Origin of the sequence: Paenibacillus sp. 1781tsa1 (assembly GCF_024159265.1) — a bacterium.
Classification (GTDB): Bacteria; Bacillota; Bacilli; order Paenibacillales; family Paenibacillaceae; genus Paenibacillus.
The window spans coordinates 4094672-4556044 of the sequence record NZ_JAMYWY010000001.1 but is presented as its reverse complement, the minus strand read 5'-3'; the positions used below and the strand labels follow the sequence as shown (position 1 = coordinate 4556044).

Genomic DNA, 461373 nt, shown 5'->3' with positions numbered 1-461373 from the left:
TGGACTAGTTGTGCCCGCACATGTGTTTACACCGCACAAAGGCATCTATGGTAGTACTGCGCCCCGTATGAGCGATGTGCTGGATACTAGTCTCGTGGATGCGGTAGAGCTGGGGTTAAGCTCGGATTCATCCATGGCCAGTTATATTCGGGAGTTGGATCATGTACCGTTTCTGACCAATTCGGATGCCCATTCACTCGGTAAGATTGGACGGGAGTATAACGAACTGCAAGTTGCTACCCCTTCTTTTGATGAATTCCGCATGGCTCTTCAAGGAGAAGCTGGCAGGAGCATTGCTGCCAATTATGGTCTGAATCCAAGACTGGGTAAGTACCATCGTACTTACTGTGCAGCCTGTGGCAGTATTATGGATGAGCAGGCGATGTCGGCAGAGCGCTGTCCTCACTGTGGCAGTCTGAAGCTGGTTCAGGGGGTGTTGGACCGCATTCTGGCCATCTCTGATCGGGAGAATCCTCATGTTCCTGCTAACAGACCCGCCTATCATTATCAGGTACCACTGGAGTTCATTCCGGGACTTGGCAAAGCCAAACTGCGTCAGTTACTGGACCATTTTGGTACAGAAATGAATGTACTTCATCGTACGCGTGAGGAAGAACTTGCTGTGGTTGTTGGACCTGTGTTGGCAGGACTTATTGTGGCCGCACGGAATGGACAACTGGAGCTGTCCACCGGAGGTGGAGGAACGTACGGGAAGGTTGCTGTTCAGGTAAAATCGTCAGATTAGATCAGTGATCAAAGGGTTGTTCTGTCATCGCAGTGACCCGTGTAAATATTCTTTATTTCAACAGATATAGCTTCACTTCACGCAGAGTCAATCTGGACAAGAAGTCATACAGGTGCATTCCGGTTCATAAGAATGACTATGAGGATGTAACTGAGAATCCTTGCAGCATGATACCGGAAAGGGGACTCGTACCTGTATGCGCTCATCCTACTTTACATTTAAAGGTCAGACTTCGTTATATGTATTCGTGGCTGTCTTGTTTCTGGTCGGCGTCATTTTTGGCGCGCTTATGGTGAATGCATTGTCTCTTGATCAACGCCAGGATCTGGAGGGTTATCTCGGCAATTTCTTCATGACCGTGCAGCACAGTGCACAGCTAACAGAGACCGGGGCCTATTGGGACATCGCCATGCTTCATCTAAAGTGGGTAGGTCTGATCTTTATTCTGGGTTTATCCGTCGTTGGACTACCCGGTATACTGGTTCTGGATTTTCTGAAAGGTGTGCTCATTGGATTCACTGTGGGTTACCTGGTTGGGCAGTACTCCTGGAAAGGGCTGCTGTTTGCACTGGTTTCCGTGGCACCACATAATCTATTTGTCATTCCAATCCTTCTGATCTGCAGTGTGGCAGCAATGACGTTCTCGTTATACATCATTCGCAATCGTGTTTTGATGCAGCGAACACCTGGTCGACAAAGGCCTTTTGCTTCATATATAGTGTTAACTTTGGTTATGGCTGCAATGCTGCTCGGCGTGGCGTCTTTTGAAACATGGGTTACACCTGCGATGATGCGCTGGGTCACGCCAATGCTACTACCGGCCTAACGTGCACCGCATAGTGTAAAATGTTGACTTTAATTACGCACTCCCCCTATAATGAAAAGAGTGGGTTAAGTTGCAGTGTGCAGTGATTTCCTAGGGGGAGGGAGAAAATGGAAGCACGGATTGATAAAATTAAGCAGCAACTACAGTCCCAAGGATATAAATTAACGCCCCAGCGGGAAGCCACCTTAAGAGTACTTCTTGAGAATGAAGAAGATCATCTGAGCGCAGAAGACGTATTCATGCTCGTTAAAGAAAAGGCTCCCGAAATCGGTCTGGCAACCGTGTACCGTACCCTCGAACTGCTGAGTGAGCTGCATGTTGTAGAGAAAATCAACTTCGGCGACGGTGTAGCGCGTTATGATCTGCGCGGAGATACATCCAAGCATCACCATCATCACTTAATCTGTGTTCAATGCGGAAGTATGGATGAAATACGTGAAGACTGGCTTGGACCGCTTGAAGAACGTTTGGAGCGGGAATTCAACTTTTCGGTAGTAGATCACCGACTGGACTTTCATGGAATTTGTTATCGTTGCAAAGCTAAAAATGAACAGAAACCCAAAGATGAAGAATAACATAGCATATCTTCAAGCTCTCACCGGCGGTTTTGACGGGAGAGCTTTTTTGGCACCGGACATGATCTGGAGTTTACCCCGAATGGCATAAACTTGTGTTTATGGACATACCCTGATTCAAGGACATTACCGGATTTGAATCAGAAGGGGGATATACCCATGATTATATCAGTGCGGAGAGGGCTCCGTTTTATTCGATTTATTATATTTTTTGCTGCACTAGTCTATCTGTTCTATCATGTTCTGGATCTGTTCAATGGCTGGATCTCACCTGTGGACCAGTATCAGATGCCGACTGGCAATGCAATCAAAGTATTTCAGGAAACGGATTGGCCGGGTAATGGAGAAGGACGTCCTACGATGGCAGAGCGTCTCCGTTTGTTCTATTGGTACGGGGAGTAGCTTCGAACAGCCAGGGATGCAAATACGGGAGCAGTCTGCCAGAGCGGCAGATCTGTCAGTTGAGGAGCGTTGTACATGAAACAGACGATACACGCCTATGCCTTATACTTGGAAGATGATAAAGGGATGTCGAGCAGCACGCTTGAATCGTATCTCCGAGACGTGGACAAGTTCATTGAATTTGCAGATAAGGAATTTGGCATACGCGAAGCCGATCAGGTCAGACGCACGCACGTCGTCCTGTTTGCAGGACAGCTCAAACAGGCAGGACGTGCCAATGCGACCATTGCCCGCAGCATCGTATCTCTGCGCTCCTACTTTCATTTTTTAATGCGGCGGGGGGAAATTATACAGGACCCTACGTTTGATGTGGAAGCTCCCAAGGCGGACAAGTCGCCACCACAGGTATTAAGCATACAGGAGATCGAACAACTGCTGACAGCGCCTGATGTTCGTTCACCGCAGGGTGTGAGAGATCGAGCGATGCTTGAACTGTTATATGCTACAGGTATTCGGGTCTCGGAACTGATTGCGCTTGACATTCGGGATGTACAGCCAGGCATGCGCTTCATACGATGTGGTGGGGCGGGCAAGGAACGCATCCTTCCCATCGGTGCACCCGCTGCACATTGGGCAAGTGTATATGTGGAGGAATTCCGCAACAAGTTGCTCAAAACCGATTCGGACGAGCAGGCACTGTTCGTGAATGTATCTGGCAGACGTTTAACCCGGCAGGGCTTCTGGAAGCTGCTCAAAAAAGCGGCAGTGGATGCAGGAATCTCGGACGAGATTACGCCGCATACGCTGCGTCATTCTTTTGCGGCACACCTGATTGCCAATGGGGCGGATACACGTGCGGTTCAAGACATGCTGGGTCACGTAGAGCAGCCTGGACAACAATATGGCAACCATGGTCGTAAAACCATGAAAGAAATCTATGAAACCCATCATCCGAGGGCAAGATAGATTTTGACGCATGGCATTCACAAATAAATGCGGAACATCGGGCCGATTTAGGATAAAATAAATTGAATACATCCAAACGCCGTTATACATAAGACGGATCGTTTCAACTCAAGGAGGAACATACATCGCATGACAGCATTAAACCAACAAATGATTTCGGAAGCAGCATCTTATATTCAAAGCAAAAGCTCCATCAAGCCGGAAGTCGGTTTGATTTTGGGTTCGGGTCTTGGCGTACTGGCAGAACTGATTGAAGATGGCGTAAGCATCGCTTATCAGGATATTCCACATTTTCCGGTGTCCACGGTAGAAGGACATGAAGGTGAACTATTGGTCGGCACCATTAAAGGTCGTCCAGTTGTGATGATGAAAGGCCGCTTCCACATGTACGAAGGATATGGTCCTGAATTGACAGCTTTCCCGGTACGGGTTATGAAAGAACTGGGTGTAAGCAGCTTGCTTGTAACCAATGCTGCGGGGGGCGTGAATACGTCGTATGAAGCTGGAGACTTGATGCTGATCTCTGATCACTTGAATCTTACAGGCAAAAATCCACTGATCGGACCAAATGACGCTGCACTGGGCGTACGTTTCCCTGATCTGTCCGAAGCCTATAGCCGCCGTTTGCGTGCGCTGGCGAAGGATACGGCCGCATCACAAGGTTTTAACGTACGTGAAGGGGTATACGCAGGTATGCTTGGTCCGAACTACGAGACACCAGCAGAGATCAGAATGCTGCGTACATTGGGCGCAGACGCAGTGGGCATGTCCACTGTATCTGAAGTGATCGTGGCACGCCATGCAGGCCTGGAAGTGCTCGGTATTTCCTGTATCAGCAACATGGCTGCCGGAATTCTGGACCAGCCGCTGTCACATGATGAGGTGATGGAAACGACAGAGCGTGTTCGTGAGTCGTTCCTGGCGCTGGTATTGGCTGTTATTCCGCAAATGTAAGCAAGATTTGAGTAAAGAAGGTTACCTCTTCGAATGAGAACTCATCGGGGGTAACCTTTTTTTTTGTTATGTTGAACGTACGCTTACTCATGCGTTGAGTAAAGTGCGTTTTTTTCGCTTTGATCACATTTTCAATAAAAGTTCGGGAAATCATGCTTTACATGGAATAATTTACTGGAAACGGGCCGACAATGATTAGCAGTACATGCATGGAACATGCAGTAAGCAAGTCATTTGAGGAGGTAACCTTGTGAAGAAAAGAATAATGGCATCGTTCATGACCCTTTGTATCCTGCTGTCCCTTATGGCATCAACGGCATTGGCTGAAGAAACACCGAAGGCAGCGGGAGGGACGGATCTTGCCCCGTCGGCACGCTCTGCGATCTTAATGGATGCGGACACGGGAACCGTCATATATGAGAAAAACAGTCATGATCAGCTGCCTCCGGCGAGCATTACAAAAATTATGACCATGCTGCTTACAATTGAAGCAATCGACTCGGGTAAGCTGAAACTGACGGACAAAGTAAGAACGAGTGAATATGCCGCTTCCATGGGCGGTTCGCAGATCTTTCTGGAGCCTGGGGAAGAGATGACAGTCGATGACATGTTAAAAGGGATCGCGATGGCTTCAGGCAATGATGCCTCGGTGGCTATGGCTGAGAAGATTGCTGGTTCGGAAGAAGCCTTTGTACAGCTGATGAATGAGCGTGCGAAGGAGCTTGGCATGAAGGATACTCATTTTGCCAACTGTAACGGTCTGCCGGTTGATAATCATTATTCTTCCGCCCATGATATTGCCGTCATGAGCCGTGAACTGCTGAAGCATTCCGGGATTACGAAGTACACCGGTGCCTATCAGGATTACCTTCGCAAAGATACGGAAAAGCCATTCTGGCTGGTAAACACGAACAAGCTGGTTCGTTTTTATGCAGGGGCAGACGGTTTGAAAACAGGTTACACATCCGAAGCGAAATTCTGTTTGTCTGCAACAGCCTCCAAGGATGGACTGCGTGTCGTTTCCGTGGTACTCGGTGAACCGAATACCAAAACACGGAATAGTGAAGTATCTTCGATGTTTGACTATGCCTTTAGTCAATATACGATGAAGGCGCTCTACAAGGCAGGGGATCTGCTGGGCAGTCTGAGAATCGAAAAAGGCGAAGTAGCCGAGTTGCCGCTGAATGCCACACAAAATTACAGTGTACTGATGCGCAAAGGAGCCAAATCCAATGACATCCGGCATGAATTGTTAGTTGCCAAAGAACTGAAAGCCCCGATCAAAGCCGGGCAAAGTATAGGAAAACTTGTGGTCTATCAAGGCAACGACGTGATTAAGGAGTTCGACATTCAGGCTCCGCAGGATGTGAAAAAAGCTGGCTGGTGGAAGCTGTTCAAGCGGACAACGTCTAACCTGTTTGACTAAACGGCGATTTCTGCGAGTTGCGCGTATCCTTCGAACGTATTTTGTAGTTAAATAGGGGTTTTCTTCTAGTTTTGTCGGGGGGCAGGAAAAGCCTTCGAAAGCGTAGAAATCCTTGTTCAAGACAGGGAGGAGAGTGAGCAAACGTGAACTTGCATGTGGAAATGGAACACCATCGCGGGATTCTGATTGTACGATTATCCGGGGAGCTGGATCACCATACAGCTGACATGGTACGGATGCAGATGGATGAAGCCATCCAGCGGAGACAAAGCGAGCATCTCGTACTCAGCCTGAAAGATCTGCAATTTATGGACAGTTCGGGTCTGGGTGTCATTTTGGGAAGATACAAGCTCATTAAGAATAAAGGCGGCAAGATGGTGGTCTGTGACGTCAATTCGCCGGTGTACCGTTTGCTGGAAATGTCGGGTCTGTTCAAGATTATGCCGATATACGAAAATGAGGGAACTGCTCTCTCAGGTCTGGAGGTCGTCTCATGAATGAAGGAACAGGGACAAATTTCATGAATCTGCAATTCGCGGCCAAGTCAGAGAATGAGTCGTTTGCACGGGTAACCGTTGCTGCGTTTATCTCCCAGCTTGATCCAACGATGGACGAGCTCAGTGACCTGAAGACGGTCATTTCGGAAGCCGTGACCAACAGCATCATCCACGGATACAACAACAACTCCGAAGGTGTTGTGTCCATCCAGGCCGAGATTCGGGAAGACATGATCACGATTATTGTGGAAGACCGCGGTGAAGGTATCGAAGATCTTGAACTGGCGAAGCAGCCGCTGTATACGTCCAAACCCGAACTTGAGCGGTCGGGCATGGGCTTCACCATTATGGAAAACTTCATGGATGAATTCGAAGTCAGCAGTGAGCCCGGCAGAGGCACCTCCATCAAGATGAAAAAAAGGATTGAATCCAAGAAAGCATTGTATAATTAGGGGTTGGTGTTCTTATGGATGCTGAAGTGAAACCATCTTCACAGACCTATTTGGACGATGCCGAGGTCAAACGGCTGATTGCGCTCAGTCAGTCGGGTGACCATGTTTCACGGGATACGCTGGTGAACTGCAACATCAGACTCGTCTGGTCCGTCGTACAGCGTTTTATGAACAGGGGATATGATCCTGAAGATCTGTTCCAGATTGGTTGTATCGGTCTGCTCAAGTCAGTAGACAAATTCGATCTCAGTTATGACGTGAAGTTCTCAACCTACGCGGTACCGATGATCATCGGAGAAATCCAGCGATTCCTGCGAGATGACGGTACCCTGAAGGTCAGTCGTTCACTGAAAGAGATGGCGAATAAAGTCCGCAAAAAAAGGGACGAACTGTCCAAACATCTGGATCGTCTGCCAACGATTAAGGAAGTTGCCGCAGAGCTGGGAGTAACCCCGGAGGAAGTCGTATTTGCCCAGGAAGCCAACAAACCGCCGACCTCAATCCATGAGACGGTATTCGAGAATGATGGTGATCCCATTACGTTAATGGATCAGATTGCCGACGAGTCTCAGGAACGTTGGTTTGACAAACTGGCGCTGAACGAAGCCATCGGTGGTCTCAGCGAACGGGAGCGGTTAATCGTCTATCTAAGGTATTACCGGGATCAGACCCAGTCCGAGGTTGCCAGCAGGCTGGGTATATCCCAGGTGCAGGTTTCACGTTTGGAGAAAAAAATACTGCAATCCATCCGCGACCAGATCGCACAGTGATTCGGGGATTGCGAAAACATGATTGGTGCTTATGCACCAATATACGACAACTAACAACCTTCTATCGCGCATTATGGCGAGGGAGGTTATTTGTTGTTACTACGGATCGATCCTGAACGACTGGACTGCATGACCAGCATCATACCAAGAATACATGCCGTACCCATCCATTGATAGATGCCAAAAGGTTCATGGAGCCATATAACGGTTGTTCCAACAGCAGCAAGGGGTTCTGCGCTCCCGAGCAGACTGGTTTCTTTGGGGGTAAGACTTTTAAGACTCGCAATATAAAACCAAAAAGCAATCATGGTCCCAAAAATGATTGTAAATACCAAATAACCGTAGGTTTCGAGCGGGATGCTGGCAAAATCCATTTTCCAAGGCGGGTGAATAAAACTCATTCCCATACCACCGATGATCATAGCCCAGCCGACCACAACAAGTGAATCAAACTTTTTAATCAGTTGCACGGCATATAGCGTATAAAATGCAGCTGAAACCCCGGATAACAGACCCCACATGACTGCGAGCCAGGAGACAGATAACTGCGTAAGCGAGCCATTCGTAAGCAAGAGAAAGCAGCCGCCGAGAGCCAGGATGGCGCATGAAAGATCATTGCGTGTAAGGGTAGACTGCTTCCGAAGTGCGATGTATATCATGATCATGACAGGAGACAGATACTGTAGAAGGGTAGCTACCGCTGAATTGCCGTGTTTAATCGATGCCATATACGTATACTGAACGGCAAGCATGCCTGCCAATCCAAAAATAATCAGCTGTGCAGCTGTTTTTTTATTCCTCCACACATCAAAAATCTGAACTCGCCCACGTGTAAACGACTGAATAACCAGAAGGAGTAGCCCAGCGATCAACAATCGTATAGTGACATACCAATTGACCTCAATTCCATCCAGTTGAAAGAGTTTTTGAGATACCGTACCTCCAACTCCCCAGCAGATAGCTCCCGTCAGAACGAGTACGATACCCGAAATTTTGGATTTTGCAATTGTCATCCTTTTTCGCCTCACCTTAAATATAAGAATAGTGTTATATTAGTGAGAAATGCGGTACATTAATATCAATATCACACTTAAAAATATAACTATATTGAGATGAGGGCCATGCAAAATATCGAATTTATCATCGATCACCATTTGAAAGAAATGACGGAACACCGTACCGATACATTATCCGTAGCCTGTTATGAGACAACTATTGTTCAACATGTTCACGGACATATTCCTCTCCACTGGCATGATGAATTGCAGTTTGTTGCCGTTCTTCAGGGAACGGCGTTGTTCCATATCAACGATCAAAAGATGATTTTGTCCAAAGGTGACGGGATTTTTATCAACAGTGGAATAATGCATATGGCCGAAGATCACGGGGTGAGCGAAAACTGCATCTACTTATGTCTGAATTTGTCCCCGCATGCTGTAATGCCCTCGGATCTATATATAAAGTACGTACATCCATATGTAACAGCAACTAATTTGCCTTTTCTGTATATCGAAAGAGCTAACACTTGGGGAGAACAGATCCTGGATGCTATTGCACGGATTAGAAAGGAGCTAGTGGAGCAAGTTCCTTTTTATGAAGTGAAGGTTGCTTCTGCGGTGCTGAATATGTGGAAACTGCTGATTATGAACGGATATTCGCTGGAACATGATCCATCGGAGATGAGTAGAAACAAGCGAATGAAAGACATGTTGCAATGGATTCATCTCAACTATGCCAATCCGATTAGGTTAGAGGATATTGCAAAGGTCGGACAGTTAAGTCGATCGGAGACGTGCCGTTATTTCAAGCAAATTCTTAGAAATACACCCATGCAATATGTGATCGAGTACCGCATTCAAAGAAGCATTGATCTATTGCAACTCTCCGAGCGCAGCATCACCGAAATTGCTTATGAGGTCGGTTTTAACAGCACAAGTTATTACATTAACCAGTTCCGCAAAACAATGAACTCGACCCCTTTACGATTCAGAAGGGCATTGAGTAAAAGAAAAAAAGGTAATAATTTTTGATATTGTTCACCTTATAAAAACCAATATCCAAGAGTCGCCCATACGGCGACTTTTTTGATATGCAAAATAATGCCCCACACTTCGTTACGCCTCAAATCCCCAAATTACTAAAATTAATATCCAGAAGCTACCTTCACAAGTCATTGAATTTATGAACAAAATAACCACAAAAGCTCATCTTTCAGTTCCCTCCCTGCCACCTCCCCAACATATTTATTTCAAACTTTTGGAAACGAGAGGACGATGGGTAGCGGAGGGATGGAATCGGTCAAAAAGAGCAAAGCGTGAGGGCTTAGCTAAGGATACACAAGCAACGCAGGCGGCAGATTAGACCTGAAGAAGCGAAGCGTTCGCCTTTGTCTCCAAACTTCTACACAGTTGTACAGGCATGCAGAAGAACTTCAAGAGTCATGGGACTTTGAACAAAATAACCACAAAAAACTCATCTTTCAATTCCCTCCCTGCCACCTCCCCAACATATTTATTTCAAACTTTTGGAAACGAGAGGACGATGGGTAGCGGAAGGATGGAATCGGTCAAAAGAGGCGAAGCGTGAGGTCTCACCTAAGGATACATAAGCAACGCAGGCGGCAGATTAGACCTGAAGAAGCGAAGCGTTCGCCTTTGTCTCCGAATTTCTAACACTTAGAAATCCATCAAAAGAATTTGGAGACAACAGCGATCAGAAGGTTGGTCTGCCGTCGGAGTGTCTGCGTGTATCCTCCCCCGAGCAACAGCGACCAATGACCGATCCATCCCGCAGCGCCCGCACCCACCTCCTGATCTTTTTCCAACCCGTTTGTAATAAATTTGCACATTCTTCAAATACTAACCTAAATTACGCAGTAAAGGAGTGTTATGGATGTCTCAGACACCCACTCCAATGGTCTACGTTCGACTGCGCAGCCGCATTCGCATCCAGAGGGGCAGGGCAGTCAAGCTTGGAGACATTGCACATGTACTGACCACTTCTGAAAATCAGGAGAGCAGGCTACTGGAGCTTGAACTTTTGCGTCCTGGACCGGAGGATGGCAATCTGATCCTCATTGATATATTACAGATTATTCCCCAAATTCGGCACATCTTGCCGGAAGTAAGTGTGGAACTGATGGGATCAGGTCATACGTTGGTTGAAGTCATCGCGGGAAATGGTCAACCTTCCAAGTCCCTGTTCATTCTGGTTTGGCTGCTGCTTTTCTTCGGATCAGCCCTAACCATTATGAATTTTCATGCTGATGTGAACATGCAGGAAGTACAGATTCGAATTGTGGAGATGCTCACTGGGCATCGGGACGAACATCCCTACCTGTTCCAAGTGGCGTATTCGATTGGGATTGGATTCGGAATGGCGGTATTTTTTAATCACTTGTTCAAGAAAAAGTGGAATGAGGAGCCTACCCCGCTGGAAGTGGAGATGTTCCTATACCAGCAAAATGTAGATCAATATGTGGTCATCGAGGAAAGCGAACGGATGCATGAGCAGGAACGTAGGGAGATGAATGCGGATGAGCGTTCTTAATGGAGCAATCAGCATTGTATTGGGTATTGCCGGGGGAATTGCCGTAGGAAGTGGCGTAATTGCGCTCATTCTGGTGCTCGACATGATTCCCAGGTTGGCTCAACTTACGCAATCGTATGACAAGACTCACTGGTACGAAGGGGCGCTAATCGGTGGTTCACTGCTCGGGACGGTGGCGGACTTCTGGCACTGGAAAATGCATGGGGTGCTACTGCTCAGCCCGATTGTTGGTTTGTTCTGTGGCGTGTTCATCGGTCTGCTTGCCGCAGCACTCACCGAGGTGCTTAATGTACTGCCCGTGCTAGCCAAACGGCTGGGCATGAAGCCTTATCTTTTTGGCTTACTGCTCGCCATGATTTTGGGCAAAATGACAGGTTCCCTGTTTGATTTTTTTATATATCAGCGGTAACTCGTGGCCATAGGAGGATGGAAGATGGATGAACAAACGGAGCACGCAGGCCAGGAAAATAGTGAAGGTATAACGGAAGAGATGTTACACAAGTCTGCTTATGAGATTCAGAAGGAAGAAGAGGAGAAGGCGTACAATAAGAAAAAACAAAATGAGATGTCTGATAGCATCGAGGAATCCGTGCAGTATTGGCAGGAAAATGATGATATTTCCCCGCGGATGAGTGAAAACAAAAATACGCTCAAGCAAGTTCTCGGACTTGGGGAATCCTTTGACGTGGATATGAGAGAGATGGTGCTCGGTGGCAAACATGTGGGATTGCTTCTTTTAACGGGTTTCGCCAAGGATGAGATCCTACTGGAAGTATTAAAAAGGTTAACCTATCTTACGCCTGATCAGGTATCCGAGCACGCACTAAAATCTTATTTCGACTCTTACATCCCCCACATACAGGTGGAAAAAGTCGAGAAGATGAGTGCGGTCATCAACAAGGTTCTTACTGGTATGAGTGCATTGTTCGTTGAAGGGGATCGCTCGGTCCTAGTAATGGATACCCGGAGTTACCCGGTTCGTTCACCGGAAGAACCTTCACTGGAAAGGGTAGTCCGCGGTTCCAGAGATGGTTTTACCGAAACGCTCCTGACCAACGTAACATTGGTGCGCCGCAGAATACGCGACCCTGGACTGAAGTTTGAGATTATGCAGGTGGGTCGGAGAACACAAACCGATGTCTGCGTGGTATACATTGACGATATTGTGGATAAAGTGCAGGTGGACTCAGTCCGTGAGAAAATTCAGCGGGTGGATATCGATGGTATTCCCGCCGCAGATAAACAGCTGGAGGAAGCGATTATCAACAAGGGATGGAACCCATTCCCGCTCGTTCGATATTCGGAGCGGCCGGATGTAACAGCATCCCATCTGCTGGAGGGCAGAGTCGTCATTTTCGTCGATACTTCTCCCAGTGTAATGATTTTGCCAACGACGTTCTTCGACCTGTGTGAACATGCAGAGGAAAATAGACAGACGGCATTGATGGGGACATATTTACGATGGGTTCGTTTTGCAGGGATTCTCATATCGCTGTTTTTGCTGCCCCTATGGCTTCTCATGGTAATAGAACCTTCGCTCAAACCGATGGGGCTGGACTTCATTGGTCCACAGGAAAATGTGAAGTTGCCCCTGATTTTGCAGTTTCTTCTCATAGAGCTTGGTGTCGATCTATTGCGGATGGCTGCGGTTCATACGCCTACACCTCTGGCATCGGCCATGGGTTTAATCGCAGCCATTCTCGTTGGAGATATCGCCGTGAAAACGGGATACTTTGTTAATGAGGTTGTACTCTATATGGCCATTGCAGCTATTGGAATGTTTGCCACACCAAGTTACGAGTTGGGACTTGCCAACAGGTTAGTCAGACTGTTTTTACTCATAGCAGTAGCGATATTCAAAGTTCCGGGATTGGTTGTTGGCTGTACATTGCTCATATTGGCACTCACCGTTCACCGGTCGTATAATTCTTCGTATCTATGGCCTTTTATACCGTTTAATGCAAAGGCCTTGGGTAACTTTTTATTCCGGCTTCCGCTGCTGGAAAATAAAAAACGTCCATCATTCAACAAAACACGTGACAACACCAAAATGTCCGATGATCCGGACGGTGAACTGCGAAAAAGTAAAAAACACAAATGATCTTCCGAAAAATCCATTCATCTCGCCGCCTAATTTGATATACTGGTGTAAAATCATTGGAATAGCAACTGTTCCAGTATACAAAAAAGTGAGGAATGCAGATTATGTATTTACATGGTACAAGTAAAATAAATGCGCAAGGGCATCTGGAGATTGGCGGAGTTGATGCAACAGATCTGAAAGAACAATTTGGAACCCCGCTCTATGTTGTGGACGAGCAATTGGTTCGCGAGCGTTGCAGAGAGTACATGGAAGCATTCCGTGCTTCCGGCTTGGGTTTCCAGGTTGCATACGCAAGTAAAGCATTCTGTGTAATGGCGATGTGTGCCCTTGCAGCTGAAGAAGGACTTTCCCTGGATGTTGTATCTGATGGTGAACTGTTCACTGCACTGCAAGCAGGATTCCCGGCTGAGCGCATTCATTTCCATGGTAACAACAAAACGCTGGAAGAAATCGAAATGGCTCTTGATGCAGAGATTGGATGCTTTGTTGTTGATAACTTCAATGAGTTGCATCTGTTGCAGGCTGTAGCAGCGGACAAAAATCGTAAAGTAAACATTTTGCTTCGTGTGACGCCTGGTGTTGAGGCTCATACGCATGAATATATTTCCACAGGTCAAACGGATTCCAAATTTGGATTCGATATTGGCAATGGTACAGCATTTGAAGCGATTGAACTGGCTTCCAAGCAGTCTAACCTGGTATTGCTCGGTGTGCATTCCCACATCGGTTCCCAGATCTTCGAAGTTGAAGGCTTCCAGATGGCTGTTCAACGTGTTGCTGAATTTGCAGCAAGCGTATATGAACGTCTTAACGTTGCTTTCAAAGTGGTTAACCTTGGTGGTGGATTCGGAATCCGTTATATCGACGGAGATACGCCGCTTGAAGTTGCGCAATACGTGAAGGCTATTACAGACGCAGTTAAAAATCATTTTGCCCAAATTGGCTATGCCGTACCTGAGATCTGGGTTGAACCAGGCCGCAGCATCGTGGGTGAAGCGGGAACAACGCTGTATACCGTTGGAACAAGCAAAGACATTCCAGGCGTGCGTAAATACGTTGCCGTTGATGGTGGTATGACCGATAACCCACGTCCTGCTTTGTATGAATCCAAGTACGAAGCTGTGCTAGCCAACCGTGCGAATGAGGCTGCTCAGGAAACGGTATCTGTTGCGGGTAAATGCTGTGAGAGTGGCGATATGTTGATCTGGGATCTGGATCTGCCAAAAGTGGAAAGTGGTGATTTGCTCGCTGTAGCTTGCACAGGCGCGTATAACTACTCCATGGCTAGCAACTACAACCGGATTCGTCGTCCGGCTGTTGTGTTTGTCAAAGACGGTCAAGGAGATGTCGTAGTACGCCGTGAGACGTATCAAGATATCATTCAGAATGACCTGGTACCAGCGCGCATTGGCAAACAGCCAGTAACTCGCTAATTCGTCAAAAGATAATGCGTTTCTGCATTATTCAGGATATAGGGATTCTATAATTGAAGCAGATGAAAAGGGAACTTCCTTTTTCGTCTGCTTTTTACGTATTCGGACTAAATTGTGAAAAAAGTTGCCGTTTTTTTTGCGATCCAGTCATTTTCGGTGTACACTAAGAAAAGTGCTGTAATGCTTGACCCAGGGTCATGCGTTCTGGCACCATTAACGATGGTCAATACGAAAGGAGTCATTTACATATGGCGAAACAAGCGAAAATTAAATTGGCAAACGGCGGAGAAGTTCTGATCGATCTGTTCGATCAAGAAGCTCCCAACACAGTAGCAAACTTTGAGAAACTGGCTAACTCCGGTTTCTACAATGGTCTTACATTCCACCGCGTTATCCCGGGCTTCGTAGCTCAAGGCGGATGCCCTAACGGTACCGGTGCAGGTGGCCCAGGTTACACAATCAACTGTGAAATTAACCCGAACAAACATGAGCGCGGAACACTTGCTATGGCACATGCTGGCCGTAACACAGGTGGAAGCCAGTTCTACATCTGCTACCAACCGCAACCACATTTGGATGGACAACATACTGTATTTGGTAAAGTAACTAAAGGTATGGAGTTCGTGGACGCTTTGGAAGGTAAAGACAAAATGGAAACTGTTGAAGTTGTAGAAGCTTAATACCTTCAGCTTAACTGGATCCAAACATGAAGTGCTTCTTTTATAGAAGCACTTTTTTTATTTTTCATATGACACATATTCGAAATCGATGATTGGAAAGGATGAATGAACCTTGGATATCGTTACTCAGCTAAGCTTGTTAAAACAAATTTACAGTGATCGCACGTTGTGGGACGAAGAACTGCAGGCATCGCGACATGTCGTTCCAGATCGTATATCCGCACAGGAGCGAGAAGGGCTTGAGGCAGCAGGGCATGAACCGAACCGATTTGTACGTCCGGGGCATGATGAAACGATCACTGAGCTGAAACAACTTGCAAATCAATGGACGATTAATGAAGCAGCACAGGCCTTTGTTTCTTCTTTGTGGTCAGCACCCATGATCTGGCGCTCGCTGCTTACGGGCAAGCTTATTGCAAGCGGTATGCCAAGCCATGAACACACGCCATATCCATCTTCGAGTACTTGTAAGATCTGTGGATTAAGCGTAGACCAAGCAACCGACACGACGTTGCAATGGTATTGGCGCATGACCAATGGAACACCTTTGGATGGTGATCCCTTTGGACAAGTACTGGCACTTCGAGAGCTAGCTGCCGCGCAGGGGCTTCCAATACCAAATGAGTACGACCGCTGGACACTCCGTGCGGTGTTAACGGTGCTGCGCGAATTACCTCCGAAAACACGCTACAGCAAAGCAGCAATAGCACTCAAGAAGGAACGTCTTTTGCCTACACAAAAGGAATATGCATACCGTGACTTGCTTGAGACATTAGCTCTGATTGGCATACTGGATACGCCGGAACATCCCGGAATGATCACAGAATACACTACTTACATACAGCGTGACGAGCGCCCCAATGTGCGGGTTGAGGTACAGGCGCCTCTCGCGTGGTGGGACTCATCTGTCGGAATCAATGAGAACAACCTGAACAAGATATTCCATGATTTTGATCTGACGAATATATCTCTTGCGGATAAGCCTGAAGAGAATCCAACTGTAAAGGACACAATCTTAGGGGCATTGGAGAAAAAGAGAAGTGTTCGTGGCAAAGTGCCCAAGGCATCTCCTGATGCAGGTACCGGGGAGGTACAGTCTGGAGATGTGTATGCTGTTCGGGTCCGGGAAGGCGTATGGGTGACAGTATATTGTCATGAAGTCAGAGACAAACGTGTCATCGTTGAATATCTCGATGGTGTCTTTCCTGACATGCCGGGAAAAGCCGATTTGCAGGGAACGTTTCGACCGAGAACGACTGGACGCTGGCAATGCTCGGCTATCGCGATCGATTCCACAAGTTGGGTCAGAAGAGTTGCGAGAGGTATTCCGCTTCCCAGTTCGCCGCTGCCAGAACCTGACCGCTTACCATTTCACAATGCCAAAGATTTGAAGCATATGGTGCGTTGGTGTTTTCCTGATATGTAGAATGCTGTGATGGAACTGAGAAGGATGTAAACTAAAATCGTGTCTCTTAGTGAGATGCGGTTTTTTTGCTGTATCTTAGCTTATTAAAAGTTAGTATGTGACAAAAAGGAACAAAAAACAATTGATTTTTTGGCATTAAAGTGCTAACATCCAATTAATAACGAAAGCAATCCTTCAGGGCAGGGTGCAATTCCCTACCGGCGGTGATGCAGGAAGTGTAAGGACACATGTCCAGCACTTGATGCAAAGTCCGTGACCTGTCTGCCTGTGGCAGATGGCTGATCTGGTGTAATTCCAGAACCGACAGTATAGTCTGGATGGGAGAAGGAGAGGTGCAGACCTAACAGGTTTGCATTCAGCAGGAGTTGCTGTACAGTCACGATTTGTAATGTCTTGCACTGTGCAGGGAAGATCCGGTTACGCCGGACAGTTCCATACATATGCCACACTATAAAAAGCTCTTTACCTGTAATTGATGTTGATTAAGGTATGTGTCTATTTTCATTTGCCCGAAATGAAGTTTTGGGCAAAGTGTTGGCGTGCTGTATCCATTTGACTCCTGTTGTTGACATTTGTCTCTCATCATCCCCATCGAACGGTTGTTCGACGGGGATTTTTTAATAAACAAGACTTTAAACCGCGGGGTGAACGGATTTGGAAATGATCAATGATGAATTTTATATGGCACTGGCACTAGATATGGCGGAACGAGCACAGGGACAGACGGGAATTAATCCGGTTGTTGGATGTGTAGTTGTGAAAGAGGGTCGTATTGTAGGTCTGGGGAGCCATCTGAAACGTGGAACCGGTCATGCGGAGGTGCATGCACTGAACATGGCAGGCAGCGATGCAGAAGGCAGTACGGTATACGTTACACTTGAGCCCTGCAGTCATTATGGCAAGACGCCGCCTTGCAGTGAACGCCTGATTCATGAAAAGGTAAAACGTGTTGTGGTATGTTGTGAAGATCCAAATCCGCAAGTATCCGGCAGAGGTATAAGCATGCTTCGTCAACAAGGCATTGAAGTTGAAGTTGGCGTACTGCGTGAGCGTGGAAGACGCATGAATGAAAAATTCATTAAATTTATTACAACGGGTCTCCCTTTCGTGACACTGAAGACGGCTACTACCTTGGATGGAAAAATTGCTACTCGCAGCGGAGACAGCAAGTGGATCTCCAACGAGTCCGCTCGTGAGATTGTGCATGCCCTTCGTCATCGTCACCAAGGCATTATGGTTGGTGTCGAAACGGTGATCGCGGATAATCCGGAGCTTACAACCCGCTTGCAAGTGGAAGGCATCAGCCCGGTACGTATCGTAGTGGATTCCAAGTTGCGTCTTCCAGTAGGTGCCAAAATGGTTAAGGATGGACTAGCTCCAACATGGGTATTGACAACAGACGAAGCGAGTCCTGAAGCTGCTGAACGTTTGGAAGCCTATGGTGTTGAAATTATCCGCTGTGGTCCTGGACCACGCGTGGATCTGTTAAGCGGACTTAGCAAGTTGGGTGAGCGTGAGATTGGTTCGATTTTGCTTGAAGGTGGGGGCACCTTGAATGGAGCCATGCTGGAGGCACGGTTGGTCGATCGACTGCTCATGTTTATCGCTCCTAAGATTGTAGGCGGTTATGATACACCTGGCAGCTTCCGCTTCGAGGGTGTGGAACGTATGAATCAGGCAATTCAATTGAATCAGTTGGAGATCGAACAAGTTGGAGATAATATCAGCATTGGCGGTATTCCAGTGTGGCCTGAATAAATAAATGAATTTTAAAATAGTAAGTTGGTTCTATATATATTAAACAAGGGAGGCGGCAGCATGTTTACCGGTTTGGTGGAAGAAGTTGGTCAGATCCGGCGTATTAGTCGGAAAGGCGAAGCGATGGTCCTGAATATCGGAGCTTCCGCCATCATGGACGATCTGAAGATTGGTGATAGTGTAGCAGTGAACGGAGTATGTTTAACTGCGACAACGCTGGAAGGTGGAGGTTTTACCGCCGATGTAATGCCTGAAACGTATCGCCATACCAATCTCAGTCAGCTGCAATCTGGCAGTAAAGTTAATCTGGAGCGGGCCATGCAATCAGGCGGTCGTTTTGGTGGACATATCGTTCAGGGCCACGTCGATGGTACTGGAGTGATTGGCAGTATAACACGTGATCAGAATGCGATTGTGTTTGAGATCAAGCCGGATGATCACCAGTTGTTCAAATATCTGATCCCCAAAGGATCGGTTACACTGGATGGCATTAGCTTGACCGTTGTCCATACATCGGATACCTCATTCACGGTTTCCATTATCCCGCATACCATTGGTGAAACTGTACTAAATGTGAAAAAGACAGGGGATACCATTAATATCGAATGCGATATTTTGGGTAAATATGTGGATCATCTGCTCCAGTATGGGAGAGGACATCGGGAGACTGGTGCTGGCAAGCCGCGCAGCATCAGTGAAGATTTCCTCTCCAATCACGGATTTGCATAGAAAGAGAACAGAAATAAACTGGAGGTGGACCAATGTCAGAACAATCCATTCTGAACACGATAGAAGAAGCCATATATGATCTCATGCGTGGTAAACCCGTCATTGTTGTGGATGATGAAGATCGGGAGAATGAAGGCGATTTTATCGCTTTGGCCGAAAAGGCGACACCTGAAGTCATTAATTTCATGATTACTGAAGGTAGAGGGCTGGTCTGTGTTCCGATTACACAACAACGTGCGGACGAACTTAACCTGAAACCGATGGTTCAACAAAATACGGATTTCCATGGAACAGCTTTCACCGTCTCTGTGGATCACAAAGATACGACCACAGGTATCTCGGCACATGAACGCTCTATAACCGTGAAAGGTCTGATCGATCCTGAGGCGAAAGCCGGGGACTTCCGTAAGCCTGGTCACATGTTCCCACTCATTGCAAAAGACGGCGGCGTACTTCGTCGTGCCGGGCACACAGAAGCGGCGGTAGATTTGGCCATTATGTGTGGTTCGTATCCCGCAGGCGTTATCTGTGAAGTGATTAAGGAAGATGGCACAATGGCCAGACTTCCGGATCTGCAGGAGATTGCCCGCAAACATGATCTGAAGCTGATCAGTATTCAAGACATGATTCGTTACCGTAACGAAAAAGAGCAGCTGGTTCAGCGTGAAGTGGCTGTACGTATGCCAACGGACTTTGGTGAGTTTCAAGCGGTGGCTTATACAAACGCTGTGGATAACAAGGAGCATGTGGCTTTGGTTAAAGGTGAAATAGATGGTTCCAAACCCGTACTTGTACGTGTGCACTCTGAATGTTTGACTGGCGATGTATTCCATTCCCATCGTTGTGACTGTGGTCCTCAGTTTGATGCGGCACTCAAACAGATTCACGAGGAAGGAAACGGCGTACTGCTCTATATGAGACAGGAAGGTCGGGGCATTGGACTAATCAACAAACTCAAAGCCTACAAGCTGCAAGAGGAAGGTGTGGATACCGTGGATGCAAACCTGAAGCTGGGATTTGCTGCCGACTTGCGTGATTACGGGATTGGCGCCCAAATTCTGAAAGACCTTGGGGTTCGTCAGATCAGACTGTTAACGAACAATCCTCGTAAAATTAAAGGTCTTGAAGGATATGGACTTGAAGTTGTGGAGCGTGTTGCGATCCAGATGGAAGAGAACGAGGACAATACGGTGTATCTTCATACGAAGCAAGCCAAGCTGGGACATATGCTCAAGTTTGATGATATCGAGCAGAACGAACAGTAAATATATTTTAGATGAACAACGTTCACCATGTAATTTATGGAAGAGATTAATTAGGGATTTCCGTTACTTACATTACATTATACCGTTAGGGAGATGACTTGAATGCCACAATTTTTTGAAGGACATTTAGTATCAGAAGGATCCAGATATGGAGTTGTCGTTGGACGTTTCAACGAATTTATCACCAGTAAATTGCTTAGCGCAGCGCTCGATGCATTCAAACGTCACGGTGTGCAGGATGATGAAGTGGATGTAGCCTGGGTTCCAGGAGCGTTCGAAATCCCTCTGATTGCGCAGAAAATGGCGGAGAGCGGCAAATATGATGCGGTAATTACCCTGGGAACAGTCATTCGTGGATCAACTACGCATTACGATTATGTGTGCAACGAGATGGCTAAAGGGGTAGCAGCAATTAACCTGAAAACTGGCGTGCCTACGATCTTCGGATTGGTTACGACAGAAAATATTGAACAAGCGATTGAACGTGCCGGAACCAAGGCGGGTAACAAAGGTTGGGATGCAGCTACGGCGGCAATTGAAATGGCAAACTTGACGAAACAGCTAAAATAGTGCTTATTTAATAGTAGTGCCCTGCTATGCGCAGACGAAGACGGGAGACCGGATTCGGACGGCTTGGCAGGGTTTTGTATTTTTCTGGCGGGAGGATTCGTCTAGTGACGGTAGTTACATACAAACTGGAGACTTTTGAAGGGCCTTTGGATCTGCTGCTTCATCTGATTGATAAGGCTGAAATTCATATCCAGGATATTCCCATCAGCGATATTACCGATCAATACATGGCGTATTTGCATTCGATGCAGGAACTGGAACTGGATATTACGAGTGAATTTCTGGTCATGGCAGCAACACTGCTGTCGATCAAGAGCAAACTTTTACTGCCCAAACCACCGGTAATTGAAGACTTCGAGGATTATGATTTTATGGAAGAAGAAGATTATGATCCACGTGCAGAGCTGATTGCACGTCTGATAGAATATCGCAAGTACAAGGGAATTGCGCGACATCTTCATGAACGGGAGTGGGAACGCAGCCTTATATTTTCCAAAGAGCCCGAGGATCTGCGGCCCTATATGCCCGTAGAAGCCCAATCGAATCCGGTTGAAGGATTACACACCTCAGACCTGATTGCAGCATTTCAGAAGGCTTTACGCAAGGCTGAGAAGCGTACAACCGTAACCCGGATCAAACGGGATGAAATTTCGGTTAAGGACCGGATACGGGATGTCATCGGCGCTTTGGAAAGTATGGGGCCGGGAGGAAGACTGTTATTCTCCAAATTGATGGACGAGCATATCTATCGCCATGAGATTGTTGTCACTTTTCTGGCGGTGCTGGAACTGATGAAGATGAAGCAGATTGTCTGTTATCAGGAACGGATGTTTGAGGATATCGTTATGGAGTGGAGAGGGGAAACAAAGAATCATGGATTTTCCGAAATTGAAATCAATTATTGAAGGCCTGCTGTTTTTGTCCGGAGAAGAGGGTCTAAGTATCAAACAAATTGCCGAGATCGTGGACCAGCGCGTGGAACTTGTAACGGACGCGATTGAGGAGATGATTCGTGAATTTTCACAGCAGGGTCGAGGCGTACAGATTCTAAAGATCGCTGGCGTAGTTCAGTTGGGCACCTTGCCTGAGCATGCTGTGTATTTTGAGAAATTGGCGTACTCTCCAGCACGGACTTCCTTATCCCAGGCGGCTCTGGAGACGTTGGCCATCGTGGCGTACCGGCAGCCGATTACCCGGGTTGAGATTGAGGAGATTCGCGGTGTAAAATCGGAGCGGGCTATTCATACACTTGTGAATAAGGATCTGATCATTGAAGTGGGACGAGCTGAGGCGATCGGACGACCAATTCTGTATGGAACGACCAAGTCATTCCTGGATTATTTCGGACTGGCTTCAATTAAAGACCTTCCGGAACCAGGCTTGTTCGAAGATTCGGAGAACCTGGAGGAAGAGACACAACTGTTATTCAACAAACTGGATTTGCAACAACTGGAACCGGAAAGTGCTGATCTGACAGAGGATGCGAGTCAAATTGACAACGAAGATGATAATACGGACTCTTCACTTTAAATTGCAAGTTCATACTAACCGACACCATCAGTGGAGTCGGTTTTTTTGTGCATTGTTTTAGATAAATGGTGAATAGAACAGTATCCATACAAATATGAAATGGGATTTTTAGGTCAGACGTGAATTTTTTCCTATCCAGAGTGCCATACTAGACGAGAAAAGAATTGAGGGCTTGGAGGTAAGGCCTGTGTGGATTTGGCTTGGAGGAATCGGTTTATTGTTCGCATTGCTGATTGCCGCAGTCCTCATCTCAAATGTTCATGTACATTTTACATTCAGTAAACATAAAAGTGATGATTACGCCAATATTAATGTACGTATTCTCTATGGAATTGTGCGGATTAACTATGAGATCCCGAGTATTGTTTTTCGCAATATGAAGGAAGGTTTTCTGGTCAAGACCGAACAGTCCATGAATCATTCCAGAGGGGAGGCACAGGGGAGTGAGCGGGTTAACAAGCGTAAAGTCAAGAAGTGGGCCAAAGATGTAAAGATTATGCTAAGGGCGACCGATGCACTCAAGCTGTGGCTCAAGCAAACACTCACGCATGTGCATATGACTCAACTGTCCTGGTCTACCCACATCGGGGTTGGCGATGCAGCATACACAGCGGTGCTGACGGGCTGGGTGTGGAGTATCAAGTCCATCATTATTGGTTTTCTCACCTATCAGATCCGTTTCGATGATACACCCGTGCTTCAGGTGATGCCGGTGTGGTCAGACGAAATGGAGTTCAGAACAGATCTCGATTGCAGAGTAAAGATGCGGATTACAGCTCTTTTGATCGCTGGAGTTACACTGCTAACCCGTGTGCTCCAAGTCGAAGGCGGATGGCGGATGTGGCTCAAGCTTCTTCAAGAACAGCGCCGCAAGCGTAAGGAGAAGCAAAAGCAAAAGCAAAAGCTTAGTGGGACAGTACAATAAGTTCCCATCAGATCAGGTCTGTTTTTGAAAATGTGGGGTTGGAGTAACGCATAGTATACTTCAATTGCTTATTTACATAAGTCCCTTCAAGTTTGGGGATGATATGGTTAGATCAAACCAAGCTTACATTGAAACTGGAGGGAATTAAAATGTCAGATCATCCAATTCAAGGCTTAATGGAAACCGCAATGGAGAATATCAAGGCCATGGTGGATGTCAATACAATTGTTGGCGATGCAGTCGAAACACCGGATGGTACCGTGATTCTGCCAATCAGTAAGGTGGGATTCGGATTTGCTGCCGGTGGTAGTGATTTTCACGTCAATGGAGAAAGTAGTGGCAAAAGTGGTGCTACGAATACCTCTACTGAACATGCCAGTTCAGCAAAAGTAGCTTCTCCATTTGGTGGCGGTAGTGGCGGAGGTGTATCCATACGTCCTATTGCGTTCCTGGTGGTAGGTAAACAGGGGGTACACATTGTACCACTCGATAACTCCACACATCTCTTTGAGAAGCTCATTGACTCTACCCCTTATGTTCTGGACAGAATTCAAGGTATGTTCCAACGTAGTACAACACAAACGAATACAACAGATGTGCCGCCGGTTACACCAGATCCATCAACCTATAGCTGAATCATTTCGTCATGATCCCTCCCGCATTAGCGTGAGGGATTTTTGCTGTTTTTGCCCTATGGGACATACTCCAAGTTGTCCGAACATAAGATAGTACAAGATTCCAAGTGACCCGGAGGAATGAATTGATGCGAAAAATAACGAAAGTCCTTGCATGTATGCTTATCCCTGTCTTCTTGCTGTCTTCCTTAGGGGTTACTCAAGCCCAAGCAACAATTCAAGGTCCGTCTACACATGCGCAAAGCGCTGCTCTCATTGATGTCACATCAGGCCGGATCTTATACAGCAAGGATGGGGATAAGGAACTGCGAATTGCCAGCTTGACCAAAATCATGACGGCGATCGTAGCGATCGAACACAGCAAGCTGGATGAGAAAGTGAAAGTGTCTCCCACGGCTTTTGCCAAAGAAGGATCGTCTCTTTATCTGAAGTTAGGTGAGGAGATGACACTCGAGAACATGTTGTACGGGCTAATGCTCCGTTCAGGCAATGACGCGGCTTCTGCGATTGCGGAGCATGTGGGGGGTTCGGAAGAAGGATTTGTGCTATTAATGAACAAAAAGGCAGAGCAAATTGGTCTGACACATTCCCACTTTATGAACCCTCATGGACTGGATGCAGAAGGTCATTATTCTACAGCCAATGACTTGGCCAGATTAACTGCCTACGCGTTGCACAACCCGGTGTTCAAACGCATCGTAGCCACGGAGGACAAATCCGCACCGAACCCCAATGAAAGCTGGGAATACTCCTGGCACAACAAAAATAAAATGCTGCGGATGTATGAAGGTGCAGATGGCGTGAAAACGGGCTATACAAAGAAAGCTTTCAGATGTTTGGTCAGCTCGGCTACACGCAATGGACAACAGCTCGCCGCGGTAACGCTGAATGATGGAAATGATTGGAATGATCATGCTCGAATGCTTGATTTTGGGTTTGAATATTTCCCATTGGTAGAGATTGCTAAGCAAGAGCAGCCTGTGCAAAATACAGATGTCGTTACAGGCCGGGGATTTTGGTATCCACTTGCTGAGAGTGAGAAAAGTTCATTGACCAAAAAGTTGATTCTGCACGAAAATCGCGCCCAGTCGGAAACGGAAGGGAATAAACAATCGACAGACCCTACGTTTGGATTGGCAGGACGCATCGATATGCAACTTGATGGTAAACTTGTTGGCTCGATTCCGGTGTATCGCAAAGGTAGTTTTATTCCTCCGGAACCGAAGACAGCCGAGTCAACGCTGGGTGGCATCGGAGAAGTCTCTTCCTGGGCAGCTGCGTGGCGTGCCGTATTAAGTCACCTGTTGTCTCCTTAGTTGAACCATCGTTGAAGGGAGGGTATAACCATTGATCAATTTAATTTGGCTGCTTATGATCTTAATCGGATTTGCTTTTGCAGCCATCAACGGCAATATTGAGGTGGTCACGCAAGCCGCTTTTGATGGCGCGGCAACGGGAGTTACAGTCTGTTTTGGACTGATCAGTGTGCTTGTGTTCTGGATGGGCATGATGAAAATGGCTGAGGATGCCGGTCTCCTGGCTCGGATTGCTAAGCTGCTCGGTCCCATTGTAGGCTTCCTGTTCCCCGATGTGCCCAAAAATCATCCGGCGATGGGTTATATTCTCTCCAATATGAGTGCCAATCTGCTGGGGCTAGGAAATGCGGCTACACCAATGGGAATCAAAGCCATGCAACAGCTGCAGGAGCTTAATCCGGATAAACAAACAGCTTCTCCAGCCATGTGCACCTTACTGGCTCTGAATACGGCCAGCATTACCATTATTCCGACAACGCTGATTGCCATCCGCTTAAACTATCATTCCGCCAATGCTACAGAGATCGTGGGAACAACATTGATGGCTACCATTATTGCTACACTTGCTGCTATAATCGCCGATCGTTGGTATCGAAATAGGGCTTTACATAAACCGCCGCGTATACAGAAAAGTGGCAATCCCGGCATGAAAGGATGAGCACCTTTGTTAACCTTCATCAACTGGATCTCCGTCTGGGCCATCCCGGTTATTATCGCGTTTGTTCCATTATATGCGTTTACCAAAAAGGTCCCGGTTTACGAATCCTTTGTTGATGGGGCCAAGGATGGATTCTCTACTGCAATCAGTATTATTCCGCATCTCGTGGGCATGATGGTCGCAATCAGCGTATTTCGTGCCTCGGGTGCACTGGATTTTGTGATTAGTTTGTTAGCTCCGTTGGTATCCTGGATGGGTGTCCCAGGCGAAGTATTGCCACTCGGAATACTGCGTCCTTTGACTGGGACAGGCTCCCTGGCGTTTACAACCGATCTGATCAAAACCCATGGCCCTGACTCCATGATTGGACGCATGGCATCTACAATTCAGGGAAGTACAGATACCACGTTATATGTGCTAACTGTCTATTTTGGGGCTGTAGGCATAAGGAACGGTCGGTACGCACTTAAAGTAGGGTTGTTTTCCGATGTCGTTGGTTTTATTGCTGCCCTCGCCATTTGTTTGCTCGTTTTTGGTTAAAAGATATCTCCTTTCCTTCCGATATATTAGATATGCTAGAATAATAGCGGAGGAGAGTGAGACATGCAGAAGAGTTGGAGACGAATGCTCCGTGTCGGAATGTCAGGTGTGCTTGCCATTGCAATGCTCGCAGGGTCAACGGGGCTGGCAGCGGCTCAAGCCGTTCAGACGATACATTTTACAGGTTACTTCGACAAACAGCTGCGTGCACAAATGGCAGTCACAGCGGATTCTTTTCCAGTCGTGAATGTACGTTTGATCAAGCAGGATGAACCCGATATGGTATATTATGATGTTGGTACCTCGATACTGATCTCGAAGGATGAAGTGCTCACGAATTACCATGTTGTTCAGAGTTTTGCTGAACTGTCTGATGGTGATGAAGGCACACTGACTGTTGCGAGTCCAGGTTCCTTAGGAAAGCCTGTAAAGGCAAAGATTATTAAGACAGATCCGGTGACAGACATGGCGCTGCTGAAGCTGGACAAGGAAATAGACGCCCAACCGGTCACATTTGCAAACGCGAGGGATAACCAGGTTGTCTATACGATTGGATTCCCCAAAAATCCTGCTGGTGATCTGGTCATCCTGGATGAAGATTTTCCTTCAACCTACAATACGATAGCCAAAAGCAGAGTGTTCAGTTCCCAAGCCTCGGATGTTCCGGGTAAAAAGGGAATCGGCAGTATTGTGAAATCCATGGCACAAGGTAATTCAGGTGGCCCTGTTCTGGATCAGAACAACCGGGTCATTGGTATGATGACATTTGTGTACGGTGGACGTACCTATTATATTACTTCCAAAACATTACAGTCTTTCATTAAAGCCAGCGCTACGCCTGCCAAAAAACAGGTTGCGGTTGCCGGCAAAGTTTCCAATTAAATGGTTTGATGAAAAGGCTTATCTTTACCCCATCTGTGATGAACAGGTAGTGTAAAGGTAGGCTTTTTTTGCGTCAGTCTCAAAGGGGAAGGTAGCCTAAAATGGAGATTCGTGTCGTCAGTTTACAAAATCCTTGGATTATCCTTGTGATTTCCTTGCGTGATGGGTATCATTAGTGTGAGGTGACATGACAAACATGGAAAGATTACAAAAAATTATCGCACAGGCAGGCATTGCATCCCGCCGCAAGAGCGAGGAACTAATCCTGTCCGGCAAAGTAGAAGTTAACGGGGAGGTCGTAACCGAACTGGGTACGAAAGCGAACCCCGAAGAGGATATGATTACGGTTAATGGAAAACCGATCCGCAGTGAGAAAAAAGTGTACTTGATGTTGAACAAGCCAAAAGGCGTAATCACAAGTGCATCTGACCCGGAAGGTCGGAAAATTGTATCCGACTACCTGAAAGGTGTTAAGGAACGTGTATACCCTGTGGGTCGTCTGGACTATGACACAGAGGGCTTATTGATTCTGACCAATGATGGTGAGTTTGCACATTTGTTGACGCATCCGAAGCATCACGTACCCAAAACGTATCACGCAACGGTCAAAGGTGTGCCGCATGGTACAGCTCTGGAGAAGTTGAAGACAGGCATTATGCTGGATGACGGCATGACGGCTCCTGCAGAGGTGGAGTACAAAGATGTGGATACAGCGGCCAATGAGTCGGTGATCTCCATTACGATCTATGAAGGGCGTAACCGTCAGGTTAGACGCATGTTCGAGGCGATCAACCATCCGGTAACCCGGTTGAAACGGATTTCGTTTGGTGGCATTTTGCTACAAAACCTGAAACGTGGTTTGACGCGTAATCTGACCAAAGAAGAAGTTAACAACCTGATTACTCTCGCACAATCAGAACCAGCCAGAAAAATGAAAAAAAGGTAATGTGAGGACACATAATTTTCATAAAACCGCCGCAGTTTTGTGACGAAATTCGCTATAATTGTTCATAGGATGTTCACAGTTGTCCTTAGTTCAATGATATGCGAGTGTTAGAGTCACTAAAAAGGGGAGCAGCACATGGGGAAATCAAGAAGAACGGTGCAAATCGTCATTTTGTTATTGATCCTGGTGTTGGGCGGATATGCGATTACCACATCGGTATCCGGCTCGAATGGCAAGCCAAAGGAAGGGGACAAGTCTCCTTCTTTTGAACTGCTGGGCCTGGATGGTCAAGTTCATACGTCTGATGAGTACAAAGGAAAAGCAATGGTGATCAATTTCTGGGGCACCTGGTGTGAACCTTGTGTTAAAGAGATGCCTGCACTTCAGGCGCAAGCGGACAAATGGAAGAACCAAGGAGTACAGTTTGTCGGAATTAATGTTGGAGAAGACCAGATGACCGTGGATAATTTTGTTCGGCAGGTTGGGGTTACATTTCCAATCATGTTAGACCGTGAGAAAAACTCGGTTCGTGATTTCGGGATCTCTCCGATGCCAACGACGTTCTTTGTATCCGACACGGGCAAAATCTCTACCATTCATATCGGGCAACTTGATTTGGACACACTTGACGCTCAAATTTCGCAACTGGCGAAGCAGCCCTGACAGGAGGTCTATTCGTGTTCCAAAATACCAAATGTGAGTGCGGACACCAGAATCCGGTTGGCACTGTACTATGTGAAGCATGTGGGAAACCGATACTGGAGTCTGAAGCTAAATCGAATGAAGTGCTGGAAATGCGTTATGATGGCATGGCGCGTCGTTCACAGCGCAGTAATCCCAACATCATTGACCGCATATGGAACTTTTTTTCATCCGTCAAAATTGCTGTCTATATGATTGTTTTCACGCTTGTAGGCTCTATGCTTGGTACGATCTATCCGCAAGAAAGTACATTTTTAAATATTGATCCTTCCGTGTATTACAAAGAAACATACGGACAGTTGGGTCATATCTATTATCTGTTGGGTTTATCCCATACATACGAATCCTGGTGGTTTATCTTGCTGTTGGTGCTGATTGGTGCATCATTGGTGATATGCAGTCTGGATCGCGTCCTACCGCTCTACAAAGCACTGAATAAACAGAAAATACGTAAACATACGCAATTTCTGACGAGACAGCGTCTGGTGTACCAAGGATCTATCGAAGAGGCACCAGAAGACTGGATTAAGAAAGCGGTTACGCCGCTTAAAAAGAAAGGCTACCGAGTGCACACCCAGGGTGATGCTTTGCTCGCCGAGAAACAGCGATTCAGTCGATGGGGCCCATATGTCATCCATATTGGACTCATTATATTTCTGCTGGCGGTGCTCGCACGAGGGCTGCCTGGCCTGAATCTGGATGAGCATGTTGCTTTTCCGGAAGGTGAGATTAAAAAGATCCCGAATACGTCGATGTATCTGAAAAATGAACAGTTTAATGTTGAATTTTACAGTGAGGAAGAAGTACCTGAGCAATTCCGTAACCTGAATAAGACCGTTCCAAAACTGTTCGAAACAAAAGTTGTTTTATATGAATGTACAGCAGATTGTTCGGATCTTTCGAAAAAACCTCAATTAGCTGAGGTGGCTAGACATGATGTTCGTGTGAATCATCCATTAAATTATAACGGTCTGAAAGCATATCAGTTTGATTATGATCTAACACCCACCATTCGGTCCGTAACGCCGGATCTGGTCAATACAAAGACTGGTGAAGTATATGGGGCGATTAAGATTGATATGGTCGATACCCAAAAAACATTTGAAGCGGGTCCTTATGAACTGACTGTAAAGGAAAAGTTCATGGACTTTGGATTGGATGAGAATGGACAGCCCAAATCAAAATCGCCTTCACCTAATGCACCTGCTTTTCTCTTTCTCATTAAGGGACCGAATCTGCCGGAAGAAGGGATACAATATCTTTATTTTGCGAAGCAGATTGATAAACAACGGTTTCAGCAGGATGCAATTAACCAACAGCTGATTGGAACAGAGATTCCTTTACAGTTGGAAGTAGACAGCATGGACAAGGTTGATATTATTCAATCCGTAAGTTATCTCAATATACGCGTGGATAAAGCAATGCCTTTTGTGTGGGTAGGAGCCGGCATTGTCATGTTGGGTCTGGTCATGGGTTTTTATTGGCATCATCGCCGCATCTGGATTCGTTTTGATGATCAACAGCTTACCTTGGGTGGACATACCAACAAAAACTGGTTTGGCTTCAGGCGTGAAGTGGCGGCTGTTTTGAAACAAATGAATTTGGAAGTGGAAGAGAAGTCGTTGGATAACGGGGGGAACCAAGCATGAATTTATTGGATTTCAGCAGCGACGCATTTATCGTAGCTTTCTTTCTCTATTGTGCCGCATTCTTTTTATATGGTGTTGCGGTAATGGGCAAAAAATGGAGCAATCGTGATCCTCTGGACCATATGAATCGCTGGGGTAAACGAGCTTTCATTGCCTCGACTGTCGCTTTGGCGGCACATCTAGTATTCTTTGCAACCCGATGGGCTGGGGCAGGGCATATCCCGGTTAGTAACATGTACGAGTTCATGTCTTTTCTGTCCATGATGATCATGGTTGCATTTATCGTTGTATACGCCATATATCGGAAGTCACTACTGGGTTTGTTTGCCTTACCACTTACCATCATTATAATGGCTTACGCTGCTGTATTTCCCCAGGAGGTACAGCCGTTAATCCCGGCACTTCAGTCCATCTGGCTGAAAATTCACGTGACGTTGGCCGCTCTTGGCGAAGCATTCTTCGCCGTGGGGTTTGCCGCAGGGTTCATGTATCTGCTTCGTACCGTTGATTTCAGTGGTAAAGACAAGTCTTCAAGACGGCAACGAGGATGGGTTGAATTCACCCTAGTTACGATCGTCGTCGTTATCGGATTTATTGGAACGGTATTTGCCTTTCGTGCAGCTGGTTATGAGGCAGTTTTTGTGCAGAAAACGGTCAGCATTGACACGGAGGTACAGGAAAATAGTACAATAGAGAAAGTGAATTATCGCATGCCTCCGATTTTTGCTCCATATAATAGTGAAGTGGAGAGCATGACACCGTTTCTTGGCATGAAAAAACCTTTACTTGAGACGCCTTCCTGGATGAACGGCGTAAATGCCGGGCGTAAGCTGAATACGGTGGTTTGGTCACTTATTGTAGGTCTGATCCTGTATGGAATTGTACGACTTCTTGTGCGCAGACCACTTGGACAAGCGTTACAGCCAATGATGGATGGAATTGATGCCGATGATCTGGATGAGATAAGTTATCGTGCGATTGCCATCGGTTTTCCGATATTTACGCTGGGAGCATTAATCTTTGCCATGATCTGGGCTCAGATTGCCTGGAGTCGTTTTTGGGGTTGGGACCCCAAAGAGGTCTGGGCGTTAATTACATGGCTATATTATAGTGTGTATCTACATTTGCGTTTATCCAGAGGTTGGCAAGGTCAAAAGTCTGCATGGCTTGCAGTTCTTGGATTCCTGGTTGTCATGTTTACGCTGGTTGGCGTGAATCTGATTATTGCCGGATTACATTCATATGCTGGAGCGGACTAGGACAGACTCGTCTTGCAAAGGTTGGGTTTAGAAGCGGGAAACACAAACGTACCTTTTTTTTGAAGGGTATTCAAATATTGTTCGCCAGATCGAACATAATAGAAGTGATGAGGAGTTATTGCAAAGGGGCTGGAGAGGCATGGCTGAACATGAGAATCGAATACTGGTCGTGGATGACGAAGAGAGAATCCGCAGGCTTTTGAAAATGTATCTTGAAAAAGAAGGTTATGAAATCGATGAAGCCGAAGATGGGGAAACTGCGCTGCGTAAAGCAACAGCAGGGGACTACGGACTGATTTTGCTTGATGTAATGTTACCAGGTATGGATGGAGTTGAAGTGTGTACCCGTCTTCGTCAGGTGAAATCAACGCCGGTTTTGATGCTCACTGCAAAAGGTGAAGAGATTAACCGGGTTCAAGGCTTCGAAGTTGGCGCTGATGACTATGTAGTAAAACCATTCAGCCCACGTGAAGTGATTTATCGTGTCAAAGCGATTTTGCGTCGATCTTCAGCGACAGCATATCTCTCGAAGGAGAGCAATTCGAGTAACAACATCGTATTTCCGCATTTGGTTATTGAGCATGATGCCCACCGAGTAACCGCTGGCGGTGAAGAGATAAGCCTTACACCAAAAGAATATGAATTGCTGCACTACCTGGCAACATCTCCCGACAAAGTTTTCTCCAGAGAAGAATTGCTCAAAGATGTATGGAATTACGAATTCTTTGGCGATCTTCGTACCGTGGATACGCATGTGAAGCGTCTTCGCGAGAAACTTAACAAGGTATCGCCAGAATCGGCGGCCATGATTACGACGGTGTGGGGTGTCGGTTATAAACTGGAAGTACCGAAGTAGTTTTAATTTCTGGAGATCGCTGGTCGGGAAGTTATGGATTACTATTATCTGCCTTGTGGGTTGTGTACTTATAGCGCTGGGTCTTTTTTTGCTGCCCTACATTGATACGAACTTTGCAGAATCCGAATCCAGAGATATTAAGCGGTTGTTCACCTATGTCTGTATTATCGGATTCAGTTTAACTACGTTTTTGGCATTGTTTCTATTCACCAAAATAACGCAACCCATGCAGCAATTGATTCAGGCAGCCAATGCGATTCGCAAAGGGAACTACGGAACGCGTCTATCCCTGGTAACGAGTGATGAGATTGGTGAACTTGCCAACACATTTAATCATATGGCTGCCCAACTGGAAGATAATATTCGAAACCTTAACCATGAGAAGGAACATTTGGCGAGTGTGCTTCGCAGCATGACCGATGCGGTTGTTACATTTGATGGTGAAGGCAAAGTTATTCTGACGAATCCGCCAGGAGAGAAGATCATGCAGGCATGGTATGATCTCGATTGGGCAAAAATGGACGAGGGACAAGAATCCGAGCAGTCTGACAAGACTTCGCGTGATGTACCCGAGCCCCTTCTTCCTTTGTTCAGAATGGTGATGGAGCAAGGTGGAGACCAGAACTCCAATGTTCACGTACAGCAAGGTGTCTGGTCTGTTCAGATGGCACCTTTATATGCTGACAGTGTTGTCAGAGGGGCTGTGGCTGTCTTAAGAGATGTAACAGAAGAAGTGCGTCTGGAGAAAATGCGGCGTGATTTCGTGGCTAACGTATCTCATGAGATACGAACTCCGCTATCCATGATGCAAGGCTACAGTGAAGCCCTTTTGGACGGCATGGCAACCTCACCGGAAGAGAGCGAAGAATTGATCCAGGTTATTCATGATGAGTCCCTCCGGATGGGCAGACTGGTTAAAGACTTGCTTGATCTTGCGCGGATGGAAGCTGGACACACGGACATGGTGATGAAGGAAGTTGACCTCGGAGAACTGCTGGAACGTGTATATCGAAAGTTCTCGGTGCGATCAAAAGAACAGGGAATTCAACTGCAATTTAAGTTCGAACAACCAACCATTGAACTTCAACAAGCAGATGAGGATCGACTTGAGCAAGTATTTACGAATTTGCTGGATAATGCATTCAGACATACGCCTACTGGCAAAAATGTAATGATCTCAGCCGAGCGGGTCACTTATCTTCGTGCGCCATTTGTCAGAGTTTCTGTGAAGGATCAGGGTGTAGGTATCCCTTCATCCGACTTGCCATTTATTTTCGAACGATTCTACAAAGCAGACAAGGCTCGTGTTCGGGGTGAAAGTGTAGGTACAGGGCTTGGTTTAGCGATTGTGAAAAATATTGTTGATGCGCATCAAGGTATGATTACCGTCAATAGTGTGCTTGGCGAAGGAACAGAGTTTATTTTGCAATTTCCCTTGGATTCATCGAAATAGCCTGATTTCATACAAAAAGTGCGGAAACACCCTCTGATGGAGGGTGTTTTTTGTTGAAGAGTACCGTTTAATCTTGTTCAACGTGGAACATAAATTCTTTTTTTTATTTTGATTAGTAAGAGTGTCCAAGATAATTTTCCTTCTTATGTTACATAAGCTTGAAAAGCAAGCAAGATAGAGGAGGATGAGCTAAGCATGTCCGATGATCGAAAAAGGGTCAATATTAAAGCTTTTCTGGAAGGCAGATCTTTTAGGGCGGGCTCTCCGTTTATTCCCATAAGCACAAAAGAACTGGAGCAGTTTGAATCCATACTGCGTTCTCTCGCTGTGACTATTCCAGCTGCAATCAGTCAGCCAACTTCAGCCAATATACTGGCATTACAAAATGGATTACGACAGTTACTTACATTTGTGAATCAATCAGAGTTTCGTGCCGGGGTAAAAGCAGAATTACAAGCAGTACTGGAATTAACGATTGCAGGCTCAGAGATTGTTCCTGTTCCTTTAATTAATCTCGCAGGTAACTTGCAAAATTTACTAGATGATTTGTTGAGTGTGACGTTACTTCTCGAAGTGCCACCTGCAGAAAAAGATAAACTTGTGGGGTTAATCCGTTCGATATCGTTATCCCTAAGTCGGGCGACGACGACTTTCGGAACAGGAGGGGTTACCGGACCGGCTGGCCCACAGGGAGTTCCAGGAGTTCCAGGCGTACCTGGTGTTCCAGGAGTTCCTGGGGTGAAAGGTGCTACTGGACCGGCAGGAGTGATTGGACCAATCGGCCCAGTAGGCCCACAGGGAGCACAAGGCCCGGCAGGGGCACCTGGTGTAGGTCTAAACAATATTACCGGATATGATCCAGCACTTGGTCCAACATATGCTCAGGGCCAAGTCGTCAGTTATGAGGGGAATCTTTATGTTGCCAATGTAAATGGGCCCGTGGGCACACCCGGGAGTTCCCCAGATTACACACTTTTGTTGGCGGGAGGAACGACCGGAGCTACAGGAGCAACCGGAGCTGGTTTAACGGGTGCATTAGCATTTGATCCAGCGCTTGCCCCAGGTTATCCTGCAGGTCAGATAATTACCTATAATGGGAGTACTTACATTACAAGTGCAGCTGGTCCTTTAGGAACACCGGGATCTTCATCGGATTACACATTAATTGCTGCTGCCGGGGCTACAGGTGCAACTGGTGTAGGCCTAACTGGAATAACTTCTTTTGATCCAGCGCAGTCCCCGACATATTCAGCAGGTCAGATCGTTACTTATAACGGGAGTACTTATATTACGAATGTTGCAAGTCCTGGTGGAGTGCCAGGAAGCTCACCGGATTACACGCTGCTTGCGGCTGCGGGAGCCACAGGTGCAGGAACGACAGGGGCAACCGGTGCAACAGGCGTAGGTTTAAGTAATATCGTGCCATTCGATCCGGCATTAGCACCAACATATCCCGCTGGACAGATCGTCACCTTTGGAGGAAGTACCTACATTACGAATGTAGCATCACCAACAGGTACACCCGGGAGTTCAGCAGATTATACACTGCTAGCAGGATCAGGAGTTACAGGTTCGACTGGAGCTACAGGCATCGGCCTCAATGGTGCAGTTCCGTTTGACCCAGCAGTTGCTCCAACGTATCCAGCAGGTCAGGTTGTTACCTTTAATGGCAGTACGTATATAACAAATGTGGCTTCTCCTACGGGTACTCCAGGTGCTTCGCCGGATTATACATTGCTCGCAGGTGCAGGGCCTACAGGAGCCACGGGTTCAACAGGTGTAACAGGAGCGACAGGTGCAGGTTTGAGTGGAATCGTTCCATTTGATCCGGCCGTAGCGCCAACGTATCCAGCCGGTCAAGTTGTAACGTTCAACGGCAGTACGTATATTGCAAATGTCGCCTCACCAAGTGGAACGCCGGGTACATCCCCAGATTATACGTTGCTTGCGGGTGCAGGAGCGACGGGTGTGACGGGGGCAACTGGCGTTGGAGTGACAGGAAGTACCGGAGTCACAGGTGCATCCGGTGTAACAGGAGCGACAGGTGCAGGTTTGAGTGGAATCGTTCCATTTGATCCGGCCGTAGCGCCAACGTATCCAGCCGGTCAAGTTGTGACGTTCAACGGCAGTACGTACATTGCCAATGTTGCTTCACCAACAGGAACGCCGGGCACCTCACCGGATTATACGTTGCTTGCGGGCGCAGGAGCAACGGGAGTTACCGGGGCAACTGGCGTTGGAGTGACAGGAGCTGCAGGAGTCTCCGGTGTAACAGGAGCGACAGGTGCAGGTTTAAGTGGCCTCGTGCCATTTGATCCGGCAGTAGCGCCAACGTATCCAGCCGGTCAAGTTGTAACATTCAGCGGCAGTACGTATATTGCCAATGTTGCTTCACCAACAGGAACGCCGGGCACCTCACCAGATTACACATTGCTTGCAGGCGCAGGAGCGACGGGTGTCACGGGAGCAACTGGCGCTGGAGTGACAGGAAGTACCGGAGTCACAGGTGCATCCGGTGAAACAGGAGCGACAGGTGCAGGTTTGAGTGGAATCGTACCATTCGATCCAGCGGTAGCGCCGACGTATCCAGCGGGTCAGGTCGTAACATTCAATGGAAGTACGTATATTACCAATGTGGCATCACCAACAGGAACGCCAGGCACTTCGCCGGATTATACACTGCTTGCAGGCGCAGGCTCTACGGGTCCCACAGGAACATCAGGTGCAACCGGAGCGACAGGGGTTACAGGAGCAACAGGAGTCGGCGTAACAGGAAGTACCGGATTTACTGGTGTGACTGGTGAAACAGGAGCAACAGGTATAACCGGAGCGACAGGAGTCGGCATAACGGGAAGTACCGGAGTTACTGGTGTCACTGGTGAAACAGGAGCGACAGGTATAACCGGGGCCACAGGAGTCGGCATAACGGGAAGTACCGGAGTTACTGGTGTGACTGGTGAAACAGGAGCGACAGGTATAACGGGGGCCACGGGAGTCGGCGTAACAGGAAGTACCGGAGTTACTGGTGTGACTGGTGAAACAGGAGCGACAGGTATAACGGGGGCCACGGGAGTCAGCGTAACGGGAAGTACCGGAGTTACTGGTGCGACTGGTGAAACGGGAGCAACAGGCATAACTGGAGCCACAGGAGTCGGTGTGACCGGAAGTACCGGATTTACTGGTGTGACTGGTGAAACAGGAGTAACAGGTATAACCGGAGCCACAGGAGTCGGCATAACGGGAAGTACCGGGTCAACGGGTGTCACTGGTGAAACAGGTACGACAGGTATAACCGGAGCCACGGGAGTCGGCGTAACAGGAAGTACCGGGGTAACTGGTGCGACTGGGGGAACAGGAGCGACAGGTATAACCGGAGCCACAGGAGTCGGCGTAACGGGAAGTACCGGAGCAACTGGTGCGACTGGGGAAACAGGAGCGACAGGTATAACCGGGGCCACAGGAGTCGGCGTAACGGGAAGTACGGGGGTAACTGGTGCGACTGGGGGAACAGGAGCGACAGGTATAACCGGAGCCACAGGAGTCGGCGTAACGGGAAGTACCGGAGCAACTGGTGCGACTGGGGAAACGGGAGCGACAGGTATAACCGGAGCCACAGGAGTCGGCGTAACGGGAAGTACCGGAGCAACTGGTGCGACTGGGGGAACAGGAGCGACAGGTATAACCGGAGCCACAGGAGTCGGCATAACGGGAAGTACCGGGTCAACGGGTGCGACTGGTGAAACGGGAGCAACAGGCATAACTGGAGCCACAGGAGTCGGTGTGACCGGAAGTACCGGATTTACTGGTGTGACTGGTGAAACAGGAGTAACAGGTATAACCGGAGCCACAGGAGTCGGTGTGACCGGAAGTACCGGATTTACTGGTGTGACTGGTGAAACAGGTACGACAGGTATAACCGGAGCCACGGGAGTCGGCGTAACAGGAAGTACCGGGGTAACTGGTGCGACTGGGGGAACAGGAGCGACAGGTATAACCGGAGCCACAGGAGTCGGCGTAACGGGAAGTACCGGAGCAACTGGTGCGACTGGGGAAACGGGAGCGACAGGTATAACCGGGGCCACAGGAGTCGGCGTAACGGGAAGTACGGGGGTAACTGGTGCGACTGGGGGAACAGGAGCGACAGGTATAACCGGAGCCACAGGAGTCGGCGTAACGGGAAGTACCGGAGCAACTGGTGCGACTGGGGAAACGGGAGCGACAGGTATAACCGGAGCCACAGGAGTCGGCGTAACGGGAAGTACCGGAGCAACTGGTGCGACTGGGGGAACAGGAGCGACAGGTATAACCGGAGCCACAGGAGTCGGCATAACGGGAAGTACCGGGTCAACGGGTGCGACTGGTGAAACGGGAGCAACAGGCATAACTGGAGCCACAGGAGTCGGTGTGACCGGAAGTACCGGATTTACTGGTGTGACTGGTGAAACAGGAGTAACAGGTATAACCGGAGCCACAGGAGTCGGCATAACGGGAAGTACCGGGTCAACGGGTGTCACTGGTGAAACAGGTACGACAGGTATAACCGGAGCCACGGGAGTCGGCGTAACAGGAAGTACCGGGGTAACTGGTGCGACTGGGGGAACAGGAGCGACAGGTATAACCGGAGCCACAGGAGTCGGCGTAACGGGAAGTACCGGAGCAACTGGTGCGACTGGGGAAACAGGAGCGACAGGTATAACCGGGGCCACAGGAGTCGGCGTAACGGGAAGTACGGGGGTAACTGGTGCGACTGGGGGAACAGGAGCGACAGGTATAACCGGAGCCACAGGAGTCGGCGTAACGGGAAGTACCGGAGCAACTGGTGCGACTGGGGAAACGGGAGCGACAGGTATAACCGGAGCCACAGGAGTCGGCGTAACGGGAAGTACCGGAGCAACTGGTGCGACTGGGGGAACAGGAGCGACAGGTATAACCGGAGCCACAGGAGTCGGCATAACGGGAAGTACCGGGTCAACGGGTGCGACTGGGGAAACAGGAGCGACAGGTATAACCGGGGCCACAGGAGTCGGCGTAACGGGAAGTACGGGGGCAACAGGGACAACTGGAGTTACAGGAGCAACGGGAACATCTGTAACATCTAACTCGGCTTTTGCTGAGAACACTAATGGTACGATTGTTGTAATATTGGGTGGTACACTCGTTCCATTACCGAATAACCAAAATATTGGCACAGGTATAACCGTCAATGGGACAAATGACACCTTCACGCTTGCCAATGCAGGTCGTTACTATATCTCATACAAAATAAATCTGACAGCTGCACTTGCTATCCAATCTCGGGTTTTACTTAACGGTACAGCTATTCCAGCGAGTGTAGTATCTCCAGTACTTTCTCTCAGTCAGCTGCAGTCTGACTTTATGGTTACCGTTACCGCTGGTTCAACAATACAGTTACAATTATTCGGGCTTGTTGGCACAGCTATTCTTTCTCCTCCGGGATCTACACTAAACATTATTCAGTTAAGTTAATAGTTGATATCGTATTATACTATTTCCCTAATGGGCAAAAGAAGTGGAACTCATACGGGATTGGTGCATCAGATTGTCGAGAAACCCAGATCATTTTTAGATCTTGGGTTTCTCTTTCTTTCGAGATAGTGGGTCAATCAAATATTAGGTGCTTGGGGCGACCGAAAGAGTAAGTTCCGCACGGCCAGAAGTATCACTCACCATTATCAAATTTAATTTGAAATTGAAATGAATACGTAACTTACTTAGCGACAAAAAAAGACGGAACCACGAGGGTCCCGTCTTTTCTTATACCTTTACAATACGTATGATTATTCCAGCACGATTTCAACAGCAGTATTAATCTCAGGCAGCGCAGCAAGCTGCACAAGCACATCTTTTGGAACAGCTTTATCTACGGTCAGAATCATAATCGCTGCACCACCGATAATTTTACGTCCAACCTGCATGGATGCGATGTTGACATCGTTTTGTCCAAGCAGTGTACCTACACGACCGATAATACCCGGTTTATCGTTATGTGAGATCAAGATTTGATGACTTTCCGGAGCGATATCTACCGGGAATTTGTCCAGACGAACGATACGTTCTCCATAACCTGCAAGCAATGTACCCGCTACACGGCGTTCCTCAGCATCCTGAGTTGTAACCAATGTTACGGTAATCAGGTTAGTGAATCCTTTGGTTGCTGAGGTTTGGCTTACAACCACATTCAGATCACGGATTTTGGCCAGATGCATGGAGTTAACGATGTTGGCTTCCCCACCCAAATGTCTGGCGAGAATCCCTTTCACAATGTAACGTGTGAGAGGAGAAGTATCTACTTCAGAAAGTTCACCAGCATAGTCGATACGAATCTCCTGCACTGCATTTTGTGTAATCTGTGCTGCAAAACTCCCCAACGTTTCACCCAATTTGAAATAAGGCTGCAATTTGTTCATTACGGTTGGTGCAACAGCCGGCATGTTAACTGCGTTTTTGAATGGTTCATTGCGCAAAATATGAAGAACTTGTTCGGATACGTCAATTGCTACGTTTTCTTGTGCCTCAACAGTGGATGCACCAAGGTGAGGTGTGACGATGATGCTAGGGTGATTCAGGAATGGATGGTCCTGAGCAGGTGGTTCACTTTCAAATACATCAAATGCTGCTCCGGCAACAATGCCTTCGTCAATGGCTTCCACAAGTGCCATCTCGTCAACTACACCACCACGAGCACAGTTGATGATACGCATGCCTTTTTTCATCACTTCGAATTGTGGACGTGAAATCATGTGCCGTGTTTCCGGTGTTAATGGCGTATGAACGGTCATGAAGTCCGCATTGCGAATGATATCATCTACACTAGCCAGCTTCACTTGCAGCTTCTCGGCACGCTCCTCCGTGAGGAACGGGTCGTAAGCAAGAATGTCCATTCCGAATGCTTTGGCGCGCTTGGCAACTTCACTACCGATCCGTCCCATACCCAGTACACCAAGCGTTTTATTTCTTAGTTCCACACCCAGGAAGGTTTTACGATCCCACGTACCCTGAATAGTCTTGGCATATGCCTGAGGAATGTGTCGTGCCAATGCCATCATCATGGCAAACGTATGCTCACAGGTTGTGATGGTATTGCCATCAGGTGCGTTAATAACGATGATACCGCGCTGTGTAGCAGCTTCCAGATCAATATTATCTACACCAACACCTGCACGTCCGATCACTTTAAGGTTGGTACCCGCCGTCATAATACGATCTGTAACACGAGTCTGGCTACGAACCAAGAGGGCATCATAATCACCAATAATGGCAACAAGTTCATCTTCACTAAGACCGGTTTTCTTCTCAACAACAACATCATTTGCATCCACCAGTTGCTGGATACCGAGATCACTGATTGGGTCCGACACTAAAACTTTGTACATGGTTTCTTCCTCCTTAGGTATGTGTATCTATATCGTCAAGGTTTGACCTCAGGGAAGAGGTATTCCTTAAAACCAGGTTGATTCTTCCGCCCAACAACGCGGTGTCGCAGCAGAGGGGGAAGGTGAAGCAAATAGAGTGATTCCACAGATATCCTTTAAAATAAATCAAAAAACTCTCAATCCACATACTGCTTGCGCAATAAGGGACGAGAGTTGTCGTGGTACCACCCTAATTCACCGCCGTTTCGCAACGACAGTCTTAGCGGTCAATGAAGACCGAAGAGGATAACGGGTCTAAACCGATTGCACCTACTCCAATTTCAATGCAATAACTCAGGAGCGCTCAAGACCATTTGCCTGCCACCGATTCACACCAACCATCGGCTCTCTGTAAGACGAAGCAACGTCTTTTTTCCATCATCGTGTTTAACGTGACTAATTTTTTCATAATGTATCATGGCTGACATGAGCATGTCAATAGGCTTAAATGTTTTAAATTGTTTTGCAGATGTCTTTCAGTTCATACGTAAACAAAGTCACCATAAGCAATACAATCCTTACTGTACTTACAACAAGAAGATGGAATATAAGCTGTTTGATGAACCGGATTTTACTGCTTTAATGAAGTAATGGCAATGACACAAAACCAGGACTTGGGGCAGGCCTTGAACCTATTTGGTTTTTTGGCTATCATTTAGTATACTATCCGATTGGACAACGTAATTGTTATCCATCAAATTTAACTCAAGAGGACAGACGCATCCGATGAAAAAATTCAAGTTTCCCAAGTTCAAGATTCAGAAGGCTGAGCCACAGCAGCTTACCGAGCGTTTGCTTTTAATCAATCTATACTTTACACAAGGCCTGACACTGATTATCGGAGTTGTGTGGATCTTGTTGCAAAAACGAAACTTGTTAGATGTACTCGCATGGCCTGACAATTACCAATTTGTATGGTGGGGTCTTGGTCTTGCTGGCATTATGCTTGTTATGGACTTGGTACTGTCGTATGTTATACCTCAGGAAAGCATGGATGACGGTGGAATTAACGAGATGCTGTTCCGTGGGCGTCCGATCTGGCACATTGTATGTATAGCAGCCATTGTTGCTGTGTGTGAGGAATTATTATTCCGTGGAGCCATCCAACATGCCATCGGTCCTTACTGGACAAGTATTTTATTTGCAGTTATCCACATTCGTTATCTGCGTCACTGGATTCCAACAGGCTGGGTGTTTGTCTCAAGTTATGGATTGGGTTGGATTTACATGCAATCCGGCACATTATGGGCGCCTATATTATGTCACTTTATTATTGATTTGGTGTCCGGATTAGCGATACGTTTTCGGAGGGGATCATGAATCAGCCATTAAGTAGAATGAAGACATATGGCAGTCAGCGCCATCGTCAATCGGATAAAAAAGAGACATCCGAGCGAGAGGTGGCTTCTCAAGTAAGCATCATTGCTGAGACAGCAGCAGCTGCTGAGGTTGGCGGAATTACACCAATTACTTCCGTTACTTTACCTAGATCACAGCGCAAGCCTTATACAGAAAAACTGGAAAGTCCAGTGCTTCCTCAAAGGGCACCATCACGCTCCAAAAAAACGCCAAAATCAACAGAAGAATCGATCCCCGAAGCGGGTTCGCTTCCTACACGGACAGAATTACATCCTTCACGTCGTTTAAAATTGAGCAAGAGGTTTGTCAATTCACTCATTTTTATTTTTGTCATGTTAACGATTAGCCTGGTTTGGTGGGGAGTAAAAGGGGCACCCGCTCTGAACACGTTCCTTCCCTTGCCGTGGTAATGTTATTACTTGCAGGATTAGTCATTTTGATGGGAGTTTTGCTTCTCTTTCATATGTGGCGTGAAGCCCATGTTCATCAAATGATTGAAGAAGAGGTTGAAGTTCCTCATCTGCCAACATCCTTTGACGGGGCCATGATTTTGTACGTATCCGACACTCATAAGCGCAAGCTAAAGCAGAAGGATCTGGAAAACTTTAAAAACAAAGTGGACTGGGTTCTAATCGGTGGAGACGTTGCGGAAAAAGGGATCTCATGGTCTCTGGTTAGACATAATATGAGACTCTTATCGAATATTGCTCCTTCTTTTACGGTGTATGGCAACCATGACAAGCGGGCTGGTACCGCTCAACTTGCTCGAACTCTTCAGGAGTCGGGCGTTCAGCTCCTGCAGGATAATGTGGAATATCTGCAACGGGGCAATGACAGATTGAGTCTGATCGGTATAGATTATCGTTCCAAACAGGGTGATGAATTGTTACAGCAGGTCGGCGACAGTTTTTGCAAAATTGCGATCATTCATGATCCTTTGCAGGCCCTTCGCTTGGAGCAAAATGCAGATCTTATTTTAAGTGGTCATACACATGGCGGGCAATTGGTATTACCATTTTTGGGACCTGTGTTCCTTAGTAAAGCCTATCGTCCCATATCGAATGGGTGGTACTCCCTGAAGCGCAATCCGGAGGACGTTCATCAAGAAGGTAAAATGCTGGTTAGCAGAGGATACGGTACGAATCATCTTCCTCTCCGACTAGGTTGTCCTGCGGAGATGCATATCATCACATTAAGAGTGCCCGCGGAAAAAGCATTCACAGAGAAACAGCCTTGATCCATTGGATCAAGGCTGTTTAACTTTTGATGCGAGAAATCAGGATTTAACGAGCTTCCAATTCTATTGCACGCGGATCAACAAAGGAGTAGCCTTTCTTTTCGAGCTTGGTCAGCAACTCATCCAATGCTTCAACCGTCCATGGCAATTCATGCATCAAAATATTGCTTCCTGGATTTAACTGGTCCAGTACATTTTGAATGACTTTTTCCGGTTTGTCTTTGGTGCTTTTATCCCAATCGAGAGAACCATTAGACCATGTCATATATAACATGCCATTCTTCTTCACAGCAGCCTTCAGTTCATCATTACCCGATCCAAAAGGTGGCCGGAAAAATTGCGGTTCCTCACCAATGGTATCCTTCACTATTTTTTGGACATCTGTAACCTGTTTTGCCGCCTCAGATTTAGACATTTTTTGGAGATCTTCATGATCCCAGGCATGATTGCCTACAATCTGACCCCGTTCATGTATGAGTTTGAGCAATTCCGGATGGCTTTTCACCCGATATCCATTGACGAAAAATATCGCTTTAGCGTTATGTTTATCTAAAGTGTCGATTAGTGAAGTGATCATTTTTTCTTCTTTGGGTCCATCATCAAACGTTAACAAGACCACTTTGCTTGGGTTTGAATCATCGTTTGGTTTAATATAATAATTTTCATTCATATGATACGTCTTTTCCACTTTCTCTTCTGTAGAAACCTTCTCCGAAGATTCAGGTTCTTCTTCTGTCGCAGTTGAATCTTCCGTTGAAGGCTCGGGCACACCAGTTCCGGGTTCTTCTGTTTCAGTTGGGTTAGAGTTACCTTGCTCTTCTTGAACCGTGGTAGTTGATTCGCCCGCTGGTGCGGAATTATCAGATGTTTTTTCTTCTGCTGTCCCACAAGCCGACAGCAGCAAACTTGCAGCAATGATCAATGCGGCGGTATGTCTGAACATGATTTCAACTCGCTTTCCTGTATTTATACGGAATGAGATCGCTCACTCCCGCAAACACTAAACATGATTTTAACACTTGAAGGAGGTTGGTGTAATGAAGACGTCATCCTTTTTTTGGGGTCTTGTCATTGGTGTTGCAGCCAGTTCATGGCTATCCAAAGGCAAATTGCCCATGATGTCATCGGGTTCATCAAGAAATATGATGGATCAGGCAAAACATAAGATGATGGAGATGACTTTCCCGGGTATGGACGGGTTCACAAGCAAGCAAAATCAACATGGTGAATCCCACAAAAATCCGGTAGCAAAGACCGCAAGAGCAATCACACCGCAGGAAAAAGAAGCGAATATGAGCATGCTCAAAGATTTTATTCGCACCAATCCCGATGTGAAGCATGAAGTTGAGCAAATTTTAAGTCAAACAAACACAACAGTACCGGGTTTATAAACCAAAACCTCCAATTAGAATCATCCACAGTCTGGATTGGCTGTGGAATGATTCTTTTTTTGTCGATTTTACTTCGTGCATTTAGAGGTATAAAATGATAACATAACTACATAGATTTATTTTCAGCACATATTGTTTTGTGCTTCATAATCTGTTATAAGACTTGCTTATAAAGGGGAGATCCTGTATGAAAATAGAACGACTAAGTCACGATAAGATACGGATTTTCCTGACCTTTGACGATCTGAGCGAGCGCGGAATACAAAAAGAAGATATGTGGCAGGAAATACCTAAGGTTCATGAACTGTTCACTGAAATGATGGATCAGGCCTATTCCGAACTTGGATTTGATGCCACAGGTCCACTCGCTGTCGAAGTATTCGCACTTCCCGCTCAAGGGATGGTTGTCATTGTCACACGTGGAAAATATGATCCGCAACAATATGGTTCAGGTCATGAAGATGATCTTCCTGAAGAAGTATATGAAATGGAAGTTACACTCGAGCAAAGCGATTCCATCGTTTATGCATTCAAGGACTTTGAAGTGCTCATTGAAGCTGCACATATGTTGCGTCAGCATGTTACGGATGCTGGGAGACTTTATTCTTATAAAGACAAGTGGTTCTTGCATTTGGAGCCAGATGAGGTAGATTCCACCAAACATGCGGCATTGATTGCCTTGCTTGCTGAATTTGGCGAAGGTTCCTCAGTTACTCCAGCAGTCATGGAAGAGTATGGTAAGGTTGTTATTCCTGCACAAGCGATTGATGTTATCTGCACCCACTTCAAACGCCAGGATTAATCTCTAGTTGTAATCGCGTCTTTAGTCAGAGGAGGGAATTTCGGTGCTTTTGTTTTCGGTCTTAGCGGCAGCAGTTGCTCCGGGTCTCGCCTTGTTAACATACTTTTACCTGAAAGACCGTTATGATTATGAGCCACTTCATATGGTATTGCGGGTTTTCCTCATGGGGATTCTGATGGTACTGCCTGTGATGATTATTCAGCGTGGCATGATGATGTGGCTCGGGGATAATCCTTATCTTGAGGCCATTATGATCTCAGGTGGTGTGGAGGAATTCGTTAAATGGTTCGTACTTTACCATATCATCTATAATCACACCGAATTTGATGAGCCGTATGACGGCATCTTATATGCAGTCGCTGTTTCACTTGGATTTGCCACTGTTGAGAATGTGTTGTATGCCTTTGCGGGGAATGCATCCGTCTCAGCCATGTTCCTTCGGGCACTGCTCCCTGTTTCAGGGCACGCTATGTTTGCGGTAATCATGGGTTATTATATGGGTAAAGCCAAGTTTATCGGTGGTAAGAAAAAGCGGTGGTATCTGGTTCTTTCTCTGGTGTTACCTTTTTTCTGGCATGCATTGTACGATGTCATCATGAACACCATGGTGAATCATTGGTTGTGGTTTATAGCGCCGCTAATGGCGGGCCTGTGGTATGGGGCAATGGGTAAAATCACACGTGCCAATAACCGTTCTCCTTTTCGTTTTGTGAAGCGGGAGGAAGAGGTTAAATTATAAAAATACGGACACACTGGTGGACATAAAGCGCATATTGCGCCTATGGCTCCGGTGTGTTTTTGTTTTTTACGGATAAACTCCCGGGGAATGACCAACAGAAACGGAGATCGACTGTGATGAGAATTAAAATTAAAATCAGATGCAAACAATGCGGGGAACGTTTTACATTACGTGGCAAGAAGGAACGGGGCCGGATCGAGACGGGATTCAAGCAGTGCCTCTGTGATAACAGAGACCAGTTTGAAATTGAAGAAGAGGGCATGGTTACTGGGGTTCAGTTGAATTAAAAGGAGGACCCAAACGGTACTTCAGCAGCCTGCTTGTGTAAGGACTGGAAATCGCATGCATAAGAGATCTTTCTTCGATCCACAATAGAGGTAGTGGTTTAGAAGAAAGGAGACTCTACCGATGTATAAACGTTTAAGTTCAGTTATGTTTCCGATATTTGCGGTTCTGCTGGTCGGTGCGCTCGTGTGGGGCTATCAGGAGAACCAGGAGAAGAATGCAATTCTGATCAAGGCAGAGAATCAATATCAGCGTGCCTTTCACGATTTATCTTTTCATATGGATAAATTGCATTCGGAGATTGGCAACACTTTGGCAGTTCATTCCACATCGCAGGGGATGCATCGCAAAGGTTTGATGAATGTATGGCGACTCACCAGTGAAGCGCAGAATGAGATTAACCAACTGCCACTCACCATGCTGCCATTTAACGAGACAGAGGAATTTCTCTCGCGTATTTCCAACTTTGCCTATCGGGCCTCGATGCGTGACTTGACGAACGAACCGCTAAGTGAGAAGGAAATGGGCAACTTGAAAAAGCTGTATCAGAATTCATCCGAAATCACCAAGAATCTGCAGGATGTACAGCAGAAAGTTCTGACGGATCGTTTGCGCTGGATGGACGCGGAGACTGCCATGGCAACACAGGAGCAAACAATGGATAACACGATCGTTGATGGTTTTCGTACTGTGAACAAAAAGGTGCAGGAATACCCGGAGCTTGATTGGGGTCCTTCCGTATCGAATATCTATGCAAAACGAACAGTCAAGAAACTGGATGGCATGCCGGTGACCAAAGAACAGATTCAGAGCAAGGCTGCAAAATTCTCTGATGCGGACAGCAGCAAAATCAAAGTGCAGGAAAACGGTAAAGGAACAGACTGGGAATCGTATACTGCGACGGTCGATCATGCCAACAATGGCAAACTGATGATGGATTTCACCCGTAATGGGGGGATGCTTATCTCTTACAGTGATACACGTCCGATTGGAACCAAAAAAGTATCTCGTCAGGATGCCATGGCAAAAGCAGATCAATTTCTAACGAATAAAGGCTACAAAGATATGAAGGCCGTCAATTACGATGAATTTGGTAATCTGGGTAACCTTACTTATGTGCGTAAGCAAGGGGACACCCTGATCTATCCTGAGAAAATGTCAGTTCGTGTAGGACTGGACACAGGAGAAGTAACCGGATTTCAGGCGAGTGACTTTGTCTACGAACATAATGACAAGCGCAAAATTCCGAAAGCAACACTTACGGAGCAGCAGGCACGTCAAAAGCTCAACTCGGACTTTGAAGAAAATTATGTACGCAAATCCCTGATTGAGAATGATTACAGCAAAGAAGTATTGTGTTATGAATTCGGAGGGAAAATTAACGGTTCTCGTTACCGGATATACATTAATGCGAATACAGGAATAGAAGAAGCGGTTGAAGAGATCAAACCGGTCAATGCAACCTCATAAAAAGATGAATAATCTCAATTTTAAGTTGAGCGAATAATTGCGGCAGACCACGATGTGGTCTGTTTTTTTCTTGTTCAATGTGAGAAAGGTCATGGTATAATAGTCCTTGTACATACGAAGATAAATACATAAAGTGGCGGTGAACAGCTTGTTTCCTAAAATAAATGAAATTTTATACATCCAGATTGCTTCTGCAGATGAAAAAGAGGAACACAAAGAGTACAAATCACGCATTGCAGACATGGATGAAAGCAGTTTTCTGATCGAAGTTCCGATGCAACAAGGAAGCAGCCGTCTGAAAAGGCTCTTTTTCGGAGAAGAATTGTCTATTTCATATATTACGGAGGATGGAGTCCGGCATTATTTTAATACCTTTGTTACAGGATTTGAAGAAGATGTGGTTCGTCTTGTTCGTATCCGTAAACCTCTTTCGAGCGATATTTCCAAAATACAACGTCGTAGCTTTCTTCGTGTTCATGCAAACCTCGAATTGGCCATCCAGAGTGAAGATCTGACCCGTGCCGTTGGATTGACTGAAGATATCGGTGGCGGTGGATTGTCCATCTACGGCGAAGCGGGGTTTTCAATAGCTGAAGGTCAAAAATTGAAATGCTGGTTGCTTGTTCCGTACCGGAATTCAATCATTGAACATGTGAATTTTGAAGCTGAAGTTGTGCGGATCAAAACCCTGGAAACCGGCAGACAACTATGCATGCTGAAATTTGTGCAGATCTCAGATTCGGAGCGCCAGAAAATTATCAAGTTTTGTTTCGAACGGCAACTGGACTATCGCACGAAATAGGAATGTTGTGGCATAAATAGAGGGAACTGCGGGCACCGTAATGTAAAAAACGGAGGAATTGCCATGAATCATCGTCATGCAACCCGCAGATATGAACGACTTTATTATGTTTTCTCCAGACGAATGGAGCGAAGGGTTACGATTCTGATTACAGCCCTTTTGATCCTGCTTGTGGTGTATCAATTACTGCTGTTGGTACCAGGCTTTAAAAAGAATTTGACCACAGTTGATCGTCTGGAAGGAACGCCAATTCAATTGCAAACGGTGAATGAGTACGAGCAGCGCTGATTTGTCTGTTTTTGCATCCATGTGTAGAGTGTGGTATAATTTTCACGATGCAGGCAATGCCTGTTTTTTTATTGAGGTTTATCGTTTGAGGAGGAATGCCCCGTTGGCAAGCCAGAACACATCAGAGAACGGGAAAATGAACGTTGCAATTGACGGACCTGCCGGTGCCGGGAAAAGCACGGTGGCCCGATTGGTTGCAGAGGCGCTCGCGTATGTATACGTCGATACAGGCGCAATGTACCGTGCGGTAACCTTGCACATGCTTCGGAAAGATATTGCGCCAGAAGAAGTGACACAGGTACTTCAGGAAGCCCAAAAGCTGGTCATTGATTTACAACCGGATCCCGACGGACAGAAAGTGTTCTGTAATGGGGAAGAAGTAACCTCGGAAATCCGCTCCCGTGAAGTGACGGGAATCGTGTCCCGATATGCGCAAATCGAGGGGCTGCGTACGCAATTAGTGGATACTCAGCGGCAAATGGCTTTGCGCAAGGGCGTCGTTATGGATGGACGCGATATCGGAACGACAGTATTGCCCGATGCGGAAGTGAAAATCTTTATGACTGCCAGTGTGGAAGAGCGTGCGCTTCGCCGCTTCAAAGAACTGGACCCCTCTGAAGGACTGACGTTGCAACAGCTGGAGCGAGACATTGCCACCCGTGACAGATTGGATGAGAATCGGGAAATTTCCCCACTGCGTTGTGCTGAGGATGCTATCGTCCTGGATACAACACAGATGAACATTCATGAAGTGGTTGACAAAATCGTATCTTATTGCACAATGGTCAGAGGAGAGATCGGTCTATGATTTACACATTTTGCAGCACATTACTGCGGATCATTTACACCATTCTTTTCCGCTTGGAGGCCGTTGGACGGGAGAATATTCCGAAAGAAGGCGGCGTACTTTTATGTTCCAATCATATTAGTAACTTCGATCCTCCAACTGTTGGTATCAAAATTCGCCGTCAGGTGCGTTTCATGGCCAAAAGCGAATTGTTTGAAATTCCGGTACTCGGCCGAATTATTAAAGCCGTAGGCGCTTTCCCCGTTAAACGTGGAGGTGTGAGCAAGGAATCCATCAAAACCTCACTCAATATTTTGCGTGATGGTCAAGTGCTTGGGATCTTCCCCTCGGGGAGCCGTCACAATGATGGAGGTATCGGCAAAAAAGGAGCAGCGAGTTTTGCTCTCCGTAGTGGCGCTACAGTTATTCCTACTGCTATTATCGGTAACTACAAAGTTTTTCGTAAGATGAAAGTTGTATATGGAGCACCAGTAAGTTTGGACGAGTTCAAGGAAGACCCCTCCGGAGAAGCTCTGGAGAAGGCGACTGAAAAGATTATGTCCAAGATTAACGAAATGGTGCAAACGGGCGTGCCAAGCAAGTAATGGCTTCGTCGGTAGCTGAGTGCATGTTTCCATATTTTTGAGGGAGACTAAAGCTTGAGTACTCAGTGATGAAAGTGTTTTGAACTCTGCTACAGGCAGGTTTGAATATAATGGGGTTTTTGAATTGAGGAGGGTATTTGACATGTCGGAAGAAATGAAAAATCAAGAAGCAACCCAAGATGAGTTGGATCAATTCGTTTCCTTGAAAAAAGGAGATACCGTAAAAGGAACCATCGTCAAATTGGAAGATAACCAAGCCTATGTGAGCATTGGATATAAATATGACGGTGTCATTCCAATTCGTGAACTGTCTTCATTACATGTGGACAGCGCGTCTGATGCAGTAGAAGTTGGACAAGAAGTTGAAGCTAAAGTTCTTAGCATCGACGACGAGAAAGAAAAACTCGTTCTGTCCAAACGTGCAATCGACAGCGAAAACGCTTGGGATCAATTGCAAAAGCATTTTGAAGACCAAGACGTATTCGAAGTTGTTGTAGGTGATGTTGTTAAAGGTGGTCTGGTAGCAGACGTGGGCGTACGTGGATTTATCCCGGCATCCATGGTTGAACGCCATTTCGTTGAAGACTTCAGCGACTACAAAGGACGCACACTGCGTGTTAAAGTGAAAGAGATCGACCGTGAGAACAACAAAGTGATCCTTTCCCAAAAAGACGTACTGGAACAAGAATTCGAAGCAAACAAAGCAACGGTTATGGCTGGTTTGCAAGAAGGTCAAGTGATCGAAGGTACAGTACAACGTTTGACTCAATTCGGAGCATTTGTTGATGTGGGCGGAGTTGACGGTTTGGTTCACGTATCCGAGCTGGCTTGGACACACGTTGAAAAACCATCCGACGTTCTGTCTGAAGGCGACAAAGTTAGTGTGAAAGTGCTGAAAGTTGACCCTGAAAAAGGCAAAATCAGCCTGAGCATGAAAGCAGTTCAACCAGGTCCTTGGGAAACTGCAAGCGAAAAATTCAATTCCAGCGATATCGTAACAGGTGTTGTAAAACGTCTGGTCGACTTCGGTGCATTTGTTGAAATCGCTCCTGGTGTTGAGGGACTTGTGCATATTTCGCAAATCTCCCACAAACACATCGGCACTCCTCATGAAGTGCTGAAAGAAGGACAAGAAGTTCAAGTTAAAATCTTGGACATGAACCCTTCTGAGCAACGTGTAAGCTTGAGCATCAAAGAAACAGAAGAAGCTCCTGCTCAACCACAAAAATCAGAGCGTCCAGCAAGAAACAACGCTCCACGTGAAGAAATCAACAATCCAAACGTTTCCTTGAACAATCAAGGTATGAGCACTACGCTCGGCGAACTGTTTGGTGACAAACTCAGCAAATTCAAATAAGTTAACAATGCATGGTTCTAAGTTATATACTGCATATTTTGCTGAATAATAAAAGCAAGATCGGCGAGCCCCAGGCGGGTTCGCCGATTGTTTTTATTGCAAGTAATTTGGCATGAAACGTTAGCCAAGACTTATCTTTTTTGCTATGATGATTATCGTAAGTATGGACAGGAGGAGTGGACTGTATGGCAAGACCCGTTGTGGCAATTGTCGGACGACCGAACGTGGGTAAATCCACCATTTTCAATCGGATCATCGGCGACAGACTGGCCATTGTGGAAGACAAGCCGGGCATTACCCGTGACCGTATATATGGAATCGGTGAATGGAACGGTAAACCATTTAGTATCATTGATACAGGTGGTATCGAAATTGATGGTGAAGATGTCATCTTAAAATCGATTCGGATGCAAGCAGAGCTCGCTATTGAAGAAGCGGACGTTATTGTATTCATGTGTGATGCAAAAGCAGGTATTACGCAATCGGATGAAGAGGTAGCAGAGATGCTCTACCGCTCAGGCAAGCCTATTGTTGTAGCTGTTAACAAAGTGGATAATATCGGACGAAGTGAGCTCATTTATGAGTTTTATGGATTCGGTTTCGGTGATCCCATCGGCGTATCCGGAAGTCACGGTACAGGTGTAGGTGATTTGCTTGATGCTATTGTGGAGAAGTTGCCAGAACTTGAGGAAGAGACTTACGATGAAGATGTCATTCGTGTAGCTCTGATCGGACGTCCTAATGTGGGTAAATCTTCACTGGTGAACGCTATTCTGGGGGAAGAGCGTGTCATTGTAAGTGATGTGGCTGGAACGACCCGGGATGCGATTGATACACCTTTTGAAAAAGACGGCCAACGTTACGTGCTGATTGATACAGCAGGTATGCGTAAGCGTGGTAAAGTATATGAAACAACTGAGAAATACAGTGTAATGCGTGCTATGCGTGCGATCGAGCGTGCGGATGTCGTTCTGATTGTCATTAATGGTGAAGAAGGCATTATTGAGCAGGACAAGCATATTGCTGGATATGCATTTGAAGCGGGCAAGGCGTCTTTGTTTGTCGTGAACAAATGGGATGTAGTTGAGAAGCATGACAAAACGATGAAAGAGTTTGAGACGAAAATTCGGGATCACTTCCTGTTTATGACGTATGCTCCAGTCGTATTTTTGTCAGCCCTGACAAAACAACGCTTACAAAAATTATTGCCGGTTGTAAAACATGTAGCTGAACAACACTCGTTGCGTGTTCAGACGCATCTGCTTAACGATGTCGTATCGGATGCGGTAGCTATTAACCCTCCGCCAACAGATAAAGGACGGAGAATGAGAATCAACTATGTGACTCAGGTTGCCGTTAAGCCACCGACCATGGTTGTTTTTGTGAACGATCCGGAATTGATGCACTTCTCATACGAGCGCTATCTGGAGAACAAAATCCGTGCAGCGTTTAACTTTGAAGGTACACCAATCCGTATATTTACTCGGAGGAAGTCCGACGAAGGTTAGGGGAGAAGTGTGTGATTTTACAAATCGCAGCGATTGTGCTGAGTTATCTGCTCGGTTCGATCAGCTTTAGTGTCCTCCTTGCAAAAGCGATACGGGGGATCGATATTCGTCAGCACGGAAGCGGAAACGCAGGAGCTACCAATACGTTGCGTATTTTGGGTAAAGGACCGGCAATCGCTGTTCTGTTACTTGATGTACTTAAGGGTGTTGCAGCTGTATGGATTGGAATCTGGCTGAGTGACGGTTCTGCCTGGATTCCTGCACTCAGTGGTATAGCAGCCATTGCAGGACATAACTGGCCTCTTTACTTCCATTTTCGTGGAGGAAAAGGGATTGCCACGGCCATTGGCGTTCTGGTGAGTCTTGCTTTCCTACCTGCGTTATGTGCTGGGGTGATCGCTATTCTGTCTATTGTATTGACCCGATATGTTTCATTGGGGTCGCTGATTTTTGTAGCATTTACACCGATCTTTATCCTGGTATTACCCGGATATTCAATGAATATCTTCTGGGGGAGTCTAATTATTTGTCTGTTTGCGTTCTGGAGACATCGTACCAATATTGCGAAGCTCGCCAAAGGACAGGAAAATAAATTGGGATCGAAAAACCCTGGAGGGGGTAAACGAGTTGTCTAAAAAAGTTGCTGTTCTGGTCGCTGGGAGCTGGGGAACGGCTCTGGCCAGTGTACTTGCCGCCAATCAGTTGGACGTGATGATGTGGACACGTGGTGAAGACCAGGCTAACGAAATCAATAGCAAGCACACCAATACTCGCTATCTTCCGGATGCGGAGCTTTCACCACGTATTCAGGCAACAAGTGATATGGAAGCTGCGGTGGAAGGCGCTATAGCTGTGTTAATTGTTGCGCCTTCTTCAGCCATGCGTGCAGTTACGAACCAGCTTAAGGCTTATTATAAGCCTGAGATGTTAGTCATTCATGCAACCAAAGGTTTTGAGACAGAAAGCCTCAAACGGATGTCTACAGTCATTTCAGAAGAACTTGAATGTGAAGAAGGCCGTGTTGTTGTTCTTTCTGGCCCAAGCCATGCGGAAGAAGTGGTGAAGCGTTGTCCGACTACTGTGGTTGTAGCTTCATTGGATAAGTCATCTGCGGAGGCTGCTCAAGCTTTGTTTATGAATGCCTATTTCCGGGTTTACACGAATCGGGATATGCTCGGTGTTGAGCTGGCAGGCGCATTCAAAAACATTATTGCTCTTGGTGCAGGTATGTCCGATGGTCTTCAATTTGGTGATAATGCCAAGGCTGCCTTGCTAACACGTGGTCTGGCAGAGATCACACGTATTGGTGTAGAGATGGGAGCGAATCCGCTAACGTTTTCGGGACTTGCCGGAATCGGAGATCTGGTTGTAACGGCTACAAGTCAGCATAGCCGGAACTGGAGAGCAGGTTCGATGTTGGGCCAGGGACAGAAGCTGGATGATGTTCTGAAGTCCATGGGCATGGTGGTAGAAGGCATTCGAACTACACAAGCTGCCTATTTCATCTCGCAAAAATACGGTGTGCAAATGCCGATTGCGGATCAGCTGTATCATGTTTTATTCCAGGAGAGACAGCCGCGTGATGCAGTTGAAGCCTTGATGGGACGTGACCCGAAGACTGAAATGGAAGTCATGAAGCTTGAAACCTGGGAGCAATGGCATTCCTGATTGTAATCAGCCTAAACCTATTTGTGAAATGAGAAGCTTATTCACCTTTTCTGTTGCGGACTCATACTATACACATGAGTATTGCCGGAGGAGGGGAGACGAATGGGTAACAACATTTCCAAAGATGCGCTGAATGCAATCAACAAGAAAACGGGTAAAACGATCACAGAAGGTGCCGTCAAGAAATTGGCAAGCACGGTGAAACCAACGACGATTCAAAATGAAGCTCAGTTGCGCCAATTGATCAAACAAGTATCCGCCATGGCGAAAGTTCCGGTATCTGAGGATACGGTTAAGGATATTGTGAGTGCGGTCAAGAAAAGCGGATTGAATCCGAGCAGTATGGAATCGTTAATGAAAATGATGATGAAAAAATAATAGATCACGCCTGCTTGTGCAGGTGATCCAGTAAGACAAAAAGACGAGTCGGCTCCTGTCGGCTTGCTTTTTTGTCTTTTTTTTGGAAAGTTGAGCTGAATTTCGTGTTATAATGGTTGCAATTGTCACAGTGTCAGTGATGAATATCGGACTGAAGGGGAGACTGCTGGATTATGAGCGCAATGGACAAGATGTGGCTGTCATTGGTCGCCATCCTCATTATGGGACTATCTGTATTCCTGATTACGTTTGCTCGTGCCAAAACAAAAGGTATTGTACGGGGGATTCTTTCCTTAATTGCATTTTTGATTATGCTGATTGGCTTTTTCGGTGGAATCGCTTCTCTGACCTGATTTCCTATGCCTGAAGTTTACATCCGCATAAGCACATCATAAGAACTGACACAATGAACACGGATGAGGGGAGTGTGAGCCTATGGGGCCGCATGATACGGAGGGTCGGACAGAGCGTTATCCGGAATTACACGCGGCTTTGCTGGAAACGGCCAAAGCCTGGAACACACAGCCACAGACATGGTTGCTTGGAGGAAGCTGTGGTTTGCTGCTTCAGGGAGTAGAGTTGCAACAGGCTCCCAGAGATATTGATATTTATGCGGATGTTGCTGCTGCTAAGGAACTTCACCGTAGTGCTCCAGGGGAAATGCTTGACGAGCCTACAGTGGATAAAACAGGACCTTATGCTTCTCTGCTAAGCCACTATCAGGTTGGTGAATGTGCGCTGGAACTGGTTGGTGGCTTCGAAATATGGGCTCGCAAAAGTTGGTACCGTATTGAGATTGAACATGTACTTGCTCCGCATGCACCAGTAGCACAAGTGGGTTCATATACCCTGCGACTGATGCCGCTTGCGCATGAACTGTTGTTTAATATGCTGCGAGGTCGAGAAGATCGTTATGTACCCATTGCGTCACAGATGCGACAGCAACCACATGCCCATCAACCTATAATGATGCTTTTAAGTCAACAGAATGTATGGACAAGCCGCTTTAGAGCCGAAGTGGAAGAACTTGTTGGCTTTGCATGGTCACAGTAGGGAGGAACATAATGGACTACAAAGTTACTTTTTTACCCATGAACAAATCAATCGTGCTCAAACCAGGGGCAACACTTCTGCATGCAGCTCGACGTGCCGGAGTCAAGATTACGACCCGATGTGATGGTAAAGCGGCTTGCTTGATGTGCAAGGTGAACGTAAACGAAGAATATCGGGCGGAACTGTATCCGCCAACGGATGCAGAAAAGCGCAAGCTGGGTTCATTGTTGGAAGCAGGTACACGACTGTCCTGTCAGGCCAAGGTGTGTGGTTCTCTATCGGTTCATGTTCCAGAGGACCCGCTAAAGGCAGCCATTCGGAAACAACTGGAACGTCAGCAACAGGAAGATGACTGGTTCTGAGATAAGCGTTATTCTAGGAGGACACGGATGATTAGGAACAAGCCAAAATGTGTTGAAGGAAGCGGACGGCAGCGTCTGAAACATCAGATGAGCGGTCTGCTGTTATTCCTGTTGTTTGCTTTTACAGCAAGTGGTTGTATGTATCCATCGGAGAGCAATTCGGACCCTAAAATAGCCTATCGGGAAAGCGTGAGCCGTATCCAGAGTGCGGTAGAGACATTCCAGCAAGATAAGGGGATTTTACCAATCATCAATGCAGATATGGAAACGCCAAAATATGAAAAGTTCAGAGTGGATCTGCCCAAGTTGAAGCAGCTGGGGTATCTGGATGAAATACCGGGAACCGCTTTTGAAAGTGGTGGGAGCGCTTACTTCCTTATCCAGGATGAAGAAGTGAATCCCACCGTTAAAGTGATGGACCTCCTGACTGTTCAGAAAGTCAACGATGTGCAGCGAATGGTTAATCAATATAAGTCCGTACATAACAATAAGTTGCCGAGCGGGGAAGAACTGTATCCGGGGTTATATGCTGTTGATATGGATCAGGCTGCACAGGCAGGCACTCCTTCCATTACATTGAACAGTGTATATTCAGGTCAGGCATTACCTTTTATGATGGATGACGAAGGCAAGGTCTATGTAGATTATGCTTTTGACATTATGCAGGCCGTGGAAAAGTCTGATATGTCTCCAGCAGAGACTGAAGATGTTCGGGAATTTCTGTTGGAGCACTCCTACTTCGTACCTGTAAAATCGGTTTTCTACGTTTGGCAAAATAATGCACCGGTTGCACAGCCAATAAAATAAGCCTGGTTGCCATTCATATATCTAACTGTATGACCCCCATGCTTCTAATGGTTCAAAAAGAGATATTCCAAATCAGGGATATCTCTTTTTTTTGTCCGTATGAGCAATAACTGTCATAAAAGCTTCACGGATCACATAAAGTAGATTGAAATAAAGACGCGCAGTCCGAGATCGGGGGATTCTCCTAATGTCATCACCATAAGATAAAAAAAACAAAATTACGCGTCATATTGCCGCATACGGATACATAAGATGATACTAGTCCAATTGCATGTACGAGTTAACGCCGCTCTCGCCGGTTTCATCAGAATGCAACGTTCGGCGGCGGACGACTTCCGGGCACTCACAAAGGCGGCTCTACCGTTGCAGGGATTTCAGTCTTCTGATTGAAAAAACGAAGCGGATGCTCTTTAGCATTTTTCCTTCGGAGTAATTTAGGGAGGGGATTTCATTGGAGAAAGTGGACATTTTTAAGGACATAGCTGAGCGGACCGGAGGGGATATTTATCTCGGGGTTGTCGGCGCAGTCCGGACGGGAAAATCAACATTTATTAAACGATTCATGGAAACGATCGTATTGCCTAACATCGCAAGCGAGGCTGATCGTGCCCGTGCAGTGGATGAACTTCCACAAAGTGCAGCAGGCAAAACCATCATGACTACGGAACCGAAATTCGTACCGAATAACGCAGTTCAGATCAAGGTGGCAGAAGGACTCGATGTTAATGTGCGCCTTGTCGATTGTGTAGGTTATGCGGTGGAAGGAGCCAAGGGATACGAGGATGAGAATGGTCCACGCATGATCTCCACGCCTTGGTTCGAGGAACCAATTCCGTTCCAGGAAGCCGCCGAGATTGGGACTCGCAAAGTCATTCAGGAGCATTCCACACTGGGTGTTGTGGTCACAACAGACGGCACGATTGCCGAAATTGCCCGCAGTTCCTATGTGGAATCCGAAGAACGGGTTATTGCGGAATTGAAAGAAGTGGGTAAACCGTTTGTCCTGATCATCAACTCCACTCGTCCTCGCAGTGAAGAAGCCCTGCAATTGCGTAGTGAGCTTGCGGCCAAATACGACATTCCGGTCATGACACTCAGTGCCGCCACGATGACAGAAGATGATGTGACGGGTGTACTTCGTGAAGTGCTCTATGAGTTCCCTGTGCATGAAGTTAATGTAAACTTGCCGAGCTGGGTAATGGTGCTGAACGAGACTCACTGGCTGCGCAGCAACTACGAAAATTCTGTACGGGATACCGTCAAGGATATTCGCAGACTTCGTGACGTGGATCGGGTTGTCGCTCAATTCATGGAATATGAATTCATTGATCGCGCAGGCCTGAGTGGTATGAACATGGGGCAGGGTGTAGCCGAAATTGACCTGTACGCGCCGGATGAACTGTATGATCAGATTCTCGTGGAAGTGGTTGGCATCGAGATTCGCGGTAAGGATCATCTGCTGCAATTGATGCAGGAATTCTCGCATGCGAAGAGAGAATACGACCGCTTCGCAGAAGCGCTGGAGATGGTCAAAACGACCGGATACGGCATTGCTGCTCCCTCTCTCGCCGAGATGGCTCTGGATGAACCTGAACTCATTCGTCAGGGCACCAAATTTGGCGTACGCCTGAAAGCAACGGCACCGTCCATTCATATGATCCGGGTTGATGTGGAATCAGAGTTTGCTCCAATCATCGGTACGGAGAAACAAAGTGAGGAACTGGTGAGATACCTGATGCAGGACTTCGAGAACGATCCGATCAAGGTATGGGATTCAGACATGTTTGGCCGTTCCCTGCACTCCATCGTGCGAGAAGGAATTCAGGGCAAGATTGCCATGATGCCGGATAATGCAAGATACAAATTGCAAGAGACGCTGGGAAGAATTATTAACGAAGGTTCCGGTGGCTTGATCGCTATCATTCTGTAAGACATCAAAAGACCGTAAGGGGAAATCCCTCGCGGTCTTTTTTATGTGATTTCTTTATTTTGGATGAAATGGATAGGAAGAATAGTGCTTTCAAAAAAACTTAGCGATTTTTAGCTTTAAATTGCTAAAACCCATTTACATACTAGGGATTAGCCGTTATATTAATATTCAACTATTGTGATCGAGATCACAGAGAGTGGACAGGGGGAGACAGAGATGAAAAGAAAAGAGACAAAATGGGTATGGTGGAGTGTGTTATTAGTATTTACATTGGCGCTGTCCGCTTGCGGAATCAAAAAAGAACCGGCAGCAACTCCAGCTTCAGGTGCATCAGATGATACGCCAAAAACGGAAGCAGTTACAGGCCCTCTAAGCGGTAAACGAATTGCACTTATTATGGAATTTAATACAGGTACCTTCTCGCAGCAATATGTACAAGGTGTCAAAGAAGAAATCGAAAAATTCGGTGGAGAACTGACGACGTTTGTTGCCGATAATGACAAAGCGAAGATGGTATCCTTGCTTGATAGCGCAATTAACCAGAAATTCGATGCCATTCTCACGGATCACGGTGATTCCCTATTAGAGCCAGGCGTGAAGAAGGCAGTAGAACAGAACATCCCAGTAGTTGTATTCGACGCAGCTATTAGCGTTCCGGGAGCTACAGTCCTGTCACAGGATGACCAGAAGATGGCTGAGCTGACACTGGAGCAAATGAAAAAAGATATCAATGGACAAGGCAATATTGTCAAAGTATGGGTAGCTGGTTTTGCACCGATGGAACGTCGTCAGATAGCATACGGTGAATTCATGAAAGCCAATCCGGACATCAAGGAAATAGCTACATTCGGTTCTGCACAGAACCCGGCGCTGGATACTCAAGCCAAAATGGAAGCCATTCTCAAGCAATATCCAAAAGGTGAGATTACAGCTGTATGGACTGCATGGGATGAGTTCGCCAAAGGTGCAGCGCGTGCGATTCAACAAGCTGGACGTGACGAGATCAAAGTGTATGGTATCGATATGAGTGACGAGGATCTGCAAATGATTCAGGACCCGAAAAATCCTTGGGTTGCTTCTGCTGCTGTTGATCCAACGGATATTGGTCGTGTCCAAGTACGTTATGCTTATCAGAAACTGAACGGGGACGAGACAGAAGATTCAGTTGTGCTTAACCCGGTCTATGTTCAACGTGAAGCTCTGCCAGATAAACAAATCTCCACTTCGGAGCTGTCAGAGTTCGTTGAAGGATGGGGTGGCAGCACACAAGGAATCAAAGACTGGATGAGCGAATACGGAATTACTGCTAAATAAGCAGCGTATGGGAAGCGCGCCGCAAGGCGCGCTTTTTTTCAAATAAATGAAGATACGTATGGTCTGGATGAAAAAAGGGATGCTCCCGGAAGGGAACGATTGGAGGTTAACATCATGAGCACTGCACCGATTCTGCTTCAAATGGAACATATCCACAAGCAGTTTTCAGGTATTCCTGCACTGAAGGATGTGGATTTCTCTGTAAAAGGTGGGGAGATTCATGCGCTGCTGGGTGCCAATGGTGCCGGGAAGAGCACGTTAATGAAGATTTTGTCCGGTGCTTACCCATTGGATCAGGGTACGATCCAGCTGAGTGGACAAGCGCTTCATTTAAGTTCTCCGGGAGACGCGAAGGCAAGCGGGATTCACTGTGTCTATCAGGAAGTGGATGCGGCACTGGTGCCACAGCTGACGGCAGCGGAGAACATTATGTTGGATCAGCTGGCTTCACCTGCCGGGGGGTGGTGGAAAAGTCCGCGGAAGCTGCAACAGCGTGCGGTTGAGGCGTTGAAGCAATTAGGGGCGGACATATCCGTTCACCAAAAAGTGGCTGATCTGACGCTTGCAGAAAAACAGATGATACTGCTGGCGCGGATTTTGATTCAGGATGCCAAGGTCATCATTTTTGACGAACCTACTGCACCGCTGAGTCAGGAAGAAACGGATGCATTTTTCCGAATTGTTCATCTGTTGAAGGAACGGGGCGTAGCCTGCATTTTCATTACCCATCGTCTTGCTGAAGTGACGGGTCACTGTGATCGCGTTACGGTTATGAGGGATGGACAACATGTATTTACCGGTGAAGCAAAGGGACTGACAATCAATGATTTGGTTACTCAGATGTTAGGCAAACCATTTGAAGAAGAGTTTCCTAAGACGGAAGCACCCGTGGGGGAGCTGCTGTTGGAAGCGCGTGGGCTTCGTCGTGGAGTGAAAGTCAAAGGTGTTGACCTTTCTGTACGCCGAGGTGAAGTCCTCGCTGTGGTAGGTCTGGTAGGCGCGGGTAAAACGGAAAGTTCTCGTTTGCTGATTGGTGCAGATCGGCTGGAGGGAGGCGAGATCCGGCTTAACAACCGTAATCTCCGTCTGTCTCAGCCTGCGGATGCGGCGGCTCTGGGGATTGTTTCTGTACCGGAGGAACGACGTAAACAAGGAATCCTGATTCAGGAGAACGTGGAACGGAATCTAAGTCTGCCTTTGCTAAGCCGTCTCAGTACATTAGGTTTCGTAAGCCGCAAACGGGAACGTCTGAATGCGGAGTCCTTGGTGAAACAGCTTGGAATTAAAACATCGTCAGTAAAGCAGGAAGTGAAATATCTAAGCGGTGGTAATCAGCAGAAGGTAGCCATTGGTAAATGGCTTAATGCGGATGCCGACGTATTTATATTTGATGAGCCAACCAAAGGCGTAGATATTGGGGCGAAAAGTGACATTTTCCGCATCATCAATGAACTGGCTTTGGCCGGCAAGGGCGTCATCTATTTCACCTGTGAACTGGATGAAGGCATGGGAATTGGCGACCGAATCGCTGTCATGTGCGAGGGCGTAATCGTGAAAGAGTTCAAACGAGGCGAAACTAATCAAGAACAGCTGCTATACTATGCAAGCGGTGGACAAGAGGTGCAATCATGAAGGATAAATCACTGGATTTTGCGTTCCGTTACGGGGCGATTATAGTCATTATAGGTGTTATCGCATTTTTCGGCATTAAATTGCCTTATTTCTTTACGTACAGTAACTTGACCGATATTTTGGGCTCAATCTCTATCGTTACGTTTGTAGCGATCGGTGTTACGTTATCTCTCATTGTTGATGGATTTGATCTCTCGGTAGGGGCGACTGTCTCATTGACCACCGTCGTTACTGCTTCGTTAATGATTTGGTATCAACAGCCGCTGGCGATTGTAATTATCGTGCCACTGATTATCGGGGCTGTTATTGGTTTATTGAACGCTTTGCTCATTGTAAAATTGCGCATTCCGGATTTGCTGGCGACCCTTGCCACGATGTACATCATCGGAGGTATTCACAAAACGTATGCACAGGGATATACCATTTACAATCATATGCAGTTCCCTGATGGGAGCAAAGCTGCGGGAGAGATGGACCCGACATTCCTGCTTATAGGGCAGGGGAAATGGCTGGGGATGCCAATATCGGTTATCCTGCTGCTTATTGCGGTAATAGGTGTGCATATCTTTTTGACGTATACGAAATATGGGCGCCAGATGTACATTACAGGGGGTAATGAGGAAGCTGCACGATTGTCTGGAATCAAGGTAAAAAAGGTGCGTACACTCGCCTATGTAGCCGCTGGAGTGTTTGTAGCAATCGGTGGTATCATCTATGCTTCCAAAGTAGGATCTGGGCAAATTGATGCGGGATCTCCGTTGTTAATGGAATCCGTTGCTGCAGTGTTTGTCGGTTTCTCTGTGTTCGGCGCGGGTAAACCGAATGTCATCGGAACCTTCATCGGTTCGGTTCTGATTGGTGTTCTTGTGAACGGGTTAACGATGATGAACGTACAGTATTTCACGCATGATATTGTAAAAGGTGGAGTTCTCGTGCTTGCCCTGGCGGTTACATTTTACGTCTTAAACCGCAACCGGACTTGAAATTGTGGGCTGTCTGTATTAGTATGAAATTTGTTCGGCGTCTGAAATGCCCGTGGTTTCAGACGACATTCTGCCGAAAATGACTGTTGACCGCAGGCGGAGATTTGTGTTCATCGCTCAAGATGTACGTAGATTTTTTGCGTATGAACGTATATTTCGCTATAAAACGGAAACACAGTATAACATTCAGGACATTGATACAGGAGGTGAAAAACAAATGAACAAATCAGACTTGATTACACACGTATCTGAAGCAACTGAATTGTCCAAGAAAGATGTAACGAAAGCGGTTGATGCCGTATTCGAAGCAATCTCTGAGGCTCTTCAAAGCGGAGATAAAGTACAATTGGTTGGTTTTGGGAACTTCGAAGTTCGCGAGCGCTCTGCACGTAAAGGACGCAACCCGCAAACAGGTGAAGAAATCGAAATTCCTGCGAGCAAAATTCCTGCATTCAAACCAGGTAAAGCGCTCAAAGACGGAATTAAATAAGATTTCTACATATTCCATATGTCGACAAAAAGACCGTGACTTGTTCACGGCCTTTTCTTTTGCCCTTTAACGATGATTCTTGCGGCTATCCGAGTGCTCAGGATCATCCGGTTGCCCGGTATAAGCAACCAGAATCAGATCTTCGCCAGCAGCTGCAGATAGATGCTGTTCGATTTCTTTTAACTGAGAAATATGCTCGTCTGTAAGTGCGGCAGGGGTGTACTTCATGCAGATTCTCCTTTCTGTGGCTGTACAACTGTAGTATGACCCGAGGGTAGCCGATTCTTACGGCTCATTCGTATAAGGCGCAGGTTGACAAATGAAACAATCTTAATCATCATTAACGCTATCGAACTAAAGAAGGGGACATGCGTGATGGATCATCCAACCGGCAATGATTATATTGTAATTAAGGCAGAGGAAAATGGTGTCCAGGTGATCGGATTAACCCGAGGTCAGGATACACGTTTTCACCACACCGAGAAATTGGACAAGGGTGAAGTGATGTTTGCCCAATTTACCACCCATACTTCAGCTATTAAAATCCGGGGCAAAGCCACGCTGATTACCAAGCATGGACAGATTGAATCGGAGTAATGGACAGATTGAATACAATCAAATGAAGATTGCAGGCATAGCCTGCTTTTTTTCATTGTACAATGAGGTATGAGCCTTTACTGGACAGACTACACTAACAGGTAAAGGCAAGGAGGCGTATATGAATCCGCGGATGATTGTTACTGCTTCAATGCTGGCAACGGTTGCGGCGGTCTTTCTGCTTGTTGCGATACAAACCTTACATATGCGTACATGGGGCGGGGAAAACGTACAACCTGCCTCTGCATCACATCATCCCGTTCAGCTAACGAATGACAATCTGGTTGATGTGTTAAGCTCCATGCAACTATCTACACCCATTGCAAGAGTGGAATGGAAACAGTCCATTTTGAAACTGGACCTCAAAGTAAAAGGAACGGGTACAAGTTACACTGAAATCTATGAGAACATGGCAGCTGTAGCGGATCTGGGCTTTCGTACTCTGGATAACGTGGATCAGGTGCTGCTGCGTGTGATGGCAGAAGATGAATGGATGCATAAACGACATCTGTTGCTTGCTGCTGATATACGGCGTGGAGAGTGGCCCCTGTATGCGATTGACACATTACGGAACTGGAAAAGTGCGGCCTTTTCAGAGGAATTGAAGGACTGGTTTCATCTGATGGAGACGGAACTCTGGAAGAAGCAATTCGAAATGACAAGTCAGGGGTAATAGAATAGCAGGATTCAGTGCGTGCCCGATCAACATATGCTATAATATATAAGATTGTAGTGCAGAAATGGTTTAACAATGTTAAGGCTCGGAGGCTGAGAATGAATTCATATCGCGTACCCCAACTAGCAAAGAAATATACGGATTACGACATGATTCGACAACATACGGAAATCCCATCATTTCCGGATAGCCGGGCACGTCTGCTGCAGATATTTGTGGGCCGCACAGACGAAAAGGTGCATCAAGAGTTATATGCTCTTGCAACTTCGCTCGTTCAGTTGGCCATGGATACGCATGATCGAATCGATACTATTTCCGGTGAGCGGAGAGAGCAAGAGATGCGTTCACGCCAGTTGAATGTACTCGCCGGGGATTATTTAAGTAGCCGTTTTTATCAATTGCTTGCCCAAGCGGGCAGAATTGAAATGATTGGCAAACTCAGTGGTGCTGTATCCGGAGTGAACGCACGCAAGATGACGCTGTATGAACGGATGAAGAAGCTTCTCGTTTCGGCTGACGAATACTTGCGTGAAACGGTACAGCTGAGGATGCAGCTGTTTCTTTCATTTACAGGCATGATTCAGGATAACGAAGAGTCACTATGGAACAGCCTGTTGACCGAATTCAGCTCCTGCGAAACGATCGTGGAAGAACTGAAGCGGATGAATGACGAAAAACAATATCTTCACAGCTATGCATACTGGCACATATACGAGCATGGTAATGACGAGGAGCGCAATGTGCTGCGTCAGTCTGAACCGGATTCACGTGCATGGAACGCTATGGTGCTGAAGCATAGGGTTGGCGAAGTTTTGCTGGACAAGCTTCGCGAGTGTACACACCGCATTCAACTGTTGTTGCAAGACGAGGAAGGGCGGATGGGTTTGCATGAGATACATGCAATTCTTGAGCCTTACTTGGCATATTTGCAGCCTTCACATGCGGCAGTAAGGGAAGATTGAGGGGGAGACAGACGAATGGGGAGCGGAGAGACCAAACCGAAAGAAGAATATGTCCATTCGGTTTTTCAGAGTATAGCCGGAAAATATGATGTCATGAATGATATTTTAAGTTTCCGCAGGCATAAGGCTTGGCGTAAATTCACCATGAAAAAGATGAATATGTCCAAAGGCGACACCGGTCTTGATTTGTGCTGCGGCACATGTGACTGGACGCTCGCTATGGCAGAAGCAAGTGAAACGGGGCACATGCACGGACTTGATTTCAGCAGCAACATGTTGGAGGTCGGCCAGACGAAGATCAATGCGGTGCAGCGTCAGAAGCAGATTACCCTGACACAGGGAAATGCCATGTCACTTCCTTTTGAAGACAATTCATTTGATTATGTGACAATCGGGTTCGGGCTTCGCAATGTACCTGATCTCAGACAAGTGTTGTCTGAAATGAAACGTGTGGTCAAACCGGGCGGTATGGTTGTGTGTCTGGAATTGTCCAAGCCAACATGGCAGCCGTTCAAAGGCATTTATTATTTTTATTTTGAGAAGGTTTTACCGAATCTTGCCAAAGTGTTTGCTAAAAGTTTTGAGCAGTACAAATGGCTGCCGGACTCTCTGGCCATTTTCCCGGGAAGGAAGGAACTGGCAGACATTTTTGCAGAAACAGGATTACAAGAAGTGCAGGCCTACCCTCTAACCGGAGGTATCGCGGCACTGCACATTGGAACCAAGGAGAATCAGCATGTTTAGGAAAATTCGCATCTTTTTAGAAATGATCAAGATTGAACACACGCTTTTTGCTTTACCCTTTGCATTTATGGGGGCCATTCTAGGCTCCATGGTAGTGAATGATACTTTCCCAAGCTGGATGCAGATCATGTGGGTATTACTTGCGATGGTCGGTGCACGTAGTGCAGCATTCGGTTTGAACCGGATTATTGACCAAGCGATTGATGGCAAAAATCCGCGTACCGCGATGAGAGCCATCCCGGCAGGACTGTTGAAAAATGGGGAAGTTGTTATATTTGTCATTATCTCATTTATATTGTTATTCTGGGCCTCATCCAATCTTAATGTATTATCCATGCAGTTGTTACCCATTGCTGTGTTTATGCTGGTACTGTATTCTTACACCAAACGATTCACATGGTTATGCCACGTCGTTCTTGGAATGACGATTGGTTTGGCTCCGCTTGGTGGCTGGGTAGCTGTCACAGGCACGATGGATTGGACAGCGATTGTGCTGTACGTTACGATTGTGTTCTGGACAGCAGGCTTTGATATTATCTACGCATGTCAGGACCTGGAATTTGATCAGGGCGAAGGTCTTCATTCCATACCTTCCCGTTTTGGCCTGGTCAAATCATTGCAGATCGCTAAGTTCTTCCATGTGATTACTGCAATTGGTTTTCTTGTATTATTGTTGATAACAGATCTGAGCTGGTGGTATGGCGCAGGCATGTTGGTGACGTATGGAATTCTGTTCTATCAGCACTATATTGTATCGCCTAATGATATGAGTCGTGTTCAAACGGCATTTTTTACCATGAACAGTTTGCTTAGTTTAATCGTATTTACGTTCACTCTGATTGATCTGGCGGTGAAATAAATGGTGCAGCAGCCGGACAATAAACGACTGGTTGTCGGAATTACCGGAGCGAGTGGCAGCATATATGGCATTCGATTAATTGAAACGCTGCTTGATTTGGAATATAACGTTCATCTTGTCATATCTAATGCAGGGTGGCGTGTACTGAAAGAAGAATTGGACTGGGATGTGACGAATCGGGACGCGGTGCTGGACGAAAAATTCGGCAACCGTGCCGGTTCTCTGATCTATCATCCTGTGAGTGATATAGGGGCCTCCATTGCAAGTGGTTCTTATCTGGCCGACGGCATGATTATCATGCCATGTTCGATGGGAACTCTTTCTTCCATTGCACAGGGATCATCGGATAATCTGATGTCCCGCGCAGCTGATGTTATGATGAAAGAGGGAAGAACATTGATCCTGGTGCCACGTGAGACGCCTCTCCATGCAATCCATCTGGAGAACATGCTGAAGCTTTCTCGTCTTGGTGTGCGAATGATACCGGCTATGCCTGCTTTTTATTACAAACCTCAGACTATGGATGAGTTGATTCTGTTTTTGGTGGGGAAAGTGCTGGATAGCTTGCGCATCCCACATCAACTGTTTACAAGATGGGGAGAACCGGATGAACGGGGATAACGACTGAGTTCGATACAAGGCTGTTTTTTGCCAAGGTGTTGCTCGGTTTATTTGTCCCCCGAATCCCGGGGTATTGGTGAGTGCTGATGGTGAGTCTTCATGAACCACAGTCTTGACCCATGCTCCGGCAACTTCTGTATTTTGTTTCAGAACAAGTCGCAGAGTTTAATTCCCGGGTGTCGGCCATGACAGTCGGAGAAGAAGAATACGTTAGATCCTTATGGAAAAACACAAGCAAGAACGGTAAGCCGGGTTTTTCGTAATGCCTGCAGGCCCGACTTGCTGGAGGGGAAGGTAAGCATGGATTTGTGGACTGACAATACGCTGATACGGGTGAACGAATGAAACTATTGGATATTTTCGGGTTGTTAAAAAAGGACATGGATTACATTGAGAAAGAGCTGTATCGCAGTGTTCGAGGAGAACAGAAGCTGCTGAGTGAAACGTCGCTTCATTTGCTCAAAGCAGGAGGAAAACGGTTGCGGCCCGTTTTTGTGTTACTTGGCGGGAAATTTGGTACATATGACATTGAACGTCTGAAGTTGGTAGCGGTTCCGCTGGAACTGATTCATTCCGCTTCCCTCGTTCACGATGATGTGATTGATAATGCGGAGACACGCCGAGGCAAACCCACTGTTAAATCAAAATGGGATAATCGGATTGCCATGTACACTGGAGACTATATCTATGGTAAGGCACTTGAAATGACTGCCGGATTATCCGATCCAGCTATTCATCGTATTCTTGCTAAAGCCATGGTACAGATGTCTATTGGCGAAATGGAGCAAATTCGCGATTTTTTCAATACGGGACAAAGTGTTCGTAACTATCTGCTGCGGATTCGCCGTAAAACAGCACTTCTGATTGCGGTTAGCTGTCAGTTAGGGGCATTGGCCACACGCGCGCCTGAGCATGTATCTTCCCTGCTGTATACGTACGGATACAATGTGGGGATGGCTTTCCAGATTCAAGATGATGTACTTGATCTGGTAGGTACCGAGAAACAACTTGGCAAGCCACCAGGCAGTGATATGAAGCAAGGAAATATTACTCTTCCTGTACTTTATGCCCTAGAAGAATCCGATCTGCGGGAACCTTTGCTTAAGGAGATTTCCCGTGTCCAGCATGAAGAAGGACGGGCAAGTGCATCGGATGCAATTGGAATGATTCGCCAAAGTCAAGGAATCGCTAAAGCAGAAGCCCTTGCTGACCGATATATGAAGAAAGCGCTCGATGCTCTCGATCAGCTACCTAACATCAAGACGACCAAAAACCTGCGTGATATCGCTCATTTTGTGGTTAAACGTACGCATTAAACGTTTTATGACCTTCAACTCTCAGATCGCTCATACCCAAAGATGAACAGACTTGTGATATTCCTCATTGGGAGGATTTGGACATGTATGTTACAATCAGAGGGATTGCGTTTACATAGTGATTAACTTTGAACCGTGAGTGAGGAGTGAGCTGATGGATCGTACATTTTTGATGGTGAAGCCGGATGGTGTGCAGCGTGGATTGATCGGTCGAATTATTAGCCGTCTGGAAGACAAAGGATTTAAGTTGGTGGCAGGCAAATTGGTGCAGATGTCTGAGGATCAGGCAAAACGCCTTTATGCTGAACATGAGGGCAAACCGTTTTTCGATGATTTGGTTCGTTTTATCACATCTGGGCCTGTATTTGCCATGGTGTGGGAAGGGGACGATATTGTGGCGCTTGCGCGCATCGTCATCGGAAAAACCAATGTGAAGGAAGCAGCTCCGGGTACCATTCGCGGAGACTTCGCCAGCCACACACCACATAATCTGATTCACGGAGCAGATTCACCAGAAAGTGCTTCCCGTGAAGCAGCAAATTTCTTTGCTTCAGATGAACTGGTGGTATACGACAAGAGCATCGCAGCCTGGTTGTAATTATTAGCCAAAAGGGTGATACACGATGCTGGAGCAAGAACAACTACTAGACCCGGATTACACCGGATTCATTCGTAAAATCAAAGAGAGCACAGGCATTGATCTTGCTCAATACAAGGAAGGCCAGATGAAAAGAAGGCTGACCACACTTCGCAACAAAAACGGGTTTCATACATTTTCTAACTTTTTTGATGCTATGCAGAAAGATAAATCATTGTTTTACGAGTTCCTTGATCGTATGACCATTAACGTGTCTGAATTCTGGCGTAATCCCAATCGTTGGGAAGTGTTGCGGGACGAGATCCTGCCTGAGCTGCTAGGGTCCAAGCGTCGTGTCAAAGTCTGGAGTGCAGCCTGTTCAACAGGTGAAGAACCTTACACACTCGCCATGATTTTGGACACGATGGGCATTTTGAAGGACAGCTCAATTACGGCAAGTGATCTGGATGAAGGTGCATTGGCCAAAGCCAAAGAAGGGCGTTATATGGAACGCTCACTTAAGGATGTGCCAAAGGAAACGGCGAACCGTTACTTCAAGCAGGATGGTTTGGTATACCGTATTGATGAGCAACTCAAAAATTCGATCAAGTTCATGAAACAAAATTTGCTGGTGGACCGTTTTGACGATGGGTACGATCTGATTGTGTGCCGAAATGTCATGATCTATTTTACCGAGGAAGCCAAAAACCTGTTGTATCACAAATTTGCAGCAAGTTTACGTCCAGGCGGTATTTTATTTGTGGGCAGTACGGAGCAGATCTTCTCCCCGGGACAATATGGTCTGGAGACAGCAGAAACATTTTTCTATCGGAAAAAATAATGATAATGGTTGTTCAGCCGTCTGAAGCACATGTACATGTGTTCAGGCGGTTATTTGTATACCAAGTACAAGAAAGAGCCGACTTTCTTGTCAAAGCCGGTCAGCTATACTATAATAAGCAAAGAAATTATGGGATTTTAGCAATGTGAAGTTTAACAGTTTAAAGGGGGAACGTATTATGAGTTTACGCTATTTAACCGCAGGGGAGACGCACGGACCCCAATTGACCGCTATTATTGAAGGATTGCCAAGTAATTTGACGATTGATTTTGAAGAACTGAATTTCCAGCTTCACCGCCGCCAAAAGGGATATGGCCGTGGACGCCGGATGCAGATCGAGAAGGATCAGGCGAATTTCGTTGGTGGTATCCGTCACGGATATACAACAGGTGCTCCGGTAGCGCTGGTTGTTCAAAATAATGACTGGAAACATTGGCAGAATATTATGAATATTGAGCCGATCGAAGGCAGTGATGAAGAGAAACGTCGCGTTCATCGTCCTCGTCCTGGACACGCTGACCTGAACGGTGGGCTCAAGTATAATCTTAAAGACTTGCGTAACGTACTGGAGCGCTCCAGTGCACGTGAGACAACGGTACGTGTGGCATGTGGTGCCATTGCACGTCAATTCCTGGCTGAATTTGGAATCAAGGTAGCTGGACGTGTACTTCGTATTGGAGAGATCGAAGCTCCGTATCAGGACCTTCCGATTGATGAACTGATCAAAGTTACAGAAGCTTCCTCTGTACGTGTTACGGATGCTGAGACAGAGAAGAAGATGGAAGCCTACATCGACCAGATTAAACAAGAAGGCGATTCCATCGGAGGAATCGTGGAATGTATCGTTGAAGGGGTGCCAATTGGTCTTGGCAGTTATGTTCAATACGATCGCAAGCTGGATGCACGAATCGCTCAAGGCGTAATGTCCATTAATGCATTCAAAGGTGTAGAGATTGGTATCGGATTCGAAGCCGGAGTCATTCGTGGATCACAGGTGCATGATGAGATCATGCATACGGATGAGCGCGGCTACCACCGGGCAACGAACCGTCTAGGCGGATTCGAAGGTGGTATGACGAACGGTATGCCAGTGGTTGTACGTGGTGTGATGAAGCCGATCCCTACGTTGTATAAACCACTGCAAAGTGTGGACATTGATACGAAAGAAGCATTTACGGCTCAGGTTGAGCGCTCGGACGCTTGTGCTGTACCAGCAGCAAGTGTGGTGATGGAGCATGTTGTAGCGTGGGAAATTGCCAAGGCATTCCTGGAGAAATTCGGCGGGGATTCCATGGAAGAGATCCGTGCTAATGTTGCTAACTATAACGCTCAACTGGAGAATTACTAATATGCGTCAGCTGACGGTACAGTTGGAGGAACGCTCATATCCGATTCTGATTGGTAGCGGCTTATTGGCACAAGCCCCTCAATATTTTGAGCAATATGGCCTAACCAAAAAAAGTCCGTTACTCATCATTACAGATGAAAATGTGGCTCCCAAATACTTGTCAGGTTTGGAGCAAACGCTGCGTACGGCTGGTTATACAGTCGTATCGGCGGTTGTACCCTCTGGTGAAACATCGAAATCCCTTTCGGTGTACCAGGATATGATGACCGTCGCTATCGAAGGCAAACTGGATCGGAGTTCTGCGATTCTGGCCCTAGGTGGTGGTGTCGTAGGTGATCTGGCTGGCTTTGTTGCCGCTACATATATGCGTGGAATCAAGTTTGTTCAAGTACCTACAACGATTTTGGCGCATGACAGCAGTGTAGGTGGCAAGGTGGCTGTCAATCATCCGCTGGCCAAAAATATGATCGGTGCATTCCACCAGCCGGAGCTGGTACTCTACGATGTGGACACACTTCAATCTTTGCCACCACGAGATGTTTCGGCAGGTTTGTCAGAGATGCTGAAGCACGGGCTGATCCGTGATGAGGCTTTCGCACACTGGTGTGAGGAACATGCAGAGGAGTTGCTAGCGCTAAATCCTGAAGCGTTGGGATATGGCCTGGAGCGAGGTTGTGGCATTAAGGCAGAGATAGTATCCAGAGACGAACGTGAAAATGGAGAACGTGCATTGTTGAACCTTGGACATACGATTGGTCATGCCATTGAAGCGATTGCTGGATATGGAGAATTCCTGCACGGAGAAGCGATATCCATCGGTATGGCTGGATCGGCATTGCTTGGTGAGAAGCTTGGTGCTCCAGCAGGACTCTATGAAGATACGGTCCGCATGTTACGTTCACTTCGCCTTCCAACAACGATGCCTGCTCATCTGGACACGGATGAATTAATGGAAGCGATGATGCATGACAAAAAATTCCGTGAAGGTCATATGGTGTTCATCATTCCTGATCGGATTGGGGCTGCAAGAATTGTGAAGGACGTACCTGTGTCGGCAGTTCGGGACGTCATTGAAATGCTCAGGAAGGGAGAATAACAGCAATGGTCACACGGGGAATTCGCGGGGCTACAACAGTCACGCAGAACAACGAAGAACAGATTTTGAAAGAAACGGCTGTATTGCTGCAGGAGATCGTGGATCGCAATGAGATCCAACCGGAAGACATCTGTAGTGTGTGGATTACGTTAACTGGGGATCTGGATGCTGCTTTCCCGGCAAAAGCTATCCGCCAACTGGATGGCTGGGAACTGGTACCACTGATGTGTGCGCTGGAAGTTCCAGTTAAAGGTGCCTTGGCACAATGCATTCGATTCATGGTACATGTCAATACAAACAAAGCTCAGAACGAAATCCATCATGTGTATCTGAACGGTGCACAGGCATTGCGTCCGGATCTGGCAGCACCTTCTGGATCTTAAAGAAGCAGGTTGTCAAACCGATCATAATGATGTATAGTGAGAACCAGTTGAGTAGAGTTGAGATTGAGCTGAGAGCAGCTGAGCTAGTGGAGTATATAGCAGAGTCCAGTGGGTGGTAACCGGGGCAACAGAAACCGGTCAACTGATTCACGGTACGTCGTGCTACGGAAGTTTTAACAGGAACAGGGAAGCAAATGTGTCGTAGGACACCTTTTGTTTAGATATATCTTGGTACAACACGTACAATGTACTCTCCCATATTTTACAGAAATATTGGAATGAGTAGTTGATGTGTTATAACTGATTTATTTTCCCGCATTGGATGATGTGAGATGCATCAATTCAGCGACCTGTGAATAATCCGACAGCGAAGTATAGGGACTTGTTATTTATGAAGCATCACCCTGTTAATTACAGCTTATAACCAAACCTCTACCTGATGGTAGAGGTTTTTTTGTACATATTATTTTTTCTTCTACCTAAATCTGAAAGGACGTGATTTGATGATAACGCCAAACGTTAATCAAGTACTGAAAATGTCAAATGAGTATAATCTGATTCCGGTAGTCAAACGGATTTTGGCAGATATGGAGACTCCGATTCGAATATTCCGCCGTTTTGCTGACAACGACCGGGCATTCCTGTTGGAAAGTGTAGAGGGGGGGATCCAATGGGCGAGATACTCGTTCATCGGTACAGATCCGTTCCTGATGATTTCGGCCAAGAAGGGCCGGATTGTAGTGGAAGAAGCGGGGCAGACTCGTGAATTGCCAGGCAAACCGATTGAAGAACTGAAAGCACTGCTGCGTAAGTACCGCAGCCCAAAAGATGATGAACTTCCACCATTCACAGGTGGGGCAATTGGTTTCTTCGGATATGATCTGCTGTCATATTATGAGAAGCTTCCAGCTCATGCGCTGGATGATCTGAATATGGATGACATACGTTTTATGTTCTGTGACCAGATTATCGTGTTCGACCATGTGAAGCAGCAGATGCTGCTCGTCGGGAATGTACACGTCAAGGATGGTGCAACGGATGATGAGATACGGCAAGCGTATGCAGTGACTTCGGAGAAGCTGGAGCAGGCCGCTGAACGGCTGCAGCAGCAAGGACCAGGGGAAAACCTGAATCCGCGTTCCATTCCGGGAGACGTGGAATTGGGGGATATTCGCTCCAACCTTACGAAGGAACAATTTATAGGTAATGTGGAGCAAGCCAAAGAGTACATTCGCGCAGGTGATATTTTTCAAGTGGTATTATCCCAGCGGTTTCACATTGATACGGAGGTTTCTCCGCTTCACGTGTATCGCGTGCTTCGGACCCTGAATCCATCACCTTATATGTACTACCTCAAAATGGATGATGAGATAATCGTGGGTACTTCGCCTGAAGCACTGGTTAAGGTGGATGGAAATCGCGTGGAGACACGTCCGATTGCAGGCACACGTCCAAGGGGGGCAACCGAAGCGGAAGATCGTGCACTCGCTGCTGATCTGCTCCAGGATGAGAAGGAACGTGCGGAGCATCTGATGCTGGTTGATTTGGGCCGTAACGATCTGGGTCGGGTATCCAGCTTCGGCAGTGTGAAGTGTGACATGTTCATGGAGATTGAACGGTATTCTCATGTGATGCACATGGTATCCAACGTTACAGGTGAGCTAAGAGAAGATAAGGATTTCTTCGATGCGTTCCTCTCATGCTTGCCAGCGGGTACCGTATCTGGTGCACCGAAACTGCGTGCAATGGAGATCATCGCGGAACTGGAGAAAGAGGCACGCGGTGCCTACGCAGGAGCGATCGGATACCTCGGTTTCTCGGGTAACATGGACTCCTGTATTACGATTCGTACGATTATTTTCAAAAAAGGAAAAGCATATGTACAGGCCGGGGCGGGAATCGTGTGGGATTCTGTACCTGAGAATGAATATGTAGAAACGGTTAACAAAGCCAAAGCATTGCTCAAAGCGATTCGAACAGCAGAAGCAATGTTTCCTGCCAAAGAAAAGGACAGCACGTTGAGATTGGCGAATGCAGATTACTTTGTCACACCAGCGGCCGCTAAAAACTGAGAGAGGAGAGACCGGAGATGAACATAAACCCGATAATGAATGAAAACCCTGTAACCCCAATTGCTGAGATGACTCGCGAGGATGGTATGAAGAATGGATTAGCAAAGATTTTGGAGGGTAGTCATCTGGAGCAAGCCGAAGCACGAGATTTGATGTACTCGATTATGAGAGGTGAGGCAACGCCGGCTCAAATCGGAGGTTTGTTAATGGCGCTGCGCATGAAGGGGGAAACGGTGGATGAGATCACTGGTTTTGCTGAAGCGATGCGTGGTCAGGGCGGACGGATTCTCACGGATGGCAGCGGCTTGTTGGACACTTGTGGAACAGGCGGATCGGGAATTCACAAATTCAACATTTCCACGGCATCTGCCATTATTGCTTCCGCCGTCTCGGTTCGGGTCGCCAAACATGGCAACCGTTCAGCTTCAGGCAAAGCAGGTAGTGCAGATGTATTAGAGGCACTCGGTGTAAATATCCATCTGAACGGGGAACAGGCCAGACAATGTCTGGATGATATCGGAATTTGCTTCTGTTTTGCCCAGGTATATCACCCTTCCATGCGTCATGCGGCAGGACCAAGAAAAGAGTTGGGTGTTCGTACCATTTTCAATATGCTCGGACCATTAACCAATCCTGCGGGAGCAGATCGTCAATTGCTCGGCCTGTATGATCGTTCCCGGACGCCGATGATCGCTGAAGTACTGAATCGTCTTGGTCTCAAAAGAGCGTTGGTCGTGGCCAGTCATGATGGTCTGGATGAAATCAGCATCTCGGCGCCAACTCAGGTATCTGAACTTCGCAATGGTGAAGTGCACACCTACGATATTGATCCACGTGATATGGGCTTGTCTTTGCATCCGCTCGAAGCGGTGCTTGGAGGAGATGCAGCACAGAATGCCGAAATTATTAAGAGGATCTTCCAGGGTGAGCAGAGTGCCTACCGTGATGTCGTTCTGTTGAACGCCGGAGCGTGCATCTATGTATCCGGTCTTGCAGATAGCATTGCTGAAGGGGTAACACTTGCCGCCGAAGCGGTAGATTCGGGCAAAGCTGCCGGGAAGCTTGAACAGTTAATTCATACAACGGAGGCGTACAGTCATGTATCTTGATCGAATCGTTGCAACCAAACATAAAGAAGTAGAAGTATTGGCACAGACATTTGGCATGGATGAGGCTATCCAAAAAATCGAACAACTCCCCGCAACCCGGGGGTTTGAACAAGCACTATCAAGCGGACGCAATCGCAAACTCGGCCTTATTGCTGAAGTGAAGAAGGCTTCGCCATCCAAAGGGTTAATTCGCCCGGATTTTCATCCGGTAGAGATTGCTGCTGCTTATGAGCGAGCGGGTGCAGACTGCATCTCCGTATTAACGGATGTATCGTATTTTCAAGGGAGCAACGAGTACTTGCAGGCGATTCATCAGGCGGTGAATATTCCGCTATTACGCAAGGATTTTATTATAGATGAACGACAGATTGCCGAGGCAAGATTACTGGGTGCGGATGCGATACTGCTGATTGCCAGTATTCTGACACCTGAACAGATTCGTCAGTATCTGGAATTTGCCAAAAGTTTGGGGCTGGATGCCTTGATTGAAGTCCACGATCGAACAGAACTGGAGCAGGTATTGGACATTCCGCAGGCAACACTTGTGGGCATTAATAATCGTAATTTGAAAACATTCGAAACCAGTCTGAGCACGACACTGGATTTGATGGAATTGATTCCAAGTGGCGTCACCTTGATTAGCGAAAGTGGTATTGATGGACCAGAATCAACAGTACCTCTGATCCAGGCTGGTGTTCATGGTATTCTCGTAGGTGAGCATCTCATGCGCAAGGATGATGTCGAGGCGGCTGTATATGATCTAATGGGACCCAAATGATGAATACTTCCATACACGATGGCACAGGCGACAGTATGTCAGAACTGAGAAACCCGCTGCCAGCGGCCGTAAAAATATGTGGACTTCAGGACGTTGAAGTGCTAAAATCGATGATAAACTTGCCTGTGGATTACATTGGTGTTGTTTTTGCCAAGTCACGCCGCCGAATCGAACCCGAGCAGGCTGTTGCATTAAGAACGGTGTTGTTCGAATGGTCTGCCTATGATCGGCCGAAGCTTGCGGGTGTATTTGTGAATCCAACGCTCAAAGAGTTGGAACACATTATGGAGATTGCTCACCTGGATGTTATTCAACTGCATGGACAGGAGACTGCGGAATTTTGCCAGCAGGTGAAACAGCGGTGGGATGCCAAAGTGTTTAAAGTTTTTTCTTTTCCCAAAGATGAAACGGGACCGGAAGCTGATGATGCAGCCATAAGGGCTCTTGATACTTATGATAAATTCGTGGATGCGATATTGCTTGATACCCATGATCCTCTATATGGAGGGGGCTCCGGGAAAACGTTTGCCTGGGAGCGAATCCCTGCCTATGCTGAATGGGCGAAAAGTCGCGAAATTGCCCTGTTCGTTGCAGGAGGTTTGCAGCCGGACAATGTACAACAACTAATACAGACATATGCACCTTTCGGCGTCGATGTATCCAGCGGCGTGGAGACTGAAGGTGTGAAGGATATTGCCAAAATTACAGCATTCGTAGAAAGGGTGAAGCAGGCATGACACATCAATTGCCGGATCAACACGGGCGTTTCGGTCACTTCGGAGGCCGCTTTGTACCTGAGACACTAATGAACGCACTTATTGAGTTGGAGGAGGCATATAGCCACTTCTCTGAAGATGAGGAATTCAACAAGGAACTGAACTATCTGCTAAGCGAGTATTCTGGACGTGAAACGCCATTGTATCATGCAGAGCAATTGTCACGCCGATTGGGCGGACCGAAAATTTATCTGAAACGTGAAGATCTCAACCATACAGGCGCGCACAAAATTAATAACGCCATTGGACAAGGTTTGCTTGCCAAACGGATGGGCAAAAAGAAAGTTATTGCCGAAACGGGTGCAGGTCAACATGGCGTTGCAACGGCAACCGTAGCCGCATTGCTTGGACTGGAATGCAAAGTATTTATGGGCGAAGAAGATACAGAGCGTCAGCAGTTAAACGTATTTCGAATGAAGCTGCTCGGAGCAGAAGTGATTCCGGTTACGTCCGGAACACGGACCCTGAAGGATGCTGGTAATGAAGCGCTTCGCTACTGGGTCAGCAATGTGGAGGATACATTCTATGTGCTCGGATCAGTGGTTGGACCTCATCCATATCCGATGATGGTGCGAAATTTCCAACGAGTGATTGGTGATGAGACCCGTCGTCAGATTCAGGAGATCGAAGGACGTTTGCCGGATGTAATTGTAGCAGCTGTCGGTGGAGGTAGTAATGCGATCGGGATGTTCTATCCATTTATCGGTGACCAGGATGTGAAGCTTGTTGGGGTTGAAGCTGCAGGCAAAGGGGTCGATACCGAGTATCACGCTGCGACGATGACCAAAGGTACGCATGGTGTATTCCAGGGATCTATGAGTTACCTGTTGCAGGATGAGTATGGACAGGTTCAGCCAGCGCATTCCATCTCGGCCGGACTTGATTATCCGGGTGTTGGTCCGGAGCATTCCTATCTCAAGGATATTGAACGGGCAAAATATGTACCGATCACGGATCAGGAAGCACTTGATGCCCTGCAACTCCTATGTCGGACGGAAGGAATTATTCCTGCTCTGGAGTCTGCACACGCGGTTGCCCAAGTTGTCAAACTGGCGCCTGAACTCACAGCAGATGATATTGTAGTCATTTGTCTGTCGGGACGTGGAGATAAGGACGTTGAATCGATCATGAAATACACGGGAGGCGACTTGGGATGAATCTGATGGACCAGACCTTCCAGCAATTGAAGCAACAGAATCGCACGGCACTTATTCCATTCTTAACCGTGGGAGACCCGGATGTGGATACAACGATCGATATCATCAAAGAGCTTGAGCAGGCCGGAGCGGATATTTTGGAACTGGGTGTTCCTTATTCCGATCCACTTGCAGATGGCCCAGTCATTCAGCGTGCTTCCGAACGTGCGCTGAAAAGCCAGATTACTATTCGTACGGTTATGGAAACCGCAGCAAAAGCTCGTAACGTAGGCGTGAAACTGCCGTTTGTGCTGTTCACCTATTATAATCCGGTATTGCAGACCGGATTGGATGTATTCTTTGAAGAATTGGTCAAACACGATATCAGTGGCATGATCATTCCGGACCTGCCAATTGAGGAAGCGGAAGAGATGCGACAACGTGCTAATCGTGCGGGTGTACATCTGGTGCCTCTTGTTGCACCTACATCTAATGCACGGATTGAGCGTATTGTGAATGGAGCAAGTGGCTTTATCTACTGTGTATCTTCCCTTGGGGTAACCGGAGAAAGAGCTTCTTTCTTTGATGGCGTGGAAAGCTTCATTGAAACGGTGAAAAGTCTGACAGATCTCCCTGTAGCGGTAGGTTTCGGTATCTCTAGTCATGAGCAGGTGGCACATTTCTCCCGCATCTGCGATGGCGTTGTTGTAGGTAGTGCCATTGTTCGTCAGGTGGAAGATGCGATTCCTCTGCTTGAAAATCCGGATACGCGTGCAGCGGGACTGTTGCAAATTCGCAACTTTGTGGCACAATTAAAGGGATAGAGATGTCCTGAAAGTACATCCTTTGGACACATGAGGTGCACGCTGATTCGTGTCTAACATTATTTCAATAACAGGAGGCGGTTGGGTTGAAACCGAAATCCCAGATTGTCAATCTGCCTGTGTACCAGCCAGGCAAACCGATTGAAGAAGTGAAACGTGAACTGGGGCTTGAACAAGTCATCAAGCTGGCCTCCAACGAAAACCCATACGGCAGTTCTCCTGCCGCCCTGGAAGCCATTACGAGAGAAATGACTAACATAAGCATATACCCAGACGGTAGCTCGGTTGAGCTGACGGGAGTTCTTGCTAAGCATCTTGGTGTTGAACGGAACAACTTAATATTTGGTTGTGGTTCCGATGAGATTATTGCTTTGATCACGAGAGCTTTCTTCTTGCCGGGTGACGAGACCATTATGGCAGATCAGACATTCTCCGTATACAAAAGCAATGCCGATATTGAGGGTGCCGTTACCATCGAAGTGCCTCTTAAAGATGGAACGCATGATCTGAGCGCGATGCTTGCGCAAATCAACGACAAAACGAAAGCAGTCTGGGTGTGTAATCCAAATAATCCGACAGGTACGATTATCTCCGAGCAGGAACTTACGGCCTTTATGGACCGCGTGCCTGCTCATGTGATGGTCATACTGGACGAAGCTTATTATGAATTTGTAACCGATGAAGCATATCCGCAAAGCATACCATTGATCGAACGGTATCCAAACTTGGTCATTCTGAGGACATTCTCTAAAATTTACGGTTTGGCTTCGCTCCGGGTCGGGTACGGCATTGCACGTCCTGAAATTATTGATTTGATAAACCGTGTACGTGAGCCGTTTAACACTTCCCGATTTGCACAGGTTGCGGCAACGGCTGCACTACTGGATCAGGATTTTGTTCAAGAGTGCTCGAAGCGGAATGCAACGGATCGGGACTTCCTGCAAAATGAATTTACACGGTTGGGCTTGTCGTACTTCCCTTCACAGGGTAATTTCATTATGGTTGATCTGAATATGCCTTCGGCAACGGCGTTCCAATCCTTGCTCAAACAAGGCATTATCGTTCGCCCAGGATTCCACGTATACCCAACTTACATTCGTGTGTCCGTCGGAACATCAGAACAGAACCGTGCATTTGTCACGGCACTGGAGAACACGCTGGCTGAGAAGGCGGTAGCACGCCCTTAATACTGGCGATGAAAGAGTGAGGACCCATGAAACTAAAAATTGCAATGATCGGTGTAGGACTCATCGGCGGTTCACTTGCGCTCTGCTTCAAAGGCAAGCCAGGTGTAACCGTGATGGGTTACGCCCACTTGGATGAACTGAAGGACAAGTACATAGCGAGCGGTGTAGTGGATGATGCTACGCTCTCTCTGGAAGAAGCGGTAGAGGATGCCGACTTTATTTTTTTGTGCGTTCCCGTAGGTTTGCTTGAATCCTATTTCGAAAAGCTCTCCAAGCTGCCATTGAAAAAAGGATGTATCATCACGGACGTAGGAAGCACTAAAGCTTCCATTGCCGCTTGTGCCGAGCATGTGCGGTTGACTGACGCTTACTTCATTGGTGGTCATCCTATGGCAGGGTCGGAGCGTGCAGGCGTAGATGCGGCCTCAGCCGTGTTGTTTGAGAATGCATACTATGTCTTAACCCCTTCAGAACATGTACCTGAGGAAGCCTACAGCAGGTTGTCCGAGCTGCTTGCGTATACGCGGGCACAGATCGTGCGTGTGGAACCACTGCTGCACGATGACATCGTGGGGGCGATTAGTCATCTGCCCCATGTTATTGCTGTAGCGCTGGTGAATCAGGTGCGCGAATATAATGAGTCGAATCCACTGTATAAAATGCTGGCTGCAGGTGGTTTCCGGGATATCACCCGGATTGCGTCCAGTGATGCGATTGTATGGAGAGATATCTTGCTTAGCAACCGTGATGTCCTACTGGGCTTGCTTAAGGACTGGAATAGCCAGATGAAGGCATTTACGGATATGCTGGAGCATAAGAACGGTGAAGGCATCGAGGAAGCATTCCGTCAGGCCCGTGAGTTCCGCAGTGTATTGCCCGAACGACGCAAAGGCATGATTTCACCGTTATTTGATCTGTACACCGATGTCCAGGATGCTCCGGGTATGATCGGTAAAATCGCAACTGAGCTTGGGGCGAATGACATCAACCTGAGCAACTTGGAGATTATCGAAAATCGGGTGGATGTGCCAGGCATTATGCGTCTGTCTTTCCGTCAGGAAGAGGATATGGAACGAGCCAAGACATTATTGGATTCTTTAGGCTATCAGGTCTGGATATAAGACGTGAAAGGGGGCGAAAGCCCTCTTTTTTGTGAGGTCATATTGAAGGTATTCAATTGATTTTCTCATGAAAAAAAAGGATGGATTATCCTGAAATTTCCGATAGATATAATTAATTCAAACAATTTAACTTAAAGTGTTGACAAAATGAAAACGTATACATATAATAAGGGTACAGTATGGTTTCTCTCCACTCCTATCCAATAACTGTATTGCTCCACGTGAGCAATGGCCGCTTATGTAAGCGGTCTTTTTTTTGTCTAAAATGGAACGAAAGGGCATCATCTATATGTTTGAATATACACACACGCATATATCCTCTCTTTACATCACCCTCCTTAATCAGTTAGGCCTCCTTAGATCAAAAAAATATCACATTTTTGTAACCTTTTCAGTACATCGTCCGTCTATATAAGAAAGGCTTACCAAAAAGGCTCAAAATGAAGTCATGAACGTGAAAATGACTGCATATGAATGACAGGTCGGGTTCTGTGGACAGCAATGGATTTGCCAGGATGATGCAGACCGTTGTACAATAAATACTGTTAATGTAGAAACGTTGGGGAAATTGCCATTACATAGGGGAATTTGGCGGGAAGGCCAGTTATGGTGCTGAACGCTGTTTATATGCGGTGAGAACCGCAACTTTTTTGTGCCTGTTCGGTAATACATGGATAGAGTCGAACGGGGAGAAGCACATGGATGGGCGAGGAGGGGTCGCACTCAAATGACGGATTCCCAGTTGATTCGAGAGATCAAGGAAGGTAACCTGGAGTTATATTCCGAGCTGATGAGTCGTTATCAGCGTAAAATACTGGCTTTCGTATATCATATGTTGAAAAGTTCCAATATGGAGCTGCTTGCGGAAGATCTCTGTTCTGAGACTTTCTATAAGGCGTTCCGCAGTCTGCACTCTTTCCGTGAGGTGGATGCCTCATTCTCAACCTGGTTATATACCATTGCGAGAAATACGGTACTGAGTGAGCTTCGCAAACAGCGCAGCGGAAATGTCCCACTTGAAGAGAGCGGGATTGTTCCCGTTGCTCCTTCGGAGAATGCACCGGAGTATGCTGTACTGCGCAGCGAGCGGGTGATGCTGGTTAGAGATGCGATTAACAACTTGCCGGAGAAGCAACGTTCTGCGATTATACTCCGCGAGTATGATCAACTAGACTACCAGGAGATTGCGAATATTCTTGGGCAGAGCGTCAGTTCTGTGAAATCGCTATTATTCAGAGCAAGATCAAGCGTAAAAACTCAATTGGAACCTTATTTCTTCGAACCGGTGTACGAGCCATATGAAGGGATGAAGAACCGATGAATTGCAATGAAGCCCAGGAACTGTTTGCACTGGTCTGGGACTTGCCGGAAACTCATCCTCAGCGGATTGCATTTCATGCTCATCTCGCTGGCTGTGAAGAGTGCTCCGAGCAGTTTGAGGTCTGGGAAGAAGCCCAGATCTTGCTGCATAGCATCCCGGTTCCAGTGACAGAACAACAGGCAGAGAGAGTAAACCGTAACGTTATGGACCGGATCTATGCGGAGTCTCCATGGTTATTGCCGGAGGAGGCAAAGGTTAATCGTTTCTCTGCTGCGATTCGCAAGCATATGTCTTTGTGGATTGCCGCGTTCCTGGCTATTTTTTTATGCAGCTTTCTGTACATGGCAATGTTTAAGCCAGATGTATCAGAAGCTGAGCAAACCCAAGTTGTTGCTACGGGTATTCTTGAGACAGGGGTTGCCGGAAGCGCACCTTCGTCATCTGGATTGTATCAGTACGACATGACTGGAGCGGATAGAGGAAGCATAATTGAACCTTTTGTAGTGAGTATGGGACCTGCTTATCCGCAGTATTGGATGGCCCTGTCTTTACTTGCAATTGGAATGGCGTTATTTTCTCTTGGACGTATGCATCGAACAACGAATAAACGTAAACAAGGTGCGAGTGCATAGGTTATAACCTTTCGTTCGCCGTGTGGAGAAATGAGGGATGTAAGTGCGAATCGGGCTTATTCGTCACGGTCTTACAGACTGGAATGCGGCGGGCCGTATACAGGGGCAGACTGATATACCTCTGAATGGGGAAGGTCGTGATCAGGCAGAGCGACTGGGAAGACGTCTGTTGACGGAAGAATACCAGTGGGACTATATCATCACAAGTGGGTTATCGCGGGCACAGGAAACAGGGGAGATTATCTCTGAACTGTTGAATGTACCTTTGCTTGAGCCGGACGCACGGTTGAAAGAAAGGGCTTTTGGTCAGATCGAAGGTCTGACTTCAGAAGAACGGGTTGCCCGCTGGGGTCAATCGTGGGAGACATTGGACTTGGGACAGGAGCAGATTGCGGATATCCAGATTCGTGCACTGGCGTTTCTGGAAGATCTATGGTCTGCCTACCCGGACCAAAACGTACTCATTGTCACTCATGGAGCTTTTCTGGCGAACCTGTTAACAGCCTTGTTTAAAGATCGGTATACACAGCGGATTGGAAACCTGTCACTGACGATCCTGGAAAAGGAACGTGATGACTGGAGTCCGCTGTTATATAATTGCACACGACATCTGTCTTTGGACACAGCAAAACAACCTGAGTAATCCACTTGGGTTGTTTTTTTGCATTTTATGGGGAAATAAAGCCTTTATATGATTTCAAACCTCTCATTTTTCTTCTGATTGTCCGACTTGGGGCATAGTATGATTTAAAACATAAAAGATTTCCAAAAAGAGGTTTAGATTATGGGAATTCCGTCAACGATGTTTACAAAACCAAACTATTTCAGGCTCCAAATCAGCAGCCGAAGTAGTTAACGGGCGAGGCGATGGACCCATGAATCTAGCGGATATGCTTACTTTTGCCGATATTGGCCAGCTTAATCGAATAGCAGACTATTACCAATGTGAATGCAAGCCCAACTCCAAACATGAACTCATCCAGAGTATTCTCACTACATTGGGCAGCAGACCCTTTTTTGAGCAGCAGGTACGTCAACTGAATCAAGCAGATCAGCGCTTTTTGAACAACTTGTTGTTTGATCCTCGCCAGTATTATGGTATGGAAGAACTCATTGCCATAGCCCGTCAATCGATGGACAAAAAGGAGAGTGAGGCTGGCGCCAGTCCACGTGATCTCATCGTTCGCTTCAATAAGAGTGGATGGTTGTTCAATGGGACAACGCAGCAGACCAGGTATTTGTATCAGGTGCCACAGGATCTGAAATTAAGATTCAGGGATGTGTTATCCACACATCTGCGAGCAGGGATTACAAAAACGACGGAACCACCCATGTATCGGGATGAGTATCATCTCTTAGCGGATGATCTCAAGTTGTTCCTACAGTTTGTCCAGCAGCACGAAATTGCCCTTAACGCTGAGGGCATGATGTACCGGCGCTCTCAACAGCAGATTATGGAGCATCTACACATTAGTGAGGAATTGGTGGGCAAAGGTGGATGGAGATTCGGATATGGCCGTTCGTTCAAGGATTACCCGGATCGTTTCGCACTTCTCTACGACTATGCATTTCACCATCGGCTGGTTCGTGAGGAGCAAGGCACGCTGAAGCTATCAGCAGCTGGAGAAGACAAGCTGGGGGCTGAGAAAACAGCCGAAATGATACAGCTATTTAGGTTTTGGTTAAGATTGTATAAAGGTGCTATTCCCAATCTGTCCTCTATTGTGTATTGGACTGGCGAATGTGCCTTGGAATGGTCAACCGCCGAGTCGCTGTTTCGTCAGATCGGTCCATTCATTCAGCCGTTCTATTATGATACGCCCGAGGCCATCTATGATAACAGAATTGTTAAAATGATGTTGCATCTTGGCATGGTCCGTATTGGGGAACATGAGGAAGGCCGGACGATACAAATGACAGCCTGGGGCTCACGTCTTGCTGCATCCTGTCGCTCCATTTCAGGAGACATTACACCTATTTTGTTTGACAAGTGAAGGACAAGTTGCTAAAATCACTCCCAAATTAAGGAGTGATAATAATGATAATTCCATACAAAGGTCTACAACCTCAGTTACACTCTTCGGTATATATGGCTGAAGGTGCAAAACTAATCGGTGATTTGAGAATGGGAGAAGAGTCTTCCGTCTGGTTCAATGCGGTCCTACGGGCTGATTTGGCTCCTATTATCATTGGAAAGCGCTGTAATATTCAAGATAACGTTGTCGGGCATGTCAATACGGATCAACCTTTGATTGTGGGAGATGATGTTTCCGTAGGACATACAGCGATCATTCATGGTTGTCGTATTGGAACTGGATCATTAATCGGCATGGGAGCCATTCTGCTGAATGGAGCCGACATTGGTGAATATACACTGATTGGAGCCGGTTCTGTTGTTACTGAGAATAGTAAAATTCCGCCCTATACTCTTGCTTTGGGGACACCTGCCAAAGTGATACGTGAGCTGACTGATGCCGATCTGGAGCGGATGTCCAGAACTTCACTGGGTTATGTCACCAAAGGAAAAGAATATAGGAGCTCTTAAATCCGTTTTGGAGGTGCATCCTATTGGATAAAATGAAAGTTACGTATGAAGTCATGTTGGGGCTGGCAGCTGAGATGGTGTGGGACGAAGCGCTTCGCAAACAGCGCAGCGAGAAGCTCTATTTGGAAATCGATAAAGCGTTAGCTACCGGAGACGAAGTAGCTTTCCGGAGTCTGACGGATGAACTGAGGACCATAAACTGATAGACAAAATAGATCCTTTCTGAGATAAAAGGGAATGCGCAGATGCGTGTTTCCTTTTTTGATATGTGAAATTCCGAAATGAATGTCTGGATTTATTAGATATGGTCATATATAATATGGGAATAAAATGGATAGAGAGGGGATATAGGGAATTGAAATTCAGTGAGATGACTCAAGACAGCTGGGCTGAACTGCAACTCTATCTGGATACATGCCTTATTCCATACACAGCTCTTAGCGGCGAGCAGTCGCCAGTTGAAGTTACCGAGGCATTGGAGCGGCTGAGAGATTTTCTGGACATGGTCGAAATTCCTTTCAAAGGGCGAATCATGACTTATCCAGCCTTTCATTATGCCAATTCAGAATTGTCAATGACATTAAATTCCTTGTCCGCACAGCTTAAATCTTCAGGATTCAAATATGTGGTTATTATGTCATCAGATGGTCATTTGAATGAAGTGGACATTCCATCTGCTGATCTGGTTTTGAGACGGTCCGTGTTAACTCATGAGGTCGGAGAAGAGGGGATTGCGAGATTTGTAGGGGAAAAGATACGAGAGTTGTGGAAAAAATAGTTTTTGACGACAAATGTGACAATTTACCAACATTTTTTTAATAACGCTTACAATTGAACCTTAAAAATGTGTGACAAATTCTTGACGGTGTTCTAGGGCTACTATATGATTATGTATGTTCTAGTAAGTCGTGGAATTTATGAAAATGAAAACGTTTGAGAGAGCTGGCTGAAAAAGGGGGTTGGAGACAGTATGAGCAGTGAGCATGACCACCACGAAGCTTCATTGAAATTGCCAAGCCGCATGGAGATGTCACGCAGGCAGTTTTTGACCTACACGCTTGGTGGAGCTACAGCCTACATGGCCGCCGGTGCAATCCTTCCTATGGTCCGTTTTGCGGTGGACCCGATTTTGCAACATAAGGGAGAAGGCACCTCTGTCAAAGTAGCTGAAATCAGCAAAATTACGAATGAGCCTCAAGAATTCACCTTTGAACTTAAACAACAGGATGGTTGGTATCTGAGTAATGCATCGTTAGTGGCGTGGATTCGCAAAGACGAGCAGGGTAAAATTTATGCACTCTCACCTATCTGTAAACATCTGGGATGTACAGTAGGCTGGAACAGTGACAAGCAGTACCCTGACGAGTATCATTGCCCCTGCCATGGCGCGCACTATGACAAGGAAGGGAAGAATCTTGCCGTAGCCCCCAAACCGCTGGATGAGTACGTAGTCAAGGAAGAGCAGGGTTGGGTATATCTGGGCGACATTGTTCCGAACACCCGAGTGAATTAGGAGGCGTGAACGCAGATGTTTAAAAATGTCTATGACTGGATTGACGAGCGTCTCGACATCACGCCAATCTGGCGGGACGTTGCGGATCATGAAGTTCCAGAGCATGTAAATCCGGCTCATCACTTTTCCGCATTCGTGTACTGCTTTGGTGGATTGACGTTCTTTATTACTGTTATTCAGATTCTGTCAGGCATGTTCCTGACCATGTATTACGTACCTGATATTATCAATGCCTACGCAAGTGTGGAGTATCTGCAGACCAAAGTAGCCTTCGGCCAAATTGTTCGCGGCATGCACCACTGGGGAGCCAGTCTGGTTATCGTAATGATGTTCTTACATACGATGCGTGTGTTCTTTACAGGCTCTTACAAGGCACCGCGTGAAATGAACTGGGTTGTCGGCATGCTGATCTTTTTCGTCATGTTGGGCCTGGGTCTGACAGGGTACTTGTTGCCATGGGATAACAAAGCCTATTTTGCAACAAAAGTAACACTGGAGATTGCCAATACGGTTCCTTGGTTGGGACCGATTATTAAAGAATTCCTGCAAGGCGGTACGATTGTTGGTGCACAGACACTAACCCGATTCTTTGCCCTGCATGTATTCTTCCTCCCCGCTGTGCTTCTGGTGCTTCTGGTCGGACACTTTATCATGATCCGCAGACAGGGCATTTCGGGACCACTATAAACTGAGAAGGGAGGAATCGCAATGGCTCACGGACATAAGAAGGATGATGAGGAAAAGGTTATCTTTGTCGGTGATTCACGGGTCCGTAAAGGGGCGGGATTCATTACCCCTCCTGATTACACGGCGTATCCCGGCAAATCAGAAGCCTTTATTCCCAACTTCCTGCTGAAAGAATGGATGGTTGGTGTCGTTGTATTGGTGGGGATTCTGGTACTAACGATTTCAGAACCTGCACCTTTAGGCTATCCGGCCAATCCGAGCGCATCCGTAATTCCTATGCCAGACTGGTACTTCCTTTTTCTATATCAGTACTTGAAGTATCCATATGCATCGGGCGATTACGTTCTGCTCGGGGTACTGGGGGTCAGCGGAGTTGCTTTCGGAGCTTTGCTGCTGGCACCATTTCTGGACACAGGCAAGGAGCGGCGTTTCTATAAACGCCCCATTGCTTCATCACTGATGATTTTGTCGGTCATTTCTGTATTCTACCTGACGAATGTAGCGTGGACACACTACGAGCATGAGTTGGAAGCAAGTGGACAGAAGCCTGAACATATTCAACGTGAAGAAGAAGCACTGGAGAGGCGTGAAGCGGGACTCCCACCAGTTTCCAATGCACCTGGACAGCAAGAAGAAGTTGCGATCGTGGAACAGGATGATCCTGCAATGGAAACGTACAAAAAGGCTGGATGTATTGGCTGCCATGCGGCTGATATGAAGGGTGCAAGTGGACCTTCACTTCGGGGTGTAGGTGACAAGCATAGCCAGGAAGAGATTCTGACCATTATCAAAGAAGGCTACAACGAGATGCCTGCGATGTACGATCAAGCGATTGCTCAAGGTGTAACGGATGAAGAGATTACTCATCTGACCGAATGGCTTGCGAAACAGAAAGCAGAACAGTAAAATCGAAATAACCAATGAAACCTGATCGTTTATGCGGTCAGGTTTTTTTGAAGTGTTTTTTGGACAGCACTGTATCGTGCGCAATATATGATGAAGGAAGGGGCAGGGAATGTGGCTTTATCGTATTTCTGGAGCAGGGAATTTCTGACCAATCGTTATTTCCTGTGGCTATTATTTTGGTGTAATGCGGTAGGAACGGTATACGGATACATCTGGTACGGAGAGCAAATGAAATTGACGCTAGCGGAGCAGCCGGTGTGGCAGATCGTATTTGTGCCAGATAGTCCAACAGCGAGTTTGTTTTTTACTTTAGCGTTGCTATGGATCTTGTACCCACCACGGTCCATTGTTATCAAACGGATCGGACATGTGATTCAGGCGCTTGCTGTGGTCACATCTGTGAAATATGGCGTGTGGGCCGTATCCATTATTTTCGCTGGCTGGATGCAAGGCGGCACACAGCACTGGCAAGACTGGATGTTGATTGCTTCGCATAGTGCGATGGCTATTGAAGCTCTTATTTATGTACGCTTTTTCGGCTTCCGATGGGCTGCCCTTGTCGTTGCAGGTCTCTGGACGCTGTTGAACGATACAATGGATTATACATATGATATTTACCCTTGGTTACCCGGTTCCCTCTATGATCATGTAGATGGTGTACGTAATTTCACATTCGGACTAACACTGGTGAGCATTCTGTGCGCGTGGCTAGCCTTAAGACAGGCAAGACGTACCTGATCTCATACTTTGGAGAAATAATAACTCGTTTCATGAAAAGTCGCTATTGTAGCGGCTTTTTTTTGTGTCCAAAATGTGTTCACATTCTGCTGTTTTATGTTAGAAACGACAGCTGACTATGCGGATGGGGCATTCACCCTTTTGAAAGATGCATTTGACAGCTCGATTCTGGATGGCAAAATGAAGATGAAGATCGAATTTTACGATGGGCAGAGTATGAACTATTCCATTCAAAAAAAGCGGAAATAATGTAACAGGTTTAGGTATCATTTTCTAAATGAACTGTCACCAGACGAGTAGGGTACGGAATCCTCTTCTGCTTGTTCTAACGAACTGTCCCCCGCCATACATTGGTGGTGGGAGGGATGTCCATGAAGAGAACGTTCGGGATCAAAACTGGCTTATTGGTGGTATCGTTCATGGCTCTGCTGCTTTGGACGAACTTAGCATATCGTGTAACCGCGCAAAGTGAAGGACTGAATTCGATTTCAGATCAGCAAGTGTCCACAAGCAATTCAATTGCACAACTTAATGAGGAAGCAGCCATATTGTATCGTCAGGCGCTCGAAAACAATATTGAAGAAGTGCGAGGAAGCATTCTGCGCATCAGTAAAAGTTTGGAGCATATTTCCTTTGAGGGACAAACGACAGTCGAGGGCATTCACGCCTTGTCCGAAACCGTAGTTGAAGTGAAACAAGCCGTTGTGAAGGTGAAAAATGACGATGCTTCTCTTCAGCAATCCTCTGCCAAACTCAGACTTGCAGCAGATAGTCTCGCAAATCCAACCAAGCCTTTATGGCTTCAGTATTATAAAATCGTAAAAAACGATCTGGACGCTTTATCCGCTGCTACAGATCAAGGGCAAACTGCGGCCGTACTGGCAAATCGCTACACCGTTTTGGAGGAGCATTATGAGACGATACGTCCTGCCGCTCTGATTCGACGTGAACCGTATGAAATTGCTCAGATGGACGCTTGGTTATCTCATACCAAAGGGCTTACCGCTGCAAAGCAACCTGATCTGGCTCAGTTAAAGAGCATGGTGGGCCATGGGGAGGAGCTGGTGAACCAGTTATTTGGTCGCGAGAAGGACGAGAGTGCCTTTGTACCGTTTGTACAAGGCCCTGATCGGAGGGCAGCCGGGCTGCTGATAAGTTCGGTCATTGTGGCGACGCTAAGTTACGCCGGATATCGTAAATATCGTGCACAGCAGCAGGGGATTTTTCCTTTTCGGCGCTAATTGGATATAAACGTGATTGTGGTATATTTTTTAAAAAAAAGACCTCTTTCGCATAAACAGCCACGGTAACGGCTCTTCATGTGAAAAGAGGTTTTCTTATAGTCTCTGTAGCTGTCAGCTTTCTTTGAAACCTTCTCCATGTACATCGTGAACATCGCTGATGATGACAAAAGCTCTGGGGTCAATGGAACGTACAATGGTCTGCAGACGCCTGAACTCTTGCCTGGATATCACACAGTAGGCCATGTGTTTAGCCTGTTTAGAGTACGCGCCAATAGCTGGAATGAGAGTAACGCCACGATCCATATCCCGTGTGATCTGATCCGCAATCTCGGGTGCATGGTCACTAATGATCATAAATGCCCGGGCAGAATATGCACCTTCCTGAATAAAGTCGATGACTTTGGAAGCGATGAATACAGCTACGAGCGTGTACAGAATTTTTTCTTTGGGGATGTAGATGAGAGAGAGCCCGATAATGACAAAATCGATGCCCAGTAATACTCGCCCCATACTCCATCCATACTTGCGGTTTAGAATACGAGCAATGATGTCTGAACCGCCCGTCGTGCCACCCCAACGAAATACGATGCCAAGACCGGCTCCAAGGGTAACGCCTGCATATAAAGCAGCTAACAGGAGGTCATTCTCGGTATGTAATGGTTCAATCCAGCCCAGATGAATCAACTTCTCAAACAACCATAGAAAAACGGTCAATGCCCCGATTCCGATACCTGTATAGATCATCTGTCTGCCGCCCAAAATTTTGAGCCCGATCAGAAATAGGGGGACATTAAGAATCAAGGTCGTTAGTGAAGGTGAGATGCCGAAGGCATAATTGATCAGCACGGTAACCCCGGTGAGGCCACCTTCCATAAGTTGGTTAGGGATAATGAAATAGAGGAGCCCAAAGGCATATAAGGCTGTACCCAGCAGGATGGGAAGTACCAGTTTAACTTGAACCCAGGTTTTGGCAGTGCTCATAAGATCCCTCGCTGTATATAAATTAGAATGAAGAAGCAATCATTCCCATCCTAGTATACCTGTTTATTGATTCTTTAAAAATGATTTGTCGCTGATGATGGTGGAAGTGAATCTAAATAACTGATATTATTAGGAACAAATACGACATCATTTCAAAAGGAGAATCCGTTCTCATGGAGAAAAGCATCGCAGAAATGCAGCGTGAGGTTGATCAGTATATCTCCCAGTTCAAGGAGGGATATTTCAGTCCTCTGGCCATGTTGGCCCGGATGTCTGAAGAGGTTGGGGAGCTTGCCAGGGAAGTGAATCATGAGTTCGGCGAGAAGCCGAAGAAATCTTCCGAAGCAGCCAATTCCATTGAACTTGAGCTTGGAGATATTTTATTTATCACGATTTGTTTTGCGAACTCACTCGGCATTGATCTGGCTGAGGCGCACGACAAAGTCATGCATAAATTTAACACCCGCGATGCCAATCGGTGGACTCCCAAAAACACCGATTAGGCGTAGATTACATATGCTGTACCATCACCCGATCGGGGAGGGTCAGCTTAATGATGAAACCGGAAGAATATATGCAGCAGGCTTACCGCTGTATATTGCAAAATGATTTTGAGCAGGCGATTCGTTGGTTCGAGTCAGCCATTCACGCTCATCCCAAACATGCGGAGTTATATTATCGCTGTTCCATTACCCACGCCCGCAGCAAACATCTTGTTCCGGCGCTTGAATATGCACGTAAGGCGGTGGAATTGTCGCCAGGAACAGAAGAGTATATTTTACATCTGCAGACATTGGAAGCGAAACAATTGACCTCCAGAGCGAAGTTGCTGTTGGAGCAGGCGGGTATTGCAACACAGGAGCGCTATGTGGAAGCGTCAACGATTTTGCAAGAAGCGGTCAAACTTGATCCGCTCTCCGTTGAAGCTCATGTTATGCTTGCGCTGGCTTACAGTGATTTGAATGAATTTGACTATGCAATTCAGGCGCTGCGTGAGGCAATTTTGCTCGACCCGCAGAATGGGCAGCTGCATCAAATGTTACAGGAAATCAAGCAACGTATGAAATCCATTCAATAAGAATTCATTTTGCAAAGATTCTTTTAAGTTGAAATGGATTCAACGATATGATCCAACATAGCGAGGAGATGCAGTCAATATGAGTGAAGTAATTAGAGTTGCCGTGATCGGAGCGGCTGGCCGAATGGGCCGTGAAGTTGTGAAATTGGTACTTCAGGACCCGGAATTGGAGCTTGCAGCGGCTGTCAACCGCTCCGGAGCAGGCACGGATGCAGGAACCCTTGTTGGTTTACCAGAGTGTGGGGTACTGGTGACTGATGATATCGAAATGGCGTTTGCCGAAACAAAACCTCAGGTTATGGTTGATTTTACAGTGCCGCAATATGCATTTACACATACCGAGATCGCGATTCGTCATGGAGTTAGACCTGTCATGGGTGTTACCGGCTTTACGCCGGAGCAGATTGAACAGTTGGACAAGCAATGCCAGGACAAAGGAATTGGAGGGCTTATTGCCCCTAACTTCTCGATTGGTGCCATTCTGATGATGCGATTTGCAGCACAGGCTGCCAAACATATGCCGAATGTGGAGATTATCGAATATCACGGGGATCAGAAGCTGGATGCTCCTTCCGGAACAGCGATCAAAACGGCTGAACTGATTGCTGCCAATCGGGAAGAACTTCGTCAGGGTAACCCGAATGAGGAAGAAACCATTGAAGGATCACGCGGCGGATATTACAACGGCTTCCGAATTCACAGTGTACGATTGCCTGGCGTATTCGCGCAGCAGGAAGTAGTTTTCGGTGACTATGGACAGTCACTCAAAATTCGGCATGACTCCTACGAGCGAGCAGGTTATATGCCTGGTGTTAAGATTGGTGTGCAAAAGGTTATGGAATATACAGGAATGATCTACGGATTTGACCACTTCATCGACTAAAGGAGATTGTCATGTTGAAAATAGCATTTATCGCCCATGATCGTAAAAAAGAAGAGATGGTTAATTTCGTGACGGCATATGAGCCTGTTTTTACGGACCATCAATTATATTCTACAGGAACGACAGGCCTTCGTATTATGGAAGGAACATCTCTGAAGATTCATCGATTCGAATCAGGCCCATTGGGCGGAGATCAGCAGATTGGAGCTTTGGTTGCGCAAAATGAGATGGATCTGATTATTTTCCTGCGAGATCCACTGATGGCACAACCTCATGAGCCGGATATCAATGCGTTGTTACGTCTTTGTGATGTGCAGGGAATTCCCCTTGCCACGAATATCGCAACCGCTGAAATTTTGGTTAAGGCTCTGGATCGTGGCGATTTTGCTTGGAGAGAGCTCGTACATAAATACAAGCCTGAGGCTGGATTGAATTCGGGTGATTCCGAATGAGTCTGGATATTCTCATCTTTGGAGCACATGCGGACGATGCGGAGATTGGTATGGGTGGAACGATTGCCAAACATACCGCTGCTGGCTTGAAAGTAGGCGTGTGTGATCTGACTCGTGCTGAGATGTCCTCCAACGGAACAGTAGAGCGCAGAACCGAGGAAGCGGAGCAAGCCTCCCGCGTCCTCGGTCTTTCGTGTCGCACGAATCTGGGGCTTCCTGACCGTGGTTTGTATCTTACTCCTGAACATGTACAGGCAGTAACGGCTGAGATCCGGCGTCATGCCCCTCGAATGGTATTTGCTCCCTATTGGGAAGATCGTCATCCGGATCATGTCAATTGCAGTAAGCTTGTGCAGGAGGCTGTTTTTAATGCCAAGCTTCGGAACTACATGCCGGATATGCCTGCTGTGCAGGTGAAGGAACTTTATTTTTACTTTATTAATGACATTGGACCTACGGATTTGATTGTAGATATTACGGAACACTATGGGCAAAAAGAAACTTCATTGCTCTCTTATCGTTCCCAATTCGAACTGGGAGAAGGAGCGGTCTCGACGCCATTGAATCAGGGGTATATTGAACGTGTAAGAGCCCGTGATTCCTTGCTCGGACAACGCAGTCTCATCCCTTTTGCAGAAGGTTTTGCTACAATTACACCTTACGTGGTTCATCAATTTGGCCCGAGTGCCCAATAAACGATTTCATTTTTTACGTGTTAATGAGGGAAGTCGCTTCATTAACATGTTGCATTATATCAACCTGCATGAAGCGGGAGATCAAAGGAGCGTCCATCGGATGGATAAAAAGCTAAAAATCGGCATCACCTGTTATCCGTCCCTCGGCGGGTCTGGCGTTGTTGCAACGGAGCTGGGCAAATTGCTTGCCGAACAGGGGCATCAGGTTCATTTTATTGCCAACAGTATTCCGTTCAGACTGGGTACGTTCCAGAAGAATATTTTTTATCACGAAGTTGAAGTCAATGATTATTATGTGTTCCGTTACCCTCCGTATGATCTGTCATTGGCAACGAAGATGGCTCAGGTGGCCAAGTCTCAGCAGCTGGATCTGCTGCATGTTCATTATGCCGTACCACACGCGGTATGTGCCTTTCTCGCGAAACAGATGGTAGGGGACGGCCTGAAAGTAGTTACGACGTTACATGGAACGGATATTACGGTTCTGGCTCAGGATGAATCTCTGAAGGATCTTATTCGACTTGCCATTAACGAAAGTGACGCGGTCACTGCGGTATCCAAAGATTTGATTCGGGAAACGGTCGAATTGCTGGATATTCAGCGTCCAATCGATCTAACCTATAATTTTATTGACAAACGAATATATTATCCGCGGGATGCAGCCAGTTTGCGAAGAGACTTTGCTGCGCCCGAAGAAAAAATATTAATGCACATTTCCAACTTCCGACCGGTGAAGAGAACTCAGGATGTGGTGGAGGTATTCCGTCAGGTACAGGAGCAGGTTCCGGCGAAACTGCTATTTGTAGGAGAAGGGCCTGATTTGCCGAAGATGCAATGGAAGATTAATGATCTCGGCTTAAATGATAAGGTTCATTTCCTTGGTAAGCAGGATGATATTGCCCAGGTGATCTCCATGGCTGACGTGTTGATGCTTCCATCGGAGAAGGAAAGTTTCGGACTTGTGGCGCTCGAAGCAATGGCTTGCGGCGTACCCACGATCGGTTCACAGGCCGGAGGAATTCCGGAATTGGTCTTACATGGTAAGACGGGATTCTTATCCGCGATCGGGGATACACAATCGATGGCCGAGAACACCATCCGTTTGTTAACAGATGATCGTTTGGCTGCGGAGTTCAGGGAAGCGTGTCTTCAGCGCGCGCATCACGACTTTTGCAATGATGCCATTCGGCATGAATATGAACAGATTTATTATCGGGTGCTGGGAAGGGAAGTTCCGAACTTGAAGCCGGTTTGCGGTTAATCAATTGGTTTGACGAAATTATACTGTGCATACCACGACAGGCAAGAGAAGAGGTGATATGTGGTGGTTCAATGGACACAGGTTGATCGTGAAATGGCAATTCAAAGTGAGAATGTACTCACAACTTTAAACAAACATGGCTACAAGGCATATTGGGTAGGTGGTTGTGTTCGTGACGAATTGCTGGAACGAGTTGTAGACGATATGGATATCACGACATCTGCTTCTCCCCAGCAAGTCATGGAATTGTTCGACGACTGCATTCCTACAGGTTTGCAACACGGAACGGTTACTGTTCGTTCAGGCGGTTATTACTTTGAAGTTACCACGTTTCGAACAGAATCCGAATATCAGGATAACCGCAGACCTGCTGCGGTTCAATTTGTTCAGGATATCAAGGAAGATTTACAGCGGCGTGACTTCACGATGAACGCTCTTGCCATGGACGTCACTGGGACAATCGTTGACCCGTTCGGTGGACAGGCAGATATTAAGGAAGAGCGAGTCAGATGTGTAGGTTCTGCGATGGAACGATTTGGTGAAGATGCACTGCGGATGCTCCGCTGTGTCCGGTTTGCATCGGTATTCGATTTCAAAATTGCTCATAATACGTGGGAAGGTCTAGTAAGGCAGAAGGACCTGCTTCAACATATAGCGATGGAACGTGTACGGACCGAGATGGTAAAAATGATGTCGGGACCGCATCCATTAAGAGGGCTGGAACTGTTATACAGAAGTAATGCGCTTGCGCATATCAAAGCGCCGGTAAGCTCGGCCCGATTCAACAAGATGTTGTTATCTAATCTGGAACAGCTGTCAGGTGAGCATGTGTTGCTCCGTTGGTCACTCATTCTGATTGCTGGCGGTTATAGCAAGGACGAAGCAGACGTATTATTACGTCAGTGGACATTCTCTAATGAACATCGTTCTCGTATAACAGGGGTCCTTCAGGTGGAGCAGTTGATTCATACTTCCGTACAGGAGCAGAAGGATACGGTTAGTCTCCGTTCCGATTGGATCGTTACTGTTCTGGCATGTGGTGTTCAGGCTGCCGATGATTGGCTTCGAATACAGTCCCTACTGCCAACAGGCTGGCGGAACCAGCCTGAACAGGCAGAAATGCAGGTTGTTTTGGTTCAAAAACTGGCAGTCGAATGGAGTCAATCAATCCCTGTGCATGACTTGAAAGAATTGGACATCACAGGGGAACAAGTGTTGCAAATGGTGCAGCGCAAAGGCGGGCCTTGGCTGGGTCAACTGATGAAACATTTGTTAAGAGAAACGGCGATTGGAACGATAGTGAATCAGCATGAAGCGCTAAGTGCAGAAGTGAAGCGGGTGGTTCAAGATGACCAAACATGAAGATCTGTTACATATGTTATTAAATGCAGAAGGACGATTCGTATCGGGTGAAGAGATCAGTCGTAATCTGTCCATCAGTCGGACTGCTGTGTGGAAACATGTGAACAAGTTGCGAGACATGGGTTATGAGTTTGAAGCTGTTTCCCGCAAAGGGTACCGTATGGTGACGAAGCCGGATAGCATTGACGCTACTGCCCTCCAATTGGCGCTGGACACAACCGTATTTGGCCGTAAGGCTGTTCTGTTGACCTCGACCTTGTCTACGCAAGGGGATGTTCTGAAGCTGGCTGAACAGGGGCAAGCTGAAGGTGCTGTGGTCATTGCGGAAGAACAAACAGGAGGACGAGGCCGTTTCGGTCGACAGTGGTTCTCTCCTCCGGGTAAAGGAATCTGGATGAGTGTCCTGTTGCGTCCTGATCTACCACTTCAGCATACGCCACAGCTCACTTTATTAACAGGAGTGGCTGTATGTCGTGCCATTCGAACTTGTACAGGCGCTGATGCAGGCATCAAATGGCCCAATGATCTGTTGATTGATGGACGCAAGGTATGTGGCATATTGCTTGAATCCACGGTGGAAGATCATGAAGTCAGATACTGTATTGCAGGTATAGGCGTTGATGTGAACTTTGATCCCGAGGATTATCCGGAAGATCTGACGACTATAGCGACTTCGCTCAAGATGGCGACGGGGCAAGCCGTTGATCGTACCAAGCTCACGGCTGCCATTTTAACCGAGCTGGAACAGTTATATTTTTTGTATCAAAAAGAAGGATTCGGTGTGATCTCAGCTCTATGGGAGGCCCTGTCCGTATCGTTAAATCGAGAGATTACAGTGACGAATCCTCAGGGTGTCATTGAGGGGAAGGCAATCGGTCTGGACGCTTCAGGAGCACTCCTTGTGGAGAAACACGGTGGTGAACATGCGCTAGTCATCTCTGGTGAGATTTCCTGGAAACCTTAAACAATTTGTCGAATTTTATTGGTAAAATGAACATAAGACGTGAAGTTTGAGCAGAACTTTGGTATACTGTGTTCGTGAGGCGATATCGGCTAATACAGACCGAATTGCACTCCCGTAACAGTAACCTTTGTTCTGCTTTGATGTGTTTGATATAAGCAGACCGCACGCAGTGCAAGAATGAAATACGTTTAAGTGAGTTGTTGGATTCTGCTCTGAGCCGAAGAGGACCGAGACAGAAGGGACGATCGCAAGTGACTCTTTTTTGACTTTTCGGGACTTTTTAGTGGAAAACTAAAAGGTTTTTTTGTTGCGTTTTATTTGAAAAGAAGAAAGGAGCCATGAGAGAAAATGGCGAACAAACAAGCGATGAATATTGTGAAGATGAAAAAATACAAGCAGGATGGCGTGCCGCTTAGCATGATCACGGCTTACGATTATCCAACAGCGCTCCTCGCAGAGGAAGCAGGTATCGATCTGATCCTGGTTGGCGATTCACTTGGCAATGTAGTGCTGGGTTATAATTCGACACTTCCGGTGACCATCGACGACATGGTGTACCATACACGTTCCGTAGTGCGTGGGGCTGAGAAGACGTTTATTGTGGCTGATATGCCTTTTATGACTTATCATGGCAGCGTGGACGAGACGCTTAAGGGCGTACGTCGACTGATGCAAGAGGGGCATGCCCATGCGGTTAAAATGGAAGGCGGAGTCGAGATTGCGGACACCGTCAGAGCCGTTGTGCAAGCAGGCGTACCTGTTCTTGGACATATCGGTCTGACACCTCAATCGGTTAATCAGATTGGTGGTTACCGCATTCAGGGCAAGGATGCAGCGGATGCGAAACGTCTGATGGATGAAGCCAAAGCCCTGGAAGCTGCTGGTGCGTTTGGCATTGTGCTTGAACTGGTTACGGAAGAAGTTGCACGGGCGATCTCGGAGGAACTGTCCATCCCAACCATCGGAATTGGCGCAGGACGAGGCTGTGATGGTCAGGTACTGGTATTCCACGATGTGGTTCAATACGCCTCTCCGTATACGCCCAAACGTTTTGTCAAAACCTATGGAGATGTGGGTACACTAATCAGAACCAGCATCGAAGCTTTCGTGAAAGAAGTGAAAGATCGTTCGTTCCCGGCCGAAGAGCATGTATTCAGTGCTGCGGATGGTGTTCTGGACCAACTGTACGGACAACGCAAGGAAAAGGTGGGAAGTAACTCATGAAAGTATTACGGACAATCGCAGAGTTGAGACAGGAACTAAGCTTGAAGCGTCAAGCGATTCGGTCCAGTTCGTCCGTTGTAGGTCTGGTACCGACAATGGGTTATCTTCATCAAGGTCATGCAAGCTTGATGCAGGCAGCCAGACAACAGAGCGATATCGTGGTATTAAGCATATTTGTTAATCCGATTCAATTTGGCCCTAATGAAGATTTTGACAGTTATCCGCGGGATGAAGCCAGAGATGTGGAAACAGCACGCTCACAAGGAGTAGATATCGTATTTATTCCCTCAGTTGAAGAGATGTATCCACAGGCAACGCAGACAACGGTATCTGTTTCACAATTGACTGAGCGCCTATGTGGCGCTTCCCGACCAGGACATTTTAACGGAGTAACGACTGTAGTCTCCAAGCTTTTCAACATCGTACAGCCACAGCGTGCATTTTTTGGTATGAAAGACGCTCAGCAGGTCGCGGTCATTCAACAGATGGTGAATGATTTGAATATGCCTGTAGAAATTGTTCCCTGTCCGATTGTTCGCGAAGAGGATGGTCTTGCTCTTAGTTCACGTAATGTCTATCTTAGCGCAGAACAGCGTACACAGGCGTTGGTTCTGTCGAAGGCACTGCGCGCAGCTCAGGAAGCCGCAGATACGGGTATAGCTATAAACGCCGCAGATATCCGTCGTATTCTGCGCGAGCAGATTGCAACCTCATCGCTTGCAGTGATCGACTACGCTGAGATTCAGGCTTTTCCAAGTCTGGAGCCGCTCGCAGATCAGGAAGAAGTTCAAGGACGTGACGATCTGCTCATTGCACTTGCGGTGAAATTCGGAAAAACAAGATTGATTGACAATATAAGGTTGCAAAAATCGGAGGTACTGTCCCATGTTTAGAACACTCATGAAATCCAAAATTCACCGGGCTACGGTAACGGAAGCCAACTTGAACTATGTGGGTAGCATTACCATAGACGAAGACTTAATGGAAACATCCGACTTGATGGAAAACGAGAAAGTGCAAATTGTGAACAACAACAATGGTGCACGTCTGGAAACTTATGTGATTCCAGGACCGCGCGGAAGCGGGGTCATCTGTCTTAACGGCGCAGCTGCACGCCTGGTGCAACCTGGAGATAACGTCATTATCATTTCTTATGCCATGATGTCGCAAGAAGAGGCAAATACTCACAAACCAACCGTTGTATTTGTAGATGGACAGAATAAGCCTGTACAAACCATGAAGCAGGAAGTCCACGCAACAATTATGTAATCGACTGGTAAGGAGAATGAAATCGGCCCTTGAAGCAAAAAATGAGTACAGGTCACTGCACTAATCCATTTTTTCAAGGGTGGGGATGCAACGATGTTCCAGCATGTTTTCGCAGAAATGAACGACATGTTAGATGAAATTATCAAGAGCTATCCTTCCGCTGAAGGTCTGAACAAACAAGAATTGCTGCAAAAGTGGAACTTGCTTAAGCGGATGAGTGACGGAATGCTGGATGAATGGCTGATGTTTGAAGAAAAGATGAGCCAGGTGAGGGAGCGGGAGATGGATAAGCCTGCTTCCCTTGAACCGGAACAGGAAGCTGTTACCGCTCTGCCTGAACTCCATCTGGAATGTTTCAGTCGAGGACAGGGCTATTTCAAATTACAGATGTATCCGCAGGCGATCTTGCAGTTCTCCCGGGTTGTGACCGACCATCCGGAGAGTGCATTGACTCGTTTTTACCTGGCACTCGCCTATCTGAATTTGGAACAAATGGCGGAAGCAGGGACACATTTGCAGCAGATCATGTACCTTAAGGGTTCACCTCGCTTGAAGGGACTTGTATGTAATGCCCTGGGCTGTATTCAAGCCAAGCTTGGGAATCCGGAGGGTGCATGTTCACTCTTTGCACAGGCCCTTCAGTATGACCCGACGTTGACCGAACCACTGTACAACATGGAAGCATGCAGGTTGAACAGGGGAAAATTGCAATATGCTAATCAGCTGACGACCCTTCATTAAGCGGGAATTCGGCGACAAAAAAACGGTGTTCCCTCCTTTGGCATAGCGGCGGGGACACCGCTTTTTTGTCAGTTAATTTTCAAATCCCCTTTTTTTTGCTATGCTGTAACATAGACTGGAATGGAAGGGACCGTATATTGCAATGAAATTTGCCGTATTGGATTTCGAAACAACCGGCACGCAGTCCGACGGTGAGATTATACAAGCCGGACTTGCCATCATAGATCATGACTTCAGCATAACTCAAATATATAGTTCTTATGTGAACCCTGGTGTCCCGATTCCCCCGTTTATCTCGGGGTTAACGGGTATTACCGATGAAGATGTGGCGGACGCTCCTTCACTCGAAGAGATGATGATGGAGATGGTTCCGCTGCTTAACGATGTGGTGCTTGTTGGACACAACGTAGCTTTTGATTTTCACTTTTTGCAGAATGCTCTTGACCGTTGTGGTTATCTGCCGTTCACTGGCCGTATTCTGGATACCATTGATTTTCTGAAGATTACGTTCCCATCACTGGGTTCTTATCAACTCGGTTATGTGTCTACTGAATTTGGATTTCAACATGATCGCCCTCATCAGGCAGACAGTGACGCACTGGCGACAGCCTATGTGCTGCTCAAGTGTCTGGATGAGTTAAAGGAATTACCGCTCATAACGATTCAGCGGCTCAGTGACCTGTTCGCACCAGAAGACAGTGACTTGGGTTGGTTCTTGGACGGGATGCGCAGTGAGAAGGAAGCAGAGCCGATTCAGGATCTGGACGGACATACCTATTATCGGCAGCTTGCTCTTAATGTAAGTGATTGGACCGATATTGGTGCACCACGTGATGAACGGGAGGGTAACCCCCTCGATGGTGTAAGCTTCGAACAGTTTATGGACCAGGTTCGGGAGAACCTGAAGGATACGTTGGATCATTACGAAGAGCGTGAAGCGCAGACTCAAATGTTCAGCAGTGTAAGGCAAGCCCTGGATGAAGAGAAACATCTCTTGATCGAAGCTGGAACGGGTACCGGTAAATCTCTGGGTTATCTGTTGCCAGCGATTTACGAAAGTGTGAAACAAGAACAGAAAGTCATGGTCAGCACCCATACGATCAATCTGCAGGAGCAATTGAGAGAGCGGGATATTCCAATGCTGACCCAAGTGGTTCCGTTTCCGTTTAAGGCTGCTGTCTTCAAGGGACGTGGACATTACCTGTGCCTGCGCAAATTCGAGCACAAAATCAATAAACGTGAATTCGCCACACCCAAAGAGGATTATTTCACAGCCGCTCAGATGATCGTGTGGCTTACTCAGACCGAAACTGGAGATGATGAGGAGCTTAACCTTAGCGGACGCGGAGGCGACTTCTGGGAGACGGTACAGAGCGAATCTGAGTCCTGTCTGGGAAGATCCTGCCCATGGTTCCGCAAATGTTTCTATCATCGCGCCAAACATGAGGCCGGGTTGTCTGATATCGTAATTACCAATCACTCCAAACTGTTTACGGATGTCAAAGCAGCACATCAGCTGTTGCCAGCCTATGAGAGTCTTGTGATCGATGAGGCCCATCATCTGGAGGATGTAGCTGGTAAACATCTTGGAATGCATATGAAATATTTCACGTTGGTTCATACCCTGACCCGTCTGTTTAAAGACAGTCGTAATGGACAACTGCCTATGCTTCGTTCGCAGTTATCCGGGCATGAAAATTCGGTGCAATGGGGCTCCATGGTGGATCAGATGTTCCCGCTAGCTGTTGAGGTTAAGGAACTGTGGGATCGTATGAGCGATGCCCTGTTCGGTCTTTTGCCTGAACGAAGTGATGCTTCACCGGGAGAGACAGGGCAATTTTCCCTGCGCCTGAAGGCATCTCAGAAACCTGCGAAATGGCAGGAGTTGCAGGATCTGGAGAACCAGATCTATGTGACTCTGGGCGATTTGGTTCGCAAAGGGGACAAATTGCTGCTTGAGGTGAAAGAGGATCAGGATGACTATCAATCGGATAGTCTGATTACGGACATTACAGGATTGCTGAAAGATCTGACCACATTGAAGGAGAATCTGCGATTCTTCATGCGTATGGATGATGCCAAAACGGTGTACTGGATGGAAGCCAGCGGTCAGTTCCGAAGTAAATCTCTTCAACTGTATGCCGTACCTGTAGATGTCAGTGCACAACTGAAGGATTTGTTCTTTGATAAAAAGAAAAGTGTTGTGCTTACATCGGCTACGCTATCTGTAGATAAGTCATTCCAGTTCATGATTGAGCAGCTTGGCTTACAGGAAGCCTCCGAGAATAATCGGCTGTTAACGTCGATGCTGCCGTCACCATTCAATTATCGCGATCAGGCACTTCTAGTGATTCCCCGTGATTTCCCAAGTGTGAAAGGCAGTGTGGGTGATGCGCACTTTGTCAATATGCTGGTGCAATCACTTGCAGAGACCGCAATTTCCACGCGTGGACGCATGATGGTTCTGTTTACTTCATACAAGATGCTGCGACAGGTCTATGATCCGCTGAAGGAGGCACTGTCTGGTAACGACATCTCGTTGTTGGGCCAAGGTGTGGACAGTGGAAGCCGCTCCAAGTTGACTCGCAGGTTCCAGGATGCCAAAGCTACGGTACTCTTGGGCACGAGCAGCTTCTGGGAGGGTGTAGATATCCCGGGAGAAGCACTGACCTGTCTCGCTATTGTGCGCCTGCCTTTCCAGCCGCCGAATCATCCGTTGGTGGAAGCCAAGAGTGAGTTGCTCCAGGAGCAAAAGAAAAATCCATTTATGAAACTGTCTGTGCCGCAAGCGGTCATTCGTTTCAAGCAAGGATTTGGCCGATTGGTGCGTACAGCGAAGGACAGAGGTATTGTCATTGTTTATGATACACGTGTGATTGAAGCGTACTATGGCAAATTCTTTTTATATTCATTACCTGGTCCCAAAATGGAGCATATGCTCACGGAGCAGATGGTTCCACGAATTACCGAGTGGTTAGAAAAACCTGTTAATGAACAAGAATAATGGTTGTTTTGTTCGTTATATCATTGCATGACACGATCATTTGGCGTTAAACTTTATTAGATATTTCCGTATCCGATTAATGCAGTTGCACGTAAGAACTTATAACCTAAATTACAAGGAGCATTCTGTATAAAATGTCACGTCTATCTTGGAGTTTATACAGAATGCTCATCTTTTCATCTATTATTTTATCGTGGCATTGGTAAGGGGGAGCAAGAATGAAATCGGATAAAATTTCGGAAGCGGTGGTACGACGTCTGCCTGTATACTTGCGCTATTTGAACGAGTTGCATCAGCGTGAGGTGGCTACTGTTTCTTCTCAAGAGCTTGGACAGAGGCTGGATCTGAATCCTGCCCAAATTCGAAAAGACCTGGCTTACTTCGGTGATTTTGGTCGAAAAGGGATCGGATATGATGTATCCTATTTGATCGAGAAAATTCGTCACATTCTCAAAATTGATCAGCAAATTAATGTAGCTCTGGTAGGCGCGGGTAACCTCGGACAGGCCTTGTCCAACTACAACGCATATCTGAAAGACAACATGAAGATTGTTGCTGTATTCGATGCATATGGACCGAAGATTGGTAGTCAAATCAACAGTTTGACGGTAAAACCAATGAATGAATTGACGGAAGCGGTTAAGACGGATAACATCCGCATCGGGATTATTACAGTTCCAGATACGGAAGCTCAAAATGTAGCCGATCAGCTTATTGAATCCGGAATCGAAGCAATTCTTAATTTTGCACCAACCATTCTAAAAACACCGCCACATATCCGCATTCACCATGCTGACTTTACAACGGATCTGCTTAGTTTGGCCTATTACTTGGAGACTGGAAAGGACGACGAGGAAGATGACAACAAATAGATGGGTAATTCATAACGGCAAATTTGCTGTAAATGAAGGCACAACATGGAATGTGGTTCATGGATACATGGTTGTTGAGAATGACAAGATTGTGCATATTGGTGAGACATTGCCGGATGGAGACGAAAATTGCACCAAAGTGGATGGAAAAGGATTGTTTTTCCTGCCGGGTCTGATCAATACGCATGGTCATGCAGCGATGTCGTTGCTCAGAGGACACGGAGACGATCTTGCGTTGCAAGTATGGTTGCAGGAAAAAATGTGGCCGATGGAAGCGAAAATGACTTCACAAGACGTATATTGGGGAACTTCGCTATCCGTGCTTGAAATGTTGAAAGGCGGAACTACAGCTTTCCTGGATATGTATGATCACATGGATCAAGTTGCCAAAGTTGTGGAACAATCCGGTGTTAGAGCAGCACTGGCACGTGGTGTAATCGGGTTGTGTTCGGAAGAAGAGCAATTGCGGAAGCTGGAGGAGTCGGCAGCGTTTGCACGTGAGTGGAATGGACAGGCAGATGGTCGCATCACAACCGTAATCTCGCCACACGCACCATATACATGCCCTCCTGACTACATAGAGAAGCTTGTACAGGTCGCGAATGACCTTAACCTTCCTCTGCATACACATATGTCGGAAACGCTGCGTGAAGTGGAGCAGAACGTTACAGACTATGGACTGCGTCCTGTGGCACATCTGGAGAAACTGGGCTTTTTCTCCCGTCCATCCCTGGTTGCACATGCGGTGCATCTGAATGATGAAGAGATTGAAATTTTGGCCCGCCATGATGTGGCTGTATCCCATAACCCGGGAAGTAACCTGAAACTTGCTTCCGGTGTTGCGCGGGTACCTGCGTTGCTGAAAGCAGGAGTTACCGTGTCACTCGGAACAGACGGACCGGCAAGCAACAACAACCTGGATATGTTTGAGGAAATGAGACTGGCTGCATTGATCCACAAAGGTGTGTCTGGTGACCCGACGGCAGTGCCAGCGGGCGAAGCGTTACTACTCGGAACTTCATATGGTGCTAAATCCATCTTCCTGAACAATACCGGAGCGCTTCAGGTAGGCATGAAGGCTGATTTCATCGCCCTGGACATTGAACAGGCACACTTCTACCCACATACAGACCTGATCTCACATACGATCTATTCGGCCTCTGCCAAAGATGTGGAGCATGTATGGGTAGATGGAAAACAAGTGGTCAAACATGGCGAATGTCTGACGCTGGATGAAGAGCGCATTTTGCGTGAGTCTCAATTGGCATTTGATGGTTTGCTTGCTCGTTAATTGCATTGCAGAGCATCATAGGGAAAGGAAGTTCGGCTTTTGAAGAAAAAAAAGAAGTGGATATGGATTTCGCTGCTTGCACTGGTTCTGATTCTGTTTGGGCTTCAGCGTTATTACGTGTATGTCACACAGGACCAGCGTAAGGAAGAAGCGCTCGCCATACAGGCAGCACAGGAGAAACTGGGCATTACATCTTATGATGAACTGCGTAAGTACATCTGGGGAGATAAAGAAGGCTCTGACAACATCTACTGGACCCTGATCGGCAAAAACAAGGATAACCAGGATGTAATGGTCTGGGTTAAATTCGATGCAAACAATCAACCTGCTACAGGTGCTAACGCTGTACACAGTGAACTGCTGCAGAATGGGATGTCCGAAGCACAGATACGCAATCGCTTTAGTTCCGAAGTTCCTGCCGGTGAGATTAAACGAATCATGCCCGGAGTTGTGAATGGAATATATGTGTGGCAAGTGTATTATAAAGACGGTACGCATAACCACTATCGATTTTATCGTTTTAGCAATGGAGAACAGGTGGACTTGGTCTACACACTCCCGAACAGCTAGAACCAATAGAGTAACTTAGCTAGAGAATCATAGAAATGAAAGAACCGGCAGACGGATATCCGACTGAACCGGTTCTTTGTGTTGCCTGTGAACAGTTTTGATTTAAATAGTTAAAATTAATAATTTATTCATATTTTCGCCTTCGAAATTGTATATACGATGTGATATACTCAGATATGTACTCATTGTTACATTCAAAACAAATAAACCTGTCGAAATTTTCGCAGGAGTCAATGTGCACATATTCGTATATACCAATAAGCCAGTAGGTTAGGCCAAAATCTGGGAGGGGTAATTCACTTGAAGCTAAAAGTATTGCCTATTGCTTTAACTGCCGTCATTTCAGCCGTTGTGTTGTTTGGAGGTTGGTTTGTGTATCGTCAGGTGGCTTTGCAGAATCCGATTGAAAAGATGGTTACCCAGTACGATGGAGTCAATGACGTTCAATTAACTATTAACCGCAATGACGTACAATTGAAACTGGATCTGCAACCTGATGTTGATTTGGGCAGACTGGTACAATATATTCACAAAGAAGGACAGACCTTGATTGGAACTCGTTCACTAAAGTTGGATGTTGTGGATCATTCCAGTGAAGCACTGGAAAGTTGGTGGGGTGATGCGATGTTTACCGTAGCTCAGGCGATGGAGAACAAACAGTACACCGAGATTACACCAACGTTGTCGAAGATGGCGACGAATGGGATAAAGGTAAATACAGCGATGGATGACAACAATGTATATGTCAGTCTCAGAGACGGAGATGCCAGCAAGTTTATTATTCTGCCGCGTGTGCCCGGTCAGATAGGAGTGTGGCCTAATGCCTAAGTGGACCAAAGAAATTGCCATTGGATTTGTCCCCGTGTTGATTATTTTTCTTGCTTTTACTGGTGTTAACATTGTTCCGATTCTAATTGCAGCGGTGTTTGTCGGAGCTTTGTTGTTCATGATGCAGATGCGTGGCGGGATTACCGTAGGCGCTGCACAGGAGCGTAAACGGAAGAAAAAAGGTCCGACCAAGCTTACTTTTGAAGAAATTGGTGGTCAGGACAGTGCCAAGCAAGAATTGCGTGAAGCACTAGACTTTCTCATCAAACATGAAGAGATCCGCAAGTTCGGGATTCGCCCGTTAAAAGGGATCTTGCTGACAGGCCCTCCAGGGACAGGTAAAACGTTGATGGCCAAAGCTGCAGCCCATTACACCGATTCTGTCTTCGTAGCTGCATCGGGTAGTGAGTTTGTGGAAATGTATGTTGGTGTGGGTGCCAGCAGAATTCGGGATTTGTTCAAGGATGCGAGAACCCGTGCCACCAAGGAAAATAAAGAAAATGCCATTATATTTATCGATGAGATTGATGTCATCGGGGGTAAACGTGAGGGCGGACAACAGCGTGAGTATGATCAGACGCTGAACCAGCTCTTAACGGAAATGGATGGAATCTATTCTTCCGATACGCCAAGAATACTGGTTATTGCTGCAACGAACCGCAAAGAAATGCTGGATAGCGCCCTGACACGTCCAGGACGTTTTGACCGCCATATTCAAGTGGACTTGCCTGACAAGAAGGGCAGAAAGCATATTCTGGAACTGCATGCGGTGAATAAACCTCTGATGAAAGAAGTTAATCTGGAGAAGACAGCGGAAGAATCGTATGGTTTCTCCGGTGCACAGCTCGAAAGTGTGATGAATGAAGCAGCTATATACGCCATGCGGGATGGGCTGTTACACATAGAACAACGTCACTTGTCTCTGGCTATTGATAAAGTCATGATGGGCGAGAAGACAGACCGTGAGTCCAGTGTGGAAGAGAAGAAAAGGGTTGCCATTCATGAATTGGGACATGCCATTATGGCTGAACTTGTTCGTCCGGGCAGTGTAAGCCAAGTAGCACTTAGTCCGCGTGGACAAGCGCTGGGATATGTGCGTCATAACCCGCAACAGGAACAATTCCTTTATACGAAGCGTTTTCTGGAAGAACAGATTATGATTGCACTCGGAGGAGCAGCTGCGGAGGAAATGTATTACGGTGGACGTTCCACAGGTTCACGCAATGACTTCGATCAAGCAACCAATGTCGTGCAAACGATGATGGCTTCGGGGTTGACTTCACTCGGGATTGTGAACATGGATATGGTCACAACCGAGGAGCTTATGCGAGAGAATAAATTAATACTGCAAGAACTAATGGAACAGACGAAGCGGTTACTTGAAGAACAACGGACAATTTTCGACAATTCACTCGACATCCTCATTCGAGAGGAAGTATTGTCTGGCGAACAATTTCGTTGTCAATTTCGTGACAGTGCCCGTCTACCAGCATAATTTATTTATGCTGGTTATTTTTTTTTACATTTCACTCGTGCTAAGATATTATTATATGTTGGGTCGAAATTTGTAATTTTCGGCGAACAGGGTACAATAGAGAAATAGAGAACCGAAAGGATGGAGCAGAACCATGTTTTTCAAAAAAATAGGAGTTGTCGGCGGCGGTACGATGGGGCAAGGTATTTCCCAGATGCTCGCAGCCAAAGGACTTGATGTGCTTCTCGTGGAGCATACAACACAAAAACTGGATCATGCCTATGACATGATCGAAACGAACCTGGATAAACAATTGGAGAAATGGGCGATTACAAAAGCGGAAAAGAAATTGATTCTTTCCCGTATTACCAAGGTAGCTCATTTAGCTGAACTTGGAACTTGCGACATGGTCATTGAGACAATCTCAGAGGATCTGGATGCGAAAAAAGCAGTATTCAGTCAACTGGACCAAGTTTGCCCAAGCAATGTCATTCTGGCAAGTAATACATCCACGCTGAGTTTGACCGAGCTTGCAAGCTCGACCAAATACCCAGAGCGTGTTATTGGTATGCACTTTATTCACCCGGTATCCCGGGTTGATCTTGTAGAGATTATTCGTGGACTGAAAACTTCGGATTCGACATTCGAGGAGACCAGACGTTTTGTTGAAGAAGTAGCGGACAAAAAAGGAGTCATGATCTATGAATCACCTGGATTTGTAACTTCCCGCTTGATCTGCCTGTTGATTAACGAAGCGTTGCATGTATTACAAGAAGGTGTTGCATCTGCTGAAGACATCGATGATGCAATGCGTATCGGATACAACTTCCAACATGGACCACTCGAAATGGCTGACCGTTTCGGATTGGATTCTGTTGAAGCTGCACTCGAAAGAATGTTCCGTGAATTCGGAGAATTGAAATATCGTCCTTCTACAGTCCTGAAGAAAATGGTGCGTGCAGGACACCTGGGTGTCAAAACAGGCGAAGGATTCTTCAAGTACGACAAGGATGGTGACCGACTGTGAAAGTACTCGTAATTAATGCGGGGAGTTCCTCGCTCAAATATCAACTGTATAACATGACTGACGAATCTGTTCTGGCTAAAGGTTTGGTAGAGCGGATCGGAATGGATTCCTCCATTCTGACACACAAACCGACAGGCCGTGAGGATGTTACAGAAGTTAGTGAAATTTTGGAACACACAACAGCAATCCGTAAAGTCATTGATATTTTGACTGACAAAGAAAATGGCGTACTGGATTCTGTAAGTGAGATTCAAGCTGTTGGACACCGCGTTGTTCATGGTGGTGAAGCATTTAAAGAATCTGCACTGGTAGATGATGCTGCCAAAGCTGAAATTCGTCGTTTGTTCGACTTGGCTCCACTTCATAACCCGGCAGCAATGATGGGTATTCGTGCGGCTGAAGCTAATATGCCTGGTGTGCCACAGGTTATGGTCTTTGATACAGCGTTCCATCAAACGATGCCTGAAAAAGCTTATTTGTATGCCATTCCGCGTGTACTTTACAAAAAATATAAAGTACGTCGTTACGGCGCACATGGTACTTCCCATGATTTCGTAAGCAAAGCTGCTGCTGAGTATCTGGATCGTCCATTGGAAGATCTGAAAATCATCACTTGTCACGTGGGTAACGGTGGGAGTGTAACAGCAGTTAAAGGTGGCGTATCCGTGGATACTTCGATGGGTATGACTCCGCTTGAAGGACTGATGATGGGAACGCGTTCCGGTGACCTTGACCCAGCCATCGTACCTTATGTTATGAACAAGGAAGAACTGAGCGTAAGCGAAGTGAACTCCATGTTGAACAAACACAGTGGATTGCTTGCAATCTCCGGAATCAGCAGTGACATGCGTGAGATTACAGAAGGTATGGAGAATGGAGATGCCAACTCCACGCTTGCTTTTGAAATGTACGAATACCGTCTGCGTAAATACATCGGATCATATGCAGCTGCAATGAATGGTGTAGATGTGATCGTCTTCACAGCTGGTGTAGGTGAGAACTCCGTTGTTCTTCGCCAAAAAGTATGTGAGCAGCTTACGTATCTTGGCGTTGAGCTGGACGAAGCCCTGAACGCAGTCCGTTCTGGTGAGCCACGTCGCATCACAACAGCGAACTCGAAAGTTGATGTTCTCGTTGTTCCAACGAATGAAGAATTGGTCATTGCTCGCGATACGCATCGAATCGTATTGAATTCTCAGTAATCTAACTGTAAAGTAAATATAGAATGGCAAGGAAGTGCAGAGGACAGGCAACAGCCTGTCCGCTGCATTTTCAAATTTCAGGAATCAAGGGGAGATATGGCATGGATACGAATTGTGTAATTCGTAATGTGAACGAGCATGTGGGCGAGACCGTAACGATCGGTGCCTGGATTAACAACAAACGTTCCAGCGGCAAAATTCAGTTTTTGCAGCTGCGTGATGGAACCGGATATATTCAAGGGGTTGTTGTAAAAAGTGAAGTTAGCGAAGATATCTGGAACAATGCCAAGAGCCTGACACAAGAAAGTTCTTTGTATGTTACAGGGATTATTCGTGAAGAACCTCGCAGTGCGTCCGGTTACGAGATGACGGTTACTGGGGTCGAAATCATTCATCTGACTGAAAACTATCCAATCACGCCTAAGGAGCATGGTGTTGATTTCTTGATGGACCATCGTCATCTGTGGCTCCGTTCTACGAAGCAACGTGCGGTTATGGTGATTCGTGCAGAGATTATTCGCGCTGTTCAGCAGTTCTTTGATGGTAACGGATTCACACAAGTTGATCCTCCGATTTTGACACCATCGTCTGCAGAAGGAACGACGAACCTGTTCCACATCAAATACTTTGATGAAGATGCTTATCTGACGCAAAGTGGTCAATTGTATATGGAAGCAGCAGCCATGGCATTGGGCAAAGTATATTCCTTTGGTCCTACATTCCGTGCTGAGAAATCCAAAACACGTCGCCATCTGATTGAGTTCTGGATGATTGAGCCGGAAATGGCATTTGTAGATCACGAGGAAAGTCTGCGCGTACAAGAGAAATTTATCGCTCATGTCGTTCAATCCGTGGTGAAAAACTGCCGTGCAGAACTGGAATCCATCGGTCGTGATGTATCCAAGCTCGAAGGCATCGTAGCGCCATTCCCACGAATTACGTATGATGAAGCGATTGAATTCCTGCATGGACAAGGTTTTGATATTCCTTGGGGAGAAGACTTCGGTGCACCGCACGAAACAGCGATTGCTGAGAAGTACAATACACCCGTCTTTATCACGCATTACCCTGCAGGAATCAAAGCTTTCTATATGAAACCAGATCCGAATCGTCCAGAAGTTGTCCTCTGTGCTGATATGATTGCACCAGAAGGCTACGGAGAGATTATTGGTGGTTCTCAGCGTATTGATGATCCGGAATTGATGCAACAACGTTTTGAGGAGCACAATCTCTCGGATGAAGCTTACCAATGGTATCTGGATTTGCGTAAATACGGATCGGTTCCTCACTCCGGTTTCGGTCTGGGATTGGAGCGGACGGTAGCATGGATCTGTGGATTGGATCATGTACGTGAAACAATCGCATTCCCACGTATGCTTTATCGTCTGTACCCTTAATGCTTAACCGAGGAGCGTCTATGGAAGATACCACATCCAAAGCCTGGTTGGATGGAGCAGCTTATGGCATGACTTCGGGTACAGCCCATCTGCCTTATGCCTTGTTACGTTATTATCACCAGCTTGGCCTATCAGATGCAGAAGTGCTTCTTCTGATTCAATTGCTAGGGTTCCGTCAGGCGGAGTTCAATGAGTTTCCGACGCTTGAAGAGCTTGCTGGGCGTATGGGACTTGCACCTGAAGGTATTGCCAGAATGTTGCAACGTCTGATGAGGGATGGATATATCGCTATTGACGAGCATCGTGACGAGGAACGTGACATCCAGTACGAGCGATATGACTTACATGGATTATATGCCAAGCTTGCAGCGTGCACTGCGGAAGAAGTAGCCGCATTCCGTGCGGAGCAGCAGAGTAGCAATACAGCACGTCAAGATTCGAACAGTGTTCAAAAAGAAGAGGAAGAACGGAACATGTTCTCCATTTTTGAAAAAGAATTTGGACGTCCGCTCTCTCCAATGGAGTGTGAGACGATATCCGGCTGGTTGGATCAGGACCGTTATCAAGAGGAATTGATTCTAATGGCTCTGAAGGAAGCGGTTTTTGCAGGCAAAGTACATTTCCGGTATATCGATCGAATTCTGCTTGAGTGGAGCCGAAATCGTGTAAAGACCGTTCAAGACGCGAAGGCGTACACGCAGCGGTTTCGTAATGGTGGACGTTAATTCCAGCGTAGGCAGGGATAAAAAACAGGCCAGAAGTCATTCTGTGCCTGTTTTTTTTGGATTATAGATTGGATGAGTGATCAGCAACATCAACCTTTCAGGGAACGAATTTATTTGGTTTTACAAAAATTTGATAGATCACGCAGGGGTTAACGCACAAGCTGTCGTCTATTGTATTGGAGAGGAGGGGAGAGTTATTGATGAAGCGCGCGTAATCGAACAAATCCGTCAAGGAGATACATCCCAGATGCGTACTCTGATTGATAAATATAGCCAGCATGTATACCATGTGGCCTATTCCGTACTCAGGAACGATCAGGATGCACAGGATGCAGCTCAGGAGGCGTTCATACAGATGTATAAATCTCTCCCCGACTACCGTTCTGAAGGTTTCAAAACGTGGTTAACCCGAATTGCCTTTCACAAAGCGATTGATGCCAAACGCAAGCTGGGCAGACGAACCGCTGAGGATCTGGGTGGAGAAGAAAAAATAATAAACATGCCCGGACGGGATGAAGACGTTCTTACCCGTCTCGTTCGTGAAGAACGTCAGGATAAACTTCGCGAACGGATTAATCAGTTGCCTGCTCAGCACCGTGACATTATCACTGCGTATTATCTAAGCGAAAAAAATTATGAGCAGATTGCCAGTGATGCACAGGTGGCTGTGAAAACCGTGGAATCCCGCTTGTATCGTGCCCGGCAGTGGATTCGAAAACATTGGAAGGAGGATGAATGGCGTGAGTAAACAGGAGAAATATACCACTGCGCAATGGACGGATTATATTGAAGGCCATATGAGTGAAACTCAAGCGAACCAAATGGAACAGCTGCTGATGAAAGACCCGGATGCGATGGACAGTTATCTGGAAGCACTCGGCATACATGAGGAACTGCCCCCGTTGCCTGACCCGACAGGTTTTGCAGATTCAGTCATGCATCGGATTGAGGGTATTCAATCCTCCAAGGCACAACGTAAATCCCGTGCTGGACGAAACCGGCGCTGGCTTGAACATAAAGTGTTCCATTACGCGGTAGCGGCCTGTTTGACATTGATCTTCCTCTCGTCTGGACTTTTTGACAAGGTGGCACCTTATCACAAGTTCCAGGATGGCGATCACAGAGGGTCTTTTACGGAGAAATGGACGGAGGCAGCCACTTCATGGCTGGATAACCTCAAGCCTAAACCATAAATGGTTTCACATTGCCTGAAAAGAAAGGATGACGACTGTGCACTCAGATCGTAACAAATTACTCGCATTTCTATTAAACCTGATACCCGGTCTTGGTTTTATGTATTGGGGTCGAGCCGCAAGAGCCGTGATCTATCCATTGCTTTTCTTTGGGACAGCTGTTGGCTCATTCATGCTGGCGTGGGCGTTTGGTCAACAGGACTTGATGATTTTTGGTGCACTATGTGCCATGTTCTTCTGGGGAATCAGTATGCTGGATATCAGTATACTTCTGCTTCGAGCACCATCTCCAGGTGATGTTCGATACCAGGGTTATGGGGCTCATTACAGTGGGCCGCATCAGGGGCCGGCATATCAGGGAACATACGCTGGTCAGGAAGGCCATCTGGGACAGATGGAGATGGACCAAGAGGGAATACATCAACGACAGGGCGAAGAGTATGGCGATCATGCAGGTCTCTATGGTCAACCCATGTATCGAAAAGGCAGTGAGGGTGAACGCTTCTTCACCATTTTGCTCTCATTTGTTCCGGGATTGGGCCACCTTCATCTGGGATTGTTGCATCGCGGGTTGTCATTCCTGATGGCGTTCTTTGGGTCATTTGCCATGATGGTTTTTGTGGCTTCGATCACCAATGAATCGGTGTTTCTAATGTTCCTACTCATTCTGCCTGTGATATGGGTATACTGTATGTTTGATGCGGTGCAGCATGTCCACCGTAAGCAGGCTGGAGAGGTACTGCAGGATCGGACGTTATTCGAGGAATTGGAGATGGGCAGAGTAGCCGGACGACGCAGTAAAGTGCTTGCAACCCTTTTATCTGCTTTTCCAGGTGCGGGTCATCTCTATCTGGGTTTGCAAAAAAGAGGCATGCAATTGATGTTCCTGTTCCTGGGCAGCATCTATGTTCTGGACCTGCTTCACTTATCGGTGTTCCTGTTCATGATACCGTTGATCTGGTTCTACAGCTTCTTTGACGGGCTACAGTGCTCCAGTCGCTATGGACGCGAGCCATTGATCGATCAGCCGATCTTCAAGGATTGGGCCCGCCATCAGCGCCTGATTGGATTCGGGATTGCCGCGCTGGGTCTATATTACCTGACGATCCGTCTTGTCATTCCACAGCTGAATGAGCTCTTCCCTAATGCATTTATGACGTATGAGATCCGTTCCTATTTGAACACCGTCATTGTATCCTTGCTGCTCATTTTTGGCGGCTTGAAGTTGCTGTTTGGCAAGCAACGGGGGACGGGTATCCAAAGTGCTGCTCATCGAAATGATGAGGGTGCAGACAGCCTCTTTTTATTCAAGGATCGGGATGATCGACTGTAATTTACTATCCAAGTTGACCTAAAGATTATTTACACTGACACTACGATGACAGAGCAACCTTCTAATCGCTGTTATCCCCAAACCAAAAACACGCCGAGGCTTATGTATATCAGCCTTGGCGTGTTTTTGGTTGTGCAGCTTTGATTTCAAAATAAATGATTGCTATTTCGTAGCGCCCTTCAGCAGAAGTTGACGGTACATCACTTCGAACAGGAATTCGAACGCTTCCAGATGACGTTTCGCTTCAAAAGCATCCTTACCCCAGGCATAAATACCGTGGTTCCGAAGCAAGATCCCTGGTACATTGGCATCAAGTACACCTGGCACCAATTCAGCGATAGATGGAATATCCGCAAAGTTAGGCAGGACAGGTACACGAATCTCCGCATTTTCTTCCCAAATGTTGAAAGCCTTGATCAATTCGATTCCTTGAATCGGTACGTGTCCTTCTGCTCCAAAGAATTCACTAATCAGGTTGTTAAACACGGTATGCACGTGGAATACAGCACCGCAGCCGGTCAAACGATAGATTTCGCAGTGAATCAACGTTTCAGCACTCGGTTTCAACGTTGTTGTTTCAATCGCTTTGCCGTGTTTGTCCACAAAAAGGAAGTCTTCCGGTGTGCGAAGAGACTTGTCCTTGCCTGAGGCGGTAACCGCAAAATAAAATTGCTCCGGGTCAAAGTCTCCTACACGCATCGACAGATTGCCACTAGTTCCGGGGAACCAGTTACGACTGGCGAACAACGCTTTGATATCAGCCAGTTCTTCAAGGACCTGACGTTTGTGTTCCAATGTAATCTTTTCAAAACCCATCTTTACAGCACTCCTTGTGTTTGCTTCTGTTTCATATCTTCGATGATATCGTAAAAGGTAGCGAATGGCACATGGTCCACACCAAGTTCAATACATTTGTCAGTCAAAATGGAGCGGGAGTAGACGAGATCGGCAATCTTTGCACCCTCAAAATCTGTCAGACTGTCTCCAATAAGAATTCGATTATATTGATCTTCCGGGAAGGTACGAATCACGGTTGTTTTGCACATGCCGCAGCCATTCTCACAAGGAGGTTGACAGGGATTCGGCCATTCAATCTTAATGGTTTCACCCGAGAAGTCAGCTCCGTTGCAATAGACATGATCCTGAGGGATATGAAATGGTGCGAGTAACGGTTCGATAAAAAAGTCCATGCCACCGCTGGTCACATTGAATTCGATCCCTTCGCTGCGAACGTAGTCAAGAAACTCGCTGAATCCTTCACGAATCCCCGCTTGTCCAAGCACAAATTCCACAATTTCATCTTTCTGCGATGCAGGCAGAAGAGCAAACATGGCTCCAACACCTTCACGCAGCGAAATGTTCTGCTCGATCGTATCTTTCATTATGGCTTCAATGCCCTCAGGCTTGAAATGTTTCATGATCGCTACGATGTTGTCGGAGAGAGTAATCGTACCGTCAAAGTCACAGAAAATGACTGTTTTTTTATCACTTCTCATCGTTCGCCACCCCACAAGTCCAGTGCGCTTTTCAGCTCCGGATGATCGGTTGCATATTGCGCGAGTGGAATGGAACGCTGAGCTGCCTCGATAGCCTGCAGGAATGCACGTCCGCCTGCCTCTGTGCCCATAGGATGTCCATGAATACCGCCACCAGCATTAACGATGACATCTGTGCCAAAGTCGCGCAAAATAAGCGGTACAAGGCCTGGATGGATACCGGCTGAAGGCACTGGCATACTGGTTCTTACAGGCAGATCAGCTGTCAGTAATTGCTCCGTGATCGCCATATTTTCTTCCTTCGGCATCGTTACGGATCCATAAGGAGAAGGGAAGAGCACCAGATCGGCACCCGCAAGACGCATTAACTGGCCTAGTACAACCGAAGCCGACATGCCGTAATGTGGTGAAGGATATAGTGCGCCTGCAAGTGCAGGGTGAGCCATAATTGGCACATTGATATCAGGATCACTGCTGAGTTCATGCAGCACATCATATCCGTAGGACAATACGTTGAACAATAATGCATTCGCTCCAGCGCCAATGGCACGTTCAGCTTGCTCTTTCAGACGAGATGTAGGTCCTGTAAGATTGGTTGCATACAGAAGTTTCTTGCCCGTCTCCTGGCGTGCCTGTTCGGCAGCTTTCATGCAGACCTCGACTCTTTTTTCGATGGGGGTCAATTTATTCTCGAACAGAATCTCATCGTCCTTGATCAGATCAACGCCACCAAGAGCCTGACGAATAAATTGTTCACGCAGTTCATCTGCATCCAGTCCGATAACCGATTTGAAGATACTCATTAACAGTGGTCGATCATGCACACCAAGCAGATCACGAACACCATTCAGTCCAAACTTGGGTCCTGGGAATGCACGGAGGAAGCCATCCGAGAAACCAAGCTTTGTTAATTTGATCCGGCCATCCATTGAGATTTTGCCAAAGACCGTCACGAGCAGGGCAGGGATATCTCGGCTGAAGTTGATATCTGGATATCCAATGGTAATGTCGGCGTATCGCTCACCTGCAGCCATGCCATCAGCTTCATGTACTTCTACACTTATTACTTCACCGAGATGCTTCTGCATCGCTTCACGCTGGGCTTGCGGCAACTCCGTCCAGCTGCCAACGGTCATGCCGATTGCGATGGACTCGGCCTTCTTGCGAAAGTCTGCATGATCATCATGAAGACGATATGTGGCTGTGCACATGTTATTCATTTTTTAAATCCCCTTCCAAAGCAGCTCCCATCTCCCGTGAGCGCTCTGCACAGCGGTTGACGGCTGCGATTACATTTTCAAAGAAATCTCCTTCGTCCAGCGTCTTCAATGCTGCCTGCGTTGCCCCTCCCGGGGATGTCACATCACTACGAAGTTTCATCGGTTCTAGACCGGTTTGTTGTACCATCCGTGACGCGCCGAGCACCGTCTGAACAGTGAGATCGCGAGATTGCTGACTGGATAAGCCACCACGAATACCTGCGGCAATCATGGCCTCCATTAAATAGTATACATAAGCAGGACCGCTTCCGGAAATCCCTGTGAGCACTTCGAGTTTATCTTCAGGTACGATAGTCACGATACCAACCGCTTCAAACATGGTCATCACTATACTGCGCTGTTCATCCGTAATCTCCGCAGAGAAGGCAAGACCAGTTGCACCGAGTCCAATGGTACTGGATGTATTCGGCATGGTTCTGGCGATTGGCTGTTTACGACCGAGCAAGGACTGCATCGTGCGGATCGATAATCCGGCAATGACAGATACGATCAATTGATCAGGTGATAACAAAGGACCGAGTTCACGCAGCGCTGCGGCAGCATCTTTCGGTTTCATACAGAGTACAATGACCGGAGTGGAGGCAAGATGATCCAGAGATTGTGAGGCCGTTCCGGTATGTACTGCATAACGGGTACTGAGCTCTTCCTGACGTTTCTGGTTGCTGCGGTTCAGCATCGTAATATCCTGAGGACGAACGACTAGGCGGGAGATCAGTCCGCGCACGATGGCTTCAGCCATCGCGCCTGCTCCGTGGAAAGTAATCTTCTGTTGTAGTAACGTCTGTTGCTCTTGACTCATAGTTATCGTTCCTCCTATATAACTGGTGCTGGGATGTTATTGACGAATCTGTCCATTGCCTGTAATACGATATTTGGTTGACGTCAGTGCTGGCAGTCCCATCGGTCCACGTGCATGCAGTTTCTGGGTACTGATTCCGATCTCGGCTCCATAGCCAAATTCAAATCCGTCAGTGAAACGCGTGGATGCATTGTGATAGACGGCTGCCGCATCCACGTCATGCATGAAGCGCTCTGCATGGGCTGTATCCCGGGTTACGATACACTCGGAATGTTTGGTTCCGTAATGTGCGATGTGCTGCATCGCTTCGTCCAGGTTCTCAACCACACGGATATTTAAAATATAATCGTTGTACTCGGTCGCATAGTCTTCCTCGGTTGCCTCAAGGGCAGAAGGGACAAGACGGCGCACCGTGTCGCAACCTTTCAAGACCACACTCGCCTCACGGAATTGCTCGGCAAGAGCAGGCAGATGCTCTTCTGCATATGCGGCATGCAGCAGCAACGTTTCCATGGAGTTACATACGGATGGACGTTGTGCTTTGGCATTGATGGCAATTTCGGCTGCCATAACTGGATCGGCTGATTCATCCACATAGGTATGGCAGATGCCTGCCCCAGTTTCGATTACTGGTACGGTTGCATTGGCAACCACATTACGAATGAGGGAAGCCCCGCCGCGTGGAATAATAACGTCCAGCAATCCGTTCAGCTTGAGCATTTCATCTACGGAAGCACGATCTGCATCTTCAACCAGTTGCAAAGCATCAGCAGGCATGGCTGTCGTTGCCAGTGCCTGATGCAGCACCTCGACAATTTTACGATTGGAGGACAGGGCAGAAGAGCCGCCGCGCAGAAGCACTGCATTACCTGTTTTGAGACATAATCCGGCTGCGTCTACAGTTACATTAGGACGAGCTTCGTAGATGATGCCAATCAGGCCAATCGGCACTCTTAATTTTTCAACATGCAATCCGTTTGGACGGGTGAATGTCTCTAACACTTCTCCGACTGGATCAGGCAGATCTGCAATCTGACGTAATCCTTCAGCAATGCCTGCGATCCGCTCCTTATTAAGGGCGAGCCGATCCAGCATGGATTCCGGCGTGCCTTGTTCTCTGCCGCGTTCCAGATCTTCGGCGTTTGCCGTAATGATGGAATCCGTCTCTGTAATCAATGCATCTGCCATGACACGCAGGGCCGCATTTTTCTGTTCTGTATTCAATCGGTTCAGCTGTGGAACCGTGGCTTGCGCTTTGATGGCTTTTTCTCTCACTTCACTCATCTTAATTCCTCCTCATATATATAAAGTTGAGTATTTCAACCACATGTTAAACTAAAGATTATTCACACAGACACTACGATGACAGAATAACCTTCCAATCGCTGTTATCCCCAGATTTTTTCGATTCCCTTTTCTAAAGGGAAAAATCCGGAGATAAGCGTATGCTTCCGATGTAGCTTTCTTTCAGAAAGCTTTTAGGCGAACGCTCCGCTTTTTCAGGTATTTTCTGTCCTCTCCGTTACGTGTAAATGATTAGTTTAACTTTAATATAACTTCTTGTTTACTTTAACGTAATCCACTCGTCTCTATGAATAACCTCAAGTCTATGGATGCTAGCGAGTTGTTTCATCACTTCGCCACTAGGAAGTCCGGCAATAAGTCGAAGCTGGTCATCATCATAATTGACAATACCGCGACCAAGCAAGGTTTCATCCATTCCAATGACCTCTACGACGTCTCCGGCGTGGAATGTTCCCAGCACCTTTTTGACCCCTACAGGCAGCAGACTATGTCCACCATGCACAAGAGCCTCTTCAGCACCATCATCCACAACAATTGTACCGAGCGGAGTAGACATGAAGCCAAGCCATTGCTTTTTACGGGATAACGAAGCGAGTCGTGTCTCAAAATAGGTCCCTTTGCCTGTTCCGTCCACCGCCTGTTGCATATCTCCAGGCTCTTTCACACTTCCTACAAATACAGGGACACCTCCACGGGTTGCTACCTTGGCTGCATCGACTTTGGATCGCATTCCGCCTGTACCAACCGATGAACCCGAACCGCCGGCAAACGCGTAAATTTCAGCCGTTATTTCGGGGATGCGGTCGTAACGCATGGCTGAAGGATCTTTACGTGGATCAGCGGTGTACAGCCCGTTGGTATCCGTTAGAATGATCAGATGCTGTGCCTTCACCAGGTTCGCAACCAACGCGGACAATAGATCGTTATCACCAAACTTCAATTCGTCCACGGATACCGTATCATTCTCATTGAATATCGGAATCACTCGCTGTTTGAGCAGCTCTTCTACGGTCATTCCTGCATTACCCATGCGTTTACGACTGTGAAAGTCTGTACGGGTTAACAGAATTTGTGCCGTAGTAACGCGGTGCGCTGCAAAAGCCTGTTGATATGCCTGCATCAGCAATGCTTGCCCAACGGCCGCTGCAGCTTGTTTCTCATGCAGCAGTTTGGGCCGCTGAGGGTAACCGATCTCCCGGAATCCGGCCGCCACTGCTCCAGAGGTGACCAAGAGCACTTCATGACCCTGCTCAGCCAAGGCTGCAATTTCTCCGGCAAAAAAAGTGATCGAACTGCGATCCAGACCGCCTTCTTCCGTGGTAAGCGAGCTGCTTCCAATCTTAACTACAATACGTGAAGCCATGGTTTCACTTCCTTAAACATGATTAATAAGTGCTTCTGGGTCAGGCTTAAGCGGGTACAAAAAAAACTCCCGCCCTTTAGTTAAAAAGGACGAAAGTTCGTTACTTCCGCGGTACCACCTTTATTGATGATTAGATCATCCGGCTTCATGCCCTGTAACAGAAGGCACTGTCCTGTACGTAACAGGCCGCTCAGGGGTAGGTTTCAGAGAAGAGCCGCGGTAAATTCTTTCAGCAGGGTGGAATTTACTCTCTGGGCGCGACTGATATTCTCTTACTGGTCCCGTCATCACGTTTCGTTCAATATTTCTTATAACATACCATGGAAACTTGGCATATGCAAAGGGGTTATCGTCCTGTAAATTACTTGAATAAGTTCAGCTTGCCAATCCGTTCCACAGCTTCGCGTAATCGGTTTTCATCACTTAGCAGTCCTGCGCGCACATAGCCTTCACCATGCGAACCAAAACCGATACCTGGGGCGACTGCCACTTTGGCATCCCGCAGTAACAAGTCCGCAAATGAAGCAGAGGTATAACCTGCAGGTACAGGCAACCAGCTGAAGAATGAACCTGCCGGTTTTGAAGCTTGCCAGCCAATCGAGGAAAGCGCATCATAGAACGCATTACGACGGGATTCGTAACGTGAAACCAGCGAAGAGACACATTCCTGAGATCCAGTAAGTGCTTCCGTTGCCGCAGCTTGAATCCCACCGAAAAGACTGACATAGATATGATCCTGAAGCAGATTGATTTTAGAGACGATCTCTGCATTACCTAGCGCGAATCCAACACGCCATCCAGCCATATTGTACGTTTTGGATAACGTATAGAACTCAATGCCCACTTCTTTGGCACCAGGGGCTTGTAAGAAACTTACTGGACGATGTCCGTCGAATCCAATCGCACCGTAAGCAAAGTCGCTGGCAACGACGATTTGATTTTGAATGGCAAATTCAACTGTATCTTCGTAAAACGATAGTGGAGCCGTTGCCGACGTTGGATTGTTGGGATAGTTGAGGAACATCAGCTTGGCCTTCTCCCGATCTTCGGCTGTAACTGCTTCGTAATCCGGCAGAAATGCATTGGACTCCAGCAAAGGCATAAATGACATGTTTGCTTTCGCGAGTGCAACACCAGACCAGTAGTCCGGGTAGCCTGGATCGGGAACGAGAACAGTGTCACCGGGGTTAAGCAGGACCTGAGGTAACTGAACCAGTCCTGTTTTGCCTCCGAACAGAATGGCTACTTCAGTCTCGGGATCCAGATCAACATTGTAATCTTCCTTATAACGTTTAGCGACAGCTTCCTTCAGGAAAGAGTACCCTCTAAAAGGGGAGTATTTGTGGTAGAGAGGATTTTCTGCCGACTCTTGCAGTGTTTTCACAATATGAGGAGGTGTAGGTGTATCCGGGTTCCCCTGACCCAGATTGATCACGTCATGTCCACTTGCGATTTCACGATTTACATTTTGAACAAGCGTAGCAAAAAATTGCGTTGGTAGCTGTGTCATTACATCAGAAGTTGGTATCGTAAAGGCTGAACGAGCAGTTATATGGTCTGAATGGGTCATTAGCTTCATCACTCCGGTTATTAAAAATGGCAAATAGTTCTCATTAATTTATCACGCCAATCCCGAGCTGTATAGAGGGAAATACACTTGATTATGCAGTACATACGTGCAAAGAGTGGAGGATTGTACAAAACTGAAAGTGCTCATTTCGTTTTGTCCATTGAGCTGAGAGAAGCCATGTTTTATGATAATATCCGATAATGATAATCAATATCATTAAATTATATTGCACCATGCACATGATATAGGGGGAGAAATAAAAATGAAAAAAGGCATACGAAATACGGCAGTATTATTTACGATTACGTGGTTATCCGTTCTGCTGCTGGCTTGTGGAAATCAGGGTGCAACACCTGCTGCTGGTGCAGAAGATTCCAAAGCAGCCACAGAAACTCAGGCTGAAGGAAAGACAACCAATCAGGAACAAACTGCAACGGAAGAGACAACGAATGAGGGTGAGACCCGGGTATTCAAAGATTGGACTGGCCATGAGGTTGAGGTTCCTGTAGATCCGAAGCGAGTCATCTATCATGGAGAAGTTACCGGGGACCTGCTCGCGCTAGGTGTTGTTCCTGTAGGCATACTGCATCAGGAGGGAACCGTATACGATGATCAGGTTGCTCAGGCAGAAGATGTAGGATTTCCGATTAGTGTGGAAAAGGCGCTAGCCTTGAATCCCGATCTGATCATTTTCTCCAACAGTGATGAGGCACAATACGATCAGATCGCGAAGGTTGCACCTACGGTTACCTTTGATTCGTTCGGGTCAATAGAAGATCGGTTGCGTATCCTTGGCGACTTGTTGAACAAGAAGCAAGAAGCGGAGGATTGGATTACAAAGCATCAACAAGCAACAGAAGAGATGTGGAAGCAACTTCATGAGAACGGATTGAAAGAAGGGGAGACAGCTTCAGTATTCACCATGTATCCCGGGAATCGTCTGTTTGTCATGGCGGGTGCAGGATTGCCACAGTTGTTATATGGAAAAGACGGGCTGAAGCCAACCGCAGAAATTCAGAAAGTATTAGATCAAGACATGGGATTTGTAGAAATTTCGACCGAAAAATTATATGAAATTGCAGGTGATCGGATATTTATTCTAGATCCTGTGACCGACGATGCAAAGCAATCCACCAAAGAATTGCTGGATAGTTCAATCTGGAAGAACCTACCTGCTGTAAAAGAGGGAAAAGTATATCGTTTTGATATCGTAAAAGCTTCAAGTGATGCCCTTTCCAGGGAGTGGCTGTTACAAGAGCTGCCTAAACAGATGATCCAATAATTGATGATGAGCCAGTAAGGCACCAGTAATACCTTTAAGTAATGTTGATTAAAAAGTAAAAGGAGCCTTCAACCTTTCGTTGAACGCTCTTTTTTGCCGAATAAACTCATATCTGGATTATTGACCATCGCTCGCTTATAATCAGACCATATAGAATGATTGATAATTATTCTCATTTTAGAAAAAACGAGGTGAACCGACATGCAGGCTTTGGATGCCGATGGGGGAGCGTTGTTCTTTTCAGCATTCATGTTTCGGCTGGATCATCTGGTACGACGAATTGAACCACCTGAACAGGTGATGCTGGAAGTTGCTTGCGAGAAACATGCCTTCCTGATCTGCGAAGAAGGGGATGGGCGTTTATATATAGGACATGAACAGTTTTCGTTTACTACGGGATGTGTTTATCCACTTTCTCCGGGAGAGGGCTACCAGATTGAACATCGCAGTGACTCGGAATTGAAATATTTCGTGATGGCTTTTGATGTTATTCATGTGTTAACGGGTGATCCGGAGCTCTATACCCGCCCTGTATTTGAGCACAGAAACCAATTGAATGGTTATCCCTATGCTCCATTAAGTGGGCTGTTGGAACAGATGTATGTCATTCGGGATTATAAAACAGATGCCGAATACAGTCATCTGAATGCACAGTTCCAAAAATGGATGGAGATGATCATTACCCGGTACACCTCTCCGAAGACGGTACAGAGTATGGAAGCCAGACTACACAGTACGATTCAGTATGTAGACGACCATTATGCTGAAGAAATCACTGTACAGAAACTGGCACGTCTCGCGGAGATCAGACCAGCACAGTATACGACCCTGTTCAGACAACTCACGGGTCACAAGCCGCTTGATTATGTGAATCATGTACGTATCAAACATGCCAAGGAATGGCTTCGCAAATCGGATGAACCGCTTCGGGATATAGCGAGCCGCGTTGGGTTTAAGGATGAGTATTATTTCAGCAGGCGTTTTCGCCAAATGACCGGATTGTCTCCTCGTCAATATGACAGATCTATTCAGCAGCAAACGTTGGTACAAGATTGGTTGGGTCATGATGTGAATATTCCAGTAAACCCGGAGCGAATTATGTTTTACGGAGATTCAGCTGGAGATCTGCTTATGTTGGGCATTCAGATATTGGGAGAACAGACCTATGACGCGGTTGCTCCGGTTAATGTGGAAGCAGCTGTTATCATGAAGCCGGATTTGATTATCTTTGATAGCAACAACGAACAGCAATATGAACAACTTTCTCGCATTGCACCAACACTCGCTTATAACTCACATGCCATGTTGGACGAGCGAATGCGCAGTTTGGGCAATTGGTTTGGCAGACAATCTCAGGCTGAACAATGGCTAACCTCCTATGGGGAGCGTACTGAGCAGATGTGGGCGAAGATCCATACAGCGATTGAAGCAGGGGAAACGGCATCCGTATTTACATACCATCGGGGTGCACGATTATTTGTTATGGGCAATATCGGGCTTGCGCCACTATTATATCATCCGAGAGGATTTAGGCCGGTTACCAAAGTGAAGGAAGCACTTGCGGCGGGCAGAGCCTATAAGGAAATTTCGGCTGAAGCGGTACGTCAGTATGCGGGAGATCATGTATTTGTCATGCTGCCTGAGGAAATTGTAGCCCGGGAGGCTACAGAGATGCTGATGAAAAGTCCCAGTTGGAAGAACCTTTCGGCTGTGCAGAATGGACGGGTGTACGCTGTGGAGGAGTCGACTTGGAATGTGGGTGATGCGCTCACGATCGATCGATTGCTGATCTTGCTGCCTGAGTTGTTGTGTACAAGTTCATAACAAAAACAGGCTTGCGGTACTCAAGAGGATCAAGCTATGATAGCAGGTATTACGGTTCAGAGGAGTGCTTGTCATGACAGAAAAACAACAGGGAGAAATGCGTGTAGCCCTGATTCAGGGCGATATTCAACTCGGAGACCCTGAGGCCAATCATAAACATATGCAGGCGTTGCTTGAGCGTGCGGTAGAACAGTATCCGGATCTGGGGCTGGCTGTGCTGCCTGAGATGTGGAATACCGGATACGCTTTGACTCAAATTCATGAACTCGCTGACCCGGAAGGCCAGAAATCTCGGGAATGGCTGTCTGCTTTTGCTCAAAAACATCAAATTTCCATCGTTGGCGGTTCAATTGCCGAGAAACGGGATGGTCAAATATACAATACAATGTACGCGTATGACCGTGAAGGAAAACAGCTCACTCGGTACGATAAATTACATTTGTTCCGTCTGATGGACGAGGAGAAATATTTAGAGCCTGGTGCGGAACCTGAAATTTTTGAATTGCAGAACGGTCTTACAGCGGGTGCTTCGATCTGTTACGACATCCGGTTTCCGGAACTTGCCCGCACCCTTGCTTTAAATGGTGCCAAGGCATTGATTGTACCGGCCGAATGGCCGAACCCTCGTCTGCACCATTGGCGTACATTGCTTACGGCACGAGCGATTGAGAATCAGATGTATGTGATCGCCTGTAACCGTGTGGGAAAAGGGGGAGACACCGAGTTTTTCGGACATTCCCTCATCATTGATCCTTGGGGTGAGATTGTGGCTGAAGGTGGCGAAGGGGAAGAGATCGTGACGGGAATCATTCGCCCCTCCCTGGTAGATGAGGTTCGCGGGCGTATTCCCGTGTTTGAAGACCGTCGACCTGGCGTTTATTTTGGCGAAAAATAAAAATTGAAATAAAATTCTTTAGATAAAGTGTTTATTCTTCCAGGGCGCGGGTAATGATAACTATCCCGTTACCAAGGAGATGATCAATCAATGGACAACCATGTGAAAGATACGCTCAGGAGACTGGAACAGGATAACACAAGGGAAGATCACTTAAGGGCATTCTTAGAGAATGGAGCAGGAGGGCTATCACCGCCTGATTCAACTGTTCAGGACGAAGGCCGTATCATGAATCAGCAAAACAGGCTGACAAGCGATCGTAATTTGCGAAAATAAACCGCCACACATGAAGTTTTCTTATGTACGTTTCTACATTAACATTATAAATTAGCATGAAAGCTAAACAACTTAACAAGCAACATTGTACTCTAACCAGTTACTGTGATCGCGATGTAAGAACTCTATCCTGCGGATGCGGGAAACGAGTATATGACAAAGGCTTGGCCCATTAGGGTCAAGCCTTTGTTTTGGTTCTGTATATATGTCACCATACCTATAGGAGAAATTCCTTAGTCTCCCTTGGACAATTCGGCCACCGTTTGTTGAAACGTATGGATGAATGCTTCGGCTGCCTTCGACAGTACTCTTCCTTGACGGTAAGCCACAACAAGTGTTCTGCTGGGAGTTGGCTCAGCAAGCGGTACGTACACAGGTACGAATTCACTGCGCGGCGCACGGGCAATGAAGCGTGGAACCAGTGTAATGCCCATCCCTGTGGCGACCAGTGACTGAACGGTTTCAATATTTGTGCTCTCGAACACAACTTGGGGATCAAAACCGGCCTGCTCACAGAGATCAAATGTAAGTTTGCGGAAACCCTGTCCTTTTTTCAATACAACAAATGGTTCATCGCGAAGCTCTTCAATGCGCACAGGAAGCGGATTTTCCGGATCTGCCCTGCGTGCCAGAGGGTGATTCGGGGGAACCGCCAGATCAATCCGTTCTTCGCCAATAGTTACATAAGACAAGCTTGGTTCTTGTAAAGGAAGAGATAACAGGCTCAGATCAGCTTTGCCGCTTGCTGTCAATTTCTCAAGCGTAAGCCCGGAGTCTTCCAACAAGGTGACTTCAATCTCGGGATACGCTTGTTGGAACGCAGGAAGCACGTGGGGGAGCAGGTGTGAGCCAGTGATGGGCATGCTGCCCACAACGACTTTACCTTTGCGAAGCTGTGAGATGTCTGACATTTCCTGACGTAATAACTCCATGGCATCTACGATCTTCTGGGCTTGCTCCACAAAAGTAACACCCGCATGGGTTAACTCTACGGTGCTTGTATTACGCTGAAACAGCAGTACTCCCAATTCTTTTTCCAATTTGGATAATTGCTGGCTTAATGAAGGTTGGGCAATATGCAGTTTTTCTGCTGCTCTGGAGAAATTGCGTTCGGCCGCAATTTGCAGCGTATATTGAAGTTGTCTGAATTCCATCGTCATTGGTCATTCCTTTCGTTATGCCACCATTATATCACTACAGATAAAGAAATCATTCTCTTTGCCGAAACTACCGGTAAACTCTAAAATCAGGAGGCGGCTTCTTTATTTTGTATAAAAACATTGACAGCGAAGAAGCGGGAACGTACTATAAGACATATATGATAATGATAATTGTTATCAATTGAGACCTCAGCTGTGAGCAGTGGTTTATTTGTCATTCTCTTATTATAGGTTAAACCTATTACATCTATAGATATTATATCTTGGAACAATGAAGGACGGGGTGATATATTTATGTCATTCAAGAGCTTCACTTTTTAAAGAAAAACAGAGGCTCTTCCAAGGACCGAACTTATGATGAGGTGAAAATGATGAGTAAAAAAACGATGTTTGAGAAAATTTGGGAAAATCACGTAATTCATCAAGAAGAAGGCAAACCAAGCATTCTGTATATCGATCTGCATCTGGTGCACGAAGTAACTTCTCCGCAGGCATTTGAAGGACTTCGTCTGAGTGGACGTAAAGTTCGTCGCCCTGAGTTAACATTTGCAACAATGGACCACAACGTTCCAACCAAAGACCGCTTCAACATTACAGATCCAATCTCCAAGCAACAAATTGATACACTATCGCAAAACTGCCGTGATTTCGGCGTGAAGTTGTATGATCTGGACACGGTTGATCAAGGCGTTGTACACGTTATGGGACCTGAACTGGGTCTGACTCACCCGGGTAAAACGATTGTATGTGGTGACAGTCATACATCCACACACGGTGCGTTTGGCGCACTGGCATTCGGAATCGGAACAAGTGAAGTTGAGCACGTTATGGCGACTCAATGTTTGCAACAAGCGAAAGCTAAAACAATGGAAGTTCGTTTTGTCGGCAAACGTAACCCGGGTGTTACCGCGAAGGATATGATCCTCGCAGTCATCGCCAAATATGGTACAGATTTTGCAACAGGTTATGTTATTGAGTACACAGGCGAATCCATCCGTGAGTTGAGCATGGAAGAGCGTATGACGGTCTGCAACATGTCCATCGAAGGTGGAGCAAGAGCAGGATTGATCGCTCCGGATGAAACAACATTTGAATATCTGCGTGGACGTGAATACGTACCAGCGGGTGCGAAGTTTGATGAAGCTGTAGCAGGATGGAAACAGCTTGTAACCGATGAAGGTGCGGAGTTCGACCATGTGGTTGAAATCGATGTGGAAACATTGATTCCGCAAGTAACTTGGGGAACAAGCCCAGGTATGGGAACCGACATTTCTTCGAAAGTTCCTGTTCCGGCTGAATTGCCTACAGAAAACGAACGCAAAGCGGCTGAAAAAGCGCTTGAATATATGGGACTTGAACCGGGAACACCAATCGCCGAGATTCCAATTGATTATGTATTTATCGGTTCTTGCACCAATGGTCGGATCGAAGATCTGCGTGCAGCTGCAAAAGTGGCTAAAGGTCACACGGTATCCAGTCAGGTTACAGCAATTGTTGTACCAGGTTCAGGACGAGTTAAAATCCAAGCAGAACAAGAAGGTTTGGATAAAATCTTTACGGAAGCTGGATTTGAATGGCGTGATGCGGGATGCAGTATGTGTCTGGCGATGAACCCGGATGTATTGAAGCCAGGACAACGTTGTGCTTCGACGTCCAACCGTAACTTTGAAGGACGCCAAGGACGCGGAGGACGTACGCACTTGGTATCTCCGGCAATGGCAGCAGCAGCAGCGGTTAAGGGTCACTTTGTGGACGTACGGGACTGGAATTTCAAAACAGAAGCAGCGATCTAATCTATAACAGACAGAAGGGAGAACGTTTAATATGGAAGAATTCAAAACATTACAAGGCATCGTTGCACCGGTAGACCGGGTCAATGTAGATACAGACGCAATCATACCGAAACAGTTTCTGAAACGGATTGAACGTACCGGATTTGGACAATTTTTGTTCTATGAATGGCGTTTTGATGAAGAGGGCAACAATAATGCTTCCTTCGAAATGAATAAACCTCGTTATGAAGGGGCATCCATCCTGATTTCACGCGCCAACTTTGGCTGTGGATCTTCCCGTGAGCATGCGCCATGGGCAATTATGGACTATGGATTCCGTTGTGTCATCGCTCCATCTTTTGCAGATATCTTCTATAATAACTGCTTTAAGAACGGAATCTTGCCAATTAAGTTGTCAGAAGAGCAAGTTGAAGACTTGTTCCAACGTACAGCTACACATGAAGGCTATGAGATGAATGTAAATCTGGAGAACAAAACGATTACTGATGCATACGGATTGCATATCGATTTTGATCTGGATGAGCATCGTCGTCAATTCCTTTTGCAAGGACTGGACGATATCGGTCTCACTCTTCAACATGATGACGAAATCGCTGCGTATGAGCAACGCCATGCGGCAAAACTGTTCGGTTAATCGCTAAATTAGCGTACAGCAGAAAGCTTCTGCCTCGCCATAGGAACCTTGTTCCTATGGATGAGACAGAAGCTTTTTTTTGTAATTTCAGAAGCTAAATTAGCTTAATAAGTCAGCTATACATAGAAGTCCTGATCCTTCTTGGTGGAATACTTCATCAGATACTCCCTGTCATTCTTCCGTTCTCTGAATCAGTTTTTTTGTAATACTGCCTGTTCCGATATATGTATATTCTGAAGTTACATTAATAGATGGAATTTCATCAATTTATGACATCACTGATACGAAATCGATACACATTCATGTAAAAGAGATGATGTTCTTAAATGTGATCTGCTTTTTTATCTTATTTCCGACCGAATATGACAACGTTGTAACCGGATGAAGGGACAATATCTGATAAACTGATTAGTAGATTATGGAAGGTTACATAGCGCCATTGATGTTACGCTGCAGAGAATCAGGTCGGATGTTCAAAAGACAAAAAGAATGGTGGATGAGGTATGAAAAAATGGTCGGCAGCAGTCGTTTTTCTTCTGTTCCTATGTTTATTTCCAGTCATGGCCCATGCAGACACCACTCCCTCGATTGTACTCGACGGTGTAACCATTAACCAGCAGACGGGAGCACCTGCCGAAAATATCGGAAAGACGGTCATGGTTCCGATTCGAATTGTATCGGAGAATCTGGGTTATAAGGTGAAGTGGGAGAAGGCAACTCAGTCAGTCCAGGTTCAAAAAGGAAACAGCACAATTCAAATGACGGCTGGGAAAGATGCAGCTACAGTGAATGGAAACGTGGTGAATCTGGATTCGCCTCCACTGATCAAACAGGGAACGACGCTTGTTCCGTTACGCTTTGTTGGGGAAGGCATGGGTCTGCGTGTTGGTTGGGACAATGGAACCAAGACAGTAAGCCTATTTAGTATTCCTCCCGTAGTCGGAACGGAAGGTGACAGTGACCCCGTCGAGGCTCCTGTCCCGGATGGTCTGACAGAGCTTCAAGGGATCAGCTTCAGCGGAGATCGGTTGATTGTAGCAACAAACGGGAATATCAGTCCCAAAGTATCCAGTATAGGCGGGCCAGACCGTATTATAGTTGATCTGCCTTCAGCCACTTTCTCTCAGGAATTCATTCAGGGACAAGCCTCTAACGCGGATGGCAGTGGACAGATTCTCGTTACGGATTCATCATTAGTTTCCAAAGTCAGGTATGCCATGTTCAGTAAATCGCCTTCTACCGTGCGTGTCGTTCTGGATCTGAGTCAGTCGGCTACAGCCAAATGGTCTGTTGGAGATAACAATGTCTTGCTCGTTGACCTGACAGCCACGAGTGGAGAACCTACAAGCCAACCGGCATTACCTACGAATGATGGCAAAACCATTGTGGTCATTGATCCAGGACATGGTGGTCGTCAATCTGGTGCAGTAAGTTTGTCAGGAGCTTATGAGAAGGATTTCAATCTGGCTGTAGGGCTGAAGGTACAGGCGATCCTTCAACAATACCAAAATATTCAAACGGTCATTACACGCCAGGATGATACAGAGCTTTCACTCAAACAGCGAGTGGATATTGCTGAATTGAATAAGGCAGATGTTTTTGTGTCCATTCATGGAAACAAATTCACAACACCCGTACCTAACGGCGTTGAAACGCTATACAGTCGCAAGGAAAGCAAGACTTTGGCTGATACTCTTCACAAATATGTCTTGCCGATAACAGGGCTCAAGGATCGTGGGGTTAAAACGGCTAGCCTACATGTGACCCGTGAAACAACCATGCCTGCTGTGTTACTTGAATTAGGTTTCTTAAGTAACCCGTCAGATGAAGCAGTCATGCTCACAGAAGAATACCAGGACAAATGTGCACAGGCGATTGTGGACGGAATTGTTGAATTTTTGGGACTGTAAAGTGAATTGTGCGCAAATATGAAGGTTAGGGTAGTACGTTGTTTAGAGATGTATATTTGATAAATAAGGAAAAAATAAGACATTAAAATGTAAAAAAAGCTTGATCTGACAACGTTTTTTTTCTGTTATGTTGGAATATATTCGCAACTTTTGAGAGCGAGGGGCGTCTAATAGGTGTCTGGTAATGCCCAAACGGTCAGTCGGAGTTGAAAAATGACAACATGCGGCAAAAAAATATGAGAATGGTAGGGGTGAAGGATGAAGAAGTTCGGTTTTTTGGTACTGTTATTTGTCTTTGGGCTCGTATTCCCGGGCTATAGTCACGCAGCAACAGACACGAAAATTATCCTAGACGGAAAAGAAATCGTACAGCCATCGGATGCAAAAGCGGAAATTATCAACAGCAAGGTGATGGTTCCGATCCGGGTTGTGTCCGAAAATCTTGGATATAGCGTGGAGTGGAAGCAGCAAACGCAAACGGTGACTATCAGCAAAGACAACACTGCCATGCAGATGATTGTTGGACAGAAGACGGCAACGGTGAACGGCAGTAACGTAAACCTGGATGCCCCGCCACTCGTTAAAAATGGTACTACGCTCGTACCTCTCCGATTTATTGGTGAGGAAATGGGTCTTAAGGTGGGTTGGAACAATACCACGAAGACGGTAACATTAGTTACCCAGAATTCAGGTTCCGGAAACGGGACAACCACACCTCCGAACTCTGGCAATGAAGGCGGAGGATCGGATCAGGAAGGTCTTGTACTGGTGAACGGCATCAGCTTCAGCGACAACCGCCTCATGATAGCAACAAGCGGAAGTACGAAGCCGAACGTCTTCACGATGACAGGACCAGATCGAATCGTTATAGACTTGCCGAATACCGCATTTGCTGATTCATTCAGTGAAGGACAGGCTCTAGACAGCAACCAGAATGGACAACTCGTCGTTAGCGGCTATCCGGATGTGTCTAAGATTCGTTACTCGTTATACAGCAACAGTCCATCCACAGTTCGTTTTGTGATCGATCTGTCCAGTTCGAAAGGGTACAGTGTGCAAAATGATTCCGGACTGATCATGATTAACCTCGACAATCAAAGTGGTACACCTGCTCCTCCCGTTGGGAATAATGGCAAAAAAGTTGTCGTTATCGATGCAGGTCACGGAGATCATGATCCTGGGGCAATCGGTGTAACTGGTAAACGTGAAAAAGACTTCAATCTGGCAATGGCTCTGAAAGTGGAAGCCTTGTTGAAAAAAGAATCCAAAATTGACGTTGTGTTAACGCGCAGCGATGATACCTTTTTGGCATTGAAAGAACGTGTGAAGATTGCACAAGACATAAAAGCGGATATCTTCATCTCCATTCATGCTAACAGTGGCCCTACTGCTGCGAACGGTGTAGAGACATTCTACACACGCTCCAACAGCAAAGCACTTGCTACAGTGATGCACAAGTATCTTTTGCAGTCATCCGGACTGAAAGATCGTGGAGTGAAAACGGCAAGTCTCCATGTTACCCGTGAAACGACAATGCCAGCAGTTCTGCTGGAAGGTGGATTCCTTAGCAATAAGAGCGACGAAGCAGCCCTGTTCACGGAGAGTTTCCAGAACAGTGTTGCCAAAGGTATTGTTGCAGGAATCAAGGAGTATCTGGGAATTAAATAAGGGACAAGCCCTTATGTTGAGGAGGCGGAGTTAGAATGAACAAGAAAATATGGATTGCAGCCTTGCTGGTAACGGTTATGGCAGTAGCTGCTGGATGTGGAAGCAAGCCAACAGCTGCTCCGAATCAGACGCAAGGCGCAGAAACTGAAAACAATGTGACCGAGGTTGAAGGCGAAACAATTACCGAACCGGTAACTGCTGAACCAGAAGAGAACACAACACCAACAGAATCCACGGAAGGCAGTTCGGAGGAAACGACTACAACTACTCCGCCAAGCGAAACGTCTACGGACACGCCAACAACTTCCGAAAGTAATGAAAAGAAAACGATCACTGTATTCTATACGGATGAAGAAGAACTGGAGTTGCACAAAGCTTCGGCAGAGATTTCATACGCATCGGATGATGCCAAATATAAGGCTGCCTTTGAATCACTGCAACAGAGCAAAGATGCTAAACTTGTCCCGCTGTGGTCTAAGGACATTGAATTGAAGTCTGTTCAGTTCAAGGATGGAGCTCTTACGCTGGATATTCACATGCCAGATACGGCACGTCTTGGAGCAGGTGGAGAGTCTTATGCGTTGGATGCTCTAAAACAAACTTTCTTCCAGTTTGATGAAGTAAAATCACTTGATTTACTGGTGGATGGTCAGCAGACCGAGAGTCTGATGGGCCATGTGGATCTTGAACATCCAATGACAAGATCCGAATAGGCTGTACAGCATGCTGTTGTACCGTGAATCTACGGAATATGGGTCGTTTTACATGAGAGAGGGGAATCATAGGTGACTTTTAAATATAACAATCCATCACACTCTAAAAAAGTAGTATCAGCCGTGCTTGCAGGCATGATGGCCCTTAGCGCCGGCGGAGCTGCCATGGCAGCAGAATCAACAGAAACGGGGCAGGGTCAGACTGCTGCGGTAACGAATACGGCTGCACCAACTGGTTTGTTCAGTGACATCAAGGTCGGATACTGGGCCGAGAAACATGTGTACAAACTGGCATATCAAGGCATTCTTCTCGGTAATAACGGCCTGTTCCGTCCAGGAGACGCGGTAACACAGCAAGAAGCTGTAACGATGGCAATCCGTTTTATGAATCAAGAGGGCCAGTTGAAGACCGACTCGGCTGCGGCATTACCGACAAACATGGAAGTGGGAAATTATTTCAAGCCATATGTCGCGCTGGCACTTCAACTGGGACTGATTGACAAGACGGAAGAATCAACGGTGGATGTATCCAAGACATCATGGGGGCAAAAGCCGGCTTCACGGGAATGGATTACGAAATTGTTAATCCGCTCATTGGACAAGGATGCTGAAGCGAAGGCGCAAAACAATCAATCTACCGGATTTGCTGATAATGCAGATATCTCTGAAAGTGGTAAAGGTTATGTCAATCTGGCTGTTAGCCTGGATCTGGCCAAAGGTGTAGAAGGGAACAAATTCAATCCAACTGGTTCCGTAACCCGTGCTCAACTCGCTACCTTCTTCAGCCGTGGCGAATCGTTGACGGATACAGCGTACCCGAACACATCCACAGGTTATGTAACTGGATTGAAAGATGGGCAGATCACGCTGGTAGTGGACGGCAAAGCCGTTAACTTCGCAGTGAACAGCAGTACGCCTTACTTTACGAAAGACAGTGAGACGCGTGCTTCATCCACAGATGTGAAACTATATACAAAAGTTATGGTTGTGGGTTCGGCAGGTGGGGCTTCCTATGTGGAAGTGGTTGATGCTACACCACAGGTGGAAAGCGTTGAAGGTACATTTGCACGTTCATTGTCTGGCAACAAGATTGGTATCTTTGTGGGCGAAAATTACGAAACGTACAGTTATGATGAGGGAACTGCATTCATCGATCAGAATGGTAATGCAATCAAACTGTCCGATATTACGGCAGACAGCGTCATCGAAGTACAGCGTGAGACATTCTCGGCTGACAAAAAAACAGTCGCTATTCGTGTGAAATCCGGCATTGTGAACAAGAGTGACAATGGCGTAGTAGCTGAAGTATCTACTTCAGGCAAAACCATTAAACTTGTCAATGCAGCGGGTGCTACCGAGCAGTTTGCATACAATGACAATCTGCTTATCACATATCAGAACCGTATCCTGTCAGTGGCTGATCTCAAAGCCGGAAGTGCCGTGAAATACACCGTTAAGGACAGTGTTCTGCAAACGATCGTATTATCTCAAGGTGTAGAGCAATCTGTACGCGGAACACTGGTTGAGATCGGTGGTAACCAATCCACGTTAACGTTCAAACGTGAAGGAGGTTCACTGGAGGCAAAACTGCTGACTGAAAAGCCGGAAGTCATTATCAATGGCATTCAGGATGCAACGCTGAATGATCTCATCACGGATGCAACGAACGGGGATCAGGTGGAATTGACATTAAACTCTGATGACCAGGTAACGCGTATTCAGGTCATTGGACGACAGATGGAACCTATGAACGGGGTAACGGTTGTATCTTACAATAGTAAAACAAAGGTACTTACCGTGTTGGACAACAACAAAAAACCGTTTGTATTTACATTGGATGAGAAGACTAAGCTGGATTACAATACGACCAAACCTACATTGTCTGGTCTGGAGTCACTCTTAAACGATGGTCGCAAATTGGATCTGACATATGTGGGAACACGTGCATTGTCCGTTAAAGTGATTTATAAGTACGAAGGTACGATCAGCAACATTGATACTTCTGGCAAGAAAATCAGTTTGTTGTCCGGTAATCAGACGATTACAGTGCCTTATTCAACAGTTCCTACAGTTGAGATGTATAACAAATCCGGCGCAGGTCTGGGAGATTTGAAGATTGGTGACAAAGTTACCATAACGCTTGGAGCAAATCAGGATGTAGTACAGAAGGTTGCACTGAACACCGTGGCTCAATTCGAAGTGGTTGCCTTGGAAGCAAATAGTCGTATTCGAGTAAAATCCGATCTGTTGACAAGTCAGTTCTACGTGGATCAAGCGGTACTGACAGGAGAGAGTGGTCAGACGATCACGCCTTCACAGCTGACAGCAGGCAACCTGATTAATGTAACGTTTGAAGGAGCTACGCCAAAAGCGGTTCAAGTTGTGAAGCGTACGCTGGCTGAAGTTACAGCGGTGGATGCTTCATCCGTAACACTCAAGCAGTTTAACGGCCAGACTGAAACTGTGCCTGTTAGCGGTTCGGTTAAAGTCGTAAAATCGGGCTCCACATTAACTTCACTGACTAGTCTTACGGTCGGGGATCGTGTGGAAATGACAAAAGATACGGATAATTCCACACGTTTCAGAGTGCTGACTGTCATGAGTAAACAATTCTGGTCTTATGATGGCGTGGGTAACCAGATTTTGGTTAAACGGGAAACGACAGCAGACACAAACTATCGTTTTGCACTCGGCTCAAGTGTATTTGTTCACCAGGGTGACAATACTTTAAGCGTGCAATCTCTCAGAGATAATGATAATATTGTATTGTATCTCCTGAACAATGTGATTATGGAGATTCAAAAACAGTAATCGTTTCTTTTCGAGGATCAAAAGAATGACCGTCTTGATACGGGATCTTTCCCGCATCAAGACGTTTTTTTTGCAAGCTTTTTGAGGTCCCCGCAAAGTACTCGGATGAAGCTTCGAAGTAAGGCTCCGCAGAGTGGAGTCATTTTGTGGGAGGTAGCTCTTCATGAATGCAGCAACGGTTAGGCATATACTCGAAACTATGGAAGCAATGTTTCCTGATGCACATTGCGAATTAAATCACAGCAATGCATTTGAATTGACGGTAGCTGTCCTTTTGTCTGCCCAGTGTACCGATGAAACGGTGAACAAGGTAACCGCAGATTTGTTCCAGAAGTACAGAAGCCCAGCAGATTATCTGGCAGTTCCTCTCGAAGAGCTGGAACAGGATATTCGGCGAATCGGTCTGTACCGGAACAAGGCCAAGCATATTCAGAACATGTGCCGAATTCTAATAGAGCAGTATGGCGGTGATGTACCGCAGGAACATGATCAGCTTGTGACGCTACCAGGTGTCGGGCGGAAAACCGCGAATGTAGTTGTTTCCAATGCGTTTGGAGTACCGGCAATTGCGGTAGATACTCATGTTGAACGTGTATCGAAGCGGCTGGCGCTTGCAGGGTGGGATGACTCCGTACTTGAAGTCGAAAAGAAACTAATGAAGCGCGTACCTCGGGATGAGTGGACTTTAACTCACCACCGATTTATATTTTTTGGACGCTACCATTGCAAGGCACAGAACCCTGCGTGTCATATCTGTCCATTGCTGGACATATGCAGGGAAGGGAAAAAACGTATGAAAACGTCCCAAATCAGGAAAGATAAGGAACGTGTCATCACCCGAAAACGAAAAATAAATTAATGAGCAGAAAAGGATGAATAATCATGAAATGCATTTCCGTGTACACTGACAATTTTGAGGCTTTCTCCGATATTTTTGAACAAATCGTTGAACAGGAAATGGCTGAGAATGAAGAAAAAGAAGTAGAAGGCATCACAGTAAGCCATTCTGGCGATGTGCCTGAACATTATCTGGAGCGTATGTCCGTTAAACCAGAAGTTGTGGTTATGAGAGACAAAGGCAGAGACATCACAATTCTGCAACATGGACAAGTATTTGAAATCTTGCTTCCTTCCATGGAGAACGCAGTTTCCTAAGAATTGATTAAGCTATTGGTTCTGTTGTATTAAAGAGTAAACAGTATGCTAAATACCGAGTATAGTATGAAAGATAAAGCCGACTTGTTCGGTTTTATCTTTTTTAAATTATAGATTTATATGTTCTTAACGCAGCTGAACAATTCGATAATTGCAAGAAAAGCAACCGCTAAACGCGTTCTGTCTTCTGTGAAAATACGTTGATAGACGTTTTTCTTATATCTGTATTTTGTATATATAGGATAGTTCATGTATATTCCATTCCAATCGTTCAAATTCAAACTTGATAATGTTAAAATAAATGTTGTAAAAGAGATAGACATCGAAACGGATGTCAAATTAGAGGAGCCAGGGGGAAGGCCAGTCATGTCCAGAACAGATTACCCAAAAGAAATGGCCAAACCTCTGCTTCCGCTGCGTGAAGCGATGGAGCAGACAGGGGACCATACGGCTGTACAGGCTTTAACGGATTTAATCAGCAAGGCGGAAATGAAACATCTGACGATTGCGTTCTGTGGTCATTTCTCTGCAGGCAAATCGAGTCTCATCAACAGTTTGTGCGGTAAGCGGGTGCTGCCTTCAAGTCCCGTGCCAACAAGTGCGAATGTGGTATCCATACGTAATGGTAAGCCAAGAGCGCTTATTTATACTACGCCAAACGTAAGCGCTGACAATGGAGCAGGAACACTTGAAGTTTCTCCAGAGGAATTGGAGGCGTATTGCAAAAATGGGGGAGCGTACAGCTCCATTGAGGTATGGGATGATATTCCCCTGCTGAAAGATGATGCTGTTCTGCTGGATACACCCGGTGTGGATTCTACAGATCGGGGGCACAGTCTTGCGACCCATTCCGCGCTCCATCTGGCGGATGTGGTTTTCTATGTCATGGACTATAATCATGTCCAGTCCGAGACGAACCTTTCATTTGCCAAGAGTCTGTCGGATTGGGGCAAACCCTTGTTTTTGATCGTAAACCAGATCGATAAGCATCGGGAACGTGAGCTTTCTTTTGAACAATATACCGAAGGGGTCGAAGCTATATTTGCAGCCTGGGAAGTGAGATATGACGGACTGTTGTTTACTTCCCTCCGCGACAAGCAGCATCGCTACAACCAGTGGGATATGCTACCGGAACTCATTGGACACATGATGCAAGAGAAGGAAGCGTTAATTACGCACAGTTTGGCAAGTTCGGCCAGTCATGTAACGGAGCAACACCTGACGAGAGAAGCGGAGAAACGTGAGGATGAAGAACATTCTCTGCTGGATGAGATTGGTGGCAAGGAAGGGATTGAACGCTTGGAACGGGAGCTGGAGCTTCTCGATCAACAAGCAGAAGACATTCGTACCGGGCCTTCGCGAGTGCGTGAGAAATTCCGGGCAGAGCTTGAGCCTCTTCTGGCGAATGCAAATCTTACTCCTGCGGATATTCGTACGTCGGCTGCTGCCTATTTGGAGAGCCGCAAACCGGGTTTCAGGGTAGGTTTATTGTTCTCAGGCGGCAAAACCGAGCAGGAGAAACAACGCCGTGCTTCTGAACTGGTGCGGTTATTACAGGATCAGGCTTCCGGACAAGTGGAAGTACATATTCGTACGATGCTTAGGCAGCTGGGTGAATCCCATCAGATATGGGGAGCGGAGTGGGAGCAGGCGCTCAATACGGAGCTTCCTGCTGTGGATGAAGCACTATTGGAGATGAAACGCAGTGCCAGTGCAGAGGTATCTCCCGAGTATGTGATTCAATTCAGCAAAGATGTGCGGGGCGAGATTGAGACCCGCTATCGCAGGTCGGCCATGATGCTGGCCGACCGCATGCTGGAAGCGCTGGCTGCGCGAGGCGAAGCCGCGCTCCAGGCGCTGGACGCCAGCCGCGCAGCGCTGCTGGCGCAATCCGCGGCGGCGGCGCGCTACACGGCGCTCCAGCGCAGCGCCGCCGCAGAGGCAGCAGGGCTGCGCAGCCTGCTGCCCGATGCGGGCCCCCTCCCCTCCGGGCTGTTGCCGGAGGGGAAGGGCCCGCACGTGCCCGCGGTGCCTGAACCGGGCGAAGCTCCCGGTTCGCATGCGGGCACGTCAGCGTCTGTGGCTGTGCAGCCACAGACGTCAGAGGCACCGCCAGCGCAGCGCGCAGTCGCGGCGGCGGTGCCAGGGCCAACGGCGGCGGCTGGCGCTGAACGCCGCCGACGCCTGGACGCAGCAGCGGCACGGCTCGAAGCCGCTGCTGCGCTGGTAGAGCCGTACCCCGCCATGGGGTCGGCGGTACGGGATCTGCGTGCACGCGCGGCTTCGCTTGCGGGCGGCACGTTCACACTCGCGCTGTTCGGAGCGTTCAGCGCTGGCAAATCCTCCTTCGCCAACGCGTTGCTGGGCGAAGCTGTACTACCCGTCTCGCCGCATCCAACAACAGCGGCGATTAACCGGATCATGGCTCCTGCCGGGGGCGCGGAGCATGGAACAGCCCGGGTCCGCATGAAGACCCGGGACGCCTTCCAGGAAGATCTCGCCTATTCCTTCCGTTTACTTGGACTGGGTGAACCTGGAACCGAGTGGCAGAAGCGAGTGAAATCCCTCTCGCCACAGGATGTGCATCCGGCGGGGCGCCCGCATTACAGCTTTTTACAGGCTGCGGCAGCCGGCTGGGAAGAAACAGCGGACCAGCTAGGTCAGGATGTACTGGTGGATCTGGATGGTTACCGTAATTTTGTCGCAAACGAGAAGAAGTCCTGCTTTGTAGACAGTATCGATCTCTACTACAGTTGCGATGTAACAGAACAGGGCATTGTGCTGGTCGACACACCAGGAGCGGACTCCGTGAATGCTCGTCATACGGGTGTAACCTTCAATTATATGAAGAATGCGGATGCCCTCATTTTTGTAACATATTATAACCATGCTTTCTCACAAGGAGATCGCCAGTTCCTGAATCAGTTGGGACGGGTCAAGGATAGTTCTGCCATGGATCAGATGTTCTTTGTTGTGAATGCCAGCGACCTGGCTTCCTCTGAAGAAGAATTGGAGCAGGTTCTCGATCATGTGAGTACCCAACTGCGCAGTAACGGAATTCGGGCACCACGACTCTTCCCGGTATCCAGCATACTGGCGATGGAAGGCAAGATGGCAGGCGATTCGAAGCTGCTTGAGCAATCCGGTTTTATCCGTTTTGAGGAAGAGTTCAACCAATTTGCAGGCAGAGAATTAGCCGATCTTGCCGTAGGCGGAGCTTCAGAAGAGATGGCACGTGTCATTCAGCGGCTGAAGAAACGCGCGGAGGATGCGGCTCAGGGAGAGGAAGCATTGCAGCAGCGGCGGAATGAACTGGAGACTATCCAGGGACAATCACGCCAGCGCATACAGCAACTTGCAGCACGATCCATGAAGGAAGAACTGTCACAGGAAACAGCAGAACTACTCTTCCATGTGCGGCAGCGACTTGCCTACCGCCTTGGCCTATTCATGGCAGAAGCATTCCATCCATCCGTACTTCGGGAGGATCGGGGCAATCTGAAGACGGCTTTTGCAGCCTGTGGACGTGAACTGTTGCGCATGATTGCCATTGAACTGGAGCAGGAACTGCTCGCTACTACCCTCAGACTTGAACAGGCAGGTCAGACTTGGCTGACGAAGCAAGTTACGGATTGTATAGATGAGGTGAGACAGTTATCAGGTGGCGTGGATGTGTCACTGCCACTGACCGAACGCTGGAGTACACCTGTGCTTGAAGAAGTCCGTCTGGAAGAACCGTCTGGATGGAAAAGCTATTTGAATTATTTCCGCAATCCGAAACAATTCTTCGAAGGGGATGGGCGTCAGCGGTTACAGGAGGCACTTGATCCTGTCCTCAAACAGATGATCATTGAAGTTCTTCCTGCTGCGCAAGACAAACTGATTCAGTTTTATGACAACCAGCTATGTCAATCCTTGCAACACCAATCCCGTCAGTTGGAAGAACGTCTGGACGAGGCGGTGAGCGGAATTCAAGATACACTGGAGAGCGGAATTCCGGCGGAGCAATGGACCAGCTTGTCTAATCAACTGGAACAGATTGAACACCGTTAAAATCACGGTATAACGCGTATTCTCTGGAAGTCTTTGTAAAAAGAAATGATGGATACAGCAACACATTGAAAATGTTGCGAAACTAACCTCAAAAAGGCCCCTGCCGAAAAGGCATATAGGGAGCCTTTTTTTGGTACGAACAACCTGAAATAAAGAGAATATTCAAACATTTGATTGAAAGGTGGGTATTTACCTTCGTTAATGCGTCAATAAGCTGAAAGCAGGCAGAATATGGTCTGTTATTCGCTTTGCCGCGAATGGGGTACGGTGATAAACTTCATAAATGTTCATAGTATTTTTGAACGACATAAGAGGAGGAGAAACATGGATGTTCTTAGGCAACTGCAAATCTTTTTTTGGGAAAAGCGAACGTATTTATTTGTATCAATCTTGTTCCTCGCCTTAGCGACCGCACTTGGGTTGGTGTATCCGTACATGCTGAGAATATTGATTGATGATGTTATTGTTCCGCGCACTTTTGAAGACGTTCCCATAATTGCCTTGACTGTGTTAGGTGTAGTGATTTTAAAAGCAGGAATGCAGTTCTTGCATGGCTTTTTTGGAGGACGCTTGGGTAACTTCCTGGCGTACAGACTTCGTAACGCATGTTATGAAAAGCTTCAATTTTTATCCTTCCGTTATTATGATACGGCCAAGACAGGTGATCTGATGTCCCGCCTCACGGGAGATTTAGAAGCCATCCGTAACTTTATCGGATTTGGTTTCGCCCAGATTCTCAACATGGTTTTGATGGTCGTATTCGGCGCAATCATGATGATGACCATGAGTTGGCAGCTTACACTGTTCACGCTCATATGCATCCCATTACTTGCCTTCGTTGCGCTGAGATTCGAATCCAAAATTCACCCTGCGTTTCAGGAGATGCGGCTGGCGCTCAGTTCACTGACAACAGCGGTACAGGAGAATATTACTGGCGTGCGTACGGTAAAATCCTTTGCACGTGAGCCTTATGAAGTGGAGAAATTCTCCACACGTAATGAGCGTTACAAGACGAATCAGATTCATGCCGCAACATTGTGGAGTCGTTATTTTCCGATCATGGAGATTCTTGCTTCGGTGAGCATCGTGCTGTTGCTGGTGATCGGTGGAAGAATGGTTATACAGAATACGCTGACACTTGGTGAACTCGTTGCCTTTTTCAGTTTGATCTGGTACATAATCGGTCCAATGTGGAATCTGGGGTTCCATATCAACAACTATACGCAATCCAAAGCTTCAGGTGAACGGGTGCTCGAACTGCTCAATACGCCAGTGGATGTGGAAGAAACGCAAGATCCGGTCATTGTGGAAGCAGACCAAGTGAATGGTCATGTGACATTTGAATCCGTTACCTTTGCCTACGGCAACAAAATGCCAGCGGTAACCGATATTAATTTTGATGCTGCACCCGGTTCTGTAATCGGTTTCCTCGGGGGGACAGGGTCAGGTAAATCGACCATCATTCAGCTTCTGATGCGTGCATATAACGTCAACTCGGGTACGATCAAGCTGGATGGCAAAAACATTAAAGATATAGGCATTCGCAGTTTGCGGAGTCAGATCGCTTCTGTTTTCCAGGAAACATTCCTGTTCTCATCCAGCATTCGCAATAATATTTCCTACGGACTTAAGAATGTCACCATGGATGAGATTATCCGTGCAGCCAAGCTGGCCAAGGCTCATGACTTCATTATGGAGTTCCCGGACGGATATGACACGGTGGTTGGTGAACGCGGCATGGGATTATCGGGTGGACAGAAACAGCGGATTGCGATCGCAAGGGCTTTGCTGAAAAATCCGAAAATCCTGGTACTCGATGATGCAACCAGCGCCGTGGATATGGAGACGGAACATGAGATTCAATCCGGTTTCCAGGAAGTAATGCGCGGTAGAACTACATTTATTATTGCACACCGGATATCTTCACTAAGACATGCAGATGAGATTCTGGTGCTGGATGAAGGTCGCGTGGTACAACGTGGCAAACATACCGAACTTATTGAAGTACCTGGACCATACCAGGATGTTTATAAAATTCAATACGCAGATTATATTGCCCGCGGTAAGCGGGAGGCTGGGGAGCAGGTGAATTCATGAGTGCCGAAACGATAGCAGACAGGCGCGAGGCCAAAGGGGCCTCTGAGAAGAAACTGAATGAACGATTTGTGTATCAGGATGATGAAATTATTGAAAAACCGTTTAACTGGAAAGAATTCGGACGTTTATTTGCATACATGAAACCTTATGCGAAACAACTGTTGCCACTCGTTATTCTAATGATGATTCTCGGTACCATTACGAAATTATCCGTACCTTTTCTGATCAGTCTGGCGATTGACCGGGCCATCGCACCGGCAACAGGGCTGCCAAGTATGACCATGCTTTATCTTATCGCAGGCTCCATATTTGTGTTGTATCTCATTCAATGGGCAGCCAATACGTACCGGATCAAATTGACGAACATTATTGGACAGCGCGTTATCTACGATCTTCGCTCGGATCTGTTCAAGCATATCCAGAAGCTGTCCTTTAACTTTTTTGACAAAAGACCGGCAGGTTCCGTTCTGGTGCGTGTGACGAATGATATTAACTCCCTTCAGGATCTATTCACTAACGGTGCAGTTAACGTCATGATCGACTGCGTGCAGCTGCTCGGGATCATTGTAATCTTGCTGTTGATTAACTGGAAACTGGGTCTTGCCGTAATCATTACGGTGCCAATCATGTTTATCATCTCGACCAAACTGCGAGTGCTGATCCGTCGTGCCTGGCAGGATGTTCGAATGAAAAACTCTCGTATTAACTCCCACTTGAATGAATCCATTCAGGGGATTCGAGTGACTCAGGCTTATACACAGGAAAAAGAGAATATGAAGTATTTTGACAACATGAATTTGTCCAGCAAAAAGTCATGGGATAGAGCATCAGCGATGAACCAGGGCTTCGGACCACTGATTGAGATCACAGGCGGATTCGGTACATTAATCCTCTTCTGGTTTGGTGCTTATCTGATTCAACAGGATCAGTTGACCGTGGGATTACTTGTTGCTTTTGCCAACTATGTCGGCAACTTCTGGGACCCAATCAACCGTTTGGGACAGATGTACAATCAGTTGCTGGTTGCGATGGCATCATCGGAGCGCATCTTCGAATTCATGGATGAAAAACCAAGTATTGCGGATAAACCAGGTGCCAAGCCACTTCCTTCTATTAAAGGAGATATTGCATTCGAAAATGTGGTGTTCGAATACGAGAAGGGCAGACAGGCGCTGAAAGGAATCAGCTTCTCGGCGGCTGCGGGACAATCAATTGCACTTGTTGGTCATACGGGCTCAGGTAAAAGTACGATCATCAATCTGATCAGTCGTTTCTATGATATATCCGGCGGACGTCTCACCATTGACGGACAGGATGTGCGGGATGTAACGGTAGAGAGTTTACGCAGCCAGATCAGCATTGTATTACAGGATACCTTCATCTTCTCGGGTACGATTCGTGACAATATTCGATTTGGACGACTGGATGCAACGAATGAAGAGGTGGAGGACGCAGCCAAAGCAGTCAATGCACATGAGTTCATCATGAAGTTGCCTGGCGGATATGATACTGAAGTAGAGGAACGCGGGAACGTATTATCCATGGGACAAAGGCAATTATTATCCTTTGCCCGTGCGCTACTTGCTGATCCACGCATACTGATTCTGGATGAAGCTACAGCCAGTATTGATACGGAGACAGAGCTTAAAATCCAGGAAGCGCTGAAGGTGCTTTTGCAGGGAAGAACGTCCTTTATGGTCGCTCACCGTCTCTCCACCATCCGGAATGCAGATAACATTATTGTCCTGGATCATGGTGAAATTAAAGAAGAGGGCAACCATGAGCAGCTTATCCAAAAACAAGGTGTGTATAATGGATTAATAGAAGCTCAATACAGATTTTTGTGATAATCTCCTTGGACGCCTGTGAAGCGTCTGAACACATATAAACTTATAACACTCTGGAGTTCTATAGCCTGATCCTTCAATAATGAGTGCATCTTATTCATTGAAGACAGGTTAGAGAATAGCCGGAGTGTTTTTTTTAATCCTTATTGTGGTATGTTATATTTTTGAAGAATCAAATCAATACAATCGTTCATGGCTGGAAGGAGATCAATGCAGATGGACAACAACGAAATAAATTTAAAGCATTTGGATCACCTGGATCATATGAACTTTAGGCTCCTTCACGTGAATTATACGAGTGATCCTGCGTGGCTTCTGAGGAAACACTTCATTGAAACATACATGTTATTATTTGTAGCCAGTGGGCAAGGATGGTTGAAGATAGATGGAAGTTTCATTGAATTGAAAGCGGGCGGACTGTATGTAGGCTTTCCGGGGCAGCTGGTTGAGGCAAATGTGCATTCGTTAGATGAACGAGGTATGTATCACATGAGTTTTGAAGTCACGTACGCACCGGAGCAGGATGCTGGAACCGCCCTTAATATGATGAAGCAACTTTTACGTAATGAAGTGAATGGCGAGGTCAGCTCATCTTCGCCCGTTGCTGTTGGCGTGATCTGTCAGATGATTTACCACCACACAATGAAGAAGGATGGCTTGCAAAGGTACTATGGTCAGATTCGTTTTCAGGAACTGTTGTATACCATGTTTTACGACGTGGCCTATGCCGAAAAGACGGATCTGGCTTCACCAATTGAACATGTTAAAGGCTACATGGAGCAGAATTATTCCAAGAGATTAACTATTGAGGAATTAGCAAATGTGGCACGATTGAGCCCTCGACATTTCATGCGTTTATTCAAGAAAAGGTATGGCTACAGTCCAGTCGACTATTTAACGCTATATCGAATTAAACAAGCCCAGATCTTAATGAGAAATGATCACAGTTATCGACTCAAGGATGTGGCATCGTACATGGGGTATCAGGATGAGACGTATTTCCGGCGTAAATTCAAGCAAATCTCCGGCGTTCCACCGGCAGCGTTTATACGTAATAGCAAACAAAAAATTGCTGCGGTTCATTCTTTGAGCATTGGTATACTGCTTGCATTGCAGATCATTCCATGTGCCGCGCCGGCAAGTCATCCATGGACATATTATTACAGACGTAAATATGAAACGGACAAAGTTATGCCACTCGCTGAGAGTGAGATCACCTGGCTGGAACAGCTTCGATTAGTTAAGCCTGATTATATTATTACGATTGGGACGGAGTCTGAGGTTTTGCAAAGTCAGCTTCAATCCATTGCTCCTGTGTGTGACCTTCCGTGGGAAAAAGGGGATTGGAGAGAGCATTTGAGATATGTTGCAAGCTTTTTGGACAGGTCTGATATTGCAGAGGTATGGCTTCAAAGATATGAACAGAAAGCAACGGTCATAAAGAATCAGCTTGCGGATTTCATACGAAAAGACAAGCTAGTTGTACTCAAATTTTATGGCGAAGAGTTGCAATTGTTAGGTCCAAGGAGCATTGCTTCCGTTTTTTACGTTGATATGCAAATGGAAGGTCCCGAAGGAATTGAAATTTATTGGGAGCAGGGCACAGTGAACATTAAGGAGTTGTCTGTTCTTAACATTGAAAGAATATTACTGATTGTTGGTGATGATGAGGCATCCAGACAAACATGGTCTGTTGTGCGTAAGTCTGAAGAGTGGCTTGAGCTGTTAGCGGTACAGAATGGCGTAATAGATGTCCTTTTGTCGAGCGTCCTGCTGGACTACACGGCGTTTACCCATGAGCTTATGTTGGATGAAATATTAAAGTTATGGCAAGATCGTCCATGGCAAAAAGTCTGAATAGTCAATATCATGCCTGAACATATTTGATTATACTACTCCTATATCTTAGTGATAATGATAATTATTATTGATTAGACATTGTCATATATTAACGACCTATAGGGGGTACATACAGAATGAGATTCAGATGGTTAACCGTCATATGTACAATGATGTTGATGCTCGTTATTTCGGCTTGTGGGGCAGCAGGTAAAGAAGCGTCTACGAGTGAAGGCAAAGAAGCGGGTACCGCCAATTCTTCAACGACAGAAGCAAGTCAGGTGAAGAAAGTGAATACGGAAATGGGAGAAATTGAAATCCCGGTAAACCCACAAAAAATAGTGGGTCTGTCTGTTGTATATCCAGAGTTTTTATATTCACTTGGGATCGTACCCATTGCTGTACAGAACTACCATGAGGAGTTTCCTTCTTACTTGCAGGAACCGTTCGCAAACACGATGAAAATGGGAATAGGAAGAACGCCTAACTTTGAAGCCCTCATGGAGGCAGCTCCGGATTTAATTATCGCTCCTGACTGGTGGTCCAAAAAGGACTATGATCAGCTTACTCTGATTGCCCCTACCGTACTTTTACCACAGCGTGATGATTGGCGTGATGAACTGCGGGATATGGCCAAAATTTTGGACAAAGAAGAGCAGGCAGAAAAGGTTATTCAGGATTTGGTCGCTAAGGAAAAGGTAACTGCTGACAAATTGGATAAGCTGATTGGTGAAGAGACTGTTCTCTACATTAGAGTAATGGAAAAAGAAATTGTACTGCATGGAGAGAATCTTGACCGAGGAAACTTTGTCCACAAACGATTGGGAATGAAGCCACTTCCTAATTTCCCGAAAGATCAAACGGCCATGTCCGTATCCTTGGAAGTACTGCCTGAATACGACGCAGATCATCTGATCGTTCAGCTGGATGATGAGACTAATCCGGAAATTAAAAAGAAATTTGAAGATATGTTATCGACATCGTTATGGAAAAACCTGAAAGCTGTCAAGCAGGACCATGTTTACATGGTGGGTGGCAAGGAATGGTTCAATCTGGGAATGTCTCCGCTTGCCGACGAATATGTCATTGATGATATTGTTGCTGCTTTTGAAGAAAAAAACAAATAAACAAACTGGTAATGTTACATGTATCTCGAATTCATAACTAAATTAACAGGGTGTGTTCAAGATGAATGAAGAAGATATCTATGATGTAACCATCATTGGAGGCGGACCTGCAGGCATGTATGCGGCTTTTTATGCAGGGATGCGTGACATGAAAGTTAAAATCATCGAAGGTAAAGACCAGCTTGGTGGATTTCTGCATACCTATGCGGAAAAAACAATTTGGGATGTAGGTGGTCTACCGCCTATGAAATGTTCGAAGTTGATCGAGTGGCTTGTTCAGCAGGCCAATACGTTTAATCCAACGTTTGTATTGAATTGCAAAGTGGAAAGGTTCACTCGACTGGATAACGGAATATGGAGTATGTTTACCACTGAAGGGGATATCCATTATACGCGTACGATTATTGTTGCGGTAGGCCGTGGTGTCGCAGAAGTTCAGAAGCTGGAGCTTCAGGAGCCAATTGAATGTGAGTATGAAAATCTTCATTACACCGTGCAAAATCCAGCACATTTTTCAGGGAAACGTGTGCTCATTTCAGGAGGAGGCAACAGTGCAGTAGACTGGGCAATTGAACTTGCTAAACTTGCACACAGTGTAGTCGTAATCCACCGGAATAATGAGTTCCGTGCAATGGAACGAAATGTGAGCGAGATGAACAATATAACGGATGTGAGAACACCATATAGTATCACGCAGCTTCACAATAATGGTGAACGAATCCATCAAGTTGTGATTACGCATATGGAAAGTCAGGACAAAGTCGTGTTGGAAGTGGATGAAGTCGTTGTTAGTCACGGATATAAAAGCAATTTAAGTGATCTGGCCAGTTGTGGCATAGAAATGGACGATGGAATGGTTCGAATGAGCCACCATGCACAGACGAGTCTTCCAGGTGTTTTTGCAGCAGGGGATTGTGCGACCCACGAGAGCAAAGTCAGACTCATTGCCGGAGCCTTCAATGATGCGATTGTTGCAGTCAATAGTGCGAAACAATACATGACACCAGACGCACCCAAGATGGCCTACGTTTCCTCACATAATGAAATTTTCAGAGAAAAGAATCGACAAATCCCAAGATTTTAAATTTGGGATTTGTTTGTGTATTCCGATTCTCTGAAATATTAAAATCTTCCCTTTTAACTTTTCCTTAATTCTGGGAGGAATGGAAAGAGTATCGAATCTGTAAGCGGTAATTGTAAAATTTGATCGAAAAAACACAAAAAATCTTGTAAAATTCACAAGAAAAATAGGGAGCACTCTTGCAATCTTTAACCAAAACCCCGAAAATAGAGAGACAGATATATAGAAGATTTCTCTTTGGGAGGATTGGAAAGAACATGTGGGGTGCTCCTTTTACGGCTCAAGCCAAAAAAATGCTGCTATTAGGCAGTGGAGAATTGGGAAAAGAGGTCGTTATTGAGGCCCAACGACTGGGTGTAGAGACGATCGCTGTTGATCGTTATGAGAACGCACCTGCAATGCAGGTCGCGCACCGGTCTTACTGCATCGACATGCTGGATGCCGAAGCTTTGAAACAATTGATCCGTAAAGAAAAACCTCATTACATCGTACCTGAGATTGAAGCTATTGCAACAGAAGCTTTACTGGAGCTTGAGGAAGAGGGATTTTGTGTAGTACCTACTGCCCGAGCTGCACGTCTAACGATGGATCGCGAAGGCATCCGTCGTCTTGCAGCCGAACAATTGAAACTTCCTACAGCTGATTACCTTTTTGCGGATAACCTGGAACAACTTCAGGATGCCGTACGTGAGCTTGGCACACCTTGTGTTATTAAACCATTGATGAGTTCTTCCGGCAAAGGGCAGAGTGTATGCCGTACACCGGGGGATGTGGAGGATTGCTGGAACATTGCTCTTTCGGGGGCTCGTGGCAAATCCGTTCGTGTCATCGTGGAGAGCTTTGTGCAATTTGACAGTGAGATTACATTACTTACCGTTAGGTCTGTATCAGGCACCGTATTCTGTCCTCCGATAGGCCACATTCAAAAAGATGGGGATTATGTCGAATCGTGGCAGCCTCATGCGATGACTCCTGAGCAATGGGAGCAGGCTTGTCATATTGCCAAATCCGTTACGGATGAACTTGGCGGCTATGGACTGTTTGGAGTGGAATTGTTCCTAACATCGGATGGTGTTGTGTTCAGCGAGGTATCTCCTCGTCCGCACGACACAGGTATGGTTACAATGGTGACGCAAGACAGTTCCGAGTTTGCGCTGCATGTACGTGCAATTCTTGGTTTTCCGGTTACAGGTGTACATCTGTTGACACCGGGAGCTTCAGCGACGCTGAAGGCTAATGATGAAACATCTGACTTTACTGTAGGCGGGATTGAAGAAGCGTTGGCTCTTCCTCGTACTCAGATTCGTGTATTTGGCAAACCTGAGACCAAAGTAGGACGCCGAATGGCTGTAGCGCTAAGTGCTGGCCAAGATGTGGAAGAAGCTCGTAAAACAGCGGTGCAAGCCGCTAATATGCTGAAAGTGGAGGTAAATCATGTCCAATAATGTTGAGGCCCCTGTACTGATGATCCGAGAGTGTGAACTGCGAGATGCTGAAGCGGTAACGGGACTGATGCGAGAGGTCAGCTATCCGACAACAGCCAATGTCATGAAAGAACGCATTGAATGTTTGGAAACCAATCCTAACGCATGCATGCTTGTTGCCGAAGTGGATGAACAAATTATTGGTGTGATTGGCTTGCAATGTGTGCAAAGTCATGCCTATCCAGAACCTGCCGCACAAATTACTTCCCTGATTGTAGGTCAAGAACATCGTGGTGGTGGTATTGGCCGTCGTCTGATGGCTCGTGCCGAAGATTGGGGCAGACAGCAAGGTGGTAAACAACTGTTTGTCACAGGTGCGAACCGTGAAGTGACTTCAACAACGTACTCTTTTTATGAGCACATTGGTTTTCAGAAGAGAGGTTATCGGTTCAGTAAAGTTCTTCTATAGTATAAAATAAGTTTCTTCTATTGCATGGAAATTCTCATGATATCCGGATCTGCACGTTCTGATGTAGTGACTGATAAATAGATGGTGAAGCGGCATTCGACTAATATTTTTAGTCTGAATGTCTTTTTTTTATGCTTTTATAGGCAGGGATAGAGGCAGGCAGGGCACGCTCTCAGTATGATCTGATACATTCTAGAAAATGACAAAAAAGTTACTTTTCCATATTTTATAGGTTCACAATCTCCTGTTGAATTGATATACTGCTAGAGTATTAATTACAAAGTTGTAATAACTAATCTTAAGGAGATGAATGAATTTGAAAAAGAAATGGATGAAAACTGTCGTAACGAGTAGTCTGACAGCCGTACTGGCCGTAGGTGTAATGCTTCCTGCTTCCGCGTCTGCTGCAGATTCAACATATAAGACTGTCACCACTTACAAAATTACAAGTACAGACAGCCTGAAAGCATATCTGGAGAAATGGCTGAAACAAAACGGATATACTGTATCCGAGGGGCAAATCGTAGAGAAGCCTGCTACACAGCCTGATCAAACGACCAAACCTGCTGAGCCGACTACAAAGCCAACTCAGCCGACTACAAAGCCAACTCAGCCGACTACAAAGCCAACTCAGCCGACAACTAAGCCTGAGCAACCGACTAAACCAGCACAACCAACACAAGAAGAAAAACCGGCAACGACACCGGCTAAAGATCCTTCAAACACGGGTAACACAGGTAACAATACAAGTAATAATGGTAGCGAAAGCACACAATCCGACTTTGCTACGCAAGTTGTAAAGCTTGTGAACGCTGAGCGTGCCAAAGCAGGTCTGAGCGCACTGACTTCAGATGCTCTTCTGGACAAAGTAGCTGTAGCCAAAGTAAAAGATATGAGCAACAATAACTATTTTGATCACCAGTCACCTACGTATGGTTCTCCGTTTGATATGATGAAACAATTCGGAGTAACTTACAGCTATGCAGGTGAGAACATTGCCAAAGGACAAAAAACACCTCAGGAAGTTGTAACAGCCTGGATGAATAGTGCAGGACACCGTGCCAATATCCTGAGCAAAAACTTTACGCATATCGGTGTAGGGTTCTACAACGGATACTGGGCTCAAGAGTTTATCGGTAAATAAGCAATTATAATGAAGAAAGTATGAACTTTCTTTTTCACAAGGTTATGCCAGCACAGTTGAAATCTGTGTATGGCATAACCTTTTTTCCGTTAAATGACATATCGAAAATGAATTCTGCGAATGTAGCGGCAAAATTTGCAAATTAACGACAGAACATTTATGTTATTTAGGAATAGCATCATCAAGGCGTGTCTTGAAAACTCCGAAGCAAGCGGATTTTCAGACACGCCTTGATGTAAAGTCATTATAAATTATTAAGCACCCAGACTGGTGTACATGAGCGGAGATGTGATGATGAAAAAGAAAAAAAGCCTTGATTCAGCACCATGGATCTGGAGAACCGTCAGTACAGTATCCATCTTGGCAACCTTGTTGTTGTTGTTTGGATTTGGATACGCTATAAAAGACGTGATTTTCCCCGAGGGAGATTCAGCGTTAACTACAGGCCAGGAGGCAACTGCTCCATCCAAGGATAAGGAAGGAGAACCCGCTGTAGTGGAAGATGGCAAGATTCGGATGGCCGTCATTGGCGATTCCCTGGCAAGAGGTACGGGGGATGATGAGGGACTCGGTTTTGTGAGACGTGCAGGGAACCTGCTTAAAGATAAAGGATATGACGTTCAGGTTCTTAACAATCTGGGTGTGAACGGTTTGAGAACGGATGCTTTATTGGAAAAACTCGATGAGCAAGGCGTACGTTACGTCCTGCAGCAGTCCAATTTTATTTTGCTATCCATTGGCGCGAATGATCTGTTCCAGGGAGGGCAAGTTCTACAGGGGGAAGATCCGCCAACAGCAGAGCAGCTGGCAGCGGCTTTACCCGAAACGTCCAAACGCCTTCAAGAGATTTTGAAGAAAGTCAAAGAAATCAATCCCGATGCACAGATTGCGTACATAGGGTTGTACAATCCATTTGGTGATGTGAAAGAATTGGAGAAGCCAGGGAATGCAGTTGTTGCCGCTTGGAACGATGCTGCACTGGCTATTTTAAACAATGAGGATAAGATGACACTTGTCCCTACATTCGATTTATTTGAAAATCATCTGGGGGAGTATCTTTCGTCAGATCATTTTCATCCAAACGGACAAGGTTATGAGCAAATTGCAGTTCGGATTGCACAGGAATTCCAGGCGGATACACCGGCAGAAGGGAGCGGAAATTAAATGGCAGAGCAGCAGTATGATTCCGTCCTGTCTGTACAGCATCTGAAGAAGCGGATCGGGCGCAAGTGGATCATTAAAGACGTTACATTTGACGTAAAACCTGGTGAGATCTTTGGATTTCTCGGTCCAAACGGTGCAGGGAAAACAACAACGATACGGATGCTGGTGGATCTGATCAAACCGACAGAAGGGAAAATTAAAGTCTGTGGTTATGATGTGAATCGGGACCCTGAGCGCGCTTTGAAGTATGTAGGCTCCATTGTTGAAAATCCCGAGGTATATACCTATCTGACCGGATGGGAGAACCTGGAACATTTTGCCCGCATGCAACCGGGAGTGGATAATGATCGTATCCAGGAAGTTGTGGATATTGTACGATTGGATCAGCGTATTCACGATAAAGTCAGAACATACTCACTTGGTATGCGTCAGCGGCTCGGTATTGCACAAGCGTTACTTGGGCGGCCTCGTCTGCTCATTCTGGATGAACCGACGAATGGCCTTGATCCAAAAGGAATTAAGGAACTTCGTGTCTTTATTAAACAACTTGCGAGTGAAGGGATGGCTGTATTTGTCAGCAGTCACTTGTTAAGTGAGATCCAGCTTCTCTGTGACAGAGTAGCGATTATCAGTGCAGGGCGTGTGCTTGCCGTTGGAGGCGTAAGCGAACTGATTGAAGATCATTCCAAGTTGGCGATATGGCATGTTTCCCCACTTGAGCAAGGCAAAAAGATGTTACTGGATGCAGAAATTGCTCTGGTAAGTCGACCTGCGGATGTAATGGATGATACCATTGTTGCGGGCCTTGGTCCCAACGCTGTGGTTGCCGAGATGCATGAAGATCGCATTCCTGATATGGTACAACAGATGGTTCAAGCTGGTGTACAAGTTGAAGGGGTACAGCGGATTCAGCCTACGCTTGAACAACTATTCTTAAAAATGACAGAAGGTGAATCCATTGAGTAATATCATGCCGCTGATCCGGAATGAAACGATTAAGATGGTGAAGAAAAAACGGCTTTATATTATATTTATTGTACTTGCGATCCTGGTACCGATGTTTACGTATGCCCAGATGAAATCTGCGGAGAATAATCGCGACAAGTTTGGCGGCGATTGGCGGCTTGAACTGCAACAGGCCATCACAGACAATCAAAACTCGCTCGGTAGCGATCGGGTACCTGAAGAGTACAAGAAATATAGAACAGTGTATATCCAGCAGATGCAGTATTATCTCGAAAATGACATCAATCCAAAAGAACCGGGTGGTGTTACCTTTACACGGGAGTTCATGAACAATGCAGTTGGATTGTTTATTCCACTGTTAATCATGGCTATTGCTTCAGATCTTGTTTCAGGTGAACGTACGACAGGTACGATTAAAATGCTTTTAACGCGTCCGGTTAGACGCTGGAAAGTGCTTCTGAGCAAATTAATTACGCTGATTATGTTTGTCTCGATCATCGTGGTATCAGCCTACATTATATGTTATGTCATATCGGGTGCGGTCTTTGGTTACAAAGGCTTCAACATGCCAATCTTCACAGGATTCAAAGTTGTGGGAACAGATGTCGATATGTCGGCAGTGCATGCTGTAGACCAGTGGTTGTATATGCTTATGCAGGCAGGATTGATCTGGTTTGTGAGCGTTATTGTGGCTATGCTTGCATTTATGGTATCCGTACTTGTGCGAAGTACAGCAGCAAGTATCGTTATCATGATGGCCGCTCTGATTGCAGGAACAATCTTGACCAGTATGGCTGCATCCTGGCAGACAGCCAAATATCTGTTCATGGTTAACCTCGAACTTCCTGATTATTTGTCAGGTGGATTACCGCCAATCGAGGGTATGAATTTAGGTTTTTCTCTTATTGTGCTTAGTGTTTGGGGCGTTGCTTCACTCATTGTGTCATTCCTTGTCTTTACGAAACGGGATATCTTGAATTAAAATGGACAAGGATAAGAAAACATCTGTTTGCATTTTAGGCATTTTTTTAGTTGCAAGTTAAGAAGGGGGAGCATGAATGGTCGAGCAAATCGATATGTCGGCAGGTTCGACAGGCGGAGGACAGGGGTCTTCAGGCTACGACGCGGACGACATTCAAGTACTTGAAGGGTTGGTAGCGGTACGGAAACGGCCGGGGATGTACATCGGCAGCACCAGCACTTCGGGTTTACATCATTTGGTATGGGAAATTGTCGACAACGCTGTCGACGAACATCTCGCCAAATTCTGCTCCAAAATCGATATCACGCTGCATAAGGACGGTTCTATTACGGTTCAGGATAACGGAAGGGGAATTCCGACAGGTATACATAAAACAGGGATTCCTACTCCCCAGGTCGTGTTTACGATTTTGCACGCAGGCGGAAAGTTCGGTGGATCAGGATACAAAAAATCAGGCGGTTTGCACGGTGTAGGTGCGTCAGTTACAAACGCATTGTCCGAGTGGCTTGAAGTCGAGATTTTCCGTGATGGTAAGATTCATCGTCAGCGATTCGAGTATTGGAAGGACAAAAAAGGGATTGAACATGTCGGTGAACCGGTCTCCGGTCTCGAAGTGTTGGGCAATACCAATCGGACAGGTACGAAAGTGACATTCAAACCGGATATTCGGGTGTTCCAGAATGGCATTCAATTTAATTATGATACATTGGCAGAACGCCTTCAGGAGATTGCTTTTCTGAATTCTGGTCTGAAAATTGTGCTCAAGGACGAACGTTCGGGCAATCAGGATGAATACATGTATGAAGGCGGAGCAAGCCAGTTTGTTGCTTTTCTTAACGAAAATAAAGATGTGTTGCATGATGTTATTCACTTCTATGCGGAGAAGGATGACATTGAAGTCGAAGTGGCAATCCAGTATAACGCGGGTTATACAGAGACACTGGCTTCGTTCGTGAACTCGATCCCTACTCGGGGCGGCGGTACTCATGAGACCGGATTCAGGGCTGCGTATACCCGTGTAATGAATGATTACGCACGGCGAACCAGCATGATTAAGGAAAAAGATAAAAACCTCGAAGGTAATGATCTGCGTGAAGGCATGATGGCCGTCATCAGTGTCAAAATGTCAGAGGTTGAGTTCGTAGGTCAGACGAAGGATCAGCTCGGAAGCGCAACCGCGCGGAGTGCTGTGGATTCGGTCGTGTCCGAGAATATTCAGCGGTTCCTGGAAGAAAACCCGCAGGTAGCGCAAACGTTAATTCGCAAAGCGGTGCAAGCCTCCAGAGCCAGAGAAGCAGCTCGCAAAGCACGTGATGATATGCGTACAGGCAAGAAACGCAGTGAAAGTTCCAACCTGAACGGCAAATTGACGCCGGCGCAATCCAAGGATTTTACCCGAAATGAGTTGTTTATTGTCGAAGGTGATTCCGCAGGTGGTTCTGCCAAACAAGGGCGCGACTCAAAGATTCAGGCTATTTTGCCCCTTAAGGGAAAACCGCTTAATCCGGAAAAATCAAAGCTGGCGGACATTCTCAAAAATGAAGAATACCGCGCCATTACCGCGGCGATCGGAGCGGGCATAGGAACCGAATTTGCAGTTGAAGACAGCAATTATTCCAAAATTATCATTATGACCGATGCGGATACGGACGGCGCACATATTCAGGTGCTGTTATTGACCTTCTTTTATCGTTATATGAAGCCTTTAATTGATGCAGGCAAAGTATATATTGCTCAGCCGCCATTGTACAAACTTACTCGTAAGTCTGGTAAGCTTGCGAGTGTTCGATATGCATGGACGGATGAAGAACTGGCGAATTATATGAAGGAATTCGGTAATAATGTTGAGCTTCAACGTTATAAAGGTCTTGGTGAGATGAATCCGGATCAACTGTGGGAGACAACAATGAATCCGGAAACTCGTGCGATGCTGAAGGTACAGATTGTTGATGCAGCAAAAGCAGAACGTCGTGTATCTACGCTCATGGGTGATAAGGTTGATCCGCGGAAACGCTGGATTGTAGAGAACGTCGACTTTACAGAGTACGAAGAATAGAAGGTGCTTGGAATGAGTCCATCAGAACAATTTATGCCGGCCTTTCTCGAAGAGGTCGTAGGGGACCGTTTCGGTCGCTACTCCAAATATATTATTCAAGATCGAGCCATTCCGGACGTCCGGGATGGATTGAAGCCAGTACAACGGCGTATTCTGTACGCCATGTACGATTCAGGTAATACGCCTGACAAGACTTACCGCAAGTCTGCCAAAACCGTTGGGGACGTAATGGGTAATTATCATCCACATGGTGACTCCTCCATCTATGAGGGCATGGTGCGGATGGCTCAGCCATGGAAAATGGGCCATATGCTCGTGGACGGTCATGGTAACTGGGGATCACAGGATGATGACCCGGCAGCGGCGATGCGGTATACGGAGGCCCGTTTGTCGCCGATCGCGATGGAGATGCTTCGCGATATCGAGAAACGGACGGTTCTGTTTAAGGATAATTTTGATAATACGGCCAAAGAACCGGTTGTATTGCCATCCCGTTATCCCAACTTGCTGGTTAATGGTGTCAGCGGTATCTCTTCAGGGTTTGCAACGGAGATTCCTCCACACAATTTGCGTGAGGTCATTGATGCTTCCATCGCTGTGATGGAGAAGCCGTCAATTGAGCTGGACGAGATCATGATGTTCATGAAGGGCCCTGACTTTCCAACCGGCGGATTGATTATGGGCGGTGACGGCATTCTGGATGCTTATCGCACAGGTAAAGGACGGATCTATATCCGGTCCAAAACCGAGATTGAAAATATGCGCGGTGGCAAACAGCAGATCGTCATTACCGAAATTCCTTATCAAGTCGTGAAGTCGCGTCTGGTTACAGCGATGGAGAACATTAGACTTGAGAAAAAGGTAGAAGGTATTGCCGAAGTGCGTGATGAGAGCGGACGTGAAGGGTTACGGATCGTGGTTGAGCTGAAAAAAGAAGCTGACGCACAAGGTATTTTGGCTTATTTGCTGAAGAAAACCGACCTTCAGGTCACATACAACTTCAATATGGTTGCGATTGTGAATAAAGCACCACAGCAAATGGGATTGAAATCAATTCTGGAGGCTTACATTGCCCATCAGCGTGAAGTTGTTACATTCCGTACCCGGTTTGAGCTGGAGAAAGCGGAAGACCGTGCACATGTGCTGGAAGGCTTGGTTAAAGCTCTTAACATCCTTGACGAGGTCATTGCAGCGATCAAAGCGTCAAAGAATCGGCAGGATGCTCAAAATAACTTGATGTGGATGTTTGGATTCACGGAACGTCAAGCGGATTCCATCCTTACTTTGCAATTGTACCGTCTGACGAATCTGGAGATTAATTCTCTGGAGAAGGAACTCGGTGAACTGATGAAAAAGATTGCGCAATTACGATCCATTCTGGATAGTGACCGCAAGCTCATCGGAGTCATCCGCAAGGAATTGATGGAGATTCGTGAGAAATACGGCATAGACCGTCGTTCTGCGATCCAGGGTGAAGTGGAAGAACTCAAGGTTAATCTCGAGGTACTTGTGAATGCGGAAGATGTATTTGTTACGTTATCCAAAGAAGGATACGTGAAACGTACAGGCATGCAGTCCTTTACACGTTCTGGTGGTGAACGGAGCGGAAGTGGTGTAAAAGATGGCGATTATATCGCTCAGGTTCTGGAAGTAAATACGCTTGAGAATCTGCTTGTCTTTACGAGGAAAGGTCAGTATTTCCTGTTACCAGTTCATCAGGTACCTGAGTTCAAGTGGAAAGACCCTGGTACAGCCATTGTGAATGTCATTCCCCTTGCGAAAGACGACCGTATTGCAAGTGTGCTTGCTGTGAAATCCTTTGAGGAGCCGAATCACAGTCTGGTCTTCGTCACACGAAGAGGACAGGTGAAACGAACGGAACTGAAGGATTACGTTACCAAACGTTCCGGAGCAGTTGCAGCTTGTAAGGTGGGCAAGGACGATGAAGTGTTATCTGTACATCTGAGTACGGGTGACCAAGATATAATGTTGATTACAAAAGAAGCCATGGCGATTCGTTTCCGTGAGGATGAGGTCAATCCAATGGGACGTGTATCTGGTGGTGTTCGTGGTATTCAATTGAGAGATACAGATGAAGTTGTATCCGCCCTATGGGTTGCAGGAGATGAAGGTGAAGTTGCCGTGTTGTCCGATTTGGGATATGGTAAACGTTCATTACTCTTAGATTATGCTGTGCAGAGCCGTGGAGGCAAGGGGCTTGCCACATTCGAGTTCAAGGAAGGCAAACGTGTGAAACCGAATGGCAGTCGTATTGTTGGCGCTTTTTATTGCAAAGAGCAACGTAACATCACTGTCATGACCAAGGAAGGCCACGTGCATCCGATCTCTTCGGAAGGTGTTCCGATCACTGAACGCAAACATATTGGCAAACTGCTCGTTCCTGTGGACAAACAGGACGAGATCGTTGAACTTCTGAGGGACTTCAATGAGAATCAACCAGCATCAACTTCATAAAAACAAGCAAATAAGACTTTTCGCAGCGCAGCTAATCCTGTCATGCGAAGAGTCTTTTTTTGTTGTTCGAAGGCGGATTAGAAGAGCACATCCATGCGAAGTTTAACAACCTTCGTCGATTACGGTCGATCGCTAGGAAAATGAAAAAAGGCAGCAGGAATGCGGCTTTGGAGGGCGAAAACTTAAGCAGGTGAAGTGATAACCGGTTGCAGAGAGGAGCGATGCAAGATGTATAATTCCGATTTTGCCAAGTGCTGGTCCAGACTAACCAAAGATTATAAACTGCATATGGATCAAGAGCTGGCACCCTCATTGACGGAGGCTCAGTTAGCTGTTCTGGAGGTGCTTGAGGATCATCAGAAGATGAAACCTTCGGATCTGATTCCTTATCTGGCGACTACGCCAGCTGCCGTAACCATGCTGCTCGATCGGATGGAAAAGAATGATCTGATTCGCAGGAATCGGGATAATCAGGATCGACGCATTGTCTGGGTTTCTCTTTCCGATAAAGGAAGAATGGAAACAGAGCGGGGGATTACCATCCGCAATGAATTCATGAACTCTGTTCTCAGTAACATATCGATGCACAATCAACAATTGCTGGTATATCTGTTAGGCAAAATGACAACACCCAAAACCAAAGAGCCTGCATTATCTACTTCGGTATAATACAATGCTGATTCTTCTGAATAACCATAGGAGTACCTGCTCGTTTCATGCAGGGGCCCTATGGTTATTTTATTTACAAATTACATATGATACACATTGTGTCCAGGTTAGTTGATGAAAGGCAAGGAAATAATACAGTTTAGTATGTCTCAATATTATTTTCGTGATTTCATATGTAAAGAGTTGACTATGTAAATATTTTTGTTATAATAAATAATTGTTCCCCTGATATTTCGTGTACGAAATATTATATTCCATAAGTAAAAGGGTGAATCAATGACTGATACGTATGAAGTATTCTATATTATCAATTCGTTCCGCCAAGTGAATCAAATGCTCTTTCGAGCATTCTGGAATGAAAACAAGGAGATCGAGTTGACTTCGATTCAGTTTATGGTGTTATCCATCCTGAGGGAGCGTCCTTCCATCGGCATCAACGAAGTGGCTGAGCTATGCCATATGGGCAGCAGTTCCATGAGTGCTGTTGTGGAGCGGCTCGTAAAGGGCGAGTATATCGTTCGGACACGTTCAGATGCTGACCGCCGATCCGTTAAGCTTCAGATTACGGATAAAGGGGAAAAGGTCCAACGGGAAACGCACCATTTGTGGATGGAAAGAGTGTCGCCCATTCTGGATATATCGAAGGAAGATCTTGAGCACCTACTTAGAATTCATAGTCAAATGATTGAAAAGTTACAAGGAAGAGAGATGAACAACATATGAGCACGACTACTGCTGCAGCTCCATCCTCCGCGATGGACAACATCAAGAAAGGCCCGATTGTAGCGGCATTGTTAATTGGTGCCTTCGTGGCATTTTTGAACCAAACCCTGATGAACGTAGCTCTTCCTAAAATCATGGAAGACCTCGCGATCAATGCAAACAAAGCCCAATGGTTAACCACGGGTTACATGCTCGTCAACGGTGTACTGATTCCAGTTACGGCGTATCTGATTGCGAAATTTTCAACTCGTCAAATTTTCATTACAGCCATGACTCTCTTTACCATAGGGACGTTAGTCTGTGGTCTTAGTCCAACCTTCACCATTCTAATGGTAGGTCGTGTCATTCAGGCTGCGGGTGCAGGTATCCTGATGCCTCTGATGACCGTTGTATTCCTGACCATCTTCCCGATTGAGAAACGCGGCCAGGCCATGGGAACCATGGGGATTGCGATGATTCTGGCTCCTGCGATTGGGCCTACACTTTCAGGTTATGTAGTTGAGCACTATTCCTGGAGATTATTGTTCTACATCATCTTGCCATTCTCTATTATTGCAACGGCAATTGGTATTGCTTTTGTCAAAAACGTAACACGTCAGTCCAGACCTAAACTGGATTATCCAGGTGTTATTTTATCTACACTTGGTTTTGGTAGTTTGCTTTACGGATTTAGTGATGCGGGTACCGATGGATGGGGCAGTGCAATTGTCATTGGATGCCTCGTCGTAGGTGCGATATCCCTGATTCTGTTCGTTATTCGTCAACTGACAACAGATCATCCGCTCCTTGAATTCCGTATTTTCAAGTACAATATGTATTCATTAACGACAATTATCAATATGCTTGTGACGATGGCGATGTTTGCAGGTATGATCCTGCTTCCTATTTTCCTGCAAAACATTCGTGGTTTCTCACCGATTGAATCAGGACTTCTGATGATGCCTGGTGCGATATTGATGGGGATCATGTCTCCGATCACGGGTCGCATATTTGATAAGGTAGGCGCTCGCTGGCTTTCGGTTGCAGGTCTTGCCATTACGGCGATTACAACATTTGGACTGAGTCGTCTGGCCATCGATACTACTTACGGCTACATGATGTTTATCTATACGGCTCGTATGTTCGGTATGTCGATGCTGATGATGCCGATCCAGACAGCAGGTCTGAATCAACTGCCTCAACGTCTGAATGCACATGGTACAGCGATGTCCAACACATTGCGTACTGTTGCCGGTGCAATCGGTACAGCCATTCTCGTTACCATCATGAGCAGCAAGCTCAAAACACATCTGGCGGATGCAGTGGCTGCTGGCCAAGTAGACCCTAATAATAAGACAGCGATGTTAGCTGCTACCGCCGATGCAACGATTTACGGTGTTAACTATGCATTCATCGTGGCTACCGGAATGACCGTGGTTGCTTTAATTATGGCGTTCTTTATTCGTAAAACAAAACCAGCTGTTGAACCTGTTACGGTAGAACAGGAAAAAGCGACGGCTACAGCATAACGAATATCAGATAAAAATCAAAAAAGAGATCTCTAGCAGTTGAAGAGGGGTACCCCCTAACTGCCTGAGTTCTCTTTTTTGGTGTGTGAAATATGGGGAGAGTAATCTTATTCGGGCTGGATCGTTGGATCGATAAGAAATACAGGATCGGGCTCATGTCCGAACCGTTTGAGATTAATGGTTCCGTTCAGCTGAAACTCCACACCTTCGCTAATCAGTTCTGTTTCCTGCATCATACGCGAGTGTTCATCCGGGATGGAGATTTCGCCTTTTGCATTGACGACGCGGTGCCAAGGCAGACGTTCCTTGCGGCTCATAGAGTGCAGGATTCGTACGACTTGTCTCGCGGCTCTTGGACTACCGGCATGGGCTGCAATCTGACCGTAAGTCATCACTTTACCTTCGGGAATTGCTGCGATGATTGCAATGACTTGTTTGGTAAATGGGGTCATCAAAATGTCTCCTCTCTGTATCTTAGGCATATAGCTGGAAATATTAAAAAACGTGTCGTTCAGATACAGAATCTGAACGACACGTTGTATGGACAGATCTAACCTGATCCTGTGCACTTATAGAGGTTGTTCAAAAACACCGCTTTTGATTACAAAGGATGCCTATCGGCATCATCAGCATCGAATATGGCATTCAGCCGAAATGTCCGTTGCTCACGTAGCTTTCCTACGCTCCGCTACTCCATTTCTAGCTTCATCCCATCTTCTCGGTACTGAAAACCAGTCTTTTTGAACACGTATTTATATAGGTTGTTCAAAAGCTTTTTGGTACACCGCAGCAGGCCATTCTGCCCAGGGAAACTCTCTTGCAGGCAAAGATTGTAGAATAACTTCTTCTTTGGTAACTGGATGAGGAAAGGCTGCAATCACAGACCATAGAGCAATTTGTTGCCCGGGTTTATTCACACTTGCACCGTACTTCTGATCCCCGTACAGAGGGCAGCCGACTTCTTTCATCTGCACTCGAATCTGATGAGATCTGCCGGTGTGCAGTTCAATATGGACGAGGCTGTAACGGTCTGTCTCCCCTATAACACGGTAATCCAGAACGGCATCCTTACCGCCAGCCGTACCCTTAGGTACAACGGTAACGGTATTTGTGCGTGCATCTTTCAGAAGCGTGTGTTTTAACGTTCCCTGCTGTGCAGGCAACTTGCCATGTACAACAGCCGCATATATTTTACGGAAATGACGTCCCCGCACTGTCTCGGACAATCTCGAAGCTGCTTTGGATGTCTTGGCAAAGATCATTGCCCCTCCAACGGGACGATCAAGTCGGTGTACTAACCCGAGATAGACATTGCCAGGTTTATTATATCGTTCTTTCAGATCTTGCTTCAGCAATGTGAGCAAATCCGGATCACCTGATGCATCTTCCTGGGTAGGTACATTGACCGGCTTCGTAATACCTAACAGATGGTTGTCTTCGAACAGAATCGGAATTGCATCGTGATCATGCCGATGTTCTGACATGATTAGGACTCCCAACGGCCCAAAATACCACAAGGCAGATCCAGACCACTGCGTGTGATCGGCAGACCGATTTCACCTGCGGTAATGTCACCACCGTACTGAGCAGACATCGTCATGGTCAACATGTTGCGCAGAACTGTGGAGGAGATACCCGTGGTGTAGGAGTTAACCAGCATGAATAATGGATTATCCGACAAGATCGTCATACATGACTTCAAGAATGGATAAAGGTTTTCTTCCAGTTTCCATGTCTCGCCATTCGGACCGCGGCCATAAGAAGGAGGGTCCATGATAATGGCGTCATAACGATTTCCACGCCGTTGCTCCCGTTGTACGAATTTGAATACATCATCTGTAATAAAACGAACAGGGCGATCAGCCAGTCCGGATAATTGAACATTTTCCTTGGCCCATTGAACCATGCCTTTAGCTGCATCCACATGCACGACAGAAGCGCCTGCGTAAGCTGCGGCTACTGTTGCTCCGCCCGTATAGGCAAACAGGTTCAAGACAGAAATCGGGCGTCCTGCATTGGAGATTTTATCCATCATCCAGCTCCAGTTGGCGGCTTGTTCAGGGAACAGACCAGTGTGCTTGAAGCTGGTAGGTTTAATGTGGAATTTCAGGTTTTCGTATCCGATCGTCCAGCGCTCGGGAATGGGCTTTTTCATATCCCAGTTACCGCCACCGGAAGAACTGCGATGATAGTGACCATGCACCTGACGCCATTCATTGGTTTCTTGCTCAAGGGGCCAGATAATCTGTGGATCGGGTCTGCGTAAAATCACATCTCCCCAACGCTCCAGTTTCTCGCCGCCTCCTGTATCGATTACTTCATAGTCCTTCCAATTCTTAGCTACGTACATAATGATTTATCCATCCTTCAAAAGTCATTTGGATACTATTGTACAACAAAAAAGGGCTTGTACGCCAGTTGGGGGGCGGGATCATTGGAGGAAGTTATTATATCTGATCATAAAAGGGTGAAGGATGTTTAGCTGTGTTGAAATTCAATGTGTGCCATATACTGAAAAACAAAGATAACCAAAAATTTAATTTGACAATGATAATCATTATCACATATGATTTTGTTAATCCAAAATTCATTCTTTCTTCATAGAGAGAATATTACATGATCCAACTAAAGTGAGGGAAACATAGATGGCTAAATTGTTAGTGGCTTATGCGAGCATGACGGGAAATACAGAAGAAATTGCAGAACTGATTGTGGAAGGAATTACACAGGGAGGCCACGAGGCAGACCTAAAATCCGTTACGGATTGTAATGCATCTGATGTATTGGACTATGACGGATTCATGATCGGTGTGTACACCTGGGGAGACGGGGAGTTGCCAGATGAATTCCTTGATTTCTATGAGGAGCTGGATGAGCTTGACCTGAGTGGTAAGAGAGCCGCGGTGTTTGGTAGTGGTGACACCTCGTATGAGCAGTTCTGTGGTGCAGTTGATCTCGCGGCTGCCAAGCTGCAAGAACGTGGGGCGGAGGTATCTCCAGAGATGTTGAAAATTGAATATAGTCCGCTTGAGCAGGAGAAAGAAACATGCCGTGACTTTGGCAAACGCTTCGCTGCTGCCGGATTACAGGTATCCTAAAGATCATGTTAAGACATAATGTTCAGGCAGCGATGCCAGTCGGAAGGAATGACCTTCCTGGACGTCTGCTTGAAGATTACAGATTGGAAGAAATGCTGCGCAGCCCACACCGATTCATCCGCCCTGAACCAGTGTCTGAGCAGCGTCCTCCACTGCAATGGAGGCACCGTGTACAATATGCGGTGAGCCATGCGGTCAATGCCTTTTACAGTCTCGACCCCGATGTTCGCAAAGAGGTACCCGTACAGTATTTACTTGAAAAATGGTGGCCCAGAAAGGCGGATGGTTTCGAATCTGTTCTCCATTACTGGGATGTGAAGAGCAAGATCACGGATGAATTGTCACTCGCCATTGCAATGAACGATGATCTGAAGCATCCAGCCATTCTTTTTGAACAGTGGAGAACGGAGTTACCTTCATTATCCATGCATTTGTCGATGATATTTCAGGCCGTCTGGCAACCAGAAGGCTGGGATTCGCTACTTATTCAGAAATATATGGTTGTCCATGATCCGAACGTAGTTGAGGCGTTTCAGCATATGGCCAGTGCATTCTGCTGGGAAGCCTTCGGAAAATTACCGGGGATGATTGAGATATACTGCTTGTTGGAAGGACGCAAAATTAGGTACATCCCTGGACGCCAGTCTCTGATTCGTTCCATGGACTACATTCACTTGATACGTGATAGCATGCCGCAAGCGGAAGTGGTGGAGTCAGAAGAATTTACGACGCGTGATAAAGCGCGCATACACGAAGAGGTAGACCGCTGGAGAACGGAAGCCATTGAACCGAAGAAAACATGGTTGATGTGAAGACAGTTGAAGGAGAACGATATATCATGCAGATAGAGGAGGGGAAGTTGCCATGTCTACCGGTCTAAGTCACGATATAAGCAGCGGCAAAAGACGTGCAGGAACTTGCGAATTCAGTCCGTTGCCAGTACCCCAGTCGGTTATACGAAAGTTGCTTGATGAAGCAGATCCTTCATTATATGTGATGAGTTCAGAACCTTGGAGGTTTATGTTGTTTGCAGGCGAAGGACGACAGCTTTATCTAGAAGCGGTCAGACAGAGCTATCCACCCCATCTGGCTGATCGCTACGGCGATTGGGCTACATATCAATACACGGAAGCAATCCCTACCCATCTGGTTGTCGTGGCGCCTAGAAATGCCCGAGAGGATGATCTTCTGCCGGCCAAAGCCTGGAGCAAACGCTTTAGTATACTGGCTGCGGAACAGGGTTTGAATGCGGTTTGGAAGATCAATGATTATCAACAACATCCTGTATTTATGAATTTGATGGGTTTGACAATTGAAGAGAAGGTGTTAGGTGTATTCCATATCGGTTACGGAGACCAGCCTGCATTGCGGGATATGGATGCAAGCAGACCAGCCTCTGAACTGATGACGGTCTATGACCATCTGGTATAAAAAAATAATTCATTAGTTCTCTTATTGGCTGTTGTTGGATAGAAAATCACGAACGAGCTGACGATTCGTCTGATCTTTGTTGTAGACAGAGTACAACCGATTGGATACCGTAAGGACATTGCCAAAAAAGAATCGTTCGAATTGGGTCTGTCTGCCCCCGAATGATCCAGCTCCAAGCTCCCAGATCAGGCGGAAGAGAGCGTTGCGTTCGTGAGAAGCCATATCATTCCCTTTCAGATATATATTCAGTGAAGGAGCGATATCGGATTGAAACTCTTCTTCCTGAGGGATCATAATCACCCCGCTCGAACCCAAGAGCTGCAGAATTTCAATCATCTCAGGATAAAGTTTCGGAAAAAGGAGATTGGCTGCCATCAATGGTTTGGGTGCAGGTATTACAAATCCTCTTCCGTCTGGTATTGCACCTGCCTCCGCGGCCAAGGCCAATGCTTTTAACGATTCAAGACCTGCGAACACACGTGCAGATTTTTCTATAACATGTGCTTCCGTATTCAGATCCAGCGTATCCGTGAGAAGCTGGATTGTACCGAGAACAAATTCCGTCTTGGCAATATAACGACACAATACCTGATGACCTGCGTGAATATGAAAGTTGCTGCCACTGAAGAGACGCGAGGACATTTCCTCACTTCCTGCAAAAAATATTCGTTCATGCGGAACAAGCACCCGGTCAAAGATGACGATATTGTCCATTTCTTCATATCTGGAACTCAGAGGATAGTTGGTGTGAGATTCGGCAGCGTACGTATCCCTGCATACCAGACTGATTCCTGGGAGATCATTGGGGACAGCAAAAGAGAATGCAAATGGATTTTCGTCATCAAATGGGGCGGGAGAAGGTGACGGATAGACAAAAATCTCATCCGAAGTGGCAGCTTGTGTAGCCATCATGAATGCACCGCTAATAATGAGACCTTCCTCGGTGCGATCCACGACCTTTGCGGCAATAGCATCCTCAGTAGCATCCAATTGCCCTGACATTTTGCTGGCATATGGCTGAATGAAGGCATGGGATAGCGTGATATCATGATCACGGCAGTACGCATAATAATTTTTGAGATTTTCCGCATATTGCGGAGACAGTTCGTTCAGGAGATCGGCACCTGTGTAAAAGGACATTATGGCTGTATTCATGTAATCGGGTGAGCGACCAAGAAAGCCATGATGCACATTTGCCCAGATATTCATCCCTTCCCGTCGTTTACGGAGGTCGTCGGCACTGGTTGGAGGCAGGAAGGATATGCCCACAGGTTTGCCGTCTGCCGGGGAGGCATACGTCATCGTTTCTGCAAATTTAGGATCAGATTGCAGATCATACATGTACATCTGGGTCTCCATTAAACCAGCAAATGCTACATGTTCAGAGCGTTTTCCAGTAATAAGGTTACCTTTGTACCAGCAAGGGACGGACTGTGCATCAATTCGTTCGCGATACTGTGTGCCACTTTTAACAGGCATTGTTATTCACCTCTTGGTTCTAATCGTTCATGGGCAGACTCATTTCTTACGTAGTGTACGTAGGTGATCTGTCCAATGTGCATTTAAGAGGCGAGAAGGATTTTTATGTAGATTAGGGCTTGATAATAATTATCATTCTTGTTACAATAGACAAAGAAAAAAGGAACCGGTAAGGGTTCCTTCAAGTGGATCACATGAAATTACTTATTTTACTTCAAAAGTCTTACAGTCTGTTTCAGCAGACTGACTTGCTTCTTTGGAACTGTGGCTCACGATGTAGATCGAAGAAGCGTTACATTTGTTCTCTTGAGCCCAGTGACGACAGGAATTAACTTCACACAATACGTCTTTTGCCATGATTGTTAACCTCACTTTAATTGGATTACATTCGTTGGTATAAAGAATCCAGAGATAGCAAGTTGCCGCTTGCAAATCTGGAAATTTGTTGCTCTCACGAAATTTAGAGGGCTTTTTTGCGTTATACACAACGATGCATATTTAGAATAGCAAATTTTATTGAAGCTTGCAACCAATGACTTCCTCCTGTGGCAGAATAGTGGACGTGCTGTGGTTATATTTGCAAAAAAGGCAGCAAAACATTAACGGCATCACATCTGGCGGAGCGCCTTGATCTGCCATTGGTTCTCGTGAGATTCGATGGGGACAGTATTTTGGTGGCTGCAACGAATCTGGAAACCCAACTGGATCATGCCATATGGCGGCGTTTTGATACAAAGATGACCTATGGAATGCCTGATGATTCAAGTCGCAGATTGTATATCAGCAAGTTGGTGGGGGCATTTGAACAGGAGAGCCGGCTGGAAGATTACATATGTGAACGCCTAGCAGGGTGCAGTACACTTCATAAGTAACTGATCTCGGATGCGTACGATGAATACAGGCCACGTGTCTTAGAGTGTTGACTGAAAAAACGCTGAAATAGCCCAGTCTCCTGAATGGAATTCTGGGCTATTTGTCATGTTAGCATGCTGCGTTACACTTTAACGGCTGCTCCGTATGCTTTTTCTGTATTCATGGCTTCTTGAGTTGCAGTCCAGCGTGGAAGGCTCAATCTGAACGTGCTCCCTTCCGGACTACTGGAGACAAGTGTCAGTTCACCGCCTTGTTCCTGAGCGAGTAACCGGCTATATGTTAAGCCTAGACCCAGGCCACGGTTACGACGTTTCTTGAGCTCTCCACGATAGAAGCGTTCGAAGATCTTGGGTTGGTCTTCGGCCGCGATGCCTGTGCCGTTGTCCTTGACATCAACATACAGCATCTGTCCTTCTGCGCGTAGATAAATATCGAAGACAGCCTTTTGTTCAGGAGCTGTGGCATGAAGTGCGTTATTGAGCAAATTAACAATGATCTGCTGAATGCGGAGAGCATCCCCCAGGGTAAAGAAGTTGACTGGTGGGGTGTGCAGCTGAACCTCTGGCAGTTTGTCCTCATACGCAATCTTCCACTGATAGATGATCTCACCGACCAAAAGCTTCAGATCCGTCCGTTCCTTGCGAACGGTAACACTTCCTGCAGCCATGGCGTTATAGTCAAGCAAATCTGCGACCATACGCTCCATGCGTTCAGATTCCTTCAAAGCGATATCCAAAAATTCTTTCCCTTCCTGTGGACTCACGACATCGTCACGTACTGCCATAACGAGCCCCTTGATGGAAGTTACCGGTGTCTTGAGTTCATGACTTACCCCTGCCAGCGAAAGTGTGCGCCATTCTTCGAGTTGTTGGAGACGAGAGGCCATATCGCGGAATGAATTAACAAGTTCATTGATCTCACGCTCTCGTGTATTCAAGTCAAGACTCACATTATAATTGCCACCTCGAATCTGTTCAGCTGCATAGGCTACCTGACGAATAGGTCTGGATAACTTATTGGACAGGAGATAGATTGTGAACCATCCACAGAGGATTAGTCCTCCGAGGATTAGAGCCACGAGCCATATGGTCTCTGGACCAAATGTAATGGATTGTTTGGACTGCATAACCCACACTTTACCCAAGGTTTGATCGCCCTCGGATATGTTGACCGTTACACCTGCATATTTGTTGTTTCGCGGTTCAAGATAGTCGTCTGACAGTCGATACTGCACATCTTTTTGTTCCATTTTAGGCTGGGAAAAGATCAATTGATTGTTATTGTCCAAGATCATCACACAAAAATAATGATCTGTATTAAATAGTTTCTCTCGCTTGGTTACCAATCTGTCCAGATCGGGTGGAACCCGAAGCATATTATTTTCACTGGTCACATGATCGGCAATCTCCAGACCAAGAAGTTCTGCGGTTTTGAGGCTTTTCTCAATGGAAGTTGTTCGAATCCAGTAGAGTGCCCCTGCCGCAATAATCGTGAAACCAATGCATAGAATCAGAAAATATCGCAGTGTCCAGTGTGACAGAATGGATATCGTTCGTTTCGGTTTCTTCTGTTTCAGTTGGCGATCCAAAATTGATACCCCATTCCTCGCAACGTCCGAATTTCTCCCGTCTCTGGCGACCAGTGGGAGAGGGCTTGGCGTAGTCGTTTAATCGATAGATCCACAGCACGGTCACTGCCATCATAGTCCATCCCCCATACCTGTTCAATGAGGTGATCCCTGGTAAACGTACGATTCGGATAATCGGACAGGAAAAACAGTAATGACAGGTCACGAGGTGTGAGTGCAACCTCTGCACCATTCAGCAGCACCTGCTTGGCAGCAAGATCAATGACGAGATTTCCAAAGGAACGTTTCTCTTCGCCACCTGAGGTCCAATGTGGATTACGCCGCAACACCGCATTAACTCTGGCGACCACTTCTTCTGGTACAAAAGGTTTGCTCATATAATCGTCCGCACCGGCATTCAATCCGTTGAGACGGTCTGAAATGTCATCCAGTGCGGTTAGCATGATCACGGGACAAGCACTTTTTTCACGAATAATCCGCAGCAGATCCCATCCGTCCATTCCTGGCAGCATCACATCAAGTAATACGAGGGAAGGCGTGACGGTATCAAAAAGGGTAAGTGCAGTCGGTCCATCTGCTGCATGATGAACTTCAAATTCTGCTTTTCTCAGATAAGCAGCCAGTACTCGTGCAATAGCTTGCTCATCCTCGACGATAAGTATGGATTTCAAGAAAAGCGTTCTCCCTTCATTTCATAAACTTGTACTGATTTTACATGAGCAAGAGCGTAAAGCCAATCCTGTATTACAGATTTGAAAAAAATATCGCACTTGTCGTATCTTGACTTCTTCCTGACACATTCGGTTGATATGATCCATATCAACAAGCAATCTAAACAATCATATAACTGGAGGAAACATACAGATGAACAAGAAAGCGAAAGCATGGCTTATTACAGGTGTAGCGGCGGTTGTCGTAATCGGTGGCGGCGGATACTATCTTAGCAATAGCTACTTGGGGAACAACGTGGAGATTGAGCAGGTGCTTCCTGCGAGCACAGCGACTTCCACAACTACGGTAGATAGCACAGGAACGGCTGTAGCCAATGAAACTGCGGGAGCAGAGCAACTGAACGGAGACTGGAGCATTAGCGAAGGTTCCAAAGTATACTTCTCCGTAACCACTTCGCAGGAGACCGTTAATTTTGTGGACGAGCAAGTAACAGGCAATTGGACTATTAATGTAGACGATGCTGCTCAGATGAAAGCTGAAGGGCAGATCGAGATGGACGGGATCGATTCCGGGAATGGACAGCGTGATGGACACGTGAAGCAAGCCGATTTCTTCGACATTGCGACATATCCACAAGCAACATTTACAGCGACGTCATTTGAAGGGGTACCTGCGGAATGGCCTGTTGGTCAAACGGTTGATATCAAGATGAAGGGTACTTTAACCGTTAGAGGTATTGAAAAAGAAGTAACTTTTGATGCAAAAGCGGCTTATGAGAATAACGAAGTATTGTTGTCGGCGACATCGATGGTAACATTCGAAGATTTCGGAATGGAAAATCCGCATTCGGTTGTACTTTCGACAGAAAATGATATTCAGGTACAGCTTGAATTAAAACTCTCCAAGTAAGTGTAGCAACGATCATATACCTAAAAATCTGTTCTGCTTTCGCCTTCTGGTGGACGGACAGATTTTTTTGTTTCTTACAAATTGTGTGATTCTTATCGCTCAAATGACACTTATACAGGATCATATTGTTAAAATAACTGCTGTTTCCTTTGGATAATGCCGTGTTACCCATCGCTATTAAGCGCTTACAATGAGGAGGATTCATCACATTCATTGATCCATGCACAATCAAACACAAAAAGGGGGAGATCAAGAGTGAACAAAAGGTACATAAGTGGTTGTCTGGTCTTACTGATGCTGTTCTGTGATCTGGGACTGATGGTTCGTCCAGCGGCTGCAGAAGATGCGAAAGTGAACGTGGCACTTAACAAGGCAGTTACGGTAAGCACAGAATATTTGGAGTGGAAGAGTAAAAAGGAGCACTTGGTTGATGGTAAAAGTGACACGCATTGGGCAGCTACGGCTGGAGTGACAACGGAACAACCACAGTGGGTCATGATTGATCTGGGTCAAGACTACAATCTGTCTGGAGCGGAAATCACGTGGAGAGAAGACACGGTTGTAAAATATATGATAGAAACATCTGCTGACCAGGAGACATGGACGGAAGTTGTTGATCAAAGTGAAAATGCCGATCCCAAACAGATCGCCGATCTGACCTTTCAGCAGAATGATGTACGATACATCAGACTGAATATATCTTATTACAAGGGTGAGGGAGTTTGGCCGGAAATATTGGAGTTCAAAGTGTGGGGAGAAGCAGATGGCACTGAACCGGCCAATATTATCGGATATGATCCGATCGAAGTGAGAACGGTGACCAGAAGTGCGCCAATTCTGCCCAACGAGGTAAAAGCACAGTTCCAGAACGGAAAATCGGGGATGGTACCTGTGACATGGGATCATATCGACCCTCTGGAATACGCTTCTGAAGGCGATTTTACGGTAACAGGGACTGTATATGGTGCGCCTCCAGAGCCTCAGCTTAAAGCTAAGGTGATCGTTGAGGGATACCGTGCAGACTATGTTAGAGGTGTCGATATTTCCACGTTGACTGCCATTGAGGACAAAGGCGGCAAATACGTGGACAGCAACGGTACGGAGCGTGATTTGCTCGATATTCTCAAGGATCGCGGTGTCAATTATGTACGTCTTCGTCTGTGGAATGATCCACAGAAATCAGGGGGCTACAACGATAAGGAAGATGTCATTCGTTTGGCTACGCGGGTGAAGGAAAAAGGCATGAAAATCCTGTTGGACTTCCACTATTCGGATGAGTGGGCTCACCCGGGTCAGCAGCTTCGACCCAAAGCTTGGGAAGGTCTTTCCCACGAAGAGTTGAAGCAAGCCGTATACGATTATACGGTTGAAGTTGTGGGAGAGATGAAAGCAAAGGGCGCCATGCCAGATATGGTGCAGATCGGTAATGAGATCAACAGTGGTCTTCTGAACGGCTTGAGCAGCGACGTGGATTTCGAGCAAAATGTTGCATTGCTGAAAAGCGGAATTGATGCTGTACGTGCAGTAGAAGGAGAGATCACCGATAACGCGGATAAGGTGAAGATCATGATTCATCTCGCAGAAGGCGGCAAGGCGGATACGTTCAAATGGTATTTCAGAGAGTTAAGTGCACGCGATCTGGACTATGACATTATCGGACTGTCATATTACCCGTTCTGGCATGGGACATTTGCGGATGTACAGAAAACGATGAATGAAGTGTCAGCTGAGTTTGGCAAAGATGTCATTATCGCTGAAACATCCTATCCGTTTTCCTACAAAAACGGGGACGCTCATGGGAACATCATTGGATCGGACGAAGCGCTTCATGTTGGGGGAGCAGACTTCCCCGCAACCGTTCAAGGTCAATATGATGCCATCGCCGGCATTATGGACATGATTGCAAATGTGCCGAATAATCATGGTGCAGGTTTCTTCTACTGGGAGCCAGCATGGATTCCGGCCGGTGTAGGCTGGATTGCATCTGAAGGGAATGCATGGGAGAACCAAGCGATGTTTGACTACGATGAATTTCCGGCTAATGGCGGCCATTCGTATGAAGGCAGAGCGTTATGGTCCCTTGATGTGTACAAACGCGGATTAAACCTTCTGCCGGCAGACCGCCAGCAACTGGATGCGGCACTTACACGAGCCAAATCATTGGTACAGACTGATTTTACTCCGGAAAGCTGGGGTACTCTGGCTCCGGCAATCTCCTCAGCGAATGCAATATACCAACAGGCATACACGCCGGGTGGGGTGACTCAAGCAGATACAGATGCAGCGACAGCAGCGCTAGAACATGTGATGCAGCAAATGCAGGTTATCCCTCCGCAGCTTGACGAGCTCAGAGCCAAAATATCGGAAGCGCGTACGTATCAGCAGGCTGACTGGTCTGCGGCCACTTGGGCGGTATTGACCAAAGCGCTGGAAGGCGCTGATCAGGTCTTGAATGATCCAAGAGCAACACAGACGGATGCGAATACAGCAGTTAAACGTTTGCATGATGCCATTCAAGGTCTATCCAATGTGGACAAAACACAACTGCACCAGTACATTCAACAAATGCAGCAGCAGAATGAATCTTCCTATACACGCCGGAGTTGGTCTGTATTGCAACAATCTTTGCAGGCAGCGATTCAGGTCCGAGATAACAATGCTGTTGTCCAGTCTGAGGTGAATTCAGCACTGAGTACGTTGAAACAAGCCTTTGCTGATCTGGTCTCTCTGGAGGCTTTAACAACAGGCAAAACGGCAACGGCTTCAAGCAGTGCAGGGACAGGAGGCAATCAAGCCAACTCTCCTGAAGGTGCAATTGACAACAATCCGAACACTTCATGGGGAACAGACCAGAGTAAAGATAGCTGGTGGCAAGTGGATTTGGGTCAGGTTGCTAACCTCCGCAAGATTGAGATGTCGATGTGGAGTGGCGGTATCAAATATACGATAGAAGTGTCCAATGATAACAAAAATTTTGTGAAAGTAGTGGACACCACAAGTGATGTTGTTGTATCGACCGCACCTAGCCATGTACTTCCAGAAGGCACGGAGGGACGTTATATTCGGGTAACGATTAAAACAGGTCCCACATGGGTAGGATTCATGGAATTTGAAGCATACGGTACGTTCCCGGCGGACAAATCGGCACTGCAAGCTACTGTGGATACGGCTGAGAAATTAAAACAAGCCGAATACACGACATCAAGCTGGAATGTATTCAGTAAGGCGCTTTCTGAAGCGAAGGCGTTCATTCAGGATGTTGAATCTTCAACGCAAGATGTAAGCAATGCGGATCGTGCGTTACAAGATGCTGTGAGTAAGCTTGTGCGTCAAGATAGTACACCTGGCTCTGGTCAGCCATCACAACCAAGTGTACCTTCACAACCTTCCAACCCTGGAACAGCTCCTTCGACGGGGAATCCGGCTGTAACAACACCGGCTGAACCTGGTAATCCGCCAGCGAAGGGTCTAATAACGGTAAAAGGAACAGCAACCGGGGATGACAAGTATTCAATTCGTCCAGATGTATCTCTATTAACTCAGGCACTGCAATCCATGGATGCAGGAAATCGTACGTTGAAGCTGATTGCAGATGTGCCTGACACAGCCAACACAGTCACATTCCAATTGGCTGCAAGTCAACTGGCGGCATGGATTCGTTCCGAGGAAGTGAAATCCCTGGATGTAGTCGTAGGACAGACTACCGTTCGTGTTCCTCTAAAATCACTGCCGCTAAACATTGCAGAGACTGCGGGAACGTTCGACATTGTAGTGGCAAAAGGATCAACAGATGCACTATCCACATCTCAAAAAAAAGCAATCGGTCATCATACGATTGTTGATGTGAATTTATTAATGAACAATAAGCCAATATCATGGACAAACAGAGCGATTGAAATTGCTCTATCCAGTGTAGAGCAGCCTAAGCTGAATGATGTGGTTATGATCGTACATTCCATATCTTCAAGTGGGGAAATGAAACCTGTTACGTACTCCAAGTACGATGACAAAACAAAGACGATGGCGTTCAAACCGCTGGAATCCGGCAGTTATGTCATTACAGAAGTTGAAGTACCATTACATGATCTGCAAAATTACAACTGGGCTCTCCAAGAAGTGCAGAACCTTTACGGTAAGGGAATTATTGCGGGGATGAGCGCAACTCGTTTCGCCCCGCAAGGTGAACTGACCAGAGCACAATTTTTGCAAATGATAATTAAAGGTATTGGTGATACACGCCAGCCGGATCCATCTATTTCAACCCCAACGGATGTGAAGGAAGGGCAGTGGTATGCCGATTCAGTAAGACTTGGCATTGAAATGAACATTATTCAAGGCCGAGCAGATGGAAGCTTTGGAGCCAATGAACGTATTTCGCGAGAAGATATGGCCGTTATGCTGAACAGAGCACTGAAGGTTGTTCAGCGTGAGGATGCAACCCATTCTGTACCAGGAAATATGGTGTTTGTAGACAACGATGAGATCGCGCCATACGCCAAAGAGGCTGTAGCCTCGATGCAACAACTTGGACTGCTGAATGGCATGCCTGATGGCACGTTTGCTCCGAAAGAAACGGCGAACCGTGCACAAGGGGCTGTTGCGGTAGCCAGATTGATGGAACAACTGTATTAGAGGTAGTTCAAAAAGCCCACTTTTGATTATGAAGGATGATGCTTGATGGCATTATCAACACTCATGAATAGAAAATAACGAAGTAGCTAAAGAGATCGGATCATATGATTCGGTCTCTTTATTTTTTGTGAAAAGAGATTATATAAGTTTAACTATTGATTTACATGATAACGGAGAGGACAGAAAAAACTGAAAAAGCGAAGCGTTCGCCTAAAAGCTTTCTGAAAGAAAGCTACATCGGAAGCATATGCTATCACCGGATTTTCCCTTTAGAAAAGGGGATCGAAAAAATCTGGGGATAACAGCGATTAGAAGGTTATTCTGTCATCGGAGTGTCAGTGTAAATAATCTTTAGTTCAACTTATATAGAACGGACCCGCTTTCTTTACATAGGCATATAAACATTTTGTTAATGTCGTATTGACAATATCATTTTCGTTTGATATCATTTCGATAATATCAAAACGACAATATTAAGAAATGGGGAATGAGCCATGTTTGGATTCCGATTTGCGAAGTTTCAACCCAGTGAATATGTAATGAAAGTGAAAAATGGTGAGGTAAAACGTCAGGGTGTTGGATTGTCCTTTTATTACTATGAGCCGACCACATCGGTAGTGGTCCTACCCGTGTCCTCGGTGGATGTACCATTCATGTTCGAAGAGATTACGGCGGACTATCAAACCGTTACAGTGCAGGGACAACTAAGCTATCGCATTGTAGATTATTTGAAAATAACACAGAGCCTGAATTACACATACAATTTGCGCAAGAATCGGTATATTTCCGACGACCCCGGCAAACTGGACCAACGGGTAATCACCACAGCGAAAGTACTAACCAAGAAATATCTGGAGAAAATGCCGTTGAAGGAGGCCATTCAATCCAGTGAACGGCTGGCAAGCAGCATGAAACGCGAAGTTGTGCAAAGTGAAGAGTTGGAGAAACTGGGCGTTGAGCTGATGAGTCTATCCATTCTGGCCATTCTGCCCAATAAAGAGACGATGCGCGCATTGGAAGCACAAGCGCGGGAAGAGATCTTACGTCAAGCAGATGAAGCGCTGTATGTGCGTCGCAATGCATCGATTGAACAGGAGAGACGAGTGAAGGAGAACGAACTGAACACGGAAATTGCCGTGGAGACGAAGAAACAGCAAATTCGTGAGACCCAATTGCAGGCAGAGCGCTCGGTGAAACAGAAACAAAACGAGATGGAGCAGGAGCAGCTTCAGTTCAATACAGCGATGGAGGAACGCAAGCAGCAACTGATTGAATTAACCATTGCCAATCACAATGCCGAAGCCGATGCAAAAGCGTATGAGATCGCTGCCGTGATGAATTCGTTGCAACATGTACAGCCCAATGTACTGCAAGCGATGGCAAACATGGGCATGAATTCCGATAAGCTGATTGCACTTGCATTCCAGGAGCTGGCTGAAAATGCAGGCAAGATCGGACAGCTTAATATCTCGCCGGATCTGTTGCAGGGGTTGATGGCTCCCGCGCCGGGCAGAGATCAGGGAGGTAGAGGGCGATGAGATTAGGAAGAAGAGAGCAGACAGAGCAAGCAGGGAAATCAGTACGTCATCAGGCTGCGCCGGACGATCGAATGAGTGAACACAAGCTCATTCTCGTTAAGCGTCGGACCCGACTGGAAGAGTTGGTGGTTCGATATAACACGGTGCAGCAAGCTCAGTTTTATATTGAACGTCTGGGCGCCGACTTCAGTGATTATATGGAGGAAGACCATCGTTATCGGTTATCTGTGCAGCAGGCGCAGCAGCAACTGGGGCAATTGGGCCGTGTACAGACCATTGATCGGGAACATGTGCCGAACTTTATTTTTGGAGAGCAGGATATCGTAGTGGTGGTTGGACAGGATGGCCTTGTAGCCAATACCCTCAAATACGTAACCGAGCAGCCGCTCATTGGTGTGAACCCGGACCCGATGCGGTGGGACGGGGTGTTATTACCTTTTACCGTGGAGGATCTGAGCTTCATTGTTCCTGATGTCATTCGAAAGCAACGGACTTTGAAAGAAGTCACTCTCGCTAAAGTGGAACTCAATGATGGACAGTATCTATATGGCGTCAACGATCTGTTCATTGGTCGAAAGACACATGTATCGGCACGTTATGAAGTGCGTTTGGGTACATCCGCAGAACAACAATCCTCGAGCGGTATCATTGTATCGACAGGCATGGGATCGACAGGCTGGTTCAAAAGTGTGCTGGCCGGGGCCACCGGAATTGTAGCATCGTCAGCATGGCAGGACATGAATTCGGAAGCTGAGGTTGCTGTTGCATCCTCATCCATTCATAAAAGCAGGCAGGAGCTGAATCAGTTTAACTGGGATGCGCCGTACTTGTATTTCTCAGTAAGAGAACCCTTTCCAAGCCGAACGACAGCGGCCAACCTGGTGTTTGGACAGATTCATTCGAAGCAACCACTGCACATTGTATCCCAGATGCCAGAGGATGGTGTTATTTTCAGCGATGGGGTTGAGCAGGACTTTCTTGAGTTTAATTCAGGAGTGGAAGCTATCATTGGTTTGGCAGAGAGAAGGGGGCGTCTCGTAGTCTGACCCTTTATTTCCAAGCCGTTTCCAACTAAAATGGGTAACTAGATGTGATACATTAACGTCAGGAAACGGAAAGAGGGTTAACGATGCAGTCGATATTGTTGGTTGAAGATGATGCCAAGCTTGCAGGATTGCTGGCGGCTTATCTGAACCGAAATGGATTCCAGGTACAGGTCACCGGTGATTTTCGTCATGTATTGGATGAATTCGTGAAGATGGAACCGGATCTTGTGCTGATGGATGTGAATTTGCCTCAATATGATGGATACTACTGGTGCAGACAGATACGCACACATTCCATATGTCCCATTCTATTCATATCCGCTCGGGATAGCGGCATGGATCAGATTATGGCATTGGAGCATGGAGCGGATGATTATATTACAAAACCTTTTCAATATGAAGTCGTTCTTGCCAAAGTCCGCAGTCAGCTGAGAAGAGCCTATGGTTCTTACGCTGCTGTGCAGCAGGAATTGAAAGTGAATAACGGTCCCATGATTCTTTATCCTGAGAGATTCATATTGGAATATGATGAACGCTCAACAGAGCTGACTCAGAAGGAAGCTATACTGGTGGAAGCACTGATGGTGAAGGCAGGTCGAGTGGTCAGCCGGGAAAAATTACTTGAACAGATGTGGGAAGATCAGCATTTTATTGATGATAATACGTTGAATGTATATATTACACGGGTACGCCGGAAGTTGAAGGAACTGGGTGCAGAAGAGATTTTGGAGACGGTTCGCGGAGCGGGTTATCGCGTGTTGGATCTGGGTCCCTCTGCACAAGGACAAGGGAAATGAAACTTTTCCTGAAAGACCACCAGATGTTAGTTGGATTTTATGTGCTGCAGATGCTGCTTGTTCCGTGTGTGTATTGGCTCTCTGGTGAAGATCGCCCGATGAAAATTATCCTCTATGGCATGCTGATTAGTACCGTTGTGCTACTGGTCTATCTGGTCGTACGTTACTTCCAGCTAAGAGCGTATTATCATCTACTTCAACAACCACGCAAATGGGTAAAAGAGCCTTTTCAGACGCTTGGAAATTCGGTTGTAGCTGAGGCTATCCAGGAATTGTTACACGAACTGGAGCGTAATCGGCAGAACGAGATTGGTCAGTTACGTTCCAGCAAAGAACAGCAGGTGGTATTCATGAATCGCTGGGTCCATCAGATGAAGACACCGTTGTCCATTATCCAACTGACCTTGGAAGACGTGGAAGATGAGACGGCTGGCAGTATTCAGGATGAGCTGGATAAAATGCGCAAAGGACTTGAAATGGTCTTGCATTCATCCCGGCTTGAACAGTTCGAAGGAGATTTTCGTGTGGAGCTGCTATCTCTGCAAGAGGTGCTTCGGAGCAGCATTGCAGAGAACCGACGTTTGTTTATACGCAAAGGCATTACCCCGGATATCCGTATGGAGGAAGGTCTTAAGATCTACAGTGATTCCAAGTGGCTGCGGTTCATGTTTACCCAGATCCTGACCAATGCCGTGAACTATTCCGATAGCAAATCAGGCAAAAAAGTCTTTATTACCGGTTATAATCAGGGAGAGCGTACAATCCTGGATATTCAGGATGAGGGAATCGGCATCTCGTCCGAGGATATTTATCGTGTGTTCAATCCCTATTTTACAGGTGAACGTGGCAGGCAATACCATGAATCTACGGGAATGGGATTATATCTGGTTCGTGAGATTAGTGCACGCCTGGATAACCGGGTAGAGTTGTTTTCGGAGCTGAATAAGGGAACATTGGTTAGATTCAGCTGGGTTCATACGAAAGTTCCGCAGTAAAGAGCGCTTTGCCCACAGCCGTGGGTGAAGTGTTTTTTTTATAGATACCAAAAGTCATGGAGGCAGGGGAACAGAACCTTAAACGGGATGTAAGGCAAGTTTAAGGTAATTCGATAGCACCGTTACGGAAGCTCAGGTAGGATAAGTATAGGATTAACATATAAAGAATGATGGATCAGGAGGGAATTACGCATGGAAATGTTACAAGTATCGGGACTGAGCAAAGTATATCAGGGCAAAGTGCAGACTCAAGCCCTTAGCGATATTCATCTGACAATCAAACAAGGTGAGTTTGTGGGCATTATGGGCCCGTCCGGCAGTGGCAAAACTACATTGTTGAACATGGTCTCTACCATTGATGAACCCAGCTCAGGCAAGGTGCTAATTAATGGCATGAACCCGTTTGATATGAAAAAGAAAGAACTTGCCATGTTCCGCCGTCGGGAACTCGGATTTGTCTTTCAGGATTTCAATCTGTTGGACACACTGACAGTTGCCGAGAATATTGTACTTCCATTGACACTGGACAAGATCAAACTGAAGGAGATGGAGAGCAGACTACAACGCATTACAGCCAAGCTTGGGATTGATCATATTCTGGATAAACGAGTGTACGAAATCTCGGGCGGACAGCGACAGCGCACAGCCATTGCCAGATCCATGATCAATATGCCTTCGATTGTATTGGCGGATGAACCTACTGGCGCATTGGATTCCACTTCATCTCAGGCCGTCATGGAGTCGCTTGAACAGATTAATCAGCAGGAGAAAACGACCATTATGCTGGTTACACATGATCCCCTTGCTGCAAGTTATTGCAACCGAATTGTGTTCATCAAGGACGGGAAACTGGCAGCGGAGGTACACCGCGGAGATAATCGACAGACGTTTTTCCAGCGGATCATTGATACCTTATCCTTCTGGGGAGGGAATTCACATGAGCTTTCCTCAGTTCGCGTTTAATAACATTCGCCGCAATGGGCGAGCGTATATTGCTTTTTTTCTAAGCAGTGTGTTTATGGTCATGATTTTCTTCGCTTATGCAGTGTTCATCTATCATCCATATGTGACCGAGTTGCCGATGGGTGCCACAACCGCAACGGGGATGCAGGTGGCTTCGATCATTGTTTATGTGTTTGCATTTTTCTTTGTCATGTATTCGATCAGTGCTTTTCTCAAGTCACGGAGCAAGGAGTTTGGCATTCTAACCATACTTGGTGCGGAGCCTGGACAGATTCGGAAATTGGTCATATTGGAAAATATGTTGATCGGCTGTCTTTCCATTATTGCCGGTATCGGCGGAGGCATGTTGTTGTCGAAGCTGTTCCTGATGTTAACTACTCGTTTTATCGGGATGGAAGATCTGCCCTTTTATTTTCCGGTGAAAGCAATTCTGATTACGATCGGGGCCTTTCTGTTATTATTTTTCTGCATTTCGCTCTTCACATTGGTATTTATCGGAAACAAACGGACGTTAGAGCTTTTGACAGGGACCAGCAAACCTAAAAAAGAACCCAAAGCTTCCTGGTTCTTCTCACTTCTGGGCCTGACATTACTTACAATCGGATTTGTAGTACTCCGCAGTAAATTGAGCGGCGGTACGATCTTACTCGCAGCAGTAACAGGCATCGCGGGGACGTATTTTTTCTACTCACAACTTTCCGTGCTCATTATACGGGTATTAAAGCGTAATCGTAAAACGGTATGGCATGGTACTCGTCTGTTATGGATCTCAGAGATGAGTTACAAAATGAAGGATAATGCTCGCATGCTGTTTATGGTGACCGTGGTCATTGCGATTGCTTCGATGAGTGCAGTTGTAATTTTGTCACTGGATCAAGAGAACCGGGAGCAGTTTACCAATAACGATTTTCCAGTCATATACAATGTGTACACACCATCGGATCAAATGGATATGAGCGCTATTGATTCGACACTTGAAGCCGCAGGCTTGGATTATCAGCAAGTGTATCTGGAGTACTTCTGGTCTGATGCAGATCAGAGTGCTGTCTCAGTCATGCCACTCAGTCATTACAACCGATTCAATGCGATCCAAGGAAAAAAGACATTCCAATTGGATTCAAGTGCAGCATTATTCGTAGATTCGCGTAATGAGAAGGATCAGGCTCAGATCGATCGCAACAGGTTTCGCAATTATGCGGAAGGAGACACATTGACCTTGAATCTGGAAGCTGGCCCGATGCAAGCAAGAGTTACAGCCACGGATGTTGAGACACGGTTTGCAACCTTGATCTATTCAACAGGTGTAGTTGTCCTCCCGGATGAGAAGTTTGAAGAGATCACACAACAGACCCATGAAAATAGATTATCTGGCAAAGTTCTGTATCAGATTCCTGCCTGGGGTCATGCGGTACCTGAACGGCACTCCTCGGAAGCTATGGTTACCGATCAGTTACTTTCGTCCGCAGATACCATTCGAAGCGATAATGCTTCGGATGAGAATTACTCCGGATTTCTGACCACTCGATATGGAGATTTTGAAAGATACAGACAGGGTACAGCACTTTTTACCTTTCTGGGCATATTTATCGGATTGATCTTCTCCATCTCTTCGGCAAGCTTTCTGTATTTCAGACTGCATACCGATCTTGAAGCCGATGGAAAGATGGTGCACTCTCTTTCGAAAATGGGTCTCAGTTTCCAGGAGATGAAACGATCATCCACCGTTCAGATTGCCATTCTGTTCTTTTTACCGATCGGGGTAGCTATCATTGAAACGTTGGTCGTGGTTAAGCCATTTCTTACTGAATTCGGTATTACCAATTATACGATGCCGGTGTTGACTGTATTTGGTGCGTTTCTACTTGCACAGACGTTTTATTTCTTTGTTATTCGTTCGAGATATATCGCTTCTCTGCGCAAAATGATGGTTTAGTCTTCCTGGAAACGAATGATTATAAGATGTCCTCGTAGTCTATTCATTGCCTGCATTTCTTGATTCAGATCAAGGAACTGCGGGCTTTCTTGCGATAAGATGAATGTATTCACAGATTACATTATCGAGGAGGAGGATGATAATGAGTATTACGTCACTGCAAAAAGTTAAAGTATTCAGCGAGGACTGTTTTACGAAACGGGTTATATTCCAGCAGGGCGGAGGAGTGACCTTTGTCCTTCATTTTCTGCCAGGTCAGCAGCTTCCCGTTCATAAACATCCGGGCACAGACGTTATTTTGCTGGTAGTCGAAGGCACAGGCACACTTATTCTGGATGGTGAAGAACAAGTGGTGAAACAAGAGGATGTGATCCATTGCGGCGGAGAGACGGAATTTGAATTCCAGAATACAGGAGATCAGGAGGTGCGTTTGTTCGTGGTGTTAAACCAAGTGCCAGCAGCATCGTATGCAAAGGACATCTAACATTGAAGGGGGTTACGCATCCCTTTGTTGCTTCAAAGCTTGCAAATCATGAATGATAATCCGGTTGCGATCCACTCCGAGCAAATTCTCTTTCGTAAGCTGGTTTAAAAGCCGATTTGCTGTTTCCCTTGTGGTTCCAATGGAATTGGCAAACTCCTGATGTGTCATGGGCAGGTTGATGATAATCTGGTCTTTATGCGTCTGTCCGTGCTGCTCTGCGAGCATAAGAAGGAAGGAAAGCACACGGTTGCGTACATCCTGACCAGAGAGCACCTGCAATTTATCCTGTAATTCTCTTATTTTATCACCGAGCACACGCATAATTTTGATCGCAATGGATGGTGTACTCAACATTAATCGTTCGAAAAGTCGGACAGGTATGGCCAATAGTTCGGTAGGGGTAATGGCTTCTGCGGTCGCCGGGTAAGGGTGCGCGTTAAAAAAGCCGGTGTGTGGGAACATATCTCCTGTTTTGAGGAAAGAGACGATCTGTTCATGCCCGTTCTCATCGGTTTTATAGGCCTTTACAATGCCGGTACGGATGAAAAAGACAGCTTCTTTTTCGCTTCCTTCGCTGAAAATAACCGATTTCTTCTGAATGCTTCTGGAAATGGCGATATCTTCGACCTGCTTTAATTCCTCGGGGCTAAGGTCCTGGAAGATGGGGAACTGTTGTAGAAACTCCGCTGTTGTACCTTTGTTTACCCTGCTCATGAGAATCTCTCCTCTCTGTGTTCATTTTTCTGAACGACGAGATCATTTCATCATAGCGTGATTTTGGAACACATCAGGTGATATAGATCACCGTAAAGCCACTTCACTGTTTTTGAATGCTCCACCAGGGTTAATGGAATGATAGAATCTGATTGAATAAGAGAGGGGTCGGCCCGGATGTGGACTGCATTCATGTGGGGCGGCATCTCTGCCTCAGCGGTAGTCATTGGCGCACTCGCAGCATTGTTTCTGAAGATTCCCAAACGAGTCATTGGCTGGATCATGGCTTTTGGGACAGGAACATTAATTGGTGCAGCGACCTTTGAACTTCTCGGAGATGCGCTGAATGATGGAGGAATTATACCTACAGCCATTGGATTTACGGCGGGTGCCGTCGTGTATACCCTGTTTGACCTGCTCGTTTCTGCAAAGGGAGGAGCAGGGCGTAAACGTTCGGCAAAGTCGGGAGACTCGAATCAAAGCGGGCTTGGGATCTTTGCAGGAACCGTAATGGACGCTATCCCGGAATCCATCATGCTTGGAGCCAGCTTGCTTGCCGGAAACGGTGTCAGTGTGGTCCTGGTAGTATCGATCTTTGTCAGCAACATCCCTGAAGGCCTGTCCAGTACAGTTGGACTACAGGGCAAGTATAGTCGTGGCAAAATCATGTTGATGTGGCTGAGTGTCCTGTTGATCTCGGCTCTTGCAGCACTGGGTGGATATCTGTTTCTGGAACAGCTTCCAAAGGAGATGGGTGCAGCGATTGGTGCATTTGCAGGTGGTGGCATCATTGCCATGATCTGCTCGACGATGATGCCGGAGGCATTTGAAGAAGGCGGACCCGTAGTGGGTTTGATTGCATCCATGGGATTGCTTGTGTCGCTGTTGTTGGATATCTGAATGAACTGACCATACGAAAGAGTATCCGAACAGAGTGACTTCTGATCGGATACTCTTTTTTCTGCCAAAAACAAGTTCCTACGTACCTGCAAGCTTCCTTACCCAGTTCATTGGCTGTGGGCGGGCAATTCAATTCTTTTCCTGAGCTGTTCCAGTTGAAGAATAAGAATGCAGTTCCCTGTAACCTGAAGCAATCCCTGAGTTTGCATCAGGACGAGTTTACGACTAAGCGTCTCTGGTGTGATACCAAGCAATAGAGCCATATCTTTTTTGTAAACAGGCAATCGGATCTCATGCTTTGCATGATTTCGGGTGTGGAAGAACAAAAGCAACTTGGCAATCTTCTGTTCCGTTGTCATCGCACTAAGCGAGCTGTTCCATTCATCCGTTTCACGGAGAAGATTGGAAATGGCAAGCAGGAAATGATAAGCAAGCTTCGAATCATGTTCAAGTAACTGGTCAAAGTCATGTTTGTTAATGGAGCAGATGGCCGAAGGCTCCAGAACTTCAGCGTTTGCAGCATGTGGTTTTTGGTGTAACAGGGAATCTTGTCCGAAGAAATCGCCGGGAAACAGAAACCGGATAATATGTTCCTTGCCATTTTCATTGGTTTTGGATAACTTCATACATCCCTGATGAACCACGTAAAGCGTATCTGAGCGATCGCCTTCCTGGACAACAACTTCGCCTTTGTTATACTGGCGGGTATGCAGAAGGGAGCTCAGCAATGCAGCTTCGGATGGATCAAGATGCTGGAACAGAGATACTTTGTTCTTTCATTTCAGTAGTTATATAGGTATAGATTACGTTATAGAGGCAGGAACGAGTGTGATGAGGCACACACTTGTGTATATCTTATGTAGTGCCGTTTTCAACAATCTGGCTTCCATTCTTGTGCTGAGGAACGGAGTTTCATATAATTTTAGAGAGATGGATTGGTAAATGTTGAGTATTTTCAGCCTGAGTGTGTCTTAGTTTCAGGAGAAAGGTGGATATGGAATGAAACGTTTCGAAGATGAGAGTGCGTATAAGTATAGCTTCTATTCGGTACTTCGTCGGGGCGATAGGGTGGATGTGAAATGTCCAAAATGCGGTGGACACGCATCTATTGAAAAGCGGCAAGATCAACTGGGATGGAAGTGTTTTGATTGTTACGCTCAAGCTCTTGAAGAACCAGTGTATCAATATAACGCCAAGGGGAATTGTGCTGTATGTGAACGTTGGTTGAACGTGGAGGTCACAGACGAGAAGAAAACGTCTCACCGAATAACGCAACTGGAATGTCCGCATTGTGGTTCTGTAAATCAGGTTGAATTACATGCCAAGCCGATATACGGAAGGTGTTTTTCCGAGATTCGTGCAGGGAAAGATCCTGTATTCGGGTTGGATCTATACTTCCTGGATGAGTTCAGAGGAAAAATAATATGGGCAGTGAATCGGGAGCACTTAAATTATCTCATCGCTTATGTTTCCGCAGATCTGCGTGAAAAACCTGGAAATATGCCTTTAAAAACAGCTTCACATAGTATTCCAGCTTATATTAAGGATGCGAAGAACAGGGATTTGGTTGTACGTACACTATCGAAGCTTCAGCACAAGACTGGATGAGACTGAAAGCGAAGATGAAGCGTTAAAGCTGCAAGGGAGAGTGAAACATGAAACTACGATTTAAATTAACTATTTTTGCAATCATTCTGGGTATGTTGATGATTCCGGCTTATTTTATTTTACAGACTTATGGCATATTTCAAAAACAGACAGTCTTATCTGACTATGCTCTCGCGGTTGATGTGAATGGCAAGTCCTATGCAGCCTGGCCGCTGATTAACAGTTTTGCAGCGATGGATAAACAAGAGGATAACCGTCAGTTTTATTACCGGATCGACATGAGTCATCTCCAATATCTGTTTAATCTGGCCTATCGGGAGTATGAAGTGAAGCCCGGTGGGGACAATCCATATCTGGCTGGTACTATAAACTATGAACACACGGACCACAACTACGTACAGACCGAGAAGCAGTATGAGAACGCCAATGATTTCTCAACGGTCTTGAATCTGTATGATCAGGAGGGGCAGGTGATTTACTCCTACGATAACACTGGCAAAGCGGATGACGAATTGGTGAAGTCCATAATTCATCAGGGAATGAGCCGTAACAGTGGCGGTAGTAGTGAAGCTGCCCGCGATCCATATATCAATATTACGGCGTTATTCCGCGAGAAGCTAAACATCGATGTGAAACTGACGGTGGATGAAGAGCACAAAGTGGTGACCATTCGAATGAACAAATCGGAGGCGAGATGATGAATGAGTATGGTGTGCAACACGGACCTGCTTATCTTGAAGGTTTGACAAGAAAAGAAGAGGACATTAAGTCCGAGGAAGTGGAGTGGAAAGGCAAACTTCAAACGAGTGATGGTCATGATAAATTCCATATTTTTTATTATGGTGACTTGACGGAAGATGATCTGATTACTTGGCATGATTCGACACCGCTTCTTGTATATGCGGAGCATACCGTCACAGGTGAACGCTATCTGCTCATTGATGCCGCCAAGCATGGATATGATGCCATGTTATGTGAGACCTATTCGGAAGAAACACTACGTGACAGACCCCTTCGTCCTTATCTGGATGTTGAAGGAGAGGACATCTTTGAGGTGGAGTTGACGGCCTTTTACAATGTGCCTTGGGATGATGAGTTCGGCGAAGATGTAGATGCAAATGGCTCGTATGAACTGATTACGGGAGAGCGCGTGCATTTTGATCAGGTCAAACGTGATGGATATGATGCATTTGCCATTCGTATTCTGAATCGTAAAGGGGTATGGACTGACATTGTACAGGAAGAACTGGCTTAGATCTGTAAACGAATGAACCAAATTGAGATGGGAGATGTCAAAAAAATGTATATCGTATCCCGTGCACTTAAGCCGGTTCCACCAGAGGAACTGGATCACTTTGAACAACAGCATGCCATCTCACTACCTACGTCATACTGTACCTGGATTGAACAATACGGGGAAGGCACGTATACGGGCTGGATGAATGTACAAAGACCGGACCCGGAAGTGTTGAAGCCTTTTGTTGAATATGATTTTTGGATACATACGGATGAATCGCCTATAAGTCAGCATCAACTTGAGCAGTGCATTACCATCGGCAGTTCAGTAGATGGAGATTTCCTTGCTGTTCATCCGGAAGTTGAGGGGCTGTTGTGGCTACCGCGTCATGATGAGAATATCACCTTATGGACATGCTCGGAGAATGAATTTGGCAAAACGCTGGATCGGATCTATTGTGGGTATTACCGTCAGGATACGCCGATAACGCCACGATACTATGAACCGTGGAATGAGCTGCGGAAACATACGTTTTACCACTTTACAGGTCAGGAACAGGGAAGTTCAATGCAGGCACTGGCAGAGATGTGTAAAACGGAATACGAGTGGGACGCTGTGTTGGAGAATGAGTACATGTGCAAGTTGTTTATGGCGTCAATGGGCGGATATGTACGTTTTAACTATGCAACTGGGAGAGAAGTTGCCTTGTTTTATGAAGAAAAGAACGGTACTGAAGAGGCCACAGATAACGATATCAGTCTGTTTTTGCAAGCACATCATTGCACGGCATATGAATAGGTTAGGGTGGTGGGGAACAGATGAGTTGGTTAAAGGAAGACATCGCGGAACAATGGCGCAATGAAGGCAAGCGTTATGCAAGGGATGTGAATGCATTTGTACGGAGAATCATGGAGGGAGAGCAACCAGATGAATCCGAGCTGGAAGGAGACTCCAGAAGCGCGATGAGTACTGAAGTATTCCATATGGTGAGACAGGCCAATCTCCACAGTGACTTGGAGATGCTCCGACGTGAACTGCCAGCAGCGACATGGCCATTGAGCGAGGCGTTTCAGGCTTCCATGCAAGCGGTCAATGTTGCAGGTTATCTGAACGAAGAAACGTGTGTATGTAACACGGGAATCTTCACAGAGAGAGGTCAGATCTATACAATGGATCAACATGGATGGCAGTTGATTTCTCCGTTTACTTTTGCAGGGTGCTCATCAGACGGATTGGACTATGCGCTTGCAGGACCGGATGGGATTCGTGTTATTCGTCAGCCTGATCGCAGATTGGAAGGACAGGAGTTGGCAGCATATCGTTGGGAGGATATTCAAGCCCGGATACAGTCTTCCTTCCCTCGGATCGAATCGCTTGCGGACTGTGAGCATCCCGAACGGACACTAGAGGGACTTGTACCTATGGATGAAGGTAGAGCAATACTTATACATTCACGATATGGGATATATCTGGTCACGCAAGCTGAGGTGACCTTGCTTCATCCCGATCTGGCAGAGATCGAAGAGTATGAGTTAGAGGATACACAGATAGATATGGGACATGCAGCGGTATCTCGGGATAACCGATGGATTGCTTATGGCAGCCAAGGGAGCAATCATATGGTGATGGACCGTCAGGTGAATAAGGTATATTCCCTCTATCCGGAATCGAGTTACCCTCATTATGCCGCATTCATGAGTGCTAAGCAGAGCGTCTGGTTTAACGCATGTCATTTCTATAATGGGGTCACGATACAGGTTCCACTAGAAGATATACAAGGGAACGAAACGAAGGAAGACTGGCCAGTCATGGATGAGAATGCACGTGTGTATGCTGCAGTGGAAATAGAGGCGGGCATGGTGCTTGGAGATGCCTATGGTTACCTGTACTGTGTGAATGGCGAGGGTGAGGAAGTATGGCGTCATTTTGTGGGCAGTACGATCTATTCTCTGGCTGTATCCCCTGAGCAGTCCAAGCTAGCAGTAGGTACCTATGGCGGTATGTTGCATGTGCTCGATCTTCATTCCAACGAGATGGACGAGTACGGGATCGGTACAGGCAGTCTTCGTGAGTTGGAGAGGTATGTATTGTGGCGTGGAGAAGAACCTCTGCGCTGGTGAGGTAGCATTATGACCTGGTTAGGGGTGAAGGCATGGAACGTGAAGAGGCTGTAATGTTATTAAAATGTCATGCTTTTTCCTATGATGATCTGAGTCATCCCAAGATGGAGAACGGTTTTATTGGCAGTCTGCGTCCCTTTCGCGGACATTTGATTGAGGAGAATTTTCATGAATTGATGAAGATATTACGTGTTCTGGCACCAGAACTTGCACAGCCTTCACTGGATCGGGAAGTCATGGCATGTCTTTGGGGAATTACTCATATGGCACGTGCCTGGGCCGTTGAACCCGAGGGCATGCTCCGCAGAAACAATCTCATTTCGGACGAGCAGGTAGTGTTGATGGAACAATGGCTTAATTTGTTATCTTACGCAGTCATGATCCTGATCGAAGGTGGTAGAGAGGAAGAAGCGTTTTGGGAATATCATCAATATGTGCAAGAAGACAATGGCGGAGCTAAGAAAGGGGAGGTCTAGTGAAACCGGAATCGAATGTAACATTAAACGTACTTATTGACGAGCTGAATCGCTTGTTGGATGAGAAAATACAGGATCAAGAGATTCGCCAATTGTTTGAAGAGTATCAACATCGGGAAGGGGCATCCGAAGAAAGTCTCGATGTATTCGAAAAAGAGTATGGCGTCCGGCTACCTGGCGATTTTCGTACCTTTTACCAAGGCAAAGATGGTAGTGGCTATGGGTTGCATGTGCTCTACCCGGGTGATGCTGAGGCTGGGCGTTGTACGCCATTTTATCTGATGTCATTGGAAGAGATTCGAGAGACCAAACAATACTTCTGTGAGGTAGATGAGAAGCTCGAAGAGTATTATTTTGCGGAAGAGATCAGCCAGTTGGACCCGGAGATCAAGCCATATCTGTTCCATAAACCATGGATTCCATTTGCAACGATCGCGGGAGGTTCACTGTATCTGATGCTCGATTTCGATCCAACAGCGGAAGGGCAGTATGGGCAGATTATTATGTACGTGCACGATCCGGACTTTATCTATTATCTAACGCCTACCTTCACGGATCTCCTCAGTATGTCGAACCGAAATCTGAAGATGATGGATGAGATTACGTATTAAGTCCTGAATGATCAGAGAATAGGTTTCGATAAAAAAGAAGCTGCCGAAGCAGCTCCTTTTTCTGATCTGAACCTGGACTTTGAATGAATCACATGTTTACCACTGAAAAAAACGATGTCCGTGAAATCCGCCGCCTGGGGGACCTCCGTGTCCACCCGGACCACCCGGCCCGCCGCCGTGAGGTCCACCGGGATAGCCACCTCCTGGGAAATGACCAGGGTGTCCACCGGGGTAACCGCCGCCGGGATAGCCACCATGCCACCAAGGACCTCCGATCGGAAATGGAAGTGGAACAGGAACGATGGGCGGGTACGGATAGGGATAAGGGTAAGGGTACGGGTACGGTGGTGGCGGATAATAAGGGTAAGGATAACCCGCAGGTTGCGGGGATGATACTGAACCAGGGCCGTATGCCATGTAACAAGCCTCCAATAACTGGATTGATGATATCAGCCTATGCCACAATGGTTTCAGGTGATACAGCAGATTGAAGATTAATCAATATAGAGTCATGAGGGGGAACCTATGGTAGCCGTAGCTTTTCACACCGATCCAAGAGGAACTGCCTATGAACTGTTGATTGACGAATTGATCGAGAAGACAGATCGTTTTATGCTGGTTGACCGAAAGTATGTTGAGGGAGCTACACCTGAAAGAGTTGCCAAAGTATTACAGAGACTTGAGCCGTATCTGATTGAAAACAGAACGATGGAAGAAATGATGATGCAAAGTGGCTCCATGTATGCAGAAGGCATCTATTACATATATCGTTGCACGCCTGAATCTGGGCAGGTCCTTAAGGAGGAAGCCAATCGCTTTCATGACTGGTTATATCCGTCATTGCCGGACGATCTTTGTTTTCTGAAAGAGGATGGGAGCGATTACTTCTACACTGTTGCTCATGAGAATATGTATGGCATGAACATTACACAAGAAGAAGCAATTGAGCTAATGGAGCGTATTCCAGGCTTGTTCTTCGATTTAGATCGTCAGAAAGATATTCATCGACTGTTGGACGATGCCATCAGGCATCAGACTGATGTGCTGAATATTAGTTCACATTACTTGAAAGAGATTCCGGAACGAATTCGGGAATTGACGCACTTAAAACGTTTGACGATTTTTGAGCAGGATGTATATACACTTCCTCCAGCCCTTTTTGAACTGACATCATTGGAAAAATTGGAGATCATGACAGCGGATTTGGAAGGCATTCACCAAGACATTGGAAAATTGAAACAACTTCGAGAGCTTAGAATTTATTGCGGTAGTTCTTATCATGTTCCTACCGGGTGGAAGCCAAAGGAGAAGTCGGATCTTGGTCTGAAACATATTCCAGCCGAGATTGGCGATTTGAGTGAACTTGTGAGTCTGGATATAAGTTACTCTGGCATCCGTGAAATCCCACCCGAACTGGAGCAGTTGAAGAATCTGCGTTATCTGAGTATAACGAATAGTTTAATCGAGGGAACGCCAGACATAGTCAAGCGAATGACCTGGCTTCAGAGTGTAAATTTGAACAGTACTCCATTAGGGATCAGTTGGGAGGACGTCTCCGACGAAGCAGAATTTTAATAGCCAAATATCCCTGCTCGGGATGTCCGAGTCAGGGATATTTTGTTATACGATGAAAATTTGGCGGAAATGGGCTCACGGATCTGGGCGCTGGGCATAAGCTGGCATATAGGTTATGACCTAAACCGAGAGCGAAGGGCAGGCGTTTTATTTTGGCAACCTCATACATGGATTACACTTTACCAAGCACTCAATTTACTTATGATTTAAGCAAAAACCCGTTATTCAAGAAGGATGAGAACAACTACATTAATTCTCTGTCCATCAACCAGTTAAACACACTCGGCAATACTTCTTTACTGGATATTTTCCTCAGCACAGGCAATGTGGTTGAACCTCATATTCATCAGAATGCAACAGAACTGGTATACTGCATCAGCGGTTCAGCAGTCGTGTCACTCATTAATCCGTTCACGAACGAGTTGCTTCATTTCCCGATTACACCAGGGCAGGTAGCTAATGTACCTCAAGGCTGGTGGCACTATGAAGTGGCTACTGTAGATCATACCCATTTACTGGCGATCTTTGATGCTCCTGTGCCTGAGGCGATATTTGGCTCAGACATCCTGCGTCTTACACCTGCAAAACTTCTGGCTTATACGTACTGTCTGGACGAGAAAAAAGTTCAAGAAGCGCTGGCTCCCATTCAAAAAACAGTGATCATTGGACCGCCGGCAGATTGTAAGACTTCCACTGCCCCTGTCTCTAACAGTGCTCCCAATGTGAATCATCAGCCTTACGTAATGCCTAATGTACAGCCAAACATGCCACCAAACACACAACCCAGCATGCAACCAAACACACAGCCGAATATGCAACCAAATGCACAACCAAACATGGCACCAAATACTCAGTCCAATATGCAACCTTACGTAAACCGTCTTCCGTACTGGGGTACTTGGGTCGATCCACGTATTATCCACGAACCGGGTTGCCCGTATTATAGAGAGCTTCCTGTGAATACGAATATTCAAGAGGAAAGATGACGGTTTATTAGGCAAGGTTTATCTAGTACACATAGGTACTTCAGTTGAAATATGTATAGAAAAAGAAGCGTCCACAAAGGAACGCTTCTTTTTTTGGATTAAAGCTGTCTTCAAACTTGCCGAAAGCCGATGCATACCTGAACGTGTCCGAAGCATGGAGTGCTAACGAATCGCAGGCGTATTAATGAAGGATTTAAAGCGTGCTCAGAAATTTAAAGAATCTGAGACATGCTATATCAGAAGAAACAGCCGTTTGACGTGTTTATATCGGGGATTTCGGGAAATAACATGTCTGGTGTTCCTTACAATTTTAATTGAGGACCTAGAGGCCAAATAAGGTGTCCTGAGTTCCTAAGAAAATTTTCAACTAACATTTACACGATAACGGAGAGGGCAGAAATAACTTGAAGAAGCGGAGCGTTCGCCTAAAAGCTTTCTAAAAGAAAGCTACATCGGAAGCCTACGCTATCACCGGATTTTCCCTTTAAAAAAATGGAATAAAAAATCTGGGGATAACAGCGATCGTAAAGTTATTCTGCCATCGGAGTTCCAGTGTAAATATATTCATTAGTTGAACTTATATATGATTTAATTTACGATGTGTAATTTCGGCCCAAACCAATTTCCGTTAATAATTGACGATAAGCAATTGAAGTACGGTCAGCGGGAATATGGGCCTCGGCATGCAGATCCAGGGGCAGATCCTCCGGTTTCTGTGACTCGACCATCTCGCGGTCCTCTTCAAATACCTGCAAGTTGAACTTGATTGTGTCTTCAATAGGAGCATCTTTGTCAAAGTTTCGTGTGATTGGACAGAATAGACGGGTATAACGGGCAGAGATCGGCGAAGCACAATTTAGAATATTCAGCTTGTCTTCACCTGGGAAATGTACCGTCAGAGAAGCCGCAAAAGGCGGGAACACCCTAAACTCACGCAACCATTGGAAACCTTCTGGAGCAACAAGATCTTGCCCTTTGCCATAGTTGCTCACCGTACTCCAATATTCGGCCAGTAACTCATTACCTTCGCGTTTCACTTTGTATTGGGGCACTTCTGTATTATTTCGGTCACCAAACGTTTCAGTATGCACATAGGCAAAATGGGATACATCGAGGAATCCCTCCATTTGTCGTCCAGAAGAACCGGCAATGTCAAAGTTGGGTGGCAAAATATTAATATAATCCGGATCATCCCATCCAGGGAAGGAGGGGATCTGTTCTTCCGTTCCCGCCAAAGTGGTCCAGATTAAACCATAACGTTCAACTGCCGGATACACGATAAGTCTGAGCTTAGGCGAGATCTTGGAGCTTGGGTGTGCAGGTACTGCGGTACATTTACCTTCACAATTGTAACGGAAGCCATGATAAGGACAGACAATCTCACCATTTTCTACCCAGCCTTTGCTGAGTGGGGCCCCGCGGTGAAAACAAAGATCCTTGGCTACGACTACCTGGTCATTACTTCGATAAAGAACCAGCTTCACATCGAGTAATTGAGCAGCAAGTGGTTTGTCTGTTACTTCGGTAGCTTGTGCTACTGGATACCAATATTGTGATAATACATGCCAGTCTTCAGCGGTGAAGGTACAACCTCTAGGCAATTCGGACGTCACATTAGGGTTTGCGTTGGAAGTTATCATAGTAAAACACTCCTTGCCAATAGGAATAACGTTTTTCTTTTTATGTCAGAAAAGTTAACTTGATTAGACGTATGTTACTACTCTCTTGGTCAAAGTATCAATATATCCAACCTACTTTTGGTTGAAATCACAAACAGTACAGCAAAAACCGTACATGAACACGGAAATTTTCGGAATTACATTACGTCAGATGTTACTTGTAGTAAAAGAGAACAACCTTTCAGTTTTTTATTTCTTTAACTGATGGATGGCTATATTGAAATGTTTTGTTAGAATCTCAGTGTAATATCTGTTAGTTGAGCTTACATTCTTATGGGAATAAAAAGATTTTCGTAAAGTATGTCACAGATCCCGACCGTCGTTTGTCTACAGTATGTAAACCAAATGACGGAGGCGAATGAGAAATGAATTTAAGAACGAACTACAGAGCAGTGAGTCCAGGCGCTTTTAAAGCGATGATGGCAATGGAGCAATATATATCCGGGCAATTTGAAAATAAAGTATTGTATGAGTTGTTAAAAATCCGCGTGTCCCAGATTAATGGCTGCGCCTTTTGTCTCGATATGCATGCCAAAGATCTGATGAAATTGGGAGATTATGCGGATCATATTCTCCTGCTGAGTGTGTGGCGTGAAGTGGCTTTCTTCACGGATCAAGAACGTGTTATGCTGGAGCTGGCTGAAGCGGTGACCCGAATCTCGGAACACGGTGTACCGCTTGCGTTGTACGATAAGGTCCGTGAACATTTCAGTGAATCCGAACTGGTGGATCTGATCCTGGCCATTAACACGATTAACAACTGGAACCGGATTGCGATTACAACAGGGATGTATCCGGGTTGCTTTAACTAAAACTACACGCACCATGCCAGAGGGGGCCATTCTTATGAATTCCAATCTCCACGCCAATGAGCCAGATGTGTCTTCTCTGGATGTTGGTGAATTGTATATTCGTTATAAAAAATATGCATTTTCAATAGCTTACCGCATGCTGGGCAGTGTGGTAGAAGCTGAAGATATTGTGCAGGATTGCTTTGCGGGGATTCAGAGCACGTCTGCTCAGGATATTCGTAATCCCAATTCCTACATCGCCAGATTGGTTGTGAACCGAAGCTTGAATCTGCTAAATTCCGCCCGTAATCAGCGGGAAAGTTATGTTGGTGAGTGGCTGCCAGAGCCGATGGGTGACAGTGAAGAGGCGAACATGCCAGAGGAAACGATGGAGAAAAAAGAGCTGATCTCCTACGCCTATCTGGTCATGTTGGAGCGTCTATCGCCCATGGAACGGGCTGTTTTTGTCCTTCGTGAAGCGTTTCGATATGATTATTCCGAAATAGCGGATTGGCTGGGCAAAACAGAGAGTAACTGCCGTCAAATCTTTAGCCGTGCCAGACGAAATCTGCCCGAAAGACTTCCGCCGATCGAGCAAAGTGATGCGGATATGATAGCCAAAGGTGAATTGCTGAGCCGTTTTACAACGGCTTTCCTTCGTTATGACGTCTCTGCCATGCTGGAGTTACTGGCAGATCAGCCTGTATTTACAGCAGATGGCGGTGGCGTAGTGCACACGGTTATGAGAACAATGAACGTTCACAAAGGTGTGCTTGCACTCCTGACCTCACGGCGAGTTCTTACGCGATTGCGTGAAAGAGAATGGGTACCCATGTGGATCAATGGCGAACTTCAACTCGCGTTGATGAAAGAAGGGCAATTGTCCGAGGTACTCTGTTTGGAGTTGGACGCTTTCGGAGAGCGGATTGAGGGCGTGTATCTCGTCGTAAATCCGAACAAACTTACATCAATAGATACTTCAACTCTTTGATCCAAATGTAAGGACTTGATATGTAAACTTAAAAGCGGCACCCTCTGTCACGAGGACTGCCGCTTTTTTGGCATACACATTTTGCTATTCAGCATCCGGGTTAATCAAGGGCAAATTGTTGTTGAACAGTTTCGATGATTGCTCTGATCTCAGGGGTAAGCTCATCATTGTTCTGCTTGAGGATCAGCAAAATCTTTTCCATGGTATCCAAAAGAACACTCTCCGTATTGGGCTCACGCTTAGCCAGGGCTTTCTCGTAAGCCTTTTTCACTTCGGGGTCCATGGTGCGGATTTCTTCATCCGTGTACCAATCATATACAGGCGTGTTGTCACTTCCGTAAAACACATATTCTACAAATAACCACTGTTTCACTGTTGATATGCGATTGGAATTCGGGAAGTTATTCAAAAAGGCTTCTTTCTCCAATGTACGCTGAATTAATTCGTTCCAGGAGATGATGATGCCAGCATCTGCAGTTGTCATCTGATTGGACTCAGTAGCCATAATATCAATGTACGCGGCAATATCTGCTTTAACAAAAGGTTTGAACTTTTGGTAGATCTCATAATTGATGATAGGGTAATACAAGCCCTCACTGGTTTCCAGTTTGAACCCGAGATCAGATGCTTCCTGCAGAACCTTCCTCACTGACGGATCTTTAATTTCTTTCAGCAGACGACTATATGTAAGCTTCTGTTCGTAACCAAGTTGTTCATGGGCACGAGATAGGGCTTGTTGAAACTGTTCCGTATACATTTGGTTATCCATATCCGCCAGCTTCATATTCTGCATATTCTCCAATTGCAGGGTCATTAATGTTGCCTGCCAAGGACCGACTTTGTCGATATGATTCATCAGGTATTTACGTGCTTTAGCCACACTCGCTGTGGATTTCACTGCTTCCGTTCGATACGTTTGGAATTGATGATATACCGCTTTGGAAGCGGGAACAGGTGCAGCCAGTGTTGTTGAAGTCGTAAGTGTTGAGCCGATAGCAGTACAGCCGAGAGCCATAGCCAGTAAACCAAGTTTAGCAGGTTGATTCCATCTCATTTGTATACCTCCCCATTAATGAAGAAAAGTCATTTGAATTTTCTTATAACCGCATTTCACCGTATTTTATATGTATGATCCGTATGTTGAATATGTAAGTTCTGTCTTTGATTAAACCAGTTTCTGGTAAGTGAATCAAGTGTCTTCAGTAGGAAAAAGATTACATAATTAAAGAACAGCCCCTTAAACCCGAAAGGGTTAAAGAGACTGTTCTAGGTATTCGGACTTTATTTTCTAATTAATGAAGTGGTTTATTGCTATTAGGCATCTGAGGTGCTCCGGTTGCTGGGATGTATGCCTGAAGCATCTGTTGTGTATCACTTGCAGTGAGTTGAGGGACTTGGTAATAGGCGTTTTTATTCTGGAACATGAAAATTTCATAAGCCATCTCGATAAAATGCTGGATCTGTGAAGCGATGACACGGCGAACCGTTCCGTTCGTGATCTCACTGCAGGACATGCCGAGTAGACTCGCATGTGATTTAATGAGTCCAAGCATATGACCGCTAATCCCGGCATCCTTCACATCAGCCAGGCTCTGGTTTGGCTTTTTCGGTGCTGAGGGCTTAAGGCCATATACCGGCGGTACGATGTTGGGAATCATGTAGGTTGCCGTCTCTTGATGAGGCTTCTGTCCGGATGCAAAACACTCTGCTGTCAGATTGTACTGGGATAAAATGAAGTTATACTGCCGGTCTAGAATGCCAATCAGTTCCTGGCTCTGCACGAATGTACGGAAGATCATATATTGATCCAGCACATTAATGGTGGAGGACAGGATCTCATGCACATCGAACATCTCATGACCGCCATGATTCATGTTAGGCGTAACATTGGGATTTGTGTTTAAAGTAGGTTGTACTAAATTCTGTGGGTTCATCGAATTCGGATTCATTGGTAATTTGATTCTCCTTTGGTAAATGGTATGATTCTAGTATGCTTGGAGAGTAGTAAATTTATGTAATGTGTACGGAAAAAAGCGTAAGCAACAAATAGGACAGGTTTGGTGGTGATTAAGTGGAGGAGACCGATTGGAGTGTAGCCAAGGATGTCTTTGTCAGACATTACGGGAGCGCTGTACAGATGCATCGAGAAGGCGTGTATGCGGACTATAAGCGACGGGACGTACCCCAAGAGTTAGAGGAACAGTGGATAGGGGAGCGGATTCAACAATTAAGTTCAGAGCTGTCTATCATGAATTGGGATGCGGTGGATGAGCTTGCGTTGATTGCCAAACATCGGACAGAACCCAGTATTATTACGGCTATTACAGCATTTGCTTCAAGACAAATGAAGAGCGCGGACAGTATGGTTCGTCTCGTGTATGCTGAACGTCTGATTGAGCTGATTAAACGGTATGAATCCTCTCTGCCAATGGACAAGATACGGGAAACCTATCAATTGACGATGGATTTGCTGGTCGATGTGGCGACTAAACCGTTGGTGCTTGATCCAGGCCATGAATTACAGCAGTATGGATTAAAGGATAAACGTGGATTGAATTTGCGTGTTGAAAAGAACAAGGAAGAAATCATCCGATATTTTCGAAATTAATTTGAATTTTATCAAGTGAGGTCAGAATCATTGAGAAAACTGAATTATATTCGCATATTTATTTTCCTTTGTGTGGTCACAGCAGTAACGCTTGGCTTGTACTATGTAGCCGCTGATTGGCTGGATCAGCGTTATTTCCGCTTCCTGATCTGGAATCTGTTTTTGGGCTGGATTCCTTTTATGTTTTCATATGCATCCTATCTGCTATCTGATGTGAAATGGAAAGGGTCCGCATGGCTTGCAGTGGGAAGTGGGTTGCTGTGGTTGTTATTTTTCCCGAACTCTTCTTACATTGTTACGGATTTGGTTCATCTGACAGCAAGAAGTTCCCGGTATTATGGTGGGAACGGAGTGGACTACACATACTGGTACGACTTGAGTGTTGTATTAATGTTTGTCTGGACTGGACTCCTGCTTGGCTTCCTGTCGATGTATCAGCTTCAGGAAGTGATCTATCACCGAATTGGACGCTGGGCATCCTGGATCTTTGTACTGGCAGGTTGTGCTTTGGGAAGTTACGGGGTATTACTTGGACGTGTATATCGACTGAATAGCTGGGATGCACTGACGAATCGCGAGACGCTGATTGAGCTGATGCACGAAAGTGTAAGCCGCCCGTCTCTGGCGTTTTGCCTGTTTTTTGGCGCGTTTATCACTACAATCTATGCCACATTGTATTATCTGATCAATACGAGGTCTCCCCGTGAAACGAAGAAGAGTACAGGAAGTCCCGGGTCGGACCTGCAAGCGTTACGCTAACGTATGTTTTTTAAGGCCGAACTCATTCGATCTAATCTTAATGTATATTGTTTAAAGGGCTGTTCCAAGTCATACACATGGCTATTGGAACAGCCTTTAACATTATAACGAGCCCTGGATCTGCTGAAAAAAAACACCTCTACTTATCAGAGATTAACTCAAGGATTGTTTTCACAACCAGTTCGGGTTCATCGTGGATAACCATATGACCACTGCGTGTTGCCACGATGAGCTGACTATCCTTCGATATATTCAACATGTTACGCTGCCCCGATTGCCATATGGATTCGAGCTTCTGCCCCAGTTCAACTGAAATCCCTGCTTGAGCATAGTCTTGAGTACGTCCGCGTGCAATGATACGCACAGGCATTGATCCAAGATTTTGGCCACGAATGGCATCTTCTGTTAAATGGGCGAGTAAGGCTTCTTCTTCTTTGGCATGAAAAAAGGAGGGGGTAGCAATCACATTAACAAAGGTATCTCGATCTTGCTTGGCAACCAGACCATCAAGCAAAAAATCTGGAAATAATCTGAAAGCGCCGGATAACTTCAGTAAGGATAGGAAGGAGGCAGACGGGTTTCCCTGAAACTGAGCCTGTTCCAACAAAGCCTTAGTATTCTGTTCATCATCCTCAGGTCTCGCATCAATGAGGACTAGGCTCTGAACCTCACTTGTATAGGTCTGTGCAAAGAGTCTGGCATACATACCACCAAGGGAATGACCTACCATAACGTAAGGTCCCTTGATATTCTCCTTCTCCAGAGCTGCATGTAACTCTTTGACGATATTCGCACCTGTACGTTCTGTAGGAGCAGATTCACTCCAGGCATACCCTGCGCGATCATATGTGACCACCGTTGCATGTTTAGCTAGTTCCGCAGGAATGTCTCTCCACGACAAACTCGTCTCACCACTTCCAGCCTCCATAAGTATGGTCGGCGAGCCATTGCCTTGTTTATGAATGTGCAGTTGGTAACCGCCGACTTGAACTAACGTACCCGGAGGTGGAAAATCCTTTTTGGCCTGTGACGAAGCAAACCACTCATAGAGGAATGCTGCACCAATTAGTAGTAGCACTGTGCAGAGCAGCTTCACCATGATAATGAAAATTCTGAATCTTTTTCGTTTTTTGGTTGGAATAGTTGTAAGCATGATCTTAAGAATTCCTCTCCTACAGCTGCTTTTTTATTTAGTACAATGTATTAAAATATATTATAGCACAGTGTATTACTAAAATAGAAGTCTGGTGTATAATGTTGTCATGCCAAAAATCGTAGATCATGAAGCTCAGAGGAAAATCGTTGCTGATGCAGCAATCCGGGTCATTCAAGAGCATGGACTGGAGCATGCTACAGTTCGGAATATAGCAAAGGAAGCAGGACTATCTGTAGGTTCCATGCGTCATTATTTTGCCACACAGGCCGAATTGTTCACCTTTTGCATGAATCTTTTTGCAGAAAGGGTACAGAAAAGGGTGGAGGCGTTACAGATGAGCGGATCTGTCCTGCAGGATATGAAGAATCTGCTCTTGCAATTTCTCCCCTTGGACGAAGATAGAATGATGGAAATGGAGGTCTGGTTTTCGTTTACAGCTAAATTATTGGTGTACCCCGAATTAAAAAAGTTAAGTGACGAGATGCATCAGGGGATGTATCGATCTGTTCAGTGGGTAATACAGGAGTTGCAGAGCCAAGGCATGACACCTCCTGATCTGGATGTCGAGATGGAGATAGAGAAGTTATATGCTCTTGTGGATGGACTCGCCATTCATATGTTAATGCAGCCTGATAGACTTACAGTAAACCGAGTGGAACAAGTGATTGAACAACATTTGAGCATGCTGTGTTTAACTTAGTCTTATCTTGTATGAAAGAAGGGTTATTTCCTTTTATAAGGGAGTAGCCCTTCTTTTTTGTGGGAATTTGGCAGGTATGCTGGATATGACGAAGAATTAAGAATGAGAATGTAATGAATACATAGACAAGTAGGTGAACAACAAAATGTTAAATGTATTAGTGCTGACAACAAAAGTAGAAGAAGTTATGGAACGCGTTAATTTTTCGGGTGTTGTATTACTCCAACAAGGCGGGAAAACCCTTTTGAATATGAAACGTGGTTATGCGAATCGCAGTGAAGAGCTTGCGAATCAGGTGGACACACGCTTTGGAATTGCATCAGGATGTAAGATCTTCACGGCAGTGAGTATATGCCAACTAATTGAAGCCGGTAAGTTATCTGCTGATTCCAAGCTTACGGATGTGTTGGATGTGAAGTTTCCACTGTGGGACGAAGGGATCACTATCCAGCAGTTGTTAACACACACGTCAGGTATTCCAGATTATTTCGATGAAGAAGTGATGGAGGATTTTTCAGAATTGTGGAAAGACAGACCCGTCTACGCGATGCGGCGATTAAGTGACTTTCTGCCCATGTTTCAGCAGTTGCCGATGAAGTCGTCTCCGGGTGAACGTTTTCACTACAACAATGCGGGTTTCATAGTGCTGGGGCTTATCGTGGAACAGCATTCAGGACTGTCGTTTACAGATTATGTGGAAGAGCACATTTTCAAAAGGATTGGCATGAAGGACTCCGGTTATTTCGTAACAGATCAGCTTCCGCGTAACACGGCTTTAGGGTATATCGATCATGAAGATGGCTCCTGGAACACCAATATATTCTCCATCCCAGTCAAAGGTGGATCAGATGGCGGGGCCTATGTTACGGCACCAGACATGATTCGATTCTGGGAGGCTTTGCTGGGTCACCAATTGTTGAATGCAGAGACAACACGTCAGTTATTAACTCCACAAGTCCATCAAGAGGATGAAGAGTACTATGGGCAGGGTATCTGGATTGACCGCAAGGGGGAAGGGATTTTCAAATTTCATGTCATGGGGTTTGATCCAGGGGTGTCGTTCATGTCTTCCGTGTATCCAGACTATGATCTGCAACTGGTTGCGCTCTCGAATCAAGAGTCTGGTCCGTATCCAATCACGGTTGCCATCGAAGAAGCATTAGCATAACGAATAAACCCTCAGCTTATGGATTAGTTATCCTACAACAGGTTGAGGGTTCATTGGTCTAACCATTGGTCGAACAACATAAAAGAGCGGCCTGCATTTATAACATTTTCCACAGCTCAGGAGCTATTAATCGAGGGAAAACATCCAGTGGAGGTTTCTCTTTCTTTCGTTTGTCATTGGTTAACACCGTAACAAGTTCCAACTCAGGGACAATATATACATACTGACCACCAAATCCTCGCGCGTAATAATAATGGAGGTTGGGTCTGTCGTTTTCAGCAGCAATATCTTCGGCAACAGACCTTTCATTCGGATAGATATCGACCCACCAATGCCAAGCATAACTGCCGTAATTAGGTGGGCTGACTGTAATGAATGGCTGCGTTGAACGGGTGACGAGATGACTGGAAATGAGAGACTCCCCTTCCCACATTCCTTGCTGTAAGAACAGCTGACCGAATTTTAGCAGATCTACGGGTAACATCTTAAGTCCGAATCCGCCGGTGTGTACACCTTGAGGGTCGCTTTCCCATTCATAATCCTTAATTCCTAGCGGGTCAAAGAGATAACGTTCTGCGAACGCGGCTACGTTCATACCTGCATTTTGCATCAGAATGGCGGATAGGATCTGTGATACTCCTGAGTTGTACTCCATATGTGTACCTGGTACATGACTTAACCGTTGTTCCAACGCAAAATCCACCCAATGATCGGTGCGGGTCATGCGAGGAAATGAATTCTGCCCGCCAAACTCATCCCAGTTGAATCCAGCTGTCATGGTGAGCAGTTGTTCCAGTGTGATTGCTGGTTTACGCGGGTCAGGATCGGATATCAACTGTGGGAAAAAGGTAGAGATTGGGGCTGATGCCTCTGGCAACAAGCCTTTATCCATCGCTATACAGATGAGTGCGGACAGCACACTCTTGGTACATGAATTGATTTTTGCAATATCTGTCGCAGCCTCTTGGTTGCGGTAGTGTTCGTACATAAGCTCACCGCGTACGCTAATGAGGCAGCTTCGCAGATCCAGCGGTGGAATGATATGTTGTAACTTGGATGACAGTGATGAAGGATTCATAGTGTCCTTTCTGTACGGTTGATTTGTTATAAGATTTTGTAGAAATAGTTGTCCATTATCTTAGCATACTCCCGATGTAGGGCTCAACAAGCACTACATTATTATGTCAAAGCAAGCATGTAAATGCGATTTTCGATGTAAGCGATAAGAAAGCCATGCGAATATTGCATAAATCTCCAGCATTGTCTGTCAATCTTATATAATTGTCATGAAAAGAGTACTAGACATGTATAAGAGAAAGGGGCTGTGATGTGGGAAATATAATAGAAGAATTGTATTACGGTAACCTGAGACCAGAGGAGAATATTGTACCTAAAGATTCGGAGTATCGATCTATTAATAAGGAGATTACAGCTACTATCGAAAAATTTCAGAAAAAGCTCTCGGAGGATGACTTTAAACAACTGGAGGAATTGTTTGATATGATGGATCAAGTTCACTCTATACATTCAAAAGAGGTTTTTGCGAGTGGTTTCAAGATTGGGACGTTGATTATGATTGAGTGTGGATGCTCAAGCTAATATTTTGATTTCTACAACATGTGATTATATAGAAGAGGTTAGTAAAAAGTGATAGGGGGAATCTTACTTGTTCCAGATCGGAAATCAAGGATCGTTCGAAACGCTTCCTGATCATGCCAGGGCAATATATGAGGGAGATACCGGTGCTGTAGAGCAATTCGTTAAGCAGGGCATGGATCTTGAGGAAGAGATTACGCTCAGTAAATACATAGCATTAACGCCGCTCGACCTTGCCTTAATCTGCAATCAACTGGAAGTAATTAAATTGTTGGTAGAGCATGGAGTTAATCTGAATGTCAAAAATAATCCGGCAATCCTGAAGGCGGTTAGATATTGTGGAGAAGAAATGGTGCGATACCTGTACCAGCAAGGAGCCAAGTTAAATGGCCTTAATCGGGTCAAATCCAGTGCATATGATGAAGCCTACTATGGTAACAAAAAGAATATAACCGTGCTGAATGAACTGGGGTTGGATATTCGTAAATATGGAGGCAAAACGTTACGCAAAGCGGTAGCTGATCACGATATGAAAACAGTCCAGTACTTGCTGGATCAAGGAGTGGACGTCAATTACAATGAACCGGACATGGTATATCCGTACAAGGCCACCCCTCTCACGGTAGCTGCACGACTTAATAACATGAAGATGGTTCGATATCTGGTGGACCAGGGAGCAGATGTGACCATTCAGGAGAAGGATGGAGAGCGGGCGTACACGATTGCAGTCAGTCAGAAAAATGAAGAAATGGCTGAATATCTAAAGGGGCATGAACCTCAAGATTTTCATGATATGAGCAACAAATTGCATGCTTTAAAGTCTTATAAACTCCCACAGCAACTTATTGATTTTCTAACTAGCAGTAAGAGAAGAATGGACTTGCCAGATAATGAATTAGGTATCCGGTATATAGAATTCTTTCATTTAATCGATACCGTGGAGATGAAAATGGGCAGACAGAAGCTGCTACGTATTTCCTCGAACATCGATCAATACTCACATATCCTGATTGTCTGGAATCCGAGTGAAAAAATGATTGGATATGCAGACATTGAACATCAAGAACACGGAACGATAGGTACATTTGAAGAATTCATGGCGGATCCTGTTGCACTTTTAGAAGGTACCCTGAATTAGATGGATTGTATACGGAAATTCTATTAACCTCTTTCCTAATTAACATGCGGAAGAGGTTTTTACTAATATGAACATTCTAATATAGGAGAAATATCATATGAAAAACCGTGGCGACAAATACCATGTATGCAGCTTTGATATTATCTCACCCATCCCCATCCTGAACCAGAGCAACTCAGTTCCAATGAAAATGCAAATGGCATATTTAATGAAACGTTTCGAATTAAAATTTATAAATCATCTTTATGATAATCAGTATTTGTAAGCGTTTTATTTTCTTGTTTACGGAAATGGGAAATTTATGATAACATATACACGAAACGTTTCGAATCCATTTGAAGGGAGAACATCATGAAAAAAGCAAAAATATTCAGCTTCATTTTAACTTTTTGTCTGCTCACTAATTTAGCTTTAACTCCTATGGCCTCAGCAGGTGACTCAAACAATTTAATTGGATTTCGAGCAGAGTTGAAAGCGATTGCATATAAGACCTATTTGTATTTTGAGGACTATACGGATCAGAACACTGGCTTGACTTACGATGAAGTTCGGCTCACTGAAAACGGGACAGAAGAAGCTAAACGTACCTCGCCCACGAACATTGCCATGTATATGATGAGCACCGTTTCAGCGCAACAATTAGGCATTATTTCAAAGAAAGAAGCTGTACATCGTCTGCAAACGACTATCAATTCCCTCGAAAAGTTAGAAAAGTGGAACGGCCTATTTTATAACTGGTATAACACAGATGACGGTTCAGTGAAGAAAGATTGGGGACAATTTATTTCTCAAGTCGATAATGGCTGGTTATCCGCTGGTTTAATTGTTGTTGGGCAAGCCTATGAAGAACTTCATGGGAAAACAAGCAAGTTGGTTACAAATATGAATTATACTCCGTTATATGATCCTGAAGTCGGCCAATTCCGCGGAGGCTATGATGTGGCTAAAGGCGCACTGACGGATCACCATTATGGAATGTTTTACACGGAACCACGTGTAGGCAGCTATATTGCCATTGGGAAAGGTGACGTTCCCCAAGAGCATTGGTGGAAGATGTATCGCACATTACCTCAAGAATGGGATTGGCAAGCTCAGATTCCTCAAGGCAAATCCGTTAAGTACGATGGAGTGGATGTGTTTGAAGGAAGTTATGTATACAAGGATAAAAAGTTCGTGCCAAGCTGGGGAGGCAGTATGTTTGAAGCTCTTATGCCCGGTATGGTCATAAAGGAACAAGAACTGGGTACTCAAGCTTTGGGCTTGAACAATCAGCGTCATGTTGAATTGCAAATCGAATATGCCAAAGAAAAAGGGTATGCCGCATGGGGCTTTTCACCTTCTGCAACTCCGACAGGTTACAGTGAGTTTGCAGCAACGCCGTTAGGGACCTCAGGTTATAAAGATGGAGCAACGGTTACAGCACACGCAACATTCCTCGCCCTGGATTATGCCCCTGAAGCTGTTCGAAAGAACATTAAAGCTTTAAAGAAATTCAAAATGGTCGGTAAATATGGTCTCTATGACTCAGTCAATGTTGAAACAGGAGAAATTACGAAAGCTTATCTGGCACTGGATCAAGGAATGATTATGGTGTCGATCGCCAACTATCTTGAAGATGGCATTATACGCGATTATTTTCATAGTGATGTGATAGGGCAGACGCCAGAAGAATTGTTGAAAAAAGAAGTGTTTTCTATTCAATGAAGGGGAGGAAAACTTGCCATACCGATTGTTTAAACGGAACGAAGCAGAGTGTATTCTGCTTCGTTCCATTTGCGTTTGTCGAACCGTCTCTTAGGTTCAAACCTCCTATCCGTAGCGAGAACCGCCAAGAGCCTTCCGGTAAACTTGAGATGTTTAGGCTTGGTGAAAGGCGTAGTTTTTCTCATGAATGATGCAATGACTTCCAGAGTTGTATTGGTAGTTATCAAGATCCTATAGAGAAGATTTCTTCTTCGTATTTAATACCTCAAATGCTTCTGTCAAAAAATCCATGGTATGCTTAGGGATCAACGACTCATAGGGTTTTACGTTTCTATAGAGTTCTTCGTTCTTTTCTTCGTCATGGAGAATCAGTTGATTTAATTGGGTATTTGCAATAATGTCTTTCAACTGTTGCTGTATGGAAGGATGATCTGGTTTAAGATCGTGTATGGTAGCTCGATGGACAAGCAATAGCAAATTGTATAATTGTTCATCCAAGTAAGTTTGCTTAGAGCTATCCTCTGGGAACACCTTTTCAATAATATCCGTAGAAACATACTTTTGAAGCAGCTTCTTTTGGTCCTCCTCAACACGCATCGAGTTCATAAGTAACATGAGCAATTCTGAGTTTAATTCATTAAATTGATCTTTTTCCGTTAACAGTTTTATTCGTTTAATTAATGCTAAAGAACAATCAATAGCTTTTCTCCGATGTTTAAGCGATTGTTCTTGAACTCTAATTAGCTCATCAAAAGAATATTGTGGATCTTCAAAACTGGCTTTAATCTCGTTTAATGAAAGTCCTAGACTTTGTAATAATTGGATTTCATGCAGCCTTTTAAAATCCTCATTTATATATACATAATGATCATTTTCGTTCTTTTGTGAGGGAACCAATATGCCAAGTTGTCGGTAATGTCTTAACGTACGAACTGTTGTGTCCGCCAGCTTTGCAAATTTACTCACTGTTAATCGCATCTAACGTCCCTCTTTTCAAATAATCAGTTCTTGTATTTTCGTGCCAGAATAATTCCAATAGAAATATTATAAATGACATGGGCAAGGATTGGGGGAATTAACGACCCCGTAAAATAAAAGAGTAGAGCAAAAATCAAACCATTTACAAACACAACGATAAGGATACCCGTAGCTCCTTTATATTGAGGAACATGTATTATCCAGAATAGAAAAGTGCTTATTAGAATGACGAGCCAATCCACGAACAAAGAATAGCCAATAAATAATCCGATCAGGACACCTCTAAAAAAGAATTCTTCAAATATACCACCTATCGCCGTTAAAGCTATACCGCTTGGTTGGATCATTATTTTTTTAATCACATCTGACCCCTCGGTCTTAGGGAGTTCTGTTCTTGTTCTGACAAATGTAATTAGAACAATCGTAGTAATAAAAAAACTAAAAATAAGACCAATGATGATTGCGGATAACATACTAATTTTGTCTGGCATGAATAAGGAAGCTATAAATGGCAACATTTCTCCCCACTTAAATAAACCAATAAAAATAAATCCAATTAATAGAAAAGCTGATTGCGTTAGTAATGCGATCAACAGTATTTTGTAATGTTCCTTTGCATGGGTTTCAGACATAATGAAAACTCCTTTATCACATTTTTTTCATTGTAGATTGTGACGTAACGTCCTCCGCAACAGCTTTTTTTTATCAAAGTATTGATCAGTTACTCATAACAAACGTTTGAATTCTTGCTCGGTGATCACAATATGTTTCTTTTGCAACGTGGAGGAGGTTCGTAATTCACATATTTACAGCCTTGCTCCATCTGCAACCATCCACAACAGGGCTGAACGAAAAGTACCGCAGTAGCGCGGTTTTGCACACCTTATCGTGACAATGCAGAACCTACATATTTACCGTGTCAGCTTCGTTTCACTATACTTCGGATTGTAAGCGTTACCAAAAAGGGAGTCAGCAAGAATGCAAAGTAGCAACGTAACCGTAGGTAATGAAAGACATAGAAAGGAGTGAGAGAGTGAAGGAGAGTCACACAGTAGTATCCGTAAATCCTTCATTGAAGAAGAACTCCCTTGGCAAGAGAATTTGGAAAAACTGGGAGCTTTATCTGTTCATGCTTCCCGCGTTGTTGTATTTCCTTATTTTCCATTATGGTCCGATGTACGGCATTCAGATTGCTTTTAAGAATTTCGTACCTTCAAAAGGAATTACAGGCAGCGAATGGGTTGATTTTGACCATTTTGAACGGTTCTTCAATTCTTATTTTTTCTGGGATCTGCTCTGGAACACATTCAGTATCAGCTTCTATGAACTTGCCATTGGATTTCCGCTGCCTATCATATTGGCACTGGCTTTCAATGAAGTCCGCAACGGCCCGTTCAAGAAATCGGTCCAGACGGTCACCTATGCACCCCATTTCATTTCTGTAGTTGTCATGGCAGGTATGATCATTACCTTTTTATCACCCTCAAGCGGAATGATTGTCCGGTTCATCGAATTCATTGGTCTTGAACCAGCACAGTTTCTGACTGATCCCGCATGGTTTAAGACGGTGTATGTATTCTCCGGCGTCTGGCAGAGCACCGGGTGGGGAACCATTATTTATCTCGCAGCCCTGTCAGGCGTAGATCCCCAGCTCCATGAAGCAGCCATTATGGATGGAGCAAGCCGAATGAAACGGGTGCTGCATATCAATCTGCCGACGATATTACCCACGATTACGATCATGCTGATCTTGAATATGGGTAATATACTGGGTCTTGGTTTCGAGAAGATTCTGCTGCTGCAGAATTCACTCAATATGGAAGCATCCGATGTAATTTCCACCTATGTATACCGCGCCGGTTTGGTGAACGCCCAGTATAGCTTCTCAACAGCTGTCGGATTGTTCAACTCGGTAGTCAACGTTATTTTGCTTGTTACAGTCAACCAGATCGCCAAACGCACCAGTGAGAACAGCCTCTGGTAGAAAGGAGTTGAAGTCTTTGGTTACTGCGATGAAAGAATCCAGGGGGGACAAGCTTTTTTTGATCAGCACTTATATTTATCTGGGTCTGGCAATGCTGGTTGTTCTCTATCCGCTCATCTATATTCTTAGCGCTTCAATCAGTTCGCCGCAGGATGTCAATTCGGGAGCGATGTGGTTGTTTCCGAAGAATGTAACACTGGACGGCTACAAACTTGTGTTTGAGAACCCGAAGATATGGAGTGGTTACTGGAACACCATTATTTACACAGTTGTGGGCACTCTGCTCAATCTCGCCGTCACTCTGCCGGCCTCGTATGCGCTCAGCAGATCTGATTTTGTCGGGCGCCAGTTGTTCATGGGCCTCATTCTGTTCACGATGTTCTTCAGTGGCGGAATAGTGCCGACGTATCTGCTGGTTAAGAACCTTGGACTCATGAACAGCATGTGGGCATTAATTCTGCCGGTGGCCGCTTCGGTCTGGAATATCGTCGTGGCCCGCACCTTTTTTCAGACGACCATTCCGAAAGAACTTCAGGAAGCAGCGCACATTGACGGCTGTACGAATCTAAAGCTGTTCATTCGCATTGTTCTGCCGCTGTCGGCACCGATTGTAGCGGTTATGGCCCTGTTCTATGGGGTTAGCCACTGGAACAGCTACTTCCCGTCTCTGATCTATTTAAATGATGAAGCGAAGTATCCGCTGCAGATGGTTCTGCGTCAGATCCTTGTTCTTCAGGAAATGACGGCGGAAACGACGGGCTCATCCATTAACGGCGAGGTGGCCACCGCCATGAATAATAAGGCAGAAACGGCATCCCTGATTAAATATGGAGTCATTGTTGTCTCCACACTGCCCATTGTGGCAATTTATCCGTTCCTGCAGCGCTACTTTGTCCAAGGGGTCATGATAGGCTCTGTTAAAGGCTAAACAGCTAAAATGTGATGAAATCAGGGGAGGAATTATAAATGCCAACCACACGCAAGCCATGGAAGATGCTGCTGTCTTCGGCTTTAGTTATTACATTACTGGCAGGCTGCAGCAGTTCAAACGAAGGTGAAGCGAACAACAATCTCGGAAAAGTCGCTGTGAACAATGAAGGTTTCCCGATTGTGAATGAACCCGTTACTTTGTCGCTTATGGCGCCAGATGTAGGGATTCAGAACTGGGAGAACATGGCGGTGCTTCAGCAGATGCAAGAGAAGACCGGTATTAAGCTGGAATACAAGAACGCACCGAAGGATAGCTTCGAAACGAAGAAAAATCTGGTGCTCGCCAGTGGAGATTACCCAGATATCCTCTATGCTGCCGGTTTGACAACTGCAGAGCAGATGAATTACGGAGAGCAGGGTATCCTCATTCCACTGGAGGATCTGATTGAAGAGTATGCTCCGAATTTCAAGGCGCTGTTGGAGGAGAATCCGGATGTCCGCAAATCGATAACTGCACCGGACGGGCATATCTATTCCTTGCCAGTAGTTGAACTTAGCCAGCACTGGTACCGCAATCCAATGTGGTATAACGGAGACTTCCTAAAGGCGCTGAATATCGATAAACTCCCCGAAACAACAGAGGAGCTGTATACCTATCTGAAACGTGTGAAAGAGGAAGATCCCAACGGTAATGGCATAGCTGATGAAATTCCGATCTCCTCGGTGACAACACCCGCTGCGAACCTCCGCGATATCCGTACATGGCTGCTGGGTGCCTTCGGCATTTATGAAGAAGAAATTTACGTGGACGATGCGGACAAGGTGCATTACACACCACTTGAAGAAGGCTACAAGGAGTATTTAACTTATATGAACCGCCTGTGGTCTGAAGACCTGCTGGATCATGAGAGCTTCTCACAAACAGCGGAGCAAAAAAAGGCCAAAGCACAGAACAATCAAATCGCCCTCTTTTCGGACTGGCATGCCTACATGAGCAAAGGTGGAGAACCTTCGACGGCGGATCCGATGTTTGCACCTGTTCACAGTGAATCAGTTGCTGCTCCAGCGATTGCAAAGAACAGGGGGATTACAAGCGGCGCCTTTGCTATTACGCAGAGTAATCCTGCGCCGGAAGCCTCTATGCGCTGGGTGGACTATCTCTATTCCTATGAAGGTGCCATGTTCTTCAATAAAGGTCCAGAGGGCACTCTCTGGGAGTACACTGACAAAGATAACCGGGTCAAACGTTACTTGCCGGTACCCGATGGTAAGGAAATGGAAGATTATCGGGCAACGCTGACACCTAACTACGGCATTCCCGCTCCTACCCTGTCCATGGATGATATTAATAAGGGGTTGAAGACAGACTTTGACCTCTGGGTAGAGCAGGAGACCAAGCAGAAGCTTCTTGATAAAGGCGCACGGATTCCGTTTCCGACTCTGTTCCTTACCGTGGAAGAGCAGACCGAAATCAGCAGCCTGAATTCAGATTTGAAGACATATGTGAATCAGATGGAGGCGAAATTCATCACTGGAGCCGAGCCACTTACGGGTTGGGACAATTATGTGGCGACGGTCAAGAAAATGGGCGGAGAGCGTATGGTTGAAATCAACCAGGCTGCCTATGATCGTTGGAAATCCAACTAATCAGGTCCATGCGAAGAAAGTTGCTGTAAAAATAAAAGATGAGATATAAGGTTACAACGCGTCCCTGAACATTCATGCAGATGCAGGAGGAATAGACATGCAAATCACGAGACATCCGAATAATCCCATTGTTGTCCCGGGCGACTATGAATGGCGTAAGGTTACGGTTTTCAACCCTGCTGTCATCATCGATAACGGTAAATTTTATATGATTGAGCGCACTGCTGGTTCCCTAACTCCATGCAAAAATTATTTGGGTCTGCTAGAGAGTGAAGACGGGATAAACTTTACCCACGTGAAGGATGAGCCCATTGTGACGCCAGACATGCTGGGATTCCCTTATGGTAGTGTGCAGGACCCGCGGATTGTCAAAATTGACGGAACCTTCTATCTGAACTACGCCCTTCGTCCCTGTGCCATGAGTTATTACCCTACCGGGGCAGGCATCCCCCTTCGCTCTATTCCGGAATATCCGGACGGGTGGGGGGACGAGGCGGGACATTGGCTAACCCGGTCCTCCATTTTGAAATCAGATAATCTACTGGATTGGGAGTTTGTGGCGGACACGACACCTCTTGATATTAATGACCGGGACAACATTCTGTTCCCTGAGAAAATAGGCGGCAAATTCGTACTGTTGCGCCGCCCTGAGGAATATGTGGGGGAAGCCTACGGTACGGATAAGGCGGCCATGTGGATTACCTATTCCGAGGATCTCGTTACCTGGGAAGAGCCCAAGCTGCTCGCTACCGCGCAGAATCTGTCCTGGGAATCGCGGAAGATTGGGGGCTCTACGCCCCCGATCCGTACGGACAAGGGCTGGCTGGTGCTCTATCATGGCGTCGATGAGGGCATTGTCTACCGTGTGGGGGCCATGCTGCTGGATTTGGAGCAGCCCGAGAAAATCATTGCCCGGACACATCATTTTATTATGGAGCCAGAGACGTATTATGAGAAATTTGGGTTCCAGATTCCCAATGTCATCTTCCCAACCGGAAATGTGGTCAAAGATGGACTGCTCTATATTTATTATGGGGTGACAGATACGGCGATTGCCCTTGCAACTGTTCCGCTGGACGAGCTGGTAGAACACATCCTCCAGGAAGGGCAGTAGCTAAATAAACCATCAATGACGCGGTATCTTCAAATATAAGAATGTAGTACAGATGGTGCGGAAGCTCCGCCAACTTAAACAGGTCTTTTAATAGTAGCTCCTCTCAAGGCATGTTCCTTGCGATACTGCCCTGGCGTCAGACCGATTTCTTTTTTGAACTTGCGGATGAAATTTGGCGCATCCATGTAACCGACCTGTTCAATAATTTCTTTGAGCGGTGCGCTAGTGTTCTCTAGCAGCCGCATGACTTCATCTACACGCCGCTGCCAGATATATTGTGAGAAATTGCGGCCGGTCTTCTCTTTGAAGCTCCGGCTTAAATAAGATGTTGAAATGGCAAACTTAAGCGCCACATGCTCTAGACTGAGTGTGTAGTCTGCAAACTGTTGATCCACGTAAGTCAGAACGTCATCCATTAATGTAGACTCACTTGTCTTTGTATTCAGCTCCACCTGCGCGCAAATGTCAGCGGCCAGACTGAGCAAACGACTTTCCAGCTCTTCAAGTGTTTCGAAGGAAGTTAATTCCGGCATATTAGCGAACACTTCGTTCATACCAAGCTCGGAGGCGGTGCGTAGAAAAGTGTTCAGCAGATCAAAACAGATGCAGCGCAGTAGATGAACTTGCAACGGCTCGTCTTTGATCGTATGAATGGTATCAGCAATCATTTGGACAGCTACTGATTCGTTGCCCTGCTTTAGACTCTGCTCCATTTTCAGCATGGATTTGCGTGGAATCCAGAAGCTCTCGGCAGCAGAAGGGTTCAGCTCTGCAAGCTGCTCGAAATAAGTGACCTGACCGCTGCGCCGGATGATCCGGTGCTCCAGAGCTGCAGCGGCTTCAATGAAGGATTGGTTAAGACGGGCCAAGTCTCTGTAGGCCATGCCGACACCGATACTTAGAGATAGCTGAGAGTGCTCGCGGATTAACGTTTGAATGGCTTCAATGACCTGCTCCAATTGGCTTTGAATCGGCTTGTCCGCATCACCGGGAAGTGAAATAATCAGGGCAAACTGGTCCTTGACCGAGAATTCTACACCGAAGATCTGAGCACCGGTACCGGGAAGACATACATTGCTGAGTATTTCCTGCAACAGATGGCGTTCCTGCCAGGACTTGCCGCCGGGCACAGTATCATCCCAGGACAGAATAGCCGAGAAATAGAGCCCTTGTCCTTGAGGATGCCTGAATCCTGCGCTAAGGATCATTTGTTCGATCTCCGGATCATCCGGCTTGCCGTGTTTGAGTAACAGCAGCATGCACTGATTGCGGACGAAGGGTTCCTGAAAATCAATTTTCGCACTGTAATTGTGTAGGGTCTGTCGTATCCATTCCCATTCATTGCGGAGCTTGGGAGCATCATCGCCGCTGCCTTTCATCTTGTCCATCAAATCCCTAATCGGATGGTACTGCCGTTTGGCTAACAGTAGCGCAGCAGCTATGCCGGTAATGACGGTAATACAGAAGACGATTAGGACGAGGGTCTGGACATGGGCGACACGGCTGAAAAATTGGAAGCTTGGCATCGTGGTCACATAGGTCCAGCCATTTTCTTCAGATTGAACAGAAACAACGGAGTATTGTTCTCCATCCATCTTCAAATTATGAATACCGGGCTCAAGTGTAGCCAAATTCTCAATTTCGTCCTGGGGAAGGCTTACGCCATGGCTATTCGCGGTCAACACCTCTCCGGAGGGACTGAAAATATAACTGCTTCCTGAAAAATCACTCAAAATCGAATCCATGACCCCGGTAAGGTTGGATTCTTTCATTAAATAAACAACGGTCCCATATGGAAACGGGTCATTCGGTTTAACGGGCACAAGCATGACGAGCATCGACTCCACTCGGGAATTAACCTTCACGTTCTCAGCGGGACGGACCAGGGGCTGCCTAGTTTCATTCAAGTCCCGCCGCAACTCTTCCGGATTCCAATGCTCGAACTGATAGAGGCTATCAAAGGTGACATCAAGATTAGCCAGACCGCGGTACGAATAGATGTTGGCATCGTTATGGAAATAGAGAAGCAGATCCTCCGCAATGCTGCTGCTAGCTTTGTAATTGGCCAGCGCCTGAATCGCCTCCAAACTGTAATAGGGATGCTGTACCATATAAGGGGTCAGGTGTTTGTCATAGGCGATTCTCCCCGCTATTTCCTGAAGCTCATTCATACGGTTATCTATAGTGCTCTTCACCTGGTTAAGCTGATTGACATTTGATTGTTCAATCTCTACACGCAATCCTTTGACAGCGTTTTCATATACAAAAATAGTTACACCTGTCAGAGGGATAAGAAATATGAGAATGTAAGAAAAGGCATATTTCAGCAGAAGCCTTGATTTGAAATGATTCCAGCTGAGCCTGAATCTGTCGAGCAAGGATGGCTTGAGTGCCGAATTTGCCATGAAGCAGTCCCTCCAGTGTTAATATATTCGGATTAAAATCACTGTTCTCTTCTGGATTACACTTGTGCTAGCATAAACATTATAACATTATAATCTTTAGAATAAAGTAGCTCATCATGCTTATTTTAACGATTTGGAAGTACAGATTTCATGAATCATTTTTTGAAATTTGCCTGTATACCGGGGTTGAAAAAGGAGATGGGATGAGTGGGCACAGAGAATGTGCTGCGCAATTTGCAGCTTGTTGACGGGCGGATCATGGATATCGCCATTCAGGACGGGATCATCACCGCCATGTCACCGCCAGGCCAGGCTGAAGGAGAAAATGAGTTGGATTGTTCAGGGTTATATGCGTCCAGTGGATGGATTGATCTGCATGTGCATGCCGTCCAGGACCTTGATCCCTATGGCGATGATATCGATGAAATAGGTGTGAAGCAGGGCGTAACAACGCTTGTAGATGCCGGAAGCTGCGGTGCAGATCGAATTGGAGCTTTCTATACCGCAAGACTACAGGCTGCTACACAAGTATTTGCTCTGTTGAATATTTCAAGGATCGGGCTCGAACGGACGGATGAACTGTCGCAGCTGGAATGGATTGACCGGGCCAAGGTACTGGAGGCAGCAGCGGCTTATCCTGATTTCATTGTTGGTCTGAAAGCCCGCATCAGCCAAAGTGTCGTCAAAGACAGCGGTATACAGCCACTCAAGTTGGCACGCGCACTCTCGGAAGAAACGAAGCTTCCGCTCATGGTTCACATCGGTTCTGCTCCGCCCGCGATCTCTGATGTGCTGGAGTTACTACAGTCGGGTGATGTAATCACCCATTATCTTAACGGCAAGTCCAACAATCTGTTTCATCCGGACGGCACACCGCTGCAAGAATTACTGGATGCGGCTGCTCGGGGAGTTCATCTGGATGTGGGGCATGGTACGGCGAGCTTCTCCTTCCGGATTGCAGAACAGGCCAAGGCTGCAGGCATTGCGCTGAATACAATCAGTACGGACATTTACCGAGGCAACCGTATGAATGGTCCGGTATACAGTATGGCGAATGTGCTGACGAAATTTCTGTACCTTGGCTACAGTCTGGAAGAGGTCATACGTGCGGTTACAAGAAGTCCAGCGGAGTGGCTCGGTAAGCCGGAACTCGGGCAGATTAGGGTGGGACAGCAGGCGAACCTGACTTTGTTTTCCCTGGAAGCAGGCGAAAAGCAACTTGAGGACTCGGAAGGTGATGTCCGGGTCACGCAACACTATATTGAGGCTAAAGGAGTCTTTGCTAATGGGTCACTCATTACAGGCTAAATATGGATTGAAGCGTGTTATTAATGCCAGTGGAAGAATGAGCATCCTTGGCGTTTCTGCACCAACGGATTCAGTCATGGATGCAATGAAACAGGGCGGACAGCGGTACGTGGAAATTGCGGAGCTTGTGAACAAATCCGGAGAATATATTACACAGTTACTTGGTTCGGAGAGCGCAGTTGTGGTGAACTCTGCATCCAGCGGTATTGCGTTGTCGGTTGCAGCCATTGTGACCGCCGGAGATTCGCGTCTAAGCCTTCGTCTGCACCAGGAGCCGATATTGAAAAATGAAATTATTATGCTCAAGGGACATAATGTGCAATATGGAGCGCCAGTTGAAACCATGATATTCCTTGGTGGCGGCCGGGTAGTGGAAGTCGGATATGCGAATGAAGGCCGCAAGGAGCATATCGATCAGGCGATCGGTGAACACACTGCAGCCATTCTTTATGTTAAATCCCATCATACTGTTCAGAAAAACATGATTTCAGTGGAAGAGGCCTGGGAGGTTGCACAGCGCAGAGGGGTGCCGCTGATTGTGGATGCAGCAGCAGAAGAGGATCTGCGCAAATATATCCAATTTTCGGATCTGGCCATTTACAGCGGGTCAAAAGCTATTGAAGGCCCTACTTCCGGCATTGTCGCCGGCAAAAAGAAATATGTGGAGTGGTTACAGGTACAGCTGCACGGGATTGGCCGCAGCATGAAGGTCGGCAAAGAGACCATTTTTGGGTTACTTCAAGCTCTGGAGGAATACCAGGACAAAGCGGACAATAGTGAACGAGAGAAGCAAACGCTGGAGGCTCTTCAGCCACTTGGTGGACTTCCTGGTGTTTCAGTCCGCATCGTGCAGGATGAAGCCGGTAGATCGATTTTCCGAGGACGTGTCCAGATTGATTCCTCTCTTGCTGGGGTGGATGCGAAGAAAGTGAATGACCAGCTTCGTGAAGGTGTAATTGCGGTATATACCCGAGACTATGGCGTCAATCAGGGGTATTTCGATATTGATCCAAGGTCGCTGCAAGGGGATGATTTGCAGGTCATCGTCAGCAGAATACATGAAATCGTGGGAGGCAAACCAGAATGAGTCATATTCAGCAGTGTCTGTATAAGAATAGGGCGGCAATGAATGTACTGGCAGGAAGTATCGGGAACGCTAGAGATGTATACGAGGCTGCGGAAGGTTATGTACTTGTGGGTGTGCTCTCCAAAAATTATGCTACGTCGGAGGAAGCCGTAGTTGCCATGACTGAATATGGTCAGGCTATTCAAGAAGCCGTATCCATCGGACTTGGGGCTGGAGACAGCCGTCAGGCTGCAGTTGTGGCCGAGATTGCCGTGAGCTACCCGGGAAGCCATATCAATCAGGTATTCCCGGCAGTGGGGGCAACCCGTGCCAATCTGGGACCTAAAGATAGTTGGATTAACTGCCTGGTATCTCCGTGCGGGCAGCCAGGCTATGTAAATATATCGACTGGCCCTGTTAGTTCAGTAACCACTCCGCAGGCCATTGTTCCGGTTCATGCCGCCATTGCACTGGTTCGTGACATGGGAGGGAACGCGCTCAAATATTATCCGATGCAGGGATTGAAGTTGGAGGAGGAGTACCGTGCGGTTGCCAAGGCTTGTGGGGAAGCGAATTTTGCTCTGGAGCCCACTGGCGGAATTGATCTGGACAACTTTGGACCCATTCTAGAGATTGCACTACAGGCAGGTGTACCTCAGGTTATACCACATGTCTATTCTTCAATTATTGATTCACAGACCGGGAGTACGAACGTACAGGATGTCCGCAGACTACTGGAAACAATGAAATCGCTGGTGGACCGGTATGCCTAGGGTTGCTGCTTTTGGCGAAGTGATGATGCGGCTGCAGGTTCCGGGCTACGAAACGCTGGTCCAGAGCAGCAGGCTGGAGTATTCTTTTTCCGGCAGCGGGGTGAATGTAACGGCAGCATTAGCCAGATACGGCCATAACGGCGCTCTTATTACGACCTTGCCGGAAACTCCGGTGGGCGAAGCGGCTATCGCTTATCTGCGCAAGCTTGGGGTGGATACCTCTCTTATTAGACAGGGCGGTAGACACCTTGGGATGTATTTTCTGGAGAATGGCTTTGGAGCCCGTCCAGGCAGAGTCACTTACACAGACCGGCTGGGCAGCAGTTTCAATACTGCGGATGCGACCAATTATGATATGAAAGATCTTGCCTCCCGGATCGACGTTCTTCATTTGTGTGGCATTACGCTGGCTATGAATGATGGCGTGCGCAAGCAGATGAAACGGCTTGCTGAGGAAGTGAAGAGTGCTGGGGGCAAGGTTGTATTTGATTGTAATTACCGTCCTGCGTTATGGGGGACGGATGGCTATGTCAAGGCCCGCCCGCATTATGAGGAACTGCTGAGGCTGGCAGATCTGGTGCTAATGAATGAGAAGGATGCGATGGGTATTCTTGGCATCGGAACCGGAGAATATGATAGAATAACACAGATGAAGCAAGCGATTCCTGAAGTTGCACAGCGCTTCGGAATCGGAACGGTAGCAGGAACCCACCGTGAGATTAACGCGGACCATACGCATTCCTTGACAGGATATATCTATCATCAAGGTACGTTCGTATTTTCCCGCAAGCTAACATTCCCGGTGTACGACCGGATTGGTGCCGGCGATGTGTTTGCCAGCGCCATCATCCATGGGGAATTGCAGCAATATCCACAGGAACATACGGTTAATATGGCAGTGGCGGCAGCGATGCTGGCCCATACCACACAAGGTGATACAGCGCTTTTTACTGAGAATGAGGTGCTCCGGGCGCTGTCGGACCATACCTCAGATGTTGAAAGGTAGTGAACAGTGAGTGTCCCTAAAGCGCAAGCAAGGTCCTTTATATCAGCAAATCCAAAAAATTCTCAAAGATCGGATTCTACATGGCGTATATCCTCTCGGAAGCATCATTCCCTCCGAGCCACAGCTGGAGAAGGAATTCGGGGTCAGTAAAATGACAGTCCGGGGTGCGGTCCAAGAGCTGTCCCAGGAAGGCTACGTTCAGAAGAAAAGCGGTGTTGGAACGATAGTGATGCGCAATACCTCTCATCAGAAGCTCTCAAAGGGCAAACGGTTTACGGAACTGCTCGTAGAAGAGGGGCATAAGCTGGAAAAAAAAGTTCTGAATTCCCGGTTACTGACCAATGATGCCGGAACGGAGCAATATGGTCTCTACGGGCCGTACTGCCAGCGGATTGAAAGGCTCTATATTTTTAACGGACAACCTTATATTCATCTGATACACTTCTTGGCAGCAGCTGCATTGCCCGGCGGAGGCAAGCAAGAAATGAATGCAGACATCCAATCGCTGTATGATTCATTGGAGGAGAACGACATTTTGCTGGAGAACTTCAAAGACCGTTTCTTTGTAGAGCCGGCAGCTCCTGAGGTATGCCAACTACTGAATATCCCCCCGGGGACGCATCTGCTCAAGCGCCTTCGTAACTCCTTCGACGGAGAAGGCAGATTAATTGAGCACAGTATCGGCTGTTATAACACGGAACTTCATCATTATCTGGTTAGTTATGACACTTGAGGCCGGCGGACATATCGTGCAAGAAATAGTATGCATACAAAAAAGGGTCCTGCACTTTTGATACCAGGACCCTTTTTGCGTAAATTAGAAATCCTTCAAACGATCAAATACCTCATATAATTCCTCGTGATTAACCTTAACCGAAAGATCTTGTCGCAGTTCTAATTGCTCATTCAACTGATCCAGCAACTCCGTTAGAACAACATAAATCTCTTCCCGCTCAACAGTTTCAATAAAGCCGGTCTTGGCATCCATCTTGTTGAAGGTCTGTGTGTAGTTCTCAACCATGGATACGAGCTGCTTGTGTAGAGACTCCTGATCGATGAAGACTTGACTTAATTGACGAATTTCCTTCAAGCACTCCTTGTATTTTCGTTCTGCACCATTCGATGCTAAGCTACTTGTAAACCAAGGATTCTGCAGAACTAATAATAGATGAATTATATCAAAGTCATTTAGTGACTACCATTTTGGGATAGAGCCGAATAGGCTTGAATACTTTTATAAAAAGGAACGATGTCTATGGATACAGGTATGAGCCGTAACAAAAAACTGGGTGATTTTCTGAAATCACGTAGAAGCCGCATTCAACCGGAACAAGTTGGATTGTCAGGATCTTATGGACAGCGAAGAACACCGGGGCTAAGGCGGGAAGAAGTAGCGGTACTGGCTGGTGTCAGTGCAACGTACTACACGTGGCTTGAACAAGGAAGGGAGTTGGCACCTTCACGAGAAGTAATGCAAAGTATAGCGAACGCGCTCCGGTTAACGCCGGAAGAGAAGAGTCATCTGTTTGACTTATGGGACCCGAATACGGAACATGAATTCCTTGCTTCGTACTCACAGCTGGATCCAGGTTGGCAGAGTATTATTGGCCAGTTGACGCATCCTTCTTTTATTACCAATGAACGTTCTGAGGTACTTGCCTGGAATGACGCAGCGGATAAGAACCTCTTTAACTTCTCGTCGATGAATATGAATGAGCGTCTAATGATGCGGATTTTATTTTTGGATGCAACGCTCAGGGAGCGTATGCACAATTGGGATGAATTCGCGCGGCACTCGGTAGCTGTTTTCCGTACGTATTATGATAAGTATCCGAGTGACCCCGAATTTACCAGAATCGTGAAACAATTGAGTGAAGAAAGTGTGGACTTCCGAACGATCTGGAATCTGCACCAAGTCGAATTAAAACAAGTGAATCGTGTGCTGCTTGAAACGACGGATCGGTCAGATGGTGTTGTACATGCGTACGATATCTATTCCATGAATAATCTGAACAGCCAATCAGGCATTCATTGCTGTATTTATGTTCCTGTTGTCATGTAGTAGGTTAATTAGATTAGACTAGTAATTTCTTTACTAGCATACACGGAGTGTGGTTGGGTTCTCGGTATTGAAATAGAATGAACTTAAGCTCAAACGTAGCTATTTATCGTTTCTATTTTAATATGAAAAGAGGGAGCCTCATGCTCAAGACAAGAACGTTAGGCAATGACAAATTACGTATATCTGGGCTCGGCCTGGGTGTGATGATGATGCCGGATAATGACGAATCGGTACATACCATTCAGGGTGCACTGGATGCAGGAGTCACCATGTTTGATACGGCGGATCTGTACGGAGAGTATGAAAAACAGCGATTTGGAGGGAATGAAAAACTGCTTGGGCGTGCGCTACAAGGTCGAAGATCTGACGTTGTTGTTGCCACCAAATTCGGTATTACGCACACACAGGGCCCCAAAGGAGATCCGGCCTACATTAAAAAATCAGTAGATGCGAGTCTCTACAACCTGGGAATGGATTATATCGATCTGTATTATCAACATCGTCCTGATCCGAATACCCCCATTGAAGAGACGGTAGGCACGCTTGCTGATCTGGTTCAACAGGGTAAGATTCGATATATTGGTTTGTCCGAGGCGCCAGTAGAGATCATTCGTCGTGCACATGCTGTTCATCCGATTACAGCGTTGCAGACGGAATATTCCTTGTGGAGTCGAGAGCTTGAGGATGAGATTATGCCTGTCCTGCATGAATTGAACATTGGCTTGGTTCCATACAGCCCATTGGGACGTGGCTTCCTGACTGGTCAGATCCGATCTATAGATGACTTGCCGGAAGACGATTATCGTCGTCACTATCCGCGTTTCCAAGGTGAGAATTTTCAGAAAAATCTGGAGGTTGTTGGATTGATCCAAGAGATGGCTAAGGAAAAAGGATGCACGGTTTCTCAACTTGCTCTGGCCTGGTTACTTGGAAAGGGAGAACATATCGTTCCGATTCCGGGGACCCGTAATTTGGATAGAGTTCACGAGAACTTAGGCGCGTTAGAGGTTTCGCTTACGGATGATGAGATGAAGCAGATTGATCGCATATCACCTCAAGGCATTGCAGCCGGAGGCAGATTCCCTGGCCAAGTCTAGCTCCTTAAGACAAGATACAAGAAACCTGCAGTTTCGGATGAAAAAGAATGTATAACAGGTCAACGGTATTATCTTTCTACTCTCCGGCATACAGTACAACAATGAGATGTATGCTCAAGGAGGAGAAATGATCGAATGATGAATCCGATTTTGCAAGCCCCAAATGTTCCGCTAGCTGCCGATTCCAATGCGGTGGTCAATTATCAAAGGGATTCACGCAACTATGTAACCCAGTTGTTTGGAGAACAGCTGCCGACCATTGCAAATGGTTTCTTCAACGTATACTTAAGCAAAGGAATTATTGTGCAGCCACACTGGCACACCAATGTCACGGAGATGGTTGTAGTCATCAGTGGTGAAATTACAGCGTCAGTCTTTAATCCGTTTACGCGTGAACGATTGACATATCGTCTGAAACCAGGTCAGGTTGTGGTATTTCCGAAAGGCTGGTTTCACTGGTTTGTTGCTGAGACTGATGACGTATATGTATTAACGATCTTTGATCAACCAACGCCTGATATTGTGTTTGGAGCAGATTTCTTGGCAGCTACACCGCCCGAGGTGGCTCACCGCGCGTACTGTTTGGATGAAGAGGCGTATGCCAGAGCCATTGCGTCCATTAAAAATGATGCCATTCTGGGCCCTCCAATAGGATGTGATACACAGGTTTCTGATCAATCGACTTCCCCTTCCGAGACGTCCGTGTCACCATCCAGTAAGCTGAAGTCTTAATTCAAATTCCTTATTCATTATAAAAGTACAGAGCCTGTAACTGGAGAATAACAGTTGCAGGTTTTTTTGACGTTTCGATGTGTCGATGTGATTATTGTATGAAGTGTATGAAGGGGTTGGCATTATATTAGAAAAAAATTCAAAATCCTTGAGTCAGTGTGTTACGTTCTCTGTTAGTATAGTATGAACATCCAACGAAAACGGAGGACTCATGAATGAACATGTCAGAGATGGAAACACTTGAAACTGCAATGAGTTATGCACCTATCTTGATGTTTGATAGAAACGAACCCTTTTATCCGGATTTTGTTGGCATTTCTGTGTTGCATCAATCAGGGCCTTCACCATCGTTCAGAAGGGACATTGAGTTCCCAAGCGAGGTAGTTCAATACGTGATTGAATATGCAATTTGGTGGGATTATGAGATCGGACATCTGTATGAAATGGAGCATGTATGGGTTTATGTGGGCCATGACGGAGAGGTTGTAGACTGTGAAGCCAGCTTTCATGGGAAGGTACTGCGTGGATTGTTGAAGGAACGGGTCAATGTGGTTGGACGTCATGTATGTCTGTACTCGCAGCCTGGCAAACATGCTTTCTCACCACTTCCGGTTGTATTTGAGTTATTGCCTAACCTGTATAGTGCCACAGGTTCGAAAGCTGGATGTGATGGGCTACTTGTGAATGAGTTGTTTCAAGGTTATTTTGAAACGAATGAACAGATCGATGCTCAGGTGGAGCGTTATCTGAAGACCAAAGCGTTCGTACCTACCATGGAGTTCGAAGAATATGTATTAAAACCGGAGATGTTTATGACATGGGATAATCTGTTTGGTATTATTCCACACAGGATTAAGGATCGCTTAATGGAACTGGAGCAGTTATATAACACATAAGAATTTAGTTTTAAATGGGTTTTGTATTAATTTAAAGTGTGTTTTTTTGTTTCGAAACCAAACTCTGTTGATTCGAGTTTGGTTTTTTTTATGGGAATATGGACTCACTTTGAGTATGTATTTGTTAGACTTAAGTCTTGGAATGTGGAGTATAAACATCAAAATATATCATTTTTTTTGCGTGGAATATGATATGTGTTAGACGGAAGAACTATACAACTTCTTATGTAAATATTAGAAGACCATATCATATTTGAGTTTGCATGGAGATGTATATGTAAGTCAATGCAGATTGTTGAATATACGTATATATGTAAGATGGAAAAACAGTTTAATGGGTAAAAAGTATAATTTATATTAAAAAGAAGATTCTTTATATCTGAAATAAAAATTCATAATAGTGCAATTTTATAGAAATAAAAATTTTCTATTCAGTTTTAATATATTTATGTCGAAATAGATCGTAAGTTGTCTGGAGCGCGACCTAGAGAAGGGTTTACCAACCAAGCGTTATATACATAACTGGACACTACGATGCCTAGGAGGAGATTACATGAAGTGGTTTGGAAACTTGAAAACAGCAACAAAGATTATCTCAGCATTTTTGATTGTGTCGATAATCCTTGCGGCGCTTGGGGTCTACTCCGTAGTAACTTTGAGAAGTACGAATGAACGAATGCAAGAGATGTATAACAACAACTTGATTTCGGTTAGAGAACTATCCTCGGCCCAGGTTGATTATCAGAGGTTACGGGTAAACGTGCGTGATTTGAACTACGAAACTGTTGCAGCAGAACAGACCCGAGTTACGGAAAATATCGCTACAATTCGTCAATCCATGGAGGAGCGACTTGCTACGTACCGTCCTCTTGCTACTACTCCGGAAGAAGTGGAACTGCTTCGTAAATTAGATACCCAGTACGACAGTTATATGAAACTGTATGATCAGGGCGTCACTATGGCAATATCAGAGGATGATGCCGCGTTTATCGCTTTCCTGAAAGCAACATTGAAACCTCCTGGCGATGAAGTGGTAAAAACGCTCGCAGACCTGGTGAACCTCAATGTAACCCTCGCAGAACAAGCTAACATCAAGTCTGAAGAAGCTTACAACACTGCATTTGCGGTAACGATTGTTATGGTGGTCGCATCTGTACTCTTTAGTATCCTCATTGGTTACTTGATCTCTCGCTCGATTTCGAAACCACTCATGTCCATGTTGGGTCTGGCAACGGAAGTGGCTAATGGTAATCTTACCCTCAAATCAGACATCTCCAGTAAAGATGAAGTGGGTCAACTGGCAGCAGCACTGAATCGTATGGTCGACAACCTGAAAGAGTTAATCAACAATATCGTGTTGAACTCCCAAAGTGTTGCTGCTTCTTCGGAACAGATCTCAGCCAGTACACAGGAAATCGCAAGTACCAGCACAAGTCAATCCAGCGAGGCAGGAAACATCTCCGAATTGTTCAAGGAGCTTTCACTTGCCATTAACTCTGTCGCTGCAAGTGCGGAAGAAGCAGCTGAATTGTCCAATGATACTGTGAAGACTGCGCGTGAAGGTGGACTTGTTGTACAGACTTCATTGGAAGGTATGCAAGCTGTTAATACGAAAATGACCAAACTTGAAGATGATTCCCGTAAAATCGGTGACATCATTGAAGTGATTGACGATATCGCTGAGCAGACCAATCTGCTTGCGCTGAATGCAGCAATTGAAGCGGCACGTGCGGGAGAACAAGGGCGAGGATTTGCCGTAGTAGCAGATGAAGTCAGGAAGCTTGCAGAACGAAGCGGCGAGGCGACCAAAGAAATTACAGCCATCATCAAAGCGATGCAGGAAAATACGAGACAAAGTGTACAGGCCGTAGCAGCCAGTGTTGAACAGTCTTCCATGACTGGGCAGGCGTTTGATCAGATTATTGATATGGTCAATAACTCCTCCCAGAAAGTAAACGAAATTGCAGCTGCATGTGAGGAAGAGGCGGCTCAAGCGGCAGAAGTGATGAGTTCTGTTGAATCCATCTCGGCTTCCAGTGAAGAATCGGCGGCTGCATCAGAAGAGACTGCGGCAACCTGCCAGTCATTGGCACATCTGGCAGAAGAGCTGGCGAATTCTGCGGCTGCCTTCAAAACCCAATAAACCAAATTGAATTGAGGGTGAATCGATGTCTTCACTTCAGAAGGAACAATATATTGAGCTGTCGGTAGGTGCAGAGACTTGCGCCATTCGAATCGAAGAAATTCACGAAATTATTAAAATGCTCAGCATTACAGATATCCCATTCAGCCGTCCAGAGATCAAAGGGGTAGTTAATCTGCGTGGCAAGGTTGTATGTGTGATGAGCCTGCGCAACCTGCTGGGTATGCCGGATGAACCGGATACCAGAGCAACTCGAATTATCGTAGTTCGGTATCAGGATGAATATATTGGCTTGATCGTGGATCGGGTGAACAAGGTAACCACATATTCGGAAATACATCCGCCAACCGGAGGTTACGGTCGTAACCGTGAAGGGGCATTCCATGGTGTAGGTCAACATGGAGACGAGCTTGTGGGCATTTTGAAATTGGAAGAAATATTGGGCGGTTAGGGAGGAATACACGAATGATGGATTTGTCTGCCTACCGTGACATCTTTATCGAAGAACTGAATGATCAACTGGAACGGATGGATCAGTCTTTGCTGGCATTGGAGCTTTCGCCTTCTGTTGAACTGGTTCAAACGCTGTTTCGGGCAGCCCACACCATCAAGGGATCGGCATCCACAATGGATTTTCGTGAATTAAGCGACCTCACTCATGAGGTGGAGTATGCCCTTGAATGGGTCAGGGAGAAAAAACCTGAGATGACTTCGGAGCTAATTGATACGTTGTTCCGTTCTTTGGACGCCATGAAGGTGCTTCGCGATCAGTATATCCGTGGGGAAGCCTATGCAGACTTTCGAGCGGTAGTACGAGAAATAAAGGATCTAATTCAAACCCCGGCAGTAGTCGGAAAACTTGTAACACCTCAATTGCAACCAGCAGAATCGATTGTTGCACAGGTTGCTGTCGTGTCAGGCAAGCACCTATTGTCCATTCACATTGTGCTTGAGCATAAGTGCCAGATGAAAGCAGCCAGATATCATATTTTGCGCCAACGCATTGAGGACATATGTGGGACTGTGGTTACAACTTCTCTCATGGAGATGCAACCGGGCGCGCAGAATGAAGATGACCATTATAGTCAGTTCATCATCATCGTGGCAACTTCGAAGGACCGTCAGCAGCTTGAGACAGAATTGTCTACAGACTCGGATATTCATATGTTGGAGATTCATCCATATATGCTGGAATCCAATGAGATTGCAGCGACTTCTGCACCAGTTGAATTAATCTCTGAACCAGAGCAAACAAAACCAAGCTTGCCTACCGTGACTACATCAGGCTCGGGCTCGGATGAGAAAGTGAAAGCTGCTCAACCTACAGTTCGTGTGAGTGTTGAACGTCTGGACCATTTGATGAATTTGGTGGGTGAACTGCTAATTGATCAGACATCCCTTGCAGATCTGAGTGGATCGGGTGCGCGTAAGGAGTCTTCCTCACTCATCCAGAGTATTGGTGGCGTATCCGATCATATGGGTAGGGTTATCAAGGAACTGCAAGAAGGTGTAATGAAGACACGGATGTTACCCATCGATCAACTATTCAGTCGCTTCCCGAGATTGGTTCGTGATCTTTCGCAGAAGCTGGGTAAAGATCTGGAACTGGTTATTCAAGGTGGAGAGACTGAACTTGACCGGATGATTATTGAAGAATTGAGTGACCCGCTAATCCATCTCATCCGCAACAGTGCAGATCATGGCATTGAAAGCGCAGAGGTTCGTGGAGAGCTGGGCAAGCCGTCCAAGGGACGTATTACCTTAACTTCGTTCCATGAAGAGAATCATGTCGTTATTCGGTATTCGGATGATGGTAAAGGTATCGATGGGGAGAAGATTAAGGCTTCCGCCTTGGGCAAAGGCATCATTAGTGAGGAACAGGCTGCACGCCTAACAACACAGGAGGCTGTGCATCTCATATTTGAGCCCGGGTTCTCCACAGCTTCTTCTGTAAGTGAAGTATCAGGTCGCGGCGTTGGAATGGACATCGTGCGCAGCCAGATTGGGCGGCTTAACGGTATCATTGATATTGATACGGAGGTTGGTGTTGGCACCACGTTTACGATTCGTCTACCACTCACTTTGGCGATTATTAAAGGTCTGTTAGTCAAAGTATCGGATCGTGTTCTGATCTTGCCGATGTACAACGTGTCCGAGATTGTTCGAATCTCACCTGAAGATATTCAGATGATCCAAGGGCAACAAGCCATTCTGAATCATGGACGAATTGTACCCTTTCACCGACTGTGTGACAGACTCAACTATCCTCGAACGGACCGCAAATCCAAAACCATTCCACTGGTGATTGTGCGTTCCGTCGACAAAATTGCAGCATATGCAGTAGATGAGATCATTGGAAATCAGGAAGTCGTTATTAAGACACTCGGTACGTATCTGGGTGCGATGAACCATCTTTCTGGTGCAACGATCCTTGGTAATGGTAAGGTTGCCCTTATATTGGACGCGTCCTATCTGGTCAGTCATTAATCGTTGTATACGTATCCTGCAGGTTAAAGAGCCTCATCATCCATAACGGGATGGTGGGGCTCTTTGTTGTACTTTTTGACATGGTAACCACTCAGGACTGGAAAATAAGATCCATAAACCGGTTGGCAGCCAAAGAAATCGGCATATTGCGCTTGGTCATAATCCCCACATGGGAAGGGGGGAGCGGGACATCAAGCTGAATTTCGAAGAGAGAACCTTCCTCCAGCTCCTTGGAGATAAACTCACGTGTGACATAGGAAATACCCAGTCCTCGACGCGCAAACTCAATCAATAGATCAACGCTACCGACCTCAATCTCAGGTTTCAACGTGTAATTATAGCTGTTAAACAACTCGGTTATAGCCATCCGAACCCGGCTGTTCCGGGAGAAGAGAATCAGTTGATGCTCTAGAAGCATCTCAAGTGTCATGACTTTACCCTTCAACTGAGCATAACGTTCCCCAGCTACAAAACAGTCTTTCAACTGAATGCTTTCCCTGACTTCGAGCTGCGGATCAACAATGGGCATTCGAACCACACCAAGATCGATCTTGCCTTCTTTTAGAAAGGTAATGACTTCCGGCGTGGTTCCATGACTCAGATGTAGCTTGATGTTAGGATACAGGGTGTGGAATTCCTCCAGATAGGCCAGCATGTAATGCTTGAACAGGGAGTCACTGCCACCAATCCGGAGTTCACCATTGTCGAGATTCTTCAATGCGGCCATTTTTTCTTCCGCAAGCGAGATCAGAATCTGGGATTGTTCAATATAGGAATACAGACTGGCACCTTCCTGTGTCAATGCTACACCCTTGGAATTTCGATAAAACAGGGTAAGACCAAAGCTCTCTTCCAATTGCTTAATGGCATGACTGACGCTGGGTTGAGTGATATACAGTGCTTTTGCAGCCTGTGTCAAACTTCCCGTTTTGGCGGCCCAATAAAAGACTTTATATAGTTCGTAATTTGTAGTCATAGATGTTGTCTATAGCTCCTGTGAAATATATTAATTACTTGTATGGCTATAAAACGTATTATAGTGTAACTACAACAAAGAAACCAGAGTTACTTGGAAGGAGAACGGTGAGATGGAACCAACTACCATTGTTTTATTTGGTGCTACTGGCGATTTAGCCAAAAGAAAAATATATCCTGCCTTATATAACTTATATCTTGAGCAGAAGCTTCCTGAAACCTTCTCATTGATTGGTCTGGGGCGTAGAGAGTGGTCTGATGAATTCTTTCAGGCACAAGTGGAAAAATCATTAAATGAATTTTCCAGACGCCAGGCAGATCCTGAAGTTGTGAAGTCATTTGTGAAAGCTTTTCGCTACAGTGTATTGAATATAAGCCATAAGGAAGATTATATAAAGCTGTTGGGATTAGTTGAACAAAGAGAAGCTGAGCTTGGCATTCCGTCCAACCGCTTGTTCTATCTCTCGGTTGGTCCGGAATTCTTCGAACCCATTGCAGAGAACATTCAACAAATTGGGCTGGGTTCCACAGAGGGCTGGAAGCGTCTCGTCATCGAGAAGCCATTTGGTCACGATCTGCAGTCCGCCCGAGACCTTAATCGCAAATTAAGCGAATCGTTCACGGAGGAAGAGATTTATCGGATTGACCACTATTTGGGCAAACCGATGGTACAGCGCCTGGAGACGTTACATCAGAGTAACCCAATCATGAAGGCGTTATGGAACAACCGCTACATCTCCAATGTGCAAATTACGGCTAATGAGACTGTAGGTGTCGAAGAACGTGCATCCTATTATGATCATGTAGGTGCAGTGCGAGACATGTTCCAGAATCATATGTTGCAATTGCTCATGATGATGGCGATTCAGCTTCCATACAACAGTACTTCCGAAAAAGTTGGATTGAAGAAAAAGCACATTATGGAATCAATCCAGCCGTTACAAAAGCAAACCGTGGGCGCAAGCATCATCCGTGGACAGTATGCAGAAGGCAACATTCAAGGCAAACCGGTAAATGCTTATGCTGCTGAACCGGGTGTAGCGGAGAATACGATGAATGACACATTCATTGCTGCCAAATTGCAAATCGATGATTTCTTCTGGCGCGGTGTTCCGTTTTACATTCGTACGGGTAAAAGAATGAAGGAGAAATCAACACGTATCGTGATTGAATTCAAAGAACCTTCAGGACAAACGAATGTGCTGAAAAACAAGGGTTCCAAGCCAAACCTGCTCGTCATTGAGATGAGTCCTGATCAGAGCATGACATTGCAACTGAATGCAAGTGATCCTGAGAATAAAGGTGAATTCAAACCGGTTCATATCGATCTTTCTCCGGATAAAGGTGACCTTGCGGAAGCTTACGAGAATCTGATTCGTGATGCTTTGCTAGGTGATCCAACATTCTTTGCCCACTGGGATGAAGTAGAATTGTCATGGGCATGGGTGCAACCTATTCTGGATGCATTCCAGGAAAATCTGTTGCCACTTCACCTGTATCCTGCAGGTAGCTATGGTCCGGCTGAATCAGATGCTATGCTTGAAGAAGATGGTCACCACTGGTGGTTTGATGAGCCGGCGGATCAGGAGTCTGTAGTTACAAATAGCATACCCTTGGCGGTTAATGCAAATCTCTAAACCAAAATAAAAAATATATCTGGAGGTAATTTAATCATGAAATTTTTTATCGATACAGCTAACGTGGAAGATATCCAAAAAGCATACAAAATCGGCGTATTGTCTGGTGTAACAACAAACCCATCTCTGGTAGCCAAAGAAGGCGTGAAATTCGAAGATCGTATTGAAGAAATCTTGCGGTTGGTACCTGAAGTTGAGTCCGTTTCTGCGGAAGTGACACCAGATGCCCTCACTGCTGAAGATATGATTGCACAAGCGAACGAATTGATCAAAATTAACAACAGCGACAAAAACATTACGATCAAATTGCCAATGACACTTGCAGGACTTGAAGCTTGCCGTTACTTGACCAAAAAAGGCGTGAAAACCAACGTAACGTTGATCTTCACGGTGAACCAGGCGCTTCTGGCTGCTCGTGCTGGTGCGACATATGTATCTCCATTCCTGGGACGTCTTGATGATATCTCTGAGGATGGCGTACAATTGGTTACCAAAATTGCTGAATTGTTCCGTACACATAACCTGGATGCACAGATTATTGCGGCTTCCGTAAGACATCCGGATCACGTTACACGTGTAGCAATGGCGGGAGCACATATCGCGACTGTTCCATTCTCCGTCATTGAACAAATCTCCAAACACCCACTGACAGATCAAGGTATGGACAAATTTGCAGCGGACTGGAAAAAAACAGTACAATAATCACTGAACATTTATTCGTTTCAACTTACAATAGAATTATATAAATCATGGAGCATTGGGAGGACATAATGAGTAAACAGCAGATTGGTGTTATTGGATTGGCAGTAATGGGTAAAAACCTGGCTTTGAATATTGAAAGTAAAGGGTTCTCGGTATCGGTATTTAACCGTTCCCCAGAGAAAACCCATGATCTTCTGAAAGAAGCAGAAGGTAAAAACCTGACAGGTGCGTTCACAATTGAAGAATTCGTGGAATCCCTGGAGTCTCCGCGCAAAATTCTGATCATGGTACAAGCAGGTAAAGCAACAGATGCAACGATCGAACAACTGCTTCCTCATCTGGATCAAGGCGACATTATTATCGATGGAGGTAATGCTTACTTCCCTGACACACAACGTCGCAGTAAAGAACTGGAAGAAAAAGGCTTCCGCTTCATCGGAGCAGGTGTATCCGGTGGTGAAGAAGGCGCACTGAAAGGCCCGGCAATCATGCCAGGCGGTCAGGAAAGTGCTTATCAGTTGGTAGAACCGATCCTTACAGCAATCTCCGCCAAAGTGGGCGATGATGCATGCAGCACATACATCGGACCAGACGGTGCCGGACACTATGTAAAAATGGTGCATAACGGTATCGAGTACGGAGATATGCAGTTGATTGGTGAAGCTTACCACTTGCTCAAATCCGTATTGAACGTTTCCGTTGAAGAGTTGCATGAGATCTTCACCGAGTGGAATCAAGGAGAGCTGGACAGCTACCTGATTGAAATCACTGCAGATATCTTCTCCAAATACGATCCAGAAACAGGCAAACCAATGGTTGACGTGATTCTGGACGCGGCTGGACAAAAAGGAACAGGTAAATGGACAAGCCAAAGCGCGCTGGATCTCGGCGTACCATTGTCCATGATTACGGAATCCGTATTCTCCCGTTTCCTGTCTGCCATGAAGGACGAGCGTGTAGCAGCTAGCAAAATCCTGAATGGACCAGCAACTGAAGCATTCTCTGGTGACAAAAAAGCGTTCATCGAGAACGTGCGTAAAGCGCTGTTTGCAAGTAAAATCGTATCCTATGCACAAGGATTTGCACAAATGCGTGCAGCTTCCGATGAATACGGCTGGGATCTGAAATACGGAAACATTGCCATGATCTTCCGTGGCGGATGTATCATCCGTTCCCAATTCCTGCAAAACATTAAAGAAGCATATGACAAAGACGCAGCACTGAAAAACCTGCTGCTTGATCCATACTTCCAAAACATCGTTGAGTCTTATCAAGGTGCATGGCGTGAAGTTATAGCGGCTGCTGTAAAACAAGGTATTCCGGTACCTGGCTTCTCCAGCGCTCTTTCTTACTACGACAGCTACCGTACAGAGCGTTTGCCAGCAAACTTGCTGCAAGCACAACGTGACTACTTCGGTGCTCACACATTCAAACGTGTGGACAAAGAAGGTTCATTCCACTTCCAATGGATGGATACAAACGAGTAATATCAGTTTCGAATATATAGCATTCTTGCAGTCATTCATGAATTCAACTTCATGGTACCTGCAAGGGTGCTTTTTCTCGTTTATGGTTCGAATTTGAATATCATCAAATTGTAATAAAATGTACGAATCTGGGTTTGGTAAACAGATGATCTGACCCTTCAACTACGTTATACTTGTTCAGACGGAACTACATCCGTAATAAAAATTCAGCATACAACTTATTGACGTGGAGGTTAGACCGGGCATGTTTGTATTAGTGGGTATATTGTTTTTGGTGATATACGGTTTATTAGTGTTCTACATAGGCTGGAGCGGTTGGAGTTGGATGAAACCAGTCGTGTCCGCCAGATTTCGATGGTTTTATATTATAGCGCTTGTATTCCTTGCCGTTTCCTTCATTCTGGCACGATTATTTGGAAGCATTTCGTTCCTCGGTATCATCGGTTCTTACTGGCTGGCAATCTTCTCGTTGTTATTGCTGATCCTGCCCGTCGTTCACCTGACGATGTGGCTGCTGAGATTAACCCGTATTCCAAGACATCACACACAGAAATGGGCGGGAGTCGTTACGCTGGTGCTGTTAGTGTCTACAATGGGTTACGGAATTTTCAACGCCTACAGCCCTGTAGTGAGAACATATAATATCCAGATTGATAAAAAAGTAGAAGGTGTAGACAAGCTCAACATTGTCATGGCTGCCGATATGCACTTCGGACTTCTGTCTGGCCCCGCACATGCCAAACGCATGGTGGAGGAGATCAATGCACTGAAGCCGGATCTGGTGCTGTATCCTGGAGATATTATTGATGACAATCTGGATATGTATCTTAATAGCGGAATCGCGGATATTATCAGTGACATTCAGGCTCCATACGGTGTCTATGCTTCTCTTGGGAATCACGATAAGTTCGATGGTCCGATTGAAGATCTGATTGCTGCGCTGGAGAAGAGCAACATGCAAGTTTTGTACGATGACAAGATTGTCCTAGAGGATAAGATCACCCTCATTGGACGGAAAGACCGCACAGAGAAGGATCGCGCAGAAGTAGCTACGTTAATGCAAGGTACTGACTTGAACCAACCGGTACTTATGATGGATCACCAGCCGTATGATCTGGATATTGCGGAGCAAAACAATGTAGATCTGGTCGTATCCGGTCATACCCATCGTGGTCAGATTGCACCTGCTCAGTTCATCACACAGGCTATTTACGAGAATGATTGGGGCTATCTGCAAAAGGGTTCCATGCATTCCATCGTAACCTCCGGATTTGGCTTCTGGGGACCTCCAATTCGTACAAGTAGTCGTTCGGAGATTGTACAGATTAATGTGACGTTCCAGCAATGATGAAAGGCCCTTCGAAAGAAGGGCTGCCTAATAAGCACGTCAAGCGTAGATTGATGATACCGGCTCCGCTTTTATGATGACAAGATTAAATCTACTGTCGTCATAAAGCGGAGTATTTCTTATGCAATTTTAAATCGGCGCTTCAAGCCACCTGTTTTTTTTATTATGTAAGTTAGTTTCTTACCCCTTTTGAAGGAATGGCTTCAAACGAATAAAATGCGCCTTTTGTATTGATTTTACCGATAAGCGTTGCGGCTCCTTTTTTCGTGAAGGTGTACTCGTTCTCTTGGATACGAACGGAATAACCTTTTAGCTCAATACCAAATATAGATCTGACTGTAGGTACAGCGATGGATAGTGCTTTGTTTTTGCTGAGCTTGGGCTTGGCAAAAGACTTTTTGAAATCAGCATCATTTTTCCAGTTGATACCTAATTCGTTGGTGACTTTCCATACCTTTCCGGTCTTGCTGCCGATATGTACGTAATTTAGATTGTCGTCATCCCTATACTGCCATAACATATCTTTTCCTTCTACGGTAAATAAGGTGTAATCAAAAGCTTTTACTGAGGGTATTCCAAGTGTTTTGAGTGAATTTCGTGCTATGTTTGTCATCCAGGCATAGGAATCATCGATTTTATATTGCAGAATTGCCGACATTTGATTATCTTTGTCCACATCGATGTAAAGTTGTTGACTTGGTCCAAAGATGACCCAGTAGTTTTGGAGTAAATGTCCATGGTCCTGATCATTGGCTTTGAAACGCAAAAATCCACTTTTAATGAAGATATCTTCATCCTCAAATGTTTTTAAGAAGGCATCAAGCTTCAGGCGTAGCGCATTATCCATGACTTTATTGAGATCAGCGGTATCATACATGATAAGGGTGGACGCGACATGATTTGTATCAGGATCGTATCTTTGTGTGAAATCTGCGAATCCAGTTCCATCTATAGTTCCGTTAATTACCCACGGATCAAATGATGTGTCTATTGTGGTGAATTGAATATTCTGTTTCCCAACAAGTTTAACTAGTTCATCACTTAAAAGTTTTTGTGTCTTCCGACCCAGATGCTCAGCAGACTCGTAATTCTCTATCAACGAGAGGTTATTGGAATTTGCGGCCAAGGTGAGTGGGGCAGACAACAATAATGACATTGCAGCGACGAATACGGTTAAAGAAACGATTTTTTTCAAAATGAATCCTCCTGTTAAGTTTAGGTCATATTATTAAATGTCAGTGCGCACATATCATTCAATGTACCATAAAAGTAAAATGTTGCATAACCATATAAACTCAAACATCGGTTTCCTGTTGACACCGTTTTCAGGTTATGATAAATTATATCCGAGGCTTGTTACCGGTAATGCGGGCAAAACCACTATGGAAATGATTTTATTATTTCTGTTTTGGTTTTGCCCTTTTTTATTCCTCAAAAAAAACCAGGTGGGTCCATAATGATTATTAAACAGATATTTAATAACAATATTGTCAGTACCGTGGATGACAAAAATCAGGAACTACTGATCCTCGGCCGGGGTATCGGATTCAAGTTCAAAGCAGGCGATGAGATTGATGAAGAGCGGATTGAGAAGGTATTCCGTCTTCAGGATACATCGATCTATGAGAAATTTAAATCCATCGTAGCTGAAGTGCCTATTGAGATTCTGCAGGCAACAGATGATATTGTGACACTCGCACGAACACAATTGAACAAAACCATCAGTGACGGGATCTATGTCTCGCTGTCGGATCACATTCACTTTGCTGTTCAACGCTTGGAAAAAGGAATGATTACTCGCAATCCACTTTCTTGGGAAGTTCAGCACTTCTATAAGGCGGAGTATGATGTGGCCAGAGAAGCACTGACCTTGCTGAAGGAAAGATTGGATATTGAGTTCCCCAAAGATGAAATCTGTAATATTGCACTACATTTCATCAATGCGGAAGTGAATGATTCCATGAACGATGTCACTCATCTCATGCAGCTATTGCAGGAGATTATGAATATCATCAAATATCACTTCAACGTCGAATTGGATGAAGATAGCGTCAATTATTTCCGCTTCATCACCCATTTGAAATATTTCTGTCAGCGTGTCATTACCCATTCTTCACATGATGATGCCGAGGAGTATTTATATGAAGTGGTTCGGAAAAACTATCCGGAGACATTCAAATGTATTGGTAAGATCGAGACTTTTATCCATAAGAACTATCAGTATGACATGACTCACTCGGAGCAGTTATATCTAACGCTCCATCTGGAACGTCTGATGAAAACCAAGCGGGACGTATAATGTTCACGCAACAGTATGAAATTACAACTGGATATCCTATGGGCTTGTTACTGTTCAATCAGGCAATACCCGAATGAGATGGCGCCACATTTTTGCGCTATATTCATTCGGGTATTTTTTATTGGAAAAATGAGGAGGAAAACATCATGAAACATCAGGAAACGGCGCAGGAAATCATCAAAGCCGTTGGGGGAACTAAAAATATCAATTCAGTGTATCACTGCGTTACTCGACTGCGCTTTGATTTGAAAGACAACGATAAAGTTGATAACGGCTCACTCAAAAAACTGGATAAGGTCATGGGAACGAATATTTCAGGCGATCAATTCCAGGTCATTATCGGTAATGACGTGTCGAAAGTATTCGACGCTATGGTGAAGGAAAATCCGGCAATCCAGCAAACTACAGAAAATAAAGAGCCAAAGTCGGATAAAAAACAAAATGTCGTGCTGAAAATTTTTGAAACAATCGCAGGTGTCTTTGCTCCGATGCTCCCAGCGATTACAGCTGCAGGTATGCTCAAAGGATTACTCGCTTTGTTCGTATCCTTAGGTTGGATGTCTGCTGGAACGGATACGTACCGTATTCTTTCGGCTATCGGTGACGGAGTGTTCCATTACTTGCCTTTACTGATCGCAGTCAGCGCTGCTCGTAAATTCGGCAGTAACCCGTTTGTTGCGATTGCACTAGGTACGGCACTGATGTATCCGGATATGACAGCATTGCTATCTAGCGGTGAATCGGTTGGATTCTTGGGAATTCCGGTTACGGCTGTAAGTTATGCTTCATCGGTTATTCCAATTTTACTCGCTGTATGGTTGATGTCCTATGTTGAGAAGTGGGTTGACCGCGTTATTCCTGCTGCACTCAAGCTGCTGCTTGTACCATTAATTACTTTGCTTGTCATGGTTCCGGTAACGCTAATTGCGATCGGTCCATTGGGTACATTTGTAGGTAGCGGATTGTCTGGCGGTATCAACTGGCTGCTGAATGAAGGCGGATTGATTGCAGGTATTGTTCTGGGCGGCGCGATGGCGCTTATTATTATGACAGGAATGCACTATGCACTTGTGCCGATCATCCTGAGTAATATCGCTACACTGGGATTTGACAAATTCTTGCCATTGACCTTTATCTCCAACATGGGTCAGGCTGGTGCAACTCTCGGCGTATTCTTCCGGGCAAAAGATAAAAAACTCAAAACCGTGGCATTGTCAACGAGCTTCACAGCACTCATGGGTGTAACGGAGCCGGCTATGTACGGGGTTAACATGAAGTATAAAAAACCATTTGCCGCAGCGATGATTGGTAGCGCAGTCGGTGGCGGCTTCGCCCTTGCTTTTGGCGCAAAAGCGTATGTGCTTGCAGGTAACGGTGGTCTCCCAGGACTTCCTTCCCTGATCGGTCAAACGTTCTGGTATTCCTTTGGCGGTATGATTCTTGCATTTGTTGTAGGTACAATTATGTCTACGATATTCGGTATTAAGGAAGAAGAAGGGGACGCTGAGGCATTGGCTCAATTCTCACCAGGCGCTTCTTCTGCGGCAGCGACAGCACCTTCAAGCGATGCTGCAAGCGTGAACGTGGACGACATGGGCGCTCCAACACCAACGAGTAATGCGGTAGCCGTTGCACCGATGACAGGTAAATCCATCCCACTCAAAGAAGTCAATGATCCAACATTCGGTGATGAATTGATGGGTAAAGGTGTGGCATTTGTTCCTACGGTGGGTGAATTGGTATCTCCAGTGACGGGTACGATCATGAATGTGTTCAAAACGAAACATGCGATCGTTGTCCGCAGTGATAACGGAATGGAATTGCTGATTCATGTTGGAATTAACACGGTGAAGCTGCGTGGACAGTATTTCGATGCACATGTTGCTACAGGAGCACGTGTACAGGCTGGAGACAAGTTACTTACATTTGAACTGGCCGAGATTGCAAAAGAATACGATATTACAACGGCTATGGTTGTTACCAATACGGCTGATTACAAGCAGGTTCTACCTGTAAAATTGGGCCAAATCACGATGGGTGAAGACGTCTTGAAAGCTGAAATCTAAACTGTCTTAGGACTAATAGACAAATTCAAGAAAAGAAGGAGAGATACGGATGATTCATCGACAAGGGTTTCCGGAAGGGTTTCTATGGGGCGGCGCTATTGCCGCCAATCAGGCTGAGGGTGGATTCGACGCTGGCGGTAAAGGTTGGTCGACAGCCGACATGGTTCCTTATTTTGAGAAAAAGGACTACACCAACCTTAGAGAACTGATGCATGTTACGAGTGCAACGGTTGAGAAAGCCATGGCACATCACAGTGCAGAAGGTTATCCGAAGCGTTACGGGATTGACTTCTACCACCGTTTCAAAGAGGATATTGCGCTCTTCGCCGAGCTGGGTTTCAAGACATTCCGTCTGTCCATCAACTGGCCGCGCATTTTCCCGAATGGTTATGATGACGAGCCGAATGAAGAGGGACTGCGCTTCTATGACGAAGTGTTCGATGAACTTCGTAAATACGATATCGAACCTCTCGTAACACTCTCACACTATGAGATGCCTATGGCGCTTGTACTGAAATATAACGGCTGGGCAGGCCGCGAAGTGATTGGACATTTTGTGAGATATGCCGAAACTGTGATGACCCGGTACAAGGACAAGGTCAAATACTGGTTGACGTTTAATGAGATTAACACAACCATTATTGAACCGTTTACTGGTGGCGGTATTATTGAAGACCGGGTGGAGAACACGATGCAGGCTTCCTATCAGGCCCTTCATCATCAATTTGTAGCCAGCAGCCTGGTAACGGAAAAAGCACGTCAGATTAACCCGAACTTCCAGATCGGATGTATGCTTGCACGCATGATTCACTATCCGGCGACGTCGAAGCCAGAGGATGTGCTGCAAGCACAGATCGATAACCAGCTGAACCTGCTGCATACGGATGTACAAGTTCGTGGTAGTTACCCAACATTCATGGCTCGGTACTGGGCAGAGAACGAAATTACCATTGCCATGGAACCGGGGGACGAGCAGATCCTGCGTGAGCATACGGTTGATTTCATCTCATTCAGTTACTACACATCCTTGGTGTCCGCAGTGAACCCAGAGGAATATGGAGTGACGGGTGGTAACCTGTACAGCACGATTAAGAACCCGAATCTGGAGCGTACGGAGTGGGGCTGGCAGCTTGATCCGATTGGTTTGCGCGTTGCATTGAAAGAACTGTATGATCGTTACCAATTGCCATTGTTTGTGGTGGAGAATGGACTTGGAGCGAAAGATACGGTAGATGCAGATGGTTCCATCAACGATGATTACCGGATTGATTATCTGAGAAAACATATTACACAAATGAAAGAAGCCGTTATGGATGGTGTGGACCTGATGGGATATACCAACTGGGGAGCGATTGATATCATCAGTGCATCCACTTCGGAAATGTCCAAGCGTTATGGCGTGATCTACGTGGATCAGGACGACAACGGACAAGGCACATTGAATCGGTATAAGAAAAAGAGCTTTGGCTGGTATCAAAAAGTCATTGCCTCCAATGGCGAAAACTTGGAATAGATTAATCTGAATAGGCACCCAAAGCGTAGCTAGTGTTACGTCATCGGGGTGCCTTTTTAAATATCATCTCGCAGGATTTTCATCAACGCTAATGGCACTTCAAGGTAAAAAGGATGACTTCATAACATACTGGATGGTATACTGTGATCGTATTGGGGGAGGGATAACCATGAAGAAACCTATTATTGCTGTAGATATGGATGACACGATATGTCATCTGGTCAAGCGGGCCATATATCACAACAACCTCAACTTCCCGACCCATCCGTTGCGGTATGAGGATATGATTCATTGGGATACATCCCATTTGCGTCATCCAGAGAGCACGCATGATGTATTTTATGGTCGGCCGGGTCTGTTCGAGGAATTGGAATTATATGACGAGTATGTTGTAGATGAGATGCGAAAGCTGAACGATGCTTATGATGTCATTGTCGTGACGGCAGCAGAACCAAAAACAGTCGTTGAGAAGTGGAACTGGCTTCAACAGCACATGCCTTTTATAACCGCTGAACAGTTTATTACATGCAAACGAAAAAACTTGCTCGGATTCGATCTGCTCATTGATGATGGAGCACACAATCTGATTCCCGCGCATGAGGATGGCAAAAAGGTTATCTGTATCCCGCATCCGTGGAATATACAGGAGCGTGAGCGATACAACTTTCCGGTAATGTCCTCATGGAAAGAAGCCAAGGCATACATAGATGAAATGTTACAGGTTGTTGGTGTCTAAAAGGTAGTTAATCTTATCGTCCAGAGTGCAGTGCTCTGGATTTTTTGCGATAGGCGAGAGGTGTTTCGCCTGTTATTTTTTTGAATGCAGCATAGAATGAATCCATATCCCGATATCCGACCAGCTCTGCAACCAGGCTGACTTTGTGCTGTGAATTCTTTAGAATTTCGCAGCTTTTTTGTATGCGTAGATGTTGTAGGTAGCCGCTAAAGGTCTGTCCGGTATGCCGCAGAAACATTCGCCCAATCTGTTTTTCGCTCCAGCCTGATATGCGTACCAGATCAGACATCAGAATACGATTGCTTGCGTGTTCCTTGATATAGTGAAGGATGTAATCAAAACAAGTGGAATGACTCTCTTCATCATAATCCTTTTGATACTGTTGTCTGTAGGTCATCAATACCAACTGGCTTGCCAAGGTGTATAACATAGTAGACGAGCCGATTCCCTGAACAGAGGATTCACGATATAGCTTCACCATTAGTTCTGCAATCTGATCATTGTGATCCACAACGGATATATAAGGAACCTGATTTTGTGCCAAGTCCATCAGATGTTGAATGATTTCTTTTTCCTGAATGATGGCTGTCAGCGTGTTGATCAATTCAGCATTAAACAGACAATTATATATAATTAACGGATGCTCGGTTACGTTTGTGCTCACAGGACGAAAGACATGAGGAACGCCAACAGGAATGACAAAAAGCATGCCTTTCTTCACGGGAATGACATCTTCACCGATATGATGAAAGCCCTTTCCTTCGGCAACATAGCTGTACTCAATAAATTCATGTGCGTGAAAAGGAAGCACAAAATCTTCAGAGCAACGATTGACAAAAAGTTGCAGATGGTTATGCAGAAAGTATTCGCTTTTCATGAGTTCTACAGTTGAATTCACGGGCAACCTCCTCGCACAGATGGCTGAATCACCGGATGAAATAGTCCGGATTACCGGGTATTTACGACAGCAGGATCGATATAATTATATCGTAACCCCGAATGGGAAGCCAAGATGGAAAGGACGATCTGCTAATGTTCAACGTTAGTCACCTTCGCTGTGAATATAGAATCAACCCGATAGGCCTTGATGTAAAATCACCAAGATTAAGCTGGCAGTTGCAGTCCGATCGGCGGAACTGTATGCAATCCGCTTATCAGATACAGCTGTCCCTGACGAAAGATTTCGATGGGATTACATGGGATTCTGGCAAGATAAGCAGTGATCAATCCATACATGTGGAACTAAATCATTTTCAGCCTTCTCCGCAAACGCGATACTATTACCGGGTTCGGGCATGGGATGATACAGGAAGGGATTCAGACTGGTCCGAAACGGCCTATTTTGAGATGGGACTCATGGATTGTCATAACAAGTGGATAGCAGAATGGATCACAGCTCAACCAACAGATGATGGAGATACGTCATGCCCTCGTATGCGCAGGCAGTTTAATGTGAATAAGCCAGTTACGTCTGCCCGCATATATGTGACTGCACTTGGATTATATGAGTTGCACATGAACAACACAAGAGTAGGAGAAGACTATTTTACACCTGGCTGGACTTCTTATCGTAAGCGATTACAATATCAGGTTTATGATGTTACTCATCTGCTTCAGGATGGACAGAATATATTAGGTGCTAATCTGGGAGATGGCTGGTACCGAGGGTATCTTGGCTGGAACAAAGAACGGGAGATATTTGGTTCAACGTCCGCATTGCTGCTGGAACTGCATATGAAATACGCAGATGGTTCGGAGGAATGCATTCTATCCGATGGGGAGTGGACGGCTGCTCCAAGTGCCATTCGCATGTCGGACATCTATATGGGGGAGACGTATGATGCACGAATGGAGTCCGATTGGTCGGATTCATCTGAAGTGAATTGGTCACCTGTGAATGTACTGGAGCATCCCAAAGATATCATCGTTGCACAGGAGAATGTACCCGTCACCCAAGTCGAACAACTACAGCCAATCGCCTTGTTAACAACGCCACAGGGAGATCGTGTAATAGACATGGGGCAGAATATGGTGGGATGGGTGAAATTCAGCATTCAGGGTGAGGCAGGTCAGAAGGTTGAGCTGCACCATGCTGAGATATTGGATCGGGAAGGTAACTTCTACACCGATAATCTTCGCTCCGCCAAGCAGTGTATTCGCTATTCGTGCAAGGGGGATGGAGTGGAAACATTCGAACCGCATTTTACGTTCCAAGGGTTTCGATATGTGAAGCTGGTTGATTTTCCTGAACACGTTCATCTGGATAATTTCACCGGAATAGTGTTGCACTCGAATATGGAGCAAACAGGTCAGTTCTCATGCTCCAGTCCATTGGTGAACCAACTGCATCACAATATATTGTGGGGGCAAAAAGGGAATTTCCTTGATGTGCCGACAGACTGCCCACAGAGGGATGAACGGCTCGGGTGGACCGGTGACGCACAGATGTTTGTCCGCACGTCTTCCTACCTTATGAATACAGCGCCTTTCTTCACCAAGTGGTTGCGGGATCTGGAAGCGGACCAGGGAGTAGATGGAGGTATTCCATTCTTCGTTCCAGATCTGAGAAGTTCCACGTCGGAAGGATGGGGTGACACCAGTCATTCCTCCGCGGCTTGGGGTGATGCTGCAGTCATCTGTCCTTGGACTATCTATGAGATGTATGGGGATGTCAGATTATTGGCTGAGCAATATGGGAGTATGAAGCGGTGGATCGAGTACATTCACGGGCAAGGTGATAACCCATATCTGTGGAACACAGGATTTCACTTTGGCGATTGGCTGGGGCTGGACTCCAAGCCCGATAGTTATGTCGGCGCAACGGATACGGATTATGTGGCAACTGCATTCTATGCCTATTCGGTTTCGTTAACTCAAAAAGCGGCTGAGGTACTTGGGAAGACAGATGATGCTGAATATTACAAAACGTTGCATACCAACATTGTTCTTGCGTTTAATAATGAATTCGTCACTCCAGCCGGCAAAATTGCTGTTCCAACGCAAACAGCGTATGTTCTCGCACTGCAATTTGACCTGTTGGACGCTACTGCCCGCACTCGCGCTGTCGATCAATTGGCGAAACTCGTGAAAGAGGCGGGCAATCATCTTACCACAGGATTCGTGGGCACACCTTATCTGAATCCGGTACTGAGTGATGCAGGTCTTCACGACCTGGCATATACATTACTTTTTCAAGAGGATTATCCGTCCTGGCTATATCAGGTGACTCAAGGGGCAACGACGGTCTGGGAACACTGGGATGGGATCAAAGAAGATGGTAGTCTCTGGAGTGCTGATATGAACTCGTTTAACCACTATGCGTACGGTGCGATTGGGGAATGGTTGTATCGTTATGTTGCCGGCATCCGGTCCGATGAACATCAGCCAGGATTTCGAATGGTGCATATTGAGCCGCAACCCGGACCTGGACTGGATTGGGTGGAAGCGAGTTTGGAGACGATGTATGGGCAAGTAGCTTCAAGTTGGCACCGGCTGGCGGAGGGAGAAATGGAGATACGCGTGCACATTCCTGTCAATACGAGAGGTACGGTACGTCTTCCTGGAGCAGGTGCACAGATCGTTCTGGAGCAAGGGAAACCGTTGGATCAGGTAAATGAAGTTCAGGATATTCGAAGTATTGGAGGCGATATTGAAGTCACACTTGGATCAGGAAGTTACCAGTTCAAGTATAAGGACACGGATATGAAGAAGGACCGAGATGTTCAGGATGTTACATTGACAGAGTCTGTATAATAATAGAATAAGCAGTAAGATGTATATTTGAATAGGATCTGCTCACACGCAAGTCCTTTTTCGAACTTGTCTGATGGAAGAGCAAGAATGTTGTGTCCTGGAAGCGGGACTATGGCAGTTTCAGTATCTGTTGGGAGGGTGTAATGACCGTGGGGAAAGAACATGTTAGATTGATTAAACCATCGCGAGCGTATAAGGATGCATATTTGGAATTTTATGAAGACTGGGTGAGAAGTGGAGAGTTGATGGTACCGTGGGTCATTTCCAAAGATCCTTCCGAGTTTGATGAGATGTTGGCGTTTTTGCAACGCAATGAACAAGGCATCGATATTCCGGAAGGCTGGGTCAAAGACAGTACATACTGGTTGGTCACGGAGAGTCATAAAATTGTGGGAGCAGTCAATATAAGACATGAGCTTAACGACAAATTGTTCAACAGCGGAGGACATGTTGGTTATGGCATCTGTCCTGGAGAGCGGCAAAGTGGCTATGGTTCCGAAATTCTCAGGCTGTCTTTGGAGAAAACGAGAGAGCTTGGAATCGCCAAAGTATTGGTCGTATGTGATGCAATAAATGAGCCATCCAAAAGGGTTATCCTTCGAAATGGTGGAATTCAGGATGAGGACTATGTGGAGTCCAATGGCAATGTTATTGAACGATTCTGGATAGAAAATGTCGAATAATGCAGAATAATGGTGATATATAACGAAAATAATATAGATTATGATTGTAATACCCTCGCGTGCTGATTAAAATGAAGCATAGAATCTGGATTGCGGCCGGAAACTATCATCCCATATCAGGCACAAGTGAGGTTATTTTTATGAATCAACCGGTTAATCGGCCCCGGCGTATTGAGTATCTGGATCTCTATCGTGCATTGGCCATCATGGCAGTGGTAGCTATTCATGCGACTTCAACTGCAGTTGCGCATTACCCCAAGCATACATTAGATCATGATGTGTATTATTTCTGGAACACGTTTTTGCAATTTGCCGTTCCGGCGTTCCTGTTCTTGTCATCCCTAGTCTTGTTCTACAACTACAGCTCCAAGGTGAATGAGAAGGGTTGGATGCTCGCTTTTTATAAAAAGCGTCTATTCTATGTATTTGTACCCTATGTGGTGTGGTCCCTTATCTACTTTGCCATTAAACAGTTGCTTGCGGGCAAAGAACCTTTGACCCACGGTGTTCAATTTGCAAAACAATTAGTGATGGGAACCGCTCATACCCACTTGTACTTTTTTCTGATTATTCTTCAATTCTATATCGTTTTTCCATGGCTTCTGTCCCTGACTCGCTATCGTTTGTTTAATCGTTATTTGCCATTATTCTTTATTGCGGGTCAAGCGATCTTCTATGCACTACATTTGCAGTTTCACTTCGAACGAACAGGAAGTTTGTTACCCAGTTATCTGATCGTGATTGGTTTTGGCGCATGGGTTGGGCAGAACTTTGAGTGGGCATTGAAGAAACTGTACACTCACCGTTATGCACTTATAGCTGCGTTATTGAGCGGAGGTGCCATTTTTATATATGGTAATGCTTATATCAAAACCGCTTTTGCTGCATACCCGTTTATTACCTATACCGTGCTGTTCCTGTTCCGCAATCTGTTTACGTTGTCAGCCTGCTTGCTCTTGCTGATCTTCAGTGAACGATTGGGCGCAGGAAAACATACTGAAGTTCGTAAAGCTACGCATGTTCTGGATTCTTTGGGTACAGTTGCGTTCGGTGTATTTTTAATGCATCCACTGGTATTGCTCTTCTGGAGACGTGAATTCACAGATGACCTGGCTCGGCACTTCAGCTTGGGTATCATTCTATCTTATGTTGTGGCGCTCCTTATCTCATGGATCTGCGCGATGGGATTGCGCCGGATGAAGTGGGGATGGGTACTGATTGGACGTTAAGTTAAAATAAAGATATGCCATTTAAGATAAGAGTTTTCAAGCCCTAAAGCGTTGTAATTTGGTACCCATACACTGAACACGTTCAAAAAGAAGTGTTTAGTGTATGGGTACCTTTATTTAGTACAATTCCATGGAATCAGACTCATACCCATTGAGAGCGCTTTATCAGATGAGATGAACGAATTGGTTCGTATTGGAGCTGCTGTTACTGTTTGTGGTAATATGTATGAATTCCATGAGAACGTCCTTAAGAAGATTTTGACCAAAGATTGCTAGCCTAATCACCATTAAGTTCAAAAGTTAGAGTCTACCTACATATTTTTTTTGCTTATTTTAGTGATAAACAATACCTCGACAATCTCCCTTATTTATTTCTACAGATTATGATCAATTTCACATTTATGTATAATATTGTTGATTTCAGTCTAGGAATCAACTAAAATTTAATAAAACATTCCAATTTCTTCAAATGGGGGTGACTTTTGATGACATGGAATTTGTACAGTATGATGCCCAAAATGATCATGGCTCCCGGCTATTCTGAAACGGTATGTACGGAGCCAAATAGAATTTTGGTAGCGTTTACCGAACAGTCTTTTGAAACGAGGTATCGTGACACCTCGTACTATATTTCCTCCAGGGACTTGTTGGTGGGCAACGATCTCATCCTGTTAAACCGATTGTCAGTACCTGTCGTAATCAGCGTTCTGACCTTGGAAAACATGACTAAAATGCGCTTTGGTTTTCCAATGGTATTATCCAGACAAGACGACGGAGTCAAGTTGTTTGTAAAATGCCTTTTAGAGATGTTCGGACAGAGCACTTTCAAACCTGAGTACAGCAAACAACTATCCCTTGAATTCACACGATTTTTCAATATGTACCGGATGATGAACCAGAGCACCGATAATTTGAAAGGTAAGATTGACAACCGATTAATTATCGTTCATCGCATGATTCGAAGTCAATATTCGGAGCCGCTTACCCTTGAAGACATGGCAGCACGAATCAGCTGTAATCCGGTCTATTTAAGTAACACATACAAGAAAGTGTTCGGTTGTTCACCCATTAAATCTCTTCAGAAAATTAGAGTACAAAAAGGGCGCGAACTGCTTAAGCATACCGATCTGACGATCAATGAAATTACGAAGTCTGTCGGTTATATCTCTAGTTCACAGTTCTCCGGGTACTATAAAAAATATTACGGGCGCTCTCCAAGTGAATATCGTAAACATCTGTGCAATAAGACAGGGGAGGGAATCAGTGATGGAACAAGTATCTAACTCGATGATTGAAGCAAAAATCATTCAGATTATTCACAATATACTTGGATACCACTTGGACATTCCTCTCGATGAGCGATTAGAGAATCTCGGGTTTAACTCAATAAAATATATTTCACTAATTGTTTCACTAGAAGAGGAGTTTGAGATTATTTTCCGGGACGAGGACCTGTTGTATGAATGTTTTGCTACAGTGGAGCAGATAGAGTGGAGAATATCGGGTATGGTATCTTCTGCATGAGAAATAGCTGGGGAAAATATGGACAGAGACTTATGTTTAAGGCTGTATAATTAAATTTTATTCACTAAACAACATATTAACGACACTTTGTGCGATGAACGTATCACAGAAATCGTGCAAAATAAACACTGCGAATTCATGGAATGAGGGTCTGAATTGAAACGATTATGTGAGTTGTTAGATCATTCAGAACAACGATATCCGCATAAAGCAGCTTTGATCACAGACGAAGGCCATTTTACTTATAGTCAACTAACTCAGGAGAGGGATCGTATATCCGCTTATTTGCAATCCTGCGGTGTAAAAACAGGCGAGCGAATCATACTACTTTTGCCTCATGGCAAATTTCTCGTCTCATCCATGTTTGCTGCCTCCAGGCTTGGAGCAACCTATATCCTCTTGCATGAGAGTACAACAAGTTATCAGTTGGACTACATTGTTAAAGATTCGCAAGCTTCCTATCTGCTAACGACCGATGCTTTTGTTGAAAAGTTGGCGATGTCATCCTATATAGGGATTAAGGTCATATCGGAAAATGACGTGACCACACATGCATTGGAGCATAGCAGATTAGATGACCCGGAGTACGAAGATCGCTCAGGTAATGAAGTTGCCTGCCTGTTGTATACATCGGGAAGTACAGGCCGGCCGAAGGCCGTGGTGTCACACCACTCCAGCATGCTATTTGTACTGGAGAGCATTCAGTCTTGCCTGAAAATAGAAACAGACGACGTAATCGGCAATTTTCTTCCGTTGTCTTTTGATTACGGAATGTATCAGGTTTTTTTAGCATTTAATCAAAATGCAACGATAGCCTTGGGTCAGCGATCTGATGTGGGCCCGGCGCTCATTCATAAAATAAGGGAATGGGGTATTACCGGGTTACCAATTGTACCTAGCATGGGAGAAGCGCTGATCAAACTTATGCGCAGACAGATGACACAATTACCAGAGATTCGTTTCATTACCAATACAGGAGCTGCACTACCCCAAGCATATATAAAGGAATTTAATAGATTTTTCCCGAATGCCCAGCTACATCTGATGTACGGGCTGACGGAGTGTAAACGGGTCTCCATCCTTCAGCCGGAATTTCTCGCTGATAAACCGGGGTCTGTCGGAACATCTCTTCCGGGTACAAGTTGCACCATAATCGATGAGAGAGGATTGCAACTGCCACCATATAAGGTTGGCGAATTGGTTGTGCATGGTCCTCATGTCATGATGGGTTACTGGAATGATACGCAGCGAACACAGCACGTTTTTCGAAATATGGCTTCTCCTGAGCGGAGCTTGCACACAGGGGACTACTTCTGGATGGACGATGAAGGTTTCTTGTATTTCTACGCTCGCAAGGATGATATGTACAAGCAAAACGGCTTTCGTGTAAGTCCTACGGAGATCGAACTGGCAGCAGTCGACATCGATGGCGTCGAACAAGCCGCGCTGATACTGACCGGAGACACCGCTGTGCCTATTCTTGCAGTGAGTTCTACACGGACTGCGGATAGCATTCTCGACGAATTACGAATGCGGCTGGAGGATTACAAGATGCCAACACACATCTATGTTACAGACCAGTTACCTTTAACTTCGAACGGTAAAATCGATAAAAACAAGCTGAAAACAGACCTGGAAAAGGAGTGAAGCGTTTGGACTATGGAGAGTTGCGGTCGAAATACGGCAGTCCGTTATATATATACGACTTGAATATTCTTCGCCAATCCTGCCACAGGTTAAGAGATGCATTACCCGAGCCTTCGATGTTGTATTACTCTCTGAAGGCCAATCCTCACCCGGCAATCGTTAAGCAGTTGTTAGATTTGGGGTGCAGGGCTGAAGTTTCATCGCTAGGTGAGCTGAATTCCGTGTTAGAAGCCGGAGGATTGCCCCGGGATGTATTGTACACTGGTCCTGGGAAGAGCGAATTGGAATTGAAGGTGGCTGTTGCACAGGGAGTACAATGGTTCTCGGCAGAATCAATGAAGGAGCTGGACAGATTAAGGTCTGTAGTGTCTTCTGGTACACCTCCAATTCAAGTCATTATGCGAATCAATCCCGATCAGGGCTTGGCTGATGCTGGACTGGCCATGACGGGCACACCCTCTCAGTTTGGAACGGATGAGCAGAAGCTTTTGCGAGAGCTGAAGGAAATGCAGGAATGCGACGAAATTCGTATTGCCGGTTTTCATATTTTCAATGGCACCAATACTGCGAATGCAGAGAGACTTGCGGAATCTTTTCTCTCTTCCATTCAGGTGATTGCGAGAATATCCAAGGAGACCGGAATTCCACTCCAATTCGTGGATTTAGGAGGCGGATTTGGACATCCTTATGCTGTGTCAGGCACCCCTCCGGATTTTAGTGAAATCAAGGTCCAATTGGAGACTGCTCTCGATGAGCATATGCCGGGATGGAGAATGGGAGAGCCTGCTATAGCATATGAGTCCGGACGATATCTTTCGGCCGCATGCGGTGTTCTGGTTAGCTCGGTTGTGGATATCAAGGAAAGTAAGGGCAGCCGTTTTATCGTTCTGGACAGCGGCATTCACCATCTGGGCGGGATGGCGGGGCTCGGACGCATTCCACGCGTTCAGTATGACATCAAGCCCGTCACAGAGAAGACCGACCCTCATCCGGAGTCGGCCCACATTGTAGGACCGCTGTGCACCCCTCTTGATTTTTTCAACAAAAAAGCAGCTATGCCTTCCTTACAATTGGAAGAGCAGGTCTATATTCCGAATGTTGGGGCTTATGGGATTACGGCCAGTTTATTGGGATTTCTGAGCAGGGAAATTCCCGTTGAATTGGTCGTGGATGAGGGTGAAGTGAAGCATGTTTCACAGCTTGCTCTGACACGAAGAACGCACGTGAATGAAATGCATGAAGGGAGGACTATTCATGAGCATTGAACACATTGAACATGAAGTCACAGCGCTGGTAAAGAAGAAAATTCATCGTGATCTGGAGATGACGGACGATCTGAAAAGCGCAGGCCTCGATTCTATGAAAGCGATCGATTTGCTGCTGGAACTGGAAGAGAAGTTTGAAATGACTATTCCCGATGAGTACATGATTAATGATACGTTTGCTTCCATGAGCAACATTGTGAACATGATCCATACGTTGAAGCAAAATGCTTAGCTTTTCTATTAGGGGCGAGGGAGGATGCCATGGACGTACTTTTCATCTATAGCGGAAAGGGCGGAGTCGGAAAATCCACTTTCGCTGTAAATTTAGCCTATTCATTACCAGGGTTAAGAGTAGGACTGTTTGATGCAGATTTTGAAGGGCCAAGTATACCTACCATGGTATCCGGAGTTGAAGACGAGTCTATGGTAGCAGAAGGACTTGGAATCCACCCGGGAACCTACGCAGGCATCCGCATTTCTTCGCCTGGACTGATTGAAAACAACGGCCTCAGCAGATCTCTTTCAGGCAAATATTTGGAAGGTGCACTGGATCAGTTACTGATAAAAGCCCGCTGGGATGTAGATGTACTAATCGTCGATATGCCTCCAGGGACTTCCGAGATTCACCACCAGCTGCTTCGTCTCTTGAAAGGACGGTGTCTTCTGATTACAACGCCTCAGACGGTAAGCTTTGCAGATACTCAGAAAGGGATCGACTTGATGCGACGGATGGAGGTTCCACTGCTTGGTATCGTCGAAAATATGTCTCAATTCCAATGTGAATGCTGCGGGCATTCCACTGCGATCTTTTCGGGGGATACCCAAGGCATGCTAGCTGTTCCGAACGGTCTGCAAGTGCTCGACACGTTTCCTATAATACCTGAAATTAGTGCGAAGGGGAACGCAGGCATTCCATTTGTACTAGCGAATCCAGAACATCCTGTTAGTGTGCGAATGGCCGGACTTGGACGTCAATTAGTTATTTTACTCACACAAAAGTTCAGCACATGGAGTGTACATTAAGAGTCTTACTTTGGTAAAGGGGAGAATGCCGTTGCTAAAACCGTTAGAGCTGAGCAGAGGACTTATCCCGGAGGATATGCTATCGCAAGCGTTAGAGCAGTACGGCATCATGGAATACACAACGTACCCATATCTCAATATGAATGGTACTGTCGTTCCGATAAACCGGGTTTCGGAGACATCCAGAAAAGCCCTTGTTGAAGACCGGGAGGGAAACCTCTACTTTTTGAAAGAAATTCCTTGGTATATCCGATCCATTGAGCACGCCGTGAGCGTAATTCAGCTCCAGCATGAGCTGGCTCAGAAAGCGGTTCGGGTCCCTGCCGTTCAGTTAACTACATCCAGGGAGCTGATTGTACATGCAGGTAATCAAAGTACATTGTACCTTCAATCGTACATACCAAACGGCTCGATGTACAATGCGAAGCCTCAACAGATACGCGCTGCCGGCGCGGTATTGGGTGAATTTCGGATAAAGGCTGCGGCCGCATGTTCATTTCACACCCTGAAGTTGCCCGAGCAATCTCCTTATGCTTCTACAAAGGATGTACTTGTACTTTTGCTTAAAAAGTACATGCAGAAACGCAATGAAATGAGCAAAGAGGATCAGGAGCATGTGCAACGTTTTGTCCAGGTTTGCAAGAAACTGGTAGACGAGTGGTCTGTTCAGCATGCTGACAGAGCAGAAGCGGTGACATCAATTGCACATGGAGACTTGAATCCGATGAATTTCATTTTCTCATCCGACGGTTCGGTGTCGGCCCTGATTGATTTTGACAATGCATGCTTCACTGATTCCCTTGTGGATCTGGCTGAAGGACTGCTTACTTTTTCCGGCATAACCTACCGTTACGGCAGTTCGCGTTTTAAAGCCGTTCATGAATTGGAACCTCAGCCGTTCCAGCGATTCCTTGAAGGCTATCAAGAACATCATTCCCTGCTGGCCGAAGAAATTACGGTACTTCCGCTGTTAATGGGCACAACGTGCATCAGGCTGGCAAGTCTTGGTCTCATTCGAGGGGATTGGCCTGTTTCCTCAGCGAGTATGCACATCGATAACATTCGGAATGTCGTGAAGAGCTCGCAAGCGTATTTGAGTGAAAATTATTGAACCCACAAGGGGAGGGAGGTTGGACATGGAGAAGAGAACGCTGGGAAAGACAGATATGCATGTGGGCGTCATGGGGTTTGGCAGCTCCCAGATCGGTTATGAACAAACCAGCCAGGAAACAGTGAACCACCTGCTGAATCTTGCACTGGATCATGGACTTAATGCTATCGATACTGCTGAGTGTTACCCGAACAGCGAGGAACGAATTGGTCAGGCCGTTTCGGGAAGGCGTGCAGAATTCTATCTATTCACCAAATGCGGTCATTCGGACGAGGATAAGTATCACGATTGGGACCCTGACTGGCTGGAACTGAGTGTAGACCGGAGCCTGAAGCGACTGGGCACAGATTATATCGATGTTTTGCAGCTGCACGGTTGCTCTGAAGAGATTTTACAACGTGGTGAAGTCATTCAGACGCTAAAAAAGATTCAGGCTGCGGGAAAAGCGAGATATTTGGGTTACAGCGGGGACGGGGAACAAGCGAAATATGCGATCAAGATGCAATGTTTTGATACGCTGCAGGTGACCGTTAATATTGCTGATCAAATCGCCTTAGAGGAAATCATTCCTTTAGCACAGCAGCAGCAGCTTGGCGTCATTGTGAAGCGTCCGATTGCCAATGCCGCCTGGGTTAACCCAGAGGAGCATAAGAAACGTTATGAACGCCAGCTTGCTATGTGGAAAAGAATGGGTAAGACACCGGAATCTATGGTCAAGCCAGCAAAAGTAACTTATGAAGAGCGTTTGCTTAAGCTGGGGTATTCCTTTCAAGAGGATCCTTTGCTTACGACAGAACTGGCACTGAGGTTTGCGTTGTCGATTCCCGGTGTGCACACAGTCATGGTAGGCACGACGAAACCAGATCGTTGGCTGGACAATTATGCATTGGCAAGCAAAGGGAACCTTGCTGGGGAACAATATAAGGCCATTCGAGAGCGCTGGAAGGAACGGATGGACAAGGAATGGTTCGCGGTTCCATAACATCAATAGCAAGAAAGGAGTTGCTTGATCATGGGTCTAAAATCGCGTTTTCTAGATGATGGTTATGCTGTCGTTACAGGAATATTTGTAACAGATGAGGTGAATCAGCTAAAGATTGCGATGGAAAAATTGATCACCAAGGTGAAGCAGGAACCACTCCGGTATACGACTCGTTACACCTTGAAACAAGAGCCTGATTACGACACTTGGGGTGTAAATAATATTTTCAAATTGGACTTGTACGAGCCCGCCTTCGGAGACGTTTTTGGGAACGAACGTCTGATGGATGTACTTCAAGAGATATTGGGCGAAGAATTGCGATTTTGGGGAGCCCATGCGCTGTGGTCGCCGGAGAAGATCAATTATCGATTGCGTTGGCACCGGGATTACGGGGATAACGAGTTATATCACCCAGAAGGTATTCCCAATCATGTGCAGTTCAATATTCCTTTGTACCCAGACTCTTGTTTTATCGCGATTCCCGGTTCGCACCGACGTACACTTTCCGATGAGGAGAGATGGGAAGTGAACAATAACGGGGCTAATCCGTTACCTAACGAGGTTAAAATTACATGTCAACCCGGAGACGTTCTATTTATGAATGCGCATACACTTCATCGCGGGGCATGTACGTTTCAAGACTACAGGAGAACGTTTCATTACAGCGTGCAAGGTAAAGAGGAAGCGTATGGAGGACATACTTCCTATCCGGAGATGAAGGAAAAGGGATATCTGGATCAGATGCACCCCACGGTTCAGCAACTGATGATTAATTCAGTCCAATGGGATGAATCTCACCCCCTATCTTCAGTGGAGTTGTTACGCAAGGTAAGAAGCAAGAACGAACGTCAAAATTATATCGCCGGCCAGATTTGATTGATTAACCCAAAATAATAACCATATGAGGAGAGATGAGCTTATGTTAGGACCTTATTATACTAAGAAAGACAAGAAGTTGGGATATCGCGGGAACAACATATATGACGCACTGGATAATGTACTTGCAGGGCAATACACGCTGGCAGAAGCTGAGAAACGGGTCACGAGCTTCAGTGAACAGAAGTATTGGGGCGCTATCGCCAGAATTAATCATCAGATCAATATGTCAAGCAATCTGTTTTTTGGAGAAATGAATGCACTGTTTACACTGCTGCCTTTGACTACTCGAATGATTTCTTCTCCAGGTGCCGTGTATGGTCGCGAGGCCATCAGTTATACAACTGATGTATGCCCTATTTCTTTGGAGTGGTTTGATCTGCCGAACAAGGCATTTCTATCAGAATCCTCACAAATTTATCTGGAATTGTCGGTGCTCCAGCACCAGGTAGACCATGTATACTCCGTGTATAACTCATTCCGCAAGGAAAATGTAGATGCATCCCATCTGTCCGAGTTTCACCATATCGAATATGAAGGCGCGGTTGATCAAGTAGCGAATAAGGAGATAATCCGTCAATTGTTGTTTAGAGTCATTCAGGATTTGCTCAAACATAATGAAGCGGATCTGAGTGTGTTCCTTTCCCAGGATCGTCTGAATCAACTTGACGAAGTCAGTCGCAGTCAAAAAATAACGGAATTAACCTTTGAAGAAGCTTTAGCCGCACTTTACGAAGATACAAAAGATGAAATCTACAACAAATTCACACTTGAACACTTCGGTTCATGGGAAGAAGTCCGACTCACCGAGATTTATGGCGGATTCTTGGCAATTAGTGAGTTTCCTTTGCTTGAAGTACCGTTCTACCACGCCGAAATGAAGGGGCGGGACAGACGCGTTGCAAACAATACGGATTATATCTGGCCGGGATATCGGGAAACGATCGGTAGCGGTCAGCGTGTGGGTACCCTTGACCAATTGAAAGAAAAAGCAGAAGTGTTCAACCTGCCTGAAGAAGATTACGCATGTTATCTTCAGTCCAGAACGCTCGACAACTACAGGGAAACATCGGGCTTTGGCGTTGGATGGGAGCGATTGATCCATGGTTTGCTGGAGATGCCATATATATGGAGTGCCGTTCAGTTCCCGAGAACCAATGTGACTTTGAAACCATAAGGTGGGAAACCATTTATGATAACCAAGTGGGACCATTTTCAGGACAAGCTACTAGGTTTAATCGAACACGCAACAGCAAAATCTTCATTCTACCAACAAAGGTTACAAGGCGTTACAGATGCCAGCTGGAGCCAATCCAGTTTTGAGCAGATACCCATATTGGAGAAATCTGAGTTGACCGGCAGAGAAGAATCGCTGCTTACAAACACTGAGGCCAAACTCTATGTTGAATATACCAGTGGTTCCACGGGACAACCGCTCAAATGTTATAAATCAGTTGAAGAAAAATGGAAAAAAGCGCGCCTCTTATGGGGCCTTCGAAACACTAACGGAGGTATTGGACCTAAAGATCCGTATGCCATGTTTTATGCTTTCAATGAAGATGATCTGTCAACGGATCCCATATCCATTTACCATGAGGTCATGTATCTGTCCATGCTTGATCTGTCCCCGGAACGACTGGACGACTATTATGAAGCGTTGCTGAAGTATCGTCCGCAGTGGATGCTGTCCGTATCCACCGCACTCTATCTATTCGCGAACCATCTGCTGGAGCGAAAGCTGGATCGGAGCAAACTTCCGTTTAAATATATCGAAATTAACGGAGAGATGTTATTTGACTATCAGCGCAAGGCGATTGAAGAGGCCTTTGGTCCCATTGTTTATAACCATTATGGTTCGCGCGAATTTTGGTGTATTGGCATGAGCTGCAGAAGTGGTAATCTGCACTTGTCTAGTGATCAATTGTATGTGGAAATTGCGAATTCGGACAAAGATGGCTATGGAAACGTAGTGATTACTGACTTGACCAATCGAATCTGGCCTTTGATCCGTTATGACACAGGAGATATTGGCAGGCTGTCTGAACAGAAATGTGACTGCGGATCGAGATATCCCGTCATCGAAGTGACTGGTGGGCGGGCAACCCAATATATTCGATCAGGTGATTGGATCGCCAATCCGATTCTGTTTCATTATGCGGTAACCAAGGTCAACCGGAATTTCCCGGATGCCGTTCGACAATTCCGTGTAATGCAAGTGCAGGAAAAGCAATTTATGTTTTACCTTGTACCTGGCAAGGGATTTCAGGAAGCAGCCGAGTTCCTATTGCAGCAAGAACTGCTGAACAAACTGCCTGACGATGTTAACCTGACGATTGTTCATCAGGACAGACTGAGTATGGATGGTCCCAAGTTCGATTATTTTATTCCTTATCGCCAGGCGAATACATGATGTCAGCAATATTGCCAAATCATTCTATATCTGAGGGTGAGCATATGTCGCATTATGAAACGGTGTGCAGGCTCGTAAAAGAAGAGCTTGAGGATCGGATTGAAGAAAATTATGTCTTTTCGGGAAAAGAAAATCTGGTTTCTGATCTGCAACTGGACTCCATCATGATTCTTCAGTTGATCATCAAGATGGAGGATGAGTTTCAAATCACGATTGAGGATGATGAACTTACACCGCAACTATTTGAGAATGTTGAAGTGTTAACGGCCTTCGTTGATACCAAGACAGCGTAAAGGATGAATATTCGTGCACATTTCTCTTCAAGGACTTCGATTGCTTCTTGTTGGGGGTTCGGGAACGCTTGGAGGGTGTCTTCTTGAAAAAATGCTGCAAGAAGGGGCGATTGTTGCTGCCACCTATAACCAAACCCCTATTCATAGTAATGAATATCATATGAGTATACAGGATCGTCTGCATGTCGGTCATCTGGATGTCACGAATACAGAACTTCTGGATGAATCCTTGCAAGTACTGATGGATCGACTGGAATGGGTGGATGGGCTGATATATAATGCCGGAATTATCAACGACGCGTCTTTTGACGAGATGAGTTATGCTCAATGGCGCAAGGTTATGCAGGTTAATCTGGACGGCGCATTTCTCGTCTCTCAGAAAGTCAGCCAGCTGATGAAGGCTCGAGGCAGGGGCAAGATCATTCACGTGTCCTCGTACCGGGGGATTGTAGGAAGCGCACAGCAAAGCAACTATGCATCTTCCAAGGCCGGACTTAATGCTTTGACCAAATCAATGGCACGTGAGTTGGGTTCATTCGGCATTGCCGTTAATGCAATCTGTCCGGGGTTTATGCGAACCAATCTGAACCGGCATCATGCTGGAAAATATCAAAAGGCACTCGAAGAGAGTCTTTTGTCCCGCATTTCCACACCGGAGGAGACAGCGAATTTTATTCTCTACCTGTTGTCCGAACACGTTGCCAACGTCAGCGGGCAAATCTTTCAAATGGACAGCAGAGGTTAGACAAAATGTACGCGAAGGAGGCGAATGGATGAAGGATATGGAACCCCGGTGTATCGGTGAAATACTGTTACATCAGGCAGAGCGGAGTCCGGATCGGATTGCCGTAACATTCGGCGAGGAGAAGTGGACGTATAAGCAGCTTTTGTCCACAACCGCGGCCTTGCAGTTAAAGATTGAGGAACGTGTTAGGGAAGGCGAAGTGGTGGTGATCTGTTTGCCCAACTCTCCTGCCTATATCCATGCTTACTTCGCTGTTACCTTACTGGGAGCGGTAATCATGCCGCTCTATTCCGGCAGTTCCGAGGCAGAAATCAGGCTGGCGTGCCGCACAGTAGACGCTGCTCTCTGTATCACTACTCACGAGATGAAATCCAAGCTAAGTAATCAGAACCTGTCAGTCCTGAGCCAGGAAGAGTGGCAGGCACCGGATGAGGAGACGAAGCCCATATACAGGCCTCGTCTAGCAGACGAGGTTGCCTTAATGCTGCAAACGTCGGGAACCACCGGGAATCCCAAAATTGTGCAGCACACTCACCATAACCTGATTACTAATGTGAAGGCTCATTGCGAATCTCTGTCACTGACGGAGAAAGATAAAGTGTTGATTACGCTGCCTATGCCTTTCGGCTATTGCAATACCTCCCAATTGTTAAGCCACCTGTACCTGGGTGGAGAGTTAGTCATTATGACGGGTCTGTTTCTACCCACTTCATTCATGAAAACGATGCAAGAGCAAGACATTACCGTAGTTACTGCAGTACCAACCATGCTGCAAGCGTTGAGCCTGCTGAAATCCGATTATAAATCGCTGCCCCATCTGCGTTATATCTGCTTTGGGGGAGGACAAGTTACGCCTAACATACTGGAATCTGTTCGCAAGAAACTGCCTTCCCATGTGAAAATGGTGCAAACGTACGGCCAAACGGAGGCTGGTCCGCGGATTACAACCAGGATCATTTCGGAAGTATACGAACCATCTAATGTAGGGCAAGCCCTTCGCGGGGTTGAAATCTCCATAAGAGATGAAGAAGAGAATCACTTAGGTGTTCATGAACCAGGTGATATATGGGTTCACAGTCCCAGCATCATGAAGGGATATTACCTCAATACAACAGAGACGGATAAAGTCCTGCAAAACGGATGGCTTCGTACAGGAGATCGCGGTTACTTGGACGAACAAAATAATCTGTGGCTACTGGGAAGAACCAAACTGTTGATCAAAACAGGAGGAAAACAAGTGCATCCTGAGGAAATTGAGCGACTGATCATGGAGCACTTTCCGCTGGAGCAAGCCATTGTCAAAGGAGAGGCCGACCCCTGGCTCGGCGAAGCACTGGTGGCTTACATCATTCCTCGCAAGTCGGATACACTTGTTGAAGCTACGGACATTTTGCGTTTTTGCCGTTCCAAGTTATCCGCTTACAAGGTGCCTAAAAGGGTTGAAATTGTGCAAACCCTTCCGAGAACCGCTACCGGAAAGATCCGAAGAGATTAAGGAAGGAGGAACTCTTCTGTATATTTATCGTTACGGTCCCTTTCATGTACAGGTGGATTTTGCATCTCGTCTTCATGCGCTTGGGGAACGCACCAGAAACTGGTACGCACACGTCTTGATAGATGATCAGCCAGAAACGATTGATCATCACTGCAGGATTGAAGCTTGGGACACAAGTCCTTGGATTAACAACCCGGAACGAGACGAAGTAATCTGGGGCGAAGACCGGGTGAATATTCGTTCCAGCCTGCAGTTCAATTATAACATCGACTGGGATTCCGGTTGGAACAGCAGACTGCATTTCGTTCAGCGGACAGGGTATGACGAATATGAAGATCGGTCATGGGAATTCTCTCAACGGATTTCTCTTTTTCCCAAATTGATGGACATGAACGCATTTCTCTTGCACTCGGTATGCGTTGTAGGTCAAGACGGAAAAGCGATTATTTTTCTAGGAACAAGCGGAGCCGGTAAATCGACGATTGCCCAGAAAGCAATCGATTCAGGGTACTCCGTCATTACCGATGACACGGCGTTGCTGATGTTTGTCGAGGATGAATTGAGAGTATATGCCACTCCGTATATCTCCCGATCCGGTCTTATTGGACAGCCTGGATTCTGGACGGTCGGTGCGTTTGTTCTGTTGGGGAAGGATGCTGTTAATACTGTCATACCGGCCAGCAGACAACCGTTCGTACAATCTCTGCAGGAACGAATTTTTGAGACACAGTATCTCACTCATATCTTTTCATTCTCCAGCGGCGGACTAGGTGGCGACATTGCCAAACGATTGCTGGGGTACACACGTAAAATTACGAGGCAGTACAAGGCTTATCATCTCCAATTCAATCTGCAGTTGAAGCTAGATGACGTGATGGGCGAATTCCTGTCTGGGGAGGGGCAACATGTACGTTAACGTACGCGCTATGATCGAAAGAGTGGTGAAAGGTGAGCTCCAACTGTATTTACAGATTCGGGACAAGCCCAATCAACCCAAAGCATGGGAATTGCCTGGAGGGCAACTCGAAGAGTACGAGTCCATGATCGATGGACTGAAACGGGAGGTCAGGGAAGAAACAGGCCTTGAACTGACTCGCATTGCAGGAAAGGATACGTACATGCAGGTAAGAACCAACACAGGTTTACTGGAGGGCATTCAACCTTTTGCTGTCTACCAGACACTGGAGGGACCTATCGATTCAATGGGCGTATATTTTCGCTGCGAAGCTGAAGGCATAGCCTTGCAGTCCGGCGATCAGGCTCGTGACGGACGTTGGGTACCTGTGAAAGAATTAAAGCAAATGGCAGAGCAGGATTTGGAAGCCTTCAGCTGGATTGATTCTGTGGGTATTCAGTTGTATCTGCAATCGGAAGATAATAAACCATTTCAACCATTGGAGAAGGGGGATTTAACATGAGCAAAACAACACACGACACCATTGCGTATTTCAAAAATAAAGCGGACAAGTACGACTTGGTAGAGGAGCAGGCATATTGGCAGCTCTCCGACCAGCTGTTATGGAACGTTTTCAAAAAAGAAGTCTTGGATCGATTACCCGCCGGGTTCACGTTTTTTGACGCGGGTGGAGGGACTGGTCGCTGGTCGCTTAAAGTCCTTCAAGAATATCCGGAGAGCACCGGATATACGTATGATCTGTCGGAAGACATGCTTAGACAAGCGATGGCCAAACGCGAAGCGAATGATCTTCAGGACAGATGGACGATCCGCCAAGGTGACCTTCATGCTATTGAAGGCGTACAGCCGGCATCCGTGGATGTCTGCTTTAACTTTCATAACGTATTGGGATTTGTGGAAGAGCCGCTAAAAATGCTGCACGAAGTCGTGAAGTTGCTTAAGCCCAAGGGGTACTTGGTATCGTTTACACCTAATCTGTACCATGCCCTGTACTTTAATATTTCCCTGGGCAGAATTGAAGAGGCACGGAAGTTAACGGGCGGCAAAGGGCGATTCACGCTCGAAATGCCCGATATTTATATGTTTACTCCCAAGCAGCTTCAAGAATATTATCTTGAATGCGGGCTAAAAGTATTAAATCTTAAAGGCTTCCCAGCCTTCATTTATCCCGGATTTCTGGAGACACAGATTGAGGGTAACACCCAAACCCTGAGCGAGATTTTGTCTGATCCGGCTGTGTTCGAGAGCATTTTGGAGATTGAATCCCAGTATCTTGATGTAGAAGAACTTGTATCGCGTGGAAATAATATTTTTATTGTCGGGCAGAAGTAATTCTCTTCCAAGGCGAAAGGAGCTATTTGCCATGTCATCAGATTCTACTCTAACCGATGAAGAAAGATTGGTTTTATTGTGTTCAAAACCTGCTCTTCGTAATGCGGAGATTGAAGATTTTCGTCAATTAATGGCTGCTCACATGGACTGGAGCCGAGTATTCGGCATGCTGCATACCCATGGTGTGATGGGAACCGCATGGCAGAATATCGAGCGTTACTTTTTGGTGAAAGGCACGGAGAAGGCGATCTACGGCAAATTCGTTAGTTCGGTCAAGCAAATGTATCATATGCAAAAAATGCGAGGCGAACAACAGTGCAGATTCACCCTTGATATCTGCCATGAGCTGGACAAGCGGAGTATTCAATACAGTTTGCTGAAAGGGATCGTACTTTCCCAAGTCGCCTATGGGGATCTGGGGAGCCGGGATTTCAAAGATAATGATATGCTTATACATTCAAGCCAAATTGATGAAGCGATAGCGGTTATGAAGGAAATGGGATACGTGCAGGGAATGATCAATTATAAAACGAATTCGGTTACCCCGTTGCCTCGCAGGGAAATTATGATCCGATCAATGGTGTCCCATGAAGTGATTCCTTTGACCAAATATATAGAAAATAGTCCGTTTCTTGAATATCATGCGTTGGATTTGCAATTTTCGCTTGATCTCATGACCAGTCGCCGTACTGATACGGCAGTGCAGCAAATGTTGGAGAGAAGCCAGGTTATTGATGTTGCAGGACATCCTGTCCGCACCTTGGAATGGGAAGATCTGCTGTTATTCATGCTTATCCATCTTACCCGAGAAGCAACAAGTGAATTGGATGTAATGGCGTACAAGGATATCCTGCTCTATAAATTCATGGACATTCACCGATTCCTGGACAGCCCTCAAGTGAATGTGGATTGGGATAAGGTACTGCAGCGGGCACAGGATTTGAATTTCCAAAAGGAAGTATTCTATGCCCTGCATTATACGCAGACCCTGTATGGTGGGGCCGGACCGGAAGGATTCCTGGACAAGCTGAATATGGAAGATCGGGAATTCCTCCATCAGGTGTATCGGTACAACAGTGAAGATATTGCTATCCGTTGGCAGAATTCCTTTGAGGAACGATTATTTGATACGAATCGACCGTTCAAACTTCAGAAGAGCAATCCAATCGTTCCAGGGAAAAGATGAAGCATTTCTGACCAAATCCATTTAAGTGAAAGGGATTTTGATATGCGATATTCGTATGAAGTATCCGAAGTCACGGACACATTGTCCGAGGTAAGATTGGCGGCAAAGCGCTTTGCTGAAAGAGCCGGTGATCATGACCGGGATGGGTCCTTCCCCAAAGAAAATATAACTGACTTGAAGTCTGCAAGCCTAATGTCAGCATCAATCCCTAGCCTGTCAGGCGGTGAACGGCCTTCACTCCGTTCCTTATCCTCTATGGCAGAACTTTTGGCAAGCGGGTGCTTATCCACGGGAATGATATGGGCCATGCACATACAGCAGGTGGAGGTATTAATCCGTCAAGAACAGAATGATTTTTCAGATCATCTTCTGTCCAGGCTGCAGGAGGAACAGCCCTTAATCGCCTCAGTCACAACTGAAAAGGGAAAAGGGGGGCACTTGCTCTCGTCCCAAAGTCCGATGGTTACCAATGGAAGCTCGCTCTATATTGACCGAGATGCTCCAGTTGTAACCGGCGGTGAGCACGCCGACTGGTTTCTCATCACAATGAAACCTTCTGATCAAAGTCCCGACAGTGATGTCCAACTGGTCTTTGCCGAACGACATCAACTGGAACTGGAAAGTGTCTCCGATTGGCATGCCATGGGGATGAGAGGGACCGGCAGTGTGGGGATACACATTCGTGGCTCAATTGGAGAAGAACAGCTGATCGGTGCAGCGATAGAATTCAAACCGCTAGCTGTACAGACGATGATTCCCATGGGACATATTTTATGGTCTGCCTGTTGGCTTGGAGCCGCTAAGGGAGTATACGAAGGGTTAATACAACTCATCCGTAATCCGCAAAATCGTTCCCGCTTCAATTTGCAGTCTGAGTTGCTCTATGCAAGGCTTGCAAGGATTCGGCTGCAGTTGGACACGGTCAACATATACCTTAACGAGATGATCAAACAGTACGAAGATCATTCCAACCAGGGGAATTTGAAACTGCTTGAAGCGCCGCGGTTCAATATTCACATCAATAATCTTAAAATTTTGGCATCAGAGACTCTTTTTCAGGCAACGGATCAAATGATAGACATTGCAGGACTATCCTACGGTTACACCGCTAATGACCAGCTTCCCTTGGAAAGGGCTTTTCGGGATTTGCGTTCTGCAAGTCTGATGTATCACAATGATCGGCTGTTACTGGCGAACGGAAAGCTGAATTTAATAGATCACAGGTTGCTGCCTTGAAAGGGCGCAAAGTTTGAGGGTGACATATGAAGGATAATGTCTCAGCAGCAATACAATCTAAACGATCGGTACCTCCCCAAGACTCACTATTTCAAACTTATCGATGGGTCCTGTCTTATGTGCAAAAATACTATGGCATGTTTTGGCTGCTGGTGTGTTGCGGTATTGGAGTCACGTTCATTCAGGTTTTCATTCCCAAGGGCGTTCAGTATTTCATCGATATCATCGTTCCATCTGCTGATGTGATCCGATTCCGGTGGCTCATTATTCTGTTGGTTGCCGGCATGTTTCTGATGTTTGGTCTGATGGCATGGCAAAATCTGTTGCAGAGGTCCATTCAGGAGAAGGCGGCACGAGATTTGCAATACGATATTTTTAGTCATATGAGGAAGCTGGGGTATTCTTATTTCCAACAACGCCCTGTTGGTGAAAGCTTGTCGTTCATGAACACGGAAGTGAGTATCCTGCAAGACTTCTATCGGTTTCTTCTTCCGCATACGATCCAAAACATTGTAGTCTCTATTGTATCCGTCACGGTGATGTGTGCTATTAGCATTCCTTTAACACTGATCATGGTGCCGTGCCTGCTTCTCTATTATCTGGTTGGACCATCCATCGAAAGAAAGGCTACCATCTTGGCTAAGCAGAATACGGAACAGCGCATAGCCTATAATCAAAAGGTATACGAGAGCGTGTCAGCTCTGACCGAAATGCGTGCCCACGGAGCCGAGGAATGGGATTGGAAACGGTTCAAGGGACACATGCAGCCTTTTTTGGATGGACGGGTTCGCATGTTATGGATGGCTTTCTGGAGGGGCACGATACGCCGATTATCCTATTACGTTGGTGGAGTAGCAGTCATCCTGTACGGCATCCACTTGGTCAAGGAACAGGCGATGAGCGTAGGAGAGATGTCGGCGTATTTGCTTTACTATTTCCAGGTCATGCAAACGGTAACTCTTGTCATTACGGTTATTACGGAGCAGAAAGTACTGATGCATCAAGCTTCCAAGATCCATCGCTTCATGCAAACAGAACCTCAGGTTGTCGAAGAGGCCGCACCTATCTGCTTGAAGGAAATCAGAGGAGAGATTCGGTTCGAACACGTCACATATCGATATAACAAGGGTCCGGAAGTGCTCTCGGATTTTAATCTGATGATTAAGAGCGGTCAACGAGTGGCCATCGTAGGTCCAAGTGGACACGGAAAGTCTACCCTGCTTCAGCTTCTGGTTCGTTTTTATGATCCACAGCAGGGTGAAATTCTGTTGGACGGTGTACCTATACGAAAACTTTCATTTGCACAATTGCGAGAAAGTATAGGATATGTGTCCCAGGAAACGTATCTTTTTGGCGATACCATTCGCAATAACATTCTTTTTGGTCATCCGGACGCGACAGAGGAAGACATGATCCAGGCGGCCAAGGCCGCATATGCACATGATTTCATCTCGGCTCAGCCGGATGGATATGACACGCTGCTCGGGGAAAGAGGCGTTAACTTGTCCGGAGGTCAGAAGCAGCGTATATCCATTGCACGTATGTTTATCAAGAAACCTTCCATTCTATTGCTTGATGAGGCAACGTCCGCGCTTGATACAGCGAGTGAACAAGAAGTACAGCAAGCACTGGAACGTCTACTGCTAGGCAGGACGACCATTGCCGTTGCTCATCGGTTATCTACCATTAAGGATTATGATGTGATTGTTGTGCTTGAACATGGACAAATCCGGGAACTGGGAAGCCATGAGGAATTGATGAGAAGACAGGGAGCTTATTATCAGCTGAATTCGGGAGAGGAGGGGTGAGCTTGTCGATGAAAAAGCATATTCATTTTCTAAAAAAATATATCATGTCGCGTCCCTCATTGCTGCTCATCTCCGTCATTCTGATGTCCCTGGAGTCTTTGTCTTTCCTGAGTATCATTGCTCTCCAGCAGCGTCTCATTGACAATATTTTATTACAAGGCCAATATGAACTTGTGCCAGAGATCGTCTGTCTTTTTGTGCTGGCTTTCCTTCTTTATGCCGTGCTGTTCACCTATGCTCCGCACATGATGCATCGAAATCAGTCCGTTATTCAATCCCGTATGGCCGATGACTTTATGTCCTATGTATACAGAATCTCGATACGTCAATTGCAAAAAGAACGCATAGCTACATATGTGCATTACATTACCCAGGATCTGGACAAGGTTGCCGATATGATCGGAAATCAGATTCCTCGCGGTATTCAGCAGCTATTTGTGGTTCTGTTTGTAGCCGTTATGATTGGGATGGTCAGTCCAGTCATGCTGATTGCTTGCTTTGTACTGGGGACAGCATACGTGATTCTCGGCAGAGTCTTCGCAGTTAAACTGAAGAAGGCAGCCGGCCATGTTCAGAAGGCGAAATCCGGTGTGCTCGTTCATATTGAGCAAGGGATCTCGTCCACCCGAGAAGTGCTGGCTTATCACAGACTGGCCTGGGAGAAAGAGAGATATGACAAGCTGTACAATACGTATTACGAGAAAGTGATGCAGGAAGGCAAACAAGTGAATCTCAAAATGATCACCAGCGAACCCCTGAATTGGGGGGTGAGAGTGCTCATTCTTGGATATGGAGGTTTGCTGGTCCTACAAGGCGAACTATCCATTGGCATGTTCGTTGTCCTGTTCCAGCTTGGATTCCAGTTTATCCAATACTTACAGGATTTGTTCAATTCATTTATGGACTGGTCCGCAGGCGGTGCCAGCGTGGAAAGATTGCTCAACGTGATGGAAGGGGAGCAAATGGATGAAGGCAACTCTCCTGTACCTTTGCCGTTGCAAAGTCTATCTTTTAACCATGTTGACTTTAGCTACGAGCCAGGGCGAAATGTTATATTGAATAATCTGACCTTCAACATTCCAATGGGACTTAAAATTGCCATTGTTGGTACCAGCGGTTCCGGAAAGTCAACCATTGCCCAACTCCTCATCCGTTATTTCGATCCGGATGGAGGTCGTATACTGGTGAATGGTAAGCCGCTCAACCAATTGTACCGTTCAGAGTGGACAGAGCGTATAGGCATTGTATTTCAAGAACCTTATCTTTTTCCGGATACCATTCAAAACAATCTTTTAATGGGAATAGAAGATGAGCAGTCTGCGAGTTTGATGAGATCCGCTTGCGAGGCAGCACAAATCGATGATTATATCGTGAGTCTGCCGGAGGGATACGATACTTTTATTGGTGATCGGGGGATCACCTTGTCTGGAGGCCAGCGTCAGCGTCTTGCCATCGCCAGAGCCTTGATTCAAAACAGAGACATTCTGATATTGGATGAAGCAACCTCGGCGCTGGACTTGACAACAGAAAGACGCCTGCAGCAAGCCATTGACCGTTACCGTGAAGGAAAAACAACCATCGTTATTGCTCATCGTCTATCAACGATTCAAAATGCGGATCTGATTTTTGTCATGCATAAAGGGGAGATGGTTGAATCAGGAACGCATGATCAACTGTTAAATCGAGAGGGATTGTACCGGGAAATGGTCAGTCTTCAGGACTTGAATGGAGAAGGACAGCAAACGGACCTTCTCCAGAGTTTGAACCAAAGCGGGCCGTCAGCTTTGGCTTAATATCGGTTTGCCACTGCGAATACCCCGACTGTTGAAATCATTTAATAACAGCTCAAGTGATTCTTTCTCCAGTTGGTACAGAGCACCTAATCTGCCCATCAAGCTGATGATATGATCCTCACGTTGGGTCATGCCGTATTTCAAAAACTGGTTCAGGATAATCGTTGCCTCTTGTTCAACTCGAATATAGTTGTCTTTAAACTTTACGGGAAAAACATAGTGGCCTTCCTGTTCTATATACTTAATTTTGAGATTCATAAATTTTTTGTGTTCTTTCAACGTATACAACAAACGTGTATCAATGGTTCGCTGCTTGGAAAGCATCATCTCAAAAAACATGATTAGTTTATTATAGATATCCAGACCGAAGGTGCGATCCGAATAAAGCGCAGGCGTATAAAAGCTCTTGAAGTTTTCCGTTTCATTACGAGAGGTATAGTAGTTTTCCATACATTCGGCAAAGTAGGAGAGAGAAAACTCATAAATTTTCCCATTGTGGTACTCCGGGTTAATCTTTAACAGATGTGTGAAGTTCAGATAATCATCATAGATATCACAATGCTCGAACGCCGTCTTCAGATCATCATAAGAGACGGTTGTTCGAGAATAAATCCGATACTTGAAGAATCCAGCAAGCTGAAACTCCCGTGTGGAGTCATCATATCCATAGATCATAACCGCATGTGCAAAACGATAGTTGCGAAACGAAGGCGTATCAGGAATATAATATTCATCCACGTGGGTCCATACGTAATGCCCGGAATCGATCTGATCCTTAATAAACGAGATGAAATCAGGAATAGACCCCAGGATAAGATTGCGGTGCAGTCGCTGTGAGTCTTTGAACCAGGGATTAAAGTGATGTTCTGGTGTCTGTACGTAGAAGTCCAAGAAAATCTCGTCATTTTTCCAATCGGATAGAAATAGATTCGCATAATTCGAGTAAATCCAAGGTTGGCACTCCTGATGGTCAGAAATAATGGAAAGATAAAAGGCATGTTGAGGATAGTTTGAGATGAGAGGATTACAAAGAGGCAATGTTTTCATCAATGGTGCTCCCTTCACTAGATAAATTTTTTACTCATATACCTTAATTATGGGAGATTATTGCTTGTTTATTTGTATTTTAGTATATATTTGTTAAAAATTCAAATATTTAAATGAATACAGGTGATTCAAGGTTGTTAATGTTCTCCAAGCTCAATCTTCTAGAAAGCTATGAAAACATAGTAAGAAGATTTGAATAATAAAAAATATGACTCTAAAATATAACATAACAAAAGACCAGAATGTTTTATCTAGAATCAGAGATCAGATATTAGATGGCTTGTATGAAGAAAAGCTTATTTTGGATGAAATGATAAAGCTAATATCCAAGTGAAAAACTCCGATTTTATAAGGTGAAATTAGAGCTACACATTTCTTGAGATTGACCCATCGGAAAGATTGGAGCGAAACAAGAGCCCGGATGAAGTGGCAAAGTTAATTCAGAAACGATTTAATTTATAATCTGAGAAACGTCTATCTTAGCAGAGTAGACTTATATGAGAGGGGCATTACACATGTATTTTGTTATATTTTTGCTCATAGGACTTGTTTTATGTTATCTGTTCCCATTTGGTCCAATAGTGGCCGGGGGCATTATTTTTGCACTTGTTTTAGACCAATACCGCCAGACGATGCATATGCGTGAAGATATCCGAGACATCAAGAATCATCTGGGATTAATGAACAAAGGCGAGGCGCAGGAGTATGAGAGGGATAAAGAATACACGCAAGTGGATCGTTTGGATTCAGAACAGATGGACATGATTAATCGAGGAATTGAAGCCGAACTGGAGAAAGAAAGCAAAAACAATAAATTGTAAATACCTGTTAAATAATTCTTGTTTTGCTCACTCCTGTGAGTATATTTACCTAGATCGGGAGTCATGCTAATACGATATTAACTTTTTGTTGCACTGTGTAGAACTTTGTAATATTATGAGGGAAGCGCGTACAACATATCGGGTTGTAACTGTTGAATCAGGCAAAGCCGTTTACCTTGAGAAAAGGGATTGGTTTGTCTTTTTCTGTATATTGGAGTGATAAAGTGAAAATCGAGAAGGTGCTGAACAATAATGCTGTAGTTGCAATGAATGACGAACAACAGGAAGTTATTATCATTGGCCGGGGGATTGCTTATCAGAAGCGGGCAGGTGATATGGTTTCCGAGCAGCATATCGATAAGATATTTACTTTACAGAATGAAGATATTCAGGAAAACTTCAAGGCATTAATCTCAAGCATTCCTCTGGAATACATGAAAGTGTCCGAGGAAATCATCGCTTACGCCAAATTAAAACTTGGCAAGAAACTGAATGAGAGCATTTACTTGCACCTCACAGACCATATTCACTTTGCCATTGAGCGGTATCGCAAGAATCTGCCTATACGCAACGGGTTGATCTGGGAGACGAAGCAGTTATACAAAGAGGAATACGAAGTCGGAATGGAAGCGCTCAATATGATCTGTGATCAGTTTGGCGTAATCCTGCCCGAGGACGAAGCCGGTTTTATGGCACTTCACTTTGTCAATGCAGCTTTGAACGAAGAAATGCCCAACATCAAGAGTATGACACAGGTCATGCAGGAAATCTTGACGATTATCAAGTATCATTTCAAGATTGATTTTGATGAGAACTCACTGACATTCTATCGCTTTGTGACGCATTTGAAGTTTTTCGCCCAACGTTTGGTGAAGGGAAAACATTACAAGAGCAACAACGACGATGAACTGTTCCTGATGATTCAGAAAAAGTATCCAGCAGCGCACAAGTGCTCGGAGAAAATCAAGAAGTTCATTGAAAGCAACTACACCTATCAACTAACTGACGAAGAAATCATGTACTTAACGATTCATATTGAGAGAGTTGTGAATGCAACTTCTGAATAATCCCATAGATCAACTTGCAGGGTTGCAACCACCAGGGCAAAACCTGAACGATTGAATGACAGAACATACCGTTAACCGGATGTTCCGTACACATTCAGATGTTCAGGTTTTTTTATTCTCTCCAATAGGCTTCGAATCCGTGTTTAACCAGAAAGGAAGAAACAACTTCATGAAACACGAGCAATTAGCCAAAGACATTCTGTCTGGCGTTGGTGGTAAACAGAACATTAACAGCGTAGTTCACTGCGCGACCAGACTTCGTTTCAAATTAAAAAATGATAGTAATGCCAAAACAGACGAACTCAAAAATCTGCCAGGAGTCATAACGGTAATGCAAAGCGGTGGACAGTACCAGGTTGTCGTGGGCAACGAAGTGTCTGATGTGTATAAAGCCTTGCTACAAGTTGGCAATATGAGTACTGATGGACCGGTCTCTAATAATGATGAGTCTGACTCTTCCGGCAAAAAAGAAAGTCTCTTGGGTCGATTTATCGACTTGATCTCAGGTGTATTTACACCCATTCTTGGCTTGCTTGCTGCAACAGGGATGATCAAAGGTTTCTTGTCCATGTTTACTTCTCTTGAGTGGTTGGACCCGGCTTCAGGAACATATCAATTGTTGAATGCTGCTGGAGACTGCCTGTTCTACTTCTTCCCAATCTTCTTAGGTTATACAGCAATGAAAAAATTCGGTGGATCTCCATTTCTCGGGATGGCCATCGGAGCATCACTTGTATATCCGACCTTATCCGGTCTTAGCGGTGGAGACCCGTTGTATACACTGTTTGCAGGCACATTGTTTGAATCTCCGATTCATATCACGTTCCTGGGTATTCCTGTAATCTTGATGAGTTATTCCTCATCCGTAATTCCGATAATTATTGCTGCTTATTTTGGGGCAAAGGTAGAAACGTTCTTCAAAAAGATCATTCCTTCTGTTGTGAGAACGTTCCTCACGCCATTCTTTACCATTCTGATTGTTGTACCTGTGACATTCCTCTTGATTGGTCCAATCGCGACATGGGCAAGTCAGCTGATTGGTGCCGGGGTATCGGGCATCTATGACTTGAGTCCGTTGGTAACCGGTATTGTTGTTGGTGGATTGTGGCAAGTATTGGTCATCTTTGGATTGCACTGGGGTATCGTACCCATCATGTTGCTCAATCTGTCCACTCTGAAAGCAGATCCAATTCTGGCGATGATGTTTGCTGCTTCTTTTGCTCAGATTGGTGCCGTTCTTGGCGTTATGCTTAAAACGAAAAATACTAAACTCAAATCACTTGGAGTTCCTGCCTTTGTATCCGGTATCTTTGGTGTAACTGAGCCTGCTATTTATGGTCTTACTTTGCCATTGAAAAAACCATTTATTATGAGTTGTATTGCTTCTGCAACCGCTGGTGGTATTATTGGATTCGCTGGTTCCAAAATGTTTGTATTTGCTTCAGGAATCTTCGGTGTTCCAGCGCTCATTAGTCCCACAGAAGGGATCAACTATGAATTCTGGATGGCCATGATTGCTACTATCATTGCTTTTGTATTAGGCTTTGTTCTTGTTTATTTTGTAGGATTCAAAGATCCTGCTAATCCGGAGGCTGCCAAACAGGCTCCAGAGCCAGTAAAAGAAGAGAAGGTTGCACTTGAGCCTAATCCAAACAATCGCTACGAAATTGCCAGCCCGATGACGGGTGATGTGGTTCCTCTGAAAGAAATTAATGATGCTACATTTGCTGGTGAACATATGGGTAAAGGAATTGCCATTCGTCCAACCAGTGGAAGAGTTGTATCCCCGATTAATGGTGTGGTACAGACGATTTACCGTACCAGACATGCGATTGGACTTGTAGATGATCAAGGTGTAGAGATTCTAATCCATATCGGTCAGGATACGGTACAGCTCAAAGGGCAACATTTTACTGCACATGTAAAAGACGGGGATCGTGTGACTGTTGGCGATTTGATCGTTGAATTCGATCTTCAAGCTATCATTGAGGCGGGATATGAGACCGTTACACCGATTATTGTAACCAATACGGCTGATTATTTGGACGTGGTTGCGACAACAAATCGTGAAGTGCAAGAGAAGGATAAATTGATTACGATTATTGGTTAATTCTGTCCGTATCTTATAAAGACCTGCAAGTTGTATACTTTGAAAAAAGTGATCTCTTGCGGGTCAATTCTATGTTACTCCAATCAGAAAAGATGCATGAAAACGTTATGAATTGACAGGTGAATATGTCCATGTTGTTAGAAGCGACACGCTATCGATTATTATTAAATAAATTATTAAAATAAGTGTTGCAAATGTAGTTCAGATGTACTATGATGGGTTCATGAAGTAAGCGCATACATTAATCGGGTTGTAACTGTTCAATCAGGCAATTCCGATCATCCTCCTTTAAGAGGGTCTAGGGTGTAACTTACTTTCGTTGTTAAAATAATTAAATACCAATGTGTACAGCCTTACAGGGTTGCAACCGTTAAGGGCAAAACCTGAATTGCTGAATAACACGACTGATTTCCGGACGATCCGGTATGTTGTGTATGTTCAGTGGTTCAGGTTTTATTTGTTTCAAAAGTCATGGGGAGTCTACTTAGAGAGGGAGAATTACAATGAGCAACTACGATCAATTAGCTAAGGACATTCTGTCAGGTGTAGGTGGTCGAGACAATGTAAACAGCGTATTCCATTGTGTAACAAGACTGCGGTTTAAACTGAAAAATGAAAGCGTAGCCAAAACGGAAGAACTTAAAAATCTGCCAGGTGTTATTACCGTCATGCAGAGTGGTGGACAGTATCAAGTCGTTATCGGCAACGAAGTGCCGGATGTATATAAAGCAGTGGTTAAGGCAGGGAATTTCCCAACCGAAGGTCAGATTGAAGAGGAAGCAGACAACTCAGGTAAAAAGGTAGGGTTGTTCAGCCGCTTTATCGACATGATCTCCGGTGTGTTCACACCATTACTCGGTTTGCTGGCTGCAACAGGTATGATCAAAGGTTTTACAGCCATGTTTGTAGCATTTGGATGGGTAGAAAATACATCAGGAACATATCATTTGCTGAATGCACTTGGTGATTCACTGTTCTACTTCTTCCCGATCTTCCTTGGATACACGGCAATCAAGAAATTTGGGGGTTCACCGTTCCTGGGTATGGCGATAGGTGCTTCGTTAGTGTATCCTACGCTGTCCGGTTTGACTGCAGGAGATCCACTATACACTTTGTTCACAGGTACATTGTTTGAATCACCAATTCACATTACGTTCTTAGGTATCCCGGTTATATTGATGACGTATTCAACATCGGTTATTCCGATCATTATTGCTACGTTCTTCGCTGTGAAGATTGAAAGATTCTTCAAAAACATCATTCCTAAAGTGGTTAGCACATTCTTGGTTCCATTCTTCACTTTGCTCGTGATTGTTCCGGTAACCTTCATTGTAATTGGTCCAATAGCCACTTGGGCAGGTCAATTGGTTGGTGCAGGTACAACAAGTATCTATGAATTGAGTCCAATTATTACAGGTTTGGTTCTCGGCGGATTCTGGCAAGTGCTAGTACTGTTTGGACTTCACTGGGGACTTGTACCGGTTATGCTTCTTAACCTAAGTACATCGGGGGCTGATCCAGTTCTTGCAATGTCCTTCGGCGCTTCTTTTGCTCAAACGGGTGCAGTACTTGCAGTTCTGCTCAAAACAAAAAATTCCAAGTTGAAATCATTAAGTATTCCAGCGTTTATTTCCGGTATATTCGGAGTAACTGAGCCGGCAATCTATGGTGTAACTCTTCCATTGAAAAAGCCGTTTATCATGAGTTGTATTGGTGGTGCTGTCGGTGGTGGTATTTTAGGATGGGCAGGCTCAAAGCTTTACGTTTTTGGTGGACTGGGTATCTTCGGTATTCCAAGCTTTATCAACAAAGAAGCAGGTCCAGATTCTGGATTCTATATGTCCATTGTCGCAGTATTGGTAGCATTCATCGTTGGTTTTGTTCTGACGTATGTGGTTGGGTTCCAAGACAAAGTAGAAGCTAAACCAGCTCCAGCACCTGTACTTGATCCAAATCCGAACAGCAGATACGAAATCGTGAGCCCAATGGCTGGTGAAGTCGTTGCACTGAAAGATATTAATGACGTAACGTTTGCAGGAGAGCATATGGGTAAAGGGATTGCAATTCGTCCAACCAGCGGTAGAGTGGTATCTCCAATTACGGGTATTGTTCAAACGGTATATCGCACGAAACATGCCATTGGTATTGTAAGCGATGATGGTGTAGAGATGCTGATCCATATTGGTCAGGATACGGTGAAGCTGAAAGGTGAACATTTTACAACCCATGTGAAGGACGGAGACCGTGTTAACGCAGGTGATTTGATTGTTGAGTTTGACCTGCAAGCGATTAAGGATGCAGGATATGAGACGGTTACACCGATCATTGTCACGAATACTTCGAATTATCTGGACGTTGTAGGAACGAAAGATGCATCTGTTCATGAGAAAGATAAATTGATCACGGTATTAAGTTAATTGAAATTACAGATGGTTTAGGAGGAACTCCTCAATGAATGAAAAATTTACAGCCTTCCCGGAGAATTTTCTCTGGGGAGGAGCAACAGCAGCAAATCAATTGGAAGGTGCCTATCTGGAAGGTGGCAAAGGTTTAACAACGGTAGATCTGATTCCGATTGGTGCCAATCGATGGAATATTGCGCTGGGTAACCTGGATTCGTATGAGCCAAAAGCAGGGGAATTCTATCCTTCACATGAAGCTATTGACTTCTATCATCGGTATAAGGAAGATATTGCGTTATTTGCAGAAATGGGATTCAAGTGCCTGAGGCTCTCGGTAGCCTGGGCACGGATTTTCCCTAATGGGGATGAAGCGGAGCCAAATGAAGCAGGCTTACAATTTTATGATGATGTCTTTGATGAGTTATTGAAATACAACATTGAACCTGTTGTGACGATCTGTCATTTCGATGTACCTGTGCATCTGGTCGAGACTTACGGCGGGTGGAAGAATCGCAAGATGGTCGGTTTCTTCGAGAAATATGCGACGACGTTGTTCAATCGATACAAGCATAAAGTGAAGTATTGGATGACGTTTAATGAGATCAATATGTTACTGCATTTTCCTTACATCGGAGCGGGCATTGTTCTTCAAGAAGGTGAAGACAAAGAGCAGGTCCTGTATCAGGCAGCGCACCATGAATTGGTAGCGAGTGCACTTGCTGTGAAGGCCTGTCACGAGATCATTCCTGGTGCACAGATCGGGTGTATGTTAGCCGCTGGTATGGTCTATCCGTACAGCTCTAATCCGGATGACGTGTGGAAGGCCATGGAGAAAGACCGTGAATCGTTCTTTTTCATCGACGTGCAGTCGAAAGGAGCATATCCGGGTTATACCAAAAGATTTTTCAGGGAAAATGATATTCAGATTGAAATGCAACCAGAAGACCAAGATATTTTGATGCAGAATACAGTCGATTATATTGGTTTTAGCTACTATGCAAGCCGTTGTACAAGTACAGACCCTGAGATTTTGAAGGATTCTACCGAAGGTAATGTATTTGGTTCAGTGAAGAATCCGTATCTGCAAACATCCGAGTGGGGATGGACTATTGATCCTAAAGGTCTTCGAATTACATGTAATCAACTGCATGATCGTTATGGCAAACCTTTGTTTATCGTGGAAAATGGACTTGGGGCAACCGATGTGCTGTTAGGCAATGACTCCGTTGAAGATGACTATCGCATCGAATATTTGAATCGTCATTTTGCCGAGATGGCTGAAGCGATTCAAGACGGTGTAGAACTCATAGGTTACACAAGTTGGGGACCGATTGATCTGGTCAGTGCGGGTACCGGAGAGATGAAGAAACGGTACGGCTATATCTATGTAGATAGAAATAATGATGGCACGGGTACACTTCGCAGAGTGAAAAAGAAAAGTTTTCATTGGTACAAAGATGTCATTGCGAGTAATGGCGCACAATATTTCTGATACAAGGTGTCCAACGCTATAGAATAGACAAAGAGCAGTCTCGTTATTACGGGATTGCTCTTTGTTTATGAGGGGATGAATTTGACCCATGATGTGGCTTTCAGATATAATTAAAAAATCAAGAGAATCTTGTCACTTAAGAAGGGGGAGTATCCAATCATGAAGAAAAAATCACTTGCGGTTATATCTTCCGGATATGGCTACTCTACTGCTGTCTTTTTCTAGAATCTATTCCAAGGGAGATGTCTGCCCAAAATCGGAAGAAAACTAGGAAATAACGCAGAAAAATCTTAAGAATGACGAGGTAATCCAAATGAAAATCGAAAAAATCACCAGAAAAAATCCAGCGAATATGCCAGCTCCTGTAGGACAATACACGCATATTACAAGAATTCCGAGGAACGCAGAGTTATTTGTAACTTCGGGTCAAATTGGAGCAGATGCAAGCGGACTCTTTCCGGACAGTCTGAATGAGCAAGTTACTAATACATTTAATAATATCAAAACAGTGCTCGAATCTGAGTGTTTAGAGGCTGAACATATTATCAAAGTGAACGTATGGGCAACCGAGAAAATCGATTGGGATTATTTATATGCTGAATGGGGACAATTATTTAATACGAATTATCCTGCAATGACGATTGGATATATTACGGAGTTAGGTCTGCCAGAGATTAAAATTGAAATAGAGCTTTGGGCGGCAAAAGTTTAACAACGAATACTTTTTAAGCAAAAGAAGGAGCATCTTATATACAGATGCCCCTTCTTTTTTTATTCGTGAAGATAGAAGATATGCCTTTGTGCAAACATGAGCAATAGTCAGTGTATTATGGCACCTGTAAGCTCCGATAGGCATTCAATCGTCCATACGTCCAGTAGACTCCGGAGCCGGATACTGGATCAGAAGCGAAGCATAGTGCATCCCGAATCTGGGCATTGGTTTTACCTTGTGCAGCGAGAAGTGCGGCCACTCCGGCCACATGTGGGGCTGCCATGGATGTTCCGCTCAGGTAGGCATAGGAACCACCCAGATAGGTGGATAGAATGGTATCTCCTGGTGCAGCCATATCAACCCAGGAGCCATAGTTGGAGAAATTGGATTTGAGATCGGAAGGATTAGTTGATGCGACAGCAATGACGTTGGGATACGATGCGGGTACGATCGGGAATGAAGTGTTGTCGTTGCCGGCTGCAGCGATAATTACGGCTCCACGATCCCAAGCATACTGCACAGCAGCTTGGAGGAATGCGTCTCCCATCGGACCACCAAGGCTCAGGTTAACAACCTGTACACCGTTATTGGCAGCATAGACAAGCCCGTTACCGACATTACCTACCGTTCCTTGCCCGTTGTTATCCAGTACCCGGAGCGGAACGATGGATGCGAGTGGTGCAGCGCCTGCGATTCCCACACTATTGTTGGTAACAGAAGCAGCGATCCCTGCTACATGGGTACCATGTCCGTTCCCGTCTTCAGGGATATTATCATAATCAACATAATCGTAACCGGGGATGAGCTTGGAAGCCAATTCTGGGTGGTTTAGCTGTACACCAGTGTCGATAATGGCGATTTTAACAGAGCTGTTACTTTGAGTGATATCCCATGCAGCGGGTGCATTGATTTTGGACAGGTTATACTGGTAAGGGAAGAAAGGGTCGTTAGGGGTGAAGGAAGCCTCAACAAGGTAATTTGGCTCTGCATGTTCAATCAACTCATGATCTTTGTAATGTTTCAGCATCCGGTGCATTTTTTTGCGGGATTCCACACGGTACCAACCCAAATCCTCGTATGTTTCCGCGACTTTACATCTCCCTTTTTTGTGAAGGGTGTGCATCTCATCTGGTGTTGTACCTTCCTTGAATTTGACTAAGAGCTGCTTGGGAGCATGTGGGTGAAACTTGCTCTCGGCACGTTGGTCCAGATAACGATACACGAACACGATTATTGCTAGCAAAATGAAACCAAAAACACCTAACCATAACCACATGAGCGTTTCTCCCTCCAACATGGATTGTGACACGCCTTATCGTATGCGAACTCTATCAGACTGTGTGGGCACTTTTTCAATTTGGTTAGTAGTGTAGATAGATTGATAGGAAGGGTCAAATTCGGTAAGATGAGATGAAGAGAGCCAATCTGGCATGAAGAAGGATTAAGGAAATGCCTAGAGATAGCTCCCAATATAGAGGAGAAGGAACGTGGATCTTTTGACACAACTTCAGGGTATACCGACAGTAACACCAGTTCAGGCACGTCAGATTCATGATGCCATTGATTTTGCCATGCGTGTACGTAGAGAAGTGTTTCCCATGATGGATCACACGAGGTTACCTGTGGATTTCGAGCAGTTCACAGAACATTATCTGGAATCCAATGGATCGATCTTTCTTGTTGCAATGATGGGGGATGCGGGCATCGTCGGAACGATTGGAATATTACCATATGATGGACGTATTGAAGCCGTGGACGGTCGATATGCAGCCCAGTCCGCAGCCGAAATTGTGAAATGTTATGTAGATCCTGCGTATCGCAGATACGGCATTGGTTCCATGCTGGTCAAAGAACTGGAGAATGTGGTGAAGGATATGCACTATACGACACTTTACTTGCATACACATCGCTTCTTGCCAGGAGCCGTAGATTTCTGGAAACGCCAAGGATTTACGGTTATTGCTGAGCAAGAAGATGACTGGCAAACCGTACATATGGACAAGTTGAATTGTATGTGACCATTGGAAGCTGAACCGAAATTCTGACCACATTTTTGGAAAAATTGATTGATGATACTATAACTCTTTTATTCAATAACATAGACATATACGAGATACATGATGGGGGTATAAGCAGATGCAAGAAATGAAGCCGAAAATTGTTTTTATTGATATTGATGGGACACTGGTAGATGATGACGGAAGTATTCCGTTGTCAGCACAGAAGGCATGTAAACAGGCCAGAGAGAATGGACATCTGCTCTACTTATGTACAGGCCGATCCAAGGCGGAAATTTATGATTCCATCTGGGATGTAGGGTTCGATGGCCTGATTGGTGCAGGTGGGGGCTATGTGGAGTTTGGTAAGGACGTGCTGTATCACAAAAGGGTGACAGCGGAAGATGTTCGACATATGGTTGATTTCTTCAATGAACATGAGATTGACTTCTACCTTGAATCCAATTCGGCTCTGTATGCGAGTAGTAATCTGCAACCTCACCTGGAACGCCGTATCTATGGTGATGTGGAGAATGATCCTGTAGCCAGAGAGAAGAAGGAACTGAAACCGCATCCGTTTATTGCCGGATTGACGTATGGAGAGGCCGACCTGTACAAGGATGACGTGAACAAAGTATGTTTCTTGGAGAGTTCAGTCATCCCGTTTGAGCGAATCAAGCAGGAGTTCGAAGGCAAATTTGAAGTCATTCAGTGCACCGTGCCGATCTTTGGTGAAGGAAGTGGTGAGCTAATGATCCCTGGCATTCACAAAGCCATTGCAATCGCCGATCTGCTGAAACATCTGGGCATGTCGCAGGAGGATACATTCGCCATCGGTGATGGCATGAATGATGCAGAGATGCTGGAGTTTTGTAACGTCGGCATTGCGATGGGCAATGCAAAGCCAGGTCTGAAAGCCATTGCAGACGATATTACTGGAACCGTTGAGGAAGATGGATTGTATCATAGTTTTGTGAAGTATGGATTGATCACTAGATAAAGAAGATGTTGACTATCAAACCAAGTTGAGAGATAGAAACGGATGATACCGTACACCCTTTGTCCCAAACCTTATTTTAGCCCCTGCATATATTATTGCAGGGTCTTTATTTTGGTTTAAATAGATCGATTATATTTGCTCACAAAAGGGTTGAAATCAAAACATAATATCTAAATGGAGGAGGTAATCGAAATGGCCATTTTGTCAACCGGACCTATTGAGAATAATGCCGTCAGTGCTGTTAGGCCAACACAACAAGTTACAGTTAAAATCGATAACAGGAATTCTTTGGATGGATCTGTTGTTTTGATACAAGGTTATAATTTGACCTCTACGAGGAATTTATATGTCAGCGAGCAGATTTCAATTGCCCCGGATCAGGTAGTGACAAGGACTTATTTTGCCAATCTTGATGCATTTGAATTTGTCTTTACAGTTGAAGGTGCAGCTATAGAGCAGACGGAGATTTCCGTGTGGGGCAAAAATGCTTCCGGCCAGCTTGTCGCCGCACATCGATTAGTCTCTTCTGAACTTGAAATGGATGGAGATAACACACCAGTCAACCGTATTTATGTTGCCAATTTCAACAGTAACGATGTTTCCGTCATTAATGGCGAAACAAATACAGTGATTACTACCATTCCTGTGGGGACGAATCCTGCAGGGATTGATGTCAATCCATTAACTAGTCGTATTTATGTCGCAAATAGAGGCAGCAATACCATATCCGTCATTAATAGTGTAACCAACGCAGTGATTACTTCTGTTCCGGTTGGGAGTGAGCCAAGTGACGTAGGGGTCGATACAGCGACCAATGCTATTTATACGGCAAATTTTAATTCATTGGACACAACTGAAGATGTAACCGTTATTAATGGTTTGACCAACACGGTGATTGATGCGATCACTATTCCGGGACTCAATTTTTTAACGGGTATAGGCGTCAATTCCTTAACCAATCGGATCTATGCAGTAAATTTTAATTCTGATGCGGTGTCTGTGATCGATGGAGTAACAAATACGGTGATTGCAACAATACCCGTTCAGGTCAATCCATTCCGTGTAGGTGTCAATCCAGCGACCAACCGTATTTATGTATCGAATTTTACCAGTAATACGGTTTCCGTTATTGATGGTGTGACAAATACCGTAATTGATACCATTCCGGTCGGCGTTACGCCAGCTGAAGTAGCAGTTAATACATCCACAAACGCCATTTATGTACCAAATCGAGATACAGATAATGTTTCAGTAATTAGCGGATTGACCGATACAGTGATTGCTACTGTTCCGGTCGGGATTAATCCAAACGGAGCGGGAGCCAATCCTTTAACTAATCGAGTTTATATAAGCAATCAAGATGACAATACCATTTCTGTGATCGATGGCGAAACAAATACGGTAATTGATGTCATTCCGGTGGGGGCGCGTCCGTTCGCAGTAGCTGTAAATCCGTAGAAAGGTGTGGTGATTCCGATGAAAGAAGTTATAACAGCAGAAGCATTAATGGCACAGCTGATAACCATGAATAAAGAGAATTCTGTATGCCAAGTTAGGATTCCGGGTAAGGGGATGTATGCCATTGTATTGCAGGTTGATTATTCAACTGTACCATATTCAGATCAAATATTGAGTGATACAGAGAACGAAGTGAGCGAAGAAATCGGATCTGAATTAAAGAAAAATCCTTTTCTCTGAGGATAAGGAGAATCGTGAGTCTTAAATGATCAGATCAGAATGGAACAGGCATCTTCTCAATGGAGGTGTCTGTTTGCATAGTACTCAGACTGTAGACAAGATCCAGTAAAGTACAACACTAAATGTTCCGACACAGAGGCCAACAAGGAGCCCAAAAAGAATCACGAATTTTTTTCCGTTCATAGATATAGGTGACCTTCCTTTTGAATGGAATGGATTTCAGTATACATTTTAATCAACCTTTTAACAATTCCCCCCTTCTGACCGATATATAATAAGTACGCCCAAATGATAAGATAGAGAAAGGAGCACATAGCATGGATATTGCAGCATTATCAATGGCCATGAGCCAGGCATCCGTAGCACAATCGGCGAGTTTGCAGGTGATGTCTATGTCGAAAGACATAGCACAACAACAAGGTCAGCAAATGACGGAAATGTTAAAGTCACTTCCGGCTCCTCATCCCAATCTGGGTGGAAGTCTCGATCTTTCGGTTTAGTTGATATTACAGCATGTGTTCTCGTGTAACACCCATTGCAGCAAGCAAAACCCAACCCGCTCCAATTCGAAAGAATTGAAGCGGGTTGGGTTTTTTTTCGATAGGTATGTTCAGGCCGTTAATTCCAGATTTATTTCTGCTCAGCGTAGCTTCGCCAGGCTCGGCAATCTGCCTTCAAAAGGCAGCGTATCCTTCAACGTCCATAACTCATCGTAACTGGAAATCTGAAGATCGGCTTTGGATAAGTCCTGGTTGCCTGATCCCGGATTGTGATAGCCAATGCAGCGCATGCCCGCACTATTGGCCGCCTGAACACCGTTACGAGAGTCCTCAATCACCAGACAATTTGACGGGGATGCGCCAATCATTTCAGCTGTGGTCAGGAAAATATCCGGTGCCGGCTTGCCATTCTCGACTTCCTCTCCGGTCATGCGTACCTCAAAGTATCGCCCAAGTCCGGTCTTGTTCATGATCAAATCAATCAGTGCACGTGGAGAAGAAGAAGCAACGGCTATGGGAATATGTTGCTCGTGCAGCCAGCTTAACCAGCGTTCCACGGAAGGCATTGCCGTCAAGTTGGAATGAGCCAGCATGGTTTGCATCACATTATGCTGATGATAAGCCAATACCTCATCTAACGTAGCTGTCAGTTGATGGTTGTCCAATACTTGCTGCCACATGGACTCCAGCGTAACACCAACATAAGTATGGTGTTCTTCTTCGGTCATCACTGCGCCAAAATGGGCAAAAGAGCTGCGCTCAATCTCGAAATAAATCGGTTCGCTGTCAATCAATACACCATCCATATCAAAAATGACTGCTTGAATGATGTTATCATCGGCCGCACCCAGTCCGCCAGATTCTTGATTTGCTACCATGTTGTATTCCTCCTCCAGGATTGTGTAAACATATATCTCTAATCTACTCTATTTTATCATGGTTAGCTTTGCGTTTTAGAAACGGGAACCGCTGGATTGCAGTACAACTTTGATTGCATGTGAAGAGGCTTGAAGTGTGCGCCCCTGGATATCGCAGCCAAGTGTGCGGAATGCTTCTTCGTAATCCTCCAAAGGGAAGGAGTGGGTAATGATTTTTTTAGCCGGAATGATCTCTTGCTCAATCATATAATGTGCTGTTGCGAATGTGCCCAGAGAATCGATGGAGCCAATAATTTTCAGACTGCGGTCCACGACTTCTTTTGGATTAAAGGACGTATTTCCATCTCTCAGACCTACCAGCATCAGATAACCGCCACTGGCGAGCTGGGAGAGTACTTGTGTACCTACAACACCTGTAGTATCCACAATCATATCAACCTGATGGGTTGCGGGGGACAGCGATTCTATTGCATTTTCGAAGGATGAATGAACCTGCCAACGATCTGGTGCAATGGAGCCGGCAATGGCTAAGCGTTCTTCGGAGATGTCAACCAGGCAGCCGGTAACACCTTTGGAAGCGAGCGCGTAGCTGTACAGAATGCCAATCGGGCCTGCGCCGAGGATGATCGTTCTGAAATTCGGCAGTAGATGGATCTGATTAATCCCCGTCAGCATACAGCTGAGCGGTTCCGTCAACGTCGCTTCTTCATAGCTCACATGATCCTTTAATTTGTACAAAAAGCGATCCTCGGTCACATAATAATCCGTAAACGTCCCGTCAGCACTTACACCTGTCTCCGTAACAGACTTATGGGTACAATGATTTTGTCTGCCTGTTCTGCACATGTCACATTGTCCGCAATAGTAGGTAGGGTCGATCACAACCCGGTCGCCCGGTTGTAATGTCGTTACTGCAGAGCCAACATCAATGACTTCCCCGGCAGACTCATGACCGAGAATGACAGAAGGGACCGCATGATATTTGCCGCTAACAATACCGAGATCGGTACCGCATACACCTGTCGCCCGAATACGAACCAACACCTGATTATCTCTTGTAATTTCCGGGACAGGCCGTTCCTCAAGCGCAACATCCCAAGCCGATTTGTATACCAATGCAAGCATGATATAACCTCCTTATAATAATAAAAAATATAAATATAGCGATTCATCTTTAAACAGTTTCTGACAAGATACGAAAGTAGTGAAGGGGACGAAATCGATTCTGGAGAAGCGAAGCGTTCGCCTCAAAGCTTTCTGAAAGAAAGCTGCTTCGGAAGCATACGCTTATCAACGGTTTTTTCCCTTGGGTAAGGTGAATCAAAAAAACCGGGGATAACAACAATCGAAAGGTTGTTCTGTTTGCGTAGTGTTCGAGTGTAATGTGAATTACTCATTAATGAACACTGGCAAGCACCGAATCTAACCGCTCTACAATCTCTACCAATTCGTCTTCGGTTGTCGTAAGGGAAGGGCGGACCTTAACTACGTTACCGAAGCCATATCTTGAACTTCTCAAGATCAGATGCTCATCTGTAAAAGCGCGGTCAACAATGGCATTCGTTTTTAACGTATCCGGTTCATTACCGTCACCTACGATCTCCAAGCCCCACATTAACCCGACACCACGAGCTTCACCGATACTTGGGTATTTCATAGCCAATTCTTGCAGCAATTCACCCAGAATTTCACCTTTGCGTTTCACAGCATCCAGAAACCCGGGTTCAGATACCACTTCCAAGGTGGATTTGGCAGCGGTTACGGAGATCAGATTGCTACCTGAGGTGAAGGAGTGTTCATGCTTTTCGAGCACATTCAATCGGGATTGCATTAATACAGCAGCAACAGGTACGCCGATTCCGCCAAGACCTTTGGCAAGGGTAATCATATCAGGCTGGATATCAAACAGTTCACTGGCAAACATGGTTCCGGTACGACCGATGCCTGTCTGCACTTCGTCAGCAATAAGAATAATATTGTACTCGTCACACAGTTTACGCAGTCGTTTAAAATATCCGGCAGGAGGGATGATGTTGCCTCCATTCCCCAGAATGGGTTCGATGATCATGCAGGCGACTGAGCCGGAACTCGCATATTCTATCGCATCAGAGATAGCTTCAACGCATTGATATCCGCAGTCTCCGTTTGAGGATTTGAATGGGCAGCGATAACAGTATGGGGCAGGTACATGAACAGCGTTAGCCACAGCTGAATTGGGGAACCGTTTCCGCCTAAAGGCATTCCCCGAAATCCCGGTGGCAAATTGGGTCTGCCCATGATGGGATAGATACAGGCTAATGATGTCTGTTGATTCGGTATACTTCTGTGCAATTTTGGTCGCACATTCGTTGGCAGTTGAACCAGTAATATCCCGCATCCATCCGGCATTAATGTCGTTTGGAGCATATTCGATTAAGTGATCAAGTACTTCATTTACGTAGGGTTCAGTGAAGGAGGAAGACATATGCGTCAGATTGCCGACTTGTTCCTGAATTTTGCTGACTACATGTGGGTGATTATAGCCCAGTGACAGATTGAACGTGCCTGACACGCCATCGAGGTATTCAACACCTGAATCGTCAATCAACTTAATCCCTTTTCCGGCTATGAAGCGGTTGTTGGTTAAAGTTTGCATATGATTTCCTCCAATATAATGGTGTACTAGCTCGAACGAAGCTCAACAATCCCGGATGATGCGGGCATCACCTCCCTTAAGAAACGATGTTTACATTTCCTTACTATGTTGTGCGAGAGTAGCACTTACTGCATTATTTTTTACAGTCCATAGATGAGAGACCATCAATGTGAGGAGCAGGATCAGACAGAATCCGGCCAAAATCCAGATCGTATTCACAACAGGCCAGGTACTCATACTCCATCCAGTCACATACTGCAAGATGGCACCTCCAATACCACCCGATGCAATCAGGATACTGGTTGTCCGCTCGGTCATGCCGGGAATCAGAACATTAGCATAGACAAGTGCGATACAGAACAGCCCTGACATGAACAGACCGGTTCCGAAGATCAGCACATACGTTGCCCACAGTCCAGTTACAAATACCATAGCAACTGCGAACAAAAACGTACCGACTGTACTCCAGATCAGGAAAGGCATATAGTTGACGGCTTCCGCTATTTTCCCGGAGAAAAGACGACCGATGATCATCGCAATCCACAGGATGGAGACACTTAGTGATGCGACAGATTCCTGAAGCTGCAGTCGTTCTACGAGAATGGAGGGCAGGAAGTTCATTAATCCCAGTTCCAATCCCATGTAGATGAAAAAGAAGATAACGAAAATCGTCAGCAGACCGAGATGTTTTCTCGAATATCTGGCTTTACCTGCTGCATGCGCCACTGTATTCTCACCAGCTTGTTCCAGATACATTGCGGCTGGCCGGGGCATAGTGATCCATAGCAGCATGAGAACCAGTGACAACACAGCCACCGCATAAAAAGTGAGATGCCACATGTCCATCCAGATAAATAAAGCAGCGACAGCAGGAATGAGAAGTGCTCCAAGAGCAAAAAAGACATCCAGCTTAGACATGGCGACTGCCTTCTGATTCTCAGTGAATTCGATCGTGAATGCACCTACAGAGGGTTCGATGATACCTGAGCCGAAACCTACGATAATTGTGAGAAGGAGAACTACAGCCCAGGATGGCAAAAAACCGAGTAATGTATAGGCGGCTACAATACAGATCAAGGCAAGGGTAAGCATGGCTTTTCTTCCGATACGGGCTGTCAGGGCAGGAGCTACAAGTACACCGACAAGAAATCCAAGAAACTGCAGAAATAACAAAAATCCGCCATCACTGTAACCGCGCTCATAATATGACAATAAAACAGGGAGAAGTGCACCGAGCACAACGCTGGTTATGCCGATTAACAGATAAAAACCGCAGCTTAGAGCGAATATTCTTTTCAAAAGCCCGCCTCCTAGTTGGATGAAAATTTTATATTATGTAATTAATGTTTATTTCATATATAACTTATACCATAATTGCCCAAATGTACATGCTTTTTATTGTAAAATAATGTTAAGTTTTGAAAATTCGTGTTACATTTTTTTCTAAAACGATTTCGTGTCGAAAGGATAGATACGATCCAATCAATATGACCTTTTAACAATATTGCATTGGTATTCATCGAGGATTGTAAACTGGGCATATATCAAAAAACGTTCCCTGTCTGAGTAGACGGGAAACGTTCTGATTAGCCGTTCTATATGATGGTACCTAACCTCAACATATAGCCATTAAGCAGTCTGTACAAAGAAAATTCCATCGAATGGTGCGTGAGCAGACGCGAGACCCTTTCGCAAAAATAAATAACCGTTTGCATCAGAAAGACCCAATATATCTCGATAAGGATCAGGAAAATCTCCGGAATATACTTGACACACCAGTTGATACTCCTCTACCAGATGCTCAATTCCTTTTATTCCGTTTGGTAAAGTCGGAGAGAAAAACGAAAATGCAGGGAACTCCTGATCGTCCAACTCCATTTCAATCAAACGTACACCGCTTAACGGAATGGGTGAAACGGGACATACGGAAGTTAGCGGATGCGTAGATACCGAGACATAAGTGTATCCTGCGAGAATATTTTCGTTCCATTCCAGCTCATCTCCCGCATAGGTTACCTGGTCCAGAAAGTATTCGGAGGCGGAGTAGGTGGAGAAGACCGAGATATATTTATCTTGTGGTAAAGAAGGGATATGGACCTGCTGTGAAAGTGTGTTGCAATGGATGGAGAACAGATGCATTAAAGGCTGCCCCTCAGGGTTGAGCGGCCAGTCTGCAACGTATGCGATTTCTCCACCAATCCATATGCCAGAGTCTAAGTTTGGATCAGCGGGATCAATTGTAAATCGAGTAACTTTGTCCATGGATACTCCTTCCAGAGTGTATTTTGGCTTTCCTATGAACCGTTGTATGTCTTCTCATATAACCATTCATTGCTTCGTATCAGTATAAATGAGATGATGGGGAATGAGAATCAGTACAAGGTACTAACTCTTGCATGAAGTAAATGAACGCATCATTAAATTCAATGAACCAGCAGATATATTACAGATGAGAAGCGGTGACACATGTTAATTAACAAATACATAAGTGAAACGGGATTCTGCTCCCGCAGGGAAACGAACCGATTAATTCAAGCAGGACGTATAACGATCAATGGCAGGGTATGTGAAAAAGGGGCGAATGTTGAACCTGACGATGTGGTACTCATTGATGGCAAGGAGATTCCTCGTAATGACAGCGAACCTGTCTACATTGCTCTGAACAAACCCATCGGTATTGTCTGCACAGCAGCAGCACATGTGGAAGGGAATATCATTCAATATATGAATTATCCTTCTCGCATATTTGCAATAGGCAGGCTGGATAAGGCATCTGAGGGGTTGATTTTGCTTACGAATGATGGAGGCATTGTGAACAAGATGATGCGTTCGGAGCATAATCATGATAAAGAATATGTAGTGACTGTAGACAAACCTGTAACCGACGAATTTGTAAAGTCCATGTCTAAAGGCGTTGAAATTCTGGACGTAGTAACTAAGCCCTGCGAAGTGTATAGGCAAAGTGACAATGTATTTCGTATTATTCTGACACAGGGTCTCAACCTGCAGATCCGCAGAATGTGCAAAGCCTTGGGATACCGAGTCCTGAAACTGGAGCGCATCCGAATTATGAATATTACGCTGGATCAACTGGAGCGGGGTCAATGGCGTCATCTGGAGCAAGAGGAACTGGAGATTCTGCTGTCTCAATTGAATGAGATCAAATGAATGAATTCTGCTGCATGTCAACGGTGGTCAACCAAGAGTTCCAGTTATATCCGTAAAAAATGAAGCAAACACTAACCGCTACGCGCATTAGTGTTTTTGTTGTTAAGCTTGTGTCCTTTGCGCTCTGAAATGTAAGAGCCGAATAGGGTTAAGAACGCACCAAGCACAATCACCCAGGTTATCTGTTCTTGAAGAATTAGTGCAGATGACACGACAGTAATGACAGGCACCAGATAGATATATACACTCGTTTTGATAGCTCCGAGAAGATTCACAGCCTGGTTCCAGGTCACGAAACACAGCGCGGAGGCACCCAGACCGAGGTAGAGAAAATTAGAAAGATTGGTCATACTCGTGAAGCGCCCGAGTTCCAGATGGAATTCAAACAGGAAAAGAGCTGGCAGCATGAAGATCAGGCCATATAAGAACACTTTGCGGGTCGCACCAATGGTGTGATAGCGAAGCTGGCCAATTTTACGCATTAATACAGAATAAATGGCCCATACCGCAGGTGCTATGAAAGCAAGCAGATCACCTACCGGATTCAGTTGCAGAACCAAACTGCCGTTCAGTGCAATGAGTAGGATACCGCTCAAGGCAATCCCAAATCCGATTATAAAGCGGCGAGTTAACTTCTCACCCTCCAGGAAGTAATTGGCGAGCACAGCAGTGAAGAACGGGGCAATGGAGACAATGACACCCACGTTGGAAGCAGTTGTATACACCAGTGCAATATTTTCAATGAGAAAATATAGCGTTACTCCACATATTCCTGCTCCGATAAATAACCATTCTTCTCTAAATGAGGCGGTCCGCAGTGAACGCGGATAGATTAATACGAGTACCAAATAACCGATCAGAAAGCGAAAAAATAAAATTTCTACAGGAGTAAAATCATTCAACAGGACCTTTGTCGAGACAAAGGTAGTTCCCCAGATCAATATGGTAAATAAGGCAAGCAAATGTCCGGTAGCGGCATTGGTGTTATGATGACTCGTCATACGAGGTTATCGATAGTTCGTTTCAATTCCGCATCATGGTTGAAGATACGTCTATATTGCTTCGGCGTCAGGCCGATCAGTTTTTTGAAAAAATTCGTGAAATGGCTCTGGTCACTGAATCCTGTCTGTGCGGCTACTTCAATCGGAAGCAGGCCTTGTTCCAGCAGACGTTTGGCTTGATTAATGCGAATGGTTTCCAGGTAGCGGTAAGGGGATATCCCTTTCTGGCGAGTGAATAAACGCAGCAGGTGATACTTACTCATCTCCGTCAAAACGGCTAACTCGTTCAGCGAAATGCTCTCCATGTAATGCGCTTCTATGTAATCACATATGTGCCTGATCTCTGTGGTGACATCCTGCGTGGATACAGGTGGTTCAGCATCCGAATAGTCTCGCATTAATTGATCCAGCAGAAAGAGTAACAATTCTTCTTTGCAGAAATCCGATTGCTCCTCCAGAATCATCTGATGAAGCTCATGCAGGGAACCCACAAGTTCACTTTGGTAGAGAACGGGGGATGTAAACCGCGGCAAGTAAGCTTGTCCAGTAATCTCTCTCGCATACTCTAACATAACCTCAGGCTGGACATTGATACAGCGATAATCGAGAGTTCTGCCATCGACCTGTTCGCAGGCATGAGGATCATGTGGGTTAAAGACAATCATGTCGCCACTATTCAGAATGTATTCTTCGTTGTTGCAGACGAGGTGACGCTTGCCTTGCTCAATAAATCCAATGACGTAATAGTCATGAAAATGATTCGGAAACTTCTGCATAATGCCTTCAAATTGATAAGCTTCTAGCTGTAGATCGGTATCAAATACCACAGTTCGGACTTCCCGAGTCATGATGCACCTTCTTTCTGGTATGTTAAGGTCATTATAGGTTGCAAAGAAGGAATTTTCTTGAACGATATTGCTATTGCTCGAAGTGTAAGAGCGGACAGATATCTCCAATAACAAAACACCCGCAATCCCAGAGGGAGAGCGAGCCCTTTGCTTAGTATAGTTGATTCATGAGTTCAAACCTATAGATATGAGGAAAAACAGCTAAAGAAACTGGGTTTTGTTCTTACTGTAAAGTCGCCAGCACTTCAGGTGTAAAACCCTGAATCTCTGATAGGCGGCCTTCGCGTACTTTGGCGGCCCATGCTGGGTCACCGAGCAACGCACGTCCAACAGCCACCAGATCAAATTCTTGTTGATCGAATCGCTTCATAAGTTCGCCCATACCTGGATGCTCAACTTTAGTACCTCCTGTGTCAGACTCATCCGGCATCCCTACAGAACCGACTGTAATCGTGGTTTGACCACTCAGCTTCCGCACCCAACCTGCAAATCCAAGATCAGATCCTTCAAACTCAGGCTCCCAGAAGCGTCGTGTCGAGCAGTGGAAGATATCTACACCTGCATCAACCAGCAAACGAAGGAAGTGTTCCAGTTGTTTCGGTGTGTCGAACAGTCTGGCTTGATAATCATTCATTTTCCATTGGGAAATCCGCATTGCAATAGGAAAATCAGGACCTACCGCAGCACGAACTGCCATTACAAGTTCAACCGCGAATTGGGTTCGTTTCTGAAGGTCACCACCATAGTGGTCTGTTCTCCTATTCGTCGTTTTCCAGAAAAACTGATCGATCAGAAAACCGTGTGCACCGTGAAGTTCAATGCCGTCAAAACCGATGCGTTGAGCATTAACTGCTGCATCAGCATAAGCTTGAATCACAGTTGCGATCTCTGCCTCCGTCATGGGCGCACCTACTTGCGTACCTTCCATATCAACTCCCGATGGACTCAGTGATGCCGCTTCCGGGTGTGGGTCAGATCCTGAAGGACGAACGATTCCCATGTGTAAAATCTGAGGGAAGATTTTGCCGCCAGCTTCATGAACTTGTTTGACCACTTCAGCCCAGCCCTGCAGAGCTTCTTCTCCATACATATGAGGGATTCTAGACTCACTTGATGCAGACGGATGTTCAATGGTCGCACCTTCTGTAATAATGAGTCCAACACCCTGCTCGGCACGCCGGCGATAATATGCGGCTACGTCAGAGCCCGGGACACCGTTCGGGGAGAAAGCACGAGCCATGGGGGACATGACGATGCGTGAGGACAGGGTTAGCTTTGAAACGGTGTATGGCTGAAACAAACGCTCCGTAGAAATGATGTTATATTGTGGATTACTCAACATATGCACCTCCATTATGTTGTACCTCTCAGTGGGTACGAGTGCAATGTTAGCAATCCCTGCGAGCTTGCTCAACCAACAGTTCGATTGTTTTGTTGCTTAAGCGAAAGAATTCGTAAATTGTATGATGTTTTGGAACGCCAGTTCACTTGTTGTATAAACAGCACTTATCTATAATGGGAAGAACCTATCCACCGATCTTTAGTACAAAGGAGTATTAGGAAATGTCAGGAATATTAACTTCAAATTCTAACGATCCGCGTGTGATTCGCACTCGGCAATTAATCCTTGATGCGTTTTTAGCTCAGCTGAACCTTAAAAATTTCAACAGTATTACGATTCAAAACATTACGGAAGAGGCCACCATTAACAGAGCCACATTTTACGCCCATTTTCAGGATAAATATGCACTCCTCGAAGCCTTGTTATCGGATGCTTTTATGGAATATGTAACGAAAAGGGTGAATCCGGATGCGCGGTTATCAGCGGAAACCATGCAGCAGCTTATATTTTCATTATGTGATTACCACGTCTCTAGCAATGGGTGCATCAAAAAATATGAGACGGTTGCACCAATTATTGAAGAGAACATCAAGACTCAACTGGAGCAATTCCTTCTTGAATTAATGAGCAAAGTGGCGAAGGATGCAGATCCCAAAACACTAAAAATTACTGCAACCATGCTAAGCTGGTCGATCTATGGAATGACGTATCGATGGAATATGGATGGAAGACAGGAATCGCCAGCTGACTTGGCCCAGCGAGTTGTCCCCTATATGATGGGCGGATTGGAATTGTTGAATTAACTTCATTTTAACGAAATCGCTTTACTATTCGAATGGACGAAGGAGAAATGACAATGATTGAACATTTGGTTGTTTTTAAATTTAACGATAAAACCACGCTAGCCAAACAGCAGGAATTGGTGGCTCAATTGCTCGCGTTACAGGAACAAATCCCGGGAATTGCCGCGCTGACCGCAGGAATTAATGCAACGGAAGAAACGGACCGTATTCAAGGTTATACGATTGGGTTAAGAGTGACGTTTGAAGATCAGGACGCACTGCGTGCTTATGGTCCACATCCTGCTCATCAGGCATTTGTAGCTTCCCTCGATGGTTGGGTGGAAGATGTCATTGTAGTTGATTATGCGATATAAAGCCCCGATATCAGAGGTTTAACGAATATAGGAGTTGAAGATTCCCATGTGTTTAATTTTATTTGCTTACCATATGCATCCAAAGTATCCACTTATATTGGGATCAAATAGGGATGAATTCTATCACAGACCTACTGCTCAGGTACATTATTGGAAAGACCATCCTCATATATTGGCTGGCCGGGATTTGTCCAAAATGGGAACCTGGATGGGCGTAACAACTGGTGGACGTCTGGCTGCTGTTACGAATTATCGTGATCCGAATGAAGAGGCACATGCCAAGGGCTCAAGAGGAGATCTGGTTGCTGACTTTTTAAAGGGAACATCCACACCTGAGCAATATATACAACAAGCAGAGCAAAGTCGCAATGATTATCCTGGCTACAACTTATTAGTGGGGGATCGCGACGACCTCTATTATTATTCGAATGTGGGTAATGTCGTGATGAAGTTGAAACCGGGGATATACGGGATTAGTAACCACTTGATCAATACAGAATGGCCCAAGGTGAAACGTGGGAAAGAAGGGCTGGAGAGAATCATTCAAGGGGAGAACGTGGACGAGGATACTCTCACTGAACAAATATTAAGTTTGTTGCAAATTGCAGATCCTTCAGTGGATGAACTTCTTCCTCATACCGGTGTTCCATTGGAGTGGGAACGTTTGCTTTCTCCCATCTTCGTCAGAAGTGAGAAATTCGATTATGGGACCAGAGCTTCATCGGTTGTTCTGATGAACAGAGAAGAAGTGTTTTTCACGGAAATGGTTCACCAGAACGGAGAGGTAATGGAGCAACGTTTTAACATCAAGCTACTCAACTGACAAGCTGAGAATATGAAACAAATGATGTTCAGACATTATGAATTAACATGAAACACTGAATCACTGAAGTTAAATCCCTCGTTCATGTTTCTTTTCTTCGGAGTGTCAAAGAGTACTTTCAAATCTTTTGTGTCAACTTATATAACGCGACATAAACGGTATGAGAGTACCTTTTGTATACCACGCCCAATTTTAGTTGGGCTCTTTATCTCTTATCACAATTCTATGTTATGAATCATGGAACTTCCCTGAATAGTTTATATAATGTGAATCAACATAACATGATTTTGCAGCGGTTCGGTTGATTCTAATTTCAGGGGGGCAACGTGGGATGAAAGAAACCAAAAAGATGAGAGTTTTTTCACTCGGGATTCAGCACGTATTAGCGATGTATGCGGGAGCAATACTGGTACCTTTGCTTGTGGGCAGAGCACTAAATCTGACTGCAGAGCAGTTGGCGTATCTGGTTTCCATTGACCTGTTAACGTGTGGGATTGCAACATGGCTTCAGGCTCGGAAAGGCAAGTACTTGGGGATTGGTCTGCCCGCGGTGCTGGGAAGTTCTTTTGTAGCGGTGACACCCATGATAGCGATTGGATCGCAATACGGTATTCCTGCCATATATGGGTCGATCATTGCAGCGGGTTTATTTATCGTCATCTTCGCCGTGTTTTTCAGTAAAATTGTCAAATTGTTTCCACCAGTTGTGATCGGTACAGTGGTAACCATCATCGGTCTTGCGTTAATCCCAACCGGTATTAAAAACATGGCGGGTGGAGCAAACAGCGAGAATTTTGGAAGTTTGGACAATTTGGCCCTTTCATTTGGTGTTTTACTTTTCATTCTGATTCTGAATCGATATGCTCGTGGCTTTGTTAAATCCCTGGCTGTTCTCCTTGGTATTATCGTGGGGACCCTCATCGCAGCCTTCATGGGAAAAGTGAATTTTACTGCTGTACAGGAAGCCTCCTGGTTCCATTTACCCCAACCCTTTTACTTCGGATGGCCTACCTTCGAAATCGGTCCCATTATTACAATGATCATAGTAGGGACGGTTGTCATCATTGAATCAACAGGTGTTTTTATGGCTTTGAGCAAAATCTGTGATCAACCTATTAACGAGAAAGATCTGGCACGGGGATATCGCGCAGAAGGTCTCGCGTTTGTCCTGGGCGGCATATTTAATGCTTTTCCATACAATACCTTTGCACAGAATGTTGGTTTGGTTCAGCTCTCCAAAGTAAAAACGACCAATGTCGTTGTTGCAGCCGGAGGCATTCTGGTCTTTCTGGGACTCATTCCAAAGGTAGCTGCTTTTGCAACCATTATTCCAAGTGCTGTCCTCGGAGGAGCGACGGTTGTCCTGTTTGGAATGGTCGTCTCATCCGGGATCAAAATGCTGCAAAACGTCGACTTTGGCAAACAATCCAATCTGTTAATCGTGGCTTGCTCCGTTTCTCTTGGACTTGGCGTTACCGCTGTACCCGATCTATTTGCCCAGCTTCCTCAAAGTATTCGGATTATTGTTAGCGATGGTATTATCACAGGAAGCCTGTCAGCGATCCTGCTCAATGTCTTCTTTAACCTCGGTTTCAAAAAAGAAAGTTTGCCTGTACAACCCGTACAGGTTCAGGAAGCACATACGTAATTCTTGTCATAACATACATGTCATAGCGTAAACGGAACAGATCCAAGAAGGTTTTCTGGGAAGTGGAATGAAAGGAAATGACTCCACTTGGCCAAGAAACTTCTTGGATTTTTTTGCGCGAAACCAACAATGTGGTAGTTCCCTTATCAAAGTGACTATTCGTGAGGAATGCAAAAGGAATGCAAATATGCTAAAGTTTCATCAAGAACATTTTATATGTTCGGTTAAGTCAACAACCTCTTGAATTGAATTTCCATGCGACTACATAAATGAGCATTGGTTTACAAGGCTAAAATAAAACCTGGGGATGATCCCTTGGTACAGAAAAGGAGTTGTGATCACCATGCAACAAGAAACGTTGAACAAAGGATGGAATTTGGACAATAGTTATGCGCAATTACCGCAACCCTTTTTTACACGTCAGGGCGCAGTGCCTGTTGAATCACCAAAGCTAATCATTTTTAATAGACTGCTTGCCTCCAGCTTGGGACTGGATGTGGAGTCTCTTGACAGTGATGAAGGAGCGGAAATTTTTGCAGGTAACCTGGTTCCGGAAGGAGCCGAGCCTTTAGCTCAGGCCTACGCAGGACATCAATTTGGCAATTTTAACATGCTTGGTGATGGAAGGGCTTTGCTGCTGGGAGAACAGATTACGCCACAGGGCGAGCGAGTGGATATCCAGCTGAAAGGTTCAGGAAGAACACCCTACTCCCGTGGAGGGGATGGACGAGCTGCTGTTGGACCCATGTTGCGTGAGTATATCATTAGTGAAGCGATGAATGCACTAGGTATTCCAACGACTCGCAGTCTGGCGGTGGTGGCTACAGGAGAAAATATTATTCGCGAAACAGAGCGACCTGGGGCTATCTTGACTCGTGTGGCATCCAGTCACATCCGAGTAGCAACCTTCCAGTACGCAGCCAGATGGGGGTCTGTTGAAGATCTTCGGGCGTTGGCTGATTACACGTTGCATCGACATTTTCCTGAGGTTGCTCAAGCTGAAAATCGTTATCTTCTGCTCCTTCAGGAAGTGATTAAGCGGCAGGCGGCTCTCATTGCCCAGTGGCAGCGAGTTGGTTTCATTCATGGCGTGATGAACACGGATAACATGGCTATTAGTGGTGAGACCATTGATTATGGCCCATGCGCCTTTATGGATGCTTACAATCCTTCGACCGTATTTAGCTCCATTGACAGACAAGGTCGCTATGCTTATGGCAATCAACCGTATATTGCCGGTTGGAATTTGGCTCGATTTGCCGAGACGCTTCTGCCGCTGTTGCACGAAGATGAAGAGCAGGCGGTGCAACTCGCGCAAGATGCCATCGCACAATTTTCAGAATTGTACCATCATCATTGGCTCAAGGGGATGCGTTCCAAACTGGGCTTGTTAGATGAAGAGGCCGAAGATGAAGCCTTGGTCAAGGATCTTCTTGAACTCATGGAGAAGCATAGTGCAGATTACACCAATACGTTCCTGGCTTTGACCTTTGATACATTGGAAGGAACAGCTTGGTTTGGCACGTCAGAATTTGCTGAATGGCATGAGCGCTGGCAAGCAAGATTAGACAGACAGCAAGGTGAGAAGGAAGTCTCTAAGCAGTTGATGAGAACGAGCAATCCAGCGGTCATTCCCCGTAATCATCGGGTCGAGGAAGCCCTTGAGCGAGCAGAGAATCATGGGGATCTTAGCGTAATGGAGAAGCTTTTGGCTGTACTTTCAGATCCGTTCGCACATTCACCTGAACAGGCTGAATATGCAGAACTGCCTGCACAATGCAATACTTCGTATCAGACTTTTTGTGGGACCTGATTGAACGGTGTGGAAGAAGAGGCTGCCTTTGGCAGCTTTTTCATTTACACTCTGTAATCGACGTTAAAATCCAACATTTATATTGAATCCGAGCATGTCATGCAATAACGAGAAAAGTAGAGATTTACTTTTATATAGGCAGGTGCATTCATGTCCAACATGTTAAGCAAAGAACAAATGGCAGACATTCTTTTAGAGCTTTTAGAGCGAACACCTTTCCGCAGGGAACAGATGCAGAACTATGTTAACCGCTTGTATGAGACCTTTAAATGGGACGGTGTGCCCTATGTAGAGTGTGGAAAAGATACGTATATTGTTCGAATATACGAACGTGGTCTCGTCTCGTTAGAGAAAAGGGTAAAACAGCCGGATGAAGTCATCTATTGGCTGCTGGAGGATATTATTTTCACCGCGACGCATGTAGAGTTGTTGGAAAGACATGGTGTAGATAATAAACAGACGCATTTGAACTATACGGATGAAGTCATGAAGGAACTGAACAGGGGTGTTCAGGAAGCTTTCCAGCAGATCGGTGATCCATATTTACATTGGTATCAGACGGGGAAACGTCAGGAGTTAGAGAGCTCGGAATAAAGAAAAGTGAGGTGTGTTACGTGAACGAGCAAGATATCAATGATATTTGGTATGAGTATGCTGTATTATTTGTCGAAAAAAGGAATGAATCTGAACAGGGATGGGCTTCGTTGAATTCGAACGAGCAGGATATTGCTGCTTTATGGCTGTTAGAGGCGGATGTCTTTAATGGCGGTTTTATACAGTTTTTCTGCAACTGGGGGGAAGAGGTATACCGTTACGCGTTGCGGGCATTACATATCATTGGTGCGACTCAAGTCGTGGAGATTATTACCTCAGCATACGGCTGCATTGAGCATTTGAAAGAGGATGAAAGGCTTACTGGATTATGGGACATTCCTAAATTACTGACAAAGGAACAAGAGCACCAATTAGATGAGCTGGATCAGCAATTTTGGAATAATGAGGATCAGATCGCGGAGAAAGCTTATGGTTATTATCACGGAAAATTGAACATGATGATTATATAATCTGGTTTTAACTAAGCATCGGTTGTTCTGTCAAAGGATTGCATACTTGGTCTTGCAATGACTGAAACGTTCGGCTATACTTGCTATAAATTGAATACATGAATTACGTTGATAGAGCGCAGTAGCGGCTTTGTCCCTGTTACAGAAAGTCAGGGGTTGATGGAACCTGATACATACAAGGGCTGCGAATTACACTCTGGAGTACTTGGGTAATGCCAAGCGGATGGGCAAACGATATATTGCCAAAAGTGGTATGGATAACGTGTTAAGGTTACGTGTTGTCCATGCAATTTGGGTGGTACCACGGTTATGATAATCGTCCCTGTGTCTAATGAAGACAAGGAGGCGATTTTTTTGTGTCCAAAAAAGCCGTTCCAGCGTGTAATTTCGTAATTTAACGTAGATCATGACTGAATTTTGAGGATAGAAAAGGGGTTATACGAATGAATATTATTGATGAACTACAGTGGCGTGACGCCATTAACCAGCAGACGGATGCTGAGGGATTACGTGAATTGACGGAAACAAAGTCCGTTTCTTTGTACTGCGGTGTTGACCCAACGGGAGATAGCATGCATATTGGACATCTAATTCCCTTTATGATGCTGAAACGTTTTCAACTGGCAGGACATCGTCCAGTCATTTTGATTGGTGGAGCTACGGGCACGATTGGTGATCCAAGTGGTCGTCAGGCAGAGCGTTCTTTGCAAACGATGGAGCAAGTGCAGGAGAATGTGGATGCACTGACAGCGCAGATGAAGAAGTTGTTTGTAACAGACGGGGATAATCAGGTTCGCATGGTGAACAACTACGATTGGACGCACAAAATCAATGTCATTGAATTTTTGCGTGACTACGGCAAAAACTTTAACCTCAACACCATGCTGGCTAAGGATGTAGTGGCAAGCAGACTGGAAGGCGGAATCTCGTTTACCGAGTTCTCCTACCAGATCCTTCAATCCCTCGACTACCTGCACCTGTTCCAGAACGAAGATGTACAGCTTCAAATTGGCGGTTCTGATCAATGGGGGAATATCACGAGTGGTCTTGATCTGATTCGTAAAAAAGAAGGATCTGAAGCGAAGGCGTACGGTCTGACTATTCCGCTGATGCTCAAATCCGACGGTACGAAATTTGGTAAAACAGCTGGCGGCGCAATCTGGCTTGATCCGAACAAAACGACACCATTTGAGTTCTACCAGTTCTGGGCGAATACAGATGACCGTGATGTGATCAAATACTTGAAATACTTTACCTTCCTGAGCAAAGAAGAAATTGAAGCTTTGGCTGAAAAGGTAGAGACAGAACCGCACAGACGTGAAGCGCAGAAAGCACTCGCGGAAGAAATGACAAAATTCGTTCACGGCGAAGAGATGCTCGAACAGGCTAAGCGTATTACAGCGGCGCTGTTCAGTGGTGATATCCGTTCCCTGACAGCAGACGAAATCGAGCAGGGTTTCAAGGAAATGCCAACATTTGAAACGGACGGCGAAGCCAAAAATATCGTGGACTGGCTCGTAGATCTGGGTCTGGAGCCATCCAAGCGCCAGGCGCGTGAGGATGTCACCAAAGGTGCAATTTCCATGAATGGTGAGAAAATCACGGAGCTTGAATTCACGGTGTCTGCAGAGCATGCGATTGGCGGTAAATTTATCATTATCCGTAAAGGTAAAAAGAATTACAGCCTGGTTAAACTTCAATCATAGTTTCCAAGAAATAGAACGTAACCCAGATACGTAAGAGACTACAATATAGGTACAAATAAAGTCACAAATACAGAAACAAAAAGACCGTCTTCCATCTCTGTCAGGCGACAGAGTGGAGACGGTCTTTTGTATAACAGGTCAGTGCTTGACCTAGTTTATTGATTAACAATCGCTGTGATCTCTTCATCCAGATCAAGTCGTACGTTCTCACGGTACGCCCGGATGTTGTATTCACTGTGCAGGTAGCGAAGAATCGCTTCAATCATATTGGACTCCACCAGATATTGACTGCGGCCTTGAATCCAAACTTCAGCGGAATAACCGGTATCTTCTTCCCAGCTCAGTTCTACGTTGACATCGGTTGGACGTACACCCTTACGTTCTGCCATATGAATACAGATTGCATTCACAATTTCATCCATGCTCAGAACCATAGAGATTAGTACCGTCCGTTTCTGTTACGGTCATCATCACGATCATTGCGGCGGTCATAACGGCCATCTGCTGCAGGTTTACGACGATTGGAGATGGCTCTGAAGAGTGCCATAGCTAGCATAACAATCAACATGATGGCTGCAACGTTCACGAGCAATCCAAGGATGTTACCCAGGGCGCCCATGCCACCGAACAATCCACCGAACATCATACCAGCAAGACCACCAAGCATCATGCCTTTCATGAATCCGCCGCCACCGCCGAAGAATCCACCACCACGAGTTGCAGCTGCACCAGTACCGGAGTTATTACCGGAATTGGATTGATTCACGTTGCTGTTGGAGTCGGATTTCTTAGGTGTGTTGGTATAACTTTTTGTACCGGATTTGAATCCGCCACCACGTCTTGCATCCGCAGAATCCGGATTCGTTACTCCCACTGTTGCGAACAATAATGTAAAGGCCATAAATACCATCATTAGATGTTTAACTCCGAATTTTTTCTTCATTGTAAAGATCGTAACCCCCCGATTAATTTGTTTGATTCGCCCAAAATTGGGCCTTACTCAAGTAATACGGTTAACTTACAGGAACGTTTCAAATTTTATTAAATTTCTGAAACGCTTGGACTGGGGTCTTGGATTGCAGCTTGACCATCAAGCAATTGGGTAACCCAATGGCACCATTCCAGACCTGTTTGCGCATGCATTAACCCTTTTTGTACCAGGATGTAGCTTCCAAAATCTCGATTGCCTACACGAAGATTATCCAGAGGTATACGTGACTTCAGATCCTCGAAGTACCGTATACGTTCCATAAACCAGCTTTTACGCTCATTGAGAATGCGTCTCATGCTTCCGTCTTCCGCTATGCCAACACACAAAATACGCAAATTAAATTCATCGCGTGTAACCGGTGCGGTAACAGGAGTGATCATCCATTCCAAGAGCTTTTCAATGCCTTTTTCCGTAACCGCGTACATTTTCTTATCCGGTTTGTCAGACTGTTGTACCCAGCGGGAGGCCAATAACTCATCGTTTTCCATCTTGGACAGGAGTGGGTAGATCTGGCTGTGTTTTGCCTGCCAATGTGGCTGGATTTTCAGCATTAGATCATAGCCCGATGACTCCTCGCGGGTAAGCAGCCCGAGTAATCCGTAGGAAAGTATGTTCATGCACATGTCTCCTTAATATTAGGGCTAGGTCAGAGAAAACAATTGATTTCATTTTCTTTGACCGCTTTCATAAAAGTGTACACTGAAACTGTATGGTTTGACAACCAGATAGAGCAACCGCCTTAATTTAGACAAAAAAAGTGCGAACCATAAGGTCCGCACTCCAAACCATTTAGAGAGATGCCTGTTGTCCATACCCTTCAGCGACAAGATTAAGCTCACCTGTGGCAGAATCGATAACCATGCCGTGAACGGGTACATTGGGAGGAAGTAATGGATGCTTCTTGATCACTTCCACAGTTCCTTTTACCCCTTCTTCAACACTGTCAAACCCGCGCAGCCACTTTTTCAGACGAATGCCGGAATTTTCAAGCGTAGACATGACCTCTTCGGAAATTCCACGTTCTGTCATGTGACCGATCATCGTTTCAGCATGCAGGGAAGCCATACCACATTCTGTATGACCTACCACCAACACCTCATCAGCGCCCAATTCATAGATAGCAACCAATACAGAACGCATAACACTACCAAAAGGTTGAGAGATAATCGCACCTGCGTTTTTGATGATTTTCACATCACCGTTTTTCAGGTTCATAGCCTTGGGCAGCATTTCCACCAGACGTGTATCCATACAAGTGATGATAACCATCTTTTTAGTTGGAAACTTGCCAGCCGTATACTTTTCGTATTCTTTAGTCTCGACAAATGATTTGTTGTAAGCCAAAATCTCTTGAATGTTATTCATGTCCATTGCCTCCTGTTATCCAATACGACGAGCACGGCCACTTGCAATTCATGCAGCTTGTCCTACGCGCCTTTGCGTTAATAGTGTATCACGGTCAGCAAATGGCATTACTCCAACCTTTTAGAGGTTGTTCAAAAAGTCCACTTTTGATTACAAATCATGCCTGAAGGGCATCATCAGCATCGAAGTTGAAATTCATTTCTATCTTCTCGGTAATGAAAACCAGACTTTTGGAACACGTATCTTGAGGAGGATCATGCAATTTGCCTCTGTTAAAAGTTGATTATACTCAATAGGAAAAGTATCATCAATAGGTGAATAAACTTTTTTTGAAGAGGTGAACGTTAACAATGGATAAACAAACACAGGAACATTTGGAATCCTTCCGTAATCTGGCTCGTAAAATCAAGAGCTATCATGAAGCCATTGGTTTGCTTCACTGGGATCTGCGCACAGGTGCGCCGAAAAAAGGCGTTCCGACTCGTTCGGAGACGCTGGGTATGTTGTCCACCGAAGCATTCAAGCTGCAAACCTCGGCTGACATGAAAACCTACCTGGATGTATTGACTACTCCAGCGGTATTGGAACAACTCGAAGATATAGATCGTCGTCTGCTTCAAGATTGCAAGAAAGAGTATGATCGCAGTCAATCCGTACCACCAGAGAAAGTCCAAGCCTATACTGTGCTCACGGCCAAATCCGAAACTGCTTGGGAAGATGCCAAGCATAACAGTGATTTTGCCGGGTTCTCCCCATATCTGACAGATATCGTTAAGCTCAAACAGGAGTTTATTGATTATTGGGGTGTAAAGGATACGCGTTATGATACGTTGCTTGATATGTACGAACCGGATCTGACCGTTGAGAAAGTGGATGCTGTATTTGCCCGGCTCAAAGCACGTTTGGTACCTTTGCAAGAGAAGATTAATGCTTCGGACAACCAGCCCAATACAGAGTTCCTGAATCAGTTGTTTGACACCGAACAGCAGGAGAAGTTCAGTCTGTTCATCTTGGAACAAATGGGCTATGACTTTGAAGCTGGACGATTGGACGAGAGTGTTCATCCTTTTGCAACAGGCCTTAACCCGGGTGATGTGCGGATCACAACACATTATCTGCAAGATGATGTAGCAAGCGCAGTCTTCAGTTCACTGCATGAGGGCGGACATGCCCTGTACGAGCAAAACATTGATGACAGTCTGGCGGGTACCCTTCTGGCCGAAGGAACGTCCATGGGGATTCATGAGTCTCAGTCCCGTCTTTGGGAAAACATGATTGGTCGCAGCCTGCCATTCTGGACACGCTATTACAAAGATCTGCAGCAGCATTTCCCGCAACTGAGCGAGGTTGAACTGGAAGATTTCTATCGTGCAATCAACCGGGTGGAGAGTTCACTTATTCGGATTGAAGCGGATGAACTGACATATAACCTGCACATTATTATTCGATATGAGATTGAGAAAATGTTATTTAACGATGGCTTAGAAGTGAAGGACCTGCCAGAGACCTGGAATGCAAAATACAAGGAATACCTCGGTATTATGCCAACGAATGATGGAGACGGTGTCCTTCAGGATGTTCACTGGTCCGGTGGCGACTTTGGTTACTTTGCTTCGTATTCTCTTGGTAATATGTATGCAGCTCAAATTCTACATACATTGCGCAAGGAAATGCCGGAGTTTGATACCCTTATTGCCGCAGGTAATCTGATTCCAATTAAGGAATGGCTTACAGATAAGATCTACCGGTATGGTAAAAGTCGCACACCTTCCGAATTGATTGTTGCCGTAACGGGTGAAGAATTGAACCCGGATTATCTTGCTGATTATCTGGAAGCCAAATACACCGAGATTTACAAGCTGTAGGTATCGCATATATAACATATTGAATAGCATTACGAAGAGCGGAAGAGTCGGGCATCATTGCCCGGCTCTTTTTTGCATTCAAGTTCTTAACCTTTTGCTGGGCATCGGCATATCCATAATAGAGAGAAACTGCTGAAACCAGTGAAGGAGGGAAACAACATGAAATACACGCCATGGTTCGTCCGGGGCATCGTTATTCTGCTGATTATCATTGTGGCGCTCACCAGCTGTAATAAGGAAGAGAATGCAGCCAAGATTACGATTGGCGAAGTGACTCGTTCGGTATTTTACGCACCGGAGTATGTGGCCGTGGCTCAAGGTTTTTTTGAGGAGCAGGGACTTGAGGTGGAGATTCAGACAACTGCCGGCGGTGACAAAACGATGGCGGCATTACTCGCAGGTTCGGTGGATATCGCCTTGGTAGGAGCGGAGACGTCCATATACGTCTATCAGCAGGGAGCGGAAGATCCGGTCATTAACTTTGCTCAGCTCACCCAGACGGATGGTACATTTCTGTTCGCTCGTAACACAGAAGGTAGCTTCGATTGGGAGCAACTGAGGGATTCCACATTTCTCGGTCAACGCAAAGGCGGCATGCCGCAAATGGCAGGGGAGTTTGCACTGAGCAAACATGGTATCAATCCGCAAAGTGATCTGGAACTGATACAGAATGTGGACTTTGCCAATATTGCGTCTGCTTTTGCCTCAGGCACGGGTGATTATGTTCAACTGTTCGAACCCCAGGCATCGATTTTTGAACAAGAAGGTCGGGGTAAGGTTGTTGCATCGTTTGGAACAGAAAGTGGTCTTCTGCCTTACACCGTCTTCATGACGAAACAGAGTTATCTTAACGACAACAAGGATATCGTGCAGAAGTTTACGCATGGTCTGCATAAAGCGCAGGCATGGGTGGACTCCCATACGGCTGAAGAGATTGCTGAAGTCATTTCTCCTTTTTTCAAAGACATCGATCCAGCCATTTTGGTCAGCAGTGTGAACCGTTATAAGGAACAGGGCAGCTATGCTACGGACCCAATCATTGATGAGGAAGAGTGGAACAATCTGCTTGATGTCATGAGTGCTGCCGGAGAGTTGAAAGAACGCGTGGATTTGAATGCCATTGTGGATAATGCCTATGCGGAAGAAGCCACGAAATCAAAGTAATGGGTATTCAGGAAAGGAAGTGAGCAGAATGCCTGAATCCGAAAGTGTGATCCGACTGGAGGGGATCTCTCAAGTATACGTCAGTGAGCGGGAAGCTTCATTGGTGATTGAGGACTTGAGTCTGGAGATCCAAAAAGGAGAGTTCGTCAGTCTGGTTGGACCGAGCGGATGCGGTAAAACGACACTGTTGTCGATCATCGCCGGGCTGCTCACACCCACCCGAGGAGAGGTTAAGGTTAAAGGGAAACTTGTTGGCGGTCCCTCATCACAGATTGGTTATATGCTTCAACAGGACTATCTGTTTCCATGGCGGACCATTCTCGATAACGCATTGATCGGTCTTGAACTGACAGGCAGACTGGATGAACGGAGTCGTGAACGTGTACGGGAACTGCTGATAAGTATGGGCTTGGCCGGAACAGAGAATCAGTACCCTTCAGAGCTTTCAGGGGGCATGAGACAGCGGGTGGCACTGGTGCGTACGCTGGCAACCGATCCGGGAATTTTATTGTTGGATGAACCATTCTCGGCACTGGATTATCAAACCAAGCTGCAACTGGAGGATCTGGTGTCGGATACGTTAAAACAGTTTGGCAAAACCTCTGTACTCGTCACCCATGATTTGTCTGAAGCCATTGCGGTCAGTGATCGCGTCATTGTACTTGATCGCAATCCTGGCCGCATCCGTCGTGAATTTATCATTCCGGATGGAATTCGGAAAGCACAGCCCTTCCATGCCAGGGAGCAAGAAGGATTCAATGCGTTGTTTCAGGCGTTATGGAGTGAACTGGATCAGCCCGGGGGAGGTGAGAAAGACGCGTGAATCATACGAATCCGAAGCAGGAAAAGCGTGACGAATGGATGGGACAGCTGCATCGGAATCATATTCAGCAGGTGGCCAGATGGCGCCATCAAGTGCTTGCCGTACAGTTATCTATGCTGGTATGTATGTTTTTGCTATGGGAAGTGGCAGGCAGACTCCGTTGGATTGATGTACTGTTATTCAGTTATCCAAGCAAGATTTTTGCACAGATTGGCAAGGACATCGCTAGTGGCGAATTATGGGCACATGTTGGGGTAACCGTAGGGGAAACGGCAGTTGGTTTTTTACTGGGGACACTCGTTGGAACCTTGCTTGCGGTTTTGATTTGGTGGTCTCCTTTTTTGTCCAAAGTGCTGGACCCCTATATGGTTGTGTTCAACAGCATGCCAAAGGTAGCACTTGGCCCGATCTTTATTGTTATGTTTGGCGCTGGTTTTACAGCCATTGTTATGACTACGTTGTCCATCACGGTCATTATTACGACACTGGTGGTGTATAACAGCTTCAATGAAGTGGATCCCAATTATATTAAAGTGATTCGAACCTTTGGTGGAGAACGTTCCGAGATTTTTACGAAAGTTGTTTTGCCAGCTTCTTTTCCGGCGATTGTATCCACTTTGAAGGTGAACGTGGGCATGGCCTGGGTGGGTGTAATTGTGGGTGAGTTTTTGGTCGCCAAACAAGGGCTCGGTTATTTAATTATCTATGGATTCCAGGTATTCAACTTCACGCTTGTATTATCGAGTCTGTTAATTATTGCGGCAGTTGCAACAGCCATGTATCAACTTGTTGTCTATGCAGAACGCAAAATGCTGGCAGGCCGCAGGTGATTCCGAAGTGTTTTTCTCGTAATGTGACCGGGTATGATATGTATACAATTTCACAAGGGGTGTCACGTTGCCCGATACCGTAAAATCAAGTACCATATTTAGTATGAATATTCCGTGCAGATCCGGAATGAATGCGATGATTGGAGAAGAGGGCCTTGAGGTTCTGTCGCAACGATCTAACTTGCCAGCGTCCCTCATTCGGGGCGTGTTGCTGTGACCGGCATGCATGCGCATGTCGGTTGATGTCGTCTAGTTTACATTGGGATTAGATATACTAGTCATGACTAATGAATGAGGCGACGAGCTGGCTAAGAATTTTTTTTGCAGCTTAGAGGAGATGGAATATTAAATGGGTTTTAGGGTAATTAAAACCGCAATCGCCGCATTAATGGCCGTGCTGATTGCGGACTGGTGCGGCTTGCCAGGACCAACATCTGCGGGATTGCTTGCCATTCTTGGGGTGGATGTAACGAGAAAACGAAGTATTCGCACCATATCGGCGAGGTTCTTTGCTTCAGTCGTTGGACTTTTATTTGCAAGTGTACTTTTTCACTTTCTAGGCTTCCATTACTGGGTACTGGCCGTATACATATTGATTGCATTCCCGGTTATTGTCCGGGTGGGCTTCAAGGAAGGTATTGTAACAGGTTCAGTGGTTGTGTTTCGGGTGTTCAGCGGCGGAGAGATGGACGTGAATGTTGTCCTCGTACAAATTGCTTTGTTACTGATTGGTCTTGGTTCTGCAATGGCGGTTAACCTGGCCTATATGCCGGCAGCGGATCCACAGATGCTGCGCATTCGCAAACGAATCGATGAACTCTTTTCGAAGATTTTCAAAGAATTCGCGGCGACGCTGCGTAATCCCAATGAAGCATGGGCGGGTAGAGAACTGATTGAAGCAGATAAAGCGATTCTGGGCGGTATTGATGCAGCCAAGCGTTCTCTGGAGAATCAGGTGATTCATCCGAATGAGGAATGGAGTGTCTACTTCTATATGCGCAAAACGCAGCTCGACTCGATCCAGCACATGATGCATCTGGTGTCCCAGATCTATCAGAAGATGCCGCATGCGGAAATGGTATCGGAGCTGTTCGATCAGCTCAGTCAGGATGTACTTACTGAATCCTACACCGGACGAACTGAAAAACTTCTTGCGGATGTGCAAGAAGAATTCAAACGTATGGAACTGCCGGATACAAGGGAAGAATTCGAGATTCGTTCCGCAATTCTCCAGTTGTGCCGTGAACTCGCGCTGTATCTGAAAGTCGCGAAGAAGGACAAAGCACCGTCCCCAATATCGGACCGGTCCCAATCTACAAACGAATAATAGAAAATAGTTGTCACCCTAGACGAATGCCCTGCATACACTTGTAGTGAATGATTGTATGGAGGAGGTTTAAAGATGTCATTGAGTCATAAACATCAATGTAGAGAGATTATCACGAAGGCGATCTGCGGCAAAGGTCGTAAGTTCTCTACCGTAACACATACCGTGACTCCGCCAAATGGTCCGACAAGTATTTTGGGGGCTTGGATTATCAACCACCAATATGAAGCCGTATCAGCGGGTGACGGAATTGAAGTTATTGGTACTTACGATATCAACATTTGGTATTCCTATGACAAGAATTCGCAGACGGATGTAGCCAAAGAAACGGTGTCGTATGTAGAACATGTGCCTTTGTCCTATCTGGACCCGAAACACCGGACTTCCACAGTGGAGGTATCTGCGGATGCAACGCAGGAACCTAGCTGTGTGGAAGCCACAGTATCGGCGGGTGGAAGCAGTGTAATTATCCGGGTAGAGCGGGAATTCGCTGTAGAACTCGTTGCCGAAACCAAAGTTTGTGTGAAGGTCTGCACAGATGGTTGCGGTGATTACGAAGACAAGGACTATGACTTTGGCAGTGGCGATGGAGATTATGACGATCTCGATCCCGATCTGCTCGACGATGAGCTGTGAGTTTGACTCGAGTATTTGTTAACCTAAGGTATCATATGCGCCAGAAGGCGCGGTGAAGAGGGCGTAAGCCCTCTTTCTTCTTAAATATTGATAAAATGGGTGTTAACGAGCCTCGCAATGTGCATGGAATACCTTTCACGGGAAGGCTCCGCATTGCGGGGTTATTTTTATTTAGTTGCATGATCGGGGAGGGGGGACATAATGAATGTGTTAGAACACGCGGAGGAGGCATTGCGCCGATATGAAAGAATGACCTCTGGAGAACGTACAGAACGGTTGAAACAGGCAGGCATTGAAGTATTGTCACTGCGCGATCGGCGCAAACGTGAACCAGGCTTGCGTGTACGCTATGATGTCGAGATAAGTTGTCTGCAGGCGATTCGAATCAAGCGCAAGGATACCAGTGGCATGGGAGGGGCGCAGGAAACTCTGTTGGAGCGTGAAGCGAGTTCAACCTTGTTTAAGCGCATAGAACGACTTGCGATCAAAACGCTGTATACGCTAGGACTGGATCATGGAGCCGTTCGAATGGAATCCTCAGGGAATGGAGGTTGTGCAGTCATTTCGATCGATCCGAATCCGTGGAAAGGGGTGACCAACCTTGCTGCTACCTATAGGGAAAGCTGGAAGCAGCATCAGGAACTGCTGGATGAGGAAATGAGTCACAGGCCCACTCCAATACTCGGCATGGACCCCGAGTTCCTTCTGGTGCAGATGCCGGAATCCAAAATCGTACCCGCCTCCAGATTTCTTGAACGCACAGGCATGGCAGGCTGTGATTCCGTGACCATTGGTGGACGGCGCATATATCCGGTTGCCGAACTGAGACCCGCTCCCAGCTCCGAACCACGAGAACTGCTGGCTCATCTGATGAGGGCATTCGCAGCCGCTTCCCGCAGCATCAGTGATCACTCCCTCATCTGGCAGGCAGGAGGGATGCCACAACGGGGCTTACCTCTGGGCGGTCATATTCATTTTAGCGGCGTGAACCTTACCGGGGAACTGCTTCGCGCACTGGACAATTATTTGGCACTGCCACTGGCATTTCTTCAGGACCCCCGTGGATCGGGAAGACGCCCCCGTTATGGAGCACTTGGTGATTTTCGCCTGAAATCATATGGTGGGTTTGAGTATCGTACGTTACCCAGTTTTCTTGTGTCACCCCTTGTTGCGAAAGGTGTTGTGGCATTGGCAGGTCTGATTGCGAGCGGGTATACTCAATTACGGCAGCGTCCGTTGGAGAAAGCAGAGGTTCATACCGCTTTTTATGAAGGAACGCGCGAAGTGATCAAGGAATACATTCCAGCTCTGGTAGATGATCTGAAGAGGTTGGATGGATATGCACGTTATGAACGGTATGCGTCACCGTTACTCCTTCAATTAAAACTGGGAAGAACCTGGGATGAGAGCCGAGATATCCGTAAACTCTGGAATATTCGGGCAGGTTCATGAAGAACGGACATTTTTTTGATATAATAAGAAACAAGTCTTTTATAAGTAATAGCTACGGAAGATATGGAGCAGCAACCCTTGAAGGAAGTGGCGAATAGCCAAAACATAAGGCGGAGGCGCAAACACGGTGCCTGACCGTCTTATTGTCCTTCCAGGACGCGTTTCTTCCTGACATTATAGGAATGGGATGGAGGATATTCATCATGGCTCAGTATACGCCAATGATTCAACAATATTTGCAAGTGAAGGCCGAAGCGCAAGATGCTTTTCTATTTTTTAGACTGGGTGACTTCTATGAGATGTTCTTCGAGGATGCGATTAATGCTGCTCGTGAACTTGAGATCACGCTGACTGCACGTAACGGAGGCACGGATGACAAAATTCCAATGTGCGGTGTACCTTATCATTCGGCTGACAATTACATACAGCGTCTGATTGAAAAAGGATATAAAGTTGCGATATGTGAACAGATGGAAGATGCGAGTGTAACCAAAGGCATGGTACGACGTGAAATTGTTCGTGTGGTTACACCCGGAACGGTAATGGAAGGCAAAACATTAGGGGACAAGTCCAACAACTACATGGTGTGTCTTACAGGTAATCAAAATACGCTCGCGCTCGCGGCCTGCGATCTGTCAACGGGTGAGTTGTATGTGACATCTATACCCTATTCCAAGGAATGGCTTAAGGATGAAATCGGCATCTATGAACCATCGGAGCTTGTGGGGGATGCAGCGCTGCTTGAAACGGTAGAAGCCGAGGCATCTCCAATCGGTCGCCCTGTGGTCTACACGGCGTGGACAAAGAATAAGGAAGATCTGGTCCGTCAGCAGTTTGGTGAGGCTGTATGGGCAAGATTAGAGCCTGAACGTCAAGCGTGCATTGCACGTCTTTTCTCCTATCTGAGTGAGACACAGAAACGTTCTCTGGGACAATTAACCCAAATTTCAACGTATGAGCCGGATCATTATATGATCTTGGACCCGTTTACCCGCCGGAACCTGGAATTGGTTGAAACCGTGCGTGAACGCTCCAAAAAAGGTTCATTGCTCTGGTTGCTTGATCGGACTGAGACGTCCATGGGTGCAAGAATGCTGCGTCGTTGGGTCGATAAACCATTATTGCAAAAAGGGAAGATTAATGAGCGTCTTGAAGCAGTGGATACGTTGTACAACCAGTTTATATTGCGTGAGGACCTGCGGGCAGAACTCAAAGATATCTATGATCTGGAGCGTCTGGTAGGCCGGATTGCGTTTGGTAATGCCAATGGTCGTGACCTGAATGCGCTCAAATCATCGCTGGAGAAAATTCCAGGACTTCGTCAGCATTGCGCTGGGTCATCTTCCGCAACACTGCAGCATATTGCCGAAACGATGGATGATTGCAATGATCTGCGTGAAGCGATCGGGCAAGCCATTGTGGACGAGCCGCCTGTATCGGTAAGAGACGGAGGCCTTATTCGTGAAGGGTATCATGAACGTCTGGATGAATTGCGTGAGGCTTCGGTCAACGGGAAACAGTGGATTGCCGAGCTGGAAGCGCGAGAGCGTGAGGCGACAGGCATTCGATCGCTGAAGATTGGATATAACAAAGTGTTTGGTTATTATATCGAGATCACCAAGTCCAATCTGTCCGCGCTGCCAGAGGGACGTTATGAACGTAAACAGACACTAGCCAATGCAGAACGTTACATTACGCCAGAGTTGAAGGAAAAAGAGACGCTGATTCTCGAAGCTCAGGACAAAATGGTTGATATTGAGTATGGACTGTTTGCAGAGCTGCGCGAGCGGCTGAACAAAGAGATTGCAAGATTGCAAAAGCTGGCCGAACAGGTAGCGGAAATTGATGTGTATCAATCTTTTGCCGTAATTAGTGCTGAGAGAAACTTTGTACGGCCTACGTTGACCGACGGTTATGATCTGGTTGTGGAAGAAGGACGCCACCCGGTCGTCGAGGCGGTCATGCGAGATGGTGCATTTATTGCCAATCACACCGCAATGACCAAGGAAGAGGCACGTATACTGCTGATTACTGGACCAAATATGGCTGGTAAGAGTACGTATATGCGACAGGTCGCTTTATTCTCCATTTTGGCACAAGTGGGTTGTTTTGTACCTGCGGGTCAGGCGGAAGTACCGATCATGGATCGCATTTTCACACGGATCGGTGCCGCGGATGATCTCATTGGCGGACAAAGCACATTCATGGTGGAGATGGCTGACATTCAGGTCATGACGGACAAAGCGACACCACGAAGTCTGATTATTATTGATGAATTGGGACGGGGAACGTCGACCAGTGAAGGTATGGCTATTGCTCAGTCTGTTATTGAATATGTACATGATATCATCGGCTGTAAAGCGCTCGTATCAACTCATTTCCATGAGCTTGCTCATCTGGAGGAGAGTCTGGACAAGCTGGCTAACTACTCGATGGCGGTACAGGAGAGCGGTGACAAGGTTAATTTCCTGCGCAAACTGATTGCCGGAGCAGCCAGCAGCAGTTATGGTATCTATTGTGCACGCCTTGCAGGTCTGCCTGATAGCATTATTGAGCGGGCGAATGGATTGTTGCATGGATTCGAACATGCGGCTGCGCAAGTAGCGGTGGGTAGTGAATACATCGGGAACGAGAAGCAGGAAGCGGGCCTGAACGTAAAAGGTGTAGAATTCCAACACACGGATTCAGCACCATTGATCCGTGAGCATGAGATTGTGGAGAGTGCAGAGTACACACCTTCTATTGAAGAGTCGGCCGGGAAGCAACATACAAAGAAATCAAACAGCAAAGGACAGTCCAGCGCAAACCATTCGGATGTGGTTCAACTGTCCATCTTTGGGGATGATGAGCCAAGTGTGGCAACGAAACCGGATGTAGTTGTGGTGGATAAACCAGCGCGAGAATTCATCCGTACGATGAAAGATATCGATGTCATGAATATGACGCCTCTTCAGGCGATGCAGATATTAAATGATCTCAAATTGAAGGCACAGCAATTATCCTGAATATAAGGGAGGGGAAAACCTGTGGCGAAAATACATGTGCTAGATGAACATATTGCCAACCAGATTGCGGCTGGTGAAGTGGTTGAACGGCCTGCTTCAGTCGTCAAGGAGTTGCTTGAAAACTCGGTGGATGCAGGAGCCACCAAGATTGAGGTGACAGTGGAAGAGGGCGGACTCCTCAGTATTCGTGTCAAAGACAATGGGTCAGGTATCGAGCCAGAGGATATGGAAACTGCCTTTTATCGTCATGCGACCAGCAAAATAGCCCATGGCCGAGATCTGTTCCAGATCACAAGTCTTGGATTCCGGGGAGAAGCCTTGGCGAGTATTGCCGCAGTGTCCAAGGTAGAGGTATTATCGGCAAGTGACAATGACGGGCGGGGGCGCCGCATTGTAATTGAAGGCGGGAATCTTGTCTCTCATGAAGATGCAACCTCACCCCAAGGTACAGATTTTGCAGTGAAAGAACTATTTTACAATACACCAGCCAGACTCAAATATATGAAAACGATCCAGACGGAACTGGGACATATATCAGATGTACTTTACCGGATGGCGATGTCGCATCCAAACATTTCGTTCAGATTGCGCCATAATGAGAATGTCTTGCTACAGACGTTAGGCAACGGCGATCTGCTGCAAGTGGTTGCTGCGATCTATGGGACAAGTGCTGCCAAAGCGATGCTTCCCATCCAGGGAGAAAGTCTGGATTACCGGGTGAGCGGGCTGATCAGCCTGCCAGAATGGACACGTGCGAATCGTGGTGGTATGTCAACGATTGTTAATGGGCGATTTGTTCGCAATTACGGTCTCAATCAGGCTATTCTCAAAGCCTACCATACCTTGCTGCCCATCAATCGCTTCCCGCTTGTCGTGGTGCAGTTGGAGATGCATCCATCTCTTGTGGATGTGAACGTGCATCCAGCCAAGCTGGAGGTTCGCTTCAGCAAGGAACCAGAACTGTATGAATTTGTGGAGACGACGTTGAAGGGGATCCTCCGGCAGGAGGTATTGATTCCGCAGGTCAAAAAACAGCAGATCCGACTCGGAGATGATAGTTCCTTTATCCAGGAACAATTTCTCTTTCCGCGTGGTCCGCTGAAAGACCAGTCTGATGCAGAAGGGTATGGGCAACAAGGTCCACTCGGGAAACCTTCTAATGCATTGTTAAAGTTGACTATGGAAGATGATGATCTGGATTTGGATGCTCCGGCGGATGTGTCCGCAGTACAGCCGGTAACTGAACAGGGACAGACAGTGCCGCTGCCCGAAGCTCCACCTGAGGTTACACACCCCCCTGAGCAGTTAGAAAGTTGGAACGGGGATATTTTCCAGAAGGGGACGAGTCATGATGGGGGGCTGACAACCGCTGACGTGCAGGAAGCTACTAAAGATGTAAGTACAAATTCTTCCGAAGCTTCTCCAAAGCCTGATCTTTCTTCACAAGATAATGGAGGTCGTGTAGCAACAGAGAAACCGTTGGCTGAAGGCAACTCGACTACCTACCGATCCGATTCTGTAACTTCACCGGTTAGGGAAGCACGTTCACCCTACAATCCGTCTTCGAGTGCGAGAAATGAACGGCCGTGGAAAACTTCAGGTTTGCCTGATGCCACTAAACTTGCTGCTGCCATTAAATCGGATGCATCCATGCCCGCATTTCCGGAACTGAGTCTGATTGGGCAGCATCATGGTACGTATTTGATCGCGCAAAATGACCAAGGTTTATATTTAATTGACCAGCATGCCGCTCATGAACGTGTGAATTATGAATACTATTACGAGAAATTCGGTAATCCTGCTCAGGCCTCACAAGAGTTACTGCTGCCGATTACCTTGGAATTCACACCTTCGGAGACGGAAAAGCTGAAAACAAGGCTGGCCTGGTTCGAGCAGGCCGGTGTATATTTGGAGCATTTCGGAGGACAGACGTTCCGAGTGCGTTCCCATCCATTCTGGTTCCCTAAAGGGGACGAGAAAGACATTATCGAAGAGATGTCCGAATGGGTTCTGAGCGAACGCAGCATAGATGTAGCCAAAATGAGAGAAGCTGCATCCATCATGTGTTCCTGCAAGGCGTCCATCAAGGCGAACCAGAAGCTGACGGATCAGGAAGCAGAAGTGCTGATTCAGCGTCTGGGTTCATGTCGTCAGCCCTACACCTGTCCACATGGGCGCCCGATTGTGGTTTCATTTTCAACGTATGATCTGGAAAAATTATTTAAACGAGTGATGTAGTTATTTAGGGGGACATTATGTACATTACAACCGGTGACAAGGAGATTGCCTCTCAGGTGGAGCGTGCGCGTAAACTCGCCGAAACGACAGGAGGTACCTACGTACCGCGAAATAGAACATCTTTACCCAGACTGATTGAACATTATGGTATCAATGAAATACTAGTGGTACTCAATGGAAGAGCCCGTCTGTTTCGCAAAGATGCAACGGAGCTTGAGTTTCACCCCAGTATGGGATTTGTTCGCGCTAAACGTGTTCTAAGAGGGGAAGCTGATCCCATGCTGGAAGCTGGTTCGGTACTTGAAGGGGACACCATTGTTGATTGTACCGCTGGACTTGGTTCAGACGCGCTGGTATTTTCGGTTGCAACTGGGAAGAGTGGACAAGTCATCGCATGTGAAAGTTCTCAAGCGCTCTATACCCTGCTGCTGGAGGGCATGTCCCATTATAAGAGCAATCAGCCCTTGGTGGATGAGGCTTTCCGGCGCATAGATCTGCGGCATGTGGATCATCTTGATTTGCTGCGTTCCATGCCAGATCGAAGCTGTGACACTGTATATTTTGACCCCATGTTCCGTGAACCAATGATGGATTCAAGTGCAATACAGCCCTTGCGAGATTATGCGAATGCTCATGCGCTGGATGAAGAGAGCATTATCGAAGCGAGACGAGTCGCCCGTAAAAGGGTAGTGATGAAAGAAAAGCGCGGCAGCGCGGAGTTTGACAGACTCGGTTTTGAAATACTTGATCGGGCGAATGCAAAAACCCTGTACGGAGTGATTAATGTTGAACGTGGAAGTTAAACCAAAACCTAAACTGCTTGTGCTGGTTGGACCAACAGCAGTAGGCAAAACTAGAATGAGCATCGAGCTTGCCCAAGCTTTCAATTGTGAGATTATCTCAGGGGATTCGATGCAGGTATATCGTGAAATGGATATCGGAACTGCCAAAATTACCTCTGAAGAAATGAAGGGTGTACCTCATCATCTCATTGATATTCATGAACCGGAGTACCCATATTCTGTGGCCGAGTTTCAGGAGAGTTGCACCCGATTGATTAGTGAAATCCATGAACGTGGTAAAATGCCTTTTATTGTAGGTGGTACCGGTCTGTATGTGGAATCGGTATGTTACGGCTTCCAATTTTCCGATAGTGGTTCGGATGAAGCGTTCAGGGAGCAACAATTCAGCTATGCGGAGCAATATGGCGCACAGGCCCTTCATGATCGATTGAGGGAAGTTGATCCAGTTAGTGCGGATCGTCTGCATCCGAATGACCAGCGGCGAATTGTACGTGCGCTTGAGATCCATCACCTCACAGGCGAGAAGTGGTCTGATCAGCTGGCAGTACAGAAGAAAGAGTCACCTTATGACCTTCTTATTGTTGGTTTGACAATGGATCGTCAGAAGTTGTATGCCCGGGTAGAAGAGCGGATTGACCTGATGATCGAACAAGGTCTGGTAGATGAGGTGAAGTCCTTGTTGGAACGGGGAGTGGCCAGAGGTCATATTTCCATGCAAGGGCTGGGATATAAGGAAATTGCAGCGTACTTGCAAGGGGAAGTGAGCTGGGAAGCTGCGGTTGAGTGGTTGAAGAGGGATACGCGCCGGTTTGCCAAAAGACAGCTTTCCTGGTTCCGCCATATGAAGGATATTGAATGGGTGGACATGACGGATACCCAGGATTTTGAAGGGAAATACAAGCAAATAAGTAAATTGATTACACGAAAATTTGATTGATTTGAGCGATGATTAGTATTCTTCTGACAAGCATCGATTAGATCAAGATATGTAAACCTCTACCTTTTAGTTATCAAAAGGATAGAGGTTTTTATTTATCACTAGAATAGGTGGAAGAGATTAAGGGTTCGCCAAACAATGGATAAATGAGCTATAAAATGAAGAATTTGTCCCTCTTTTGCAAAACTGGCCAGCGGTGTATAATGGATAAGTCTTCTATTTGTTCACCTCGTCAAGAATGGGTGTAAAATAGCAGACAAGGGGTTTTTGTGGATTATATGAAACTGTTCATGATATAATAGCACGAAAGCTACTCAGCGATATTGAATATTACTTGAACACGAATTCAAATGAACCAATGGGGGTACGGCTAATGAACAAGTCCATCAACATCCAAGATACGTTCTTGAACCAACTGCGGAAAGAAAATATTCCTGCTACGGTCTATCTGACCAATGGCTTCCAAATCCGCGGGACGATCAAGGCATTTGACAATTTTACGATCGTCATTGACAGCGACGGACGCCAGCAAATGGTCTACAAGCATGCCATCTCCACGTTCACGCCGCAACGCAGCGTATCGCTGATGCAGCAAGATAATAGCGGCGAAGCTTAAAAAAATTACGAAACCTTTTCACCAACCATTTCGTCTACAAGTATAGGTATTGAAACAGAGCAACCTGAATAAAGGGTTGTTCTTTTCATTCCGGGCAAAATATGTTTAATATATGCTTGAGCCAACAGACGAATAGAAATTATGCAACTGAAAGGGAGTCAGGAGGTAACATGCCAAACGATCCGTTGTCGAGGTCTAACAATCGCAACAACAATAACAAGTCACCCAAAAAAGCGAAGCCAAAGACCTCTAAAAAGAAAAAAATTACGGGTAAACGCGTTGGATGGACACTATTTTTCACAATGGCAATCGCCATATTCTGTGCACTAGGCGGATATTTATTTATTATGGTGAGTGGTGAAAATCTGCTCAAAGCCAACAAGGACAAAACTACAATTAATGAAACTTCAAAAGTATATGATCGCAATGGCCAATTAATGGGGGAACTATCCATTCAGAAGCTGGAACCCGTCAAAGAAGATGATATTCCTGAGTTGGTGAAGCAAGCCTTTGTTGCAACAGAGGATAAGCGATTCTACGATCATCAGGGCGTGGATATCTGGTCCATCGGGCGTGCGGCGGTTAAGGACGTCATGGCTCGTTCCATGGTGGAAGGTGGTAGTACACTAACCCAGCAGCTTGCCAAGAACATGTTCTTGTCTCGTGACAAAACGTTCTTCCGTAAAGCAACGGAAGTATCGATTGCCATGGCATTGGAGCGCAAGTACACAAAAGACGAAATCCTGACGATGTATCTGAACCGGATTTTCTTCGGTCATCAGCGTTACGGGATTAAAGCGGCATCTGAATTTTATTTTGGAGTTACCGATCTCAAGAAGTTGAAGTTGTGGCAAATTGCTACATTGGCAGCGATGCCGAAAGGTCCTTCTGCTTATAACCCGGTAAGCAATCCAAACGACTCCAAAGCACGCCGTGGTGTGGTATTACAGCTGATGTATGAACAAGGCTACATTACCAAGGCGGAGATGGATGAAGCAAAAGAGATTAACTATAACTACAAGCGACCAGAGAAAGACATGAAGTATCAAGCCTTTATTGATTATGTGCTCCGTGAAGCTGAACGAGTAACAGGTAAAACGGAAGATGATCTGAATATCGGCGGCTACAAAATCTACACAACCATGGATGCTCAGGCTCAAACAGCCATGGAAACTGCCTTCACAGATGATAGTCTGTTCGAGGCAAGTAAAGACGATCAACAGGTTCAAGGTTCCATGGTAATCATGAACCACGAGAATGGCAGTCTCGTTGCCCTCCTGGGTGGACGTGATTATCAGACCAAGGGTTATAGTCGTGTAACGCAGAGTCGAAGACAACCGGGTTCTGCTTTTAAACCAATTGTGTCTTATGCACCGGCTCTTGAAACAGGAAACTACAGTGCCAACTCGGCGCTGAGTAATGCGAAGCAATGTTTTGGTAACTACTGTCCTGGTAACTTGCATGGATATTCTTCGACGATCAGTATGACAGATGCCATTACGAAGTCGGAAAATATTCCTGCGGTTTGGTTACTTGATAAAATTGGCGTTAACACAGGCATTAATTTTGCCAAGAGTGTAGGTATACAACTGACAGATGAAGACAAAAACTTGGCGATTGCACTCGGTGGTCTGAGTAAAGGTACAAATACACTCGAAATGGCGCAAGCCTATAGTGCATTTGCCAACCTCGGAGAATACCGACAAGCCTATTCGATTAAGGAAATAAAGGATAGCGCAGGCAAAACCACATATAAACACGATAACTCGGACACAACGCGTGTCATGAGCGAGCAAAATGCGTATCAGCTTACACAGATGCTGCAGAATGTTGTTAATGACGGTACGGGACGTTCAGCGCGCCTGGATCGTCCGGTAGCGGGTAAAACAGGTACTGTTCAAAGTGGTATCTCTGGCAACAGTGCCAACCGTGATGTATGGTTCGTTGGATACACACCGGAATGGACTGCCGCAGTATGGATGGGCTATGACAATCCGGATGCCAATCATATGCTTAAGAACAGCAGTAAGCTGTCCGCAGCTTTCTTCGCTAAAGTCATGGGAGATGCGTTAAAAGGCGTTCCAGTGAAGCAATTCAAAGCACCGGCTGGAGGGCAAACACCTCCGCCAGTAGAAGAACCAGAACAACCGACTCTGTCCGTTAGTGGCCTGAGTGGATCATACGATCCAAATGCTCAAACCGTCTCACTGAGTTGGACTGGAACAGGTGACGCGAGCACGCAATATCGGGTGTATCGTAAAGAAACTTCCGAAGCCCAGTTCACGCATCTCATTGATTCAGTAGGATCGACCAGTGCACAAGATTTAAGCGCGTTGCCTGGCCTGACCTATGAGTACTATGTGACAGCCTACGACTCGGCATCAGGACTGGAGACAGATCCTTCAAACACCATTTCCCTGATGATTGAAGCGCAGGAAATGCCACCGGAGGAACCTGATCCAGGTATAGACCCTGGAACAGAGATAGATCCTGAGCAGCCGGGTACGGAGAATCCGGACAATGGTTCACCGGATAATGGCAACTCGAACGGTAATAATGGTAACGGGAATGAAAATGGCAACAACGGAAATGGCAACGGTAATAACGGCAACAATGGTAATAACGGTAATAACGGTGGAGCCGGCCAAGGAAACGGTCAACCTGGGGGAGGAAACACGACCCCACCTGGTCAGGGGACAACAGAGCCAGGCGGTACCGGTGAAGGTTCCAATGATGGGGCCGTAACAACACCGGGCGAGGTTGTAACTCCGGACAGCGGAACGAGTGGTGATTCTGGAGGAACAGATGCACCTGCAGATTCTCAAGCTGGAACCGGCGGTTAAGCCAATGAATAACTAAATAGCTGCATTCATTAAACTGCTTCCCGGAATTTCGGTGAAGCAGTTTTTTTGTTATCAAAAAAGAATGTGATTTGATGAATAGGTGGGACAAAGCTTGATTTTGAGTGTATACCTTAAATATGGTAAGCTGTAACTATTCGTAATACGTTGTGTAAGATGGGCCCAGAGCGCTGGAATTCATCATACGGGCGGTATTACCTTGTTCACCAATAACATCAGAGCAGGTCACGGACCTGTAGTCGGCAAAGAGGGGTTCGTATGAAACGGAAATTCGGGGACCGCGCGAACTGGCGCCGGATTACGAACCGACAATTCACATGCCGGTTCGTTCAATCCAAAATTTTTACAGGTTATATTACGTTGTACACCATACAGGATTTGAAAGAACCTCTGTGGAAAACATATGGAGGCAGTACCTTCTGTATCGCAGATAAAGGTTATTCCTGGCTGCAATACTACCCGAAGGGAGAGCATTTTGTGGTTACAGCGATGTTTGACGATCAGGAACGGATTGTGGAATGGTATATTGATACATGCCGTAGTCAAGGTATAACCGATCAGGGGGTTCCTTGGTTTGATGACCTGTATCTGGATGTCGTTGTGCTGAAAGATGGAGAAGTATTTTTGCTGGATGAAGATGAGCTTGAAGATGCATTGTCACGGAAGCATATTACGACAGGTGACTATGACTTGGCTAACAAGACGGCAAAGGAACTGCTGCATGCCATTGATGCACATGTTTTCCCATACTTTCAGTTATCGCTGAAGCACAGGCAAAGTTTGTTTGAGAACGGAGAGTTTCGAAAAAACATCCAGATTTGAAACATGTACCCTAGCCGTAGAATTCTTCATGATCCTTCTAATATTGGAGCGCCTGATAGAATACATTAATAATCAGGAGAGTTCAGCCCGATAAAATAGAGGTGATGGCGAATGAACGGACGGGTCATGGCTGCAGGAGAGCAACCAGGAGGCAGACCATCCAGACAAATTAATATTGTGTTGCGTAACCAGGAACCTCAGATGTTGGTCAAAGATGAAGCGGCGGCAGTACAGGCAGCCAAGAGTATAACCAAACATGCGCACTTCCAGGAGATACAGGGTGAGTTGGAGCAACTGGTTGGACTTGAAAATATCAAAGACTTGGTATTTGAAATCTATGCTTTCCTACAGATCGCTCAGATGCGTACTGAAGCAGGCTTACTCAGTGGTGCGCACGTGTATCATATGATCTTCAAAGGCAATCCGGGAACTGGTAAGACAACCGTGGCGAGGATTGTTGCCAAACTTTTTCAGAAAATGGGTGTGTTGAGTAAAGGTCATCTTATTGAAGTAGAGCGTGCGGATCTGGTTGGGGAATATATCGGTCACACGGCGCAGAAAACAAGAGATCTGGTCAAGAAGGCACTCGGTGGGATATTGTTCATTGATGAAGCTTACAGTTTGGCACGCGGCGGAGAGAAGGATTTTGGCAAGGAAGCCATTGATACGCTTGTAAAGTCGAGGATAATAGTTTTTATGTATTTGATTCGTTGTCATTCGATAAGCCGAAATGGGGAGGTGAAACCTTTACCCACAAATGGAGTGGGATTGAACATATGTATCCCCTCATGTTGAAAATGTACAATGAAGACTTACTTAGCTTTGAACAAATTGCAGAAGCCACTGAAACGGACTGGTGGACGATTAAGCAAATGTTCAAAGCTAAGGGGGCAGATATATTAACCACCAAAGAAAGGGGCATTAAAAGACGTGCTCGTGACTTTGAGAGGATATACGACTTGCATTATAATGATGGACTAGCTTTTGCTCGGATTTATAAAGAACATGGATTGAGCCCAACTTACTGTAAACAAGTACTTGAAGAGAATATGCACAAGTTAAAAAAATGAAAAAAATACCCCTCAAGAGAATAATATCTCAAGAGGGGTTAAGTTTTACCTATATTTGTTATTTATCTTTATTTGAGTGCAAAATTGCCTGATCTATCACAATTTCAATAAGTTGCCTTTCAGAAACCGTTGGTATGACTGCGTTTTTCGCCAACAAATCATCAATAATTCTCAATGAAATTGCCCTTTTATCAACATTGTCATCCATGTGTTCATTTACATAATCAACAACTCTATCTGCGATATCTAACGCAAATGTGGCTTTATTCTTATCTAACTTATCCGTCTTAATCACATCAAGTACAAGTCGAGTCACCAACAACATTTGCTTCATGCCTTCAGCTTTGTCCTTCGTAATCCATCCTTTTTCCCTAGCAAAGGGAATGACAAATAGCCCTCCTACAACAGCAGCAAGGATGATTGCAATTACATATAAATTATCCATTTATCTAAACTCCTTTATGTATAGTTACTTACTTACTTTGATGTTATTATCTTTACGGTATTGAGTTACAAGAATACGCCAAAAATCATAGCTACCTTTATTATCTGAAATATGATCCTTGTAATACTTATAGGCTTCTTGTGCCCATGTTGGACATTCCATATTGGCTTTTAGTTTCTCAGCTTGAATCCATTCAGATTGTTGCTGAATTGTTTTTTCAAGACTGGCTACTTGTTGTTTTTCTGCTTCTGTCATTTCTTCATCATCCTTTGGTTTAGTATTTGGGATAGGAGTTGCACTTGTAATATTGTTTCTTAAGCGATCTAATTCCACTTTAACTTGAGGTAAGAAATTCTTATTGGCTGAAGCAATTGTATTGCCATCTCCCCAGTATGCAGTACCCGGACATGATTTACTTGATTTACCTGGTGTATAATCTGATAGTCGAGTACCACTTGCTGTGAACCAAGCGTGGTACACAATTTTATCCGTGTTGACAGGCACATAAAACTTTTCACACAGAGTAGCGTATAAGTGAATTGCAGCTTGTTTTTGAACAGGTGTCATGATATCTACACCTTTATCAAAGCATCCAACTATCTCGATTCCCACATATCCAGCATTGTTATTATAGATACAAGCAGGAGTCATGTTTAAATCACGATCCAATGACACTCCAACTTTACCATCCTCGAACAAAGTTAAGTGTTGTCCAGTGGCTTTCCACTTGTTCGTGTTAATGTGAAAGTCACGCATACCCTCTAGACATTTGAAGTGGTCTTGTTGTGCGATTCCATTAACCATTTTACGAGTGGTGTAATTGGGTGATCCAGTGTGGTGTACTTGTAAGCCTTTAATTCTTCGGGTAACTTTTTGCTTTTGTAGCCATGAACGGAATTCTGATATGTCGAGTAGAAGGAAATTTCCTTTTTGAATCATTCAATCACTCCTTATTTATTATTGTTTTCTTTTGAATCAGAAACATCTCCGCTTTTATCTTTCAAAATAGAAATTGCTTTTTTGACCTGCGAAGGAATTGGCAAACCGCTCCGAGCCCAGTTTTCCGTGAGACTTAACAACTCATTTGCAATATAAAAGTATGTAGCCCCTACAGCTAAACTTAGAGTCCCGTTCAACCCAATTACTGCATCGATTTTGTACATTACAAAAATAACCGTGAACATTAGAGCTTTTTTGGCTATCCCCAATGAACCTTTGTTTGAATTAAGACCCTTGTCTTTACGATCAGGATATCTGTGTCCCTCAATTGCTGAAGCTATAATCCCAGTAATAAAATCCAAAATTGTAAGGGTAGCAAGTAACTCCAATAGATTGCTCCAGCCTCCAAACATATACGATGTTACACTTCCAACCACCCCCACAATAAAATTTAGAAATTTGTCTGACACATTGTTTTCCTTCTCTCAATTAAAATAGACTCCCCTACAATGGAGAGTCTTTCTGTATTACATAATGTAAAAATAGAAACCGCTACCTCGACCTTTTATCATAATCGTAGCACTCAGATCCACTACATCGAGTTGACGGAATAGTGCATATGAATCAACGCTTGTTTCACCGATTACTCTTGGATATAGATAGCCAAATAATTCGGGTCTGCTTATAGTCATCTCACTATCAACAATACTGCCAATTTTTGCAATGAGTTGACCACTTAAATCGGTTTTCTGCCTGATATCAAGTGTAGCCCCAATATAATCATGATGCTTAACATATATTTCTGATTCAAGGTCATTTGCATATTTCACGTTTAAAAAGCCATATAAATTAGGTCTACTTACAGCTACACTACTTGGAACATCATCGTATAGTTTCTGCGTAACAGTGATCGTAGAATTTATATCTTCTCTCACAACTGTGTAATCGGAAACAGTAATATAACCCAACAAATCAGGTTTACTTATTATGATTGAGCCTTGTAGTCTGTTTGAAGTGGGTACATCTAGATAAACATCTAAGTCTCCATCAAGACCAACATTCCTCACTGCTAAATATCCAAGTAGATCAGGTTTAGCTACCATGATTTGTGAATGTAAATCAAATTCTTTTGCTACATTTACAGTTAGACTTGAATCTAAATATTCATTCGCACGAGTATACTCAGTTACAGTTAAATAACCTTGAAAGTCTGGTTTAGCAATAGTTAACTTCGCCTGTCTTTCCTCTAGTTCTGAGTATACAACGGCTATTGTTGATTCAATACTAGTAGATTCAGCATACATTACATCTAAATGTCCGTATAAATCAGGTCTGGTAATATACAGAGAAGATTCAATATCTTTATCTAAGATATCTTCTGGTCTGTGTACAGATAGAAGAGAGTTTAAATATTCGATCCCTATATTACTTTTAACATTTAAAGACGATGCTATATTAGATTGCCCAACTCCAATTATATTAATAGATGAATTTACATCTGCTCTGCCTAAACTATAATTGTCTGTTGTTATATATCTAATCTGAAGAGAAGGAGACCTATCTGATTCACGAGTATTGAAGTATGTAGCATGATCACTATTTGACTGAATAATTAGACCATAGTTAATACGACTACCATTAATCCAATCTTTAACAATACTCAGAATATCAATTTCAATATAATATTTAGCTTTATTTACGTTATAGTTGTCTTGCAACAATTCAATTGCAGAAGGTTTATTTACATAGGTAATACCATATTCACGCCAAATAGAACTTGGTTGCCACAGGGTAATGTCAGTTCCGTCATTAAATGATCCACTGTAGTACAGTCTCAATTTAGCTTCTTCAATCTTATTTATATCAGTTATCCTTGATGCAATATCTCCAAAATCTATAAATGATTCAAATTGTTCTCCTTCGGGCGAATTACCAATCAACATACTTTGCGTGTTGCCATAGTTTATGATTTGCTTATCAGCACGACTTCGAGTAGTAGCATCAGCAATAGGAGGGAGGTCAACTGTAACTCTAGGAGCAGCCAATAGTTCGAAACTACCTAAAATTCTATTGTGTGGGGGAATATATAATTCAGCGTCGATATTATTAACGCTAGTGGCTATGACGCTTGACTCTAAAACTATTGTGCCGCCGTACATTACATTTATCTTTGTATTTAAGTTACTAGTTTCTTGCACTTTAACTTCTAACGTAGATTCAATATCACTAGATCGTCTTATTGCTACCTTTAGTTCGGACTCTAAAGGGCTCTCTTCTTGGCGATAGAGAATAAATCTACCTTCCATACGATTTGATGGGGATCTGACATATATTTCTCCGTTTATGTCGTCATACAGTTCATCCAATTAATCACTTCCTATCTCATTGTATTGAGACATTAATTATTCTGTTTCTTCGCATTAATCTTTAATTCAAAAATTCCATTGGGGACTGGTTCAGCTTCTACGTCTGAAGTTAATCGAACATAGAATTCCTTTGTTTCATCAATTCCTGTTAGCCCATAAGTGATATAGTCAACAGGTAAGAATGGAGTTTGCTGTCTTGATAGCTCTACACCAACACCAAGGGGTAGCTTTTCTTTATTTACTTCGAGCAGCAATTCATCAATCGGATATCCGAGTTGATTTTTAATGATCACTCTTTGATCTAATGTAGTCTGACCTGCGAAAAGAGCACCGAAGTTTAAATATTTTAGAATCCCCCCAAAGGTATCTGACAAATATTCTCCTGACTCATCCATAAACATTAATCCTGAGTAGCTTCCTGTGAAAGGTTTTTCCCAGTAGTCTGTTTCTCCCCAATAATCTTTAAACTCAACGCGAAGGACGTTCTCTTGATTGAATAAGATATCTCTTTCAGATATATTGATACTAATATTTTGAGGAGATGGAGCTAGGGGTGTAAAGCTTCCGTCAGTAGGGTAATAGGACTTATTATTTAAAATGACACGATATTGAACTTTGCCTTGATCACTATCATCTAAACTACCCGTTAACTTATTTCCAGATAAATTAAGTTCAATTGTTGCATTAGTATTTAGCACATAAAAGGCAACATTGTCCATCTTAATTGTTTCTGTGGCTGAATTGATATTGAGCTTCATATTATCAATTGCAATTCCAGTTTCTGAATTATGTATGCTATCCTCAAAGTAATAAGCAAAACGAATCTTATTACCTTTATCCTTTAATGCTACTGAATCAATCTTGGAAACATCGTAATGACTCATCCCGCTCTGTTTAAATGTAAGTAAACTTGCAATGCCAATCGTTCTCCACTTACCAAACTTACATACTTCCCAAGTGTCTCCTTCATTAAATGAAACCGCATATCTCAGCGTACCATTAGTTGAATTAAGTTTATCTACAATAGAAAGTAGGTCGCCATACATATAGTAATCATCTGTTTGGATAATTGATTGAGGAGAGGGGATAGAAGAGGTTGAAGCTATTTTAGGATTATTATTGTCACTCCACGTAACCACGTCAAAATCTCCCTCAAGTTCATCCAAGGGGGAGTAGTTCGCCGTAATATTCAATTCTGCCGATGTTTTGGATGGATCATCTGTGTAGTATAGAACATCCAAACTATCACCTAACTCATCGTAGAGGGTAAACGGTTCGGTTTCAATTGTAATCGTTGATTCGGTTTGATTCGGGTCATCGGTGTATTCGATGATTTTGATCTCTTTGTCTTCCCATTCTTCCGCGAGTGTGAAAGGATCAGTTTCGATGTTGAAGGATGCTTCTGTTTTTGTTGGGTCGTCGGTATAGTAGCATAGATCAATTTCGCTTTGAAGTTGTGACCATGCGGATTCAGGGATAGTTGAGATGTCGTCCATTCCAAAATTCAGATAGTCCTGCTCGGTGGGGCTAGAAGAAGACAGGGTAATCCAATTAAAAACTGAATAATATTTGTAGATGGAGTTGTTGAAAATAAATGCTTTCTGAACTATCACATTATTATAGGCGCTATATCCGTTGGGAATAGAGTATGTAAAGGGAGTTGATCCAAAGTTAAACACCACTCTCTTTGAGGCTGTACCTCCCGGCCTATATAACGGATAAACCATCCCCAAGCTTTTGATGTCTGTGTGTGAAACTCCCATGCTCACACCATTACGATAAAATTCGAGTGTTCCTTGATCTAGATTTAAAGCAATTCCAATTATCCCACCTGATGAGGTAGATGATCCATATGACCCGTTCTCGGGGAATTTTGAGCCATTGTAGGCATAGTAGGTCCTAATATTAGCATTTGTTACAGGGTCACTTAGCCCAAATGTTTTATTTGATACTCCAACGTGTACCTCATTGTTGCCGCTGTCCAATTTTACTTCCCAATACCACTTACCTGATGATCTTCCATGAGTAGCACGAATAGCAGTTGTTGATGTACTTGTGTCTGTAAGGTTGCCATTAGACAACACATGACCAGAACCCATGTCATTCGGATTAAGGGTAACATTCAATATCGCCATAATCTCATCTCCTTTCTAAAATCTTAATCAAACAATCATTTCACATAGTTATGTGATTGATGCTTTCTTGATTGGTGTTTTTGATGTATCTATTTTTTGTTTGAATACTTTGCCTGATCCAAGAGTCGTTGCATTCTGTTCAATAAATGCGCTACTTTCAAAAATTGACGATAAGTCTATGCTCAACGATTTATTCATTCCATGATTTAAGAAGTTAGACTCTAATGTATTCGCGATATTTAGTAAACTACCTTTTGTTGTTTCTTTCATTTTAAATTCATAAACATTTAGATAGCTCGTATCTCCATTATTTGCAGTCACATTTAACCTATAATATCTAAACTTTTGGGTATTAATTAATGAATACTCTTTTGTTTCAGAAGCAATCCATGAAGAAATATTAGTCTTAGAATCTAAAATAGTCTGCTCTCCACTAAAAACGCCTGTATTACTACCTTCGAAAGTCCAACTTTTAGGTGATCTTGATGTGGATAAATATGTAGACAATGAATAATAATTAATTATTTTTTCATTGTCTGATCCAAAATCATATTTTATCCAGCCTGTAGTTGATCCATTTGCAGTTATCCACCCACTAGTTGAATTTTTATCAAATGCTCTCCATGCTTCTCCTCCTGCTAAAACAGAACTTGCACTTGATACGCCAATAGGAGTAGTGTTAGAAGTCATAGCAGGATTTTCAAAAGTAGAAGGAATAATGACAGAGTAATACTTATCTTCTGATGAAATCAAGAATTTATTCGAATACGCATTGTTAAAAGTAATATGAGGAATTATTAGTCTATATGTTGAACTTGATGTGCCAAGAATTCTTAGTTTAACTGAATTGGTATTTATGTTTTTCTTTCCATCTATTACTTTTACATTAGTAGTTACTAGTTTGCTCCACGAAGAACCCCCTGTTCCCAAACCCAATCGTTCTGCTATTTTTTGTCCATTTGCCCAAACTTCGAACCCATAAGGCTGATTGGCGTTCGCACCGTTATCGACATAAACATCTACACTCTCTAAAGCATAGATTGTCTTTTCAAATAAGACATCTATTTCCACCCAAATATTATATGAATCTGTTAGATAAGTGTCCGTAATTGTATCACCAAACACTTTCATTAAATCAACAGAAAGATTGTTTGTTTGGCTTATTACCTTTATCGCCATAATTCATTTCTCCTTTCAAATAAAATAGAACACACCTTATAGATGTGTTCCTCATAAATTTAGCCAAGTGTAATTTTATCCACTCGGCGTTTTGACATATCAACTGTGTGCTCAAAGGTTTTTCCTGAACCTAATACAGCGCTTGTATTTTTTATGTTTCTCTTTTTGGTTAAGGAGCCATTGAAACTTGTTATTGAGTCCGCGCCATAACTAAGAAAGTTTTTCTCACTGTCTATATTTAATTTGTAAGCAACAGACTCTTTTAGAGAGTAAACTCCATTACCCGATGAAAGTAAGATTTTATTAGCAGAAACATTGGCATATGCTTGGTATCCAGTTGGTATACTATATGAAAATGGTGAGGCTCCAAAATTCACAGTGAAGGTTTTAGAAGTAGTGTTGATACTTCTAAAAAAGGGAAAAACTGTACCTAAGCTTTTTAAGTTTGTATGAGAAACGCCCATACTCGCACCATTTTTATAGAATTCCAGTGTTCCATTATCCAAATCAAGAGCCACACCAATAACGTCGTTAATTGCCCATGTTGATCCGTAGGCAGTATTCTCAGGTATTCTTGGTCCATTTATACCGTAGTATCCTCTCAAATAAATCCCATCACCACTGTTCGTGTTCCATACGGCAGATGAGATGGGATATCTAATATCAGCAATACCCATAGCAAGGGCAGCATTACCGCTTACGTATTTTATCTCCCAATACCATTTACCAGCAGTCTTACTATGTGTTGCACGAATATTTGAACCAGCCGTAACTGTATCAGTAAGATTGTCTGTTGAAAGTAAGTGTCCAGTTCCAGCATCATTGGGATTAAGTGTTACATTGATTACAGCCATTCAGAATCATCTCCTTTCTAATTGAAATCATTATTTCACAGACAAATTTGTGATCTCATTATATTTTTTTAGATTTACTGTAGATTTAAAAACCTTGCCTGAACCAAGCGCCCCATTACTAGTCATAGGCTGCACAATAACTTTACTGCTACGATTAAACACACTGAGATCAACTATGCCATCCGAAATAAATACACTTTTAAGAGGCAATGTTGTTGATAAATTAATCCAAGCGTTATTCTTAAATGTTTTATAATTAGCAGAATCTTGAATTAGAGAATAGTTAGCCAAGTTGTCACCTCATTTACTGAAACGTTATTCCGTTAATCTTACTTAATTTGTTTCGTTCAAACTTTGTGCGATAAAGAAATCCATCTTCATGTAACGATACAGTGGGGGAGAGAGCTATGTTACGTTTTAATCTTAACGTTCCATCAGATGATGAGACATAGTTTGTATTGTATTTACCATCTGTAAATTCATCTATGGTGAGTAATGCAGGAGTTAGAGCAGCAGACAATTCAATTTTAATTTGAGCATACAATCCCACTGGACTATTAATTTTTCCATCTATATATGTAATCTCAGCATATTCACTCCAGTTAACATTATTGGACGATGATTTAGTATAAATTTTGTATGCTGTGTTGGAGCTACTATCTATAATACTTTTCACAACTCTCTCAAAAGCGGTAACTTTATCACCAATTGAAATTACAGCGGATTCCCATGTTCCCTTCGAAGCATAAATTATCTTACCTGTGGAATCAGTTGTTAATTCTCTAAGTTGTAGTTTACCGTTTCTAATTTCTGTTCCATTGTGGATACCGTTTGTTAACGGAATAGGTAAGCCGATTTCTTTAGTGCTCAATTTATCTCCACCTCTTTATCGAATAATCCAATTCAAATTACCAGACATGTTTTCTTTTAATGGTGCGTGTAGTTCTTCGGTTACAATCCCATCTGTGCGAATAACAATTTTTCCATCCAAATCTTTATCCGAGGTAATTTTAATTTGTAAATAGGGGCTGTCCTTAAAGGGAATGGTAAGAATACATTGAAAATTAATGTTTGCGTCTACTAAATACATTTGCTTCTTGTATCCAATATTGTATTGTTCAATACGAGAGTCAAAATTGCCCTGTTCTTTTTTATTTAAAATGTTTGCATCTGAAGATGAATCCTTGTACTGGATGATGTCATTGTATAAGAACGTTCTTCCCGTTAATGGATATTCTTGATTGTCTGTTTTATATGAAATCATAATTCGATGGCTGTTCAACTGAAATATTCCATTTGCTACATCAAAGTAAACCTGACTGCCTTCTCCAATTAAACCAAAATAAATTAGCTTATCTTTTTCTATTTCATAGTAAGAATTGTTTTTCTTTGTTTTTGAATCATATTCTAAAAATGATGTTCCATCATAATAATCCGCAACCCATATAAACGATTGCAATGTAGGAACTGGAGATCTATTATAACTGGGATTGCCCAATATCATTATTGCATCCTCCTTTTAAAATAAAAAAAAGAGAGTGACACGTAGCCACTCTCGTTAAAATAAATTATATGTAATTAATTACACATGCCTGTAAGAAACACGCAATTTAAATGCCTGTAGTCCACTTGAAGCATCCAATGGAACCGCACAGCGTAGAGATACAGTTACATAATTACCTGCTGAATCGGTTGGATTGCCATTATTGGATACACCTAAGATTTCTTGACTTCCCGGAGTAATAGGGGTTGGATAAATTGAACCATCTGATTTCTTCGATGTACTACCAGTAGTTCCAATTGGTTTTGATGCAATTTTACCGATTCGACTTGTATCTTGATCGATATCTGTTTCTCCTAGCGAATCTACTTGAGCATGGAACCAACTATTCTTAACAACTTCAATGTTGTATTGCGGGGTATCGCCCGTCCCGTTGCCCATGTCTCTAGTTGTAATCGTGCAATCCTCCATACGTGCAACATCTTCTACGCCAGTACCTTTTGTTGTATCGTATCGATTGTTCCAGATATTGAAGGTGAAAATGCTGCTTTTAGTATCAGCATCAATTGTCCCAAAATTAAATGGAGCCACAATTTCTTGCGTGTGTGTTGCATTTCTCCATGTTGGTATTGGTTTAGCCATATGTATCAAACTCCTCTATGTTCTAATAGTTATTGCGATCGTTAAGTCCTGTAAATCTAACCCTGCATTTAGGATATTAAGTCTATATAAATCTCCTGCGTTGACTGTTTTAGTCTTGATTGTTACTGTCCTGTCATCAAAGTGCTGATTTGCTCTAAAGTGTAGTTTGTCATTTAGAATACTTGTCCAATTGACCATATCTCTGCTTTTCTCGATATCAATGCTAGTTTCTGTTTCCCCATAGACACCACAAAGACCCTTAATCTCAATGATTTCACCATTGAAAGGAAAGGGGGCGGGAGTTTTTATAATTTCGGAGAACACATTTTCTTGTTTACAAAGTACGATCACTCTATCTTGTAATTCCAATGGCATATCTTTTAACTTCATGTGCTCAGAAACACTCATAAGCCCATCTTTAAACTCATTAACTGTTTGCAAATTAGATGCAATTAGATCAAACAGAATCCAATCGTTGCCGTCAAATCGATATCTCTTACCATCCTTGTGTGTTTGTACTGTCCATCCGATTTGAGGTAGTGGATACTTCGTTCTTAGTTCTGCAATATCTGCAACAGGCTCTTTGTAAACTAAGCGAGTTGTTTCGTAGGCATCCCTAGCTTTATTCGCAGCTATTGTTGCATTGTCAGCAGCTTGATTAGCTTTATCAGTTGAAACTTTGGATAGATCAGTTTGAGCTTGTGACTCCTTAATGGCATCCTCAATCAGACCTAGCGCAATTTGATTTTCATCAATTTTTGTCTGAATCTGATCAATGTAATCCTGTAGTGTAATTACCACATCTGGATTGCGTTTGACCATTGCATAAATACGGGAAGCAGGATACATAATCAACCCTCTACCTTTGTATCTACACAAATGAGCTTTACCTTCTTGAGAACTGTGAAACTGGATTGTTCCCATTCCATAGTGAACTAAGAATTCGTGCTCATTTAAGACTCGACGATTTTCAAATACCTCTTGATCAACTTCAACGAATCCAGCGATGTTAACTTTATCAGTGGGAGAGGGAAGCTCAAGGAGAGTAATTAATCCATTGATAACTGGTAATGAATCTGCTCTATCAACAAATGGATCTTGCGGTGTACCGTTACGCGAGATGATTGTTAAGGGGTCATTATACTGTAGATATGTATTTAAATCTGGCAACTGTTCACCCCCTTAGTTGACGAATACATTGCTAGTGCCAGAGGTAATTGTTGTAGTTGTTCCTAAATGTGTAGTTACATTTTTACTAATACTTGATACAGCTTTTCCCTCAGTAAAAACAGTGGAACTTCCTGTTGAGACTTGACCCGAACCCGAGCCTGATGTACCGGGGCTAATTGAAATGATAGATCCACCAAGCTTTGGTGAAGGTGATGGATCAGCTACCCATTGTTCTTGAGTGGGTGATGATATGGAGGCAATTGGTTGTCCGTTAATATATACCGTAGATGATGAATTAACTGTTCCCGTTATTTTTGCTCCCGTTGTATGTGTTGTTGTGTCATAAACAGTGTCATAGCCCGTACAGTTTCCAAATTGATCCCAAGATGAACATTCAGATCCAGATGGATATCTTTCAACATATGATACGTGTCCACTTTTATTTGATTCCTGTATTGTTGAACCTTTAATTGCTACTCCAGTCATGTAACCTCCTACTGTAAAAGTGTAAATTGGTATCTAAATTTGATATCTGCATTACCCGTTACTCTTAATATGTTCTTTCCAACAGGGAAGGAAAGGTAGTTATTATTGAAATCTTTATATCGATATGTGACTGCTAAGGAAGTTTCAATGTCCTGATTCTCATTGTCTACAAACACTGTTTCATCATGAATAAGGTTCTTGAACTTGAATTCATCATAATTGTTTGAAGTATTGATGATGCTAAAGTCTCCGTTGCCTTGTTTCGTTATCCAAATTTCAGGAGAACAATTTTTATCTCCCTTATTGTCAAACAATAGGATAGGTTCAAAGTAAAATGTTATGCCTTTAAATTCAGGAATCTCATCATAAGAATTTCTTATGAACAATACCCTAAACATAATACTGACATTAAAGAATCCAACATCTTCAACTATATCGGGAATGTGAGCACCATTTATACAGTTTTGCCACTCTGACCAGTTGAGATTGTCACGAGTAAAGCGAGTTTGAACAACAATATTAGATCCAATTGGCTCGACTGATTCCCATGATATCTTGCTTAAAACTCCATCGGCATTAATAGGAATTGGTATTGGATCAGAGGTGTAGCTTCCTTTGAGATTGATAATTGATTGCCAAGTAGTCATATCCTCACCTAACCAATCTTACCAAAGGGATAGAATAGAACTGCACTACCAGCTTCTTTCCACCTTGTTATTCGATACGTGGCCCAAGTAGCATTTTTGTCATAAGTTGTAGCACCATCGACAGTTTGCCAAGGTGGTTCTGCATTGCCAGATTCACCAGCCTGAATACATATGTAAAATCGACCATTATCTATTGTAGGCAAAACTATATCGTTAAGTTTATATTGTGTAGTTGCCGCCCACGTACTTGCTAATCGAGTATCATTAAATTGCACATCAATAGAGACGGGGAAGATGGGTTCTGTGTATCCCGACGTACCAGATTGAACGCAAACATAGACATGCCCATTATCAACTCTAGGTACAATATAGTCACCAACAGTATAGCTCTTAAGTCTTTGCCAAAATGGAGCTGCTTTGCCTGTACGTACATTTACCCAACCAACGTAACCATCATATACAGGAGCGGTATTGTATAATCGCTTAGTCCTTAGATAATCCCCACTTGTTGGAGTGGCAGATACATAATCATCTGAGATGAGATCTAGGATATCGAAATTTTCGCCTAGTTCTCGGATTGTTTTTTCTATCTCATCGGTGAAAGAGGGCTTTTTAAGTTTTAGCTTGTTTGTTTCTGTAGACATATAACTCTCCTTTCTTTAAATGTCTGACCATTTAGTACCAGCCTCAAAATCTGACCATTTTGGCTTTGCTGGATTGAGTACTAAATTTCCTTGTGGATTAGTTATTGTTGATTGATGCGTTCCTGTAGAATATGTATTTTTCTTGATTTCGAGTGGAGCGTAGTTCCATTTATAAACACGAGAAGTCATGATGGGGGAGTATGAGTAGGGAGAATCACAGCGGAAAGTTAAATTGATATAACCTTGCTTGAGACAGTTGTGAACAAGAGTAGAATCATCGACAACCATCGCATAGAAAATGCGTTCAGCTCCTACGGCTAAATCATTAGTGAAATACAATGTCTGATAGTAATCATGCTGTGTAAGCCACTGAGCAATTTCACGGATTTTTGCTGTGTTCCATGTTTCTTCAAATGCAAAAGAGACCGAAAACTTTAGTGGCTCAGTTTCAGTCCTCATAAAATAGGGTCTATCATTACCTTTAACTTTTTCCTCAACTATTTCTCGTGATGGGAAGAATATTTCTTCTTGCATGCCACTGTTTATATTGACATTGAGAAGTCCATGCTCAACAGAAGTTTCTCCGGCAAATGAAAAGTAGAGGGAGTCACGTATTGTAATCCAAATCACCTCCAATATAAAATTTGGACAAATAAAAAAAGCCCTATTTATAAGGCTTTTATGACACTAATTTCTATGTAAAATCGGTATTTCATTTAAATATAATCAATCGTACTCAACATATTGAGGAGGTACACTAAATATCATTTTAGCAACACCTAGATCTTCATCTCGCTCAACTTCATAGAATCCTAGGCTTTTATAAAAATGTAAGGGTTCTTCGTCAAGATAAGATTCTAGATATACAAAGTTGCAACCAATATTCTCAATCAAATCGATAGCCATACCCAAAACTCGATTGACTGCGTCTCTTGCTATTCCAGTTCGTTTATATCTTTTGTCTACGCCTAAGAATTGAATATGTACAATTGGATACTTCTGATTTCTATAATAAGGGTTTGTGGGGAGTGTACCAGTTAATCCTAGGCGATCAATATGTCTCGAATGAACTGCTACCTCCCCCAAACGGGTACTAATGAAGCCAACAATTTCATCATCTTTGAAGAATAGTTTTGTTATACAAAAATTGCACCGATGCAGTTCAAGTGCATGTTCCTGTAAAAACTCATTAACAGCATCTTTTCCACAGTCAAATCTCATTACTTTATCCATATATTCTTCTGAAATATAATCAAATTCAAGTTCAAGTGACATGGCTTTTCTCCAAAAATATAATTATTTTTTTCTTCTAGGGATAGAAGGTGTTGATTTAATTTTCTTTATTAGTTCTTCGTTTGTTTTTCCCCTATTAAATAGTAAGTCAGTGAACAGTCTTGCCTTCTTTTCAGAATCTAAATTGATTTCAGGACTTTTCACATTTAAAGTTGCCATCTTTTTTCCCTTCTTTCCATTAGCCAATTCAATCACTCTCCTATCAAAATAGTCAGACAATGATAGTTATGATTGAACTATTAGCAATATGATAGTTTTAATTCAATAGCGCTACATAAATTGGTATTTCATGTACACATCATAACACATTTAACGTTACACATACAGTTTATATAAAACACTTTTAATAGTTCTAATCAAATAATACGAAGTGGAAAGAGAGAAGTTAAGCGAACTATTATCAAGTAAAGTATGCTTTCATGGGAATATAAAAAGCACTCAATCTAATGAGTGCTAGAAATTCATATAATGATTCACTTGATTGGCATATTGAACTTTGAGACTATCTCTTTTTACTTCAAATTCTTCCTGTGTAATCATGTTGTTATCAAGAAGAGTTTGGAGTTTATTGAGTTCGTTTGTTAACAGTCTAGTGTGAAAATCTGCTTCTTCATTTTTTGCTTTGACGGCAGTTGATTTCATTGCTTCGTAAGCATACAAACCAAAGAACAGCAAAGAAGAGACAATTAAAATATTTGGCGCTGGGTGATGTCTTGTTAACGAAGGAACCGAAGCGAACCCTAGAATACATAAAGCAAGTGCAAAAACTAGATAGAAATTCTTCTTATACAGCATATGTAGACCCCACTTCCTAATTATGGAATGATTATACCATGCCAAATGGAGTAGGTCTACGGTATTAGAAAAGAGGGTATCTTGGAAGGGGAAATTAGGAAGATAATAAAAAGCCACCCTCAATAAGAAGGTGACTTACTTTAGATGGAAACCAGTGTAGCGACCAGAACACATCTGATTTATATGCTCAATGCTTGCACACGACTACAATGGGTTTACTCCATCAGTACTTATTATATACCCAAGACGTTAATTAAATAACAATATGCACAAAACCAATGGAGCGGTTACCATACAGGCAACTTATGTTTCAGTGTTTTAACACGACACCAGTGGGTTTACTTGTGCATATATATTATAACATTATGAAACACTTCGGTAAAGTGGAGAAAGACTATCTTGCATTAAAATGTACTACTTTGTCTGTACCAAAAGATCCTCTAGGGAAAAGTTCGATATTTGTAATTTTAGGCTTAATAATGTTATAGAAATAATCTTCATTTTTCTCATACTTTGAGTAAATTGCATTTGCAACAAAATCAGCAGCTTGAATTGCATAACTATTTTGAGATTCATAATACTTTACATCAATGTTGATATTCAGGTCTTTTTTGTAGATAAGTTCAAGTTTTATATATTCAGAGAAGGAATTTAATGAGTTAACTTTAATTGAACGTTGATCTAAATTAATAAATAAGTCTTTTGTAGATTTATTTTGTGCAATAGGAGATATCAAAATTTGCAACATATAATTGTATAATAGATTTTCATCTTGAAGTAAAGCTTTCTTAACATGAAGTTTATCTGCGACAATATACTTAATTTCAATGTCTTTAGATACAATCTTGTTCAAAAAGTAGTCTTTAATAATTTGAGTAGAGTGACTTGCTTTAATTTCATTAACATCAGAATAATTAGGAAAAGTCTCTTTTGTTTTTAAAACTGCTTTTTTAATGACATTCTTCAATGGCGAAATATTGTCTTTTACACAAATTGCGGCAATAATGAAATATCTGCCGCCAGTCCCGAGATTCCCGGATTCGTCAAAATTCAAGATCATGTGGAATCACTCCTTGCCTATATCATTATACGATAGGTGGGAGAATATTCCTACAGAACACACATTCGATTTTTACACTTCGACCAATGCAGGGGAGAGGACACCCAATTCAGTCAATCGCTCGGTGAGTATTGAGTCGATGTTTTTGAAGTCCCAATATGGGATGCGTATTAGTGGAATGTTATTGGATTTGCAGTAGTCGGTTTTTATTTTGTCCTTTTTCTGTTGGAGTTTGAATGCTTTTTCTCCACCCCAATGCATGACTGGTTTGAAATGATGTTCGCCATCATACTCAATGAGGCACTGTATTTGTTCTTGAGTGTTGAAGATTGCAAAGTCGAATGGCAAAGGTCTTATATATTTGCAGTCTGAATGCGAGTATTGGCGTTCCATTTTGATCGAATTTAAGTCCAAAAACCTTGATATATAGAGTTCGCCCTTATTGAGTTTGCAAAATGGACATCTTTTTCCACTCAAAAAGTCTGTAGGTTTAACGCTGTACAGATGACCGCAATGTACATGTAGTATTTTAATTTTATTAATAGTCCCTTTGTACTCACTCGTTACCTGATAGTCACCTTTAGTAAGATTGTATACTTCTTGTTTGAATTCTTCTGTACTCTTTAAATATTTGCCCGAACAAATGACACAACTGCTTTTACTACAAGTTCGCCTGTCAATGTTACAAATCCATTCATGTTGACATGTTGAACACTTCCACCAAGCTTTTTTACCGCTTTTGGAGGTTACTTTGTCTGGGAATAGCCCGAGCTCATCATTTCTTTCATACAACCATTCTTTTAATAGTGCGGGATATAGAGCTGAGAGCGAATTAGACTCGTTTACTCTTTTCCCATCGCAATAAGGACATCCTGCTGCATTAACTCTAACCTTTATCTTCATCAGGTATCCACTGTTACATACGTTACAAGTCCACCAAGCAGTTTTTTGGCTGCACGAATTTACTTTTTCGGGCGATAGGTTATTGTTTTTGGAATAATCCCAACTATCTATAAGATGGGGGAAGCAAACAGAAAGAGATTTGCTCTCATTCAATTTTGATTCGGCACAATAGGGGCAAGCCTTCCCACGGAATCTATTTGCAGGGCTCATAGAGTAAACAGATTTACAATCAGCGCAGATCCAATTAACTTTGTGATTACTCCCACAGCTTACTTCTGAGGGCTTCTTGTTGTTTGAATTCCAGTCCCATTCTTTAGTGAGTTGAGCTCCCGCCTTAAACTCAAACGATTTACTATAGGGAGTATTATTTTTAAGCTTATCTGCTCCGTTTTTCCAGCCACATTTTCTGCATCTGTCCAAACCATCTCCAGCATTACGTCTAGATATTATTTCATTATAAGTCCGGTTTTGAGATTCATCACCACAGATGTCACATATTTTTGTCAGTTTGCATTCGCTTGTGTCTAACAAATGTTCAATCTTTACTATAATTTTTGTGCCACGCTCCACACGAGTTCTCCCAGATTTCCTTTTGCGAGGTATAACATATCCCAACTCTTCGAAATGTTTAATGTTTTTAGCGCCAAGTGAAACTTCTACATACTTTTCTTTTATGCTCATCTACCGCCAACCTTTCCAAAGTTGAACTTATTAATCTCTAACAACAAATCACAGGGCATGAGGGAAGACCGCTTCATAAACTCAAACACCTCGTAACCTTTCCATCCTAAAACAATTTCGTACTCATATGTATTAGCCAAATCCATCTGTTCCAACATTTCGAGAATCAGATTCTTAAAGTCGTAGCTGTGAAGATTCTTGTGTTTAAACGGATTGTAGATTATATAATTCACTATTTCCTCTGCGCCGTTAGAAATCTTAATGGCTTCTTTTTCGTTTTCACCTATCGAGTGCCACACACGTCCATAATGATCTCGTACATAGTAAATATTCTCGTTAGAATCAAAAGGGGCAACATATTGGACTTTGGTTCGCATGTTATCAACTCCATTCAATTTGTTTAATGTATTGAACAACTGAGTTGATATTACTAATCTATTGAGAATTTGTCAACTATAATAAAAATGTTACTTGCATTGAACGAGGCTAGATGGTGTATAATATTGACTATAGTCAACAAAAAATGAGGAGAATGAGTTTGACATACTCAAAAATGGAACCCAAAGATTTCGGACAATTCTTGAGACATCTAAGAGGAAATCGGACACTTCGAGAGGCAGCAGAGTTGAGTGGTCTGAGCTATACCTATATCAGTATAATTGAGAAGGGATATAAGCCCGGAACTGAGAAACCTGTTAAAATAACTCCAGATGCTTTAAAGAAGATCGCTACAGCGTACAATCATTCATATGAAGACCTCTTAATTAAAACAGGATACATCGCTGGAGATATGGTTTTTGATCAAGTTGGAGAAGAGTGGGTCTACAGATATCGCACAATCGAGGAATCGGAAGAGTTGGCAGAGAAGGAAGCAAAGATAAATGAAAATGATATCGAAAAACTTCTTCTAAACAATCAATATTTGTCTTATAACGGAGTTGTGCTTTCTATTGAAGATAAACTACAAATTCTTGAAATGATTCCCGTGTTGATTTATCGTAGTAGATAAAACAAAAGAGACCTCTTTAAAAAAGGTCTCTTAGTTTGGAATATTCAACAATTAGAACATGTAAATACGAAGTAGGTCATACATAGCTGCACCATCTTTTACTAGATCAATAGCTTTCTTTCCATCATTATTTTTAATTTCTGGATCTGCACTTAAACTTTTTAGTTCGCCAAAGTAAAATCTATCTTCTTTTTGAGCCACTAAGTGTAACGCAGTCATTCCGTTTATATCCTGCAAATCTACATTTAGCGAATTGCGTTTGATCGCTTTATATGCTTCATAGTTGTTTTCATCAATGGCCATCATTAACAATGTTTGTAATGATGTACTATCTTGAGCATTGACGTCCAATGTACCATTATTCAATGCTGTACGAATCTTCTCAGCATCTAATTTACCATCAGTTGAGTAAGTTTCTTTCAAATTTTTCACCTTTTTGCTTGCAGTCGTATTTGTGTTAGTTGAGTTGCTTGGCGTGGAAGATGTGCTATTCACTGGTGGTGTAGTTGAACTAGAACTTGCTGATGAGTCCTTCAACGACACTTGAGAGCTGGTTACAGATTCAACTGAGTAACCCATGGCATTTGCTGTGTCTCGTACTGGAAGATAAAGCTTCCCATTGACGTTGAGCGGGCTTTCAGATAATTTTGCTTGAGCGCCATCCACAACAATCTTTACATTTGATTGTGTGGCTTTTAGGTATGTTGCAGCTCCAACAGCAGATCCAGCAGTTACTGCAACGCCAACTATTGCACCAAGCATAAATGTTGGCAGTTTAGATAGAATTTTCTTCATAGAAATATGTACCTCCGAATTTTTATAGTAGAATTATCCTGTATAACTAGTTAAATTATACTATATATATCGGTAGTTTAATTGGAAAAGTTTAGTTTAAATCAATGCGAGTACCGTTAATTTTAACATTTCTAGTCGAGTTAATGTTAATATCGCCGTTTTGCGCTATCTCTATGAATGAACCGGATTCAATGCCAATTTTTACTGATTTTTTAGCAAGAACATTGAACGAATCCATTGTAATGTTGATGTCACCACCATCACTTTTAATCAGTATTCCATCATCTGCGAGGTCGATACTTCTCAATCTAGCAGTATTACTTGCTTTATACTCCTGTTTGTATCCACCATTATATTTGGTATTGACCATTTTAGCTCGATCATTGGCACCGCCATCACCAGTACCAATTTTCTCTACAGGCTGAGCAGCATCACCAGAACCTTCGAAAGTGGTTTCACGTTTAATCTTCATGGTTTCTTTGGGGAGCGTATAAGAGTATGCAATAATACCTGTATTTTCAGTAGTTAAAATACGTTTTTCACTGTCCTGCCAGAATAGAAGTCTATTACGCGAGTCTTTTGCTTGTTCCTTTGCAGACACTTGTGCTGTTACATATCGCTGAAAATTATCTTGAATATCAATGTAGTCGATGTACTGACCAACATTAGCATCTTTACCAATAGTCTTTAAACGGTTTACTGTGAGGTTGTTGATGTAACCATCATCTGCAAGAATTGTGTTTACCTCTAACATTTCAGCCATCAGTTTACCAACATTGATCATATCAAAGTGATCAAGGTCAATAACACCCGCATCTGTATCTATTAATAGTTCTCCAGCTTTACCATAAAATTTAGCTTTACGTGCTTTGAGGTTTCCGAAGAGATCCACACTGAAAGCTGCATTATCGAAATCTTCTGCGCCCTCTGATATTCTTCCAGCCCACATTCCGATTTTTGGAAAAATTTTGAATACGCCATCTCCATCACGCAATGTAAGGGAAGAACCTTCAATTTCACCATTTAAGAATTTTGAGTTTTTAATCTCAGCTCGATCTGCGAAAAGGGCATTTAAGTAACAATTACCAAAATAATCCACTCTAAAGGGAGCATTGGCCCACACATCAGATCCAATACCAAGCCCGAATTCGTTAATGACGATAACCTGATTGTCATCACCAACACGCAATCTAAAGTTGCCATCCAACGATAATCCCAATACATTAGAAGTTATTCCGTTACGAATCTTATCGATGTAGAATCCTCTAGAGTTATCCATTCCTGATATGTTAGTAATAGTTCTATCATTGCAATTGCTCGAAGCATATCGATTAACATGTAGCCCAAATACGTCAGGCAGTTCTGAAGTTAATCCTAACCTTACTACAGGTCGACCGCAGCGATCATCAATCATGAGTTTTGAACCTTCGATAGTGAATACGCCTGTTGTGTCTCCAATAACCACACGTTGCCCTAAAATGATTTTACCTAGCACCATCTCAGCGATGACCCCATCAGCGGAGATGGCTGTCTCGTATTTGAGTCCACCGGATCTCGTGAGTCCCACTTGCCCGTTTGTTAAACGAAGGAATCTTAACGGATCGTTGTCATCTGAAATCGTAATTCCCTTGTTATTAATTTCTACAGTATTATTGATGCTCATGTTGATCTGATTGGTTATCTTGTTCCAAAAATTATCAAACAATTTACTCATATCAGAAGAGTCAACTACGGCTTGTCCCCATTTGGTTTTGTTAACATCAACAACTACACTAGTATTCTTTGTATCCTTTAAAAACTTCTCTAATCTCGTACTCTCATCGTTAACATTCTTAGCATTACTCAACGTTAACTTAATACTCGATCCACCAAAGTCATAGCTAATCTCACTTATCCTTGCTGTTAACTCAATCCCCAATGGCTCATATTTAACATTAACAAAGTCACCAAGGTTTAACTTTTTCCAATTGCGCTGTTCCTCAATTATCTCTAAAAAGTTAACAATATCGATCTCTACTGCTAATTGTGGAACTTGCAACTCCTTGAACTTTTCCATTGCTGCATCATATAAATCTTGCTCATCTATGTACACATCATCGCTAAAATCTTTATTGATCATATAAGGATTCAATTCATACAGTTGTTCAGGTGTAAAGTTGTTCTCCGAATCCAGCAACACTTGCAACACCTTAGTCCGATTCTGTACATCTGTAATCTGATTTAACTTATTACTTACTTCAATCTGCTTCAAGTTAATCTGATTTTCTTTATTGTCTAAACTATATCTCTCAACAATCGCATTATCATTACCAGCCATCTGATACTCTTCAATTGAAATCGTAGCAACTTGCATAAACACGCCTGTAGATGATCCATTTACGGTAATTGTGGTTGTCTCAAGATTGTTCAACTTGCCCAACATTACCCATCTACCTGATGTTACTGACTTCACAGATCCATTCAATGCAACAGTCAAGCCAGAAGAGGAGTCAACTTTAATCATTGCTACATAGTTATATCCTTTGTTCAACTTGAATGTTCTCGATGTACTACCACTATGACTGTACTTCTCGAAAAACATCTTGTCGCCAAACTGTTGAGCAAGAGTTACTTCCTGAACAACTTTTTCGTCCTGCTGTAGCTTATTCAAATCAATCTTAAGTTGATTTAATTGTGTCTCATAGCCTTCTAATTCCTCAAGATACTGTTTGAACAATCCTGTCTTACTCTCAACCAACTCTTCATAATCCAATAGCGCATGGCACAGTGAATCAGACATCCAATGACTTGGTGAAATCACTGTTTTATTGGCATCTCGTTCAAATGGATAAATCCAATATCCATAGTTCTCAATGTAGTTTTGTCCAGTTGGATTAACCTTATTGATTCCCAGTCCATCTTTGCCAGAAGCGGAGAGACGTGTGACCATTTCCTCTGAACTACGATTACGACTCATACTCTTCATCAGCTTACCATATGAAACGGTTAAACCCATGTTGATCCCAGTTAATTCTGGTTTAGTCATACTCAATGTACGAGTATCCGTATCGAATGTAACAATAGCATTATAAACTTCGGCGATAGAGTATATCGCTTCAAGTACAGTAGAAGAGGGGAACTCGAATGCTCTTTTGCTCAACTTAAAGTCTGCATCTATGTAATCTACATTCCAAATTGTATTACCTAAACGAAGCATATCTTCAATTACTTTATCTGCTCCGTATGACTCAACCTCATAACTTTTAATCAATTTATCTGATAACTCACGTACTAACGAATAACACTTGACTTCCATCACATCTGAATCATCGAGATTATCACTAATATCATTTACAATAAACCATTCAACTTTAACCCCAGTAACAACTTTGATTAAATATCGCTCTTTGATTAACTCCACATTCTTATTAGGCTTCAACTTGTGATGCTTATCAATAAAGTAGGGGAGAGAAAATGATAATTCGCTCACATCATTCAATTTAACGTTTATATTGTCATTGAAGATTTCGCTTAGTTTACTGATAATCTCACGATTGGGTTTAGCCAGAAAGTATTGTGGTTGAATAGGTTTCTTCTTACGGTCAATTTCTCCTAACATACACATTCCTTTCCGATAAATAAAAAGAAGAGAGGGTTAACCCTCTCCTTAAATCATTCTTGTTTTCAATTGTTTGTTTACTGCACCAAAGAATTTGTCACTTAAACTTTGTCCAGTATCTGTGTCTTTAGCAACGATAGTTACATTCTCAATTCTTACACTGTTGTCTGTGCTACTTGACTCAGTGTTACTCTTAGGAGATATAGAGTTTAGGCTCAAACCACTCTTAAATCTGTCAAACATGTCTCGTGCTACATTAATTATCTTCAACACGTTTGACGTGTCCGATTTGTTGAGAACCAGTTCTTTCTCATGAGCTAATAAGAACTTACCTTCCTTACCGATACCAGCAGGAGTCATACCACCAGTTTCAGCAGAGAATATCTTCTGATTCACTAAATCCTTAAAGCTACCATCTGGGAATCCATACACTGAACGCAACTGGTCATTCTTGGACTTGAGTGAGTCAAACTGTTGAGTAAGATTCTTGTACTGCGAAGACGCTTTATCAAGTTTAGACATCTCAGCCTTAATCGACTCAGCAGATTGCTTATTACTCAGATACTCAGTCCAAGCTACACGTGCAGCAGTTGTGCCTTTAATGGTTCCAGTTTGACCAGTTGAACCGTTCCCACTACTAGTACCACCGCTTCCCGGTTCAGTAGGGGAGTAGTCACCTGATTTAAACTTGTCTAAACCGGATCTGCCCAACTCAAATTGATCCAAAAGATTCTGCATCTCTTTGGATGTCTCAAATATATGAGTTTTCATGTTGGCAAATAACTTGTCATACTCACCACCAATGATTCCAAGAGTAGCAGTCACAACGATTGCATCATTACTCATCAAGCCTTGTTTGAGATTATAGAAATACTTCTGATCCTCTAAGATGTCTTTATATTTACGCTCAGTTTTCTTTTTCTCATCATCCAATTTATCAAGAGCGTCTTGATGCTGTTTATCTTCTTCATCTTTGATTTTATCGTTGTAATTCTTGTGGTCATCGAGTTGGTCTTGTAGCCCTTGTTTAACCAATTCGCGGTCACGATCACGTTGATATTTACGAATCTCCTCATCAATAGCAACGAGTTGTTCTTCTAATTCTTTACGCTTAGCTTTACCCGACATTGATGTGTCAGCAGAGAGAACATTGATTCTATCCTGTATCTTTTGACGCTCATCCATTTTCTTCGTGAGTTCTTCTGTATAGTCAGTAGATGTATTCTCACGGTCAAATGCTTTGAGTCGAGCATTAATATAATTCTCAAACTGTTTTTGTTCATCATCGATATTCTTGGTACGTTCCTCGTGACGCTCATTCTCTTTTTTAATTTCTTGATCAAGAACTTCAAGCGCCAAGTCACGTTGCTGTTCGATAACTTTTTTATATTCTTCAATGATATTGTCAGCGGCAGATTCACGCATATCTTTAAGAGTCTTATTGACATCAGCTAAGGCAGAATTTGTACCTAATAAAGACAAGTTGAGTTCTTGAAGTTTGTCATTGTAGTAAGCAGTCAACTCAGCGTTTAATTTATTGTTGGTTAACAGTGATTTAACATAGGCAATTTCTTTAGCAATAACGGAGCTCTTGTTCTCAAGCAGGGGAATTTGGCTACGCAACTCTTTGTTGTATTCAACAGTACCTTCAGTCAGTAGGTTTAAGTTAGCATCTGACAACGCCAGTGAGTCATCGTTCGCTTTTACTTGCGTTTCATATGCGGCAATTTGACTATCAAAAATACTCTTACGTTTATCATCAATCTGTGACTGATAATCCCACCATTTAGCACTATTCTCAGCAAGTTTAGCATCGTATTCGCCCTGAGTGATTTTTTTATCAATCAACTGTTTGCGAATATCTTTACTTTGTTGCTCTATCAACTTCTGCTCTTGTTGAAGTAAACTGCTCTGAGACATTTCTTCTTTACGCCATTCAGGGCTGTCTTGTGTATAACGGCTTTGCTTGTTAGCAGACAGTTCGCGTTTGGATTGAAGTTTTGTAATTTCATTGTCGGTTTTTGTTACATATGCATCAATAATATCAAGACTCTGCTGATACACTTCGGCAGTCCACGCAGATAGATTGAGCTCTAAGTCACGTACAGCGTCATCGATTTCTTTTTGGGTGGCTTTAACAACCTCAGTTTTAACTTTACCATCGGAACTAGTAGTCGCAGTCTTTGTAACAGATGTATTTGTATTAACCGATGGAGTGGAAGCTGATGTAGATTCGCCAACACCATTAATACGTCTAGCACTACGGTATTTTGGCCCCCAATAACTGTTGTCTAGACTCTGTTCACTAAGTCCACTTTTTGTACCCATTTGAATAAACTTACCGTTACCAGTATAAATACCAACATGAGAAGCTTCGTAGCCTTTTTTGGTTTCGAAGAAAATAAGGTCTCCCTTTTTCAAATCCTTTTTAGCTACAGCCGTACCTTGTTGGGATTGTTGAGCAGCGGTGCGAGGAAGAGTAATATCCATGAACTCTTCAAAGAATTCCTGTACGAACTGGGAACAGTCAGCAAGAGCACGTTTCTTGAACTCTTCAAAAGTCCCTTTGAATTTCCCGCCAATTTGTTGATATTTGAATTGACCTTGCATACCAAGTGCTGCACTAAGCATTGTGTCTAACTTTGTACCAGATCCATTAGAAGAGGAGGTAGAAGAAGATGCATCTGAAGTAGTATCACTTGCTGAGGTAGTTGTTGTCGTCTTAACTTTAGTGGAAACTAATTCAGAGGGGTTCTTAAGAGCTTTTTTGGCTAAAGCAATTTGATCTTCAGTGAGTTTCTTTTCTTTTTCTAAACTGGCAATATACTCTTTAGAACCCTTAACCATTGTGTTGCGCTCATTTTGAACTTTTTTGATTGCATCAGCCAATTTAATAAACTGTTTCTGGGTTTCCGTTAGGATCTCATTGGTATCTGTATATGATTGATTCGACTTATCATTGGATTTAGTTGCATCCTGTACAGCTTTATCGCCATTCTCAACCATTTGCTTGGTGTCAGAACCAATACTCTTCCAAGTCTGTAGTGTTGCAGTTAACTCAGCCAATTTTTCTTTTTCATAAGTTAAGTCAGCTTGTTTGCCACCAGCAGATCTAACAGCGCCCATTCTGGATTCAGTCTTAATATCTTCTAATGGATCTTGTCCAGCAATGTCTGAATAGTCTTCTTTCATCTGATCAATGAGTTTCTGCCGCGCGCTCATCTCTAATTCAACAGCCGCAATTCTTTTCATCGAAGCTTCGATAGCTATTTCTGTTTTCTTAATCTCTGCATTGATAAACTCTGTTTTCTCTTCTTTTTTTGCTTTTATGAATTTTAAAATAGAATCTTTACTTAGACCAGTGATCTTAATAAAGTCACCATATTTTTCATTCATTTTCTTGATAGTGTCAGCAGAAAGTGTATTCTTTTTGGCGAGTTCAGACTGAGCTTTATTTAAAAGTTCAACTTCCTCTTTGGAATTAGTAGCCCAAACTGATAGTTCATCAAGTTTCTTAGACATTTCACTAACTTTTTGTCCTGTTTGATTAGCTGAATCTCCTAATCCATCTACAGCATCCTCAGTATTTTCAACACCCTCAACTACTGGAGCATAGTCAACTTGAGATATAGCGGCACCCATATTTCTATAGGATTCAGCAGTTAAGTTTGCTACACCCGGTAGGGACTCTAAGAGTTTCATTCCTTGTTCAGCATTCTTTATGTTGCCACTTTGAACACCCTGAAAAACTTGACCGATATTATTTTTAATCTGATCAGCAGGTATTTTGCTTTCAGCAGCAGCCTGAGCATAAATATCAATAAATTTGCGAGTCATTCCACTTATCTTGACATTGTTTCGTTCCTGCTCATCAACGTATTCTTGACCAGCATTTTTAAGAATTAGTGCTTTTTTATTTGTATACTCTTGAAGTTTAGTGTTAGTTTCATCATATGCAGATAATTCTTCTTGTAATGCTTTAGCTGCATTCTGAGCGTGACGACTATTTGCATCATATGAAGGATCTGATGTGCTAGTTTGACTAAGAATCTTTGTTCGTAAATCATATTCTTCTTGTGCTGCTTGTTTACTTTTTTCTAAAGCAATTAATTGTTCTTTGTACTTAGAAATATTACTTTCAATGTCTCGTGAGTTTGCAGCGTATTCAATTTCAGCGCGATCACGTTCTATCTTTAGTTCTGCTTCTTTGAGTTCAATTGCGGATTTTATTGCTTCATTGTTTTCTTGAATAGATTTGGTTTGTCCATCTATTCCTTGAACAGTGATTCCATATTTTGAAGAAAGTTCACTTTCGATTTGGGCCAATTTTGATTTTTCATCATAATTCAAACTGGTTTTCTTGGAGAGTGAATCGTACTCTTCTTGGAGTTTTTTAAGATTAGCTAGATCATATTGCTTCTCATTTAATGCTTCAGTTTTGTCGGTGAAATCCTCGGTTGCTTGAGTGGCATCAGAGAAGAGACCAACAATACCTTCAATAGCCCAACCCAATGCAGCAAAAGCGGCACCGATTCCTGTTGCAATCATGAGACCACGAAGAGCAACTTTAGCAATATTAGCAGCCCCGGATAATCCCATAAGCGATAGTTTAGATGCAATGGTAGACAAGGAAAATCTATTTAAACCTGCTGAAGCAGTACCAGTTTGAATAGTGAGTCCAAACATAGATGCAATAGTCTTAGTCATTTCAATGATTAGCATACGGAATCCAAGATGGAGACCTAGAAGGGCAACACTAGCTACGCCGAAGATTACAGGGAGCGCTCCAACTACATCGACCACTTTAGCAACACCGTTCAACATGGAAGCTATGAGGGAGGTAAGAGTTACAATTGAGTCGGAGATTATTGCATCTCCAAAGGCGAGGGACATAGTTTCCCATGCAGTTTTCATTTTCTGGATACGCGCTTCGAGTGATGCCATATATTTTTCGTTTTCGCGTGTAGCTGAACCTTGAGAATTAAGGGCTGTTTCTGTAGCTTGAACAGAAATGTCATAATTTTGCATTAATGCTAAAAATCTAGTGAGCTGATATCGACCAGCGAGATTTACGGCAGTATTTTGTTGTTGCTCCTTAGATAGTCCATTCCATTTTCCTGCTAAATCATCAAGTATATCTGAGACATCTCGAACCTCACCGTTCATTTCACGCATTGATACACCTACGCCCTTAAGCACATCTTCAGACTTAGCCATTGATGTGACACGAGAGTAGATACTCTTTAATGAGTTACCTACTACAGATCCACTTTCACGCGTTGCAGTGGTAATTGCCGCAGTGTCTCCAATCAATTTTTCCATAGAAATTCCGAAGGTATTTGCACTGGCTCCAGCTCTAGTCAATGAAAGAGCTAAGTTCTGCGTCGTAACCGCATAGTTGTTGTCTACTTCATTTAACTTATTCGCAATTTCAATACTCTTTCCAGCTTCAACATTAAATATTGTCATTGCTGCCGTTAATGTATCCACCGATTCCTGTGGTGTTAACTCAGAGATGTTCTGCAATAGCGTTGTTGTCTTTGCAAGGTTCATCGTCTGATCTTCATCGAATCCCATCCTCGCAAATCCAATAGCATTCTCATTTACTTCTGTAATACTTCTACCTAACTCATTTGCCAATTGAATGCTTCGACTCAACATGCCCTCAAAGTCTGTCGACTCATCCATTACACGTTTCAATTGAGTCATCTGACTATCTACTTGCACGACCACACTAACCATGTCTCTCAATGCTCGTGTAATCATATATACAGATGATGTTGCACCTGCCCACATAGCTACCTTGGATGCTGCATCACCAAAACGTTGTCCTAGTGTCCTAGTTTCATTACCAGCTAATTTAGCCTGAGATGTAATCTGTGTTAATTTAGTTTGCAACTCTGTCAATGCATTCTTATAATTGCTTACTTTCGATACATTGCCCAATTGTGCATTCAACGCATTTAGCTCAGCGACAGCAGATGAATTTCCCTTAAACCTAGCCTGTGCTGCTGTAATCTTCGCTTGCATATCAGCAACAGCTTTTTGCCTGTTTAGATTTTCTGTAATTGCTGCTGAATGTGCCTTATCTAATGCATCACGATCACGAGCAATTTTCTGTTCTTCAGCAAACCTCGTTTTTAACTGATTAACAAACTGCTGATTGCGCTGTTCTTCTTCTTTAAGGCTCTTCTCAGCCAAAGCCTTACGTGTAGCATATTCTTGTTGAGCAGCTTGTTCACGTTGCTTATTTATCGCTTGCTCTTTTTGTAATGCATCTTGCTGTTGTTTGAGATAGTCAGTTATCTGACTGTAATTCTTGACATTACCTTCATTATCAACATTGACACTAACTTGTTGACCAGTCTGATTCTTATATTTATTTGTAGTACTATTGATTTCGCCAAGCTTATTCTTGTTGGCTCTAGTTCTAGCTAGGGAATACCCGTCTAATTCTTTTTCAAGTTGTTGTAGAGTTTTCTTTTGTTCTGAATAAGCTTTTGTTTCTTCGTTAATCTTCTTCGTTGTCTGCGTGATGATTGAACCATTTGCTAATTGTTTCTGAGTTACTTTCTCAATTGAACCATCCAACATCTTAGTTGTCTTAACTGACTCACTAATTACCTTTTGTTGCTGCTCTAATGCAGTACTCAGTACTTTGCTAGCAGCTACAAACTCATTCATCGATTTAATAAATGATTTATCGATATCCACTTTCAAATTCAAAGATTTGAGAGAGGGATGTTTAGCTAAAGCTTTAATTTCATCGTTGATATTCTTAACGCTGGAACCCATGCTGAGACCAGCTTCAATCAAAATCTTCAAATCAGTCATAATACTTAAATCACTTCCTTTTTGCTTCTAATATCTAAAGAGAAATAAAAAAGAAGCGATTCAAATGATCGCTTCTCAATGTTACTCATATTCAATTTGTTCAACCAGTTCACAGACCATATCATAAACGTCTGCTTCATCGCCCTTAAATGTAGAAGGGGAATGATTGAGGACACTGTCTTTAATGGACAACAGCATTTCTCTATTGTTAATATCCTGTGGAATCTCAAATTCCTCTTCGTAAAATTCATTGATATCTTTGAGCCAAGCCGATTTATCTTTGATCAAAACTTCTTCACCCTTTTGGACGGGCTGATTATTCTCATCATAAACGATGTGCTGTTTATTGATTTCAACGGTTTCATTTGCTATTTCTAAGATTCTATTCTTCAATAGATTTTTAAGTCGTGTTCTCATTCGACTTGGTTTTCGTTCCAACTCAAGAGAATGGAGGAACTCGAAGAACTTCTCCACTTGATTGTTCTTGATTATCATTTATCTGCTCCCTATATGTTCAAATGAAATGGTAATTTTACTAGAACCGTTTATATGTAAATGGGATAACCTTATCTCTAATTTGTGACTGCATCAAATGATCGTATACTCCTATACCTGCACCACTGGTGTCAATATGGACAAAGTCAATATTTTTACGTGCCACATGATAAATAATAAACTCAGATATAGATTTGCTACTCTGGTTGTCTGTCTCAGTGAGTGAGGTGGTCTGAATGGTCTTATTTTCTATGTCTTTAATAGTGACATTTGTTTTTCCTCTTCCGTAATCGACATCCATAGTCACATTCGATTTTTGAATTGGGACAGATATACATTTTGAATGGCTTATGGTGGAAGTGATTTGGGGGAGTAGATGAGGCGAGGGGACAATACTAGGCGATGAGAAGGGAAAATATTTCTTCATGTCAATGACCAACTGATTAATATGTTTCTCCATTTTTAAGTTGAATTCCAAAACTTCCTCTGGTGTACCTTCAACTTCAATTCCGTGAATTTTGGCTTTCATTTAAACCTCCAATTTAGAAAATCTGATTCTTTTCTTCTTCGAAATCTCTCAAGTCATAAATTTGTGTTGTTGAAATATCATTGTGATGGGCGACATATTTAGATACCAAATGCATCGGCACACCAGATTCTAACAAATATGTGATACATGAGTTTTTAAATATATGTACGTTAATTCTACGCTCTAACATGTCTGATAACACATTGGTACAGAAATCATTGGCCCATGCTGAAGACATCGCTTTTATTTCATTCCCATATCTAGTTGTGAAAACATAATCGCTTTCGTAACCGCGTGTATCAATCCATTTTTGCCAATATGGTAAAACCTCTAATGGAACCATATACTCTAGCGGCTTACCATCGGTTGAAGGACCCTTGCCGCGAACTACGTGAGATAGTACATAGTTCTGGCCTTCAGGAACTTTATAGTCCATGATTTCCGATTTAAACTGAATGATCTCTGAACGTCTAGCACCTACAAGGAAAGCTGTAGCAAGCCATGCCATACCTAGCCAGTTTTGATCTTCTTCAAGAATCTTCATCATTGAGTCATATTCATCTTTTGTAACTTTTACCTTCTCATAAACTCTATTCCGCGCTATAGCAGGGAGTCCACGAGTAAAGTTTCTAAAGCCTTTATAATTTTCTTCTTCATCTGCGATAATATTTTCAATGTGGTTACAAAGGCTAGATACAACAGATTTTCTTAGGCTAATAGCAGAGGAAGACATTTTACGATTGTCACGTATGAAACTCAGATATCGCAAGAAATCACGTTTGGTGATCTTATAAAATGGTTTGTCATTCATTGAACTAAAAAGATACCAGCCAAATTGTCGAAGCACACTTGTATATTGCTTTCTTGAAGCTGGGGAGAGATCTTGTACGGAGATAAATTCATCTACAATTAATCTATAATCCTCATTTACTTGTAGCCACATTTCTTCTGTTACTTCTGCTTGTTTCTTTGCTGGTTCACGCAATGTGTTTTGCTTAACTTCTTTTTTACTCAATTAACATCATCCTTATGTATATTGATCGTAACTTTCCAATGCCATAAATAACACGCTCCCTGTGTTTTATTATTTTAGTGTAATTCCTTGACGCTTAAGCCCAGAATAAAGTGCCGCTTTGTGAGCACCAGTGTTCCTCAACTCTTCTCGTGTTGCCTCAGTGAATGGACGTGGGACACCTGCATACTCAAATCCGTATTGGTAATTCTGGCCCGATTCCACGACTTCAGCAACATTCCTATCTCCATCTGAACGAATATTTTCAACTACTAGAGTAGTGTCATTAATCAATTCAGACTTCATGCTTTCCTCACTACCTAATAATCCAGTCCGTGAATACATAGTCGGTTCATACACATCATAGACTTCTTCTTTTACTTTTTCTTTTTGAATTTGCTTAACTGTCTTAGCTACATCATCACTCAATGCTTTTGCAATAGGTTGCTTCAACTTTTGAAGAAACTTAATCAAATCCTGTTGTGTTTTAACTTGCATCTGAAATTTCCTTTGAAATATCCTGTGCTTGTGCAACTGAAGCCACAGCCATTTCAGCAATTACTTTAGCTGCTTGCTGTTGAGCTGCTTTGAATCTCTGCTCTAGTTTGTCTAGTTCTTCTTTTGGGAATGAGTTAATTACTTCATTAGTGATTCCATTGTCCATAAACTTTCTTGAAATCTCGATCAGACTACCCAAACTCATTTTCTTCGGAAATGGAAGGTCAGTGAATTTCTTCATCACCAATACATTAAATAGACTTAGAGTTCCACGAATTAACACATCGTCTAGTTCCGTCTGAGTTCGCAATTCCTCAACGAGAGCGATGTATTCTGTTACTGCATCTTCCATCAACGACTCACGAAAAAATGTATGTACGTTTACCTCATAATTTTCAGAAGTTACATAGATTGTTTTGCGCTGATTATTCTTGTTATCAACCGTATTAAGTTTTGCCAGTGTAAGCTTATTTGATTTTGCCATTTATTCATCTCCCATTATGGTTTGTAACCATGATACGCATTGATAACTTGTTCAGCTCTCAAATTGTAGTTGTGATACTTGTACACGAAATCTTGTGCTTTTTTAGCTTTCTGTTCTCGTTGTCTGTCTGTCATGCTCAATACTTCATCAATCATCAATAACATCTCATCAGTATTCTTGGGTAGATAAACATGATCATGGAATAGATATTGTTGGGCAGGGGTGAAAGGGGAGATTAGAATGCCTCCTCCAATTCCTAAGCTTTCCGCAGGTCTCATTGATGTTTGAGTTATAGACTTATCATCTAAATTTTGTCCTAGAATTATCTTGCTAGAGGAATATAGATAAGGTAAATCCTCATATGCACCATATCCTTTGTAGGTGAAGGGATGACTCAACAAATTTACATCACGATTAGTATCCATCCACCATTCATTGCCAAATATACTCACATCATAGCCCCGTTCTACCACTGGCATAATAAAGTTTCGAGTTTGTCCAAATCTGCGCTCATAGTTATTAGCAATAAGCACAATATCTCTTTGGATTCCCGAATCTGTATTTTTGTGGAACTCAGGATTGCATCCAAATAACATCAACTCTGCTTGCTTACCTTTGTTCCAATAGTTAGGAAGACATTCAGCAGTTGTTGTAAAAATATAATCAGCATAATCAGACCAATAGTCACCTATCCAATGATCAAACGGAGTATCTTCAATCGAAAAGAATACGTGAAATATTCCTTTTTCTTTGGTGTGCTCAAATATGCCTTCAGCAAAGTTAGCGAAACACTCAGAAAATACAATATCTACATGATTGTTCTCTATGTATTCTTTAAATAACTCAACCTGAACTTCCTTATCTTTGTCCCACAATTGATATTTGCCATCCATAATATGTACTTCGTGTCCAAGGTTATTAAATCCTGAAGATATACCAAATTTTATCAATGCACTGTTATTTGTGAATAAAACTTTAAGACCCAATGACAACACCACTTTTCAGTGAATATTCCTCAATTGCTTTCTCAATCTGCATGAACCGTACTTCCCAAGTGTTATCAGAAGCAATTCGCTTAGCTTCTTCCTTAAACCCTATTTCTTTGGATTTAGCAATTGCCTCATCTACCTTAACTAAAAACTCTTCATCATTGTCTGCCGTAAGTACTGCTGATGGATAAAGGTCTGTTTCATGCCATTTTGTTGCTACAGTAATCGCTCCCGCAGCCAAGTGTTCGTACATCTTAACCGGAGAGGCTGATTGAGTAATGTTTGTTTTTGTATTAAATGGAATAAGACATACATCTGCATGCGCGTAATAGTCATATAACTCATCATGGTTCTTGCATCCCAAGTTAATAACATTCGATGGACATTGTTTACCAAACTCCAGTCCTACAAATACAGTAGGATATTTTTCGGCTACTTTCTTAATCAGATATGTACTCGTCCATGAACCAAGAGCTCCAACAAAGGCTACGATAGGGCCATCAATATCTTCATATTCTTTCGGTCTTTTGGAAGGTTTATTGATATATTCAGATGGAGCAGCATTACGTACCAGATGTACGTTCCCATGCATTTTACTTCGAATATCATATAGTCGTTGACTTGAAGTGAGCATAATGTCCGCACTGTCTACGGCAAACTCCTCATATTGCTCCCAATCTGGAAATTCATCGATACTGTCATAAATTTTAATTTTCGCGTTTACTTTATCAAAGTGTTCGGCTGACTTTGCCCATGTAGCATAGGCCACATCGATTTTATATTTACCGTGTTTAACATCTTTCATAAACGATTCGAAACTATGAATTACATAAATATTAGGTTCAACTTCTTCAATAGGTTTGTCAGTTTGAGTATTGTTACAAAAGTAAACTGTCCATCCGTTACGTGCGAATTGAGAAAGGATCTGTTGTGGACGTTGCTTTAAAAATTCCCAGTTCAGGACGGGAAAGTAGAGTATCGTTTTTTGCTTCATTCATAAACTCCCTTAATTGTTGTTCAGACATAATGTGCTGACTATAGGCAAACAAATCGCAAAAAAGCTCAAAGCCATTGTCTTGAGCCATCTTACAAAAATATGCGTCTTCGCCTTGTGGATGAAATCCGTATTTTATAGACTTATAAACTGATTTATCCAATAAAATGACCGCTCCCGTTAAATCTACTCGTTGCAATTTTGAGCAGAGTAGGGTGGGGGCAGTCTTTACATGATAGTTAGTAATGTGTCGATATTGCCCTTTATCATCCAACTGCATGATATTTGGATACATGTACGGCTTTTCTTTATTGGTCAAATATCCATTGTAAATTAGTGCAGATATAATCTTTTTGCCGTGTTTAAGCAGTTTAGTAATTACATCGGATTCAACAAGGATATCTGTATCAATAAAGATTAGTTTATCAGTTCTAGTTTTAGTCATAATGTAATTCTTTAAATTGCTCAAATGCTTATAGATATGTTTGTTTCTTACGGTAAATTCACGTTCATCTTCTGGTGTTCCATTATTGATTACATCAATTCGAATATTGTTGTACAAACCCTTATTGCCTTTTTTAAATTCTGTCAGCAACTCAAATGTTCTGTCTAAACTATCATTGACAACGAAATGTAGATCAATTAAAGATTTAGGATAATTGATCTCAAATATTTTCAGTAAGTATTGGGGCAGTATCCATTCTCGATTACGGACTGGTGCAGCAATTGTTATTGTCTTCATATTTACTCCTAGAAAAAATAAGGGGTAAAGCATTAAGCCTCACCCCTTAAAATTAGTCTTTATAGATAATTTCATCTTTCATAACTTCAATACCATTAATTCGAACAGGGAACAAATCAAACACCAGAGTTAAGGATGCTGGATCTCCTGTAGGAGAATATGTGACAGTGAAGTTTGGTTGCAATTTTGCTTTGTAATAAATTTGTTGAGAAGAGGTAATATCGCCACCAATCTCTTCGGCATACACAGTATCGCCAATGAGCTTAACATAACCCGGGAAACCTTTAGTGGTATAAGAAAGCTTGGCAGCATTTGCTACAGCGAATTGATAGTAAACTTCAACATCTTCACCAATATTAGATGTGGATGTGCTTGCAAGTTTCACTACACTGCCCGTCACAGAATCAATCTCTTGGATATCTGTTTTAATACCACCGATATACGAGAATACGCTAACTGTACCTGCTCCACCAATCGGAGTCTTAGTGAGAGTTACTTGTTTGCCTCCACTGCCATCATCTTCGACAGTCAGTACCTCAGATTTATTGATGTTCTGAGCGCCGTGTTGGATTGGCTCTCCTGCAAGCATCGCCAAGTGCTGGAATGTAAAGACTTGTGTTTCGACTGTCAATGTAGAGTCTTTGTCCCCAGACCAAGAGTGACGTTTTGGGTTTCCATCTCCACCGCGACTATATACAGTTTCACCAGTCCACTCATTGCTAGTGGTGGTGGCATAATCAAATGTCATAATTGGATCAAGCACATTGGGTGTACTAGAAACATAATTGAAGATTTGTAAGTTAAGATTGTTACGTGAACCGTAACGATCAAGATGTAGTGCCATTAAAAAACCTCCGTATTAAATTATAATTTTGTTTTTTTGATCCATTCAGGAAGTTGATCGTCTTTTCCTAAGTGTCCGTTTGCCCACACGGGCAGAATACGATCAAAGCTATCTTTGGTAGTTAATCGTTCGAACTGTTCATACACTTGGTAAATAGTCAGATTCTTAACGTTGAAGATATCTATTCCATTTCCGTTGGCAGCACAAAGAATAGAGAGGATGTCTTTAAAATCAAGTCCATCATCCTGTTTCTTTTGTTTTAGTTCGAACATCATCATTTTTTTCAACATCTCTTTGGCTTTACTGCTTGTTGTATTGAGTTTCTCAGATTCAGCCTTGCTACAATTCAATTGCTTAATTACGTCTGCAATTTCTAAATAATTCTTTCTAGAAATTAATACTCTATCTTCTAGCATGAATGCTTGATAAATGGGATCAAATTCAACTTCGCCATGAACGAAAAAACTTAGTGAGCTTGCAATGTGATTCCTTATTGCTTCTTCACTGGTTAGTATCTCAAAATCATCTTGTTCGGAAATCTCGTTAATTGCTTCACTTGAAACTCCAAATAGATCAGACAGTATTATATTTTTATCAAAAGAACATAGCGTAAGCTTTATCATGTAGTCCTGATACCCAACCAAAGAGATATCATTAACCGTAGGTGAGAAAATTCTCAAACCAGAATCCAAAGCATAGGGGTTACCCAAGAACAAAGCTAACCGATCTACTTCTATCAATTGAAATCACACACTTTGTAACTTATGTATGAGCCATGATAATCAGGATTCATGCTTAAAGCATCCATATCATAAAACTCTGCCTTACCGACACCTAAACCTTCAGCTTCATTAAATATCTCATCTAGCTTTGTGATTATATAATCAGTACGAAGACAGCCATAAGCTGTTCTAAATAGGTCTTGATGGGTAAAAACGCTAAATGTGATTAATCCACTTTTAAATGAGGTTTTAGTAGGCCGATACTTACCAAAGGAGATAGTTATATATGTCTTTTTCTGATCAGAGGTTCCGGGAATGAAGCGATGGGGGAACAGTGAACTGTAAAGTAAAGAGGCATTATCAAAGTCTGGTTGCTCAAGAAAATTTAGTTCATTATATTTCAGAGCTTTCATGATTTCATTAGAAGAAAGTATCTTGTCAATAACGGTTGTTTTATCTCTTGCTATACTCTCGAATCTAGACATAGCACACCTACTTTACAGTATAATTTCGGCGTATCTTGTAATCGAGAGGCCCAACTTCATCGACTTGACGAGTGTCGTCAAACGTAGACATAACTGTCAATAGCTGTGCTGGCGTTTGTGGTACAGTCCTGTGAATTTCTTCTCCACGACTGTTATGTACAGTGAGAATATATTCGTTACCTGTAACAATCAATTCTCCTTGCTCATAAATCACGCTAACACATTTTAAAGCATCGACGGCACTTCCTTTGTTAGTATGCTTTGATTTGTCAAAGGCAACTTTGAGCTTATTATCAGTACCAACTGAGTACACATATTCATATTGAGGATTGATTGCCACATCCAGATCTGCATCAATGATTTCAAGCGTTGGTGTTGCGCTCATTACAATGTCGCCATCTAGACCAGATGAATGTTGTTTAGATAGTGGAAGTGGAGAAAACACGAGATAGTTGTTTACTAAGCCTTCAACAAACCTCTCAGCTTTAAGTTCTCCAAGTCTTACAATAGCTTGACCCATGAACACACTCCTTATATTAGTGATTTAATTTTAATTTCTTTCTTGCCTGAAGACAGCCCATTGGTATTTTTAACATGCAAAATAACAGTACCTAATTTACGGATACTGTTTGCTTTAACTACGCATGTATTTGCTATAGGATCTTGCGAGGATATTGAGGCGAGGAGAGTAGGGGAGCCATCCAAATTTGTTAATGAAAATGAACTTTCATCAGAAATTTTAATTCCATTATTAAAGAAACTAGCCACATATGTAGACTCGCGGTTTAAGTAAATATCATTTGCTCCGTCTATTGTAGCGTCATAGTCATAATGGATGGTGGGGGCTACATAAATATTCAGTTGTTTTTCAATTCCATACGCTGAAACAGTTATAACCGTTTCACCTGATTCATGAATAGTAATAGTCCCTTGTATATCGACACTAACCAAATCAGTATTCGAACTAGAGTATTCAATTTGCGGATCAATTATTTCAGATCCGTTTCTCATTACTATAGCGTTGATTCTTGCTGATTGATGAATGCTCAGTGATAGAGGGTTGTCATTGAGGATATGTAACTCATATTTACCTAACTTGTGGTAGTCAGCAATACCCAATTCAAGATTGTCTTTGACTGGATCAATTTGATCTGACTGTAAACTCAAATTTACCAATCCATCATCGGACATATAATCTGTATCAATCACCTTGAATGCTTCGCTGCCAATAATGAAGCGTGTATCACGTTGTATTGATTGTGTTTCAACATTTTTACTCACTACAATTTGTCTACGTCCAGCAGGGAGGTTCATTACCTTATCTTCTTCAGTTCCGAAATTCGAACGGGCATTAAAGTAAAGAATAGAGGGGAAGGTTTGAATATATCCATCTTGATTAATCCATTTAAGATCAAAGTTACACTTCTCAATCTTGCCTTTTTGATAGAGTGAATTATCTTCAACATGGAGACATAACCATTGATCACCATTGCCTTGAGCGACTTTATCTCCAGCGTGGATTGTTAACCCCGGATACATGATTATAGATTTTATAGTTGGGACTTTACCGTTTGCTAATATGTGCACAGGAGAAGTTTCTGTTGAATCATTGAGGTTAATTTCTTCATACGAGAGCGAATTGAAAAAATCATTATTGATTATGTTAACATTCTGCTGCTTTTTATATTGTGGGACGGAAAAAGGGATGCTTTTAATACGAGCAGTTAAACTTTTGTAAGCAATAATTGCACCTACTTCCACTCATATGAAGAGTAAGAGTATTGAACAATAAGGTTGTTTACACGTTCCTGAATATTGTCTCTCAAATCCATCTTTGATTTTAGATTATTTGACTCAGCATATCTTTTGAAATCTGAATTATTTAAAGCCAATCTCATTTCTAAGACATTATTAACTTCCTTATCCATCCATTCAACTTTCATCATTTCGGCAAGAATCTCTTCTTCTAATTCAGAAAGAGTAATGTTAAAACACTTACTTTTTTCATCTCTGTCAAGTAGATTTTTTCTACAGTGAGTAAATTTTGCTATAGATGATTTTAAAAAGCTGAATATATAATCTTCATATGTGTCAGTTGATTCTCTAAACAATTCATCCAACATATAATCTTGAATTTTCGTGCTGAAGCGTTCATAGATATTTACAAATGGAGTCATTTAAACACGCCCATCTTAATTTTGCTCTTGGTTTGCCAGCTCAATCAAACTATTCCCAATGTAATCATCGATAGCTTTGATTTTATTGAAATCCCCAAATCGATTATCTTGAGATTTGATTCCTTGAATGTATCGTTGAATAAAAGTCTCTTTTTGAACTTTAGTCAAACCTTTTAAAACAAACATCATTTCAACGGTTGGCAAATCAACCAACTTATCAAGTCGCTCTCTGTTTAAAATATTTTCATAATCTGAATCCAGATAGAGAGCTTTAACAACGTTTTTATTCAAGATGAAGTATGCTCCGTTGCGAGTCAACTCGGGATGATTGTAGTAAATAGCTCGCAGTTCTTCGTAAGTTACGGATCGAGTAGCACCAAACTCTGGAAGGTAGAGTGGCTGAGGAGAATTACCCTTTAAGTTCAATCCGCCTTCGATCAAACTTACAATCTTAACTAATTGATTTGAGTTAATATTCAATTCTTCTTCAATATCGTAATACTCGTCTTTTACTTTTTCGACAGTCGTAGGGACTGACTGAGTCGCAACTTTGTCTTCAAGCAATTGTTTAACCATAGCTTTTAACTCTTCAATCTCAGTCGACATCTTTTCTTTTTCTAAAGAACTTTCATCTGCAACATCTTTTGCAGGTTCAGCATTGGCTGTCTTTCTCGGTGCTGCCATAAATCAAAACACTCCCTTTGTAAATATAAAATAGGGGTACTCTATAAAAGCACCCCTTCTATTTTAAATAGTATTACGCCAGTGAGTTCCACATAGCATAACGACCACTAGTCACAATTTTAACATCCCAACGTTGTTGGATTGTATAATCCACAGACAAGTCTGCATTTTGAGACGCTTGTGACTCAATAATTTGTGTATTACCTTCGAAGCCAATTTTAACAATCTTTTGTACAGCAGAAGAAAGAATCAAAAGTGTTTCTTCGTCAATCGCAAAGTCGTCTGTGTTTGGAATCAAGCGCTGCTCCAGTTCGAATAGATCAGTTCCTTGGAAATTAGTTAGGTAGCCATTCGTATTGTATTTATCACCAAGACCGAATTTGAAGTACTGATCAGCAGGAACCACTTTGGACAGCGCAAGTTTAGAGCCAAATGCAGTAGAAGTACCACCACCATTAGCAGCAACCACTCGTTGTGTCAGTCGGTTGAATTTATCTTGTGCAAAGGCTCCTGTTTCTTTATATCCAGCACCCAAAGTTGGGTAACTATCAATAATTGCATTGTATACATCAACGGTAATTTGAGTTTCAACTGAACGTACAACCCGTGTAACAAATTCGCCCCAGTTTACTTTACCAGAAACAATTCGATACCAATCTTCGCCTACTGTAATAGTGTGGTTTACCGGAGTAAGAACTACATCGCTACCGAGCAAACGTTGACGTGTGCCTTTTCGTTTACCGTTGGAAGCCGTAGATACGACAAACAGATCGCTGTTTGGCACGTTAAATACCAGATTATCTCCCCAACCAACAGACTTTACATCTGCAAATTGATTGAAATTATCAAGAACTGTTTCAGGCACTACGATGTCAAGCATCTCAGAAATCAAAGAGAACATTGTCCATTTAACAGTGGGATGAGATTGGAGAGCAGTTTCATTGAACTGATGCTCAGAAGGAAGATTTGCATATTTGATAGCCGTAGAAGTCAGATTTTTAGAAAATAGGTCTTGTTTTTCTTGAAGGGAAAGAGTCCCAGCATACTGACGAAGTTTACTTTTTTCAGACTCGCTTGTAGAGTTTTCATACCGATAATGACGGAAAAGTTCCACACCAGCCTGTACGATGTCTTTTTGTTGCTCATCCATTTTGCTATATCTTGCAGAAAAATATGGTTTCATTAATTGTTATCTCCTTGGATTATAATATTGGTTGAATTAAACAGAGCGTACGACAAGCAATTTAGTGGCTGGGATACGACGATTACCTACAGAGATAGTTGTTTTATCAATAACCTTCATAGCAACTAATGTGTTTCCAGTAAGGTCATCTGCTGCCGCAGGTTTAATATCGCCATTCACAGGAATAACATATTTTTCTTTAGTCGTAACACCAGTAATACCATCATCTGTAATAGTAAAGTCATCTCCTACCTTCAAATGAAATGCCGTTGCTGGACGATTAGCTGGATTTGTAAACAGAGTTACATCAGTAAGATCTACACGTAAACCATTCACTTCAATCAACTCAGGTGACCGAACCAACAAAACTTCTTCTTTAGTTACATCCGTAGGGGTTGCTGCCACATACAAGTCGGGCTGACCAGAAACTTGAGAAGCAATAGTTACGAAACTACCATTTGGCATTTCTACAGTATTTTGTACATTTTTAATAAAGGAATCAACATTAGTTCCTGCCATAGTACCTAGATTAACAATTTGCATTTATAAATCTCCTTTAATATGTATAATTATTGTTTAAGCCGAGACCAAACATCTTTATTTTTTGTTTCATCTGGTTTTTCGTCTGATTCAGTATGAAGAGTTCCCATTTGACTGAAGTCAGTTTTAACGCTTTTGTTGGTTTCAGAAATACGATCATATGCAAATGATTTAATATCGCGCTCAAATTCAGATACTGAATCATAAGAAGATGATTTTTCACGCCACTCATTTAACTCTTCACTGGAGAAAGCGCGCGCGATTTTTGAGAAGATTACTTCAATTTGCTCAGCTTTCTTTTTATCCTCAGTGTTTCTTTGGTATTCTTTGAGTTGCTCCATTGCAGCATTAAGACCTGAAATTTCATTTTCCTTTTGAGACAATTGTTCTTGAACCTTGCTAAATTTATCATTCAATTCAATATAATCATTTTGCTTAGTAGATATTTCTTCCTTCAATTCACTAACAATTTGAACTGCATAATTTTTATGCTCGTCTACAATCGAATTAGTAAAATTGATTTCGGATTCTTCAGAAACTCCGTTATCCCAATCTGTGGGAACATACTTAATCTTTGTTGTAGACTCAAATTCAAAAGAAACATTATCTCCATTTTTTGAATATGGAACACGCACGTCTTGATAGTTGTTCATGCGGTCTACAGCATATACATTCTGCTCATCAAAGTCACGCATACGGTATCTTGCCACTTCAATATCTTCGTCATACCAGTTTTTTGTTGTATATTTAAGCTCCGAAAGTTTTCGGCTTAATTCGTCACTCATCTGGCTCACTGTAAGATTGAAGGAGGTTGCGATATCTTGTTTTGTTTTCAATTCTTCGTTCTCCTTTTGTTCTTGTTCATTTTCTTCTTTTGTAGAAAAATTCTTTTTAAATGTTTCCATTATGGCATTGACTTCATTTGAGAATTCAGAAATTTCAATTGATGAAAATTGCAATTCTATCGTTGAGTTCTGCATCGCTGGTTGAACATTTTCACCAAGTCCACAAGCTCCATAGAACTGGAATTTCGTAAAGTGGAAGCAGTTATCTTCTCCCCATTCACCCTCAAACTCTTCTGATAACTCCATTGATTGACCTTTGATTAAATCTCGACTCATAATATCAGTAGAATCATCAAATTTAGTCCATAGAAGCGCTTCGACGGTCAAGAAGGTTCTAGTTTCTCCATCGTCACAAAGTCTGTCTTCAAAAGTAGCATTGTTTGACTCGGGAATAATACCGATTGCTTTGCCTAAGTATTTTGTAGTAACTTCGCCATCTTTTCGTACTATGATTTCACGATGATCAGAGAAGTCACTCTTTCCAGTCGATCTATTATTCTCAATATAGGCTAATACCGGAGTATTACTGAGAGAAGGGATTGCGTCTTCAATGGCTTCTCTGGAGAAGTATGATCCATTGTGATTCTTTCCTGTGTGACAAAGCCAAATTTTCACTTTTTGAAATCTAATGTCTATTTCTTGTGACTCATATGTATTTATAGATTGAAATAGTATAGGCACATTTCTTGAAACTGTATTTTGCAATTAATTATCACCCCCCTTCATTGTTAAATGTCCAAGTTAGAGTCGTTGTCTCGTGTTTTTTCTCCGCTATCAGTAAGATTAGATTTTTGCGGAGCACCAACTTCATTTCCTGACTGGACATGAGAAGAGGAGAGAGGACGCATTCTATCTTTTAGGTCAATTGAGTCTTCGAGGTTAATTAAATTGGAGAATTCTTGAGGAGTTTTTCCCATTGAAGTAGCAACATACGTCACAGGAGCTCCATATTGCGCGGCTTTTATGGCACGATCAAATCTTTCTTGTTGATCAAATCTAGTACCTTCAAGGTGACACTTGAACCTGTATCTACCTGTTATTTGGCGAAGTTGAAAATTAATGAATCGTTCAAATTGCCTGTATATTCTATATACAAACATTTCATCTGTCTTTATAGAGGCAGCCAATCCAGAGCCGTTTAATTGCTTTTCACCGAACAGAACAGGGGATGTACCGGAGGTCTCCCAGAATTCACTATTGCCCAATCCTACAATACTGTCTTTACTGTCAGCTTGCTTGAAGTCTAGAGCTTCTGTTTCTAAGGGTGTGGTTACAACCTTCACGCCTTGCGGAACTGCTGACTGCATGAGGGCTGAGAATTGACCAGCGGTGTCAGCCATGATTGCAAAATTATCTTTTTGGTTTCCGCTTTTACCTGTACCATCCTTGTGCATTGGAATTTTGTTTACAAGTAGCTTCCATACGTCTAATGATGTTTTCGTCTTTAGCAATTCTTTGTAGTTAACAATTTCAATACTGTCTAAGAACAGTCCCATCAAAGGAGGAGAGACACCAGCATGGGTATCATCAAATTTAAAAGTCCAAGCTTTTGCAGGATCAAGTTTCTGCCAATAGCTGTATCGTCCATTTGAATATCCAGACTTATTCTTAGAATAATCTTTTTCTCCGATAAAATTGCTGTAATATTCTCGAAAGTCGGGATGAAAATCATCTAAGTTGACACCCGGATTCAAAAAGTATGTCATATTAAAAGCAAATTGATATCCTAGTTCGTTTCTAGACCAGATCTTACAATAGTTACTGGGTAGTTCTTGTAGCCGTATACCATTTTCACTTTCACGCATATAATAATATTTAACATCTTCCAAGATCATACTTTCTGCAATTTTTGGTAACTCAGAAGAAAGATCGAAATCCTCAATCCATTGAAGTGCTTTATTATATGATTTTTTAAATGCTTTACTTTTCATGTCTTCAGCATCTGCATTAGTTGGCTCTAAATAATGATCATATGTAAGTATCTCAGACATGTAGATTACTAGTTTCTTAAACTGCATAATAAAGTTAAACAAGTACTGGGATAAATCTTTTAGTTCACGTTCATGATTTTTTGGATCTGACAGCATTTTCTTAACACTATCACGATTAAACTTTGCAGGAGACATATTCATATCTTTTAAAATTTGGTTTTGCCAAACAGGACTAATCATGGATGGGTTGTTCAAGTTGGAGAACAAAACTTGTACAAACTTTTTCGCATATTCTTCATTAAATACAAACGACTCTTCCTGTGTATCCTTTTGCTGATCCGGTTTCTTAGTTGTACTTTTCATTTTTCACCTACTTCCATTACAACATCCTTAAGAGAAGAAATAATCAAGATAGTTCAATTCAACTTCATCTTTCTTTACGTCTTCATATGTTTTTAAGTAATACAGGACATACGCAAGAGCTGCCCATATATCCTTTTCGGTCTTTTTGACTACTTGATCAACACCTAGTTTGCCACCTTGTTTTTGTACCAGTTTAAGATTGGCAACTTGGTCAATCAATTGGTCAGTTTGAAAGTGTGCAGCTTTAATCTGATTAATATCTGATTCTTTCTCTTTTGTTCCTTTTTGTGTTTTGCCATTTAAATCAAGCATTTTTTCTGGAACTAAAAGTTTTAGTCGCCCACTCTCTACAAAGTCGATAAAGTTTGTGATAATATCTGTTTGTATTCCTTGTGCTTTTAAGCTAAACACTTTCAATAATCCAACACCATCTTGAGGGGTTTCATCGGTGTTAACTGTATCCCAACTGTCAAATGGATCTGTCTGGAGAGGGTCATATGTTTCTTTCATTAGCTCCTCAACAACACCCTGTCCAATACCATTGGCATCAACAACTGTAACGGAACCATCATAGTGTTTATCAAGTCTCTTAAGGAACATAGCTTGATCATTAAAGTTTGTTCCGTTGGGTGGAATGAATATATTTGATACAGTTACGTGCTTAATTGTACCATTACTATTTCTTTCTACCTCAACAATGACAAAGGCAGATTTATTGTTGTTGTTTGACTGAGATCGTGCAATATCTGCTCCAATAAAATATTCTCTGTTTTTTTTCGGCATAATCGACGCTCTGCCCACTGTTCGCAATTCCATTAATTTGTTTATATTAACTAGCGCGCCATCACTTACACCACACCATCTTGATTCATAGTTCTGAGCAAATGATATGGCACTTGTGGTTGGATCATCTTTCTTAGCAAGTATCTGAGTTCTAGTTTCGCCTCGACCATAGTGGCAAGGAAGTTCCCAACTTGCACCTAAAACCATTTTCCCTTTTAAATCTGCCATATCATCTATCATGTTACTTAAGCGAATAAATTCATCGCTACCTCGATATCCACTTGTGGTTAGGTAATTAATCATACCGTTTAACTCATAGGGATTGATTGCAGATAATCTACCTATGGTTCTACGTGGCACATTCACTACGGGTTCTAATGCATCTTTAAAGAGAGTGTTATTTAGCAACGCAGATTCTTCAACATTCAATCTTCTTCTACGTTGACCTTTTGAGTTTTGAGCGTTGGCAAGCACACTGTATATTGCTCCTGAAGTAAATATAACCTCAACCTGATCTTTTGAGAAACTAGATTTCACTATTTCATTATTCATGAGAGGGAACCACTTTATAATTTCATTGTGTTTTTCTTCACTAATAGAGGAAGCATTTTCTCTTGTTTGTGCGCTCATAGCTATGGTTATATCAGGAAAGAAAATACAAGTATGATAAATGCTCATCAATTCAATCATCGTTTTACCAAAACCACGGGGGAATACGCCATATGTACTTACAAATCTACTCATAGATCTTAAAAATACTCTCTGATCTAAGTCTAGCCTCATGCCGCCTTTTTCTGGTGTGATCAAGTCATAAAATAAATCAGGGAACCACTTACTCCATTGGACAAACTCAATCCATTTGCTTAGATTTTTATCAAATGAATTACTTTTTTTATCATCGATTTTAACAGGAGAGTTAAACTCAGCATTGGTTCCAACTCTAGAACTCTTTTTAGTGTGCTTGAAGTTATCGCTCTGAAAATTATTGTAATTAGCCATGACCTGATTCATCCTTATTCAAATCGCTCATCTGGCTTTCATAATCCATCTTTCTCTTGTCATAAAAATCATAAATCTCTTTATATTCGCAAGAAGGCAAGCCTTTGATGTCACGGACGTAGTTAATATAGCACCATAAAGTAACATCTACCTTATCTTTTGGTTGCTCAATAAATGAAGGGAGTAGTCCCATTATTTCGTGATTTTCTTCAACTATCCTAGCTAATTGCCCAAACCCGTCGAGACCTCCAGACAAGTCTGCTTTGCTCATTTGCGATGGTTTGAGTTTTCCAGCTTCTGCTACATCTTTTACCATTGCAGCCCATTCTTTAGCGCCCTTTAAATCTCCACTTGATTTTGCAAGTGTTTCTTTGACTTTATTTACACAAAATTCTCTAAAGTATTCCTCATGCATAGTAGTCAAGAGTTGAAAGCTGGACTTTAGTTGTTGGTACTTATTTTCAAATAGTATGTATTCATCATCTGGATACCCATAACCATATTTGTCTTTTAGTTCGCCTACATCGTATTCACTGCTAATATATATCTGATTGTTTGTTCCCTGTTCTTGGGTATCTTCAGTTAGTACTGAGTCATTCCATGTTAAATCCTTGAACTTCTTAAGTTGAATTGTTTTTATGTATAAACCAAAAGTGTCTTGTCTTTTCAATGTTGCTTCTTCGATTGCAGATTTCCATATCGATGCAATGAATGGACGATTCATTTGCAAAAGTGCATCTTTTACTGTTTGCATATTAGAGTAGTCTATATTCTTTTTCAGGCATGGTTTACAAACGCCGAATCTACCGTCTGAGTCAAACTTACTTCCTGAAACATAAAAGTCTGTGACATTTTTATCTCGTTCACATGTATTACAATATTTTTTTTCTTTGATCGATTTACTATCCATAAATCACCTTCCTAAACATGCTCCTTAATAAAAAAACCATGGGGTAGGAGGGAGCGTCCGGTTTAAAGAACCTTATGGCAGGATCTCCCCATGTAAAAATAAATAAGAAAAAACCCGATTCTATTTTTAATCAGGTAGTCGATTTATGTATTCTTTGCAATTACAATCTAATGTTATAGGTGAGTGTACGCCCTTTGTCTTCTTCGAGTATCATCACTTTAGCACCGGCATTTGATGTCTTTTTGAGTTTTAGTGAATAGTCATCAATACCAATAATAGAAGGGGACTGAACATATTCAATGTCTCGATTTCCATTCATGCCAATAGTCTTCTCGTGTGAGTGATGTAAATGTCCGCTCAACAACAGATGAATCGGTTTGCTATACGTTAAAGAGTAATCCTTAATACTGTTTTCTAGATTTTTTTCGTTCTCTCCGTGAACCCCAAGCACTTTTGTACCAAGGATATCTAGATACATAAATTCATTGCAATTAGTTACTGAAACATTCTTGTTACCCTTTAGATTTGCTGAAATCAACTTAGTAATCCACTTTTGAGCATTTTCATGTGGGAATTCATCTCTTTTACCTGAAAGTAATCTAAGTTGATCGTGGTTTCCAAAGATGGAGTAATAGTCAACTATGCAATACTTCGACAATTCGTTCAACCACTGACTCATAAATTCAGCAAAATGGATCGCCGAATCAGTAACTCCCATTTTGAGACTCATTAACTGACTCATGCGAAGAATACCGTCAACGCTATCACCTAAATTAGGAAGAGTGACATGGTTAATCTTTTGTTCATCGTTAATAGAAACAAACTCTTCAAGCAATTTCCACATACGATTCTCTAGAATCTCTGGACTATATTCATTGAGAAGTTCACCTTCCCATCCAAACAGTTTGAATGACACACCGTCATGCATGTCCGCGATAGGGAAGAGGAAGTCACGTTTTGCGTTATTCTTTTTGATATAAATATCTGGAATTTGTATAGTTGGGCGATTAATTACTGCTTCTGCAATCTTTTCTTCAAGCAAATCCGCTCTACCTTGCTCACGAATCATTTTGTTATACTCAATCTTTTCAGTTTGAAGTTTAATCCGCTCTTTTTTTAATTCAATGGTTGCATCCTGAACCTCATCAACCACCTCGTTAGTTGCATATTTCTCAAGAATAATTGGTTTCCATTTAGAATATGAAGCGTAGTCTTTGCGCCATCTCGATTCTGAAAATTCCTCGCCTGATTCTTTATTTAGTAGATCAGCTATCTGAATCCAATTCAAACCATATAGTTCTTGATTGTCTCCCAATCTAACTAAGTAATCATTAATTCCTTCGTCAGCTTCCCTAAATAGTTTATTTGGAGTCATTAACTCACTCCTTATTCTTCGACTACATGACTTGGCTTAAAGTCAGAAGCTAGTGTGAAGGAAATTTGTTCCCCATCGAAATCTTGAAGTAATGCTTTTACGTCATAAGTTTGAATTCCGGTCTTATCTTCAGCCGTAATTTGCATCTTGTCCATATCGAAAGTACCTGTACGATTAACCGTTTTACTGTCTTTATTCTTTGCCATATTATATTGCCCCCGATATATATTATTGTCCTGATTTAAAAGAGGAGAGAGGTCTAATTCATCCTATCTCTCCTCATATATACTGAAATTATGTATTATTCTAATGTAACAAGTATATGAAATTACTCTTTTACAGCGTCTTTTAGCGCTTTGGCGGCCTTGAAAGCTGGTTTTTTGGAGGCAGGGATAAATACACTCGCTTGTGCTTTGGCGGTTGCCTCATCTACGCCTTGTTCTTTGAGTTCTTTCAAAAGTTTAGGATTTACACCATTGCGCTCTTTAGTGTCACGAACTTCAAAATTACCAAATCCGAAAAGTTGAACTTTATCTCCACTTGCAAGTGCTTCTGTAATCGCTTGAAGTGTTTCATTGATTGCTTTTTCAGTATCTTTTTTAGTCATACCCGTTTTCTCTACTACCACGTTAATCAAATCTGCTTTGTTCATTTATAAATCTCCCTTGTGATTGTTTTTTTGTTTTTGGTGAAAGTATGCCATTTAAAACTTCTGTTACTTGTCATTAAGCCGTGAATTAGCATACCTCCCCTAAAACACCTATCTAAAATACACTCAATTTTATTGAAACCCTTATGTATCAAGGGTTTTCATTTTTCAGCCAATTTTCGTTTCCGACTTTTTATTATTTTTATTCCTATAAGTTAAATTTCTCTCTTTTTTCTTCTCATTGTCCACGATTTTTCCACAGGCTTCACAATATTTCTTAGAGTTGTTACTTTTATTTCTATTATTATCAATTACGGTATTACATCTTTCACATAGTTTGATTCTTGAGACAAGATTTTTTTTGAGATTATCTACAATTATATCTCCGAAACTTGACCATAATGTTGTTTTGTATCCAGAGTTTGAACCATTATATAGATACTCGATTAAAACATCAGTAACAAAATAGGGATCGCTATGTATTTGTAACAATTCATTTCTTATGTACATATAAACGGGGAGCTGGTCAGTGTTATTTATATCACCACTTTTCTGCCTCGATGAAAGCATCCACTTAGTGTCATTTAAATCTCTATACTTGTTTAACACTGCATCATACATCTCATCTTTATCCCTTCTCTGGCTCATTAAGGTTCTATAATCAAACTCATACATATCAGAGACAGATTTAAATCTAATTCGAACATCTGGAAACATATTTTTCAGCCTATTAACCGTTGTTGTGTTGCTCCAAGATTCAGTAATTCTTTTTGCTTTCTTATTTTTTCTGTCCTGTGGCTTAAGTCTATATTTTTCGTAAGTAAAGAAATGGGGCATCTTCATTTTATTAAATGGCTTAAACATAGTCTTGATTTGTTTTGGTCGAACTGGCTTGTAATTTGTTTTCGCTGCATCAATCTCAAAATTATTTTCCATTGTTCTGATTTTAACTAGATCTACATCTACTGAATCGCTGTTCCACAACTTTGTAATATCGTTGCTGATGATTCCAATATTTCCGCTAAAAGCTCTTTTTAAATTTTTCTTGATGCTATTTCGACTGATTTTCTCTGCTGGGGCTTTCTTCATATCATAGTAGAGCGGTACAATGCCCTCCATATTCCTTTCAGCTACTTTTACTAATGTTTTATCGTTACTTACTGTCACTTTATCTCCGTCACAATCAAACATTAGGATTTTGCTGATAGGGTCGTGGATAGATGTATGAACACTTTTACTAACAAACCACTCTCGGGTCACATCATCAACTACATTAGATCTGACCGCATGTTCCTTATAAAGATGTGGACTTCTCAAACAATCGACTTTATCTTTGTCGGGTATTGAAACGCATGAAACTTCGCCATCTAAAAGTAGTCCTATTGGTTTTTTATTTCCATTGAACAAATACTCACAAAATGCATACAGATCAGGAGCAATGAAAGTATAGCATCCATCAACTTTGATTTTTCCCGTATATACTTTCCTCATTAAACTAGCCTTGGCTTCCTTAAGTTTAGTTTTTACGTGAGGATCTAATAAGAGCTCTGGATATATGTATAATGATTGTTGTAGATTGTTCTTATCTTCGAACTTCCCCTTTGTTGCCCCCAACAGGTTGAGCATTTCGTCAGGGTTACTTACTGTTTCTTGGATGTCATTACGAGTAGCTGATACAAGTTGGTCTAACTCTTCTTCGGAAATTAGAGTTAGTGTTTGCAACATTTGATAACAAAGTCGAGCAGAGCTTAATTCATCTTCTTCTGTGTTAGTTACACTGGCATGACAGTTATGCTTCTTGTAGAGTGACTTATACTCATCCCAACTTTGATAGTATTTCCACATCTTAAACTGAGACTTAGTGAAGATAACTTCTATCTTATCTTTAATAATGTCGTGTTTCTTACCATATATATCAGTTACAATTCTATTGTCTTCTCCCACAAATTTATCAAATGGGAAGGGAACGAGTAAGCCTTTAACCCAAGGTAGACGAACCATAAAGGCTTTCTTGCTCTTCTTTGGTAAAATCATACCGCAGCCATCCGTGTGGCACACTGGCACATCCATTTTTCTACGACGGACGGTATAGTTGACATCATCAACGAAGTCTACGGTAGTATTGATTGAAGTTTCAAAATCTTCCACAACGATTGAGCGATCAATATTGAATTTGCCCCATAGATCAGTTGCGCTCGAACATAATGCTAAGTAGGCCAAGTATTTATTAATGCTAACACCATATAGCCTTTTGTTGTTTTTACCAGTGTCAAAGTGATTATTGATTCGCTCTTCAGTAAGACCACACATTAGGGTGAGTTTGACTTCTTCCCAAGTTTCCTTTTTCATAAAGACGGTTTTCTTAGTTCTGATTTGTCCAGCAGACGCAGTAAATGGAACATACTCCTCACCATTTAGAGTGAACCCGTTCTCCACTAGACTGTCAAATACACTGTAGTAATGAGTTTCGACAATGATAACGTCTTCGTATGTCTGATTTTCTACTAAACCAAGTGTACGAGTGAGTGAAGACTCAAAAAGAGATACTTTATTATTGATAGACAAACTATTTGGGTTTAAGTTTCGCTTTAGATTAACGTTTGAATCTATAACTGCTCGAAAACTAGTTTCTAATTCCTTAACCTTGTCTTTCTCGTTTTTCAGTTTTGCTCGGTTGATTTCTTTTCGCAATAATCTTTCTTTTAATGTAAAGAAGGCGCTCGTATCAACGCTATATATGTATACTTGCTTATCCAGTGCCATTCAAACATCCTTTACTATATGTATTATTTGTTTGCAATACTCTTATACCAGAAATATTCATTATCCAAAACATCTATGTATTCAACACAATCATGTATTCCATCTCGCATCCAATCGGACACCATTTTCGCATCATATGTATCTACTTCAAATCCATCATAGTATCGATCCTCCCAAGTGATAGTTGAGTGATTTCCTTTAATGTGTTTGTTCTTCAAATTGCTGCTCCTCTATGTATGTTTTATATTTGGTGTTCATCACCATGTACTCATATTAAGCTGAATATAAAATAAAGTCAATACATATATTTACTCTTTAAAAATAGTAGTGTATAATCAGATTTATGGAGGGGATACAAATGCAAACCGTAAATGTAGTGGGTCTACATAATAACTCGGTATTTGATGATATGAGAACATATTTGAAAAAATTCAACAGTGTTCACACTCAGAAAAATTACGAACGCTCATTAAGAAGCTTTTACATGTGGTATAAAGGTAAAGATATTGAAATGCTAGTGAGAGAGGATATGAAAATTAGAAATGCAGATTTAATTGGTTATCAGATATATCTAAAAGAGCATCCTATTGATTACTCAAATAACTCAATAAACAACATTATGGCAGCCATACAAAGTTTTTATGAATTCCTTGAGATCAATGAATATGACGTCAATTCGAAATTTGCTAAAGTAAAGGTTCTACCAGATGACTCAGAGCGAAGCGGAGCTTTATATTACAATGAAGCAGAAATGATGGCCTCATTACTACGAGAAGAAAAAGTTAAAGGCATTGAAAAGGCAGCTTTCGTCCGATTAGCTTACACAGCAAGTTTCCGCAAAAGTACATTATTGTCAATCTGCTACTCCGATATTAAATTAGATGATAACAGAGGATATTATAATATTCACACTGTTGGGAAGGGTGGCAAAAAACACACTGTTCCAATCTCCAAAGAGTTATACAGTGAGTTATTACTTATAAAGAATCAAAAATACTACGGGAGGTATGGCGACGATAAAATTTTTCATCTTTCAACCAAAACGATTCAGGTTATGATGGACAACTTGAAAGAACAGATGGGGATTTCTCCTGAAAGAAATATAAAATTTCACAGTCTAAGGAATGTAGCTGCTGGATTTGGAACATTGGAAGAAGCCAAAAAACATCTTAATCACACGAATGTCTCAACAACTGAAACCTATTATAGACACGTTAACGAAGACCGCTCTAATAGCATTAGCTTAAGAATGGAAGAAAAAATTGAAGATTCCATACTAGAAAAGCTTTCAAAAGAAGAACTTATCGAGTTGATTATGCAACAAAACCATGGAGTGCTGACCCAAATGAAAAGAGATGCACGAGAAACAATCAAAAACAAAGGAGAGATGGTTAATTGAGTATAATAGAACTGAAGTTAACACCGGAAAAGATGATGTTTCCAAGAAAAGAAGCTGATAATAAGAATGATTTTAGAATATATTCCTGTCACGCAAATGGTCCGAATGTACTTTTGAACTCGTATGGAAATCTTAGCATCAAAGGCGTAATGCAGCGTTTGGAATTGGGAGTCGAATACGAAGCACAAATTGAGCTTGAGAAAGTAGATGCAAAATATGGTGCAAGCTATAATGTGTTATCCATTTACCAGGAAGTTCCTGAAACAATGGAGGGACAAAAAGCATTCCTTGCTACCTTAATGACGGAGCTGCAACTTAAAGAATTGTATAAAACATATCCAAATGAGGATATTGTAAAATTGATTATTGATGATAAATTTGAATATGAAAAAGTTAAACAGTTCGGATCAAAGACTTACAAAAGGATTAGGGATAGGATTCTTGAAAATATCACTTACCGTGACATACTAAGTCGATTAGGCAAATACGGTATTACCTATGACATAATACTAAAACTTGAGAAAACGTTCGGTTCAAAAGAGTTAGCAATCCAGAAAATTGAGGATAACCCATATGAGCTTACTCAATTATTTGGATTTGGATTTAAACGAGCGGATAAGATTGCGCAGTTGATGGGCTTTAAGAAAGACGATCCACATAGAATCAAGTATGGGATTAGATTTACAATTGATGACAACCAACAACAAGGGCACACATATATGTTAAAGGATGAATTGTTGCGGAATGCTTCTGAGAAACTGGAACTTATGGAAGTATTAATTGAAGATTATCTGTATGAGACAGATGGACTGGTATTTGTAGACGACAAAGTTTCGCTTACTAGAACCTACAATGCCGAAAAGTATATAGCAAAACGACTGATGGAAATATTAAGCGGTGGAGAGGAATTAGATTTTGATCACGAGAAATACATTTTAGATATTGAAGAAGAGTATAAAAAGGACATACCAAAAGGACTTACATATCAACAAAAGGATTTCTTTAGAAATATTCAAAAACATTCCGTCAACCTACTGATTGGATATGCCGGAACAGGAAAAAGTAAGCTTCAAAAGTTCCTTGTAGATTTACTAAATAAACTAGGACTTACATACGTTTTGCTATCCCCATCGGCTAAAGCAGCAAAGGTTACCCGCACATACACTGGGGTTAACGCTCAAACGATACATAGAAGAATTGGTTTTGGGATGGACAAAGAAGAAGAGATGATGCTTGAGATCCACGAAGATTTTGTGCTAATTGATGAGTCCGGTATGACAGACGTGTTTATTCTATCTTCATTACTTTCTAAGATTAAGAATCCGAATTCGAGAATATTGTTCGTTGGTGATGATTTTCAGTTGCTATCGGTGCAAGCAGGAAACTTTCTACATGATGCTATTGAGAGTGGAGCAATTCCTATGACCAAGTTAGATATCGTCTTCCGTCAGGGCGATGGGGGAATCCTCGATGTCGCAACCAAGATCAGGGAGGGCAAACAGATTGTGTCTGATGATTTTGATGGTAAGAAGTTATTCGGAAATGACCTTCTTCTTCACTGTGTAGATCAGATTCAAATAGAAAAAGGATATAAGCACTACTATAATTTGCTACTCAATACATATAAACCCGAAGACATAATGGTTTTATCACCAACTAAAAAGGGGAAAATAGGAACAATAGAATTGAATAAATACATACAAGAACAGGTTAATCCTTTTGATGATGACAAGAAGCAGTACGAATATGGATACGATGGATTAATCAGAGTTGGAGATTATGTACTTAACACAGTTAATATGTATAAGATAGCAAACATGAATGAAGAAGCCATAGATGTTGTAAATGGAGATTCAGGGAAAGTTATCGATATAAAGACAGAGGATGACAAGAAGAGTAGTGATGAAGACCTACTAGAGAGGGAGAAGAAGGGGATTATTATTCAATTTGATGATCAATTAGTCAGATTAGATATTGGATTAGCTGCTCAACTATTATCTGCTTGGGCATTAACAATACATAAAAGTCAAGGAAGTTCAAGCGAAGCAACATTAATTGTAGTAGATAAATCCAATAAATTTCAGATTAGTGCCAACTTGATTTATACAGCAATAACGAGAAGTGTATCTAAGTGTATATTCTTAACTCAGGCAGAGACATTAAACTTTGCCATTAGAAAAGTAGAAAGTAAGAGAAGAAATACTCATTTGTGCCAGTTGTTAAAAGAGAGTAAATATAATTAAGTATTTAAAATTAGTCTATTGGATGTATATCCGGTAGACTTTTTTTTGTTTTACGATTAAAGGGTAATCGTGAATTGAGTCACTGTAGTGTGAAACGTAGAAATACCAAGGGATAAGGAAAGAGATGATGTTAGGGGGTATGTTGATCGCTAGTGTGTATCGCAAAAGCCTATACATACCAAGGGAAATAGAGTGAAATCGGACATAATATGCCGTGAAATGAGATGGTTACAGTAATGTAATGAATCTGAAAAGGTAGATGGGAGTATGAGGAAAAGGATTAGTTACGATTGAGATTGTGATTGATATTTGGTGAAAATAGAGTTAATAGTTACAAAAACATTACAATTAAATGGAAATTAAATGGGAGGAGATAAAATATAAATCAGGGTGTGGAAGTGGAAGTGCTAGGCCACTATTTTCCAATTATGACTCGATTTTGGATTTAAAATAGCCCCCCATACCCTTACTAGATACTACACAAGATATATTGTGTGGCATCTAGAGCATACAAGAACAACTCTACAACTGATCTATTATGCTGCTTAATTGTCAATATATTTCTCAAAAAAATATTTCAAAAACTCAAATTTTCAACAAATTTCACCTTACACTCAGTATACGGGGTGGGGGTATAATATAATCACTGGGTAACAGTGTTTGCGTAAATCATGACTTATTATAACTAATTGATAATTGTCCACTATATATATCGTCTCACATTTACTATATCCATCCTCATCTATCCATCTCTATTACTATTCATATTCATCATTCATATGCTTACCACTGTATCCACTCCAAATACTATCTCATTACCTTACTGATCTTCTCACACTGTATTCATCATACCTAGGCATTCACTGTTTAAATATAATTTTCAATTTTCATCATTGAATCTCCAATCCTAATTTTCATTTTAAAAATCCCATTTACCTTTTCATCTTCCACATATCCATTACAACTCACCAAACTATATCAAAATAAGAATTAAAATATGTACAAACACATATTAATATGATATAATTATCTTACAAGGTTGATACAGGGGGTGAATACATGATACCTGAACCACTATCCAATGATACATTGCTTACACTTATACCTCAACTAGCATCACAAGGCAATATAGAGTTATCATCACATGCTGAACTAAGACTTAATCAGCCTGATAGGAATTTCACTTTTGAACGGTTACTGTTCATACTGCGACATCCTAAGTCAATCACATCTGAATGGGATGAAGAGAGGAAGCGATACAAGTATAAGGTACAAGGTTACAATAGGAGACATGTAGTAGTTAGCCTTATCATAAGCAATACATATATCAAGGTAGTCACGGTGTTCTAACTGTGGCTACTGATTCACCTATTTAAATTACATACGATTGGGGTATAATACAATATGATTACATATGGCAAGAGAGTAGCCAATACATTAAAAGAGGAGGTTACATATATGAACAACTTCAATGATGCATACAACAATGACAAACAATACAAAGAGTCATTAATCAACAGTGTCATATCTCCAGACAAACACGAAGCATACGAACAGGCAGTAAGTTATACTATTGACGACTTGGTTGGAGTATTGGAAGCATACAAGCATGGATCTATTACAGATGAGAAAGAGGCACAAGAACAGATTAGAGTATTCTTGGAAGAGTACACTGTTAAACTAATCAATATTATCAAAGGGAAATGATTATTGTTTCTCTTTTATGAATGAATATATGTAACTGAATTATCATGATTGTATTCACGCTTTCACTCTAGCCATAGGGTTTTACATATATGATTATCATTTCAAATTGAAAGGGTGAGTAAGCATCACGATTAAAGTAGTAGACTCAATTATGGGTTCGGGGAAATCGACCTTTGCAATTGAAAAAATGAATAAGGACACAGAGCGTAAGTATATTTATATCACTCCATTTCTAGACGAAATAACACGAGTGAAGCATTTATGTCCAAACAAGAGATTTGTTGACCCTAAGAATTATGACAGTGAAGGACACTTTCAAAAGAAACAGGATTCTCTTCATAACCTTTTAGCTGCTGGTCACAATATAGCGACAACTCACTCACTGTTTAAACAGTCTAATGAAGAAACTAAAGAACTTATTCAAGCAGGGAACTATGTTCTAATATTGGATGAGGTTATGGATGTGGTCGATCATTTAACAATTAAAAATTCTGATAGGGACTTATTGTTTGAAAATAAGTTTCTCAATGTGGATGATGAAGGGTACATAACTTGGAATAATGATGATGAGAAGACGCGCAATTACGATGGGAAATTTAACGATATCAAACACATGGCAAACAACAGGAATCTTTTATTCTATAAAGGATCTATCCTCATCTGGACTTTTCCTATTTCTATTTTTGAAGCATTTAAAGAAGTGTACATCCTAACGTATTTATTTGATGGTCAGATTCAGAAATATTACTATGACTTAAACAAAGTGCACTATGAATATTATCACATTGAAAATTCGAATGGTGAATACAATTTACAGAAGGGTAAGAATAGGAATCCCAACATCAAAGCGCAATACGGGGATTTGATTGATATATATGATGGTATTCTCAATGATATAGGCAATGATAAATATTCTCTTTCAATGTCTTGGTATGAAAACAGAAATCAAGCTGTTACCAAGTTGAAAAATAATGTGTCTAATTACTTTAAACATAAAATGAAAGCCAAGTCTAAAGACATCATCTGGACAACATATAAGGACTTTCAACCTAAAGTTAGCGGCAAAGGTTTTCAACGTTCTTATATTGCTGTTAATCTAAGAGCAACCAATGATCATAGACAAACAAAGTATCTGGCTTACACAGTCAATAGATTTATGAATCCAATTATAGAAGGTTTCTTTATTGAAAGAGGAGTAAAATTAAATCATGAACTCTGGTCAACTTCAGAACTTATACAATGGATTTGGAGAAGTTCAATACGAGATAATAAAAAAGTGTATATTTATTTACCTTCTAAACGTATGAGAAACTTGCTAAAAGAGTGGTTGGAAACTTAGGTTGGGAAGTTTTAGTTCCCAAGATTGAAAAAAAGTCCTTATGTACCAACGGTTTTGAGACTCGCCTCTCGGAGAAAAAAATGTTATTATTAATTAATACAAAAGACTAAAAATACAAAAATATAAATGAATTATTATGCATTATAAATTCATAAATATACATAGTTATAATGAATCAATAATAGTAGGTGGCGAGATCCATTCCGTTTCACTCCATGGCTGTCGCTTCACCTTCATCCACAACAAAAACCGTTGTGTCTGTCATTGGCAGTATTCCTTAGACTAACTCTAAAAAAAGTTAGTCTATTTGTCATTAAGAATAAAAATATGTATTGCGTTTTAATGATTAATCATATATAATAAGTATATAAGGTAAAGGAAAACGAACAGAGGAGTTGAAACCTATGTGTCAAACTAAACTGGCAATTATGAAGTCACAATGGGCACGTAAGCAAGCATTGAAAAGTAAAACAATCGTAGGAACATTGATCCTTCGTTAATATAAGAATTAAAATACAAATATAAAACTAAAGGGGATTGAATGCAATGACAAATTTCAACCAAATGGATATGGATTATAAAGTGGACTACCTTTCTGAGTTGTTGGCTGAGCAGATCCGTAAATTTGACGATAGATATAGCAACTTGTCTGATACTGAAAAAGGTTCTGTAAAATTGGGATTTCATCTTGATTTAGCCGACAGCAATGTAACTGTAACTGATGAGTTGATTGAAGCTGTTAAGGTAGAATTCACCAGTTCACCAATTATTGATATGTTGATTGAATATAAGCAATTAAACACTGTAGAGATAACAGAAACACAACAAGTAACTCTTAATAAACTCGAAGAAGGACGCAAAGTGAGTATCGTTAAATTCACTGAGTTCGGATTTCCACAGCTTATTCATACGGTTGTTCAGTCTGTTAAGGTTGATCGCTACGCACAGTATGATAATGCATTATACATAACTCACAAACCTAAACGTAAACGGTCTAATTGGGTTGAAATTATCTTACCTTATCAAGAGGTTACAGTTTATGAAGGTTGGATTGATTTTGATATCGATGCAATATCTCTTACTACAATCACTTCTAATCAACATGTAACTGTTAAGCAATCTAGATACTCAAGTTTTGATCCTAGATATATGGCTGATATCAAATCTTCGTTGTCTATCTCACCACTAATCACTATCAACGAGAAAAAGGAGGAAATCACATGTTAAGAATCTATTACATACATCCAGTACATAAAACCAATCCATACGCAATGTTTAAGCAGCCAGAGCGAAGAGTACATTCACAAAATCAGACTAGACGTTCATCAGTAGGGTTATCCTTCAGCCAACACCTTGAACTGGTTGAATCTTTGATTAAACAATAAAAATAATAATAGGATTGGATGTGTATTTGAATGAATAAGATTACTCTGATGTTGATGGTGTTTGTAATGAGTTTGATGGTAACTAGTGCAGCCTTTGCCAAGACAGATAGTGTGACCACTAAACAAGCTACAATGACCATAGAGAAGGTTTACTACGCTAAGGGCAGCGGTTATTACCTTGCTCATACAACTAAAGATAAGGAAGGACATTTCTGGGTGTTGCAGGTGACTGAAATAGCAGCACAGAAAGAAGACGAGTCATTTACACAAGTATTAAGAAAGCAATATCAAGGTAATCAGGTAATAGTCACATATGTTGAACCAATTGACTCGGATGAAGAGGTTGAAATTTGGAGTGTTAAACTAAAATAACTTATCTAAGGGATTCCTAAAAAGGAGTCTCTTTTTTGTATTTAAGAATAAATATATGTATTGACTATTAATTGATTATCCTTTATAATTACATTAACAAGTTAAACAAGAGGAGATGATACATATGTTTAAATTTTTCAAACGTATCAAAGAAATTAAGGCGGTAAAAGAAGCGGCTCGAATCGAGGCAATCAATGTTCGACTTGCTGATGAGCGCGCTAAACATGAACGCCTTTGTGCAGAGTTCACTGCAAAAGAAACTGCTCGGCTAGAAGCAATGCGCAAGGAAAGTAGCGAGAAGTGGAAGCAGCGCTTCCGTGAAGAGTGTGAACTGCAAGGCAAACAAGTACCGGCATACATGAAGTGATATAATGATCACCATATAAGGAGGGATACAATTGGAAAAGACTAAGTTTGACGGTTTATACGAATACATGGGCTATGTCATTTATAATGGAGGATCAAAACATGAATGGGATGTGGAGCCAATGAACTGGGATATCAAAGCCATTGAGAAATTTAAAAGCCAGACAGAAAGCCACAAAACTTTAGCTAAAGCAAAGAAGTGGATAAAAGAAAACGTAAATAATATAAGAGAGGCAGATTACTCATAAGTGATTTTGGGCTTGTGAGTACTTACTTAATAATAAATATATGAATATAACATAAAATACTCATTTCATAAATAATATAATTAGGAAGTCGAGGCACAGTGATGAGGATAGAACCTCTGAAGCCGCTCATACCTTATGGGGTTAAAATGAGGGTGCTAAACTGAGTGCAGGTTGGACTGGGGTACAACTTCCTAATTACAAACTCTAGGCGGTGGTAAATTGAAATTCGTAAAATACAAGGGCTATTATCAAAGCGAGGATTCTAACTACCGTATCATAAAAGAGGGTCGTTTCTGGGGAATATGGAAGAAGTATTACGAACCTGACATAAGGATTTATATTTATGACGGTTATCATGAAATTTGGTCAGGACATAAGACACTTAAAGACGCAAAGGACCACGTTATTGAATATATTAAGGAAAAAAATAATAAATAGGTGATATAAAAATGAGGCCTTTAACAAAAAGAGAGCTAATGAGTGACCTTACATACTTCTGGACTAGAGCCAATGAGGACAATAAAGGCATGACAGCAGAAGAGGTTAGAAATTTTATGAAAGAGACAAAGCTTTATCTTCGTAATGAGGAGAGCTTATCTAAGGGCAGCATGTGTGAATGATCTACAAGATTAAGTAAAAGAGTGATTTCATCCAGATGCGGAGGGATAGAAATGGCGGTGAGAAAAACACACAACAGGAAAACAGATAATAGATTTTTCTCTACGGATATGAACGAAACAATCAGTAAGGCGAAAAAACATTATAAAGTGTTTGGAGAGTTTTACGTTAACACCGTTATAATCGACAACATTGTCTCCTACTATGCTGGCAATCAAAAGAACAGCACGACACAAACACACTTTATAAATACTTCAAATTATGGCGATAGAGCGAGCTGGAAGGAAGTAGTGTCTGAATAAAATTCTTGTTTTACTTAAATTAGAGGAGGAAAATATCATGATTTCAACAGCATCTTACAAGGCTATCACTAAAACAGTTAAGAAGGTTATAAAAAAGCTAGAAGAGAATGATATCAGCTTCGAAGTTCAAGGCGATGAACATTCCTTTGCTATAACTCCAACTTGCACAATCAATACACAGCTTTCAACAATTGAAATACATAAAAATAAAATTACAGTAAATGAAAAAGAAGTTAAAGACTTGGATGAGATGATGGAGATCATTGACGAAGCTGAATTTCAAATTAACTTTTAAGAGGAAGTGAATACATGAAAAAGGTACTGGAGTACATCCACGTAACTTATCACTATGAATCCAGAGAAGAGCGAGAGGATCACGTTTTACAGATGGAATCAGAAGGATGGGAATGCAACGGTCAAATTAAAGAAACAGCATCACTGCACACTGGAGAATATGTCTACTGTGGGAAATTCGTAAAGTACAATCCATTTATAAGATAATACATAGGAGTGATTTTATTGAATATAGCTGAAAAACAACAATATGACAAAGGTGTGTTTTATTCGGATTATGACGTGGAAACAGATATGTACGGTGTTTTTCATACTGACTATAGGCAAGGACATTGTTTTGGGTTGTTTTTGGGTAGAGAAGAGGCAAACATTGAGGCTAAAGAGAGAAATGATACTAGGAATTATCTAATTGAAGGAGTGAATTAGTTATGAAAGATGAATTAGTCATTACATTGAAATCAACTAATAGCGCTACAGATATTATAGACTTTGTTACGGCAGTAAATAAAACAAACAACTTGTCCGCATTGATGCTACCAAGATTGGAAAATAGTAATCAAATTCAAATTGAGATTTATAAGATCAATTCTTAACCGACTTCATATAATGAATTTAGTTAAGGAGTAATAGGAGGTGTTTGTATGACAGTTGATGAAAGCCAAGACTTGGCTAAGAAGGTTATTTATTGGGCAAGCAAGGGTTATGAAATTACCTATGACATCGTTAATCAAATTGACAATGGGAATCAAAGAGATGTTGAATCTGCGCGCGCGCCACTTCACACGTTCACCGTTTATGTTTTTAGCAAAGAACAAGAGGACTATATTTATATGATAAGTCATGATGATCCGATTGAGGCACTGAAAGACGGCATTGCTTATTGCGAAGACAAGTTTAAAGATTATGTCTATTGACAGTGGGATGAAGTGGATTGAAGCTTAATAGTGCATGAATATACAGTACTAAAAGTATAGAACTCGTGATTAGTGATAATTTAATTCATCATTATGCATAAATGTAATGAGAAAAGAATGCTCTTGCTCTTCATATCAATAAAAAAACTAGGGGGAATTGAAATGGGAAGTAAAGCAATTTTAAAGAACAGAACTCATAACTTAGAATTAATGATTACTGAAAAACGAAGCGTGAAGGATATTTTAACCTATGCTAATTTTATAAGAAAGAAATTGATTGAGAATCAAATTTTTGATACTGAATCAATTGATAAGGTAATTAGTGAAGTGTTATCAGATAACTGCAACATGAAGAAAATAGGAGTAGCACTAGACGAATTAGATAAACTTATTGAAACAACATAAAACCAAATGAATTGCTTATTTGACTAAATTTTTTTGAGTATATATTAAAAATAATTTTAAGGGGGTGAATACTATGACACTAAAAGAAAGGACTCAATCCATCATTGATAACTATGGAGTTAAGAAATCATTTATTGCGAAGAAATTAGGAATCAGTAATGCGTTATTCTCACTATTTATAAACGGGAAACAGCCTCTACAGAAACCTGAGATTGTGAAGCTTGAGAATTTTATTTCTACTTATAAACAATAAAATAACATTGGAGGACTTTATTATGAGTGAAGCAATGCAATTGGAGAAGTTCGTTGATGATCAAACGCTACGAAATGAATACATAGAAAAAACAGAAATACTAAACAAGGTTAAAGCTTTGAGTTTGTTACCAGATGGCGAAAATATGACGATCAGACAAGCAGCGGAGTACTATGAGGTAAGTATCGAAACTATCAGGAAAACCATTCAAAGAAACAGACAGGAGCTTTCAGAGGATGGAATTAAAACCTTGTACAGCAAGGATTTGAAAGAATATAAGCTGACTCTAGGACATAGTGTCCCAGAGTTGGATAGAGTGCCTACAGCAATGATTTTGAATCGTAGATGCTTACTACGTCTTGGAATGCTCCTCAGAGATAGCGAAGTAGCTCAAACAGTAAGAGAGTACTTATTGAAGGTTGAAGATACACTAACTGACTCACAAAAAGTAGAAATTCTGGGTGGATGGTCGGACGAAGAGTTGTTGTTGGTCGAAGAAATGATTCAGAAAGAAAAGGCAAAAGGAAGTACTAAAAAAGTAGCAATCGAAGCGGTGTCAAAGATTCTGAAAAGGAAAGAAAATAACATTAATCAGAAATATTATCAAATTACTAAAAAACATGGATCTGTTCACAATTATTTAGTGGAGAAGAATGTAATTCACTTGGGTAGGATAGAGAACGCAGAACAAGTCGAGAATTCCCCCGAGACGGATATAGTATTAGATGTACCGCAAACTTTAGCTGGGCAGCTAGAAAGCATTCTGGGAGATATGAGGTCTAGCATAGGGCATATCTCTCAGATCAATGAATTGAAATTAGAAATTGCCGAACTTAAAAATCAGCTCAAATTAAAAGATGTAATTATAGAGGGTAAGGATGCACAGGTTAACAATAAATCTAAAGTGAACAGCAAACTTAAAAAGGAAAAATCAGAACTAGAACATAAATTGAATTTTATAACTCAAATCATAAACAGTAGTAAGGTAGTTGATAAGAGTCAAACGGAAAGCGCGGAAAGTAAAAAGTATTTGCTGAAGAATGGAGTAGTTGAGACCAAATAAAACCAGTCTTTCATAAGCAGCCTTAACGGGCTGTTTTTTGTTTGAGTAAAACAAGACTTTTATCAGGATTAACACTAAAATAATACTTGCATATGTATATTTATTGTAGTATAATTATGGTACAAGATAAATACATAGCTTAACACAGGGATTATATAACGTAGGAGATGAGACTATGAAAACATATTCCATCACACAAAATAAGATATTTGATATAATGAAAGTGGAAGATCGAAATCCTGCAAAACTTTTCAAACGTCTTAAAGAGACAGGAGCAGCGCCTTGTTGTAAACGCTGTGGTGGTTCTGGGAGGTATTCGTATAACCTAAAAGACGGATCAATTTGTTACGGTTGCGGCGGAGCTGGCGTAATCATTGAAAATGAAAAACAACTACTTGAAGTCGTCTCTTCTAAAGTAATTCAGGACAAGCTCGAAACATATTTAAATGAACTTGCTCTAAAAAAAACGAAGAAAAGTGAACCGATTGTAGAGACTGTTGTAAAGTTTGAAGAACCAGAAAATCCCGAAGATTACTTGATGAAGCATTATAATGATGCAATAGAACGTATGGATTGGGAATTTGTTGTTAGAATCATGACGATTATGAAAAATAAAGGAGCCCAATCTGAAGGAAAGTTGGCTACTGAGAAACAAATATCATATATCAAATCACTTGTTAAAAGAAAGAAGCCTAACATTCAAAGCGATATGGACAACTTGCAACAACTAATAACAGACTTTGAGGAGGATCGGAAGAACATAACACATGCTGAAGTGAATTATATCATTAACTGGCTGACAGAAAAATAAAAAATAAAGGAGGATTAAGATGATTACTAAAGTAACCCAATATAAAGGATTCAAGATACATAAAGAAAATGATAACTATATTATTTACACTAAGGAAGAATGGTCTTATGGAAAAGGGATAAGACAGCCTGAGTGGGACACCAACTCTGAGTCAGAAGCGAAGTCATTTATCGATGCTTATAATACATTATGACTTCAGTCAACTTTAAAATAATGAAGTTCAAATGAAATTTTAATTTGATCATCTTTCGAGAGAATGAACTATATGAATAATCAAGAGGGAGTAGTGAAATTTATGTTAAACAAAGAGGTTTTGATTGTAGATGACTCATCTAAATATAAAGGTAAGGTTGGCAGGGTTGTTGAAATTAGAAGCGAGGGTTGCACTGATAAATATATGATTAGTTTGACTAACCCACTTGAACCCAAGCCTTTTTCAAAGAAAGATATTGAATTACTGGACTAAATGTTACTTTTACATAAACAAAGAGGAGTCAGCATTTAAGCAGCTCCTTTTTTATTTTTTCTTTATTACAAAATACAAAGACGCAATAAGAAGTACTGTAGCTATAAACAGTACAGCTATAACATATTCAATCTCTAATGTTGTTTTGTAAAGTATGTATCCAACTAATGCTAACAAGTTGCCGATCAACCAGAATATTGTACTTCTATTCATAAATCATCACTATTCTACAAATCTCCTTCTAAAGTACTAGGACATAGGAATATTTTAGTTGATAGGAACTTCTTTATCAAGTAAATGCATTGTTAAATGAATCATTTTTTAATAAGAATGAATATACGCATTGTGTTTAATATGGTTATATAGTATAATGGTTATAGGTTAAAGATACAGCGTACTCAAAAAAGAAACAATGTGCTGGAACAATACATAATGTATTTGAAACAACGATTTCATTTAGAAAAGGAGGCTAACATTGAATTTTAAACTTATTGAGGAACTAGATACTGACACCGAAATTGATTGGTGGAATAGCAACAGGGAAAGAGTAAATGTAGTCATTAGATCATTTAATGATTGGCAGACAACTCACAGGTTTGATGAATGGGAAGGTAAAGTAGTAATTGCCAAAGCTGAAGCCTGTGAACGGTATGGAGGAAGATACGATTTCTCTGGTTGGCTATTTGAAATTCTTGATGAGATTAAGGAATTTGTAAGAAGTAGAATAGATGATTCTGAGTAAATACAGTATTTTACATAGAAAAGGATGAGAGATAATTGAATAAAGAAATCTATAGCAGAAAGACTCCAAAGGGAGTAAACAATACTCCTGCATTCAAATTAAAAGCGAGAGTTATGGTTTTAAAAGGTGGTAGCGATGCACTCCATCTGATGGGCAACATTGGAAGACAGGAAGACGATTTAATCAATGTAGTTGCGGAAGATGGGAACTACTACATCGGCACATTCTGTGAGGGGTTTGGATTCTTTGATGTACACTTTCTAAAAGAGAATGTACGACCAATGAATAAGGAAGAAGTAGAGAAACTTAATAGGACGTATCACACAATTAACGGTAGAGTTCTTGGTAAAAACCACTATAATCCCGATGGTTATTGGATTGGCAATCAAGAAAGTAATTGATAGCAGGAATTTATTCAAAATTCAGGAGGAATCAAAAGATGATTGTTGAAAAATATGGAGCCAACAAATTAGATAAACAAAACAGTTTCACTTTGACATGTAATAAGTGTGGTAGTAACAATACTAGCATTATGCCATCTAGTCACTATGATAATGGTCAATATTCAAGACCAACAAGAACTTCGTTGATTTTAAAATGCTTATCTTGCAGTGAGAATCATACCTGTAACATTGCATAAGAAGCCAAATGAAACAGTTATTTTATAAGGAGCGAATAAAAGCTATGAAGTTAGTATGTGACTGTGGAAATGTGAGTGAATATAGTATTAAGAATTCTTTCACAACAACTGACGGTAACTTAGAAAGCATTACATATGATAATGGTGAATTCAAAGGTTTTTATATTTCAATTATTAGCGAACATCATGGAATTATTGAGATACACTGCGAGTCCTGCAAGAAGGAAGCTCAGTTATCATAAGATGATAAATGTTGAATTTGATTGAAAAACTAACTATACATATAGGGAGATGAGTTAAATGGAATGGAACTTTTTAACCGGATCACAGAAGCATAGAACTGCTATGAGAGCAGATGAAGCTATCGAATGGGATTTGGAACTAGTCACACATATTTTTGGCCTTGCTGCTATCGCAAAAAGCGAACATAAATTTTATGATCCTGAACACAAGGTTGACTCAATGAACATAAGAGTTTTGATCGACAATATAGAAGTTGATCCATCAATAGGGTTTAGTCGTCTTCTTGGTGTCATCAAGAGCTGCGAAGAGGAAACAGAAAAACAAAAGAAGTTTAAATACGACTTGCAAAGATTTATTGCAGATTGGGAAGATACAAATACCTAATGAAAGTCTGATTTTATAATGTTATTTAAGACCCAATCTCAGAAGGATAAAATGGAAATTATTTAAAGACATTAGTCATTATTTACTATATAATTAGCAAGTTGACTAGTACATTAGGAGGTAGTGTTTTGAAATTATTGAGAATCTTAGCTTGGTTAATCGTGCCCTTTATCATGATTTTTATATCGTGGAAGAGGCTAGGTAGGGTTGCAAGAATTGGCGGAGCTATCTGGGCGGGTCTAGTTCTATTAATAATTGTGATACCACCTGAGGAAAATCCAGATACGTCGGCAACGGCAAAAACAGAAGCAGAGGTTTCACAGGAAAAAACGCCCAAAGTGGAAAAAGCAGTTGCTGTGGTTGATACCAAAACCGAGAATACAGATGATAAAAAGGCCAAGGAAGAGGCTAATCTGAAAGCCAAAACTGACGCTGCTGCTAAAAAGGCCAATCAAAAAGAAGTACTAGCATTTGAAAAATCTGTTTACGCACTAGAAGAGAGAGTATGTCGCCAATTATGAGTACATATCAAGAAGCTATGACTGGTTTGGGAAATGGTACTGTTGATATTTATACTGTCTATGAAGCAACAGAGAATGCGAAGAAAGCTGCTGATCACTTGCAGTCTAAATTTTATAATTTAGATGTTCCTGAAGGTCTCCCTAAAGATGTAAAAACAAAGTTAAATGGAGCCACTTCTGATTTAAGTACGGCCTACTACTCTAAAGGTAAGGCATTCGATGCTGTTCTTGAATTCTTAGATGACCAAAAGCCAAGCCATATGTCTAAGTTTAAAGATGAAATTGCCATGTCCGATTCATTTGTTATGAATGGAATCTTGAAGATAATGGAAGCCAAAGAAGCTGTGGGATTGAAGTTGGACGCTAAATAGATTCTATTTTAGAGGGAGTGTCGATTTTAAGGGCGCTTCCTTTTATTTTATTTACGGTTTGTACGAATGGTGATTTTTTTAATGAAGATTTCAAATTATCTAAATTGTAAACTTTGGCAATTCACATTATAATCCAGTTGTTCACATATGGTTTACTAAACATGACAATGGGGGAGTTAGTTTGAAAAAAAGTATTTTAAGTTGTTTTGTGGCAATTCTAATTTTCGTTTTTATCGTTCCTCAACATTCCTCTTTTGCTGCTACAATTTTACCCGTTAAGACAAAAACACACGATTATAAGGGGCAAAAATATGTTCAATTGACTGGTGGTAAGAAAAGTGCAATAGATAAAATTAACAAGGAACTTAAATTACATGCTGTTACAGCAGCTAAAGTAAATACTGATGTAAAAAAAGAGAACAAGTCTCATTTTTATAGTTCAACTTCAAGCACTAGATACAACAAGAACAATCAAATTTCTGTTGTATTTATAGATGCCATTTACACAGGTGGAGCTCATGAAATGTTCTCTACATACACATACAACTTTAATTTGGATACAGGTAAGAAGATTGAAATGAAGGATATTGTTTATACTGAAAGTCAGATTAGCAATATGATAATTTCAATCAGTTACAATTTAACTCTCTTAAAGGAGTCAGGAAGAGCAATTTTTGATGAGAATATTTTCGATTTCCCTATTTCTCCAGACACTCCCTTCTACTTGTATGATGGAGGGATAGTTATTAAATTTCAACCCTATGAAGTAGCGCCATTCTCCGAAGGCTTTGTAGATGTGAAAATTCCCTATTCAGTAATCAATGGCCCCGATATTGCAAAATCAAATAGCGCTACAGTTCCTTCTTCCAGCTATATTGAATCTAAAATTGATGACGATTTTGAAGGATATGATGAAGATAATTTGTATGAGTTATCAAACGGGCAGATATGGAAGCAGGTAGAGTATAAGTACTCATACACATATTCATATAGACCTGACGTGATTATCTACAAAGACGGATCTAGATACTATATGAAAGTTGAAGGAATGACGGATAAAGTTCAAGTTGAAAGAATCAAATAGTTGGATATGGGCACGGTTCAAATTGAGCCGTGTCTTCTTCTTGTGAAAGATTAATTTTACCCGAATGGTCAGTGATGTTAAAATATATGTACATATAGCATCTTAGAACTGACTGGATGGTGGATAACATGAGTAATATTCTTGTAAAATGCTCTAGAGAAAGATGTAATAACTACAGAAACGAAAACGATCCTCTTGGATTGTGTTTCGTATGTCAGGAATACATGCTGAATGCCGCTGAAAGAATAAGAAAAACCATTAAGAAAACTCCTCAATCGCCTTCCAAATATCCCTATAAAACTAAAGAAGAATTGAGTAAGTTTGCCTTTAATGTTTGTTTAGTAAAAAAATGCAAGTCTAGAGTCTTTATGAGGGAAAGATGTAAGAAACATTATATTGAATATATGAAAAAGAATAATAAAAAATAGACTCAAACAGAGATGCTAATTAGAGCATCTTTTTTATCTCTTAAGAATAAAAATATGTATACAAACAAATAGTTTTATGATAATATAAGATTATCAAATAGAAGAGGTGATCACAATGTATCAAGTGGTTGTCATTGAGAAAATTTTTGGTAAAATTGCTAGGAATACATATGGGTTTCCAACTGAAGACCAACGAGATTTGTTTCGTGAATTGTGTGAAGATGATAATGTAATCGTCCTTACTAAGGATCGAATTGCGGTTCCAGTTTAGGTGAAACTATAATTTGATCAAGATATTAAAGGGGGAATTATTATGATGGGATCATTTAGTGTTGAGTGCTCAGGATGTGGAAGAAAAATTGATTTACATTCAAGTAAAGAAGATGAGGATTATACAATAGAAAATCATGGTGAGGAAGAGTGTTTCTTTTGTAAGGAATGTAACTCACAATGAAATGATCCTTTCATAAGGGAGTTGATATTGATGGCTAAAAAGCAATGCTATATGTGTCAAAAAGAAATTAACACAAAAGAAGATTCCCATTATAAGTTTGGCGGGAAGTATATCTGCTACACAGAAGATACGGAAGATTGTGTAATTACTTATTGTTATGAGAATCGTATTGATCCACTTGAAAAAGATTGAATCAAATGAATATTTTATTGAGTTAAATTACTTATTTCTTTTTTTGAAAAAACCTAATAAAAAGGCAAAAATTATAATAACGAGAAAAAATCCCAAAGATATCACCCCTTTTTTGGATTATAGCATGAGCATTGTTGTTTGAATATCGGAAACCTTAAAAGATCAAAACTTATTGTTTTAATTAGTTACTAACCATCTAATATAATAAAAAGATTATTTTATGAGGAGACGAACAATTATGAAATGCTATGCTTGCAATTATATTCATGATAGTGATAAGAATCCCTCAAAGCCATGGGATACAGAACTATGCATCGAGGAAGGGTCGAAGCCATTTCAACACCTTGAAACCACTGTTCATATCAGAACTGAAGCAAATTACGGAGGCCCCCTGCTCAATGAAGTCAATTTATACGCCTGTCCTAAGTGTGGGACTGTAAGAATGGAAAGATGGTAAAAGGATTCTTTGATTAAGAAAGGAGGGAATGAATGGATTACCTTAAGATCTTGTCATCGAGGTTCAACCTGAGAGAGGAATGGACAAGACACGGTATTACCGTTTTAAAGAGTAGTGAATTATATATTCAACTAATAGAGCCCAATCACAGGACAGGCTTTCAGTATTGTTTAAGAGCTGACTTTCCAGAGACATTTAATAGATGGGCTTTGGTATTGTTTGAAGAGGAATTCTTAAACGATGGAGGATTCTTGCAAGCATTAGAGGCACTTGATACTTTTATAAGTGATAAAATAAATATCGTTAAAGAAAAGATATCAAAAGGTGTAAGACTGGAATAAAAGAAGTATTTGATTTTTTAAAAAAGAGGTGTGTAAGATGGTATGGGTTTATATACTTGTTTTAATCATCCTTCTTGGGGTCGGGATGAGTCTCCAAAGGCAATATCGAGAAAATAATAAACAATAAAAATACGAAAAGAGGAAATTATAAATGAATACATACAACTTGATTGCTAACGGAACTGTTATCGAATCTATTGAAGAACAAGGCCGCTGCCAGAACACAATGGCTTACGTTTTAATGGATCGCGTATATGCCCTTACATCTCAATTGAAAGAGCACATTAACGTTATTGTAAAGGAAACTGGAAAGGAGCATTATTATAATGTTTAAACATGGTAAACTATTTTCAGATGGTACATTGAGAGTGCTGAGTCATAGTGGGAATTGGGTTAAATTAAAAGAGGCAGCAGAGAAATATAATACAAAGTAAACTAATGAGGAGCGACTATATATCGCTCCTTTTAAGTATAAAAATAAATATTGTATTGTAAAATACTATGTGATATAATTTCATTATCAAGTTACGATGTATTGGATGAAGCAACAGTGTACTGTTAAAGTTTACTACTATATAATTATGACATACATATGATTGTGAAAGGTTTATTTCATCAGAATTGAGGAGGATACAGCAATGAGCAGAAGTCAACTCTTAAAAGATCTAGTTAGCGGCTCTATAACTTTGGAAAATATACTTCTAAGATTGAAAATTATTCTTTCAGACCTAGAAAATGAATGGATTATGGAGTGGGTTAATGGAGAATTAGAAGGGTTTGGAGAAGAAGATAATCTTCCTAAATACAGAATGTTGACTGGAGTTCCCACGGGCACTTTTATTGTTAATGGCAGAGCAAAATATACCAATTCACAAGTTCCAATCGAGTCACTCTTAACACTGGAGGAAATAGAAGAGATAATTACTATATATTTACGAGATAGTGTGTCAACTTTACAGTCCATATTGAATTCCGACAAACAGGGAAAGTATGGGAAACAAATACCCACATACGAATGTCACTATATTTCAAAACCACATTTACAAATTGCTAGCATGAATATTGTCATTCCTCATAATCAATTAACCGACATAGTATTGAAAGTTAAGACAAAATTACTAGACGTGATCATGGAGCTTGAAAAAAGATTTACGGATTTAGATGAATTGGACATTAAATCTCAAATTCAGAACGATGAAGCTAAAGAGATTATCGTTAATATTATTGGTCAAATTATATATGAGGGATCAATAGATATTGGCGATAACAATCATGTGAAGAATTCGCGTATTGGTAAGATGTCTGGGAGGGAATAGAAGATGAATATAAAGATTGGTGACAACAATAAAATTAAAAATTCTTCGATTGGCAAACAAGTTAATTTGAATATGAATGAAAATGATAAGAGCGATCCTAAGCCCAGTTCGTTTGCTCAAAGGCATCCAATTCTACTTTCTGTAATAATTTCGATTGCTACAGGATTCATCTTGCTGTTCTCCTTTTGGAGGAACATCATTAACATCATTGAAAGTCTATTTTAAATCAACTTAAAATAACTATTTTATATGAAAGGAGAAAATATAAAATGAGATGGTCTGATCTTACTAATGAATCACAATCGATTCTAGAATGGCAAGAGCATGTTCTAACGGGCAAACCTCAGACTCTTGTCATTGAACGCGGCAAAGAATTCTATCAACGCTGCCCAGCTTTTACTGGCGATGTAAGAGTATTTGTATCTGATAGTATATTCGAAGAGATCCAGCAATGGCTTCCTCATGATAACGGCATTACATATAAAATTGATGGGAACAAGATTACAACAGAGTTCAAAGATGAAATAAAATCAAAATTGGAATGAAGATAAAATGACTGTTTTATAGGGATGTGAGTAGCGATGAAATTGAGGGCTCTGAACAGAAATCCTTGGGATGATTTTGATGTTTGGCAGGGGAGATTTAAAGGACATGTGGTTGAGATAGGGTTTCCGTATCGTGATATAGACAAATATGGTAAAGGATATAGGGTCACAATTAAATATAAAAGAAGTATCGTTCACTCCTCTAAATTGCTTTTTGATGGACTTGAGAAAGCAAGGGAGTTTTCGATTCAATGGATAGCAAATTTATTAGAAGCGAGGGATACATAATGGCAAAAAGGAAAAACGAGGTAAACCAAGAAGAGTTGGCTCAAGCAGCACACGAAAGAGCCTTGAAAGAACTAGAGGAAAAACTACATCTTATCTCTGAACCAACCTATATCTTTGAAATAGGTGAACCAGTATCATTAGGAGCATTGGAGGACGTAGTTGTCTTAGCTAATCTCCATGAAGGAAAAATTGTTGAACTTGGGTATACTTCCGTCAAAACCAATTATGGAAATCCTATCAGAAATGAAAATCAAAAAGGTTACTGGTTGTGGACTGAAATCAGAAAGTTGAACTCCAACAGAGACTCGCATGTAAAAAATGAAGACATTAGACTCAGCTACTCTCAGATGGGACTAGAATCGCTATTCCATAAGGCATATTATTTTGGCGTTGACTTTGATCCAGAATATCAACGGAATTATGTATGGAATGAAAGCGATAAAGTTAAACTAATTGATGCGATTTTTAATAATGTGGATATCGGCAAGTTTGCATTTATTCATCTCTCTGATGAAGAGTGGGAAGCGAATGGTCGCAAGTACTCATATGAGATACTTGACGGGAAGCAACGCCTCAGAGCTATTTTGGATTTCTATGAAAGTAGATTCAAGTATAAAGGATTGTATTTTAAAGATATGTCTCCAAGAGATCAGTTGCATTTTAGAAGGTATGCAATTAGCTCTGCTGAAACACGTAATCTGGACAGAGAACAAAAATTAAGATACTTCCTTATGTTGAATACTGGTGGAAGAATTATGAGCGAAGAACATCTTGATGTCGTGCGGGAGTTGCTCAATGAGGTTCAAAAGTCTTAATCAAATGGCTATTTTACGGAATTGAGAGGGAAACGAGAATGATCTTCAAAAAGAAGAAAAGGCACGAGTACGAGAAGCTTAGAGTCATGGTTCTAGATCCAGACCTAGGGTTTGATGTTAGGTGGATGGAGAATAGAATGGGTAGTCTTTCTGAAATTATAGGGAGTTATCCTCTAGGTTCGTCAATTAAAGGAACAAATTTGAGCGCTCAATCAGTACCAGCGGCAGCAAGTGAAGATAAAAGACCCAACATCACTGTAGGAGACAGGCAGCTTACTGGAATAGTTGTAATTATGGCTAATGACGGAGACTGGAGTGGGGGCACTAGCAAAAACATTTCAATGTCCACAGATGATGTGAAGTTTATTTTGAATACCTACGATTTAAAGTAAAAGATGTGTTTCACAGGAGGGGGAGCAATGTGGATATAAGGTACATACTATTACTGTTGCAATTCTGCGCTTCTTTAGCCTCAATACCAGTCGTTCTAACGATGTTTTTCATTGATTGGGGGGTTAGTGTCATCTTCCCTTTCATTGTTGCGCTATCGTGGTATATAACCTGTTTTCATAATCCTGTTGCGAGGGATTTGTGGGAGAAATGGAGAAACAAACGAAAATAAAATTACTGTAAAAGGCATGTTTCATTGAGTATATTTGTTTGGAGGTCTGAATGTGAACATTCATATTGAGGATATTGTGAGTGGATACAGAGTAAGCGTTGTACATGATGACAACAAACCTTCCACCAAGAGGATTACTGAAATAAACTTAGGAAACATATACAATATTGTAGGGCCTCTATACAGCAAACAACAGAACATGTTAAATAAGGTTTGTACAGTAATCGAATTTATTGAAGATAGATCTGGATTCCCATCGAAAGCTAAAGTAAGATATGTTGATAATAACAGGGTGGGGAGAGTTTCATTGTATAATCTTGCAAGTGCTAGCAGCGTACATGAAAATTTCTAAGTGAGATACAAGATTTACATAGAGTAAAAAAAAGAGGAGTGTACTCTAATGATGAATTTATTTTTGAAAATTTATGTCTGGTTCAATGGTGGAGAGATCTATTATAAAAATGGGGAGCAATTTGTTCGATTAAAAAAGACAGTAGGGTTAATGAGAACAGGTGGATATATTTTAGTTGACTATAAAGTTAAAAATATCAAGGGAGTTCCTTTCCTGTCTCCAGTAAGTCTTAATCAGTGATCGCTTTTAAAAATGCAGATTTTACAGCAAAGACTTAATCACAGTTTTATTGGAGGTATAGAATGAAAACCACTCATGTTGGCGAAGTACGTAAATTAGTTGGAAGATATCTGAGGGATTTCAACGAGAAGCATGGTTTCGAAGTAGGAAGCAGTGAAGAAAAATTAAAAAAGGGTTATCAGATGGAGGCGGATGCACGTTCAAAAAAAATAGTTTTCGATCCCCGTGAAATAACTAGTATCTTTAATGACCCCGAGTTCGCTTCACAGGCTGGTGTGTCTACTATTGAAAATTTCATTAAAATTTTAATAGCGCATGAAGTTGGGCATATTTTGGACTATAATAAAAACAGTTTTTATTTCTATAACGAAGGATACTCTGAGGTATTGGAAAAGAATGCATGGCGTATTGGAGAACAGTATGTTGAACAGGATTTGAAAAATGAATACGATGCTTTTAAGGACTTTTCCATGGATTCCTATCGAAGAGATAATAAATTTGATAAAATGTAGATTTCACATAGAGACAAGAATAAAACCCACCAATTAAATGGCGGGTTTTTTGTTATGTTCGAATAGCCCCAATTCAGCGGCTTTTGCAAGTAACAGTGTAAGTGCTTCTTGGTTCTGTAACGCGTCCAGCGTCCTTTCTGAACGCCTAGAATCTATTTCTAATGATACAAGGCGTATCTTCGTACGATACACCTCTATCTGCGATTCTATGGCGAGTAGGTCATTATGCACTTGTTGAATATAAGTAATAATATCCTCAATGTCTCGATACTTCTTCGGGGGTTGCGAGGGAGATTGTTTGTTTCTAAGCTTAGTGAGTTTGGCCTTTAAAATTTCTTTTTTGTAAATATGACGGATTGTACTGTTCCATCTAAATCCGCACGCTGCTGCTGTACGATTAAGTTTCAACCCTACATCAGTAAATCCACTTAATTGTGTTTCTCCCTTAGAAATTTTGGTTAATATAATTGTAGATAGTAATAGATCTTCCTCTTTGGTCCAGTTGTCTTTTCTTTCCATAAATCCACCTCTGCTTACCTTTTAATTACAAATATATCCTATTTGTCAATTGTTTATACCTTCATTTGGAAATATTTTACCCCCCTACTAATTATGCTTGACAGAACAAACGTTCTCTATTGTTATATGAAGTGATTGCGATTATAATAATGAATATACAGATGATAAATAAAATAATAAAAGAATAAAAATAAATAAATTAAATTTGGAGCGTGATGACATGGCAGTTGCTATGGATCGAGTGATGAATAAAGAAGTTAAAAGACTTGATATGTGGAATGCAAACTTAGGAAGTAATCGAGGCAGTGTTCAAAGCGGTGAGAGACCAGTGGTTGTATTGGGAAATGATAGGGGCAACAAATATAGTCCAGTAGTAATTGTTGCGCCAGTAACAAGTAAAGTAAAAAAGCCAATGCCCACACATGTTAAAGTTGGTGCAGAAGAAGTAGGTCTATATGATGATAGCATTATATTGTTGGAGCAAATCATGACAATATCTAAAGATCAATTAGATTTCAAAATTGCTAGTTTATCTGAGAAATTTCATGCGCCAATTAAGAGCGCTTTGGCAGTTTCGCTTCAGATGCTTTAAAACTCTTTATGTTACTTATGTACTTTTATGAGCTCATTTAGATCAACGATATTTAATACTTCACAAATTATAGCTAGATTTTTTAAGGGTATTGATTTAACTTCATTATTACATAGATCGTTAATAGTAGAATGTCTAATCCCTGTAAGCCGAGAAAATTCTCTATTTGAAATTCTTCGTGAGTCTAATATAGATTGTAATTTTATTTCAAACCACCAATTTTTATCTGTACTTGACATGTGAATAGTCTCCTTTTATAATATAAATAGTTAATGGAACGAAAATCGTTCCACCTGATTAACATAGCAAAAAACTCCCTGAGAATAGGAAGTTATATCAAATTTCATTCTATCATTTTTCTCAGTCACACAACAAGAGGGGTATTCATGAAGAGATACAGTCTAATGAAATTAATTGATTATGATATCACATCTAAGATTGAGACGTGGAAATGTTTAAAATTAGGAGCAGACAATCCCCATGAGTTGAGTAATTTCATGTTCAATGGTTATAGAATATATGACAATAAAGATAATGTAGTTGTTAAAACAAAATTGGATTTATCTCAATGGTTAAAAGATAATGTTAAGTCTCAGAAATGAGGCTTTTTTGTGCTTTATAAACGTTTTGCAATAGAGTTTATTTTGTAGTAAATTAGAAATTAAGAAGAAAAAAACATCTAAATTTTAACCACATACAAGAAAAATGTATTAACAATTTATTAAGAAAGTTTAAAAATATAATGAAAAGCCTTTAGATGATGTATTATATTTATACTTATATGCTATACTAACTCTAAAGGAGAGTGTATAAATTTATGAAATTTGAAAGAATTGATATTGAAAAAAGGATTTTAAACACATTGAATGGGATTAAGAATTCAAGAAAGTCACTGAATGAATTAAATATTAAATTATCTGAACGAAATGTCCCTTTCGGTATAATTGAATCAATAAACTCAAATCCTCAAATAATAACTGAAATTGACATACCAATTATAATTGGAATATCTATGGCACTTTACGATTTAACTAAAGATAACAACCTACATACAGAGTCTTTGTTCGGAAACAGAGAAATTAGAGATGCCTTAGATATTTTAAACAGTACTCTTAGCGAAAAAATATATCTTCCATTACCTTTTAACGATGTATTAAAAATTAAAGATGATAGCTATGTAACTAAGATATCAATTAAACAATTAGTCAAGATGTTTGAGAGTCAACTCATAATATATGACTACGAGGCACAACGTGGCGCAAATTTTAAAGTGAACAAGTCTGGGGGGATTGTGAAAACTCCTATCCTAAACAAGGCTAGTGTTAAGCGAATTGCAGGTAAAATGTCCAAAAACGATTATTTTGAGGACATGATAACATTGAACGTTTATTCTACAGAAATTGAGCCTCTAACTTATCATGAAGATCAAAGGTCTCTTGTTATTAATAATGGTTCAATTATTTCTATTGTAGATGGTTTCCATAGGCTACAGGGTGCTGTAGCTGCGCTACATTTAAATCCTAACTTAGATTTGGATTTAATTCTTTCAATAAGATCTTACGATCAAATAACTGCTCAAAGATTTTTTGGTCAATTGAATACAATAAATGTCTTGCCTAAAGCTAGAAGAAACGAATTGTCTCAAGTAAGAATGTCAGATAAAGTGGTATCTAACTTGCAAAGAAAATCAGAGTTCGGAAATAGAATCATATCATCAAATAAAATTAGTGAAATAAATGGTGATTTAACAACATTTGATGTCTTGTCATATGCAATAGATAGTCAATATAAAATAGAAAAACAATTTGATATACTTCAAACAACAGACTATTTAGACAATTTCTTTGTCTATTTACTTGGGATATACTCTGAAGAGTTTTCCTTAAATGCTCAAGAGAGTACACGTACGTTACTTAAACACCCTTTGATGTTTTTGGGATATATTGTGATTGCAAAGTATATGCAAGATAATAAAGTTCCTTTAAGTGAGATTAAGAATGTGATTGAAAAAATCGATTTAGAAGACAATAATTTAAAATCATTACTCGTTGAAAAAGGTATCACTGGAAACTCTAGGGCGCGCAACAACATAATCGAGTATTTCGAATCTTTATTTAGAGGTGTAAAATAAAATGAATAAAATATATGATGACGAATTTTTCAATCCCCTACAAAAAGAAAGATATCTAAAAGATCAGACAGAGTCAACCAAGAGAGCATATAAAAGAATATTGCTTAGAGCCTCAAAAATTGAAAACAAACTAGGGAAAGATCTTTATGATTTTAATTTGAATGAAATAGGCCAATTACTATATATTTTGAAAGCTACAAAACTTAGTACTGTTATGCATTCTGGAAACATAATTCAAAATTACATTAGATGGGCGATTGCTCAAGATCTACGGGTGGATAATATTAATCCTTTAGATGCAGTTGCTTCAGGTGAGTATTATAAGCAATTTTTAGACACTAGTGAGCCAAACATTTTTCATCACAAAGAAATATTGAAATGGGTCAAAAATTGCATGAATTATCAAGATAAGCTAGCTATCTTGGCGATATATGAAGGAATCTATGGAAGACAATATAGTGAACTGCTAACACTTAAGATGAGCAGGGTTAAAGAAATAAGCGAAAATCCCCCAGCGTATGAAGTAGATCTAGTAAATGAAACATTAGATGGTAATGAAATAAGAACAATTCCTATCTCAAATGATCTATATAATATAATGAGGATTGCGAATACAGAAGAGGTCAATTATAAAAACAATGGATTGACATTTGAGGGAATGAGAAACAACAAGAATTATTTGACTAAAACAGATTATGTGGTTCGTGCTGCTGAAGATGCGCGCACCAGAGCACAGGGGAATACCCCAGCAGCTCCAGCTTTAATAAATAGAAGAATTAAGAAGATCGCTGAACTATATCAAGTTCCAACTCTTACTCCAACCAACATACGAAATAGCGGTATGCTCTATATGGCTCATAATTTACTCGAAGAACGAAACAAACTGGAGAAAGAGGAGTATGCTTTAGTATGTGAAAGATACAACGTAGGACGCACAAAGAATGGCGATTATGTATATGGCAGACTAAAAGCAGACTTTCTAAATATTGAAAATATAGAGTCAATTTATGGAGAAGAATAAAGAATATCTTTATTCTTCTTTTTTTTAATAAAACGATTGACGAAGATTGAATTACATGATATATTTATTTTATCAAATACATATATTCATTCTTAAAGAGCGGAGAGATTAAGAAAATGAAAAGCGATCTAATGTATGCCCTGATGTCATTATTGGATGGAATAACAATTTTTATGTTTGCCTTCGGCTGCTTCAAAGTAAGTTTTAAAGATTATTGGAAAGAAATTTTAGTGAGCAATGTGATAATTTCAGTAGGTACATTCTTGATGAGATCTAACGATGCAATTTCAGGAGCCATCCCATTAATATGTTTCATATTATTAGCAGCACTGTTGACATTTTATTTTAGGATTAGACCGGGGAGTAGCATTAAATTAGCTATCTATGGATTTGGAGCTCAATTCATATCACAGATATCTGTAGCAATACTAATGATGTTTGCTTCTGGGTTAAGTTATTCAGTCACACTAAGTAGTTTCGGATTTTATATTCAACTCATTGGAGATTCAATGTTGATAGTGCTTACTTTAGTCTTACAAAGAAGAAGGATTTGGTATACTACAATGCCATATGATTACACTTTTAAAATTAAAATAAACAAAACAAACGTTATCAGTGTCACTATTGGGTTACTAGCTATTATCTTACTTTACAATGTTAAGCAAATTGAAAATGTCTACCTTGGTTTATTATTTTGGATGGTTTGTCTAATAAATATTATCTTTATAGATGTCGTTAAAGAAAAGAGTGAATCATTATGATCGATAGATATGTAAACAACCTTTCCCAAACACTAGTTTCCAAATATCCTAAAGAGTTGCCGCCATATGGTATAACAAGATACGGAATTAAGTTTATAATCACCAACATCTTACCTATCATGTTATTGTTACTTGTCGGTTTTATGTTAAACAACTATAATAATGTTTTAATGAGTATTTTATCATTCTCATTGCTCAGAATGACTTCAGGAGGGTATCACAGTAAATATCCAGAATTATGCTTAATTTATTCAACAATAATTATACTTTCTATAGCTTCATTTGGTAATAACTTTGAGGGTTTTGAATGGGTAATTTCTGGTATAGCTTTAATTTTAGTTACGATATTTGCACCATCAAATATTGAGAATCAAACTAAGATTTTAAAAAAGTATTTTAAGTACTTAAAGTACATATCAATTTTAACTGTATTGATCGGAGCTCTAATTCAGAATCCAATTGTTAGTTGCTCAATGTTGGCACAAAGTCTCCTTTTGATTCGCATGAAGGGAGGTGAATAAAATGATTAAATTGAACTTTATGAAATTTACTATGACAATGGTTGGTTTTGCACTAAGCGCAATTGCTTATGCCGGTGTAAATACAGCAAGCTGGACGCTGATCCACAGCGAACCAGTACCTGAAGAAATGAAATAAAAACATTGCCCCCTTGTTCGTTATAACTAGGGGGCAGATTTAACAAAATGAGGTGTAACTAAATGAATCACATTATTGTCCAGAGGAAAGAGGGTAAAAAAATAAATGAAGAAGCAGAATGGTTACTATTAGTTGATATAAAATCTTCTATTAAAGAACAGATTGGAGGGAAAAAAGAATATAAAACAGTTTATCAAACCTTTAAAGGAGATGAATATGTCTATTGCACAAGTAATGATGCAATCATGCGGTTGCTACATAAGCATAACGGTTTAGTAGTCGTGGATCGCGGCAGAATGGGCAATCTTCATCATGCAGAGCATATAGATTATGAGAAGGGTAAGATGTTTTTCGACGTAGAATCAAATGATTACATAGAAATCATTGGTGAATCAAGAAAGAGCATTGTTAAGGAGTATTTTAAGAAGCTGTTTGGCAAGCCTTAAAAAAATATTAAAAGAATAAAAATATATAAATAACAATCATTAAGAAATGTCTTAAAAGTATAATAATGCTTTGACGAAATACTTTTATATTGTATAATAAAATGAGAACATAAGTTCTTATTTAGATTAATTCGACACACATCGACATTATGATGACATACTTTCCATTATTATCTACTTGTCAAGCATTTTTAGTAGGGGGGTTAAAGTGTTTGTCAAGTGCTAAAAGATGGATTAAAATATGAGATAAGGAAGTTAACTACAAAGTAATCACATGAGAGGAAATGGGTATATGAAAAATAGTGTTGATATTAGCAGCAAGTCTATCGGACTTTTAACCATAGCTGAATTCTTTTTCCCAGATTGTCTGAATAACGAAGATTTTGTCAGTAAGTGTAGTGGTATGAATGGATATCAAATCAATGAATATCTGGATAATTACAGAGTCTCCATGATCTCTGAAACACGATTTGATTCATGCAGCGAGTTTGTTAATACATATAGAGACAATGAAACTTCTGCATTGGAGAGGTTGTTTCAAGAGAAAATAAACAGGACTAAACTGGAGACATTGAGATGCAAGAAGCCAGAAACTATATATGAAATTCATGTTCAAGATCCTACTGTACCATTTAACCATTTTACAGGATATTTTATGTAGCCGGATTTCCCGGCAACATATAAAGAATAAAAATACATATTTACAAAATAACAATCTTGGATTATACTGAGTAAGTAAGCCAAACAAGTTAATCAAATAATAGTTTCATCAAGAAATAGTTTGGGTCTTTAGCTCAGTTGGTTAGAGCGTCGAGCTCATAACTCGGTGGTCGGGGGTTCAAGTCCCTCAAGGCCCATAAGAAATAAAATAACACGCATAGCGTGATTATATAGAGGAAGCAAGTTTACTTTGAAAAGGTGGTGAAACACATGATAAGCAGATTGAGAAGTCCTCCAATGTCACTGATTAACTAGAGAGACACACAATCAAAAAATACATATACACAAAGGGAGATAATATTAATCAATGGCAGAATACACAATTAAGGTAAACAAGACTCACAAAGGAAAAGAATTCAAAGCACCGTTCCGCTTTATTGGGAAAGTGAGCAAGTTTAGCAAAAAGGATCAAGAGACTGAAAGTTGGGAAGAGCTACCTTATTATGAAGAAAAAATGACTCGATCTGCAAATCCAAAGCCTCGCCGGGTGTTACAATTCAACATCGAAACTGCACTTAGTAACAAATTGAAAGTTGAAATTGCAGGTATGGAGCAAAAGTTTGTATATGCTTACAGCCGTACCAATAAAAATACAGCTAAGATTGATTGGAATGTTCGGTTCGATAAAGATAAATGGGTTGATTTGAATGGTAAAATTAAAAATATTGATGATACCTATCACCTAATTGATTCTCCATGGGATAAGGCAGAATCGCTTTCCGCACTGATTAAAGACGATGTATGGGTAGAGGTTAGAGGGGAGTATGAGTTTGAGTCAATTTCGGGTGACGAGAGAGATATTGAATTCCGCAAACGAACTATCAGTTCAGTTAGACCAATCGTTGATGGTAAATTTATTGCTGATGATGGAAAGCCTCTTCCGATTAAAGTAAATAATAAAGAAATTGAATATGTAATGGATTTGAAATCTCCTGATTTTATCGAAGTAAATAGTTTTAATATGCAAATTGGAATTAAGAGTACTTATCAAGATGAAGCTACTGGAGATACGAAGGTAAACGCAGTATTCTTGAAAAACGCTAAAGAACGTTCAGAGCCAATGGATGTAGAGCTGATTGTATATCAAAAAGAAGTAGAAAAAGGAAAATCAATGGCAGACGCATTTGCATCTCTTAATACATACGATTTTATTGAAGTTACAGGACAAGATAATAATAGAGCAACGTTCGCATATGTAGATATTGTAGAAGACATTCCTTCCGACGATCCTTTTGCCGATGTAGATGATACGCAAAAAGTAACGCGTCAAGAACGTGTAACCAATGGAGACAAAAAGGGATTGGAAGTAATTAGTTATGTACAAGGTAGCATTATGCGTGAGCTGTTGACTGAAGAAGAATTCAGAAAGACAGCAGCACTAACTAGTGACGATCCATTTAGTGGTAGCGGAAATGCCGATGACCTGTTTGGCAAATCAGATAGCGATCAATTCGCGACCAACAAAGATGACGACCCATTCGCTTGATTTGAGATAGATGTGATGGGGTGAATTTAGTCACCCCTTTCCATAAAGTATAAACAAAAAATAATATAAATGGAGTGATATGATTAAATGAGTTGGAGAAAAGCTGCTGTATCAAAGAATGTTCCTAAAGTAGACCTACAAGCATACAACGTACTGGTGGCAGGTGGTTTTAAAGCGGGAAAAACTAGATTGTGGAAAGAGGTCATGGAGCTATTTTATCCAAACGACCCAGACGCCGGTTTGTTGCTTGCTTTTGAAGATGGTTATACGTCATGGGAGCTTGAATCAATCATTGATATGCATAACCGTGATTGGAAATTCTTTAAAGAGGTCGCTGTTAAGAACCTTGTGGCTGAAGCCGCCGAAAAAAGAATTACCAAGGTTCTAGGAATTGATACAATTGATCGAATGTGGGCGATGGCAGAAGAATACATTATTGATACATATTCTAAAAAGTATGCTAAGAAATTTGCATCGCTTCAAGACATCACTGAGAGTGTAAAAGAATTGAACGGTCATACACTTACAAAACAAGAAGTATGGCAGCAAATTGATATTTTGAAGAAGAGTGGGTATGGATTCTTTTGGCTTTGTTGGACTAAAGAAAAAGAAACAACCACTATTGATGATGTCAAGTTTCAATCTATTGAACTGTCACTGAGTAAGTCAGGTAGAGATATTTTTGAATCTCAGGCGCACCTAATTGTAACATTATTTAATGAGGTTGTAGTAATTGATAAAGAAGGAAATGAGCTTGAGGAGAATAAGAAGACCAAGGGTGGTAAAGATGTTGCCTCTAAATTCCACAAGAGTGAGGTTATGATGTACTTTAGACCATCAAACTATATCTCTATTGGTGGAGGACGATTCACAGATTTACCTGATAAGGTTGACTATAGTGCCAAAAACTTTTTGGAAGTGTTTGAGAATGCAGTTAAAGGTCAGTTGAAGAATACGTCTGCTACAGTAGAAGAATTGAAAATCACTCAAGAACAAGATCGTGATGTACAAGCAAGAGTAGCTGTCGAACAAGTTGAACAAATACAGATGTCCTCAGATGAACTCAAGAAAAGCATTGCTGAATCGATGCAAAAGTTTGATTACAATCAACGAAAAGAGCTGATTGGTCCTAAATTTATGGAGCTTCTAGGAGATTTGGATTATCGCAAATCAGAAGATGTATCAAAACTATCAGAAACATTGAAGTATATTGAGCAACTACAAGCTTAATACATAGAGTACATGAAAGACAGATATCATTAAGAATCATTATACGGCCTCACTTGAAATAGTGGGGCTTTACTATAATCAATTATCAGGAAGGTGATACGTTGGAAGTACTCCTATCTCTATTGTTGGCACTGTCCATTGGTCAGGCAGGATTAGAAAGTGCCAATCAAGCACGAGAAGCGAAAAACACGACTAAGATTGAGAGTGTTAAAGTTGAAAAGTCGGTTGAGTCTAAGAAAGTTGTCCAAAAGGAAGTTAAGCAAGTTAAAGAAACCACTAGCAAGAAGAGTAATAATAATTATGATTGGATGTATTTCGAATTGACCGCTTATACTAATCACGAAAATAGCACTGGTAAAAGCAAAGGACATCCCGATTATGGGAAGACGGCAAGCGGAGTAATGACCAAAGAAGGGGTAACAATTGCTGCTGACTGGAAAGTGTTACCCGAAGGAACAAAGGTGTACATTGAAGGTGTTGGAGAAAGAATTGTACAGGACGTTGGGGGAGCAATAAAAAAGAACAAGATCGATGTTTATTTTGAAAGTAAAAAAGATGCAATAGATTTTGGTAGAAAGAAGAATGTAAGAGTAAGAATTATTGATTAGAAGAGGATGAATACATATGAACGAAGTTGTTAAAGGAGTAGGGAAGGACGCTCCTACAGTTATCAACGAACTTGGCGGGAAGCAGTCACAAGTCCTGTATCGATTTGATCTACTCAATCCAGCAGCAATGTTTGAAATGACGAAAGTCTTAAAGTATGGAGCAGATAAATATGGTGCAGATAATTGGATGAACATTGAAGTAAGAGACCACATCAATCACATGTTGATTCATGCATATGCTTATTTGGCTGGAGATACCTCTGATGAGCATCTGTCACATATTATGTGTCGTGCAATGTTTGCGCAAGCTGTAGAACTGAAAAATCAGCAATATCAGAAAGACAGAGTAGTTTGTGAATAGGCTTAAAACAGTAAAGTACATAAGTGAAACCTCTGTAGATGAGATGGTCAAACAGATCGTCTCTAAACAGAGTGATATAGATAAAGTTATCGAATCAGCAAAAGCAAGTAGGACGGAATATGGTCTTAAGGTACAGAAGTTAATTGAGCGTTTAGAATCACAGTAAAAGCTGTATTTCATCGGAAATATTAATTCATATAACAAGGAGAAAACGAATGAGTAAATTTAAAGAATTCATTAAAAAGGTAGCAAGTAAATTTAGTACTCCAGTTAAACCATTGGCAGCGGAAGTGTTTAAGGAAGAAAAGTTCAAGATTGATACACAAGGTAATGTGAAGGCAAGTGATTTGAAATTGAACGTAACTGTATCTGGTGAAGTAGAAGCTGAAGGGCTGAAGTATAAAGTTGATCAGTTAATTGTTGATTGGCGAAGTGTTGAAAAAATGGTTAAGGCCATTGAGAAGGGATATAAAATCAAGCAACTACAAAGTATCCTAACTAAAACTAAGAGCAATCGGATCAAAAAGAAAATTCAGAAACGGATCAATACATATGGAAAAAATCCAATCACACGCAATTAAAGATATCTGGAGAGTCAGAGAAGGATTACTTTTAGAGGTACATAAGTTTAAAACACTCGGTCATTGCTGGATTAGATCAAAGAAAAGCGTTAAGCAAATTAGAGGATGTAAAGGTCTAACAGAACTTAAAGAAGATTATTGCGACAGCTACACCAAGAAGACTTACCCAAAAGGCACATTGATCTATAACACTGTTCCAGTTGAACCAGAGATGAACAAGAACAATTTCAAGTTTGAGATTAAATCAAGCGGTGGCTCAATTTTTGGAAAGAATTCAGAAGAAATCAAGGAAATATTGGACGATATTGAAAAAGCGATAAATGCATACTAGGGGGTAGTCAAGTATAAAAGTTCTCGAATGCTCGTCTAAAGGAGATAAACGCTATTCTGCCTTTTATGCGAAAGTTAGAGCGTGGGGAAAGTTTGATTCAATAGAAAACCACTATCAACTAAGCAAAAGATTTGGTGAATTTAAACCTACAAGCTGGAAAGATGCTAAAGGTAAGGAACCAACACACATTGAATTGAACGGCAGACAATATGAGTTAAGGTTACTTTCTCAGTGGTACAAGATGCTGTGGGTTAACTATTTGGACAACAATCCAGAACTTGTAGAATACGCAAAGCAATTCGATGATTTCAATGACATATTTAAAGGTAAGAGTTTGAATTGTCAGGCAGACGTAGTAAGACAATACATAAAAGTAGGTAGACAGTCTTTAGTTGATGATTATCAGGAATTGATGGATATGTTTAAGAATAAGGAGTGCTAACTGTTGAATAATAGATATGAATGTTGCTTCGAATTGCCTCACAAGGGAATTTACTTTGAAATTGATACGGAAGGTTCGCACGTATCCATCTCAAGTTTTAAAGATAGCGAATTTTTAACTGAGGTTTGCCTCAGAAAAGACGATGTAATACGACTAATTCATCAACTGCAAGAAAGTTTAGAAAAGGACTGATTATATATGACAGCAAAATCACATTTTAGAGGTCATGAGATTGAATATCTCAATGAAGAATGGGTATTTTCAGACACTAAAGAATCAACTGTAACAACGTTCGAGACTCGTCCATGTGGGCATTGTAATAAGTTTGCAACTCCTGAAGGTCATGATTCTTGTCTTGGTACACTGCCACGAGTAATGAATGCGTGTTGTGGACATGGAAGCGTGAGTGAGGCATATGTTCAATTTATGGATACTTCGTGTGTCAGAGGAAAAGAAGCGCTAGAGATGATTGAGATTTTGAGATTTGAAAGAGAGTAGGGTGGGAATGAAAAAATTCAAAGTAGAAGTTACCACAACCAATACATATGAAGTTGAAATTGATGAGAATGTCCTAAATGAAGAATGGATGCAAGAGTTTAGAGAAACCTTCTATTCATTCAGTACACTAGAAGAACATGCACAACAGATTGCAGAGCAGAGAGTTCGTAAAGCAGAACGTACCGATTCATTCCTAGAGGGGTATGGGAAGGTTAGGGTTAAAGATTACTATGGATTTGACTCTAAGAAATGGGATAATCCAATTGATGGGATTACTATCAACATCATTGATGAAGATGAAATTACAGAGACTGAAGTAACTGAGCTCTCATAAGGGTGATTAAATGAAAAGAAAATGCAATTATTGTAGCAACAAAGTAGAGGCAAAGTATCGAAACAGCGAAGTCTACTGTTATTTACATAATCAAGAAGATGAATTATATGATGCTGACGAAAATTGTGAGCATGAAATTGTTGCTGCTGGTTTTAGTGGTGTTAAGTGTACAAAATGTACCGGATGGTTTTGCTTCTAGGTAAAATAAAGATTTCTAAGAAAATAAACAAGACAATTTTCATTGACTTGTTGGTGTCTCTTGAAAGATTGTCTTGTTGTAAAGGTCTTCTCTTTTTATAAGTATTACTTCATTATAGTAATTTGGGCTTTTGCTAAGTATTATTTCTCCAGAAGATGTACTTTTGAGAATATAATATTTCTTGTCTTCAAATTTTAAGTAGTAATTATACATTCTCTTAACTATGAGAGGGTAAAGCAATAGTGTGAAAATGAATATTCCGAGTAGCAGATTTATACATAAATAAATAATACTTTCTTTCCAGTTTGATGAGCCTTTAATAATAAAAAGCCAGCTGCTAGTTCCTATTGCATTTATAAGAGTTATATATGTAATTATTAGAACTCCTCTAGTTATTTTTTGAGAGTCGTTCATAAGTGCTTTTTCAAATGATGAAGACCTCACCATGGCAACTGATTTAATAAGCAGCCCGAGTAAAGCTATTACCGAAGTTGCCCCTAGTAGGGATAATAAAGTTGTAAATTGATCCACAAGACATCTCCTCTCTATATATAACAATTATATCTGAAAGATGATTACAGTGGAAGATTGATGAAATTGATATTTCATCAGGAAAGGAGGAATGAGTTTGACACGTTTCATTACGATGATCTACTCCAACGATCAATCAAAAGCCGAAGATAAAATGAATGAGTTAATAAGCTTCTTGTCTAAAAAGTCTTTCATTAAAAGAGAAAGGGACAACGTCAAGACTGTAATTGGAACTTTTATGGCTAGAAAGTTCAGTGAACGATGTAGAGGATACAGATATCAGGAAGCCTATATTGATAAGACGCTTTGGGAAGATCCTTCAGATATCGCATTGATTATAGCGAAGTTAGTGCCGCTAAGAGATGATGAAGGTGAAGTTGACAATAGTTATAGTTGGAAGGATCATGTACATTTTTTCTAAAAAGGAGGCGATGAATAAATGTACGATTATTTATATTACTTAGCAAAACAAAAGTATAGATTTTATGAAAAGCTCTACACTGGTACAAGTTGTGCATATCGTGAAGATGAATGCCTTAACAGAGTTAAGCTTATACATAAATATGAAATGTTACTAGAGGTAATTGCAATGTTACCAACGCAAAAACAGATTGAGTTAAGGAGTATTGAAAAAGAGTATTTTGAGGATGCTCCATATGTAAGTTAATCAAATCGTTCTTTGACTGAGAAAAAGGAGTGAGTGAATGAACGAAGATTTAAAGTTTCTAAAAGAGTTGCAAACAGAATTAAATATTCAAGAGAATGACTGTCAAGCAGCACCACGTTTCTGGACAATCATGGATTATAAAAAAACTCCCGGAAACGAAGATTATGATAGCGGTGAGTTACAGTATTTTTTCAACGATGGGGACCATGTAGTATTTGAAGACTTAAACCACTTAAAGGGGTTTGTTGAGGAACACTACGAGGAAGACATAGATGATGAGTTGAGATGGCATTTGAATAATGAAGATTTTGAGTTTCTCTGGCAATACATAACAAACAATTTGAATGATGATGGATATTTTGATTCGGTATTCGTAAAAGAAGAAGAGTTTATTGCTCCGAACACAATGTTTCTGACTAAAGCCGAAGCAAAACGACATCTTGAGTTAAACCATTACCATTACACAAGTAAGGCACATACATATGCAATGACAGCGTGGAGAGCTCCAAAGGTAGAAAGATTGTTGAAGATTTTGAGTGAGTTTGATTTTGATTCTGTTAGTGGGACTTTATCATCTGAACAAAGTGAGGGGCGAGAGTGGACAAATGAAGAGAATTGAAATACTTATGAATCATTTAGAAGATTGCCTACTGTATGTGGACGGTGTTCCCTACAACGATATTGATTATCGTGATGTCGAAGGGATTATGCTTCTAAAGGAAGTCCTAAAGGATGTCGCAGACATAAGATTAAGAAAAACAAGACTGAGTATCCTTGAATTCCCCGATCTATTACAACCGATATTCGATTATCAAATCTGAATGAAATCAGCATTTGACACAAATACGATCAATGAGGAGGAAAGCGGTTATCACAGAACAAGAATTAGAAGATTTAAAACAACAGTATGCTGGTACATACTTAATTCCAAAAATCCTTAGAGAGTTTGAAATGTTAAGAGAAAGACTGCCCGACGATTGGCTTGATGTAAAAGATAAATAAAGATAAAGATAAATAAAGAGAAACGAGGCTGATCTATATGAATGGAGAATACGCATTGTATGTGATAAAGGCTGAATTACGAAATAAGAAAGCAGAGATGAAACAATTAGAAGATAGTGGGGATGATTCAGTGGTTAGGACAATCACCAAAGTAAAACATCAAATTTACGATTTGGATTATGCAATTGAGATACTGTATGAATACCAAGATGAGGACGACAGGTAAGTCTAAATTTTTTATAAGAGGAGGTAAGAATGAATCGTAAATCAGAAATTGAAGCAGTAAAGAGTCTAGGGGAGAAGATTGGCTATGGAAATCTAATGGACATTGCTTCAGCCTTATGGGCGGTTTCACTGGAAGATAAATATGGAATTAAGGCAGGAGCCTTTGTGCCTACTGTACTACCATTCATAAATAAAAAAGATAGAAAAGTTACCGAAGAGCGACTTGACTCAATGATGGAACATGTCAGAGAAATGATAAAATGAAACTTTCTTGGAGATTGGAGAGTTGCAAGTGAATGACAAATGTATTAAGTGTGATGGTGATATATTTGAATCTGGATCAATCAGTAGATGTTTGAGATGTAGAAGAGCAACTGCAAGAGAGGTTTCTGGGGAAGATTATTTTAAATCTAAAAGTAATATGGTTTCAAAGGAGAAACAGAGTGAATAGATTTAAAGATATACCTGTTTTTGAATGGGATGATCTAGACGGTAAAACTTTGCTTATACGTGTAGAAGGGTCTGAAGAAGTAAAGATTATAGCTGGTTATGATCCAGTGGATGGGAAAATGTATGTTTTAGCCGAAGAGTTTAATACTAGGGGAGTTGAATTGAATTAGAGACTTTACTAAGGAAGAATCAAATAACTACACCAAAGATTTGGAAAGTTTATTTTCTCCTACAGGGCAAGAATTGAACTTCGAAAGAGGTGTGATACACGATAATAAACTGATATGTATATTAAAAAATCTCGTCATAGCTGCTAATGAGTTAGATTCTGAGCTATGTACTATTATGAGTCGAGGAATTGATGAAGGTGCGAGTATGACAGGTAATAGATATGAAGAACTGATGGATTATATTATTGAGGCTGAAGACTATTTGAAGGAACAAGGAGTTGATGTCGATTGAGTTATACGGCAGAAGAAAGAGAAACAGTATGTGTATGTAACGATGAAACAAATGAGTGGGAAGTTTATAGCTGTTCGCCTAAAACAATCACGAAGATCAAGAAAGCTGGATTGGAATTGTTGCGGGTCGATGAAAATGGAGGACATTATTTTAAAGGTGACTATGGACAGGTGTCATTTCGTGCTAAAAGTACTGGTCGAGTATGGACTGAGGAGCAAAAGCAAGCTGCCGCTGAGCGTCTTAAAGTAGCAAGATCAAAGAAAGGACAATAGATGAAAAAAGAGACAGTAGAACGAACAGAAACTCAAAGGGATAAGATTATTGCAACATTGAAACGAGCTGGAGATTCAGGAGTAACCAACGTAGAACTAAACAAGATCGCTTTACGATACAGTGCACGTATTCAAGAGTTATATGTTCGTGGATATAAAATACATAGTGAAGAATTAGATGGTGGAGTTACTAAATACATATTGATTTCAGAACCAACGGAGCCGTTCAAGAAGCCTGTTAAGGCAGTAGTCATTTTGATAGAAGATATAGAGAGTAAATATGATGGAAACATTAGCGCGCGCGAATTAAACGAGTATTTAGATGCACACGGTTTCACAGTTAGACGTAAGATTGGATCGTATTGTTAAAAAATAAAATAATAATTGGAGTGATTAAATGCTATACACTGTTACAAGCATGCAAAGGAAGGGTCAATTCAAAAAACATTATTATGAGATTATTAGTCAGAATATTGATTGGGACAATTTTTACGATGAGGACAGAGATGCATTGATAATTAATTTAGAAAATCTAGTGGATCTCTATAATCTTTTTAAGGGTCTAGAAATGCAGATGGGTCATGGTGGACATATTACAGTTGATTTCAAAAATAATGTAATTTACATCTTAGATAGTTGGATTGAATAGATACTATAAAATGAGAATATCATTTAGAAATGGAGCTGAGTAATTGAACGCAATTAAGCGTCTATTGTTGAAGAGTAGTTTCTTTAGAAAGACAATACATAGAAGTGGCGAAGAAATACATAAACAAAAACTGAACGACATTAGTAAGCACCTGAGAGAAGCTAAGAACGACCTTATTAAGTTACTACCAACTCAGATGTGGCAACGATTTGAGAGTGAAGCATACGTATCAGGTGGGTGTATCTATAGTCTATACCATGACAAACAGCCAAAAGATTATGATTTCTTCTTGGTAAATCAATCACTGGTTGATGAGCTTAGAAAGTACTTTATTGATCATGCCGGGTATCACGGTAGCGATATGAGTAGCGGTGTACATAATGACTTACCTTTGATTATTACAAATAACGCTATATCTATAGGCAAGTATCAAATCATCACTCAATGGGTTGGTGAGCCACAAGAGGTCACTGGGCAGTTCGACTTCGGTCACAATATGTTCTATTGGAGAAATGAAAAGATTTATACATTAAGCGACTGGTCGTATCTAAAGGGTAATGCATTAGTCTATAACGAACAGCGCGCGAGAGACATTGTGGGAACTATTGTACGTGTTCCAAGATTCGTTCAACGTGGGATGACGATTACTCAGAAAGAAATGAGCAAGGTTTTATTAAAGTTGAATAGTGTTGGATTCACAGATAAGGAAATTGAAATATTAGAAAATAACAAATTGGATCGATTTGGGTCATAAAAAAGAGCGGAGGATATCCGCTCAGAGTAATTAATTGAAGAATAAAGCCATTGCTTTGTAACTATTTGATTTAAATTTACCAGTGCCAACTTCTAAGAATATGAAATGATTGCTGCTCTGATGTTCGGGAGTAATTGAGATACTATCAAATACATCCGGTGGGACAGTAATTACGAGAATTTGAAAGTTGTTAATTGTTACGAATACTGGTGACAATAAAACCATCTCCTCTATCAAAATAATTAATGGGGTTAACTGTATTAGGAGTATACACACGTTAGATGAGAGTTATACCAAGTGATAAATTTCAAAGTTTTATAATATCGTGATTTTATTTAAAAGAAAGGAGCTAGTTTTGATGGCAAGTAAAAAATATTTAGATCAAGAGGGGCTACAACTGAAGATTGAAAATAAAGAAGGATTTGAATTTCAATTGTTTTGGAATCATGATAGTCCCAAAAATGCCTTAGAGCATGGTGAAGATGACGAATTCTATGTAACTGTAAAAGGTAACATTGGTAGAGCTGGGGTGGATTTTTCACTTGAAGATGCCATAGCTTTAAGAGAGACATTGGATCATATGATCAAGCAAATGAAAGCGAATTGTCAACCAGAAAGAAGGTGATCTTAAATGGCAGTATTTTGCGATAGAGAATGCGAAATGGTTGGAGCGGTTTGTGATTTCTGTATCCATTATAAAGATGACAATACAAATGGAAAGTTTCAAGGCGAAGGCTTATGTAAAGTAAAGAATATTCGAACCGAAGCGCATTTTTCGTGCGATGATGATTTTCACTGTTTCCAAGCAAAGTCACAATAAAGGAGAGTAAAGAATATGAGAAAAGCAATTATCAGAGGATACATTATTTTTGATGAAGAAGAGTTGCAGCATAAAGACAATATCATTGGACAGATTGATCATGAACTATTCAATGTAGAAGGCGTTGTTGAATGGGAATTTGATTATGAATTAAACGAAGAGATTGAATACGTTCAAGAAGATTAATTCTTGATGAAGTCGCAATTTTACATAGAAAGGAAAATTATAAATAATGAGAGAAACGAGAACATTTACATTGGGTGAGAAAGCACAAGAATGTGGGTTTACAGTCAACCGCGAGATTCTCTATTGCTCGTATTGCGGAGAGCAAGCAAAAGAAGATGATGCTGGCTCTTCTCATAATCACAGATGGGAAGAAAATATTGTTTATTATTGTGAATGCAAATTAGCAGTAAAGGAATCTAAGTTGAAGGAGGACATGTCCACTCTTAAGAATAAATTGTTTCACCTAGAACGTGAATTAAAAGACATGAAGAGATTTGAAAACAATGAAATCGTAAACAAAATGAAATTCAATAAAGAAGTTGAAGGACTTAAGAAAAAATTCCAAATAAAATAGAAATTTGATCTAGATTTTAACCATAGGAGGAACCAAAATTAATATTCATTCTTTACTCTTGAACGATGAAATTAGAAAGTCTGTATATGAAGAATGTGACGAAGAGGTAAGTTTAGTTTGGAATATATTGATAAACGAAAAAATTGTACGAAACTCGATTCAATCTAAATATGCTGCTGCTAATTCTGCGACAAACATTGAAAGATTAGATTTTCTTGTCCTTATTTTCGAAGAAATTTTTACATTGTACAGATCGTTAGTGCTCAATTCAATTGAAGGATATTATGTTCCTTCGATTATATCTACAAGATCTTTAATAGAGTGTGTAATAAATTGCAAATACATACTTGAGGATCAAACCAACTCAAGAATGAAATCTTTTCAAAATAACCCTTTTAAGTGGACAAATAAAAGTATTAGTTACAGAGCCAATAGTATAGGCGAAAGAAGTCTATATAAATCATTTTACAATATGACTTCAAACTACACACACCTTAACTTTGTATCGTTAGCTCAGAAAATTGGAGAAAATAATATTGTCTATCCTTCGCCATTTTATATGAAAGACAAGGTGAAGAATACATTGAACATAAACAATGCTATGGTAATCAGTTTCTTGAGATACATAGTAGATAAATTCGAACTAAATTTAAATATACTGAGTGAATTGAAAATAAACAAAGACGTAAGCGAAATGATTGAATTTTTCAGATATGAAGACATTATTTTGGATAGGTTTGCGGAAGTTGCTGAAATGACCCCTGAGCAAAAGCAATTAATGGTAAAAGAGTTTCGATCATTTCTTAATAGAACAAAGAATACGGTAAATAAATCAAAGAAAAAGAAAAGAAGATAAAAGAGGACTTTTATTTGAAATAAAAAAGAGCCGACTCTTTAGTCGACCCCCCATTAGTAGGTTATTGATAGACATTTCCTTGATATCTTGCGTATACAACACCATTGGCAATATCGTAACTAACCAGTGGCAAAGTCCCATACCAGCCATCTTGGTTATAAATCCAGAATGGAGGCACACCATCTCCAACGTTAAAGTAGGTTAAAACGGTCATAGGTTTTACAGCTAATTTTACAGTTACTCTATCTTGATCCGTGGTAGTTGGGCTTGCCTGTGTAGCGTTTGGTAAAAAGGAAGAAATCATAGCAAGTGAAAGTGCAAACATTGCGATACTTCTTTTAATATTCAAAGCAATTCATCTCCCTGAAAATGTATTTAAACTATAAGATAAGTATATTGCAGGGCAAATTCCATTACAATGAATAGTATACATATTATTGAATTAATTTACTTAAAGTGTCTATTGAGTGAATAGGATTAATTTAATATAAAATTGCAGATCAAATGTAAACTTTATCAAGATATTAGGGAGGAGACACATGCAGAATGTTTTTAATCATTTGTCACAACAAGGAAGAAATATAATTAAGCATGGCCGATTAGATTATAAAATGCTACTTGAGCTAAAAATGATGACCACATTTTACGAGTACATAGAGATAAACACTACGTATCATGACAATAAAAATGATGAAAATTTCATTTCGTGGATGGATATAGAAGGCATGGGTTATGGCTGGAGATGGGCTAGATATGAAGAAGAAGACTGGTACAAAATGATGCTTCGCCTTGTTTGTGATGAATGTAGGTTTCTAACAAAAGAAATGAAATATACATATTACTTTGTTTATGAGTATCAAAACATTTTGTTCTATCACTTTGTTGTTAAAGATAAGTATGATCGAAGAGACAGAATCATTCAACTTTCAAATGAGGAACTATGGGGATAATATCACTGAGAGGATGAAGGGTAGTGAATGCTATTATAATCAGAGCTAAAGAGATGGACAGTAAGTCAGTCGAGGAGCAGCTTCGCTTCTATAAACAATGGTTTGAAGAAGGAAGCTGTGTTATGTCTGGTTCGGAGCTAGGTAATGATTGGGTTATTTATAATGATCAAGCATATGGTACAGAAGCATTTGAAAGAGTCATCGCAAAAGAAAAAGCAGAATTAAATGAGCGCATTGAAAGTTTAAATAAACAGATTAAACGGGCTGTGTCCGAATTGGATAAACTAGAAAACGAGATCTGATGAAACATAGATTTGATCAAGAATAAACAATACATATTAGAGGAGAATGTTAAATGACATCACTATACAAATTATCTGAAGATTACAAATTCCTAAGCGAATACCTTGAAGCTGCTCTAGAGAACGACGAAATTGGAGAAGATGACTTTGAAATGTATAAAGATACACTCGAAGCATTAGAAGACGGCATTGAAAATAAATGTGAGAATATCGTGAAATTCATGCGAAATCTTGAAGGGGCGATTGCAGCTCATAAGGTTGAAGAACAACGTTTCAGTAAGAAACGTAAGTACATGGAGAACAAACAAGAGCGTTTGAAAAATCTTTTACATGAATACCTTGAAGGCAACAATATTGAGAAGATGAATGCTGGAGTGTTTAAAGTTAAACTACAAGTAAATCCGCCTTCAATCAATGTCTACGATCCAACGAAGATTCCAGATACATATAAGATAGCACAGGAACCGAAGATTGATAGTAAAGCTTTGCTTAAGGATGTTAAAAACGGTGTAGAAGTTGAAGGTGCAGTTCTTGTAACAGACAAAAAACACATTAGAATAAGTTAGATTAAGAATAAAAATATGTACAATATAAATAAATGGTGGTATAATAACTTTAACAAGTTGTTGTAGCATCATTTTTTTGTCGAGAGGAGATACATATTTGAAAGATAGTGGTGGAATTGATATTGAAAAGATGAATAGAATTGCTGAAGAATTAGGAATCAAAGTGACTAAAAACAGTAGTAGCCCCGGTATTTACTTGACCGAAAATGGAAAGCGTAAAAAGATGGATGCAATAAGCTTACTTATGGCAATATTCCCAGAATTAAAGAGTGACTTAGACAACATTAAGAAAAGGGATGAGGAACATTGAGCAACTTAGCCGAGAGAATGCAAAGCATGCTAATTCAGTACATAACAGATGCAACCCAATTAGGTGAGCCTTTATCAAAAGTAATTGTTGAAAACTCCACCTTCTCTGAAATGTTAAAAGAGGACCTAGATTTTGTAGGCCATTATTCATTAGAATACTGGGCAGATCAGGTTCTTGGAGAAACAGTAGATAGATTGAGAAATGCACTGGATTCATTAGACAAATTAAAGTAATAGTATGTAAAAGATCTGTTTCATCAAAATTATAAATTAATGTAAAGAAAGGATTGAAGACATGAGCACAAAACTGAACCTTAACAAAATTGAAACAGCTCAAATATTATGTGACCAATGGAATAAACTATCAGATAAAGAAAAGAACGTTGAATATGCAGAGTGGATAGAAGATTTAATCACAAATGGGCATTATGTTATTGAATTAGGACAGTATGGTGTACAGGACACATATCCAATTCCTGATTATTTATCTTTCAAGGAATATGATCACTGCTGGAATATGATACATAAGAAATGGATCAAAAGACAAAGTAAGTAAAAGGCACGTTTCATAGGAAAGGTAGGACAAGTTGTGATTGTTCAAATAAGTAGACTTCCCACATATATGAATACATATTTTCAGAAACACACAGACAACACAGAAGTAAATGTACGGTGGAATAATTACTGTGATGAAGAAGGGAAGGATTGTTGCAAAATATCGGTTGATAGTATAGATGGGGATGTCAACTATTATTATGATGAGGTATGGGGCAGCATTGAAAATATTGAAGCAGTACTGGAGGAATTAAAATGAAGATCATTTGTAAAGATAACTTTAATAGAGAGTCAGTGAGTGACAAATTAGTTTGTGAGAATGTAAGTGAATATTATGGAGATTTGATAGTTGATATTCTTAACGAGAAGCTATCAGGTGATCATAGTTCCGATTACTATGAATTGGTCGATAATGATTATGAACTGTACAGATGGGAGCCGTAATCTATGCCATACATCAAAAAAGACAGCTTGAAAGAAATGCTCCGCTATTTTTTCGTACAAGGATGTAATGCGGGATATGGCATAGATGCTGAGGATAGCCTTATAGATCAAGAAGAAGCAGCGTTTAAATGTATCTATGAAGAATACTTTGATACCACTAGAAAAAAAGGAGAAGGTTGAATGGAATACATAATTAGACTATCTGAGGATTACGAAAAGTGTGAACGAGTGCTAAATAAATTAGGTATCGTGGCGTATGTGTCTCCCGTTATAGATGGATTGATTTTTTACTGGAGTAAGCTTGATATTGAGTATTTAGAAAAGAGAGACTTTATTGGGCAGATTGAAATTGCTCCAAAAGGAACATTCGTTAGCTATCGATAGGAGGAAATAAGTGAATCTAATTGAAATTCAAAAGTTTATGAAAATTGCAGAACGTCACTCACCGAATTGTTTTATCAATTCCAAGTTTGAACTAATAATTGAACCTAAAAATAACATCTACTTTCTTCTTGAAGATGTAGAAACTGATTTCGATCTTAAGAGAAAAGTGTTGGCGTGGCTATCCAGACCAAGCTGTAAAGGAGTTAGTCTGTATTGGCAGAAACGATTCAGAGCAATTGTTAATGAGTATCTAGAAACCAATTTTACATTTGAAGAAATGAATGAGATATATACATACTTAGGCAACGACTGTAAAAGGAAAAAGACAACTAAGTTTATTGAATCAGGCTATGATATGACGGTTTTAAAGGAGGATAATTCCAATGTACAAAAAATATTGGAGCGAAGATGGTCAGCACTATATGATGAAAATCAGTGAAGCAAAAGTAGACACAAGTAGAGTATCTGGTACGACATACTATAAAGTCATACAAAAGATAAAGATTTGGGAGAAAAGAAAGTATTTTTTTGGTTGGAAGTGTATCTACCTAAATCAGTGGGATGAACAGTTTGGTACGAATCTAGAAAATAAAATACATAAAAGTGTGAGAGACTGCTTTGTGGGTAACCGCTCAGATAAGATATAAGAATTATATGCACATGAAAGGTCTATTTGATTGAAAGGAGAATCACTATGAACAAGAAAAGAGCAGAAGATGTGCTTTGGGACTTTCACAGGGAATTGGTGAGCCTGTCAAAAAAGTTTGGGATTAGTATTCATGCAAGAAGCAGAGAAGAAATCGATTATGACTATGAAGAAGGGCCTTATGTTAGTGGGATAAGTGATTATATTGTCTTGTCTGATGCAGAGGGAAATGAAATCGCAGTAGATTTAATTACTCCTGATGATTTAAATACTGAAAATTGATTGTGAAATGCGTGTTTCATAAAGAAATAGGAATATGAAGAGTGGAGTAATTGAAAGTAAATAAGAGAATAAAGGAGATTGAAGATGCTGAGTTTGGATGACATCAATTTCTACAAAGATTATCTGAATCAATCATTTAAATCTGACTACCCCAAATTAAGAAGGACATTAGATATCTTTGATTTAGTATTGATTAGCAAAAAACTTGATCATGACACTGGATACACAGGGCAGCTAGGACTAGTTCAGGGATACAGTGGCGTTCCAAATTATTATTATGTGATTGCTTTTGACGAACGAGCACAAAGGTATTGGAGTTGTGGTTTTTCATCAACAGAACTCTCTTGGCCTAAAACTAGAAACAATCAGAAGAGAATTAATAAGTATGGAGAAAAATATAGTGAGCTTTTTAATGCATTTTGTGACTGGACTTGGAGAAACAAGATAAATTTATGTACGAAAGAATTTCAGGTGGCATGGGATGACTACAAAAACAAGTCAGAGAATGGAGAGGATTACTTGTTTAGCGATGAGATCAGAGTAGCAGGAAAACATGTTAAAGGTATCATTAAAGAGCAGGTTGGTTTTCCATTGCGGTTCTACGGGAGTATTACCTTAACAAATGAAACGTGGAGTGCTGAGGATTTAAAAAGTGTTGCTAATGAAATTTATCAGGTAGCTAATAAGCTAGATGATGTAGAGGAGGAAATCCATTGATTGAAAAATTGACTAATGGATATTGGACTTACATAGAAGATAGAGATGTTAAAAAGGATGATATCATCAGATACATTGCTAATCGAAGTGTCGTTTATAAGGTAGAACAGGACGCTTACTTAAGTGGGTTCAGTGTCTATAATTTTTCGTTGAGTGAAGTCAAGAGTATTTAAAATACATATTTTAAGGAGAAATCTATGAGAAATATATATGTTGTCGATCCACCCAGAGGAACAGGTGAATATTGTGAATGTGGACAAGAAGCAATGTTTATATTGGGTCTCAGTGATAAAGAAAAACCACACCATATTTGTCCTGATTGCATTTCAGAAGTTGCCAAGCGTATTATCGATGCTTTAGTTTAAACAAAAAACGCTAAGAGAGGAAGAAGACAGCCAATGAAAGGTAAACATGGACTGAATCAATATCGACTAAATCATGCAAAAGGATATGCTCAAAATTTTTTAGAGATGGTGAGCAAAATTGAGATAATGTTTCAAATGTCTGATCAGGGACTTGTTGAAGATGGAGTTGCAGAGAGATACATATCCAACAATATAAATGAACTCGATAGAAATTGGGAGTATTTCAAGGGATACATTGAACAGCGTGAAGACATGCGTTAATTTTTGATCAAATGAACATTTCTTTAAGAATGGCTACCTATCCGCTACTTACAACTTGGTTTTATTGAAGTGACGGATAGGTTTCAATCATATAAAATTATTCAGCACTCATTTGGCTGTATACTTGAGATCTTATTGAATCTATTTTATCATCTTTAAGGTTCTTGTCGGTTATGTTGGCTATCTCAGCGATCGTGTCTTCATCTAAGAGGTATTTTGTTCTCAGTATGTCATACACTTTTAAGTATTGATTTATTATATATTGATAATCTTTATCATCACTGTCTAATTTAGCGTCTGATATATCTTGAAGTATTCCAAATAACCATTTCATTCCTGCGCCAACAGCGACTACTTCATCTTCAATTTTCTGTGACTCTTCATACAAATAGAATCCAGCATCAACATTGTCAATTAGTGAAGTTGAATTGCAACCTACAATCGTAAGACAAATGCTACATACTGCAAGTAATTTAAAGGTGAAATCTGTTATCATTATTTACTAACTTCCCTCTGTATATAATGTAGAGCTATTCATAACTTTTGATGAAAGACAAGTTTTACAAGAAGAAAAAAGGGTGGAGAAATCCACCCTAAAGTTTTACCAACTTATCCTCAGGTATATCATACTTGTAGACTGCTCCATTAGTGAGCTCTACATAGTAATATCCCCAAGTGACAATGTACTCAGGATGATTTTCATATACTCTGACTACAAAATACTTCCCATCCTCACTATAACCCTCATCCATCATGCCAAGCTTGTACTTATCTACGTCTTTCTTAATTTTCGAATACACATACTTGTAGGCATTATCCTCATTTACAATAAACTTCGGTTGCTTGCCAATATAAAGATTGTCCTCTTTTAATGAAACCTTCTCACCAATTGCATTACTCATACTTCTAACTGGTACATATGTAGTGTTCTTGTACGTTATTGCATCAGTTGTGGACTTCTTATTTCCATCTACATATAAGTTAACCTTCTGAATTACTGCCTTAACTGGTGTAGTAGTTGCTGCAAATGCCGTTGCACCTGTAATTGTTGAACCAAGCAGGATACCGATTACTAACCCCTTTAATTTGTCCTTCATTATATTACTCCCTTGTTATCTGAAATAGAATGCTTACTGTATTATACAACTTAAATATCTAAATGAACTACAAAAATTTCCTGTTGCATAAAGAACGTATGTTCGGTGTATAATACTAATACAAACAAACGTTCTTATTTGATTATGGGAGTGATAATGATGGCGAAGAAAGAGCGGACAATTATGTTAATTGACATGCAATCGTTTTATGCCAGTGTTGAAAAGGCTAAAATGCCACAGTACAAAAACAAACCATTGGCAGTTGCAGGAGATCCAGCAAGACGTTCAGGAATAATACTTGCTGCATGTCCTCTGGCTAAGGCAAAAGGCGTGTCAACCGCTGAACCATTATGGCAATCACTTCAAAAGTGTCCTGAACTAATTATAGTAAGGCCACATATGCAGGAATATATCGAGGTTTCTACTCAAATTATGTCCATTATTGAGGAGTTTACCGATCTAGTGGAGCCCTATAGTATCGATGAGCTATTTTGCGATGTGACTGGCTCTCTTCACTTATTTGGTAATGACCCGATTGATTTAGCAAAGCAGATTCAAGACAAGATTTACAATGAAACGGGAGTCTATGCAAGAGCAGGTATCTCAACCAATAAAGTAATGAGTAAGCTCTGTTGTGATATGATCGCAAAGAAGATTGATGGTGGAGTATTCTTTCTTAGAAAAGAAGAACTACATGAGCACATAGGTGATAAGCCAATTCGAGATATGTGGGGTATTGGATCTAGAATGGAAAAGCACCTGTGGAAAATGGGTATTCGAACAATAAAACAGCTTGCCGATACTCCTCTATCAAAATTGAGAAGTAAATGGGGTGTAAACGGTGAGGTTATTTGGAGGGTAGCCAATGGCTTAGATGACTCTCCGGTAACAGTAAATACTCACAGTGTGCAAAAGGATATTGGTAATGGTATGACTCTACCTAGAGACTATACTGAACAGTGGGAAATTGACGTTGTAATTCAAGACATATGTACAGAGGTTTGCAGACGTACCCGGAAAAAGGGATTAATGGGTAGTGTAGTCACTATGAGCCTATCCGGTGCTGACTTTGATCATCCAACTGGATTCAGTAGACAGGTTAAATTGCAAGATCCCACAAACATAACAGTTGATGTGTGTAAGATAGCTAAACAAATCTTTAGGCAACATTGGGATGGTCAACCTGTAAGACGAGTTGGGATTTCATTATCGAATCTTTCCAATGCTGAGACGTATCAACTGTCATTGTTCGATGATCAGGAACAAAAGAGAGCAGTGGATAAAGTAATGGATGACATCAAGGATCGTTTTGGTGATATTGCAATCTTACGGGCAAGCTCAATCACGTCTGCTGGTCAGGCTATCGACAGATCAAATAAAATTGGGGGGCATTATAAATGAGTAAAAAACTTGAGGCAAATGGATTGTGGGAATCAAGTCGTATGATGCTGCCACAACATAAAGAAAGAATCATTGAACATCGTTCGAGGGATAATGATGAGATTAAACCTCTGCTAAATGAGGATGAGTGGGAGGTAATTTACCAGAACATAGGCATATCATATAGATACACTGAGGAAGCGAATTTTGAGGTGTTTGAGCTGAATTCCAAACGGGTTGTAAGTGGGATTGTATCAAAGGTTAATGAGTTAGGAAAGAAGGTTAGAGTAGAATGGGAAGATGGACACGAATGGATTGACATAAAAAGTTTAGTTGCGGTGCGATTATCAGGAGGAGGATTAGAATAATGAAGCAAAGTGCTGAAGAGTTGGAACTAGTGAAAAAATATGCTGAGATGCCACTATTATTAGATGTAATAGAGGAGGACAAGAAGAGAATCGATGAGAGCAGTGTTATATTAAAAAGAGAGCTGAAATTCTATTTAAATGCACTACAAGACAAGGTGACCACCGACATATACGAGCTGAAGAAAGCATTAAGAAATAGAGACATTAAAATAATCGAACAGAAAAGAACCAAAGAAAATTTGACTATCTCCTATTCAATTCAGGGCTATCAACATAAGATGAGCCCACTAATGAGTAGGGTTAGAACGGATGTATTAGTGATGTTAGCTGATTACATGAAATTAGATTTAACTGATATGTGAAGTGAATTGTTGCTTGACTTTTAAGAATAAAAATAATAATATTATTTATGTGAGATAGAAGGATAAATTTATTAAATGTCGAATAAGTTAAGTACTAACAAATAGGAGTGATATACCATGAGAAATTACGATGAAGAAATTGCAAGAAAACAAACAGAAGTGGAAGCTAAGAAAGACGAAATGGCACACATACATACTGTATTTATGCAAAGACTGGCTCTATTTTTCAACAAATTATATGCCGAAAAAGCAAAAAAGTTAGTAACTGACAATGCCGAAAAGTCATACGAGGTTGGCGAAGATAATCTTAAATTATTGAAACAAGATGTTCAACTGTTAATTGAAAGATCACATGAATTAATAAGTGAGCATTTAGATAAAGAGGAACTTTGGTGGCACCAGAGAGAAAATAGTAAGACCTATAGACATATTAATGAGCATCGTATCCCCGATTTTTTAGAAGAGCAATTGAGACTAGTCTATGGTGAGTTGGGGAAGGTATTCGAAAAACATAAAATTATTACAATTAGGGAACATAGCGATACACGTACACATACAGGTGTTATGAGTGATTTTGGGCGGAAAAATGGAAAAATAAGATACGCTTATAGTTTCGATTTGAGTGAAGATGTACTACAGGCACTAAATATCTACTCAGAAGAACATCGTAAAGCCACAGTTATAATTTCACAAATTGAAGAACTTAAAAGGGAAAAAGCCGTTACGCAGATAGGTGACGTTTGGGATTCACTTTGATTTCTCTAGTTTACTAAATCAAGTTTCTTTATTAAATAACCGAGATATCACAAAACAATAAATCTCAACTTGTATCTCGGTTATTTAATAAAATCAAATGAAAGAGTAGTTTTATAAAAATTAACTATGGAGGTTTAAAATATATGAATTTTCAATGTGAAGAATGCTTTGATAATGAATATGCAGAGGTTGTTGGGAGTGGTGAAGATGAAAATGGTGAATTCACTGATTATGAATGTGCCGACTGTCATCATGTAACCAGAATCTACGATCCTGAATAAGAAGAATGTTCATCATACTCGAAAGGAGGATTCAAAAATGAGTAAAAAGGGTGGAGAGATACTCGTTGATTTATGGAGTAGAGTTGACCAAGCCGATTATGACTTAATGATTGAAGAAGCTTTTAAGCTACTACCAACAACTGCCCAAAAGAGATTTATAGCAAAACTTTTAGATAATAACCGATGGGATCTTGCTGGAGAACCTAACGAAGAAGAAATTTTTAATTATCGGAGCTTCGTTAATACATAAGCCATTGATAAAACGAATCTTTTACTCAGTCTCTGAAGGGATGATAATTGTGCATATTAAAATCAAGAAGTGTAGCAGTGATTCATATTGGTATGCCAATAAGATAAATCAACAATTTGAGGTTTCTGGTGTAGAGGAAGATATCTATAGAGTCAAAAACTATAGTATGGGTGAAGTTGGGATGAGATGGGACATTGCTCCAGTGCTAAAGACAGATGCTGAAGAAATGGACTCGAAATCATATCCTGAAACAAGAAAAGCTAAACCATGGCAAGTCAAAGAATTTAGAGCTGACAAGGCAAAGAAATCAGCAGAACGGTCAAGTTTCAATACTAAACAAGAAATAGATAAGTATGAGAAACTAAATTCTGATGCAGAGGTTACAAACAAATTACTTGATGAAATGTGAGATTAATTAAAAAGAAGGAGTTGTACATATGGCTATCAGCAAAGACATGAACACTGTTTATGGTGGATTATTAAAAAGCAAAGGGATAGATGACGCAAAAGCTTGGCTGAATCATCAAGGATATGAATTTATCGAGAATCCATCCAAAGCAAGATCTATTGAACTAAGAAAAGATGAAAAATCAAACTTTTACAGTACAGTCAATGGTGCTTGCTGGCAGGTTTATAGAGAGAAAACTAAGTAAAATATGACTTTCATAGAGAAAGGATTGAACAATATAAGTGATACATATTACTGGAGACATTCATGGAACAATTAGTGTGAACAAGCGACTCAATACTAAGAACTTCCCACAACAAAGGGATATGACTAAGGATGATTATGTAATCATTGCTGGAGATTTCGGTCTTATATGGGATGGAAGTAAAGAGGATCAATATTGGCTCAAGTGGCTGAATAAGACTAAACCATTTACGACATTATTTATTTGCGGTAATCATGAGAATTTTGATTTGCTTGAAGAATATCCAGTGGAAATTTGGAATGGTGGCAAAGTACATAGAATTAACGATAGCGTTATTCATCTGATGCGCGGACAGGTTTTTGAGATTGAGGGTAAAAAGTTCTTTACGTTTGGTGGCGCTGCTTCACACGACAAAGAGTATCGTAAAGAGGGTAAGTCCTGGTGGAGACGTGAGATGCCATCTCAAGAGGAATACGAAGAAGGATTAAAGAATCTAGAGAAACATGAATGGAAGGTAGACTACATACTTACACACACTTGCTCTACTACATCGCTAGAATATATTGAGCAGCGTTGTAATATACGAATGGATCGAGATGAGATGCATCCCTACTTTTATGGTATAGAGCAGAAGGCAGACTATAAACAGTGGTATTTTGGACATTTTCATCATGATTTTGAGTTACCGAATTATCAGAGGTTATTGTACACTGATATGATTAAAATAAATTAAATTAAATAAAATAGGAGGACGTTTTATTAAGAATGATTAAAAACAATTATACAATCAATGGAGATGTGGCAATCTTGCACATAACAAGAAGAAACGGTGACAAGTTTGATGTGTTAATTGATAAAGAAGACTTAGATATCCTAGATAAGAATAATTACATGGTCCATGTTAGTTGGGCAAAGAATGCTAAAACATACTATGCAGAGATTTCAAAACGTTTCACTGGAGAAAATGGTAAAAGAAAAGGTGTAACAATTATGCTCCATGGTGTTGTAATGGATAAAGTACATAAGAATAATAAGACGCATAAAGTGGATCATATAAGCACAAATAAATTAGACAACAGAAAAGAGAATTTGAGAATTGTAGAATCAATTAACAACAGTAAAAAAAGAAAGTCTAAGAATAGCAATAATAAGTCTGGATATCGAAATGTATCTTGGAACAAAGATTATGAGATGTGGGCTGTACAACTTCAAGTAGATCGTAAAAATAAAACAATGGGTCTATTTGATGATGTACATGAAGCTGGAAGGTACGCTGAAAAGATGAGAAGATACTATTATGGTGAGTTTGCTGGTAACAATTGATATAATACATAAGAATCTACATCAAATTTTCCTTTCATGGAGAAAAAGAAAGGGGCAGTTTATGAATTCAATGGATTTTGAAGCACGAAAAGGAAATCTAAGAACGTACTTTCTTTCAGACAAATTCAAAGAAAATGAGTTGGGTGAAAGAGTATATTACAAAGGCAAAAGAAATCTAAAGGAGCTCAAGTATATTCTTGATTTGGTATTTGGGGATGACTATGAGATTATTAATGAAACATATTTGCAAAATAGTCTAAGTAAAGAAATTGGTGGCTATATAACATGCAAAATGTATGTTGATGCTGATTTTAATGGCTTCAATCAAGGGGCTGCTGGCGACAATGTTTTTGCAAGGTTTAATTTAACTGAAAATGCTTTCTATATGGAACAAGCGCAGACAATTGAAGGCTTGGATCGCAACTGGTAACTTTATAGCATGAGGAGACAAGAGATGACAAATCATAGAAAAATTGTATTAGATTATCTTATGGAAGAAACACCATTTACCGTGAAACAGTCGTTTGTTGATCGAATTCAAGAAATTAATGAAGGATACGATGAAGTGCCTGAAGAGGTGATTGATTCATATAGGGAACTTAATGAATATGAAGTTTGGGAGATAATTCGTAAAATTGCTTGTGAGGGGAAAAGGCAGAACTCTAATTAATTAACATCCTAGAAAAGTTGTATTGCACAGAGCTAAGAATTGATAAAATCTTTCTTTTACATAGACAGGAGGAGGACGAATGCAGATTCCTGAAAGTATACCCGAGTATTTGACAGTGATGCCTTACAACGCTAATACGGCTTACAAGATGAAGAGGGAAGAGTCTATCGTGAGGCTGTCAAAGATATTGTCAGATGAATTTAGTAGCGTAGATGAATTGTGCAAACATCTTACAATTGGTCAAATTAGACGTATCAACGAACTATTGTTGACGGGAAAATATGATTTAAGACAAGCAATGGATGAGGTGAAAGATGTTCTCATCTAAAGAGTCAAATAATTTGATGATCGACTATTATCATACAGACATTAAAAAATTGAATCCAATTGAGCTAATGGGCTTATATTTAATAGGTCATGTAACTTTAAATAAACTAGCTGAACTATTAGGAATTACAGCAAACGATGCAAGAAAATTAGTCAATAGAGTGTGTAACGACATAGAGGTAACAGCAAAAGTTGATAGGTCGGTTCCAGATGTAGACATTCTCTAGGATAGGGGAGTAGATAGATGAAAATACATAATCGTGAGGCCGCATTTAAAGCCGTTTCGGGTAGCATAAATCGCAACTTGAATGATGAAGCTTCAGACAGAGACGTCAAATTCTTTGTACTACCAACTTTTGACGATCTATATGCTGGATCGCTTTATAAAAATTTTCAAACCTCTGAAGTAGAGGATATTGAAATTCATGATGTGAGAAAATTAGAAAAGCTGCTAACCAATTCGAATTTAACTTTTCTAGAATTGCTTTATTCGGTTGAAGTTGATACTTTTGGGTATCTTGAAATTGAACAACTTCACTCAATGAGGGATAAAATAAGTACGATTAATTTAAGAAGTCTTTTCAATAGCTGCTTTGGTATGTATAGGGGGCAAATGAAAGATCTTACCACTCCAAACTCTGAGTCGCAGATGGCTTTGATTGAGAAGTACGGATATAATACGAAGAAAGCCATGATGTCGCTACACTTTTTGTCATTCCTGACTAAATTCTATGTCTCTGACTTTAAAGATTTCAAGGGTGCGATTACATACCGTGGCGTAGGTAGAGAAAGCATGATGGATATTAAACACGGTAAGTATTCTCTTGATGAATTCAGAGAGATGGCTAAATCTAATGAAGAAGTCGCTCTTAATTTAGAACAGAAATACTATGATGTTCCTTTTAATAAAGAGACAGATTATCAGTTAAAAGAGTTATTGCGTACGTTGGTTAAAAACCATTTGAAAACAATTTAGAAAGGATTAGATAGATGGATAATGAAAAGATTGACTATTATATTAAGAGTTTATTTGGGGAAGGTATTGTTAAAAAAGCATACTGCGAAAACCTGAATGAATATCTAGAAAATCATGATCTTATCTATGAAGAAGAAATTAATCTTACCAAGATTAAAATTACAGTGGAATTAGTGAATGGTACTGTTTTAAAGATTGATCGAGACAGTATCTACAAGTCTATGTAAAAGTTTACTTTCACAGGAAAGAGGCGAATCATGATGACCAATAAGAAAACCAAAGAACTTTGTGCGCTAATGGATGATTTGCACGACCACAAAGAGAAATTGGATCATTATGCCATACATAGAAATAGATCTGGTAATCGCGTATCAAATAGACTGAAGCTCATGGAGGAACAGGCGGCAGAAATCGAAAAGATTGCTTTAAAAATTCAACATCAAATACAGTCCATGAGAAGAACTTAATTTGCTAAAAAGCGCGCTCTATTAAGGAGGTTAAAATCTTGAAGAACTATTTTGTCTATACTAATGAACCTGAATTACTTGAAGTGGTGGGATCAGTCTATTATCCTAAAATTAAAATGAGCTATGTTATATTTACTACCGATTTAGAGACAACAGAAATATGGAAGATTCCTAGCGTATATGAGGTTAGGGAATGTGAAATGGGAAGATTGGACATCTAATCTATCGAGAGGAGGAATGAAGATTGCAGCACTACCATTTATTCAAGAAACTTAAAGCGGATACATGGGATTGGCACAGTGATGAAGATGATGAATTATGGGAAGAAATTAGAAAAGAGTATGACAACGACAAGTGGAAGCCCGTCATGGAACTTTTGGTCAATCAGAACATGAGTAGAGGAAATAAGGCTTTAATCACTAAAACTTCATATAAGCTATCAAAGAGGATTAAAGAGGAACAAGAAATCGATGTTTTCCCTGCAATCGTTAAGATTGACTACGGCTCAATGGCAAAGATGGAACGTTTCGGATGGAAAATGTATTCAATGCTTGGTGAACATATGAGAAATGTTTATTCAAACTGGGCTCCTAAAGATTTATTACCAAAAAAATACGAAATTGAGTCCGAAGTATTTGGGGCTCTTGATTTGGAGCTACATAGAAACTTGAAGATTAAAGACAAAAAGTAGGGGTGGCTGACTTGGATGACGATAAAAAGCTATACAAAAAAGCTATAGAGCGTATCGACGAACTTGTAGATGAAGTATTACAGACTTGTAATGAAGTCGCTGACGATAATCATTATGACCGAGATTGGGTTTTAGATCGGTTCAGAACGCGTTTCAACAGAGCAAGAAAAGAATCCGTTTAGTACGTTAAAGAAGAACTCTATAAAAGGTTGATATCATATAGAAATGAGGATGAGAAATGGAAGTTAAAAGTCAAACAAGATGGGCTGAGATTAAAGAGTCGCTTAATTATGCTTCAGAAGTTAGAAAAAAGATGATTTCCCTATCTGCCAAACTAACCGTAGCTATACTGAAGAAGCAAGAAGATATTGGAATTAGCAATGCAGATTTAGCTACTAAAGCCCAAGTCGGTGAGAAATCCATTGTAGATTTAACTGATAATGATAACGTGCCGAGTATTGAAATTTTGATTAAGTTGTCACTGGCATTAGATATTGAGTTTGAATTAAGTACACAAAAATAATACTTGAACAATAAAAATACATATGATAAGATAAATCTAAAGGAGGAATTAAATACATATATGAATTTAAAAACAATTAAACGAAAGCTGCAAGATGCACACAGAGACTTTATTGGTTCTATAGATGATGAGTCAATTGTAAAGCTTGTTAATGAAAAGTCTTTTATTACCGGAGGAGCTATTGTATCGCTACTGCTTGATGAAGAACCGAATGATTATGATTACTACTTCATGGATAAAGAATCATGCAAGAAGGTAGCGGAATACTACATCAAAAAATTCAATAAGAGAACCAATAATCACTACGATGTTAAGGTTGAAGAGAAAGAAAATAGAATTAGAGTTATTGTGCCAAGCGCAGGAGTAGCAGGAGCAAAATACAAAGAAGGATATTTACCAGTCTTCGTATCGTCTAACGCAATCACTCTTTCGGATGATGTTCAATTGGTAAACAGATTTTATGGAAACCCTGAAGAGATACATAAGAATTATGACTACATTCATTGCACGTGTTACTTCATCCCACATAAGAACGAATTGGTTTTGCCACAGAAAGCTCTGGAGTCAATTCTTACAAAAGAACTTAAATATGTTGGATCTAAGTATCCACTAGCATCAGTTATTAGATCAAGAAAATACATACAAAGAGGTTGGAGTATCAACGCAGGACAATACTTAAAGATGATCTTACAATGTGGTGAGTTAAATCTAGATGATGCGAATGTCTTAGAAGAGCAATTGACTGGAGTAGATTTGACTCTGTTTAGAGATATTATTGAACAAATCAAAATCAACTCGGTGAAACCTGATTTTGTAATCAGTACTGAATGGATATCTGAAGTAATTGATCAGGTATTTGATGGAGAAGGTACAGATTCGATTGACATTTATGAGTAGGTAAAAGTACAGTTTCATCAGAATATTGGATTAGTAAATGGAAGAAATACGGAGAATGAATGAGCATAAGGGAGGTAAATATGGACGATAATATGAAATTATTTTTGAAGAAATTAAATCAGATCACAAAAGACACTGGAATATATATCAAAGTATATGATGACCCATGGTATTATCCAACACTAGGGAAAATCGAAGATCAGAATAAAGAAAGCGATACATGGATTAGTTATGACAATGATAAAAGAGAATATATAACAGTCGCTGGTAATCCATATAATTAGCATAAGTATTCAAGAAGAATAAACAAAGATTGGATTGATTGTAAGTGGAAGTAGAGTTTAAAACAGTGGATGATATATTAAAACACTATAATAATAAAGATAAAGAAAATAAGGATTCAGAGGCTATAGAGAAAAGTGAGTAAGTGTAGTATATAAAACAATACATATATTACCGATGAAACTGCATAATCCCGTTTGATATACTTAAATGGGTGATAATATGTTTACTTCTCCAATGTTGTTATACAAAGCACCAAACAACTTGCCATTCGATAGTGATCTGCATTTAACAGAGCTTAAACTCGATGGCATTCGCCTTATTATCGACTACAGGGATAAGGTGAAAATATATACCAGACACAACAATGACGTTACGGCCAAGTTTCCTGAACTGGTTGAAAATTTACCAATCCAAGAGGGGACAACACTTGACGGTGAACTGATCGTAACTGATTCAGACGGTAAGCCAAACTTTGAATCAATCATGGAAAGGTTTATGTCAAAAAAGAGTAAGCACAAAGTTACATTTTGCGCTTTCGACATAGTTAATTTTGAAGGAAAAAGTGTGACTTCCAAACCTCTTATAGAACGCAAAGAGATACTGTCCAATGCCTTCGTAGACAATGAATACTATGCTAAATCGATCTATATAAGAGGAAATGGAATTGAGTACTTCAGCCTTGCCAAGCAGCAAAAACTTGAAGGAATAGTTTTGAAGGATATCCGCTCAAAATATGAAATCGATAAAAGATCCGACAAATGGTTGAAGGTAATCGCGTATGAGGTAGGAGAATACTACATTGCTGGATACAAGAAAAATGAATTTGGTTGGATATTGTCTGATGGTAAACGAATAGTTGGGGTAATGAGTTTAGCTGTTGGCACAAACGAGAGAAAAGCGGGATATAGAGTGTTCCAGCAACTTAAAAAGAAAGAGACAGAGGATACGGTTTACATCGATCCTGCCATAAAGTGTGTTGTTAAACACCGGGGATACACTAAAAACAACTTGCTAAGATTGCCTGAATTCGAAAGCTTTGTATTCTAAGGAGGTGATTAAACTGGCTAGACCAGTTAAGTGTCCAATCTGCACACAATATGGACAGAAGGAAGACATGAAGTATGAAGAAGACAAACGATACTATCATGTTGAGTACTGTCATGGTAAGTATTTAAAGTTGAAGGCAGAGACAGTAAAAGAGAATCAAGAGTGGGACAATCTCTATCAATACATAATTAAGTTGCACGATATTTTATTGTTACCAAAAGGAAATATCACACGTCTTAAGGATCTAAGGGCTGGTTATGAGACTAAGAATGGCAAGCGTGAACGTAAATGGAGAACGGGGCCTGATTTTGGACTGATGCTGGATGCATATGTTTTGGCTGAAGACAGCATTAAATGGAATCTTACAAATACTCTGGACGGGTCAAACGATGTAAGAGCAATAAATTATTGTATAAGCATAATGATTGGTAAATTAAATGAAGCATTTGCAAGACGTAAAAATCGGATTGAACAAATGAAGATAATTAAAAAGACAACTAATCAGGATAAAGAGATAATTAGTAGCTCAATTAATAATAAAATAATCAAAAAAGATGACATGGATATTAGTGATTTTCTTTAGGGAGTGTGTGCTATAAACTATTTATTAGAATTTTGTGAGCCGTCAAGAATTCATGAGTCTATTTTTGTTGGATATTTGTGGAGCAATCCATCTCTATATGAAAAGTATAAGAACCATGAGATAACTAAAGATACATTTACAGAACCAGTATGGTGGTTCTACTTTTACATAGGAAGAGAAATGAGTATAAATAGCATCAAAACCTTTGATGATACAACAACATATTCATTTTTATCATCTCGTCCCGTAGAAGTCGGCAGGAAGTCATATTTCGAATACTATAACGAATACGGCGGCTATTCCACAATTGAAGAGATTGTTGAGGAATGTGAGAAGGATAAAGGTAACGATGAATATCATTTTTCGGAAATTCAAAAGTATGAAAGCCTAAGAAAATTTCAAAAAGAGGGATTAATTAATACTGGCGATCTCAACCTTGTAAAAAAATTAACAAAGATGAATCTAAAGCAGCTCCAATCTTTCTTCCAATACAAAACTAGCATTATTTTTTCACATATTAATTGTGGAGAGGTGGTTGAATACAACTTAAGCGACGATCTCGACCAAGCCATTGATAAAATGAATCAGGGTGAGGCAATGGGGCTTCCACTGCACGACTCCCCGAGACTTAGTAAGAAGATAAAGGGATGGAGAAAAGGTGAACTTATTTATTTGGTTCTTAGCTCAGGTGTGGGGAAAAGCTCTATAGCTATGGAGAAATTTGTTTTGTCTCTATATGAAAATGATCAAAAAGGCATGATGTTTACCAACGAAGAGAACGTTTGGAAATCTAGAAACCTTCTAATGGCTACGGTTTCTTCTAAGAAGCTAAACAAACCAATTAACCGAGAGAAGCTTTCAGAGGGGAAATTTGATGAGGCAACTCTTGAGAAGCTTTACAATGCGAGAGATTGGATTCAACAATATCCAAGAGACTTAGTAAAATTTTATGATCTGAAAAAATATCGAGTCGAAGATGTGTTAAGCCGTATCCAAATGATGAAACCGCTCAATTATTCATATGGTCTTCTAGATACATTTAAACCTGATAATTCAGCAAATGAAGCGGCTAGATGGGAGGCTTTTAGTAATGCTGCTCAGGCAATCTTTGACTGCATAAAGCCAGAAGCAAACAATTTGGGGATGTTGGCGACTGTTCAACTGAAGATAGGTAAAGAGTATAGGTTTCTAGATCTCAGTGCGATTGGCAAGTCACTTGAAATAGTAGAGGTTGCTTCAGTAGTTCTTATGGGTCGCCTTCTATATAATGACGAGATGCCCGGGAAAAAAGAAGAAATATTTGCTTACAACTGGGAGAAAAGCGATTTTGATGGTAAATGGCACAAGAAAGAATACAAACTTGATCCTGAAAAAACCTATCTTATTGTGTTCATTGCCAAGAATCGTGCCGGGGAGACATCGGAACAAATCATCTATGAGGTAAACTACGGAATTAACAGCTTTAAAGAAGTTGCCTATTCTCAGATGGGTAAAAAATCAAACTCGGCATTCTAATCGAGTTCTTGTTGATTGAAGGTGGAATAATGAGTGAATGAAGATTTAAAGTTAATTAAACAGAAAATTCTTGAAGAAGAACGAGTTGGTGAACTGCTTGAAGTAATGGGATGTGAACATGTCAATCCCAAGAAGAATAGATATGAAGCTCAATTACCTTACAAGTTCGAGTCCCCAAATAAGAGGTCTGTACAAGTTTACCTCAATGAATCTTTATCCAGCAGAATAAGGTCACTTGGGGAATCAGACATTGATATTTACGGATTAGTATCATACATAGTTTTCGATCATTACACATTAGAAGAGCAAAAGAAAAGTCTACCAAAGGCTAAAAGATGGATATGTGATAAGTTAAATTATAAGCAGTTTTTATCAGGATCTTATTCTCCCAGTCCATCATTAGATCATTTAAGTTGGCTAAAAAATGTAAAAAGAGGACGCAAGAAGAGTCGGCTGAGAGACGATTTGGAAAACGATATCTATGACGATGAGTACATGAATCAATTTGTCATGTTGCCACATAAAAAATACTACGATGAAGGAGTTGATTACAAAACACAGATTGAATTTGGCATAGGATATGACATAAGAAGTCAAAGAATTGTATTTCCAATACACAACCGTTTCGGGGATATTATCTCTGTCAAAGGAAGAACAATTTATGAGGATTATGAGGATAGAGATATCTATAAATTTATGTATCTCATCAACTTTAACAAGATGATAGAGTGGTACAATTGGCATCGAGCTATGTACTATATTCTTGAGGAAAAAGAAGTGATTATATTTGAAGCTGAAAAGACATGTTGGTTAAGTAGTCAGTTTGGTTTTAGAAATTGTCTGGCAATTAGCGGTGACGACATTAGTGAATATCAAGTAAAGATGATCAAAGAGTTAGGGCTAGACATCAATATTGTCATTGCTATGGATAAGGATAAGTCCGTAGAAGCAATAAAAAAACAAGCTGCTAAGTTTGGTAAAACACGGAATGTGTATGCGTTATTTGACAATAAAAACATGTACAAAGATAGGGATAGCCCCTGTGACCTTGGTTTGGATACATTTAAACAGCTATACGAAGAATCTAAATTTAAAATTTCTGTATGAGAGAGGTGTTAAATGTTTACTGTGAAGCAACTCGAAGAACTTAGCTTTCTATCTTGGTGGGATCTGGAGTGTCCACCCTTAAAGTTTCTAGTGAGTGACTGGAAAGAAGTCAATGGATTGAATGATGAGGCTATTGAAGCGATGATGGATATTTTGACTGATGTATAAGCAGATAAAATATAGTTTTCATTAAAATAAATAAAGAATAAAAATACATATTGACTTTGAATGATAATGTAATATAATAATACTATCAGATCGAAAGGGATGGTTGAATGTATGAGCAGAGGATGGACGAATCTGATTTTAGTCTCACTAAAAATGAGGAGGAAGCCACCCATGTTAAAATACTAGCGTGTCTGAGGAATGTGCCAGTTACAATCGGGGGAATGTACAAGCTCTACACTATGAAATATGATGATTGTGCCGCAGTAGAAGAAGAAATATACATATTAGATGATAACGGAAATGAGAACTTTTCATTCTGGATCTGCTGCAAAAAGGATTTCTACAAGTAACTGTTTGGACAACATTCATCAGGTGAGGAGAATGATCTGATGAATGTTGGATTTCATTGAGAAAAGAGGAGTGAAAACATGTACGTGAAAGACTTAGAAAAACTCATTGACGATAGACATTATAGGAACGACCCAGTAATTACAGGAATGTTCAAAATGCTAAAGAAACAACAAAAATATATTGAATTTCTAAAAAAGAAGAATGAGCAAATTATCAATGCTATGTAACAGTCTCGACTTTTAGAAAGGAAAGTGTATCTGAAGATGGATAAAGATGTGCCTCATGAAACAGTAACAAAACAATCAATTTGGTACAGTGCAGGATATACGCCAAGCTTTACATATTGTCCTAATTGCCAAGGATCTATTGGTTGGCGTCCGAAAGAAGATCGTTGTTGGAGATGTAATCAGAAAGTCATTTGGAAGTAAGTAAATTGGATTAATAAACAATGGGGGATGATGCTATGAGTAAGACAAGAGTAGAAATTGTGCAACTAGTCTCTAAGAAAAAGAATCTAGCACAGAAGAAAATCAATATTTATTGCCTGACCCATACACACGATAGCAAACCTAGAGAGTACTGGGTAAGGGCACCATACTCAGTAAATGTATTCAATACACTAGTAGCATACATACAATTTGAAGTGTCTGATATTGAACAATCATACGGAATGGATCAAGAAGATGTGATAAAAATTCTTGAGCAGTTTTATGATTGTAAACAAACAGAAAAACCAGATAGAGGAACATATTTTGAAATTGATTTGTATTACAACTGGGAGTACTTCTGTAGTGCATATGACGATGTTCAAAAGATTGAGAGTATGAGACGTTTAGGACTGAAAGAGGCTTTAGTGGACAACGTTGAGCGATTTTATCAAACTCACCCAGAGTGGAGACCAAAAGATGTCGTTACAAATTAAGGATGAAACGGTATATGTGATTTATCGAAATGGTCAGCCATATGAAGCACAAGGCAGGAAGCTCGTTTACACATCCAAAGGAGCCGCTAATGGTGTAGTCACTAAGGAAGCTTGTGATGAAGCAAGATTATCTTATGACCGTGATTGGTATGAACTTAGTAATAGCAAACGAGAGTCTATGACGGAAAGAGTGAAACAGGAGTTCGAGGTTATAGAATATGGACCAAAGAGGTGAAAGGTGTATGTGGCAATTATACATTTGCGATGAAAATGGAGATATGAAGCCTTTTCTGAAGCCATTCGAGACACCTGAGGATGCAGAAAACATGGCTAAAGTTCTTGAAATTATGCCTTACTCGATTAGAAAATCTAAGTAAAATTTGAATTTCATAGGAAATAGGAAGGGGTATCTACTTGATTGGTTATACGTTTTTAGAGGCAGAGGCTATTGACAGAATGTACGATGAAGGAGTTTCTAGTAAAGTAATTGCAGACCAAATCAACAATGACTTTCATGAAGGCAAAAGCGTTCGAAACAAGCGTTCTGTTAACTATGTAATCAATAAGATATATCAAGAAGAAGATGGATGGTATGAGCGCTTGGAGAAAAAGTGGTTGAGCAAAGATAAATGAACCAGCAAAAAAATGTATATCTGAGGAGAAGATGAGCCATGGGAATGTATACAGGATTGAGATGTAAGGTCGTAATTAAGCCAGAATATCGTGAAGAATTGCAAAGATTACATGAAGAAGGTTATGAATGGGAAACCTCTGAATTCGATTTTATGCGGGAATATGGACAACTTGGTAGGGCATCATTTATCCCCCGCGGATCGTTATCCTACATGCCCAATGAATGGGAAGATATTCCTCTAAAAGAGGATGGCTCTCTAGATTATCGGAATGGAACTGCGACTGATGGATTTGTAAGAAGCTTTGACTCTGATACAGGATATTGGACATTCCAGTGCAGCTTAAAAAATTATGAGAATGAAATTGAATCATTTTTTGAAATTGTGCTGTCGAAAATTACAGAAAGCATCGAACATTTAGAATACTTCTATGAAGAATGGTCTAGCAGCGTATTCTATGATCTAGACGAAGGGGAAATTGCGAAAAGCACCAGAGAGGGAATTAAATATCAAGACAATAATTACGGTGGCTGGTAAATAAGAGTAAGTAAAAGAAGAGTTTGATGGAGAATCAGAAAGGAAGATGATGGAATGGTATATGTATTAACGAATGAACAAAAAGAGCTTATCAATGAGATTGTCAGTGAAGTTAACAATGAATGGTTTATCAAGTGTCACTCTCAAAATCCAGCTTTGTGGGATGATGAGATTTTGCACAATATCCCCCTTGAAACTATTTGCGAATACCTTGGAGAAAAGCTTTCAATAGAAAAAAAGCTACGATTGGCCTACAATAGCTTCGACAAATATGTAGTAGATGGTTATCAGGGAAGAGAAAGTGATTTCAAGGTAGGGATGCGCACTGCATGTGATATTTTAGGCATTGCCTTCTAGCAACTGAAAATCTAAGTAAAAATATACTTTCAAAGGAAGTTGGTGATGTATGGCTAAAAGCCTTAATGACTTTATAGAGCGAATAGACTTAGAGCAAAACAGGTTCCGAAAACAAAGAGCTTTACTTCTACAAGCAGCCGACAATCCAAAGTTGTTTTTTGAGAAAGCTTCTGAGGTTATCAAAAGAAAAGATTCTCTATTCAAAATCATGAGTGTTTACGAAGATGGACAGAGAAAGATGGATTCACAAGAACTTACGGAATACATAGGAACACTGTTAGATAGATTTTTTAAGCAAGAGTTAGACGACCAGAATGTAAGTGTTAAATTAAGCTCACACCCTTCGATGTACTGTGTAAAGGTAGATGATGATCAACTCGTACATTTCGACCCATATGAAAAGTATTATGGTCAAAGAAATTATCGTACTGCTCATCAATTACAAGAGGATTATGGCAGCACATTAGCACGACTCAATGAAGAGACAATTGAAGTAACTAGTAAGCTCGAAGATATGAAGAAAGCAAAAGAAGGTACGTATGAGTGGATTATCCAATTTTATATTAAGAAAAATAAAGGTGTATTGAAAAAGCTGCGTGGAATTGCGAAAGAATCATTGATCTACACTTTTAAAATGAAACAAATCAATGAAGGTATCGAGAAGAAAATTAAGAAATACGAGTGGCAACTAGAAGAACTCAAGAAAAGAAAAGATAAGCATATAGAGTGTGGAACAGGAATCGAAATGCTAGAACTAAGGTTGCAAGCAGCAGATGTTATATCGGATGTATTTAAGAAATATGGATATAGACATGAAGCAGAAAACCATAAACTCTACTAAAGGAGAATTACATATGAAAAATATTATTGCTAGTTATGCCCTTTTTGTCGGGTTGGTTGCAATGAATCGCCTTGCCAAACCTGTGCTTGAATCATATCCTTCACACGCTTTTGAATTGACGGCAATGTATGGGGCAACCACATTCCTATTGTGGATGATTGCTTTCAAGTATATTCACAAGAAGTTTAAATGAAACTGCTCTTTTACCTAGAATTGAAGATCAAAAAAGCCAGTAAACACAAGGGTTTTAAAATGCTGCTTAACTAATTTCTGAGGAGTGGATCGATTTGAGAAAAGTGAATATCAAAATCATCAACAAACATACAGGATTGGTAGACAAGTGGTTAACAAGTAGTTGGATAAATAATAATGAGAATATTGCATTACCTGAAAAATTCAAAATAGTAGTTCAGTAAAATGTTGAAAGGAGTGATTTTGCCATAGCATGGAAACAAAAGCAACCCAAAATTCCATTTGAACCTTATGACAATACATATTCAAAACTAGCGAAGATTAATGAGATTGAAAATATCGATGAATTTCTTAATCCACTCTCTAATGTGGTACATAATCCATATCTACTAAAGAATATAGATAAATTGGTTGAACGCATTGTAAGAGCAATTAAGAACGGTGAGAAGATTGTGATTTATGCAGACGTGGATTTTGATGGAATTTCTTCGACGGTGATACTATATAAAATCATACTAAGGTTCACTGATAATGTTCAGATCAAATATGTTGAACGTAGCCAAGGACACGGCTCTAAATTCATCATCGACCAAATTGAAGATGATACAGACTTATACATAGCAGTAGATAGCAGTAGTAATGATGTAGAGCCATTAAAAGTGCTAGTTGATAAAGGTATTGATTGTCTAGTTATAGATCATCATTCAGTTGATGTAGAGAATCCATACTGTATTTTAGTGAATCCTCAACAAATAGGATGTGAGTACCCAAATAAGAATGCTTCAGGTGGGCTGCTGGTATATAAAGTGTGCCAAGTAATAGATGATTATATGGATACTCGATACTCGCTTGAGTTGAGCGATTTGCCGGGATTCGCTTTAATGGCAGATGTTATGTGCATGAAGGAAATGGAGAATAGATATTTTGCAAAAGTGTCACTCAAAGGATTACGACATGAAGGTATGAAGCTATTGTTCGAAGCGATGAATTCAGACTTGAAAAATCTCACCTCGACAGATTTCTTGTATGGTGCTAGTCCAGCAGTAACAGCAGCAACGAGAGCCGACAATATAAAATTGGGAATAGACTTTCTGATGTGCGACAAAACTACGCCAGAAACTAAGGGATATGTTAAAGAACTAATCAAACTAAATGAAAACCGCAAACTTGTCCAGTCAGAAGCCACTGAAGCAATGAAAACGGGACTTTGTGAAACCGACAAGGTGATTATAGTTTTTGATCCTACTGTTGGAAGAGGACTGAATGGTCTAGTGGCACAAGAGATTTCGAAGAAGTATAACAGACCAGCAATTGTGTTGGGTTTTGGAGATGACGAAGATACATACTCAGGAAGCTTCAGGGGATTAGATGACTTTTCGATGCTGGAATTATTAAAGACTTGTGAGAATGTGATTTATGCCGCAGGACACGATGGCGCAGGTGGTGTGGGTGTATCAATAACTCATCTTGAATTGCTTCGACTTGAACTCAACTCCAAACTTCAAGACTTTGTACCGGACGACACTATATATTACGATTTAGAGTTTAGTGCTGATAGTGTTAATGAAAATCTAATCAACTATCTTACAGAGTTTTATCGTTATTCAGGCAATAACTTCAAGCCCGGAACATTCTTAATCAAAGACTTATTCATCTCTGATAAGAAATTGATGGGCAAGAGCAATAACACAGTAAAGATTGATTGTGGAAAATTACAATTGATGAAGTTTAAAACAGATGAAGAGTATTACGACCAAGTACCAGTATTCACAGAAGTTGAAGCTGTAGGTTCACTTAATATGAACATGTGGACTCAGTATCGACCAAAGAAGAAAGTAATTAAGACATGCCAATTATTCATTGAGGATTATCAAGAAGTAAACTAAACAAATATAATACTTAAACGAATGGAGAGATATATACATATGAAATTATACGGAATTGCGACTAACAACATTAATCAAAGCGTGGTAATCGACAACCTACCAACAGACTATCTAGGTGCAGTCATTGCAGCGAAACAACAGGCAGCGAAAAAGGGCTTCACGTTCCAATATGTTAAGCCAGCAGAAAATGGTCGAAAGGAAGGATCTGTGTTGACTAAATTTAAGAAACAACGTACTCAACGCAAATCTAATAAGCGGTAATACATATGAAGAAACAAAAAGTAAGGATAAAGGTTTCGGAGCACGCGAAGCTTCGCTGTGAGCAAAGTAATGTTGGAGTGGGATATCTCATTAAGATGATATCCTCCATTCCAAACGTACAAGGAAAATTAAGATGGATGACTGAAAAGGGTGTAATTGTGATTGAAAGAGTGAATGAAGGCTTGATTCTAGTTCGTACATTCATCGCTCGATTCAAATATAAAGGCAAGAGATATCGTAAAGGTTGTATGACTTTTTAATACATAGACAGGTGATCGAATGGACAATGAAGCCCAAGAATTTATTTTTGGCAGAGTTGTATTTAGTAGGCTAGTAGCATATGAAAGACCGGAATTTGTAGCCAAATATATAGAGAGACATAAAGAGTATGATAGAATGAACAATTTTTATGATCTAAAGGATAGATTGATGAAAAGACGTATCCGAGCAATTAAAAACCATTGATATATAAGGCTTTTGTAAGTCAGATATCTAGGTAAAAGAACTGTTTCATCAAGAAAGGAGAGAATGAAGATGGACTTAGTTATCTATGTCAATGAAGAATTTGAAGATGAGAAGGCATTGTACGATCTTGACGAAGGTAAAGTGTTATTGCAGGGAGACCAGTATCATGATGGTATTGGCAGTCGTATCGCTGGATATTTAGATGCACTTCATGACTATGGCATTTATATGGATTATACAAACAAAGAATGGATTAATAAAAATCACGAACATTTTAAGTTACTAGGGTTTTATTCTGAGTAAAATACAAGTTTCAATAAGAAAGGAGCTCTTAAATGGCATCGATAGATTTTTCTAAATTAAATATTAAGTTAAATAATCGTGAGCTTGCAGATGAAATGGTCAAATTTCTAACCAGCAAATTGGGACTAGAGCATAGTCAACTTTGTCTTTCCTCTCTTCAAATCATTGAAGACTCAGTTTGGAAGAGAAATTCAAATTCATTGGCGCTACTTATCACAAGCGATCCTGAAATGGTGTCACTTTTCAAGGCTGCTAAGCAGATAGCGAGTTTATAAAATAGTGGTTTCACAGAGATTCTAAGGAGAGATACTATGCCAAATTATTTAAACAGCAAGAACGAGAAGAGTGTTTACTTGTATGTTTACGGTGATGATTACGCAGCAATCGATTTTTCAAGAAATTATAACCCTCAAGTAGTATATGAGGAAATGTGTAGCAATGGTGAAACTCATAAGATTATTGACGAGAACGAGTACATTGAATTGAGGATTATTGAGTTTGATAAAGTAGACAGTACATTTGTAGATTGGATAAAAGATAACTTGTGTGATTATGATCAACTGAAAGGCCGGGATATCATCGAGGTGCAGCCAGTTCAGTCTACATAAGATTTTCATAGAATAGGGGAACCATATATGGAAGAACTAAGTAAGCAGATGAATATTGCAATGAATTCAACAAGAGAATCTGGAT

Annotated in this window: 495 protein-coding genes, 1 tRNA gene, 1 pseudogene, 1 riboswitch and 3 other annotated features (1 of these 501 running past the window's edge); of the genes and pseudogenes, 391 read left to right on the top strand and 106 right to left on the bottom strand. The window is 43.0% G+C overall.

The window, feature by feature from the left end:
* The 10 genes from NKT06_RS20555 to sigF form a co-directional block, all read left to right on the top strand.
* On the top strand, window positions 1-745 hold the 3' portion of the coding sequence (locus NKT06_RS20555) for an endonuclease Q family protein (protein WP_253438732.1). Its footprint begins 476 nt before the window's first position; the window shows 745 of its 1221 coding nt (coding positions 477-1221); its start codon lies off the left edge, out of view; the stop codon is at window positions 743-745.
* Between the two features lie 196 nt (window positions 746-941).
* Window positions 942-1571, top strand: a complete 630-nt coding sequence (spoIIM, locus tag NKT06_RS20550) for a stage II sporulation protein M (RefSeq protein ID WP_253438730.1) — start codon at window positions 942-944, stop codon at window positions 1569-1571.
* 107 nt (window positions 1572-1678) lie between these two features.
* Complete coding sequence (fur, locus tag NKT06_RS20545) at window positions 1679-2146, top strand: ferric iron uptake transcriptional regulator (RefSeq protein WP_036607866.1); 468 nt, start codon at window positions 1679-1681, stop codon at window positions 2144-2146.
* Between the two features lie 159 nt (window positions 2147-2305).
* Window positions 2306-2548 (top strand): DUF4227 family protein, encoded by a 243-nt coding sequence (locus tag NKT06_RS20540; RefSeq protein ID WP_017687632.1) that lies wholly within the window; start codon window positions 2306-2308, stop codon window positions 2546-2548.
* A gap of 75 nt (window positions 2549-2623) precedes the next feature.
* Entirely contained in the window at window positions 2624-3514 is an 891-nt protein-coding gene (locus tag NKT06_RS20535; protein WP_253438727.1) for a tyrosine recombinase, read from the top strand.
* Between the two features lie 129 nt (window positions 3515-3643).
* The gene (locus tag NKT06_RS20530) at window positions 3644-4468 is read left to right on the top strand and encodes a purine-nucleoside phosphorylase (RefSeq protein ID WP_091018093.1); all 825 of its coding nucleotides are present in this window, start codon (window positions 3644-3646) and stop codon (window positions 4466-4468) included.
* Between the two features lie 304 nt (window positions 4469-4772).
* The gene (locus tag NKT06_RS20525) at window positions 4773-5894 is read left to right on the top strand and encodes a D-alanyl-D-alanine carboxypeptidase family protein (RefSeq protein WP_253442674.1); all 1122 of its coding nucleotides are present in this window, start codon (window positions 4773-4775) and stop codon (window positions 5892-5894) included.
* A 143-nt stretch (window positions 5895-6037) separates the two neighbouring features.
* Complete coding sequence (spoIIAA, locus tag NKT06_RS20520) at window positions 6038-6391, top strand: anti-sigma F factor antagonist (RefSeq protein ID WP_017687636.1); 354 nt, start codon at window positions 6038-6040, stop codon at window positions 6389-6391.
* A complete protein-coding gene (gene spoIIAB, locus NKT06_RS20515) occupies window positions 6388-6843 on the top strand; it encodes an anti-sigma F factor (protein ID WP_036672324.1) in 456 nt (151 codons plus the stop codon). Before spoIIAA ends, spoIIAB begins: the two co-directional genes overlap by 4 nt.
* A 14-nt stretch (window positions 6844-6857) precedes the next feature.
* Complete coding sequence (gene sigF / locus NKT06_RS20510) at window positions 6858-7613, top strand: RNA polymerase sporulation sigma factor SigF (RefSeq protein WP_036607856.1); 756 nt, start codon at window positions 6858-6860, stop codon at window positions 7611-7613.
* Between the two features lie 86 nt (window positions 7614-7699).
* Here the strand turns inward: sigF and NKT06_RS20505 are convergent, their stop codons facing one another.
* Entirely contained in the window at window positions 7700-8626 is a 927-nt protein-coding gene (locus tag NKT06_RS20505; RefSeq protein ID WP_253438724.1) for a DMT family transporter, read from the bottom strand.
* Between the two features lie 108 nt (window positions 8627-8734).
* Here NKT06_RS20505 and NKT06_RS20500 point away from each other — a divergent pair, with 108 nt between their 5' ends.
* The gene (locus NKT06_RS20500) at window positions 8735-9643 is read left to right on the top strand and encodes an AraC family transcriptional regulator (protein WP_253438721.1); all 909 of its coding nucleotides are present in this window, start codon (window positions 8735-8737) and stop codon (window positions 9641-9643) included.
* 656 nt (window positions 9644-10299) lie between these two features.
* Here the strand turns inward: NKT06_RS20500 and NKT06_RS20495 are convergent.
* Window positions 10300-10461 (bottom strand): hypothetical protein, encoded by a 162-nt coding sequence (locus tag NKT06_RS20495; RefSeq protein WP_253438718.1) that lies wholly within the window; start codon window positions 10459-10461, stop codon window positions 10300-10302.
* Window positions 10462-10505: 44 nt separating this feature from the next.
* Here NKT06_RS20495 and NKT06_RS20490 point away from each other — a divergent pair, with 44 nt between their 5' ends.
* From NKT06_RS20490 to NKT06_RS31700, 25 genes are all read left to right on the top strand, one after another.
* Window positions 10506-11162: a stage V sporulation protein AA gene (locus tag NKT06_RS20490; protein ID WP_253438715.1), complete on the top strand. Its 657-nt coding sequence runs from the start codon at window positions 10506-10508 to the stop codon at window positions 11160-11162.
* Window positions 11143-11571 carry a stage V sporulation protein AB gene (locus NKT06_RS20485; protein WP_026080996.1) on the top strand — a complete coding sequence of 143 codons (429 nt, stop codon included), beginning with the start codon at window positions 11143-11145 and terminating at the stop codon, window positions 11569-11571. Before NKT06_RS20490 ends, NKT06_RS20485 begins: the two co-directional genes overlap by 20 nt.
* A gap of 24 nt (window positions 11572-11595) precedes the next feature.
* Complete coding sequence (locus NKT06_RS20480) at window positions 11596-13263, top strand: spore germination protein (RefSeq protein WP_253438712.1); 1668 nt, start codon at window positions 11596-11598, stop codon at window positions 13261-13263.
* 104 nt (window positions 13264-13367) lie between these two features.
* The gene (gene lysA / locus NKT06_RS20475; RefSeq protein ID WP_145148860.1) at window positions 13368-14699 is read left to right on the top strand and encodes a diaminopimelate decarboxylase; all 1332 of its coding nucleotides are present in this window, start codon (window positions 13368-13370) and stop codon (window positions 14697-14699) included.
* 248 nt (window positions 14700-14947) lie between these two features.
* The gene (locus tag NKT06_RS20470) at window positions 14948-15379 is read left to right on the top strand and encodes a peptidylprolyl isomerase (protein WP_253438709.1); all 432 of its coding nucleotides are present in this window, start codon (window positions 14948-14950) and stop codon (window positions 15377-15379) included.
* Between the two features lie 112 nt (window positions 15380-15491).
* Window positions 15492-16805 carry a hypothetical protein gene (locus NKT06_RS20465; protein ID WP_253438706.1) on the top strand — a complete coding sequence of 438 codons (1314 nt, stop codon included), beginning with the start codon at window positions 15492-15494 and terminating at the stop codon, window positions 16803-16805.
* 166 nt (window positions 16806-16971) lie between these two features.
* Window positions 16972-17138: riboswitch (FMN riboswitch) on the top strand.
* 321 nt (window positions 17139-17459) lie between these two features.
* Complete coding sequence (ribD, locus tag NKT06_RS20460; protein WP_253438703.1) at window positions 17460-18563, top strand: bifunctional diaminohydroxyphosphoribosylaminopyrimidine deaminase/5-amino-6-(5-phosphoribosylamino)uracil reductase RibD; 1104 nt, start codon at window positions 17460-17462, stop codon at window positions 18561-18563.
* A 60-nt stretch (window positions 18564-18623) separates the two neighbouring features.
* Complete coding sequence (ribE, locus tag NKT06_RS20455) at window positions 18624-19292, top strand: riboflavin synthase (protein ID WP_253438701.1); 669 nt, start codon at window positions 18624-18626, stop codon at window positions 19290-19292.
* Window positions 19293-19324: 32 nt separating this feature from the next.
* Entirely contained in the window at window positions 19325-20557 is a 1233-nt protein-coding gene (locus tag NKT06_RS20450; protein ID WP_301290044.1) for a bifunctional 3,4-dihydroxy-2-butanone-4-phosphate synthase/GTP cyclohydrolase II, read from the top strand.
* A 102-nt stretch (window positions 20558-20659) separates the two neighbouring features.
* Window positions 20660-21127, top strand: a complete 468-nt coding sequence (gene ribH / locus NKT06_RS20445; protein ID WP_017687651.1) for a 6,7-dimethyl-8-ribityllumazine synthase — start codon at window positions 20660-20662, stop codon at window positions 21125-21127.
* A 104-nt stretch (window positions 21128-21231) separates the two neighbouring features.
* Window positions 21232-22032, top strand: a complete 801-nt coding sequence (locus tag NKT06_RS20440) for a segregation and condensation protein A (RefSeq protein ID WP_253438698.1) — start codon at window positions 21232-21234, stop codon at window positions 22030-22032.
* Window positions 22001-22657 (top strand): SMC-Scp complex subunit ScpB, encoded by a 657-nt coding sequence (gene scpB / locus NKT06_RS20435; protein ID WP_253438695.1) that lies wholly within the window; start codon window positions 22001-22003, stop codon window positions 22655-22657. The genes NKT06_RS20440 and scpB overlap by 32 nt, the downstream gene beginning before the upstream one ends.
* 187 nt (window positions 22658-22844) lie before the next feature.
* Window positions 22845-23582: a DUF2953 domain-containing protein gene (locus NKT06_RS31940; RefSeq protein ID WP_253438692.1), complete on the top strand. Its 738-nt coding sequence runs from the start codon at window positions 22845-22847 to the stop codon at window positions 23580-23582.
* A 149-nt stretch (window positions 23583-23731) separates the two neighbouring features.
* Window positions 23732-24217, top strand: a complete 486-nt coding sequence (ytfJ, locus tag NKT06_RS20425; protein WP_253438689.1) for a GerW family sporulation protein — start codon at window positions 23732-23734, stop codon at window positions 24215-24217.
* A gap of 128 nt (window positions 24218-24345) precedes the next feature.
* Window positions 24346-25533 carry a D-alanyl-D-alanine carboxypeptidase family protein gene (locus tag NKT06_RS20420; RefSeq protein ID WP_253438685.1) on the top strand — a complete coding sequence of 396 codons (1188 nt, stop codon included), beginning with the start codon at window positions 24346-24348 and terminating at the stop codon, window positions 25531-25533.
* A gap of 31 nt (window positions 25534-25564) precedes the next feature.
* A complete protein-coding gene (locus tag NKT06_RS20415; protein WP_253438682.1) occupies window positions 25565-26191 on the top strand; it encodes a nucleoside recognition domain-containing protein in 627 nt (208 codons plus the stop codon).
* 6 nt (window positions 26192-26197) lie between these two features.
* Window positions 26198-26731, top strand: a complete 534-nt coding sequence (locus NKT06_RS20410; RefSeq protein WP_062835224.1) for a spore maturation protein — start codon at window positions 26198-26200, stop codon at window positions 26729-26731.
* 63 nt (window positions 26732-26794) lie between these two features.
* Window positions 26795-27613 carry a S1 family peptidase gene (locus NKT06_RS20405; protein WP_253438679.1) on the top strand — a complete coding sequence of 273 codons (819 nt, stop codon included), beginning with the start codon at window positions 26795-26797 and terminating at the stop codon, window positions 27611-27613.
* Between the two features lie 196 nt (window positions 27614-27809).
* The gene (locus NKT06_RS20400; protein ID WP_253438676.1) at window positions 27810-28559 is read left to right on the top strand and encodes a pseudouridine synthase; all 750 of its coding nucleotides are present in this window, start codon (window positions 27810-27812) and stop codon (window positions 28557-28559) included.
* Between the two features lie 135 nt (window positions 28560-28694).
* The gene (locus NKT06_RS20395; RefSeq protein ID WP_047843577.1) at window positions 28695-29222 is read left to right on the top strand and encodes a redoxin family protein; all 528 of its coding nucleotides are present in this window, start codon (window positions 28695-28697) and stop codon (window positions 29220-29222) included.
* 14 nt (window positions 29223-29236) lie between these two features.
* Window positions 29237-30910: a cytochrome c biogenesis protein ResB gene (resB, locus tag NKT06_RS20390; RefSeq protein WP_253438673.1), complete on the top strand. Its 1674-nt coding sequence runs from the start codon at window positions 29237-29239 to the stop codon at window positions 30908-30910.
* Window positions 30907-32169 (top strand): cytochrome c biogenesis protein CcsA, encoded by a 1263-nt coding sequence (gene ccsA, locus NKT06_RS20385; protein WP_091018068.1) that lies wholly within the window; start codon window positions 30907-30909, stop codon window positions 32167-32169. Before resB ends, ccsA begins: the two co-directional genes overlap by 4 nt.
* A gap of 139 nt (window positions 32170-32308) precedes the next feature.
* Window positions 32309-33025, top strand: coding sequence for a response regulator transcription factor (locus NKT06_RS20380; protein ID WP_017687664.1), 717 nt, complete (start codon window positions 32309-32311; stop codon window positions 33023-33025).
* On the top strand, window positions 32994-34478 hold the full coding sequence (locus NKT06_RS20375; protein ID WP_367399869.1) for an ATP-binding protein: 1485 nt from the start codon (window positions 32994-32996) through the stop codon (window positions 34476-34478). Before NKT06_RS20380 ends, NKT06_RS20375 begins: the two co-directional genes overlap by 32 nt.
* Before the next feature lie 195 nt (window positions 34479-34673).
* Window positions 34674-39965 carry a collagen-like repeat preface domain-containing protein gene (locus NKT06_RS31700; protein WP_301290042.1) on the top strand — a complete coding sequence of 1764 codons (5292 nt, stop codon included), beginning with the start codon at window positions 34674-34676 and terminating at the stop codon, window positions 39963-39965.
* A gap of 311 nt (window positions 39966-40276) precedes the next feature.
* Here the strand turns inward: NKT06_RS31700 and serA are convergent, their stop codons facing one another.
* The gene (serA, locus tag NKT06_RS20360; RefSeq protein WP_253438670.1) at window positions 40277-41872 is read right to left on the bottom strand and encodes a phosphoglycerate dehydrogenase; all 1596 of its coding nucleotides are present in this window, start codon (window positions 41870-41872) and stop codon (window positions 40277-40279) included.
* A 199-nt stretch (window positions 41873-42071) separates the two neighbouring features.
* Window positions 42072-42302: a binding site (T-box leader), on the bottom strand.
* Window positions 42303-42637: 335 nt separating this feature from the next.
* Between serA and NKT06_RS20355 the strand changes: the two genes are divergently transcribed.
* The 3 genes from NKT06_RS20355 to NKT06_RS20345 are packed head-to-tail and all read left to right on the top strand — an operon-like array spanning window position 42638 to window position 44507.
* A complete protein-coding gene (locus tag NKT06_RS20355; RefSeq protein WP_253438667.1) occupies window positions 42638-43231 on the top strand; it encodes a CPBP family intramembrane glutamic endopeptidase in 594 nt (197 codons plus the stop codon).
* Complete coding sequence (locus NKT06_RS20350) at window positions 43228-43680, top strand: hypothetical protein (protein ID WP_253438664.1); 453 nt, start codon at window positions 43228-43230, stop codon at window positions 43678-43680. The genes NKT06_RS20355 and NKT06_RS20350 overlap by 4 nt, the downstream gene beginning before the upstream one ends.
* 29 nt (window positions 43681-43709) lie before the next feature.
* On the top strand, window positions 43710-44507 hold the full coding sequence (locus tag NKT06_RS20345) for a metallophosphoesterase (protein ID WP_253442666.1): 798 nt from the start codon (window positions 43710-43712) through the stop codon (window positions 44505-44507).
* 46 nt (window positions 44508-44553) lie between these two features.
* Here the strand turns inward: NKT06_RS20345 and NKT06_RS20340 are convergent, their stop codons facing one another.
* Entirely contained in the window at window positions 44554-45450 is an 897-nt protein-coding gene (locus NKT06_RS20340; RefSeq protein WP_253438661.1) for a polysaccharide deacetylase family protein, read from the bottom strand.
* Between the two features lie 94 nt (window positions 45451-45544).
* Between NKT06_RS20340 and NKT06_RS20335 the strand changes: the two genes are divergently transcribed.
* From NKT06_RS20335 to NKT06_RS20225, 23 genes are all read left to right on the top strand, one after another.
* Window positions 45545-45898 (top strand): hypothetical protein, encoded by a 354-nt coding sequence (locus tag NKT06_RS20335; protein ID WP_253438658.1) that lies wholly within the window; start codon window positions 45545-45547, stop codon window positions 45896-45898.
* Window positions 45899-46085: 187 nt separating this feature from the next.
* On the top strand, window positions 46086-46700 hold the full coding sequence (locus tag NKT06_RS20330; protein WP_076209900.1) for a genetic competence negative regulator: 615 nt from the start codon (window positions 46086-46088) through the stop codon (window positions 46698-46700).
* Between the two features lie 43 nt (window positions 46701-46743).
* Window positions 46744-47439 (top strand): glutamic-type intramembrane protease PrsW, encoded by a 696-nt coding sequence (prsW, locus tag NKT06_RS20325; protein ID WP_017687676.1) that lies wholly within the window; start codon window positions 46744-46746, stop codon window positions 47437-47439.
* 116 nt (window positions 47440-47555) lie between these two features.
* Window positions 47556-47726 carry a hypothetical protein gene (locus NKT06_RS20320; protein ID WP_253438655.1) on the top strand — a complete coding sequence of 57 codons (171 nt, stop codon included), beginning with the start codon at window positions 47556-47558 and terminating at the stop codon, window positions 47724-47726.
* 121 nt (window positions 47727-47847) lie between these two features.
* Window positions 47848-49194 (top strand): germination protein YpeB, encoded by a 1347-nt coding sequence (gene ypeB, locus NKT06_RS20315; RefSeq protein ID WP_253438652.1) that lies wholly within the window; start codon window positions 47848-47850, stop codon window positions 49192-49194.
* A gap of 148 nt (window positions 49195-49342) precedes the next feature.
* Window positions 49343-49996, top strand: coding sequence for a flagellar brake protein (locus NKT06_RS20310; protein ID WP_253438650.1), 654 nt, complete (start codon window positions 49343-49345; stop codon window positions 49994-49996).
* 63 nt (window positions 49997-50059) lie between these two features.
* Entirely contained in the window at window positions 50060-50284 is a 225-nt protein-coding gene (locus tag NKT06_RS20305) for a hypothetical protein (protein WP_253438648.1), read from the top strand.
* Between the two features lie 103 nt (window positions 50285-50387).
* Window positions 50388-51092, top strand: a complete 705-nt coding sequence (cmk, locus tag NKT06_RS20300) for a (d)CMP kinase (RefSeq protein WP_253438646.1) — start codon at window positions 50388-50390, stop codon at window positions 51090-51092.
* Window positions 51089-51676, top strand: coding sequence for a lysophospholipid acyltransferase family protein (locus NKT06_RS20295; RefSeq protein WP_091018056.1), 588 nt, complete (start codon window positions 51089-51091; stop codon window positions 51674-51676). The genes cmk and NKT06_RS20295 overlap by 4 nt, the downstream gene beginning before the upstream one ends.
* A 142-nt stretch (window positions 51677-51818) precedes the next feature.
* Window positions 51819-53033, top strand: coding sequence for a 30S ribosomal protein S1 (gene rpsA, locus NKT06_RS20290; RefSeq protein ID WP_062835205.1), 1215 nt, complete (start codon window positions 51819-51821; stop codon window positions 53031-53033).
* Window positions 53034-53218: 185 nt separating this feature from the next.
* A complete protein-coding gene (gene der / locus NKT06_RS20285; RefSeq protein ID WP_253438644.1) occupies window positions 53219-54541 on the top strand; it encodes a ribosome biogenesis GTPase Der in 1323 nt (440 codons plus the stop codon).
* Between the two features lie 11 nt (window positions 54542-54552).
* Entirely contained in the window at window positions 54553-55176 is a 624-nt protein-coding gene (gene plsY / locus NKT06_RS20280; protein WP_076209908.1) for a glycerol-3-phosphate 1-O-acyltransferase PlsY, read from the top strand.
* Window positions 55169-56209 (top strand): NAD(P)H-dependent glycerol-3-phosphate dehydrogenase, encoded by a 1041-nt coding sequence (locus NKT06_RS20275; protein ID WP_253438642.1) that lies wholly within the window; start codon window positions 55169-55171, stop codon window positions 56207-56209. Before plsY ends, NKT06_RS20275 begins: the two co-directional genes overlap by 8 nt.
* Before the next feature lie 102 nt (window positions 56210-56311).
* Window positions 56312-56587, top strand: a complete 276-nt coding sequence (locus NKT06_RS20270) for a stage VI sporulation protein F (protein ID WP_017687687.1) — start codon at window positions 56312-56314, stop codon at window positions 56585-56587.
* Window positions 56588-56760: 173 nt separating this feature from the next.
* A complete protein-coding gene (locus NKT06_RS20265) occupies window positions 56761-56940 on the top strand; it encodes a DUF2768 family protein (RefSeq protein ID WP_017687688.1) in 180 nt (59 codons plus the stop codon).
* An 82-nt stretch (window positions 56941-57022) separates the two neighbouring features.
* A complete protein-coding gene (locus NKT06_RS20260) occupies window positions 57023-57640 on the top strand; it encodes a hypothetical protein (protein WP_253438640.1) in 618 nt (205 codons plus the stop codon).
* A gap of 11 nt (window positions 57641-57651) precedes the next feature.
* Complete coding sequence (locus NKT06_RS20255; protein ID WP_253438638.1) at window positions 57652-58002, top strand: 2Fe-2S iron-sulfur cluster-binding protein; 351 nt, start codon at window positions 57652-57654, stop codon at window positions 58000-58002.
* Window positions 58003-58029: 27 nt separating this feature from the next.
* On the top strand, window positions 58030-58809 hold the full coding sequence (locus tag NKT06_RS20250) for a DUF3939 domain-containing protein (RefSeq protein ID WP_253438636.1): 780 nt from the start codon (window positions 58030-58032) through the stop codon (window positions 58807-58809).
* Between the two features lie 451 nt (window positions 58810-59260).
* A complete protein-coding gene (spoIVA, locus tag NKT06_RS20245; RefSeq protein ID WP_253438634.1) occupies window positions 59261-60739 on the top strand; it encodes a stage IV sporulation protein A in 1479 nt (492 codons plus the stop codon).
* A 216-nt stretch (window positions 60740-60955) separates the two neighbouring features.
* On the top strand, window positions 60956-62053 hold the full coding sequence (locus tag NKT06_RS20240) for a sugar ABC transporter substrate-binding protein (protein WP_253438631.1): 1098 nt from the start codon (window positions 60956-60958) through the stop codon (window positions 62051-62053).
* Window positions 62054-62167: 114 nt separating this feature from the next.
* Window positions 62168-63685 carry a sugar ABC transporter ATP-binding protein gene (locus NKT06_RS20235; RefSeq protein WP_253438629.1) on the top strand — a complete coding sequence of 506 codons (1518 nt, stop codon included), beginning with the start codon at window positions 62168-62170 and terminating at the stop codon, window positions 63683-63685.
* Complete coding sequence (locus NKT06_RS20230) at window positions 63682-64668, top strand: ABC transporter permease (RefSeq protein WP_253438627.1); 987 nt, start codon at window positions 63682-63684, stop codon at window positions 64666-64668. Before NKT06_RS20235 ends, NKT06_RS20230 begins: the two co-directional genes overlap by 4 nt.
* Window positions 64669-64885: 217 nt before the next feature.
* Window positions 64886-65158: an HU family DNA-binding protein gene (locus NKT06_RS20225; RefSeq protein WP_024630670.1), complete on the top strand. Its 273-nt coding sequence runs from the start codon at window positions 64886-64888 to the stop codon at window positions 65156-65158.
* A 66-nt stretch (window positions 65159-65224) separates the two neighbouring features.
* Here NKT06_RS20225 and NKT06_RS20220 read toward each other — a convergent pair whose 3' ends face one another.
* Window positions 65225-65386, bottom strand: coding sequence for a hypothetical protein (locus tag NKT06_RS20220; protein WP_253438625.1), 162 nt, complete (start codon window positions 65384-65386; stop codon window positions 65225-65227).
* A 147-nt stretch (window positions 65387-65533) separates the two neighbouring features.
* On the opposite strand from NKT06_RS20220, the gene mtrB reads away from it, so the two are divergent.
* The 32 genes from mtrB (at window position 65534) to NKT06_RS20060 (ending at window position 93764) form a co-directional block, all read left to right on the top strand.
* Complete coding sequence (gene mtrB / locus NKT06_RS20215) at window positions 65534-65755, top strand: trp RNA-binding attenuation protein MtrB (protein WP_017687697.1); 222 nt, start codon at window positions 65534-65536, stop codon at window positions 65753-65755.
* 121 nt (window positions 65756-65876) lie between these two features.
* Window positions 65877-66428, top strand: coding sequence for a hypothetical protein (locus NKT06_RS20210; RefSeq protein WP_253438623.1), 552 nt, complete (start codon window positions 65877-65879; stop codon window positions 66426-66428).
* Window positions 66429-66529: 101 nt separating this feature from the next.
* Window positions 66530-67393, top strand: a complete 864-nt coding sequence (locus NKT06_RS20205; protein ID WP_253438621.1) for a heptaprenyl diphosphate synthase component 1 — start codon at window positions 66530-66532, stop codon at window positions 67391-67393.
* Window positions 67394-67408: 15 nt separating this feature from the next.
* Window positions 67409-68137 carry a demethylmenaquinone methyltransferase gene (locus tag NKT06_RS20200; protein ID WP_253438618.1) on the top strand — a complete coding sequence of 243 codons (729 nt, stop codon included), beginning with the start codon at window positions 67409-67411 and terminating at the stop codon, window positions 68135-68137.
* A complete protein-coding gene (locus tag NKT06_RS20195) occupies window positions 68130-68996 on the top strand; it encodes a UbiA-like polyprenyltransferase (RefSeq protein WP_253438615.1) in 867 nt (288 codons plus the stop codon). The genes NKT06_RS20200 and NKT06_RS20195 overlap by 8 nt, the downstream gene beginning before the upstream one ends.
* Window positions 68997-69617 (top strand): UbiX family flavin prenyltransferase, encoded by a 621-nt coding sequence (locus NKT06_RS20190; protein ID WP_253438612.1) that lies wholly within the window; start codon window positions 68997-68999, stop codon window positions 69615-69617. It abuts the gene before it with no gap.
* Window positions 69618-69958: 341 nt separating this feature from the next.
* Window positions 69959-70933 carry a polyprenyl synthetase family protein gene (locus NKT06_RS20185; RefSeq protein WP_017687703.1) on the top strand — a complete coding sequence of 325 codons (975 nt, stop codon included), beginning with the start codon at window positions 69959-69961 and terminating at the stop codon, window positions 70931-70933.
* A 154-nt stretch (window positions 70934-71087) separates the two neighbouring features.
* Window positions 71088-71531: a nucleoside-diphosphate kinase gene (gene ndk / locus NKT06_RS20180; protein WP_253438609.1), complete on the top strand. Its 444-nt coding sequence runs from the start codon at window positions 71088-71090 to the stop codon at window positions 71529-71531.
* A gap of 25 nt (window positions 71532-71556) precedes the next feature.
* Window positions 71557-72351: a CheR family methyltransferase gene (locus tag NKT06_RS20175; RefSeq protein ID WP_062835189.1), complete on the top strand. Its 795-nt coding sequence runs from the start codon at window positions 71557-71559 to the stop codon at window positions 72349-72351.
* Between the two features lie 178 nt (window positions 72352-72529).
* Entirely contained in the window at window positions 72530-73699 is a 1170-nt protein-coding gene (gene aroC / locus NKT06_RS20170) for a chorismate synthase (protein WP_253438606.1), read from the top strand.
* 1 nt (window position 73700) lies between these two features.
* Complete coding sequence (aroB, locus tag NKT06_RS20165) at window positions 73701-74795, top strand: 3-dehydroquinate synthase (protein WP_253438603.1); 1095 nt, start codon at window positions 73701-73703, stop codon at window positions 74793-74795.
* 5 nt (window positions 74796-74800) lie between these two features.
* Window positions 74801-75178, top strand: coding sequence for a chorismate mutase (gene aroH, locus NKT06_RS20160; protein WP_253438600.1), 378 nt, complete (start codon window positions 74801-74803; stop codon window positions 75176-75178).
* 503 nt (window positions 75179-75681) lie between these two features.
* Entirely contained in the window at window positions 75682-77250 is a 1569-nt protein-coding gene (gene trpE / locus NKT06_RS20155) for an anthranilate synthase component I (protein ID WP_253438597.1), read from the top strand.
* A gap of 68 nt (window positions 77251-77318) precedes the next feature.
* A complete protein-coding gene (gene trpD, locus NKT06_RS20150) occupies window positions 77319-78359 on the top strand; it encodes an anthranilate phosphoribosyltransferase (RefSeq protein ID WP_253442664.1) in 1041 nt (346 codons plus the stop codon).
* Entirely contained in the window at window positions 78349-79137 is a 789-nt protein-coding gene (trpC, locus tag NKT06_RS20145; protein WP_253438594.1) for an indole-3-glycerol phosphate synthase TrpC, read from the top strand. Before trpD ends, trpC begins: the two co-directional genes overlap by 11 nt.
* Window positions 79138-79172: 35 nt before the next feature.
* A complete protein-coding gene (locus tag NKT06_RS20140) occupies window positions 79173-79874 on the top strand; it encodes a phosphoribosylanthranilate isomerase (RefSeq protein WP_253438591.1) in 702 nt (233 codons plus the stop codon).
* Entirely contained in the window at window positions 79871-81070 is a 1200-nt protein-coding gene (gene trpB / locus NKT06_RS20135; protein ID WP_215076005.1) for a tryptophan synthase subunit beta, read from the top strand. Before NKT06_RS20140 ends, trpB begins: the two co-directional genes overlap by 4 nt.
* Window positions 81067-81873 carry a tryptophan synthase subunit alpha gene (gene trpA / locus NKT06_RS20130; RefSeq protein ID WP_253438588.1) on the top strand — a complete coding sequence of 269 codons (807 nt, stop codon included), beginning with the start codon at window positions 81067-81069 and terminating at the stop codon, window positions 81871-81873. The genes trpB and trpA overlap by 4 nt, the downstream gene beginning before the upstream one ends.
* Window positions 81874-81959: 86 nt before the next feature.
* On the top strand, window positions 81960-83060 hold the full coding sequence (hisC, locus tag NKT06_RS20125) for a histidinol-phosphate transaminase (protein WP_253438585.1): 1101 nt from the start codon (window positions 81960-81962) through the stop codon (window positions 83058-83060).
* 26 nt (window positions 83061-83086) lie between these two features.
* The gene (locus NKT06_RS20120) at window positions 83087-84181 is read left to right on the top strand and encodes a prephenate dehydrogenase (protein ID WP_253438582.1); all 1095 of its coding nucleotides are present in this window, start codon (window positions 83087-83089) and stop codon (window positions 84179-84181) included.
* A 727-nt stretch (window positions 84182-84908) separates the two neighbouring features.
* Window positions 84909-85502 carry an RNA polymerase sigma factor gene (locus tag NKT06_RS20115; RefSeq protein WP_062835180.1) on the top strand — a complete coding sequence of 198 codons (594 nt, stop codon included), beginning with the start codon at window positions 84909-84911 and terminating at the stop codon, window positions 85500-85502.
* Window positions 85499-86134, top strand: a complete 636-nt coding sequence (locus tag NKT06_RS20110; protein ID WP_253438579.1) for an anti-sigma factor family protein — start codon at window positions 85499-85501, stop codon at window positions 86132-86134. The genes NKT06_RS20115 and NKT06_RS20110 overlap by 4 nt, the downstream gene beginning before the upstream one ends.
* 43 nt (window positions 86135-86177) lie before the next feature.
* Window positions 86178-86777: a histidine phosphatase family protein gene (locus NKT06_RS20105; RefSeq protein WP_253438576.1), complete on the top strand. Its 600-nt coding sequence runs from the start codon at window positions 86178-86180 to the stop codon at window positions 86775-86777.
* Between the two features lie 232 nt (window positions 86778-87009).
* Window positions 87010-88128 carry a hypothetical protein gene (locus NKT06_RS20100; protein ID WP_253438573.1) on the top strand — a complete coding sequence of 373 codons (1119 nt, stop codon included), beginning with the start codon at window positions 87010-87012 and terminating at the stop codon, window positions 88126-88128.
* A 44-nt stretch (window positions 88129-88172) separates the two neighbouring features.
* A complete protein-coding gene (locus NKT06_RS20095; RefSeq protein WP_253438570.1) occupies window positions 88173-88679 on the top strand; it encodes a gamma carbonic anhydrase family protein in 507 nt (168 codons plus the stop codon).
* 23 nt (window positions 88680-88702) lie between these two features.
* Window positions 88703-88882 carry an IDEAL domain-containing protein gene (locus NKT06_RS20090; RefSeq protein ID WP_017687723.1) on the top strand — a complete coding sequence of 60 codons (180 nt, stop codon included), beginning with the start codon at window positions 88703-88705 and terminating at the stop codon, window positions 88880-88882.
* Window positions 88883-89034: 152 nt separating this feature from the next.
* Window positions 89035-89457, top strand: a complete 423-nt coding sequence (locus NKT06_RS20085) for a DUF2487 family protein (protein ID WP_253438567.1) — start codon at window positions 89035-89037, stop codon at window positions 89455-89457.
* 192 nt (window positions 89458-89649) lie between these two features.
* Window positions 89650-90192 carry a QcrA and Rieske domain-containing protein gene (locus tag NKT06_RS20080; RefSeq protein ID WP_017687725.1) on the top strand — a complete coding sequence of 181 codons (543 nt, stop codon included), beginning with the start codon at window positions 89650-89652 and terminating at the stop codon, window positions 90190-90192.
* Window positions 90193-90207: 15 nt separating this feature from the next.
* Window positions 90208-90879 (top strand): menaquinol-cytochrome c reductase cytochrome b subunit, encoded by a 672-nt coding sequence (qcrB, locus tag NKT06_RS20075; protein WP_017687726.1) that lies wholly within the window; start codon window positions 90208-90210, stop codon window positions 90877-90879.
* A 21-nt stretch (window positions 90880-90900) separates the two neighbouring features.
* Window positions 90901-91785, top strand: a complete 885-nt coding sequence (locus tag NKT06_RS20070; protein ID WP_253438564.1) for a menaquinol-cytochrome c reductase cytochrome b/c subunit — start codon at window positions 90901-90903, stop codon at window positions 91783-91785.
* A 111-nt stretch (window positions 91786-91896) separates the two neighbouring features.
* Complete coding sequence (locus NKT06_RS20065; RefSeq protein WP_253438561.1) at window positions 91897-92523, top strand: DUF1405 domain-containing protein; 627 nt, start codon at window positions 91897-91899, stop codon at window positions 92521-92523.
* Between the two features lie 371 nt (window positions 92524-92894).
* A complete protein-coding gene (locus NKT06_RS20060) occupies window positions 92895-93764 on the top strand; it encodes a sporulation protein YpjB (RefSeq protein WP_253438558.1) in 870 nt (289 codons plus the stop codon).
* 114 nt (window positions 93765-93878) lie between these two features.
* Here NKT06_RS20060 and NKT06_RS20055 read toward each other — a convergent pair whose 3' ends face one another.
* Window positions 93879-94748: a YitT family protein gene (locus NKT06_RS20055; RefSeq protein ID WP_253438555.1), complete on the bottom strand. Its 870-nt coding sequence runs from the start codon at window positions 94746-94748 to the stop codon at window positions 93879-93881.
* 173 nt (window positions 94749-94921) lie between these two features.
* On the opposite strand from NKT06_RS20055, the gene NKT06_RS20050 reads away from it, so the two are divergent.
* The 25 genes from NKT06_RS20050 (at window position 94922) to NKT06_RS19930 (ending at window position 119593) form a co-directional block, all read left to right on the top strand.
* Window positions 94922-95251, top strand: a complete 330-nt coding sequence (locus NKT06_RS20050) for a nucleotide pyrophosphohydrolase (RefSeq protein ID WP_017687732.1) — start codon at window positions 94922-94924, stop codon at window positions 95249-95251.
* A gap of 50 nt (window positions 95252-95301) precedes the next feature.
* Complete coding sequence (locus NKT06_RS20045; protein ID WP_253438552.1) at window positions 95302-95826, top strand: tetratricopeptide repeat protein; 525 nt, start codon at window positions 95302-95304, stop codon at window positions 95824-95826.
* 79 nt (window positions 95827-95905) lie between these two features.
* Window positions 95906-96709: a 4-hydroxy-tetrahydrodipicolinate reductase gene (gene dapB / locus NKT06_RS20040; RefSeq protein WP_017687734.1), complete on the top strand. Its 804-nt coding sequence runs from the start codon at window positions 95906-95908 to the stop codon at window positions 96707-96709.
* 11 nt (window positions 96710-96720) lie between these two features.
* Window positions 96721-97161, top strand: coding sequence for a methylglyoxal synthase (mgsA, locus tag NKT06_RS20035; RefSeq protein ID WP_017687735.1), 441 nt, complete (start codon window positions 96721-96723; stop codon window positions 97159-97161).
* Window positions 97158-97856: a bacillithiol biosynthesis deacetylase BshB1 gene (bshB1, locus tag NKT06_RS20030; protein WP_253438549.1), complete on the top strand. Its 699-nt coding sequence runs from the start codon at window positions 97158-97160 to the stop codon at window positions 97854-97856. Before mgsA ends, bshB1 begins: the two co-directional genes overlap by 4 nt.
* Window positions 97857-97956: 100 nt before the next feature.
* A complete protein-coding gene (gene bshA / locus NKT06_RS20025; protein WP_253438545.1) occupies window positions 97957-99117 on the top strand; it encodes an N-acetyl-alpha-D-glucosaminyl L-malate synthase BshA in 1161 nt (386 codons plus the stop codon).
* Between the two features lie 63 nt (window positions 99118-99180).
* Complete coding sequence (locus NKT06_RS20020) at window positions 99181-100479, top strand: CCA tRNA nucleotidyltransferase (protein WP_253438542.1); 1299 nt, start codon at window positions 99181-99183, stop codon at window positions 100477-100479.
* Complete coding sequence (locus NKT06_RS20015; protein WP_253438539.1) at window positions 100466-101443, top strand: biotin--[acetyl-CoA-carboxylase] ligase; 978 nt, start codon at window positions 100466-100468, stop codon at window positions 101441-101443. Before NKT06_RS20020 ends, NKT06_RS20015 begins: the two co-directional genes overlap by 14 nt.
* A 348-nt stretch (window positions 101444-101791) precedes the next feature.
* Complete coding sequence (gene panB, locus NKT06_RS20010) at window positions 101792-102667, top strand: 3-methyl-2-oxobutanoate hydroxymethyltransferase (protein WP_253438536.1); 876 nt, start codon at window positions 101792-101794, stop codon at window positions 102665-102667.
* Window positions 102664-103560 (top strand): pantoate--beta-alanine ligase, encoded by an 897-nt coding sequence (panC, locus tag NKT06_RS20005; RefSeq protein WP_253438533.1) that lies wholly within the window; start codon window positions 102664-102666, stop codon window positions 103558-103560. The genes panB and panC overlap by 4 nt, the downstream gene beginning before the upstream one ends.
* Window positions 103553-103936 carry an aspartate 1-decarboxylase gene (gene panD / locus NKT06_RS20000; RefSeq protein ID WP_017687742.1) on the top strand — a complete coding sequence of 128 codons (384 nt, stop codon included), beginning with the start codon at window positions 103553-103555 and terminating at the stop codon, window positions 103934-103936. The genes panC and panD overlap by 8 nt, the downstream gene beginning before the upstream one ends.
* Window positions 103937-104029: 93 nt before the next feature.
* The gene (locus NKT06_RS19995) at window positions 104030-104677 is read left to right on the top strand and encodes a tetratricopeptide repeat protein (protein WP_253438530.1); all 648 of its coding nucleotides are present in this window, start codon (window positions 104030-104032) and stop codon (window positions 104675-104677) included.
* Window positions 104678-104819: 142 nt separating this feature from the next.
* Window positions 104820-107681 (top strand): ATP-dependent DNA helicase DinG, encoded by a 2862-nt coding sequence (dinG, locus tag NKT06_RS19990; protein ID WP_253438526.1) that lies wholly within the window; start codon window positions 104820-104822, stop codon window positions 107679-107681.
* A 218-nt stretch (window positions 107682-107899) separates the two neighbouring features.
* The gene (locus NKT06_RS19985) at window positions 107900-108553 is read left to right on the top strand and encodes a redox-sensing transcriptional repressor Rex (RefSeq protein WP_253438523.1); all 654 of its coding nucleotides are present in this window, start codon (window positions 107900-107902) and stop codon (window positions 108551-108553) included.
* A complete protein-coding gene (locus tag NKT06_RS19980) occupies window positions 108540-109844 on the top strand; it encodes an amidohydrolase (protein WP_253438520.1) in 1305 nt (434 codons plus the stop codon). Before NKT06_RS19985 ends, NKT06_RS19980 begins: the two co-directional genes overlap by 14 nt.
* Before the next feature lie 39 nt (window positions 109845-109883).
* Window positions 109884-110414, top strand: a complete 531-nt coding sequence (locus NKT06_RS19975; protein ID WP_253438517.1) for a cell wall elongation regulator TseB-like domain-containing protein — start codon at window positions 109884-109886, stop codon at window positions 110412-110414.
* Window positions 110415-110714: 300 nt separating this feature from the next.
* Window positions 110715-111242 (top strand): hypothetical protein, encoded by a 528-nt coding sequence (locus NKT06_RS19970; RefSeq protein ID WP_253438514.1) that lies wholly within the window; start codon window positions 110715-110717, stop codon window positions 111240-111242.
* Window positions 111235-112737: an AAA family ATPase gene (locus NKT06_RS19965; protein ID WP_253438511.1), complete on the top strand. Its 1503-nt coding sequence runs from the start codon at window positions 111235-111237 to the stop codon at window positions 112735-112737. Before NKT06_RS19970 ends, NKT06_RS19965 begins: the two co-directional genes overlap by 8 nt.
* A gap of 133 nt (window positions 112738-112870) precedes the next feature.
* Window positions 112871-113743, top strand: a complete 873-nt coding sequence (locus NKT06_RS19960; protein ID WP_253438508.1) for a 3-hydroxyacyl-CoA dehydrogenase family protein — start codon at window positions 112871-112873, stop codon at window positions 113741-113743.
* Window positions 113740-114945, top strand: a complete 1206-nt coding sequence (locus NKT06_RS19955; RefSeq protein WP_253438505.1) for an acetate/propionate family kinase — start codon at window positions 113740-113742, stop codon at window positions 114943-114945. The genes NKT06_RS19960 and NKT06_RS19955 overlap by 4 nt, the downstream gene beginning before the upstream one ends.
* 101 nt (window positions 114946-115046) lie before the next feature.
* Complete coding sequence (gene asnS / locus NKT06_RS19950) at window positions 115047-116342, top strand: asparagine--tRNA ligase (protein WP_253438502.1); 1296 nt, start codon at window positions 115047-115049, stop codon at window positions 116340-116342.
* A gap of 20 nt (window positions 116343-116362) precedes the next feature.
* Complete coding sequence (locus NKT06_RS19945) at window positions 116363-117067, top strand: DnaD domain-containing protein (protein ID WP_253438498.1); 705 nt, start codon at window positions 116363-116365, stop codon at window positions 117065-117067.
* Window positions 117068-117314: 247 nt separating this feature from the next.
* Window positions 117315-117815 carry an RNA polymerase sigma factor gene (locus tag NKT06_RS19940; protein ID WP_253438495.1) on the top strand — a complete coding sequence of 167 codons (501 nt, stop codon included), beginning with the start codon at window positions 117315-117317 and terminating at the stop codon, window positions 117813-117815.
* The gene (locus NKT06_RS19935; RefSeq protein WP_253438492.1) at window positions 117808-118260 is read left to right on the top strand and encodes a hypothetical protein; all 453 of its coding nucleotides are present in this window, start codon (window positions 117808-117810) and stop codon (window positions 118258-118260) included. The genes NKT06_RS19940 and NKT06_RS19935 overlap by 8 nt, the downstream gene beginning before the upstream one ends.
* A gap of 37 nt (window positions 118261-118297) precedes the next feature.
* Window positions 118298-119593 (top strand): multi-tm2 domain protein, encoded by a 1296-nt coding sequence (locus NKT06_RS19930; protein WP_253438489.1) that lies wholly within the window; start codon window positions 118298-118300, stop codon window positions 119591-119593.
* Window positions 119594-119755: 162 nt separating this feature from the next.
* Here NKT06_RS19930 and NKT06_RS19925 read toward each other — a convergent pair whose 3' ends face one another.
* The 7 genes from NKT06_RS19925 to NKT06_RS19895 all read right to left on the bottom strand — a co-directional run bounded on the left by NKT06_RS19925 (window position 119756) and on the right by NKT06_RS19895 (window position 127406).
* Window positions 119756-120409 (bottom strand): methylthioribulose 1-phosphate dehydratase, encoded by a 654-nt coding sequence (locus NKT06_RS19925; protein WP_253438486.1) that lies wholly within the window; start codon window positions 120407-120409, stop codon window positions 119756-119758.
* A 2-nt stretch (window positions 120410-120411) separates the two neighbouring features.
* Window positions 120412-121089, bottom strand: a complete 678-nt coding sequence (locus tag NKT06_RS19920) for a 2-hydroxy-3-keto-5-methylthiopentenyl-1-phosphate phosphatase (RefSeq protein ID WP_253438483.1) — start codon at window positions 121087-121089, stop codon at window positions 120412-120414.
* On the bottom strand, window positions 121086-122309 hold the full coding sequence (locus tag NKT06_RS19915) for a 2,3-diketo-5-methylthiopentyl-1-phosphate enolase (protein ID WP_253438480.1): 1224 nt from the start codon (window positions 122307-122309) through the stop codon (window positions 121086-121088). Before NKT06_RS19915 ends, NKT06_RS19920 begins: the two co-directional genes overlap by 4 nt.
* The gene (proC, locus tag NKT06_RS19910; RefSeq protein WP_253438477.1) at window positions 122302-123168 is read right to left on the bottom strand and encodes a pyrroline-5-carboxylate reductase; all 867 of its coding nucleotides are present in this window, start codon (window positions 123166-123168) and stop codon (window positions 122302-122304) included. The genes NKT06_RS19915 and proC overlap by 8 nt, the downstream gene beginning before the upstream one ends.
* Before the next feature lie 36 nt (window positions 123169-123204).
* Window positions 123205-124452 carry a glutamate-5-semialdehyde dehydrogenase gene (locus NKT06_RS19905; protein ID WP_253438473.1) on the bottom strand — a complete coding sequence of 416 codons (1248 nt, stop codon included), beginning with the start codon at window positions 124450-124452 and terminating at the stop codon, window positions 123205-123207.
* 280 nt (window positions 124453-124732) lie between these two features.
* Window positions 124733-125836 (bottom strand): glutamate 5-kinase, encoded by a 1104-nt coding sequence (proB, locus tag NKT06_RS19900; RefSeq protein ID WP_253438470.1) that lies wholly within the window; start codon window positions 125834-125836, stop codon window positions 124733-124735.
* Window positions 125837-125918: 82 nt separating this feature from the next.
* Window positions 125919-126133, bottom strand: a binding site (T-box leader).
* Window positions 126134-126197: 64 nt separating this feature from the next.
* On the bottom strand, window positions 126198-127406 hold the full coding sequence (locus NKT06_RS19895; protein WP_253438467.1) for a pyridoxal phosphate-dependent aminotransferase: 1209 nt from the start codon (window positions 127404-127406) through the stop codon (window positions 126198-126200).
* A 262-nt stretch (window positions 127407-127668) separates the two neighbouring features.
* Between NKT06_RS19895 and NKT06_RS19890 the strand changes: the two genes are divergently transcribed.
* From NKT06_RS19890 to NKT06_RS19875, 4 genes are all read left to right on the top strand, one after another.
* A complete protein-coding gene (locus NKT06_RS19890; RefSeq protein ID WP_253438463.1) occupies window positions 127669-128688 on the top strand; it encodes an ABC transporter substrate-binding protein in 1020 nt (339 codons plus the stop codon).
* Window positions 128689-128889: 201 nt separating this feature from the next.
* A complete protein-coding gene (locus NKT06_RS19885) occupies window positions 128890-130512 on the top strand; it encodes an ABC transporter substrate-binding protein (protein ID WP_253438460.1) in 1623 nt (540 codons plus the stop codon).
* Between the two features lie 73 nt (window positions 130513-130585).
* A complete protein-coding gene (locus tag NKT06_RS19880) occupies window positions 130586-131407 on the top strand; it encodes a carbon-nitrogen family hydrolase (RefSeq protein WP_253438457.1) in 822 nt (273 codons plus the stop codon).
* Window positions 131408-131497: 90 nt separating this feature from the next.
* Complete coding sequence (locus tag NKT06_RS19875) at window positions 131498-131683, top strand: hypothetical protein (protein WP_253438455.1); 186 nt, start codon at window positions 131498-131500, stop codon at window positions 131681-131683.
* A 233-nt stretch (window positions 131684-131916) separates the two neighbouring features.
* Here NKT06_RS19875 and NKT06_RS19870 read toward each other — a convergent pair whose 3' ends face one another.
* Window positions 131917-132837: a LysR family transcriptional regulator gene (locus NKT06_RS19870; protein ID WP_253438452.1), complete on the bottom strand. Its 921-nt coding sequence runs from the start codon at window positions 132835-132837 to the stop codon at window positions 131917-131919.
* Window positions 132838-133214: 377 nt separating this feature from the next.
* Here NKT06_RS19870 and leuC point away from each other — a divergent pair, with 377 nt between their 5' ends.
* The 25 genes from leuC to NKT06_RS19745 all read left to right on the top strand — a co-directional run bounded on the left by leuC (window position 133215) and on the right by NKT06_RS19745 (window position 169151).
* Window positions 133215-134636 (top strand): 3-isopropylmalate dehydratase large subunit, encoded by a 1422-nt coding sequence (gene leuC / locus NKT06_RS19865; RefSeq protein WP_253442662.1) that lies wholly within the window; start codon window positions 133215-133217, stop codon window positions 134634-134636.
* 31 nt (window positions 134637-134667) lie between these two features.
* Complete coding sequence (leuD, locus tag NKT06_RS19860) at window positions 134668-135270, top strand: 3-isopropylmalate dehydratase small subunit (RefSeq protein WP_091028995.1); 603 nt, start codon at window positions 134668-134670, stop codon at window positions 135268-135270.
* Window positions 135271-135773: 503 nt separating this feature from the next.
* Entirely contained in the window at window positions 135774-137180 is a 1407-nt protein-coding gene (locus NKT06_RS19855) for an N-acetylmuramoyl-L-alanine amidase family protein (RefSeq protein WP_253438449.1), read from the top strand.
* 258 nt (window positions 137181-137438) lie between these two features.
* Window positions 137439-138848, top strand: a complete 1410-nt coding sequence (locus NKT06_RS19850; protein WP_253438446.1) for an N-acetylmuramoyl-L-alanine amidase family protein — start codon at window positions 137439-137441, stop codon at window positions 138846-138848.
* A gap of 35 nt (window positions 138849-138883) precedes the next feature.
* Complete coding sequence (locus tag NKT06_RS19845; RefSeq protein WP_253438443.1) at window positions 138884-139561, top strand: GerMN domain-containing protein; 678 nt, start codon at window positions 138884-138886, stop codon at window positions 139559-139561.
* A gap of 72 nt (window positions 139562-139633) precedes the next feature.
* Window positions 139634-142372 (top strand): S-layer homology domain-containing protein, encoded by a 2739-nt coding sequence (locus NKT06_RS19840; protein ID WP_253438439.1) that lies wholly within the window; start codon window positions 139634-139636, stop codon window positions 142370-142372.
* Between the two features lie 163 nt (window positions 142373-142535).
* Window positions 142536-143231 (top strand): endonuclease III, encoded by a 696-nt coding sequence (gene nth / locus NKT06_RS19835; RefSeq protein ID WP_253438436.1) that lies wholly within the window; start codon window positions 142536-142538, stop codon window positions 143229-143231.
* Window positions 143232-143254: 23 nt separating this feature from the next.
* The gene (locus NKT06_RS19830) at window positions 143255-143527 is read left to right on the top strand and encodes a hypothetical protein (RefSeq protein ID WP_017687779.1); all 273 of its coding nucleotides are present in this window, start codon (window positions 143255-143257) and stop codon (window positions 143525-143527) included.
* 366 nt (window positions 143528-143893) lie between these two features.
* Window positions 143894-147580 carry a dynamin family protein gene (locus NKT06_RS19825; protein ID WP_253438433.1) on the top strand — a complete coding sequence of 1229 codons (3687 nt, stop codon included), beginning with the start codon at window positions 143894-143896 and terminating at the stop codon, window positions 147578-147580.
* A 324-nt stretch (window positions 147581-147904) separates the two neighbouring features.
* Window positions 147905-149677 carry an ABC transporter ATP-binding protein gene (locus NKT06_RS19820; protein ID WP_253438429.1) on the top strand — a complete coding sequence of 591 codons (1773 nt, stop codon included), beginning with the start codon at window positions 147905-147907 and terminating at the stop codon, window positions 149675-149677.
* Entirely contained in the window at window positions 149674-151524 is a 1851-nt protein-coding gene (locus tag NKT06_RS19815) for an ABC transporter ATP-binding protein (RefSeq protein WP_124116258.1), read from the top strand. Before NKT06_RS19820 ends, NKT06_RS19815 begins: the two co-directional genes overlap by 4 nt.
* A gap of 216 nt (window positions 151525-151740) precedes the next feature.
* The gene (locus NKT06_RS19810) at window positions 151741-153381 is read left to right on the top strand and encodes an AraC family transcriptional regulator (RefSeq protein ID WP_253438425.1); all 1641 of its coding nucleotides are present in this window, start codon (window positions 151741-151743) and stop codon (window positions 153379-153381) included.
* Between the two features lie 119 nt (window positions 153382-153500).
* Window positions 153501-154490 carry an ABC transporter substrate-binding protein gene (locus NKT06_RS19805; protein ID WP_253438366.1) on the top strand — a complete coding sequence of 330 codons (990 nt, stop codon included), beginning with the start codon at window positions 153501-153503 and terminating at the stop codon, window positions 154488-154490.
* Between the two features lie 61 nt (window positions 154491-154551).
* On the top strand, window positions 154552-155574 hold the full coding sequence (locus NKT06_RS19800) for an NAD(P)/FAD-dependent oxidoreductase (protein WP_253438363.1): 1023 nt from the start codon (window positions 154552-154554) through the stop codon (window positions 155572-155574).
* A gap of 254 nt (window positions 155575-155828) precedes the next feature.
* Window positions 155829-157016 (top strand): formate-dependent phosphoribosylglycinamide formyltransferase, encoded by a 1188-nt coding sequence (purT, locus tag NKT06_RS19795; protein ID WP_253438360.1) that lies wholly within the window; start codon window positions 155829-155831, stop codon window positions 157014-157016.
* Entirely contained in the window at window positions 157006-157464 is a 459-nt protein-coding gene (locus NKT06_RS19790; RefSeq protein WP_253438357.1) for a GNAT family N-acetyltransferase, read from the top strand. Before purT ends, NKT06_RS19790 begins: the two co-directional genes overlap by 11 nt.
* A gap of 316 nt (window positions 157465-157780) precedes the next feature.
* Window positions 157781-158608 carry a CAP domain-containing protein gene (locus NKT06_RS19785; protein ID WP_253438354.1) on the top strand — a complete coding sequence of 276 codons (828 nt, stop codon included), beginning with the start codon at window positions 157781-157783 and terminating at the stop codon, window positions 158606-158608.
* A gap of 291 nt (window positions 158609-158899) precedes the next feature.
* A complete protein-coding gene (locus NKT06_RS19780) occupies window positions 158900-159772 on the top strand; it encodes a GDSL-type esterase/lipase family protein (protein WP_367399868.1) in 873 nt (290 codons plus the stop codon).
* Complete coding sequence (locus NKT06_RS19775; protein ID WP_253438351.1) at window positions 159773-160738, top strand: ABC transporter ATP-binding protein; 966 nt, start codon at window positions 159773-159775, stop codon at window positions 160736-160738.
* Complete coding sequence (locus NKT06_RS19770) at window positions 160731-161720, top strand: ABC transporter permease (protein ID WP_253438348.1); 990 nt, start codon at window positions 160731-160733, stop codon at window positions 161718-161720. The genes NKT06_RS19775 and NKT06_RS19770 overlap by 8 nt, the downstream gene beginning before the upstream one ends.
* A 76-nt stretch (window positions 161721-161796) precedes the next feature.
* Window positions 161797-163776: a DNA topoisomerase IV subunit B gene (gene parE / locus NKT06_RS19765; RefSeq protein WP_253438346.1), complete on the top strand. Its 1980-nt coding sequence runs from the start codon at window positions 161797-161799 to the stop codon at window positions 163774-163776.
* A 12-nt stretch (window positions 163777-163788) separates the two neighbouring features.
* Window positions 163789-166251: a DNA gyrase subunit A gene (gyrA, locus tag NKT06_RS19760; protein ID WP_253438344.1), complete on the top strand. Its 2463-nt coding sequence runs from the start codon at window positions 163789-163791 to the stop codon at window positions 166249-166251.
* A 228-nt stretch (window positions 166252-166479) separates the two neighbouring features.
* Window positions 166480-166920, top strand: a complete 441-nt coding sequence (locus NKT06_RS19755) for a MarR family winged helix-turn-helix transcriptional regulator (RefSeq protein ID WP_253438342.1) — start codon at window positions 166480-166482, stop codon at window positions 166918-166920.
* A 276-nt stretch (window positions 166921-167196) separates the two neighbouring features.
* Window positions 167197-167643, top strand: a complete 447-nt coding sequence (locus tag NKT06_RS19750; RefSeq protein WP_253438339.1) for a MarR family winged helix-turn-helix transcriptional regulator — start codon at window positions 167197-167199, stop codon at window positions 167641-167643.
* Window positions 167640-169151, top strand: coding sequence for a DHA2 family efflux MFS transporter permease subunit (locus NKT06_RS19745; protein ID WP_253438337.1), 1512 nt, complete (start codon window positions 167640-167642; stop codon window positions 169149-169151). The genes NKT06_RS19750 and NKT06_RS19745 overlap by 4 nt, the downstream gene beginning before the upstream one ends.
* Window positions 169152-169258: 107 nt before the next feature.
* On the opposite strand, the gene NKT06_RS19740 is transcribed toward NKT06_RS19745, so the two are convergent.
* The 3 genes from NKT06_RS19740 to NKT06_RS19730 form a co-directional block, all read right to left on the bottom strand.
* Entirely contained in the window at window positions 169259-169603 is a 345-nt protein-coding gene (locus NKT06_RS19740) for an MGMT family protein (protein ID WP_253438335.1), read from the bottom strand.
* Between the two features lie 300 nt (window positions 169604-169903).
* Entirely contained in the window at window positions 169904-170635 is a 732-nt protein-coding gene (locus NKT06_RS19735; RefSeq protein ID WP_253438333.1) for an RluA family pseudouridine synthase, read from the bottom strand.
* Window positions 170636-170637: 2 nt separating this feature from the next.
* A complete protein-coding gene (locus tag NKT06_RS19730) occupies window positions 170638-171501 on the bottom strand; it encodes a class I SAM-dependent methyltransferase (RefSeq protein WP_017687801.1) in 864 nt (287 codons plus the stop codon).
* Window positions 171502-171796: 295 nt separating this feature from the next.
* Between NKT06_RS19730 and NKT06_RS19725 the strand changes: the two genes are divergently transcribed.
* Genes NKT06_RS19725 through NKT06_RS19715 form a run of 3 tightly spaced genes read left to right on the top strand, consistent with a single transcriptional unit; the run spans window position 171797 to window position 173680 of the window.
* Window positions 171797-172249: a flavodoxin gene (locus NKT06_RS19725; protein ID WP_017687802.1), complete on the top strand. Its 453-nt coding sequence runs from the start codon at window positions 171797-171799 to the stop codon at window positions 172247-172249.
* Window positions 172250-172254: 5 nt separating this feature from the next.
* Window positions 172255-173061, top strand: coding sequence for a hypothetical protein (locus NKT06_RS19720; RefSeq protein ID WP_253438331.1), 807 nt, complete (start codon window positions 172255-172257; stop codon window positions 173059-173061).
* Window positions 173062-173113: 52 nt separating this feature from the next.
* Window positions 173114-173680 (top strand): nitroreductase family protein, encoded by a 567-nt coding sequence (locus NKT06_RS19715; protein ID WP_253438329.1) that lies wholly within the window; start codon window positions 173114-173116, stop codon window positions 173678-173680.
* A gap of 21 nt (window positions 173681-173701) precedes the next feature.
* Here the strand turns inward: NKT06_RS19715 and NKT06_RS19710 are convergent, their stop codons facing one another.
* Together NKT06_RS19710 and NKT06_RS19705 are read right to left on the bottom strand one after the other, a co-directional pair.
* Complete coding sequence (locus NKT06_RS19710) at window positions 173702-175159, bottom strand: 4-hydroxyphenylacetate 3-hydroxylase family protein (protein ID WP_253438327.1); 1458 nt, start codon at window positions 175157-175159, stop codon at window positions 173702-173704.
* Between the two features lie 204 nt (window positions 175160-175363).
* The gene (locus NKT06_RS19705) at window positions 175364-175516 is read right to left on the bottom strand and encodes a DUF1540 domain-containing protein (RefSeq protein WP_074095586.1); all 153 of its coding nucleotides are present in this window, start codon (window positions 175514-175516) and stop codon (window positions 175364-175366) included.
* A 317-nt stretch (window positions 175517-175833) separates the two neighbouring features.
* Here NKT06_RS19705 and NKT06_RS19700 point away from each other — a divergent pair, with 317 nt between their 5' ends.
* On the top strand, window positions 175834-176031 hold the full coding sequence (locus tag NKT06_RS19700) for an ATP-binding protein (RefSeq protein WP_253438325.1): 198 nt from the start codon (window positions 175834-175836) through the stop codon (window positions 176029-176031).
* A 122-nt stretch (window positions 176032-176153) separates the two neighbouring features.
* Here the strand turns inward: NKT06_RS19700 and NKT06_RS19695 are convergent, their stop codons facing one another.
* Together NKT06_RS19695 and NKT06_RS19690 are read right to left on the bottom strand one after the other, a co-directional pair.
* A complete protein-coding gene (locus tag NKT06_RS19695; protein WP_253438323.1) occupies window positions 176154-177620 on the bottom strand; it encodes a HAMP domain-containing sensor histidine kinase in 1467 nt (488 codons plus the stop codon).
* Window positions 177605-178291 carry a response regulator transcription factor gene (locus tag NKT06_RS19690; RefSeq protein WP_036613325.1) on the bottom strand — a complete coding sequence of 229 codons (687 nt, stop codon included), beginning with the start codon at window positions 178289-178291 and terminating at the stop codon, window positions 177605-177607. Before NKT06_RS19690 ends, NKT06_RS19695 begins: the two co-directional genes overlap by 16 nt.
* Window positions 178292-178484: 193 nt before the next feature.
* Here NKT06_RS19690 and NKT06_RS19685 point away from each other — a divergent pair, with 193 nt between their 5' ends.
* From NKT06_RS19685 to NKT06_RS19645, 9 genes are all read left to right on the top strand, one after another.
* Window positions 178485-179201: a YceI family protein gene (locus tag NKT06_RS19685; RefSeq protein ID WP_253438321.1), complete on the top strand. Its 717-nt coding sequence runs from the start codon at window positions 178485-178487 to the stop codon at window positions 179199-179201.
* Between the two features lie 255 nt (window positions 179202-179456).
* Window positions 179457-183833: a glycosyl hydrolase 53 family protein gene (locus tag NKT06_RS19680; protein ID WP_253438319.1), complete on the top strand. Its 4377-nt coding sequence runs from the start codon at window positions 179457-179459 to the stop codon at window positions 183831-183833.
* 494 nt (window positions 183834-184327) lie between these two features.
* On the top strand, window positions 184328-185371 hold the full coding sequence (locus NKT06_RS19675; RefSeq protein WP_253438317.1) for an SPFH domain-containing protein: 1044 nt from the start codon (window positions 184328-184330) through the stop codon (window positions 185369-185371).
* Between the two features lie 71 nt (window positions 185372-185442).
* Window positions 185443-186417 carry a diacylglycerol kinase catalytic domain-containing protein gene (locus NKT06_RS19670; RefSeq protein ID WP_253442658.1) on the top strand — a complete coding sequence of 325 codons (975 nt, stop codon included), beginning with the start codon at window positions 185443-185445 and terminating at the stop codon, window positions 186415-186417.
* Between the two features lie 83 nt (window positions 186418-186500).
* Entirely contained in the window at window positions 186501-187214 is a 714-nt protein-coding gene (locus NKT06_RS19665; protein ID WP_253438315.1) for a response regulator transcription factor, read from the top strand.
* Window positions 187211-188209 (top strand): sensor histidine kinase, encoded by a 999-nt coding sequence (locus NKT06_RS19660; RefSeq protein ID WP_253438313.1) that lies wholly within the window; start codon window positions 187211-187213, stop codon window positions 188207-188209. Before NKT06_RS19665 ends, NKT06_RS19660 begins: the two co-directional genes overlap by 4 nt.
* 192 nt (window positions 188210-188401) lie before the next feature.
* Complete coding sequence (locus NKT06_RS19655) at window positions 188402-189172, top strand: ABC transporter ATP-binding protein (RefSeq protein WP_253438311.1); 771 nt, start codon at window positions 188402-188404, stop codon at window positions 189170-189172.
* Complete coding sequence (locus NKT06_RS19650) at window positions 189147-191105, top strand: ABC transporter permease (protein WP_253438308.1); 1959 nt, start codon at window positions 189147-189149, stop codon at window positions 191103-191105. Before NKT06_RS19655 ends, NKT06_RS19650 begins: the two co-directional genes overlap by 26 nt.
* A 142-nt stretch (window positions 191106-191247) precedes the next feature.
* Window positions 191248-191589 (top strand): cupin domain-containing protein, encoded by a 342-nt coding sequence (locus NKT06_RS19645; RefSeq protein WP_253438306.1) that lies wholly within the window; start codon window positions 191248-191250, stop codon window positions 191587-191589.
* 12 nt (window positions 191590-191601) lie between these two features.
* Here NKT06_RS19645 and NKT06_RS19640 read toward each other — a convergent pair whose 3' ends face one another.
* Window positions 191602-192303: a Crp/Fnr family transcriptional regulator gene (locus NKT06_RS19640; RefSeq protein ID WP_253438305.1), complete on the bottom strand. Its 702-nt coding sequence runs from the start codon at window positions 192301-192303 to the stop codon at window positions 191602-191604.
* A 177-nt stretch (window positions 192304-192480) separates the two neighbouring features.
* Between NKT06_RS19640 and NKT06_RS19635 the strand changes: the two genes are divergently transcribed.
* Window positions 192481-193203 carry a ZIP family metal transporter gene (locus NKT06_RS19635; RefSeq protein ID WP_253438303.1) on the top strand — a complete coding sequence of 241 codons (723 nt, stop codon included), beginning with the start codon at window positions 192481-192483 and terminating at the stop codon, window positions 193201-193203.
* A gap of 107 nt (window positions 193204-193310) precedes the next feature.
* Here NKT06_RS19635 and NKT06_RS19630 read toward each other — a convergent pair whose 3' ends face one another.
* Entirely contained in the window at window positions 193311-193931 is a 621-nt protein-coding gene (locus NKT06_RS19630) for a Crp/Fnr family transcriptional regulator (protein ID WP_301290020.1), read from the bottom strand.
* 271 nt (window positions 193932-194202) lie between these two features.
* Between NKT06_RS19630 and NKT06_RS19625 the strand changes: the two genes are divergently transcribed.
* The 7 genes from NKT06_RS19625 to NKT06_RS19595 are packed head-to-tail and all read left to right on the top strand — an operon-like array spanning window position 194203 to window position 199255.
* A complete protein-coding gene (locus NKT06_RS19625) occupies window positions 194203-194811 on the top strand; it encodes a hypothetical protein (protein ID WP_253438300.1) in 609 nt (202 codons plus the stop codon).
* 47 nt (window positions 194812-194858) lie between these two features.
* Window positions 194859-195509 carry a hypothetical protein gene (locus NKT06_RS19620; protein ID WP_253438298.1) on the top strand — a complete coding sequence of 217 codons (651 nt, stop codon included), beginning with the start codon at window positions 194859-194861 and terminating at the stop codon, window positions 195507-195509.
* Window positions 195506-196066 (top strand): hypothetical protein, encoded by a 561-nt coding sequence (locus NKT06_RS19615; RefSeq protein WP_253438296.1) that lies wholly within the window; start codon window positions 195506-195508, stop codon window positions 196064-196066. The genes NKT06_RS19620 and NKT06_RS19615 overlap by 4 nt, the downstream gene beginning before the upstream one ends.
* A gap of 45 nt (window positions 196067-196111) precedes the next feature.
* The gene (locus tag NKT06_RS19610) at window positions 196112-196846 is read left to right on the top strand and encodes an SMI1/KNR4 family protein (RefSeq protein ID WP_253438294.1); all 735 of its coding nucleotides are present in this window, start codon (window positions 196112-196114) and stop codon (window positions 196844-196846) included.
* A gap of 20 nt (window positions 196847-196866) precedes the next feature.
* Window positions 196867-198168, top strand: coding sequence for a hypothetical protein (locus NKT06_RS19605; RefSeq protein ID WP_253438292.1), 1302 nt, complete (start codon window positions 196867-196869; stop codon window positions 198166-198168).
* Window positions 198169-198200: 32 nt separating this feature from the next.
* Entirely contained in the window at window positions 198201-198644 is a 444-nt protein-coding gene (locus tag NKT06_RS19600; RefSeq protein ID WP_253438290.1) for a hypothetical protein, read from the top strand.
* Window positions 198644-199255: an SMI1/KNR4 family protein gene (locus NKT06_RS19595; RefSeq protein WP_253438288.1), complete on the top strand. Its 612-nt coding sequence runs from the start codon at window positions 198644-198646 to the stop codon at window positions 199253-199255. The genes NKT06_RS19600 and NKT06_RS19595 overlap by 1 nt, the downstream gene beginning before the upstream one ends.
* Before the next feature lie 96 nt (window positions 199256-199351).
* Here the strand turns inward: NKT06_RS19595 and NKT06_RS19590 are convergent, their stop codons facing one another.
* Window positions 199352-199672, bottom strand: coding sequence for a hypothetical protein (locus tag NKT06_RS19590; RefSeq protein WP_253438286.1), 321 nt, complete (start codon window positions 199670-199672; stop codon window positions 199352-199354).
* A gap of 108 nt (window positions 199673-199780) precedes the next feature.
* Here NKT06_RS19590 and NKT06_RS19585 point away from each other — a divergent pair, with 108 nt between their 5' ends.
* Window positions 199781-200830, top strand: a complete 1050-nt coding sequence (locus NKT06_RS19585; RefSeq protein ID WP_253438284.1) for a leucine-rich repeat domain-containing protein — start codon at window positions 199781-199783, stop codon at window positions 200828-200830.
* 152 nt (window positions 200831-200982) lie between these two features.
* Window positions 200983-201816 carry a cupin domain-containing protein gene (locus NKT06_RS19580; protein ID WP_253438282.1) on the top strand — a complete coding sequence of 278 codons (834 nt, stop codon included), beginning with the start codon at window positions 200983-200985 and terminating at the stop codon, window positions 201814-201816.
* Window positions 201817-202409: 593 nt separating this feature from the next.
* Here NKT06_RS19580 and NKT06_RS19575 read toward each other — a convergent pair.
* A complete protein-coding gene (locus NKT06_RS19575; protein WP_253438278.1) occupies window positions 202410-203456 on the bottom strand; it encodes an aromatic ring-hydroxylating oxygenase subunit alpha in 1047 nt (348 codons plus the stop codon).
* A 404-nt stretch (window positions 203457-203860) separates the two neighbouring features.
* On the opposite strand from NKT06_RS19575, the gene NKT06_RS19570 reads away from it, so the two are divergent.
* The gene (locus NKT06_RS19570) at window positions 203861-204307 is read left to right on the top strand and encodes a carboxymuconolactone decarboxylase family protein (RefSeq protein ID WP_249912302.1); all 447 of its coding nucleotides are present in this window, start codon (window positions 203861-203863) and stop codon (window positions 204305-204307) included.
* A gap of 34 nt (window positions 204308-204341) precedes the next feature.
* On the top strand, window positions 204342-205277 hold the full coding sequence (locus tag NKT06_RS19565) for a sigma-70 family RNA polymerase sigma factor (protein ID WP_253438275.1): 936 nt from the start codon (window positions 204342-204344) through the stop codon (window positions 205275-205277).
* Window positions 205278-205377: 100 nt separating this feature from the next.
* On the opposite strand, the gene NKT06_RS19560 is transcribed toward NKT06_RS19565, so the two are convergent.
* Together NKT06_RS19560 and NKT06_RS19555 are read right to left on the bottom strand one after the other, a co-directional pair.
* On the bottom strand, window positions 205378-206331 hold the full coding sequence (locus NKT06_RS19560; RefSeq protein ID WP_253438272.1) for a hypothetical protein: 954 nt from the start codon (window positions 206329-206331) through the stop codon (window positions 205378-205380).
* A 238-nt stretch (window positions 206332-206569) separates the two neighbouring features.
* Entirely contained in the window at window positions 206570-207211 is a 642-nt protein-coding gene (locus tag NKT06_RS19555; protein WP_483311628.1) for a spore coat protein, read from the bottom strand.
* Window positions 207212-207348: 137 nt separating this feature from the next.
* Between NKT06_RS19555 and NKT06_RS19550 the strand changes: the two genes are divergently transcribed.
* Both NKT06_RS19550 and NKT06_RS19545 read left to right on the top strand, forming a co-directional pair.
* Window positions 207349-207885, top strand: coding sequence for a hypothetical protein (locus tag NKT06_RS19550; RefSeq protein WP_253438270.1), 537 nt, complete (start codon window positions 207349-207351; stop codon window positions 207883-207885).
* Window positions 207886-207915: 30 nt separating this feature from the next.
* The gene (locus NKT06_RS19545; protein WP_253438267.1) at window positions 207916-208644 is read left to right on the top strand and encodes a DUF1361 domain-containing protein; all 729 of its coding nucleotides are present in this window, start codon (window positions 207916-207918) and stop codon (window positions 208642-208644) included.
* A 139-nt stretch (window positions 208645-208783) separates the two neighbouring features.
* On the opposite strand, the gene NKT06_RS19540 is transcribed toward NKT06_RS19545, so the two are convergent.
* Window positions 208784-209797 (bottom strand): alpha/beta fold hydrolase, encoded by a 1014-nt coding sequence (locus NKT06_RS19540; protein WP_253438264.1) that lies wholly within the window; start codon window positions 209795-209797, stop codon window positions 208784-208786.
* Window positions 209798-209906: 109 nt separating this feature from the next.
* On the opposite strand from NKT06_RS19540, the gene NKT06_RS19535 reads away from it, so the two are divergent.
* Entirely contained in the window at window positions 209907-210500 is a 594-nt protein-coding gene (locus tag NKT06_RS19535; RefSeq protein ID WP_253438261.1) for a TetR/AcrR family transcriptional regulator, read from the top strand.
* A 145-nt stretch (window positions 210501-210645) separates the two neighbouring features.
* Window positions 210646-211668, top strand: coding sequence for a serine hydrolase domain-containing protein (locus NKT06_RS19530; protein WP_253438255.1), 1023 nt, complete (start codon window positions 210646-210648; stop codon window positions 211666-211668).
* 97 nt (window positions 211669-211765) lie between these two features.
* Here the strand turns inward: NKT06_RS19530 and NKT06_RS19525 are convergent, their stop codons facing one another.
* The gene (locus NKT06_RS19525) at window positions 211766-212746 is read right to left on the bottom strand and encodes a serine hydrolase domain-containing protein (protein ID WP_253438252.1); all 981 of its coding nucleotides are present in this window, start codon (window positions 212744-212746) and stop codon (window positions 211766-211768) included.
* Window positions 212747-212997: 251 nt separating this feature from the next.
* Here NKT06_RS19525 and NKT06_RS19520 point away from each other — a divergent pair, with 251 nt between their 5' ends.
* The 3 genes from NKT06_RS19520 to NKT06_RS19510 all read left to right on the top strand — a co-directional run bounded on the left by NKT06_RS19520 (window position 212998) and on the right by NKT06_RS19510 (window position 216106).
* Window positions 212998-213267 carry a DUF6809 family protein gene (locus NKT06_RS19520; protein WP_253438249.1) on the top strand — a complete coding sequence of 90 codons (270 nt, stop codon included), beginning with the start codon at window positions 212998-213000 and terminating at the stop codon, window positions 213265-213267.
* 67 nt (window positions 213268-213334) lie between these two features.
* Window positions 213335-214402, top strand: a complete 1068-nt coding sequence (locus NKT06_RS19515) for an ankyrin repeat domain-containing protein (RefSeq protein ID WP_253438246.1) — start codon at window positions 213335-213337, stop codon at window positions 214400-214402.
* Between the two features lie 351 nt (window positions 214403-214753).
* Window positions 214754-216106 carry a glucoamylase family protein gene (locus NKT06_RS19510; protein ID WP_253438242.1) on the top strand — a complete coding sequence of 451 codons (1353 nt, stop codon included), beginning with the start codon at window positions 214754-214756 and terminating at the stop codon, window positions 216104-216106.
* A 231-nt stretch (window positions 216107-216337) separates the two neighbouring features.
* On the opposite strand, the gene NKT06_RS19505 is transcribed toward NKT06_RS19510, so the two are convergent.
* On the bottom strand, window positions 216338-217084 hold the full coding sequence (locus NKT06_RS19505) for a MerR family transcriptional regulator (protein WP_253438237.1): 747 nt from the start codon (window positions 217082-217084) through the stop codon (window positions 216338-216340).
* 23 nt (window positions 217085-217107) lie between these two features.
* A complete protein-coding gene (locus NKT06_RS19500) occupies window positions 217108-217716 on the bottom strand; it encodes a CPBP family intramembrane glutamic endopeptidase (RefSeq protein ID WP_253438233.1) in 609 nt (202 codons plus the stop codon).
* Between the two features lie 374 nt (window positions 217717-218090).
* On the opposite strand from NKT06_RS19500, the gene NKT06_RS19495 reads away from it, so the two are divergent.
* The 4 genes from NKT06_RS19495 to NKT06_RS19480 all read left to right on the top strand — a co-directional run bounded on the left by NKT06_RS19495 (window position 218091) and on the right by NKT06_RS19480 (window position 222759).
* Window positions 218091-219068 (top strand): ABC transporter permease, encoded by a 978-nt coding sequence (locus NKT06_RS19495; protein WP_253438230.1) that lies wholly within the window; start codon window positions 218091-218093, stop codon window positions 219066-219068.
* A gap of 16 nt (window positions 219069-219084) precedes the next feature.
* Window positions 219085-219996, top strand: coding sequence for a carbohydrate ABC transporter permease (locus NKT06_RS19490; RefSeq protein ID WP_253438227.1), 912 nt, complete (start codon window positions 219085-219087; stop codon window positions 219994-219996).
* A 38-nt stretch (window positions 219997-220034) separates the two neighbouring features.
* A complete protein-coding gene (locus NKT06_RS19485) occupies window positions 220035-221645 on the top strand; it encodes an extracellular solute-binding protein (protein WP_253438224.1) in 1611 nt (536 codons plus the stop codon).
* Between the two features lie 97 nt (window positions 221646-221742).
* Window positions 221743-222759, top strand: coding sequence for a glycoside hydrolase family 130 protein (locus tag NKT06_RS19480; RefSeq protein WP_253438222.1), 1017 nt, complete (start codon window positions 221743-221745; stop codon window positions 222757-222759).
* Window positions 222760-222833: 74 nt separating this feature from the next.
* Here NKT06_RS19480 and NKT06_RS19475 read toward each other — a convergent pair whose 3' ends face one another.
* Entirely contained in the window at window positions 222834-225164 is a 2331-nt protein-coding gene (locus NKT06_RS19475) for a helix-turn-helix domain-containing protein (protein WP_253438220.1), read from the bottom strand.
* Between the two features lie 258 nt (window positions 225165-225422).
* Here NKT06_RS19475 and NKT06_RS19470 point away from each other — a divergent pair, with 258 nt between their 5' ends.
* Genes NKT06_RS19470 through NKT06_RS19450 form a run of 5 tightly spaced genes read left to right on the top strand, consistent with a single transcriptional unit; the run spans window position 225423 to window position 230050 of the window.
* Window positions 225423-226472: an amidohydrolase/deacetylase family metallohydrolase gene (locus NKT06_RS19470; RefSeq protein ID WP_253442652.1), complete on the top strand. Its 1050-nt coding sequence runs from the start codon at window positions 225423-225425 to the stop codon at window positions 226470-226472.
* Complete coding sequence (locus NKT06_RS19465; protein ID WP_253438217.1) at window positions 226450-227559, top strand: DgaE family pyridoxal phosphate-dependent ammonia lyase; 1110 nt, start codon at window positions 226450-226452, stop codon at window positions 227557-227559. Before NKT06_RS19470 ends, NKT06_RS19465 begins: the two co-directional genes overlap by 23 nt.
* Window positions 227556-228311 (top strand): 2-dehydro-3-deoxy-phosphogluconate aldolase, encoded by a 756-nt coding sequence (gene dagF / locus NKT06_RS19460; RefSeq protein ID WP_253438215.1) that lies wholly within the window; start codon window positions 227556-227558, stop codon window positions 228309-228311. Before NKT06_RS19465 ends, dagF begins: the two co-directional genes overlap by 4 nt.
* Window positions 228304-229317 carry a sugar kinase gene (locus NKT06_RS19455; RefSeq protein ID WP_253438212.1) on the top strand — a complete coding sequence of 338 codons (1014 nt, stop codon included), beginning with the start codon at window positions 228304-228306 and terminating at the stop codon, window positions 229315-229317. The genes dagF and NKT06_RS19455 overlap by 8 nt, the downstream gene beginning before the upstream one ends.
* A gap of 10 nt (window positions 229318-229327) precedes the next feature.
* Window positions 229328-230050 carry a GntR family transcriptional regulator gene (locus NKT06_RS19450; RefSeq protein ID WP_253438209.1) on the top strand — a complete coding sequence of 241 codons (723 nt, stop codon included), beginning with the start codon at window positions 229328-229330 and terminating at the stop codon, window positions 230048-230050.
* A gap of 84 nt (window positions 230051-230134) precedes the next feature.
* On the opposite strand, the gene NKT06_RS19445 is transcribed toward NKT06_RS19450, so the two are convergent.
* Window positions 230135-230407 (bottom strand): hypothetical protein, encoded by a 273-nt coding sequence (locus tag NKT06_RS19445; RefSeq protein ID WP_253438206.1) that lies wholly within the window; start codon window positions 230405-230407, stop codon window positions 230135-230137.
* Window positions 230408-230572: 165 nt separating this feature from the next.
* Here NKT06_RS19445 and NKT06_RS19440 point away from each other — a divergent pair, with 165 nt between their 5' ends.
* The 7 genes from NKT06_RS19440 (at window position 230573) to NKT06_RS19410 (ending at window position 238734) form a co-directional block, all read left to right on the top strand.
* Window positions 230573-231379, top strand: a complete 807-nt coding sequence (locus tag NKT06_RS19440; RefSeq protein WP_253438203.1) for a helix-turn-helix transcriptional regulator — start codon at window positions 230573-230575, stop codon at window positions 231377-231379.
* Window positions 231380-231519: 140 nt separating this feature from the next.
* Entirely contained in the window at window positions 231520-232476 is a 957-nt protein-coding gene (locus NKT06_RS19435) for an aldo/keto reductase (protein WP_253438200.1), read from the top strand.
* Between the two features lie 135 nt (window positions 232477-232611).
* Window positions 232612-233208 carry a cupin domain-containing protein gene (locus tag NKT06_RS19430; RefSeq protein ID WP_253438197.1) on the top strand — a complete coding sequence of 199 codons (597 nt, stop codon included), beginning with the start codon at window positions 232612-232614 and terminating at the stop codon, window positions 233206-233208.
* Window positions 233209-233423: 215 nt separating this feature from the next.
* Entirely contained in the window at window positions 233424-234104 is a 681-nt protein-coding gene (locus NKT06_RS19425; protein ID WP_253438194.1) for a hypothetical protein, read from the top strand.
* Between the two features lie 553 nt (window positions 234105-234657).
* Complete coding sequence (locus tag NKT06_RS19420; protein ID WP_253438191.1) at window positions 234658-236247, top strand: methyl-accepting chemotaxis protein; 1590 nt, start codon at window positions 234658-234660, stop codon at window positions 236245-236247.
* A 25-nt stretch (window positions 236248-236272) separates the two neighbouring features.
* Window positions 236273-236698, top strand: a complete 426-nt coding sequence (locus NKT06_RS19415; protein WP_253438188.1) for a chemotaxis protein CheW — start codon at window positions 236273-236275, stop codon at window positions 236696-236698.
* A gap of 14 nt (window positions 236699-236712) precedes the next feature.
* Complete coding sequence (locus NKT06_RS19410) at window positions 236713-238734, top strand: chemotaxis protein CheA (RefSeq protein ID WP_253438184.1); 2022 nt, start codon at window positions 236713-236715, stop codon at window positions 238732-238734.
* A gap of 91 nt (window positions 238735-238825) precedes the next feature.
* On the opposite strand, the gene NKT06_RS19405 is transcribed toward NKT06_RS19410, so the two are convergent.
* Window positions 238826-239710, bottom strand: coding sequence for a LysR family transcriptional regulator (locus NKT06_RS19405; RefSeq protein ID WP_253438181.1), 885 nt, complete (start codon window positions 239708-239710; stop codon window positions 238826-238828).
* A gap of 112 nt (window positions 239711-239822) precedes the next feature.
* On the opposite strand from NKT06_RS19405, the gene zwf reads away from it, so the two are divergent.
* The 4 genes from zwf to NKT06_RS19385 all read left to right on the top strand — a co-directional run bounded on the left by zwf (window position 239823) and on the right by NKT06_RS19385 (window position 244883).
* The gene (gene zwf, locus NKT06_RS19400) at window positions 239823-241346 is read left to right on the top strand and encodes a glucose-6-phosphate dehydrogenase (protein ID WP_253438178.1); all 1524 of its coding nucleotides are present in this window, start codon (window positions 239823-239825) and stop codon (window positions 241344-241346) included.
* 36 nt (window positions 241347-241382) lie between these two features.
* Complete coding sequence (gene fsa / locus NKT06_RS19395; protein WP_091020607.1) at window positions 241383-242048, top strand: fructose-6-phosphate aldolase; 666 nt, start codon at window positions 241383-241385, stop codon at window positions 242046-242048.
* Between the two features lie 68 nt (window positions 242049-242116).
* Window positions 242117-243535 carry an NADP-dependent phosphogluconate dehydrogenase gene (gene gndA / locus NKT06_RS19390; RefSeq protein ID WP_253438175.1) on the top strand — a complete coding sequence of 473 codons (1419 nt, stop codon included), beginning with the start codon at window positions 242117-242119 and terminating at the stop codon, window positions 243533-243535.
* Between the two features lie 244 nt (window positions 243536-243779).
* A complete protein-coding gene (locus NKT06_RS19385; protein ID WP_253438172.1) occupies window positions 243780-244883 on the top strand; it encodes a metallophosphoesterase in 1104 nt (367 codons plus the stop codon).
* A 172-nt stretch (window positions 244884-245055) separates the two neighbouring features.
* Here NKT06_RS19385 and NKT06_RS19380 read toward each other — a convergent pair whose 3' ends face one another.
* On the bottom strand, window positions 245056-246078 hold the full coding sequence (locus NKT06_RS19380; RefSeq protein ID WP_253438169.1) for a hypothetical protein: 1023 nt from the start codon (window positions 246076-246078) through the stop codon (window positions 245056-245058).
* 261 nt (window positions 246079-246339) lie between these two features.
* Here NKT06_RS19380 and licT (NKT06_RS19375) point away from each other — a divergent pair, with 261 nt between their 5' ends.
* From licT (NKT06_RS19375) to NKT06_RS19360, 4 genes are all read left to right on the top strand, one after another.
* The gene (gene licT, locus NKT06_RS19375; protein WP_169481106.1) at window positions 246340-247182 is read left to right on the top strand and encodes a BglG family transcription antiterminator LicT; all 843 of its coding nucleotides are present in this window, start codon (window positions 246340-246342) and stop codon (window positions 247180-247182) included.
* 146 nt (window positions 247183-247328) lie between these two features.
* Complete coding sequence (locus tag NKT06_RS19370; RefSeq protein WP_253438166.1) at window positions 247329-249248, top strand: beta-glucoside-specific PTS transporter subunit IIABC; 1920 nt, start codon at window positions 247329-247331, stop codon at window positions 249246-249248.
* Window positions 249249-249297: 49 nt separating this feature from the next.
* Window positions 249298-250761: a glycoside hydrolase family 1 protein gene (locus NKT06_RS19365; RefSeq protein ID WP_253438163.1), complete on the top strand. Its 1464-nt coding sequence runs from the start codon at window positions 249298-249300 to the stop codon at window positions 250759-250761.
* A gap of 169 nt (window positions 250762-250930) precedes the next feature.
* Window positions 250931-251497 (top strand): 5' nucleotidase, NT5C type, encoded by a 567-nt coding sequence (locus NKT06_RS19360; protein ID WP_253438160.1) that lies wholly within the window; start codon window positions 250931-250933, stop codon window positions 251495-251497.
* Between the two features lie 13 nt (window positions 251498-251510).
* On the opposite strand, the gene NKT06_RS19355 is transcribed toward NKT06_RS19360, so the two are convergent.
* The gene (locus NKT06_RS19355; protein ID WP_253438156.1) at window positions 251511-252395 is read right to left on the bottom strand and encodes an AraC family transcriptional regulator; all 885 of its coding nucleotides are present in this window, start codon (window positions 252393-252395) and stop codon (window positions 251511-251513) included.
* A gap of 134 nt (window positions 252396-252529) precedes the next feature.
* On the opposite strand from NKT06_RS19355, the gene NKT06_RS19350 reads away from it, so the two are divergent.
* The 24 genes from NKT06_RS19350 to NKT06_RS19235 all read left to right on the top strand — a co-directional run bounded on the left by NKT06_RS19350 (window position 252530) and on the right by NKT06_RS19235 (window position 278804).
* Complete coding sequence (locus tag NKT06_RS19350; protein WP_253438153.1) at window positions 252530-255250, top strand: alpha-L-rhamnosidase; 2721 nt, start codon at window positions 252530-252532, stop codon at window positions 255248-255250.
* Between the two features lie 143 nt (window positions 255251-255393).
* On the top strand, window positions 255394-255933 hold the full coding sequence (locus tag NKT06_RS19345) for a GNAT family N-acetyltransferase (protein ID WP_253438150.1): 540 nt from the start codon (window positions 255394-255396) through the stop codon (window positions 255931-255933).
* 140 nt (window positions 255934-256073) lie between these two features.
* Entirely contained in the window at window positions 256074-257162 is a 1089-nt protein-coding gene (locus tag NKT06_RS19340; RefSeq protein ID WP_253438147.1) for an acyltransferase, read from the top strand.
* A 485-nt stretch (window positions 257163-257647) separates the two neighbouring features.
* A complete protein-coding gene (locus tag NKT06_RS19335; protein WP_253438145.1) occupies window positions 257648-258445 on the top strand; it encodes a helix-turn-helix domain-containing protein in 798 nt (265 codons plus the stop codon).
* Window positions 258429-258686, top strand: a complete 258-nt coding sequence (locus NKT06_RS19330; protein WP_253438142.1) for an acyl carrier protein — start codon at window positions 258429-258431, stop codon at window positions 258684-258686. Before NKT06_RS19335 ends, NKT06_RS19330 begins: the two co-directional genes overlap by 17 nt.
* 156 nt (window positions 258687-258842) lie before the next feature.
* A complete protein-coding gene (locus NKT06_RS19325; protein ID WP_253438138.1) occupies window positions 258843-260333 on the top strand; it encodes a class I adenylate-forming enzyme family protein in 1491 nt (496 codons plus the stop codon).
* 5 nt (window positions 260334-260338) lie between these two features.
* Window positions 260339-261598, top strand: coding sequence for a type III PLP-dependent enzyme domain-containing protein (locus tag NKT06_RS19320; RefSeq protein ID WP_253438135.1), 1260 nt, complete (start codon window positions 260339-260341; stop codon window positions 261596-261598).
* Window positions 261588-261830 (top strand): phosphopantetheine-binding protein, encoded by a 243-nt coding sequence (locus NKT06_RS19315; RefSeq protein ID WP_253438132.1) that lies wholly within the window; start codon window positions 261588-261590, stop codon window positions 261828-261830. The genes NKT06_RS19320 and NKT06_RS19315 overlap by 11 nt, the downstream gene beginning before the upstream one ends.
* A gap of 29 nt (window positions 261831-261859) precedes the next feature.
* Complete coding sequence (locus tag NKT06_RS19310; RefSeq protein ID WP_301290014.1) at window positions 261860-262621, top strand: P-loop NTPase; 762 nt, start codon at window positions 261860-261862, stop codon at window positions 262619-262621.
* Window positions 262622-262652: 31 nt separating this feature from the next.
* On the top strand, window positions 262653-263732 hold the full coding sequence (locus NKT06_RS19305) for a phosphotransferase enzyme family protein (RefSeq protein ID WP_253438128.1): 1080 nt from the start codon (window positions 262653-262655) through the stop codon (window positions 263730-263732).
* A gap of 25 nt (window positions 263733-263757) precedes the next feature.
* Window positions 263758-264714: an aldo/keto reductase gene (locus NKT06_RS19300; protein ID WP_253438125.1), complete on the top strand. Its 957-nt coding sequence runs from the start codon at window positions 263758-263760 to the stop codon at window positions 264712-264714.
* Between the two features lie 30 nt (window positions 264715-264744).
* On the top strand, window positions 264745-265590 hold the full coding sequence (locus NKT06_RS19295; RefSeq protein WP_253438122.1) for a phytanoyl-CoA dioxygenase family protein: 846 nt from the start codon (window positions 264745-264747) through the stop codon (window positions 265588-265590).
* Between the two features lie 43 nt (window positions 265591-265633).
* Complete coding sequence (locus tag NKT06_RS19290; RefSeq protein ID WP_253438119.1) at window positions 265634-266767, top strand: amino acid--tRNA ligase-related protein; 1134 nt, start codon at window positions 265634-265636, stop codon at window positions 266765-266767.
* 15 nt (window positions 266768-266782) lie between these two features.
* Window positions 266783-268000: a phenylacetate--CoA ligase family protein gene (locus tag NKT06_RS19285; RefSeq protein WP_253438116.1), complete on the top strand. Its 1218-nt coding sequence runs from the start codon at window positions 266783-266785 to the stop codon at window positions 267998-268000.
* A gap of 44 nt (window positions 268001-268044) precedes the next feature.
* A complete protein-coding gene (locus NKT06_RS19280; protein WP_253438113.1) occupies window positions 268045-268293 on the top strand; it encodes a phosphopantetheine-binding protein in 249 nt (82 codons plus the stop codon).
* A gap of 13 nt (window positions 268294-268306) precedes the next feature.
* A complete protein-coding gene (locus NKT06_RS19275; protein ID WP_253438109.1) occupies window positions 268307-269038 on the top strand; it encodes an SDR family oxidoreductase in 732 nt (243 codons plus the stop codon).
* A 28-nt stretch (window positions 269039-269066) separates the two neighbouring features.
* Window positions 269067-270533: a class I adenylate-forming enzyme family protein gene (locus NKT06_RS19270; RefSeq protein ID WP_253438106.1), complete on the top strand. Its 1467-nt coding sequence runs from the start codon at window positions 269067-269069 to the stop codon at window positions 270531-270533.
* Window positions 270478-271449: a hypothetical protein gene (locus NKT06_RS19265; protein WP_253438102.1), complete on the top strand. Its 972-nt coding sequence runs from the start codon at window positions 270478-270480 to the stop codon at window positions 271447-271449. Before NKT06_RS19270 ends, NKT06_RS19265 begins: the two co-directional genes overlap by 56 nt.
* Entirely contained in the window at window positions 271439-271951 is a 513-nt protein-coding gene (locus NKT06_RS19260) for an NUDIX hydrolase (protein WP_253438099.1), read from the top strand. Before NKT06_RS19265 ends, NKT06_RS19260 begins: the two co-directional genes overlap by 11 nt.
* The gene (locus NKT06_RS19255; RefSeq protein WP_253438096.1) at window positions 271948-272781 is read left to right on the top strand and encodes a class I SAM-dependent methyltransferase; all 834 of its coding nucleotides are present in this window, start codon (window positions 271948-271950) and stop codon (window positions 272779-272781) included. Before NKT06_RS19260 ends, NKT06_RS19255 begins: the two co-directional genes overlap by 4 nt.
* Window positions 272782-272812: 31 nt before the next feature.
* Window positions 272813-273967, top strand: coding sequence for a nucleotidyltransferase domain-containing protein (locus tag NKT06_RS19250; protein ID WP_253438093.1), 1155 nt, complete (start codon window positions 272813-272815; stop codon window positions 273965-273967).
* A 42-nt stretch (window positions 273968-274009) separates the two neighbouring features.
* Complete coding sequence (locus NKT06_RS19245) at window positions 274010-275203, top strand: acyl-CoA dehydrogenase family protein (RefSeq protein ID WP_253438090.1); 1194 nt, start codon at window positions 274010-274012, stop codon at window positions 275201-275203.
* A gap of 119 nt (window positions 275204-275322) precedes the next feature.
* Window positions 275323-277011: an ABC transporter ATP-binding protein gene (locus NKT06_RS19240; RefSeq protein WP_253438087.1), complete on the top strand. Its 1689-nt coding sequence runs from the start codon at window positions 275323-275325 to the stop codon at window positions 277009-277011.
* An 8-nt stretch (window positions 277012-277019) separates the two neighbouring features.
* Entirely contained in the window at window positions 277020-278804 is a 1785-nt protein-coding gene (locus NKT06_RS19235) for an ABC transporter ATP-binding protein (RefSeq protein WP_253442650.1), read from the top strand.
* Here the strand turns inward: NKT06_RS19235 and NKT06_RS19230 are convergent.
* On the bottom strand, window positions 278790-279851 hold the full coding sequence (locus tag NKT06_RS19230) for a BtrH N-terminal domain-containing protein (RefSeq protein ID WP_253438084.1): 1062 nt from the start codon (window positions 279849-279851) through the stop codon (window positions 278790-278792). The genes NKT06_RS19235 and NKT06_RS19230 overlap by 15 nt on opposite strands.
* Before the next feature lie 515 nt (window positions 279852-280366).
* Here NKT06_RS19230 and NKT06_RS19225 point away from each other — a divergent pair.
* From NKT06_RS19225 to NKT06_RS19200, 6 genes are all read left to right on the top strand, one after another.
* Window positions 280367-280672 (top strand): hypothetical protein, encoded by a 306-nt coding sequence (locus NKT06_RS19225; RefSeq protein ID WP_253438081.1) that lies wholly within the window; start codon window positions 280367-280369, stop codon window positions 280670-280672.
* A 224-nt stretch (window positions 280673-280896) separates the two neighbouring features.
* On the top strand, window positions 280897-281739 hold the full coding sequence (licT, locus tag NKT06_RS19220) for a BglG family transcription antiterminator LicT (RefSeq protein ID WP_253438078.1): 843 nt from the start codon (window positions 280897-280899) through the stop codon (window positions 281737-281739).
* Between the two features lie 169 nt (window positions 281740-281908).
* Window positions 281909-283849, top strand: a complete 1941-nt coding sequence (locus tag NKT06_RS19215; RefSeq protein WP_253438074.1) for a beta-glucoside-specific PTS transporter subunit IIABC — start codon at window positions 281909-281911, stop codon at window positions 283847-283849.
* 503 nt (window positions 283850-284352) lie between these two features.
* On the top strand, window positions 284353-286266 hold the full coding sequence (locus NKT06_RS19210; RefSeq protein ID WP_253438071.1) for a beta-glucoside-specific PTS transporter subunit IIABC: 1914 nt from the start codon (window positions 284353-284355) through the stop codon (window positions 286264-286266).
* A 34-nt stretch (window positions 286267-286300) separates the two neighbouring features.
* Window positions 286301-287743 (top strand): 6-phospho-beta-glucosidase, encoded by a 1443-nt coding sequence (locus NKT06_RS19205; protein ID WP_253438068.1) that lies wholly within the window; start codon window positions 286301-286303, stop codon window positions 287741-287743.
* A gap of 313 nt (window positions 287744-288056) precedes the next feature.
* Window positions 288057-288455 (top strand): RidA family protein, encoded by a 399-nt coding sequence (locus NKT06_RS19200; RefSeq protein ID WP_253438065.1) that lies wholly within the window; start codon window positions 288057-288059, stop codon window positions 288453-288455.
* 115 nt (window positions 288456-288570) lie between these two features.
* Here the strand turns inward: NKT06_RS19200 and NKT06_RS19195 are convergent, their stop codons facing one another.
* Entirely contained in the window at window positions 288571-289731 is a 1161-nt protein-coding gene (locus NKT06_RS19195; RefSeq protein WP_253438062.1) for a S8 family peptidase, read from the bottom strand.
* Window positions 289732-289942: 211 nt separating this feature from the next.
* Here NKT06_RS19195 and NKT06_RS19190 point away from each other — a divergent pair, with 211 nt between their 5' ends.
* The 5 genes from NKT06_RS19190 (at window position 289943) to NKT06_RS19170 (ending at window position 293650) form a co-directional block, all read left to right on the top strand.
* On the top strand, window positions 289943-290473 hold the full coding sequence (locus tag NKT06_RS19190; protein ID WP_253438059.1) for a GNAT family N-acetyltransferase: 531 nt from the start codon (window positions 289943-289945) through the stop codon (window positions 290471-290473).
* A 127-nt stretch (window positions 290474-290600) separates the two neighbouring features.
* Window positions 290601-291452, top strand: coding sequence for a Cof-type HAD-IIB family hydrolase (locus tag NKT06_RS19185; RefSeq protein WP_483311627.1), 852 nt, complete (start codon window positions 290601-290603; stop codon window positions 291450-291452).
* A 192-nt stretch (window positions 291453-291644) separates the two neighbouring features.
* Window positions 291645-292910 (top strand): YncE family protein, encoded by a 1266-nt coding sequence (locus NKT06_RS19180; protein WP_253438053.1) that lies wholly within the window; start codon window positions 291645-291647, stop codon window positions 292908-292910.
* An 18-nt stretch (window positions 292911-292928) separates the two neighbouring features.
* Window positions 292929-293150, top strand: a complete 222-nt coding sequence (locus NKT06_RS19175; RefSeq protein WP_253438051.1) for a hypothetical protein — start codon at window positions 292929-292931, stop codon at window positions 293148-293150.
* Between the two features lie 317 nt (window positions 293151-293467).
* A complete protein-coding gene (locus NKT06_RS19170) occupies window positions 293468-293650 on the top strand; it encodes a YjfB family protein (protein ID WP_253438048.1) in 183 nt (60 codons plus the stop codon).
* 140 nt (window positions 293651-293790) lie between these two features.
* Here the strand turns inward: NKT06_RS19170 and NKT06_RS19165 are convergent, their stop codons facing one another.
* The 5 genes from NKT06_RS19165 to NKT06_RS19145 all read right to left on the bottom strand — a co-directional run bounded on the left by NKT06_RS19165 (window position 293791) and on the right by NKT06_RS19145 (window position 299425).
* On the bottom strand, window positions 293791-294528 hold the full coding sequence (locus tag NKT06_RS19165) for an HAD family hydrolase (protein WP_253438044.1): 738 nt from the start codon (window positions 294526-294528) through the stop codon (window positions 293791-293793).
* Window positions 294529-294603: 75 nt separating this feature from the next.
* Window positions 294604-295653 (bottom strand): zinc-dependent alcohol dehydrogenase, encoded by a 1050-nt coding sequence (locus tag NKT06_RS19160; protein WP_253438041.1) that lies wholly within the window; start codon window positions 295651-295653, stop codon window positions 294604-294606.
* Window positions 295654-295924: 271 nt separating this feature from the next.
* Window positions 295925-297163: an aspartate aminotransferase family protein gene (locus tag NKT06_RS19155; RefSeq protein ID WP_253438037.1), complete on the bottom strand. Its 1239-nt coding sequence runs from the start codon at window positions 297161-297163 to the stop codon at window positions 295925-295927.
* 90 nt (window positions 297164-297253) lie between these two features.
* Window positions 297254-298462 (bottom strand): MFS transporter, encoded by a 1209-nt coding sequence (locus NKT06_RS19150; protein ID WP_253438033.1) that lies wholly within the window; start codon window positions 298460-298462, stop codon window positions 297254-297256.
* A 330-nt stretch (window positions 298463-298792) separates the two neighbouring features.
* Window positions 298793-299425, bottom strand: a complete 633-nt coding sequence (locus NKT06_RS19145; RefSeq protein WP_253438030.1) for a DUF1963 domain-containing protein — start codon at window positions 299423-299425, stop codon at window positions 298793-298795.
* A 204-nt stretch (window positions 299426-299629) separates the two neighbouring features.
* On the opposite strand from NKT06_RS19145, the gene NKT06_RS19140 reads away from it, so the two are divergent.
* On the top strand, window positions 299630-300331 hold the full coding sequence (locus tag NKT06_RS19140; RefSeq protein WP_253438027.1) for a pseudouridine synthase: 702 nt from the start codon (window positions 299630-299632) through the stop codon (window positions 300329-300331).
* A 71-nt stretch (window positions 300332-300402) separates the two neighbouring features.
* Here the strand turns inward: NKT06_RS19140 and NKT06_RS19135 are convergent, their stop codons facing one another.
* The 3 genes from NKT06_RS19135 to NKT06_RS19125 all read right to left on the bottom strand — a co-directional run bounded on the left by NKT06_RS19135 (window position 300403) and on the right by NKT06_RS19125 (window position 303519).
* Window positions 300403-301332, bottom strand: a complete 930-nt coding sequence (locus tag NKT06_RS19135; protein WP_253438024.1) for a DMT family transporter — start codon at window positions 301330-301332, stop codon at window positions 300403-300405.
* On the bottom strand, window positions 301329-302180 hold the full coding sequence (locus tag NKT06_RS19130; protein WP_253438022.1) for an AraC family ligand binding domain-containing protein: 852 nt from the start codon (window positions 302178-302180) through the stop codon (window positions 301329-301331). The genes NKT06_RS19135 and NKT06_RS19130 overlap by 4 nt, the downstream gene beginning before the upstream one ends.
* 223 nt (window positions 302181-302403) lie before the next feature.
* Window positions 302404-303519: an NADH:flavin oxidoreductase gene (locus tag NKT06_RS19125; protein ID WP_483311626.1), complete on the bottom strand. Its 1116-nt coding sequence runs from the start codon at window positions 303517-303519 to the stop codon at window positions 302404-302406.
* 224 nt (window positions 303520-303743) lie between these two features.
* On the opposite strand from NKT06_RS19125, the gene NKT06_RS19120 reads away from it, so the two are divergent.
* The 8 genes from NKT06_RS19120 to tyrS all read left to right on the top strand — a co-directional run bounded on the left by NKT06_RS19120 (window position 303744) and on the right by tyrS (window position 311732).
* Window positions 303744-304325 carry a TetR/AcrR family transcriptional regulator gene (locus tag NKT06_RS19120; protein ID WP_253438016.1) on the top strand — a complete coding sequence of 194 codons (582 nt, stop codon included), beginning with the start codon at window positions 303744-303746 and terminating at the stop codon, window positions 304323-304325.
* A gap of 53 nt (window positions 304326-304378) precedes the next feature.
* Complete coding sequence (locus tag NKT06_RS19115; RefSeq protein WP_253438014.1) at window positions 304379-304678, top strand: Dabb family protein; 300 nt, start codon at window positions 304379-304381, stop codon at window positions 304676-304678.
* 46 nt (window positions 304679-304724) lie between these two features.
* Entirely contained in the window at window positions 304725-305501 is a 777-nt protein-coding gene (locus NKT06_RS19110) for an NRDE family protein (protein WP_253438011.1), read from the top strand.
* A gap of 331 nt (window positions 305502-305832) precedes the next feature.
* Window positions 305833-307149, top strand: coding sequence for a nucleobase:cation symporter-2 family protein (locus NKT06_RS19105; protein WP_253438008.1), 1317 nt, complete (start codon window positions 305833-305835; stop codon window positions 307147-307149).
* Window positions 307150-307492: 343 nt separating this feature from the next.
* Complete coding sequence (locus NKT06_RS19100) at window positions 307493-308962, top strand: protein adenylyltransferase SelO (protein ID WP_253438005.1); 1470 nt, start codon at window positions 307493-307495, stop codon at window positions 308960-308962.
* A gap of 150 nt (window positions 308963-309112) precedes the next feature.
* Window positions 309113-309556, top strand: a complete 444-nt coding sequence (locus NKT06_RS19095) for an Imm63 family immunity protein (RefSeq protein WP_253438002.1) — start codon at window positions 309113-309115, stop codon at window positions 309554-309556.
* Window positions 309557-309576: 20 nt separating this feature from the next.
* A complete protein-coding gene (locus NKT06_RS19090) occupies window positions 309577-310026 on the top strand; it encodes a DMP19 family protein (protein WP_253438000.1) in 450 nt (149 codons plus the stop codon).
* A 99-nt stretch (window positions 310027-310125) separates the two neighbouring features.
* Window positions 310126-310353, top strand: a binding site (T-box leader).
* A 116-nt stretch (window positions 310354-310469) separates the two neighbouring features.
* Window positions 310470-311732 (top strand): tyrosine--tRNA ligase, encoded by a 1263-nt coding sequence (tyrS, locus tag NKT06_RS19085; RefSeq protein ID WP_091011938.1) that lies wholly within the window; start codon window positions 310470-310472, stop codon window positions 311730-311732.
* A gap of 155 nt (window positions 311733-311887) precedes the next feature.
* Here tyrS and NKT06_RS19080 read toward each other — a convergent pair whose 3' ends face one another.
* The 4 genes from NKT06_RS19080 to NKT06_RS19065 all read right to left on the bottom strand — a co-directional run bounded on the left by NKT06_RS19080 (window position 311888) and on the right by NKT06_RS19065 (window position 314088).
* Window positions 311888-312166 (bottom strand): YxcD family protein, encoded by a 279-nt coding sequence (locus NKT06_RS19080; protein ID WP_017687903.1) that lies wholly within the window; start codon window positions 312164-312166, stop codon window positions 311888-311890.
* 5 nt (window positions 312167-312171) lie between these two features.
* On the bottom strand, window positions 312172-312675 hold the full coding sequence (locus NKT06_RS19075) for a hypothetical protein (RefSeq protein WP_124116370.1): 504 nt from the start codon (window positions 312673-312675) through the stop codon (window positions 312172-312174).
* 98 nt (window positions 312676-312773) lie between these two features.
* Window positions 312774-313340, bottom strand: a complete 567-nt coding sequence (locus NKT06_RS19070) for a PadR family transcriptional regulator (RefSeq protein WP_253437997.1) — start codon at window positions 313338-313340, stop codon at window positions 312774-312776.
* Between the two features lie 172 nt (window positions 313341-313512).
* Window positions 313513-314088 carry a beta-class carbonic anhydrase gene (locus tag NKT06_RS19065; RefSeq protein ID WP_253437994.1) on the bottom strand — a complete coding sequence of 192 codons (576 nt, stop codon included), beginning with the start codon at window positions 314086-314088 and terminating at the stop codon, window positions 313513-313515.
* 350 nt (window positions 314089-314438) lie between these two features.
* Between NKT06_RS19065 and NKT06_RS19060 the strand changes: the two genes are divergently transcribed.
* The 16 genes and pseudogenes from NKT06_RS19060 (at window position 314439) to NKT06_RS18985 (ending at window position 334537) form a co-directional block, all read left to right on the top strand.
* Window positions 314439-315953 carry a carboxypeptidase M32 gene (locus tag NKT06_RS19060; RefSeq protein WP_253437991.1) on the top strand — a complete coding sequence of 505 codons (1515 nt, stop codon included), beginning with the start codon at window positions 314439-314441 and terminating at the stop codon, window positions 315951-315953.
* Window positions 315954-316112: 159 nt separating this feature from the next.
* The gene (locus tag NKT06_RS19055) at window positions 316113-317117 is read left to right on the top strand and encodes an ABC transporter substrate-binding protein (protein ID WP_253437989.1); all 1005 of its coding nucleotides are present in this window, start codon (window positions 316113-316115) and stop codon (window positions 317115-317117) included.
* A gap of 28 nt (window positions 317118-317145) precedes the next feature.
* Entirely contained in the window at window positions 317146-317940 is a 795-nt protein-coding gene (locus NKT06_RS19050) for an ABC transporter ATP-binding protein (protein ID WP_253437986.1), read from the top strand.
* Window positions 317941-317978: 38 nt separating this feature from the next.
* Window positions 317979-318770 carry an ABC transporter permease gene (locus tag NKT06_RS19045; RefSeq protein ID WP_253442648.1) on the top strand — a complete coding sequence of 264 codons (792 nt, stop codon included), beginning with the start codon at window positions 317979-317981 and terminating at the stop codon, window positions 318768-318770.
* A gap of 349 nt (window positions 318771-319119) precedes the next feature.
* Window positions 319120-320097, top strand: a complete 978-nt coding sequence (locus NKT06_RS19040) for an aromatic acid exporter family protein (RefSeq protein WP_253437983.1) — start codon at window positions 319120-319122, stop codon at window positions 320095-320097.
* Window positions 320098-320172: 75 nt separating this feature from the next.
* Window positions 320173-320733, top strand: a complete 561-nt coding sequence (locus NKT06_RS19035) for an outer spore coat protein CotE (RefSeq protein WP_062835006.1) — start codon at window positions 320173-320175, stop codon at window positions 320731-320733.
* A gap of 201 nt (window positions 320734-320934) precedes the next feature.
* Complete coding sequence (locus NKT06_RS19030; RefSeq protein ID WP_253437980.1) at window positions 320935-322185, top strand: putative amidoligase domain-containing protein; 1251 nt, start codon at window positions 320935-320937, stop codon at window positions 322183-322185.
* 203 nt (window positions 322186-322388) lie between these two features.
* On the top strand, window positions 322389-325190 hold the full coding sequence (gene mutS / locus NKT06_RS19025) for a DNA mismatch repair protein MutS (RefSeq protein ID WP_253437976.1): 2802 nt from the start codon (window positions 322389-322391) through the stop codon (window positions 325188-325190).
* A gap of 21 nt (window positions 325191-325211) precedes the next feature.
* Window positions 325212-327428: a DNA mismatch repair endonuclease MutL gene (mutL, locus tag NKT06_RS19020; RefSeq protein WP_253437972.1), complete on the top strand. Its 2217-nt coding sequence runs from the start codon at window positions 325212-325214 to the stop codon at window positions 327426-327428.
* A 17-nt stretch (window positions 327429-327445) separates the two neighbouring features.
* Window positions 327446-328231 carry a class I SAM-dependent methyltransferase gene (locus tag NKT06_RS19015; RefSeq protein WP_253437969.1) on the top strand — a complete coding sequence of 262 codons (786 nt, stop codon included), beginning with the start codon at window positions 327446-327448 and terminating at the stop codon, window positions 328229-328231.
* The gene (miaA, locus tag NKT06_RS19010) at window positions 328212-329168 is read left to right on the top strand and encodes a tRNA (adenosine(37)-N6)-dimethylallyltransferase MiaA (protein WP_253437966.1); all 957 of its coding nucleotides are present in this window, start codon (window positions 328212-328214) and stop codon (window positions 329166-329168) included. Before NKT06_RS19015 ends, miaA begins: the two co-directional genes overlap by 20 nt.
* Before the next feature lie 373 nt (window positions 329169-329541).
* On the top strand, window positions 329542-329784 hold the full coding sequence (gene hfq, locus NKT06_RS19005; protein WP_017687918.1) for an RNA chaperone Hfq: 243 nt from the start codon (window positions 329542-329544) through the stop codon (window positions 329782-329784).
* A gap of 170 nt (window positions 329785-329954) precedes the next feature.
* Window positions 329955-332627, top strand: a complete 2673-nt coding sequence (locus NKT06_RS19000; RefSeq protein WP_253437963.1) for a transglycosylase domain-containing protein — start codon at window positions 329955-329957, stop codon at window positions 332625-332627.
* A 276-nt stretch (window positions 332628-332903) separates the two neighbouring features.
* Window positions 332904-333467 (top strand): ribonuclease FAU-1 family protein, encoded by a 564-nt coding sequence (locus NKT06_RS18995; protein WP_062835000.1) that lies wholly within the window; start codon window positions 332904-332906, stop codon window positions 333465-333467.
* Between the two features lie 111 nt (window positions 333468-333578).
* A pseudogene (locus NKT06_RS18990) lies at window positions 333579-334148 on the top strand (AAA family ATPase); the annotation flags it as partial.
* Between the two features lie 95 nt (window positions 334149-334243).
* On the top strand, window positions 334244-334537 hold the full coding sequence (locus NKT06_RS18985; protein WP_253437961.1) for a hypothetical protein: 294 nt from the start codon (window positions 334244-334246) through the stop codon (window positions 334535-334537).
* A gap of 58 nt (window positions 334538-334595) precedes the next feature.
* Here the strand turns inward: NKT06_RS18985 and NKT06_RS18980 are convergent, their stop codons facing one another.
* The 22 genes from NKT06_RS18980 to NKT06_RS18875 form a co-directional block, all read right to left on the bottom strand.
* Window positions 334596-334982, bottom strand: coding sequence for a hypothetical protein (locus NKT06_RS18980; RefSeq protein ID WP_253437958.1), 387 nt, complete (start codon window positions 334980-334982; stop codon window positions 334596-334598).
* Window positions 334983-335006: 24 nt separating this feature from the next.
* Entirely contained in the window at window positions 335007-335921 is a 915-nt protein-coding gene (locus NKT06_RS18975; protein ID WP_253437955.1) for a peptidoglycan recognition protein family protein, read from the bottom strand.
* Window positions 335922-335932: 11 nt separating this feature from the next.
* On the bottom strand, window positions 335933-336391 hold the full coding sequence (locus tag NKT06_RS18970; RefSeq protein WP_253437952.1) for a phage holin family protein: 459 nt from the start codon (window positions 336389-336391) through the stop codon (window positions 335933-335935).
* A gap of 57 nt (window positions 336392-336448) precedes the next feature.
* Complete coding sequence (locus tag NKT06_RS18965; protein WP_253437949.1) at window positions 336449-338287, bottom strand: CBM96 family carbohydrate-binding protein; 1839 nt, start codon at window positions 338285-338287, stop codon at window positions 336449-336451.
* Between the two features lie 32 nt (window positions 338288-338319).
* A complete protein-coding gene (locus NKT06_RS18960) occupies window positions 338320-340422 on the bottom strand; it encodes an SPRY domain-containing protein (protein ID WP_253437946.1) in 2103 nt (700 codons plus the stop codon).
* 48 nt (window positions 340423-340470) lie between these two features.
* Entirely contained in the window at window positions 340471-341601 is a 1131-nt protein-coding gene (locus NKT06_RS18955; RefSeq protein ID WP_253437943.1) for a discoidin/SUN/FTP domain-containing protein, read from the bottom strand.
* A gap of 59 nt (window positions 341602-341660) precedes the next feature.
* A complete protein-coding gene (locus tag NKT06_RS18950) occupies window positions 341661-342455 on the bottom strand; it encodes an SPRY domain-containing protein (protein ID WP_253437939.1) in 795 nt (264 codons plus the stop codon).
* Window positions 342456-342485: 30 nt separating this feature from the next.
* A complete protein-coding gene (locus NKT06_RS18945) occupies window positions 342486-342746 on the bottom strand; it encodes a hypothetical protein (protein WP_253437934.1) in 261 nt (86 codons plus the stop codon).
* 13 nt (window positions 342747-342759) lie between these two features.
* Window positions 342760-343326, bottom strand: a complete 567-nt coding sequence (locus NKT06_RS18940) for a hypothetical protein (RefSeq protein ID WP_253437931.1) — start codon at window positions 343324-343326, stop codon at window positions 342760-342762.
* A gap of 15 nt (window positions 343327-343341) precedes the next feature.
* Window positions 343342-343959: a hypothetical protein gene (locus tag NKT06_RS18935; protein WP_253437928.1), complete on the bottom strand. Its 618-nt coding sequence runs from the start codon at window positions 343957-343959 to the stop codon at window positions 343342-343344.
* Between the two features lie 78 nt (window positions 343960-344037).
* Window positions 344038-344598, bottom strand: a complete 561-nt coding sequence (locus NKT06_RS18930; RefSeq protein WP_253437925.1) for a hypothetical protein — start codon at window positions 344596-344598, stop codon at window positions 344038-344040.
* Window positions 344599-344613: 15 nt separating this feature from the next.
* A complete protein-coding gene (locus NKT06_RS18925; RefSeq protein ID WP_253437922.1) occupies window positions 344614-345768 on the bottom strand; it encodes a hypothetical protein in 1155 nt (384 codons plus the stop codon).
* Between the two features lie 12 nt (window positions 345769-345780).
* A complete protein-coding gene (locus NKT06_RS18920) occupies window positions 345781-346254 on the bottom strand; it encodes a hypothetical protein (protein WP_253437919.1) in 474 nt (157 codons plus the stop codon).
* Between the two features lie 8 nt (window positions 346255-346262).
* Window positions 346263-346901, bottom strand: a complete 639-nt coding sequence (locus NKT06_RS18915; RefSeq protein WP_253437916.1) for a phage tail family protein — start codon at window positions 346899-346901, stop codon at window positions 346263-346265.
* 8 nt (window positions 346902-346909) lie between these two features.
* A complete protein-coding gene (locus tag NKT06_RS18910; protein ID WP_253437913.1) occupies window positions 346910-347545 on the bottom strand; it encodes a hypothetical protein in 636 nt (211 codons plus the stop codon).
* Between the two features lie 15 nt (window positions 347546-347560).
* Window positions 347561-348175 (bottom strand): phage tail domain-containing protein, encoded by a 615-nt coding sequence (locus NKT06_RS18905; protein ID WP_253437910.1) that lies wholly within the window; start codon window positions 348173-348175, stop codon window positions 347561-347563.
* 96 nt (window positions 348176-348271) lie between these two features.
* Window positions 348272-348820: a GNAT family N-acetyltransferase gene (locus NKT06_RS18900; RefSeq protein ID WP_253437907.1), complete on the bottom strand. Its 549-nt coding sequence runs from the start codon at window positions 348818-348820 to the stop codon at window positions 348272-348274.
* A gap of 21 nt (window positions 348821-348841) precedes the next feature.
* Window positions 348842-349024, bottom strand: a complete 183-nt coding sequence (locus NKT06_RS18895; RefSeq protein ID WP_253437904.1) for a hypothetical protein — start codon at window positions 349022-349024, stop codon at window positions 348842-348844.
* A 267-nt stretch (window positions 349025-349291) separates the two neighbouring features.
* Complete coding sequence (locus NKT06_RS18890) at window positions 349292-349633, bottom strand: SHOCT domain-containing protein (RefSeq protein WP_253437901.1); 342 nt, start codon at window positions 349631-349633, stop codon at window positions 349292-349294.
* Window positions 349634-350027: 394 nt separating this feature from the next.
* The gene (locus NKT06_RS18885; protein ID WP_253437898.1) at window positions 350028-350693 is read right to left on the bottom strand and encodes a DUF3800 domain-containing protein; all 666 of its coding nucleotides are present in this window, start codon (window positions 350691-350693) and stop codon (window positions 350028-350030) included.
* A 72-nt stretch (window positions 350694-350765) separates the two neighbouring features.
* Window positions 350766-352277, bottom strand: coding sequence for a zinc-ribbon domain-containing protein (locus tag NKT06_RS18880; protein ID WP_253437895.1), 1512 nt, complete (start codon window positions 352275-352277; stop codon window positions 350766-350768).
* Window positions 352274-352654 carry a hypothetical protein gene (locus tag NKT06_RS18875; protein ID WP_253437891.1) on the bottom strand — a complete coding sequence of 127 codons (381 nt, stop codon included), beginning with the start codon at window positions 352652-352654 and terminating at the stop codon, window positions 352274-352276. Before NKT06_RS18875 ends, NKT06_RS18880 begins: the two co-directional genes overlap by 4 nt.
* A gap of 161 nt (window positions 352655-352815) precedes the next feature.
* Here NKT06_RS18875 and NKT06_RS18870 point away from each other — a divergent pair, with 161 nt between their 5' ends.
* Window positions 352816-353286, top strand: a complete 471-nt coding sequence (locus tag NKT06_RS18870) for a helix-turn-helix domain-containing protein (protein ID WP_253437888.1) — start codon at window positions 352816-352818, stop codon at window positions 353284-353286.
* A gap of 51 nt (window positions 353287-353337) precedes the next feature.
* Here NKT06_RS18870 and NKT06_RS18865 read toward each other — a convergent pair whose 3' ends face one another.
* The 28 genes from NKT06_RS18865 to NKT06_RS18730 form a co-directional block, all read right to left on the bottom strand.
* Entirely contained in the window at window positions 353338-354081 is a 744-nt protein-coding gene (locus tag NKT06_RS18865; protein WP_253437885.1) for a stalk domain-containing protein, read from the bottom strand.
* Window positions 354082-354172: 91 nt separating this feature from the next.
* Complete coding sequence (locus NKT06_RS18860; RefSeq protein WP_253437882.1) at window positions 354173-357679, bottom strand: phage tail protein; 3507 nt, start codon at window positions 357677-357679, stop codon at window positions 354173-354175.
* A 48-nt stretch (window positions 357680-357727) separates the two neighbouring features.
* On the bottom strand, window positions 357728-364513 hold the full coding sequence (locus NKT06_RS18855) for a phage tail tape measure protein (protein ID WP_253437879.1): 6786 nt from the start codon (window positions 364511-364513) through the stop codon (window positions 357728-357730).
* Between the two features lie 81 nt (window positions 364514-364594).
* Window positions 364595-365008: a hypothetical protein gene (locus NKT06_RS18850; protein WP_253437876.1), complete on the bottom strand. Its 414-nt coding sequence runs from the start codon at window positions 365006-365008 to the stop codon at window positions 364595-364597.
* Between the two features lie 40 nt (window positions 365009-365048).
* Window positions 365049-365537 (bottom strand): hypothetical protein, encoded by a 489-nt coding sequence (locus NKT06_RS18845; RefSeq protein WP_253437873.1) that lies wholly within the window; start codon window positions 365535-365537, stop codon window positions 365049-365051.
* A gap of 13 nt (window positions 365538-365550) precedes the next feature.
* Window positions 365551-366552: a tyrosine-type recombinase/integrase gene (locus tag NKT06_RS18840; RefSeq protein ID WP_253437870.1), complete on the bottom strand. Its 1002-nt coding sequence runs from the start codon at window positions 366550-366552 to the stop codon at window positions 365551-365553.
* A 69-nt stretch (window positions 366553-366621) separates the two neighbouring features.
* Window positions 366622-367047 (bottom strand): hypothetical protein, encoded by a 426-nt coding sequence (locus NKT06_RS18835; RefSeq protein ID WP_253437867.1) that lies wholly within the window; start codon window positions 367045-367047, stop codon window positions 366622-366624.
* The gene (locus NKT06_RS18830) at window positions 367037-367531 is read right to left on the bottom strand and encodes a hypothetical protein (RefSeq protein ID WP_253437864.1); all 495 of its coding nucleotides are present in this window, start codon (window positions 367529-367531) and stop codon (window positions 367037-367039) included. Before NKT06_RS18830 ends, NKT06_RS18835 begins: the two co-directional genes overlap by 11 nt.
* A 14-nt stretch (window positions 367532-367545) precedes the next feature.
* A complete protein-coding gene (locus tag NKT06_RS18825; protein ID WP_253437861.1) occupies window positions 367546-368517 on the bottom strand; it encodes a glycosyltransferase family protein in 972 nt (323 codons plus the stop codon).
* Entirely contained in the window at window positions 368507-369514 is a 1008-nt protein-coding gene (locus tag NKT06_RS18820) for a glycosyltransferase family protein (RefSeq protein ID WP_253437858.1), read from the bottom strand. Before NKT06_RS18820 ends, NKT06_RS18825 begins: the two co-directional genes overlap by 11 nt.
* Entirely contained in the window at window positions 369423-370256 is an 834-nt protein-coding gene (locus NKT06_RS18815) for an ANP1/MMN9/VAN1 family protein (protein WP_253437855.1), read from the bottom strand. The genes NKT06_RS18820 and NKT06_RS18815 overlap by 92 nt, the downstream gene beginning before the upstream one ends.
* A gap of 52 nt (window positions 370257-370308) precedes the next feature.
* Window positions 370309-371100, bottom strand: a complete 792-nt coding sequence (locus NKT06_RS18810) for a hypothetical protein (RefSeq protein ID WP_253437850.1) — start codon at window positions 371098-371100, stop codon at window positions 370309-370311.
* Between the two features lie 20 nt (window positions 371101-371120).
* Complete coding sequence (locus tag NKT06_RS18805; protein ID WP_253437848.1) at window positions 371121-371840, bottom strand: hypothetical protein; 720 nt, start codon at window positions 371838-371840, stop codon at window positions 371121-371123.
* Entirely contained in the window at window positions 371837-372307 is a 471-nt protein-coding gene (locus NKT06_RS18800) for a hypothetical protein (protein WP_253437845.1), read from the bottom strand. The genes NKT06_RS18805 and NKT06_RS18800 overlap by 4 nt, the downstream gene beginning before the upstream one ends.
* Window positions 372308-372314: 7 nt before the next feature.
* Entirely contained in the window at window positions 372315-372827 is a 513-nt protein-coding gene (locus tag NKT06_RS18795) for a hypothetical protein (protein WP_253437842.1), read from the bottom strand.
* A gap of 11 nt (window positions 372828-372838) precedes the next feature.
* On the bottom strand, window positions 372839-374068 hold the full coding sequence (locus NKT06_RS18790) for an Ig-like domain-containing protein (RefSeq protein WP_253437839.1): 1230 nt from the start codon (window positions 374066-374068) through the stop codon (window positions 372839-372841).
* Window positions 374059-374484, bottom strand: coding sequence for a hypothetical protein (locus NKT06_RS18785; RefSeq protein ID WP_253437836.1), 426 nt, complete (start codon window positions 374482-374484; stop codon window positions 374059-374061). The genes NKT06_RS18790 and NKT06_RS18785 overlap by 10 nt, the downstream gene beginning before the upstream one ends.
* A gap of 15 nt (window positions 374485-374499) precedes the next feature.
* Window positions 374500-375168: a hypothetical protein gene (locus NKT06_RS18780; RefSeq protein ID WP_253437833.1), complete on the bottom strand. Its 669-nt coding sequence runs from the start codon at window positions 375166-375168 to the stop codon at window positions 374500-374502.
* Between the two features lie 73 nt (window positions 375169-375241).
* Entirely contained in the window at window positions 375242-376351 is a 1110-nt protein-coding gene (locus tag NKT06_RS18775) for a hypothetical protein (RefSeq protein ID WP_099856685.1), read from the bottom strand.
* A gap of 36 nt (window positions 376352-376387) precedes the next feature.
* Window positions 376388-376894, bottom strand: a complete 507-nt coding sequence (locus NKT06_RS18770) for a hypothetical protein (RefSeq protein ID WP_253437830.1) — start codon at window positions 376892-376894, stop codon at window positions 376388-376390.
* Window positions 376895-376920: 26 nt separating this feature from the next.
* Window positions 376921-378441: a hypothetical protein gene (locus NKT06_RS18765; RefSeq protein ID WP_253437827.1), complete on the bottom strand. Its 1521-nt coding sequence runs from the start codon at window positions 378439-378441 to the stop codon at window positions 376921-376923.
* Window positions 378442-378464: 23 nt separating this feature from the next.
* On the bottom strand, window positions 378465-380030 hold the full coding sequence (locus tag NKT06_RS18760) for a hypothetical protein (protein ID WP_253437822.1): 1566 nt from the start codon (window positions 380028-380030) through the stop codon (window positions 378465-378467).
* A gap of 27 nt (window positions 380031-380057) precedes the next feature.
* Entirely contained in the window at window positions 380058-381812 is a 1755-nt protein-coding gene (locus NKT06_RS18755) for a hypothetical protein (protein WP_253437819.1), read from the bottom strand.
* Window positions 381805-382722, bottom strand: coding sequence for a hypothetical protein (locus tag NKT06_RS18750; protein ID WP_253437816.1), 918 nt, complete (start codon window positions 382720-382722; stop codon window positions 381805-381807). The genes NKT06_RS18755 and NKT06_RS18750 overlap by 8 nt, the downstream gene beginning before the upstream one ends.
* A 160-nt stretch (window positions 382723-382882) precedes the next feature.
* A complete protein-coding gene (locus NKT06_RS18745; RefSeq protein ID WP_253437813.1) occupies window positions 382883-384097 on the bottom strand; it encodes a metallophosphoesterase in 1215 nt (404 codons plus the stop codon).
* Window positions 384098-384108: 11 nt separating this feature from the next.
* Complete coding sequence (locus tag NKT06_RS18740; RefSeq protein WP_253437809.1) at window positions 384109-384303, bottom strand: YonK family protein; 195 nt, start codon at window positions 384301-384303, stop codon at window positions 384109-384111.
* Between the two features lie 122 nt (window positions 384304-384425).
* Window positions 384426-384749, bottom strand: a complete 324-nt coding sequence (locus tag NKT06_RS18735) for an HU family DNA-binding protein (RefSeq protein ID WP_253437806.1) — start codon at window positions 384747-384749, stop codon at window positions 384426-384428.
* A gap of 165 nt (window positions 384750-384914) precedes the next feature.
* Window positions 384915-387509, bottom strand: coding sequence for an RNA dependent RNA polymerase (locus NKT06_RS18730; RefSeq protein WP_253437801.1), 2595 nt, complete (start codon window positions 387507-387509; stop codon window positions 384915-384917).
* 358 nt (window positions 387510-387867) lie between these two features.
* On the opposite strand from NKT06_RS18730, the gene NKT06_RS18725 reads away from it, so the two are divergent.
* The 40 genes from NKT06_RS18725 to NKT06_RS18530 all read left to right on the top strand — a co-directional run bounded on the left by NKT06_RS18725 (window position 387868) and on the right by NKT06_RS18530 (window position 412241).
* Window positions 387868-388908: a tyrosine-type recombinase/integrase gene (locus tag NKT06_RS18725; RefSeq protein ID WP_253437797.1), complete on the top strand. Its 1041-nt coding sequence runs from the start codon at window positions 387868-387870 to the stop codon at window positions 388906-388908.
* Window positions 388905-391151 (top strand): AAA family ATPase, encoded by a 2247-nt coding sequence (locus NKT06_RS18720; RefSeq protein WP_253437794.1) that lies wholly within the window; start codon window positions 388905-388907, stop codon window positions 391149-391151. Before NKT06_RS18725 ends, NKT06_RS18720 begins: the two co-directional genes overlap by 4 nt.
* A gap of 1458 nt (window positions 391152-392609) precedes the next feature.
* Window positions 392610-392858, top strand: a complete 249-nt coding sequence (locus NKT06_RS18715; protein WP_253437791.1) for a hypothetical protein — start codon at window positions 392610-392612, stop codon at window positions 392856-392858.
* Between the two features lie 151 nt (window positions 392859-393009).
* Window positions 393010-394197 (top strand): hypothetical protein, encoded by a 1188-nt coding sequence (locus NKT06_RS18710; RefSeq protein ID WP_253437789.1) that lies wholly within the window; start codon window positions 393010-393012, stop codon window positions 394195-394197.
* Between the two features lie 546 nt (window positions 394198-394743).
* Entirely contained in the window at window positions 394744-395424 is a 681-nt protein-coding gene (locus NKT06_RS18705; protein ID WP_253437786.1) for a hypothetical protein, read from the top strand.
* A 188-nt stretch (window positions 395425-395612) separates the two neighbouring features.
* The gene (locus tag NKT06_RS18700) at window positions 395613-395954 is read left to right on the top strand and encodes a hypothetical protein (protein WP_253437783.1); all 342 of its coding nucleotides are present in this window, start codon (window positions 395613-395615) and stop codon (window positions 395952-395954) included.
* 124 nt (window positions 395955-396078) lie between these two features.
* Complete coding sequence (locus NKT06_RS18695) at window positions 396079-396321, top strand: hypothetical protein (protein ID WP_253437780.1); 243 nt, start codon at window positions 396079-396081, stop codon at window positions 396319-396321.
* 31 nt (window positions 396322-396352) lie between these two features.
* Window positions 396353-396568, top strand: a complete 216-nt coding sequence (locus NKT06_RS18690; RefSeq protein WP_253437777.1) for a hypothetical protein — start codon at window positions 396353-396355, stop codon at window positions 396566-396568.
* A gap of 671 nt (window positions 396569-397239) precedes the next feature.
* Window positions 397240-397488, top strand: coding sequence for a hypothetical protein (locus NKT06_RS18685; RefSeq protein WP_253437774.1), 249 nt, complete (start codon window positions 397240-397242; stop codon window positions 397486-397488).
* A 37-nt stretch (window positions 397489-397525) separates the two neighbouring features.
* Window positions 397526-397783 carry a hypothetical protein gene (locus tag NKT06_RS18680; RefSeq protein ID WP_253437771.1) on the top strand — a complete coding sequence of 86 codons (258 nt, stop codon included), beginning with the start codon at window positions 397526-397528 and terminating at the stop codon, window positions 397781-397783.
* A gap of 14 nt (window positions 397784-397797) precedes the next feature.
* A complete protein-coding gene (locus NKT06_RS18675; protein ID WP_253437768.1) occupies window positions 397798-397989 on the top strand; it encodes a hypothetical protein in 192 nt (63 codons plus the stop codon).
* An 18-nt stretch (window positions 397990-398007) separates the two neighbouring features.
* Complete coding sequence (locus NKT06_RS18670; RefSeq protein ID WP_253437765.1) at window positions 398008-398208, top strand: hypothetical protein; 201 nt, start codon at window positions 398008-398010, stop codon at window positions 398206-398208.
* A 2-nt stretch (window positions 398209-398210) separates the two neighbouring features.
* Window positions 398211-398375, top strand: coding sequence for a hypothetical protein (locus NKT06_RS18665; protein ID WP_253437761.1), 165 nt, complete (start codon window positions 398211-398213; stop codon window positions 398373-398375).
* Between the two features lie 48 nt (window positions 398376-398423).
* The gene (locus tag NKT06_RS18660) at window positions 398424-398696 is read left to right on the top strand and encodes a hypothetical protein (RefSeq protein ID WP_253437758.1); all 273 of its coding nucleotides are present in this window, start codon (window positions 398424-398426) and stop codon (window positions 398694-398696) included.
* A gap of 162 nt (window positions 398697-398858) precedes the next feature.
* Window positions 398859-399101 (top strand): hypothetical protein, encoded by a 243-nt coding sequence (locus NKT06_RS18655; RefSeq protein ID WP_253437755.1) that lies wholly within the window; start codon window positions 398859-398861, stop codon window positions 399099-399101.
* 73 nt (window positions 399102-399174) lie between these two features.
* Window positions 399175-399354, top strand: coding sequence for a hypothetical protein (locus NKT06_RS18650; protein WP_253437752.1), 180 nt, complete (start codon window positions 399175-399177; stop codon window positions 399352-399354).
* A 22-nt stretch (window positions 399355-399376) separates the two neighbouring features.
* Entirely contained in the window at window positions 399377-400417 is a 1041-nt protein-coding gene (locus NKT06_RS18645; protein WP_253437749.1) for a hypothetical protein, read from the top strand.
* 175 nt (window positions 400418-400592) lie between these two features.
* Window positions 400593-401228, top strand: coding sequence for a DnaJ-like cysteine-rich domain-containing protein (locus tag NKT06_RS18640; RefSeq protein WP_253437746.1), 636 nt, complete (start codon window positions 400593-400595; stop codon window positions 401226-401228).
* Between the two features lie 19 nt (window positions 401229-401247).
* Entirely contained in the window at window positions 401248-401421 is a 174-nt protein-coding gene (locus tag NKT06_RS18635; protein WP_253437743.1) for a hypothetical protein, read from the top strand.
* A gap of 72 nt (window positions 401422-401493) precedes the next feature.
* Window positions 401494-401694 (top strand): hypothetical protein, encoded by a 201-nt coding sequence (locus NKT06_RS18630; protein WP_253437739.1) that lies wholly within the window; start codon window positions 401494-401496, stop codon window positions 401692-401694.
* Window positions 401695-402169: 475 nt separating this feature from the next.
* Window positions 402170-402436, top strand: coding sequence for a hypothetical protein (locus NKT06_RS18625; RefSeq protein WP_253437736.1), 267 nt, complete (start codon window positions 402170-402172; stop codon window positions 402434-402436).
* A gap of 35 nt (window positions 402437-402471) precedes the next feature.
* Window positions 402472-402837: a hypothetical protein gene (locus tag NKT06_RS18620; RefSeq protein WP_253437733.1), complete on the top strand. Its 366-nt coding sequence runs from the start codon at window positions 402472-402474 to the stop codon at window positions 402835-402837.
* 539 nt (window positions 402838-403376) lie between these two features.
* Window positions 403377-403703, top strand: coding sequence for a hypothetical protein (locus NKT06_RS18615; protein ID WP_253437730.1), 327 nt, complete (start codon window positions 403377-403379; stop codon window positions 403701-403703).
* Window positions 403704-403831: 128 nt separating this feature from the next.
* Complete coding sequence (locus NKT06_RS18610) at window positions 403832-404224, top strand: hypothetical protein (protein WP_253437727.1); 393 nt, start codon at window positions 403832-403834, stop codon at window positions 404222-404224.
* Entirely contained in the window at window positions 404221-404595 is a 375-nt protein-coding gene (locus NKT06_RS18605) for a hypothetical protein (protein ID WP_253437724.1), read from the top strand. The genes NKT06_RS18610 and NKT06_RS18605 overlap by 4 nt, the downstream gene beginning before the upstream one ends.
* A gap of 181 nt (window positions 404596-404776) precedes the next feature.
* Complete coding sequence (locus NKT06_RS18600; RefSeq protein ID WP_253437721.1) at window positions 404777-405679, top strand: DUF3298 and DUF4163 domain-containing protein; 903 nt, start codon at window positions 404777-404779, stop codon at window positions 405677-405679.
* A gap of 543 nt (window positions 405680-406222) precedes the next feature.
* Entirely contained in the window at window positions 406223-406378 is a 156-nt protein-coding gene (locus NKT06_RS18595; protein WP_253437719.1) for a hypothetical protein, read from the top strand.
* 42 nt (window positions 406379-406420) lie between these two features.
* Window positions 406421-406561 carry a hypothetical protein gene (locus tag NKT06_RS18590; RefSeq protein WP_253437714.1) on the top strand — a complete coding sequence of 47 codons (141 nt, stop codon included), beginning with the start codon at window positions 406421-406423 and terminating at the stop codon, window positions 406559-406561.
* A 30-nt stretch (window positions 406562-406591) separates the two neighbouring features.
* Window positions 406592-406753: a hypothetical protein gene (locus tag NKT06_RS18585; RefSeq protein WP_253437711.1), complete on the top strand. Its 162-nt coding sequence runs from the start codon at window positions 406592-406594 to the stop codon at window positions 406751-406753.
* A gap of 489 nt (window positions 406754-407242) precedes the next feature.
* On the top strand, window positions 407243-407551 hold the full coding sequence (locus NKT06_RS18580) for a hypothetical protein (protein WP_253437708.1): 309 nt from the start codon (window positions 407243-407245) through the stop codon (window positions 407549-407551).
* A gap of 151 nt (window positions 407552-407702) precedes the next feature.
* Window positions 407703-407885 carry a hypothetical protein gene (locus NKT06_RS18575; protein ID WP_091019917.1) on the top strand — a complete coding sequence of 61 codons (183 nt, stop codon included), beginning with the start codon at window positions 407703-407705 and terminating at the stop codon, window positions 407883-407885.
* Between the two features lie 304 nt (window positions 407886-408189).
* A complete protein-coding gene (locus NKT06_RS18570) occupies window positions 408190-408867 on the top strand; it encodes an AbiTii domain-containing protein (RefSeq protein ID WP_253437705.1) in 678 nt (225 codons plus the stop codon).
* A 3-nt stretch (window positions 408868-408870) separates the two neighbouring features.
* On the top strand, window positions 408871-409092 hold the full coding sequence (locus NKT06_RS18565) for a hypothetical protein (RefSeq protein WP_253437702.1): 222 nt from the start codon (window positions 408871-408873) through the stop codon (window positions 409090-409092).
* Window positions 409093-409136: 44 nt separating this feature from the next.
* Window positions 409137-409412 carry a hypothetical protein gene (locus NKT06_RS18560; RefSeq protein ID WP_253437699.1) on the top strand — a complete coding sequence of 92 codons (276 nt, stop codon included), beginning with the start codon at window positions 409137-409139 and terminating at the stop codon, window positions 409410-409412.
* A gap of 36 nt (window positions 409413-409448) precedes the next feature.
* Window positions 409449-409700, top strand: a complete 252-nt coding sequence (locus NKT06_RS18555; protein ID WP_253437696.1) for a hypothetical protein — start codon at window positions 409449-409451, stop codon at window positions 409698-409700.
* A complete protein-coding gene (locus NKT06_RS18550) occupies window positions 409664-410515 on the top strand; it encodes a DUF262 domain-containing protein (RefSeq protein WP_253437693.1) in 852 nt (283 codons plus the stop codon). The genes NKT06_RS18555 and NKT06_RS18550 overlap by 37 nt, the downstream gene beginning before the upstream one ends.
* A gap of 38 nt (window positions 410516-410553) precedes the next feature.
* Entirely contained in the window at window positions 410554-410907 is a 354-nt protein-coding gene (locus NKT06_RS18545; protein WP_253437690.1) for a hypothetical protein, read from the top strand.
* 282 nt (window positions 410908-411189) lie between these two features.
* Window positions 411190-411489, top strand: a complete 300-nt coding sequence (locus tag NKT06_RS18540) for a hypothetical protein (RefSeq protein ID WP_253437687.1) — start codon at window positions 411190-411192, stop codon at window positions 411487-411489.
* A 48-nt stretch (window positions 411490-411537) separates the two neighbouring features.
* Window positions 411538-411729, top strand: a complete 192-nt coding sequence (locus tag NKT06_RS18535; RefSeq protein ID WP_253437685.1) for a hypothetical protein — start codon at window positions 411538-411540, stop codon at window positions 411727-411729.
* A 62-nt stretch (window positions 411730-411791) separates the two neighbouring features.
* Entirely contained in the window at window positions 411792-412241 is a 450-nt protein-coding gene (locus NKT06_RS18530; RefSeq protein ID WP_253437681.1) for a hypothetical protein, read from the top strand.
* Window positions 412242-412274: 33 nt separating this feature from the next.
* On the opposite strand, the gene NKT06_RS18525 is transcribed toward NKT06_RS18530, so the two are convergent.
* Entirely contained in the window at window positions 412275-412760 is a 486-nt protein-coding gene (locus NKT06_RS18525) for an RsfA family transcriptional regulator (RefSeq protein WP_253437677.1), read from the bottom strand.
* 220 nt (window positions 412761-412980) lie between these two features.
* On the opposite strand from NKT06_RS18525, the gene NKT06_RS18520 reads away from it, so the two are divergent.
* Window positions 412981-413352, top strand: coding sequence for a type II toxin-antitoxin system PemK/MazF family toxin (locus NKT06_RS18520; protein WP_253437674.1), 372 nt, complete (start codon window positions 412981-412983; stop codon window positions 413350-413352).
* 11 nt (window positions 413353-413363) lie between these two features.
* On the opposite strand, the gene NKT06_RS18515 is transcribed toward NKT06_RS18520, so the two are convergent.
* Complete coding sequence (locus NKT06_RS18515; protein WP_253437671.1) at window positions 413364-413591, bottom strand: helix-turn-helix domain-containing protein; 228 nt, start codon at window positions 413589-413591, stop codon at window positions 413364-413366.
* 165 nt (window positions 413592-413756) lie between these two features.
* On the opposite strand from NKT06_RS18515, the gene NKT06_RS18510 reads away from it, so the two are divergent.
* The 18 genes from NKT06_RS18510 to NKT06_RS18430 all read left to right on the top strand — a co-directional run bounded on the left by NKT06_RS18510 (window position 413757) and on the right by NKT06_RS18430 (window position 424959).
* Complete coding sequence (locus NKT06_RS18510) at window positions 413757-413954, top strand: hypothetical protein (RefSeq protein WP_253437668.1); 198 nt, start codon at window positions 413757-413759, stop codon at window positions 413952-413954.
* A 215-nt stretch (window positions 413955-414169) separates the two neighbouring features.
* Entirely contained in the window at window positions 414170-415483 is a 1314-nt protein-coding gene (locus NKT06_RS18505) for a DNA sulfur modification protein DndB (protein ID WP_253437665.1), read from the top strand.
* Between the two features lies 1 nt (window position 415484).
* The gene (locus tag NKT06_RS18500) at window positions 415485-416504 is read left to right on the top strand and encodes a phage lytic cycle repressor MrpR family protein (RefSeq protein WP_253437662.1); all 1020 of its coding nucleotides are present in this window, start codon (window positions 415485-415487) and stop codon (window positions 416502-416504) included.
* 116 nt (window positions 416505-416620) lie between these two features.
* Window positions 416621-417265, top strand: a complete 645-nt coding sequence (locus NKT06_RS18495) for a hypothetical protein (RefSeq protein ID WP_253437659.1) — start codon at window positions 416621-416623, stop codon at window positions 417263-417265.
* Window positions 417262-417786, top strand: a complete 525-nt coding sequence (locus NKT06_RS18490) for an accessory gene regulator B family protein (RefSeq protein ID WP_253437656.1) — start codon at window positions 417262-417264, stop codon at window positions 417784-417786. Before NKT06_RS18495 ends, NKT06_RS18490 begins: the two co-directional genes overlap by 4 nt.
* A 1-nt stretch (window position 417787) precedes the next feature.
* Entirely contained in the window at window positions 417788-417922 is a 135-nt protein-coding gene (locus NKT06_RS18485) for a cyclic lactone autoinducer peptide (RefSeq protein WP_253437653.1), read from the top strand.
* 62 nt (window positions 417923-417984) lie between these two features.
* On the top strand, window positions 417985-418368 hold the full coding sequence (locus NKT06_RS18480) for a hypothetical protein (RefSeq protein WP_253437650.1): 384 nt from the start codon (window positions 417985-417987) through the stop codon (window positions 418366-418368).
* 292 nt (window positions 418369-418660) lie between these two features.
* Window positions 418661-419029: a hypothetical protein gene (locus NKT06_RS18475; protein ID WP_253437647.1), complete on the top strand. Its 369-nt coding sequence runs from the start codon at window positions 418661-418663 to the stop codon at window positions 419027-419029.
* A gap of 122 nt (window positions 419030-419151) precedes the next feature.
* Window positions 419152-419225, top strand: a tRNA-Ile gene (locus tag NKT06_RS18470).
* 170 nt (window positions 419226-419395) lie between these two features.
* The gene (locus tag NKT06_RS18465) at window positions 419396-420574 is read left to right on the top strand and encodes a hypothetical protein (RefSeq protein ID WP_253437644.1); all 1179 of its coding nucleotides are present in this window, start codon (window positions 419396-419398) and stop codon (window positions 420572-420574) included.
* Between the two features lie 87 nt (window positions 420575-420661).
* On the top strand, window positions 420662-421804 hold the full coding sequence (locus tag NKT06_RS18460; RefSeq protein ID WP_253437641.1) for an AAA family ATPase: 1143 nt from the start codon (window positions 420662-420664) through the stop codon (window positions 421802-421804).
* A gap of 101 nt (window positions 421805-421905) precedes the next feature.
* Entirely contained in the window at window positions 421906-422412 is a 507-nt protein-coding gene (locus NKT06_RS18455; protein WP_253437638.1) for a 3D domain-containing protein, read from the top strand.
* Window positions 422413-422428: 16 nt separating this feature from the next.
* Window positions 422429-422773, top strand: coding sequence for a dATP/dGTP diphosphohydrolase domain-containing protein (locus NKT06_RS18450; RefSeq protein WP_253437635.1), 345 nt, complete (start codon window positions 422429-422431; stop codon window positions 422771-422773).
* Between the two features lie 215 nt (window positions 422774-422988).
* On the top strand, window positions 422989-423354 hold the full coding sequence (locus NKT06_RS18445; RefSeq protein WP_253437632.1) for a hypothetical protein: 366 nt from the start codon (window positions 422989-422991) through the stop codon (window positions 423352-423354).
* Window positions 423326-423685, top strand: coding sequence for a hypothetical protein (locus NKT06_RS18440; RefSeq protein ID WP_253437629.1), 360 nt, complete (start codon window positions 423326-423328; stop codon window positions 423683-423685). The genes NKT06_RS18445 and NKT06_RS18440 overlap by 29 nt, the downstream gene beginning before the upstream one ends.
* A 13-nt stretch (window positions 423686-423698) precedes the next feature.
* Window positions 423699-424127, top strand: coding sequence for a DarT1-associated NADAR antitoxin family protein (locus NKT06_RS32010; RefSeq protein WP_483311625.1), 429 nt, complete (start codon window positions 423699-423701; stop codon window positions 424125-424127).
* Window positions 424128-424325: 198 nt separating this feature from the next.
* Entirely contained in the window at window positions 424326-424625 is a 300-nt protein-coding gene (locus tag NKT06_RS18435) for a hypothetical protein (RefSeq protein ID WP_253437626.1), read from the top strand.
* A 7-nt stretch (window positions 424626-424632) separates the two neighbouring features.
* Window positions 424633-424959, top strand: coding sequence for a hypothetical protein (locus tag NKT06_RS18430; protein ID WP_253437624.1), 327 nt, complete (start codon window positions 424633-424635; stop codon window positions 424957-424959).
* Between the two features lie 238 nt (window positions 424960-425197).
* Here NKT06_RS18430 and NKT06_RS18425 read toward each other — a convergent pair whose 3' ends face one another.
* The gene (locus tag NKT06_RS18425; protein ID WP_253437621.1) at window positions 425198-425689 is read right to left on the bottom strand and encodes a hypothetical protein; all 492 of its coding nucleotides are present in this window, start codon (window positions 425687-425689) and stop codon (window positions 425198-425200) included.
* Window positions 425690-425786: 97 nt separating this feature from the next.
* On the opposite strand from NKT06_RS18425, the gene NKT06_RS18420 reads away from it, so the two are divergent.
* The 13 genes from NKT06_RS18420 to NKT06_RS18360 all read left to right on the top strand — a co-directional run bounded on the left by NKT06_RS18420 (window position 425787) and on the right by NKT06_RS18360 (window position 432426).
* Window positions 425787-426110: a hypothetical protein gene (locus NKT06_RS18420; protein ID WP_253437617.1), complete on the top strand. Its 324-nt coding sequence runs from the start codon at window positions 425787-425789 to the stop codon at window positions 426108-426110.
* An 18-nt stretch (window positions 426111-426128) separates the two neighbouring features.
* Window positions 426129-426356, top strand: a complete 228-nt coding sequence (locus NKT06_RS18415) for a hypothetical protein (protein WP_253437614.1) — start codon at window positions 426129-426131, stop codon at window positions 426354-426356.
* A gap of 37 nt (window positions 426357-426393) precedes the next feature.
* A complete protein-coding gene (locus tag NKT06_RS18410) occupies window positions 426394-426975 on the top strand; it encodes a hypothetical protein (protein ID WP_253437611.1) in 582 nt (193 codons plus the stop codon).
* Window positions 426976-427395: 420 nt separating this feature from the next.
* Window positions 427396-427584 (top strand): hypothetical protein, encoded by a 189-nt coding sequence (locus NKT06_RS18405; protein WP_253437608.1) that lies wholly within the window; start codon window positions 427396-427398, stop codon window positions 427582-427584.
* Between the two features lie 29 nt (window positions 427585-427613).
* Window positions 427614-427847 (top strand): hypothetical protein, encoded by a 234-nt coding sequence (locus tag NKT06_RS18400; RefSeq protein ID WP_253437606.1) that lies wholly within the window; start codon window positions 427614-427616, stop codon window positions 427845-427847.
* Between the two features lie 179 nt (window positions 427848-428026).
* The gene (locus NKT06_RS18395) at window positions 428027-428203 is read left to right on the top strand and encodes a hypothetical protein (RefSeq protein ID WP_253437603.1); all 177 of its coding nucleotides are present in this window, start codon (window positions 428027-428029) and stop codon (window positions 428201-428203) included.
* Window positions 428204-428491: 288 nt separating this feature from the next.
* The gene (locus NKT06_RS18390) at window positions 428492-428767 is read left to right on the top strand and encodes a hypothetical protein (RefSeq protein ID WP_253437600.1); all 276 of its coding nucleotides are present in this window, start codon (window positions 428492-428494) and stop codon (window positions 428765-428767) included.
* Complete coding sequence (locus tag NKT06_RS18385) at window positions 428768-429136, top strand: hypothetical protein (RefSeq protein WP_253437597.1); 369 nt, start codon at window positions 428768-428770, stop codon at window positions 429134-429136.
* A 323-nt stretch (window positions 429137-429459) separates the two neighbouring features.
* Entirely contained in the window at window positions 429460-430170 is a 711-nt protein-coding gene (locus NKT06_RS18380; RefSeq protein WP_253437594.1) for a Gabija anti-defense Gad2 family protein, read from the top strand.
* A 358-nt stretch (window positions 430171-430528) separates the two neighbouring features.
* Complete coding sequence (locus NKT06_RS18375; RefSeq protein WP_253437591.1) at window positions 430529-430795, top strand: hypothetical protein; 267 nt, start codon at window positions 430529-430531, stop codon at window positions 430793-430795.
* Between the two features lie 210 nt (window positions 430796-431005).
* Window positions 431006-431176, top strand: coding sequence for a hypothetical protein (locus NKT06_RS18370; RefSeq protein ID WP_253437588.1), 171 nt, complete (start codon window positions 431006-431008; stop codon window positions 431174-431176).
* A gap of 46 nt (window positions 431177-431222) precedes the next feature.
* Window positions 431223-431570 (top strand): hypothetical protein, encoded by a 348-nt coding sequence (locus tag NKT06_RS18365; RefSeq protein ID WP_253437585.1) that lies wholly within the window; start codon window positions 431223-431225, stop codon window positions 431568-431570.
* A gap of 58 nt (window positions 431571-431628) precedes the next feature.
* Window positions 431629-432426 (top strand): DUF5677 domain-containing protein, encoded by a 798-nt coding sequence (locus tag NKT06_RS18360; protein WP_253437581.1) that lies wholly within the window; start codon window positions 431629-431631, stop codon window positions 432424-432426.
* A 61-nt stretch (window positions 432427-432487) separates the two neighbouring features.
* On the opposite strand, the gene NKT06_RS18355 is transcribed toward NKT06_RS18360, so the two are convergent.
* Window positions 432488-432775: a hypothetical protein gene (locus NKT06_RS18355; protein ID WP_253437578.1), complete on the bottom strand. Its 288-nt coding sequence runs from the start codon at window positions 432773-432775 to the stop codon at window positions 432488-432490.
* A gap of 190 nt (window positions 432776-432965) precedes the next feature.
* Between NKT06_RS18355 and NKT06_RS18350 the strand changes: the two genes are divergently transcribed.
* The 13 genes from NKT06_RS18350 (at window position 432966) to NKT06_RS18290 (ending at window position 438207) form a co-directional block, all read left to right on the top strand.
* Window positions 432966-433376 carry a hypothetical protein gene (locus NKT06_RS18350; RefSeq protein WP_253437575.1) on the top strand — a complete coding sequence of 137 codons (411 nt, stop codon included), beginning with the start codon at window positions 432966-432968 and terminating at the stop codon, window positions 433374-433376.
* 23 nt (window positions 433377-433399) lie between these two features.
* The gene (locus NKT06_RS18345) at window positions 433400-433678 is read left to right on the top strand and encodes a hypothetical protein (RefSeq protein WP_253437572.1); all 279 of its coding nucleotides are present in this window, start codon (window positions 433400-433402) and stop codon (window positions 433676-433678) included.
* A 53-nt stretch (window positions 433679-433731) separates the two neighbouring features.
* Window positions 433732-434244, top strand: a complete 513-nt coding sequence (locus tag NKT06_RS18340) for a siphovirus Gp157 family protein (protein ID WP_253437569.1) — start codon at window positions 433732-433734, stop codon at window positions 434242-434244.
* Between the two features lie 97 nt (window positions 434245-434341).
* Complete coding sequence (locus tag NKT06_RS18335; protein ID WP_253437566.1) at window positions 434342-434554, top strand: hypothetical protein; 213 nt, start codon at window positions 434342-434344, stop codon at window positions 434552-434554.
* Window positions 434551-434787 (top strand): hypothetical protein, encoded by a 237-nt coding sequence (locus NKT06_RS18330; RefSeq protein WP_253437563.1) that lies wholly within the window; start codon window positions 434551-434553, stop codon window positions 434785-434787. Before NKT06_RS18335 ends, NKT06_RS18330 begins: the two co-directional genes overlap by 4 nt.
* Before the next feature lie 61 nt (window positions 434788-434848).
* Window positions 434849-435109 (top strand): hypothetical protein, encoded by a 261-nt coding sequence (locus NKT06_RS18325; protein WP_253437560.1) that lies wholly within the window; start codon window positions 434849-434851, stop codon window positions 435107-435109.
* A 446-nt stretch (window positions 435110-435555) separates the two neighbouring features.
* A complete protein-coding gene (locus tag NKT06_RS18320; RefSeq protein ID WP_253437556.1) occupies window positions 435556-435732 on the top strand; it encodes a hypothetical protein in 177 nt (58 codons plus the stop codon).
* Window positions 435733-435936 (top strand): hypothetical protein, encoded by a 204-nt coding sequence (locus NKT06_RS18315; protein WP_253437553.1) that lies wholly within the window; start codon window positions 435733-435735, stop codon window positions 435934-435936.
* 10 nt (window positions 435937-435946) lie between these two features.
* Window positions 435947-436375 (top strand): hypothetical protein, encoded by a 429-nt coding sequence (locus NKT06_RS18310; RefSeq protein ID WP_253437550.1) that lies wholly within the window; start codon window positions 435947-435949, stop codon window positions 436373-436375.
* Window positions 436376-436630: 255 nt separating this feature from the next.
* The gene (locus tag NKT06_RS18305; RefSeq protein WP_253437548.1) at window positions 436631-436864 is read left to right on the top strand and encodes a hypothetical protein; all 234 of its coding nucleotides are present in this window, start codon (window positions 436631-436633) and stop codon (window positions 436862-436864) included.
* 84 nt (window positions 436865-436948) lie between these two features.
* The gene (locus NKT06_RS18300; protein WP_253437545.1) at window positions 436949-437581 is read left to right on the top strand and encodes a hypothetical protein; all 633 of its coding nucleotides are present in this window, start codon (window positions 436949-436951) and stop codon (window positions 437579-437581) included.
* Window positions 437582-437778: 197 nt separating this feature from the next.
* Entirely contained in the window at window positions 437779-437946 is a 168-nt protein-coding gene (locus tag NKT06_RS18295; RefSeq protein ID WP_253437542.1) for a hypothetical protein, read from the top strand.
* Window positions 437947-437979: 33 nt separating this feature from the next.
* On the top strand, window positions 437980-438207 hold the full coding sequence (locus NKT06_RS18290; protein WP_253437539.1) for a hypothetical protein: 228 nt from the start codon (window positions 437980-437982) through the stop codon (window positions 438205-438207).
* Between the two features lie 97 nt (window positions 438208-438304).
* Here NKT06_RS18290 and NKT06_RS18285 read toward each other — a convergent pair whose 3' ends face one another.
* Both NKT06_RS18285 and NKT06_RS18280 read right to left on the bottom strand, forming a co-directional pair.
* Window positions 438305-438703: a hypothetical protein gene (locus tag NKT06_RS18285; RefSeq protein ID WP_253437536.1), complete on the bottom strand. Its 399-nt coding sequence runs from the start codon at window positions 438701-438703 to the stop codon at window positions 438305-438307.
* Window positions 438704-438800: 97 nt separating this feature from the next.
* Window positions 438801-439304, bottom strand: coding sequence for a stalk domain-containing protein (locus NKT06_RS18280; protein WP_253437533.1), 504 nt, complete (start codon window positions 439302-439304; stop codon window positions 438801-438803).
* 156 nt (window positions 439305-439460) lie between these two features.
* Here NKT06_RS18280 and NKT06_RS18275 point away from each other — a divergent pair, with 156 nt between their 5' ends.
* From NKT06_RS18275 to NKT06_RS18075, 41 genes are all read left to right on the top strand, one after another.
* A complete protein-coding gene (locus NKT06_RS18275; RefSeq protein WP_483311580.1) occupies window positions 439461-440705 on the top strand; it encodes a DNA polymerase IV in 1245 nt (414 codons plus the stop codon).
* Window positions 440702-441052 carry a YolD-like family protein gene (locus tag NKT06_RS18270; protein ID WP_253437529.1) on the top strand — a complete coding sequence of 117 codons (351 nt, stop codon included), beginning with the start codon at window positions 440702-440704 and terminating at the stop codon, window positions 441050-441052. Before NKT06_RS18275 ends, NKT06_RS18270 begins: the two co-directional genes overlap by 4 nt.
* Window positions 441052-441414 (top strand): YhjD family protein, encoded by a 363-nt coding sequence (locus NKT06_RS18265; protein ID WP_253437526.1) that lies wholly within the window; start codon window positions 441052-441054, stop codon window positions 441412-441414. The genes NKT06_RS18270 and NKT06_RS18265 overlap by 1 nt, the downstream gene beginning before the upstream one ends.
* Before the next feature lie 117 nt (window positions 441415-441531).
* Window positions 441532-442170: a hypothetical protein gene (locus NKT06_RS18260; protein ID WP_253437523.1), complete on the top strand. Its 639-nt coding sequence runs from the start codon at window positions 441532-441534 to the stop codon at window positions 442168-442170.
* Between the two features lie 143 nt (window positions 442171-442313).
* On the top strand, window positions 442314-442451 hold the full coding sequence (locus tag NKT06_RS18255; protein WP_253437520.1) for a hypothetical protein: 138 nt from the start codon (window positions 442314-442316) through the stop codon (window positions 442449-442451).
* 37 nt (window positions 442452-442488) lie between these two features.
* Window positions 442489-442701: a hypothetical protein gene (locus tag NKT06_RS18250; protein WP_253437517.1), complete on the top strand. Its 213-nt coding sequence runs from the start codon at window positions 442489-442491 to the stop codon at window positions 442699-442701.
* Window positions 442702-442750: 49 nt separating this feature from the next.
* Entirely contained in the window at window positions 442751-443110 is a 360-nt protein-coding gene (locus NKT06_RS18245; RefSeq protein WP_253437514.1) for a hypothetical protein, read from the top strand.
* A 28-nt stretch (window positions 443111-443138) separates the two neighbouring features.
* Entirely contained in the window at window positions 443139-443354 is a 216-nt protein-coding gene (locus NKT06_RS18240; RefSeq protein WP_253437511.1) for a hypothetical protein, read from the top strand.
* 76 nt (window positions 443355-443430) lie between these two features.
* Window positions 443431-444087, top strand: a complete 657-nt coding sequence (locus NKT06_RS18235; protein WP_253437508.1) for a metallophosphoesterase — start codon at window positions 443431-443433, stop codon at window positions 444085-444087.
* 32 nt (window positions 444088-444119) lie between these two features.
* Window positions 444120-444677, top strand: coding sequence for a hypothetical protein (locus NKT06_RS18230; RefSeq protein WP_253437505.1), 558 nt, complete (start codon window positions 444120-444122; stop codon window positions 444675-444677).
* A gap of 61 nt (window positions 444678-444738) precedes the next feature.
* Entirely contained in the window at window positions 444739-445107 is a 369-nt protein-coding gene (locus NKT06_RS18225) for a hypothetical protein (RefSeq protein WP_253437502.1), read from the top strand.
* A 24-nt stretch (window positions 445108-445131) separates the two neighbouring features.
* Window positions 445132-445347 carry a hypothetical protein gene (locus NKT06_RS18220; RefSeq protein ID WP_253437499.1) on the top strand — a complete coding sequence of 72 codons (216 nt, stop codon included), beginning with the start codon at window positions 445132-445134 and terminating at the stop codon, window positions 445345-445347.
* 79 nt (window positions 445348-445426) lie between these two features.
* The gene (locus tag NKT06_RS18215; RefSeq protein WP_253437496.1) at window positions 445427-445675 is read left to right on the top strand and encodes a hypothetical protein; all 249 of its coding nucleotides are present in this window, start codon (window positions 445427-445429) and stop codon (window positions 445673-445675) included.
* Window positions 445662-445901 carry a hypothetical protein gene (locus NKT06_RS18210; protein WP_253437492.1) on the top strand — a complete coding sequence of 80 codons (240 nt, stop codon included), beginning with the start codon at window positions 445662-445664 and terminating at the stop codon, window positions 445899-445901. The genes NKT06_RS18215 and NKT06_RS18210 overlap by 14 nt, the downstream gene beginning before the upstream one ends.
* A 17-nt stretch (window positions 445902-445918) precedes the next feature.
* Complete coding sequence (locus NKT06_RS18205) at window positions 445919-446650, top strand: DNA polymerase beta superfamily protein (protein ID WP_253437489.1); 732 nt, start codon at window positions 445919-445921, stop codon at window positions 446648-446650.
* 14 nt (window positions 446651-446664) lie between these two features.
* Window positions 446665-446877 (top strand): hypothetical protein, encoded by a 213-nt coding sequence (locus NKT06_RS18200; RefSeq protein WP_253437486.1) that lies wholly within the window; start codon window positions 446665-446667, stop codon window positions 446875-446877.
* Between the two features lie 30 nt (window positions 446878-446907).
* On the top strand, window positions 446908-447117 hold the full coding sequence (locus tag NKT06_RS18195; RefSeq protein WP_253437483.1) for a hypothetical protein: 210 nt from the start codon (window positions 446908-446910) through the stop codon (window positions 447115-447117).
* Between the two features lie 38 nt (window positions 447118-447155).
* On the top strand, window positions 447156-447338 hold the full coding sequence (locus NKT06_RS18190; protein ID WP_253437480.1) for a hypothetical protein: 183 nt from the start codon (window positions 447156-447158) through the stop codon (window positions 447336-447338).
* 23 nt (window positions 447339-447361) lie between these two features.
* Window positions 447362-447808, top strand: coding sequence for a hypothetical protein (locus tag NKT06_RS18185; RefSeq protein WP_253437477.1), 447 nt, complete (start codon window positions 447362-447364; stop codon window positions 447806-447808).
* An 11-nt stretch (window positions 447809-447819) separates the two neighbouring features.
* Entirely contained in the window at window positions 447820-447990 is a 171-nt protein-coding gene (locus NKT06_RS18180; protein ID WP_301289987.1) for a hypothetical protein, read from the top strand.
* 56 nt (window positions 447991-448046) lie between these two features.
* The gene (locus tag NKT06_RS18175) at window positions 448047-448331 is read left to right on the top strand and encodes a hypothetical protein (protein WP_253437471.1); all 285 of its coding nucleotides are present in this window, start codon (window positions 448047-448049) and stop codon (window positions 448329-448331) included.
* A gap of 60 nt (window positions 448332-448391) precedes the next feature.
* Entirely contained in the window at window positions 448392-449228 is an 837-nt protein-coding gene (locus tag NKT06_RS18170) for a Gabija anti-defense Gad2 family protein (RefSeq protein WP_253437468.1), read from the top strand.
* Between the two features lie 80 nt (window positions 449229-449308).
* Window positions 449309-449512, top strand: coding sequence for a hypothetical protein (locus NKT06_RS18165; protein ID WP_253437465.1), 204 nt, complete (start codon window positions 449309-449311; stop codon window positions 449510-449512).
* A 208-nt stretch (window positions 449513-449720) separates the two neighbouring features.
* Window positions 449721-450560 (top strand): ATP-dependent DNA ligase, encoded by an 840-nt coding sequence (locus tag NKT06_RS18160; protein WP_253437462.1) that lies wholly within the window; start codon window positions 449721-449723, stop codon window positions 450558-450560.
* 67 nt (window positions 450561-450627) lie between these two features.
* Window positions 450628-451143: a hypothetical protein gene (locus NKT06_RS18155; RefSeq protein WP_253437459.1), complete on the top strand. Its 516-nt coding sequence runs from the start codon at window positions 450628-450630 to the stop codon at window positions 451141-451143.
* A 180-nt stretch (window positions 451144-451323) separates the two neighbouring features.
* Window positions 451324-452658 (top strand): P-loop NTPase family protein, encoded by a 1335-nt coding sequence (locus tag NKT06_RS18150; RefSeq protein WP_253437456.1) that lies wholly within the window; start codon window positions 451324-451326, stop codon window positions 452656-452658.
* Between the two features lie 33 nt (window positions 452659-452691).
* A complete protein-coding gene (locus NKT06_RS18145) occupies window positions 452692-453765 on the top strand; it encodes a DNA primase (RefSeq protein WP_253437453.1) in 1074 nt (357 codons plus the stop codon).
* 12 nt (window positions 453766-453777) lie between these two features.
* Window positions 453778-453933 carry a hypothetical protein gene (locus NKT06_RS18140; protein WP_253437450.1) on the top strand — a complete coding sequence of 52 codons (156 nt, stop codon included), beginning with the start codon at window positions 453778-453780 and terminating at the stop codon, window positions 453931-453933.
* Between the two features lie 428 nt (window positions 453934-454361).
* Window positions 454362-454511, top strand: a complete 150-nt coding sequence (locus NKT06_RS18135; protein WP_253437446.1) for a hypothetical protein — start codon at window positions 454362-454364, stop codon at window positions 454509-454511.
* Between the two features lie 236 nt (window positions 454512-454747).
* Window positions 454748-455206 (top strand): hypothetical protein, encoded by a 459-nt coding sequence (locus NKT06_RS18130; RefSeq protein ID WP_253437442.1) that lies wholly within the window; start codon window positions 454748-454750, stop codon window positions 455204-455206.
* Window positions 455190-455441 carry a hypothetical protein gene (locus NKT06_RS18125; protein ID WP_253437439.1) on the top strand — a complete coding sequence of 84 codons (252 nt, stop codon included), beginning with the start codon at window positions 455190-455192 and terminating at the stop codon, window positions 455439-455441. Before NKT06_RS18130 ends, NKT06_RS18125 begins: the two co-directional genes overlap by 17 nt.
* Before the next feature lie 179 nt (window positions 455442-455620).
* Complete coding sequence (locus NKT06_RS18120; protein WP_253437436.1) at window positions 455621-455839, top strand: hypothetical protein; 219 nt, start codon at window positions 455621-455623, stop codon at window positions 455837-455839.
* A gap of 38 nt (window positions 455840-455877) precedes the next feature.
* A complete protein-coding gene (locus NKT06_RS18115) occupies window positions 455878-456375 on the top strand; it encodes a hypothetical protein (RefSeq protein WP_253437433.1) in 498 nt (165 codons plus the stop codon).
* A gap of 54 nt (window positions 456376-456429) precedes the next feature.
* Entirely contained in the window at window positions 456430-456732 is a 303-nt protein-coding gene (locus NKT06_RS18110) for a hypothetical protein (protein ID WP_253437430.1), read from the top strand.
* Window positions 456733-456781: 49 nt separating this feature from the next.
* Window positions 456782-457573, top strand: coding sequence for a hypothetical protein (locus NKT06_RS18105; protein WP_253437427.1), 792 nt, complete (start codon window positions 456782-456784; stop codon window positions 457571-457573).
* 13 nt (window positions 457574-457586) lie between these two features.
* Entirely contained in the window at window positions 457587-457766 is a 180-nt protein-coding gene (locus NKT06_RS18100; protein ID WP_253437424.1) for a hypothetical protein, read from the top strand.
* A 406-nt stretch (window positions 457767-458172) separates the two neighbouring features.
* The gene (locus tag NKT06_RS18095; RefSeq protein ID WP_253437421.1) at window positions 458173-459651 is read left to right on the top strand and encodes a DHH family phosphoesterase; all 1479 of its coding nucleotides are present in this window, start codon (window positions 458173-458175) and stop codon (window positions 459649-459651) included.
* A 39-nt stretch (window positions 459652-459690) separates the two neighbouring features.
* Window positions 459691-459912: a hypothetical protein gene (locus tag NKT06_RS18090; protein WP_253437418.1), complete on the top strand. Its 222-nt coding sequence runs from the start codon at window positions 459691-459693 to the stop codon at window positions 459910-459912.
* A gap of 534 nt (window positions 459913-460446) precedes the next feature.
* Complete coding sequence (locus NKT06_RS18085) at window positions 460447-460680, top strand: hypothetical protein (RefSeq protein ID WP_253437415.1); 234 nt, start codon at window positions 460447-460449, stop codon at window positions 460678-460680.
* Between the two features lie 32 nt (window positions 460681-460712).
* The gene (locus tag NKT06_RS18080; RefSeq protein ID WP_253437412.1) at window positions 460713-460955 is read left to right on the top strand and encodes a hypothetical protein; all 243 of its coding nucleotides are present in this window, start codon (window positions 460713-460715) and stop codon (window positions 460953-460955) included.
* A 36-nt stretch (window positions 460956-460991) separates the two neighbouring features.
* Window positions 460992-461288 carry a hypothetical protein gene (locus tag NKT06_RS18075; RefSeq protein WP_253437409.1) on the top strand — a complete coding sequence of 99 codons (297 nt, stop codon included), beginning with the start codon at window positions 460992-460994 and terminating at the stop codon, window positions 461286-461288.
* Window positions 461289-461373: the final 85 nt, after the last annotated feature.

What these genes read in the sequence shown, in the direction of transcription:
- NKT06_RS19870 (WP_253438452.1), bottom strand. Translation starts at nt 132,837, where the DNA reads ATGGAATTCAGACAACTTCAATATACGCTGCAAATTGCGGCCGAACGC.
- purT (WP_253438360.1), top strand. Translation starts at nt 155,829, where the DNA reads ATGTGGGGTGCTCCTTTTACGGCTCAAGCCAAAAAAATGCTGCTATTA.
- NKT06_RS19825 (WP_253438433.1), top strand. Translation starts at nt 143,894, where the DNA reads ATGTCCAGAACAGATTACCCAAAAGAAATGGCCAAACCTCTGCTTCCG.
- NKT06_RS18555 (WP_253437696.1), top strand. Translation starts at nt 409,449, where the DNA reads ATGAAATTGAGGGCTCTGAACAGAAATCCTTGGGATGATTTTGATGTT.
- NKT06_RS19120 (WP_253438016.1), top strand. Translation starts at nt 303,744, where the DNA reads ATGTCAGGAATATTAACTTCAAATTCTAACGATCCGCGTGTGATTCGC.
- NKT06_RS20260 (WP_253438640.1), top strand. Translation starts at nt 57,023, where the DNA reads ATGGGGCCGCATGATACGGAGGGTCGGACAGAGCGTTATCCGGAATTA.
- NKT06_RS19290 (WP_253438119.1), top strand. Translation starts at nt 265,634, where the DNA reads ATGTTAGGACCTTATTATACTAAGAAAGACAAGAAGTTGGGATATCGC.
- NKT06_RS19980 (WP_253438520.1), top strand. Translation starts at nt 108,540, where the DNA reads ATGACAACAAATAGATGGGTAATTCATAACGGCAAATTTGCTGTAAAT.
- NKT06_RS18580 (WP_253437708.1), top strand. Translation starts at nt 407,243, where the DNA reads ATGGATTACCTTAAGATCTTGTCATCGAGGTTCAACCTGAGAGAGGAA.
- NKT06_RS19185 (WP_483311627.1), top strand. Translation starts at nt 290,601, where the DNA reads ATGAAGCCGAAAATTGTTTTTATTGATATTGATGGGACACTGGTAGAT.
- NKT06_RS19110 (WP_253438011.1), top strand. Translation starts at nt 304,725, where the DNA reads ATGTGTTTAATTTTATTTGCTTACCATATGCATCCAAAGTATCCACTT.
- NKT06_RS19310 (WP_301290014.1), top strand. Translation starts at nt 261,860, where the DNA reads ATGGACGTACTTTTCATCTATAGCGGAAAGGGCGGAGTCGGAAAATCC.
- NKT06_RS18820 (WP_253437858.1), bottom strand. Translation starts at nt 369,514, where the DNA reads ATGAAGCAAAAAACGATACTCTACTTTCCCGTCCTGAACTGGGAATTT.
- NKT06_RS20485 (WP_026080996.1), top strand. Translation starts at nt 11,143, where the DNA reads ATGCGGATGAGCGTTCTTAATGGAGCAATCAGCATTGTATTGGGTATT.
- NKT06_RS19555 (WP_483311628.1), bottom strand. Translation starts at nt 207,211, where the DNA reads ATGAACCCACAGAATTTAGTACAACCTACTTTAAACACAAATCCCAAT.
- NKT06_RS19245 (WP_253438090.1), top strand. Translation starts at nt 274,010, where the DNA reads ATGCGATATTCGTATGAAGTATCCGAAGTCACGGACACATTGTCCGAG.
- NKT06_RS20015 (WP_253438539.1), top strand. Translation starts at nt 100,466, where the DNA reads ATGACCAAACATGAAGATCTGTTACATATGTTATTAAATGCAGAAGGA.
- NKT06_RS18595 (WP_253437719.1), top strand. Translation starts at nt 406,223, where the DNA reads ATGTATCAAGTGGTTGTCATTGAGAAAATTTTTGGTAAAATTGCTAGG.
- NKT06_RS19605 (WP_253438292.1), top strand. Translation starts at nt 196,867, where the DNA reads ATGAGTTGGTTAAAGGAAGACATCGCGGAACAATGGCGCAATGAAGGC.
- NKT06_RS20045 (WP_253438552.1), top strand. Translation starts at nt 95,302, where the DNA reads ATGATGAAACCGGAAGAATATATGCAGCAGGCTTACCGCTGTATATTG.
- NKT06_RS20490 (WP_253438715.1), top strand. Translation starts at nt 10,506, where the DNA reads ATGTCTCAGACACCCACTCCAATGGTCTACGTTCGACTGCGCAGCCGC.
- NKT06_RS19740 (WP_253438335.1), bottom strand. Translation starts at nt 169,603, where the DNA reads ATGACCCCATTTACCAAACAAGTCATTGCAATCATCGCAGCAATTCCC.
- ribE (WP_253438701.1), top strand. Translation starts at nt 18,624, where the DNA reads ATGTTTACCGGTTTGGTGGAAGAAGTTGGTCAGATCCGGCGTATTAGT.
- NKT06_RS18275 (WP_483311580.1), top strand. Translation starts at nt 439,461, where the DNA reads ATGATGGCGAAGAAAGAGCGGACAATTATGTTAATTGACATGCAATCG.
- NKT06_RS18315 (WP_253437553.1), top strand. Translation starts at nt 435,733, where the DNA reads ATGGAATACATAATTAGACTATCTGAGGATTACGAAAAGTGTGAACGA.
- NKT06_RS18225 (WP_253437502.1), top strand. Translation starts at nt 444,739, where the DNA reads ATGAATTCAATGGATTTTGAAGCACGAAAAGGAAATCTAAGAACGTAC.
- dagF (WP_253438215.1), top strand. Translation starts at nt 227,556, where the DNA reads ATGAGTCATATTCAGCAGTGTCTGTATAAGAATAGGGCGGCAATGAAT.
- NKT06_RS19285 (WP_253438116.1), top strand. Translation starts at nt 266,783, where the DNA reads ATGATAACCAAGTGGGACCATTTTCAGGACAAGCTACTAGGTTTAATC.
- NKT06_RS19480 (WP_253438222.1), top strand. Translation starts at nt 221,743, where the DNA reads ATGCAAATCACGAGACATCCGAATAATCCCATTGTTGTCCCGGGCGAC.
- NKT06_RS19015 (WP_253437969.1), top strand. Translation starts at nt 327,446, where the DNA reads ATGTACATTACAACCGGTGACAAGGAGATTGCCTCTCAGGTGGAGCGT.
- NKT06_RS18240 (WP_253437511.1), top strand. Translation starts at nt 443,139, where the DNA reads ATGGCTATCAGCAAAGACATGAACACTGTTTATGGTGGATTATTAAAA.
- NKT06_RS18250 (WP_253437517.1), top strand. Translation starts at nt 442,489, where the DNA reads ATGAGTAAAAAGGGTGGAGAGATACTCGTTGATTTATGGAGTAGAGTT.
- NKT06_RS18915 (WP_253437916.1), bottom strand. Translation starts at nt 346,901, where the DNA reads ATGACTACTTGGCAATCAATTATCAATCTCAAAGGAAGCTACACCTCT.
- NKT06_RS20530 (WP_091018093.1), top strand. Translation starts at nt 3,644, where the DNA reads ATGACAGCATTAAACCAACAAATGATTTCGGAAGCAGCATCTTATATT.
- NKT06_RS19410 (WP_253438184.1), top strand. Translation starts at nt 236,713, where the DNA reads ATGATGGATTTGTCTGCCTACCGTGACATCTTTATCGAAGAACTGAAT.
- NKT06_RS18655 (WP_253437755.1), top strand. Translation starts at nt 398,859, where the DNA reads ATGGGAAGTAAAGCAATTTTAAAGAACAGAACTCATAACTTAGAATTA.
- NKT06_RS18755 (WP_253437819.1), bottom strand. Translation starts at nt 381,812, where the DNA reads ATGGCTAATTACAATAATTTTCAGAGCGATAACTTCAAGCACACTAAA.
- nth (WP_253438436.1), top strand. Translation starts at nt 142,536, where the DNA reads ATGAATGCAGCAACGGTTAGGCATATACTCGAAACTATGGAAGCAATG.
- fsa (WP_091020607.1), top strand. Translation starts at nt 241,383, where the DNA reads ATGAAATTTTTTATCGATACAGCTAACGTGGAAGATATCCAAAAAGCA.
- NKT06_RS18265 (WP_253437526.1), top strand. Translation starts at nt 441,052, where the DNA reads ATGAAGCAAAGTGCTGAAGAGTTGGAACTAGTGAAAAAATATGCTGAG.
- NKT06_RS18570 (WP_253437705.1), top strand. Translation starts at nt 408,190, where the DNA reads ATGAGCAGAAGTCAACTCTTAAAAGATCTAGTTAGCGGCTCTATAACT.
- NKT06_RS18590 (WP_253437714.1), top strand. Translation starts at nt 406,421, where the DNA reads ATGATGGGATCATTTAGTGTTGAGTGCTCAGGATGTGGAAGAAAAATT.
- NKT06_RS18105 (WP_253437427.1), top strand. Translation starts at nt 456,782, where the DNA reads ATGGCTAAAAGCCTTAATGACTTTATAGAGCGAATAGACTTAGAGCAA.
- NKT06_RS18295 (WP_253437542.1), top strand. Translation starts at nt 437,779, where the DNA reads ATGAGAAATATATATGTTGTCGATCCACCCAGAGGAACAGGTGAATAT.
- NKT06_RS19500 (WP_253438233.1), bottom strand. Translation starts at nt 217,716, where the DNA reads ATGTCTGAAACCCATGCAAAGGAACATTACAAAATACTGTTGATCGCA.
- NKT06_RS18635 (WP_253437743.1), top strand. Translation starts at nt 401,248, where the DNA reads ATGATTACTAAAGTAACCCAATATAAAGGATTCAAGATACATAAAGAA.
- spoIIM (WP_253438730.1), top strand. Translation starts at nt 942, where the DNA reads ATGCGCTCATCCTACTTTACATTTAAAGGTCAGACTTCGTTATATGTA.
- NKT06_RS18365 (WP_253437585.1), top strand. Translation starts at nt 431,223, where the DNA reads ATGAGAGAAACGAGAACATTTACATTGGGTGAGAAAGCACAAGAATGT.
- NKT06_RS19175 (WP_253438051.1), top strand. Translation starts at nt 292,929, where the DNA reads ATGAAAGAAGTTATAACAGCAGAAGCATTAATGGCACAGCTGATAACC.
- NKT06_RS18650 (WP_253437752.1), top strand. Translation starts at nt 399,175, where the DNA reads ATGACACTAAAAGAAAGGACTCAATCCATCATTGATAACTATGGAGTT.
- NKT06_RS18930 (WP_253437925.1), bottom strand. Translation starts at nt 344,598, where the DNA reads ATGGCTAAACCAATACCAACATGGAGAAATGCAACACACACGCAAGAA.
- NKT06_RS18115 (WP_253437433.1), top strand. Translation starts at nt 455,878, where the DNA reads ATGGGAATGTATACAGGATTGAGATGTAAGGTCGTAATTAAGCCAGAA.
- NKT06_RS20400 (WP_253438676.1), top strand. Translation starts at nt 27,810, where the DNA reads ATGGAAAGATTACAAAAAATTATCGCACAGGCAGGCATTGCATCCCGC.
- NKT06_RS19330 (WP_253438142.1), top strand. Translation starts at nt 258,429, where the DNA reads ATGGAACAAGTATCTAACTCGATGATTGAAGCAAAAATCATTCAGATT.
- NKT06_RS19920 (WP_253438483.1), bottom strand. Translation starts at nt 121,089, where the DNA reads ATGAGAAGTGATAAAAAAACAGTCATTTTCTGTGACTTTGACGGTACG.
- NKT06_RS19640 (WP_253438305.1), bottom strand. Translation starts at nt 192,303, where the DNA reads ATGAGCAGGGTAAACAAAGGTACAACAGCGGAGTTTCTACAACAGTTC.
- NKT06_RS19195 (WP_253438062.1), bottom strand. Translation starts at nt 289,731, where the DNA reads ATGTGGTTATGGTTAGGTGTTTTTGGTTTCATTTTGCTAGCAATAATC.
- NKT06_RS18705 (WP_253437786.1), top strand. Translation starts at nt 394,744, where the DNA reads ATGACAAATTTCAACCAAATGGATATGGATTATAAAGTGGACTACCTT.
- NKT06_RS18260 (WP_253437523.1), top strand. Translation starts at nt 441,532, where the DNA reads ATGAGAAATTACGATGAAGAAATTGCAAGAAAACAAACAGAAGTGGAA.
- proC (WP_253438477.1), bottom strand. Translation starts at nt 123,168, where the DNA reads ATGAGTCAAGAGCAACAGACGTTACTACAACAGAAGATTACTTTCCAC.
- NKT06_RS18150 (WP_253437456.1), top strand. Translation starts at nt 451,324, where the DNA reads ATGAGTATAAATAGCATCAAAACCTTTGATGATACAACAACATATTCA.
- NKT06_RS19590 (WP_253438286.1), bottom strand. Translation starts at nt 199,672, where the DNA reads ATGGCATACGGCCCTGGTTCAGTATCATCCCCGCAACCTGCGGGTTAT.
- NKT06_RS19045 (WP_253442648.1), top strand. Translation starts at nt 317,979, where the DNA reads ATGGGACAGCTGCATCGGAATCATATTCAGCAGGTGGCCAGATGGCGC.
- NKT06_RS19720 (WP_253438331.1), top strand. Translation starts at nt 172,255, where the DNA reads ATGTTAAGACATAATGTTCAGGCAGCGATGCCAGTCGGAAGGAATGAC.
- NKT06_RS18960 (WP_253437946.1), bottom strand. Translation starts at nt 340,422, where the DNA reads ATGGCGATATTGAATGTTACCCTTAATCCGAATGACATGGGTTCTGGT.
- NKT06_RS19485 (WP_253438224.1), top strand. Translation starts at nt 220,035, where the DNA reads ATGCCAACCACACGCAAGCCATGGAAGATGCTGCTGTCTTCGGCTTTA.
- NKT06_RS19215 (WP_253438074.1), top strand. Translation starts at nt 281,909, where the DNA reads ATGAAACACGAGCAATTAGCCAAAGACATTCTGTCTGGCGTTGGTGGT.
- NKT06_RS19925 (WP_253438486.1), bottom strand. Translation starts at nt 120,409, where the DNA reads ATGGGTTTTGAAAAGATTACATTGGAACACAAACGTCAGGTCCTTGAA.
- NKT06_RS18730 (WP_253437801.1), bottom strand. Translation starts at nt 387,509, where the DNA reads ATGGCACTGGATAAGCAAGTATACATATATAGCGTTGATACGAGCGCC.
- NKT06_RS20205 (WP_253438621.1), top strand. Translation starts at nt 66,530, where the DNA reads ATGAATTCATATCGCGTACCCCAACTAGCAAAGAAATATACGGATTAC.
- NKT06_RS19495 (WP_253438230.1), top strand. Translation starts at nt 218,091, where the DNA reads ATGAAAGACATAGAAAGGAGTGAGAGAGTGAAGGAGAGTCACACAGTA.
- NKT06_RS19845 (WP_253438443.1), top strand. Translation starts at nt 138,884, where the DNA reads ATGAACAAGAAAATATGGATTGCAGCCTTGCTGGTAACGGTTATGGCA.
- NKT06_RS19340 (WP_253438147.1), top strand. Translation starts at nt 256,074, where the DNA reads ATGAATCAACCGGTTAATCGGCCCCGGCGTATTGAGTATCTGGATCTC.
- NKT06_RS18725 (WP_253437797.1), top strand. Translation starts at nt 387,868, where the DNA reads ATGCAAACCGTAAATGTAGTGGGTCTACATAATAACTCGGTATTTGAT.
- NKT06_RS19940 (WP_253438495.1), top strand. Translation starts at nt 117,315, where the DNA reads ATGCGTACTCTGATTGATAAATATAGCCAGCATGTATACCATGTGGCC.
- NKT06_RS18700 (WP_253437783.1), top strand. Translation starts at nt 395,613, where the DNA reads ATGAATAAGATTACTCTGATGTTGATGGTGTTTGTAATGAGTTTGATG.
- NKT06_RS19135 (WP_253438024.1), bottom strand. Translation starts at nt 301,332, where the DNA reads ATGACGAGTCATCATAACACCAATGCCGCTACCGGACATTTGCTTGCC.
- NKT06_RS18740 (WP_253437809.1), bottom strand. Translation starts at nt 384,303, where the DNA reads ATGGCAAAGAATAAAGACAGTAAAACGGTTAATCGTACAGGTACTTTC.
- NKT06_RS18410 (WP_253437611.1), top strand. Translation starts at nt 426,394, where the DNA reads ATGAACGAAGATTTAAAGTTTCTAAAAGAGTTGCAAACAGAATTAAAT.
- NKT06_RS19470 (WP_253442652.1), top strand. Translation starts at nt 225,423, where the DNA reads ATGGATATCGCCATTCAGGACGGGATCATCACCGCCATGTCACCGCCA.
- NKT06_RS18165 (WP_253437465.1), top strand. Translation starts at nt 449,309, where the DNA reads ATGGACGATAATATGAAATTATTTTTGAAGAAATTAAATCAGATCACA.
- NKT06_RS20500 (WP_253438721.1), top strand. Translation starts at nt 8,735, where the DNA reads ATGCAAAATATCGAATTTATCATCGATCACCATTTGAAAGAAATGACG.
- NKT06_RS19335 (WP_253438145.1), top strand. Translation starts at nt 257,648, where the DNA reads ATGACATGGAATTTGTACAGTATGATGCCCAAAATGATCATGGCTCCC.
- NKT06_RS18475 (WP_253437647.1), top strand. Translation starts at nt 418,661, where the DNA reads ATGAAAAATAGTGTTGATATTAGCAGCAAGTCTATCGGACTTTTAACC.
- NKT06_RS18760 (WP_253437822.1), bottom strand. Translation starts at nt 380,030, where the DNA reads ATGAAAAGTACAACTAAGAAACCGGATCAGCAAAAGGATACACAGGAA.
- NKT06_RS19965 (WP_253438511.1), top strand. Translation starts at nt 111,235, where the DNA reads ATGCCTAAGTGGACCAAAGAAATTGCCATTGGATTTGTCCCCGTGTTG.
- NKT06_RS19995 (WP_253438530.1), top strand. Translation starts at nt 104,030, where the DNA reads ATGTTCCAGCATGTTTTCGCAGAAATGAACGACATGTTAGATGAAATT.
- NKT06_RS18085 (WP_253437415.1), top strand. Translation starts at nt 460,447, where the DNA reads ATGGACTTAGTTATCTATGTCAATGAAGAATTTGAAGATGAGAAGGCA.
- panD (WP_017687742.1), top strand. Translation starts at nt 103,553, where the DNA reads ATGTTTAGAACACTCATGAAATCCAAAATTCACCGGGCTACGGTAACG.
- zwf (WP_253438178.1), top strand. Translation starts at nt 239,823, where the DNA reads ATGGAACCAACTACCATTGTTTTATTTGGTGCTACTGGCGATTTAGCC.
- NKT06_RS20210 (WP_253438623.1), top strand. Translation starts at nt 65,877, where the DNA reads ATGAATCCGCGGATGATTGTTACTGCTTCAATGCTGGCAACGGTTGCG.
- NKT06_RS20250 (WP_253438636.1), top strand. Translation starts at nt 58,030, where the DNA reads ATGATTAGGAACAAGCCAAAATGTGTTGAAGGAAGCGGACGGCAGCGT.
- NKT06_RS18130 (WP_253437442.1), top strand. Translation starts at nt 454,748, where the DNA reads ATGAGTAAGACAAGAGTAGAAATTGTGCAACTAGTCTCTAAGAAAAAG.
- trpC (WP_253438594.1), top strand. Translation starts at nt 78,349, where the DNA reads ATGTATCTTGATCGAATCGTTGCAACCAAACATAAAGAAGTAGAAGTA.
- NKT06_RS20140 (WP_253438591.1), top strand. Translation starts at nt 79,173, where the DNA reads ATGTCAGAACTGAGAAACCCGCTGCCAGCGGCCGTAAAAATATGTGGA.
- NKT06_RS20395 (WP_047843577.1), top strand. Translation starts at nt 28,695, where the DNA reads ATGGGGAAATCAAGAAGAACGGTGCAAATCGTCATTTTGTTATTGATC.
- NKT06_RS18750 (WP_253437816.1), bottom strand. Translation starts at nt 382,722, where the DNA reads ATGGATAGTAAATCGATCAAAGAAAAAAAATATTGTAATACATGTGAA.
- NKT06_RS20345 (WP_253442666.1), top strand. Translation starts at nt 43,710, where the DNA reads ATGGGAGTTTTGCTTCTCTTTCATATGTGGCGTGAAGCCCATGTTCAT.
- NKT06_RS19780 (WP_367399868.1), top strand. Translation starts at nt 158,900, where the DNA reads ATGATGAAAAAGAAAAAAAGCCTTGATTCAGCACCATGGATCTGGAGA.
- NKT06_RS20330 (WP_076209900.1), top strand. Translation starts at nt 46,086, where the DNA reads ATGAAAATAGAACGACTAAGTCACGATAAGATACGGATTTTCCTGACC.
- NKT06_RS19665 (WP_253438315.1), top strand. Translation starts at nt 186,501, where the DNA reads ATGCAGTCGATATTGTTGGTTGAAGATGATGCCAAGCTTGCAGGATTG.
- NKT06_RS20525 (WP_253442674.1), top strand. Translation starts at nt 4,773, where the DNA reads ATGGCATCAACGGCATTGGCTGAAGAAACACCGAAGGCAGCGGGAGGG.
- NKT06_RS19060 (WP_253437991.1), top strand. Translation starts at nt 314,439, where the DNA reads ATGGATAAACAAACACAGGAACATTTGGAATCCTTCCGTAATCTGGCT.
- NKT06_RS19530 (WP_253438255.1), top strand. Translation starts at nt 210,646, where the DNA reads ATGTTAAATGTATTAGTGCTGACAACAAAAGTAGAAGAAGTTATGGAA.
- NKT06_RS19610 (WP_253438294.1), top strand. Translation starts at nt 196,112, where the DNA reads ATGTATATCGTATCCCGTGCACTTAAGCCGGTTCCACCAGAGGAACTG.
- NKT06_RS18405 (WP_253437608.1), top strand. Translation starts at nt 427,396, where the DNA reads ATGAATGGAGAATACGCATTGTATGTGATAAAGGCTGAATTACGAAAT.
- NKT06_RS18220 (WP_253437499.1), top strand. Translation starts at nt 445,132, where the DNA reads ATGACAAATCATAGAAAAATTGTATTAGATTATCTTATGGAAGAAACA.
- NKT06_RS18885 (WP_253437898.1), bottom strand. Translation starts at nt 350,693, where the DNA reads ATGATCTTGAATTTTGACGAATCCGGGAATCTCGGGACTGGCGGCAGA.
- NKT06_RS18950 (WP_253437939.1), bottom strand. Translation starts at nt 342,455, where the DNA reads ATGGCTGTAATCAATGTAACACTTAATCCCAATGATGCTGGAACTGGA.
- NKT06_RS19635 (WP_253438303.1), top strand. Translation starts at nt 192,481, where the DNA reads ATGTGGACTGCATTCATGTGGGGCGGCATCTCTGCCTCAGCGGTAGTC.
- NKT06_RS19875 (WP_253438455.1), top strand. Translation starts at nt 131,498, where the DNA reads ATGGACAACCATGTGAAAGATACGCTCAGGAGACTGGAACAGGATAAC.
- NKT06_RS18450 (WP_253437635.1), top strand. Translation starts at nt 422,429, where the DNA reads ATGAACGAAGTTGTTAAAGGAGTAGGGAAGGACGCTCCTACAGTTATC.
- bshB1 (WP_253438549.1), top strand. Translation starts at nt 97,158, where the DNA reads ATGAGTCTGGATATTCTCATCTTTGGAGCACATGCGGACGATGCGGAG.
- NKT06_RS19055 (WP_253437989.1), top strand. Translation starts at nt 316,113, where the DNA reads ATGAAATACACGCCATGGTTCGTCCGGGGCATCGTTATTCTGCTGATT.
- NKT06_RS19360 (WP_253438160.1), top strand. Translation starts at nt 250,931, where the DNA reads ATGAAGAAACCTATTATTGCTGTAGATATGGATGACACGATATGTCAT.
- NKT06_RS18205 (WP_253437489.1), top strand. Translation starts at nt 445,919, where the DNA reads ATGAAAATACATAATCGTGAGGCCGCATTTAAAGCCGTTTCGGGTAGC.
- NKT06_RS20100 (WP_253438573.1), top strand. Translation starts at nt 87,010, where the DNA reads ATGAATCTAGCGGATATGCTTACTTTTGCCGATATTGGCCAGCTTAAT.
- NKT06_RS20265 (WP_017687688.1), top strand. Translation starts at nt 56,761, where the DNA reads ATGAGCGCAATGGACAAGATGTGGCTGTCATTGGTCGCCATCCTCATT.
- sigF (WP_036607856.1), top strand. Translation starts at nt 6,858, where the DNA reads ATGGATGCTGAAGTGAAACCATCTTCACAGACCTATTTGGACGATGCC.
- NKT06_RS20225 (WP_024630670.1), top strand. Translation starts at nt 64,886, where the DNA reads ATGAACAAATCAGACTTGATTACACACGTATCTGAAGCAACTGAATTG.
- NKT06_RS20495 (WP_253438718.1), bottom strand. Translation starts at nt 10,461, where the DNA reads ATGTGCAAATTTATTACAAACGGGTTGGAAAAAGATCAGGAGGTGGGT.
- NKT06_RS18385 (WP_253437597.1), top strand. Translation starts at nt 428,768, where the DNA reads ATGAAAAAAGAGACAGTAGAACGAACAGAAACTCAAAGGGATAAGATT.
- NKT06_RS18710 (WP_253437789.1), top strand. Translation starts at nt 393,010, where the DNA reads ATGGGTTCGGGGAAATCGACCTTTGCAATTGAAAAAATGAATAAGGAC.
- NKT06_RS19225 (WP_253438081.1), top strand. Translation starts at nt 280,367, where the DNA reads ATGTATTTTGTTATATTTTTGCTCATAGGACTTGTTTTATGTTATCTG.
- asnS (WP_253438502.1), top strand. Translation starts at nt 115,047, where the DNA reads ATGGATACGAATTGTGTAATTCGTAATGTGAACGAGCATGTGGGCGAG.
- NKT06_RS18400 (WP_253437606.1), top strand. Translation starts at nt 427,614, where the DNA reads ATGAATCGTAAATCAGAAATTGAAGCAGTAAAGAGTCTAGGGGAGAAG.
- NKT06_RS19070 (WP_253437997.1), bottom strand. Translation starts at nt 313,340, where the DNA reads ATGAACATACTTTCCTACGGATTACTCGGGCTGCTTACCCGCGAGGAG.
- NKT06_RS18160 (WP_253437462.1), top strand. Translation starts at nt 449,721, where the DNA reads ATGGGTGATAATATGTTTACTTCTCCAATGTTGTTATACAAAGCACCA.
- NKT06_RS19815 (WP_124116258.1), top strand. Translation starts at nt 149,674, where the DNA reads ATGAGTGCCGAAACGATAGCAGACAGGCGCGAGGCCAAAGGGGCCTCT.
- NKT06_RS18920 (WP_253437919.1), bottom strand. Translation starts at nt 346,254, where the DNA reads ATGACTGGAGTAGCAATTAAAGGTTCAACAATACAGGAATCAAATAAA.
- NKT06_RS18680 (WP_253437771.1), top strand. Translation starts at nt 397,526, where the DNA reads ATGATTTCAACAGCATCTTACAAGGCTATCACTAAAACAGTTAAGAAG.
- NKT06_RS19230 (WP_253438084.1), bottom strand. Translation starts at nt 279,851, where the DNA reads ATGAAAACATTGCCTCTTTGTAATCCTCTCATCTCAAACTATCCTCAA.
- NKT06_RS19575 (WP_253438278.1), bottom strand. Translation starts at nt 203,456, where the DNA reads ATGATAACTTCCAACGCAAACCCTAATGTGACGTCCGAATTGCCTAGA.
- NKT06_RS18510 (WP_253437668.1), top strand. Translation starts at nt 413,757, where the DNA reads ATGAAATTAATTGATTATGATATCACATCTAAGATTGAGACGTGGAAA.
- NKT06_RS18975 (WP_253437955.1), bottom strand. Translation starts at nt 335,921, where the DNA reads ATGATTCAAAAAGGAAATTTCCTTCTACTCGACATATCAGAATTCCGT.
- NKT06_RS20270 (WP_017687687.1), top strand. Translation starts at nt 56,312, where the DNA reads ATGGGTAACAACATTTCCAAAGATGCGCTGAATGCAATCAACAAGAAA.
- NKT06_RS20335 (WP_253438658.1), top strand. Translation starts at nt 45,545, where the DNA reads ATGAAGACGTCATCCTTTTTTTGGGGTCTTGTCATTGGTGTTGCAGCC.
- NKT06_RS18985 (WP_253437961.1), top strand. Translation starts at nt 334,244, where the DNA reads ATGTATCCCCTCATGTTGAAAATGTACAATGAAGACTTACTTAGCTTT.
- NKT06_RS18515 (WP_253437671.1), bottom strand. Translation starts at nt 413,591, where the DNA reads ATGTCAAGTACAGATAAAAATTGGTGGTTTGAAATAAAATTACAATCT.
- NKT06_RS19140 (WP_253438027.1), top strand. Translation starts at nt 299,630, where the DNA reads ATGTTAATTAACAAATACATAAGTGAAACGGGATTCTGCTCCCGCAGG.
- NKT06_RS18645 (WP_253437749.1), top strand. Translation starts at nt 399,377, where the DNA reads ATGAGTGAAGCAATGCAATTGGAGAAGTTCGTTGATGATCAAACGCTA.
- NKT06_RS19105 (WP_253438008.1), top strand. Translation starts at nt 305,833, where the DNA reads ATGAAAGAAACCAAAAAGATGAGAGTTTTTTCACTCGGGATTCAGCAC.
- NKT06_RS18845 (WP_253437873.1), bottom strand. Translation starts at nt 365,537, where the DNA reads ATGAAAGCCAAAATTCACGGAATTGAAGTTGAAGGTACACCAGAGGAA.
- trpE (WP_253438597.1), top strand. Translation starts at nt 75,682, where the DNA reads ATGATAACGCCAAACGTTAATCAAGTACTGAAAATGTCAAATGAGTAT.
- serA (WP_253438670.1), bottom strand. Translation starts at nt 41,872, where the DNA reads ATGTACAAAGTTTTAGTGTCGGACCCAATCAGTGATCTCGGTATCCAG.
- NKT06_RS18995 (WP_062835000.1), top strand. Translation starts at nt 332,904, where the DNA reads ATGAAACGGAAATTCGGGGACCGCGCGAACTGGCGCCGGATTACGAAC.
- NKT06_RS19385 (WP_253438172.1), top strand. Translation starts at nt 243,780, where the DNA reads ATGTTTGTATTAGTGGGTATATTGTTTTTGGTGATATACGGTTTATTA.
- NKT06_RS19475 (WP_253438220.1), bottom strand. Translation starts at nt 225,164, where the DNA reads ATGGCAAATTCGGCACTCAAGCCATCCTTGCTCGACAGATTCAGGCTC.
- NKT06_RS20175 (WP_062835189.1), top strand. Translation starts at nt 71,557, where the DNA reads ATGCTGGAGCAAGAACAACTACTAGACCCGGATTACACCGGATTCATT.
- NKT06_RS20185 (WP_017687703.1), top strand. Translation starts at nt 69,959, where the DNA reads ATGAAACTATTGGATATTTTCGGGTTGTTAAAAAAGGACATGGATTAC.
- NKT06_RS19510 (WP_253438242.1), top strand. Translation starts at nt 214,754, where the DNA reads ATGAAAAAAGCAAAAATATTCAGCTTCATTTTAACTTTTTGTCTGCTC.
- miaA (WP_253437966.1), top strand. Translation starts at nt 328,212, where the DNA reads ATGTTGAACGTGGAAGTTAAACCAAAACCTAAACTGCTTGTGCTGGTT.
- NKT06_RS19705 (WP_074095586.1), bottom strand. Translation starts at nt 175,516, where the DNA reads ATGGCAAAAGACGTATTGTGTGAAGTTAATTCCTGTCGTCACTGGGCT.
- NKT06_RS18170 (WP_253437468.1), top strand. Translation starts at nt 448,392, where the DNA reads ATGAATTTAAAAACAATTAAACGAAAGCTGCAAGATGCACACAGAGAC.
- NKT06_RS18875 (WP_253437891.1), bottom strand. Translation starts at nt 352,654, where the DNA reads ATGCGAACCAAAGTCCAATATGTTGCCCCTTTTGATTCTAACGAGAAT.
- NKT06_RS18560 (WP_253437699.1), top strand. Translation starts at nt 409,137, where the DNA reads ATGAGATGGTCTGATCTTACTAATGAATCACAATCGATTCTAGAATGG.
- NKT06_RS18665 (WP_253437761.1), top strand. Translation starts at nt 398,211, where the DNA reads ATGAAAGATGAATTAGTCATTACATTGAAATCAACTAATAGCGCTACA.
- NKT06_RS20050 (WP_017687732.1), top strand. Translation starts at nt 94,922, where the DNA reads ATGGAGAAAAGCATCGCAGAAATGCAGCGTGAGGTTGATCAGTATATC.
- NKT06_RS19915 (WP_253438480.1), bottom strand. Translation starts at nt 122,309, where the DNA reads ATGAATAACATGTGCACAGCCACATATCGTCTTCATGATGATCATGCA.
- NKT06_RS20470 (WP_253438709.1), top strand. Translation starts at nt 14,948, where the DNA reads ATGGCGAAACAAGCGAAAATTAAATTGGCAAACGGCGGAGAAGTTCTG.
- NKT06_RS19560 (WP_253438272.1), bottom strand. Translation starts at nt 206,331, where the DNA reads ATGAGATGGAATCAACCTGCTAAACTTGGTTTACTGGCTATGGCTCTC.
- NKT06_RS19685 (WP_253438321.1), top strand. Translation starts at nt 178,485, where the DNA reads ATGAACAAGAAAGCGAAAGCATGGCTTATTACAGGTGTAGCGGCGGTT.
- gndA (WP_253438175.1), top strand. Translation starts at nt 242,117, where the DNA reads ATGAGTAAACAGCAGATTGGTGTTATTGGATTGGCAGTAATGGGTAAA.
- NKT06_RS18640 (WP_253437746.1), top strand. Translation starts at nt 400,593, where the DNA reads ATGAAAACATATTCCATCACACAAAATAAGATATTTGATATAATGAAA.
- ytfJ (WP_253438689.1), top strand. Translation starts at nt 23,732, where the DNA reads ATGTCAGATCATCCAATTCAAGGCTTAATGGAAACCGCAATGGAGAAT.
- NKT06_RS18125 (WP_253437439.1), top strand. Translation starts at nt 455,190, where the DNA reads ATGTCGTTACAAATTAAGGATGAAACGGTATATGTGATTTATCGAAAT.
- hfq (WP_017687918.1), top strand. Translation starts at nt 329,542, where the DNA reads ATGAACAAGTCCATCAACATCCAAGATACGTTCTTGAACCAACTGCGG.
- NKT06_RS18860 (WP_253437882.1), bottom strand. Translation starts at nt 357,679, where the DNA reads ATGTTAGGAGAAATTGACCGTAAGAAGAAACCTATTCAACCACAATAC.
- NKT06_RS19435 (WP_253438200.1), top strand. Translation starts at nt 231,520, where the DNA reads ATGCTCAAGACAAGAACGTTAGGCAATGACAAATTACGTATATCTGGG.
- dinG (WP_253438526.1), top strand. Translation starts at nt 104,820, where the DNA reads ATGAAATTTGCCGTATTGGATTTCGAAACAACCGGCACGCAGTCCGAC.
- NKT06_RS18415 (WP_253437614.1), top strand. Translation starts at nt 426,129, where the DNA reads ATGTACGATTATTTATATTACTTAGCAAAACAAAAGTATAGATTTTAT.
- ribH (WP_017687651.1), top strand. Translation starts at nt 20,660, where the DNA reads ATGCCACAATTTTTTGAAGGACATTTAGTATCAGAAGGATCCAGATAT.
- NKT06_RS18350 (WP_253437575.1), top strand. Translation starts at nt 432,966, where the DNA reads ATGCAGAATGTTTTTAATCATTTGTCACAACAAGGAAGAAATATAATT.
- NKT06_RS19130 (WP_253438022.1), bottom strand. Translation starts at nt 302,180, where the DNA reads ATGACTCGGGAAGTCCGAACTGTGGTATTTGATACCGATCTACAGCTA.
- NKT06_RS20195 (WP_253438615.1), top strand. Translation starts at nt 68,130, where the DNA reads ATGTTTAGGAAAATTCGCATCTTTTTAGAAATGATCAAGATTGAACAC.
- NKT06_RS18285 (WP_253437536.1), bottom strand. Translation starts at nt 438,703, where the DNA reads ATGATAACAGATTTCACCTTTAAATTACTTGCAGTATGTAGCATTTGT.
- NKT06_RS18140 (WP_253437450.1), top strand. Translation starts at nt 453,778, where the DNA reads ATGTTTACTGTGAAGCAACTCGAAGAACTTAGCTTTCTATCTTGGTGG.
- NKT06_RS18630 (WP_253437739.1), top strand. Translation starts at nt 401,494, where the DNA reads ATGAATAATCAAGAGGGAGTAGTGAAATTTATGTTAAACAAAGAGGTT.
- NKT06_RS18270 (WP_253437529.1), top strand. Translation starts at nt 440,702, where the DNA reads ATGAGTAAAAAACTTGAGGCAAATGGATTGTGGGAATCAAGTCGTATG.
- NKT06_RS19985 (WP_253438523.1), top strand. Translation starts at nt 107,900, where the DNA reads ATGAAATCGGATAAAATTTCGGAAGCGGTGGTACGACGTCTGCCTGTA.
- NKT06_RS19880 (WP_253438457.1), top strand. Translation starts at nt 130,586, where the DNA reads ATGACAGAAAAACAACAGGGAGAAATGCGTGTAGCCCTGATTCAGGGC.
- NKT06_RS20295 (WP_091018056.1), top strand. Translation starts at nt 51,089, where the DNA reads ATGATTTACACATTTTGCAGCACATTACTGCGGATCATTTACACCATT.
- NKT06_RS19075 (WP_124116370.1), bottom strand. Translation starts at nt 312,675, where the DNA reads ATGAAGAAAAAATTCGGAGTTAAACATCTAATGATGGTATTTATGGCC.
- NKT06_RS19170 (WP_253438048.1), top strand. Translation starts at nt 293,468, where the DNA reads ATGGATATTGCAGCATTATCAATGGCCATGAGCCAGGCATCCGTAGCA.
- NKT06_RS19160 (WP_253438041.1), bottom strand. Translation starts at nt 295,653, where the DNA reads ATGCTTGCATTGGTATACAAATCGGCTTGGGATGTTGCGCTTGAGGAA.
- NKT06_RS20080 (WP_017687725.1), top strand. Translation starts at nt 89,650, where the DNA reads ATGAGCAGTGAGCATGACCACCACGAAGCTTCATTGAAATTGCCAAGC.
- NKT06_RS19895 (WP_253438467.1), bottom strand. Translation starts at nt 127,406, where the DNA reads ATGACCCATTCAGACCATATAACTGCTCGTTCAGCCTTTACGATACCA.
- NKT06_RS19030 (WP_253437980.1), top strand. Translation starts at nt 320,935, where the DNA reads ATGAATGTGTTAGAACACGCGGAGGAGGCATTGCGCCGATATGAAAGA.
- rpsA (WP_062835205.1), top strand. Translation starts at nt 51,819, where the DNA reads ATGTCGGAAGAAATGAAAAATCAAGAAGCAACCCAAGATGAGTTGGAT.
- NKT06_RS19345 (WP_253438150.1), top strand. Translation starts at nt 255,394, where the DNA reads ATGACCGTGGGGAAAGAACATGTTAGATTGATTAAACCATCGCGAGCG.
- NKT06_RS19200 (WP_253438065.1), top strand. Translation starts at nt 288,057, where the DNA reads ATGAAAATCGAAAAAATCACCAGAAAAAATCCAGCGAATATGCCAGCT.
- NKT06_RS20380 (WP_017687664.1), top strand. Translation starts at nt 32,309, where the DNA reads ATGGCTGAACATGAGAATCGAATACTGGTCGTGGATGACGAAGAGAGA.
- NKT06_RS20060 (WP_253438558.1), top strand. Translation starts at nt 92,895, where the DNA reads ATGAAGAGAACGTTCGGGATCAAAACTGGCTTATTGGTGGTATCGTTC.
- NKT06_RS31700 (WP_301290042.1), top strand. Translation starts at nt 34,674, where the DNA reads ATGTCCGATGATCGAAAAAGGGTCAATATTAAAGCTTTTCTGGAAGGC.
- NKT06_RS19145 (WP_253438030.1), bottom strand. Translation starts at nt 299,425, where the DNA reads ATGGACAAAGTTACTCGATTTACAATTGATCCCGCTGATCCAAACTTA.
- NKT06_RS18585 (WP_253437711.1), top strand. Translation starts at nt 406,592, where the DNA reads ATGGCTAAAAAGCAATGCTATATGTGTCAAAAAGAAATTAACACAAAA.
- NKT06_RS19945 (WP_253438498.1), top strand. Translation starts at nt 116,363, where the DNA reads ATGGAAGATACCACATCCAAAGCCTGGTTGGATGGAGCAGCTTATGGC.
- mtrB (WP_017687697.1), top strand. Translation starts at nt 65,534, where the DNA reads ATGGATCATCCAACCGGCAATGATTATATTGTAATTAAGGCAGAGGAA.
- NKT06_RS19660 (WP_253438313.1), top strand. Translation starts at nt 187,211, where the DNA reads ATGAAACTTTTCCTGAAAGACCACCAGATGTTAGTTGGATTTTATGTG.
- NKT06_RS19675 (WP_253438317.1), top strand. Translation starts at nt 184,328, where the DNA reads ATGTTTGGATTCCGATTTGCGAAGTTTCAACCCAGTGAATATGTAATG.
- NKT06_RS18460 (WP_253437641.1), top strand. Translation starts at nt 420,662, where the DNA reads ATGAGTTGGAGAAAAGCTGCTGTATCAAAGAATGTTCCTAAAGTAGAC.
- NKT06_RS19165 (WP_253438044.1), bottom strand. Translation starts at nt 294,528, where the DNA reads ATGGTAGCAAATCAAGAATCTGGCGGACTGGGTGCGGCCGATGATAAC.
- leuD (WP_091028995.1), top strand. Translation starts at nt 134,668, where the DNA reads ATGGAAGAATTCAAAACATTACAAGGCATCGTTGCACCGGTAGACCGG.
- licT (WP_169481106.1), top strand. Translation starts at nt 246,340, where the DNA reads ATGATTATTAAACAGATATTTAATAACAATATTGTCAGTACCGTGGAT.
- NKT06_RS18615 (WP_253437730.1), top strand. Translation starts at nt 403,377, where the DNA reads ATGGAATGGAACTTTTTAACCGGATCACAGAAGCATAGAACTGCTATG.
- NKT06_RS19260 (WP_253438099.1), top strand. Translation starts at nt 271,439, where the DNA reads ATGTACGTTAACGTACGCGCTATGATCGAAAGAGTGGTGAAAGGTGAG.
- NKT06_RS18465 (WP_253437644.1), top strand. Translation starts at nt 419,396, where the DNA reads ATGGCAGAATACACAATTAAGGTAAACAAGACTCACAAAGGAAAAGAA.
- NKT06_RS18280 (WP_253437533.1), bottom strand. Translation starts at nt 439,304, where the DNA reads ATGAAGGACAAATTAAAGGGGTTAGTAATCGGTATCCTGCTTGGTTCA.
- NKT06_RS19625 (WP_253438300.1), top strand. Translation starts at nt 194,203, where the DNA reads ATGAAACGTTTCGAAGATGAGAGTGCGTATAAGTATAGCTTCTATTCG.
- NKT06_RS18135 (WP_253437446.1), top strand. Translation starts at nt 454,362, where the DNA reads ATGTACGTGAAAGACTTAGAAAAACTCATTGACGATAGACATTATAGG.
- NKT06_RS19465 (WP_253438217.1), top strand. Translation starts at nt 226,450, where the DNA reads ATGGGTCACTCATTACAGGCTAAATATGGATTGAAGCGTGTTATTAAT.
- NKT06_RS18785 (WP_253437836.1), bottom strand. Translation starts at nt 374,484, where the DNA reads ATGACTCCATTTGTAAATATCTATGAACGCTTCAGCACGAAAATTCAA.
- NKT06_RS18080 (WP_253437412.1), top strand. Translation starts at nt 460,713, where the DNA reads ATGGCATCGATAGATTTTTCTAAATTAAATATTAAGTTAAATAATCGT.
- NKT06_RS18850 (WP_253437876.1), bottom strand. Translation starts at nt 365,008, where the DNA reads ATGATAATCAAGAACAATCAAGTGGAGAAGTTCTTCGAGTTCCTCCAT.
- NKT06_RS18215 (WP_253437496.1), top strand. Translation starts at nt 445,427, where the DNA reads ATGCAGATTCCTGAAAGTATACCCGAGTATTTGACAGTGATGCCTTAC.
- NKT06_RS18495 (WP_253437659.1), top strand. Translation starts at nt 416,621, where the DNA reads ATGAAAAGCGATCTAATGTATGCCCTGATGTCATTATTGGATGGAATA.
- NKT06_RS19000 (WP_253437963.1), top strand. Translation starts at nt 329,955, where the DNA reads ATGCCAAACGATCCGTTGTCGAGGTCTAACAATCGCAACAACAATAAC.
- NKT06_RS18890 (WP_253437901.1), bottom strand. Translation starts at nt 349,633, where the DNA reads ATGCTGTATAAGAAGAATTTCTATCTAGTTTTTGCACTTGCTTTATGT.
- NKT06_RS20350 (WP_253438664.1), top strand. Translation starts at nt 43,228, where the DNA reads ATGAATCAGCCATTAAGTAGAATGAAGACATATGGCAGTCAGCGCCAT.
- NKT06_RS18900 (WP_253437907.1), bottom strand. Translation starts at nt 348,820, where the DNA reads ATGTCACTTGAACTTGAATTTGATTATATTTCAGAAGAATATATGGAT.
- NKT06_RS20070 (WP_253438564.1), top strand. Translation starts at nt 90,901, where the DNA reads ATGGCTCACGGACATAAGAAGGATGATGAGGAAAAGGTTATCTTTGTC.
- NKT06_RS20340 (WP_253438661.1), bottom strand. Translation starts at nt 45,450, where the DNA reads ATGTTCAGACATACCGCCGCATTGATCATTGCTGCAAGTTTGCTGCTG.
- NKT06_RS19155 (WP_253438037.1), bottom strand. Translation starts at nt 297,163, where the DNA reads ATGCAAACTTTAACCAACAACCGCTTCATAGCCGGAAAAGGGATTAAG.
- NKT06_RS19730 (WP_017687801.1), bottom strand. Translation starts at nt 171,501, where the DNA reads ATGTACGTAGCTAAGAATTGGAAGGACTATGAAGTAATCGATACAGGA.
- gyrA (WP_253438344.1), top strand. Translation starts at nt 163,789, where the DNA reads ATGAGTCCATCAGAACAATTTATGCCGGCCTTTCTCGAAGAGGTCGTA.
- NKT06_RS18490 (WP_253437656.1), top strand. Translation starts at nt 417,262, where the DNA reads ATGATCGATAGATATGTAAACAACCTTTCCCAAACACTAGTTTCCAAA.
- NKT06_RS19750 (WP_253438339.1), top strand. Translation starts at nt 167,197, where the DNA reads ATGACTGATACGTATGAAGTATTCTATATTATCAATTCGTTCCGCCAA.
- NKT06_RS18305 (WP_253437548.1), top strand. Translation starts at nt 436,631, where the DNA reads ATGAACAAGAAAAGAGCAGAAGATGTGCTTTGGGACTTTCACAGGGAA.
- NKT06_RS18815 (WP_253437855.1), bottom strand. Translation starts at nt 370,256, where the DNA reads ATGAAGACAATAACAATTGCTGCACCAGTCCGTAATCGAGAATGGATA.
- NKT06_RS19050 (WP_253437986.1), top strand. Translation starts at nt 317,146, where the DNA reads ATGCCTGAATCCGAAAGTGTGATCCGACTGGAGGGGATCTCTCAAGTA.
- NKT06_RS20450 (WP_301290044.1), top strand. Translation starts at nt 19,325, where the DNA reads ATGTCAGAACAATCCATTCTGAACACGATAGAAGAAGCCATATATGAT.
- NKT06_RS19035 (WP_062835006.1), top strand. Translation starts at nt 320,173, where the DNA reads ATGTCATTGAGTCATAAACATCAATGTAGAGAGATTATCACGAAGGCG.
- NKT06_RS19725 (WP_017687802.1), top strand. Translation starts at nt 171,797, where the DNA reads ATGGCTAAATTGTTAGTGGCTTATGCGAGCATGACGGGAAATACAGAA.
- NKT06_RS19715 (WP_253438329.1), top strand. Translation starts at nt 173,114, where the DNA reads ATGTCTACCGGTCTAAGTCACGATATAAGCAGCGGCAAAAGACGTGCA.
- NKT06_RS18980 (WP_253437958.1), bottom strand. Translation starts at nt 334,982, where the DNA reads ATGGATAATTTATATGTAATTGCAATCATCCTTGCTGCTGTTGTAGGA.
- der (WP_253438644.1), top strand. Translation starts at nt 53,219, where the DNA reads ATGGCAAGACCCGTTGTGGCAATTGTCGGACGACCGAACGTGGGTAAA.
- aroH (WP_253438600.1), top strand. Translation starts at nt 74,801, where the DNA reads ATGGTCACACGGGGAATTCGCGGGGCTACAACAGTCACGCAGAACAAC.
- NKT06_RS20120 (WP_253438582.1), top strand. Translation starts at nt 83,087, where the DNA reads ATGAAACTAAAAATTGCAATGATCGGTGTAGGACTCATCGGCGGTTCA.
- NKT06_RS20540 (WP_017687632.1), top strand. Translation starts at nt 2,306, where the DNA reads ATGATTATATCAGTGCGGAGAGGGCTCCGTTTTATTCGATTTATTATA.
- NKT06_RS19065 (WP_253437994.1), bottom strand. Translation starts at nt 314,088, where the DNA reads ATGAATAACATTCAAGAGATTTTGGCTTACAACAAATCATTTGTCGAG.
- NKT06_RS18200 (WP_253437486.1), top strand. Translation starts at nt 446,665, where the DNA reads ATGGATAATGAAAAGATTGACTATTATATTAAGAGTTTATTTGGGGAA.
- NKT06_RS20505 (WP_253438724.1), bottom strand. Translation starts at nt 8,626, where the DNA reads ATGACAATTGCAAAATCCAAAATTTCGGGTATCGTACTCGTTCTGACG.
- NKT06_RS18155 (WP_253437459.1), top strand. Translation starts at nt 450,628, where the DNA reads ATGAAGTATGAAGAAGACAAACGATACTATCATGTTGAGTACTGTCAT.
- NKT06_RS18770 (WP_253437830.1), bottom strand. Translation starts at nt 376,894, where the DNA reads ATGCAAATTGTTAATCTAGGTACTATGGCAGGAACTAATGTTGATTCC.
- NKT06_RS18675 (WP_253437768.1), top strand. Translation starts at nt 397,798, where the DNA reads ATGAAAAAGGTACTGGAGTACATCCACGTAACTTATCACTATGAATCC.
- NKT06_RS18855 (WP_253437879.1), bottom strand. Translation starts at nt 364,513, where the DNA reads ATGACTGATTTGAAGATTTTGATTGAAGCTGGTCTCAGCATGGGTTCC.
- NKT06_RS18430 (WP_253437624.1), top strand. Translation starts at nt 424,633, where the DNA reads ATGAAAAAATTCAAAGTAGAAGTTACCACAACCAATACATATGAAGTT.
- NKT06_RS18075 (WP_253437409.1), top strand. Translation starts at nt 460,992, where the DNA reads ATGCCAAATTATTTAAACAGCAAGAACGAGAAGAGTGTTTACTTGTAT.
- NKT06_RS19820 (WP_253438429.1), top strand. Translation starts at nt 147,905, where the DNA reads ATGGATGTTCTTAGGCAACTGCAAATCTTTTTTTGGGAAAAGCGAACG.
- NKT06_RS19235 (WP_253442650.1), top strand. Translation starts at nt 277,020, where the DNA reads ATGAAAAAGCATATTCATTTTCTAAAAAAATATATCATGTCGCGTCCC.
- NKT06_RS18175 (WP_253437471.1), top strand. Translation starts at nt 448,047, where the DNA reads ATGGAAGTTAAAAGTCAAACAAGATGGGCTGAGATTAAAGAGTCGCTT.
- NKT06_RS18910 (WP_253437913.1), bottom strand. Translation starts at nt 347,545, where the DNA reads ATGTCTACAGAAACAAACAAGCTAAAACTTAAAAAGCCCTCTTTCACC.
- NKT06_RS19960 (WP_253438508.1), top strand. Translation starts at nt 112,871, where the DNA reads ATGTTTTTCAAAAAAATAGGAGTTGTCGGCGGCGGTACGATGGGGCAA.
- NKT06_RS18230 (WP_253437505.1), top strand. Translation starts at nt 444,120, where the DNA reads ATGATTAAAAACAATTATACAATCAATGGAGATGTGGCAATCTTGCAC.
- NKT06_RS20110 (WP_253438579.1), top strand. Translation starts at nt 85,499, where the DNA reads ATGAATTGCAATGAAGCCCAGGAACTGTTTGCACTGGTCTGGGACTTG.
- NKT06_RS18370 (WP_253437588.1), top strand. Translation starts at nt 431,006, where the DNA reads ATGAGAAAAGCAATTATCAGAGGATACATTATTTTTGATGAAGAAGAG.
- scpB (WP_253438695.1), top strand. Translation starts at nt 22,001, where the DNA reads ATGGATTTTCCGAAATTGAAATCAATTATTGAAGGCCTGCTGTTTTTG.
- NKT06_RS18480 (WP_253437650.1), top strand. Translation starts at nt 417,985, where the DNA reads ATGAATCACATTATTGTCCAGAGGAAAGAGGGTAAAAAAATAAATGAA.
- NKT06_RS19745 (WP_253438337.1), top strand. Translation starts at nt 167,640, where the DNA reads ATGAGCACGACTACTGCTGCAGCTCCATCCTCCGCGATGGACAACATC.
- aroB (WP_253438603.1), top strand. Translation starts at nt 73,701, where the DNA reads ATGCGTCAGCTGACGGTACAGTTGGAGGAACGCTCATATCCGATTCTG.
- fur (WP_036607866.1), top strand. Translation starts at nt 1,679, where the DNA reads ATGGAAGCACGGATTGATAAAATTAAGCAGCAACTACAGTCCCAAGGA.
- NKT06_RS18550 (WP_253437693.1), top strand. Translation starts at nt 409,664, where the DNA reads ATGGATAGCAAATTTATTAGAAGCGAGGGATACATAATGGCAAAAAGG.
- NKT06_RS18325 (WP_253437560.1), top strand. Translation starts at nt 434,849, where the DNA reads ATGAGCACAAAACTGAACCTTAACAAAATTGAAACAGCTCAAATATTA.
- NKT06_RS19440 (WP_253438203.1), top strand. Translation starts at nt 230,573, where the DNA reads ATGGATACAGGTATGAGCCGTAACAAAAAACTGGGTGATTTTCTGAAA.
- NKT06_RS19905 (WP_253438473.1), bottom strand. Translation starts at nt 124,452, where the DNA reads ATGAGTGAAGTGAGAGAAAAAGCCATCAAAGCGCAAGCCACGGTTCCA.
- NKT06_RS18440 (WP_253437629.1), top strand. Translation starts at nt 423,326, where the DNA reads ATGGAAAAAATCCAATCACACGCAATTAAAGATATCTGGAGAGTCAGA.
- NKT06_RS20320 (WP_253438655.1), top strand. Translation starts at nt 47,556, where the DNA reads ATGAGAATTAAAATTAAAATCAGATGCAAACAATGCGGGGAACGTTTT.
- NKT06_RS20305 (WP_253438648.1), top strand. Translation starts at nt 50,060, where the DNA reads ATGAATCATCGTCATGCAACCCGCAGATATGAACGACTTTATTATGTT.
- NKT06_RS19315 (WP_253438132.1), top strand. Translation starts at nt 261,588, where the DNA reads ATGAGCATTGAACACATTGAACATGAAGTCACAGCGCTGGTAAAGAAG.
- NKT06_RS18745 (WP_253437813.1), bottom strand. Translation starts at nt 384,097, where the DNA reads ATGACTCCAAATAAACTATTTAGGGAAGCTGACGAAGGAATTAATGAT.
- NKT06_RS19830 (WP_017687779.1), top strand. Translation starts at nt 143,255, where the DNA reads ATGAAATGCATTTCCGTGTACACTGACAATTTTGAGGCTTTCTCCGAT.
- NKT06_RS19670 (WP_253442658.1), top strand. Translation starts at nt 185,443, where the DNA reads ATGAGTGAACACAAGCTCATTCTCGTTAAGCGTCGGACCCGACTGGAA.
- NKT06_RS19300 (WP_253438125.1), top strand. Translation starts at nt 263,758, where the DNA reads ATGGAGAAGAGAACGCTGGGAAAGACAGATATGCATGTGGGCGTCATG.
- NKT06_RS19645 (WP_253438306.1), top strand. Translation starts at nt 191,248, where the DNA reads ATGAGTATTACGTCACTGCAAAAAGTTAAAGTATTCAGCGAGGACTGT.
- NKT06_RS20230 (WP_253438627.1), top strand. Translation starts at nt 63,682, where the DNA reads ATGAAGGATAAATCACTGGATTTTGCGTTCCGTTACGGGGCGATTATA.
- NKT06_RS18290 (WP_253437539.1), top strand. Translation starts at nt 437,980, where the DNA reads ATGAAAGGTAAACATGGACTGAATCAATATCGACTAAATCATGCAAAA.
- NKT06_RS19095 (WP_253438002.1), top strand. Translation starts at nt 309,113, where the DNA reads ATGTCCAACATGTTAAGCAAAGAACAAATGGCAGACATTCTTTTAGAG.
- NKT06_RS19100 (WP_253438005.1), top strand. Translation starts at nt 307,493, where the DNA reads ATGCAACAAGAAACGTTGAACAAAGGATGGAATTTGGACAATAGTTAT.
- NKT06_RS19570 (WP_249912302.1), top strand. Translation starts at nt 203,861, where the DNA reads ATGAATTTAAGAACGAACTACAGAGCAGTGAGTCCAGGCGCTTTTAAA.
- trpA (WP_253438588.1), top strand. Translation starts at nt 81,067, where the DNA reads ATGAATCTGATGGACCAGACCTTCCAGCAATTGAAGCAACAGAATCGC.
- NKT06_RS19080 (WP_017687903.1), bottom strand. Translation starts at nt 312,166, where the DNA reads ATGGTTCTGAGCATGGATGAAATTGTGAATGCAATCTGTATTCATATG.
- NKT06_RS19295 (WP_253438122.1), top strand. Translation starts at nt 264,745, where the DNA reads ATGGGTCTAAAATCGCGTTTTCTAGATGATGGTTATGCTGTCGTTACA.
- NKT06_RS18830 (WP_253437864.1), bottom strand. Translation starts at nt 367,531, where the DNA reads ATGGCAAAATCAAATAAGCTTACACTGGCAAAACTTAATACGGTTGAT.
- NKT06_RS19350 (WP_253438153.1), top strand. Translation starts at nt 252,530, where the DNA reads ATGTTCAACGTTAGTCACCTTCGCTGTGAATATAGAATCAACCCGATA.
- NKT06_RS18865 (WP_253437885.1), bottom strand. Translation starts at nt 354,081, where the DNA reads ATGAAGAAAATTCTATCTAAACTGCCAACATTTATGCTTGGTGCAATA.
- NKT06_RS20405 (WP_253438679.1), top strand. Translation starts at nt 26,795, where the DNA reads ATGCAGAAGAGTTGGAGACGAATGCTCCGTGTCGGAATGTCAGGTGTG.
- proB (WP_253438470.1), bottom strand. Translation starts at nt 125,836, where the DNA reads ATGGCTTCACGTATTGTAGTTAAGATTGGAAGCAGCTCGCTTACCACG.
- NKT06_RS18800 (WP_253437845.1), bottom strand. Translation starts at nt 372,307, where the DNA reads ATGTCTAGATTCGAGAGTATAGCAAGAGATAAAACAACCGTTATTGAC.
- NKT06_RS19600 (WP_253438290.1), top strand. Translation starts at nt 198,201, where the DNA reads ATGGAACGTGAAGAGGCTGTAATGTTATTAAAATGTCATGCTTTTTCC.
- NKT06_RS18835 (WP_253437867.1), bottom strand. Translation starts at nt 367,047, where the DNA reads ATGCAAGTTAAAACACAACAGGATTTGATTAAGTTTCTTCAAAAGTTG.
- NKT06_RS18660 (WP_253437758.1), top strand. Translation starts at nt 398,424, where the DNA reads ATGACAGTTGATGAAAGCCAAGACTTGGCTAAGAAGGTTATTTATTGG.
- NKT06_RS20200 (WP_253438618.1), top strand. Translation starts at nt 67,409, where the DNA reads ATGGGGAGCGGAGAGACCAAACCGAAAGAAGAATATGTCCATTCGGTT.
- NKT06_RS18485 (WP_253437653.1), top strand. Translation starts at nt 417,788, where the DNA reads ATGATTAAATTGAACTTTATGAAATTTACTATGACAATGGTTGGTTTT.
- NKT06_RS19890 (WP_253438463.1), top strand. Translation starts at nt 127,669, where the DNA reads ATGAAAAAAGGCATACGAAATACGGCAGTATTATTTACGATTACGTGG.
- NKT06_RS18530 (WP_253437681.1), top strand. Translation starts at nt 411,792, where the DNA reads ATGAAAACCACTCATGTTGGCGAAGTACGTAAATTAGTTGGAAGATAT.
- NKT06_RS19270 (WP_253438106.1), top strand. Translation starts at nt 269,067, where the DNA reads ATGAAGGATATGGAACCCCGGTGTATCGGTGAAATACTGTTACATCAG.
- NKT06_RS20055 (WP_253438555.1), bottom strand. Translation starts at nt 94,748, where the DNA reads ATGAGCACTGCCAAAACCTGGGTTCAAGTTAAACTGGTACTTCCCATC.
- NKT06_RS19710 (WP_253438327.1), bottom strand. Translation starts at nt 175,159, where the DNA reads ATGCCTGTTAAAAGTGGCACACAGTATCGCGAACGAATTGATGCACAG.
- NKT06_RS19455 (WP_253438212.1), top strand. Translation starts at nt 228,304, where the DNA reads ATGCCTAGGGTTGCTGCTTTTGGCGAAGTGATGATGCGGCTGCAGGTT.
- NKT06_RS20240 (WP_253438631.1), top strand. Translation starts at nt 60,956, where the DNA reads ATGAAAAGAAAAGAGACAAAATGGGTATGGTGGAGTGTGTTATTAGTA.
- NKT06_RS18780 (WP_253437833.1), bottom strand. Translation starts at nt 375,168, where the DNA reads ATGGCAGCACCGAGAAAGACAGCCAATGCTGAACCTGCAAAAGATGTT.
- NKT06_RS19565 (WP_253438275.1), top strand. Translation starts at nt 204,342, where the DNA reads ATGAATTCCAATCTCCACGCCAATGAGCCAGATGTGTCTTCTCTGGAT.
- leuC (WP_253442662.1), top strand. Translation starts at nt 133,215, where the DNA reads ATGAGTAAAAAAACGATGTTTGAGAAAATTTGGGAAAATCACGTAATT.
- NKT06_RS18100 (WP_253437424.1), top strand. Translation starts at nt 457,587, where the DNA reads ATGAAAAATATTATTGCTAGTTATGCCCTTTTTGTCGGGTTGGTTGCA.
- NKT06_RS20235 (WP_253438629.1), top strand. Translation starts at nt 62,168, where the DNA reads ATGAGCACTGCACCGATTCTGCTTCAAATGGAACATATCCACAAGCAG.
- NKT06_RS19615 (WP_253438296.1), top strand. Translation starts at nt 195,506, where the DNA reads ATGATGAATGAGTATGGTGTGCAACACGGACCTGCTTATCTTGAAGGT.
- NKT06_RS20095 (WP_253438570.1), top strand. Translation starts at nt 88,173, where the DNA reads ATGATAATTCCATACAAAGGTCTACAACCTCAGTTACACTCTTCGGTA.
- ndk (WP_253438609.1), top strand. Translation starts at nt 71,088, where the DNA reads ATGGATCGTACATTTTTGATGGTGAAGCCGGATGGTGTGCAGCGTGGA.
- mgsA (WP_017687735.1), top strand. Translation starts at nt 96,721, where the DNA reads ATGTTGAAAATAGCATTTATCGCCCATGATCGTAAAAAAGAAGAGATG.
- NKT06_RS19585 (WP_253438284.1), top strand. Translation starts at nt 199,781, where the DNA reads ATGGTAGCCGTAGCTTTTCACACCGATCCAAGAGGAACTGCCTATGAA.
- NKT06_RS19365 (WP_253438163.1), top strand. Translation starts at nt 249,298, where the DNA reads ATGATTCATCGACAAGGGTTTCCGGAAGGGTTTCTATGGGGCGGCGCT.
- mutS (WP_253437976.1), top strand. Translation starts at nt 322,389, where the DNA reads ATGGCTCAGTATACGCCAATGATTCAACAATATTTGCAAGTGAAGGCC.
- NKT06_RS20420 (WP_253438685.1), top strand. Translation starts at nt 24,346, where the DNA reads ATGCGAAAAATAACGAAAGTCCTTGCATGTATGCTTATCCCTGTCTTC.
- NKT06_RS19255 (WP_253438096.1), top strand. Translation starts at nt 271,948, where the DNA reads ATGAGCAAAACAACACACGACACCATTGCGTATTTCAAAAATAAAGCG.
- NKT06_RS20535 (WP_253438727.1), top strand. Translation starts at nt 2,624, where the DNA reads ATGAAACAGACGATACACGCCTATGCCTTATACTTGGAAGATGATAAA.
- NKT06_RS19280 (WP_253438113.1), top strand. Translation starts at nt 268,045, where the DNA reads ATGTCGCATTATGAAACGGTGTGCAGGCTCGTAAAAGAAGAGCTTGAG.
- NKT06_RS19655 (WP_253438311.1), top strand. Translation starts at nt 188,402, where the DNA reads ATGGAAATGTTACAAGTATCGGGACTGAGCAAAGTATATCAGGGCAAA.
- NKT06_RS18255 (WP_253437520.1), top strand. Translation starts at nt 442,314, where the DNA reads ATGAATTTTCAATGTGAAGAATGCTTTGATAATGAATATGCAGAGGTT.
- ccsA (WP_091018068.1), top strand. Translation starts at nt 30,907, where the DNA reads ATGAATTTATTGGATTTCAGCAGCGACGCATTTATCGTAGCTTTCTTT.
- NKT06_RS19650 (WP_253438308.1), top strand. Translation starts at nt 189,147, where the DNA reads ATGAGCTTTCCTCAGTTCGCGTTTAATAACATTCGCCGCAATGGGCGA.
- NKT06_RS18505 (WP_253437665.1), top strand. Translation starts at nt 414,170, where the DNA reads ATGAAATTTGAAAGAATTGATATTGAAAAAAGGATTTTAAACACATTG.
- NKT06_RS20255 (WP_253438638.1), top strand. Translation starts at nt 57,652, where the DNA reads ATGGACTACAAAGTTACTTTTTTACCCATGAACAAATCAATCGTGCTC.
- spoIIAB (WP_036672324.1), top strand. Translation starts at nt 6,388, where the DNA reads ATGAATGAAGGAACAGGGACAAATTTCATGAATCTGCAATTCGCGGCC.
- NKT06_RS18955 (WP_253437943.1), bottom strand. Translation starts at nt 341,601, where the DNA reads ATGGCGATAAAGGTAATAAGCCAAACAAACAATCTTTCTGTTGATTTA.
- NKT06_RS18545 (WP_253437690.1), top strand. Translation starts at nt 410,554, where the DNA reads ATGATCTTCAAAAAGAAGAAAAGGCACGAGTACGAGAAGCTTAGAGTC.
- lysA (WP_145148860.1), top strand. Translation starts at nt 13,368, where the DNA reads ATGTATTTACATGGTACAAGTAAAATAAATGCGCAAGGGCATCTGGAG.
- ypeB (WP_253438652.1), top strand. Translation starts at nt 47,848, where the DNA reads ATGTATAAACGTTTAAGTTCAGTTATGTTTCCGATATTTGCGGTTCTG.
- NKT06_RS19855 (WP_253438449.1), top strand. Translation starts at nt 135,774, where the DNA reads ATGAAAAAATGGTCGGCAGCAGTCGTTTTTCTTCTGTTCCTATGTTTA.
- NKT06_RS20480 (WP_253438712.1), top strand. Translation starts at nt 11,596, where the DNA reads ATGGATGAACAAACGGAGCACGCAGGCCAGGAAAATAGTGAAGGTATA.
- NKT06_RS19115 (WP_253438014.1), top strand. Translation starts at nt 304,379, where the DNA reads ATGATTGAACATTTGGTTGTTTTTAAATTTAACGATAAAACCACGCTA.
- NKT06_RS19040 (WP_253437983.1), top strand. Translation starts at nt 319,120, where the DNA reads ATGGGTTTTAGGGTAATTAAAACCGCAATCGCCGCATTAATGGCCGTG.
- dapB (WP_017687734.1), top strand. Translation starts at nt 95,906, where the DNA reads ATGAGTGAAGTAATTAGAGTTGCCGTGATCGGAGCGGCTGGCCGAATG.
- NKT06_RS18320 (WP_253437556.1), top strand. Translation starts at nt 435,556, where the DNA reads ATGCCATACATCAAAAAAGACAGCTTGAAAGAAATGCTCCGCTATTTT.
- NKT06_RS19205 (WP_253438068.1), top strand. Translation starts at nt 286,301, where the DNA reads ATGAATGAAAAATTTACAGCCTTCCCGGAGAATTTTCTCTGGGGAGGA.
- NKT06_RS18775 (WP_099856685.1), bottom strand. Translation starts at nt 376,351, where the DNA reads ATGAAACCATATTTTTCTGCAAGATATAGCAAAATGGATGAGCAACAA.
- NKT06_RS18110 (WP_253437430.1), top strand. Translation starts at nt 456,430, where the DNA reads ATGGTATATGTATTAACGAATGAACAAAAAGAGCTTATCAATGAGATT.
- NKT06_RS18090 (WP_253437418.1), top strand. Translation starts at nt 459,691, where the DNA reads ATGAAATTATACGGAATTGCGACTAACAACATTAATCAAAGCGTGGTA.
- NKT06_RS18300 (WP_253437545.1), top strand. Translation starts at nt 436,949, where the DNA reads ATGCTGAGTTTGGATGACATCAATTTCTACAAAGATTATCTGAATCAA.
- bshA (WP_253438545.1), top strand. Translation starts at nt 97,957, where the DNA reads ATGGATAAAAAGCTAAAAATCGGCATCACCTGTTATCCGTCCCTCGGC.
- NKT06_RS18520 (WP_253437674.1), top strand. Translation starts at nt 412,981, where the DNA reads ATGGCAGTTGCTATGGATCGAGTGATGAATAAAGAAGTTAAAAGACTT.
- NKT06_RS19415 (WP_253438188.1), top strand. Translation starts at nt 236,273, where the DNA reads ATGTCTTCACTTCAGAAGGAACAATATATTGAGCTGTCGGTAGGTGCA.
- NKT06_RS19850 (WP_253438446.1), top strand. Translation starts at nt 137,439, where the DNA reads ATGAAGAAGTTCGGTTTTTTGGTACTGTTATTTGTCTTTGGGCTCGTA.
- qcrB (WP_017687726.1), top strand. Translation starts at nt 90,208, where the DNA reads ATGTTTAAAAATGTCTATGACTGGATTGACGAGCGTCTCGACATCACG.
- NKT06_RS18695 (WP_253437780.1), top strand. Translation starts at nt 396,079, where the DNA reads ATGTTTAAATTTTTCAAACGTATCAAAGAAATTAAGGCGGTAAAAGAA.
- panC (WP_253438533.1), top strand. Translation starts at nt 102,664, where the DNA reads ATGAAAGTATTACGGACAATCGCAGAGTTGAGACAGGAACTAAGCTTG.
- NKT06_RS20115 (WP_062835180.1), top strand. Translation starts at nt 84,909, where the DNA reads ATGACGGATTCCCAGTTGATTCGAGAGATCAAGGAAGGTAACCTGGAG.
- NKT06_RS19425 (WP_253438194.1), top strand. Translation starts at nt 233,424, where the DNA reads ATGAACATGTCAGAGATGGAAACACTTGAAACTGCAATGAGTTATGCA.
- NKT06_RS19620 (WP_253438298.1), top strand. Translation starts at nt 194,859, where the DNA reads ATGAAACTACGATTTAAATTAACTATTTTTGCAATCATTCTGGGTATG.
- NKT06_RS19250 (WP_253438093.1), top strand. Translation starts at nt 272,813, where the DNA reads ATGTCATCAGATTCTACTCTAACCGATGAAGAAAGATTGGTTTTATTG.
- NKT06_RS19755 (WP_253438342.1), top strand. Translation starts at nt 166,480, where the DNA reads ATGTATAATTCCGATTTTGCCAAGTGCTGGTCCAGACTAACCAAAGAT.
- NKT06_RS18535 (WP_253437685.1), top strand. Translation starts at nt 411,538, where the DNA reads ATGATGAATTTATTTTTGAAAATTTATGTCTGGTTCAATGGTGGAGAG.
- NKT06_RS18880 (WP_253437895.1), bottom strand. Translation starts at nt 352,277, where the DNA reads ATGAGCATAAAAGAAAAGTATGTAGAAGTTTCACTTGGCGCTAAAAAC.
- NKT06_RS19405 (WP_253438181.1), bottom strand. Translation starts at nt 239,710, where the DNA reads ATGACTACAAATTACGAACTATATAAAGTCTTTTATTGGGCCGCCAAA.
- NKT06_RS18935 (WP_253437928.1), bottom strand. Translation starts at nt 343,959, where the DNA reads ATGATATTGGGCAATCCCAGTTATAATAGATCTCCAGTTCCTACATTG.
- NKT06_RS18525 (WP_253437677.1), bottom strand. Translation starts at nt 412,760, where the DNA reads ATGGAAAGAAAAGACAACTGGACCAAAGAGGAAGATCTATTACTATCT.
- NKT06_RS20355 (WP_253438667.1), top strand. Translation starts at nt 42,638, where the DNA reads ATGAAAAAATTCAAGTTTCCCAAGTTCAAGATTCAGAAGGCTGAGCCA.
- NKT06_RS18435 (WP_253437626.1), top strand. Translation starts at nt 424,326, where the DNA reads ATGACAGCAAAATCACATTTTAGAGGTCATGAGATTGAATATCTCAAT.
- NKT06_RS19800 (WP_253438363.1), top strand. Translation starts at nt 154,552, where the DNA reads ATGAATGAAGAAGATATCTATGATGTAACCATCATTGGAGGCGGACCT.
- NKT06_RS18715 (WP_253437791.1), top strand. Translation starts at nt 392,610, where the DNA reads ATGAACAACTTCAATGATGCATACAACAATGACAAACAATACAAAGAG.
- NKT06_RS19805 (WP_253438366.1), top strand. Translation starts at nt 153,501, where the DNA reads ATGAGATTCAGATGGTTAACCGTCATATGTACAATGATGTTGATGCTC.
- NKT06_RS19810 (WP_253438425.1), top strand. Translation starts at nt 151,741, where the DNA reads ATGGACAACAACGAAATAAATTTAAAGCATTTGGATCACCTGGATCAT.
- NKT06_RS19180 (WP_253438053.1), top strand. Translation starts at nt 291,645, where the DNA reads ATGGCCATTTTGTCAACCGGACCTATTGAGAATAATGCCGTCAGTGCT.
- NKT06_RS18210 (WP_253437492.1), top strand. Translation starts at nt 445,662, where the DNA reads ATGTTCTCATCTAAAGAGTCAAATAATTTGATGATCGACTATTATCAT.
- NKT06_RS19540 (WP_253438264.1), bottom strand. Translation starts at nt 209,797, where the DNA reads ATGCTTACAACTATTCCAACCAAAAAACGAAAAAGATTCAGAATTTTC.
- NKT06_RS19370 (WP_253438166.1), top strand. Translation starts at nt 247,329, where the DNA reads ATGAAACATCAGGAAACGGCGCAGGAAATCATCAAAGCCGTTGGGGGA.
- NKT06_RS18735 (WP_253437806.1), bottom strand. Translation starts at nt 384,749, where the DNA reads ATGAACAAAGCAGATTTGATTAACGTGGTAGTAGAGAAAACGGGTATG.
- panB (WP_253438536.1), top strand. Translation starts at nt 101,792, where the DNA reads ATGGCGAACAAACAAGCGATGAATATTGTGAAGATGAAAAAATACAAG.
- NKT06_RS18445 (WP_253437632.1), top strand. Translation starts at nt 422,989, where the DNA reads ATGAGTAAATTTAAAGAATTCATTAAAAAGGTAGCAAGTAAATTTAGT.
- NKT06_RS18575 (WP_091019917.1), top strand. Translation starts at nt 407,703, where the DNA reads ATGAATACATACAACTTGATTGCTAACGGAACTGTTATCGAATCTATT.
- NKT06_RS18375 (WP_253437591.1), top strand. Translation starts at nt 430,529, where the DNA reads ATGGCAAGTAAAAAATATTTAGATCAAGAGGGGCTACAACTGAAGATT.
- NKT06_RS18685 (WP_253437774.1), top strand. Translation starts at nt 397,240, where the DNA reads ATGGCGGTGAGAAAAACACACAACAGGAAAACAGATAATAGATTTTTC.
- trpD (WP_253442664.1), top strand. Translation starts at nt 77,319, where the DNA reads ATGACTCGCGAGGATGGTATGAAGAATGGATTAGCAAAGATTTTGGAG.
- trpB (WP_215076005.1), top strand. Translation starts at nt 79,871, where the DNA reads ATGACACATCAATTGCCGGATCAACACGGGCGTTTCGGTCACTTCGGA.
- NKT06_RS18195 (WP_253437483.1), top strand. Translation starts at nt 446,908, where the DNA reads ATGATGACCAATAAGAAAACCAAAGAACTTTGTGCGCTAATGGATGAT.
- NKT06_RS19525 (WP_253438252.1), bottom strand. Translation starts at nt 212,746, where the DNA reads ATGAATCCTTCATCACTGTCATCCAAGTTACAACATATCATTCCACCG.
- NKT06_RS19535 (WP_253438261.1), top strand. Translation starts at nt 209,907, where the DNA reads ATGCCAAAAATCGTAGATCATGAAGCTCAGAGGAAAATCGTTGCTGAT.
- NKT06_RS19775 (WP_253438351.1), top strand. Translation starts at nt 159,773, where the DNA reads ATGGCAGAGCAGCAGTATGATTCCGTCCTGTCTGTACAGCATCTGAAG.
- NKT06_RS18500 (WP_253437662.1), top strand. Translation starts at nt 415,485, where the DNA reads ATGAATAAAATATATGATGACGAATTTTTCAATCCCCTACAAAAAGAA.
- NKT06_RS19505 (WP_253438237.1), bottom strand. Translation starts at nt 217,084, where the DNA reads ATGCGATTAACAGTGAGTAAATTTGCAAAGCTGGCGGACACAACAGTT.
- NKT06_RS19430 (WP_253438197.1), top strand. Translation starts at nt 232,612, where the DNA reads ATGATGAATCCGATTTTGCAAGCCCCAAATGTTCCGCTAGCTGCCGAT.
- NKT06_RS18795 (WP_253437842.1), bottom strand. Translation starts at nt 372,827, where the DNA reads ATGGGTCAAGCTATTGTAAGACTTGGAGAACTTAAAGCTGAGAGGTTT.
- parE (WP_253438346.1), top strand. Translation starts at nt 161,797, where the DNA reads ATGGTCGAGCAAATCGATATGTCGGCAGGTTCGACAGGCGGAGGACAG.
- aroC (WP_253438606.1), top strand. Translation starts at nt 72,530, where the DNA reads ATGAGTTTACGCTATTTAACCGCAGGGGAGACGCACGGACCCCAATTG.
- NKT06_RS19210 (WP_253438071.1), top strand. Translation starts at nt 284,353, where the DNA reads ATGAGCAACTACGATCAATTAGCTAAGGACATTCTGTCAGGTGTAGGT.
- NKT06_RS18605 (WP_253437724.1), top strand. Translation starts at nt 404,221, where the DNA reads ATGAGTACATATCAAGAAGCTATGACTGGTTTGGGAAATGGTACTGTT.
- NKT06_RS18340 (WP_253437569.1), top strand. Translation starts at nt 433,732, where the DNA reads ATGACATCACTATACAAATTATCTGAAGATTACAAATTCCTAAGCGAA.
- tyrS (WP_091011938.1), top strand. Translation starts at nt 310,470, where the DNA reads ATGAATATTATTGATGAACTACAGTGGCGTGACGCCATTAACCAGCAG.
- NKT06_RS19885 (WP_253438460.1), top strand. Translation starts at nt 128,890, where the DNA reads ATGCAGGCTTTGGATGCCGATGGGGGAGCGTTGTTCTTTTCAGCATTC.
- NKT06_RS20190 (WP_253438612.1), top strand. Translation starts at nt 68,997, where the DNA reads ATGGTGCAGCAGCCGGACAATAAACGACTGGTTGTCGGAATTACCGGA.
- NKT06_RS19735 (WP_253438333.1), bottom strand. Translation starts at nt 170,635, where the DNA reads ATGTCAGAACATCGGCATGATCACGATGCAATTCCGATTCTGTTCGAA.
- NKT06_RS19790 (WP_253438357.1), top strand. Translation starts at nt 157,006, where the DNA reads ATGTCCAATAATGTTGAGGCCCCTGTACTGATGATCCGAGAGTGTGAA.
- NKT06_RS19420 (WP_253438191.1), top strand. Translation starts at nt 234,658, where the DNA reads ATGAAGTGGTTTGGAAACTTGAAAACAGCAACAAAGATTATCTCAGCA.
- NKT06_RS18565 (WP_253437702.1), top strand. Translation starts at nt 408,871, where the DNA reads ATGAATATAAAGATTGGTGACAACAATAAAATTAAAAATTCTTCGATT.
- NKT06_RS20220 (WP_253438625.1), bottom strand. Translation starts at nt 65,386, where the DNA reads ATGAAGTACACCCCTGCCGCACTTACAGACGAGCATATTTCTCAGTTA.
- NKT06_RS18810 (WP_253437850.1), bottom strand. Translation starts at nt 371,100, where the DNA reads ATGGCACTACATCTTGATCGTTACGGTTCACGTAACAATCTTAACTTA.